Below are 461,373 nucleotides of genomic sequence, written 5' to 3'. Positions count from 1 at the left end.
GGCCACGCCCTGCAGCTCGCCCCGGAAGGTGATCAGGTTCAGATAGGCCTCCAGGATCTGGTCCTTCGTCCAGCTCTCCTCCAGGCGGCGGGCTGCCCGCACCTGGCGGATCTTTTCCGCCCAGGTCCTCCGCACCGCCCGCGGTCGGGCCTCCCGGTCCAGCCGCGCCGCAAGCTGCATGGTGATCGTGCTGGCGCCCCGGAGCGGCCCCCCGGCGATCCGCCTTGCCAGGGCTCCCGCCGCGGCAAGCCAGTCCACGCCTCCGTGATCCCGGAACCGCCGGTCCTCCCCCCGGACGACCGCCCGGACGAGAGCCGGCGAGACGTCTCCCAGGGCGACCCAGGGAAGGCGCCTCCCCGAGGGATCGACCCGCAGCTCGTGGATCACCCGGCCGGACCGGTCCAGAAGGAAGGCCTCGGAAAGCCGCCGCTCTTCCCGCACCTGCGCAAAGGACGGAGGCGGCGGGCCGCCCCGCAGCATGCCCCCCAGGACCCACGCCGCCGCTCCGGCGACAAGGACCAGGACGGCGGCGGCCCACAGAAACAGACGCTTCTTCATCGCTTCATCGCCCGCGGGGAGGCCGATTCACCGGCACCGGGCATCCCATCCCGCAGTACCTCCGGACCCGCCTCACGGCGTCCCGACCTTCAGGATCCCGTTCGGCGCCTCGCCGAACATCTCGGGAGCATAGAGGGCCTCCACCCGCGTCGGCGGCAGCTGGAACGTCCCGGCATTGTTCAGCCGCAGGGTGTACTCCACGGACCACTTCCCCTTCGGCACATACTCGTAATAGAACCGGCACGCCTCGAAGGACTTCTCCGTGAAGGCCGGCCAGGCGTATCCCCGGGACTGCTCCCCCGCCAGGAGGAGGGACGATCCTCCGCCGAGCTCCGTCCGCAGGATCGAGGCCCCCGCCGGGACGGGATCGCTCACGACGACCCAGGTCATGTCGGCGGCGGCGTCCATCTCCAGTTTCACCCGGAGAACGTCTCCGGCACTCCAGGCCCCTTTCTTCTTCTGCTCCATCGCATGGACCGTCCGGGTCACCCGGTAGCCCGCCGAGAAGGGCTTCTTCAGGGGCACCGCGGCCAGGCTGCGGACCTCCGCCCAAGGGGCTCCGCCGCCCTGGTGGACCAGCCGGAGGGAGTCCGCCCCCCGTGGCCACGGCAGGGCAAGGACGCCTCCCCGGGGCGTAGACGCCCAATCGAGGCTTTTCGCCGCCGCTCCCAGACCCGCCGTCGTCGCGCCCGCCACGGGATCCTTCTCGTATTGCGACGAAAAACCGCGGGCCGCGAGGATCCCCCAGGCGTTGGCCACGGTGGTGTCCCACCGCCCACGCTTCATCCGCCCCAGGAATCCCTTGGCCAGCCGGGGCATGTCTTCCCGCCAGCCGCTCTCGGGGAGGAGGGCCAGCATGGCCCTGGCGGCATTGGCGTCCGCCGAGGCCATGAGCCACCAGAGCCCGTCGCTTCGCTCCGTCGAGAACGCGAGGACGGTTCCCTGCAGGCTCAAGCGGGCCCGGAGGATCTTCAAGGCCTCCTTGAGGCTCGCTTCCCGTCCGGCGTGGCCCTCGAGGCGCTGGAGCAGGCGGATCCAGTCGATGACCGCCGAGGTGGGCCACAGCTCCAGGTCCACCGGAATGGCCGTCAGTGCCTGGACGTCAAGCTTCCCGTACCGGGACAGGGCCTCCGCGGCGGCGACCTTCCGGATGGCCAGGTCCGCCGTGGGGAGGCTCCCGGCCCTCCTCACCCGGCCGGCCAGGAATTCACCCAGCCCCCGGCTGATCCGCTCCTTCAGGCTGTCTGGAAGGGACAGGCCCGCCTCGTGCGTCACCGACAGGACGTAGGACGTCAGGACGTCGCTCCCCAGGATCATCCCCGGGAAATATTTGAGGAGACCGTCCGAATCCAGATACGACGGCAGGACGTTCACGATGGACTGCCAGAGGCCCCGGTCTCCCAGGACGACCGCCCGGGAGACCCGTTGTTCCAGGCATGTATAGGGGTACCGCTCCATGTAGTCCCGCACCCCTTCCAGCCCTTCCCCCAGCCGGGGCCGGAGACTGACTTGCAGGCCGCCGCGGCCGGCCAGGGCGTCCGCAGGCTTCTCCACGGGAACCCGGACCTCCGGGCGGAGCTGCTCCAGGGTCCCCTGGAAGGCCCGCACCGGGACTGCCTCGACGACTCGCTGCTGGATCTTCAGGCGATCCGCCGCGGCGCCGCCCACCTCACGGACCTCGAGCTCGTAACGGAGAGTCCTGACCCCGGCGGGAACGGAGAGAGACCAGACGACGTCCAGGGCGGACCCGGCGGGGATCTTCACGCGCCTCGTCTCCGGCCGGTCGCGAAGCCCCTCGACCGCGAGGACGGCCTCCGCATCGAGGGGTCGATCCGTCGTGTTCCTCAGGGTGAAGGTCGCATCGAAGCGGTCCCCTTCACGCGCCAGGGGCGGCAGGCCCGAGAGGGCCATCAGGTCCTGGGTCGTCCGGATGTCCGCGCCGCCGCTCCCGAAGAGGTCCGGACCCGCCAGGGCCACCGCGGCAATGCGGAAGCTCGTCAGGGAGTCGTTCAGGGGGATCGTCACGAAGGCCTCCCCCCGCTCGTCCAGGGTGACCCGCCCGTTCCAGAAGAGAAGCGTATCGAAGAGCTCCCGGGTCACCTGCTTGCCCCCGCCTCCCCCGTGGGGCATCGCCTTCAGCCCGAAGTGGCGCTTCCCCAGGATCATCGACTGGGCCGTGGAGGTGGTCACTTCGCAGGACCGGCGGGCCATCATCACCTCCAGAAGCCTCCAGCTGTCGTTGTCCAGGAGCTGCAGCAGGCCCCGGTCCACCGCGGCGACGGCCGCTTCCGCCCCTTTCGGAAGGGGCCGGCCGTCGGCCCGGGAGACCCGGATCTTCACCCCCGCCCGTTCGCGGATGCGATAGGTCTCCCGCTCCGGAAGGACCTGGACCTTGAGCTCGTGGGCCTTCCAGCCCACCTGGATCTCGCCGATGCCGAAGCGCCAGGAAGGCTTCCCGGCATCGAACAGGGCCGTCGGGGCCGGTGTCCCGGTGCGGCCCCGCACGGCCAGGACGGATACGAAGACATTGGGCGCCCAGCGTTCCCCGACGGGGACCTCGAGGACGGGCCCCTTGCCGGAGAGCGTCCTCGTGAACGCCTCCAGGACCCCCTCCCGCTCGACCGCCACCAGGACCGTGGCCTTCCGGAAGGGCATCCTCACCTGGAAGCGGGCCGTCTCCCCCGGCTCGTAGTGCCGCCGCTCCGGCAGGACGTCCATCCGGTCGTCGTTTCCGGCCTCGAACCACCAGTCCTCCTTTCCGGCCACCCAGACGGTGCGCCGGGACTGGGCCGCGTTCCCCTGCTCGTCGGCCGTCCGGGCCGCCAGGATCAGGCTTCCCGACTGGGATACGGGCCCCTCGCAGATCAGCCGGCCGTTTTTATCGGTCCGGCCGGAGCAGTGCCGGCCGACCTTCGTTACCTCGACACTGCTCCGGTAGGCGTAAAATCCGCCGACGAGGCGGACCCGGTGGCTCAGGACCTTCCGGGTGTAGAGATCGACGGACACCTCGGCGTCGGGAACGGCCCGGCCCCGGAGGTCCACCACCGCCACACGGTAGCGCAGGCTCTCCTGGGAAGCCGCCCAGGACTCGGGTTGGATGCCGACCAGCCGCCGCGAGGGATAGAGGGGAACGTTTGTCGCGGCGGTCTGCACCTCACCGTTGGGATCCCGGAACTCCATCTCCAGATGGATTTCCTGGGGCCGGTCCGCCGCCGGCAGGTCCGCGATCCGGGTCCGGATGGTCCCGCCGGTACCCAGAATCAGATCCTGTACGGCCAGCCGGCCCTTTGAACGTTCGCCGTCCCGCTCCAGTTCCGCCCGCTCCGTATCCGTTTCATCCTCATCCGCCATGAACTCCCGTCGGTGCCGCTCGGTCACCCCCTCCTCCGGCGGCTCCCCGCTGAACTCGTATCCCTCCCAGTCGGGAAAGGAGATGTTCCGGGGGCGCACCTCCCCGCGGAGTTTCACGGACAGGCCGTTGGCGCCGCCTCCGGACAGATAGGAAGCCGAGAGGTCCACGTCGGCCTGCCGGGCGTTCACGAGGGGCTCCCGGGGGCCCTGGACGGTCGCTTTCATGAGCGGCACCCGGAACTCCTCCACCCGGAAGGTGCCGGAGGTCCGTCTCATCCCGTGCTTGCCGCTCATGGCGAGGGATACGTCGTAAAGGCCGAGCTTCGCCCCCTGCGGGATCGGCCAGACGTTCACAGCCAGTCCTCCGGGCTGCCAGGCCAGGGGCAGCCGGTACTCCTGACCGGTTCCCCGGTGCTCGATCACCAGCTCCTTCGGCATCGAAGCGGCCCCGGGAAACACGAACCCTTCGCTCGTCCGGAGCCGGATCACGTGCTTCATGTGGACCGTCTCGCCGGCCCGGAAGAGGGTCCGGTCGAGGATCGTATGTGCGGCGATGGCCCCCTCGGAGCCGCCCGAGCCCGTCGGAATGTTGAAACGCCAGGGCTCGATGCCGTCATTCCAGCTCGAGTGGGTGAAGGTCATGTCGGCGCCCGACCGGGCGAAGACGAAAAGGCCGCCGTGGATGTCCGACAGGGCCCTGGAGGACTCTTCCCAGTTCGTTTCCCCCTTGCAGCGGGGAAGCTGGTTTTCCCGCGGGAGGGCCTTCCGGATGAGGGCGATCCCGTCGGGACCGGTCTTTCCCTCCCAGACCGGGCGGCCCGAGCAGTCCCGGAGCGCCACGGCGGCGCCCTTCACGGGGGCGCCCTTGTCCAGGGTGGTCACCCAGACGAGGGACGACTCGCGGCCCCACATGAAGTGGGCCGCCAGGTTCGTCACCAGGGCGGCGGCGGGAACATAGAGCGGCGCCGGCTTGTCCAGGAGGCGCTCCCCGAGGATCCGGCTCTCCATCTCCACGACATAGAATCCCGGTCCCGGCATCTTCAGACCCACGACCTGCGTGGCCTGCTGTCCCGCCGGCATGGAGACGGGCAGCGTCCGGACGCCCTTTTCCTCTTTCAGGACGGGAGCCTCCCGCTTCGCCGCGGCGACGCGATAGAGCCAGCGAATGACCTGGGCCTCCTGGCCCGACTCGATCGGGCGGATCTTGCCGGAGAGGCGCTGGTCGAGGACCGTCTTTTTCTTTCCGGCAGGCTCCGCGGATCTCACTTCCGGACCCGGCTGCCCCGGCCTCTTCTCCACCCGGAGAAGCTGGGCGGCCAGATCCGCCTCCAGGTTCCGCACCGTCAGGGGCAGGAGCGCCCCGGCGCGGCTTTCCACGATGCCGAACCGCCCGGCGAATTTTGCCAGGGGCGGGTACGAATCGGTCTTCACGGCCAGGGGAAACTGGGCGGCGTTGCTCAGGGAACGGCCGGCGTCGTCCCGGAGGTCCGGCGGCAGGGTCAGCGTGAAATCGCTCCCCTGGGGAAACGGTCCCTCGAAGAGGGCGCGTTCGACATGGCCGGAGTCCTCTTCATCGGACCGGATGCGGGGCTTGAAGACCCGTCCCGCCTTCGTCCGGAGGGTGATCTTGCCGAGGGCCGCCGCGGGTACCGGAGACGAGAATCGCACCCCCATCGGCAAGAGGGGGATGCAGGACCGGTCCGGCTTCTCCCGGGAGCAGCGGAACTCCGCCCGGAAGGGGCCGCGGGTTTTGAAGGCAAGGACCTGGTCCTTGTCCCGGGCCAGCCCCGTCCGGGACAGGATGCCACCCTGCCAGACGAGGTTGACCGCCGTCACGTCGGGAAACATGCGCCGCGCCCGGATCACGAGCACCTTCTTTCCCTGTTTCTGAAGGCCCAGGGCCTTCAGGATGGCCACCCGTTCTTCGCCCGACAGGATTGTGATCCCGATCCTGTCTCCAATCCCCGCGACGGAAAAGTAGGCGTGCTTCAGGATCGATTCCTCGTCGGCCTCCCCGTCGAGGAGAAGGACGAAGGCCTGGTCCGCCTGGATGCTTTCGCTGCCCTCCTCCGGCCAGGATCGCAGGACGGCGGGGCCGCCCGTGGAGAAGGAAAAGGCCTGCGCCGGCGGGAGCGTGCGGCCCTCCAGGTCCTTCAGGCCCTGCTTCAGCTCGAAGCGGCAAAGGATTCCCGACGGCAGGTCGCGGGCAAAGTCATAGGCCCAGTTCCGCGGATCCACCCAGCGGCCGCCGCCCTTTTCCGGGCAGGACACCGTGAACGGATCCTCCAGGCGAGGGTCGCCGAGGGACACCATGGCGGTGCCGAAGCGGACGGCCACCTGCCGGACGTTCCGCACGTTTCCCTGGGGGCTGAACTGCTCGACCCCCGGAGCGGCGGCCCAGGCGTCCGGCCCCGCGGAAAGAATCAGCAGGAGCGACAGGAAAACGAGAAGAAGTCCCGCCGGGCGACGGGATGGATTCGAGTGTCCGGAAATCATGACGATCCCCCTTTCTTGATTTTGATGGGATCCAATGGTTTTTCGTACGTCGAGCGGCGAGGGATGAGGGAAACGAAGCAGACGGGCGTTTTTCAACAGCCTGCCCACCTTCAACGTAAAGGCCGCTCAAAAAGGGTTGAATGCAAGGCGCCCGAAATTCCGGGACGCGAGGCGTACTTTATCGTACGTCGAGCGTTACGGAATGAGGGCAACGCCGCAGGCGGCCCTTTTTCAGCGGCCTTACACCCGCTTGCGCAAGGACGGCACTATCCGTCCCGCCAACCGATAAGCCCGCTTATAAACCGGGAGTGCTTCCTCGATTTTCCCAAGCGCCTCCAGGGTGGCTTCCTGCCCGATCCGCATGAGGTCCCGGGCGCGGGTAAAGTCCATCCAGTGCAGGTCCCCCACCCGGGGCCGGATGACAACGTCCGCGTCCCGCAGTTCCTCCGCCTGCAGGCGGTCCGAGGTGATCTCGCCGGCCCGGTAAAAGACGTCCTGGGCCGTCTCGAACTGTGCCGTCTCCAGGGGATCCCGATCGACCACCACGGCGATGACTACGTCGGCCCCGGCCTTCCGGGCCGCCCGGACAGGGACCAGGCTCGTGATGCCCCCGTCCGCGAGGAGCCATTCTCCCCAGCGGACGGGCTCGACGGCCCCGGGAACGGAGCAGCTCGCCAGGACGGCCTGGCGAAGGGACCCCTCGGAAAAGACGACTTCCTGCCCCTTCAGCAGGTCCGTGGCGACGGTGAGAAAGGGAACACGCGTGTCGCGGATGTCGATATCGGGGATAAAGAAGTCGATGAGAGAAGCGAAATCCTTGGGCGGCAGGATCGAGGGCCGGAAGACGGAACGGAGCATGTAATAACGGCCTCTCAGGTACGTCTGGAGCTGTGTCAGCCGGCCGGAATTCTCAACGGGACTGACCGAGAGGCCGATGGCCTTGAGCTCCGAGTCCTGGAACGCGGGAGAGGCGATGTATTCATCGATCCGTTTCTGGATCTCCTTCGGGGAAGAACCCGCGGCGTAGGCCCCGCCGATGAGGGCCCCGGCGCTGGTGCCGGCGATCAGGTCGATGTCGATCCGTTCCTGTTCGAAGACGGCGAGCACACCCACGTGTGAGAATCCCCGCACGCCGCCGCCGCCCAGGGCCAGGGCAACCTTCTTCCCCGTCCACCTCATGTCACAACTCCTTCCGCCCGTTCTTTTCGCTTATCCCGCCCGGCATCCGTCAATCCGCTTCCGGCGCCGGGAGGCGCCTCCACCTTACCCCCGGCGCAAGACGCCGTCAAGGGCGCCGCAGGTTCCAGTGGTCTGCCGCGCGGCGGGAATCCATCAGGAGTTTTTCGCACCCGCGTCCCGCTCCGGTTCAAGTCCACCCGCCGCGAAGAGACCGGCCACGGCGGCCGTCTGCTCCGGTGCACCGAAGGAAACCAGGATGTCCCCGGTGGAGAGCTGCATCGCGGGGTCGGGATTGTAGAGCATTTCGTCACCTCGCCGGATCGCCAGGATCGTCACGCCGTGCTTTTTCCGGAGGGCCATGTCGCCGATGGTCCGGCTGGCCGCCACGGATTCCTCCTCAATCCGGAACGTGGCAACCTCCGCGTCGGGGAGGCAGATCCTGAGGTCCGTACAGACGCCCGCCTCGGGTGCCAGGGCTCGGAGCATGTCGTAGCCGCCCGTTCGGATTTCGCTGACGTAGCGGTCGATCTCGGGCTTCGGGATGAGGTACTTCCTCAAGACCCGGGCGAAGATCTCGATGGACGTCTCGAATTCCTCGGGAATCACCTCGTCGGCTCCCAACTCGTGGAGCGCAGCCATCTCGCCGAGATACCGGGTCCGCACGATGATGTGGAGCCGCCCATTGAGACGGCGGGCCAGTTCGACGATCCTCCGGGTCGCCGTGGGATCGTTGATGGCCACAACCAGCGTCCGGGCCGACCGGACGCCCACGGAATCCAGGACCGCCTCATGGGTGGCGTCGCCGTAATGGATGGGCAGTCCGGCGCGTCGCTCTTCCCGGACCGTGTCCGGGTTCGTCTCGAGGATCACGTAGGGGATGCCCGTCTGCCCGGCAGCCCGGGCGATGTTCCGCCCGTTCAGGCCGAATCCGATAATGATCAGGTGATCGCCCAGGAAGGTCTCTTTCGGGCTGTGATACAGCGAGCCGCCCTTCTTGAAACGCGCCGGCAGCGGCCAGGACAGGATCAGGCGCGCCAGGCGCGGGGATCCGGCGATGACGAAGGGGGTCAGGGCCATGGTGAAGACCGAGACGGCCAGGAAGATCTGGTACATCCGGGGGCTCATCAGGCCGTAGTTCATGCCGACCTTCGACAGGACGAAGGAGAACTCTCCGATCTGGCTGAGCGCCAGGCCCGCCATGATGGCGACCCGGAGCGGGCGCCCCTCGATCGCCACGGTTCCCGCCGCCAGCACTTCCTTCAGGAGCAGGACCGCGATGGTCAATCCCAGGATGAGGAACGGCTGGGCCAGGAAAAACGCCATATCCAGGAGCATCCCGACGGAGACGAAGAAAAAGCTCGTGAAGACGTCACGGAAGGGCAGGACATGGCCGACCGCCTCGTGGCTGTAAGGCGACTCGGAGATCATCAGTCCCGCGAGAAACGCCCCCAGGGCGAGCGACAGTCCGGCCAGGTTCGTCAGCCAGGCGACGGACAGGCAGATGAGGATCACCGCCAGCAGAAAGAGCTCGCGGCTCCGGGAGCGGGCGACGGCGTGAAGCCAGAAGGGGACGATCCATTTCGCCCCGGCGGCGATGACCGCGATCGCAAGGGTGCCCTTGGCCACCGCCATGTACAGGTCGGGTCCCGCGCCCCGTTGCATTCCCGCGAGGAGGGGAACCAGCAGGATCATGGGAACGATGGCCAGGTCCTGGAAAATGAGGATGCCCAGGGCGGCGCTGCCGTGGGGCGTATCCAGCTCGGCCCGGTCCTGCAGGGCCTTGAGCACGATGGCGGTGCTGCTCAGGGAGAGGAGAAAGCCGAAGAACAGCGACTGGCCGACGGGAAAGCCCGCCAGCGCCGCGATTCCGGCTCCGGCCAGGGTTGTGAGGCCCACCTGGAGGGACCCGCCGAAAAGGACGGAGCGACGGATCTTCACGAGGTGACGGAAGGAAAACTCAAGCCCGATGGTGAACAGGAGGGCCACAATCCCCACCTCGGCCAGGATCTCCACGTTTTCCGCCTGGTGGATGAGCCCCAACCCGTGGGGACCGGCAAGCATCCCCGTAAAGATGAATCCCACCAGGGCGGGGACGCGGATCTTCGCAAAGAGAAAGAGGACCCCCACGGAAAGGCCGAAAATGATCAGGATGTCCGACATCAGGTCGTGGGGCATGCTGGTTCACCTTTGGGGCTGATCGGCCTTCACCTCGAACAGCAGGGGCCAGTTCTTTCCGGTCACCAGGAGCCTGCGCCCGGCGGCGTCCCAGGCGATCCCGTTGGCCGTCCCGGCGGCGGTCCCCCGGAGACGCTCCCGGAGGGGCGCCAGGTCGATCCACCCTTCCACCCGTCCCGAATCCGGGTCGATGCGGGCGATGCGGTCGCTCTCCCAGACATTTGCCAGGATCCGGCCGTCCACAAACTCCAGTTCGTTGAGCCGGTCGACCGGACGGCCCGCGTCGGTCACGGCGACGGACCGGAGCGTCCGGAACGTCCGGGGATCGAGGACGTACAGTCGGTCCGTCCCGTCGCTGGCCATGAGACGCTTCCCGTCGCTGGCCAGTCCCCAGCCCTCCCGGGGATAGGGAAATTCGGCCAGGAAGCGGAAGGTCTTCCGGTCGTAGACGAGGAGGACCCGGGAACGCCAGGTCAACTGGATCAGGCGCTCCCCGTAGCGGGCCAGCCCCTCGCCGAACCGGTCCCCCGGCAGCCGGTGGATCCGCAGCACAGCCCCGCTCTCCGGCGCCACCTCCCTTACGGCGGACCGGCCATAGAGACCCGTGCTTTCGTAGAGAAACCCCTGATGAAACAGCAGTCCCTGGGTAAAGGCTTCGGGGTCGTGGGGATACTCCCGGACGATCCGGGCCATCCGGACCGGCACCTCCGTTTCGGGGCCGTCCTTCGCGGCGTCCAAAACCGCGGGGACGACCGCGGCCAGGATCAGAAACGCCGCCAGGACCGCAGGAAGGAACCCCGGGCGTAAACGGGCCATGGTATTCTCTCCCTCAAGATGCGGCATCATATGACGAAACGAAAGATTTGTCGAGGCGGGAGGCCTCGCTGCAAGGGCGGCCTTGGCCGTCCCGCACCGGCACGGGCGGCCGCAGGGGTTTCCTCCTTCCCGCGGCCATGGTATGATGCCGCCCATCAACCGGCGGGAATGCTGCGGGCTCGAGCGCCCCGGGAGGAAAAGCATGAGGGTTCCGAGGAATGAATTCGACCGGGCGGTGGAGCGGGCGATCCGCCGGATTCCCGGGGAGATCCGGCAGTACCTGGACAACATGGTGATCTCCGTCCGGAAGCGGCCGTCCCCGGAACTCCTCCGGGACATGGACCTCCCTCCCGACTACCCCCTCCTGGGGGTCTATCAGGGATCCTCCCTGATGGAGCGTTCCGTGAGCTACCCGCCCCTCTATCCGGACACGATCCTCATCTTCCAGGAACCCCTCGAAGAGATGTGCGGGACCGTGGAGGAACTGGAGGAGGAGATCGAAATCACCGTCGTCCACGAGGTGGCCCATTTCCTCGGCATTACGGAGGAACGCCTGATCGAACTGGGCTACGAATGACCGGAAGGACGGGACTCCGCTCCCCTGACTACCGGATGATCCGGCTGTCCCCTCCCTGCTGCGGAACGATCAGGCGGGAAGACTCCCGGCGCTGCATCTCCCGGGCCTGCGCCATCAGGTTCTCCACATAGGCCTCCATTGCTTCCGGGAAGAGATCCAGGGCCTGCTGGAGATTCTTCGCATCGATGGGAAACTGGATCGGGAGCGGCCCCTGGGGGGTCATGATCTGGGTCTGTCCGGCGAAAAGGATCTTCCGGGTCTTGTCCGGCTCTCCGTTGGGCTTCACCGGCGTCAACTGACGGATCACCGCCACCTGGAGATCCGAGAAGGTTTCTTCCCGATAGAGGTTCTGCTGGTTCACCCGGACACGCTGCTGCCCGTCGGCGTCCCGCGTTTCATCCGTCGCGTTCATTTCTCCCGCATCATGGATATGCTGATCTTCGGTCATGACATTCTCCTATTGGCTGAAAAGGGGACAGATTTGAAATCGTCTCCGCGTAGTTTCGGGTTGATAGGGGGGCAGATTTCAAATCTGCCCCCCTATTGCCGGGTCGCCTCGCCCCCTCACGCAGACTTGGCGATGTGTTTCATCATCTGCTTGAAAACCCCCTCGAGAATCTCGGGGGCGATGAAGTAATCGGAGCACCGTTCGAAGAACAGGGCGTTCATGGCCTTCGCGGCGGCCTCGACATCGCCTCCCCTGCTCCGAAGAATCTCCCGCATCTCCGCGTCCAGTTTCCGGGCTTCCACGGCGGATGCATCGATGAACCCGGCCGCTTCCTCGCCCGTGACGTAGCCATAGTGGTCCGCCCCGACGATCGCCAGCGGCAGGGGCCGAAGCTTCTCCAGGCTCTCCAGGTACTGGGCCATGCTCGAATTCGCCGATGGAAACAGGATGTCCCGATAGGGAATGCCGACGGCATCGGAAGCAAACAAAGCCTTGAGGCCCGGCTCGTAGGCCGTGATCGAACAGGAGGAGTGCCCGGGAGTCTCATGGATCTCCAGGGAAAATCCACCCACGTCGATCCGGTCTCCCTGCTTCAGCGTCGTCCCCCGGACGTCGTCCCGCCATTCGTAATCGTATCCCGCAAGGCCTCCCTCGGCTTTCGCCATTTTGGCGGCCATCAGGCTGAAGGTATTGGCAACGCCGACAGCCTTGGGCATGGACAGGATGCTCCAGGCGGGCGCGGACGCACAAATTTCGACGGCCGGCCAGGTCCGCTTGAAATATGGAACGACGCCGACATGGTCGAAGTGGGAATGGAGGATCACGATGCTGGTCAGGAACCCAGGATCGAGGCCGAAGGACTTCATCTGGTCGAGGACGTCCGGAAGGATGTGAGCCAGCCCGCCGCTGATCAGAACCGCCCCCGACCGTCCCTTGAGGTAGTAGACACCAGACTCTTCCCGCCCCAGATACCAGAGACCGTCGCAAACCTTCCCCGCCTGACGATGCCGCATGGCCGGACCTCCTTTTGCGTTATACGGGCTTGTAAAGAACGACTTTCGCTTTTTCCCGGAGCTTCTTGACCAGCGCAACAAGGGCCTGGCTCTTTTTCTGGTGCTCCAGATAGAGGGACACGCGATCCTTCACCTTCTCCAGGGGCATGGGCCGCACGGCGTTGTGCTCCAGGACCTGGATGATGTGATAGCCGAAGTCCGTCTCCACCACGGGTCCGATTTCGTTGACCTTCTGCGAAAAGGCGGCCTGATCGAAGGGCTTGACCATCTGGCCCCGGGGGAACTCTCCCAGATCGCCGCCGTGCTCCTTGCTGGGGCATTCGGAGTATTTTTTCGCCAGCTCCATGAAGTTGCCCCCGGCCAGCAGCTGCTTGCGGATGTCCTCCGCCTTGGCCTTCTTCTCCGCCTTTGTCTTCTCGTCATCGCCGGTCGCCTTGGCGATCAGGATATGGCGGGCCCTCACCGATTCGGGGATGGTGAACGTCTTCTTGTTCTTCTCGTAGAAGGCGGTGATCTCCTTATCGGTGGGCTTGCCCTGTTTGCCCATGCTGATCTTCACGAGCTTGTCGAGCTTGACGCCGAAGGCCATCTCCTCCTGGAGCTGGGCCTGGGAGGTTCCGCTCTGCTTCATCAGGTCCTCGAGGGTTGTCCCCGGCTGCAGGGTCCCCTTGACCTGTTCGATGGCCTCGTTGATCTCCTGCGCGGAGGCGGTGACCTTGCGCCGCTTGATCTCGTCGGCCAGGAGCGTCCGGGCAACGAAGTCTTCGATGATGCGCTTGCGCAGATCGTCGCGGAGCTTCTTCTTCTGCTCCGCGGAGAGCTTCTCTTTCACGGCGGCCAGGCGCTTCTTTACGATGGTGTCGATCTGGCCCTGGGTGAGCCTCGTTCCGTCCACTTCCACCACGACATCCGGCGGGACGGGGAGCGCCGCCGTCGCCGCAGCCGGCGTCTCAGGTCCTGCCGTACCGGGCAGGGGTACGGGCGCCGGAGCCGGGGCCTGCTGGGGTGCCTCGGCGGTTTCCTTGGGTTTGTCTTCCTTGCCGCAGCCCGCGGGAGCAATCAGGAGCATAAGGACCAGCAAGATGGAACCGAACGCATACACCACACGCTTCATGAAAATATTTCCTCCTCCCGGCGGGGTCTTCCCCCTGTCCGGCGCCGGCGGCTAAGACCGCCGGTTCGCTGAAATTGTAAAAATTTTCCGTTGTATATGCGAAAAGGAAGGGCGGCGTCAAGGATGGAAACGGCGGAACACCGATGCGGCCTGTTCCTCCCCGCGCAGGGCCGCCAGCAGTTCCCCGGCTGTTTCCCCGCCTTCCTCCCGGCGGTCCGCTCCGGACCGGGATCCCGTCCATTCCAGAAGCTGCGTCGCCCCTTCGAGCAGGGGAATGTTCGGCAGCCCTCCGTCCCGGAGGGCGTGAACGGCCCGGAGGGTCCGGAAGGCATCGAACCAGCCGTGAAACTGTCGCCGCAGATGGGCGGGACCCGGCGCCTGCCGGCGGATCGACTCCCAGGCGCGGGGAAAGGCCTGTTCTTCCAGGAACCGTCCCAGGACCGGGTGGATTCGTCGGGCCTGATCGAGCCGGGCCTCCCCGGAGCGGTCCGGGTCTTCCTCCGCCAGGCCGATCCATTCCCGGAGGATCCGGAAGATCTCCGGCTCATACAGCTCTCCGGCGACGGCCTCCTCGCCGGAGAGAACGCGGGCCATGCGCCGCCCTGTCCCGAAGGGAACGCGGAGCGACGGCCGGGGCGAAGGGCGGACGACGGTTCCGCCGATGCGGCCGACGGGTCCCAGTTTGGCCAGCTTGTTGAGAAAGTAGAAGTCTTCCCCGGCCCGGCGCCGGCTCATCCCCCGGACGGCGGCATAGGCTTCGCCCGTGCAGGCGATGGTGGAGCCGACCGTGTGAAAGGCATAGGGCGAACCGGCCAGGCGGAGCCCCAGGACATAGGCTCGGAGAAACACTTCGTAACGCAGGATGGCCTCGCGGAGAACCGGGTCCGCCGGCTCCTGGTGAGCGTAGTCGATGACCGCCCCGGGGGCCTCGGCCCGGTCGAAGAAGGCGCCGACAGCCGACAGGTAGCCGGCGTCCACGCGGGTGTCGGCATCCAGGCAGACAAGAAAGACAGGCTCCCGTTCCCCGTCGAGCACGGACAGGGCCCGGTCGAGGCCGATTTTTCGCGCCAGGCCGACGCCGTCCCGGTCGGGGATCTCGAATCCCGGGGAGGAGGCATCGACGGCCGCCAGGCGGAGAGGGCTCCGGCGGATGATTTCCAGGTCCTCCGCGAATTCGGGCTTTCCGGCCCGCGGTCCCGGCCCGTCCCCGCGAATAAGTCCTTCCAGGATCTCCAGGGTTTCGCGGTTGTTCCGGACGTCCTCCTCGGACTCGAGGTCGGGACGGCGGTTGTTCACCACGACCATGACCAGGGTGCGGACAAGCTCCGCCCCGGGCTGGCGGGCCAGATCCGCCAGCGTCGCAAAAAGGGAGTCCCGTTCCGCAAGAGCCGGGATAACGATTGCCCGGGAGAGGCCGTCCAGGGGACCCGAGAAGAGAGGATGGACGGGCTTTTCCGCCCATCCGTCGAGATAGCGCCGGATCGTCCGGGACACGCTCATGACATCGCCGCCTTCGCCAGGTTCCGGAGAGCCTCGTAGTCGCCGCCTTCGATCCAGCGGATCGGAACGCCCCGGCGCTCCATGCCCCGAAACCAGGTCTCCTGCCGCTTGGCGAACTGGCCGATGCGGATCGAGAGGGTCCGGACCATCGCATCGTACGCGAGGTCCCCCTTCAGATAGAGGCCGATGTAGCGGTACTCGAGGCCCAGTTCGTGGAGCCGCTCCTGGGAAACGCCCGAATCGAGAAGCCGCCGCACCTCTTCCACAAGGCCTCCGGCCAGGCGCACTTCCAGGCGCTCCGAAATACGGCGCCGAAGGACGGCCCGCTCCCAGCGAACCCCCACCACCAGGGGCCGGAGCGCCGGACCGGGTTCCGCGGGGACATCGGCCCGGTGGCGGGCGATCTCGATGGCCCGGAGGAGCCGTGCACGGTCCCCCAGGTCCGACGTGTTGTGCAGGCGCGGGTTTGCGGAGCGGAGGAGACCCGCCAGCTCCTCCACGCTCCGGTCGCGGAGTTCACGCCGGAGTTCCGGGTTTTCCGGGACCTCCTCCATGCGGAAGTCCCGGAGGACCGCCTCGATGTAGAGCCCCGTGCCACCTGCCAGGACCGGAACGAGGCCCCGCCGGGAAAGCTCCGTGAAGCAGGCCCGGAAGGCCTTCTGATAAGTGAACACGCTGAATTCCTCCCGGGGATCCGCCACGTCGATCAGGTGACAGGGAACCGGGACGCCGTCGACGACGTAGTCTCCCAGGTCCTTGCCGGAACCGATGTCGAGGCCGCGATAGACCTGCCGGGAGTCGGCGGAGATCACCTCCGAGCCCGTCTCCCTTGCCAGCCGGGCGGCGAGCCGCGTCTTCCCCGAGGCCGTGGGGCCGACGATGGCGATGAGATTCACCGGTTGCATTTCCATGTTCATTCCTTCGTGATGCAGTTGCGCAAAAGCCGGAACGGATTTTTTAAAATCTCGGGCGCAGGGGCTGTCACGGGGGCTTCCGGCGTCGCGGAAGCTTTTCCGCCTCACGCTGATCGAGAAGCCGAACACCGGAAGGATGGAAAAGCATTCCCGAACGCTCCTCTGGAAACCCCCGGCCGCGCCCCCGCGAACATCGGCAGCACCCGAGCGGGCTGTTCAAAAATGCCCGAGTGCAACGCCGCAGACAGCCCTTTTTCAACAGCCTGCTCCCTTACTCCGAATTGTCTTGAACTGCGCGGCATATGCGTGTTAGCAGGATTTCCCCCGTTTTACAATTCCAGGGGCGGATTCTTCCCCATGACTGACAAAACCCTGGACCTGGGCCGGGGCCCCATCCTTCCCCTTCTCCTCCGGATGAGCTGGCCCTCCATGGCCGCCATGCTGTCCATGGCCCTCTACAATCTCATGGATACGCTGTGGCTTGCCCGGACGAGCCATCAGGCCGTGGCGGCCCTGACAGTGAGCCTCCCCATCCAGATGATCATCGGCGCGGTGGGGATCGGCACCGGCGTGGGGGCCGGCTCCTACGCCGCCCGCATGTTCGGGGCAGGCGACATCGAGGCCGCCCGGAAGACGGCAGGCCAGGTCTTTCTCCTCACCTTCCTTTTCGGAATCCTCCTGATCGCCGTCACCCTGGCCAATCCGGACGGCATGCTCCGGATCTTCGGCGCCACCGGCGACATCCTGCCCCTCGGGCGGAGTTACCTGACGATCATCATCTGCTCCTCCCCGTGTCTGCTGTTTCTCATGATGGCGAACAACCTGCTCCGTGCCGAGGGCAGGCCGAACCAGTCCATGTACGTGATCCTCGTCTTCGCCGCCATCGGGGCCGTCCTGGATCCCCTGCTGATTCGGGGCTGGGGCCCCGTACCGGCCATGGGAATCCGGGGCGCCGCTTATTCCGCCGTCATCTCCCAGTCCGCCGCGGGCCTTCTGTCCCTCTATTTCCTCAGCCTCCGGACCTCCAGGTACCGCCTGGACTGGAGCATCATGCGGCCGGATCCGGCCATTCTCCGGTCCATCTTTCAGACGGGGCTGCCCTCCATCATCATGAACTTCGTCATCGGCTTCGTCATCATCGTCTACAACCACGCCCTCGTTCCTTTCGGTGACGAGGCCCTGGCGACGCTCGGAATGTGCTTCCGGGTGAACGGCCTGGTGATGATGATTCTTTTCGGCGTGGGTCACGGCGTCATGCCCATGGTCGGTTTCAGTGCGGGCGCCCGGAGTTATGACCGGCTCATCGAGACGGTCCGGGTTGCCACCCGGTTTTCCGTTATCCTGGCGGTGGCGTCTTTTCTTCTCATCGAGATCCTGGCGCCCCAGGTCTTGAGCCTGTTCTCGACGGATCCGCGGCTCACGGAGATGGCCGTGCCGGCGCTGCGCATTTTCGTCTCCGCCATGGTCATCATCGCCCCAGCGCTGGTGTGGATCAACATGTTCATCGGCCTTGGGAAGGGAACAACGGCCATGTGGCTGATGTTTGTCCGGGACATGCTGCTCCTGGTGCCGCTCTTGATCTTCCTGCCGCCCTTCTTCGGCGTCAGCGGCGTCTGGATGGCCCAGCCCCTTTCCAGTGTCGTGGCGTTCTTCATCATCCGCCGCCGGGCGCTGCGGGAGATCCGCTCGTTCCGGGAAGCTGCGGCTGTTTGAGGAAGCGAAGTGAAAAGGGGGGCGGATTTCAAGCCCGCACTCTCTCCATTTTTTTCTTTTTGATTCGTATCGTGGCGCGGGGGCTGCCACGGGGGCTCCCGCCGTCGCGAAAACGTTTCCGCTCATCGCCTTCTGAAACCGAAGAGCCTGGGGTCCGGAAACGTTTTCCAATTGCTCCTCTGGGAACCCCCGGTCGCGCCCCCGCGGACATTGGTCGGGGAGAGGGGGTCTTCCCGGAGCGCGAATAGCGGCTTTTTCGGGGTACCCTGCCGTCGCAGCGCAGCGCCCGCAAAGTCATCTGTCTGAGCGCCGTCCGGTGCGAGTTATGACTTTGCAGCGGAGCGAGACGTTGCAGGGTCGAAAAAACGCTTCTGAGCGCGAAGGATGCCCCCCTCCCACATGCCAGTCGCCATCCGCGACTGATTCTCTATAGAAAAAGATGAAATGCGGAAGTATGGCGGGCTGTTCAAAAGGGGTTGGATGCAAGGCGCCCGAAGTCATGAGCCGCGAGTCGTACTTTTGGTACGTCGAGCGGCGAAGGACGAGGGCAACGCTGCAGACGACCCCTTTTCAACAGCCCGCCCCAAAAAAAATGCCCCGGCCGGTATGGTCGGGGCATCTCCTAGAATTCCGCCTGCTTTATATAGGCTGGACTTTCACGGCAGCGGGGCCTTTCTTGCCCTGCTCGATTTCAAAGCCTACTCGCTGGCCTTCCTGGAGCGTCTTGAAACCGGTTGACTGAATGGAACTGTAGTGAACGAACACATCGCCGCCTTCATCGTTCTCGATGAAGCCATACCCCTTCTTCTCGTTGAACCACTTAACCTTACCCTGTGCCAAAGTACTTCCCTCCTTTCAAACGAAATCCCCCCACCGGCCGGTGGAATAAAAAAAGGCCACGTCTTCCCGCAGCCATCTGCGGGCAGCCCGTGACCTAAAAAAAGCGAAAAACTTGAATCACTACAAAACCTTCACGCCGGCGTTAGAGATACCCTATGAAAACCCTGTCATCGCGACCGGTGCAATCTGCCGTATCATCGATAAAACAAAAATGCAAGATGTTTTCATCCCGGCGGCGACCTTTGCAGACCCCACAGACCCGCATCAGGAAACAGACAGCCGTTTCCTGACAACCTCCAGCAGGAGGCGCTCCCTCCCCCCGTAGAAGTGGTCGGCCCCCGGAATGACCTCGAAGTCCGCCCCGGCCCGTCGGGCCTCCTCCCGAACCAGCTCCTGGTCAAGGTAGGGATCGCGGTCTCCGGCCGTCACGAGCCGGACGTTCCCCGGCCAGCCGCTGAAATCGAACTCCATGAATCCTGCAGGAGGCGAAACGAGGATGGACGGAAAGGCCATTCCCGGAACCGCCAGGACCCTCGAAATCACCCAGGCGCCGAAGGAATAGCCCGCCAGCTCGATGTTTCCGCATCCTTCCCCCGCCAGGAAAGCGACCGCCGCCAGGACGTCGTCCCGCTCACCCCGGCCCTCGTCGTAGGATCCTCCGCTGCGTCCGGCGCCCCGGAAGTTGAAGCGGAGAGTTGCAAATCCGGCGCCGCCGTAGGCGACGACCAGGGTCTCCACGACGTTGTTGTCCATGCTGCCGCCCATCTGCGGGTGGGGATGGCAGATCACGACGGCCCGGTTTCCGTCGTTCCGGGCCAGCTGGCCCTCGAGCCGGACGCCTCCGGAGGGGAAAACGACGCTCTCTTCCTTCATGCCTCCTCCTTCAGAGGGACGGTTCCCCGTCCACTGTTGCGTAAAGATGACAGGCCGTGGGATGGCCGTTTTCCCGGTCAGCCAGGGCAGGCACATCCCGTCTGCACACCTCCATCCGCCTTGGGCAGCGGGGATGAAACACGCAGCCCGGTGGCGGATCGACGGCGCTGGGGGGATCCCCCGGCAGGACGATCCGCGTCCGGCGGCTTGCCGTGTCCGTCGCGGGCACGGCCGAAAGCAGGGCCTCCGTGTAGGGATGCAGGGGATGGCGGTCCAGGTCGGCGTTCTCGACCAGTTCGACGATCCTCCCCAGGTACATGACGGCGATGCGGTCGCTCATGAACCGCACGACCCCGAAATCGTGCGTGATGAAGAGATACGTCAGGCCCATCCGCTCCTGCAGGTCTTTGAGGAGATTCAGGATCTGCGCCTGGATGGACACGTCCAGGGCCGAGACGGGCTCGTCCGCCACGACGAGGTCGGGCCGGAGGGCCAGCGCCCGGGCGATGCCGATCCGCTGCCGCTGCCCGCCGCTGAACTCATGGGGATAGCGGGTCGTCTGCTCCCGGGAAAGCCCCACCGTCTCCGCCAGGCGCTCCACCTCCCCGGGAATCTCCGCCGCCGGGGTGCCGTGAACCGCCAGGGGCTCGCCGATGATGGCGCCGGCGGACATGCGGGGATTGAGGGACGAATAGGGATCCTGGAAGATGATCTGGACGCGGCGTCGATAGGCATGCAGGGACGCGCCGCCCAGGGAGGAGATGTCCTCCCCCTCGAAGAGGATCCGACCCGCTGTAGGCTCTTCCAGACGGAGAAGGAGCCGTCCCAGGGTGGACTTGCCGCAGCCCGATTCCCCGACCAGCCCCAGGGTCTCCCCCCGCCGGATCCGGAGGGACACGCCGTCCACCGCCCGGACCGTGCCGTGCCGTCCCGGGAATCCGCCCCGCACGGGATACCCCTTTCGGAGTTCCCGGATGTCCACCAGCGCCTCCGGCGCCCTCCCCTGTTCCATCGGATCCGCAGCTCCTCCGCTCATGAGAATTTCCAGCAGCGCACCCGGCGATCCGGCGCCGGTTCCGTAACGGCGGGCTCCTCCCGCCGGCAGATCTCCATGACGTCGGGACAGCGGCCGGAGAAGCGGCACCCCGCCGGCAGTTCGTCGAGAGAAGGAACCGTGCCGGCGATGGCGGGAAGTCGCCCCCCGTCCCCGCCCCGCCCCCGCGGGACTGAGGCGAGGAGGCCCACCGTGTAGGGGTGGCGCGGAGAAGCGAAGACGTCCCCCGCGGGGCCGTATTCCACCACGATCCCGGCATACATGACCGCCACGAACTGGGCCGCCTCCGCGACGACCCCCAGGTCGTGGGTGACCAGCAGCACCGACGTGCCCGTCTCCTCTTTGAGGCGCCCGATGAGGTCCAGGATCTGGGCCTGGATCGTCACGTCCAGGGCCGTCGTGGGCTCGTCGGCCAGCATCAGCCGCGGCTTCAGGCACAGGGCCATGGCGATCATCACCCGCTGGCGGAGTCCCCCGCTGAGCTGGTGCGGATAGTCGCGAATCCGGCTCTCCGGAGACGGTATGCCGACCAGGCGGAACACCTCCACGACCCGCTCCAGGGCGCTCCTCCGCGGCAGTCCCTCGTGGATCTCCAGGACCTCCGCCACCTGGTCGCCCACGCGAAAGACGGGGTTGAGGGAGGTCATGGGCTCCTGGAAGATCATGGAGATCTCCCGGCCCCGGATGCGCCGCATCTCATCCTCCGGGAGGGCCAGGAGATCGCGGCCCCCGAAGACGATGCGGCCCGCTGTGATCCGCCCCGGCGGCGGCACGAGGCGCAGGATGGAAAGGGCCAGGACGGTCTTGCCGCATCCCGACTCGCCGACGATGCCCACGGTGTCCCCGGCGCGGACGGACAGATCGACGCCGTCCACCGCCCGGACGGTCCCCCGGGCCGTTTCGAAATGGGTCGTGAGCCCTTCGATCTTCAGGATAGGATCCCCGGCGGCGTTCACGTGGGCGCGCTCCACTGCTTCAGGACCTCCACCAGGAGGCGGACGCCGATTCCGGAGGCTCCCTTGGGCGTCCAGGGCCGGTCCTTCTTCAGCCACGCGGCCCCGGCGATATCCAGGTGCGCCCAGGGTCCCTCGCCGGCGAACTGCTTCAGGAAAAGGGCCGCCGTGATGGCCCCGCCGCTGCGCCCGCCGGTGTTCTTCCAGTCTGCCACGTCGCTCTTGATGAGTTCGACGTAGTCGTCCCAGAGGGGCATCTCCCAGACCAGTTCGCCCGTCGCCGCCGCGGCGGCCCGGATCCGGGCGTTCAGGTCCGCATCCGTTCCGAAGAGGCCCGTACCGAGATCCCCCAGGGCGACGACGCAGGCCCCCGTCAGGGTCGCCATGTCGATGAGCGCCGTCGGGCGGTAGTGCTTCCTGGCGTAGGCGAGGGCGTCCGCCAGGATCAGCCGCCCCTCTGCGTCGGTGCTCATGATTTCCACGGTCTGGCCCGAAAACGTGGTGAGCACGTCGCCGGGCCTGTAGGCCTTGCCGTCGGGCAGGTTCTCCACGGCCGGTACCAGGCCGACCACGTTCAGGGGCAGGCCGATGTCCGCCGCGGCCTGCAGCACCCCGAGGACGGCGGCCCCGCCGGCCATGTCGTCCTTCATCTCGCCCATGTTTTCCGCGGGCTTGAGGGAGATGCCGCCGCTGTCGAAGGTGATGCCCTTGCCCACCAGGACCACCGGGGCTGCCCCCCGCTTCCCTCCCCGGTGCTCGACGGCGATCAGCCGGGGCGGTTCGTTGCTGCCCCGGGCGACCCCCAGGAGGGCGTTCATGCCCAGCTTCCGCAGGTCCGGCTCGCCGAAGACCTTCACCGCGAGCTTGCGGCCGGCGGCCATTTTCTTCGCTTCCTTTGCCATCCGGTCGGGGGTCATCTCGTTCCCCGGCGCGGAGACGAGGTCCCGTACGAAGCAGACGGCCCGGGAAACAGCCTCCGCCTCGGCCGCCGCTTTCCTCACGGCCTTTCCCCGCGCTCCGTCGGCCTCCACGATCGTGAAGGACTTGAGTTCCCGGAACTCCTCCCGGTCGACGGTCTTGTAGGGCAGGTAGCGATACAGGCCCAGGAGAACTCCCTCGACCGCCGCCGCGGCGATTCGCTCCGGCATTTCCTCCGGCAGGCCGACGTCCATGGAGGCGGCAAAGTCCTTCACGTCCAGCCGCCGGGCCTCCCGGGCGGCCGCGGCAAAGGCTCCGCGAATGCGATCGAGGGTAACCTCTTTTCTCTTCCCGAGGCCGACCAGGATCAGCCGCCGGGCCGGCAGGGCCTTCCCGGTGTAGAGAAGCGCCGTTGCGTAGAGCTTGCCCTTGAAATCGCCGGCTTTCAGCAGTTCCGTGACGAGCCCCCCGGATGCCCTGTCGAGGAGGGCCGCGGACCCGGAGGGTTCCTCACCCTCGAACAGGAACACAGCCGCGGCGGGTGTGACGAAACGTTCCAGACTTTCTTTTTTCAGGTCGATTTTCATGAGGATCTCCTGGATGGACGGGATGAAAACGGGGCAACTCTAACACAGGCGGCCCAAATGTCAACGCCGGGCAATTCCGCCCGGCCGATCGTCCCGAAGGAACAAGCGGTCAATATTGCCTTGCCGGAGCGGCCCGATGTGGTATCCTCCCCGCGTCCCCGCTGGAAGAAGCGAGAGTCCGGCCGGGCACCCGATCAGGAAAAAAGGGGACAGGTTTGAAATCCGTCTCCAAATGCCGTAAAAGGGGACAGGCTTGAACCCGGAAATGGGAATGGACTTCATATATATCCTCGTTCCCAGGCCGCGGAGTCATTCGCGCCTCTGCAGAACCACCCAACCGCGGGGGCGCGGCCGGGGGTTTCCAGAGGAGCAATCAGAAAACTTTTCCACTTTCACGGCGTCCCGAATTCAAAAGGGAGAGGATGGAAAAGTTTCCGCAACGGCGGCATCCCCCGTGACAGCCCCCGCGCCCCGGGAAAGCGGTGGCCGCCGAATGATTGGAATCCATCCCCCTGTGCAGGCAAAAACATGAGCAGACTCACCCTGGAAGAATGGCTGTCGCACCTGGAAAAGAACCGGCGCTTCATGGAGAACGTCTCGGCCCTGAAGCGGATCCCCGCCCGGGAGGCCCGCTACGTCGACTACCCCGGCTGGGTCCACCCCCGCCTCCGGTCCGTCCTGGAGGCCCGGGGCATGCGCCGCCTCTGGAGCCACCAGGGCCAGGCGGTTGACCTGGTCCGCCAGGGGAAAGACATCGTCCTGGTGACCCCCACGGCGAGCGGCAAGACCCTCTGCTACAACCTGCCGGTCCTCCAGCGGATTCTCGAGGAGCCGGAGACCCGGGCCCTCTACATGTTTCCCACGAAGGCCCTCGCCCAGGACCAGATGCACGAGGTTCACGGCCTCATCACGGACCTCCGGGAGGACATCCGCACCTTCACCTACGACGGGGACACCCCCGACGACGCCCGGCAGGCCATCCGCCGCCAGGGCCACGTGGTCGTGACGAATCCCGACATGCTCCACGCGGGCATCCTGCCGCACCACACGAAGTGGCAGAAGCTCTTCATGAACCTCCGGTTCGTCGTGATCGACGAGCTGCACGTCTACCGGGGGGTCTTCGGCTCCCACCTGGCCAACGTGATCCGCCGCCTCGTCCGGATCTGCCGGTTCTACGGCGCGGATCCGGTGTTCATCTTCTGCTCCGCCACGGTGGCCAACCCGCGGGAGCACGCCGAGGCGGTCCTCGAGCGGCCGGTGGCCCTCCTCGACGAGAGCGGCGCCCCCGCCGCCGCCAAGACCTTCATCCTGTACAACCCGCCCATCGTGAACCGAGAGCTGGGCATCCGCCAGTCGGCCCTCACGCCGGCCCGGCAGCTGGCGGGCAGCCTCGTGGAGGAGCGGATCCAGACGATCGTCTTCACCACCAGCCGCCTCAACGTCGAGGTCCTCACCCGCTACCTGAAGGACCGGTTCAAGAAGGGAAAGCCCCTGCCGGACACCTTCGTCACGGGCTACCGCGGGGGTTACCTGCCGAACCTGCGGCGGCAGATCGAGGCGGGGCTCCGCAACCGGGAGGTCATGGGCGTCGTCAGCACCAACGCGCTGGAGCTGGGCATCGACATCGGGGATCTCGAGGCCTGCATCATGGCGGGCTACCCCGGCTCCGTCGCCAGCACCTGGCAGCAGGCGGGACGGGCCGGACGGCGGGCCGGGCGGAGCCTGGCGGTCCTGATCGCCCGGAGCGCGCCCATGGACCAGTTCATCGCCGAGCACCCGGAATACTTCTTTTCCCGCTCCCCGGAGCATTGCCGCATCAACCCGGACAACCTCCTGATTCTCCTTCACCATCTGAAGAGCGCCGCCTTCGAGCTGCCCTTCGAGCGGGGGGAGCGCTTCGGCCGGGAGAACATCGAGGAGCTCCTGGACTACCTGGCGGAGAAGGGAGTCCTCCACCAGGCGGGAGAGCGGTGGCACTGGTCCGCCGAGAGCTATCCCGCCGACGAGGTGAGCCTCCGGAGCATCAACCCGGAGAACGTGGTGGTCGTCGACGCGAGCGAGCAGGGAAACCCGCGGATCATTGCCGAGGTGGACTGGGACGGGGCCTTCACGGCTCTTCACGAGGGGGCCATCTACATGGTCGAGTCCCAGCCCTACCAGGTGGACCGCCTCGACCTGCCGGGCAAGAAGGCCTACGTGCGGAAGGTGGACGTGGACTATTTCACCGACGCCATGACGTACACCAACGTCCGGGTCATCGACCGGTTCGTCGAGAAGCGCGAGGGAAGCGCCATCGTCGAGCACGGGGAGGTCCAAGTCGTCCGGAAAGTGGTGGGCTACAAGAAGATCAAATTTTATACGTCGGAGAATCTGGGATTCGGGGACGTCCACCTGCCCGAGCGGGACATGCACACCACGGGCTACTGGTTCACCATCCCCCGGGACCTCCTGGATGCCCTGCCCTACACGCGGGAGGAGATCATCGACGGCCTGACGGGGCTGGCCTACGGTCTCCACCACTTGGCGGCGATGCTCCTGATGGCGGACCTCCACGACATCGACCGCTGCATCGGCGACAAGAGCGGCGAGTGGTTCGTCCGGCACACCGGGAGCGGCCGCGTGATCACGTCCTCCCCGCCGGGGGCCGACGAGGCGGAGCCCGCCCGGGAAGACGCCTTCGATCCGACGGTCTTCCTCTTCGACGCCTATCCCGGCGGCATCGGGTTCTCGGACCTCCTCTACGCGGAGCACCGAAGGCTCCTGGGATCGGCGCAGACCCTCCTTTCCTCGTGCCCCTGCCTCCACGGCTGCCCCTCCTGCGTGGGACCCACCCTCGAGGTGGGCAACCGCGCCAAGGAGGTGGCCCTGGCGGTCCTGAATCGCCTTCTGGAACAGACATGAGCGTCCGCAACCGTCTCCAGCGCCTCACCGGCGAAACACCCGCCCCCCCGAGGCATGAGAAGCCCGAGCTCTCCGAGCTGAGGCGACGGATCGAGGAGATCATGGGCCGGCGCCGGGAACAGCCCCCGGTCCGGGCGGACCGGTTCCCAGCCCTCGGCGAGATCGTCTCCGGGGAAGAGATCGAGACGCCCCACGGCTCCTTCTTTGTCGTCCGCGAGGACGTCGGCGGCGGGGCGTGCCACGGCCACCGACGCGTGGCGGACCTTTCGGGCCTCGACATGGCCCGGGCGGCCCTCTTGGGCAACGTGCGGGACCTGGCGGCACTCGACATCGGGGACCTGCTGTTCCTCGACACGGAGACGACGGGACTCGCCGGGGGGACAGGCACGGTGGCCTTCCTGATCGGACTGGGCTGGTTCGAGGGGACCCGTTTCGTCCTTCGGCAGCTCTTCCTCCGGGACTACGCGGAGGAGCGGGCCGCCCTGGCCCACCTGACGGAGCTGGCGGCGTCGCGGAAGGCCCTCGTCACCTTCAACGGCAAGGCCTTCGACATCAACCTCCTGGCGGCCCGGTTCGTCATGAACCGCCTCCCGAACCCCCTGGAAGGCTTTCCCCACCTGGACCTGCTCCACCCGAGCCGCCGCCTCGTGGGACGGCGCCTGGAGAATTGCCGGCTCGGGACCCTGGAGGCGGCCCTGCTGGGACTCCTCCGGGAAGACGACCTCCCGGGGAGCGAGATCCCGGAGCGCTACTTCCGCTGGCTCCGGACGCGGGACGGCCGGCTGCTGGGCGACATCTTCCGGCACAACCGGCTGGACATCATCTCGCTGGCGGCCCTGGCGGCTCACCTGTCGGAGCTGGTCCTGCCGGAGCCGCCCCCCGCGGCCGACCCGCGGGACCTCCTGTCGGCGGCGCGCCTCCTGGCCGACCGGGGCGAACGGGCAGGGGCGGAGGAAATCCTGGGGCGGCTGGCAGGCGATGGGACGGGCCTTCACTCCCGGGAGGCCCGGGTGCAGTTGTCGCTCCTCTGCAAGCAGGCCCGGCGGCGGAACGAGGCCGCCCGTCTGTGGCGGGAGATGCTCCGGGAGAACCCCGGCGACGCCTTCGCCGCGGAAGAGCTGGCCAAGGACCTGGAACACAACGAAAAAGACGCCCCGGCGGCCCTCGCCGTGGTGGAGCACTGGCTCTCCTGCGGCTCCGGCACGGATGCGGAGGCGGCAGCCTTTCTCCACCGCCGGGAGCGCCTTTGGCGTCGGACCGGGCGGGTTCCGCGCTGAACCCTCTTCTTCCGTGTTTTGAATTCTCTTCGGGATTATCGCCGGTTATGCCGGAACGACCGCAACAAACCCGTCTTTTCCCGGTTGACAAACCCCGGCGGTGTGCTTAGTTTAGGCAAACTTTCCAACCAAGGAGAATCCTCCCGTGAAAAACATGTATCGGTGCAAAAAGAAAGGACATCTGATTTCAGAGCCTTGCATCGAGATGACCTGTGAATGGCGGCTTTCGAACGAGAACTTTCTCAACTGCACCTGGGTCGCCTGCAATTACGGGCCCTTTACCCTGGAAGAAGTCGGGGAGATGATGGGCGTCACCCGGGAGCGGATCCGCCAGATCGAGGCGAAGGCCCTCAAGAAGCTCCAGCACAAGAAGCGGCGGGACCAACTGAAGGACTTCGCGTCACCCGACAGCGACTGGGAGATGCCCTGACCGTTCAGGGTCCCACGGTTCCGGTTTTATTCGGAAATCGGACGAACAAAAGAAGGCCGGCCGGGTTTGACCCGGACCGGCCTTCTTCTTTGCTGCGATCGGCTCCTCTGTTTCGCCCGCACAGGGCTTGGCGGCTCACCGCCTGAGCCTCGGGTCCAGGGCGTCCCGGATCCCCTCCCCCAGCAGGTTGTACCCCAGGACCGTCACCAGGATGGCCAGCCCCGGATAGAGGGACAGCCACCAGGCAATGTCGATGTTGTCCTTCCCGGCGGTGAGCATGTTTCCCCAGCTCGGCGTGGGCGGCTGGACGCCGATCCCCAGGAAGCTGAGGGCCGATTCGGTCAGGATCGCCCCGGCCACCCCCAGCGTGGCCGCCACGAGGATGGAGGCCATGGCGTTCGGCAGCAGGTGGCGGAAGATGATTCGCAGGTCCGAGGCCCCGATGGCCCGGGCCGCCTGGACGAAGTCCCGCTCCTTCAGGGAGATGAAGTCCGCCCGGACGAGCCGGGTGATCCCCATCCAGCCGGTGGCGCCGATGATGATCATGATGTTCCAGATGGACGGCTCCAGGAAGGCGATGACCGCCAGGATCAGGAAGAACGTTGGGAAGCACAGCATGATGTCGACGAAGCGCATGATCAGCGCATCGACCCACCGCCCGTAGTACCCCGCCGCCGCCCCGAGGAGCGTCCCGATGACGATGGCGATCCCCGTGGCGACAAAACCAACCTTCAGCGAGATCCCCGCGCCCCAGATCATGCGGCTCAGGACGTCCCGTCCGAGAGGATCCGTGCCGAAGAGGTGCTTGGCCGACGGGGGCTGGAGGATGCTCTTGAGGTCGATGGCCCCCGCGTCGTAGGGCGAGATCCAGGGGGCCAGGAACGACACGACAAAAAGAAGGACCACCACCGCAAGCCCTGCCACGGCCAGCCTGTTTTTCCGGAAGCGCTGCCAGAAGTCCCCCGCCATGCCGCCCCTCCTCACGAGACCCGGATCCGGGGATCCGCCACGGCATAGGACACATCCGCCAGGAGGTTCCCCAGGAGGGTCAGGACCGCCCCGATGAGGAGAATTCCCATCACGACGGGGTAATCCCGGGCCATGACCGACATGTAGAAGAGCTGCCCCATGCCGGGGATTGCAAAGATGGTCTCGAAGATGACGCTGCCGCCGATCAGGCCCGGCACCGACAGACCCAGGATCGTGATGACCGGGAGCAGGGCGTTCCGGAGGGCGTGCCTGTAGATCACCGTCCGCTCCCGGAGTCCCTTCGCCCGGGCCGTCAGGATGTAGTCCTGGCGGATCACCTCCAGCATGTTGGACCGCATGTAGCGGGAGAGCCCCGCCAGCCCCCCGAAGGCCGACAGCCCCACCGGCAGGATCAGATGCTTCAGGAGGTCCCAGAAGGCCGCGCCGGGGGGCAGGTATTCATGGTTCAGGGAGCGGATCCCCGAGATGGGGAGCCACCCCAGCTCGACGCCGAAGAGGATCATCAGGAGCAGGGCCAGCCAGAAGGTAGGCACGGCGAACCCGACGAAGACGAAGACCCCGGCGAGGCGGTCGAACCAGGAATCCTGGCGGACCGCCGAGAGAACCCCGAGGGGGATGGCCACGGCCAGGATCAGGCCCATGGACAGCAGGTTCAGGAGGATCGTGATGGGCAGGCGCTCGAGGATTTTCCGGTCCACGGGCCGGCGGTCCTGGGAAAAGGACGTCCCCAGGTCCAGGACGGCGATCTTCTTGAGCCACAGCCAGTACTGGACGTGAAGGGGCTTGTCCAGGTCGTAGAGGGCCATCAGGCGGGCCTTCGCCTCGGCGGAGGCCCGGGGGTTCATCTGGGTCTCCATGTCCGTGGGAGATCCCGGGGCCAGGTGCATCACGGTGAAGCAGATGACGGTGATCCCCAGGAGGAGCGGGATCATGAAGAGGAGCCTTTTGGCGACGTAGCGGATCACGGCGGCCCCCTCCTCACCGTTCCCGGAAGCGCCGGTACGCCCAGCAGTGGAGGAAAAAGAAGACCGCTGCCGGTCCGCCCATCCCGACCAGTTTCCGGGCCATCCGCCGGACCGTTGTCTGCCGGTCCACCTTGCGGTCCGCCAGGTAGATCCCCAGGAGTCCCCGGATGATCATGCGGTGGAAAGGGGCCTCGGGGAGCCCGCAGACCGCTTCCTCCGCCCGGCCGAAGAGCCAGGACAGGCGCTCCAGGAGATCCTCCTCGCCGGGATAATAGGTGCAGAAGTTCAAGTCGCCTCCCTGGCGGTCCTCCTCCTGGTCCACCAGGTAATCCAGGAGGATGTGCAGGGCCTGCACCCACGGGAAAAGGGCTTTTTCCACCCGTCCGGCCTCCGCCTCCGAAAACCCGTCCCGGAAGGCCGACGAGACGAGGCAGAAGATCCCCAGGGTCGAGCCGGTGGCGGCGGCGAACTCGTACCAGCGCAGCTCCGGGACCCCGTTCCGGTGCGTCTCGAACCAGGCCTCGAGGCGCGGGAGCCGCTCCTCCGGGCGGACGTGCTTGTGGACCTGGAGGTCGCCATACAGGCCTGCCAGCCGGAGGAGACCCGGCGCCACGGCCCCGTAGGACGGCACCCGCCGGAGCACGTCCCGGCACGTCTCCACGAGATCCGCCAGGTATCCCCCGTCGTCCCGCTCCACGTGGAGGCGATACCAGTCGGTCCGGTCGGCCCCCGGAACGAGGGCCTGCGGCATGGACTCGTGGAGGGCCCGGAAATCCTCCGGGCTCTGGGAGGTGCTGCGGTCGCAGAGGTTGTCGAGATAGTCGCTGATTGTCTGGTAGGCCACGATGAACCGGACGGCCTCCTCGAAGGCGTCCCCCGCCAGGAGGGCGTAGATGCCGCCCCCCTCGCAGTGGAACGACTTCGTTTCGATGCTCATGAGGGCCTGCCGGCGCAGCTCCGGGTCCGGAATGGCCCCGGCCCGGGCCGTCCAGGCCTGCAGGTGGTGGTGGACCCGGGGGCGGACATCGAGGAAGATCCGCGTCGTCATGGCGGCAAGATGGCCGGGGACGGTCATGGCCGGATCCTCCGCGCGCCCCCTTTCACAGGGGACCCCGCTTCTCCCGGTGGATCTTCCGGGCGTTCTCGATGAGACGCGAGATGATCATGGAGGGCAGCATCCCCGCGCTGGCAGCCTGCTCGAAGAAGAAGGACGAGGGGGCCATGCCCGAGGAGGAATTGGGGTCGGTGACGAGGATCCGGCCGTCGGTCGTGTAGAAGCCGTCGATCCGGCCGTAGGACCGGAAGCCGAGGGCGTGGAAGGCCCGGAGCACCTCCTCCAGGATCCGCTTGATCGCCTCCGGGGGAATGGTCTTGGGGGGCGTGAACTTGCGGCAGCGGCCCGGCATGTACTTGTCGTCGTAGGTGTAGAAATCGCTCTGGGGGTGGATTTCCGTCAGCCCCAGGGGCTCGATCGTGCCGTCCTCCTCGAGGACGATGGAGGAAAACTCGACACCCTCCAGGAATTCCTCGATGAGGACCGCGTTGTCCCACCGCAGGGCTTCGATCATGCCCGCGTCGAGGGAGGCCTCGTCCCGGACGATGGTGACACCGATGCTGGATCCCTCCCGGGTCGGCTTGGTGACGCAGGGCCACGGAAGGGCCTCCCGGACGCGCCGGATGACTCCCTCCCGGTCCGACTCCCACTCGGCCCGGCGGACCGCCAGGCTCCGCGGAACGTCCAGGCCCGCCTCCCGGAGGATCATCTGCTGGATGTGCTTGTCCATGCCCAGGGCCGATGCCAGGACGCCCGGCCCCGTGTAGGGGATCCCGAGCAGCTCCAGGAGCCCCTGGATGCACCCGTCGTCGCCGTATTTGCCGTGGAGGGAGATGAAGGCGAAGTCGATCTCTTTCCGGAGTTCTTCATAAGTGACGGGGCGCGCCTGCCGCTCGAGCTGCTCGGCGATGTCGACGGTGGTGTTCTGCGGGATGAGCTGCCAGGGTAGGATCCACAGGCGGCCCCGTTCGTCCATGAACAGGGGAACCCCTTCGTAGAACTCGGGGTCGAGGTTGTCGTGGACGTTCCGTCCACTGTTGAGGGAGACCTCCTTCTCCGAGGAAAGGCCTCCCATGATGATGCCGATTTTCAGTTTGTCCATGTGTCTTTCGGTTTCGCCGCCCCTGCCGGGGCCGGCCCTTTCTTTCAGGAATCCCAGATGAAGGTGACGCCGCTGTTGGGGAAGATCCACTCGTCGTCGGCGATGGTGAGCGTGGTGCATCGGCCCTGCTCCCGGGCGACCCGCGGGTACGGGTGCTTGCCGGCGAAATAACTCACTTCCCGGACGCGGCGGAGGTTGGCCTTCTCGTAGTTGAAGGAAATCTGCAACCCCCGGGTCGGGTAGACCACGTACACGGAAAACAGGTTGTTTTCCTTGGACTTCTTCGTGGCGATCTCGAAGGCGAAGCGGACCGGGCGGTTGAGCTTCTTCTTCAGGAGGTCGCCGCCGCACCAGACTTCGTAGCCCCGCCCGGTGTTCTCGGACCGGAGAATGGGGATGTCCTCCCCGTCGATCGTGACCCGCTCGATCCGGAAGTCCCGCTCCGTCACCGTCTCGTCGCCCAGGTTCAGGAGCCACCGGTACTCGCAGCGCTTCTCCGCAAAGAGGGCCTCCAGCTGCTCGTTGTTCATGGCGCAGCCGATCATGAAGACAGGCTCCCGGAGGGCCTTCGTGTACTCCACCCGGGTCAGGACCCGGAAGAATTCGCCCCGCCTGCGCCTGCCGTTTTGCGGCGAAGCCTCGGAGATCTCGATGTCGTAACGGAAGCGGTCCCGCAGCTCCAGCTGCCGGTCCTCCTTCCCGAAGAGGGTCTCGAACATCTCGGAGAAGATGGCGTCCCCCATCTCCTCGCTCTGGGCCCGGGTCTGGAAGCAGTGGCGGATGATGCTGTCGATGCGGGCGACGGACTTCTCCTCGCCGGGGATGTAGATCCGCCGGAGGCGCGGCTCCACCGCGTCGGCCCGGCCCTTCTGGACGAAGATCCGGGGGGCCCGCTTGCCCAGGGCGCACAGGACGTCGTAGCTGATCGTGCTTGTCCGGGCGGCGATCTCGTTGGCGGAGATGTATTCCGAGCCCTGCCGTCCCATGAGAACCACCTCGTCGCCGATCCCGCAGTCGTGAATGCGGCTCACGTCGACGGTGCACATGTCCATGGAGATGCGGCCGACGATGGGGGCCCGCTGCCCGCGGATGAGGACCTCGCCGGCGTTCGACAGCAGGATCCCGTACCCGTCGCCGTAGCCCACGGGAATCGTGGCGATGCGAGTGGGCCGGTAGGTGATGAAGGTCCGGTTGTAGCCGATGCTGTAGCCCTCGGGAAATTCCTTGAGGAGGACGATCCGCGTCTTGAAGCTCATGACGGGAGAGAGGTCCGCCTTGTCCCTCGTGTCGGGCCCCGGGTAGATGCCGTAGGTCATGATGCCCGGCCGGACCAGGTCCAGGTTGTATTCGGGAAAGTTCAGGACGGCCCCGCTGTTGGACATGTGCTTCAGGGGAATCCGGATCCCGTCCTCCTCCAGCTTTTCCAGGAGGTTTCGGAAATGGGTCCACTGGCGGTTATTGTAGTCCACCAGGATCTCGCTGGAGGACAGGTGGGTGAAGATACCCTCCAGGTCCAGGTTCGGCATGTCCAGGACCGCCCGGATCAGGTCGAGGGCCTCGTAGTGGATCGTTCCGCCGCGGCCCATGCCCGTATCCACCTCGATGTGCACGGAAACGTGGACGCCCGCCTTCCGGGCGCTCTTCTGAAGCTCACGGGCGAAGGACGCATCGGACACCGACGGCGTGAGGCCGTACTTGACGATCTGGCCGATCTCCGAATCCGGGGACGGGCTTAGAATGACGATCGGGGCGTCGATGCCGCTGGCGCGAAGCTGGACGCCCTCGTCGGCATTGGCCACTCCCAGGGCCCAGGCGCCGTTCCGGAGGGCGACGCTGGAGAGTTCCAGGGCGCCGTGGCCGTAGGCATCGGCCTTGACGACCTGCATGATCCGGACGTCCGGGCCGACAAGGTGCTTCAACTCCTCCCAGTTCCGGGAGAAGCTGTCGAGATCGACTTCGACCCAGCTTCTGTATTTCTGCTCTTCCATGATCGGTGCTGATCCGTGTCTCTGCTAAGGGATATTTCGCTTCCTTCGGCAACGGGAGGGACGGGACGGCTCCACGCAGCGCCCCGGTGGTAGAACCGGAAGAAAAGTCCGCGCGGTCGGTCGTCTCTCCTCCGCGCCGTTCACTTTCTCGTCATGGTGAAGACGCCGTCCCACTCGCCTTCCGGCGGGTGTTCCTTGAGGGACTCACAGCGGGAGATGTAGAGTTCCGACGGCGGATCTCCGTGCTTGATGTTTAGGACCTGGCGGAACAGGGCGATCGCCTCGTCCCAGCGCCCTTCCTTGTAACGGGCCAGCCCTTCTTCGAAGACCCCGCTCCATCGCACCCAGCGGTCGGCGTCTCTTTGCTCCCCGAGGAGCTCGTAGATCCTGACGGGGAGCTTCTTGCCCTTCACCCGGACGGAATCCAGCTCGCGGCAGAAGAACCGGTCCTTGACGGTCTCGTAGGTGAACTCGCTGACGACGATGTTGGTTCCGTATTCCTTGTTGATCCCCTCGAGACGGGAGCCGAGGTTTACGCTGTCTCCCATGACGGTATAGTCGAAGCGCATCTGGGAGCCCATGTTGCCGACGACCATGTCCCCCGTATTGATACCCACGCCGATGTCCAGCCGCGGACGGCCTTCGGACTCCCATCTGTTCTGGAGCTTCTTGAGCTCGTCGAGCATCTCCAGTGCGGTCCGGCAGGCCCGCTCGGCGTGGTCCGGCTGGTCCAGGGGGGCGCCCCAGACGGCCATGATGGCGTCGCCCATGTACTTGTCCAGGAGGCCGTTGTATTTGAACACCAGGTCCGTCATGGCGGTGAGGTACTCATTGAGCAGGTGGACCAGCTCCTCCGGCGAGAGCTTCTCCGAGATGGTGGTGAACCCTCGGATGTCGGAGAAAAGGACGGTCAGGTTCTTCTTGTCCCCGCCGAGCTTGAGCTTGGTGGGGTCCTTGAGCATCTCGTTGATGACCGAGGCGGTCAGGTAATACTGGAACGCCCCGCGGATCTTCTGCTTTTCCCGCTCCTCGGTGATGTAGCGGTACACGGTGACGCCCACGTACACGGTCAGGATCACCAGGACCGGGTAGATCAGGTTCAGCCAGGCGTTCATCCTGGTGAACAGCAGGGTGTTCACGACGATAAAGCCCGCCAGGACCACCGCGCTGAAAAGAAGGCCGCGGACGGCGTTGAACCGGGGCAGCACCAGCCCGATGAGGAGCCCGAGGCCGATGATGCTCAGGAAATCCACCAGCGACGTCCAGGCGGTGCGCTGGAGGAAGTTCTTCCTCAGGATGTTGTCGATGACGGTGGCATGGATCTCCACTCCGGGATACACGGAGCTGAAGGGGGTCACCCGAAGGTCGTAGATTCCAATGGCCGTCGCTCCGACGATGACGATCTTGTCCTTGAACGTATCGGGATCCAGCCTCCCATTCAGGATGTCGGAGATCGCATAGTGGGGAAACGTCTTCCCGGGACCGAGATAGTTGATCAGGATCCGCCCCGCCTCATCGGTGGGGATCTGGACGTCGCCGATCCGGATTCCTTCCACACCGAAGTCGGCGAGCTGCAGGATCAGAGGCTCCCATTCGAAATACTGCTGCAGGAGGGCCAGCGACAGGGGATGGTAGAAGTTGTCGCCCATCCGGATGACCAGGGGAGACCATCGGATGACGCCGTCCGCATCGGGGAACGCATTGAAATAACCGCTGTTCTGACCGGCTTCCGAAACGGCCGGGAGGTTCGGCTCTGCCGTGAATGCATGAATGAATGCATTGTCGTCCGGCTTGGCCCCGGGCCTCGCCTCCACAATCTGGTAGCGGGAACTGGCGATGAGGGAAGACCGCTCCTCCGCCTCGTCCTCCGTGATGTGGGCTACATCCTTCTTGGAGAGATGGAAGAAATATCCAAGGGATACGTTCTCCGCCTTTTCCATGGCCCGCGCCAGGGCGGAGTCCGTGTCGGCACCGGCCCGCTTGCGCTCCAGGATCTTCATGACCGCGGGGCTCGCCGCTCCTCTCAGCTCCTTCTGCAGGGCGCCCAGCGCCTTGAGGCTCGAGTTTTCGTCGGGCTCGGCGAACACGATATCGAAGCCCACCGCCCTGGCCCCGTCCTTCTTCAGCTTGTCCACGAGGCCGGCCATGGTCGTCCGCGGCCAGGGCCAGCGTCCCAGTTCGCTCAGGCTCTTTTCGTCCACGGTGGCGATGACGACCGCGTCGAGAGGCGCCACTTTCCCCCGGGAAACCATGCGCAGGTCCAGGGTTTTCAGTTCCATGAAGTGGAGAAAGGGCGGGTTCACGAAGAACAGGACGACGATCACGAAGGTAATGGCGATGGTGATGGTCAGGGGGGATATCGTGAGGAGCTTCCCGAGTTTATCCTTCATGGCCCTCCCTCCGGCAAAGATGCGGCGAGCATACCAGACCGCCTCCGAATGTCAAGGGAAAGGCTTGACAAGCCTCAATCCTTGGGGTAAAAGCGGTCCTCTGTTTTCAGCCACTCAGACGCATCATGCCGATGTAGCTCAGCTGGTAGAGCAGGCGATTCGTAATCGCCAGGTCAGGAGTTCGAATCTCCTCATCGGCTCCAGGGAAAAACAAGGGCTTAGCCGTTTACGGTTGAGCCCTTTTCTTTTTCGGTTGCGTATCGTCCCAACGGTCAGCAGTGGACGGATCACTTTGAGAGATTTTACTCTCACACACATCCGCCATGACCTTGCTGCCGCTGAAATTCAGTGAGCACTTGAAAAAGACGGCAGTCAACACCACCCGGCCGCACCCATCGCACAATCCACTACTGGGAATGCAACTCATTGGTCGCCTTGACTTGCAGCCGCAACCAGCCTACACTCCCCTCCGATGACAGCAGTTTCTTGTCAGACTTCATAATAGCGGAGGAGATATGAACACTTATATTGACTATCCCAAGCGGATAACGAAGATACAGGAAGAGATGAAGAAGTCCGATCTCGATCTTTTCGTGGGCATGCGAACGGTAAGCCTGAGCTACGTGTCCGGCGCTTTCGTCCCCTGGAGAAGCGCCGTGATCGTGTCGAAAGACGGCAATGCCGGCCTGGTTTCCATGCTGCTCGACTGCGAGCGGCTGAAGAATGAGTCCTGGCTGGGCAGCATCTCATCCTATGCCCCCCTGCCCGGCATGGATCTCATGGACCTCGTCATCCATTTCATCCGGCAGAACGGCGCCGAAAAGGGAAGGATCGGCGTGGAGCTCGGCCATTCCCCCCGCGGGAATACGGGATACCTGTTTGCCACGGAATACGAACTCCTGAAAAATGCGCTGCCGGAGGCGACGTTCGTCAACGCGATTCACGTCGTGGACCGGGCCTCCTATGTCAAGGAACCGGGCGAAATCAAGCTGATGCGCCAGGCAGCCGCCATGGCGGACGCCGGAATCAAATGCGTCGGGGATTCACTGGAGATCGGCATGACGGAAACGGAAATCGCCGGCATCGGCGAAATGGAACTGCGCCGCTTGGGCAGCGAATACCACTGGGCAATCACCGGATCGTCCGAGGTTGCATCCGGATACAGGGCGACGTATTCCATGAACGGAACGACCCAGCCCACCCAGAAAATGGTGCAGAAGGGTGAAAACATCATCGTCGATCTGCACCCGCTTTATCAGCTGTACCCTTCGGACCTTGCCCACAATTTCATCCTGGGAAAGCCGTCGGCGGAGCAAAGGAAGCTGGCCGACGCCTATCTTAAAACGGCGGAAACGATCGTCCGCAATTTCAAGGCGGGGAACAAGGTCGGCGATATCAGCAAGGCGGTGATGGATCAGGTGGCGGAACTGGGTTACGCCCAGTACACCATCCCCTCTTTCGGCCACGGACTCGGCGTATTCGGCCATGAATGGTATCCGGCCATCGTCAACAACGATGAATTCCGCGATGTCGTTCTCGAGGAGAATGTCGTCGAAGTGGCATTCCTGGCCATGACCGTCCCCGGCGTGTGCGGCATGAGGCTTGAGTGCCCGGTGCTGGTCACGAAGGACGGCGGAGAGATGCTTTGCAAAACGCCTCTGGAGCTGACGGTCATCGACGTTTGAGGGAGTCAGGTGTGACGATGCCGGAAGCCTTGTCTTTCGCGCTGCAGAATGGGTTGCGCCTGACGCGTTGTCCCCGGCCCCTATAAAAAGCTTGCATAATTCCCGGGTCTGGCCGTAACGTTTCTTCACGAATGCAAACGCTCTACAGGTCTTTTTCTCTTTTCATCCAGGGAGGCTTTATGGATCGGCCCGACAGCCCCGTTTCTCGCAAGAGGACGGGGTTTTTGTTTTTCTGATGATGTCACCCAGGGGAATGTTTATGAATCTTCTTGCAGGTTCGAAATGGCGGATGGTCTTTTGTGTGCTCCTGATGTTTCTGGCAGGCTGTTCCGGCTTCAAGTACGCGGAGAAAGTCGATCCGGTCCGGCTCGACCAGAAGGTTCAGAAAAAGTCGTCGCGGGTGTATGCACAGGCGAATGAATGGAGAAATTCAGGAGTCATCATCCAGAAGAATGCTTCATATCAGATTTCCGCACGAGGCCGATGGCATGCCGGCATTCTATGCGGATGGACGAGCCCCTCCGGCGTCGAGACCCACAGCTCTTCCTGCCCGCCCGTCAATAACGTCGTTCGGAAATGGAGCGCCGGCGCCCTGATCGGCAAGATCGGCGAGAATGGCGAGCCCTTCGGAGTGGGCTATGAGTATCTTTTCAGACCGAAAGAGGAGGGAACCCTCTATTTACGGATAAACGACTGCTATGGATGCACCGTAGACAACGACGGTTTCGTCGATGTGGAGGTCGTCCGGACGGATGCCGGCATGGAGGGGAGTGAGGGGCAGGCGAAAGTGTCGCCGGCCGCCGGGAGCCGGGAAGAAGCGGGTATGCGAACCGTTCAGGGACAGAAATGGGCCGTCATCATCGGCATCACCAATTACAAAGACTCCCGGATCGCCGGCCTGCGTTACGCCGCCGCCGATGCACAGGCCTTCCACGACTGGCTGATATCGCAGAAAGGGGGACGATACGCCCCGTCCCAGGTCAGGATATTCCTCGATTCGGAGGCGACGGCGCGAAACATCCGAAACGCCCTCTTCAACTGGCTGGGCCAGGCGCTCGAAGAAGATACGGTTCTGATCTATTTTGCAGGACACGGCAGTCCCCAGTCCCCCGACCACCCTCAGAACCTTTTCCTCCTTCCCTATGATTGCCAGTACGACGACGTGGCCACGACAGGATTCCCGATGTGGGACATCGAGACGGCCCTGAAGCGCTTTATCAAGGCCAGAAAGGTTGTGGTGATTGCGGACGCCTGCCATTCCGGAGGCATCGGGCAGTCCTTCGACATCGCCAGGCGCGCGAGCAGGGGCGTCAACATCAATCCCATCAGTTCCGGCATCCAGACCCTCTCCAAGGTCGGTGACGGCGTCGCCGTCATCAGCGCATCGGACGACAAGCAGTTTTCTCAGGAAGGCCGGCAGTGGGGCGGCGGTCACGGCGTGTTTACCTATTGTCTCCTCAAGGGCCTCAACGGTGACGCGGACTACAACCGGGACGGCCATATCACCCTGGGAGAACTGATCCCCTATCTGTCGGAGCAGGTCCGGCGGGAAACAGTCAGTGCCCAATCACCGACCGTGTCGGGCAAGTTCGATCCGGCATTGAGCATCAGCCAGTGAAGTTTTCAAGTGTAGGGGAATCATGCGGCCTGTCGACGCATGGCGAACAAGAATCCAAAAGGAGGAATGGCTTTATGAAACGATGCTTGATCCTGCTGTTTTGTATCCTGTTTCTGGCTTCCTGCGCTCCCGTGACCGTTCAGAAATGCTACGAGGAACGTCGATACGGGGAAGACGGAAAACTCAAGCAGAAGTATACGGAATGCATCACCCAGGTCCCCGAGAAGATGCCGCCCATTCACCTGAAGCACCAGGATCTGTACGAGTAGCGGCGATCATCCGGGCGGTATGTCTGCGCGGCATGCTGCCTGAAGGACCGGTATGAAACCGATAAACATTTCAGGAGTGAAACCATGAACCGGAGAACGCTTCCAATTGTTCTCGTCTTGTCCCTGTTCATCCTGTCCTGTACGACGGTGGGCAAGAGAATCGATGCAGAGGCTGTCAAGCAGAACATCCTCATCGGGAAATCGACCAAGGAAGATGTCCTGCGGATATGCGGCGAACCGGCGGATACGGAATACGACGCCAAGAGCCAGGTCGAGATTTGGCAGTACGGCTACCTGGAAAAGAATATCACGGGAACGGGGGTCGTCACCCACGCCGTGGGGATCGGCGCCGAGTGGAAATCCGAAACGACCATGATCGACATCTACTTCAAGAACAACGTGGTTTACGATATTAAATCAAGGACTTCGAGCAAGACGAAGATGCACTATTGAGGGAGCGGCGTTTCTTTCTTCCGGACACCGGTCCGGTTCTTCCCGTGCCGGCACAGCCGCCGGTCACATGCGCAACGACCATGAATCCGACTCTGCCTCGTAGCGTAGAAGGCAGATGCGGCCGTCCGTGGTCTTCACCTTGAAATAGTTGACGACGGCCCTGCCGTTATCCAGACCGCCTTCATACCAGCGATCGGAGATTTCGAGTATCTCGCGGCGCTCCCCTTCACAGGTGAAAGCGACGGGGCGCTCATTCGCCTTGAAGCCGCTGTAGCACTCCACCGAAATTTTCCTGAATTCCGAATCCGCCGTCATCCGCATCCCTGCCGATTCCGTCATGGAAAAGTCATATCCGTCCGGATTCTCCTGACGATACAGCCGTATCTCAAATCACTACATCACGTATCCGATCAAGCATCAAGCCCGTTAGGCCGACTCCGGCCATTTGCCCTTGCCAGCCCGAGAGAAATGGGTCAGATTTATTTTTAAAATGCAAAAATAATCTGACCCATTTCTTTCCCTCGGAGACCGGCCATGAAAAGAATTGCCGAAATCGTCCTCGTGATGGCCCTTGCAGGTTTCATCACCGGTTGCGGCGGAAGGTACTCCGGCATCGGCGGAGCGGCCGTCGATGCCACGCCCTTCACGATGAAGGCCAACGAGCGGTTTGCTCAGTCGCTGAAGCTGGACGACCCCAGGGACATCGAGGACGCGAGTCGCGGCTTCATCGCCCGCCCAGACGGAAAAATCACTACCTCGACGGGAGACGTTCTGATCGATTTCGACGACTTCACCTTTGTCGTGGGCAAGGCACCGCCAACGGTCAATCCGAGCCTCTGGCGGCACGCAATCCTCAATTCCCGGATCGGCCTGTTCAGGGTGACGGAGGGTGTCTACCAGCTGCGCGGTTTCGACATCGCCAACATGACGCTGATCGAAGGCAACACCGGCTGGATCGTGGTCGATCCGCTGACCTGCCGCGAAACGGCGGCCGCGGCGATCGCCTTTGCACGCAGGCACCTGGGCGACAAGCCGGTCTCGGCGATCGTCATCACCCACAGCCACATCGATCATTTCGGCGGCGTCCTGGGCGTGATTTCCCCCCGGGAAGCGGCCGAGCGAAAGATCCCGGTGATCGTGCCGGAGGGCTTCATGGAGGAGGCAACCAGTGAAAATGTCCTGGTCGGACCCGCCATGGGGCGCCGATCCTCCTACCAGTTCGGCAAAGGCCTTACGCGCTCCGTGAAAGGCTTGGTCGATACCGGCCTGGGCAAGGCTGTGGCATATGGCCATTTCGGCATCCTGCCGCCCACCCGGATCATCCGGCAGTCCAGGGAAGGGGTGGTCATCGACGGCATCCGGTTCATTTTCTACAATGTGCCCCAAACGGAGGCACCCGCGGAGATGACCTTCCGGCTTCCCGATCGAAAGGCTTACTGCGGCGCGGAGATTCTCCAGCACACCATTCACAATCTCCTGCCGGTCCGCGGCGCCAAGGTCCGCGATTCCCTTCGCTGGGCGAACTTCCTGGACGAGGCGGTCCAGGAGACTGCCAGCGACGAGGTTTTCTTCGCCCAGCACAACTGGCCGGTGTGGGGGCGGGAGCGAATCGCCAAACTCATCGCCAAACACCGCGACGTCTACAAATACACGCACGACCAGACGGTACGCCTCATCAACGCCGGCCACACGGCACGCGAAATCGCCGACATGGTGAGGCTTCCCGCGTCACTGGAGTCCTTTCTCTCCGCGCGTGGCTACTACGGCGACCTGCGGCACAACATCAAGGCCGTCTACCAGTTCTACATGGGCTTTTACGACGGCAACCCCGCGAATCTGAATCCGCTGCCTCCCGAGGAGTCGGCCAGGCGCTACATCGACCTGATCGGCGCCGACAAGGCCATCGCGGCAGCGCAGGCCGCATTCGACGGGGGGGACTACCGTTGGACAGCGGAGCTGCTGAACCATGTTGTCTTCGCGCAGCCCGGCAACAGGACAGCCATCGACCTGCTGGCGCGCACCTATGACCAGATGGGCTACACGGCCGAAGCGGCCACCTGGCGCAACAGCTACCTGACCGCGGCCGATGAGCTGCGTCACGGCTCCCCGAAGAAGGGTATCGATCGCAGCTACGCCCTGGATCTGCTCGGTCAGACACCGGTCGAGCGCTTTCTCGACGCCATGGCCGCCAGCCTGAACGGCCCCGCCGCGGAGGGAAAGGATCTCAAGATCAACCTGGTGATATCCGATACCCGGGAATCCTTCGTGCTCTGGATCGAGAATGCAGTCTTGCACTACAGGAAGGCAGCACCGGCGGCCGATGCCCACGCGACGCTGACCCTGACGAAGGAGATCTTCATCGGGATGACGGCCGGCACCGCCGGAGTGAAGGACACGCTGATGAGCAAGGACCTGAAGATCATCGGCAGCACGATCGACCTGATTCGCTTTTTCGGTCTGTTCGACAAGGCGCCCGGCACCTTCGCCGTCGTAACGCCCTGAACCATTTGCGACGGTCGGACATCAAAAACAGGTCAGATTTTCCGCTGGAAGGGAGACATCGACCATGGAGACGGACCGGAACAGCGCCAACCGGACCCGCTACCGGCCGGGCCAAACGAAAGGACACTACGAGAGCTTCTTTCAGCGGGCGAACCATCCGTCCCGCCCCCTGGCCTTCTGGATCCGCTACACCATTTTCAGCCCCCAGGACCGCCCCCAGGATGCCATCGGCGAGCTCTGGGCCGTCTATTTCGACGGCGAAACCGGCATCCACATCGCGGTGAAGAAAGAAGTGCCTGTCCGGCAATGTGTCTTCGGTACGGAGGCATTGTCGGTCAGAATCGAGGATGCCCTTTTGAATGATGATGGACTGAAGGGCGAGGCGGCCTCCGGCGGCCGGCGGATCGCCTGGGACCTCCGGTTTTCAGGGCAGATGGACCCGCTCTTCCTGCTGCCGCTCAACTCCTACGAGGCCGGCTTCCCCAAGGCGAAAAGCCTGGTGGGGCTGCCCATGGCGATCTACAACGGGTTGCTCGACGTGGACGGCCGGGAAGTCGCCGTCGACGACTGGGTCGGCAGCCAGAACCACAACTGGGGAAGCAAACACACGGACCAGTATGCCTGGGGCCAGGTGGCGGGCTTCGACACCCATCCCGACAGCTTCCTGGAGATCGCCACCGCGCGCGTCAGGATCGGCCCGCTCTGGACGCCTTACCTGACGCCGCTCGTGCTCCGCCATCGGGGAGAGGAGATTGCCCTCAACAGCTTCCGGCAGATGTTCCGCACGCGGGGCCGGTTCGATTACTTCACCTGGAACTTCCGGGCGGAGACGGACGCCATCCGCCTGGAGGGTACAATCTCAGCGCCCCGGGAGGCCTTCATCGGCCTGAACTACTACAACCCGCCGGGCGGCAGCAAACACTGCCTGAACACCAAGATTGCCTCCTGCGAACTCAACATCACGCGCGGGTGGAAAGCCGGGGGCACAGCCGCGGAAATCCTTTCCACCAGACACCGGGCCGCCTTCGAGATTCTAACCGACGACAGACGGCACGGTATCGAGATCAGCGCTTAACAGCGCCGTCGGGAAATGCAGGTTTTCAATTTTCAGCAAATACAAGTCGCACCGGACGACAGACAACATATCCATTGACACATAAATTGCGTCCTCATATAATCGAAAACACTCAAATTATGGCTCCACAGCCATGCATCTTTGCCTGTAAGCAGAAACATCGTGCAGGAACGTCACATAAAAAACCCATGGAGGAAACGGTTATGGCAAAGTCACAGGATGCACAAAAATCCGAGAAGAAAAAACCACTGAAAACGGCAAAAGAGAAGAAACAGGCAAAGCGGGAAAAGAAAAAAGGCTGAAAAAGCAAAACCGTGATGGATGGTGACGACTCCTTTTTTAGGTAGACCTTCAAATGCCAGCATAAAGGAGGGATTGCAACATGCCGATCTTTATGATGTTTGGGAAGTATTCGACAGATGCGATCAAGAAGGTTTCACCGGAACGAACGAAAAAGGCCATCCGAATTATCAATAGAAATGGCGGAAAAGTCATCTCCATGTATGCCGTGTTAGGAGAACACGACCTTGTTTTAACGTTGGATTTTCCCGATGTAGAAAAAGCGCTGTCAACCTCCGTCGCGTTGAATGAACTGACGGGGATCACTTTTGTCACGTCACCGGTGGTTGATGTGGAAAAGTTTGATAAATTGGTATCTGAAATCAAAGATATGTAATTTCTTTCTAACACAACCGGAGATCAAACCTTCCCAACAGTAGTCCTTATTGACGGAAGGGGCAATCCGGCAAGAGGAAAGTGCGCCAGGGAACAGCAGGCAGACGATGGCAGCAAATTTACACGGGACTGAGACGAACTGGCGCCACGACTAATTCCACGAAATGTTCGACATGATCGTCCGTCAGGGGAATCGTCTGCGCCCGCTGCACGATCCCGTCAACGGTCACGCGCCCTCCATCTTCGCCTGTTTTTCTCTGAATGACATTTATGTGATAGGTGGTCTCCCGATACCGATAATGCACGACGAAGCCCTCCCACTCTGCGGGGAGACAGGGCTCGACATGCAGTTTGTCCACTTCAAGTCTGAGCCCCAGGAGTGATTCCGCCATCAGCCGGTACATCCATCCGGCTGCTCCCGTGTACCACGTCCATCCGCCTCGACCCGTATGGGGTGGAACTGCGTAGACGTCTGCCGCGACAACGTATGGCTCCACTTTGTAGGTTCCGATCCCGTCAGCGGATCCCCCATGATTCACAGGGTTGATCATGGCAAGGAGCTCCCATGCCCGCCTGCTGTCACCCATGGCAGCGAAGGCCATGGCGGCCCAGATGGCCCCGTGGGTGTACTGCCCGCCATTCTCCCGGACACCGGGAACGTACCCCTTGATATAACCGGGATTCAAATCCGACTTGTCGAAGGGCGGGTCAAGAAGCTGGATCAACGCGTGGTCCCTGCGCACAAGGTGTTTATCCACTGCATCCATTGCCATTTGAGAGCGCGCGGCACTCCCTGCCCCGGACAGGACGGACCAGCTCTGAGCAATGGAATCAATCCGGCATTCGGGATTACCCGCTGATCCGAGGGGCGTGCCGTCATCGAAGAAAGCCCGGAGGTACCACTCGCCATCCCAGCCATGCTTCTCGATGTTCCGGCTAAGCTTTTCCGCTTCGCTCTCGCAACGTTCGGCGAATGGCGAGTCTCCGCGCAGGCGCGCAACTTCCATAAACCGCTTGAGTACGTCATAGAGGAAGAATGCGAGCCAGACACTTTCGCCTTTGCCGCCTTTGCCCAACATGTTCATGCCGTCATTCCAGTCACCGGAACCGATGAGCGGCAGGCCATGGTCGCCAAACCTGAAGCCCATCTCGATAGCCCGGACACAGTGATCGTAGAGACTGGCCTTTTCTTCAGATCTGCCCGGCAGATCGTAATAGGAGTCCTCCTCCGCATTGACCAGGCGTCCCTTGATGTAGCCGACGGGTTCATCCAGCACGCCGGTATCTCCGGTGGTTAAAACGTAGCGGCACGTCGCCAGAGGCAGCCAGAGAAAATCATCCGAGCAATGGGTGCGCACGCCCCGGCCCGAGGGCGGATGCCACCAGTGTTGGACATCCCCCTCAGAAAACTGTCGGGATGCACTGAGGAGGAGGTGCTCCCGTACGAGGTTTGGCTCTGCATGGGTGAGGGCCATCCCGTCCTGCAACTGGTCGCGGAAGCCAAAGGCGCCTCCTGACTGGTAGTAACCGCTTCGCCCCCAAAGACGGCAGGCCAGGGTCTGGTACAAGAGCCAGCCGTTGGCCAGAACGTTGAAGGATGGGTCGGGTGTTTCCACCTGCACGACACCGAGGGTTCGGTTCCAGTACTGCCAGACTGCCTCAAGGGCAACGCGTGCAGCAGCCGATCCCCGGAAGCGCTGTGCCAGGTTCTCGGCATCATCGGCATCCTGGCCCGCGCCTAACGTGAATACGATCTCTCGCTCTTCCCCGTCCGCCAACTCAAAGGCCACCTGGATCGCACTGCAGGGATCCAGAGCGGCCCCCACCCGGCCGGAAAGCCGTGACCGCCCCATGGCAGCCGGATGAGCGAGTGTTCCGTTACGCCCTATAAATTCGGTCCGGTCTCCGCTCACGGTCCGAGCTGCATCGTCCACGTTGAAAAACGCCGCCCGGTTCCCGAATTCAGTATGGTAAGGGTTCCGTGCAAAGAGGGCACCGCTTTGATGGTTGATCTCGGTTATAACGTGCATGGCTGATTTGGGCCTCAAATCTCCCAGCACCCATTCCACATAACCGGTGGCGGAAAGGCGCCGCGACCGGCCTGAGTGGTTGCGCACCTTCAACACCGTGAACTTGACCGGCGCATCCAGGGCCACATATACCCAAACCTCCGTGCTGATACCCCGCTCCGTGTGCTCGAAGACGCTGTAGCCGAATCCGTGACGGGTGACGTACGGTGTGGCTCCGCGGCTGGGCAGCGGCATGGGGGACCAGAAATGGCCGCGGTCTTCATCGCGAACATAAAAGGCTTCGCCGCTCGAATCGCTGACCGGATCGTTGTCCCAGGGAGTGAGGCGGAACTCGTGGGCGTTTTCTCTCCAGGTATATCCAAGACCGTTTTCCGAGACGACGGTTCCGAAATGCCGGTTCGCCAGCACATTCACCCATGGTGCCGGCGTCACCTGTCCGCGGGCAGTTGAGATGATATACTCCCGGCCGTCAGGCGTGAACCCTCCCAGCCCGTTCCCGAACATCAGGTCCTCGCGAACCTTTGCCGCTATTGCCGGGGCCTCGCCCCGTGTGGTTCGAGGCGGCATGGAGGCCGGCAACATGCCTTCCGTAAGGCTCGTCTGCTTTAAGTGATCCAAGAGCGTTCCCCTGCGATCATTGATAATGATGCGGGAAACTGCCTGGAACAGGAGGCGATCCTCTTTTGATATCTGGCTGGAAGGTCTCACGAATATTCCACCCGGTCGATCGGTCGCGTTGACTTCCGTACCGACGGCGACGAGCCGCATGATCTGCTCATGAAGGAGTTGCCGGTAACCCGCCTGATCTTCGTTCCAGATGACCAGGTCCACCGCCAGTCCTTTAAGACGCCAGTAGGCGTGGGCCTGAACAAGCTGTCGTACAAGGTTGATGTTGGCGGAATCTTCGATCTGCAGAAGCACGAGGGGAAGATCGCCGGAAATTGAATAGCCCCAGAGGCCGGATTGGCCGCGACGATTTTTCATGAGGATGTCCGGTCCGGCACGCAGCGACGAATTTGCGTACAGGACAGACGCGGCCAGACGTCCATAAAGCTGCGCGTCGGCTTCCGTGGCATTGATCTGCCGCAACAACACCTGGCTATGGGTCCACGCCAGATTGAAGACACGATCGGCAAGATGCCGGTCCTGGTATTTCCCGACAAGGTCCATGCAGGTATTTCGTGTTTCGGCGATCCCGGTGACGATGATGATGGTTGCCGATTCTTGCGGATCGAGGGTTATTGGATATCGGATTGCGACAATCGGATCGAGCACGGAACCCTCGCTATCCGAGAGTCCTGCGGAACGTCTCATCGCTTCCGGATCGGCAACGGTGTTTCCGCGACCGATAAACCGCATGCGGTCCGTTTCATAAGAGACTTCCCCTGTTTCGGCCCCGTGCACCGCCATGAGATGGAACATCCATGGCGACTGTTCCTCCAGGGAGCGGGGCCGGCGCGTGCAGAGGATGGCCGTCTGTTCGCGAATGATCTCGGTCTGAACAAAGAGATTGCTGAAGGCCGGGTGCAGCGCGTCCTGAGCGGATGATGCCAGGACGACTTCCGCATAGCTTGTCACTTCGATCGTTCTGCTTGTCCTTGCCCGGTTCGTGATGGTCATCCGGCGCAACTCGATGTCATCCTCCGGCGAAACCGCAATTTCCGTATGGGTGTGGAAGTCCTGATCCAGACGACGAAACTCCGCCCGTCCTTCCGAGAATACGGCCTCGTACTGCCGCGAGACCTTGAGCACGGGTTGGAAGGTCGTTGACCAGAAAACTCCGGTTGCGAGGTCTTGGATATAGCAGAAGGCGCCCCAGTTATCGCGGGTGCTGTCTTCGCGCCATCGCGTTATCGCCAGGTCTTTCCAGCGGCTGTACCCACCGCCCGCGTTTGTGATCATCACGTGATATCTGCCGTTCGACAGCAACTGCACTTCCGGTATCGATGTGTCGGGACTCTTGTAGACGCGGACCGGCATCTCTTCTGCATCATGTGAGGCTGTCTGCACTTCGGCAAGCTCGGTCGTGTGCGAGTAGAACGCCGTGGCCTTGGGAACCCGCTCCTGAAGCAACAGCATAGCGGCCTGAAACGAGGGGTCCGACTCGAAGCGTCGCTGCATGGGGCGGTTCTGGAGCAAGGAAGCCAGCGACAGGAGACTCATGCCCTGATGATGGGCCATGAAGGACCGAACCACCGCGCTCGATTCTCCCCTGGGAAGATGTGTCGGGGTGTAATCAATCGCTTCATAGAAACCGTACTGCCCCTCGAGCCCCCGTGCGGCGAGTGTCTCGAGATTGAGGCAGGCCTTTTCCGGCGCCACCATGAGCGCCAGCGCCGTGGCATAGGGAGCAACGACCAGATCTCCGGCAAGACCGCGTTTGAGCCCCAGGCCGGGCACGCCAAAAGGGCCATACTGGTAATTGAGATGACCGTCGATCGTGTTGTGGCCGGATTCCGAAACACCCCAGGGTACCCCCCGCTTTTTCCCATACTCGATTTGCCTTGCGACAGCCGCCTTGCAGGTCTCGTCGAGGAGTGTCTCTTCATAGGCGGGCATGACGAGGAGGGGCATGAGATATTCGAACATGGAGCCGTTCCAGGAAAGGAGAATCGGCTCTCCCGCGGCCGTTGTCAGGAGCCGTCCCAAGGCAAACCAGCTTTCCTGCGGCAATTTTCCCTGGGCAATGGCGACAAAACAGGAGAGTCTCGCTTCCGATGCCAGTAAATCATAGTAACTCTCGTCCCGCCGGTTTTCACTGATGTTGTAACCGATGGCCAGAAGATGGCGAGTCTCGTCATAGAGGAAGTCATAATCAATGAGGGCAAGCGCATCGCATTGTGATGCCAGGTCGTCGATGACGGCGATTCTCGCTCCGGCCCGGGTGCCGGCCTCCTCGATGGCTCTCGAAAGCTTATCAAACTGCTCCCGCTCATCCGGCACCTTGGCGTGCAGGTCTGCCACTCCCGGCAGTAACGTCTTGTCAAAATCGGCCAGTCTGCGCAGTGTCGGAATATCGCCGAGGCCAGGAATGTCGGCGAGCACCCGGGAAGGAAGCAAAAGGGCGGTCCATGGCGCGAGAAAAGTCAATTCATCGAGGGCCGCCCGGCATTGGCCGGCAAAGGCCCTCATCCACCATGCAGCCTGGCTCTCAGCAGGATCGGCGTCAAATTCATGTGCCACGTCCAGGGCAGACGCGGTGACGTCAGAGAGCCTCTCCCATGCTGCCTGGCACGTATCCGGCGGGGAGATGCACGAAGATGCCAAATCATCCCTTATCTGAACAAGCCGGGCCGGAATGGGGTCCCCGGCGACGTCCATGAGAACGTTCAGCGTATCGAGGAGCCCGTCGAATACCTTTGCCCCCATGATCTTCTCATTGGGGAGTTCCGTGAGCCCGGCCCGCAGCGTTAACAAATGGGCTGCGAGATTTCCGCTGTCCACCGTCGAGACATACATGGGCAGCAGCGGCTTCAGGGATTCCGTGTCATACCAGTTATAGAAGTGCCCTTTGTGGCGCTCCATCGATGCCATTGTGCGGAGTGTATCCAACGTGCGTTCGATGAGCTCCCCTGCGGAAAGATAGCCGAAATCCCAGGCGGATAAGTTGGCAAGGAGGGCCAGCCCCATGTTGGTCGGTGACGTGCGATGGGCAATCTTGGCCAGCGGCTGTTCCTGGTAGTTATCGGGGGGAAGCCAATGATCAGCCGGGCCGACGAACGTTTCAAAGAAATGCCACGTCTTTCTGGAGATCTTTCTCAGAAAGATGATCTGGTCGGCGGTGAGCTCTGCTTCCCGGCGCTTGAGCGGCTCACTCATCAGCCACACAACCCCGGGAGCCACAAACCAGAGGCAAAGCACGGGCAAGGCGACAACCAGGGCCTCCGGCCTTGTCATGGCGAGATCGATCGTCACGGCAACGGCAATGGCCGGGCAGATCCACATCGTCCGGAAAGAGGCAGCAAGGCCTTTCCGGCTCTTGCGATCGGAGTCGCCCGAAGGGTTCCATTCGAGAAGCCGCTTCTTCGCAACCAGCAGACGCCAGATGGTGCGTACAACAGCGTCCATACTGAACAAAGCTTCATAAGGCAGACAAATAAGATTAAATGCAGCCTGGCCCATGTTCCTGGCGCTCCCGCGCATAGCGGCGAGCAGGTGCTGACCGGGAAGGACATCGCCCGGCTTCTGAAGGAGATCCACCAGAGTGTTCATCAGGGAAGGGATCACGATGATGCCCAGCACCGACAGGGTCCACAGCCAGGGCATGGGCAAGACGGTCCAGCCTGCAAGAAGCAGGAGCGTCAGCGCCAGAGGCGAAATGCTCCGCCGGAGGTTGTCGAAAATCTTCCACCTGGAAAGCAGGGAGAGAGGATTCTTCTGAAAACGTGCATTCGGGCCGGGGACACCCGGCAGGATCCAGCGGAGGAGCTGCCAGTCCCCGCGAATCCAGCGGTGCCTGCGACTCACGTCAGCGTCGTAGCGAGAGGGGTATTCCTCATAAAGCTGAACATCACTCAGAAGGCCTGCCCGCGCATGGCACCCTTCGATCAGATCGTGGCTCAAAATCCGGTTTTCGGGAAAACGTCCCCGGAGAGCCTGTTCGAACGCATCCACCTCATAGATGCCCTTGCCGATGAAGGATCCTTCTCCGAAGAGGTCCTGGTACACATCGGAGACGACGCGGGTATAGGGATCGATGCCTGCATCACTTCCCCACATGCGGGCATACCGGGAACGGTTCGCCCCGGGCAGGCTGACGGCCACGCGCGGCTGAAGGATGCCGTATCCGGCACACATACGTTGCCTGTCTTCATCGTATTGCGGACGGTTCAGCGGGTGTGCCATGGCCCCCACGAGCTGCCGCGCTGTATCACGGGGGAGTTGTGTATCCGTGTCGAGGGTGATGATATATTTAACCTTTTCCAGTCCTTCCGTATCGCCGACGATGAGCGAAAAGCACTCTCTCGAGCCGCCACGCAGAAAGGAATTCAGCTCCGCAAGCTTCCCCCGCTTGCGTTCGTAACCCATCCAGATATGGTCCTGGGGATTGAAGCGGCGTGGACGATGGAAAAGGAAAAAGGTGTCGCTTTCTGAAGTTCTGTATTTTTCGTTCAGCCCCTCGATTCCCTGCCGGGCCAGCAACAGGAGCGGCTGATCATCAGGCAGTGATTCATGGCCCGCATCCCGAAAATCGGTGAGCAGGACAAAACGCAGGTTCTCGTCGCTGTTTGCCAGGTACCGGACCTCCAGTGCCTCCAGCAGGTGCTCGATGTTTCCGGCACTTGTGATCATGGTGGGAACCACGACAAGGGCAGACGATTCGGGAGGAATCCCTTTGGAGAAATCCATTCGGGGAAGCGGACGAGGTGCCACAACGCGTGTCGCAAGCCAGTTCACCATGGCTGTCGCCAGCTGGCTGACACCGAGCAGGGAGACGATGCCGATCAGCCATACCCAGGGGCCGCGTAACCCGCCGGAGTGGGCCTCTGCAAGCAAACATCCGGTGAATATCGCCGTGAGTACACTGATCGTGCCCAGATAGCAGGACAGGGGAAATCGGTGAACGACCCTTCGAATCGTGTCAGTGGGAGACAGACGCACCCCTGCATGCACTTCAAGCAGAGCCAATCCCTTGTCCATCAGGTAAAAGCCGACATGATTCTCCCGATCGCCGCCGCCGGCCGTACCCTTACCCTTTCCGGCAAGGTGGATCGCGGCGCGCGCCACCTCGATTTCGGACAGCAGGCTGCTCTTCGTGATCTTCTCCACAACGTGACGGTATTGATCGCGAGTGGCGAAATCCATTCTCGCGTACACACCGGCAGGGTCCTCGCGGAGGGTCTGCTCGACCTTGCTCATCGTTTCGACGAATTTGCGCCAGTCCATGGCGCCCAGGAAGCGGAGGCTGCCGATGCTGTTACTGATGGAAAGCTGATCTGCCGCTTGCTGCTGATTCTCCGACTGTACCAACTGTTCAATCGTCAGACTTGACTCGGAGAGTTGCTGCTCAATCCACGTGAGGGGCAATGCAAGAGCGGGCCCCTGACCCTGCAGACGGCGTGCAAGCTCCGCCACGAAGGAACTGACCATGGGAGGCTTTGAACGTGCCATGTCGGCAATGACCAGGATCAGGTTCTTCGGGTTTCTCAGGGCGGTCTCGGTGATCCGGTCGGCCCAGTAATCGGCATGGTTCCGATCGGTCCTGCGGGCGGCAATCCTCGTTGCCACGCGCCGGAGGTTCTCGATCAGCGCCAGGCGGAGCATGATGGGGATGGCCCATAACTCACCCAACTCCAACATGGTGACCGTCTGATATGCGGTCACGAAACTGCTGAGGCTCTCAGGATCCACCCGACCATCGCCATGAGAGATCGTCTCCAGGGCAATGTCATATACACGGGGGAACCCCCTTGACGGACCCTTTTTCAAGCGGGGCAGTCCCTTACTGTAGCCCTTGGGAAGGTGTCTCCTGGCCGTGCGAATCTGTTCTTCGATCAGGTAGAAATTGTCGAGGAGCCATTCTCCTGCCGGTGTAATCCTCCTGTTTCCTTTCACGGCCTCTGTGAGCAGGTCTCGAACTTCATGGAGGATGCCTTCATTCTCATCGAGACGCGTCAGCAATTGCTCGGGGGTATGGCCTGTGCCCAGCGCGTGTGCTGCGGCAAGGGTCTTGCCGTGTTGCTCCATCTGAACGGTACTGAATAGCTCCGATCTGAGGGGCGGCTCATCCCCGACGCGCGTATGCGGCGGACCTTTTGTGTGGAGGGGGGGCCTTGACAGGCGCAGACTTCCGATAATGGTCCTGCTGAGGGACGCCAAGTTGAATATCTCCTTGTTGTGAGGTTACGTTCAGATCAACCAGACTGTGAATGTGGCAGCGTCCTGGACTCCCGCTCCTCGTTGATCACGGGTGTACTGGTGTAAAGTGGGCACATGTCACTTTTTATCTTTATATATAGTCTATCCGCTTGATGGGTGACTTACCAGTGTTATTATCAGATGACAGCCAATCAAGATCCAAAGAAAAATTTGTTCTGCTTTCCTGTGAGACCATTCATACAAGAGAAAATGCCATTGACAATCGATCCATCTTGTGAGATATTTTAGAAAAATAAGTCAGAGTGATCCCCCAATTCAACCTCACCTTTTAACTTTCCGGATGTCTTCAGGGTAGAGGTTTTTTGAAATTCACCAATTTCCAGCCTCTAAGCAACAAAAATATTTTCTGAAGTTTGATGTAGTTGATTTTCTCATGTACCATCCGCTTCCCTGATATATTCTCCAGCCTATCAGAAGTTTAGTATTCGCTACAGGTCCAAGGGCAATACAACGAATCCTACATACAATAATTGGAAGGAAACTGTATCCATGTTTAAATGGATGGTTGTTTTTTATAGCAATCAACAGATGTTTAAATGTTCGTAGGACATATTCAACTGATTGCTGATTATAATCTTATCGATATGAAGAGAGAGTTTTGACCGGTGTGACACTTCAAGATAATAAAAATGGGTAGATAGGATCTTCTGCAACAGGTTTTTTTTTAGGGTGATTGCAACAAGGGCATGGACGGCAACGGCGATACAGATGACAGGTCTTCACGCTTCATTGCGTTTTCGGTGATGCGTTGACAAGAATGAAGAATTGGAGGTGTTATCATGGAAAAGAATATCGGAGAGACAATCAGAAGTGCGCTCGCAGGGGTTTTTAAAGGCACCCGAGATGTGGCAATGGGAATTATCGATGTCGTGAGCGCCACTACGGTAAAAACGCTGGAGGGGGTTAAAGACATTGAAGTTGCAGTTGCCTCTATTGTCACCGGAGCAATTAAGGCAGCGGGAGAAATTGGAGCGGATCTGACAACCGTTACCAAGAATTCTATCATCGGCATACTCAAGGGAGTTCATGAGATAGGTTCTGTTACCATTGATGTCATTCGCAACACTGCTCATGGAGCGGTAACAGGGACCGCAGAGATAGGTGGGGACATTACGTCTGTCGCCAAGAGCGCTATCGTTGGAGCAATCAGCGGAACGAGGGATATTGCCATATCAGCGGAAGAAGCTGCATCAGAAGCAGCGCGGGGTGTTATCCGTGCGATTTCCGAAGTGGGTGGAGATGCGGGTCTGGCGACCAGAAGCGCCATCAAGGGTGCTATCGGCGGTGTAGCGGAAGCCAGCAGCCAGCTGACAACGGTCATAAAAGACACCTCTAAAGGGCTGGTGCTGGGGGCATCAGAAGTAGGGGGAGATGTAGTCGCCGTTGCCAAGAATGCAGTCTTGGGCACCTTGGAAGCAGCGAAAGAGATTGGATTGTCATCAGAGAAAGCTGCATCAGCAGCAGCAACGGGCGCCATTGAGGCAGCGGAAGCCATTGGTGGCGAAACAGGCGCTGCCATTCGAAATGCAGTAATGGGGACCATTGGCGGTGTAAAAATCGTTGTAAAGGAGCCATTCAAGAAATAGAGTGAAATGTGCTCAAGTATTTAATATCGCTTGATTTACTCTTTACGACCGCCTCAGCATCTTGTTGGGGCGGATTTTTTTATGAAAGTAAACCTCTCCTGGCTGAGAGTGTTCCGGAATCCGCTCAGGATTTGCCGTCGGGACCGGACCGGATTCGGCCCCTTCTTCGCTGCCTTGGCAAAAAAGAGTGTATTTCAAATCCGTCCCCTTTTGCTCTTAGATAAACCATCGCCGGCGCCGCCTTGATGAAATGCGGGCGCAGGCTGTACGTGTAGGCGCCCTGGTCGGGAACGAGGAGCACGTCTCCGGGCTCGATGCCGTCTCCCCACTACGCGTACCCCCGGACGTCACGGGGCGTGCATAGCGATCCCATGACAAGGCACGGACTCTCCCGGAGGGCCGGCCGGCCGCAGGTGGTGCGGGGGAAATAAACCCGACCTGTTTTTTATTTTTCCTCGCACCCCAACAGCGGCAGCAGATAGGCAAGGGAACTGATCTCCACGTCCGGCTGGGACGGCAGGCGCTCCCTTTGCTGGCCGAACCGGTTGACCCAGGCCACCCGCAGGCCTGCGTTCACCGCCCCCACCGCATCCCATGAATTTGCAGAGAGGAAAACGATCTGCCTTGCCTTGAGGCTCAGCCTATCCACGGCAAGCCCGTAGACCCGCGGATCTGGCTTGTAGATGCCGACCTCTTCAACGGAGAGAAGGCAGTCGACGAGATCCGTGAGCCCGCTGCTCTTCACGGCCGCCGACAGCATGTCCGGCGTCCCGTTGGACAGGATGACAAGCTTCCATCCCCCGTCTTTCAGTGCTTTCAGGGTCCCCTTGACGTCGGGGTAACAGTCCAGTTCGAGGTACGTATTGACGATTGCATCCCTCAAGGCCCGGTCGGCAATGCCGCAGGCGTCGAGGGCGTAATCCAGGGCGTCCTGCGTGACCTGCCAGAAATCCGCGTGGCTGCCCATCAGGCTGCGCAGCCACGTGTACTCAAGCTGCTTGGTCCTCCAGAGGGCGGACACCCGATCGGCAGCGCCGCCGAGGCGTTCGCGATGCCTGCCGGCGGCGGAGTTGAAATCGAACAGGGTTCCGTAGGCATCGAAGACGCACGCTTTGACACCATAGAAGAACGATTGCTGACACATGGAAGGAACCTCCTTTCGGGTTTTGCCTGTTCGTCCATCTCTTCAGGAATCGCTGTCAGAGGAAAAAGGCGGTCAGACGCAAAACGTTTTCCAGATGCCGTTGTGCGCGACGATTCGCGACGATTCGCCGGGGCGGTGGGGCTGCTTGTAGCCGGCGATGGTGTACTCGCTGTCGTGGGGCAGCTTGACGCCGAAACCGCCGTCCTCGGAGAAGGCCTGGGGAAGTATGGTGAAAATCTCCCGTTGCTTCGCTGCCGCAAAGAGCTCGTCGGCGGTCCGGCACGCGCTCAGCTCCTCCATGCTCTTGAGGGTGGGGGGCATGAGGAGGATCTCCTTCCGCTCGTGAAGCCTCAGGGCCTCTTCGGGTGTAAGCCACCGCGATTCCACAAGTTCCCGGTTGTCGTGGACCGGAACCTGGCCGTCGGGCAGCCAGGCCAGGAAAAAACGGGTGTCGAAGCGTTTCGATTCGATATCCGGCGTGATCCAGTGGGAAAAAGGGATCAGCCGGTCCATGGAGAAGCGGAGATTCTCCCGCCGGCCAAGCTCGATGAACGTTGTTTTGCGCTCATTGAGCGACCGCCGATGGGCGATGAAGCGATCCGCCGTCCCGGCATCGGCGAAGTCGATAGGCTCCCCGGAACCGCTGCGGGCAAGCAGCACGCCCGCCTCCTCGAAGGTTTCCCGAATCGCCGCCACGCAGAGCCCCAGGGCTGTTTCCCCGGGAAGGTCCGGCTCCTGAAGAAACCGGCCCGCATCGCCCACGGCCAGGCCGTCGATGAAGGGATGAAAAGCCGGATCGCAGTCCGTCTCATCCAGACGGCCGCCCGGAAACACATAGGCTCCGCCCATGAAGGACTGATTGCTGTGCCTGCGCATCAGGAAGATTTCAGACTGTCCCCGTTCGCTGTTGCGCACAATGATCACCGTTGCCGCGTCGCGGGGCGGATTCATCTTCCCGGACACCTTCCTGAGTGCCGCTGATAGCCATGATGACGACGATCCCCTTTTCGCTCTGGATTCTGCGGACCCGATTTCAGTTCGGTATACGTAGCACAAGTCAACGGGAGAGAGAAAGAGACAGTTGCTTGACATCTGAGCTTAAATATTTGATATCACAAGGCCAATCAAGAGATTTGGGGAATGCACTCCCATGGGACATGATGTCCATGAAATCGCAAAGCAATACGATGCCGTGGCCGGAGAACATACGGAGCGGGAACCCTGTCGCGACGTGGAGTATCGGAGCCGACGGGCCTATGTCTTTGCCAAAAAGCCGCCGCAGACTGCCGGAGTCAGGTCGTGAAACGAAACCATGACCCCTGAAATGTATCATTGCAAGAGCTGCCCCCATGAAATATCATCCGTCTCATCGATGCCTGAGGAGAATTCCCACGCTTCATGGTCCGGCGATCGAATGCTCATCCACCGGAAATCCTTTATCGGTCAGGAGGAACTCATGTTCCGTTTTCTCATGCCGTTTCTGGTCATGTTCGCGCTCATGATCGGTGGCGTTCTCGTCATGAGCTTTGTGCCCCTGGGCCCTCCCCCGATCCCTCATACCCTGATTGTTCTCGGTGTCGTCGTGGTATCCCTCCTGGTCTTTTACCTGAACGCCCGCTTCATGATGAAAGGCAATCCCGAAAAGGACAGGTGGATGACCGATGGAACCGACGCCAGGGCGGAGGTTCTGGAGATTCGCGATACGGGTCTGACAATGAACAACGACCCCATGGTTGCCCTGACCCTGATGGTAAAACCCCGATACGGCAGCTCGTTCCAGGTTCAGACGAAGACATGGGTTTCACGCGTGGCCATCCCCCGAGCGGGCGACGTGATCGACATCAGATATGATCCGACCGATCCGCAGAGAGTACTCGTGATTTCGTCTTAAGGAGAGAGAGGGTAACGAATACGGATGCACAAACAAAAATCATTTTAACCAGCTACAATGGCATTTCCGCGTTTCTTGAACGGATCTGCCGCGTGGGCGCGTTCATTGTTCAGGGATGATTCAACGGAGACATGCTTCCTGAAAACGTTAATGGATTGATTTGGAAAGGAGAGACGTGATGGGAGACAAGGGCGGGAAGAAAGATAAGGAAAAGGGGCAGAAGCAGAAAGCCGATAAGCAAAAGCAGAAAAACCAGGACAAGCTGGATAAGCAGCCGAAAAGAAAACCTTGAACTGAAAAGGACAGTTCATTTTTTCATACCCCGGCAATTCGAATGCAGGTCTGATCAATGAAGGGAGGAAGCAATGAAAAAATGTTCCGTATTCATCATGCTTATTTTTATTTTTTCCATCGCCTATGCGGAAGCAGCGGGGAAAGATAAAAAGATCCCCTTCGATTTTCCCGACCTGAAGCAGGAGGATGTCGCCAAGCGATACGTAAAGCATGCCTTCAAGGACAGGAAGAATCCGCTTTTCCGATTCGAGATGATTTTCCCGAAGGACTGGAAGGTCATCAACATCAAGGAGCCGTCCGAACTGCCCGAGAACGGAGGCCCCGTCGAGATCGGCGCCTTTCACCGGTTCAAAGTTCCGGACGATCCCAAGAGCGATATCCTGGCCGGCATCTACATAACGGCCGTGCGCGTTCCGGCGGAATGGACCGATGTGCAGGCCCTCGACAACGTGACGTCATACCTGATGAAAGGGCACAGTTTCCGGGTTCTGCAATCCAAGGAATACAAGCTGTCGAGGACGACGTTGAAGGACATGCTGATCACATACAAAGTTCCAAAGGACAAGACCTACTGGTCCCGAATCACGGGATTCAAGGTCAAGGACGACACCCGGGCTTATGCGTCGGGGAAGAAAGACATCCTGTATCTGGTGCAGTTGAACACGTCGGAAAAGGATTACAAGGCGTTTGCGGCAGAGGCGTTTTATATGGCCAAAGTGTCGCTGCGGCTGGAATGACGGAGCGAACAAACGGAGGTGAGTGCATGCATTGCTCGGGCATAAGGCGTTTCAAGATCGGAAACGGAATGTCGGCCGGGATCGCGCTCGGCCTCATCACGGCCCTTTTCATGTTTCTGTCCGGCACTCCGCTCTGGGCGTCACCGGCAGCGGAACCGGCGGCCTCAAAGCCGCAGAAAGAAACCACGATTGACGCGAAAAAGACATTCACTGAAGAGATCAGACAGGCGAAGAATGCCTTCGACAACGACATTCAAAAGGCCAGGGAGGATTATCGGAAGGCTGTTCAACAAGCCAAAGAGGATATGAAATCCGCCAAGGCGGCCTCCGCCGAAAAGGCGAGGGAAGTCCGTCAGGCCAGTCTCGATGCAATCAAGGCCGCCAAGGAGAATCTGAAGCTGGCCCAAAAAGCAGCTCACGAAGAGTGGCTGAAAGCGAAGGAAGCGGCGAATCGGAAGTATCGGGAAGCCCGCTCGCGTCAATGACGTTGAATTATTTGTCAATCCGAGTATCGTTCAGGACGGTCAATGAGCCCGGCCCCCCTGCAGACAAGGGCCGGCGGGAAGGAATCCCCGGGGCAACCCCGGCGGGTAGATGAACCGCGAACCGGGATCCGCGCTGTTTTTGAGGTGAATCAGGGGGCAGGCTCCGGAAGAAAGGAGAATCCGAGATGAAAAAGGTTCTGGCTGTGCTGATGCTTCTGTCATGGGTGATGCTTATGCCGTCTCCGGCCATGGCGGAGGTCGATGTCAAGGTCCGCATCAACATCCCCTTGCCTCCGCCCATCGTATTTCCGGCGGTGCCGGAGGTGGTTGTAATACCGGAAACGTACGTCTATGCCGTTCCGGACGTCAGAGAGGAAATCTTCTTCTACAACGGCTGGTGGTGGCGTCCGTGGGAAGGGCGCTGGTATCGCTCGCGCAACTACGACAGAGGCTGGGCCTACTATGAGCGCACACCGGGTTTCTACAAGCGCGTGCCCCCCGGGTGGCGAAACGATTATCATAGCCGACGCTGGAAAGGACATGAGTGGGACCAGCGCCGCATCCCGTACCGCGACATGGAAACAAACTGGCGCGGATGGCAGCGTGGGAAGCATTGGGAAAGAGAAAACTACTGGGGCGTGAGGGGGCAGCAGCCCCGGAAACAGGGGCCGATGCGCGGCCAGCCTCAGCAGTACCGGGACGATCGCCAGGGACCGCCGGCGAAGGCGCAGGAAGCCGGACCGCAGTCGAAGCAGGTTAAAAAGAAACAGGAGCGCCGGGACAGAGACCTGGACGACGATCGGGGAAGAGGCAGGGGCAGAGGCAGGGGTCCCCAGAAGGATGACAGGGATCGTGACCGCGACGATGACCGGGGCCGTGACAGGGATGGCCGCAGGTAATCCGGGCCCATAGAATTGCGAAAAAGGCAGCCCTTGCTTTCTTTGCAGGGGCTGCCTTTTATGATTACCCCCCTTTAAATGGGTGTCCTTCATGAGCAAGAAGAAATTGATCTCTTTCTTGATTGCCGCCGTCGTTGTTGCCGTTCTCGCCTACCTGCTCCTGTTCGGAAAGCTTTTTCCATATTCTCCGATTGCGCTTGGTTTTGATAAGCATGAACTTCAACATGTGGTCGTTTATGTCGAAAAAGGAGCAATGTTCAACAGATTTCAGGAAATCGATTCCTGCATTCCCATGGTGGAGAATTTTCATACGCTGAAGTTCAGGAAAAAACCGAGGATATTTCTTTTCGGCGACAGGAAGACATATGCCGACCGCTCCCTGTCAAAAGCCCGGTTCTGCGCTTTTTACAACGGCGATATCGTCGTATCGCCCTGGGCTCAGAAAGAAGCATCGGAAGGATTGATTTCCATGGAGATATACCTGAGGCACGAATTGTCTCACTCTTTGATTTACCAGCAGGCAGGAATCCTGAATGCCTTCCGGTATCCGGACTGGCTGCTCGAAGGCATCGCCGTTTACAGCGCAAATCAGATGGGAACGTCCTGGTATCCCTCAAAAGAGCAGACATATTCCTATATTCGCAACGGCGATTTCATGCCGCCCCGATTTTATAAAACACAGAAAGAAGATCAGGTGAATATTGTCGCCAGGCCCAGAACTCCATTCATATATTGTGAATTTTCCTGCATCGTCGATTATCTTGTAAACAAGTACGGCAAGGATAGATTCCTGGCATACATGAAAGAACTCTTGAACGGCGGCAACCATGACGACGTGTTTAAAACGAATTTCGGCATTCGCTTTGATGAAAGCATAGAGGAATTCAGGCAATCCGTGATGCAGCAGTCATAACGGCAGGAATAATATAATTTCCCTTATTTATAGGGGCTTTTCCCCTCTGCCACCCCTTCCTTCGCCGGACAATCAAAGAAATCCGAACGAGGCAGCTTTCCCGCAACATGGATTCTGGAACCTCATACCGGTTTCCCGTATCCTTCATGAACCCAGGCTGGTCATATTTTATATAATATGCTAATGGATGCTCCCCCGCTGATCGGAATAATGCGAAATCGCTGACAGGACCGGCTCCATGTCTTTACAGTTTATTGAAAAAATGAAAAGGTTCGTTCCGCAAAATCCCGAAAGATCCCATTATCAAGACGAGTACATGGAGTACCTGCATAGTCAGGCAAAGGGAATGCAGCGCGCCTTTGCCTTGCTTGCCATGATTTCCTGGCTCCACTTCGGTTTTTTCCTGGATCCTGAACTTCATCCCGAATTCCCCGAGTTGCTTTATTTCCGTCTGGGCCTGAGTGCCGTCGGCTTGATCGTCTTTGCAGCCACTTTCTTTGACAGGATCAGGGGAAAGGGTCTCGGCCTGCTCCATCTGATGCTTGCTTACATGCTGTTCAGCTGCGCCTACTTTACGGGGAGGATTGCGGACGACCCGAGCTACATCGCGGGTTTCATGCTCGTCATTGCCATCGCCACGTTCATGCCTTCGCGGCTGATCGTTCTGTATCGATATTACATGCTTTCCATTATCATCTTCGTGGGTGCCATCCTGATCCACAGGCCGGATATCAATTCCTACAACGTCCATTACTCCATGAACAACCTCGTCATTGCGTACGTGTTTGCCGGTGTGATGGGGTTCATGCTCGAAAAGTACCGTTTCCAGACATTCCTGAATCAGCACAGGATCACCCAGTCGAACAAGGATTTGCTGTACGAAATCGCCGAGCGCGAACAGGCGGAAGAGGCACTTCGCGACAGCGAGGAGCGGTACCGAAGCCTGGTGGAGCAGGCGAGCGAGATCATCATCCGAACGGATGGCACCGGAAATATAACCTTCGTGAATCCAGCCGGTTTTTCAGTTACGGGATACACAGAAAAGGAACTCGTCGGGAAACAGTACCTGGACTTTGTCCATCCCGACGAGCGGCAGGCCGTCGACCGGTTTTTCGGTCGTCAGTTCGTCAAGAAGCTGCATAATACCTATTTTGAATATCCCCTGAGAACCAAGGAAGGGAACAAGGTTTGGCTGGGCCAGAATACCCAGGTGATCCTCAAAGACGGCCGGACGGCAGGCTTTCAGGCCGTGGCCCGCGATCTCACGGAGCACAAAAAGATGGAGGCTGAGATCATGGCCCTTTCGATCACGGATCAGCTCACGGGCCTGCACAACAGAAGGGGATTTCTGTCTCTTGCGGGACAGCAGTTGAAGATCGCAGAGCGGGAAAAGAACGCCATGCTGCTTCTTTTCGCGGATCTGGACTGGCTGAAATGGATCAATGACACGCTGGGCCATGATGAAGGAGACAGGGCGCTCATGGAGGCGGCGGCCGTATTCAAGGAGACGTTCAGGACCTCCGACATCGTTGCCCGTCTGGGAGGAGATGAATACGCCGCCCTCGTCGTCGACGTAACGGAAGCGGATTTCGAGATCATCAGCGCCCGCTTGCAGTCCCAGATCGACATGAAAAACAGCCAGGAGAACCGGAAATACAAACTCTCCATCAGCGTGGGCTGCTCCTACTACAATCCTGCCAATCCCTGCACCATCGATGAACTCATCGCCTCGGCAGACAAGCTGATGTACGAGCAGAAGCAGAGCAAGAAGTGCCTCCTCCTGCAAGGGGAAGCACTTGCAGTCAGCAGCCCCTATTATTCGGCCGCCCCTCCCCTCCCCTCGACGCAGCTTTGATTTTCACCCACTTTTTTCTGTTGTCGGGACGGGCAACCCCTTTCCCTCTCTTCTCCAAATCCGTCATGATCTGTACCGTTCCCGACACCCATCCCTTGCAAAGATGATGAATATCCGTTACTGGAACATCAATATCACCGGATACTTCTTCTCAATTTCAACCATTCAGTGCATCAGCCAGCCTGATTTCTTCGGACCGCCGTTCGGATGGAGCCAGGAAAACAAGGACATGCTAAAAAAATATCGAAAAATACACAAAAGGAGGGGAAAATGAGATTATTTACTATATTTGTTTCTCTTTTATTAATCTTTGGCGCAACGGCCGTCCAGGCCGACACCCTCGATTCCACGGAGAATGCAAGAAAATTGACCGATCAGGTTATGGCAAAAGTTACTGCCGGCGATTTCCTAGGCGGCTTCAACGTAATGAAGCCTTATCTTATCATTCCGGATTCCGAATTTAATGTAATGTGTGAACAGGCAAAATCACAACTTCCGGTTATTCAGAGCAGGTTTGGAACGAGTGTCGGCAGCGAGTTCATAAGTGAAAGAATGATTGGGAAATCCTTATTGCAGATCGTGCACATTCAAAAGTTTGAAAAACATGCAATGCGCTGGCGATTTACGTTCTACAACCCAAAAGGAAAATGGATTTTGAATACATTCAACTTCGACGAGAATATCCAAGCCTTGTTTACTGAATATCACAACGAGAAATGATCCCGCCCGTTATTCCTTCGGGTTCTTCTCTTTCAACCTCTTGGTCAGAAAGCTGTCCAGCTGGTTGACGAAGGCCTGGCAGTCTTTCTTGCCAAATGCCGGCGGACCGCCCGTCATCAGGCCGCCGTCTCTAAGCTCGTTCAGCAGGTCGCGCGTTGCCAGCCTGTCCTTGATGTTGTCTTCCGTATAAAGCTTGCCTCTGTAGTTGAGTGCAAAGGCGCCCCTGGCAACCACCCGGTCTGCAAGCGGGATATCGGCCGTGATCACCAGGTCTCCCGGCTGCGCCATTTCCACGATGCGATCGTCGGCAAGATCGGGGCCTTCAGGGACAATAACGCTCGACAGAATGCCCGACGGTTCGTATCGGACAGGCTTATTGGCCACGAACACCACGGCCACCTGCAGCCGCAGGGCGGCCCTGATCAACAGATCTTTGGCCGCATTCGGAAATCCGTCTGCATCGACATAGATCCGCATGGTCATGAATCCAGGATCTCTTTGACGCGGCCGACAATGCCGCTCTGGAGACGCACCTTGATGCCGTGGGGGTGACTTGGCGACTTGGTGAGGATATCCCGGACGATGCCCTCTGTCAGCCTGCCGCTCGACTGGTCCGGCTTCTGGACCACTTTCACGCGCAACCCGGGTCTGATATCCGATCTTCTGTTTCCGCTCATATCGATTCCACCACGCGATATTCCAGGCAATGAGCATCCGGTGTTCGTTCGATTATTCCGTATTTTTACCGGTTGAATTGCGATTCTTGTTAACACAAATTCCCTGTGGGAACATTACTATTATCATTCATTTTCCTATATTATTTCTTTCCATTTCCATTGAATGGGGGTAGTGATGCATAGAAGTTTTGCAAATGCCGTCCAGGTATATCCATTGTCATGGCACAGCCAACCGCGCATTACGATAAAGTTCCGATAAGACACCCTCTCCCACTGCTGATTCCACTGCGTTCGTGCAACATCTTTTGTGTCTCCGAGAGAGCGGCTGTAAAAAAATCAAAAATCCGATGCGAGGCGTAAGAGCAAACGCCGAATTCAATTCATAGGAGGACCATTTATCATGCAGCCGAAACTTCGTACCACGGTAGCCTTCATTGCAGGGCGCATCATCACCGGCCTGGACACGTTATCCATTTACGATCATTTCCAGTCCAAGTCCGTAAGTTTTGAGGCCACTCTGAGCCCGAAATACGTCAAGGTATTTAATGACGACAGGGGGTGTTATACGGCCGGACCGGTAGAAAATAACGTCTTCGATCTATACGATTTCGGTCACGGACATAGTATTGAATTGGAAATAAACGGAAACAAGTTCAAAGGGTATGATGAGTTGGCCCCGTGTCATTTCAACGGCGAGGTGAACGGAGACGAGCTTTCCTTTTATGATGACGGTGAGGAAAAAACGTTTCAATTCAGTTTCAAAGAACCATAGAGGAATTCCTGATTGTCGCGCTGGCCACCGGCATCGGGGCCTGAACGGGATCGAGGCGGATATTTACTCATGAAAAACTCCGTCCTGCGGCACACGGCCATGGAGTACCGGAGGCGCATCTGCCGCGCCATGAACTTCATCAGCCACAACCTCGACCGGGATCTTTCCCTGGAAGAGATCGCCCGAACGGCCAATTTCTCGATGTTTCATTTCCACCGGATCTTCAAAGCCGTGGTGGGCGAGACCGTCGCGGAGTTCACCAGGAGGCTCCGCCTGGAGCTGGCCGCCAACCGGCTTCTCTCCGACCGGCATGACAGCATCACCGCGATCGCCATGGACTGCGGATTCTCGAGCTCCCAGAACTTCGCCAAAGCGTTTCGCCAGTCTTTCGGGATGACGCCCTCGGCCTATCGAAAAAGCAAGCAGGGAAACAAGTTCAGCAAGCAGGAAAACGCCTTTTCACTTTGGATCGGATACGGTTCCGGCACCGGGTTCGAAGCGGACCCGGAAAAAAGCGAAAGGATGAGAGACATGAACGCAGAAGTCAAACAAATGCCGGAGTACCATGTCGCCTACGTGCGCAGGATCGGGCCGTACGGCAAGGAAACATGCGAGGGGGCGTTCAGCGAGCTGATGCGGTGGGCGGGGCCGGGGGGTTATCTGAAATCCGGCGAGACCATGATGGTCTATTGGGACAATCCCGAAGTGACGCCGCCGGAGAAATGCCGCATCGACGCCTGCGTGAGCGTTCCCCGGGGAACGACGGCGGAAGGCCAGATCGGCATGCAGACCATCCGCGGCGGATATTACGCCGTCTGCCGCTTCGAGATCCTCCCGGACGGCTTCCCGCAGGCCTGGGAGAGCGCCTTTGCCTGGCTCGTCGGCAGCGGGTACGAGTGCGACGACCTTCCCTGCTACGAGCTGTACCACAACAACGCAGAAGAACACCCCGAGGGCAAGTGGATCTTCGACATCTGCATCCCCCTGAAGCGCCGTTGACGATCGCTCCATCGATAACGAACGATGGGGACGCTCGGCCGCCGAGGCTCGCGACGGACATCGTTGTTGTCCGTCGGCCTCACCGTGTCCAGCAGGTCGTCTGTACCGACGAGATCGAGGCAGGCCACATTGTGTCGGACAGAATTTAAAGCGAGGTGAAGCAATCGGTGGAGAAGGCTCCGGCCGGTCAGAGGCTTGTGTAGGGCACCTCCGCGGGCAGAGCGTATCCATGGCGGACAGGAAAGTTCAATATATTGAAATTATATTTGAATCACCTTTTCTATTGGACGTCGCAAAGAACGTGGCATTTCCGGCCCTCGACCAAAGCGAACGATAAGGTCTGGTCTTTTACTGCCCACACCCAGGAAGTTGGCGAACTGTGGTCGGATCGACGGCACTTCGACGGGTTGGTTCAGGTGCGCATGCCGAATTCCAAGCACCGTGGCCTGTAACGCAAAACGCTCAAAAGCCCGGCCCGTTTCTACCCAACAAGACTTGTCGTCCCGCTCCGAAACAAAAACCGCGACTCCGGCAGAGCTGCGGATATGTCTTGCATATTTGTCATTTTCCGCACCCTCCGTGAAGAACAGATCGAACAGGATTTTACCAAGCCATACTGGAACCGATGGATTTCCAGAGGATCCCGCGAACAATCCATCACCGGTTCTGGCCGCATGAGCACCGTTGAAGCGCACCCAGTCTTTGAGTTCCTGAACAAATGCTCGGTTGCGCATTTGCGCCGTATTTCCCTGAATCACGAAATCAAGTACATGCTCCATGGCTTTTCGCTCAGTCAGCAGGTGAACACGGACACCGTCTCTGGAGCCGGCTTTCTCCAGCAACATAAGGTCTTCTGAAGATATCGGATTTCTGTCGAACTCGCCACGTGTAGATTGCCGCGATGGAATGGCATCGAATAATGGAGAAAGGAAGGGCTTGGCAGGCACCAGGGCGATATCGACGGACTCATCCCCACGAACATTGAACGACGCCTCGCCTCGAAAACCTGACGCTGCTGCAGCCTGTATGAGGTTTTCCACAGCGCAACCAAGGCTGACGAACAGGTGATGATCGTCAGGATCAACCACCGGACAACGACGCTGGAAATCAGGAAGAATGGAAACCGTGTCCTCTCCAAGCTTGAATTTCCAGCACTGTGTGTTGTGACTGGAAGGCGCCAGCGTCGCATATCGAACAATCTCATGTATTTGTGCAGAATGAGAGTTCATGTCGCCTTGAGTGTGGCGCCAAGTCCGTTGCACCAACGCGTCGTATTCCGCATGTGCATTGTGTGCATTCACAGCACACCCTGCGACAACAACACCGGTCCCTCCAATAGCTGCCGCGGCCATGAATTTTCTTCTCGAAATCATGGCAATGCTCCTTCCCCGTCCTTTAGCAGGCTGTTGAAAAAGAGTTTAAAATATTCGATCGATCTTCAAATCTCTTTTTTCAGGTTGAACTTTAAACTGATTTCCCGTCTCTTGAATTCATTGCTTCCCCTCACCTCCCCGCCGCCTTCACCTTCCCTCCCTCTCTAACAGTATCGTCGGGGCGGGCGATGACCTTTTCGCCTTCCTTGAGGCCGGAGAGGATCTCCGCGTTGAGGCCGCTGCGTCTGCCCACCTGGACGATGCGTTTCACGGCCCTGCCGCTGTCGGCGACAAAGACGGCCCAGTCCTGTCCCGAGCGGAAGAGCGCGCTGGCGGGCACCTGGAGAATGTCCTTCCCCTCCCAGACGATGAAGGTCGTGTCGAGGCGAAAGCCGTCCCCCAGAACCTGCCACTGCTCCGGCGGCGAGATAATGTCCACGAGAACGAGGGTCCGCTGCTCCTCCACGCCCAGGCTGGAGATCTTCGTGAAGCCCGCCGGCTCGACGATCCGGATGGTCCCCGTGAGCGGCTGATCGCCTCCCCACCGCTTGAACTCCACGCGCATCCCCTTGCGGAGCTGCACCGCGTCGGACGACAGGACCTCCACGCGCACTTCAAGGTCCGCCTGGTTTCCCAGGTCGAGCAGGGGCTCGCCCTGCTGCACCGCCCCCTCGCTTTCCCGGTAAATCCTGAAGACGCGGCCCGCGACAGGCGACACGACGGCAACGGTGCCCCGGCTTCCCGCCCGGCCGGCCGAGTAGTCCTGCCCGGCGGTCCGGGCCCGCTCCAGGTCGGATCGGGCGACACCCACGGCGGCCTTGGCGGAGGAAAGATTCGCGCCGGCCCGCCTGGCGTCGGCCTCGGCCTGGTCCAGCGTGTCGCGGGCGATGGTGCCTCTCTGGAACAGATTCTTCATGCGCTCGTGGCGCTGGCCGGCATAGTCGGCGTCCGCCCGGGCGGCCTGCTCCCTCTCCTGGGCGGCTTTGAGCGAGGATTCCGCCGCCGCGACGGCGGCCTTCGCCTCGCCGTGGCTGCGGGGATCCAGGGCGGGGGAGCGCAGGGGCTCCAGTTGCGCCACAGCCTGCCCCTTCTTGATCGCGTCGCCCACGTTCAGGTCGATCCGGCGGAGGAAGCCGGGCACCGGTGCGGAGACGGTGAAGCGGTCCTTGAGGCGGGTCCGGCCCTCCTCCTCGATCGTCACCTGCAGCGTGTCCTTCTTTGCCGCGGCCAGCTCCACCTCCACGGCCTTGGGCAGGAAGCCGTAGATCGTCCCGGCGGCGGCGAGGGCGATGACGGTGATGACGAAGATCCTTCTGCGCAGAACGGGTGTCATGGGTTTTCTCCGATTCAAATTCGCGGAATCCGGCGGAGCGCCCGCAGGGAGGGAGTCCCCTCCCCTTCCCTGCGGCGCCGCGACTACTCGCGCGTTTTCAATACCTCAACAAGGTCCAGTCGATCAAGCTTGCGGCGCACGATGAGCGCCGACACGACCGCCGAGATCAGGACGACGGCCGCTGCCATCGAGTACGTGGGCGGATCGAGCACCATGGGAATCCGGAACAGGTCGTTCGCCAGCGCCCAGGCGATGAGCACGCAGAGGCTGTAGCCGATGAGAAAGCCGAGCGGGATGGCCGTCAGGACCAGGAGCCCCAGCTCCCCCAGGAGGATGTAGGACACCTCTCCCCGGGTGTAGCCGAGCACGCGGAGGCTCGACAGCTCCCGGCTCCGCTCGGACAGGGCGATCCGCGCGCTGTTGTAGACGACGCCGACGGCGATGGAGCAGGCCATCAGGGTCGCCACGAAGGTGAAGAACAGCATGCCCTTGGCCTGGACGTCGTAGAAGTTGCGGATCTCGTTCGTCCGGAGCGTGATTCCCGAGACCCGGGGCATCCGGATGAACTGGCGGTACAGCTCCTCCCACTTGTTCGTGTCCGCTGTCAGGTAGGCCCCGGAAACGGCATCCCCCTGCCGGAGGAGCCGGTTCAGCGCCGCCAGGTCCATCGTCCCGGTCGTTCCGATGAACTGCTTGCTCATGGCGCCGACGGGAATCTGGAGGACCTCCCGGTTCCCCTCCAGGACCTCCACCGTGACCGTGTCGCCGGGCTTCACGCCGAGCAGCTCTCCCAGGTAGTCGCCGAGGAGGAGACCCGAGGAGGGGATCGGAACGGGCTTCCCCTTGTCGTTCAACTGGTTGTGGAGGCGGCCGTCCGGCTCGACCCCGTCGATGACGGTCTTGTAGCTCCTGTGGCCGAAGCGGAATCGCACGGGGACCTGGCGGAAGCCCTCCACCCGGTAGACGCCGTCCAGGCCGGCCAGGTCGTAGACGACCCGGCGGGACGTGGGCTCCACGAAGGCCACCGTCATGTCCTCCTTCTGGGAGACCCGGAACTGGACCTGGACCAGGTAATTGACGGCATCCGAGAAGAAGCCGCTCGTCAGCATGGTGGCGCAGGCCACGGCGATCCCGAGGATCGACAGGAGCGTCCGGACGGGCTTCCGCTCCACGTTCCGGAGGATGATCCGCGAGGGCTGGGAGAGCCACCGCCCGATGCCGATCCGCTCGAGATAGGAGACCCGGTACTTTGCCGGGGGCTCGGGCCTCATGGCCTCCGCCGGCGTCTCCCGGGCCGCCCGCCAGACGGCGTGCAGCGTCCCCGCCAGGGCCGAGAGCACACTGATGCCCGTCGCCGCCAGCATCGTCAGCGGGTTGATCCGGAGAACCAGGCTGGGGAAGCGGTAGACCTCCATGTAGAGCTGGCCCATCCTCTGCTCCAGCCAGATGCCGAGCACCGAGCCGCCGGCCAGCCCGAGCAGCACGATCAGGATGACCAGTTTGGCGTAGTGGATGGCGATGTCCGCGTTTTCATAGCCGAAGGCCTTCAGGGCGGCGATCTGCTCGCGCTGGATGCTGACAGTCCGGCTGATGACCACGTTGAGCAGGAAGGCGGCGACCAGGATGAAGATGGTCGGGTAGATCTCGGCGCTCCGCCGGAGCATCCGGAACTCCTCGGAGAGCATGCGGTTCGAGATCTGGTCTTTCCGGGCGTAGGCGCCGAGGCCGCCGTACCGCGCCAGGATGACGTCCAGCTCGGTGATGATCCGGCCCGTGTCGGCCCCGGGCTGCACGGCCATGACGACGTCGTTGAAGGCACCGTCCATGTTGTAGGACTTGCCCAGGGCCTTGCGGCCCATCCAGAGGATTCCGAACCGCTTGAAATCGGGGCTGAGGGCCTCGGGCCGCATGATGAGGACGAATTCCGGCGAGAGGCCGACGCCGGTGATGACCAGGTTTTTCTTCCGGCCGTTGATGATCGCCCCGATCCGGTCGCCGGGCTTGAATCCGTGTGCCTGGGCAAAGGTCTCGCTGACGACCGTCTCGTCGTCCCGGGCCGGATCCGGCATCCGGCCGCTCCGGATGTAGAGCCGGTTGAGGAGGGGGCTGCCGTGCTCCGGGACCGATATCATCTGGGCCGTCACCGGCTCGGGGAAGCCCGTGATGTCCAGCTTGACCGGGGCCACCACGCGGGTCTCCGCGACGGAGACGCCGGGGATCGCGGCAATGCGGCTCCGCAGGCTCTCCGGGGCCCGCTTCAGGGAGACGAAGACATCGGCGAAGGCATAGTCCCGGTAGAAGCGGTCCCGCGTCGCCGTAAGGGATTCCATGGCGCCGATGAACATGACGAAGGCCGCCATGCCGCTCGTGATGACGATCGCGATGGCCAGGGCCTGCCCCCTCATGAGACGCAGGTCCCGGAGGACCTTCCGGTTCAGCGCCTTCATGGCCTCACCAGTGAAGATCCCGCGGCGACTTCTTCTCGGCGTTCACCGTCACCTGGGAGATCCTCCCGTCGCTCAGGTTGATGACGCGGTCCGCCATGGCGGCGATGTCCACGTTGTGGGTGATGATGACCGTAGCCGTGCCCAGCTCGCGGTTAACCCGGTCCAGGGCCTCGAGGACGACGATGCCCGTCCCGGAGTCGAGGGCCCCCGTCGGCTCGTCGCAGAGCAAAACCTTGGGGTTCTTGGAGATCGCCCGGGCGATGGCGACGCGCTGCTGCTCGCCGCCGGAGAGCTGGGCGGGAAAGTGGTCCAGCCGCTCCGAAAGGCCCACCAGGCGCAGGGCCTCAGCGGCCGGCATCGGCTCCGCGGCGATCTCGGTGACGACCTCGACATTCTCCCGGGCCGTCAGGCTGGGAATGAGGTTGTAGAACTGGAAGACGAACCCGACGTGGACCCGTCGATACTCCGTCAGTTCCTTGTCGCCGGCCTTCGTCAGGCTGATCCCGAGGTAGGAGACCTCTCCGCCCGAGGCCGTATCGAGGCCGCCCAGGATGTTGAGGAGCGTCGATTTTCCGCTCCCCGACGGCCCCAGGAGGACGACCAGCTCGCCCGAGTAGAGCTCCATGTCCACGCCGCGCAGCGCGTGGACCTCCAGTTCGCCCATCCGGTAGACCTTGGTGAGCCCCCGGACCTGGAAGACGACGTTGTTGCCGCCGTGATTCTGTCGGGGCTCGGCATTTCCCTTGGCCATTGCGCCGTTCCTCGTTCAAGTGTGGGCGGATGCCCGTTCCTGCTGATCCCGGCCGTCCGCGGCGCGCATCATTCCATGTTTCAGGGCGATTGCACAAGGATCTTTTCGGGGGGAATAACGAAAAAGCCGGGCAGCGGAGGCCGCCCGGCTCGTCGGGAAAAACGCCCGGACCGGACCGGATGGAACACGAAACAACGGCAACGGGGAAAGGGTGTTGCGGCGGCACAGCGGTGCCGCTTTTCTCCGATTTGCAGTCCCGGTCATCCGCCGGTGCCGGGCGCGAGCGTTACGTCCCGGGCTGCTTAGGCCTGACGAGCAGGACCGGGACATTGGAGTCGTGAAGGACCCGGAGCGCGACGCTGCCGAAGACCCACTTCTTGAGGCCCGAGTAGCCGTGGGAAGCAATGACGATCAGGTCCATCCCGTTTTCCTTCGCATACTGCACGATCGTTTCCGCGGCCCGCCCCTCCACGATGACGGACTTCACCGCCACGTTTTCCGCCGCCAGGCTCTCTTCCATCTTGCCCAGGTACTCCTGCCCGCGGCCGAACTCGAACTGCACGACATCCAGGACGTTCGCCCCTTCCGCCACCCAGTGGGCCGGAACCTCCACGACATAGAGAAGGGTCACGGATCCGACGCATCCCCATCCCTCCTGCGCCATCTTCCTCAGCTCGTCGAGGGCGCATTCGGCAATTGCGGAGCCATCCAATGGCACAAGGACATTCTTGTACATGACGCACACCTCCTTTCCTTGTCATCCATCGGCTCCCCGGCGTGACCGGATCCTCCGGCCGCTCGGGGCGCGGTTCGTCTCCCCTGAAACCCCGTCTCCGGCCGGCCTAAGCCGCCGACTCCATGTAGACGGTACGGATCGGGAAGGGAATCTCGATTCCGTGCTCGTCGTACGACCTCTTGAGCCTCTTGACGAACTCGTGCTTCACGAAATACTGGTCCACAAACTCGCCGACCCGGAGGATCACCGTGAAATCAATGCTGAAATCGTTGAAGGTATGGTAGCGGATGAAGGGCTCGAAAGCGGCGACCCCGCCCTGGGCCTCCGCCAGAACCCGGGTAGCCGTTTCGATCGTGACGCGCTCCACGAGCTCCAGGTCGCTGTCGTAGCTGACGCCGACCTCGACCAGAACGGACATCTCCTTCTGCGGATGGTTGTAGTTGGTCACGATGGCCGAAGCGATCTTGGAGTTCGGGATGATAATCAGGTTGTTGGGGAGGGAGCGGATTGTCGTGTATCGCCAGTTGATGTCCGTCACGAACCCCTCCTCCCCGCTGCCCAGGCGGATGTAGTCGCCCTGCCCGATCTGCCTTGAGGCGATCACCTGGATCCCGGCGAATAGGTTGGACAGTGTATCCTGGAGGGCCAGGGCGACGGCCAGACCGCCGACGCCCAGGGCCGTCAGGATCGGCGTGATGGAGATCCCGAGGGTCTGGAGGATAATCAGGAATCCGATGATGAAGACGACAATCCGGGAGATGTTGGTAAAGATCGTGTTGGCGAAGAAAACGCCCTCCACCCGTTTCCCGTAGCTGCTCATGAAGCCCCGAACCATCCGGGCCAGCACGATCGTGACCGTCAGGATCGCGAGGACGACGATCGCCTTGTCAGCGTTCCCCGCCGCCGCGGCGGAGAGCGACGAGGCGTGCACGGCCCCGTAAACACCCGCCAGGGTGAACCAGATCAAGGGCATGCGCCGCAGCGACTCGGTGAGAATATCGTCTACGTCCCACGCTGTCCGGGCCGCCAGGGACCTCAGCTTGCGGAAAACCACCACTTCGGCGACGATGCCGGCGGCAAGGCCCGCGGCAAGGAACAGGATGGGAAGGATCCAGGGATAATCGGCAATCAGCTTGGGAAACATGGACCATACTCCTTTTCGGTTATTCGATTCCTCGTTTCCGGGACAACGGCGGCTCCTCCCGCTGCGTTCACCGTGTTTTGCTCAGACCGTCTCCTCGACGGGCATGACCGTCTCCAGCTCTTCGAATATCCTCAATCCCCAGTCGAAGATCGTGTTCCGGCGGACGTTGCGGCGCAGCCGCCTCATCCTCGCCTTCCGCTCCCTCTCCGTCATGTGGAAGGCCCGGTGCATGGCATCGGCGACCTCGTCGGCGTCGAACGGGTTGACCAGCAGGGCGTCCGGAAGCTCCCGTGAAGCCCCCGTATACCGGGAGAGAAGAAGCACTCCCTCATCATCCGTCCTCGCCGAGATGAACTCCTTGGCCACGAGATTCATACCGTCGTGGAGTGACGTCACCATGAGCACGTCGGCCATCCCGTAGGCGGCCAGAACTGAATAATAATCGTGGTGAGCGCGGAGAAACCGGATGGGCATCCAGCCGTCCGTCTGGTGGCGCCAGTTGATCTCGTCGACCCGCTGGTCGAGTTCGTCGCTGACGGTCCGGTATTCCTCCAGGTGCATCCGGGTCGGAGCCGCCAGCTGCAGGAGCGTCACCTTCCCGACCAGATCCGGATACCGCTTCAGCATGATGTCAAAACCCTGGATCCGCTCTGCAATTCCCTTCGTGTAGTCCAGGCGGTCCACGCCGACGTAGAGCTTTGTCTGCAGAACTTCCTCCCCCAGCTCGCGGAGGAAACGCTGCCGGTTCTCCGCGACCCTCGAGTTCGCGGTGTCCCTGCCGATCTGCTGGAAATCGACGCTGATGGGAAAGGCCCGGACGTAGGTCGGGTGTCCGCCCCGCTGGATCCGGAAATGTTCGTAATCCACCATGGCCTCGATTCCCCGGTCCACGGTGTCCATGAAGTTGTTGCAGTGGTACTGGATGTGGAAGCCGAGGATGTCGTTCCCCAAGAGCCCGTCGAGCAACTCCTCCCCCCAGGGGAAGATCCGGAAGGCCTCACGGTTGGGCCAAGGGATGTGCCAGAAGTGGACGAGCTTGAGGTCCGGCCTCTCGTTCCGGAGCATCCGGGGCAGGAGGGCGAGGTGGTAATCCTGGATGAACACGACGGCGGGCTCTCCCCGGACCTCGTCGAGAATCGCGTCGCAGAACCTCCGGTTCACCGTCTTGTAAAGCTCCCAGTCATCCCTGGAGAAGAAAGGCCGGGTGTAGGCGATATGGCACAGGGGCCACAGGGCGCGGTTCGAGATGCTGTAGTAGTACCCGTTCTCCTCCTTTTTGGTCATCCAGACCCGCCGCAGGGTGTACTGGGGATCCTCCGGCGTGACGGTGATCCTTCCCTTCTCGTCCGTCACGAGGCGGTCCGCGGAGCCGGAGCCGTGGGCGACCCAGATGCCGCGGGTGGCCCTGACGATGGGCTCCAGCGCGGTGACGAGGCCGCTGGCCGGTCGGATCATCTCGATCCCGCTTGCGGTGCGCTCGTGAAGACAGGGTTCGCGGTTCGAGACCACGACTACCCGGGACCCCCGGGTGGTGCGGGACACATAATTGCCGAGATATTTCGCATCGATGAGTGGTGACTTCACGAGTCCTGTCCCCCGTCGGGCCCGGGGAAGGAACAGAGGAGATCCTCCTTCTCCGGTAATCACCGTCGGCATCGGTTACCCTGGTTTCCAGGGAATCAAACGTTCAGTGGACGATCAGGCTGTCTGCCCGTGGTGCGCGGTTTCTGTCAGCGTTGAGGAATGGACGATGGATTGCTGCGAAGATAATCAAACCGAGGGATTCAAACAAATAACCTTTTGGCGCGTCCTTCATCGCACATGGCTTGGGACGTGTGAACGACGGTACTGCCTTGACCATACCTCCTTGCCGACATTTATGGGACCCTCAGAATGCGGAACGACAACCATTCGAATCTGAATTCTTTCGCGTAGATATAGCAGAATTCTCCGCCGGTGTCAATCCCGGCAGCCCGTTTCCGTTTCAGAGGACGAGGTGGTTTCCCTTCCCCCGGTCAAGATACAGAAACAGGGTCAGATACTCCCGCAGGTGACGGTTCAGGAGAAAATTCTCCCGGACGAACTCCCGGGCCGTCCGGCCCATTTCCTCATACTTGTCCCGGTGGTGGAGCAGGAAGCGGATACGGTGGGCCGCTCCCTCGGGGCTGTTGACGAGGTATCCCGTGTAATGGCTGATCACCTGCAGACGGATGCCCCCCACATCGCCCCCGATCACGGGCTTGCCCTTCCACAGCCCTTCGGTGACCGTCAGTCCGAATCCCTCTTTGGTCGATTTCTGCAGGACGATATCGGCGATGCGCTGCAGGGCGTTCACGGTGTGATGGGCGTCGGGAGGAAGCAGGAGAACATGGATGTCGCGGTCGCCCTCCGCCGCTTCCAGGACCTCCTCCAGGATCTCCTGTCCTTCGGGATCGTCGGTTGCGGTGCCCCCGGCGAGCACGAGCTGGATCGGCAGGATCTGGCGGACGAGACGATAGGCCCGGATGACGCCAAGGGGATCCTTGAAGCGGTCAAACCGGGAGACCTGCACGATGACGGGACGGGAGCGGTCGATTTCGTACTCCCTGGCGACGGTGTCCAGGTCAAGCTGCATGAGTTCCCGGTTCTTCTCGCTCAGGGGGTCGATGCTCGGAGGGATGATGAACTGGGGATGGGGAAGGGGCTGGGCAAACTGCATCAGGGAGAAGATGCTTGCATCGTAGCCCGGAAGGTACGAGCGGAGGGACTGCCAGATCGGGCGAAAGGGCTTGCTGACGTCGATGTGGGCCCTCCAGATCCATCGCCCCCGCCGTTTCGGCATCATGCCGAGCAGAGCCGCCGGCTGGGGATCGTGGATGACGACGATGTCCGCTTCTTCCAGGACCGGCCGGAGGCGCTCCAGATTCTGGCGGTTGACCTCTTCGTAGGTTTCCCAGTCCTGCCTCTTGAGCACCACCGGGAACCCCTGCAGGCCGTTGTGGATGCCTTTCGTGATCCCGAAAAACGCGTTGTTCCCCTCGATCACCTCCCAGCTCGCGTCGAGCCCGAGTTCGTTCATCAGGGGAACCATCCAGTTCAGGATCTCCGCGACGCCGCCTCCCTCCCGCGTGGAGTTGACATGGACGACACGGATGCCCTTCAGCCGTTCGCCCAGCCGGCGAAGCTGATCGATCACGGAATTTCCGACCACGGGAACGTATGCATCGAGCGTCGGGATCATGACGTCTTCTCCGTGCAATAAGGCTTCAGAACCCGGATCAGATCGGCTCTGAGCTCCGTGAGGGTCTGGAAGAGGAAATCGAAGGAGCGGATCTCCATGATGGCCGGCACCCAGGGTTCCCCGAAGTCCTCCAGCCACAGGGAGAAATCGTCCACCCTTCCGAGTGTCCGCCGTCGGGCCTCCAGGAAATGAAAATAGATGCTACCTTTCGTCATCTGCTCGATGGCGTCGGCCATTTCCTCGGGACGGAGCAGCCGGGCGCCCGTCTCGAAAACCACCGTGACGGCCTCCCGGAAGTGGAACTCATGTCCCGGGGAAACCGACGGGAGAAAGGCCAACTCGTTGATCCGCTCGTCCAGGATGTCCAGCACGTCCGTCCGGAGGACGTCCATGGAGGGATACGCGTAAGGATCGATCACTCCGAGACGCTCCGCCAGGACGTTCTCCTCCAGCTGGCGCTTGACCCAGAGGGCGAAGTCGTTGCGGAAGTCGGGATAGTCGAAGGCAGGCGCCAGCAGGGTCTCGCAGAAGTGGTGATAGATCACGTCGGTGGAACAGGAGGCGATCCGATCCCGCAGTTCCCGTAGATTGAAGGCGGGGGCCAGACCGCTCATCCGGATCAGGAGCGTGCAATCCTTGACAAGAAACGGCTGCATGGAAACCTCCGAATCTACGGCAGGCCGGCGATGCTGCGGCATACCGACGCAAGATGAGGGGGATCCCGGACAACAATCGATTCCCGGACGGTGGGGAAACGGGCGACCGAGATCGTCACCCCGCCGAGGTGGGCCACCAGTTCCATCGCCACGGAGTCGTTCTCGTCGTCGCCGGCGTAGACGAGCCGGCTCCGGCTCGCCTCCCATTTTGCGATCCGGCAGAGAACCGAGACGCCGAAAGCTTTGTCCAGCATGGGAGAGAAAAGCACCTCGAAGGCCTCGGGGGCGTTGCGGATCTTCAGTCCGTAAAGCCTTGCCGCGGCCTCCAGTTCCCGTCTCACCTCTTCCTTTCGCTCTTTTTCCAGGTGACGGACATGGACGGAAACCGTCCAGAACTTGTCCTCCACGTCAGCGCCGAGAACATGCTCGACGTGATCCAGCTGCGTGGAAGCCGCCGTTCGCTTGTGGATGACGTCTTCTCTGAAGGCATCCGCGTAACTGCGCCTTTCTCCCGACGGAAGAATCCATTCCAGCCCCATACCGCCGCCGGCGTAAACCCCGGGCAGACCGATCCGGGGATACAGGTCCTCCAGGCTGCGGCTGGAGAGGATGCCCACCTGCTGCCTTGTCCGAAGCAGATCCGCGAGGAGCCGGCGGCATGAACGATCCATCACGGCAGCGCGACGGTCGGATACGATGGGCGACAGGGTTCCGTCAAAGTCGAAAATCCAGAGCCATCGTTCCGTTTCCGGACGCCGGATCGGTCGGGATTCCGAAAGGGAAATCCTGGAAGCCACAGACCACCTCTCTCTCCAGACAACTGCCGGGGATTCTCGGGGCTGCGTTCCCGGGAATGCCCCCTTACCAGGCGTCGCAGCCGTTTCCGCCAGCCGCGATTTCGGGAATCCCCGCCCGGCTCTCTGACTGTCATCCGGTAAAAAAAGCCGCCATCCGACGATCTCAGATGGCGGCCCGACCATTTGCAGAACACCTCCGCGGATTCACTGCATCCGCGGACCCCTTCGTTGCGATCATGCATGTTTTCTGCCTGTCAAGAATGATACGTGGCAAAGAACATGGTTACTTATACATCATGTTCGGAAGAAATGCAACGGAATCCGTAGGTTTGCCTGTTCCGGCACATCGAAGGAGGGGATACGGAAAACACGGGGGCTGGTGGGGCAACCCGTCAGCGGAGAAGGACCTGGGACAGGAACATATCAATCCATCCGGAGAGGAAAGGGGTGGAGCAAAGCGGGCACTTTCCGCCGCCGTATGGTGCGGCGTTATTGCAAACCCACGCTTTTTCCGTGCCGGCAACACAGGTTCAGGTAATTTTGTCCGGTGTCCGTCGGATGGCCTCCCGGCCGCCCCGGATGATGCCCCAGACGGTAAACCGTCCTGCCCAGAAGATTCTGCTGGGGGTTGAACTCTTCCCGCCCGCCGGTTCTCATGCCGATGATTCCGGTTTCGTTCATCATGGTCCGGACACCTCCTTTCATTCTCTTTTCCTGTGTCCGGTTACAGATTGCAGGGTACACCCCTTTTTCACAAGTAGAGCCGCTCCGAATTTTTCAGGGGACGGAGTTGAAATCCGTCCCCTGAAACAGCGGAATTTTCTCATGGGAGAAACGGCCGGGATGCCATCGGACGGCCACGTGAACCAGTACCCAGTCTATGCCGGGCGTCCTTCCCCGCCATGCAGCCGGGGCATTCGCGCCCGATTTTACCGGCGGCGGGCAGGGAGCTTTTCCCTTGACGCCGGCCGGCCCCTCGTTTATACGCTCATGCGCCCGGCGGAATCCATGTCTCCGCCGTTCCTGGAGATTCCCGGAATGTCCAGATCCCGGCAAAGGTACTGCTCGATGCTCGGCTCCGTATTTCTGACGCTTCTCCCCATCGCGCTCATCGTCTACCTGATGATCCGCCGCGGGTTCGCCGCCGATACCAGCGGCGTCATCGGCTGGCTCCTGACGCTCGCCGTCGCCGTGGCGTTTTTCGGGACCTCCCCGGAGATGGGCCTTCGTTCCACCATGGCCGGCATCATCGCGTCCTTTCCCGTCTCGCTGATGGTGGTCACATCCATCCTTCAAATCACCTTCATGGAAGCGACCGGGGCCCTGCACCGCATCACCGGCTTTGTAAAGACCCTTGCCCCCGGAAACAGGGCGGTCCAAATCATGATGATCAACGTCGGGGCCGGTACGCTCCTGGTCGCAGTGGGGGCCACGCCGGTCTCCATCCTGCCGCCGATCATGGTCGCCCTGGGCTACTCCACCTTTGTCGCCGTCGCCCTGCCGGCCATCGGATACGACGGCCTCTGCACGTTTGCCCTCCTGGGGGCGCCCCTGGTGGTTTACTCCGACCTCACCGGCACACCCCTGGTCCAGTCCGCCCAGGTCTTCGCCCATTTCCTGCCGGTCGTCTCCGTGCTCATCGGATTCGGGATGCTCTGGATCGTCGGGCGCGGGAAGCTCATGAAGGAGGGCTTCGTCCCCTGCGTCCTGGCCGGGCTGACCAACGGCGGCGTGGCCGTCGCGGTGGCTTACACGCCGTTCCTGGCGGCCGGCGTCGTCCTGACGGGGGTCATTTCCGGGGCCTGCACGATCGCCGTCATGGTGCTCTTTCTTGTCCTCCGGGGGCAGCCCGTGATGGACCGCTCCGTCCTCACCGCCGAGGACCGCCGGATCGCACAGGACATGCCCCTCTGGAAGGCGCTCTCGCCCTGGATCATCCTCGTGGCGGCGTCCTTTGCCGTCAACTTCTATGCCCCGGCGTTCGATCTCCTGTACCGGCAGATCGACATGGCCGTCTCGATCCTCCCCGGCCAGCCCGTCAAGACCCGGATGCTATGGAATGCCTACACCTGGGTGCTCATCAGCACGATCCTGGCGATCCCGTTCCTCAGGCCCTCCGCCTCCGCCCTGCGGGAAACCCTGAAGAAATGGTTCAAACGAGCACCCCGGCCGGCCCTGTCGGCGGCGATCTTTTTCGCCATCGCCTTCGTCATGAACAACTCGGGCTCCTCCATCGACTGGGTCGACGGGGCCTGGAAGGTCGTGAGCGACAACACGAACAACATGATCTGGGTCCTGGCCCAGGGATCGGCGACGGCCTTCGGGACGCTCTATCCCTTCGTCAGCGCCTATCTGGGCCTCTTCGGCGGTTTCGTCAGCGGCAGCGAGGCCTCCACCATCGCCATGTTCACGAAGTACCACGTCCTCACGTCCAAACTGCTCGACATGAATGCCCTGATCGTGACGGCCGCCACGGCCATCGGCGGGGGGCTCGCCAGCGTCATTTCGCCGGCGAAGCTCCAGAACGCCGCCGCCACCATCGACGCCCTGGGGATCGAGAGCCGTATTATTCGGACGGCCTTTGTCATCTCCCTTACAATCACCTTCGTTGCCGCCGTCATGGCGCTCTGGATGGCCTGAAGATGCGGATCGGCATTCTCTCCGACAGCCACGGGAACGAGGAGGCCACCCAACGGGCCGTGGAGGCGCTCCTGGAACAGGGCGCCGTGTGCCTGATCCATCTGGGTGATCTGTGCGAGTCCATGGAGGGAAGGCTGACCGGTACGCTGCTCGCGCTGGCCCGGCGCCACGAACTCACGGTCATCAAGGGTAACAATGACCTGGCGGTGGAACGGCTGCTGGACGAAAACCCGTCCCGGAACGAAGAGGAAGAAACGGCTCGCGCCTTCCTGAAGCACCTGCCCCTGCGGGTCGCCGTGGACGATCTGCTCTTTGCCCATTCCATGCCGGACGGGACGGTCCGCTCCGTCTACGACCCCATCGACGACGGAGGAACGGAAAAGGCCGCCGAGGTCTTCGCCCGGACGTCCTTTACCGCCCTCTTCTGTGGCCATTCCCACAGCCCCGTTCTCTTTCGCCTGAGGCGGGGAAAGGTGATCCGGGAACCCGTACCGTCTGCGGAGGATCTCCCCTTGCTGGCGGAGGAACGGTACATCATCATCGCCGGCGCAGTCACTGAGGGGGAGTGCGCCCTCATGGACACGGAGCGACGGACCTATCGGAGAATCCCACTTTGAGAAAGGGGTCTGGAGTAAAAGGGGTTAGACTCCTTTTGGCTTTCGATCCTGGTGCGAAGAAGACTTCCCGTTTTGTGCGTACAAATCTTCACAGATTCCTATCCGAATCGTCATCAATCGCCCAACCCGTTATTGGAGAAATGCCGATATTGCAATGTCTTGGCATGGCCTATCATACCGACGGCCATAGGGGCATGCATCCTGCATTCCCTCGGCCGGTTTTCATGCGATCGAAGGTTCCGAAGGAGCGGGCATTGTTCGACAAGATATTGGTTGCCAACAGGGGCGAAATCGCCGTGCGGGTCATGAGAACCTGCCGGGAAATGGGGATACGGACTGTCGCCGTCTATACGGACGACGACGCAAACGCACTGCACGTCCGGCTGGCCGACGAGGCCCGCCGGATCGAAGCGGGGGGCCCCGGGCAGGGCTACCTCCAGATGCAGGAACTCGTTTCGATAGCCGAAAAAGCCCACGCGGAAGCCATTCATCCGGGATATGGCTTCCTGGCGGAAAATCCACGGTTCATTGAATTGTGCGACGCTCACCAACTGGCCTTCATCGGCCCTTCCAACGCCTCCATGTGCAACGCCAAACCCAAGAACAAGGCGCGCAGCCTGATGAAAATGATCGGCGTTCCCGTGGTTCCGGGCTCCGAGGAGGCCATCCGCTGCTCCGATCCCGAGGGCATCCGGCATGCAGTCGAGATCGCCGAGGGAATCGGCTGGCCCGTCATCGTCAAGCCCTCCGGCGGCGGCGGCGGAATCGGCATGCGGATCGCGAGAGACCGGGAAGAGATGCTCAAGGCCATCCGCCATGCCCAGGTCCGCGGGGAGAGGGCCTTCGGCATCTCCAGCTTCTACATCGAAAAATTCCTGCCGGGGGCGAAGCACATCGAGTCCCAGGTGCTGGCCGACAAAATGGGGCACTTCCTCAACATCGGGCACCGGGACTGCTCGATCCAGCGGAGATTCCAGAAGCTGATCGAGGAGACTCCCTGCCCGAGGCTGCCGTACCTGCTGAGCATGAAGATGGGCATCGCCGCCGTGGAGATCGCCATGGCGCTCCAGTGCGACAGCCTGATGACCGTCGAGTTCCTCTACTGCCAGGATACGCGGGAGTTCTTCTTCAACGAGGTCAACTGCCGCCTCCAGGTGGAGCACGGCATCACGGAGCTGGCCACGGGCATCGACATCGTGAAGGAGCAGATCCGCATCGCCGCAGGGGAGGCCCTGCCCTGCTCCCAGGAGGATGTCCGCTTCCAGACGCACGCCATCGAGTGCAGGATCACGGCGGAAGACCCGGCGAACAACTTTCTCCCCAGCCCGGGCCGGGTGACCCGCCTCCATCTACCCCATGGACTGGGAGTGCGCGTCGACGAAGGGATCGTGGAGGGAACGGAGATCTCCCCTCTCTACGACCCGATGCTGTTCAAACTCCTGGCCTGGGGGCGAACCCGCGACGAGGCGGTCATGCGCATGAAGCGCGCCCTCCGGGAAACCGTCGTCGAAGGCGTCCGCACGACGATTCCCTTCCACCTGAGCGCCCTGGAAAGCGAAAAATTCATTGACGGAACCTACACGACCCGGTTCGTGAAACGCCTGACGGCATAGAAACAGCGTGCTCCGGAAACAGCAGGATATGCTGGCAACGCAAGCTGAAAGAGAAGAGGGGATGGATCTGAGATCCGTTCCCTCTTTCCTTTCAAGACGACCCCATCTTAACACTCACCAAGCCTGAAATAAAAAAACAGAATCAGTCCGTTCCTCCATCATGCCGGATGTGTTTATGCGATGTGTATGAGTAAATCAGGTATTGATAACCTATTCTTTCCATCCTATCCGATTCTCCAATTCTGACTGTTTCCCCATCAGCCTCAACCGTCCACAACCTGAATGATCCAGAGCGACTGCAAGTCCTGCTTGCCGGCACGCCAGGCGATATCGGGCTTCTTATCAAGGCTGCTGATTGAAGAAATTTCCATGAATGAAACCATCACGAAGGCTGTCGGCAAATGAATCCGAATACCGGGAAACACCAATCCTATAGCAAAAAAGCTGTCTACGGAGGACGTATGAATAGAGACATTCATTATCTCTATCTCATTGTTTCTCCTCTGCGCTTTTTTCTTCTTCTTGCGCTCACATGGCATTCAACTGCGAGTGCAGTGACATCCGATTCTGCCAATATGGTGCAAAAGTCCTATATCGGTTTCTATCACAGACCGGCAGATCCGGGAGGGCTGATCTACTGGACCGAAAAGCTGGACGGCAAGGGCGGAGACATGTCCGCCATTATCGAGGCGTTTGCGAATTCCCCCGAAGCACGGGCACGCTATGGAACAATCAACGGCGGCAACGTCTCCGCCTTTATCAACCAAATTCACCTGACGATGTTTAACCGCGATGCAACAGCAGAAGAGTTGAATTTCTACAGCAACGGTTTCAATACGGGCCGATTAACCTCCGCCACAATCATGCTGACCGCCCTGAACAATGCCCAGGGTGACGACCTTTTAACGATCAACAACAAGCTCGCTGCGGCGAATCAATTCACATGGACCGTCGATCCGGAGCTGGACGGTCGGGATTATCTGGTCACCTACATCGCAGACGGTGTCGATTTCCCGGCGGCTCGCGACTTTCTCGATGCGGTTACCCTGGACTCTTCGACCATCCCAACCCGGAGCCAGACAACCGCATACATACAGTCCTATATCGCCGACCCTGGAGACCCTGTTCTCGATTCGTTGTCGCCTCCTTCAACGCCGACAGACTTTCTGATTGCGGCATTTTCGTCATCCGGATCGATCTTTCCTGGTCCGCATCGACAGATAATGCAGGTGTCGCCGGTTACAAGATTTACCGGGATGGCGCATATCTAATATCCGTCACGGGAACCTCCGCAAGCGACACAGGCCTGGCTGCGCAAACCCCATATTGTTATCAGGTCTCCGCCTTCGATGCGGCCGGCGGTGAATCGCGGCCGAGTACCCTGGCCTGCGTCACGACACAGTCGGATGATGCTGTTTCAACATCAACCCATCATCACCTTTTGCTTGTTTATCCCCATACGGATGTTGAATACGTCAAAGACGGCGAAACAAGGACCTACAAAGGAAGCATGAGTGACGATCTCAGAACGACAGTCGTCAATGCCTTCAAGAATCTGCCGAATTTAATCACAGACGGCTCAGATGGCGTTATATCAAGCACATACGATATCGTTGAAATTTCAAAGCCGGTCACAAAGATAAGCCAATACAACGGAAACTATTACTGGCTCAGTAATCTGGACATACAAACCGAGTTAAATCAATTTGCTCCGAAGGGTAAATACGATGCGGTGCATGTTGTCTGGAACAATGGATCCATTGACGCCTATTGGGGATTGGGAGGCACATCTGTCAACAATGGGACTGCGACCTTCTCCAGCCTCATTGCAGGCAGGAGTTTCTGGTGGACAGGAATTGGAGAAGCTTTCGGGGAGCCATTTTTGCATGAATGGTTGCATGGTGCGTGCTATTTCTTCCGAACACCTGGATATCCAATGCCGCGGAAAGACGCCGATGGAATGAAATTGCATGGGTACACGAAATCTTCCACGGACGGATGGATGGGGTACTATCGCGATCTTATGCGCGGACAAGTCTGGGAGCCTGACGTATCGGCATACACCGGAATTCCGGAAGCGGCATGGAAATCGGGAACCCCAAGCCAAGGCAATACAGAGTGAGTTGAATCCGTTATTGAATCCCATCCGATAAAGGGCTCGGCACAAATTCCCTGCATTTTGAAGCGGAGATCGAAAGCTCCGGCCATTTGAAGGATAATCCCGGTCTAGCCAGGACGTATGGCGTGGTAGTGATCTTTTCCCTGACCCGCTGACTTCAATCCTCCGGGTCTGTGAGTTCAGAAATAATACATCCTTGAAAGACTTCACTCTACCTGCTTTTACGCTGCACAAATCCTACAATTTCAAAGCGCTACCTCAATATACCTAATATGCTTATACATTACGTATGAGCATAACCAGCATTGTTTATCCCTCCATTCCATCCTATCCAATCCGCGAAGTCACAAGGCTTTTCGTGGAACATGCACCGTCAACTTTGAAATAATCACAGGCAAAAACGAAAACCGCCGGACCCGTCACGCCATGGCGGCCGCTGTGCGGCTCAACGGGTAGGGAAACCCCGGATCGGGGGCGGGGGCTCCGGGACGGAGATCGATCTCCGGGGGCCCGCTTCCCGGATCCATCAAGCTGGAGAAATACGATCATGAAGAAAGTCGCCTTTGCCGTCACCACGGCCCTGCTTACCGCACTGGCCATCCTGGCCGCCTTTGAGGGATGCAAAGATCGGGAATCCGCCAGTCCTTATCAGGACAACCTGTACCTGAACAACCGGCAGGCTCAGGATCCGCCGGGACAGCCCTCCCATGTCACCCAGCGGAAGCGGGTCGCGCTGGTGATGAAGACCCTGACGAATCCCTTCTTTGTAGAGATGGAGAAGGGCGCCCGGCGGGCGGAGCGGGACCTGGACGTCGAGCTGATCGTCAAGACCGGCGCCAAGGAGACCTCCGTCGATCAGCAGATCGCCATCATCGAGGAGCTGACGGAACAGAAAATCGACGCGATCGTCATCGCCCCCGCCGATTCCACCAGGCTGATTCCCGCCCTCCGCAAGGCCCGGGGAAAAGGAGTCATGATCGTCAACATCGACAACCGCCTGGACCGGGAACATGCCCGACAGGCAGGCCTGAACGACATTCCCTTCATCAGCGTGGACAACCACCGGGGGGCCTACCTCTCGGCGAAGCATGTAAGCGGGCAGATTGCCAGGCCGACGGAGGCGGCGATTATCGAAGGGATCCGGGGAGCGGACAATGCCGAGCAGCGGAAAAAGGGTGCGTTGAAGGCTTTCCGCGAAAATCCGAAACTCTCCGTCGTCGCCATGGAAACAGCCAACTGGAAGATCGACGAGGCCTATAAAGTCGCGGGGCAAATTTTCCGGAATCATCCCCGGATCGGCGTGGTCTTCTGCTCCAATGACATGATGGCCCTGGGGGTGATCGAATACCTGGACGAAAAAAGACGGAGAGACGTCCTCGTTGCAGGCTTTGACAATCTTTCCGAAGTCGGGGACGCCCTCCGCGCGGGGAAACTGCGGGTGACGATCGATCAGCAGGCGGCGCTGCAGGGCTACGAAGGGGTCAAGGCCGCCGTGAACCTCCTCCGAAAAGCGGAAGTTCCCGCGGAAACGCTGGTCGATGTGCGGCTGATCACGGAGAAAGACATCTGAATCTAAGTCTTACCCGACATCTGAGAAGGACATCCGGCATGAAACACTGCATTCCATCCCCCATTCTGCTCAAGGTCTTCGCCTACCTGACCCTGACCGGCATCGTCCCGCTCATCCTGTTCGGGATCATCTCCTACAACGTTTCCCTTCACGCCATGAATCAATCCATCCATGATCTCACCCGGATGACGATGAGCGCCAAGATGAATTACCTGGAACTGGTCATGGACGAGGTGGAGAGCCTGATGGCGAACGTTGCCGGGCATGATGACATTACAGCCGTCCTGAAGGAAGACCGGGAGGAAAAGTCGCCGTTCAACAAGCTGTCCACCCAGGCGAAGATCGGCTACATCCTGAGCGGCTACCTGAATCTGCGGGGTCTCGTCTCCATCGACATCTTCTCCCTGTCCGGAACGCACTATCACGTCGGCGACACGCTGAACGTCGAAAACACGAAACTGGAACGGAAGGAGTCCCTGTTCGAGGCCGCCCGCGCCTCATCCCGGCCGGTCTACTGGGCGGGCATCGAGGAAAACGTGAACGTCCATTCGGCGCATCCCCGCGTCATCACGGCGGTCCGCATCCTGAAGACCATGAACATGCAGAGACTCGCCGAAGAACCGCTGGGCCTTCTGATCGTGAATTACGACGCCCGGCACTTTCATGACAGCTTCATGCAGGATACACCGCGCTCCCAGACCTACATGGTGATCGACAGAAAGTCCCGGATCGTCTTTCACCCCGACCGGACACTCATCGGGACCTCGGTGAACCCGGACTTCACGGCGGACCTCCTGAAGCAGAAGCCGATGGTTCCATTCCGCGACCGGATCGGCGACCATGATTACTCCGCCACATATCGCCTCTCCGGAAAGAGCGGATGGATCCTCCTGAGCCTGACGCCGGAACGGGAAATCGCCACCGCGCTGGCCGGAATCCGCCACAACACCCTGGCCATCGCAGCGGCCTGCTTCGTTCTGTGTCTTATTTTCTCCATCCTGCTGTACCGGAACATCGTCCGCCCCGTGAAGAAAATGACCGATCTGTTCAGGAGAATTCAGAACGGAACGATCCGGCCCGGTGTCCGGCTGGAGGAGACTTCCCGCGACGAGATCGGAGACCTGATTCTCTGGTTCAACACCTTCCTCCGCAACCTGGAAGAAAAGAAGGAGATCGACCGGAAACTCAAGGAAAAGCAGCAGGAACTGGAGGAACTCAACCGGACCCTCGAAGAACGCGTCCAGGAGGAGCTGCAGAAAAACCGGGAAAAGGATGCTCTCCTCATCACCCAGTCCAGGCAGGCCGCCATGGGACAGATGATCGGAAACATCGCCCACCAGTGGCGGCAGCCCCTCAACGCCGTGGGCGCGCTGTTCCAGCTCCTGCCGGAGGCCATGAGCCACGGGACCCTCACGTCCCGTTACCTGGATTTTCAGACCAAGAAGGCGATGGACCTGATCCAGTTCATGTCCCGGACGATCGACGACTTCCGCAACTTTTTCCGGCCCCGCAAGGAGAAGCAGTCCTTCCGCCTGCAGGAGGTCATCACGAGCGCGATTTCGTTCCTCGATGGCGGATTCAAGAACCGGGGAATCGTTCTGGCTCTTCAGGTCAAGGACGATCCGCTCCTGTACGGGTTTCCGAACGAATACGCCCAGGTTATTCTGAACATCCTGCAGAACGCCCTGGACGTGCTGATCGAGCGGGAAACCGAATATCCGGAAGTCACCGTCTCCGCTTTTGCGGAGAACGGGAAGGCCGTGGTCGTCATCGGCGACAACGGCGGCGGCATCGCCGAGGAATACCTGGACCGGGTCTTCGATCCGTATTTTTCAACCAAGGAAGAAGGAAAAGGGACCGGCATCGGCCTGTACATGTCGAAGACGATCATCGAACAAAGCATGGCGGGAACACTCTCCGCCCGCAATGCCCCTGGCGGGGCGGAATTCCGAATCGAGGTGCCTTATGAATCCTGAGAACAAAGCGTTGCACGACATTTCCCTCCTCTACGTGGAAGACGAGGAATACACCCTGGAAGCGGTGGGCGAACTCCTGAAAAACAAGGTCACCGAAATCAATCTTGCAAAAAACGGGAGAGAGGGCCTGCACTGTTTCAAGGAGCGGCATCCCGATATCGTCGTCACGGACATTCGCATGCCCGTTATGAGCGGCCTGGAAATGGCCAGGGAAATCCGCTCCTTGTCTCCACGGACGGAAATCATCGTCACCTCGGCGCACGACGATACGAGATATCTCCTGGACGCCATCGACATCAACATCAGCCAGTACGTGATAAAGCCCATCGCCAAGGAGCGCCTTTTCTCGGCCATCGACCGCAGCACCCACAATATTTTCCTGGAGCGGATGGTCAATGAAAAAAGGGAGATACTGGAGGAACTCGTCCAGGACCGGACGATGGAGCTCGAGAAAACCGGTGAGGCTCTGGACGCCAGCCTGAAGAAGCTGAGAAAGGCAATGGAAGCGGTGATCCAGGCTATGACTCTGGTAGTTGAATCAAGGGATCCCTACACGGCTGGACATCAGAGGAAGGTGGCAAACCTGTCCCGCTCCATTGCGGAGGAAATGGGACTGGCCCCGGACAGGACCGATGGGATTCACATGGCCGGCGTGGTTCATGACATCGGGAAGATCTCCGTCCCGGCGGAAATCCTCAGCAAGCCCGCCGCTCTATCCGAACTCGAACTGCGCCTGATCCGGACCCATTCGGAGGCCGGCCACTGCATTCTGAAGGAGATCGACTTCCCCTGGCCCATCGCCGAGATCATACTCCAGCACCACGAACGCCTGGACGGCTCGGGGTATCCCCGGGGACTGACCGGAGACGGCATCATGCTGGAGGCCCGGATCATCGCCGTGGCGGACGTGGTCGACGCCATCGCCTCCCATCGCCCCTACCGGCCGGCCATGGGCATCGAGCGGGCGCTGGAAGAGATCGCTCAATACCGGGGAACCCGCTTCGATCCTTATGTCGTCGATGCCTGCCTGAGGGTTTTCCGGGAAGACGGGTATCGGTTGATCTGAAGATCCCCTTCAGGAACTCCCGATTCCCGGGAGCATGCCGTTATATCCCCCGGAGCCGCCATCATCACCCCGCCCGTCAAGCCCCGGTGACGTCCCGGGCTCATGTCGTTACGGGGCCGGAACCCTCGAACCAGCTGAAGAACTCGCGGACCCTGTCCTTCTGTTTTGGCGGAACGTAGTCGAAATTAACCCAGCGGTCCGTGACCTCCCAGTAGCGTTCCCTGTCCAGGGCCAGGATTTCGTCGCGGATGGCGGCCAGCCGCTCCGGCGGTTCGTGCCGCATGTCCCGCCAGATATGCCTCGCCAGTTCCTCTTCCCCGTGTCCCAGGTAAAAACCCGCCAGGATGGCCTGGCTCTTCCGGACGCCCAGGAACGCGATCTCGTCGACGGCCGTTTCCGGCTCCTTGTCCAGGGTCAGAAAGATGTCAAGGAGCTCCCGGCGACCCGCAAATCCCCGTTCATAGGCCTTCTCGTTGAGAATCCTGAGGTCGCTGGATGCCGTGACCATGATAAAGGGCAGTCCGGCCGCCACGGCCAGGAGGGCGTAATAGCGGAAGTAGGCGGCGATCTCCAGGGTCCGCTTCACGTCCCGGTCCATCATGTGCTCGGCGAACATCCGATACTGGTTCAGGATGTTGAAGATCCCGTACTGGTCCCTGGCGTTGTGGCCGATGCGGAGAAAGGTGTTGAAATAGGCCACGATCAGCTCGACGGACTCCTCCAGGTTCTCCACTGCAGCGGATGTGGCGATTTCCCCCATGGCGTTGGAGATCTCCTGGACCATTTCCCGGATGGATCCCGCCGCGGTGGTCAGGATGAACTCATACTGTTTCAGGACGGCCATCTCCGTCCAGGTATTCGTGGCCTCGATCCGGGCAATGGAATCGTGGCAGAATCCATAAAAGCTGCCCGATTCCATCATGTGCCAGTGGGGCGGGTACTCCCGCTTGACTTTCAGGTAGTGGGTCAGGATCCTCTGGAGGGCGCTGATGCAGGACAGTCCCAGCGAGCGGTCCATGCTCGCAATGGATTTGACACCGATGTCGCCGATCTGCTCCACTGTGTCCAGGAATCTCCGCCGCGCCTCCGCCAGATGCAGCGGATTCCGGCGGGCGGCCCGCAAATGACCGCGGGCTGACCTCTCCAGGGAACGGATGATGCTGTCGGGACGCAGGAAGTGAAAGACGAAGAACAGGTAGGGAATGATGATGACAAAACTGACGGTGAGCAGAATCAGGTAGGACCAGATAACTGCCTTGATGGCCGTCGAGGCCGGATCCAGCCTTGGCACCATGATCCAGACGTTGAAGACGATGATGAAGATGAAGAAGCTCATGACGGCGATGTTCACGCCGTTTTTCAGGAAGAGGTCGCTGATTTTCGGGGAATAGCGCGTGGCGGCCAGCTCGACGATGATGGCCACCACCGTGATGGACACCGCGAGCGCAGTCGTGGAGACTTGGGAGAGGTTTCCCAGGTTCTGGAAGAGAAAGGCATAATCGACGATCATCGCCCCCTGAACCGCATCCCGCCGGATTCGCGGTCTCCCCTACGTGATCATCGCCGGAAGCGGATGCAATCGGCGCATCTGCCTCCGGCCAGCCATTCCGGCGTTTTCCGGATTCCCTTCCTGCCGCGGATTTTACGCTCCAGCCTTCCTGCGGACTGCCCCATGGAATGCAGGCGGGCATTTCCGGATCAAGCCACCGCTTTTCCCGCGATCCCCAGTTCCTGACGGATTTTCTCCAGGATCGCCTTTTCCGTCCTCGAAAAATGACCGTCCGCATCGGCGATCTGCCTGCCCAGAGCCAGGGCCTCCCGCCGATCCTCCTCCTTCCGGATCAGCTTACCCAGGGCAGCGAGGGCCCGCTTCTTGTCGGCCTGAAGCACCATGGCCTGCCGCTTCACGATATCCTTGAATACGGCCGGCCTGATTTCACTGAAGATCGGATGGGACAGGGCAACCTTCTCGGCGGCGGCGTACTCGGTCCGGTCGAAGACCCGATCGGCCATTGTGACGGCCATCATGACCCGGATCAGCCCCTCGGCATGGCCCCCGCTCTCGAAGGCCTTCTCGATCTCCTCGGGAACGCAGGACGCCGGCATGTCTTTCGAGGGATCGCAAAGGTCTTGCCGCCCGTCGAGAAACGCCTGGTGGAGAAACTCCCGGCCGTAGATCATGCGGAAGAGCGTTTCCTGGTGGCGGTCCCGGGTATCCCGGTAGAGGTTCAGCGCATCCACGGCTCCTTCGTTCATCTGCTTTTCAATCGCCACGAACGGATTGTCGGGGGAAACGGGGCGCCGCGTCTTCCGGACCATGTCGGCAAGGGCCTTCACAGGCCGGACGGCGGGGTTCAGGTCTGAAAAGATGTACCTCTGAAAACGCAGCGGATGCATCTGCTTGAAGATCTCCGCGGACAGGTCGTTGACGGTCATCTGGAGCCACGGCCGGACGAACGTCCTGTATAGGGTGTCATTCCATTCCGAGACGGCCTTGACCACCTGGAAGTCTTCCTCCTCTTTGACCCCTTCGGTCCCCAGGGCGTAGATGTCTTCGAAGGTCCGCTCCTCGAAGCGGGGCTTAAAGTCCGTCTTGCCGAGGCTGCCGTTCCCCTCGTCGATGACCATCTCGTAAAGTCCCGGGGCAAGGTATTCGATCATGTCGAAATTGCCGATGATCTCCTTGTGCTCCCTCTGGGCGACGGCACCGGAGACGAAGATGCCCAGATGGCCGATGTCGGAATGGACGATGTAAACGATCACCTGGCCGTGCCGCCGGATGTCCTCCGCCGATTCATACACCCGGGTGATCCAGCCCAGGGCCTGCTGGGGCGGCGTGATGTTGTCCCCCCGGGAGGCAAAGACCAGGATGGGACTGCGGATGTGCTTGAGGCTCAATTTCTGCCCCTCCCGGAGTTCCAGGTCGCCCCGTTCCAGCTTGTTGCCCACGAAGAGGTTGTTGACGATGAAGTGGATCTCTTCACTGTTCATCATGAAGAAGCCGCCCCACCAGCGCTCGAACTTGAGGTAGCGCTCCTCTTCCGAGTCAATCTGGGAGTAGAGATTGTACTGTTTGCTCCAGTATGTATTCGCCGGATTGAGAGACTCGAAATTGGCAACCAGGTTGGCCCCGTCGAACTTGCCGTTCCCCAGGTCGCTGAGGAAGGTATTCATCCAGACCCCTCCGCCAAGACCGCCCTTGTAGCGCATGGGGTTCGCGCCCTCGACGCCGGCCCAGTAGGAAAGGGGCGCACCGTTGAGAACGAGTGGTCCTACGAGGTCCGGCCGGTCGGCACACAGGAGCGCCGCCGCCCATCCCGCCTGGCAGTTGCCCATGATGGCCGGCTTGTCCAGGTTCGGATGGCGCGCCAGTACTTCCTCTACGAACATGACCTCGGCATCCTCCACGTCGGCCAGTGTCTGCCCGGGCATCGGCTCCGTGAAAAAGAGGATGAAGTAGACCGGATGGCCATTGGTAAGGGCCATGCCGATTTCCGAATCCCTCTTGGAGCCGCCGATCCCCGGCCCGTGACCGGCCCGTGGGTCGATAATGATGATGGGCCGCTTGGGGAGGACCTTGACGTAAGTCCCGGCCCGCCGCTCATTCCTGATTTTTCGCTGCTCCTCCTCGGCCCGCCGGTCGACGATGCGCACCAGGGCATAATTCACCGGCCTTTTGAAGTGGCGGCCATCGAGAATCATCTCGTACCGGAAGGTGAGGACGGGCGGCTGGCCATCCTTGAGATGATCGACATAGGCGTTCCCGCGCTTTCGCATGACGTCCAGGAAAAGGACCGAACGCTGCCATGCGTCCGTCCAGTATTCCCAGGCATCCTTGTGCGCGTCTGTCCGGCCTGTGAAGGCCTCGGGATGTTTTTCCTTTTCCATGTATATACCTTTCCGTACTTTTTTTACGATTCGGGTAAATCCACCGTTGGACTCCACTTTCTTCTCTTATGACTGCCTATACAACAACGAATCGGACCACCTGGTAAAGAAAAAAGAGAGAGCGTCCTGCATCGTCAGTGAAATGGAAAGGGGAAAGGAAAAGAGTCCAGGAGACCCAAGGCATTCATTGACTATCTATCGGACGTTTGTTACATTATCTTTAAAGATGAATGCTGTTAAGGTGTTTCCTCTGTATTTCTTTTTATCGGCAACCGTTTTCCGTCCCTCCTGACACCTGGCAAACTCAAGATTTTCTTCTTTCGTTATTGAACCCCGGAGGCGTTTTTTTCGGTTACGCCGACGTTAGGTTCATCGCTGGAGTCCTTTCATGAACCAATGGTACCGGAAACTGCCTTCACCGGACCCCGGGGGAGAGGATCCGTCCCCGGGGGAAACAGAGGGAGTGCGCCTTCCCGGGCATACCCCGCAACGCCGGAACCAGGGGAAGGCATGCGCCCTCCCATCAAAATCCATTTCATGAAACCAAGGGGGTGAGACCATGCTCTTCATGATGATCTGTACCTGGGATCCCCAGGATGAACGGGAAGTCCGGACAAGAAGGGCCACCTGGGAATGGCCCCCGGATGTCAAGGTCATCTATGAGTTTTACGATCTCCAGGGCCTGCGGACGATCTACGTGGTCGACACGGACGCCAAGGGGCTCATCGCCGCCCGAGCGGCGTGGATCGACCTGCTCCAGTTCGAGATATTCCCCGTGTATCCTGTCGGGGAAACGAAAGGGAGGCTGTCCGGGTAAGGCGGTCGCAGACCCCGTCGCTCCGGAAAGGAGGAATGCGCCATGACGAATGTGGAATTGACGCCGGAAGAGGCGAAACTTCTTTTGGAGGTTCTGGAACGCTACTACCCGTCCCTCCGGATCGAGGTTGTAAACACGGACGACCGGGAGTTCCGACGGGCACTGAAAGCGAGAGAGGCCTTCATGAAGGACATGATCGTCCGGCTGAAGGAAGCGGGGGCCTGAATAATCAACGGGAAAGGGGGCGTTTTCAGCGCTCCCGCACATATCCCCGGGAACCGGAACGAAAGGGAGACGGCACCGACCGTTTCCCTTTTTTGCATCTCCGGACGGCGCCGCCCCTTCAGGGGCGTACCACCCGCCGTGATCAAACCTCATCCGGGTGTCCAGGCGGAAATATTTGATTCGTTTTACCGTTTCCAGTATGAGGAGATGTCGGCATCATCCGGAGGCGGATTCATCCGTACCGGTTTTGTCGATTCAATCCCCTCATCCGACGCCATGACGGCGAAACCGCGATACCAGGAGATATTCCATGACGCGCATCGACAACTTCTTCTCCCGCCACCTGCCCTGGTTCGTCGCCGGTCCGCCGCTGTTCGTCATCGCCGCCTTCCTGTTCAAGATCGTCACCGGGTACGACGGCGTCTGCCAGGGACAGGAAAGCGCCCGGGCGTGCGGTTTCATGGAGTACCTGGCCTTTCACTGGTCCCCCTTCGAACCGGCCAACATGGCGGCCTACGGCCTCGCGGGGCTGCTTTTTGCGGCCTGGCTGGCCGTGTGGATCCCCGTCCTGATGATCCGCCGCCGGCCCTGACGGACCTGCAATTCCCCACCGCGTCCCCCCACCCGGGAATCGCAATCTTCATCGGAACAGACCCGGGCGGCCTTTCGCAACAACTGCCGGGAACCATTCAACTCCATGAAATAAGGGAGGAAGCTGCGTGCTTCAGAGCACGCGCGTGCGCTGGAGCCGGGAGGGCTGGAGCCACTTGTTCCGGTATCCGTCATAGAACCATTTGTCCGGAAATCCCCGCTTCTTCAGGAATGTCGGGTTCTCCGTCCAGGTCAGGAGGTCCTCGTAGGCCGTGTGGATCCGGCGGAAGGCCTCGGCATCCCCCCCCCTATCGGGATGGTGGGCCTTGGCCTGCCTCCGGTAGGCGTTCTTGATGACCTCCTGGACGTCGGCGGATTCGAGGCTGGCCCGGTCCAGTTTCAGGTGGACCAGCGAGATGCCGCGGACGGCGGGAATCCGGATTTCCTCCGGCCGGAATGTCCCCGTCCAGTCGTTGCGGATGGCCTGTTCGAGAACCATCCGGGACGCCATGTAACGCTTGTTCGTCCGGCGCTTCTCGGCCCACCAGATGTCCCCCAGGAGGTTCGCCATGCGGCTGAAGGCATCTGCGGGATTCTGCCCGGGCGTGCGGGGGTGGAAGAAGCTGAAGACCTCGTTGGACCCGTAGGGCAGGAGGTCCATGATGATGAGCCGGTCGGAAAAATAGAACGTGGCATAGCGGGTATTCAGGGCCTGGATGAGGCCGGTTCTCATGTCCAGCTTCAAACGGAGGCGCAGCCGGCAGTCGGCGGAGCAGTACCGCTTCCGCCCCATGTTTTCCGTTGTCCCGCAGGACAGGCAGCGGTTGATTTTCTTCTCGTTTGCCTTCTTTTTGACCGGCACCAGCGCATTCATGGTTTGATTCTCCGGGCGCCCCTATAGCATAACCTTTCGACGGGGGAAAGCCCCGTCAAAATGGATTCCGCCCCCTCAGGAAAGCAGGGACAGCAGCAGGCGCACATTCAGATATGTCACGAGGAGACCGATCGCGGACAACCCCAGCGTGGTTCTCCGGGAGTTGGTGTGGCATCCCATCACGGTCCGGGATGCCGTCAGGCGGATCAGGAGAAGAATCGTGAATGGGAGCTGGAGGCTGAGCACCACCTGCGAGACGATCAACCCGCGAAAAGGGTCGCCAATGAAGAAGATGAGCCCCAGCGCCGCCGCCAGTGTGATTCCGATCCCCAGGCGGGTGTGGTTGTCCCGGATGTCGTAGGGCTCACCGGAAAGGCCCGCAACGATGGATCCGCCGGCCATGCCGGCGGTGATGCTCGAGGCGACGCCGGCGAACAGGAGTGCAACGGCGAAAACGACCGCTGCACCGCCGCCCAGCAGGGGTTCCAGCATCGTCTTCGCCTGCTGGAGCTCCCCCACAGCGGTTCCGTGGGCAAAAAACGTGGCGGCGGCAAGAAGAATCATCGCGCTGTTGATGGCCCAGCCCACGATCATCGAGAAGAGGGTATCGAAGTATTCATAATCGAGCTGGCGCCGGATGACCTCCTCGTCTTCCAGGTTCCACTGGCGGCTCTGGATGATCTCGGAGTGCAGGAACAGGTTGTGGGGCATGACCACGGCCCCGAGGACGCTCACGACGATCAGCATGGAGCCGTCGGGGATCTCCGGCCGGATCCAGCTCACGGCCGCCAGGCCCCAGTCGATTTTGACCAGGGTCAGCTCATAGACGAAAGACAGGCCGATGAGGGAGACGAAGCCGATGATGATTCGTTCCAGCCGCCGATAGGCGTTGGTATAGAGAAGAAAGGCGACCACGAGGAAGGTCAGGACCGCCCCGGCCTTCACCGGCAGGCCGAAGAGCATGTTCAGGGCGATGGCCCCTCCCAGGATCTCCGCCAGGGCGGTGGACACCGATGCTGCAACCGCCGTGGCCAGGACTCCCCGGGAGAGGGCGGGCTTCAGGTGCGCCGTCGCCGCCTCGGACAGGCACAGCCCGGTGGCGATTCCGAGGTGGGCGGCGTTGTGCTGCAGGAGGATCAGCATCCCCGTGGAGAGGGTCACCATCCAGAGCAGCGTATAGCCGTAAGTCGCCCCGGCGGCTACATTGGAGGCCCAGTTGCCCGGATCGATGAACCCCACCGTCACCAGCAGCCCCGGCCCGATGTACTTCAGGATCTCCAGGGCTCCCAGGCGGGGCCGGTGGAGATCCCGGCGGAACAGGTTCCGGAGGCGTTTCCACATGGCGGCTTCCTTCCGTCCGTGGCTCGGCAATGCATACAGCGGCAAGACCTTTTACAACTCGCTACGATATGAATATAATCTTCCAGCTGTAAGCATTCATCCTCATTCTTCCCCTGCCGTGATCTTCTTCCCGGGAAACTGGACCGGCTTTTGGGCAAGTCATGGGGGGCACTACTGCACATAAAAATCGACACAATATCTCAAACCAATTTCACGACCGTAAGAATCGTCCTTCTTCATCTCCTGGAGTGCTTTTATTGCTTCTGGGGTGCCGATGTCGCCGATCGCCTTGGCTGCCATATAGCGGTCATTGAAATTACCCACGCGGAATTGTTCCCTCAGGAATGCAAATTCACCCGCCGCACCGAGGGTACCGATAGCCGTCAAGGCACAGGACCTGAAAAACTGATCCTGATCCGATTGTGCATATTCCTTAAGCGACGGCATAGCCTTTGTATTGTTGGTATAGCCTAACTCAAGAACTTTCCAGAATGTTTCGCTATTCTTTTTTTCAAGTTCAGTTTTGATTTCGCTTTTCAACTGCTCCACCTTCTCGTCAGGGATGGAGAACTTGAAAACCTCTCGATTAATCTTTGAGGCGACTTCTTTAATGATGACAGATATTGGCGTATTGAAACAGGGTTCCTCGATCTCGTCCATGCTCCAAACGGGAACCTTTCCATTGTAAAAGTATGCCTTGATGGGTATTTTCTGGTCATTGTTAATGAGCACGCCGCTGAACAAATGGACGGATTCCCATGGTGAAAAGCCGGTGGCCCGCGTGTTGACGATCTGATATTTGAGGATCTCCAAGGTTATCCTTGCTGCATCTGTCTTCCCCACAATGCACTTCACGGGAATGGAACGATTATTCAATTCTTTTTCCAGGTTCTTGGCAAAATATCCCACGGGGTCTTCCATGTTTTTCAATTTGAGTGGAAAGTCAGTCATAACAGTTTTGCCACGAAGAAAAAGGATGTAAACAGCATCTGTACCGCTTCTCTTATCGACGATGTCTATCGCTACCTGTGAGACCTCTTGCCTACCTTAGTTGATGGATGAGAGAATGGGATCCTTGACTACTAAACTAAGACTGCATCCACTGACGAGTGCTACAGCAACGAGAATGACGATGATCTTGATAAATAGTATTCCTTTTTTCACCATGTCATGCTCCTTTCTGGACTAAGATGGATGATGAACAGGTCTCTTCCTTGAAATCTGCAACAAATCTTGTCCATCGTGACCCGCATTCTCATCATTTGCCATGAAGAGACAATTTGCTGCTGCTGAGAGGGTCCTTGATGCAGGCCGGACTGCAACCGTCCGCACGGATGGCCCCGGTGGCGCGGGGACGGCCTTTCACGGCGGCATGTCCGACGGAACAAGAAAAAAAAGAAATTGCGCCTCGTCCCCTGCCGCGGTCCTAATGGTCCCTCTTTCCTATCGGCAGCCCCGGCCGCCGAGGGTCGATTCCAGCTCGGCGATCCGGCGCAGTTTGTCGACGCTCTCGATGACGGCTGCGGAGGCGCGGCCGATCTCTTCCCCTGTGTTGCCCTTTCCCAGGCTGAACCGGACCGTCCCCGTCGCCCACTCCCGCGGGACCCCGAGGGCCTCGATGACGTGGGAGATCTTCACCGTCCCGGCGCCGCAGGCGGCTCCCGCGGAGACGGCGATTCCCCGGCCGTCCAGCTCCCGGACCAGTTCGTCCCCCTTGATCCCCCGGAAGGAGACATTGAGGATGTGAGGCAGGCGATGCACCGGGTGGGTGTTGACGCGGACATCCTCCACGGCATCCAGGAGCGCCCGCTCCAGCCGGTCCCGCAGGGCCCCGAGGCGGTCCAGATGAACGGCCATGTCCCGGAAGGCGATCTCGCAGGCCTTCCCGAGGCCTACGATGGCCGGGACATTCTCCGTCCCCGCCCGGCGCTCCGCCTCCTGATGACCGCCGAACTGAACCGCCTTCAGCGGGGTGCCCTTTCGGACATAGAGGGCCCCGACTCCCTTCGGGGCATGGATCTTGTGCCCCGCAATGGAGAGGAGATCCACCGCCAGGTCGGACACCTCGTAGGGAATCTTCCCAGCCGTCTGGACGGCGTCGGTATGCAGGAGAATGCCCCGCTCCCGGGCCAGGGCGCCGATGGCGGCGACGGGCTCGATGGCGCCGGTCTCGTTGTTCCCGTGCATGACGGAAACGAGGAAGGTTTGATCCGTCAGGGCCTTCCGGACGTCATCCGGGTCAACGAGGCCGTGGCCGTCTACGGGCACGCAGGTCACCCGGAATCCCCGCCCCTCGAGAAAGCGGCAGGCGTTCAGGACGGCCGGATGCTCGATGGAAGAGGTAACGATGTGGTTCTTTCCCTGCTCCCTCGCCCACGCCGTCCCCAGGATGGCGAGATTGTCCGCCTCGGTTCCCCCGCCGGTGAAAACGATCTCATCGGGGTCGGCGCCCAGAAGGCGGGCCACCTTCTCCCGGGCCTCATCCACGGCGCTCCGGGCCTCCCGGCCGAACCGGTGGATGCTGGAGGGGTTGCCGAAAACATTGGCAAAGTATCGCATCATCGCTGCCAGCACTTCCGCATCGACGGGAGTGGTGGCGCTGTGGTCCAGGTAGACGGGTTCCATGATCGCTCCTTCCTCGGAAATGAAGGCTGAAATTATAGACGGATCGCGCCTCTTTTCCCACCAAAAAAGCCTCCTCCTTGACGGACGGGCCGCTCTGTGGCAGGTTCCGGGGGCGGAGGGCCAAGCCATGGGATGTTCCGGCACCCGGCGGCCGCCACGGAAAGGATAATCGGGTCATGGACGATGGGAAGCCGTTCCGAATCGACGGGCTCATGGCGCGGGACATCCCGGACCTGCGGAAGATCATCGAGGCCTGGATCCGGAAGGACGGACAGCCCATCGCGGAGGAGATCGAGCAGACCGTGGCGGTCCTGAAGGCGGCGGCCGGAGGAAACGGCGACTTGTACCTCGTGGCCCGGGAGCCGGACGGGAAACCGGCCGGGGTCATGGGATGCGGAATGCCGGACGACCGTTTTCTGCCCTACCGGTCGTCGCCGCATGCCCGGGCAGCAGGTCTGAAGACGGCGTTCCTGTCGCCTGACGTCCGCGGGAGAGGCCTCGGGAAACAGCTCATGGAGTCCCTCTTCAAGGCGGCGGGGGAAGCGGGATGGACGGAAATGCTCTGGTCGAGCAATCCCCGCTACCGGAATACGGCCTGGAACTTCTACACCGTCCTGGCGGGGGAACCCGTGGGGATCCTGGAGGACTTTTTCGGGGTGGGCTCGCGGACGCCCGTCTGGCGGAAGCCCCTGTGATCATCGTTCGTGACGGAATGCCCGGGCCGGATCGCGTGCCGGCTTGGCCCATCCGGAACCGGCTCCCTTCCATCAACCCGCGAACAGGGCCGGCAGGACATCGCCCGCCTTTCCCCTGATCGATTCATGGTACACGGAAGACATCTCGCTCGCTTCCGGATTGATCTCGATGCACCGGGCCCCGCCGTCCCGGGCGGCCTGGGGAAACCCTGCAGCAGGCCAGACGACGCCGGAGGTTCCGATGCCGACGAAGAGGTCGCAGGACCGGATCGCCTGCACGGCCTGCCCCATGACGAAAGCGTCGAGCATGTCGCCGAACCAGGTGATGTCGGGCCTGAGCCAGTTTCCGCAATCCTCGCACCGGTATCGCCGGTAGGCCTCCCCGATGTCTTCCCGGATGCCATGCTGCGGGCACCTCAGGCGCCATAGGCTGCCGTGGAGCTCCAGGACCCGCCGGCTCCCCGCCCGCTGGTGCATGCCGTCGATGTTCTGCGTCACCACCGTCACCTGCGGGTGCTCTCCCTCAAGCCGGGTAACGGCTTCGTGGCCGGCATGGGGCTGGCAGGCCAGGACGGATTTCCGCCGCAATTCGTGAAAGCGGAGGACCTTTTCCGGATTGGCGTCGAAGGCCTCCTGGCAGGCGTATTCCTCCCAGCGATAGGATCTCCAGACGCCCCCGGCCCCCCGGTAGGTGGGGACGCCGCTTTCCGCGGACATCCCCGCCCCCGTGAAGAACAGGATATGGCGATGGTCTTCCGGACGAATCTTCTTCATGAACGGCTCCCCGGATACCCGTCAGCCGGCCTTGGGCGCTTCCCGTTGCAGATCCTCCCCCAGGGCCAGTCGGCAGAGGTCGCTCACCATGTACATCTCCAGGCCCGCCTCCCGGCAGGTCTTTTTCAGCGCGTCCAGGCACATGGGACACAGGAAAGCCATCGCCGAGGCCCCATGAGCCTTCGCGTCTTCGATGTTCAGGGTCTGGTAGCCGGGATACTTCTCCCCCCGCTGCATGAATCCCTTCATCGCCTGTCCGCAGCAGAGCGCCTCCTCCCGGTCGTACTTCCGGGCGACCCGCTCCACGCCGATGAGAGCGAAGATCTCGTCCAGGTAGGCCTCCTTGCCGGGTGTGCCCCGGGAGGCGCAGGGCCGCTGGTAGGCGACCTTCATGCCCAGCGGCCGGATCTCGGCCCGGCGCGCCTTCAGGGAGCGGGCGAGGAATTCGAAGAGGTGGGTCGCCTTGAAGGGCAGCGTCAGTCCCAGCCGCGGAACCCAGTCGGCCATGAGGGCGTAACAGTCGTCGTGGGCGAAGATCACCTCGTCCACGCCCAGGGCGGCATAGCGGTCCAGAAGCGGCTTGACGCCTTCGATCATGACCGTTTCGTTGCCCAGGTGGGGGAACAGGACATTGCAGAACCAGAAGCGGCCCTTGAGGACGTCGAGGCCGTCGAAGAGGGAACCCTTGAACGCCCAGGGCGCGATGGGCTCGATGGTGCAGACCGACAGGATGGGGGACTTCACCTTCGGCGGAGAAAAGCCTTCCGGTGCGGCGAATTTTCCCTTGATCGCCGCGAACAGGTTCGGGTCCACGTAATCTCCCAAGGCCTCCATTCTCTGGAGGATCAGGTCAAACGGACGGGCGTCCCGGGGACAGAACTCGTTGCAGGCAAAGCAGGTGATGCATTTCCGGAGCCAGTCGACGGGTTCCCCCTTCACCAGCTTCTCGAACTGCCGTCCACCCTCCTCACGATCGAAGTCGATATAGGCACAGCGCCCAAGGCACTCTCCACAGAAATCGCATTTCACCGGATCGAACATCTCGTCTCCCTTCTCGCCTGGTCCCGCCTTCCTTTGCGAAGGCGGGAATTGCGCGCATACGGTTCCGGGGGCCAATGCCCCGGCGGATATGTTCGGGCACGGAACGGCGCCGGCCCCCTGCCTGTACCGGTGGACTACCTCATTCCTCCCCCAAAGGTCAATTGCAATCCCTTCCGCGCCTGATATCGTCTTCATTCGGTCGGGACGGGAAAGCCCCGTACCATTGATTTTCGGAGCATGGACGAAAAATTCTACGCAGCGGAAGATGTTGATTGACAAATCAATCAATGTCTGGCAGTAACTATCGCCAAGTTCGGTTTTCCTTTGTCGTACCTTTTTCCAGTGTCCCTCGAAGCCATCCCGCCCGGGGTGGATCCGTTTCCGGGACCTTCATCGACAACGTACCGCCCCGGCGGGAAAAGATAGGGAAGGAGGAGCGCCATGAAGGCCAATCTGGCCCAGATCTTCAGAAACCAGTCATACAAATACGGAGACCGCCTCGCCATGGAGAAACGCAGGGGCGGCCGGTGGGAGGGATGGACCTGGCGGGAGTATTTCGAGGCATCCCGGGCCGTCGGCCTCGGCCTCCATATCCTGGGCGTCCGCAAGGGGGACCGGGTGGCCATCCTGAGCGAAAACCGCCTCGAGTGGGTCGCTTCCGACATGGGCAGCATCGGGATCGGGGCCTGCATGGTTCCACTCTACACGACCCTTCCGGCCCCGGAGATCGCCTACATCATCGGCAATTCCGAATCCCGGGTCTTCATCGCCGAAAACAGGACTGTGTCGGACAAGGCCCTCCAGGAGGCGCCGGGACTTCCAGCCCTGGAGAAGATTGTCGTCATCGACCCGGAGGGATGCGACCTGTCCAACCCCCTGCTCATGACGTTCGACGAGCTTCTCAAGCAGGGCCGCGATCTGGCCCGCCGCGAACCGAATCTCTTCGAGAGCCTTGGCGACGCCATCGACGTCGAGGACCTGGCGACGATCGTCTACACGTCCGGAACGACGGGGCACCCCAAGGGGGCCATGATCAGCCACAGCAATATCCTGGCGGTCTTCGACGCCCTCGACACCTGCGTCCCGGCCTTCGACACGGACGAAACGGTCCCGTTCCTGCCCCTGTCCCACGTGTTCGAGCGGATCGCCGGCCATTTTTACGGGATGAAGGTGGGCATCACAACCCACTATGCCCAGAGTTTCGACACGATCATCGACGACATCGCCGCAAAACGGCCCACCATCGTCCTGGCGGTGCCCCGGGTCTGCGAAAAGATCTACGCCCGGATCCTGGGCCAGGTCAAGGAAGAGCCCCCCTGGAAGCAGCGGGTGTTCCAGTGGGCGACGAAGGTCGGCGGGCAGGTGAGCATCCTGAAAGAGCGTGAGAAGCCTGTCCCCCTGTTCCTGGACTTCCAGTATCGCCTCGCCTACCGGCTCGTCTACCGGAAGCTGAATGAGCGGCTGGGAGGCCGGGTCCGCTGGATGACCGCCGCCGGTGCGCCCCTGTCCCGGGAGATCGCCGATTTCTTCAACTCCGCCGGCGTCTTCGTCATCGAGGGATACGGCATGACGGAGAGCACCGCCCCCATCAGCCTGAACGTCATCGGCAGCTATCGCCACGGCACGACCGGTCGCCCCCTGCCCTGCAACGAGGTCAAGATCGCACCGGACGGCGAGATCCTGGTGAAGGGCGGAAACATCATCAGCGGATACTGGCGGATGCCGGTGCAGACAAAGGAGGCCTTCACCGATGACGGCTGGCTCATGACAGGGGACATCGGCAGACTCGACGAGGAGGGGTTTCTGATCATCACCGACCGGAAGAAAGACCTCATCATCACCGCCGGCGGAAAGAACATCGCCCCGCAGAACATCGAGGGGCTCTTCATGAAGGACCCCCTCTTCGAACACGTCGTAAGCATCGGCGACCGCCGGAAATACCTCACGGCCATCATCACGCTCAACCTGGCAGAGGCGGCCCGCCTGGCGAAAGAGGAGGGGTTGGCCTTCGCGAAACCGGAAGATCTCTATGACAATCCGGGATTCGGCCGGATCGTCGACCGGCACGTCCAGGCGGTGAACGAACACCTGGCGCGGGTCGAGACGATCAAGTATTATCGCATCCTCCGCCACTCCTTTTCGGAACAGACGGGCGAGCTGACGCCGTCCCTCAAGATCAAACGGAAAGTGATCCAAGAGAAGTACCGGGACGTCATCGAGGAAATGTACCCCGCCGGAGGCGACTGATCCGGGTTCCATCCCGGAACGGGAGAGGAGGCAGCCATGAAAGAGCTGAAGGGAAAGACCGCCGTCGTGACGGGCGCCGGCATGGGTATGGGGCTGGACCTTTCGAGGAAGCTCCTCCAGGAGGGCTGCTCCGTGGCCCTGGTGGACGTCAGGCCGGAAAGCCTGCAGGCCGCGGAGAAGGAACTCCGCCACCTCGGGCCTTGCCGGGGCTACGTCTGCGACATCTCCGACCGGCAGGCCGTTTACGATCTGGCTCATAAAATCGAGGCGGACATGGAGCCTCCGGCCATCCTGGTGAACAACGCCGGCATCGTCACCGCCGCGCCGCTCCTGGACCTGGACGACGCCGCCATCGAGCGGATGATCCGGGTCAACCTGACGGCGCTCTTCTGGACCTGCAAAGCCTTCCTGCCGGCCATGCTGCGCCGCGGAGAGGGACACATCGTCAACTTCGCCTCCGCCGGGGGCATCCTGGCGATCCCGAACCTCTCGGCTTACTGCGCCAGCAAATTCGGTGTCATCGGCTTCACCGACAGCCTGCGGCAGGAGATGCGAAAGCTGCGAGCCGGCATCGGCGTCACGGTGGTCTGCCCGAATACCGTCAATACGGGAATGTTCGAGGGCTCGAAGATGGTGGCGGGAACGCAGATGCTGAAACCCGGGGACGTGACGGCCCGCGTGGTGGAGGCGATCCGGCGGAACCGGGCCATGGTGGCCGTCCCGTCGGTGCCCGTGAAGTTCGTAACGCCGCTGATGAAGGTGCTCCTGCCGATCAAGGCCATGGACTGGCTGAACGCAGCCCTGGGGATGGCCGACGCCAACGACACCTGGACAGGGCGCTCCCGGCACTGATCGACGGCGGAGCGATCGTCTGCTCAGCGGGGCCGTTTGGGAATCAGGAAGTAAAGCTCCCCTTTTTCCTTGAGGCTGCCCGCCATCCGGCCCGCCTCGTCCCCGGCGCCGCAGAAAAGATCCACCCGCCCCGGCCCCTTGATGGCGGCCCCGGCATCCTGCGCCACGACGATCCGCGAAAACGGCGTCCAGCGGATTCTCCCTGTTTCATCCGTTACCGGTTTGCGGAGCCGGATGAAGGATACCGCCCCGGGAGGAAAGCATCCCGCGTCCACGGCGATGGAACGACCCGCCGTGACGGGCACTCCAAGGGATCCCACCGGCTCCCCCTCCAGCACCCGGAAAAAGATGTACCGTTCGTTCTCGTTGAAGATTTCCTGCCGCTCTTCCGGGTGATTGTCCAGATAGTTCCGGATCGTGGCGTGGGAAAGGTTCCCCGCCGGTATCATCCCCCGGTTCGCCATGAAAGGGCCGATGCTCCGGAAGGGGCGGCCGTTGGAGGCGGCATACCCCACCGTCAGGATGCCGCCGTCGGGCAGGCGGATCGTTCCCGATCCCTGGATGTGGAGAAAGAAGAGTCCCGTGGGATCTTCCACCCAGGCGATCTCCAATCCCCGGTCCTGGAGCACTCCTTCTCCGTCGATTGCCTTCCGGCTCCACGACCGGGACGGCTTTCCGTTCCCGTTGCCCGGCCGGCCGCTCCCACCCAGGACTTCCTGCGGCGGTCCGTAAATCGGATGGCGGAAGCGTTCCGTCCGGAACCGGGATCCCGTAAGCTCGGGAACGTAATACCCGGTAAAAAGCACGGTGCCCCGCCCGTCGAGTCCGGATGCCCGGTACAGGTGAAACCGCCCGGCAATCCTTCCCCGCTTCTCCTCCGGCGAACCTTCCGCCTGCAGGATCTCCAGGAGTTCCCGCAGGGCTTCCTTCATCTCCTGCGGCGAAAAGGACTCCGCACCGATGCGGACAGGGCCGACGCCGGGGCGGTCGTAATAGTCCAGGCTTCTCCCGATGGCGAGTTTCAGGGAAGGAAAATCCAGGTCATCGTCCAGGACGGCGAGGGTGTCCCAGGATACGGGCACCAGGGCTGGGGAGCCGAAGGCCTGAGCGGGCGGGGCTCCCGGCGGAGGGGACAGCGCCTGCGCCTCCTTCCGGGCGCTGCAGGCGGCCAGAGCGGCGGACACGAGCACGCACAAGAGGACGAACCGGATGCTCCGGCAGCAATCAGAGTTCAATGATCATCGCCACTTCGTCACAGTAATCGGGATATTTCGGACAGCGAAAACAGTCCGACCAGATCTTCTCGGAGAGGTTCTGGCGCTCGACCTCCCGGAAACCGAGGGCTCGGAAGAATTCCGGCCTGTACGTCAAGGTGAAGATGCGGAAGAGTTCCAGCGTAATGGCCTCGGAGATGCAGGCTTCCACCAGCATCCGTCCGATGCCGCGCTTGCGGCCCCTTTCCTCGACATAGAGGGAGCGAACCTCCGCCAGGTTCTCCCAGATGATGTTCATGGCGCAAACTCCCACCAGCGTTTCCCCGTCGTCCTCGAGATAGACGAAGAAATCCCGGATGTTCCCGTAGATGTCCATGAGCGACCGGGGGAGCATTTCCCCCTGTCCGGACGAGACGTTGATCATCCGGTGAATCGTCCGTACATCGCTGATGCGGGCCTTTCTCAGCATGTCCGCCCTCCCGGCCCGGCTGCGCGATAGGGGGCCGCTACTTCGTTTTTTTCAGTGTTCCGTCCTGGCCCTTCGGCGCCTCCTTCCGGCGCAGCCTCAGGCTCTCCTTCCGCCGCTTCCGGCGCCGGTCCAGTTCCTTCCTGCGCTCGGATTTCTTGTGTCTGCCCATGAAACCCCCTCCCGCAAAGTTTGTTCCGGTCCGCATGCCGTTCGGAAAACCGTGATCTTCTACCATGCGAAGCCGCCCTTGTAAACCTCCGGCAGCAATTCAAGAGGTCCCCCCGGCGGCACGGCCCAGCATCTCGCGGGCATGGGCCCGGGTCTTCTCGGTGATCCGCACGCCTCCCAGCATCCGGGCCACCTCCTCCAGGCGCTCCGCCTCGGTAAGGACCTCCACCCGGGAGGCCGTCCGCTCTTCCGCGAGGGCCTTGGATACCCGGAAATGCCGCTGGGCGAAACAGGCGATCTGGGGCAGGTGGGTGATGCAGACGACCTGGTGCCGTCCGGAGACTTCCCGGATCCGCTCTCCCACCACTTCCGCCGTCGCCCCGCCGATCCCGCTGTCCACCTCGTCGAAGACGATGGTCCCCACGGACCCGCCGCGGACCAGGACTTTCTTCATCGCCAGGATGATGCGGGAAAGCTCGCCGCCGGAGGCGATCCGGTGCAGCGGCTTCGGCTCCTCCCCGACGTTGGTGGACAGGAGGAACTCCACGTCGTCCCAGCCACGCGGACCGACCGCCGGCGCCTCCCCGTTCCCGGCCGGACGGAACAGAATCTCGAACTGCGCGGGATCCATCCGGAGGGAGCGGATCTCCTCCTCCAGGCTTTGCTGAAGGCCCGGCGCGCCCTGCCGGCGCCGTTCCGACAGCATCTGCGCCCTCTCCTCCAGTGCTCCGCGCAGGCGCGTCTCCTCGTGGGCCAGCCGCTCCGCGTCCTCCTCGACCCGGGAGATGGCCAGGAGTTCCTGTTCCATCTCGTCCGCCCGGCCCAGGATCGCCGCTTCGTCGCCGTCGTATTTGCGTTTGAGCCTGCGGAGCAGCTCGAGGCGCTCCTCGACGGCTTCCATGCGCCCCGGATCGACGGTCAGCCCGTCGCGGTACACCCGGAGGGTCGCGGCCGCCTCTTCAAGACCGTAATAGAACGAATCCAGGTTGGCCTCGGAAAGGTCGAAGGCGCCGTCGATCCGCCGGATCTCCCGGACGTCAGCCATGATCCCGCGGAGGACATCGAGGACGGCTCCGTCCCGTCCGTGCAGGCTCTCATGGGCCCGCCCCGCCAGCTCCTGCAGCTTCCGGACGTTCCCAAGTACCTGCCGCTCGTTTTTGAGGGCCGCCTCCTCCCCGGACGACAGTCCCGCCTCCCGGATCTCCCGGATCGAGAAACGAAGCCATTCCTCCCGCTCCAGTCGCCGCCGGCGGACCCCCTCGATCTCCCGGAGCCGGGCCAGGACTCCCTGGTATTCGTCGTACAGGAGCCCGAAGGCCTCCCGCTCCTCCGCCAGGCCGGCATAGGCGTCCAGGAGATCCAGGTGCCGGTCCGGGTTCAGGAGAACCTGGTGCTCGTGCTGGCTGCAGATGTCCACCAGGCACTCTCCCAGCGCCGCCAGCATGGACAGGCTCACCGGGTGCCCGTTGACATGGATGCGGTTCTTCCCGCCACGGGAAACGCTGCGCCGGATCACCAGTTCCTCCGCCGGATCCAGTCCCATCCCGGCCATCCGCTTCAAAAGCTCCCCGTTGTTCCGGACCTGGAAGACCGCCTCCACCACGGCCGCGTCCGCGGCGGTCCGGATCATCTCGGCGGAGGCCCGGTCGCCCAGGAGAAGGCTCAAGGCCCCGACGATGATGGACTTGCCGGCCCCCGTCTCGCCGGACAGGACATTCAGGCCCGGATGAAACGAGATTTCCAGCGCGTCGATGATGGCGAAGTTCTGGATGCTGAGCTCGGCAAGCATGGTCCCTGTTCAGGGCTCTCCCGGCTACGGTAGGGGTTTCTCTCGCCCCGGTCCCACTCCCCACCCCAGCTTGGTCCGCAGAATCTCCAGGTAATCCCGGTGGGGGGAGGCGACAAGGGTCGTTACGAAGGGCGACTTCTGGACCGTGACGGAGTCCCCGGCCCTCAAGGTAAAGGTGGTCTGGCCGTCCAGGCTGACAGTGGCCCCGGCCTCTTTCGTCCACAGGGTGACCTTCATCACCGCCGAATCGGGCAGGATGATGGGCCGGTTGGACAGGGCATGGGGACAGATCGGATTGAGGATGATCGAGTCCTGGTCGGGAAAGACGATGGGCCCCCCCGCCGAGAGGGAATAGGCCGTGGAGCCCGTCGGGGTGGCGAGGATGAGCCCGTCGGCCTTGAAGGTCGTGAGAAAGCGGTCGTTCACCGCCGTCTCCAATTCGACGATGCGGGACAGGTCGGCCCGGTTGATGACCACGTCGTTGAGGATGTGGCTTTCCCGGACGGGGTCCCGTCCCTGGCGGCGGATGAGGACGTCGAGCATCATCCGCTTCTCAATGGAGAAATCCCCCCGGAGGATCTGGTCGAGGGCCTCGGTCATCTCGTTGAGGTTCACTTCCGTCAGGTATCCCAGTCCGCCCGTGTTGATCCCCACGATGGGAATGTCGAACTCCGCCACCGAGCGAGCCGTCCGGAGCATGGTCCCGTCGCCGCCGAACACGACCAGGAGGTCCGCCCGGGCGGCCAGTTCCTTCCGGGAACAGCCGGTGGCGCCGGCCATTTTCTCGGCGATCCCCTCGTCGAGGAATACCTCCAGACCCCGCTCACGGAGCCAGTCCTTGAGCTGGGCGACATACTCGGGCGATCGTTCCTTGTCGGTGTTGGCGATGATGCCGATTTTCCGGATGGCCATAGGGCTCTAAACTCCGATCCTATCGGAAAGATTGGGTGAATCGCTATCACAAAAGCGGCCTGTTGTCCACGGGCAATTCACCTTGAGCACGCGCCTTGACACGCGGCAGGCTGTGCGCTACAGAGGCACCCGGCCGGTCTGTCCGGCCCTCCGGGACAACCCGCGGCATTCCCGCCGACCCGTCCCGGCCATTTCACCCCGGAGGTTCCCATGCCCATCCAGAAAGGTCCCCTCACTTTTTCCCTGTTCCGGCCAACCCGCGAGGCCCCCGCACCCCCGGACCCGGAAGTCCTGACGGACCGGCTGCGGTCCTTCTCCTTCCGGGAGGCCGTCTCCCGCTCGGAGGAAAAAACGATCGGCTGGACCGGCCTGGAGGACATCCTGGATCGGGATTTCAGCCGTTATCCCCCCGTGCGGGGGCACTTGGCCCTGTTCTGCCTCCGGATCGACCGGAAACAGATTTCCCCCGCCCTGCTCCGCTTCCGGACCCTCGAGGCCCAAAGGCGCGTCAAGGAAGAAAACAAGCAGGAGCGCCTCAGCCGCCACCAGCAGGGCTTGCTCCGGGAGACGGTCCGGGAGGAGCTCCTGGCCGGCGCCCCGGCTGTCCCCGCCCTGTATGAGGCCTGCTGGTTCCTCCCGGAGAAACGGGTCCTCTTCTGCACGCATACGGACAAGATCTGCGACGATTTCACACTGCTCTTCCGTGACACCTTCTCCACGATCCTCGAACCCTACAACCCCTGGGACGAAGCCGCGGCGGCCCTCGGCCCCGAGGGACCGGCTCCCTTTTCCCTGGGCCGGGAATTCCTGACGTGGCTCTGGTTCAAAAGCGAGGAGCGGGCCGGCACCATCGCCCTGAACAGCAAGGAGGAGGTGGAACTGGCATTCATCCGGCGCGTCGTCCTCGAGGGCGGCGAGGGGGACTATGCGGAAACGGTGGTCTGCCACGGACTGAACGCAGAGCTGAAGGAAGGCCGGGAGGCCCTCCGGCGCGGCAAGAAGATCCGGGAGGCCCGCCTGTCTCTGAGGCAGGATGCGGACGTCTGGGAGTTCACCTTCAAGGCGGACCGGTTCCGTTTCCAGTCCATGAAACTCCCGGCCGACTCGGAGGAGGAGACGGGGATGAAGGACGAGGCGGGACGGCTCCTGGAGCGCATCCACCTTACGGAGCAGGCCGTCGCCGTCATGGAGCGTCTCTTCGCCCTCTTCTTCGCCATCCGCCGGACCCCCGCCTGGACGGCCGAGGAGATCCCCCGGATGACCCGCTGGCTCCAGCCATAGCGAGCCACGCTCGCTAGCGGAAACCCTCCGCCCTTACCTGATCGGGGCCATTCGTTTCGTAACGGAACGTGCTTCCGGTACCGAGCCGTCTGTACACATGCTTCTGCGGCGCAAGGGCAAGAACGATCGCCAGGGCGGCGTTCCCCACGCAAATTCGCACGGTTCTCATGCAGCGCCTCCCGTTTCGCCCATTCCTTTCCCGTCCGGACTTGACGACGGGAATAGAGAGTCAGAGCAACCCCGCCACCAGAACCATGCCCGAAAACACCGTGAGAATAACCAGGGCGGCATAATCCGGCCGGGCCATGCGCAGCTCCCGGAGTCCCGTCCGGGGCCCCCGGGCGTAGCCCCGGGCCTCCATGGCCTCCGCGAGATCGTCGGCCCTTCGCGCCGCTCCCAGCAGGAGAGGCACCAAAAGGGATGCCGCGGTCTTTACCCTGTGGACAGATCCTCCCCGCCGCCAGTCGGCCCCCCGGGCGAGGCGGGCCGTCTTCAGCTTTTCCATTTCCTCCAGGAAGGTCGGCAGAAACCGCAGGGCCAGGGAGACCATGATCGCCAGGTCCTGTGTGGGAACGCGGAGAACTTTCAGCGGGCTCAGGATATTCTCCAGGGCGGCGACCAGGTCGGACGGTCCGGTCGTCATGGTCAGCAGAACGCCCATGGAAACCAGGGCGAAGAACTGCCAGACGACGAATCCGCCCTGACGCAGTCCCTCCCGGGTGATCCGGAACGGCCCCGCGGAAAGGGACACCAGGGCCTCTCCGTCGGTAAAGAAAAGATGGATGAGAAACAGGAGTGCGGCGAAGACCATCAGGGGCTTCAGGGCGTCCAGGATATGGCGCGGCCGCAGGCCGGAAAGACCCGTCAGGACCAGGAGGAGAAGCGTGACCAGGGTCGCCGCCCCTGCGGACGCCCGGAATGAGAGGACGCCGAGGACGACGACGGAGACGATCTTGACCCGCGGGTCGAGGCGGTGGAGGGACGAGTCGCCGGGGACGAAGAGGCCGAACCGGAAATGCTTCATTACGGGCGTTCTCCGGGATGCCGGGCAAGGCAGGCATCGATCTCCCGGCAGGCCTCCGGGACGGACAGGACGTTTGCGTTTACCCCCCACCCGAGGTTTTTCAGCTCCGCCATCAGGACCGCAACGGGGGGGGCCTCCAGCCCGGGGAATCGCCCCGACGCCAGAACGGCGCAGGCGGCCTCCGGACTGTCGTCCAGGGCGATCGATCCCCGCTCCATGACCAGGAGCCGGTCGGCGTCCGCTACGTTGCCGATGCTGTGCGTCACGTGGAGAATGCCCATGCCCTGGCTGTGGAGCCCCGCGATGAGGTCGAGGACTCGCCGCCGGGAGACGGGATCGAGATAGGCAGTCGGCTCGTCAAAGGCGATGAAGCGCGGTTTCATGGCCAGGACCCCGGCGATGGAAACGAGCCGCTTCTCTCCGCCGGAAAGCGTATGGGGAGCCCGCGATTCGTACCCCTCCAGCCCCACCCGGGCCAAGGCATCCGCCACGCACTCCCGGACCTCCCGGGGCGGCAGGGCCAGATTGGCCGGGCCGAAGGCCACGTCCTCCTCCACGGTCATGCCTACGATCTGGTGATCCGGGTTCTGGAACACCATGCCCACGGCCCGGCGGATCCCGCGCTGCGAGGAAGCGTCCCGGGTATCGAGACCGTCCACGGTCACGGTCCCCTCCGTCGGAACGAGGAGGGCGTTCAGATGCTTCAGGAGCGTGCTCTTCCCGCAGCCGTTGTGCCCGGCCAGGGCGACGTATTCTCCCTCGCCGAGGCGGAGGTCCACGTTACGGAGGACCTCCGGACCGTCCTCCCCGTAGCGAAATGAAACCTTGTTCAGAACGATCATCGTTTTCCCAACCCCTTCAAAGTTTCAGGTAGCGCCGGATCCGCACGGTGATCAGGGCCGCAACAACCATCTTCACGGCGTCCCCCGGCAGGGGGGGCAGGACGCCCACAATCAGGGCCTTGCGAAGGCCGAGTTTGGCCACGTACATCAGCTGAATCACGCCGCACGCATAGATCACGACCAGCCCCGTGAACATGCAGACGAGAAGCACGAAGAACCCGGGCTTGACCCGGGGGTCCGCCAGCCGGCCCAGGACATAGGCGCCGAGGACGAATCCGATCAGATATCCTCCGGTCGGCCCGAGGAGGACCCCCGCCCCGGCCTTTCCCCCGGCGAAGACGGGCAGGCCGATGACGCCCAGCAGGATGTAAACCACCTGACTCATGGCCCCCAGGTATCCTCCCAGGAGGGATCCCGACAGGAAGACAAAAAAAGTCTGCATCGTCACCGGCACCGGGGGCAGGGGAATCATGATGTAGGCCCCCAAGGCCGTCAGGGCGCCGAACATTGCGGCATAGGCCATGCCGCGGAGCGAGGTTTCGCGTTTTGCCATTGCAGCGTTATCCTTTCTCGATTCCAGTCGGGAGGGTCACATCGCCGGAGAAGATCCGGTGGTCGCGGCCCCCGTCGTCCCGGAGCAGCAGAAACCCGTTTTCATCGATATCGGCCACAATGCCCGCCAGGTCCCGGCCGGGGACATGGACGACGACCGGTTTTCCGATCATGCTGCTCATGGACTTCCAGCGCGCCAGGAGGGGGGAGAACCCCTCCGCCGCGAAGAGATCGCAGCAGGATTCGAATGATTCGAGACAGCGGCGCAACAGCCGCACCCGCGGAAACGGCTTCCCCGTCTCGACGAGGACGCTCGTCGCCAGGGGGCGGATCTCCCGTGGGAACACTCCGGCCGGAACGTTCACGTTGATCCCCGTACCGATCACCAGGTAGTCGACGGCGCCCATGTCCGTGGCCAGTTCCATGAGGATGCCGGCGATCTTCCGCCCCCCCGCCAGGATGTCGTTGGGCCACTTGATGGTCACCGGGAGGCCCGTCTCCGAACGGAGGGCGTCGGCCACGGCCACCGCTGCCAGGATGGCCATGCGGGGCGCCTCGCCGGGCGGAATGGAGGGCCGCAGGACCAGGGATGCATAGATTCCCAGGAAGGGAGGCGAAAACCAGGTTCGCTCCCTTCTTCCCCGCCCGCTGCTCTGCTCCTCCGCCACCACCAGCGTCCCCTCCGGGGCTCCCCCGGCGGCCAGCTCCCGGGCCCTGGAGTTCGTGGAATCGGTCTCCCGGTAATGCCGGGCCTCCGTCCGTCCCAGGACCCGCGTCCGAAGCCCGTCCCGCACCTCTTCGATCCGGAGCAGATCGGGAACGCCGATGAGACGGTACCCCTTGCGGGTGGACGACTCGATCACGTATCCGTCCGCCTTCAGGGCGCCGATCTGCTTCCAGACGGCGGACCGGGTCATGGCCATCCGCTCGCTCAGGAACTGGCCGGAGACCCAGGCCCCCCGGCCCTGCTTCAAGTGGAGCAGCAGGAGCTCCCTTCCCGAAACGGATCCGGAACCGGCTGCCGTCACGCGATCCGCTCCTTTCGGGCCTTCCGGGACCGGAGATCGGGTACGGTCCCGCAGGATTCGGAGGCGCACCCCCCTCCCCCCGCACCGCAGCGGCACAGGTCCTGTTCCCGGGTCGGCTGGAGGCCGAGGTCCGCGATCATCTCGTGGTCGAGGGAGCTCTCCCGCCCGGTGGTCGTCAGGTAATTCCCCGTCATCAGGGAGTTGCAGCCCGCTACGAGGCCCAGGGGAAGAAGCTGGCGCAGGTTCCTTTCCTTCCCCCCGCAGAGCTTCAGGTCCCGGTCCGGCAGGAGAAAGCGGAACACGGCGACGGTGACCAGGATCTCCAGGGGCGGCAGAGGCCTGCTTCCTCCAAGGGGCGTTCCCTTAACGGGATGGAGGATGTTGATCGGCACCGAGTCCACGTCCAGTTCCCGCAGGGTCAGGGCCATCTCGATCCGGTGGGTGACGCCCTCCCCCAGGCCGATCAGCCCGCCCGAGCAGACGGACAGTCCGGCCCGCTTCGCCGTCCGGATCGTTTCCACGTCTTCTTGGTAGTCGTGGGTCGTACAGATCTTCGGGAAGAAGCTGCGGGACGTCTCCAGGTTGTGATGGTAGCGGTAGAGACCCGCCTCCTTCAGGTCCCGCGCCCGTCCGGCGTCGAGGATCCCCAGGGAGGCACAGGCCTTGAGGCCCAGGTCGCTGATTCCGCCGACGGCCTTCCGGATCTCCGCCCACTCCCGCGCGACCCCGATCCGCTTGCCGCTCGTGACGATGCCGAACATCTCGGCCCCGGCCCGCCGGGCATCTGCGGCCTCGACGACAATCTGCGCCGCCTTCTTCAGCGGATAGATCGCCGCCTCGGTTGCATAATGGGAAGACTGGGCGCAGAAGGCGCAGTCCTCGGGGCACCGGCCGGATTTTGCATTGGAGATGACGCAGAGACCGACGGCATCGCCCTTGAAGTGCCGGCGGATTTCAGAGGCCGCCGCCATGAGGCGGAAAGGGCGCCCCATGCCCTCCTCGAAAAGGGCCAGTCCTTCTTCCGTCCCGAGATCCCCTTTCCTGATCGCCCACTTCTGCAGCCTGTCGATGACGTCCACGTGAGGTTCCTTCCAATTTCGAATGTGCCCGCTACATAGGAAAATCCGTCCCGATTGTCAACCGATTCGTGCTTCCTGGTTGATAATGGCGAACGTCTGCCCTGCAACGGATCGGGGATCGGCTGCGGGCCGGAGCCCTGCCGCCGGGAGCGACGCCGCGGGCGGACTCCTTCGAGACTTTCGATCCCGTTGAAAAATCGCTGGAAAGATGATAAGGCACGGGAGCCTCGCGGGGCTCCGGAGACGACACCGAAATCCATCAGGAGGAAGATATGGCGGACGACAGAGAAAAGGTAAAGGTACTACTCCCCCCGGAAGGGGACTCGGAAGACGTGTTCTTCAAGGAAAACGACAGGAAGCTGATCATGGCCCTGCGGGAAAAGGCGGCGAAGGAGGCCGACGCCAAGTACCGGGAGGACCACAAGGGCCACTGCTTCCGCTGCGGGACGAAGAGCCTGGCGGAAATCAAGCGCGGAGGCGTGACCATCGACGTCTGCATCAACAAGGGGTGCGGCGCCGTACACCTGGACCCGGGCGAGCTGGAGGCCTGCGAACTGGAGTTGAAGAAACAGGACGGCGGCTTCTCCAAGATCACCGGCGCCCTGTCTTCGCTCTTCAAATAACGAAAAGGCCGTCTCGAATTCGCAAGGGCCCGCCACCGCATCTCCGCCCGAACGGATCCGGAACGGATAGCAAGCAGGGCCTCCCTGCAGGATGCGGGCGGATCGAGGCTCTCCAAAAAGAAAAGGCCGGCGGGAGAGGGGAATCCTCCTCTCTCCTCCGGTCTTTTTTCATGACTTCTTCGCCCTCGGCCCGCTATTTCTTCACCGCCAGGTACCCCTTCGCCAGGTTCGTGTTCACATGCACCACACCCTTGTTGAGGTCCTTCAGGGGATAGTCGTCGGTAACCTCCGGCAGGGCGTCCGCCTGGGCCTGGGTCTTGACAACGGAACCGGCGGGGACCACGCGCCGGTCCGCAACGGTCACTCCCATCAGGATGCAGCCCGGCTCGATGACGCAGCCCCGGCCGACCATCGCCCGGAACACCAGGGTCTTCATCCCCACAAAGGTGTCGTCCAGGACCGCGGCGGGCCCGTGAATCTGGACCTGGTGGGCCAGGGAAACCCTGTTTCCGACGTAGACGGCGTATTTTTTCCCCTCCACCTCGACCAGGTTCTTCTCGATCGGCTGGCCGTTCATCTCCGTCTCCAGTGCATGGATCACTACACCGTCCTGGACATTGGCGTTGTCGCCGACGTGGAGGGGCTGCCCCTCGTCTCCCCGGACGGCCGCACAGGGGGAGACCATTACGTTCTTCCCCAGGGTCACGTTCCCGATGACGGCGGCCAGGGGATGTACATACGCCGTCGAATCGACGACCGGCTCGGACACCTTGCCGCTGAAATCCGTCTTCACGTTTTTCTCGATCATACCCTTTTCCTTCCTCCCCGTTGATGGTTGTCAGGCTGTTCAAAAAGGCCGCTATGCGGCGCTTCCCAGCCGTTTTTCTTCTTCCCTCTCCGTCAGTCTGCGCCAGATGTCATCGACCTGGATCTCTGTTTCCTTGAAGGTCCCCTCGTTGTTGACAACGAAGTCGGCCAGAGGGACCTTCTCGTCGATGGGCATCTGGGAGGCCAGCCGGAGGGCCGCATCCTCGCGGGTGTAGCCGTTTCTCTTCATGATGCGCCGGATCTGCCCCTCCGGGCTCAGGTACACCAGGACCACCAGGTCCAGCATCGTCTGCATCCCCACCTCGAACAGGAGAGGCACGTCGGCAATGACGACGGCATCGGGCTTCTCCCGCCGGATCGCTTCCACGCGTCCGCGCCACTCATCGAAGACGGCGGGATGGACGATCTCGTTGAGACGGCACCGTTTCGCCCCGTCGTTGAAGACGATGGCGCCCAGTTTCTCCCGGTCGAGGGTCCGGTCCGGCCGGAGGACCTCCGGTCCGAATTCGGCGACGACGGCCTTCCAGGCCGCGCCGTCCGGTTCCTGCACCTCGTGGGCCACCCGGTCGAAATCGACAATGTAAGCCCCTTTCCGGAGCAGCATCCGGGCCACCGTCGATTTCCCGCAGCCGATTCCACCCGTCAGGCCGACGTTCAGCATGTTTCCGTGTTCCTTTCCCTGCGTCGGGCCCCGTCTCAGCGGTTCCTGTCGTAGATGATCCGGAGCCCCTGGAGGGTCAGCATGTCATCCACCTCGTCGATGGACTTCGCCTCCGTGGACACGACCTTGGCCAGTCCCCCCGTGGCGACGACGTAGGGATCCGATTTCACCTCTGCTTTCATCCGGTTCACGATGCCGTCCACAAGCCCCGCGTACCCGTACACGATCCCCGCCTGCATGCTGCTGACGGTATCCTTGGCTACGACCGACCGGGGCTTGCTCAGCTCGACCCGGGGCAGCTTGGCGGCCCGCTCGAAGAGGGCCTCGCTGGAGATCATGAGGCCCGGCGAGATGCACCCGCCCATGTACTCGCCCTTTTTCGAGACGTAGTCGAAGGTCGTCGCCGTGCCGAAGTCGACGATGATCAGGTCGCGGCGGTATTTCTCGTAGGCCGCCACGGCGTTGACGATCCGGTCGGCGCCCACTTCCTTGGGATTGTCGTAGTAGATGGGCATCCCCGTTTTGATGCCCGGTCCGACAATCAAGGGCCGGACGTTGAAATACTTCAGGCACAGCGGCTCCAGGATGTTCAGCATGGGCGGAACCACGCAGGAGATGATGATGGCCGAGATGGCCTTGGAGCTGATCCGGCTCGACTTGTACAGGTTGTAGATGAGCATCCCGTATTCGTCCACCGTATGGTCCGTCACGGTCCGGATCCGCCAGTCGTGGACCAGCTCGTCGCCGTCAAAGACCCCCAGCACCGTATTGGTGTTTCCCACATCGATGACCAAAAGCATGTCAGGACTCCTTCAAGATGGTTGCGTCTCCCGCCAGGACGCGCTTCCGGGCGCCCGTGGGTTCCTCCAGAATCAGCGCTCCGTCCTCGTCCAGCCCCACTGCGGTGCCTTCCTCCACTTCGTCCTGGAATGCGACCCGGATGCGCTTTCCCGTCAGGACGGAATAGGGCAGCCAGTGCGGCCGAACCGCTTCGAATCCCTCCCGGATCCAGAGATCGTAGAGGTTCTCCAGCTCCTCCAGGAGGGCGGCTGCCACGGCCGTCCGGTCCGTTTCCGTCCCGGTCTCCTCCAGGAGCGACGTGGCGGCGTCCCGGAATGCCGGATCCAGCTCTTCGCGCCGGATGTTCACGTTGACGCCGATTCCCACGATCACCGAGGAGATCCCTCCGCCGGAGAGCCGGAGCTCCGTGAGGATGCCGCAGACCTTGCGATCCCGGATCAGCACGTCGTTCGGCCATTTTACGCCGACGATGCCGGGACACCAGCGGTTCAGGGCCTTTGCGACGGCCGCACCGGCCAAGAGGGTCAACTGGGGTGCCGCTGCCGGTTCCACCGCGGGCCTCAGGACCAGCGAGAGATACAGGTTGCAGCCCGGAGGGGACTGCCAGGTCCGGTTGAGACGCCCCCTGCCCGCCGTCTGTTCTTCGGCGATGACGGCAGTCCCTTCCGGAGCACCTGCCGCTGCAAGCTTCAACGCCGCCAGGTTCGTGGATTCCACGGAGCCGAACAGATGAAGCGGGCGGCCGAACCTCCCGCCGGCCGGCATGTTCTGAAAGGTTTTTCCGTTCAGCGGCGTCATGATCGGGACCGTATCATCCTTCGGGCGACGGCTCCGGGGAGATCAGCAGGGAAATGTCCGCCGCCCGGACCGAGTGGGTCAGGGAGCCCACGGAGATGAAGTCCACGCCCGTCTCCGCGATGGTCCTGACGTTGGCCAGCGAGACGTTCCCCGAGGCCTCGAGGGGGATCCGCCCGCCGACCCGTCGGACGGCCTCCCGCATCGCCTCCACGTCCATGTTGTCCAGCATGACCATGTCCGCGCCGGCATCCAGGGCCTCCTGCAGCTCCACCAGATTCCTCACCTCCACTTCCACGCGGACGGTGCGGGGCACCCGCAGGCGGACCCGCTGAACGGCGCTCCCGATTCCGCCGGCGGCGGCGACATGGTTCTCCTTGACGAGGACGCCGTCATAGAGGGCAAACCGGTGGTTCGTGCCGCCTCCGGACCGGACGGCGTACTTGTCAAGGACCCGGAGCCCCGGAACGGTTTTGCGGGTGTCGAGGATGCGAGCGCTCGTTCCTGACACGGCATCGACGAACTGCCTGGTCATGGTGGCGATGCCGCTCATGCGCTGGAGGAAGTTCAGGGCCGTCCGCTCTGCGGAGAGCAGGGCGGAGAGGGATCCGGTCACGACTGCGACCGTCTGCCCCGGTCGGGCCTCCGTCCCGTCTTTCAGAGATTCCTTCAGCGCGGCCTGCGGATCCAGCAGGCGGAACGCCGTGATGAAGACGTCGATGCCCGCCACGACCAGATCCGATTTCGCCAAGGCGCACCCCTCCCCCCTTTCCTCGCCGCCGAGGATGGAGGACGTCGTCAGGTCACCCGGGCCGATGTCCTCGGCGAGGGCTCTGCGGATGATGGGTTCCAGCACGTGGCCGGGTAGGGATTCCTGCATGATGGATCGAGGATGACGAAAAACCGGGTGGGGTTCAGGGTCGCCCACCCGGCCGGATGCTTTCCGATCGGATACGGTCCGGACCGGTCGGTGGTGTTTACACCAGGGACCGGATCTTCTTCAGGGCTCTCTCGAGAGCCGTCAGTTTTTCCGTCAGCTCCCGCTGTTTCTGTTCTTCCTTCTTCACCACCGCCTCGGCGGCCCGTTCCCGGAAGTCGCTGCTGGAGAGCTTGCGCTGCGTCTGGGCCAGGTCCTTCTGAACCCGGGCGGCTTCCTTCTCGAGACGGGCCTTTTCCCCCGCCCAGTCGACCGTTCCCTCCAGGAGGACGAATACCCGGACGGCTCCGATGACGCCCGTGGCGGCCCCTTTCGGCTCATCCATGGCGCCGGCGGTATCGAGGCTCTCCAGGTTTGCCAGGTGAACGATCAGGGTGCGTTGCTGCTCCGCCACGGCCCGCAGGGAGGCGTCCGCAGCGGATACGATGATCTTGAGCTTTTTGGACGGAGGGATGTTCATCTCTCCGCGGATATTCCGGACCCGGCCGATGATATCCATGACCAGCCCCATCTGCTCTTCCGCCTCGGGATCCTCCAGCGAGGCGTCGGGCGCGGGGAAGCGGCTCACCATGATGGAGCCTCCGTCTCCCACGAGGGCCTCCCAGATCTCCTCCGTCACGAAGGGCATGAAGGGATGGAGTAGCTGAAGCGATGCCTTCAGTACCGCGAAGAGGGTCTTCTGGGCCGCCTGCCGCTGCTCCGGGGCATTCTTGCCGTAAAGCACCGGCTTGCCCATCTCCAGGTACCAGTCACACAGTTCATGCCAGATGAACTGGTACACCGCCGCCGACGCCTCGTTGAACTTGTACTCGTCGAGGGTCCGGATGACCTCCGCCACGGTCCGGTTCAGGCGAGCCTGGATCCAGCGGTCCGCGAGCGACTCCGCGGCCCGGTTGCGGCGCTGCTCGCCCGCGGGGGCGTCCTCCAGGTTCATCAGGGAGAACCGGGCGGCGTTCCAGAGCTTGTTGACGAAGAATTTATATCCCTGGATCCGCTCCTCCGACATCCGCACGTCACGCCCCTGGGCCGTAAAGGCCGCCAGGGTGAAGCGGAACGCATCGGCGCCGAACTTGTCCACCATCTCCAGCGGGTCGATGCTGTTGCCCTTGGACTTGCTCATCTTGTCGCCGTGCTCGTCCCGCACCAGCGCGTGCAGGTACACGTCCTTGAACGGCACGTCCTTCATGATGTAGAGGCCCATCATCATCATGCGGGCCACCCAGAAGAAGAGGATGTCGAAACCCGTGATCAGAAGCGACGTCGGGTAGAAGGTCTTCAGCGCCGGCGTCTGGTCGGGCCAGCCGAGGGTCGAGAAGGGCCAGAGGGCGGAGCTGAACCAGGTGTCGAGGACGTCCTCTTCCTGGCGGAGGTCCGTGTTCTTGCAGGTGGGGCAGGACGCGGGATCTTCCGTGGAGACGATCGTCCCGGAGCAGCTGTCACAGTACCAGACGGGAATCCGGTGACCCCACCAGATCTGCCGGGAGATGCACCAGTCGCGGATGTTGTCCATCCAGTCGAAATAGGTGGCCTCCCACATGGAGGGAATGATTTTCGTTTTCCCCTTGATGACCGCCGCCGTCGCTGCTTTGGCGAGGGGCTTGACCTTCACGAACCACTGCTTCGAGACGTAGGGCTCGATGTCGGTCTTGCACCGGTAGCATTTGCCCACGTTGTGAGTGTAGGGCTCCGTCTTCAGGAGGTAGCCGCCCTTCTCCAGGTCCGCAATGACGTTCTTCCGGCACTCGTAGCGGTCCTGCCCCTGGTAGACGCCGCAGTTCTCGTTCATGACGGCGCTGCCGTCCATGATCATGACGAGTCCGATGGGATGGCGCTGGGCGATGGCGAAGTCGGCGGGGTCGCACGCGGGGGTGATCTTCACGGCGCCGGATCCGAAGTCCATGGTGACGTAGTCGTCGGCGATGACCGGGATTTTTTTGTTCACCAGGGGAAGGATCACTTCTTTGCCGATCTTGTCGGTATAGCGGGAGTCCTGGGGGTTGACCGCCACCGCGGTGTCGCCCAGCATCGTCTCCGGACGGGTCGTGGCGACGACGATGTCGCCGCTCCCGTCGGCATAGGGATAGCGGATGTCCCAGAGAGAGCCCTGCTCCTCCTTGTATTCCACTTCGAGATCGGAGATGGCCGTGTGGCAGCGGGGACACCAGTTGACAATATAGTCTCCCTGGTAGATGAGCCCGTCGTTGTAAAGCCGGACGAAGGCCTCACGGACCGCCCGGGACAGCCCCTCGTCCATGGTGAACCGTTCCCGGGGCCAGTCGCAGGAAGAGCCGATCCGCTTGAGCTGGTTGGTGATGACGCCGCCGTACTTGTGCTTCCATTCCCAGACCCGCTCGATGAACTTCTCCCGTCCCAGGTCATGGCGGTTCTTGCCCTCCCGGGCCAGCTCCTGCTCGACCACGTTCTGCGTGGCGATACCGGCATGGTCCGTCCCGGGCATCCACAGGGTGTTGCATCCCTGCATGCGGCGGTAGCGGATCATGATGTCCTGAAGGGTGTTGTTCAGGGCGTGCCCCATATGGAGCATGCCGGTCACGTTGGGAGGGGGAATGACGATGGAGAACGGGGGCCGGTCGCTCGAATCCTGGGCGTGAAAGTAATTCCGGTCCAGCCAGTACTGGTACCATTTCGCCTCCGCGGCATGCGGTTCAAACACCTTCCCGATGGTCTTTCCTTCCATGGCTCGGCTCTCCCAGGCAATGCGAGGGGGCGGCGGTTCCCCTGCGAGAACCCGCCACCCCCTGCCCATTGCGGAATGTGATTCAGCAGGTTGCTGTAACGATCATTATTTCAGGCGGTTGGAGACAGCCCGGCAGCCTGTCAGAACTTCAGCTGCTCCTTGAATTCCTTGATGATCAGGAGCGCATCCACACCGGATACTGCGCCGTCCGGGCTGAACTGTCCCGTCGCGAGGTTTCCCTTCATGATCCCCCTGCTTGTCACGACCATGACGGCGTTGAAATAGGGGAGATCGGACCTCAGGTCGCCGAAGGTGGACGTGCTGCCGATGAACTTGGTCGCCAGTTTCTCGTCCCCCGTCACCTTGATGAGGATGTCCTCGATCATCATGGCATAAGCCGCCCGTGACACGAGACCCGCGGGATCGAACGTTCCGTCGGGATAGACCTCGAGGCCCCGCACGCCGTATTTCAGGAGTCCCTCAACGTCGGCTTTCAGGGGATGGCCGGCCACGTCCTTCGGGGTCGCGACGCTCTTTTTCGCCAGTTTTCCGGGTTCCCGGAAGGACGTATCGAAGGTCTTGACGGTCCGCCGCTCATAGAGCGTGTCGATTTTCAGTTCTTCCATGAACAGGGCGGCCGCATCGGCCCGGCTGATCTTCTCCAGGAGGGCGATCTTCCTGCCCGTGACGGTTCCCGGCATGGCGCGCTGGATCTTGTCCATCAGTTCCCACTGGGCCGCCGCCTGCGCGGTGTAGTCCCCCTTCAGCTCGGCCACCTTGGCGAACATGCCCCGGGCCTTCTCGAACTCCAGGGCCGCCCGGTAGGCCATCCCCATGAAATAATAGGCACCGGAGGAACGGGGATCGAACTGAACGGCGAAATCGAACTTTTCCCGGGCCAGGTCAAGCCAGTTCACAGGGGACTGGTTGAGGGTATAGACCCGGATGTAGGCGATATCGGCGTAGGCCTTCTGGTCGTTCGTGCTTGCGTGCCACCAGGCCTTGTCCACGTTTTTCAGGGCGCCGTTCGGGTCCTTCATGTACGCCGCGACAATGCCCTTGCCGGCATGAGCCTTGGAGTATTTCGGGTCCAGCTGGAGGGCCCGGTCGAAGCTGGCTCCCGCATCCTGAATCCGCCCCTCGTCCAGGGCTTTTTGACCAAGGAAGAAATGATGTTCCGGCGTATCCATCTCACTGACCGGTTTGACCGGCATCAGCCCGCAGGCAGCGATCCCGGCCGCCAGCAATGCGATCAAGAGGGCCGTCATCCATCTTTCCAACCGTAGGCGGTTCATGATTCCTGCTCCTTTCCAGCGCATAGGATTCTTTGGGACCGGGGAACCCCGGAACAGCCGAACAAACAGGGGTTGTTTCTACATAGAACCCCGCCCGAAGTCAAGGAGAATGGCGGGTGCGCTCTACGGGACACCCCAGAATTGCGAGACTTCCGCCTCGACGGCCTCCTCCTGCCCGGGGGTGAACCAGCGGATTCCGGTGTCCGCCCGGAACCAGGTTCCCTGTCGCTTGGCGAAGGCCTTCGTTTCCCTCCGCATCTTCTCGACGGCTTCCGGAAGGCTGGAACGGCAGCAGAGAAAATCGACGATCTGCCGGTACCCGAGGGCCTGCATGGGCCGGAGCTCCTCGCCGAACCCCATCGCCAGGAGCCGCTCCGTCTCCTCCACAAGCCCCGCTCCGAGCATGGCGTCCACGCGGCGGTCGATGGCGGCGAACAGGTCCGGACGCTCCATCGCCAGGCCGATCTGCAGGGAATCGTAAGGCCTGTCGGAGAACCGGTGATCCGCCCGGATGTCTACGATGGACCGGCCCGTCTGATCGAGGACCTCCAGGGCGCGGATGACGCGGACCGCGTCGGTCGGCCGGACGGCGGCGGCGGCCCTGGGATCCCGCCGGGTCAGGAGGTCGTGCAGAAATTCCCTGCCGCGGCGTTCCAGCAGGTCCCGGTAATGGTGCCGCAGGGCCTCGTCGGGCCCCGGTCCGTCGACCAGGCCGCCCAGCAGGACCTTCACGTACAGGCCCGTACCGCCCACCACCAGGATCGGCTTCCCCCGGCGGTGAAGATCGGAAATGACCTGCCGGGCATGCTCCCGGTACAGGGCGGCATTGAACGGCTGGTCAGGCCGGACGAGGTCGAGCAGGTGGTGGGGAACGGCGGCGCGGTCGGCCGCGGACGGTTTGGCCGTGCCGATGTCCATGCAGCAATAGACCTGCATGGAATCGGCGCTGACGATCTCGGCGCCCCGGTGGGACGCCAGACGGAGGGCCAGGGCGGACTTCCCGACACCCGTCGGACCGACCAGAACGGCGATGCGCGGCTTTTCAGCAGGGAGGGACATGGACCCGACCTCAGCGGCGGCGGAACAGTTTTTCCAGATCCGCCGTCCCGAATCGGACGACGACGGGCCGGCCATGGGGACACGTAGCGGCCTGGGGCTCGTCGCCCAGAGCCGTGAGGAGGGCAATCGCCTCTTCGCGGCTCATCTCCCGGCGGGCCTTGACGGCGCCCCGGCAGGCCAGAAACACGAGCATCCGGTCCCTCAAGGGAGAAATTCCCCGGCCGGAAGGATCGTCGCCTCCGACCTCTTCCGCCAGATCCAGCAGAAACGACCGGATGTCCCCGGCCGCCAGGAACACCGGGAGCGCCTTGACGACGACGGAGTCGCCTCCGAAGGGCTCCAGGAGGACACCCGCGTCTTCCAGGACAGCTGCGTTTTCCACGAGAAACCGGAGCTCTTTCCGCGGCAGGGCGACGACCTCGGGAATCAGGAGCCGCTGGCTTTCCGGGGGCCGATCCTGCTCCTGTCGATGGAGGCGCTCGTAGAGGAGCCGTTCGTGGGCGGCGTGCTGGTCCACGATCAGCAGGCCATCGGCGGCTTCAAAGAGAAGGTAGGTTCCCGCCAACTGGCCGATGTAGCCGCAGGATGGATCCGATGCCCCGCCGGGCCGGCTCTCCGATACGGTGGGCGTACCCCCCGCCGGCCGGTACGGCGCCTCCGGAGCAAGCGGCAGCATGGGCGCCGGGATTCTCCCGCCCTCCCTATGGGAAGGCTCCCCCTCGCTGCGGATCACATAGCGGCGAAGGGCCTCCTCAACGCGCCCGGATGCGGCAGGTGTGCGGAAAGCTCCGCCGTCCGGGGATTCACCGGCCGGGAAAACCGGTGAAAAGCGTGAGAGAGCCCGCTCGATGCAGTCATGGACAAGCTGAAAGACCTCGCCGGGCTTTCGGAAACGTACCTCCATCTTGGCGGGATGAACGTTCACGTCAACCTCGGCGGGTGCCATGTCCAGGAACAGAAGGGCCGAAGGATAACGGCGCGCCTCGATCCGGCGCCGGCAGGCCGTCATGACGGCCCGGTGGAGCAGGGCGTCGCGGACATAGCGCCCGTTGACGAAAAAGAGCATCTGCCTGGTCGAGGACCGCGTCCGCTCGGGTCGGGAAATGAATCCTGCCAGCGACGAGCCGCCGGCAGACCCCGACAGGGCGACCGCCTCCCCGGTAAAATCGGGCCCCAGGACGAGGGCGCTTCGCTCCGCCGGGTCCTCCGTAGCGGGAAGGTTCAGGAGATCCTTGCCGGACGCCGTCACCCGGATCCGGACCCGGGGATGGGCCAGGGCGATCCGGAGAACGACGTCGAGACAGGCTCCCTGCTCCGTCTTCTCCGACCGGAGGAACTTCTTCCGGACCGGGACAGCCTCAAAGATCCGGCTCACGAAGATGGTCGTTCCCGGCGCCCCTCCTGCTTCGGATACCTCCAGGATTTCGCCGTCCTGGACAACGATCCGGGTGCCCCCCGGCTGCGACCGCGTCCGGGTTGTCATCTCCACCCGGGCGATGGAGGCGATGCTGGGCAGGGCCTCGCCGCGGAATCCGAAGGAACGGACCGACCAGAGATCCTCGAAATGGGTGATCTTGCTGGTGGCGTAGCGCTGAAAAGCAAGCGGCGCCTCTTCAGGGTCGATACCGGTGCCGTTGTCTGCAATACGGATGGAGACGGCTCCCCCCCCCTCGAGGACCACCAGCAGATCCGTCGCCCCCGCGTCCAGAGCGTTCTCCAGGAGCTCCTTGACGATGGAAGCGGGGCGCTCGACGACCTCGCCCGCGGCGATGCGGGAGGTCAGCTCTTCCGGAAGCAGGTGAATCTTTCCCGGCACGGGTTCCTCCAAAAGGAAACCGCAGCCGATCCCGTCAAAGGGCAGACTGCGGTTTCCTTTTATCCTATTGATCTGCCGTCGATTTTCCGCCCGCCGGCATGGTTTGACCGGATCGGGATCAATCCAGCACGATCATGACGCGGCACTTCTGGAGAAAGGCCACGTTCTCTTTCACGGCACGGAGCTTCTGGGCGTCTTCGGAGGCGATCTTCAGATCCGACTTGCCCGCGCCCTCGGCACTCATGGCCTTGACCGTTATGGGATTGTTCGTCACCCTGGGATTCCCCTGGGCGGCGGAAAGATCCCGGGCATACCCGCTGATGCCCTGCTGAACGGCGTATTCCTTGTTCACCACGAGGGTGCCGTACACTTCCTTCCCGTTCTCGTCAAACACCTTGGGGGACATGGCCGGACGGGCGCCGAGCCCCCGGGCGTCAATGACCAGCCCCGTGAAGATATCCTCCGCCTTTCCGGGCTTTGGCCTCAAGGGCATGGGCGGCATGTCGGTCTTCTTGTCGTCGGCGATGGCCTTCGGCAGGATCGTCCTGACGAACGACCCGGACATGTACATCCGCACGGTCACTTCAACCGTTCCGTCGGACATGTACTCCCGGTTCGTTACCTTGGCGTTCTTCACGAGGCCGGAGACGCTGGCACTGATGATGTCGCTCTCGGTGACGAAATCTTTCACGGTCGTCTGGGAATCGATCTGGACTCCTTTGGTCACCTCCAGGAGGTTCCGGTATGCGTCCACCTGGGCCGCCCGGAGAGCCATCGGCCGCGCCTGGGGCTTGCCGTAATACTTCTCGGGAGGAGCTCCGATCCCGACGGACTCGATGTAGCCTTCCTCATAGTTGATGAGACCCTTTCCGTCCGGCGTGGTTTCCGCCACCTTGGCCTCGATGATCTTGTTCCACTTGTCCAGGGTTACCTTGCCGTCACCCGCCGCCTGCCCCTGCTGGCAGAAGCCAGCGCCGGTCAGAACAAACAGTACACCCGCGAGGACTCCCGCGAAAACCAGAACCTTCGATCTCATTTCAACCTCCTGATGATGATACAGTCAATTTTGTTCGTGTCGGGGAGGGAGGGTAGCACAAAGCTTTTTCCCAATTCAAGGAGGAAAAAGCACCCTCGTCCGGTCCTATCTCGTTTCCCGAAAGGCATCCGGCTCCGGCTTCTCCAGCCAGGGACGGATATTCACGTTCTTTTCCGGGTCGCCGAAGATCATCCGCATGTCCGGCGGGCTCTTGCCCCACCAGTTCTGCCGCGCATCGATGTACAGGGAAGAGAAGCTCTGAATGGCCACCTCGTTCCTTTCAAAGTTGTTCCGCTGGATCAGGGGACGCGACGCCCCGACGCACTTGACCGCTCCCTCTCCCCGGTTCCCCGTGAAGGTGTTGTAAGAGATGCGGGGGGAGGCGTCGTTCCGGCAGAAGACCCCGCACTGGCTGTTCTCGGCCACGTGGCAGTGGCTGATCTCGGGGCTGCCGAAGTGAATGTCGAAGGCTGTCTCGGCGTACTTCACGACACACCAGGAGAAGGCGCTGTTGACCGTCGTGGGTTTCGCCTGGCGGAAAGCGCTGACATAGAAGCCCGGCGAGGGAGACGCCCCGGAGGCGGTGAACAGGATCGGCAGGTCCCGGGTGCCCCGGGCGATCACCCCGCCATTCTCGGCCACGATGGCCGTGTTCTGGTCGAACCGGACGGTGACGCCCCGCTCGATGGTGAGGACGGCCCCTTCGTCGAGGATCAGGTCCTTCGTGACCGTGTAGGGGCTGTTCGACTGGATCAGATAGGCATCCGCCGTTACGCGGCCTCCGATCCGTGAGGGAAGAACCGGAAGTTCAAGGGATTTCCCTCCCGGCCAGGGGGAGCCCAGGATGCTCTGCACATCCACCTTCCCCTGGACTCCCGCCAGCACGTCCAGTCCCTTGGCGCTACCCCACCAGTTGCCGCGGGCCTTCACGGAATCGCCGGAGGAGGGGGCCAGGGCGTTGAACGGCTGGTTGTCCGAAACGTTGTTCTCCGTAATGGAGGGATTTCCTCCCGCCACGACGATTCCGGAGCCGTGGTTCCGGGAGACGCTGTTCCTCTGAATCACCGGGGCTGCCCGCTCCACGAGGATGCCTGCGTTCAGGTTGTCCTCGATGGCGTTGTCCGCAATCAGGGGCTCCGCGCCGTCGACGGCAATCACGGCGGATTGCCGGTTCCGGGCAACACGAGATTTCAGGAGGCGCGGTTTGGAAAAGGCCCCGGAGGCCCGGAAGGCCGTGTCATTTTCCGTCAGCTCCGAGGACTCCACGACGGGCGACGACGCCTCGCAGTCGACGGCCCGCCGGGCGTTCCGGATCCGGACGTAGCTCAGGGCGTTCTCCTTGTCCTTCACGTTCCGGAAGTGGATGCCGGGCCACATCTTCCCCTCCTGGGCGGAGTCGAAGACGATGATGTGCTCCGAGTCCCCCCGGGCCATCAACCGCCCCTCCACCGTCAGGGGCGCATCCTTGGAGCGGATTTCCGTACCCGGCTGAATGGTCAGGACCGCCTGGTCCCGGACCGTCACCGGCCCTTCCAGGACATAGGGACTGGCACCGGCGTGCCATGTGGTGTCGGCCTCGATGATCCCCGAAACCGGGGTGGGTCCCGGCGCGACGGGCATGCCGGCAACGGCACCCTTCCGCGTGCTCTCGTTTCCCGCCAGATCGACGGCGGTTATCTGGTAGTAGTACGCGGTTCCGTTCCTGAGGGACGGATCCCTGTCCGTGAACTCCGTGAATTCCGTCTTCGCCGCCTCGACATAGCCGCTGAGCGGAGTTGCGCTCCGGTAGACCCGGTATCCAGCCAGATCCGGATCGGTGGACCGGTTCCAGCGAAGCTGGACGATGCGGTCCCTCCCCACCGCGGCGGCGTTCGCCGGGGCGTCGGGCGGCGTCGTCTTGAGGGAAACGGACCCGACGGCGTCCACCCACTCGGAGAAGTTGCCGGGATCGTTGGCGAGGGCCAGCCTCCCGGTGATGATGGCCTGGCGGACGTTGTCCCCCGGAACCACCCGGTAGGTCCCCAGGTACCATCCCGGTTCCGTCTCCTGCATGTCGATGTGCTTCCGGTAATCTCCGATCGAGAAGGAGGCCATCATCTTCGGCGTACCCTGGAGGACCACCTTGATCTCGTCGCCGGCCTTCTTCGGCAGGTTTTTCGTGTCCTGGGTCAGGAGTGCGATGGCGGGCGGCCGCAGTGCCTCCGCCAGGCTCGGTATCGGAATCGTCTTCACCATGTCCCGGAAGAGGTCGTCGCACGCCCGCAGCAGCTGGATGTCCCGCATGTTGAGGGACGTGGCGATGACGACGGCGACGATTCCCACGGGCGTCGTGGAGATGCCGCCCTCATGGATCCGGGCCGTATGCTTGCCGCTCCAGAGGAAATGGCCCGTTTTCGTGTCGTACATCTTCACGTCGGCCCCCACGGAGACCTGGGAGTACAGGGCCAGGAAGAGCTTGTCGAAGTTGGAGACGGTCCCGTAGACGACGGCATCGACCCCGAGGATCTTCCCCAGTTCCTGGGGCGTCTTCTTTGACAGTTCCTTCGGGTCCCCCATCAGATCCGCCTTGCGGAGCAGGCTGTCCACCCGCTGCAGTTGCATGTCCGCGAACGGCAGAGAGCTGAAATGGTTGTAGAATCCCCGGCGGACCTCCTCCGACCCCTTCTGGCTCTCGGCCTCGTTGACGAAGGGAAGGACGGCCACGGTTTTGGGCATGTTCCGGGCCATGAACGGATCCGTCTTGTACGTGCCCTCGAACAGGCTCCGGATCGGCGGAGTGACCACCGTGCTCTCGGTAACAACGGCGCACCCCTGGCAGATCAGCAGCAGCAAAACGACCGCCAGGACTTTCCACGGTACAGGATGCTTGTCGTTCATGTCTCCTCCTTGCAGAACCCGTGTCTTTTTCACTCATTCCGTCCTGGTGCATCCGGGGGACGGGCCCCGATCAGGAGCCACCCGTCCCGGCCGGGTGAAGGAGCATCTGCTCCCTTCAGGCTGCCCGGACGAATGACAGGACGTTCTCCCCGTTGCTCGAGTATACTTCCCCATGTCCCGGATAGAGCGTCCGGGGCGACAATTCCGCTTTCAACATGTCGAAGGAACGGCGGATTTCCCGCTTGTTCCAGCAGAAGCGATTCAGTTCGGGTCCCCGTATCCCGTCCAGATTCAGGATCGTATCCCCGGTCAGGAGCCGTCCCTCCGCCTCCTGGTAGAGGCAGATCGAGTCTTCCGTGTGCCCCGGGGTTTCCAGGACCTCCCATCCCCCAAAACCGAGGGGATAACGCGTCCGGCCCCCGCCGTTCAGCGCCAGAAGCCTGTCCGCATCCACCCCGAAGCTGCGACGGTCCCTCAGGATGGGCAACGGGATCCCCGCCAGGGGACCGAAATCCAGATGGGACAGGCGGCGGACATAGCCCATCGATACCAGGGCAGCGGAGAGAAAGCCCGGAACCCACCCCTTGAGGAAGCAGAGTTCCCGCTTCCCCTGCAGGTATTGCATCGCCAGGGGATGGAGGAAAACCTTCGTGCCGGGAGCGCAGAATTCGAGGAAACGGGCCACTCCCCCGATGTGGTCGACGTGAAAGTGAGTGGCCAGGACAAAACGGACCTGGGCCATGGACAGACCGGGCTGGCTGCCGATGAAGCCGACCACGTCGTCCGCCGCGCCGACACTGCCGACGTCAACCACCGCCAGACCCTCACGGTCCGACAGGACATAGCAGCGGGCGAACCCGCATGGAGGAATACAATGGACCATATCAGTCGATCCGGTCTGTCTGCTTCGCCGCCAGCCCTGCGGCGCTTCGCGGGATGGTTTGTCTTGATGCGGACATGCGCACTCGAAGGCTATCGGGCTTCCCGATCCCTGCCTTTCTCGGGAGGCATGGAAACCTCCCGGATCGTCTCGACATCCAGGAACGGATTTGCCATTTTCGGAGATACCTTGATGAACTTGTAGGGAATGGCGATGGGCTCGCGGCCCGTGGCCATGGCCCGGTGTGTCAGGATCCATACGGCCCCTGTACTCGTGTCCACCAGGTAGGCCTTCTCGTCGGTTCCGGCCACGACCTGATACCTTCCTTCGGCCGCTCCCGCAATCGGAGACGCCGCCAGGAACGCCGCCGCAACGGCGATCGCAGCCAGAATTTTCACGACTCCGGCGATTCGCCGACTCGCTTTTTGCAGCTTCCGGTCTGTCATCATTTCCTCCTGATCCGGGAACCGGATCCACCCCGTTATGGCGCTGTGACGGTGATCTCCGGGCTTGCTTCGCTTTCCAGGCCGCTCCGGTCCACCGCCCGGAGGCAGAAAACCCTGCTTTTTCCCTTGGTCATGTCCCCCAGCGAATGGAACGTACCGGTTGCGGCTGCAATCTTCTCCAGGCCGAAATAACTCCGTTCGAAGATGTCGTACCGTGCGATATCGGGCTCCGCATTGGCCTGCCAGCGGAGAACGGCCTTGCCGCCCTCCGTTTCGCCCCGGAACCCGGCGGGAGGCTTCGGCCTTGCCTTCGTCGCCGCCGTTACAACCTCCGACGGCTCGCTCTCGGCGTCCACCCGATTGTATGCAGTGATCCGGTAAAAATACGCAGTCCCGTCTCCGAGGGCGCCGCCGTCGTCAACGTAACCGTCGGACTGTCGGCCCGATATCACGCGGAGGGACTCGAACGGACCCTCCTTCCGGACCGACCGGTAAATGCGGTATCCCAGCACATCATCCAGGGCACTCGGTTGCCACGCGAGGGGGATGCGCTTCACCCGGCCCACTTCCGCCCTGAAATCCCTGGGTGTCGGAGGCCTGCCCCGGGTGACCGCCGACGCGGTTTCCGAGGGCGTCGTTTCGGCTCCGCCTTCCTCATAGGCCGTTACCCGGTAATAATAGGTTTTCCTGTCTCCCAGCCCTTTCGCATCGACCACCGAGACACGACTGTCCGTTCCGGCCTCGGTGGTTGGGATGCTCAGAATCACGGCGAAATTTCCGCCGGGGCTCTCGCTCCGGTAGACGTGGTATCCGCGAATGAACGGCGACGGGACGGCCCTCCAGGACAGGGGAATCTCCCGGATCCTCTCCCCCTCCGCCCGGACATCCTGTACACGAGGCAGAGCGGAGCCGATGAGGGCGCGGGAATAATCGCTCTCCAGTTCCTTTTCGTTGTACGCCGTCGCCCGGTAATAATACCGCTCTCCGTCCCGGATCGCCGAATCGACGGCGATCACTTTGCCCGCCTCCACGGCGTCCATGCCCGGCCTCGCGTCCGGAACGGGGATGTTTTTCAGCTCGCGGAACGGGCCTTCCTCCCCGGCACGATACAGCCTGTATCCCTTGAACCGAAACGGATCGTCGCCGCGCGCCGGGCTGGGCAGCAGAACCAGCTGAACACTCCGGACCCGTGAGTCGGCCCTCAGGATGACCGGCGGGTTCGGTGTGGGAGCCGACTCGGCGGCGACGACGGCGGAAAACTCACTGTATCCGCCCCGGCTGCTGAAGGAGCGGACCTTGTAATGATACGTCCGGTTCCGTTCCACCGCCTGGTCCCAGAACTCGGAGCGGTTGACCTGGGCGATCCGCGCGAAGGGTCCTTCCGGGGAGGTGCCCCGGAACACTTCCCAGCCGGCGATGGCCGCCGCTCCGGGCGGGTTCTCCCAGGACAGCTGGATCTTCATGTTCCCCGACTTCTTCCGGATGTTGACGGGCGCCCGGAGGGAGAAGGCATCTTCCCGCTCCCGCCCCAGGTCCGTCACGGCGCCGGCGATCATGTCACCCAGGCTGTTCAGTTCCCGGGCAAGCCCCTCGTCTCCGAAGGCGGTCAGCCGGACGTCCAGAATGGGCTTTTTCTGTTCGACCTGTACCACGTTGCAGCGGATCGTCAGGATCGTCCCGTTTCGCTCCACGCTCCCCGTCACGATGATGTTCAGACCGAGGCGGTTCCCGATGAGGGCCACGTTGTCCAGGTGCTCGTCCTGCCGGAGATCGTTCATCGCAAGAAAGCTCTCCAGTTCCTTCCTGTCGAGAACGGAAAATTCTCCCCGGTTCTTGAGATGGACAAGGAGTGTGTTGGTGACCGTCGTTCCATAGCCGGAGGCCTCCAGGTTGCGGGCGCTGAAATTGAAGACGGCGGTCTTGACGGGAACCGCCGACCGGCTCGACGAAGGGACGGCCAGCAGGGCGATAACGAGCGTCGCCAGGAGCAGACGGGGTATCCCGCGAATCCGAAATCGGCCCGGGGATCCCGACGGGCCCTTGTCACGTTCCAATCCGGCCATGGGTCCCGCCTTGTTACTGTTCCTGGAGAAGGCCGTCGATCATCTCCTGGGATTTCTGGGCCACCGCCGTGGAGATTCCCTTCAGCTTGATGTCGTAAAGAGCGTCCACGTATTTCTCCACCGCCTCCTCAAACTTGCGCCGTTTGCGAAGCTGCTCCCCCGCATTGAAGTATTCCACTTCGAGGCTCTGGAAATGCCTCAGGACGCTCTGGCCCATCTCCGAGATTTTTCCGTTCGTCAGCTCGGACAGGACCTCCGCTTCCGTGGGAAGCTGCAGCGGATCCTGGGGGATGTTCGCCATGGGAACGCCGTCCTGGTATTTGTCTTCCTTGATCAGGCGCCCCTCGATGGTGTTCGTGAAGATGTTTTCTCCGGTGGTCGTGTCCACCAGCTTGTAGGATACGTCGAAGAGGGCCACGATCCGTGCGTTGCCCTGCTTGTACGTGACGAACTGGTAATTGCGCTTCTTCATCGTCTTCGGCGGAGCCGTCTTCATTTCCTCGCTCGTGGGCCTGGGATGCATGATCAGCCAGGTCTGCCACTCCGGGTTGGGGACGTCCTCCTCGTCCAGCAGGACCCGCACCTGGTTGTTGCTGGCCGTATCCGCCTTGGTGGCCATGACCTTCAGGACGTTCCCCATGATAAAGGTGTCGATGCCGCGCATCTTGATGGCCTGGGCGGATTTCACGTCCACGAGGCCGGTCTGGCCGAGTTGCATCTCCCGAAGGATGTTCTGGAGGTTTTCCCGCTCAATGATCCGGAGATCGCTGCTGGCCTTCTGGTAGAGGTACGCCACGAGCTTGTCCGCCGCCATCTTGCCGGCGTCCTTGTCGTTGCTGGGGCTTGAAAAATCGAAGACGGCGATGGACTTGCGGATCCGCTTGCCGATCCGCTCCCGGGCGTCCTGAATTTTCTGGAAGAGTTCCGGGTGATTCGGACTCAGGGATTCGGCCTTCTGGTACCACATCAGGGCGTTTCCCCACAGCTCCCGTTCGTTGAACCGGTTGCCCCGTTCAATGAGCCGGGACGTCGCCCTGGCCAGCAGGTCCCGGAAGACCGGTTCCTCCTGCATGGACGGCAGGTAGCGCTTCACGGATTCGATCTTCCGGACGGCCGGGTTCAATCTTCCCTGGCTCACCAGTTTCTCCGCTTCCTCGAAGAAGATCTGGCCGGTTTTCACTCTCAGGTTTTCCAGCTTCTTGGCGAGATCCTGGTTGCTCGGCTCGTATTCCCGGGCCCGCTGGTAGCAGAAGATCGCCCGGTCCCATTGCTTTGCCTTCTCGGCCTTCTCCCCTTCCCCCAGGAAGTAGGCCGCATTGTCGTTGGCCACGGCGATTTTGTACAGGGCGGCCACGTCGAGGAAGTTGGGGTTCATCTCCATGGCGGCCTGGAAGGCCTGGGCGGCCGTCTTCCAGTCCTCCTGCTTGCTGAGGGAAACCCCCTGCTGGTAAAGCTGCCTTGCCCCCTCCTGGTTTACCCGCGCCAGTCTGGTTGCGGTCTCCTCGTAGTTCGGGAAAATCCGGTTGACCTGGAGGAGCTTTGTGCGGGCCGCGTTCCAGTCTTCTTTCTGAATGTCCAGGTCCGCCTGGGCATAGAGGTTCTTTGCCTGGCCCAGGAGGGCATCGAGCCGATTCTTCACGGAATCCCGAAACGCCTTGATCTCGCGGCTGGAGGGATCCATTGCGGCCAAGGAATCGGCATCCTTCAAAACCCGGTCGAGGACCGTGGCGTCGGGCTCCTTCAGGGCTTCGTATGCCTTCCGGACCCGCTCCAGACGGCCCGCGGCGCCCTTCTGCCGCGCCTGCTGAAGGGCGGCCTGATACTCGGTGTTGTCGCGGCTCTCCAGTACAGCGGCCTCGAAATAGGCGATCGCCTCCTCCGGACGGTTCTGGCCCATCAGATCCTGGCCCATCTTGTAGTTCTCGCTCATGGCGCATCCGGCCAGCAGGAGCAGGGCGGTCAGGAGCAGGAATTCCTTCCAGTGAGTCCGGTGCATGGCAACCTCCTTCGCGTTGATTCATCGGCCGGGAAGTACCCGGGCACTTCCCCCGTAACGACCTGAGGGCAGGATCAGTGGACGAGCCTCGCCCGAATCCGGTTCTGTGTAATTTCGACAATCTTGACCTTGCGGGATTTGAAGGACAGGGCGGCAAGATCGTCGGCAAATCCCCGGATGGTGCCCCTCACCTCGACGTCCAGGTCAACCTGCCCCCTGCTGAAGGAACGTTGATGAGCCTCCCGATACCCTTTGACTTCATGAGACATCAGCTCCTTGAAAGAGACCAGATCATCGTAGGAATCGAGGCCCGATATGACGAGCTTGAACGTGGAGGCCTTCACGAGGTCGGCGGTCCACCGGCTCAGGATCCCGTCGAAGAGGGCCCGGGACAGCCTGCCCGTGGCATCCTCGGTGATCTCCTTCCAGTCGCCTTTCACACCGGGCTTTGAGGCGGCGGCGGAGTCGGCGGCAATGACTTCTCCCGTGTCGCCGTTGATGACCTTGGCCGAGACGGTCACCTTGTTGGAATGCATCTCGATGTTGCTGATGGTGAATGCGCTGGTGGCCGTCTCCACCCGGCCGGCCACCAGGACTTCCGCCCCGATTCCGCGGGCCATTCGGGAGAGTTTGCGCCGGTCCCCCTCGGCCTTGTCCATTTCGTCGACATCGCTATTTTTTTTCACTGTCTCGGCATCCACGACATGAAATCCCTGCTCCATGAAATACCGGGACATGACGGACTCGGCCAGGGCATCCTTCGCCTCCCCGCCGCTGAAGCGGATCATCAGGCGGGGCTTCGCCTTGCGGGACACGATGAGCCGGATCGCCTTCATCCGCTCCTGCAGGCGGCCGGTGCCGACGTCGGCGTCGATGACCACCGTGTAGGTCTTCCCGTCCTGCTTCTCCGAAACGATGGAATAGGCATTGATGAAGCCGTCCGCCTCGGCCAGGATCTGGTCCAGCTTGACGGTGTAATTCTCGACCTCCGTCCGGGAGCTGATCATCACGCCGACGGCCTGTTCCACGGCGTTCCGCTGCGCGTTTTCGACAGCCCGGTCCCGGGCGATGTCCTTGAAATTTTTGTGAATGGTTGCCGATCCTTCGGCGCGGATCCTGTTTTGCGGAAAGCCCGGAGAGGCGGGGAGGATCACGAGGAGGACGGCGGTCAGGATCGTCCAGATCTTCCAGTTCATGGAATGCGTTCCGTGCTTCGGGAAAAGAGCCATGGCCTCACGATTGGGATGGATTGACCAGCAAGGTCGCCAATATACGCAGGTCCCCCTGCAGTGTCAAGGCGAATGTCCCGCAGTGACAGGCGTGGGCAGCGAACTTCCTCATGAAAAGGGGGCAGAGTTGAGTTTTGTCCCGGGGGAATGAAAACGGGGCGCGGACTGGAAATCCGCCCCCGGCGCTTTTAATGCCTCGACACCCCGGGATCCGCCGGAAAGCCGGCATGGGATAAATATTCCACAAGGGCCAGTTGCCAGAAACGGAGGGTCTTGCCCGTCGCCTCGAGAAATTTCCTGCCGGAGAGGACGCTGTACCGGGGACGGACCGCCGGCCGGGGAAAACGCTCCGTCGGCACAGGCGACACCGTTACACCCGTCTTCCCGGCCATCTCCATGATTTTGCAGGCGAAGGAGTACCAGCTTACGGAACCCCGGTTCGTCACGTGGAAGATGCCACGGTGCCCCCCTTCCAGGAGAAGGTTGACCGCCCCGGCCAGGTCCCATGAATAGGTCGGGCAGCCGATCTGATCGTCCACCACCTCCAGGCGGTCCGTAATGGCGGCCTTCTCCAGGATCGTGCGGACGAAGTTCTTCCCCCCCTTCCCGTAAAGCCAGGACGTCCGGACCAGGAGAACGTTCTCCGTCGCCTCCAGGAGCAGGCGCTCCCCTTCGAGCTTGGATTCCCCGTAGACGTTCAGGGGGGCGCCGGGGTCATCCTCCGCGTAGGGTGTGCCTTTCCGGCCGTCGAAGATGTAGTCCGTGCTGAAATGGACGATCCGGACACCCCTCTCCCTGCATGCCAGGGCAAGGTTCTCGACCCCCCGGGCGTTGACGGAGAAGCAGCCGTCCCGGTCGGATTCGCAGCCGTCGACATTCGTGTAGGCGGCTGCATTGACCACGGCGTCCGGGCCGGTTTCCGCGACAGCATCCCGGCAGGCCTCCCGGGACGTGATGTCCAGTTCGTCGATGTCCATGCCGGTCACTTCATGGCCCGCCATTGCAAGGCGGACCAGGAGGTCACCCCCAAGCATTCCCTTGTGGCCGACGACCAGAATATTCATGCGTACCGGACCTCCTTGAGAAAAAGTCCCCGGGCGGGGGCGGTGATGCCGGCGGCGGCCCGGTCCTTCGCCGCCAGGACGGCCGGGATGTCGCCGGGTTGTCTCCGGCCCTTGCCGACCTCCACAAGGGTTCCGGTGATGATCCGGACCATGTAGCGCAAAAAACCTTCGGCTTCCACGGTGATGTCGATAAAGCCCTCCTCGTTCCGGACGACGGAAATCTCCCGGATCGTCCGGACCCGGTGGGGGGCGTCGGAGTGGATCGTGCTGAAGGACGTGAAGTCGTGGGTGCCGGCCAGATACCCGGCCGCTTCCTGCATCGGTGCGATCAGGAGGGGCCGGAAGATCTCCCAGGCAAAGTGCCGGTGAAGGGCCGAGCGAACGGGCCGGTTGAGAATCCGGTAAAGGTAGATCTTGCCGGTGGCGCTGTGGCGGGCGTGGAAATCCTCCGGCGCTTCGTCGAGCCGGATCACCGCGATGTCCCGGGGCAAGAGGCTGTTGAGGCCCAGGAGGAAATTCCGAACCGGGACCGCCGAGGCCGTCCGGAAATGGGCCACCTGGGCCAGGGCGTGGACCCCCGCGTCGGTCCGCCCGGAGCCGATCACCTTCACGGCCTCTCCGGTCATGACGGCGATCTTCTCCTCCAGGACCTGCTGGATCGACAGGCCGTTCTTCTGACGCTGCCAGCCGGCATAGGCCGCTCCGTCGTATTCGAGGATCATCCGGATGTTTCGCATAGGCAAAAAAAAGGGAAGGCGTCCTTGTCCTTCCCTTTGTCCGTTCGGTGCCGAAGGCCCTCTCCGTGGCTAGGGACGGGTCGCCGCGCCGCATTCTTCCAGGGCTGCGATCCCCGGCAGGACTTTCCCTTCCAGGAGCTCCAGGGAGGCGCCGCCTCCGGTCGAAATATAGGTAATCTTGTCGCTCTCTCCGGTTTTGTGGATGGCCACGTCGGTGTCGCCGCCGCCGACGATCGTCAGGGCGTAGGAATTGGCCACGCTGTGGGCCAGCGCGGCGGTTCCGCGCCCGAAGGCGTCGATCTCGAAAACCCCCATGGGGCCGTTCCAGACGATCGTCTTGGCATTGGCCAGGGCCTCCGCAAAGAGGGTGATCGTCGCCGGCCCGATGTCGAGGCCCAGCCAGTGGGAGTTCATCTCCTGCACCGGGACGATCTTCGTCTCCGCCTCGGCGCTTTTCTCCTCGGCGATCACAACGTCGATGGGCAGATAGAACTTGACGCCCCTCTCCTTGACCATGGCCAGGATTTCCTCGGCCTTGGGGATGAGTTCGTCCTCCACGATGGAGCGGCCGACGTTGTATCCGAGGGCCTTCAGAAACGTGAAGGCCATCCCGCCGCCGACGATCATCTTGTCGACCTTCGTCGCGAGGTTGCTGAGCGCCGCCAACTTGTCGGAGACCTTGGAGCCGCCGACGATGAAGACAAAGGGCCGCGGCGGATTGTCGATGACCTTCTGGAAGTAGTTCAGCTCCTTCTTGATGAGGAACCCGGCCGCGCATTCGGGGACGAAACGCGTGATGGCCACGTTGGAGGCGTGGCTCCGGTGGGCGTTCCCGAAGGCGTCGTCGATGTAAACGTCCCCAAGGGTTGCCAGCTCGCGGGCGAAGGCCTCGTCGTTCTTTTCCTCCTCCGGGTGAAACCGGAGGTTTTCCAGGAGAACCACGTCGCCCGGACTCATGCCGGCAACAAGTTGCCGGACGTCATCGCCAATGCAGTCGCCGGCCATCTTCACCTGCTTTTCCAGGAGACGGGACAGGCGCTTGGCCACCGGGGCCAGGCTGTACTTGGGGTCATGCTTTCCCTTGGGACGCCCCAGGTGGGACATGATAACGACCTTCGCGCCCTCGTCGAGGGCGTAATTGATGGTGGGAAGGGTCGACCGGATCCGGATGTCGTCGGTGATGTTGCCCGACCCGTCGAGGGGTACATTGTAATCAAACCGGAAGAGAACCCTTTTCCCTTTGAGATCCAATGTGTCGATGAATTTCACAGCTCCTCCTTGCCCATTTCACAAAGACGTGATAAAAGACAGCCGACTTCCGCGGAGAAACGCTATTTCTCCATTAAAAATCAGCTAGTTGGACGCGCTCCCGCCGATTGACCGGGACATATATATACCTCGAACCCTTCCCAGGTCAAGGCGGAAGTCGCCCGGGCCCTCTGAACGGACATTGGTGTCTGTCACCGATCCAATACGAGAGAGAAGGAGACTGCAGGCAATGGAAAAGAAGAGTCTGACGCAGCAGAAAATCGAGGCCTTTGAGGCCAGGCGGAGCGCCCTCTTGACCATGGGCGGCGAGGCGCTCGTCAAAAAGCAGCACGAGTTGGGAAAACTGACGGCCCGGGAGAGGCTGGACCGGTTCTTCGACAAGGGAACCTTCCAGGAGGTTCAGCTCTTCGTAAAGCACCGCTCCACCCTGTTCGGCCTGGACAAGAAGGAGATCAACGCCGACGGCGTCGTCACCGGCGTGGGCCAGGTGAACGGCCGCACTGTTTTCGTGGCCGCCCAGGACTTCACCAGCTCCGGCGGCAGCCTCGGGGAGATGCACGCCAAGAAGATCTGGAAGGTCATGGACATGGCCGTCGACGCCCGGAAGCCTTTCGTGGCCCTGAACGACTCCGGCGGCGCCCGGATCCAGGAAGGCGTTCCCGCCCTGGACGGCTACGGCGGGATCTTCTACCGCAACACCATCGCTTCGGGCTACATCCCCCAGATCACGGCCATCATGGGCCCCACGGCGGGCGGCGCCGTCTATTCGCCGGCACTCACCGACTGGGTCTTCATGGTCAAGAAATCGAGCTACATGTACATCACCGGTCCGGACGTCATCAAGGCCGTCATCGGCGAGGAGGTCAGCCATGACGACCTGGGCGGCGCCGTCGCCCACGCCACCAAGAGCGGCGTCTGCCATTTCGCCACGGAAAACGACGAGGACTGCATCGACAAGGTGAAGCTCCTCCTGTCCTTCCTCCCCGACAGCTGCCACAGCCCGCTGCCCGTGGTTTCCTGCACCGATGCGCCGGACCGCCTCTGCCCCGAGCTGGACGGCATCATCCCCGACCGGGCCACCCGCGGCTACAACATGCGCAAGGTCGTCGAGGCCGTGGCGGACAACGGCATCGTCTTCGAGCCCCACGAAATGTGGGCCAAGAACATGCTCGTGGCCTTCATCCGCATCATGGGCAAGCCCGTCGGCGTCATCGCCAACAACCCCGGCTTCGGCGCCGGCGTGCTGGACGTCAACGCCTCCGACAAGGCCTCGCGGTTCATCCGCTTCTGCGACGCCTTCAACATCCCGCTTTTGACCTTCGCCGACGTTCCCGGCTACATGCCCGGAACGAATCAGGAATGGTCGGGCATCATCAGCCACGGGGCGAAGCTGCTCCATGCCTATTCCGAAGCGACGGTGCCCAAGCTGACCGTCGTCACCCGGAAGGACTACGGCGGAGCCTACATCGGCATGTGCAGCAAGTACCTGGGGGCCGACTACGTCATGGCCTGGCCCTCGGCGGAAATCGCCGTCATGGGTGCCGAAGGGGCCTGCAACATCATCTACCGCAGGGAGATCTCAAGCGCTGATGATCCCGCGGCCAAGCGGAAGGAACTCGTCCAGGCCTACGAAGACCAGTTCAACAATCCCTACTTCGCCGCCAGCATGGGAATCATCGAGGAGGTCATCGCCCCCCGGGAAACCCGCCAGCGCGTGGCCCTGCTCTTGGACGCCTACAAGGACAAGACCCAGAGCCGTCTGGAAAAGAAGCACAACAACATCCCCCTGTAATCCGCAATTCGCGGGGACAGCAGGACAAACGAAGGGCGGAGGCCGAAAGGGTCTCCGCCCTTTTTTTTAATCCTTTCATCCGGGAGCCCATCGCCTCTTCCCGGGACACGGTCGCCGCCGTCTGCACGATCAGGCCTTCTCGACGTCAGCCGGTTCCCGCTCCTGCTACCCGAGTCTCGGGAACAGCCTGAGTGCGTTTTCCCATTCCACGGCCTGTTTCGCCCCTTCTCCGAAGCCGTCGTAGGCGTTGATCCCCTTGACCGTTTCGACGGTCAGCACCTCGGGCGCGAAGGGATAGTCGCTGCCGAATAGAATCTGCGATTCGTCCACCAGGGACTGAAGAGAACGAAGGGCGTGGACGGAGGCGGAAAGGCCCGTATCGTAGTAGAGTTTCCGGAGATAGAAAAAGGCGTCCCTGGGAGCCCTTTCGGAGGCCCCCGGCCACACGAAAGATCCAAGGGCGAGACGCCAGGCAAGGAAAGGGGCTGTGCCCCCGGCGTGAGCGAAAATGAAGGAAATGTCCGGATATCGTTCCAGGGTGCCGCTGAATATGAGACTGGCGATGGTCCTTGTCGTGTCGAAGGTGACTTCCATCAGGAAGTTGGGAACATGGTCCCCCAGAGGATTCCCGCCCGGTGGATCGGTCGGATGCACGTACACGACGGCTTTTCTCCGGTCCAGCTCGGAAAAGAGGTCTTCAAATGCGGGATCGCCCGGATACCGGCCGGCATAGTTGGTGAGCAGGCAGACGCCGTCCAGGTGGAGGGAATCGAGCGAATATTCCATCTCCCGGAAGGCTTCCCGCACGTCCGGAAGCGGCAGGACTGCGAAGGCTCCTATTCTCCGCGGATGATCGGAGATCAGGCGGGCGGAGATCTCGTTGCATTTCCGCGCCAGGCCACTGGCAAAAGGGACGCTGCCGAAATAAACACCCGGGCTGGAGATCGATGTGACTGCGGCCTGGATGCCGTTGCGATCCATCATCTCCAGCATGGATTCCACAGACCATTGCGGGAAATTCGCGCCCAGGGAATTCACGACCCCGACATCCGCCAGGGCCTCGATATAGGCCGGCGGAACGATATGGTGATGAACGTCGATTCTCTTCGTTTTCTCCGTCATGATTCAGTTCTCCTTTCCCATGATTTCCTGTTCGGGTGACTGCATTCTACAGGCAGGGAAAGGCGGCTTGCCAATACCATGTTGGTTGTATTATGATACCTTAAAGGTATTGAACGAATGGAATTACGACACCTTCGATATTTCGTGGCCGTTGCGGAGGAACTGAACATGCGGCGCGCCGCGGAGCGCCTGAATGTCTCGCAGCCGCCGCTCAGCCGGCAGATCCGCGACCTGGAGGACGAACTCGGGACGCTGCTGTTCGAGCGGAAACATAGAAAACTTTGCCTGACAAAGGCGGGGGAATACTTCCTGAAGGAAGCGAACGGGATCCTTTCCAGGGCCCGCCGGGCTGCTCAGCTCACCCGGTCCATCAGCCGGGGAGAATCGGGCACGCTCACCATCGCCACAGGGTACATCGCCGGAACGCTCCCCGCAACGGTCCTGAAGGAATACCACGAACGATTTCCCTCGGTGGAGATCGTCATGAGGCAAATGACCCCTTCCGAACAACTGGTCGCCCTGCTGGATCGCCAGGTCGACATCGGTTTTGTCGGCCTGTGCGAGATCGAATTGCAGGATGTCTTGAGTTTCAAAGGCATCTTTGACGTCGGAATGCTGGCCGTCCTCCCGGCGGGACACGCCCTGTTGAAGCGGAGGAGGATTCGTCTCGAATCCTGTTCGGACCAGCCCTTTGTTTTCCTGGAGAGGGCGGCGGCACCGGCGGTTCATGACGGGCTGATCGATCTGTGCAGACAGACCGGTTTCACGCCTGCCATCGTGCAGCGGGCGGATCGGCCGCAAGCTCTCCTCCAGCTCGTTGCCGCCGGTTTCGGCATTTCCATCGTGCCCGACCTCTTTCAAGGCTATCCCGTGGCCGGCCTCGCCTATCGCCCCCTGGCCGGGAAAACGCCGAAGGCCGTTTTCTCCGTCGCCTGGCGCCGCGACAATCCGTCTCCCCTGCTCAAGTCGTTTCTGGACATTCTCTGCAGTGACGCCGGCGGGAATTCAAATCGATCCCGTCCCACCACTGCAGGTCACGGCAGCCTTTCCGGGGGTTTTCGTTGAGGAGCCTGCCGTCTGTCATTCCCAACCCCCTTTTCGCCTCCCGCGGAACGACGTTCTTCACGGGAGATGAAGCCTTTTGATAGAGCTGCACCCTGCCCTGTTCCGCCCCACTCGTTGACACCTCCCCGAAATCCGGTATGATCACCGGTAAAAAACATCCGTAAAACCGGGACGTCCAAAAAACGGGAAGAGGTGCTGCAATATCCGTCATGCCGAAAAGCGAGCTCACCATCCTGAGGATCGGCCTGTTCGCCCTGCTCGGTTTCATCACCGCCGCGGCCGTCTACATCACGTTCGAGATTACGCACTCGGCAAAGGCCCTGGCCGGACAGGCCCTCGAAAGCACGGCCCTTTCACTTTCCTACTCGGCGGAGAACGCCCTTCAGCTCGGCGCGAAAGCGGGCGATGAAATCAAATCGGTCTTTTCCGACCGGGTCGTGGCCTATGCGCTGGTCGCATCGGAAGAGGGGAGGATTCTCTTTCACACGAACAGCCGGCTGGAGGGCCAGAGGCTGAGCGGAGAAGAGCTCGGCCGCTGGCGCCCCGGGGAGAAGCCGTCCAGCCGGCGGATCCGCCTGGGGACGGGCATGCCGGCGGCGGAATTCAATTTCACCATTCACTCCCCCGGGGAAGGGAAGCGGCTTCTTCGGCTGGTCCTGCACACGGCAGGCGCGGACCGGATCGTGGCCGAGGCCGACCGGCTCCGGTGGATCGTCTCCGGCGCGCTGCTGCTTCTCTGGGCCGTCGGGATCCTGCTGGAGAGAACCTTCACCCGCTACCGGACCCTCCGGGACCGGATGGAACGGGAGGAGCGGCTGACCCTGATCGGGCAGATGACGGCCGTCCTGGCCCACGAGATCCGGAATGCCGTCGGCGGGATCAAGGGCTTCAGCCAGTGGATCGGGGAAAAAACGGAGGAAGGAGACGAGCGGCAAGCGGCGATCGCGGGCGTGATCCGGGGAACGGACCGGATCGAGTCGCTCGTGAACGACCTCCTGCTGTATTCCCGTGATGAAACCTACGACCTCCGGGACATGGCGCTACGCCCCGTCATCGAGGAGGCCCTGGAGCCGGTCCGGTCCCGCTGGGGAGGGCGCATCGAACTGGAGGAAGACCGGGGAACCCGGGTCCGGGCGGACAGGGACAAGCTGGAGCGGGTCCTGACGAACGGCATCCGGAACGCGCTGGAGGCCATGGGCGCCGAAGGCATACTGAAAATCGGCGCGCACCCTGAGGGCGGACAGGCCGTCATTGAAATCGAAGATTCGGGGCCCGGCGTCCGGGAAGAGGACCGATCCCGGCTGTTCACGCCCTTTTTCACGACAAAGACCGGCGGGACCGGCCTGGGCCTCGCGTACACCCGGAAGGTCGTCGAGGGCATGGGCGGCCGAGTCGAACTGGCCAACCGCAGCGGCGGCGCCGCGGGCGCGATCCTGACCGTCCGCCTGCCGCAGGGAAAGTGAATCCATGGGAAAAGCCGTATTGATCGTAGACGACGACGAGCTGATGCTGTCCTTCCTGTCCACGGTTCTCCGGGGAGACGGCTTCCGTGTGGAGGAGGCCCGGAGCGGACAGGAGGGCCTGGCCCGTTTTCTCAAATCCGACTTCGATCTCGCCCTGACGGACCTCCGGATGCCCGATTTCTCGGGGGTCGACCTGATCCGCAAGGGTCGGGAAGCGAAGCCGGAGGTTCCGTGGGTCATCATCACGGCGTTCGGGTCCATCGACAACGCCGTAACGGCCATGAAGGCCGGGGCCTCCGACTACCTGACCAAGCCGCTCTCAAGCCCGGACGAGTTGCGCCGCGTCGTCCGGCGGATCCTGGCCGAGTCGGAGAAGGAGCGGAAGCTCGCCCTGATGTCGGAGGAGCTGGCGAGCCACTACCCCCCGGCGGACCTGATCTTCCTCGGGGAAAAGATGGAAGCGGTCCGCAGGCTGGTCCGGGAGGTGGCGCCGACGACCGCCACGGTGCTTGTCACGGGACCGAGCGGCACCGGCAAGGAACTGGTCGCCCGGTTCATCCACCAGTCCAGTCCGCGCCGGGAGAAGCCCTTTGTCGCCGTCCACTGCGCCGCGCTGACGGAGACGCTCCTGGAGAGCGAGCTCTTCGGCCACGAGAAGGGGGCCTACACCGGCGCGGCCGGCATGCGGAAGGGGCGGTTCGAGCTGGCCGACGGCGGCACCCTCTTCCTGGACGAAATCGGCGAGATCAGTCCGTCGATCCAGGTCAAGCTGCTCCGGGCGATCCAGGAGCGGGTGTTCGAGCGCGTGGGCGGGATGCAGCCCATTTCCGTGGACGTCCGCATCATCGCCTCGACGAACCGGGACCTCCGGGAGGAAACCGCGGCCGGAAGGTTCCGGGAGGATCTTTTCTACCGGCTGAACGTCTTTCCCGTGACCCTTCCCCCGCTCCGGGACCGGAAAGAGACGATCCTGCCGCTGGCGGAGTACTTCACCGGAAAGTTTTCCGCCCAGTTCGGCAAGAAGATATCCGGCATCCGGGAGGAGGCACAATCCCTTCTCCTCTCGTATCCATGGCCTGGAAACATCCGGGAGTTGCAGAACATCATCGAGCGGGCCGTCATCCTGGCGGCGGATCGCATCGGAGTCGAGCACCTGAATCTCGAGGCGCGCCGGCCGGCCGATTCGGGAGACGGGCTCCTCAAGGCCGGGGAAGAGGAGATGATCCGGAAGGTCCTTGCGGAGACGGGCGGAAGCAGGAAGGAGACCGCCCGGATCCTGGGGATTTCCCTCCGGACGTTGCAGTACCGGATCAAGGAATACGGCATCCGCTGAGATGCAGAATCTGCGCGGATTTCTGCAGCATCTGCATGCAGGGCGCCGGGCAGCGGACCGGGGTTGGAATTATATCAATTGATTCCATTGTGTTAAGAAGATTGGCGGTTCTGGCACCGACCTTGCTCCCCTGATCGCAAAACAAACCGAAAGGAGAGCAAGTCATGAACAGAATTCAGGCCATCATCGTAGCGGCGGTGTTTCTCGCCGCATCCTCCATGGCTGTCGTCGCGGACGCCAGGCAGGGAGGCGGCATGGGGGGCGGCATGGGAAGCGGGGCCGGCATCGGCAGCGCCAGCGGCCCCGGCGGCGCCGGCGGTAAAATCGGCTCCGGTGCCCAGGTGCGGCAGCAGACCATGGAGCAGAATCGGATCCGGCAGCATGACGAGACCCTGCTGAAGAGCACACAGGTAAAATCCGGAAGCGCGAAGATGAAAGGAAAGACCTATGGCCCCGGCGACGGCACGGGAAACCTGGGGGACCGTCCCCTCGACGGAACCGGTTACGGTGCACCGGACAACCGGTAACCATGGAATCAAAGCAGCGGGCGGGACGGTCCTGACCGTCCTGCTCCTCGCTTTTTCCCTGCTCCTCTGCCCTCCCGGAGCCCTCGCGGCCCCGGCCGGGGAGGAGAGCGTCTCTCTGCCCAGAAGCGGCATCCCGTACCCGGGAGGATTCGATCAAAACACCGTCGGGGAGATTCGGGGCAACGTCACCCGGATCACCATCCCCGCGAGCGGACCGGTGCAGATCCAGATCCTGTCCGGGCGCGATCCGTACACCGTCATCGCCTCGCCGTCCTGGTACTGGAAGGACATCGGAGTGGAGGTGACGGAGGGAACGGAACTGCGGGTCCGGGGATCGAAAGCCCTGGGCGCCGACGGGAATCTCTACATGATCGCCCAGGAAATCCGGCTCCTGAAGACAGGCCGGTCCCTCGTTCTCAGAGACGAGTCGGGACGGCCCTTCTGGACAGGTTCGCGGTTCGGATCCTCCGGAAGCCAGACCGGTTTCGGATCGCCGCTGAGAGGTCCCGGGGGCTCCATGGGCAGTCCCGGAGGCGCCGGGCGCGGCAGGCGATAAGCGAAAGGAGGCCGGAATGATGAACGGAATGCGGGCGATTATCGCCGCATGGGCAATGATGTTTCTGCTTTTCGGTGCCGTGGCGGCACAGGCGGACTGGGAGGCGGGCGCAAAGGCCGGGTACGATTCCAACGCGGACCGGGCCCTGAACGGCGGCAGGTCGGACTTTCTCCTCTCCGGGTATGCCGCATACACGCGGGCGCCGACCTTCGATTCCCGGCTGGACTGGACCCTCTCCCTCGTCCTGGAGGGGACCGCCTACACGCGCATCACCGATCTCAGTAACGTAACCGTCACCTTTGCCCCGGGGCTTGCGTACGCCTTCAGCCCCGTCTGGAGCATTCACGCCGCCCCCTTCCTGCAGGCCAAGGGGGTCAACGACTCGGACCAGTCGGCATGGGCGATGGGCGGCAAGGTGAGTCTCCGGCAGCGGTGGACAAAAGACTTCTACACGGGCCAGCATTACATGTACACGGACAGCCGCGCCCGGGAGGACGTGTATTCCTACCGGGAGAACGCCCTGGGCGCCGTCATCGGGAAGTACTGGACACCTGTCTTCTTCACGGAAGCAACCTACGAGTATTCGCGGGGGGATGCCTTCCGGACCCTGGAAACGACGAGCTACCTGGCGACAACCATAGCGGCTCCCGGGGGAGCACGATTCGGTCGGGGGGGAAACCGCGTCATTTATTCGACGACCTTCAACGAGTACGTCGTGAAAGAAACGGTGGACCGCCATGCCGTCGGCCTGAGTGCGGGCTACGACCTGACGAAGGCGCTGTCCACCATCGTCGGCTACACCTACACGACGGCCTCCGGGGATTCCGGGACCGTTTCCTACCACACGGTCTACTGCGGACTGGGCTACCGGTTTTAGAATACAAGGACGTCGATGCGGCAACCGGCGGCTTTCCAGTTGGAAGCAGTCGCAACCGGCGGCTGAGGAGAACGGAGCCGGCGCGGCCCCGCTCTCACTCGGCCTCGAACTTGTACCCGACGCCGTAGACCGAGTGAATGATCCGGGACTCCGGGTCGGCCGCCTCGATCTTTCTCCGGAGCTTCTTGACGTGGCTGTCGATGGTCCGGTCGCTGACGCTGCGCGGATCCGGGTAGATCCGGTCCATGAGCTGCCCGCGCCGGTAGATGCGCCCCGGGTGGGCGGCCAGGAGCTGGAGCAGCTTGAACTCCACGGCGGTCAGCTCCAGGTCGCGTCCGTTCAGGACGGCCCGGTAGCGAAACTCGTCCAGGACGAGCCCCGCCGCCGCCTCGTCGGCTCCTCCGTCGCGGGCGCGGCGGAGGACCGCCTTGACCCTGGCCACTACCTCCCTTGGACTGAAGGGCTTGCAGATGTAGTCGTCGGCCCCGAGTTCCAGCCCCAGCAGGCGGTCGATCTCCTCGATCCGGGCCGTCACCATGATGACCGGTACGGCGGAAAAGGTTCGGATCTCCCGGCAGATCTCCAGGCCGTCGCGGCCCGGCAGCATCAGGTCGAGCAGGATCAGATCCGGCTCCCGCTCCCTGACCCGGGGCACGACCTCCAGGCCGTTTCCGAGGCAGGACGGCTCGAAACCCGCCGCACGGAGATAGTCGGCCAGCAGGCTTGCCAGTTTCGGCTCGTCCTCGACGATGAGAATGCTCCCGCTCATGAGAATTTCCCCGCGGCCGGCAGGACGATCCGGATCAGGATCCCTCCCCGGGGGGACGCCTGCGCCGTGATTGTTCCCGCATGGGCCTCCACGATGTTCTTGCAGATCGCAAGTCCCAGCCCGGCACCGCCCGATTCCCGGGCCCGGGAGCCTTCCACGCGGTACAGGCGGTCGAAGAGGCGGCTCAGGGCCTCCTCGGGAACCCCCGGGGCGGAGTCCTCGAACTCGATTGTCGCCTCCCCGCTTACGCCGCTCAGGCGGACGGCCAGCGTTCCCCCGGCATCGGTGTATTTCAGGGAATTGTCCAGCAGGTTGGCGAAAAGCTGGCTCAGGCGCTCCGGATCGGCGAATACCGTTCCGTCCGTCCGCTCCGGGACGTCCGTTTCGAGCCGGATGGACTTGCGGGCGAATTCCGAACGGAAGGACTCGACGGAATCCCGGAGGACCGCGGCCGGATCCAGGTCCTCCTTGTGGTAGCTCAGCGTGCCGAGGTCGGAGAGGGAAAGCTGGTACAGGTCGTTCACGAGGCGGTTCAGCCGCATCGTCTCCGCGTGGAGGGAACGGATCGTCTCCGGGGTGACAGTGCGGATTCCGTCCAGGAGCGCCTCGATCTCCCCCTGCAGGACCGTCAGGGGCGTCCTGAGTTCGTGGGAGATGTCGGCCAGCCACTGGCGGCGGGCCTTTTCATTCATCTCGAGCGTCAGGGCCATGGCGTTGAAGTCGCCGGCGAGACGGCCCAGTTCGTCCGAAGAAGACACGGGCACCCGGGTGGCATAGTTTCCCGAGGCCAGATCGTGGGTGGCCGCGGCCATGGCCCGGACCGGCCGGACCAGGCGGTTTGCTAGCGGAAGGGCTACCAGGACAACGGCGAACAGGATGCCCGCGGCGGCGAGGGCCAGGGCCAGCCGCTGCCGGCTGAGAAACCGGGCCTGGACCGGATGCAGGAACCGCTGGGGCGCATGCAGGCCCACGTAGCCCACGGTCCGGCCCTCGTGAACGACGGGCCGGAAGCTGATCTCTCCCTCCCCGGCGGGCGACCCGAAGACCGGCCTCCGTTCGGCATCCAGGATCACGAGGGGGCCGGACGAACCACCCTTCTCTTCACCTTCTTTCCCCCATTGCCTCATCTGCTCCTGGGTGAGCGCAAGCCCGTTCCCCGAGGCGGTGCGCAGGGTGAGCCCCATCCAGACGCCCCGGCTGTCCTTCAGGAAGTCCCAGCTCCCATGCCCGGCGTAGGCCTGTCCCAGGCTTTCAGCCATCTGCTCCACCCTGCCCTGGTCCTGCGTGGCGAGGTACTGGTAGAAGCCCCGGTCGATGTTCCACCGCATGATCCCGTACAGGATCAGGATGGCGAGGCCCGTGGCGGCCAGAATCGTGAAAAACAGGCGCTGGGTGATGCCGATCTTCATGCGTTTTTCGCCTCCTTTCGTGTCTATGTATGGGTATTGCGGCGGGTCGTCAAGAATCAGGGCGAATTTTGGCGGATTTCCTCATTTCCTGCACATTCGTGTGCTAGCTTCTCTCCAAAAGACGGATGTCCCGGGGCGCTTTCGCGATGCAACCGGGACGGAGGAACCATGTTTCGTATCAAATTGATCAAAAGCCTTGGCAGAAGGGGAATGCGGATCGGCATCCTGGTTATCGTTCTGGCGATGCCGGCCGGCTGCGTGACCGTGGGACCCGACTACAGGCCGCCCGACCTGTCCGCGCCTGCGGCCTGGAACAATGAAGTCCGGGAAGGAAGCGGCGCCGCGGCAAACGTCGCCGGGACGGCGGACAAATGGTGGAGCACCCTGAACGACCCGGAGCTGACCAGCCTGATCGAGCGGGCCGTTGCGGGCAATCTCGATCTGAAGAAGGCCCGGGCGCGTGTCCGCGAGGCCCGGGCGCAGCGGGGCGTCGCCCAGGCGGGATACTTCCCGACCCTCGGCGCCACAGGCTCCGCCACCCGGAGTCGGAGCAGCGAGGAGACCGGCACCGGAGCAACCGGCGTGCTTTATTCCGCGGGCTTCGACGCCGCCTGGGAGCTGGACGTCTTCGGCGGCGTGCGCCGTTCCGTGGAGGCGGCGGACGCCACCCTGCAGGCGACGCAGGAAAGCCTGCACGACGTCCTCGTCACGCTGCTGGCCGAGGTGGCCCTGAACTACACGGAAGTCCGGACCTGGCAGGCCCGGATCGCCGCGGCGGAGGCCAACCTGAAGGCCCAGGAGGAGACCTTTCAATTGACCTCCTGGCGGCAGCAGGCGGGGCTCAGCGACGACCTGGCGGTCCGGCAGGCCCGCTACAACCTCGAAAGCACCCGCTCCCAGATCCCGACCCTCCGCACCGGCCTGGAGGAGGCGCAGAACCGCATCGCCGTGCTCCTGGGAGAGCAGCCAGGCAAGGTGCACGGGGAGCTGAGCGAGCGGAAGCCTATCCCCGTCTCATCCGCCGGGATCGCCCTCGGCGTGCCCGCCGAAGCCCTGCGGAACCGCCCCGACGTGCGGAAAGCCGAGCGCGAACTGGCGGCCCAGACGGCAAAGATCGGAGTGGCCACGGCCGACCTATATCCCAAGTTCAAGCTGAACGGCTCCATCGGTGTGGATTCCACCCTCATCGGCCGGCTCTTCACCTCGGGCACCTACAGCTGGAGCTTCGGCCCCCAGATCACCTGGACGCTCTTCGACGGAGGAGCGATCCGCCGGAACATCGAGGCGCAGACGGCCCTGCAGGAGCAATACTGGATCGCCTATGAAGCCGCCGTGCTGGGCGCCTTGGAGGAGGCGGAAAACGCCATCCGGGCCTATGTGGAGGAGCAGATCCGCCGGAAGTCCCTGATCGAGGCGACCCGGGCGGCCGAAGAGGCCGCCCGGCTGGCGAAGCTCAAGTACCAGGCGGGCCTGACGGATTTCAGCACCGTGCTGGATGCCGAGCGGTCCCTCCTGACCTTCCAGGACAGCCTGGCCCAGAGCGAAGGGGCCATCACGTCCAACCTCATCAAACTTTACAAAGCCCTTGGCGGCGGCTGGAAATCACAGGTCCCCGACGGGACGAAGCCGCCGAAGAGCGGAGAGAGCAAATGAACGAGAAAAATCAATCCCTGTCGGACATCGAAAAGACCATCCGGGGGGGCTCACCGAGCGGGCCTCTCGCGCGTCACAAGAAAAAGATTCTGATCGCAGCGGCGGTCCTGGTGCTCGTGATCCTGGTCGTCGCATTGCTCTGTGTACGCGGCAGCTCGTCCAAGGCGACGCGATACCAGACCGAACCGGTCCGGCAGGGCAACCTTACCGTCATCGTGACCGCGACGGGCACCCTCAAGCCGACGAACACCGTCGAGGTAGGCAGCGAGCTCTCCGGCACCATCCGGAGCGTCGAGGTGGACTACAACAGCCGCGTCCGGGTCGGGCAGGTGCTGGCCCGGATGGACACGACGAAGCTTGAGGCCACCATCGCCCAGCTGAAGGCCGCCCTGGAATCGGCGAAGGCCAAGGCACTCCAGGCGAAGGCGACGGTCCTGGAAACGCAGGCCAAGCTCGCCCAGTACCGGGAGGTGTCGAAGCTGAGCGACGGGAAGGTGCCGTCGAAGCTGGAAATGGACGCGGCGGAGGCGGCCTTCGAGCGCGCCCGGGCCGACGCGGCCAGCGCCGACGCGGCCGTGTCCCAAGCCCGGGCCGCGCTCCAGGCCAGCGAAACCGACCTCTCCAAGGCGACCATCAAGTCGCCCATCAACGGCATCGTCCTCACCCGGAGCATCGAGCCAGGACAGACCGTGGCCGCCTCGATGACGACCCCGGTGCTCTTCACGCTGGCGGAGGACCTGACCAAGATGGACCTGCACGTGAACGTGGACGAGGCGGACATTGGAAAGGTGCTGGAGGGGCAGAAGGCGACGTTCACCGTCGCCGCCTATGCCGGCCGGACGTTCGAGGCGCGGATCACCCAGGCACGCTACGGATCTTCCACCACGTCGGGGGTCGTCACCTACGAAACCGTGCTCAAGGTCGACAACGCGGACCTCTCTCTCCGCCCGGGCATGACGGCCACCGCAGACATCATCGTCAAGAAGATCGACAACGCCATCCTGATACCCAGCGCCGCACTCCGCTTCACCCCGCCCCAGCAGCCGGAGGCAAAATCCTCCACGGGCCTGGTGGGCGCGCTGCTTCCCCGCCCGCCCAGTTCCGGCGGACAGAAGAGCGTGGAGACCGCCGGAAAGCAACAGCGGGTCTGGATATTGAAGGACAACCAGCCGGGAGCCGTATCGGTGACGGTCGGGGCCGCGAACGGGAGCTTGACGGAGGTCACCTCCGGCGATCTCCAGCCCGGTGCATCCGTCATTGTCGACACCCTGGGGGGAACGAAATGAAGAACGGCGATTCTTCCCCGACCCATGCGGATTCCGGGAAACACCTCATCGCGCTCCGGGGGGTGACGAAGATCTACGGGGAGGGCCTCGCCTCGATGCAGGCGCTCCGCGGGATCGACCTCACCATCGACGAGGGCGAGTTCGCGGCCATCATGGGACCGAGCGGATCGGGAAAATCCACCTGCATGAATATCCTGGGCTGCCTGGATACGCCGACGGCCGGATCCTATACCTTCAAGGGCCTCGAGGTCGGGAGCCTGACCCGCAACGAGCGCGCCCTCCTCCGCCGGCACTACCAGGGCTTCGTCTTCCAGGGCTACAACCTCCTGAACCGCACGTCGGCCCTGGAAAACGTGGAGCTTCCCCTGATTTACCGCGGAACCCCCGCCCACGAACGGCGGGAGCGCGCCCTCCGGGCACTGGAAACCGTGGGCCTCAAGGGATGGGAGCACCACACCCCCGGGGAGCTTTCCGGGGGGCAGCAGCAGCGGGTCGCCATCGCCCGGGCCATCGTAACCGGCCCGTCGGTGCTCCTGGCGGACGAGCCGACGGGGAACCTGGACTCGGAGCGCAGCATCGAGATCATGGATCTCCTCACCTCGCTGAACTCCGATCAGGGAATCACGGTGATCATGATCACCCACGAATCGGAAATGGCGGTCTACGCGAAGCGGACGATCCATTTCCTCGACGGCCTCGTCTCCCGGGACCGGCGGAACGGAGGGAACTGATCATGCTCTGGAACACGATTCTCCTCTCCCTCCGGGCGATCCGGCGAAACGTCATGCGCTCGTTCCTGACGACCCTGGGAATCGTCATCGGCGTGGCCGCGGTCATCACGATGGTGACCATCGGCGGCGGGGCGACCGCCCAGGTCGGCGAGCAGATCGCCAGCATGGGGAGCAACCTCCTGATGGTCACCCCCGGGAAGAGGCTCGGCCCTGGCCAGTCCTCGAGCACCGTGCTCTTCAAGGAGGCCGACGCAGAGGCCATCGCCAGGGAGGTCCCCTCGGTCGCCGCCGTGGCGCCGGTCTCCTCCCAGTCGGTCAAGGCGATCTTCAGCAACCAGAACTGGACGACCCAGGTGACGGGCAGCGACAACCAGTACTTCCGGGTGACGAACCGCACCATCGGGGCGGGCCGGTCCTTCAACGACAGCGAAACCCGGAGCGGGGCGGCGATCTGCGTCATCGGGGAAACGGTGCGTAAGAAGCTCTATGGCGGGCAGGAGGCCCTGGGGGAAAAGCTCCGCCTGGAGAAGCTCTCCTGTGAGATCATCGGGGTTCTGAACGCCAAGGGCCAGAGCACCATGGGCATGGACCAGGACGACATCGTGGTCATTCCGCTCCGGACCCTGCAGCGGCGGATCTCCGGCAGCCAGGACGTCGCCATGATCCAGGTCTCGGTCCGGGACGGCGAATCCACGGAGAAGGCCCAGCAGAGCATCGTCCGCCTGATGCGGGAGAGGCGGCACCTGGCGGCGAGCGACGACGACAACTTCACCGTCATGGACATGAAGGAGATCGCCAAGATGCTGACCGGGACGACCCAGCTCCTGACGGCGCTTCTCGGGGCCGTGGCCGCCGTCAGCCTGCTGGTGGGCGGCATCGGGATCATGAACATCATGCTGGTGTCGGTCACCGAGCGCACCCGCGAGATCGGTGTCCGCCTCGCCATCGGCGCGCTGGAGCGGGAGGTTCTGTTGCAGTTCCTGGTGGAGGCGGTGGTGCTTTCCTCCCTGGGCGGCATCATCGGCATCATCCTGGCCCTTGCCGCCTCCGTCTGGCTGGCGGGGGTCCTGCACGTGCCCTTCATCTTCAACGGCACGATCGTCCTGGTCGCGTTCCTGTTCTCGGCGATGGTCGGGGTGGTCTTCGGATATTTTCCGGCCCTCAAGGCCGCCCGGATGGACCCGATCGAGGCCCTGCGCCACGAATGACAATCGCCGGCAACCAATAAACTTTCCCGTGGGCGGGGGATGTGCCGGTGCTTCACCCGATTGCCGCCTACGGGTGCTTCTCCAGGACGTCCTGCAATGCCTTCAGGGAGAAAGGTTTCGTCAGCGCCTCCACAAAGCCGTACTGTGCGTAATCCTGGATGACCGGATCATCGCTGTAGCCGCTGAGGATGATGCCCCTGACGCCGGGATCGATCGCCCGAAGCCTTTCCATCGTCGGTTCTCCGCCCAACCCTCCCGGGACCATCAGATCGAGAATGACCATCCTGTATGGCCGTTGAGATTCGGTGGCCCTGATATACAGATCGATCGCCGCGAGGCCGTCGCTGGTTGTCTCCACCTCATAGCCCATCGCCGTCAATAGCTCCTTCAACATGTCCCGGATCATGGCCTCGTCATCCATGACCAGAATGCGTCCCTTCGCGCCCGACAGCCCTTCCGGAGGCCGCTCGTCGGACGGAAGCGTTACGCTGACAGCCGCGGGAAGGTAAACACGGAACGTGCTCCCCCTTCCCTCCTTTGACTCCAGGGTGATGCAGCCGTTGTGCTTGGTGACCACCGAGTGGCAGACGGACAGGCCAAGCCCCATCCCCTTTTGTGCTCCCCTCTGTTTCGTCGAAAAATAGGGATCGAAAATAAGCGGCAGTTCGTCCGTCGGGATGCCTTTTCCGGTATCTTCCACGGATATCCTGATATATGCCCCCGGCCGGATCGGCAGTTTATCCTGTACCTTGACCATCGTGTTCTCAGCCCGGATCGCCAGCCTTCCCCCTTCAGGCATCGCTTCGGCGGCGTTGATTGCCAGGTTTCTGATGACTTGGTGGATCTGCCTTTCATCGACCTCGACAGGCCAGAGATCACGATCCAGGTGGAACCTCTTTTCCACGGGTGACGCGCCGAGAATTCTCAATACGGCGTCTTTAATGAGATCACTGACGTCAAGAACCTGCTTGACCGGCTCCCCTCCCTTGGAAAAAACGAGCAGACGATTGGTCAGTTCCGTTGCCTGGCTGATGGCCTTCTCCGTTGCCCTCAGCCTGTTTTGAACCTTCTCCCCCGGAGGGATGTCCATCTTCAACAGCTCGATGTACCCCTGGATCACGGCCAAGAGGTTGTTGAAATCGTGGGCGATTCCAGCTGCCAGCGTGCCGACGGACTCCAGCTTCTGGACTTTCAGATGCTCGGCTTCCGCGCGTTTGCGGTCGGTGATGTCCCGCAGGTAGGCCAGATTGCACCGGTTGCCCTTGTAGGTCACCCTGACCATGGATACTTCCGCGTTGATAAAGGTGCCGTCCGGCAGAAGAACCCTTATCTCAACCTGTTTTGGTGTCGGCAACCCCCGCGTGATCTTGTCGACATAGTCCATGAAAGCGGCCTGGTCGTCAGGGTGGATAAACTTGCCCCTGGTCTTGCCCACGATCTCGTCTCTTCTCCGGCCGATCTTGTCCAGAAACGGTTGATTGACATAAACGTACCGGCCTTCATGGACAATGGCGATGCCGTCGCTGGAGCTTTCCAGGGACGTCCGATAGAGTTCCTCGCTCTCCTGAAGCGCCTTCTCCATGCGCTTGCGTTCGGTGATGTCCCGGCTCACCGTGAGGATCCCGACCAGTTTGTCATCTTTGTCGCGCAGACCGGACATGCTGCTTTCCAGCCAGATGGTGGATCCGTCTTTTCTGTATTCCTCCACTTCAAAAACCCGGGTTCTCGACGGATCGACGTTCCCCTCGGCTTCCCGTTTCATCTCTTCCTCAAGGGCCGTCATCAGCACCTGCATGGATTCGGGGGTCATATATTGATCCAGGGACCTGTTCATGGCCTCTTCGATGGTGAATCCGTGCGTGCGCGTGATGGACGGACTGATGTAGGTAAAGTGGAGATTCATGTCCGTAACGGTAATAAGCTCCGCCGAGTTTTCCGCAATCAGGCGGTATTTTTCTTCACTCCGGCGCAGGGCTTCTTCCGTTTTTCTATGCTCGGAAAGCTGCTGCTCCGCGATGCCGAGAGCACTGTCCCTTTCACGGAGCGCCAGATTCAGCGTGCTGGATGCCAGAACCAGGGCAAAGACCAGGATCGACCAGTCACCAAGGGGGGTATCCACAAAGTAGCGGTAAGGGAGATAACTGAAATGGTCCAGCAGGGCCAGCACAAGGCCCGTCACGATGCCCACACCCGCGAAAAAGGTGGCGGCCCGTGTTCCGAGGAGCAGGCCGGCGACAATCGTCATGGAAATGAAAAAACAGGCATTGATGCTGTTCAGCCCGCCATCCACCAGAACAATACAGGCAAAGGTCAGCCAGCCCACGGTCACGGCGACGATGCCGGCCTGCCTGATCTTTCCGACCTGCATCAGCAGTTTGGCGGCAACGGTTGCCGCCAACATCACCAGGATGGCGAGGGTTGCGCCCATTTTCGGCTCGAAAAATACGAGGGCGGCAATGAATCCGATTCCCATCAGGATGGAAAAAATCAGGAGGGTGCGGTTCAGCACACTGGCCGTCCGCATCATGCCTGGATCATCGGTGAAGCCTGGAGTTGCCTGGAACCACTTACGATGGATCATCATTCAACCTCCAAACCGGAAACGGATGCCAAATCCCAACCGCACGTTCCTGTTGAATTACAAAATGATTATGAAAAGTGGTCGTTACCTCCTTCTTGGGCCGCTCGCCCGCTTAACACATCTTTACATTTTTTTACAGGCCCTCCGGCGTTGTTGCCGGTGGCAAGGCGCATTTTCCGGGGACGGGACCGGCGGCGCTTCACCCGACGGTCCCGCCTGAAGGAGTCCGTTTAATCTCCTCGCTTAAACAGATCCGCGAGTTCACCCCAGCAGGAACCGGGATCGGCGCTGATCCGCCGGATCGTTTCCTCAAAGGAGCCCCACATGGCTTCCGTGGTCAGTTCGTAGGAGTGCCCCCAGAAGTAGAAGACGCCGCGCTCCTTTGCTTTTTCGTAGCGCAACCGCAGGTCGGGGGCGAGAAAATGGCAGGAGGGGTGGAACGACATGGCGTTTTCCGGGGGGAACGGATCATCGACCCCGCGGTCCGTCCTCGCGTAGACGTGCCCCGCCTCACGGACCAGGTCCATGACCGATTCGCTGTACGCGCCGAAGGGATAGGCAAATCCGAGCACCGGCTGCCCGAAAAACTGTTGAAGGCGGCTGCGGCCTTCCACGATTTCGTACCGTGCGGCCTCGACCGGCATCTGGTCGAGACGGGGGTGCGTCAGGCTGTGGTTGGCGATCGTGAAGCCGTCATAGACTTCTCTCATTTCATCCCGGCCGAGCCGCCGGACTTCCGTTCCCTCGTGAACAAAGCTCAACGTGCGGTTTTTCTCATGCAGACCGGCGCTGAGGTTGAAGGTCGCCTTCGCCCCGTACCGCCGAAGGATGTCGATGAGCCGCCCGTCCGTCGTCACGCCGTCATCCCAGCACTGCACCACGGTCATCATTCTCTGGTTCGTCCCCTGTCTGCCCTTCGACTGGAGTAGTGCGGACCATTCAACCGGCTCGCATCGCCCGCAAGGAACGCCCGGCCTCCGCTCATGAAACCGAACGGTAGAAGACCCGCCGAAGCGGCAAATGGAAAAGGGAGCTATTTCGACTTCCGCTTGAAGAAAACCCGTACCGGCACCTGCGTGAAGCCCAGAGTTTCCCGGATCTGGTTGACCAGGAAGCGCTGATAGGAGAAGTGGACGCCCTTGGGGTCCTTGATGAAGAAGATGAACGTCGGGGGACAGACCGCCGCCTGGGTGATGTAGGCGACGGTGTTGGCCCGCCCCTGGGTCATGGGCGGGGGATTCCTGGTGAGGACGGCCCGGAGGGATTCGTTCACGAGGGCGGTGTTCACCCGGCGGGTGTACTGCTCGTAGACACTGTCCACGGCATCAAAGATCTTCGGGACCCGCTGGCCCGACAGGGCGGAGACAAAGACGATGGGGGCGAAATCCATGAACTTGAGCGTCTCCTGAATCTTCCGGACATGATTCCCCACCGTGGCGTTGTCCTTCTCGATGGCGTCCCACTTGTTCACCACGATGATGACGGCCCTCCCCTCCTCCAGGGCCAGGCCGGCGATCTTGGCGTCCTGCTCGGTAATTCCCTCGACGGCGTCGATGAGGAGAAGCGCTACGTCGCACCGCCCCAGGGTCTTGATCGCCTGGAGGACGCTGTACTTCTCGAGGGTCAGGCTGACCCGGGCTTTCCGGCGGATGCCCGCCGTGTCGATGAGGACGTATTTCTTCTCTCCCCGCTCAAAGGCGGTATCCACGGCGTCCCGGGTCGTCCCCGGAACGGGATTCACGATGGCCCGCTCTACACCGAGGATCCGGTTCACCAGGGAGGATTTCCCCACGTTGGGCTTGCCGATGACGGCAATGCGGATCCGGTCGCCTTCCTCGGGCTCTTCCTCTTCATCTGAGGGCGGCAGGGACTCGACCACTTGGTCCAGAAGCTCCGCCACGCCGATGCCGTGCTGGGCCGAGATGGGATAGACGGTCTCCACCCCCAGGCCGTAGAACTCGTAGGAAAGCGCTTCCTGCTTCGGGCCGTCGGTCTTGTTGACGGCGTAGAAGACGGGCTTCTCAACGGCACGGAGCATCCGGGCGATCTCCCGGTCCGACGGGGTCAGGCCGTCCCGGACATCCAGAAGGAACACGATGGCGTCGGCCTCCTCGACGGCCAGCATCGTCTGCTCCCGCATCTGAACGAGGATCTTCTCCGTCGAGACGGGCTCGAATCCCCCCGTGTCGACCAGGAGAAACGACCGGCCGTTCCATTCCCCTTCTCCGTAGTTCCGGTCCCGGGTGGCCCCCGGCTCATCGATGACGATGGCCTTTTTCCTGCTGCGGACCAGACGGTTGAAGAGGGTGGACTTGCCGACGTTGGGCCGGCCGATGATGGCGATGACGGGCTTCATGGTTTCTTTGAATATCCTTATGTTTTATTGCGTTACGAGGCCATGGCTGCCATGGACGGATCCATGTTTCACCGGGCATGCGGAAAATACGGCGCCCTGCAACAGGGCAGGATTATACACGAGAACGCGGGGAAATCATCCGGTTAAATTCCCCGCACGATTCCCGGGCTTCTACGGTTAAATCCCGGGGGTTGACGTCTCCGGGGATATCGAAAGCCTCCCGGCCTCGAACCGCTCGACGTTTACGGCGCGGGAGGAAAGAGGCGACCGGGATTCACGGTTCAGATCATGGCCGACGGGAATGCATTGCCGGCCGACTGGATCCGGTATTCTTTCTCGTTGAAGAGCCGCAGACAGGAATCCACGGCCACAGGGTCAAAGAGGGTGCCTCTGCCCTTCGCCAGTTCCTCCAGGACGATAGAGATACCGAAAGCCGGCCGATAGGGCCGATGCGAAGCCATCGCTTCCACGACATCCGCCACGGCAAGAATCCGCGATTCCAGGAGGAGACTTTCCCCTGTCAGTCCGACCGGATATCCTGAACCATCCATCCGCTCGTGATGCTCCAGGATGATTTTGGCGATGGGCCAGGGAAACTCGATCCCTTTGAGGATATCGTATCCTGCCTGCACATGATTCTTGATGAGGACAAACTCAATGGGAGTCAATTTCCTCGGCATGCTGAGGATCTCCGAGGGAATGGATATCTTGCCGATATCGTGAACCAGGCTTGCCATGCCGAGACCGTCGATCTGCTCCGCGGCAAGTCCCATCTCCACGGCGATGGACCGGGCCAGCTCCGCCACTCTCTGCTGGTGGCCGGCGGTATAGGGATCTTTCGCCTCGACCACGGCCGCGATCGCCTCGACTGTTTTCGACAACAAATTCTGCACTTGCTTATAGCTGCGAAGGAGTTCTTCCGTCCGAAGGGCTACCTGGGTTTCGAGCCCCCCGCGCAGGCGGACCAGCTCGATATGCGTGCGGACGCGGGCGAGAAGTTCATCGTGCTGGAAAGGCTTGGATATGAAATCCACAGCGCCAAGCGAAAAGCCTTTCATCTTTTCGCGATGATCCGGTACGCCGCTCACGAAAATAACCGGAATATCTCGAGTATTCCCGTTTTCCTTGAGCCTCCGGCAGACTTCAAAGCCGTCCGGAGCGGGCATGTTGATGTCCAGCAGAATCAGCATCGGCTTTTGACTCGCCAGGGACTCCAGCGCCGCCTCCCCGCTGTTGAAAGGGCGCACCCGAAAACCTTCAACCGACAGGAGATCCGCTAGAAGATCCAGCGTAATCGGATCGTCATCGACCACCATGATCACGTCTTTCTCGGACACCCCTTCCTCCTGCTTTATATCCAACGTCCGTGTCGGAACGTCTCTCTTCGATAAAGTCATTGTTACCCTTTCCGGTCGGACAGCAGCCATCCTGTATGATTACGGGCAAGGTCGAACGCCCGATCCCACAAGCCACCCAGAGCCGTCGTTTCATGAATCATCTCGAAGCGACATTTCATAAGAAAATAATACCTTCGCACAGGATGATCAACAACGGCGATGGATTTTGATGTTCCATACGCTGGCTGGATGACGGATTACTCCCTGGAATTGTTAATATATTGTAACCGCGCAGAAAATACCTTTTATTTTCGGAGCGGTCCCGTTCGATTGCAGAGGATATCCTGAACGCTCCGTACTTTCAGGCAGGCGTTCATTTGTTAAAACATTCCTGATGGGTTAATATGCTGCTATGCAAGGGGATGGTGATAACAACTTGAATGAGAAGCCTTTTCTAGTATTTAGCATGCCGCTGCATGTATCGAAGCACCGTCGAACGTACAACCCTCACTTTTTGACAATCGGCCTGGCAGGAATCGGCGGTGGGATCGGCCTCGAGGTCCGGCTCTGCGGAGAGACGGGCGGTGGTGTGTGCAACCCTTTTGGTGATACAGAGGATTGCAGAGTCGAATCAGCAGGATGGCGATCTTTCAAATCGCGCAGATAAACAATCATCCTGTCCTCCCCAGCGATCAGGAGGATGGATTCCGGATTGATAACCTTGAGCGTGTATCCGCCGATCATCGCACCTTCGGTTACGGGTGTCTGACGTTTTCCACGTCCAGGAGTCGCAAACGGGTTGTTCCTGTCTTCAATATAAGCAATTTTCTTCTCATGGGTAATCACCGCACCATAGAAAACGACATCCGGTCTCACAATGACCGGTTGTTCCTTCTGCTCGGAAGGCATTTTCCTCTCCGGGTGAAACAGGTTCTTTTCATGAACGGATGCATAGTCCAGGAGATTGGGCACGATTTCAGGATTCGACGGTTCCTCCGTCTTCGGTTCTATGCCCTGCAACGCTGGTATCTTGACATGCCTGTCAACAGTTAAAAGTGGGTAAACCAGGGCGAAAAAAAGAAAAACCAACAGGGCCACCAAGAGTGCATTCAAGATGTTGCTGCTGCGCAAGATGTAGTCTGTTCGCACCATATTTCATGAACCTGCCAGCGCCGACACCTTCATACGCACAATCAAATCGCGGGGATCGCTGTAATTGCGGACTCGTACATCCAACTCCCGCACGACCAGATAAGGCGTCTGTGTCTCAATCGCCGCCAAAGTCTCCGAAAGCGCACGAATATCCGGGAATACCGTATCGACGGTAGTGCTGACGATTTGAAAAGGACCTGTTTTCTCGGGCCTTTCCATCCGGTCGCTATTGATGACACCGTTTCTTGCCATGATTGCAGCCTTGATGGAATTTTGAAGATTTGCGGAGGCGACCGCAAGCGTTTCACCCGGAATCATTTTGACCGCTTCCCCTTTCCGGACTTGTTCCAGCTCCGGCAATCCCTTCTCCATAACGGGTATCTGTGCGATAAGGGCGGCAAATTTCCCCAGCGTTTTCATTCGCATGTCTTCTTGCTCCCCGATCGCATTCGCCCGTTCCAGGACGCCGAGAATTCCATATTCATAAAGAACAGACGCGGCCAGTATGGCCAGCAGGAAAAACATGATCATACGCTTACTGTTTCGCATGGATCTTTCCCTCTTTGACCATCCAGTTCCCCCCACCTCCATCTTTCAATTCCATCTTGATGGCAAAGCGTTCATTGCTCAACCTTGCATCGCGAACCGTGGGCGACGTAAACTCAACCCGTTTGAAACGTTTCGTATTTTCCAGTTTGAGAATGATCTCGGAGGACGATGAAGCATGTCCCTCCATTTCCACAGCCGTATCCGTAATCTTTAAATGCGTAAGCCAGGTCTTCTGCGGCAGAATCGTAGTAAGATCCTGAATGATATCGATCGACCGATCGTTTTGTTTTCTAAATTGGCGAATGGAGCGGATCTCGTTCTTCAATGCGTCCATCTTGCACTTCAATGCCTCCGCCTTTTTCACTTCCGGTTTGAGCGACAGGATGAGCCGAGCCTGCTCATCGATCCTGTTCTGTCCGTAGTACAGGGGTGCCAGGAGATGAAAAGCCAGGATCAGCACGATTCCCACCAACAGGATGGAAGTCGGCAATAAAGGGGGGCGGACAATGACAGATGCAGAGCAGGTCAGCAGATTGACGCCTTGAGGATCGTCCACAAAAGCGGCCATCAGCCCGCCGATGGCCGTTGTGGACATCTCCCTGTTTTGAATGATGTGCTTATGTTTATCCCTGACGCTGAAAACGTTCATGGACTTGAATCTGTCGTAAAACACTCGTCCGCATTTGCTATCGGTGTCCAGGACAATAACCGGTCGGCGAGTGCCCGTTTGCAGATCATCAACCACTGACTTCACCCGCTCTACGATGCGCCCCATATCGGGATCGTCAGCCTCCAGCGTACACGCAGCGGAATACAGGAGCCTGGAGTCCGAAACGGCGCCCCATTCGTAGGCCGAGCCCCTTGCCGATATGAAAACCGCATCAAGGTCCGGACAGGTTTTGGAAACCAGGTTTTTGATCCCGAACGAGGAAACGCTGACTTTCTTCACCTCGATTTGACAGGCTTTGAGTGCCGCCAGATACGATTGGATGCTGTCGGCCCTGGCTGCGGCCAGCAGGATCCTTATTCTGTTGGGATCACAATCGATCATGCTGTAATCGTAAAAGGCATTGTCCCTTGTCAATGGCGTGAGCCGGTCCAACTCAAACGCCACGACACCCCGCAGGTTCTCTCCGGCTGCCGCTGGAAACTCCGCCGGCTGCAGAATGACCCAGCCGCGAGGGATGGACAGTACGAAGGCCGCTTTTGACAATCCGAACTCCGACACGAATCCCAGTACACATGAAGCAACATATTCAGGTTTCGGAAGGCCATTCCCTTCCTGGGGATAGTGCCGGTATTGTTTTATATTCTCCCGCCATGGCGTCTTTTCGCCGTAGGCAATGTGAACCCCGTCCTCCTCCAAGGAAATGATAACAACCCTGGCAAACGAAAGCCGCCGGTCCGCAAGGCTCAATAGAAATCCATTCATGAAGGCACGGCCGATATTTGCTGCTTTTTCAAGCAAAGCATGCAGTTTATCGCGACAGGCTTTCATTCTTCCGTGTCTCCGCGTGTGCCGGGCTCTGATAGGAAAGGATCCTGAAGCGATCACCCCCCTCGATCCGGACCACTGCATTGAGAGCGTAAGCACCGGCCCCCTCTTTTTTGTAACCAATTGATTCAATGGAATATACATTTGAATCGGCGGTCGTCAGGCAGGACGCGGCCTTTGCCATGTCACCCGCGGCCATGATGGATTGCAGCCCGAAATTGTTCATGTTGCCGTCTCTCTCATCTCGGTGGCGAACAACAGCCTGAACCATATCGTTTGTCATGAACGGCACGGCCTTGAGCAGTTCCGGCCGAGCCGAGAAAATATTGATCTGCCGGGAGGGTGAATGCACGGTCAGAAATGGAAGCAGCCCTGGCCGGTCCTCCGTTCCGTAAAGGATGTCCTGCGTTACGCCTTTGACAAGCAGGAGCTCCTCCAGGGTGTCGAAATCTGCGTCTTTGGATCGGTAAGGTGTGGGCAAGTTTTGATAGTAATCGCTCTCCGCACCGTTCAGTCGATGTAGGTCGTCGGGGTCTTTCCAGTCAAGGATGGAATCCACGATTGCATCGGCCTGTTGCTTTTCAACTCCCAGACCGACCAGGAGGTTGTTCAGCAAGATGCCGGATGTGTCGGTCAGCAGGTTGATGCTGATTTTTCCCGATTCATCCATGATCGCATACTGATAATGACCATCACCGATTTTCCCTTGATGAAACCTACCGTCCGCAGAATACATGTCAGCCTCGGCCGGCTTCACCGAGCCGCTCTTACAGGCTTTGCGATGGAAAATCTCCAGCAGCGCCCTCTGGAAGCCCGCCTCCGCCAGGTACTTGTTTTCCAGTTGTTCCATGAATGTACCGGTCGAAAGTGCTTCCGTTCTCACCGTCACGGAAAACGCAAAGGTCATGACGATGAGCAGCGTCAGGACCCAAAGCACCATCATCAGGGCAATGCCGGAATCCGACGCAAGCTTTTTCTCTTCCACTCTCTTGTATCGAATCATGGAATCTGCCTGTGCGATAGCATCCCGATGGCTGTCGTTCATTTCGTCACGACAGGGCGCAAACCCGTCAGAACCGCGGAGGCAGGCTCCCTGCTCAATACCTGGATCGTCATGGTTTTCAGCCCGTCTTTATCGACAAAATGAAGCCTGATTTTGGAAGGCATGGTCTTCTCGTCCTGCGGCCAGCAATCCACCCATGTCCCCGATTCTACGGCATTCTTTAAATAGTACTCAAACAATATCGATTCATAACCGTCTATAAGCTCGACCTGATTCCCGATGTCGGTTCCCAGTACCCGCTCCTCGATATGCAAAGCGGTTTTGGCCTGCTCCCGGTTTTTTATCTGATACCTGACAAGGCTGTTTCCCACAGTCCCACGCCAGATGGAATATCGGCTGGCAAACTCCATGAAATCCTTTCCGCCCCGAAAGCGGCTTTTTCGCTCCCCCTGATCCGTGTGAAATGAGGGAAAGGCCGATTGAATCTGCGCCTCGACCAGCAAAAGAACGGCCCTCTTCCTCTGGAGGCTCTCAATCTTGCATTCCCCCTTTTCCATCATGCGATGCATTGAAAACAGAGAGCCCATCAGGATGCCGATAATAACGATCAGCATCGTGATCGATATGAGCAGCTCTATCAGGGTGAAGCCTCGCTGGTTCAATGGACGGACGATCCGTGGAATGCCGTTTTGCCATCATTTTTCAGGTCAGCGGACCTGGAAACCAGTTTCGCCGTTTTCAGTGTCACCCTCCCGGCCCCTGTTTGTCTCCGGAGCTTCGCAGACACCTCTATATCCAGAAGTCGGACCCCGAGAGCCGACGAGCGGTCCCGCAAGATTTCGGTTACGGATATGTCGTACGAATACCCGTCATCATTGATTTCCTTCCACGATGCATCTTCACCGTGATCGCTGTCGAGCACCTCGCGCATTTTGGCATTGGCGCGTTCCAGAATTTCGATCCTGTCGCCGGCCACTGCCAGATTGCGCAAATTGGCGGAGGAGAGTTGAATGACGGACACAATTGCGAGACTCACCAAGACCAGTGAGATCATGATCTCAATCAGCGTAAAGCCTTTCAGCTCTCTCTTTTGAAAAACATTCACGCTGCTCTTCCTCACTTCTTTTCCGATATGAATGCCGTTCGGACAGGATCCGATTTGATCTCAATAATTCTTCCACCCCGCTCAAGGCTGATCCTGTCCCAGCGATTGCCGCCCCTGGCATCGAAGCGGATCTGGTATTGCCCGCCTTCAACGGCGCCGGCCTTAACGTCGGATTCATGGATCACCAGCCTGATCTCTTCCGGGATCAGCTTCTTTTCCCTTCCCTTGAGGACGTAACTTCGGGCATCCAGATCAAGTTCTACGACCTGCCGTCCTTTTCCGGATACAGCCAGATTTTTTGCATATCTGAGAGTCGCAACAATTTCCCTGGCCGCTGCTTTCTGCCTGGCACCGGGCAATCGATCGGCAAACAGCACGGTGCTGATCCCCAGGATCAAGCACATCAGAACGAACACGACCAATATCTCGACCAGGGTGAATCCCGCTTCTCCAAGAGGCGACAGGCGCTCGGCACGGTTCACGGGCTTGACCTCCCGGGATTCAAAACGGAATGTCCGTGATGCTGAATATGGCCATCAGCAGGGATATGACGATGAATCCCACAATCAATCCCATGATCATGATGAGCGCCGGTTCCAGGATGCTGATGAACCGCTTGATGGACAGCCTCAAGCTCTTCTCATACGTGTCGGCAATCCTGATCAGCATGATGTCCAAACGGCCGGTCTCCTCGCCCACCTTGATCATGGACATGGCCAGTTCGGGAAAAACGTTCGCATCGGACAGGGGTTTGGCGATACCCTTTCCTTCCTTGATTTCTCCGGCAACCCGGTCCAGAGCCGATGCCACACTGCAATTTCCGATCACGTCCTTTGCATTTTTCACTGCCGTCAGCAGCGGCACGCCGCTGTGCAGCAAAGCGCCAAGGGTCCGACAAAACCGGGCTGTTTCCAGTTTTATAATGACATCGCCAAGCACCTTGATTTTCAGTCGATCCCACCTGCTCCTCCCCTGATCGGTTTTCAGATAGTTCCTCATGGCAAGCCACAAAGCACCTCCCGCCAACAGGATCAGCCACCAGGAATTCACAAGGAAATTGCTGGCAGCAACCAGAATTTGTGTTGAAAGCGGCAAATCCGTCCCCATATCGGCAAAGATCACGGAAAATTTGGGCAGCACAAATGTTACCAGCACAATGATGGACAGAATGCCGGTAACGATCAGAATCACGGGGTAAATCATTGAAGAAAAAATGTGGTTTTTCAGCTCCTCCGAGGATTCCAGAAAATCGACAAGCTTCTCGAGAATCGCTTCCATCGCCCCGCCAAGTTCACCAGCGCGTATCATGTTTACATAAAGTGTCGAAAAAACCCTGGGATGCCTTTGCAGGGCATCGGAAAACGAACCGCCTTCCCGAATGGATTTAAGGATATCGGAAATGACTTCCTTCATTCTTTTGTTTCGGGTGACGTTCAACAGGATGTTCAGACTTCGGTCCAGCGGCAGGCCGGAAACAAGCAGGCTGTGCAACTCCGCGGTGAATGCCTGCAGATCCTTTCCAGCCGAACGGAAAGAAAATTCGCTCTTTTGCAACCCGGCCTTTGCCTTCTTGATGTGCAGTGGAATAACGCGGCCGGCCTTTAAAATCCGTTCGACGTCCTGTTCGTTACGAGCATCGACAACACCTTCTGCCACGCTTCCATTCACATCAACTGATCGGTAAGAATATCGGGGCATTACATCTCCTGGGTCGCCCGGAAGATCTCATGGATCGTGGTTGTTCCGGCCCTGACCTTCAGGAGGCCGTCCTCCATGAGAGTGCGCATTCCATTGTTTCTCGCCGCCTCTCGAATCTGCCGGGCATCGGTATTCCGGATCATCAACTGATGGATGGAATGATCGATGGTGAAAAGCTCGAAAATGGCGGAACGTCCCCAAAAGCCCGTATGAGCGCACTTATCACAGCCCCTGCCACGGTAAATGACATCGTGAGTGCCGGACAGCAAATTTTCCACCCGGTCGTCCTTCAGCATTTCTTCATCAATCTCACGGCATGACGGACAGATGACGCGGATCAGGCGCTGGGCCAGAACCCCACGGATTGTCGCCACCAGAAGATAGCTCGGCACACCGATGTCGAGCAGTCGGGTAATGGCCGACGGTGCATCGTTCGTGTGCAGCGTCGAAAAGACAAGATGTCCTGTCAGCGCTGACTGGATGGCTATTTCCGCCGTTTCCAGATCACGGATTTCGCCGATCATGATAATGTCCGGGTCTTGCCTCACGATGTGGCGCAGGATGTTTGCAAAGTCCAAGCCGATCTGCGGCTTGATCTGGATTTGATTGATGCCGTTGAGATGATACTCGATCGGATCTTCTACGGTTATGATCTTTTTGTCCGGTGAGTTTATCTTGTCGAGAGCCCCATACAATGTTGTCGTTTTGCCACTGCCGGTCGGACCGGTGACTAGAATCATGCCGTTGGGATTTTTGATGATCCGCTTGAATGCATCCAGCGTATCCACTTGAAATCCCAATTGCTCCATGTCGATCTTGATGCCTTTTTGACCCAGCAGCCTGAGCACCAGGCTTTCGCCATAGAGAACAGGAATGCTCGAAACGCGTACATCAATTTCCGCGCTGCCGATCTTCAACTTGATGCGCCCATCCTGCGGCAGGCGCCTTTCCGCAATGTTCAGCCTGGCCATGATCTTGATGCGGGAGAAAATGGCTGCCTGAAGTTTTTTAGGGATTAACTCGATGTCGTGCAGCACGCCGTCGATGCGGTAGCGAACCTTGACCTCATCATCAAACGGCTCGATGTGTATGTCGCTGGCCCGGCTCTCGACGGCCCGCATGATGATGATGTTCACCAGTTTGATGATTGGTGCTTCGGATGCCAGGTCCTGAAGATGCCCGATATCGTCCTCTTCCTCATGAACATAGTGGATGGAGCCGTCGTCGATGTTTTCGATGATCCTGCCGATGTCCTGGATTTCCTGGTCATAGAATTTTTCCAGATGATCGTTGATGGCCTGACTGTCTCCCCCATAGATTTCCAGGTTATGGGGAACAGCGACTTTGATCGCTTCGATCACCGCCTGGTTATGAGGGTCGGCCATAACGATCTTCAGCGTGTCCTGCTTGAAGTCGATGGGAACAATTCCATTGTCACGCAGGAAACGCGCGGAGAGCGTTTCCATCACAAATGGAACCTTCGGGAAATCTTCCGGTCCAAGAAACGGTATGTTTTGTGTCAGCATCCGAAATCTGAAATCAGGCGATATTTAGTTAATATACAAAGGCATATCAATACATGGGATGCATATCTTGCATCCTATGACATCGAACCCATATCGATCATTCTAAAAAATCGGGAAGATATATGTTGGATAAACTTGGACTGTTGCGCTTGATGTTACCGTGCCTCCTGTGCCTGTGGCTGTTATTGTATACTTTGCTGTTTGCGAAGGGACTATAGATCGGGAACCATTTAATGATACATTGCCAATCCCTTGATCGATCCATACGCTTGTGGCGTTTGTGGACGTCCAAGTTAACGTAACGGCCGAACCGGCGTCCACTGCTGCTGGACTTGCACTGAGAGTCACTGTGGGTGCCACCGGTTTCGTTACCGCCCCAATGGCCGTCCAGGCAGTACCATTACAGAATTCCAACGCTTTGGATGCATTGCTGTATCTGACGGCACCTTCATTGGTTGTGGTGCAGGCTGAGGCAGTCTTGCCGATTCGAATATCACCGCTCACGTCGAGTTTTGCCACCGGAGCCGATGTTCCGACTCCGACTTTTCCGGTCGTATCGATCACCATCTTTGGAGCGGCGGTTTCCCCGTTTGTGCCAAAATATAAATTGCGGCCGGCATTGCCGAAAAGATAAGGAGAATCGTCCGTTCCTGAACCGGTAAGGATTTGGTGGAGATACAGACCGCCAGACTGACTTGATCCACTCAAGTTGCACGACCCGCTGGATTGAGATTGAGCAAACGCATAGGCCCCGATTAACAGAAGCACAACGGTTAAAAAAGCGATCTTCACTCTCATTGTCTCCCCCTTTTCAGATCATTTGTTTCTTTGGTTTAATTGATTTCCAAACCATGTTCATAATCCGTACACAGGAATTCGATCCCGCCATTCCTCTTTTATTTACGCTCCTGGCAAAAAACACTATAAGAAAAAGTCACTCTCCCGATCGTTCCGTATCGTGTTATTACTCCGGAAAAATGACCTACGCCCGCCTGAACAATCGTTTCATTGTAGAGACGCCTTTCTTTCCCATGCTTATCCTTACTGAACGGGGTGATGAGACATGTGCGTTATTTCTCCCCCCGGCGAAGTTCAACGGTATATTCCTCCGGCTTGCCGTCCCAGACGGTAGGTCGCCTTAAAGTATCTAACTTTTTTAATCGATACACCTCATAGATATCTCTGTAAGAAGAATCTTTGACGAGTTGCTCTTCATGATCATCTCTTTTATAGACATATGTTAGGAAAAACCCTCTGTATAAATGGTCGTTTGAGGAAAATGCCTTATCACCCAATACAAAGGTCCAGATAGCGAGATAATCGTATAAATCCCTATTTAGCCCTTCTATTGAAGGATTATTTTTGTCAAAATCAAGATTAACTGTTATATATTCCTCAAATACCCTCTCATAACAACCCAAGTTTACGACCTTTGGATCAAAAAACACTAGACCATTATTATCGGTCAAAGTTACTCTTTTAAATAAATTTTTTCTTTCCATGAGCGGCGGGTGAATAAAGCTTGGATAGAAAAGATATAAACAGCCCATCTCGGGACGCCGGGTTGTCAAGACATAGTAGACCTTTATCCCTTGCAGGGGTTGTTTGGTCACGGCATCTATAACCTTGATCTTCACCGGACGGACATCCCAGTCGCCGGCCAAACATAAATTACCGAAAAACAGAATCATCACGCTCACAAGGATCAACACTTGCCTGAATAATCGTTTCATTGAAGAGCCGCCTTCCTTTCCAATGTTTATCCTTACTGAACGGGGTGATGAGACATGTGCGTTATTTTTCCGCCCGGCGAAGTTCAACAGTATATTCCTCCGGCGGACCTTTCCAGACCGTGGCAATCTGCAAGTCGTCCAACTTATTAAGAGTGTGTTTTTGATACTTCTCCCAGTAATAATAACGCCGCTTGAGTTCTTCCTCGTGATCATCACTTTTATACACATATGTCAGGAAAAAGCCTTTGTAGGCTGGATTGATATTGAATAAACCTCTTTCCCCATCTACATACATCCAATGGCTGACAAATCCATATTTACCTTCATAAAGTTCTTCTCTCCAATCCTCTAATACAATTTCAAGATTAACTACTATCTTTTCCCATAACACATTTTCGTAGCACTTTAGACTCAGTGCTTTTGCATTAATAAATACCTCTCCATTTTCGTTTGTCAAAAAATCTTGCTTTTCATATACTTTCAACTTTCTGGGCGCATCGTGAATAAAACTCGGATAAAAGAAATAACCAAAGCAACTCATGTCCGGATACCAGGTCGTTAAGACATAGTAGACTTTTATCCCATGCAGGGGTTGTCTGGTCATGGCATCTATAACCTTGATCTTCACCGGGCGGACATCCCAGTCGCCGGCCAAACATAAATTACCGGAAAACAGGATCATCACGATCGTAAGGATCAACACATGCCTGAATAATCGTTTCATTGTAGAGCCGCCTATCTTTCCCATGCTTATCCTTACTGAACGGGGTGACGAGACATGCGCGTTATTTGTCCGCCCGGCGAAGCTCAACGGTATATTCCTCCAGGGGGCCCTTCCAGACAGTGGCGATCTGCAAATCGTCCAACTTATTCAGAGTATGTTTTTGATACTTCTCCCAATAATAATAACGCCGCTTGAGTTCTTCCTCGTGATCATCACTTTTATACACATACGTCAGGAAAAAGCCTTTGTAGGCTGGATTGATATTGAATAATTCCTTGTCACCATGCACGTACATCCAGTTTCCCAGGAAATTGTATTTATCTTTATATACCCAAAGTACCCAATCTATTTTCGTATCAACATCAATATTTATCGCTATGTGCTCCCACAAGACATTTTCGTAACACTTCAGACTCAACGCTTTCGCATTAATAAACACCTCTCCATTTTCGTTTGTCGAAAGATCTTTCTTTTCATATACTTTCAACTCTCTGGGCGCATCGTGAATAAAACTCGGATAAAAGAAATATCCAATGCAACTCATTTTTGGATACCAGGTCGTTAAGACATAGTAGACTTTGATCCCCTGCAGGGGTTGCCTGGTCACGGCATCAATAACCTTGATCTTCACCGGACGGACATCCCAGTCGCCGGCCAAACATAAATTGCCGGAAAACAGAATCATCACGCTCGAAAGGATCAACACATGCCGGAATAATCGTTTCATTGTAGAGACGCCTTCCTTTCCAATGTTTATTCTTACTGAACAGGGTGACAAGACATGTGCGTTATTTCTCCGCCCGGCGAAGCTCAACGGTATATTCCTCCAGCGGACCTTTCCAGACCGTGGCAATCTGCAAATCGTCCAACTTCTTTAATCGATGCATTTCATAGACATTTCTGTATGAAGGATCTTTAACTAATTGCTCTTCATGACCATCTCTCTTATAGACATATGTCAGGAAAAAGCCTTTGTAGTCTGGATTGATATTAATTAATTTATCATCGCCTAACACATACATCCAGACTCCAAGATATTCGTAACGGTCTTTATATAGGCCTTTCATCCAACTCATATTCATATCAACATCAATATTTACAGCAATGTGCTCCCATAACACAGTCTCATAACACTGCAGACTCAATGCTTTTGGCTCCAGAACTACTACACCTTTCTCATCTGTTGTTAGTTCTTGCTTCACAGCATTTTTCCTTTTCATTGGTGCTTGATGGATAAAGCTCGGATAAAAGAAATAACCAAAGCAACTCATGTCCGGATACCAGGTCGTTAAGACATAGTAGACTTTTATCCCCTGCAGGGGTTGTTTGGTCACGGCATCAATAACCTTGATTTTCACCGGACGGACATCCCAGTCGCCGGCCAAACATAAATTACCGGAAAGTAGAATCATCACGCTCGAAAGGATCAACACATGCCTGAATAATCGTTTCATTGCAGAGCCGCCTTGCTTTCCAATGTTTATCCTTACTGAACGGGGTGACGAGACATGTGCGTTATTTCTCCGCCCGGCGAAGTTCAACAGTATATTCCTCCGGGGGGCCTTTCCAGACGGTGGCAATCTGCAAATCGTCCAACTTCTTTAAAACATGCATTTCATAAATATTTCTGTACGAAGGGTCTTTAACTAACTGCTCTTCATGATCATCTCTTTTATAAACATACGTCAGGAAAAAGCCTTTGTAGGCTGGATTGATATTGAATAACTCATCTTCGCCGTATACATAAAGCCAATCACTAAAATATCCATAGTTATCAGTATAGATTTTCTTCATTAACCAATCTTTATCAACAAATACATTCAGATTTACGATTACTTTTTCCCATAATACTCTTTCATAACATTTCAACGTCAGTCTCTTAGATAAGAATTCAACTTCTCCGGCCTCATTTGTCGACAATTCCTTTTTTTCATAGACTTTCATCTTCCTAGGTGCATCGTGTATAAAGCTCGGATAAAAGAAATATCCGATACAACTCATGTTCGGATACCAAGTCGTTAAGACATAGTAGACTTTGATCCCTTGCAGGGGTTGTTTGGTCAAGGCATCTATAACCTTGATCTTCACCGGGCGGACATCCCAGTCGCCAGCCATACATAAATTGCCGCAAAACAGAATCATCACGATCGAAAGGATCAACACATAGCGGAACAATCGTTTCATTGTAGAGCCGCCTTTCTCATGTTTATTCTCGCGGAAAGGTTTTGCTGTTATTTCTCAATCTTTTTTCAAGTCATTCCGATGCCGCACTACTCTTAACTTCGTCATCCCGGAAAAAGTCTTCTTTGGTCGCTTCGATGAACTCTTTCAGATACTGAATGGTCTCTTTCATCGCGTTTTCATACCTTGGTTGATCTTTTTTGGGATCATCGGCATCTGGTAGGCCATTTCCATTATTAAACGGACTATGCATGCTGATCCCGAATATATCTTTTATCCATGTTATCATGTACTCCTGCGCGTGGGCGGGTTTGTCCTGTTTCGAATGCACGCCAGTCCCCAGCCATTCATCGGCCAGTCTGGTGTACTCCCTTGCCTGTGTGATCTTGCCTTCTTTGGCCAATGCGTTGGCTACGAGTTGATGCTTTATGGCCTGTTCCAGGCAGGCCTTGGCAAAGACATCCCTGGAATCCGGCATGCCTTCGGAATTGGCGTTGAAGTGCCGCCCGGGGTCGCCGATGATGGGCATGTAACTCTTGCCGCCGAAGATATTGTCCACAGCGGCGTTGGCGGCAGCGACTCGTTCGATTCTGCCGAGATTCAAGTAGCTACGAACAAAGTCGTCCTTTTTTAACCAATTGATAGTTTGGCCAAGGTGAACCGGCGTCGTCCACAACCCGTCCGGGTCCACGTACTTCATCGGGTTGTTGTTAGCGTAGGCGTAGGGATTCAGCGTCACGGGATTGAAAACGCCCCCGTTGGGAAGGCGCCGGTTGTCGTTCGGCGCGGGTATATAGAGGCTCAGGGCTGGATCAGGGGTGATGAACCGGCCGATCATGGGATCGTAGTATCGGGCACCGTAGTAGTAGAGCCCCGTCTCCATGTCCAGCTCCTTCCCGGTGTAGCGGTAGTCGGTGACGGACCGGCTGCCGGTGTAGGACCGGATCGTCCCGTAGGGCGCATACTCCGTGCTTTCCAGCCTTGCACCCGTTTCGTCCGTCATGACCGTGGAACTGTTCAGGTGATCCCGGTGGTAATAGGCCGTCTCTGCCCCCCGGATCTGGGCAATCTTCATGTCCGCGGCGGTGATGTACTTCGTGACCACCCCGTTCTTCACCTCGTAGCCGGGGTGGACGTAGTACGTCGCGCTCCCGCCGCCGGTCTTCTTCGCCCGCAGGCCGGCGCCGTCATAGAGGAACTCCGTGACGGCCGTATTCCCACCCTTCGTGTACGTGATCCGGCCGGGCATGTTGTCCATGTTGTAAACCACGCTCCGGGCGCCCACAGCGGACGTATCGGTGAAGTCCGCACCCTCCGTCATGTTGCCGTTGGCGTCGTAGCTGAAGGCATTGGGCTCCCCGCCGTTGACGGCGATGGAGGACACGGCGTGCTTCTGCGGGTAGGCGTAGCTGTAGACGTAGGAGTTGTCGCCCAGGGTTTTTCTCGTGATGTTTCCGATGGCGTCATAGTCGAACGTATTGGCCGGATGACTTCCGGTGTTGGTTTCGCCCTTGAGGCGGTGCAGGCCGTCGTATGTATAGGTGTATGTGACGTCTCCAAGGTAGTCCTTGATCTGGTAAAGATCGGCCGCCCGGGTATACCGGTAGCCCAGGTTCTGCAGATCCTGGCCTGCCGACGTTGTCACGATGCCGTATAGCCTCGTCGATCTGGGGCCGAAGGTATGGCGGGTCGCCGCCCCATTGGCATGATCGATCTGGCCGATCTTGCCCGTCGATTCGTAGAGGCTGAAGCGGCCATGTTCCCGGTTGTCCGACACGCCCCTCACGGAAGCGAGCAGGTCCGAACCGGGGTGATAGGCGTAAACGACCTGGTAGCTGTCGGGATAGGTCATCCCCGTCATCTTCCCCGATAAATCGTATGCATAGCGGGTGGCATACTCCGCCGCATCGTCTTCATAGGTTTTCTTTTCGCCCAGCTTGCGGCCCATTCCGTCGTAACCAAGTATGGTTGACGCGACTTTCGTGTTTGTTACGCTGTAGAGCCGACCCCGCCCGTTTGTGATGCTGTCGCTGTCGTAGGTCCAGGTCACCGTCGGCTCTGTGGTCGTCGGTATGACGGGATCCTGGATGCACTTGGTTCCACTGGGCGTCCAGCCCGCCTGGCAGGAGTATGCCGGCCCGGAACAGGCCGCAGTCTGGCGGCATGCAGCCGTGCATGTCGCGTCGTTGTAATATTCGGCATCCGACAGTGAACAGGCCCAGTGATTCACGCTGTCATACTTGAAGAGGGCATACCAGTCGCCGCTGCAGATATAGTTATTGTCGATGCCCACGATATAGGAGCTCTTCGAGTAGTAACCCGCCGGCATCATGTCGGTTTCTGGCGGGCATGTGTCCGCACCGAGCATGGCTGGCAGGGATTCCGGACATGTGAGGTCGTTGCAGAGTCCGTCGGCGCTGCACCCCGTGTAGCAATGATCGGCGTCGTATCCGCCGTATTTCGAGCAGTGAAAGGGTCCCGTGTGGGTATGCTGGACGCAGGATCCGACGTTTGTGCAGTTGGCGTTGCAGGTTTCCGCCGAGCCATAGCCCGCCCCGCCAAGGGGACAGGTATAGGTCGTGATTGCGTCCTGCTCACATTTGCCGCTGGCTGTACTGTAGGCTCCCCCGTTCGGACAGGTCGGAGCGGCATAAAATACTGCCTTCTTCGTTCTGATGCGGTTCAGTTCGTCATAATCAAACGTAAACACGTTTCCCTTGGCGTCTTTCTGAGTGACCAGGTTGCTGTTCAAGTCGTACGCAAACGAGCGCATGCCCCGGTCGGGGTCCGTCATGCTTCTTTTCTGCCCGAGGCTGTTGTAGGCGATGATCGTCGAATTGTTTGCCGCATCCCTGATCGTCAGCAGGTCGCCTGCCGCGTTGTAGGTATAGGACGTGTTCAGGTTCAGCCCGCCGGAAACGGCATCCTCGGTGATTTGGATCGTCCGTCCCAGATGGTCCTTGTATTCCGTTTTGACCCGGCCGTCCGGGTCGGTCATCGTCACGGCAAAACCGCCGTATGCAAAAGATGTGGTTGTCGTCCCATATTCATCGTCGGGATTGGTGACAGAGGTGACCCGTCCCCTATAATCGTAGGCCTTGCTCACATAGGGGTAACTCGAAGGCTCATTCAAAGGATATGCGGGAGATCCGCTCCCGTTGAAGTATGGCCCGCTTACATGCCGGACGCGGCCCATGACATCGTAGTACGTTTTGCTCGCGATTCGCTTGCCGCCTTCGCCGAACGTCACGGTCTGGATGTTCCGGTCGAATCCGTCGAAGTACTTGTACTTGTTGATTCGATTCGCCGCATCTTCCTTGATGCTTGTGACCTCATATCGCGGGAAGGCCTGGTCGGCGTATCCCATCTGGGTCTGCCCGCCATCGGGATAATCGACCTGCGCCAGGCGGCCGAATCCCTCATATGAATAGGACGTGGTCCGGCTGTTTTCGTCGACGACGGTTCTTGGCCGGCCGATTCGATAGTCGTAATTCAGGTATTGCGTAACGTGCGCCACCCGATTGCTGTCCGTCGCAGGTTTTGTAACCTTGCTGGGAAACGTATAGGCCAGTGTCTCATACTCGGTTGTCGTTGCGTTGCCGCGGGGATCCAGCACCCGCCACAGATTCCCGTTCTAATAATACTCCATCGTGGTTACCTGGCTTTTCGAGTCGTCCGCGAGGTCCCAGTTCTTTTGCAGTCTCAGGTTGCCCGTCCCGCTGTAATAGTCGAACGTCGTTTGCCGGACCGTTCCGGTGCTGGACCCGGTGACGGTTATGGATGTGGGCCGCCAGAGCCAGCCGGAATAATTGGCGTATCCAAAGATCGTCGTTACCGGTTCAGCACTGGTTCCGGAAGTGACGATCCTCGTCACGTTCCCGTGCGTGGAATCGTACAAGTAATCCAAAGTCGTGTAATAGGATGAATAGTTGTCGTAGACGGTTGTCGACTGATCCAGCTTCACAAACCTCCATCGGCCGGACATAACGGCGGCACTCCATGAATTGGATCTGGACATGAGGATGCCGCCCCCCGGAGTTTTCAGCGTCGTGTTTTTGATCCGGCCTTTCAGGTATTCATCCTGATGGTAATTCGTTTCGACGATGGAACTGTCCGGCTGGACCGTCCTCACATAGCCGAAACCCTGGAACTCCCGCAGCGAGATGTCATGCTTGCCCTGGGCATAGGCATACTGCCGGGTGGACACATTATTCAGCCCGTCGTTGAGTGACACAACGGTGACAAGAGGCATGACGTAAGGCAGGTATGTATTGCTGAAGTTTGTCGAATGCGTGTATTGAAACGATGTCGTCCCGCCGGTGCTGTTTTTTATGGAAGATACAAGACCCTGGGGCGCCACCGGGTTCGCAAGAGCAACATACCGTTTTCTTTTGTATTTATTAATGTACATGTAATCCGTTTTTCCGTCACCGTTGTAATCGCCGGTAACAAAATCCCAGATGCCGTAAGTATAAGAGTTGTAATCTATACCGGTTGTAAAACTGTTGTTCATGGCAGGCAGAAAATACCCGTCCCCCCTGCTGAGATGCAGCATTCGTTTATCTTCAGCGTTTTTCACCAGGATGATATCCGTCTTGCCGTCCCCGTTAAAGTCACCGGCATGCAGCTGCCAGACATTGCTATAGGTGCTGCCAAGCGTGTTCAGGACGACGGGAGCAAAACCGCCGTTGCCCAGTCCAAGATAGACCGCGCACTGATTGTAATCTCCTCTTACCCACATGTAATCGGTCTTGCCATCGCCGTTGAAATCGCCGGTTGTCACGTTCCATGTGGTCAGCGAGTAATTTCTTCCATCATTGGTCGAAACCGGGGCACTGAAGCCCCCTGTGCCGCTGCTGATATACACGGCCCGCTTGTTCTGATACATGTCGACCCACATGTAATCCGTCCTGCCGTCGCCATTGAAATCGCCGGTTGTGAACTGGTACGCGGAATAGTTGACATTCTCTCCTGATGTCAGGCCCGCATTGAATTGACCGTTCCCGGCACTTAAATATACGGTGCGCTTGTTGTTGGTCGGATTGATCCACATGATATCGGTTTTGCCGTCCCCGTTGAAATCTCCGGTTGTCAGATTCCATGTCGCGTAGAGATTGTAACTGACGTCTCCGGCCGTTCTGACGGCACTCAAGAAATTCCCGGCACCGTTGCTTCGATAAACAAACCGTTCATTCGTATTGATGCTCAGGATCATATAATCGGTCCTGCCGTCGCCGTCGAAATCGCCTGTAACAAACTTCCATCCCGACCTGTAAACTCCTCCGCCGCTGGAATAAGTTCCCGAATTAAAAGACCCGTTTCCCTGTCTTAAATAAACAACACGCTCGTCAAGGTACGTATGGAGCCACATGTAATCCGTCAAGTTATCGCCATTGAAATCCCCAATGACGAATTTGTAATTCAAATCGACTTTTGACTGCGGCTCAACGGAATGAGTGCCGTACGGAATGGTGGTTTGACTGCTGTCTGCCGTAATTACAATCGGCGGCAGGGCGTTCCCGCCGATGATCTGGCCGGTGGAGGCATAATAGTAGGCACTATTGTCGTATTGCTGAATTTTGTTGAGGATTGGTTCACGTGTATGAGATGCCTCGGCATATTCAAAACCATAAACCCGAACGCTGGTCGCTTCGCTGGCGGCTTTCACCTCAATCGCTTTCAGGAGTTTGTTGACATTGACCAGATCGCGACCAATGCCGTACGTCAGGGCATCGTTGCGCCCCATGTAATGGAACCGGACCAGGCTCGTGGGGGACAAGCCCGAACTGTTTCCAGTGTATCGAATTTCATATACATAGGTCTCGCGGGCATCCGATACGTAGCTGAAGGTTATATAATTCCCGTTGGGATCTTCGATCCTGTTCAGGAGCCATTTAAAGATCTGGCCGGCGGAATTGGTCTGGCGCGCATCCGAAGTCTGGCCGTAATAATACCTTTTCCCATCCCTGGCCGTGACTTGCCAGTAGCCGGATATGTATTGGAATTTCGAGAACTCCGTCTCGATTTTCATCCCGAAGTTCCCGGAACCGAGAGAAACAAGATCGCCGCTCGCTCCGGCGCTCCGGAAAGCAAAGCTCGTGTCGTCTGCGTAATTGAGTCCGAATTTTGTCTGGCGCTGGATAAATCCCGTTTCGATATTCCAACCCGTACCGATCCAGCCGTTTCCTGCGGAAGAGCTATAGGATAGAGTCAGACTCGGTGCCATGCCGGCTCGCCCCGGCGGCACAACGATAGGAATGGATATCTTCGCGTCGCCGGCAAAACCGGTGGTATCGACGTCCGGAGTCAGCCTCATCTCTGCCGATACGCCCCGGTCATCATCTCCTCCCGTGGTATTTGCATCTGCATGTAGCGGCAGCAGAAAAAGCAATGCCGACAGAAGCAAACAGGACAGGGACGCAAAAAGGGCACCTTCCCGCAGGCGATTCAACCTTCGCTTCATTTCCACCTCGCAGACCCGGAGGCATGAAGGCTGCTCGGAAAGGGAACCCGGACGCAGAACGATGCTTCAACGGCATCGCGCAGATTCCGATGTCCATGTCCGGTTATGGCTGGCAGAGGGAAGTCGATTCTCCAAGGGATCGTGCAAACTGGAGAATCGAATCAAGGGTGCATCATTAGCATCGAATCCCGGCAATGCAATGCCGGTTGATCTGATAAATACTCTCCATACGTTTTAAGCATCACATAGACGACAGAATGAATTCGCCTGTCATATTGACATGATAGCCATCGATGCAATCGGAGAATTCCATCTTCCTTTTCGATTCGTGTGTAATCCCCGTTCACTGATAGTTTTTATCAGCTCGCTTTGTGGAATCAGATTGAGAATTTATCTCTTCTTCCTTCAATCTGTGATTCTTTTGATCGATGCTTTTTTTCAATTCTTCCTTCACATCCTCATCCGCAATATTGTCGACTGTACCGTACGTCACGGCCATTGCGTCATCCTGATGTTTCACGATATGGGGGGTCAGCAGAATGACCAGCTCGGTCCTCTTCTTCTCGGTCTCCGTATTGCCGAATAGATAGCCCAAAAGTGGTATTTTGCTTAACCAGGGAATGCCCAGCCTTGAACTGGAATCGTCTTCCCGGATCAAGCCTCCAATCACGACGGTGTGTCCGTTTTTTACGACGAGGTTTGTCGTCGCCTCCGTTTTATTGAGAATGATCTGCTTCTCATCAGAATATAAAACAATCGTCGAATAAGTCGACACTTCCTGCGATATTTGCAGTGTAATCAGACCGCTGTCGTTGATCAGGGGCTTCACCTTGAGGATGATCCCGATGTCTTTGTACTGGATCGTCCGCTGCGGTGCGACACCGGTCGTCCCGTATGTCTCGGACGTTGGAATGGGGACCTGCTGGCCTACCTGGATCCTCGCCTCATTGTTGTCGGACACCATGATATGCGGCGATGCCAGCAGCTTCGCCTTGGATTGTGACGCGAGCGCATTGATCACTCCCTTGATGGTTCCTCCGCTGTGAATACCGATCAACTGCAGGCCGGAGCCGGCCAACTCATCGACACCCATATTCAATGAACCCGGGTTGAAAGAGAGATTCGACGCTTCCAGGTTGAAAAGCTTGTTCTTGATCGACCAGGCCAGTCCCAGACTCATGTTGTCCGTCAGTTGGATTGAAGCAATCGTCCCTTCGATCAATACCTGCCGTGGAATCAAGTCCAGATCCTTGATCGTTGCCTTGATGATGTCATAATCTTCGCGTGTACCTAAAATGACGACGGCGTTTAACCTCTCATCGGCAAATATTTTCACGATATCAGACACCACTGCTTCGACGCCTGCAGCCGGCGAACCGGTGGACGTTGCCTGGCGTTGGGACGGCGAAGGGGTGGATAAGGCAGCCAACGAGGGTTTGCTCACTCTGTCCACAACGTTCAAAGGCGATCCCAAATAGATTTGCTGCAGCATGTTCACAAGGTCTTTCGCCTTGGCATTCTGCACGTGGTGTACGAATACCCTGACGCCTTTCTTTTCTTTGATTTCCGTATCGAAATATTCGATCAAAAGCAGGATGCGTTTTACGTTGGCATCGGTGTCTGCGATAATGACGTGATTGGCCCTCGGCACGTCCACAATGACAGCATTGGCAGAAACAAAGGGATTGATCAGCTTGATGATTTCCGATGACTGCATATAGTTGAGCGGAACGACCTGCAAAACAGCCTTTCCCTTGAGATCTGCATCCGCAATTTTTCTTCCGATTTTGATTTCTGACGGCTCCCGGGACAAGTCACTGATCGGTATAATTCTGTACAGGGAACTTTCTTCAATGATTGCAACACCGTTCAGCCTCAGAATGACCTCCATCAGCGGAAGCACCTTTTCACTTGGAACAGGCGCAACGCTTCTGAACGTCACCCTGCCCTTCACGCGGGCATCGATAATGTAGTTGCATTTCAATATCTCTCCAAAAACGGTCTGAATCACAGAATAAATGTCCGCATCATCAAAGTTCAGACTCACATTTCCCCTGCCTACCGAAATGTTCTGAGGAGCTGCATTGAACGGGATCAGCGGGGGATGGGTTCCCTGTTGTATACCCGTCGACAAGGGTGCCGCGTTTTCGACGGGTAACGCCTGTTGAGGATGAAGCTGCATGGTCGACCCGGACGGCGAACGAACGGTATGCGACGATATGGAAGAGGATGGGGGGTGTCCCGATAGACCGGCCTCCGCAGTCGGAACCAGACGCTTTGCATTCACAGGATCCTTCTGCAGTCCCACGCCTCCCCTGGTTTGTGCTGTCGGCAACGGGTCTGCGGTTGTCTTCGAGGGAGCGGCGGGCGCAGGGGCAATCCCTGCCGACGGCGCTTTCGATGCGCTTGAAGATCGGGGAGTGGAAGTTACTGTCGGAGTCGGCATCGGCAATGCTTTCGTGTCCTCAGCAACGGCCGCAGTCGCCTGCACTCTTCCCTTGCTTTTATCCTCCGATTCGAGAATTATTTTTGAGTCTTTTGATTTTATTACGTTTCCAGATTGTTCCGTCAGTGGCGCGGTGTTTCCCGCTGCAAAGGTTTTGTCTGCACCGCCGCTCCATGCAATCGACGGAATCAATAATATGATCGTGATGATGAACAAATTTCTATTCATTTATGCAACCGACAAACAGGTTTTGAGTTTTAGACGAATGCCATTCAACCATCTGATCATGTAGATTTTCATAAGCAATTCCCGTCATTCACGCATGAATTGTCATTGTGCATTTGTAATATCCTTATCCTCACCTTCACCGCCCTGAGAACCGTCTCTTCCATACGAAATCAGGTCATATTCGCCTTGATCATTCGGAATCCGATACTGATAGGGTTTTCCCCATGGATCGGCGGGCACCCCTTTCTTCAGATACGGTCCTTCCCATGTCTCAATCCCCGGGTTGCCGGTCAGCGCTGCCAAGCCTTCCTGGCTCGTGGGATACCTTCCCGTATCAAGGCGAAACTGGTCCAGTGCCTGACCGAGGAGCTCAATCTGTGCTTTTGCCGCAGCCTGCTTCCCTTTCCCGAGTTTGGGAAAAAGCCTCGGCGCAACCAGGGCGGCCAGAAGAGCGATCATGACCATGACGACAATCATCTCAATGAGTGTAAACCCCCTCCGACCATTTCTTTTTTCCTTTACGAACGTCACGTAAACCTCCAATATTGCATTATATGATTGACTCAATTTCCTTACTGAAGAAACAGCGAGCAGGCGCTTTATAAATCGACAAGACCATTCCGCTGCAACAGAAGCGCTGAATCGTCTGTTGATCAGAAAATGCTTTTCTGGAATTCGGTTATCAGTGACAGGGGGGTGCTTCTCCGAACGCCGTGCAAGCAGGAGAATACCATCGGGGATGCACCCTAAACATCATTCATGGGCATTGCAATGCCTGTTGATCAATTGAACAATGCAAAGAAAATGTAGGTATGTCCTCATATTGGCATTCCCGATATTCAACGAACCGAGTTATGTTTTTCCTCTCCCTTTCCCCGATTGACACCCAGCCCCCCATTTCCTATAGTGGCCCCGCACTTCAATGATCCCACCAAGGAGGGTTCCCGTGAGCGATGACGTGCAGGCCTGTCTGGTCCCGACCCCTTTCATCAACAGCGATCATCCGGCGGTGCGGAAGTTCGCGCTGGATGCGGCCGGAGACGCCGCAACCGAGAAAGACAAGGCCGTCCGCCTCTTCTATGCGGTCCGGGACGGGATCCGTTACGATCCCTACCGGATCGTCCTCTCCGTCGAGGGGATGCGGGCGAGCACGACCCTGGAGAAGGGGTACGGGTACTGCGTCGTGAAGGCGGTCCTCCTGGCGGCATGCGCCCGGGTCCACGGGATTCCCGGCCGCATCGGCCTCGCCGACGTCCGGAACCACCTGACCACGGAGCGCCTCAAGGACCTCATGAAGACGGACCTCTTCACCGGCCACGGCTACTCGGAGCTCTACCTGGGCGGCCGCTGGATCAAGGCCACCCCGACGTTCAACATGGACCTCTGCGACCGCTTCGGCGTGAAGCCCCTCGACTTCGACGGCGTCCACGACGCCCTCCTGCACCCCTACGATCAGAAAGGGAACCGCCACATGGAGTATGTCCAGGACCACGGTTCCTTTAACGACGTGCCCCTGGAGATGATCAAGGAGTCCTTCCGGGTCTATTACCCGACCTTCTTCAAGCCCGACGGCAGCCCCGCCATCGGGGGAGACTTCGAGCGGGAGGCCGTCGAAGACCGGGCGTCCCGGGCGGCCGGCAAATAAGAGCCATGACCGGAGACCCGCTTCCGACCTGGAATCTCCACACCACGCGGGACTACCATCTCCAGGACCTGACGACCCTCGGCTGGGAGTGGACCGTCTGCAACAGCCTCGCCCATCCCGAGAGCCTCTGCCGCACGGTCCTCGTACGCCCCGATTCCTACGGGAATCTCCTTCGCCATTTTCTGGAACGCCATTTCGACCTGGGCCGGGTGCAGCGGATTCTCGAGGTCGGCGGGGGATACGGCGTCCTGAAGCGGGATTTCCTGGCGGACCGTCCGGAATGGTCGTCCCTCTGCATTGACCTGTCGCCGGTGCTTCTTGAGAAGCAAAGGGAGGCGCTGGCGGGATTCCCCGCGGACTTCCGGCAGGAGGATTTCCTGGAGACGCCGCCGGAGATCCTGGCGGGATTCGGCCTGGCCCTCCTGAACGAGAACCTGGGGGATTTCCCCGTGGTCCTGGACGTGCCGCGGGAAATTGAAGACACGGCTCGATGGCTGCAGCCGGAAACGGGGTCTGTCTCCGACCGCCTGATGGAGCGGGTGTTTCGCTTCTTTATGCACTACGGCTTGGAAGCGCCGGAAGGCCCTCCGTTCCCCTTCAACCTCGGGGCCTGCGAGGCCCTGGAGAAGCTCTGCCTGGCGGGCGTTCCGACGATTTTCCTGAGCGAGCACAGCTGCGAGGCCCGCGTGCCGGAGGAACTGGCCGGGCTGATCCGCGTCTCCGCCCCGGGCCGGCCGGAGCGGATCCCCCTGAAAGGCCACGACGAGTTCACCATTAAATTTTCGCACCTGGAGGCCATCGCCCGGTATCACGGCTACCGGGTCCGCCGCGGTCCCCTGGCGGACTTCCTGTCCGTGGCCTGGACGGACCGCCTCCGGGCGATCCTGCGCGCCCCGGCGGCGCGGAGCGACGAGGAAGAAGTCCTCCGGCATTTCCTGGAGGACCTGTACCAGTACGAGTATCTGATGCTCCAGAAGGGAGCGGAATTGATTCCGTCCCCCTGAAGTGCCGCAAACGGAGGCCGATTTGAAATCCGCCCCCGTTTGCGAGGCATGAGACAAACCATGAGCAACACCGAAGAGATTGAATGCAAACGCTGCGGCAAGTGCTGCCTCGCCGACATGCTCGACTATGCCGCCGATGAGGAAAAGGAGCACTGGCAGAGGGAGGGCCGTGACGACATCCTCCGGATCATCGAGCAGCACCATGGCGTTTGGATGGGTGACCACATCGTCTCGGCGGACAACGGCCACACGTTCCGGGGCTGCCCCTTCCTGGAATGGGAAAACGGCCTCACCCGCTGCGCCATCTACGAAACCCGCCCGCGGGTCTGCCGGGAGTTCCGGCCCGGCTCCTCGGAGATCTGTCCCCAGTTCAAACCGGATAAACAGGAAGGATGAGCCTTTTGACCTCGACGGAGACGACAGACTGCCACGTCCTGATGATCGGTTCCGGCGGTGCCGGGGTCCGGGCGGCTATCGAGGCGTCCCGGTACGGCGATACCGTGCTGCTGTCGAAGGCCATCGCCGGCAAGGGCGGCTGCACCCCCATGGCCGAAGGGGGGTACAATGCGGTCCTCCGGGCGCAGGACTCCGTTTAGGCCCACCTCCGGGAGACCCTCGAGAGCGGCGCCTTCCTGAACGATCCGATCCTGGCGCGGACGCTGGTTCAAAACGCCCCGGAGCGCCTCCGGGACCTGCTCCGCCGGGGGGCCGTCTTCGACGTCACGGAGGAAGGCGAGGTTGCCCAGCGCTTTTTCGGCGGGCAGAAGTTCCCCCGGACCTGCTATGCCGGCGACCGCACAGGCCACGAAATTATGACGACCCTTATGGAATGGCTCCGCTCGACCCCGGTCCGGGTTTTTCACGAGACGTCCGTCATCGCCCTCCTGAAAAGCGGCGATGCCGTGACGGGAGCCATAGCCCTCGACCGCAGCGGCGGCCTCCTCCTGTTCCGGGCCGACAGCGTGATCCTGGCGGCGGGCGGGGGCGCGAAAATCTACGCCTCTTCGACGAATTCGGCGAGCGGCACAGGTGAGGGCTACGCCCTGGGCTACGAGGCCGGGGCGGAGCTGATCGACATGGAGATGGTGCAGTTCCACCCCACCGGCGCCGTCCATCCCCCCGACGCAAAGGGAAGGCTGATCACGGAGGCGGCCCGGGGCGAGGGAGGGATCCTGCTTAACCGGTTGGGAGAGCGCTTCATGGTGCGCTACGACCCCGTGCGCATGGAGCTTGCCCCCCGGGATGTCCTGTCCCGGGCGATTGTCACGGAAATCCGGGAGGGAAGAGGGACGGCAAACGGCGGCGTGTATCTCGATCTCACCCGCCTGGCGCCGGCGGTGATTGAAGAGCGCCTGCCCGTGATGCTGGAGCAGTGCCTCCGCTTCGGCGTGGACATCCGGCGCGGGCCCGTGGAGTTCGCGCCGGCGGCGCACCATGTCATGGGCGGACTCAGGATCGATCCCCTGACCTGCCGGACGACCGTCGAGGGGCTCTACGCCTGCGGCGAGACGGCGGGCGGCGTCCATGGGGCAAACCGCCTTGGGGGAAACGCCCTCGCCGAGACCCAGGTCTTCGGGACCATCGCCGGTGAGGCGGCGGGACGGGCAAAGCCCAGGGCCTCCTCCATCCCGGAAAAGCAGGTGGACAGGGAACGGAGAAGGCTGGAGGCCTTCCGGACGGGTGACGCAAATCCTTATGCCTTGCTCAAGAGACTCCACGAGATCATGGGGGAAGGCGCCGGGATCTTTCGGAATGAGGCCGGCCTGAAGAAGGCGCTCCTGGAGATCGACCGGATTTCCCGCGCGCGGCTCCGCGCCGCGGCGCCCCGGAACCTGGCCGACTGCTGCTCCGTCCGGAACGCCTGCACGACGGCCATGCTCGTCTGCCGGGCCGCCCTCCTGAGGGGGGAATCCCGGGGAGCGCACATGCGAACGGACGCCGCACCCCCGCAGAACGAAGAGCGGTCGCCCTTCGGACACACCTTCCTTTCGCTGTCCCGGGAGGGAATCGAGAGGAGGGACCGGTCATGAAATCCATCCGCCTCACGATCTCCCGGTTCGACCCGGAGTTGGACGACCGCCCGCGGCTCGAATCCTACACCGTGGAGATTCACGAGGGTGCGCGGGTCCTCCACGCGATCCAGGCCGTCCGCGACGAGATCGACCCGACCCTCTCCTACCGCCATTCCTGCAACGTGGGACAGTGCGGAAGCTGCGCCATCCGGGTGAACGGCAAGCCCGTCATGGCGTGCAAGGAGGAGGCGACCGGCGGCATGGTCGTAGAGCCGCTCCGGCTGCCGGTGGTCAAGGACCTTATCACGGACCTGGAGCCGCTTCTGGAATCCGTCGCCCCGTTCGTACCCCGCGGCGAGGCGGACCCGCCGACCCGGGTGGAGACCGAATCCATCAAGCCGCTCCGCAACTGCCTCCAGTGCTTCACCTGCGTCTCCGTCTGCCCGATGCTGGACGTGGCGGAATTCGCCGGACCGACGGCCATGCGACAGAAGATGCGCCTCGCCCTCGATCCTCGGGACGCCGGGGACCGCATCCCCGAGGCCGTGGAGGCCGGGCTTTTTCACTGCACCTCCTGCCAGGCCTGCCGGATCGCCTGCCCCGAGGAGATCGCGACCCCCGCCCTGGCGATCGAGAAATTGCGCGCCCTGGCCGTCGAGCGGGGCTATACGTTTCCGAAGCACCTCGAATTCGCCCGGCTCGTCCGGGAGACCGGCCGGAGCATCGAACTCCCGGGCCCCCGGTTCCTGGAGCGCGTCTCCGGCGTGGTCGAGCCGGTGACCGCCGCCCGCTGTACCGTCGCCCTCTTCACGGGCTGCCTGTACGACCTGGTGATGCCCGAGACCGCCTTCGACGCCGTGGAGGTCATGCGGCGCAACGGAATCCGGGTGGTCATCCCGAAAGACCAGGTCTGCTGCGGCTCGCCGCTGATCCGGACGGGACAGACCGGCCTGGTGGCGGGCCTGAAGGAAAAGAACATCGGGATCTTCTCAAGGCTCAGCGTCGACGCGGTCGTCACCCTGTGCGCCGGCTGCGGGACCACGCTGAAAAACGATTACGAGACGCCCTTCGAGGTCCTGGACATCACGCAGATCCTGGTGCGGCAGGGAATAGAGCCCCCGGCCCGGCTGCCCCTCACGGTCACGTACCACGATCCCTGCCACCTGCTCCACGGCCAGGGAATCCGGGAAGAGCCGAGGGCGCTGATCCGGCAGGCAGCGGAGCTCGTAGAGATGCCCGCCTGGTGCTGCGGCTCCGGGGGCGGTGTCCGGGCCGCGTTTCCCGGGGAGGCGAAGGCCCTGGCCCTGCAGCGGAGGGATGAGATCGAAAAGACCGGCGCGGAATCGGTGGTCAGCGTCTGCCCCTTCTGCGAGTTTCACCTGGGCGAACACACGGGCATGCGGATTCAAAACGTCTGTACCCTACTGATGGAGGGATACCGGGAGAAGGACCGGTCCGGGCGGTCGGATGAATCATTGATGCTGAACCCTTTGATTTAAAAGGCGACTTGACTACCCTGATGGTTCTCGCGTAAATGCACTGACATCATGAACGGCACGGGCCCCCCAGAAACGAGCAACAGGTCTAGGCCGGAGCGCCCCGCACCCGAAACGCGCTCATGGTTTCGCAACGGCTCACCGCCCTGATCACAGCGCTGAACCTGCTCCGGATCAGCCTCAGCATGTACCCTCCAGGCCACGTGAGGATCCAGGAGGCCACGGACCAGGCCTGCGACCTCGTCCAGAAATCACTTCAGGGCAGGATGGAACCCACTTTTGTCATTGACGGGCCCATGATGGCATGGGGTTAAATTCCGCTCGATCCGAACAACTCATCCGTCCGGGAATATATCGGGACGATCGGTTCGTTCCGCGTGGTGTCGTTCACCCTGCTGGCGGGACTGAAAAAGGGAGATCTCGTCGAATTCCACAAGTTCCTCTCCCAGAAACCGTCGGATGTCTGGCTGAAAATGACGGTGAGCCGCGCCGTTTCCCAGGCGGGAATCACGGGAATCCGGGTCAAATCGCTGGACGCGGACGACTTCCAGATCACGGACGAACGGGAGATCTTCTTCACGCCGGAGAACAAGGACGGGAAGGCGGAAGAACAGGATCTCCCCCACCCTGATTCTCCTGATGCAGAAGATGACGACCGTTCACCGGCAGGAGATGGCGGCCGGAGGCGCCGCCCCCGAGGAGGACTTCACCGTGGGGAGCGTCCGGGATCTGATCAAGCGGGAGGTGACGGAGACGCTCCTGCAGTTCAAGGATCCCTTGGCGCTGGACCTCCTGCGGGAAGGCCTTCAAAGAGACAACTGGGAAGAAAAGATGGATGTGGTGAGCCTGATCGGCGCGCATCGGGCATGGGACCTGATCGGCGACGTGATGGCGCTCGTGAAAACGCTTGTCATCCGGGAAGAAGACATCGTCCATAACGAGCGGATCATCCGGGAAATCGCCGCAACCGGCGACCCGGCGGTGATCCCCCACCTGCATCATCTCGCAAGGATTCGCTGGAGCTTTTCACCCCGAAGGATGGCCCGGATGAGACGCCTCATCCGGGAGCTGCTCCCTTCGGCTTCATAGGAAGAGACAGGCCGCAGAACCGGCTCCGGTCCGGATGCCGGAAACCGGCACGAGACACGAGTCATCAACACTCTGGAGGGAAGGACCCGTGGCGACGTACCAGGAATCGATCAGCGACGCCATCACGCAACGGACAACGGCCATCCAGAATGCCGGCATCTATCCCGGGGACCATCCCCTGGTCCTCACCCATATCCGGGACGCCCACGAACAACTGAAACACCTGATGAGCATCCGGCTGGACACCACGATCCTCCTCCTGGGGGAACATCTTACCGTGGACAACCGGCCCCTCCTCCTGGCAGGAGCGACGGAATCCGCGCTCATCCGCATCCTCAGGAAACGGTCCATTGAGCGGATCACCTTTCTCCGGGGACTCCCCTTCGCCCAACTGGAGGCATTCGTGCGCAACCTCTCGGATCCGGAGGCCGTGTCCATTCACTCCATGCCCTAGATCCGCATCGGGAAGATCAAGCTGAAAGAAACCGATAAGGAGCGCGAGGAGGTGGACGATGGAACCGGCATTGTGTCGTCCGAACTGAACCTCGACGAATTCGTCGACCTGGAGATCGAGACCCCGGACCAGCTCGTGCGCAACGTCTACCGCAGCATCGCCAGGGGAAGCAACCTGGACATGGACCGGGTGGACGACATGGTCGTCAATTTCATGGACGGCCTCCGCAAGGAGGTCAACCCTCTGAAGCTCCTTTCGGAACTCAAATCCAACGACGAGTATACCTTCACCCATACGGCGAATGTGGGGATCCTGACCATGTACCTTGCGGAATACGTGGGGTTCAAGGCCCCTCACCTGAAAAACATCGGCGTTGCCGCCACCCTGCACGACATCGGCAAGATCAGCACTCCGGAAGAAATCCTCATGAAACCGGGGAGCCTGACGACGGAGGAACGGGCCGTCATGGAAAACCACACCATCAAAGGGGCCATGTACCTGATGAACATCAAAGGGGTGACCAACCTTGCCGTCCTGGCCGCCATGGAGCACCACATCAAGTTCGACGGCACCGGATATCCCAAGCTGCGGCAAAACTGGGAGACGAACATCGTCAGCCAGATGATCTCCATCGCCGACGTCTTTGACGCCCTGCGGACCAGCCGTCCCTACCGCGACGCAATGCCCCAGGAAAAGATCGAGGAGATTCTCACTAAGGAGAAGGGAACCTCTTTCAATCCCTACCTGGTTGATCGCTTCCTTGAACTGGTCCGGAAACCGGTGGAGTGACGCAGGATCTTGTCATGCACCATCTTCGGGAGGAAATGGCGGTCCGCCTTCCCTTGCCGCGTTGCAGGCGGCAATCCGGTTCTTCACCCCGCAGGTCACAAGATAATAGCCGATGGACAGGGCGAGGACGATGGCGGCGATCCCGACCAGGGTCATGCCGGAGGCTTCCTTCACGTCCAGAACGATCACCTTCCGGGCCACCGCGATGATTGCCAGCATCAGGACGACTTCCAGGTGCACCGGTTCGGCGGAGAGGTAACTCTTGAGGGTGTGGATGAGCTCCAGCCCGATGAGAACCAGGAGAAACATGCCGAAGATCTCCAGGAGTTCGTCGATCTCCAGGAGGAAAAGGGGCGGAGTGAAAATGTCCCTGGCCAGGAGCCAGGCCACCTCGATGGTCGCCAGGAAGACGGTCAGGGCCATCATGCCGATGAGGGCATAAACCGTAGCTTTCTCGAACTGTTTCAGTGTCTTCACGGGAGCCTCCGCATCAGCCGTTCATGCGCAGGTAGCGGTGGATATAGGCGGCGACCTGCTCCTTCGGCTCGAAGATCCCGAAGTGCCCCTCGCAGAGGATGTCCGGCTCCAGGGCCAGGATCTTCTTCATGGAGGCCCGCCAGTCGTTGATGTTGGAGCGGAAGGCCGACATGAAGGGGCCATGGATGTCCTGCCCGAAGAGGACCCGCTTCCCGTTCCGGTCGAGCCATACCACGATGGAACCGGGCGTGTGACCCGGCGTGTGAAGGCAGTGCAACTCCTCGCCGCCGAAGGTCAGGACCTCTTCCTCCCCCTTGAGCCGCCGGTCGACCCGGGTGGGCGGAAAGTCTGTCTCGTACCAGTTGGCCGCCGTCCGGACAGGGTCCCCCGCCTCGAGCGCCTCCGTGTCCAGTTCGTGGATGAGGATCTTGCAGTTGAATTGGTCGCGGAAGAAGGGCGCCGACCCGATGTGGTCGATGTGGCAGTGGGTCAGGATAAGGGTGGAAATGGCTTTGGGATCCAGTCCTGCCTGCTCGATGTTCCGCTGGAGGACTTTGGAACTGCCGCCGGCCCCGGAGTCGATCATGACCAACTCGCCGTGGAAATCGATGACGAAGACTGCGGCGTCGTCGGACCGGGAGACGTCCGGGCCCCCCACGAGCCAGATCCCGTCCCAGATGGTTTCCGCTCTGCCCATGGCCCTCCTCCTTCCGTTCAGCGGCCCGTCCGCAGGGTCGCCGAGGCCTCGGAAAAGCCCGCCCCGGCCCCCGGCCCGTCCGGCTTGGCGTTTTTCGCGGGCATCTTGACGATGTTCACTCCCCGGACCTTCACGGCCATATCCGCCGCCTTCGTCCGCACTTCGTAAACCGGACCCGCCTCTTCCAGCTGGAGATCGCCGACGGGAGAGGAACTCGCGTACACCATGATTTTTTCCTCTCCGAAGGGCGGAACCACTTCGAGCTGGAATTTGTCGTTGCCCGAGGGGATCTCATAGATCACGCCGCCCTGGAAATAGTTATCCGTCCGGTAGGGATTCGGCAGCAGCTGGAGCACCTGTCCCTTGGTATCGCAATAGATCACCCGGGCGAAGAACGGCCGGTTTCCCTTGAGGAAGATCCGGATCTGTTCCGCTTGCCGGTATGTCTTCTTGTCCGTCCAGACGCGGACGTTCAGGGGAGCGCCCGGATCATCCACCACGGAGGGCTTTGCAGTGAACCGATCCATGGCCTTCGTGTCGGGAAGGATCTCGGCCTTGACCTTGATCCGGAAGCACTCGCCGGTTTTGGGGTCGGTGTACCAGGTCCGCTGGAGCTCCTGGAGGATCCGGACGGTGCCGTTGGCATAGGCCTCCAGGAGGTCCTTCAGGACGGTTGCGTCTTCGACTCTGGTCTCGCTTTTCACGTACGTCGCGGCGTATTCGAGGGCCTGCCGCCGGGCGTTGGCCAGTGCGTCGTCTTCCGTGGTCTTCCGGGACTTGTCGTACCCCATGCAGGAGTACCCCTCCGCCTCGGTGATGGCGGACGAGGCGGCGAACGCCGGAGGGATGCACGCCAGAAGCAGAATGAACATAAACAGGAAGGCCCTTTTCATAATGTTCTCCTTATTATGCAAAATTGCACTGGAGTGATCCGATCAGATCCTGCACGCCCTTCATGCCGTGCCGATGCAGATAGGCTTCGATCCCGTCGATCACGTCCAGGGTTGTCCCGGGATTCACGAACTGCCCCGTCCCCACCTGGACGGCCCGGGCCCCGGCGATGAGGAATTCCAGGGCGCTCGCCGCGTCGACGATGCCCCCGACGCCGATGACGGGAACCTTCACCCGGCCGGCGACCTGCCAGACCATGCGCACCGCCACTGGCCGGACGGCCGGCCCGGAGAGCCCGCCGGTAACGTTCGCGAGATGGGGGACGCGGCGCTCCACGTCGATGGACATGCCCAGGAGGGTGTTGATGAGCGACAGGGCGTGGGCTCCGGCGGATTCCGAGGCCAGGGCGATCTCGACGATGTCCGTCACGTTGGGAGTGAGCTTCACGATCACCGGCAGGTCCGTGCTGCCCCGGACCGCCGCCGTCACCTCTGCAGCCGACTCCGGCCGGGCCCCGAAGGCGATCCCGCCCTTCTTCACGTTGGGGCAGGAGATGTTCACCTCCAGGGCATGGACGCCGCCGGCCCGGCTCAGGATCTCCGCCACGGCGGCGTACTCGTCGACGGCCTCTCCGAAGATGTTGGCAATCACCGGGACATCGAACTGCTTGAGATAAGGCAGCTTTTCCGAGACGAACGCCCGGACGCCCACGTTCTGCAGGCCCACGGCATTAAGCATCCCCGCGGGCGACTCCATGATCCGGGGAGGCGGGTTGCCGGTCCGGGGCAGAAGGGAGATGCCCTTGGTGACGACGGCCCCCAGGCGGTTCAGGTCCGCGAACGGGGCGTACTCCTCCCCGTACCCGAAGGTGCCCGACGCGGGCATGACCGGGTTTTTCAGGGTCAGGCCTCCGATCGAAACGGCGAGGGATGGAGGGTTACCGCCAGTCGAGTTCATGGATGTCGAAAACCGGTCCTTCCTTGCAAGCCCGTGCGTATACGAGGGAGTCTTCTCCGCTCCGGACGGCGACGGCACATCCCAGGCAGGCTCCGAGCCCGCAGGCCATGCGCTCCTCCACGGAGACCTGGCAGGAAACGGGCGACTCCCGGAGCATGTCCGCAAGACACGCAAGCATCGGCCGGGGACCGCAGGCGTAAACGGCCGTCTCTCCGGGAGGGAACAACGGAAGATCCCGGCCGAGGGGGTCCGTCACGATGCCGCAGGCCCCGCAGGTGCCGTCGTCCGTCGTGACGACGACCCGCGAACACAGAGCCTCCATCCGCTCCAGCCCGACCAGGGCCTCGGAGCAGCGGGCGCCGGCGTAGCAGACGATCTCCCTTCCCGCCGGCACGGCGGGCAGACTTCGGCAGTGTTCCGCCAGGAAGGTCAGCGGGGCGATGCCGATACCGCCGGAGACAAGTACGATTGTTTGGAGTTCCGGGGCAATGCGGAATCCCCGGCCCAGGGGTCCCAGGACCTGCAGTTCCCCGCCCGTATGGAGCCCCGCCAGAAGGGCCGTGCCCTTCCCGGCCACCCGGTAAAGGAGCTCCAGGCGAGCCCCGCCCTCTTGCCGAGAAAAGCCATAGATGCTGAGGGGCCGGGCCAGGAGGGGATCCGTCCGTCCGGGTATCCGCACCATGACGAACTGCCCGGGAAACGGGTCGGTGAAAGAATCCGGAAGCTCCAGGATCAGGTGGAAATGGCCCGGCGCCGTCTTCCGGTTCGACAGCACCCGTCCCGCAACGTTTCGCTCCGCTTCCTCTAGGTTTCGGCCCACCATCTCGCTTCCGTCTGATTTCTTGAACGATCCTGTATGCTTGAAAAGTCCGCTTCTTTTCTCACAGGAAACCGGCAAATGCAACGCCAAATCCGCCCGGAACCTCTCTCAGGAAGCGTTCCACTCCATGAGCACCGCGTCTTCGCCGGTCTCGGGATAATAACCGCGCCGGATTCCGGTCCGGCGAAATCCCCATTTCCGGTATAGCCCGATGGCCGCCTCGTTGCTTCTCCGCACTTCCAGCATGATGCGCGTCACGTCTTCCCGCCGGCAGATATCCAGCATCCCCTCCATCAGGCGGTCGGCGATGCCGGAGCGCCGGAGGTCCTGCCGGACGGCGATCCGCTGGAGCTGGCCCTCGCCGGCGACAACCCAGAAGAACAGGTATCCGCAGACGATGGTCCCCGCCCCGTCCGCTGCACGAACCGCCATCCCCCTGGAGATGCCGAGTTCCAGTTCGCGGCGGAAAAGCTCCAGAGACCAGGGTGTCGGGAAGCAGGCCTGCTCAATGTCCAGGATCTCCTCCAGATCCGCTTCCATCACCGGCGAATTCTCGATGGGCACGTTCATCCGGAACTCCGGTTCAGACGATCTGTAGCAGCTCCAGGAATAGGACTGCCGCCAGGTAGAGGGCGCAGAACACGTGAAGCGCCCGTTTCTGCGAGAAGGCCTTCAGGGCGGCGGCGATTCCCACGACAGGAAACAGGAAATAGGTAAACTGCAGGGCGGTGCGAACGGGCGTGGAAAGGTGCGCCAGGAGCCATTCCAGCAGGGGAACGCCCACCGCCAGCAGGACGGCAATGAGCCCGACCGACAGCAGCCAGTAGCGCCCGAGAGCCCGCCAATGCAGCCGGGAAACGGCCCTGAGGTCGCCCTCCTCCCCGGCCGTCACGGCCTGCCGCGCCAGCCTTTCGTTCAGCATGACAAGGACATGCTCCCCTTTCTGGGACAGGTAGGCGACGGGGAGAAACAGAAGGAGGGAAAGGGCGACGGCTTCCCGCGGGACGCCTCCGGACGAAACGGGGTTGGTCAGGATGACGGACGAAACGGCCAGAATGGTTACGATGGTCTCATTGGGCGGGATGTAGGTTCCGATGGGCAGGTGGTCGATCCAGAAGAGCTCCATCAGAGCCCCGACGAGCAGCCCCGTCGTAAAATCCCCCAGCATCCAGCCCGCAAGGGTCCCCGCCACGACGGGACGCGAGATCATGGCCTGGAGAACGATCCGGTCCAGGCACATCGATCCGCCGGTCACGGCAATGAGAAGGATTTTCCAGTGCACGGGTCCCTCCGGAGGGCATCCACAAATCGGAAAGGAGGCGCTAGGGGGTCTCGTTGCCGAGGATGTCCCGGATGTCGACGGGTTTTTCCCTCGGAACGCGGCGGACATCCACGTGGACGCCATCCCGCACGAGTTCCCGAATGGCGGAAAGATCCTCTTCCCCCAGCAAAACGGAGGGAGCGCACTGATGGATGCATTCCTCGTTGTGGATGTTTCCGATGTTCAGGCGCTCGAAGTGGAATCCGCCATGATACGCCCGCAGGGCATCCTTCAGGGAAGAGAACAGGATGATCGCCTTGCGTTTGCTCTCGACCCGCTCCATGTTTCGCGGAAATTCATCGACGCTGCTGATCAGGGTTTCGATGTCGCGGGGGACGGACATCTTGATGACGGTCTCCCGGAAGAAGTCGCTCGCCACGTGGTCGTCGACGACGATGATGCAATTGGCCCGGGCAAAGGGAACCCATGCCTCGATGATCTGGCCGTGGACCAGACGGTTGTCGATTCTCACCAGGACGATGTCCATGTCCGGAAACCCGTCATGTGCTGACTTTCCTGTTCAGGATCTCACTGGCCAGGGAGATGTTGTTCCTCCCGTAATCCTTGATGAAACAGGAGAAATCCTTCAGGCTCATGGTCTCGCGGATATCGGCGAGCTTCAGCATCATCGGGAGGTTGACGCCGGTGACGACCTCCACCTTCCCGTCTTTCATGAAGGAGAGGGAGATGTTGGAAGGGGTGCCGCCGAAGAGGTCCGTCATGATCAGGACCCCTTTGCCCTGGTCGAGTTTCTTGATGGCGGTACTGATCTCCTTCTTGATCTCTTCGACGCCCTTGCTCTGGTCGATGGGGATGTGAAGGACGCCCTTCATGGGACCTTTGATCATTTCTGCGGCCTTGATCAGCTCCTTGCCGAGGTCGCCATGGGTTGTAATCAGCACGCCGATCATGTTGCACTCCCATTGGGTTATATCGGGGCGCTACGCTAATGGATTCACCCGCTGTTGTCAAGGCCTAACGGCCCTCCAAATCCCCCTTGACAGAGCCGCGTTTTTCAACGTAGAAGCTCGTGTTTTCGCGGTTCTTCACGTGCATCCCCGCGGCCTTTCAGGTCGGGGACAGCGCCACCCGCAACACGTTGATTCAGCAAGGAGATACGCATGAATCCGGAGGTATTTCGGGAATACGACGTCAGGGGCCTGGTAGACAGGGACCTGGATCCAGCATTCGTCCAGGAGCTTGGGCAGGCCATCGGGACCTTCGCCCGGCAGCGGGGGGTCCGGACGATGACCCTGGGCCGGGACTGCCGGCTCAGCTCCGAATCTTATGCCGGAGCGATGGCCCGGGGAATCCTCGGCACCGGCATCGACGTCATCGACGTGGGCCTATGTGCGACGCCCATCCTTTATTACTCCATCCGCCACCTGAAAACGGACGGCGGCATCATGGTCACCGGAAGCCACAACCCTCCGGAATTCAACGGATTCAAGATCTGTGTCGGTCCCGATACGATTTACGGGGACGACATTCAGGAACTGCGCCGCATCATGGAGCGGGGCCGATACGACCGGGGAGAAGGCCGTGCGACGACCGGGGACGTTGCGGGGGCATACGAGGATCATCTCTTCGGAAGCGTGGCGGTCCGGAAAGGCATCTCCGTGGTTGTCGACGGGGGAAACGGCGTGGGGGGCCTCTTCGCCCTGCCCCTGTTCCGCCGGCTGGGATGCCGCGTTACGGACATCCACTGCGAGCCCGACGGGCGGTTCCCGAACCACTTCCCCGATCCGACGGTGCCGGAAAACCTGCGGGACCTGATTTCCCTCGTGAAAAGGGAAGGCGCCGATCTCGGCATTGCCTTCGACGGGGACGCAGACCGCATCGGAGCCGTCACCGACGACGGTCGGATCCTGTGGGGAGACGAGCTCCTGCTCCTCTTTTCCCGTTTCATCCTCAAAGAGAACCCCGGTGCGGCGATCATCGGCGAGGTGAAATGCTCCCAGAACCTCTATGACGACATCGCCCGGCACGGCGGGCGGCCCATCATGTGGAAGGCCGGCCATTCCCTGATCAAGGGCAAAATGAAGGAGGAAAAGGCCTTGCTGGCGGGGGAAATGAGCGGCCACCTGTTCTTCGCGGATCGCTACTTCGGTTATGACGACGCCATCTATGCGGCGGCCCGGCTCCTGGAGATCGTCTCCTCCGCCGGCGCCTCCCTGAGCGCCCTCCTGGCGGACGTGCCGAAGACCTTCACCACGCCGGAGATCCGCGTGGACTGCCCTGACGAACTCAAGTTCAGGGTCGTCGAAAAAGTGAAGGCCCGCTTCGCCGAAACCTACAAGGTCATCGACATCGACGGCGTGCGGATCCCCTTCGCCGACGGCTGGGGCCTCATCCGGGCCTCCAATACGCAGCCGGTCCTGGTTCTGCGCTTCGAGGCGGCGACGGAAGACCGCCTCCGGGAAATCCGGTCCCTGATCGAGGGAACGCTCGAAGAAGTGAAGCGAACCATGTCCTGACACCACCCAAAACGGCAAAAGGGGTGGACGGATTTCAAATCCGCACCCCCTCTTGCCGGATGGCACTTCGCCCGCTCAAGTCGCCAGGTTGTACGCCGCCGGGTCCAGCGGCGAACCGGCCGGGAACATCCTTGCTCCCAGTTCCTTGTCCAGCATGAAGAGTCCTTCCTTCGTGTGGCCGATCATCTCGATCTGACGGAGGACCTTTTCCGCCGTCGCCTCTTCCTCCACCTGCTCCTTCGTGAACCAGTTCAGAAGCGTGTCGGAGGCGTAATCGCTCTCCGCCCGGGCCGTTTTGACAATCCCGTGGATCTTGCCGGTGATGAACTGCTCATGGGCCAGGGTATCCTGCCAGACCTCAAGAACGGACGGCCAGGATGTCTTGATCTGCTTGAGGTCCTGGAGCTTGACCGCTCCGCCGCGGTCCAGGATGTGGTCCATGAACTTCATCGCATGGATCATTTCCTCGTGGGCCTGGCAGCGCATCCAGTGGGCCATCCCGTCCAGGTTCTGGCTGTGGAAATAAGCCGCCATGGACAGGTAAATGTAGTATGACTCCAGTTCATGCCGGATCTGCTCGTTCATCGCCTGGTGCACTTTCTTGCCGATCATTGCGGGGCCTCCTTTTTTTTTACTCGTTTTTTCTCATTCGAAACCGTCCGGGCCGGACTCCTCCCCCTGTTTTTTCATGCCGGATTAACATAAGCGGCGGCCGGGAATTGTCAATGTTCCCTCCCTCCTCCTCCGCCGAAAATTGTCTTGACTTGGCGCGCCGATCTTGGCTAAACACCAGGGTCTTCGGACAGGACCCTTCCATTGAATCTGAAAGGAGAAACCATGGCAAAATATGAGTCACAAGCGTTGAGGAATGTTGCCGTTGCGGGGCACGGAGGAACGGGCAAGACGACGCTCTGCGAGTCTTTCCTCTTCGTATCCGGCAAGACGGAGCGCCTCGGCCGCGTGGACGACGGGAGCTCATCCATGGACTTCGAGCCGGAGGAGCACAAACGGCGCAGTTCCATCAACACCGCGGTGAATTTCTTCGAGTGGGACAAACACAAAGTGAACCTGCTCGACTCCCCGGGGGACTCCAATTTTGCCTATGACATGGTGGGTTGCCTGGCCCATGCCGACGCGGCCCTGGTGGTCATCGACGCCGTCAGCGGCGTCGAATTCCAGACGATCAAGGCCTGGGAATACGCCGACGAGTATGCACTGCCCAGGATCGCCGTCATCAACCGGATGGATCGCGAACGGGCGGATTTCGCAAAGGCCGTCGAGAGCATCCGTGCGAAACTCGGCCGGAAAGTCACCTCCCTGATGCTGCCCATCGGCACGGAGGCGTCCTTCAAGGGCGTCGTGGACCTGGTGGCGGGAAAGGCCTTCCTCTTTGACGAAGGGAAAGGGACCTTCAAACCGGCGGAGGTTCCCGCCGACATGGCCGCCCAGGTGGAAAAATACCGGGGCAGCATGGTGGAAGACATCGCCGAGACGGACGAGGCCCTCATGGACAAGTACCTGGAAGCTGGAGAACTCAGCGCAGAGGAACTCCAGCGGGGACTCCGGAAGGGCGTGCTCTCCGGGTCCATGATCCCGGTCGTCTGCACATCCGCCCTCAAGAACATCGGCACCGCCCTCCTGATGGACCTGATGGTCCGGCTGTTCCCATCACCCCTGGACCGGGGTGCGATGACGGGAACGAAACCCGGAACGGAGGAGCCGGAGGAAAGAACGCCGGAATTGACCTCTCCCTTCACGGCACGGGTATTCAAGACCATCGCCGACCCCTATGCCGGCCGGGTCACGATCTTCCGCGTCTATTCGGGAACGGTGACCTCCGACGCTACGTTCTTCAACCCGACCCGGAAGAGCACGGAACGCTTTGGAAACATCTTCTTCCTCGAAGGCAAAACCCAGAAACCCACGGAAGACCCCCTCGTACCGGGCGACATCGCAGCCGTCACGAAGCTCAAGGAGACCCTGACGGGAGACACCCTCTGCCTCGAGAAATCCCCTTTCATCCTGCCGCGGATTACCCCGCCGCCGGCGGTCATGTCTTTTGCCATCGAGCCCAAGTCCCGGGGTGACGAGGAAAAGATCGTGTCGTCCATCAACCGGCTCATCGAAGAAGACCCGACCCTTACCTACCGCCGGGACGACCAGACCAAGGAGATGATTCTCTCCGGAACGGGCCAGGTCCACATCGAGGTCACCGTCGAAAAAATGAAGCGGAAGTTTGGCGTTGAGGTCATCCTCAAGACCCCCAAAGTTCCCTATAAAGAAACGATCAAGAAGCCAAGGATGGGCATCCAGGGACGGTACAAGAAGCAGTCCGGAGGGCGCGGTCAGTTCGGCGATGTCTGGCTGGACGTGGAGCCCCTTCCCCGCGGAGGCGGCTTCGAGTTTGCCGACAAGATCGTCGGCGGCGTCGTGCCCCAGCAGTACAGGCCCGCCGTTGAGAAGGGCATCATCGAGGCCATGGAGGAAGGGGTCCTGGCAGGCTATCCGACGGTGGATCTAAAGGTCGCCCTCGTGGACGGCTCGTACCACACGGTGGACTCGTCGGAAATGGCCTTCAAGATCGCCGGGTCCATGGGATTCAAGAAGGCCGTCCTCGAGTGTCAACCCACCCTGCTGGAGCCTATCGTCAACATCGACATCGAGATCCCCGACGAATACATGGGCGACATCATCGGCGACCTGAACTCCCGCCGCGGCCGCGTCCTCGGAATGGAATCGAGGGGATCGAACCAGATCGTCAAGGCCAGCGTACCTCTCGCGGAAATCCTGAAGTACGCCCCGGACCTGCGCTCCATGACGAGCGGCCGGGGAACCTTCACCTACGAATTCTCGCACTATGAGGAAGTCCCGGCACAGATCGCCGAGAAGGTGATCGCCGAGGCGAAGAAGGAAAAGGAAGCAGCGGAGAAGTGATCATTCGGACCGGCGTCATCACAATGAGTGACAAAGGATCGAGAGGCGAACGCGAGGATCTGAGCGGACCCGAGGTGGCCCGCCTGCTCGCGGGGATCGGCTGCCGGATCGAGCGAACGGTCATCGTGCCCGACGAGACGGAGAAGATCAAGGAGGCCCTGATCCGCTTCGCCGATGAGGACAGGCTGGACCTGATCGTCACGACCGGCGGGACGGGGGTGAGCCCCCGGGACGTGACGCCGGATGCGACGCTCGCGGTGATCCACAAGGAGATCCCCGGCATGGCGGAGGCCATGCGCCGGGCCAGTGCGGCAAAGACCCCCCACGCCATGATTTCCCGTGCCGTGGTCGGCATCCGGGGCGCCTCGCTGATCGTCAACCTCCCCGGCAGTCCCCGGGGTGCCCGGGAAAATCTCGAGGTGCTTCTGCCGGCCCTTCCCCACGCCGTGGAGAAAATCAAGGGAGACGAGACGGAATGCGGCTCCGCATGACGCGGAGCATCCTCTCCGCGTGGCTCCCGGCCCAGAAGATCCGTCCGCAGCGCCCGCATCTCCGGAAGGCCGCCTGCGTTTCGAAAATGTAGGCGGGAACCAAGCCTTCCACGGTGCTCTTTTCCACTTCCGACAGGGTCTCGTTGCAGTCCAGGCAGCGCCCCAGGACGGCGCGAGCGTCGAAAGACAGATCGAGGGAGGACACCGTCTCCGCAAGCTGCTCCTCCCAGCGATCCGCCGCAATCAGGATCAACCGACCCCGGAACGGCCGGGCCGCCAGTCTGCGGCTTTTCGTGACTGCAATCCGGTCTTCCAGGAGCGCTCTTCGCAGCAAATAGCGGTCCGCGCGGCCCTCATGGATCGCCGTGTCGCACCCCAGGGCCCGCAGCCAGCGGGCCAGTTTCCCGAGATTCCCATCGACAATCAGTTTCACAGCGCCGCCCGCCGCCACACCCGCACCTCCTGAAAGGGAAGAGATTTCCAATCCGTCTTCCCTTGTGCTATATTCCCCCTCCATCATGGGCGGGAGCCCTTCAACGGGGGGGAATCACATGGAATCTGGGCAGGATATTTTTTACTTTTCGTACGGTGTGAACATGAACGAGGCGGATGTCCGTCGGTGGTGCCGGGAAAACAACCAGCCCTACCCGCTGGGACCGGTTTTCGCCCGGGCCTACCTGCCGGACTCGCAGATCGTTTTCAACCTTCCCTCTCCCGTCCGGGAGGGCGGTTCCCTCAACATCCGCCACCGGCTCGGCCAGGCCACCCCGGGTGTCTTATACCACATGACGCCCGAGGGCTGGAAGATCATGGACCGGAGGGTAAGCGCCCCCCGGGACTACAAGCATCTCGACGTCGTCGCCCTGACGGAGGACGGGCGGGAGCATTCCGCCGTCACATACCAGGTCGACACCTCCCTGACGGAGGGCGGATTCGTCAAGCCCACGGCGGAGTACGTCGGGATCGTCAAGGAGGGGCTTGCCGCACACGGATTCACCGATCTCATGCTCCGGCCGGTTTCCCAAGGGAAGGAGCCCCCGTGGTATATCGACAAGCTCTTCGTATACGGCACCCTGATGGAAGGAGAGGTCCGGCACCACATCCTGGAGCACTGGTGCGACCACCGGGCGGGCATGCGGGCAAAGGCCCCTGGAGTCATCTACAAAAGCGAGAAGGGTTTCCCGGCCATGTTCCCAGCGGAACGCGAGGGACAGGAGGTTCAGGGTGAGCTTTACCCCCTGGTGGACCTGAAAAAGGCCTTCGAGATGCTGGACATCGTCGAGACCGTCCGGCGTTACGGCTCCACCGGCTCTCTCTTCCGGCGCGCCATCATCAGGGTCCGGGCCGAGGACGGAAACTCCTATGCGGCCTGGGCGTACCTGTACGATGGAACTCCGGGAGGCATGAAACCGATCCCCTCGGGCAACTGGCTGGACGTACCGCACGAGAGGCTGCCGGAGGACTAGGCCGAACCTCGGGAGCCGGTCCGCAGCAGCACTGGCAGCCGCCCGAGTCTTCACGGCCATTCCAGCTGCATGTCTCCATCCGCTCCCAGGCGGATCAGCACCCCGCCCCCCCTTCGCCCCATGGCGGCGTTGACGACCAGGGTTCGTCCCATCCGCTCCGCACCGGCCGCTTCATGGATGTGCCCGCATATGAGAAGACGCGGCTCCGTTTGCCGGACAAAATCGCGAAGGCCTGGTGAACCGGCGTGCAGCAAACCGAAGGCCCGGTCGAGGACGCCCAGCGGCGGGGGATGGGCGACCAGGACCGTCTCCCGGCGGACCCGCAGCTTCAGCTCCGTGAGTTCGCGGTCTTCCCGAAAGGAGATCCGGGTGCGGAAGGGAACGGGAATCGTGCCGCTGATCCCGGCGAAAGGGACGCCCCCGGTCACGACTTCGCTCCGGTGGAGGGAACGGATATTCCGGTATCCCGCCACATCCCCGTCAAAATCGGGAGGATCCATGTTTCCGCGGACGACCAGAACCGGAATGGAAAGCGCATTCAGCCGCTCCAGAACAAGCGCGGCGTTCCGGCGGGTCGCCACGTCACCGGCGGCGACAAGGATATCCGGCTTCCGCTCCCGAACGACGGCTTCGATTCGCTCCAGGTTTTCCTTTCTCCCATGAACATCCGCCACAGCATACAGAATCATCGTCCTCTCCTTTTTCCCCCTCCGTCAACAGCCGGGGCCTTGCGTTCCCGTTCTGGTGATGAAGCGCTTTCTTCCTCTACCCGAAATGCCCCCGCCTCCGCAACGGGAAGCCGCCGATGCCGGCCCGCGCCTTGCTCCGCCTCGTCGGGACCGCGGGGACGGCAGGCCTTTTCGCTGGTATTACTCTTTATTATTCTTCTTCTCCCTGCCTTTCTCGTTTCCTGCGGAGACGCGGAACGGCTGCCGCGGCTCGATTCCGGCAAGACGATCCTGGCCTTCGGCGACAGCCTCACCGCCGGCAACGGGGCGGACCCCGGACAGAGCTACCCGGAAATCCTGGAGGGACTCCTGAAGATTCGGGTCATCCGGTCCGGTGTCCCGGGCGAGGTATCTGCGGAAGGACTCCGGAGGCTCCCCACCGTCCTCGCTGAAATAAAACCGGACCTGGTGATTCTTTGTCACGGCGGAAACGACTTGCTCCGGAGGATGGATACCCGCGAGACGGCACGGAATCTGCGCGCCATGATCTCCCTGATCCGGGAAAAAAAGGCGGCGGTGGTCCTGCTGGCCGTTCCGGCGCCGGGGCCTTTCCTGAATCCGCCCGCCCTGTACCGGGAAATCGCCGACGAGATGAAAATTCCCCTGGAGGAGCGAGTGCTGAAGGACGTCCTGTCCGACGGCAGCCTCAAGGGGGACCTGATCCACCCCAACGGAAAAGGATATGCGAAGGTCGCCGGCGCCGTAGTGCAGCTTTTCCGGAAGCACGGCGCCGTTCCTTGAATGTTTTCGACATTTTTCCGTTGACGACTCCGGCCTGCCACGATAAGTAAGCAAACAACCGCACGCCACACAACCGACAAATACTTGATTTCATAGCAGATATTACAATGAGCGACCGACATGACAGAGTCTACGTCCCGGGAGCTTCCCGGGAAGGGGAGACTGCGGAATCGACCTTCCGGCCGCCGGCCGCGACAAGCTCCCAAAAACGACGGATCGAGAGCCGTGCCGTTTCCTCGGGACCGCTAAACGAACTCATCATCCACTGCCTCCCCGACGGCACCCTCACCTTTGTCAACGATTCCTTCTGCTCCTGCTTTTCCAGGTCTCCGGGGGACCTGATCGGGCGAAGCGTCTACGACCTGATCCCGGAGGAAAGTCGGGAGCTCGCACGGTCGCAGCACGAGTCCCTGACACCGGAACAACCGGCCATCACGACAGAGTACCGGATCGCCGTCGGCAACGAAATTTACTGCCACCAGTGGTCGTTCATCGCCCTCTTCGACGGGGAACAGAATCTTGCCGGCTACCACGCAGTGGGGCGGGACATCACGGAGCAGCTGAAAATGGAGCAGGCCCTCCTGGAAAACGAGGAGAGGCTCCGTTTCCTCGTAGAGAACATGGGAGACATCCTGTGGACGCAGGGGCTGGACCTGAAGACGACGTACGTGAGCCCGTCGATATTCCGCGTCCTCGGCTATACCCCGGAGGAGCGCTACCAGCAGACCGTCGAGGAGCAGATCACTCCGGAATCCCTGAAAGTGGCCTTCGAGCGTCTGGCCCACGAGCTCGAGATCGACGGTCAGCCCGGCGTCGATCCGGACCGGTCCGTAACGATCGAAATGGAGTATTACCACAAAAACGGCTCCGTCCTCTGGATCGAGAACGTGATGCGGGGCATCCGCAATGAAAACGGGGAAATCATCGCCCTGCAGGGCATGTCCAGGGACATCACAAAGCGCCGGCAGATGGAGGCTGCCCTGCGGGAGAGCGTCCAGCGCCTGGAGGAGTTGAGCATTACCGACAACCTGACGGGGCTTTACAACCAGCGGCACTTCTACAACTCGCTGGGCCTGGAAATGACGCGCTCCCAGCGTTACTGCAGGTCCCTCTCCCTCATGATGATCGACATCGACGATTTCAAGGTCTTCAACGACACCTACGGTCACATGGAGGGAGATCGCGTCATCGAGCGGCTGGGTGCCGCGATCCGCCGGTGCACCCGGAAATCCGACATCGCCTGCCGCTACGGAGGCGAGGAGTTCGTGGTTCTCCTGCCGGAAACGACGGCCTACCAGGCCGCCGTCATGGCCGAACGGATGCGGGCGGACTTCCGGGCCCATGCCTTCCGGCCCCGGAACGGTGAAACGGTTCACAAGACCATCAGCATCGGCATCTCCCAGTGCGAGACGGAGGAGGAATCCCGATCCTTCATCACCCGGGCCGATTCGCTCATGTACGAGGCAAAACGCCATGGGAAAGACCGGGTCTGCCTGTCATTGGCAAATCAAGAACAGCCCCGGCGGCGGCAGGCCGGTGCAGGCATGACGTCTCTCAAAAGGGAAGGAGGCGGAGTCATGATCCCGGACCGTCAAGAGGCCGTTTCTTTGCTGGAAGCTCACGTCACGGACGAGCGGATGCTCGCCCACAGCTACGCCTCCGAGGCGGTGATGCGCTCCCTGGCCCGTCGCCTGGGTAAAAATGAAGACCTGTGGGCCATGGCGGGCCTGCTTCACGACCTGGATATCGAACGAGTGGGGGGCGATCTGACCCGCCACGGCATCGAGGCGGAGAGGATCCTTCGCGAACGGGGATACGATCCGGAGATGATCGACGCCATTCTCCGGCATAACGAGACGGCCTCGAAGCTCCCGCGGAAGACGGATTTCCATCACGCCCTGGCGGCCGGCGAAACGATCACCGGCCTCATCACTGCGACGGCCCTGGTCCAGCCGGACCGGAAGGTGGCAAGCGTCAAGGTGAAATCGGTGGTGAAGCGGATGAAGGAGAAGGCCTTTGCGGCCTCCGTCCGGCGGGAGAACATCCTGGAATGCGAGACAATTGGGATCCCGCTTCCCGAGTTCGTCGAACTGTCCCTCGCGGCGATGTGCAGCGTCCAGGAGAAGATCGGGCTGTAACAGAAGGAGGCCGGTTCCTCCTTGCCGTAACCAATTGAAAGGGGAACAGATTTCAATCCGTTCCCCTTTTTCGTTCCGGCATTTTCCTGCTTTTCTTTACGGCTTGCTCTCGGGGTTCCCCTCCTCGATGACCGGTGGGGCCTCGCTGGCCCGGATCTCCCGCCGCAGTTCCCGGATCTGCTTGTTGAGCCTTGTGATCGTGCGGTTGAGCTGGAAGCGCTCGATGACCCCAAGGAATCCCGTGAAGATGACGCCCACGAGGAAAGACAGGAAGATGATCATATACGTTGCGATCGAGACTTTCGGAATCAGGTCGTAGTATTGAATGACCACGTCCGTCTGATTCTGCAGCGAAAAGGTGACAACCAGGAGCACAAACAGCAGGACGAGGACTATATAGACTACCTTCATCTCACGCCTCCGGAAGCGGCTTTTTCAAAACGGGGCTTCAATTCGTCCCGGGTCCCGGTAAGGCTGTCCGGAATGATCCGGATTCCGCCCACCACCGTCATGGAATTCGTGTCTCCCGACCAGCGGGGAACCACGTGGATATGCAGGTGGTCCTCCACGCCGGCGCCGGCCGCCCGGCCCAGGTTGATGCCGATGTTGATCCCCTCCGGACCGAGGGCATCCCGGAGGACCCGCACGGAGCGGTCCAGCAGATCGAACAGCTCCGTTTTTTCCTCTCCCGTCAGGTCCTCGATGTTTGCGACATGGCGGACCGGCATCACCAGCAGGTGCCCGTTGTTGTAGGGATAGCGGTTCAGCATCACGAGGCATGTCGTTCCCTCCCAGAGCAGAAGATCGTCCTCGCGGGCCTCCTCTTTGCAGAAGACGCACCCTTTCGCCTTTTCTCCCTTGATATAGGCCATTCGCCAGGGGGCAAACTGAACGTCCATCGGAACCTTTTCCCGGCCTCTCCGACTTTGCCGGACCGGCGCTGGATTATAGCGATACCCGTCAAAAAGACAAGGATATTTTTCTTCGCGGTGCGCCTGCGACCTCTCTGCGGGCTGGATTTCCCAGGCGATCGCCGGTTTCGTATCCCGGTCAGAGCCGGGCTATCCTGCAGATTTCCTCGTAGAGCGGCTTCAGCCGCCCGTACATCTGGCAGTAGACGCGCCGGTAAAGCTCGTCGTAAAGGCGATGGGTGGCGGGATCGGGTTCGAAGACCCGGCCTACCCGGGTCATTTCCCGGACCGCCGTCGGGAAATCGGGATGCAATCCCGCGCCGACGGCGGCGTCGATGGCGGCACCGAGGCCCGATGTCTCGTAGATGTGGGGCCTCGCCGTGGGCAGACCGAAGATGTCCGCCGTCAGCTGCATGGCCCCGTCGCTCTGGGAGCCGCCTCCGGCAACCCGAATGGCCGTGATGGGAATGCCGCTCCGCTTTTCCGTCCGCTCCTTCCCCTCCCGGAGCGCATAGGCAACGCCCTCCAGGATGGCCCGATAGACATGGGCCCGGTTGTGTACGTCACCGAAACCGATGATGGCGCCCCTCGCTTCCGGGCCGGGAACCTTGACGCCCGGCGACCAGTAAGGCTGGAGCACCAGCCCCTGCGCCCCCGGGGGTGACTCCCGGAGCAGCTCGTCTAACAGAATCTCGGGCTCCACGCCCTTCTCCATGGCCAGGGCAAGCTCGCGGTCGGCAAACTCGCGCTTGAACCAGCTCACCATCCAATAGCCCCGATACACCATGATCTCCTGGCTGTAGGCCCCCGGAACGGCCGAGGGATAGGGCGGGATCAACGGAATGGCCTCCAGGTATTTCCGGTGGGTCGTGTTGATGGTGGCGGTCGTCCCGTAGCTCAGGCAGGCGACATCCGGTTCCAGGCAGCCCGCCCCGATCACCTCGCAGGCCTTGTCGGCCGCTGCGGCGATGAGGGGAAGGCCCGCCGGGATGCCCGTCGCCTCCGCGGCCTCCGGGGAAATCTCTCCCAGGGTCTGGGCGGCGGGAACGAGATCCACCAGCATGGAGGGCTCCACCGGCAGGATCCGCCATTTCCAGTCCCACGAAGACGCCCAGCGCAGCCGCTTGTAGTCGAAGGGAACGTATCCCACCTGGCTGCTCACGGAGTCCACGAAGTGTCCCGTCAGGCAATGGGTGAGATATCCCGACAGGAAGAGGAACTTGTGCGTCTTTTTCCAGATGTCCGGCTGGTGGGTCTTGATCCAGTTGGCCTCGGCCTCCGCCTGCAGATAGGCGGCGGTCCCGGTCATGCCGGCGACGCGGAAGGCGGCACCCCAGAAGCCGCCGATGGGTTTGAGCCCCTCGGTGCGCCGCTGGTCCAGCCAGACGATGGCGGGCCGGAGCGGCCGTCCTTCCCGGTCGACGTTGATCACCGTGCACCGCTGCGTGGTCAGGGCAGCGGCCCGAATGGCTTCCTTCGGAACGGCCTTCTGCCTCCACAGCTCATGGCAGGCCTGACACAGACGGTCCCAGTAATAACGGGGATCCTGCTCCGCCCAGCCCGGCTTCTCCGAGAAATACGGCTCCAGAAGAACCCGCGACTTGGCGACCAGGTTCCCCCTGAGGTCGAACAGCAGGGCGCGAACGCTCTGCGTTCCGTTGTCGATGGCAAGGATGAAGGGGCCTTCGCTCATCCGGTATCCTTTCTTTCGCCTCCCTGTCAGGCGATGCCCAGTTTTTCCATGCGATACCGCAGGGAATCGAAACTTACGTGCAGAAGCTCGGCGGCCTTCGTCTTGGAGCCTTCCGTCATCAGGAGCGCTTTCCGGATGATCCGGCGCTCGATCTCCGCCAGCTCGTCATTGAGCAGAATCCCTTCCGAGGGGATGTCGATATCGATGACCGGCAGCGCCTGTCCCGAAGCGCTCCCCGACAGGACCAGGTTTTCCGGCAGGATGATGTTCGACGTCTCCAGGGCGATGCTGCGCTCGATGATGTTCTCCAGTTCCCGGACGTTGCCCGGAAAGGGGTAGTCCATGAGCAGCTCCATGGCATACGTGGAGATGCGCTGGACCTCTTTTCCGAAGGCCCGGGAGTATTTCTCGATGAAGAACTGGGTCAGCGCCGGGATGTCTTCCTTCCGTTCCCTGAGTGGCGGCAGGTGAATGGGAATCACGTTCAGACGGTAGAAGAGGTCCTCCCGGAATGTCCCGTCCCCGACCTTTTTCGACAGATCCTGATTGGTCGCGGAGATGATCCGGACATCCACCCGGATTTCCTCGGCCCCGCCGATGCGGCGGAAGGTCTTTTCCTGGACGACCCGGAGAAGCTTTACCTGGAGGAAAGGAGACAGTTCGGCGATCTCGTCCAGGAAGACCGTGCCCCCCCGGGCGATCTCGAAAAGCCCCGGCTTGTCCGTCAGGGCGCCCGTGAAGGTGCCCTTCATGTGGCCGAACAGTTCCGACTCCAGGAGATTCTCCGGGATGCCGCCGCAGTTGATCACCACGAAGGGGAGCTTCCGGCGGGGACTGTGCTCGTGAATCGCCTTCGCCACCAGTTCCTTGCCCGTCCCGCTCTCACCCAGAATCAGGATGTTCGCGGAGGTCTCCGCAACCTTCTTGATGGTTCCGTAAACCTTGAGCATCTCCCGGCTTTTCCCGATCATGTCGCCGAAGGAAACGATGTCCTCCAGATGCTGGAGGAATCGGGCGTCCTCCGTTCGGACCCCCTTCTTGTCGAGGGCGTTCCGGACAATCGTTTTGAGATCCTCGAAGTCGAATCCCTTTTCCACGTAATCATAAGCCCCCTCCTTCATGGCCAGGAGGGCCGTCTCGGGGGATGCATACGCGGTGATCAGGATGACCATGGTGGCCGGAGCGACGTCCTTGAGTCGGCGGATAAACTCGATCCCGTCGATCTTGGGCATTTTCAGGTCTGTGATGACGAGGTCAAAGGCGGTCTTTCGACAGCGGTTCAGCGCCTTGTCCGCGTCGGAGGCGCAGGTTACCGAATAGCCCTCCCGGGCGAGCATGATCTCCAGCATTTCCCGCACGCCCTGATCGTCATCCACTATCAGGATCTTCGCCATGTCCCTTTCTCCTGTCCGGGGAACGGCCCTTCAGGGGCTCACCGTTCCATTCTCCAGGAGGGGCAGACGGATCCGGAATGTCGTACCCCGCTCCGGATGCGTCTCCACGTCGATGCGCCCCTCCATCCCCTCCACGATGCGGTTGACGATGGCCAACCCCAGCCCCGTTCCGCGCTCCTTGGTCGTATAAAAAGGTTCGAATATTTTTTCAAGATCCGATGAGTCGATGCCCGGCCCGGAATCGCTGATCCTCAGTTGGAGGAACCGCTTTCCGTCAGCCGTTTCCGCCATGTCCGTCTCCACCGTCAGCGTGCCTCCTTCGGGCATGGCCTGGACCGCATTGAGAAGCAGGTTCCAGAGGACCTGCCGGAATTCCGTCCGATTGGCCGAGATGTTGCCGAAATGCCGGAAATGCCGGGCGACCTGGATGCCTTCGTTCCAGTCCGTTACATAGCGCAGCGATTCGATGACGTCTTCAATCACCTGCCGGGGGTCGAAAGACTCCGGATGCCCTGAACTCGGGCGCGCCAGGAGGAGAAAATCCCGGACGACGTTCTCGAGCTGCTCCCGTCCCCGCAGGATGATCTGCATCAGCCGATGGTCCGCATCCGGAAGGACGAGACCGTCCTTGAGCACCTGGATGGAACCGGAGATGGAGGCCAGCGGGTTCCGGATCTCGTGAGCCAGCCCGGCGGCCATTTCGCCGATAAAGGCCAACCGGCGGCTCTTCTCGACGGATTCCTCCATCTGCTTGATCGCCGTCAGGTCCTGGAAAATGAGGATATGGCCGATCCTGCGATCTCTCTTGTCCTTCAGGGCTGAAACGGCATATCCCAGGATCATCTGCTCCCCGCCCTTCCCCCGGAAGGGCATCTCGAAGCGGCTGCGGGGATATCCGTTGACGGCGCGGTTTTCCGTAAGGCCGGCGGCACGGGAAAAGCCGGGGAATACCTCGTTGATGTTCCGGTTCTCCACATCCCGGTAATGAAAACCCGTGATCTGTGCGGCCGCCCGGTTAAAAGACTTTACCTGCTGCTGGAGGTTCATGGTCACGATCCCGGCGTCCACCGATTCGATGATGCTCCGGTGGAGCAGGTCAAGCTGATCGAAGGCCGATTCCTTTTCCGCCAGCAGGGTCTGGGTCCGGCGCTCCCGCTCCACGACGAAGCTCGCCAGGAAGGCGATCACGTAGAAGGACAGGATGTAGGTCACGATCCGGGTGAAGACGTATCCTGGACGATGCTCATAGAACTGGAGATGTACGTATTCTTCGACCGCGATGATGCCGTAATATTCCAGGTCGATGAGGAGTCCGTAGCAGACGCTGCATCCGGAGGCGATGATCATCCCTCCGCCCCGCCCGAGGAAAAACACGCTGTAGATGACGATCAAGGGGAAAAACACCGCATAGACGCTGACGACGCCGCCGGTGACATGAACCAGCCCGGTCACCAGGAGCACGTCCCCCAGGCTCTGCAGGTACACGTTCAGGCGCGCTTCGGTATGAAAGTGATGGAAAATCGCATAGGCGGCCGAAAGGGCGTAACCGGCGAAGATGACCGTCCCGAAGCCGGCAGTGGAGATCTCCGGCAGAAGGTCCCGCTCCCGAAACTGCAGGTAGAGGTACATCGCCAGGAGAAGCGTCGTGATGAGGAGACGGGAAAGCATCAGGATCCGCAGTCGGGTTGGCGTGCTCTCGTCTCTCAGCGCAAGCGGTTCGGTCATCCGGAAGGGTCCTTCCCGCCGTCCAGGGCGGCCGCCGTCGAGTTTTCATCGGGAAGCGGGCGGTGCTCCTGATTACTATGGGAAGGAGCTACCGATCAACAGGAACTTTTCCGGGGAATGGTGTAAAATGGATGCATGAAGCGTCCGCTCGCGCCGCTGCTCGCGTTCCAGATCGCCGGAATTCTCGTCGGTTCCCGCTTCGCTCCGCCCGAGGCGCTGATGCCGGCCGTACTGGCCGGCATTCTTCTGCTGCTCCTCGTCTTCCGCATCCGCCGCCGGAGCACGGCGGCTGCCTGGACGGCGGCCGCCGGGATGGCCGTCGCGGCAGCGATCCTCATCCAGGCCGCCCTTTACGGAACCCCGCCTCCCGACACGGTATCCCGCTTTGCGGGAAGGGAGCCGGTCACCGTTCAGGGGACGGTCTGCGAGCATCCCCGGCGCACGCCCGAAAGGACCGACCTGACGGTCTGCACCGCCCAGGCTCTCCGCGGCGGGACCTGGGAATCCGCAACGGGCAAGGTGCTGCTCTCCCTGAAGGATCCCGCGCCCCGCGATTCCATTTACGGCGATCACCTGCGCTTCCGTGCCCGCCTCCGGATTCCCTCTTCCTTTTACAACCCCGGCGGATTCGACGCGGAGCGCCGTCTCCGCCTGCAGGGCATCCGGGCCCGGGCCTCCCTGGCGGATCCCTCGGCGGTCGTCCTCATCCGCCGGGGTGCGGGAAACCCCGTCCGCGCCCGGCTGGAGTCCTTCCGGGAAGGGCTGAAGCACTTCATCTACAGGCATGCGCCCGGTCCCGAGCGGGAGGTGATCCAGTCGGTCATCCTCGGCGACGCGACGGAGATCCCGGAGGATGTGACGGAGGATTTCAACCGCACGGGAACATCCCACATCATCGCCATCTCCGGGTTCAACATCGGCATCATCGCCGCGTTTTTCTTCTTCCTGTTCCGGGCGGCGCTGTCCCGGTCGGAGAAGCTCCTTCTGGCCTTCCCGGTCCGCCCCGTGGCCATGGCCCTGACCATTGTGCCCGTCCTCGCCTTCACGCTGATCGCCGGAGCGGGCATCTCCGTCGTCCGGGCCGCCGTCATGGTGCTGGCCTTCACGGCTGCCCTCCTGATCGGCCGGGAGCGGGACCTGTACAACGCCCTGGCCCTGGCGGCCGTCATCATCCTGGCAGTCTCGCCGGGGTCCCTCTTCGACGTGTCCTTCCAGCTCTCCTTCGCCGCCGTGGCGTCCATCCTGTTCGTCACGCCCCGGCTCGCCCTCTGGATTCCCCGACCGGACCGGGAAAAGGGCTCTCCCGCCACCCGTCTCTTCCGGATAATCATCTACCAGGCCTCCCTGTTCACAGCCGTAACGCTGGCGGCCATGCTGGGGACCCTTCCGCTGGTGGCCTTCCACTTCAGCCGGGTCTCCCTGATCGCCATGGCGGCCAACCTGCTCGTCGTGCCGATCCTGGGTCTGTTGGCAATCCCGCTCTGCACGCTCCTGATCCTGGCGTACTTCTTCTCCGAAGGCCTGGCGGCCGTCCTGACCTCCGCGGCGGCCCTGCTGGTCAAAGTCTCCCTGGCCCTGCTGTCTCCGCTGGCATCCGCCTCCTGGGCGTCCGTGTACGTACCCACACCCGACCTGTTTCAGGTGGCCGCTTATTATGTCCTCCTGGCCGCCGCGATCCTGTCCCTGGAGATCCTGGCCGAACGAAGGGGCCGGCCGCCTGACGGCGCTCCCAAGGCGGGGGAGAACCCCTTGAACCGAACGCTAGCCCCCTTCGCCTGGACCGCCGCGATCTGCGTTCTGCTCCTCCTCCTGCAGGGCTCGTATCTCCTGCTCGCAGACCGTCGGGCCGGCACGCTCCGGGTCACCGCCGTCGACGTCGGCCAGGGAAGCGCCACCCTCCTCCGCCTCCCCCGGGGAACCCGCGTTCTCGTGGACGGCGGCGGCGTGCACGGCGTGTCCCGTTTCGATACGGGGGAGCAGGTCGTTGCCCCGTTCCTGTGGCACGAGCGGATCCTCCGCGTCGATGTCGTCGTCCTGTCCCATCCCCACCCGGACCACATGGGCGGACTGCCCTTCATCCTGGAGAACTTCCGGGTCCGGGAGTTCTGGACGACCGCCGAGGCCGCCTCCTCCCCGGACTTCCTTCCGCTGCGCCGGATTCTCGATGCCCGGGGCATCGCTCTCCGGACCATGAACTCCGCCTCGGAGCCGATCCTCCTCGACGGCGTACGGTTCGAGTTCCTCCATCCGTCCCGCCCGGCCGGGCAGCGAATCGCCGGGGAATCCCGTTACGAAGACGCCAACGACACGTCCCTTGTCCTCCGCCTGGTCCTGAACGAGGTCGGCGTGCTGATGCCCGGCGACATCTCGGGGAAAGTCGAAGAAGATCTGGTCCGCTCGGGACGAAACCTCGCCGCAGCGGTCCTGCTGGCCCCCCACCACGGTGCCCGCTCCTCCGGCAGCCTCCCTTTCCTGTGGAGCATCGCCCCGAAGATCGTCATCGCCAGCGCCGGCCGGGACAACCTCTTCGGCCATCCCCATCCGGATCTGCTCGAGCGCTGCCGGGCCGCCGGTGCGGCAGTCTACCGGACGGACCGCTCCGGCGCCGTGACGGTCACGACGGACGGGCGAAAGATCGAGGTCGATACGTTTCTGAAGAACGGCCCGAGGGCCGGAGGGACTTCCTGAGCCTGCGGCACCCCGCTCCCGGGAAAGCCCTCCTCCCATCCAGGCCAGTCCCAGAATGCGGTTGCCTTTCCCTGGCATCTGTGTTAGGAATCCGCTCTTTGAGAAAAAGGGTTTGGTTGCGCCATGGAAACCATCAGTGCCATCCGGGGCTTCAAAGACATCCTGCCCGCCGAGGCAGGCCAGTGGCTGTTCGTCGAAGAGCAGGCACGCCGGGTGTTCCACGCCTTCGGCTTCCGGGATATCCGCATCCCGATACTTGAAAAAACGGAGCTTTTCGCCCGAGGGATCGGCGAGACTACGGACGTCGTCGAGAAGGAGATGTACTCCTTCACCGACCGGGGGGACGAGTCGCTGACCCTGCGGCCGGAGGCGACCGCCGGGGTCGTCCGGGCCTATATCGAACATGCCCTGTATGCCGCCGAACCGGTGGCCCGGCTCTACACGATCGGCCCCATGTTCCGCCGCGAGCGACCACAGAAGGGACGCTACCGCCAGTTTTACCAGATCGACGCCGAGATCCTGGGCCTCGACGACCCCCGGGTGGACGCCGAACTGATCCTGATGTTGACCCACTTCCTCAAAGCGGTGGGGCTCACGAATTCCCACGTCGAGATCAACTCGCTGGGCTGCCCCCTGTGCCGCCCGGCCTTCCGGTCGGCCGTGGTCACCCACCTGCAGGGGCGGGAGGAGGAGCTCTGCGGGGACTGCCGGCGGAGGATCGACACCAACCCCCTGCGGGTCTTCGACTGCAAGATCGAGTCCTGCCGGGCCGCTGTCGAGCATGCACCCCGCCTGGCCGACTTCCTGTGCAATGAGTGCCGGGCACATTTCGCGACCGTCCAGGAGTCCCTGAGCTTGTTCGGCGTGCCCTTTTCCATCAACGACCGGATGGTCCGGGGCCTCGACTACTACACACGGACGACCTTCGAGGTGACCACGGACGTCCTGGGCGCCCAGAACGCGGTCGTCGGCGGCGGCCGCTACGACGGGCTCGTGCAGCAGCTGGGAGGACCGGACATCCCGGGGATCGGCTTCGCCATCGGCTTCGAGCGCCTCGTCTCGCTGATGCCAAGGGGGGCTGAGGACTTCCGGCGGACGCCGGCACTGTTCATCGCCGCGCTGGGCGCCGAGGCCCAGAAAATCGCCTTCGAGCTGGCGAACCGCCTGCGCCTGGAGGGCGTCGAAGTCGAGATGGATTACGCAGGAAAAAGCCTGAAGAGTCAGATGAAACGGGCCGACAAACTCGGCTGCCGTTATGCATTGATTATCGGAGACCGGGAGATCGCCGAAAAAAGCGGCGTCTTCCGGGATTTAAAAAACAGTTCGCAGACCCCGGTTCCTCTCGACCTTGCGAGCATCACCGGGAAAATGGAAGCATTGCAAAGAGGAGTAGAAGACCTTGTCTGATTTCATTACCGTGCAAAAGAGGACGCATTACTGCGGCCAGGTATCGGCCGCGGACCTTGGAAAATCCATTGTGCTCATGGGCTGGACCCACCGGAGACGGGACCACGGCGGCGTCATCTTCGTGGACCTGCGGGACCGGGAAGGGCTCGTCCAGGTGGTGTTCAACCCGGAGACGAATCCCGATTCCCACCAGGTGGCTCACCGCATCCGGAGCGAGTTCGTCCTCGCCGTCCGGGGAACGGTTCGCCGCCGGCCCGAAGGCATGGAAAACCCGAACATGAAAACGGGCGAAGTGGAGGTCCTGGCGGACGAACTGGAGATCCTCAACGAGTCCAAGACCCCTCCCTTTCCGCTCGAAGCGGACGCCGAGGTCTCCGAGAACGTGCGCCTGCGCTACCGCTACCTGGACCTGCGCCGGACGAATCTCCAGCATAACATCATCCTCCGCAGCCGCGCCGCTGCGGCCACGCGGGAATATTTCCACGGGCAGGGCTTCATCGAAGTGGAGACGCCCGTCCTGACGAAGAGTACGCCCGAAGGGGCACGGGATTACCTCGTCCCCAGCCGGGTGAACCCGGGAATGTTCTATGCCCTGCCCCAGTCGCCGCAGATCTTCAAGCAGCTCCTGATGGTGTCGGGGTTCGACCGCTACTACCAGATCGTCAAGTGCTTCCGCGACGAGGACCTCCGGGCGGACCGGCAGCCGGAGTTTACCCAGATCGACCTGGAGATGTCCTTCATCGAGGAGAACGACCTCATCGCCGTCATGGAGGGCTTCATGGCCCACCTGTGGCGGACGTGCCTGGGGATCGAACTGACCATCCCCTTCCCGAGGATTCCCTACCGGGACGCCATCAACCGCTTCGGCAAGGACAGCCCGGACACGCGCTTCGCTCTGGAACTGCGGGATCTGACGGACGTCCTGCGAGCGTGCGGCTTCAACCTGTTCCAGGAAGTCGCCTCCGTCGGCGGCGTGATCAAGGCGATCAAAATCGAGGACAACCGGAAGCTGTCCCGCAAGGACCTGGACGAGCTGAGGGACTACGTCGCCGATTTCGGCGCCAAGGGACTGGCCTGGGCACGGGTGAACCCCGACGGCTGGACATCTCCCATCGCCAAGTTCCTCAAGCCCGAAGAGATGAAAGCCGTGGAGGAACGCATGGAGGTAAAGGAAGGCGACCTGATCGTCTTCGTCGCCGACAAGCCGGGGATCGTCCACGACTCGCTCGGCAACCTCAGAATATACGTAGCCCGCAAACTGGGGCTCATCGAGCCGGGACGGTTCGCCTTCAACTGGATCACCGAGTTCCCGCTCATGGAATACAGCGAAACGGAAAAACGGTTCGTCTCCACCCATCATCCCTTCACATCGCCGGTGATGGAAGACCTGCCTTTCCTCGAATCGGATCCCGGAAAGGTCCGCGCCCGGGCCTACGACCTCGTGCTCAACGGGTCGGAGATCGGCGGAGGAAGCATCCGGATCCACCGCCAGGAGGTACAGGCTCTCATTTTCAAGGCCCTGGGATTCAGCGAGGAAGACGCGAGACAGAAATTCGGGTTCCTTCTGGACGCCCTGGAATTCGGTACGCCTCCCCACGGGGGCCTCGCTTTCGGCTTCGACCGTCTCATCATGATGATGACGGGGACCGAATCGATTCGCGACGTCATCGCCTTCCCGAAGACCCAGAAGGCGACCTGCCTCCTCACCGACGCGCCGTCGCCGGCGAGCATCGGGCAGCTGATGGAGCTGTCGCTGAAGATCGTCCAGTAAGGCAACCAGGCGCAGAACCCTTTTCCGACGGGAGACCCATACCATGGCAAAATGGAATAAATACAGGAAGGTGCTGGATCACGAGCACTCGAAGTTCTGGAAGTACGAGCTGAAGGACATCGACGAGCCCAACCTCCAGAAGGAAGTTTTTCCCTACGAAGAGGTCTGCCGGATCGACTTCGATCACAAGATCGTGACGATCAACCCGGCGGACGACATCTTCATCACCGACACGACCTTCCGGGACGGCCAGCAGTCCCGGCCGCCCTACACGGTCCAGCAGATCGTCGATCTCTTCACGTTCATGCACCGCCTCGGGGGTCCCCGCGGGGTCATCCGGCAGACGGAGTTCTTCCTTTACAGCAACCGGGACCGGGAGGCGGTGGAGCGATGCCAGGCCCTGGGATTCGCCTTCCCGGAGGTGACCGGATGGATCCGGGCGGCCATCGACGACGTGCACCTGGTCAAACAGGCCGGGCTGAAGGAAACCGGAATCCTGACCTCCGTATCGGATTACCACATCTTCCTGAAGCTTAATAAAACCAGGCGACAGGCCATGGATGGATACCTGGGCATCGTGAAGGCCATTCTCGATGCGGGGATCAAACCCCGGTGCCACTTCGAAGACATCACCCGGGCGGACATCTACGGATTCTGCATCCCCTTCGCCATCGAATTGATGAAGCTTCGCGAGGAGAGCGGCATCGACGTCAAGATCCGGCTCTGCGACACCATGGGCTACGGTGTGACCTATCCCGGCGCCTCTCTGCCCCGGAGCGTCGAGAAGCTCGTCAGGGCCTTCATCGAGGACGCGGGCGTGCCGGGGGACCTCCTGGAATGGCACGGCCACAACGACTTTCACAAGGCCCTGATCAACGCCACCACGGCCTGGCTCTACGGCTGCAGCGCCGCCAACGGCACGCTTCTCGGGCTGGGCGAGCGGACAGGCAATCCGCCCGTCGAGGCCCTCATCATCGAGTACCTCTCCCTGACGGGGGGAACGGACGGCATCGACACGACGGTCATCACCGAAATCGCCCAGTACTTTGAAAAGCAGGTGGGATTCAAGATCCCTGTCAACTACCCCTTCGTGGGAGCCGACTTCAACGTGACCCGGGCGGGAATCCACGCCGACGGCCTGATCAAGTGCGAGGAGATTTACAACATTTTCAACACGGCGAAACTCCTCAAGCGGCCCATCACGCCCATGGTTTCGGACGTCTCCGGGAAATCAGGAATCGCCTTCTGGATCAATTCCGCCCTGAGTCTCGACGGAGACAACACCGTCGACAAGCGCCACCCCGGCGTCTCCAAGATCCACAAGTGGATCGCCGACCAGTACGACGCCGGCCGGGTGACCAGCATTTCCCACGAGGAGATGGACCGGCTGGTGCGCAAGTACCTGCCGGAACTGTTCATGTCGGAACTGGACAAGATCAAGCACCGCGCCGCCCAGGCAGCCCTGGCGGTACTGCAGAAAGCCCTCGAGCACCCGGCCATGAAGACCATGAAACCGGAACTCCAGGAACCCGTCATGGAGAAGGTCCTGGAGGAGCATCCGTCCATCCAGTTCGCCTACGTGGTGGACATGAACGGACGGAAGACGACGCGGAACATCACCGGCCTGGCGGACCGTGCACGGTACGAGCACTACGGCGTCGGAACGGACCAGTCCGACCGGGACTGGTTCATCCGGCCCATCCAGACGGGCAAGTGCCACGTCACGAACTTCTACATCTCCAAGATGACCGGTGCGCTGTGCATCACCGTCTCGGCTCCCATCGTCGACGAACAGGACGAGATGGTGGGCGTTTTCGGGCTGGACATCAAGTTCGAGGATTGGGTCAAGCGGGCCGAGGACATGGCCGAGGCGACGCAAATCGCCCTGAAGGCCGAGTACGAGGAGAAGATGAAGAGCGACCGCTGGCTCTGAAAAAACGAGACCGATTTGAGTTTGCACAGGAAGGGGGACAGGCGTGAGTCTGTCCCCCTTTTGTCTTTTTTAAGCGAGTCCGCACAATGCCCGCAGGCAAGGCGTGCAAGTCCGGAGGAATGAGGCGTACTCTTTCGTGCGTCGAATGACGACGGATGAAGCGCAACACGGCATCCGGGCATGTTCCGGACCCGCTGCTACCCTTCGTCCACCAGCCACTCCTCGTACGGTCTCTCCCTGGTCCCCTGATACCGGGGAGCCAGTTCCCGGATGAAGCGGGAGGGCTGGACAATCATGGAGCCCATGCCCCGCCGGTAGTCCGATACGGGATAACAGAGATAGAGCTGGTCTTTCGCCCGGGTGGAGGCCACGTAGAAGAGGCGCCGCTCCTCCTCCACCCCGCCCTCGTCGTCCAGGGCGCGTGCCAGGGGGAGCATGCCCTCGGCGCACCAGATCAGGAAGACGGTGGACCACTCGAGCCCCTTGGCCTGGTGGATCGTGCTGAGGGTGATCTTGTCCGTCTCCGCCTTCGCGCTCACGTCTTCCTTCTCCAGGTTCGTCAGGAGCGCCAGCTCGTTCAGGAAATCCTCCAGCCGCTCGAACCCTCCCGAGAAGTTCGCCAACTGCTGCAGATCTTCTTCCCGGAAATTCGCCTCCGGGTACAGCTCGTAAAGATGGTCCCGGTATCCCTCTTCCAGGATGAGGCCGATGAGGTCTGCGACCGTAGCGTCGCCGGCCTGCTCCCGGAGGCGCCGCATGACCTCCCGGAAGCGCTTCAGTCCCGGCAGGGCGGTCCGGGTGGCCCCCTTCAGGAAGGCCTCCGACTCCAGCGCCGCCAGCGGCTCCGGCTGGGACGAAACGAAGCGCCAGACCTTCTCCGCCGCGACCTTCCCGAGGCCTCCGTACAACGGCAGGACGCGCTTCCAGGCCAGTTCATCGCCCGGGTTGGCCAGGATCCGCAGGTATGCCGTCACATCCTTGATGTGAGCCTGCTCGAAGAACCGGATACCCGAGCGGATCTCGAAGGGAATCCCCCGCCGGGTCATCTCCATTTGCAGCTCCATGGAGTGATAATGGGCCCGGTACAGGACGGCGATGTCCTTGAGCGGCGTCGATCCCTCGAGTTCGAGGATGCGCTGGACGACGAACTGGGCCTGCTGGAGCACCGACGACGCCGTGGCCAGGACGGGCTTTACGCCTTCCGTACGGACGGCCCGCAGGATCTTCTCGAACTGGTTCTCGTTGTTCCGGATGCTCAGGTTCGCCAAGTGCAGGATCTCCGGCGTGCTGCGGTAGTTCGTCTCCAGGCGGTATACCCGGCAGTCCGGGTAGCGCTCCGGGAAGCGGAGGATGTTATGGAAGTCGGCCCCCCGGAAGGAATAGATGCTCTGCGAATCGTCGCCCACCACCATCAGGTTCCGGTGGCCCGAGGCCAGCAGGTCCACCAGTTCCGCCTGGATAACGTTCGTGTCCTGGTACTCGTCCACAAGGACGTGGAGGAAACGGTCCCGGTACTCCCCGAGCGCCTCCGGGTGCTCCACCAGGAGTTGCCGGACATTGAGGAGAAGATCATCAAAGTCCATGGCCTGGAGCTTCCGCTTCCGCTCGCGGTAGCGTCCGGCCACCGCGACGATGTCGTCGGTCCGGGAGATGAAGTAGGGATGGCGGCTGAAGACGACATCCCCGACGGGGGTGTCGGTGTTGGCCGAGAAGCTCAGGATTCCCTGGACGACCTCCGCCTTGGGAAACTTCTCCGAGCTTTTTTTCAGGTCCAGCTCGGCGATGCAGGCCTTGACGAGGGAAACCGCGTCTTCGGCGTCCAGGATGGAGAAGCTCCGCTCGTAACCCAGGCGATCGGCATGGCGACGGAGAATCCGGTGCGCCACGGAGTGGAACGTGCCCCCCCAGAAGCGCTCCAGCTCCAGCCCGAGGAGGGACCGGACCCGGGAGAGCATGGACCAGGCGGCCTTGTTCGTGAAGGTGGCCAGGAGAATCCGGTTGGGCGGTACGCCCGTTTCGATGAGGCGGGCCACCCGGTAGGTCAGGGTCCGGGTTTTGCCGCTCCCGGCACCGGCAATGACGAGCAGCGGGCCGCTCTCTTCGAGGACGACCCCCCGCTGTTCGTCATTGAGTTCCTTCCCGTAGTCGATCTTCCTGGACACCGGTGCCTCCCGCAAGCGGAGCCGTCCGGACGGACGAAAGACTTCCGCTTATCCCTCCCGACAACCCGAAATCAGGCCTGCAGGGCCTGTTTGACGGCCTCCACGGTGTCCTTGCTGCTCAGGGACACGAAGGTTTTCAGGAGCCCCTCCTTCCCGTAGAAGCCGATCAGCGGTGCCGTCTTGGCGTTGTAAGTCTCCAGGCGGAAGGAGATGGCCTCCTCTGTTTCGTCGGCCCTCTGGATCGTAGGGCTGCCGCATTTCTTGCAAGCGCCGTCCGGGCCGGGGGGATTGCTCTTGACGTTGTAGATCTCCTGGCAGTCGGGGTTCGAGCAGGTCCGCCGGGTGGTGAGGCGGTCCAGGATCACGTCCCTCGGCACCTCCAGGTTCGCCACGAAGTCGAGGCGGATCTTCAGGCCGGCCAGCAGGGTTTTCAAGGCCTCCGCCTGGGGGATCGTGCGGGGGAAGCCGTCGAGGATGAATCCCTTCGCGCAGTCCGGCTCCTGCAGGCGGACTTCCATGAGCTTCATGATGAGGCTGTCCGGCACCAGGTCGCCCCGGTCCATGTAGGCCTTGGCCTCTTTCCCGAGGGGCGTTCCTTCCTTCACGGCAGCCCGCAGGATGTCACCCGTGGAGATCTGCACGGAGCCGTCGAACTCCGTCAGCAGTTTGGCCACCGTTCCCTTGCCGGCCCCGGGGGCTCCCAAAAGGATGATTCTCATAACATAACCTCCCGATATTTCGTAAAAACATGGTGTCCGGACGATTCCGGAAACAGGTGCCCCTATAGCGGATGAATGGACGGCCGGTCAAGTGAAATGGCATCAGCGGTCCATCGGTTCTTGACAGTACCCGATACACCCTCTATATAATTATTCGCATTATGGAACAGAAACGATTCGGATCGGTACAGTTCATTCCCGGCAAGAACGGTGGCAAGTATCCTTACTGCAACTCCCTGTTCGTCGAGGAAGCGGGAATCATCATCGACCCTTCCTCAAACCGGAAGATTCTGCAGGACCTCCGCGACCGGGACAAGGTGAATGCGGTCTGGCTCAGCCACTTCCACGAGGATCACTTCGGAAAGATCGACGTCTTCGACGGTATGCCCATCTGGATCTCCGAACGGGACGCTCCTCCGATGGCGGGCATTTCCGTTTTTCTCGACTGGTACGGTATCGACGGCATCGAGGAACGGGAATACTGGCAGCGTTTCATGGAGGAGCATTTCCATTACCGCCCCCTCAAGCCCTCACGCTTCTTTCAGGATGGAGAAGTCATCAACCTGGAATCGGAACAGGTGGAGGTGATCCCCACACCGGGGCATACACCGGGCAATCTGTCCTTTTTCTTCCGGAACTCGAAGGTTCTTTTTCTTGGAGACTATGACCTGACCTCCTTCGGCCCCTGGTACGGTGACCGCTATTCCAGCATCGAGAAAACCCTTGAGTCCATCCGCCTGCTTCGGGAGATTCCCGCCGACGTGTGGCTGACCAGCCACGAGACCGGCGTCTTTACGAGTTCGCCGGGCCCCCTGTGGAGTCGTTACGAAGAAGTGATCTTCGAGCGGGAGCGGAAAATCCTGGCCTTGCTTAAGAATCGGCGAACTTTACAGGAGATTGTGAGCGCCTGGATCTGTTACGGCAAACCCCGGGCCCCCAAGGCCTTCTTCGATTTTGCGGAAGGAGCCCTGATCAGAAAGCATTTGGAGTACCTGCTGAAACGGGGACTCATCCGGCGCAAAGGCGAGCATTATATCCAGAACTGAAGCCGGCGTACAAGGAAGGAGGCCTGATGTTTTACGCGGCCGTCCCCTTCCACGGCGCCAGGTGATCCCACCGCGAGCATTATGATATTTGTCGATGAAGCACTCAACCGCATCCTGAACGCCATAACGCCCTTGGGCCTGGAGAGGGTCGGCATTCTCGACGCCCTGGGACGGGTCCTCGGAGAGGATGTGGCGGCCCCCCGGAACATCCCGCCGAAAGACAACTCCGCCATGGACGGCTACGCCCTGCGGTGGAAGGACACCTTCGGCGCCTCCCCGAAAAGCCCGGTAATCCTGAAGGTGATCGAGGATCTCCCGGCGGGGGCCGTGCCGAAGAAAAAGGTCGGTCCGGGACAGGCGACACGGATCATGACGGGGGCCCCCCTGCCCGCGGGCGCCGACGCCGTCCTTCGGGTCGAGGACACGGAGAAAGACGGAAACAGCGTCCGCATCCTGGTACCCGTCCAGGAAGCCCAGGACATCCGCCGGGCCGGCGAAGACGTCAGAGAGGGAGAGACGGTCATCCGTCAGGGTGAGGTCATCCGTCCCGCCGAGATCGGCATGCTGGCATCTTTAGGGCGCTCATTCGTCTCCGTCCATCAGCGGCCCCTCGTGGCCATCCTGGCGACGGGGGATGAGTTGGCTGAGATCGACGAGCCCGTGACGCCCTGGAAGATCATCTCCAGCAACAGCTACTCCTCGGCCGCCCAGGTGGCGGCCTGCGGTGCCGTGCCGCTGATGATCGGCATCGCCCGGGACACCCGGGAAGACCTCACGGCCAAGTTCCGCATGGCCCTACGGGCCGATGTGATCCTGTCGTCGGGCGGAGTCTCCATGGGCGACTATGACCTGGTGAAAGACATCCTGCGGAGCGAGGGGAACCGGATCGAGTTCTGGCAGGTCGCCATGAGGCCGGGAAAGCCGCTGGCCTTCGGCGAGATGGATCATGTTCCCCTCTTCGGCCTCCCAGGCAATCCGGTTTCGTCCATGGTCTCCTTCGAGCAGTTCGTCCGGCCGTCCCTCCTGAAAATGGCGGGCCACCGGCGCCTCTTCCGCAAGACCGTCCAAGCCGTCACAATGGAGGACATCAGGAAAGGCAAAGGGGTGCGGACGTTCCTGCGGGCCCGCCTGGAGCGGGAAGATGCCCGCGTCGTCGTCCGGACGACCGGTGAACAGGGATCGGGAATCCTCAAGTCGATGGTCCAGGCGAACGGCCTTATCGTCATCCCGGAGGACATCACCCTGGTCAAGGCAGGCAGCGAGGTCACGGTGCAGGTCATCGATGACGGCTGGTGGGCGACGGAGCGGCCGGAATATCTTTGAAAGCAAGAGCGTTTCTGCTATAAAGCCAAGCGCGCGGAAGTGCCAAGGTCACTGGTGGGCCTCCCGGACTTCAAATCCGGAGTGAGGGGCTAGACACCTCTCAGGTGGGTTCGATTCCCATGCACTTCCGCCATTTTTTTCGTAAAATCCGCAAATTCGCGAAGGTTCAACGTTAACCAGCCTTTAACCTGCATTGCGTTACACTACTGAAGGTCTCAACGCCCCACACCGGATTTGAAAAGCGTCCGTGGGCCTCTTATCCAGTTCATCTACCAAAGTGGTATAATCAATCTGCAATGATCTGACATCATAACCATTTGAAAGATTCGTCAATTTAATAGAAGTGTCGGATTACTTTACAGAAAGTATTTTGAACGCAATATATTGCAATATATAATTTTTCGCTGATTCACGACCCTCATAATCCATTAAGTCTGTCGGCAATCTTTACAATATTGTTCTATCTCACATAGCAATCTTTCACGCTCTATCTAGCGTTTTATCATCATATCAGTAAGTTGAAGATCTGGCATGAAAAATGATTAGGAAAAGATGGGTTATATTGCTTTATAAATATGCTCCGGCAGAGCCGGAGGTATTGCGATTGCTGGCCCATCAAAGGGGCCTGAACGCGATCGTAAAGTAAAAACACTCATATCATCGGATCGTTACGATGACATTTTTCCTGATCAGCTACGGCACAACATCAACGGCACATTCCCGGAATTGTCAAACCCTGGGAGTCTCCCGGCAAACCCGGGGATTTACTCAGGAGAAATGATTTCTCCAAGCTGCTACAGATATGCGTTAGAAGTGCAATTAGATCGTTTAACAAGCAATTGCCCTATTTTTCCCCATGCCTCATATCGATAATTCCATGCATTTTTTGTTTAAACATAAACCATGTAAGGAGGTGAAACATGAGAATGAAACGGTTCGTTTTAGTATGGTTTTTATGTCTCTCTCTGATTTTTTCAACAGCCGTTCTAGGTCATGCATACAGCAGCATTCTGACTTTCGGAGACAGCCTTTCTGATAACGGGAATGCTGACGGCTTCGGTATCATGAACTTTTCCAATGGACCAGTCTGGGTTCAGTATCTGGCCAGCCCCACCTATCTGAACGTGCCACTCTTTGATATGGCATTTGGAGGTGCAACAACCGGATATGACAATCCAGCTGCGGGACTGGCGTATACCGGCTTGAACTGGCAGGTGGACTATTATTTGGACAATTTTGGCAGCATGATATCCAGCAATATCTTGGTGACCGTCTGGGCAGGTGCCAATGATCTGTTCCAAGGCAGAGATCCTTATGTTGCTGCCGAAAACGTTGAGCTTGCGTTACAGAATCTTGCCGCGGCAGGCTTCCAGAATTTCCTCGTCATGGGCCTCCCGAATGTGGGCACAACTCCTGAATTTAGAGGAACCGCGTATGAATCGGCAGCAACACTTTGGTCCCAATATTTCAACATGTTTCTTGCTGCTAATGTGGCCGATTTAAGAGGTATTTATCCGGGAAACCATTTCTACACTCTTAACACATTCGATTTGCTGAATGCCGTGATAGCGAACCCAGGAATATATGGATTTGATAATGTCACGGATGAATGGCTCTACCGAGAAGCCGGAGACACAAGCACCTATTTGTTCTGGGATGGCGTACACCCCACAACAGAAGCCCATCTCATGCTTGCGAATTACGCCATGGCCGCCGTCCCCGAACCCGCTACCATGCTGCTTCTTGGTCTTGGACTGATGGGGCTGGTCGGAGCGAGGAGAAAGTTCAAAAATTAAAACACAATATAAATGCTTTTAACAAGGAGGTTAGGTTATGGAAGATCGTTCTGACAAGACCAGAAGAAGTAATCGAGACCGCAGGGAATTCAGGGATCCAAATTATACAGGAGCAGAACGTAGAAGTGGCTTGGATAGGCGATCTGGCGACGACAGTAGGCGCTCTCGTTAGAAAAAACTTCAGATTAACCCATACCCCGTTTCAGAGAATGATAAAGGCAGGGCCACTTGACCCTGCCTTTTCATTATGAGTGATAACGATGAGCAGTGTAATATAGTATTAAATGGCAACGTTGAAAAACAAATAGTGCGGGAAGTTATGTCTCCTGGCAGTCTTTACGATTGCTGTTATTTATATTGATTATTTTCCCTTCTAGAAGTCTCCTTGTCAATCGGCATTGAAAAGGTAGTGTCAAGAATCTTTCGCTTTTGTAGTGGCAGTGCCCGAGGGAGTTTAGATTGCCTCCACAAGGTCAATGGCTTCATCCAAGTCCTGTTCTCTGAGCAGATCCATGTTCCGGTACCGTCGTGATCCCCATTGGGTGTCGGCCATGTCAATGGTCACCGAAAAATGACCCCCTGGTTTGTCAATGTCCGCCTTCAAAGTCCCATTTTCGTCGGAATAAGATGTCCCCTGTCCGTCGTGCTATTTCAAAAAAGCGAAAGTTTTTTACGTTATCTCAGTTTAGAAATGCCTATATAATTGCCAAAAGAAATAAAATAGGCAGGGCTATTAAACCCTGCCTTTCAACAATAAACCCAAAGAGATTTCTTATTTCTCAAACTTCCTTCTTGCTCCTGCCAATCCCATTAACCCAAAACCAAGAAGCAGCATGGTGAAGGGTTCGGGAACCTGATTAAGGGGATGTGTTATGATTTCATAATTTTCCCAATTTGATAGTTTGCTATCATTAAAAGCTCCATATTCACCACCATTGTAATTGATTGTTGCCCAATCCAATAAATTATCGTTAAGATAAACACGAATATCAAATGAGAATGGTGTATCGGCATAACTTTCGGAAAAATAAATATACCATGCAAGATCATCTCTTTCAGCACCTGAACCTGAAACCTGGTTTGTGGAATCAAACGAGCCTGTCCAATCTGTTATCTCGGTATTGTAATCGTTTAACAATCTGAAACCGTCCATGCCGGGAGACTCAAAAACAGGATCGGATGATGTTTCAATAATATAATTAAAATTGCCAACACCCCATTCTCCTATGTAAAGCGGACCCGCATGTGAAATACAAGGAAAGAGAATCATAAGGGAAATAAATACGACCAAAATGATTGAACGAATAGATTTAATCATCTCGCTTACCTCCTAGCAATCTTTTTTTTAGTGACAAGCAACGACGCGGCGATGAAAGCAATAAATATTCCACTCTTGGAAGCCTTGAATATTATTTTAATAATTATTAGGATGCATTTTTCATTTTATCAACAGTGTAAATAAAAACGACGATGCTCGTAACTGTCAACACAAGTAGAGGAGGAGTATATGACAACAAATACAACCCTTTATCGAAATATTACAGGATGTCGTTGTGTAAACAATCCCGACAGTTAATTGCCCTAACACATGTGTTGCGCCGTAACCGGTTTATGTAAACCAAGATTCTCTTCATTTCTCTTTTTTTAATTAAATATTGAGAAGATTGTCAATCAGGATAAAAGACAAGTACAGAAACTTTTTCGAGTTTACTTCTTTACGATTTTTCCTTTGATATCGACAACTTATCATTCCAGAAGTCTTCGCTTCGCTTCCAACTGAACACTAGTGCACCGTTTTACACTGTCCCTCCTGGCATGATCCGTTATCATTTGTACCTCGTTGAGCGAATACCCTTTTTCGTTCACGAAAGACGAACACGACGAGTGCTTCAAGCCCGAATACATGTCGATCTCGACCCCGACTTTCCGACACGCGCAGAGCCAGAGAACTCGCATGGTAAATGCGAAGAGTGCTTCCCTTCATGTTTCCAGCGCAGATTCACGAAAAAGAAAGGGCTGTCCATCCTGATTGGCATGCTGGCAATGATCCTCTTGAACTCTGAATGACACGGGATCAGATGCTGACGCTTCGTCTTCGTCTGCTGAATGAGCTGTTTCGCAGAGAAAGTCCTTCGGATGTGGAATGCATCGACGTCCTTCAAATAATCGATTCTGTATGTCAATCGGGATTGACTTGACGGACGTAAACCGCTGAAAGGGTTTCGCATAGACAGGCAGTAACCATTTCTTATACTTCCTCTATACCTCCAAAGTTAGAATCATTTCAGAGACAATGTATTTAAGAAATAAAAGGAGGTTCGTATAATGAGAAAAATATTTTTATCGATTGCATTTATTTTCATATTATCCGCTTCGGTTTTTACCGCCGGTTTTGAACCCGGAGTCAACGTTCGAACCATTGAAAAGGACGGTGTGGAAATTACGTGGGTTCTTGTCAATTACGAAAACGCTTCCGAGATTACCTGTATGGATAAGTCCGGTTCTTAGTTCAAACTGCCCTTGAAAGAAATCAGAAGGATCACTTACGTTTCCGGACAGAGCTATATGACCGGAGGAGGAACGAAACTTCCTGTTGTGAGTTTCGAAATGATCAACGGGCAGACCGTGCTGGGCGGTCTCAGCCAGCAGGGAATCGCTAAAATCGATATGGGCTATACAGGCAGAAGGAATCTCCGGCTGACGGATGCCCGATATGAATTAGTCGAGGTAATTGAAGCGGGAAAAGCGGATGCGAACGGGCAAATGAAGGTCCGACTGATCAAAGGCCAGATCATTACAGTCCCCGTAAAGAAATCCGATGTTCACAGCATCATATTTGAATAATAAATTGAATGTATAAAAAATATGGGTGCCAAGTGCTATCCGGTAAATCCTCCGCCTGTCGGCTTGTATCAGCGACCGGGTTGGCTGCTGTTCCAAATATATGGACGTTGCTGAAAGCGTTTAAATCCTTGCAGAACCTTTCTGTATATTGAGGCGTAACGGAACATCAAGACAAAACAACTGTTTTATAAGATGGAGGATGGTTTTGAACGCAGCTAAGAATGGAAGCGCACTTTCTCGTGTTACTTTTTTTACAAATCTTAACGCATAATCGCTTGACTTTTTCCGAGAAATCATTCAAGCATCCCTGTCCAATCGGCCGTGGACACTCCCAAATACAACATACCCGTATGTAATCAATTCTTGTTTTGTCCAAGGACGTTGATTCAGTCCTATGGACATAAACGGGTTAAAAGCATTTCTGTGAATGGCTGGTGGATGGACATATTTACTTGCGAGAGGGTTTTTGCTCACTGATTCAAGGGTTATCCGAGGCATCATTCTTGTCAAATAGCTGATTGATATCGTTCGCTTTTTTTATTGGTATGTCATGGAATATTCAAATAAAACCAGAGAAGAGCTGATAGAAGAAATTAATGAACTTCGTCTTCAATTATCCGAAGTAACGAATCATACATCTTCAGAAAGCAGGAAGAATGGAGACTCGGCGACGTCTTTCTTTAAAAAATATCGCAGATTTCTTGACAAGGCAAATGAAGGGATTTTTGTTCTGCAGGAAGGTTGTTTCGTATTTGTCAGCCAAAAAATGGCTGCCATACTGGGGGCTTCCGTGGAGGTTCTGGAAGGGTTTCCCTTCGTGAATCATGTCTGGCCGGAAGACCGCGATTATGTTGTAGGCAACTACTGGAAGCGAGTCTATGGAGAGACGGCGCCTGATTTGTATGAGTTCCGGTTCATCGGCACAGACGGCAGGCCGACCTGGATCGTTCTCTCTGCAACAACCGGGCTGTCATGGAATGGAAAACCGGCGACATTATATCTGGTGACGGATATTAACGAGCGGAAACAGGCGGAAGAGCGACTGAAAGCGAGTGAGGAGCGATACCGTGAACTGAGTCTTGTCGATGAACTCACCCAGCTTTATAATGCAAGACATTTCTATCAGCAGCTGCAGTCGGAAATCGATCGTGTAAACCGGTACTGCGAGCCGCTGACCCTCCTTCTCCTCGATCTGGACAACTTCAAGGCGTTCAACGACACATACGGCCACGTCAACGGAGACGCGGTGCTATCAAGATTCGGGCAGGTCATGAAACGATGCCTGCGCCAGACGGACTCAGCCTTTCGTTACGGGGGCGAGGAATTTACCGTCCTTCTGCCCATGACCACCGCGAAAGACGGGGCAATCATGGCGGAGAGAATCCGGATGGAATTCAATAAAGAGAGGTTTTCTCCAAATTCGCACAAGGATATATGCATGACCGCAAGCATCGGCGTGGCGCAATATAAAATTGATGAGGACATGAAATCATTCATTCAGCGTGCCGACCAGCTTATGTATCTTGCAAAAAAGAATGGGAAAAACAGAGTTAGTTATAAATAGGAAACCATGGAAACAATTTAGGGAAAGAGTCCCCGGGCCGCCATGAGGATCAGCGTGTTCAAATTCGGCCAAGTCATGGCAGAGGCCATCTTCACTGCAAGCCGGTTCTTCGCATCCACCGCCAATCCCTTTCCGGAACTATCACTTTCAGTCGGTTCCGACTGGCTTGTTTCACTTCCATTCCACATATATAAAAACTTGACTTACGGGCGATGCGGCTGATCGTGCCGGTGTTTCTTTCGATACCGTTCGTCACATCCATGAGGGTCGGGCCGAAGGGCCGTCAGTTCAGACTCGGCTTGTACAGCTTGACCGGTTTTCGGCCCTGCTTTTTGCGAAGGCGCAGGTTGAGCATTTCCACGGCCACGGAAAACGCCATGGCAAAGTAGATGTATCCCTTCGGGACGTGAACGTCGAAGCCTTCCACGATCAAGGTGACCCCGACGAGGATCAGAAACGACAGCGCCAGCATCTTGATGGTCGGGTGGGCATCCACGAACGTACTGATCGGTTTGGCGGCAAACAGCATCACCCCGACTGCAACGATGATGGCGATGGCCATGATCGAAATATGCTGGGCCAGACCGACGGCGGTGATGACCGAATCCAGGGAGAAGACGATATCCAGGACGGCAATCTGAGCCAGAACAGCGGCCATGCCCGCTTTTGCGTGTGTGGGAGCGGATTCCTGAACACCCTCCAGGCTGTTGTGGATTTCATGGGTTGCCTTCGCCATCAGGAACAGGCCGCCGCCGATCAGGATCACGTCGCGTCCCGAAATCTCGATGCCGAACACGGAAAACCAGGGCTCCGTCAAACCGGCGACCCAGACGATCGAAAACAGAAGGGCCAGGCGCGTCAGCATAGCCAGGAAAAGCCCCGTATTCCTGGCCAGGTCGCGTTTTTTCTCGGGCAGGCGCCCGACAAGGATGGAGATGAAAATGATGTTGTCGATGCCCAGGACAATCTCCAGGGCCGTCAGAGTGCCGAGGGCGATCCACCCCTCGATTCCGGTCATCCAGGCAAACATGTCTTGTCTCCCGTGTCATTTTTTGCGAATCATAGGCTGCCAAGGACATTGGAGACAAGTGATTTTCGCCCGCTCCTGAACCTCCGGGTATCGGGGAAAGATCGCAGCGGACGGGAACGGAGAAAAGAACCGGCGCGAGTGATTCCATGAACAGATGTCTCATACGGGCAGCCATCGTTTTGCTTGGGCTGCTTGCCTCGTTTCCTCTGCCGGCGACGGGCCGGCCCGTCGGGCAATGGAAAATGCCGGCAAAAGGCGTTGAATACGCGGCCTTTCCCATACGCCCGTTGCCCGATAGCGGAGATCGGAGAATCCATGTCGTTCGCATCGATCCTGCACATGCAAAACTGAAACTGGCCCTCGCATCGGAACATGGCAACCGGATCCGCTCAACGGCTCAATGGTGCGCGGATCTCAATCTGGCTGTTGCGATCAATGCCGGAATGTTTCTTAAAGACTACCGGACCAATGTCGGATACCTCAGAAACAAAGCCCACATCCAGAACAGACGGTGGAACAGGAAGTACAACACGGCACTTGCCTTCGGCCCCAGGAAGAACGGGATTCCCAAGGCGATCTTGGTTGACCTCGACACTCCCGATTCAATGAAGCGCCTGGCTGACTACGATGCCGTGGTTCAGAATCTTCGTTTGATCAAGGGCAATGGAGTGAGCGTCTGGAGCAGGGAAGACAGGAAATGGAGCGAATCCGCCGTGGGCATGGACAAGGATGGGAGGATTCTCTTCCTGTTTTGCCGGTCCCCGCTGACCATGAGGAATTTCAACGAAACGGTCAAATCCCTCGACCTGGGCGTCATCCGGATGATGCACATGGAGGGAGGACCTCTGGCCAGCCTGTCGATCAGAACCAGGGATCTTGTCATCAACCTCGCGGGCAGCTATGAAACCGATCTGAGGCAGGATGACCGGAATATGCATCAATGGCCGATACCCAATGCAATCGGCGTTCAATTTTCGGAACATTGACTGCGGTTGATTCATATCAGTCCGTGATCGGAGACGGTAAGCGAGCCGTAGTGTATCTCTCGGAAGGACGGTCTTCTATGAGCAAATATTGGAATGAAAAGACAAAAAGCCTGGAGCCGTATACCCCCGGTGAACAGTTCAAGGACAGGAAATATCTGAAGCTCAATACGAACGAAAACCCATACCCGCCTTCGCCGCTGGTCATGGAAACCCTCCGGCAGGCCGTCAATTCCGACCTCCGGCTCTATCCCGACCCGAACAGCGAAGAGCTGAGAGCGACGATCGCCGGATATCACGGCCTGTCCACGGAACAGGTGTTCATCGGAAACGGCTCCGACGAGATCCTGGCCTTTGCGTTTGCCGCCTTCTTCTCTCCCGGCCGGGAGATTCTGTTTCCGGATATCACGTACAGTTTCTATCCGGTGTATGCCGATCTGTTTTCGATCCATTACCGCCTGGTTCCGGTGGACCCCGATTTCAATATCCCCGTGGAAAAATTCATGACCGGAAACGGCGGCATCATCATCGCCAATCCCAATGCGCCGACCGGGAAATGCCTGCCGCCTGCAGCATTGCGGCAGGTCATTGAGTTTAACAATACCCTGGATAACGTGGTCCTGATCGACGAAGCATACATCGATTTCGGAGGAGAATCCGCCGTTGAACTGGTCCATGAATTCCCCAACCTGCTGGTCATCCAGACGCTCTCCAAATCCCGCTCGCTGGCCGGCCTCCGGGTGGGGTTCGCCATGGGCCACCGGCAACTGACGGAAGGGCTTTACAGGATAAAGAACTCCATCAATTCATATACGATCGATCGCCTGGCACTGGCGGGAGCAGAGGCCGCGTTTCAGGACGAGGCCTATTTTCAGGAAACGAGGCAAAAAATCATCAACACCAGGGAAAGGATCAGCCGGGAACTGACGGACATCGGTTTTAAAGTGATTGAATCGAAGGCGAACTTTCTTTTCATCAGCCACCCCACGATTCGGGCAGGCGATTTATACGCCAGGTTGAAAGAAATGAATGTCCTGGTACGATATTTCAATAAACCCGGAATCGATAATCACCTGCGCGTGAGCATCGGTTCCGACGAACAAATGACAAAATTTCTGCAGATATTGAAGCAACTGCTTTAGACGAAGGATTACGGATGCCATTCAATCTCCGGTTTTCCCGGGGTTATGGCTGTAAAAAAAAGGGGGCTGCCTGAGCAATCCGGGCCGTTCGCTTTTCGGGATCAAACCGGTCCGGGTGAATTGCCCCTCTCAACGAATCCATACCAGGGAGGAATGAAAATGAGAAAAATCCTTTGGTTTCTGGTCTTCTTCGGGGCAATGGGCATTGCCGCCCCGGCCGGGGCGGGTATCCTCGACGATATCCTGAACCGGCTTCCCGAGGCGAAAAGCGGCGTCTCTCAGGCCGGTCCGGATCAGAAGACGACGGTTTCCGGCCTGAAGGAGGCTCTGGCCGTCGGCACGAAGAACGCCGTGAAGGCCGTGTCGAAAAAGGACGGCTATTTCGGAAATGCGCTGGTGAAGATCCTCCTTCCCGAAAAAATTCAGAAAGTTGCCGATACGGTTGCCAGGCTCGGTTTTCAGGAGCAGGTAGATCGCTTTGTCCTCAGCATGAACCGCGCGGCCGAGGCGGCGGCCCCCAGGGCTACGGATCTGTTTGTGGACGCCATCAAGGCCATGACGTTCGACGACGCCCGGAAGATCCTCCAGGGCGGCGACACGGCGGCAACGGACTATTTCAGGGAGAAGACGTCGGACATACTCTACGGCGAATTCAAGCCGGTGGTTGCCGCCAACATGAACAAGGTCGGCGTGACGAAGGCCTACAAGGATATGATGGCTCCCTATGAAGCCCTCCCGCTGGTGCCCAAGGAGTCCCTCGATCTGGATCACTATGTGACCAATAAGGCCCTGGACGGCCTTTTTCTCATGATCGGGAGCGAGGAGAAGAAGATCCGGAACGATCCCGCCGCACGGGTGACGGATATTCTGAAGACCGTCTTCGGGAAATAGTGCCGGGCGCGGGGATCGGGGGACAGGCCGCAAGGGTCGTGACCATCGAGTTCCCATCCCGGCAGCGGATCAGGAAATTTCACGAAGAAGCGGCAAAGGGGTCGCCGATTGCCGTTGCCGGTTGCTGAATGGATCGATCGAGGCGAGGCAGGTAACGGAAAGATGACCACAAGAGCTGACATTGCAACAGAACGACTCCGGGACACTTACAACTGTGCGCAGTCCGTACTCTCTTCCTTCCGGGACGAAACCGGCCTGGACGACGACCTTGCGCTGAAGATCGCCACCGGCCTCGGCGCAGGGATGGGAAGGAAACAGGAGGTGTGCGGCGCGGTGACCGGCGGCATCCTCGTCCTGGGTCTGCGCCATGGCCGGGGCACGACGGAGGGTCGCCCATCGACGGAATACACTTATCTCAAGACCGTGGAGCTGATGGACCGTTTCGCGGCCCGGCACGGAAGCTGCCTCTGCCGGGAGCTTCTCCGGGGCTACGATCTGAAGACCGAGGAGGGACGACGGCACGCCAAGGCCGAGGACACCATGGGCAGAATCTGCAGGCCCTGCGTGCACACCGTCATCGAGATCCTGGAAGAGATGAAATCTGCAGATCCCGCTTGATCCGGCGGTGACGGCGAGCGAGATGGAAAGCAGCCGTTTTCGCCCCCTCACAGCCCCATCGCCGCCGCCACCTTGTCCCGGTGAAACGCTCCGTTCCCGAACATCACGTCTCCTCCGAGGGCGCGGCGGTGGTAGCGGTGCATCTCGTGCTCCATCGTGAAGCCGATGGCGCCGAAGATCTGGTGGCCCAGCATCGTGACGCGACGATACGCCTCACCCGTCCGCGCCTTGGCCATGGCAACCGCCTGCACCGCCGGCGCGCCACTGTCGATTTCCAGGGCGGCCTTGCGGTACAGGTAACGGGACCCGTGAATGTCCGTCCACATGTCGGCAAAATGGTGCTGCACCGCCTGGAAGCTGCCGATGGGGCGGCCGAACTGGACCCGCTCCTTTGCATAGGCCAGGGTCATGTCCAGGACGGCCCTCGCCCCGCCGATCATCTCGGCGCACTTCGCCACGGCCGCCTTCCGCAACGTATCCTCGATCACGACGGCGCCTTTGTTCAGGCCGCCGACGACCTGCTCCGATCGAACGGGCACCTGATAGAATTTAACCTCGTACTGCCGGTCGCCCGTTGCCGCCTTCATGTCCCTGGTCCGGAGACCCCGCGTCCGGCCGTCGATCAGGTACACGGTGATCCCGTCCGCTTCCTTCGTTTCCTTCCCCGTCCGCACCGCACAGAGAAAGAAATCCGCAAGACGGGCATCCGTGACGAACCGCTTCGCCCCGTTGATCCGCCAGGCCTCGCCGAACGGAACGGCACGGACGCGGATGCCGCCGCCGTCCCGGCCGCCGTCCTTTTCCGTCAGGGCGAAGGTCATGACCCGCTCTCCCGCCGCGATAGCGGGAAGGCACTGCCGCTTCTGCTCCTCCGTGCCGAAGGCCAGGACCGGCAGGCCGCCCAGGACGACGGTGGAAAAGTACGGACCCGGGCAGGTCCGGTATCCCATCTCCTCCAGGAGGACCGTGAGGTCGGCAAAGCTGCCGCCGCTGCCGCCATACTCCTCGGGGAACGGCAGCCCGAGCCATCCGAGGGAGGCCATTTTTTGCCAGAGGTCAAGGTCATGCCCGGCCTCGCTCTCTTCCATCCGCTTCAGCACTTCCCGGGAAAGCGATTTCGCCAGAAAGTCGCAAGCCGTCTTCTGCAGAAGGGCCTGCTCCTCCGTCAGTGAAAAATCCATGGATCATCCTCCTTGTTCCGACGCCGTTTCCTTCTTCCGTTTCCGGGCCTTTTTCATGGCCATTTCGATGAAAGCGTTGCTCATGGCGGCGAACTCCTCCATGCTGATGTCCACGAGCGGCCTGTCCAGAACGCTCTGCGTCGCCTCCGCAATGGAGCCGTCTCGGACAACCTCCCGCCCCGCCTGCCGGCAGGCGTCGAAGAACCACTGATAATTCGGCAGCAGGGCGGGAACGGAGAACATCTCGCCCATTCCCTTGAGGATCATCCCGCCGATGGTCACCTGGGTTCCGCCGCCGATCGCCCGGGCGAACCGCCGGAAGAGATCTTCCAGGGGGGCGAAGTGCTCCCGCTCCGGGAAGCCGGCGTTGGAGATCACGACCCAGGTCCACTTTTTTTCCGGCCAGCGGGCGGGATGAACGACGACCCCGTCCTTGACTTCCAGGTCGAGGCTGCCGAAAACGATCATCCGGTCCAGGAGCGCCTTGAGCAGCGCGCTGACGGTGAAGACGTAAAGGGGGGAGGCAAAGACAAGGACCTCGGCCTCCAGCATCTTTTCCGTGACCCGGGCCATGTCGTCCTTCAGGACGCACCGGCCGGGCGTGAGCATGTGGCAGGCGTAGCAGCCCTGGCATTCCTGGATCCGGAGTTCCTTCAGGTAGAGGGTCTCCGTGGCGGCGCCCGCCCCGGCGGCTCCCTCCAGGAACGGCTGCAGGATCTTGTCGGTGTTTCCCCGCCTGGCTCGCGGGCTGCCGTTCATGGCCAGCACCTTCGTCATCGGTTCAGAATCCTTCCTGGCGGGCGATAATGTCTTTCATCACCTCGTCCGCCCCGCCGGCGATCGACATGACCCGGGTATCCCGGAAATGACGCGAAATCAGCGTCTCGTTCATGAACCCCATCCCGCCGAACATCTGCAGGCAGCCGGATGATACCCTGTTCAGAAGCGGACCCGCCAGGAGTTTCCCCATGGAGATTTCCTTCGTGACGTCCCTCCCGGCCATTTTCATCCGGACGATGTGATAGGTCAGGTGGCGGAGGCTCTCGATCTCGGCCAGCCATTCCACCAGGCGGTGGCGGAGCACCTGCTTCGTGATCAGGGGCTTCCCGAAAACGATCCGCTCCCGGATGTAGGCGACGGTCATGTCGATGATGTCCCGGCATGCCGTATACGTCATGGGAAGAACCGTGAACCGCTCGTGCTGGAACTGCATCATCTGGTAGATGAAGCCCTCCCCTTCCTTCCCGATGAGGTTCTGAACCGGGATCCGGAGGTTGTCGAAGAACAGCTCCGCCGTGTCGCTGCTCCGGAGCCCCACCTTGTCCAGGCGCTTGCTGACGCTGAAGCCGGGCACATCCGTGGGGACTACGAAAAGGCCGTAGCAGTGATGCCCCGGCCCGTCGCCCGTGCGGGCGAGGAGGGTCAGGAAGTCGGCCTGGCAGCCGTTGGTGATGAACGTCTTGGAGCCGTTCAGGACGTAGGCGTTACCGTCGCGGACCGCCCGGGTCTTCAGGGCCGCCACGTCGGAGCCCGCGCCCGGCTCCGTGACGGCGATGGCCGCCACGAGCTTCCCCGCGATTGCCGGGGCCAGGTACTGCTCTTTCAGGGATTCGGTCCCGAACATGTCGATGGCCGGCGTCGCCATGTTCGTCTGCACCATGATCGCCGTCGGAACGCCCCATCCGTGGACATGACCGAGTTCCTCGATGAACACCGTCTCGTACCAGTAATCCAGGCCCTGCCCGCCGTAACGCGGATCGTAGCGGATCCCCAGGAATCCGAGATCCCCCATCTTCCCGAACAGGTCGTGGAGGGGCACACCCTCTTCTTCCCAGGCGTCCATGCGGGGGTTGATCTCCCGGTCCACGAATCTCCGGACGGACGCCCGGAACGCCTCATGGGTCTCATCGAAATACATCGTTTCCTCTCCTTTGCCGTTTATGGATCATGATTCTTCCGTCTTTGCGCCGGGCCGGCGATTCCTCAGGCTCTGGGCAGCCCCAGCCCCCGGGTGGCGATGATGCCGCGCTGGATCTCCGACGTCCCTGCGCCGATGGGTCCCGATACGGCGTCCAGGTAGCCCGCCATGACGCGACCCTGCAGGGGGGCATACAGGGACCCCCTGTACAGCTGCGCGGGAAGGCCCAGGACGTCCACGGCCACGCCGGCCAGCTTCCGGCTCAGTTCCGTGCTGAAGAGCTTCATGGCCGAGGCCTCCAGTTCCGGCACCCGTCCCTGCTCCATCATCCAGACGTTCTGCCAGTAGAGGCCGTACAGGACCTCGATGTCGATCGCAATGGAGGCCAGGGCGTCCCGGGCCAGGGTGTTCTTCACCCGGTCTTTCTTCCGGCCGTACCGCTCCTTCACGTAACCGACCAGCTCGTCGAGGATGCGCCGGAAGGCGCCGATCCCCACGACGAGCCGCTCGAACTGGAGGGCCACCATGACGTTGTAGAACCCCTGGTTGAGTCCGCCGACCATGAACCGCTTCGGTACGCGGACGTCGTCGAAAAAAACCTCGTTGAAAGAATGAAACCCGACGATGTTCTCGATGGGACGGATCGTGACGCCCGGCAGGTTGTTGTCCACCAGCAGGAGCGTCGCCCCCCGGTGCCCGCCCGCCGAGGGATCTGTCCGGGCCAGGAGCCATGCATAATCGGAGACGTGGGCGCCGCTGCTCCAGATCTTCCGGCCGTTGACGATGAAATCGTCGCCGTCGGCAACGGCGGTCGTCTTGAGGGACGCCAGGTCCGAGCCGGCGTTGGGCTCGCTGTAGCCCAGCCAGAAATTGACCTCGCCCCGGGCGATGGGCGGCAGGAACTCCCGTTTCATCTCCTCCGAGCCGACGAAGATGATCGTGGGGCCGCCGATCACGGTGGCGATGTTGCCGGATGGCGCCCGGTAGTAGCTGATGACGTCGTCGGCAATGGCCTGCTTCATCATGGATCCCCCCCCGCCGCATGCCTCCGGCCAGCCGAGGCTCAGCCACCCTCTCGCACCGAGTTTCCGGAGGAAGGAACGGCAGAAAACCTGGTGCTCCTCCTCGAACATGGCAATGGCGCCGTAGGCTGCCGGCCAGTAAAAGGAGCGCTCGTCCCAGCCGGACGGCAGCTCCCGGCGGACAAAGGCGTCCACCTCGCTGCGAAACCGGATTTCCTCCTCGGAAAATGCAAAATTCATTCATCATCCTTTCCCGCGGGACTGAAGGAACAGCCTCGCCGCCGTCTTCAGCGCCTCCGTCTGCGTCATGACCGCCTGGTGGGCCGCCTCCCACTCCAGGGTCGACGGCAGCGACATCTCGAAACTCGTGTCCAGGGCTTCCTTGATCAGAGCCATGGCCTCCAGGGATTTTCCCGCCAGCCGATCCGCGAGGGCGGCCACGGCCGCGTCGAGCTCCGCCTCGGGAACGGACTTGTAAATCAAGCCCATGGCGGCGGCTGTTTTCCCGTCGATGACATCCCCGAGCAGCGCCAGTTCCCGCGCCTTCACGAGACCCACGAGGCGGGGGAGAAAGAAGTTTCCCCCCGCATCGACGACGATCCCGATGTTCGAGAAGTTCTCACAGAATCGCGCCGTCTCGGCGGCGACGACAAAATCCGCCGCCAGTGCCAGGTTGATGCCGCCGCCGATGGCCACCCCCCGGACCTTGGCGATCACCGGCTGCGGGATCCGCCGCATGACCAGGATCAGATCCTTCAAATCCCTCATCCCGTCCAGCCAGACCGGGGCGGGGAATTCCGCTTTGAACAGGCCGATGTCCGCTCCGGAGGAAAAATCGCGTCCCGCTCCTTCCAGGATCACAACCCGGGTGCCAGCCTCTTTCCCCGCCATCCGGAAGGCCTCCGCCAACTCCGCCGCAAATTCGCGGGTCCAGGCGTTCCTGACCGAGGGCCTGTTGATCGTGATGGTACAGATTGCCTCCTGCCTGCTCATTAGAACCGTCTTCTCCTGCATCACAGCCTCCTTTTCCGGTGCTTGATGTTGTGTCAACGGTGCAACAGGGCAATGCCTCCCATGATCCGCCCGGCGCTCTTCTGTTCAAAATAACGATCTGCTTCCTCCTTGCGAATGCGTTCCGATGATCCCGCCGGCCCGCCCCTCAAACCGTCACGGGGAGGGCCTGGGCCCTGTCCCTGAGCTCGCGCCGCAGGATTTTCCCGGCGGCGCTTGCCGGAAGCTGCTCCATGACTTCAATCCTGCGGATCTTTTTATATTTTGCCAGCTGGGCATTAGCGAACTCCAGCAACTCATCCGCCGTGACGGCGCTTCCGGGGCTGGTCTGCACAAACGCCACCGGCAACTCCCCGTACCGGTCGTCCCGCTTTCCGACCACGGCGGACTGGGCGACCGCCGGATGCCGGTTCAAAACCTCTTCCAGGTCACGCGGGTAAATATTGTATCCCTTGTAGATGAGCATGTCCTTCTTCCGGTCGACGATGTACAGGTAGCCGTCTTCGTCGAACCGGCCGATGTCACCCGTCAGGAGCCAGCCCTCCCCGTTCAGGACCAGCTTTGTCTCCTCCGGCTGGTTCCAGTATCCTTTCATAACCTGCGGGCCTTTCACGCAGATCTCCCCGATCTCGCCCGGGGACATTTCTTTCGTGTCGTCCGCCGGATCCACGATCCGGATCTCCGTGTCCTGAACAGGCAGGCCGACCGAGCCGATGCGCAGGGCCCCCTTCTCCGCCGGGGTGAAGGCGCAGCCGACGGTCACCTCCGTCATCCCGTAGGCCTCGCAGACAACGCCCTCCATGGTCTCGGTGAGCGTCCGGAGCAGGTCGTGGGAGATGGGTGCGGCCCCCGAGGCGATGAGCCGGACGCCGGACATGTCGGTCTCGGGGAAGAACGGGTGCTCCACCAGCGGGTAGAAGATCTGCGGAGCGCCGCCGAAGATGGAGACCCCGTACTTCGGAATGGCGCTCAGAAAATCCGCCGCGTCGAACCGGGGCTGGACGATCAGCGTGCAGCCGGCGAGAAGCTGCATGTTGAGAAAGGCGAAGGCACCCATGGCGTGGAACCATGGTGGAACGACCAGGCTCATTTCCCGGCCCCGTCGGATGACGTGATCCTCCTCCCGGTCGCCGTCCGTTCGCTTCACCCCGAACACGCCGTCCCGGAAATCCACGTCTCCGCCCAGAAACCAGTAGCAGAGCTGGCACGAGGCCGCGATGCCGTTGAAATGGGTCACCATCACCCCCTTGGGCGTTCCCGTGGTGCCCCCCGTGTAGGAGATGTGCGCCAGGTCTTCTCTCGGGGAGAATTGGATTCCCGGTGCCTCGGGGTGATACTTCGAGAGAAGCTCGGTAAAATCGAGGACCTTCTCTTCGAACGGACTTTTCCTGAGCAGTTTGGCAGGGGCGACGAGCGGCGCATAGCAATCCGCCAGACTCACCAGGATGACGTGCCGGACCGGCGTTTCCGGCAGGGCCTTTTGAGGCATCCCGAAAAGCAGATCCAGCCCAATGTATATCCCGGCCCCCGAATCGTTGAGCTGGAAGACGAACTCCTTCTCGGCAAGAAGCGGGCTGATGGGAACGAACACGGCCCCCGCCTTCAGAAGCCCGTAATAGGCAACGGCGAACTGGGGACAGTTGGGCAGGTGGATGGCAACCCGGTCGCCCTTCCGGACCCCCAGGTCGGACAGAGCCGCGGCGAACCGGTCGGACAGCTTGTCGAGCTCCAGGAAGGTCATTTCCATCCCGGAGAAAATGATCGCATTGCGCTCCGGCCAGAGCTTGGCGGAAGAGCGGATGATCTGAAACAGGGGGACCTCGGGATAATTCAGGGTCCTTGAAACGCCTTCGGGCCATCTGGAGAAATTTTTCGGCATGGCTCCTCCTGTCGTGACGGTGTCAGCGGTTCATCGTTCCCCCTGGTAAAGGTCGAGATACTCTTCCCGGATCTTCCGCTTCAGGGCCTTGCCGACGGCCGACCGCGGCAGGTCCGGCACGAAGACGACCCGCTTGGGCACCTTGAACCCCACCATCTTCTCCTTGCACAGGGCGATGATTTCCTTCTCCTCCGCCGTCTGCCCCGGTTTGAGGATGACGAAGGCGGTAATCGCCTCCATCCAGCGCTCGTGGGGCAGGCCGATCACGTGCACTTCCTGGACCCGCGGATCCAGGTAGATCGTTTTCTCCACCTCGAGGGAAGCCACGTTTTCGCCGCCCGTCTTGATCATGTCCTTCTTGCGGTCGAGGAAATACAGGTAGTTCTCCCCGTCGAGATACCCCACGTCGCCGCTGTGGAACCAGCCGTGGGCGAAGACCTCTTCGCTCTCCTGTTCCTGCTTGTAGTACCCCTTCATGACCTGGGGGCTGCGGTAGACGATCTCCCCCGCCTCGCCTGTGGGCAGAAGGTTTCCGAACTCGTCCATGATGGCGATCTCGACGTTCACCGTCGGGTTGCCCAGGGACTTCATCTTGCGAAGCTGGTCCTCCGGCTTGAAGCAGGTCGTGGACGGGGACATCTCGGTCTGGCCGAAGCACAGGCAGAGATCGGGGCAGATCTTTTCCATCACCAGCTTCAGGAGGTCTTCCGGCATGACTGCCGTGAAATAGACACACAGACGGAGGGACGAGAGGTCATGCTTCTCGAAATCGGGGTGGTCGATCAGCTGGCGCCAGAGCGGAGAGATGAGAATCGTGCAGGTGATCTTTTCACGCTCGACGTTGACCAGGACCTGCTTCATGTCGGGCAGCATGTAGACATGAACCGCCCCGCCGACGAAGTTGTGGAGGCTCGCGATGATGAACGCCCCCACGTGGAACAGCGGCATGACCATGAACAGCTTGTCCCGGTGCGTGAAGGGAATATCGACGAGGATTCCGTTCGTGCAGACGAACAGGTTGAGGTGGGAGAGGACGGCCGCCTTTGGATAGCTGGTGGTCCCACCCGTGAAAAGGATCAGGAGGTCGTCGTCCGCCTCGATGAAGGTCTCCGGCTCCGTGTCCGGGCCCTCCTCCAGAAAGGCGTCGAACGTGAGGAAGTCCCCCGGCGGAGGATTGAATGCAATGTACAGCTTGACTTTTTCCGCCTGTGCAAAGGCGTCCTTGAACCCGGCGTACAGCATGCCGTTGAAGACCACCACCTCGCAGTCCGCATGGTTCAGGGCAAAGGCAAGCTCGTCCGTCTTGAAGAGGGGGTTGATGGGGACAAAAACCATGCCGGCTTTCGCCGTTCCGTAAAAGGCGACAAAGTGCTCCAGGGCGTTGAGGGAGATGAAGGCGATCTTTGCACCCTTCTGAAAACCTCTTTTTTTGAGGGCATTGGCAAACCGGTTGGCCATGCCGTTCAGTTCGGTAAACGTGATCCGCTTTCCGCCATCCACAACGGCTTCCCGGTTCGGATACCGGAGCGTTGTCCGCCTCAGGCAGTCCCCGTAAGCCACACGCCGCATCATGTTCCGCGCAATCCGCTCGTCCATTTGTCCCCTCCATTTTTCAGGTTGTGGTCAATGCTTCATTACCGGCCTCTCCTTGTTGTCATGGGATGTACCTGCCTCTGGACGATATTCCGAATGTTCGACAGAAACCCCTTCCCGCGGCGCAGTTTTAAATACAGCCTGACCCGCGCAATCCCGATACGACTGAAACCGGCAGCCTGTTCGCCGGCCATGGTTTCCATGCAAGGCAATGCCGCCGGATCGCCGGCCTCGCTATGCCTTCCTGCGCCCCACCAGGAATCCCGGGTGAAAGACCAGGCACGTCTCGTCGCGCTGGTTCTTGATGCTCGCCTCGTACCGGAGGACCCCCGTCTTCTCGTCCCGCGCCTGAAGCTCCTTCACCACGGCCTCGCAACGGATCGTGTCGCCGATCTTGATCGGGCCGGTGAAGCGGATCTTGTCCATGCCGTAGAAAGCAATGAAGCTCTTGGGCAGGAGGACGTTGGGACCGAGGCGGAACATCAGTGCCGACCCGACGACGAGTCCCAGCATCCCGTGGGCGATCCGCTCCCCGAAAAACGACTTTTTCGCATACTCTACGTCGGTGTGGAGAGGATGCCAGTCGCCCGTAAAGGCGGAGAAAAAGACGATGTCCGTCTCGGTGATCGTCCGGCCCGGACTGACCAGGCACTCTCCCAGCGTGTAATCCTCAAAACAGTCCTTGTTCATGCATCTGCCTCCCGTTTCCTGAATTGGTTTTCCTGCCTGCCCCTCGGTCTTCGTCTCCCGTCCCGACGCCTCCCATTCCGGCCCCAGTGGAGGGTCCGCAACCGGGAAAGAATCGTCGGGATCGTCCGGCGGGCGCACAGGGATACTCCTGTGGATGGACCCCGGCCGCAAGCCGGCCGGGCCGGCAACGGTATCCCCGCACCCCGAAGCCCGGGACCCGGAATCGGCCGTCATGAATGATATGAAGGAGACGCTTCCGCGTCGTCACAAGCGTAGATGGGTATACGTCCGTCCGGGATCGTGGGAATCGTCCCCGGAGTGATGCGGACGCCACATGCTGAGAGGAAATCATCCCCTCGGATCGACTCGAAACGTTCTTTTCCGGCCGTGTCGGTCGGCTGTTCGAATCAAGATTCCGAGGGATCGATCGAGAGAACTTGTGGAGTGGACAGCCAGATTCGTGCCACCGGCGGGGGGACCTTGGATCCTCCTTCCCTCGAGATAATACATTACTGTATCAATACGCACACATGCGATCGACGGAGCGGAAAGTCCCCTCCTTCCCAACCGGGGTCCCGAAGCCGGCTGATGGATGATTTTCAATCACAACCGTGGCAACACCTATCCCCGGCCGGTCAGCAAACATGCGAAACACAATAATATCACTCATTAATATTGGGTGGCTGAAACCGGACCACGGTTCGGATGAGAATCATCCTGTGTTGGACGGCAGGATCAATTATTCATTGACAAAATTTATTCAGCGTCTGCAAAAGAATGGCGATCATGAATCATCGAATGATGAACGGATTGTCTGGTCAGATCAAAACGGGATCGACTGCCAATTGAAAAAACAAATCGATCAAGGAGAAACACATGAGCGCACTGAGATATCCGGCCCTCCAATACCGCTGGCATCTCCGGGAAACGGACGACGGAACGCGACTGGTCTATTACGGCCTTCGCAACCCGCCCAACCATGCACGAAACATCATCCCCCTGCCGCGTGAACTGGCCGATCGTCTATCCCTGCTGAACGGCAAAACCGCCGGCACCGATTTGCCGTCGGATCTCCGTAGCCATGAAATCTACGCCCGGCTGGTTGCGGAAGGGGTCATCGTGGAGGCGGCGGAGGTCCGTTCGCCTTCCACCATGGACAGTCATCGGCAGTGCGTGCGCTGCGTCAACAACGACTATCTCCTGCCCGGACTGGAATTCGATGCAAACGGCCTGTGCGCCTTTTGCCAGTGCTACGAGCGGGCAAAAGAGTCCGGAGCGGATTCCCTGGCGCAGGAGGGAACAACGGACGAGGATCTCCTTCGGATCGCCTCTCAAAACACCGGCTCCCGCTTTGACGTCATGGTCTTGTATACCGGGGGAAAGGACTCTACGTTCCTGCTCTGGTATCTCGCCAGGAAACTCGGGCTCCGGGTGCTTGTCGCCTCATGGAACATGCCCTACACCAATGAAACGTGCCGGGAGAATGCCCGCCGGGCCATGCGCCTGCTTCCGGACGTGGAATTCTTGGAGCGCACCCTGCCCTGGAACATGGTCCGCCAGGCCATGCGCAGCCAGTTCGAGCACACCGGTCTCCCCTGCCTCTGCCCGATGGCGGCGCATGCGCTCTTTTACCCTCTGGCGGCACAGGAAAACATTCCCCTGATCATGCACGGGGTTGAAGAGGTGCAGCTGTCGGTCATGAACTATGTGATGAGCGAAATCAAGTCGGGACAACCCCGGAAAGAACAAACCCCCGATCATCGTGCCAACACATTGAACTTTTTGCGGACGATCACGAAAACCGCGGAGCCCCTGCAGCCTTATTCCCTGAATGCCGAAATCCTGCGATTGATGGCTACCGTCAAAAAGCGCCTGCCCCCCGTTTTCGTTCCCCTGGAAAACATCCTGGCCCGGGCGGAGAACGATCCGGACATGCCCATTCCCACATTGCGCAGGCTACAGACCAATGTCACCTACGGCTCATGGAGCGACGTTGTCGAGATTATAAAGAGGGAAATGGACTGGCAGATGCCGCCGGGACAAAAAGGGCTTTTGCACACCAGTTGCCGGATTGAAAAGGTGAAGGACTATTGCCAGTTCAAACGCTTTCAGGCCGCACGAACCACCCTTTTCCCCCAGTCCGTGGTCGAAGTCAGTGCGGGCGTTTATTTCGGGCTTGTTTCCCGGGAGGAGGCACTGCAGGAATTGCAGGAATTGGGCTATTACCGGGAGCCAGACCCCCTGGCGCCGCTGCTGGACGATCTGGGCATCGACCGGAACCGGACGCAGGATATGGGTGAAATTCCCTGGGTCCTGGGCGAATGCGCCGGATGCTTGTGACAGGGTAAAGTGAAAAGCGGGATTTCAGTAACCAGCCATATGAAGCGGAAGGGACCATGATGCAGGATTCCATCGACGCGGCGTTTCAGCGGAAGCTCAAAAAGGAAATGGAGCAGTGGCGGGCCGACGGCCTGCTGACCGAGGAGCAGCGGGAGCGGATCCTGGCGCGCTACCGGCACATCGAGGAAATCGAGCAGAAAGCCGGTTCCGGCAGGATGATCCAGACGATTTCCATCCTCGGGTCCATCCTCGTGGGGGTGGGGGTGCTTCTGTTCATCGCCGCCAACTGGTCGGAGATTCCCCGCATCGCCAAGCTCGGCATCATCTTCGTCTCGCTCCTGACCAGCCATGGCCTCGGCTACTGGCTGCGGTACGAAAAGAAAAACTTTCCCCGGGTGGGCGCCTCGCTGATCCTGCTCGGGTCCATCCTCTTCGGCGCGGGGATTTTCCTGATCGCCCAGATTTACAACATCACCGTTCACTACCCCAACGGCCCGCTCCTGTGGGGCCTGGGGATCCTGCCCCTGGCGTACCTGCTGCGCTTCCGAAGCGTCCTCTTGCTCTCCCTCCTGGCACTCTCTCTGTGGCTGGGCATGGAGGCGAGCTTTCACGTATCGGATCTCTTCCAGTACGTCCCGGTCATCGTCCTCTACTGGACGGCCGGCATGGCGGTCTGGGTCCTCGGCCTGGCCCACGAGGGGTCGGCTTCGTTCCGGGAGCTCTCCGGACCGTATGTCCTGGTCGGACTCCTGATGACCTATGCCGGGACGTTTCTTCTGACCTTCGACACCCGGCAGGAAAACCTGGGGACACCGGAGCTGATGCCGTTTTACCTGGGAATCCTGGTCCTGTTCGCAGCGGCGGCCGCCGTTACCACCCTGAAGGGCAGCAGGGATGCCGGCTGGAGAGCCGAGCTCGCGGCGCTTGCCACGCTGACAGCCGGTCTCTGCCTCCTGGCGGCGACGTCTCCGGGCGTGGCGACGGGTCCCGGATTCCTGTCGCCGCGCCTGCTGTTCAACCTCCTCTTTGCTGCCGGTATCATCGGGCTGATCTGCCTCGGCTACATCCGCCGCCGGCCGCTGTACATCAATATCGGTCTCGTGTTTTTCGTGCTGGACGTGGTTGCGCGATACGTGGATTTCTTCTGGAAGCTCCTGCCGCGGTCGCTTTTCTTCATCGCCGGCGGATGCATCCTGCTGGCCGGTGGCCTGTTTCTGGAGCGGAAGCGCCGCGTCGTCCTCGAATCGTTCCGGGTGAAGGAGGAGATCCCGTGAGACTGAAATTTGCCGTCGTGATCCTCCTGCAGGTCCTGCTCCTCATCGGAATCGTCGGCTACCGGGAATACCGGGTAGCAACGGGGGAGCGCATCCTCCTGCAGTCGGCTCCCGTCGATCCGCGGGACCTTTTCCGCGGCGACTACGTGACCCTGGCCTACGACCTCTCGACCATCGATCTCGACCGGGCGGGAATCCGGGAGAACCTCAGGCGCAACGACCGAATCTTTGCCGCTCTGGAAAAGGCGGAGGACGGAACATACCGCATGGCGTCCGCAAGCGGCACCGTTCCGCCGGGCGGAAAGTTTCTCAAGGGAAGGGTGACCCGCGTGAACGAAAAGGCTGTCCGCTATCAGGTCACGCTCCGGACGGACGGGGCCGGCGACCGCACCTTCGAGCCACGCTGGTTTTCGTTCCATGAAGGGGAGAGGGTGATTCTGTGCCTGGACCGCGGCGGTCAGGTGCAGGCGTCCCTGCGGGAAAAGGAGGACGCCCGTTGCCGCGCTGGGGAAGCCGTGGCCGGGACGGTGACGGCCGTGAAGAAAATCTCCTTCCGGCAGGCCTCCGTTGAATACGGCATCGAGCACTTCTTCCTGGAGGAAGGAAAGGGGAAGGCCGTTGAAAGGGCCCGCAACGCCCGGGACCTCCGGGTGGAGGTGGCCCTCCGGGAGGACGGCCGGGGCCTGATAACGGGCCTCTACCTCGACGGCCGGCGGATTCCCTAGGCATCCGGTATCGGATTCCTGTCTTTTACAGCGGAACCTCTGTCCAGTTGCGCGATCAGTTCCTGTTTCGGCCTGTCCTGATCCGCTATCCGACTTCTCACTTCCTGCCTTGATTCGTTGAAGGGCTCCCGCCCGCCGTTTCTACTGCAGCGCCGTCTGCACCGCCTGGGCAAGGGCCTTGAGCGATACGGGCTTCATGACAAACACCCGGATCCCGAGCTTCTTCGCCTCTTCCTCGCTGATCCGCTCGCTGAAACCGGTGGTCAGGATGATCGGGAGGTCGGGACGGATCTTCAGCATCTCCCGGGCCAGATGGTCGCCGGTCATGTTCGGCATCGTCATGTCCGTGATTACGAGATTGAAACGGGCCGGATTCGTGCGGAACGCCTCCAGGGCATCCAGGCTGCTCAGCCTGACCGATACGTCGTACCCGAGGGAGGTAAGCATCTCCTGCCCCAGGGCGGCAAGGGGCTCCTCGTCGTCAACCAGGAGAATGCGCCCCTTCCCCCTGGGCGGCGGTTCGGCGTCTCGTCCGGCGCCCGGCTCGTCGGCCTCGACGAGCGGCAGGGAAACCGTGAAGACGGACCCCTTCCCGGGCTCGCTCTCCACGGAGATGGATCCTCCGTGGTCCTTCACGATGCCGTACACCACGGACAGCCCGAGCCCCGTCCCCTCTCCGGGGACCTTGGTCGTGAAGAAGGGATCGAAAATCCGATTCCGCACGGAGGCGTCGATCCCCTGGCCCGTGTCGCTGACCGTCAGCATCACGTACGGCCCCTCCCTGAGCTCCGAGTCATAGAACGGGTCGTAAACCGTTATCTCCTTCTGACCGAGGCTCACCGCCAGGATTCCTTCCCGGTCCCTCATCGCATGGATCGCATTGGTGCAGAGGTTCATGACGACCTGGTGAATCTGGGTGGGATCCGCGAGAATGATGTCCTTTTCGGTTCCATAGTTCTGCCGGATCTCAACCGTGGAGGGGCAGGAGGACCGCATCAGCTTCATGGCCTCTTTCACGATGGGCGCCACGGCAACGGGTTTCTTCTCCTGCTCCTTCTGGCGGCTGAACGTGAGGATCTGGTTGACCAGGTCCCGGGAGCGGTTGCAGGCCTTCAGGACCTGGTCCAGGTAGGACCGGATCTGCGGCTCGCCGGCCTTCAGCCTTGCCAGCTCCGTGTATCCCATCATGGCCCCGAGAATGTTGTTGAAATCGTGAGCGATTCCCCCAGCCAGCGTACCGATGGCCTCCATCTTCTGGGCCTGGCGGAGCTTGGATTCCAGTCTGACCTCTTCGGTGATGTCCCGCTTCAGCGAGATGAATCCGGTGACACGGCCCGACGAGCTGATAATGGGGCTGATGGTCGCGTCTTCCTGGATGAGCATTCCCCTCTTGTGACGGTTTGTAATCCGCCCCGTCCAGATGCTTCCCCGCTTGATCGTACTCCAGAGCCGCTCGTAAAAGGCCCTGTCGTGGACGCCGCTCTTCACGAGTCGGGGCGTCTGGCCGATCGCCTCGTGCCTCGAGTACCCGGTGATCTTCTCGAAGGCCGGGTTGACATACTGGATCACTCCCTCGGGATCCGTGATGATGATTTCCTCTGCGGCCTGTTCGAGGGCCAGGCTCAGGCGCTGCAGCGCCTCCTCCGAACGCTTTCTCTCCGTCACGTCGCGAATGATGGCCTGAAAATAGACCTGCCCCTGCAGCTCGATGGCATGAAGAGCGGTTTCCGCTTCGATGATCGTGCCGTCGGGACGGCAGTGCTGCCACTCGTAGAACTGGGGCTCCCCTGACATGGCGGCGTCCCGCTTCTCCCTGGCGGCCTCGATGGACGGCCGACCGTCCGGCTGACGCGGGGGCGATGACAGGGTGAACGGACGGCCGACGATATCTTCCTTTGAGGGAAAGCCGAACATCTCCAGCGCCTTCCGGTTGCAGTCGATGAACTGCTCCTCGTCCCAGATGATGATGGCGTCGTTGGCGTGTTCGAACAGGACCCGGTACTTTTCCTCGCTGTCCCGGAGCTTCCGCTCCGCGTCCTTCCGCTCCGTGATGTCCAGCATCGTGCCGATGACCGCGGGCTGTCCCCGGTACATGGTACGGGAACTGAATACCTCGACGTGCCTTATGTCCCCGTCTTTTCTGCTGACCCGGAAATCATACCGGAGGGATTTCAGTTCCCCCGAGAGCCTTCTCGCCAGCATGTTTTTGACCAGGGGCAGATCCTCCGGATGAATCACGTCATCGACCAGCAGAACGCCTGTAACCTGGCCGGCTTCGTATCCGATAATGCGGGCGAACTCCGCATTGATATACTGAAACGTGTTGTCCTGGACGAGATAGATGCCGACGACGGATTTTTCGGCCAGATCCCGGAACTTGCTCTCCGACTCCAGCAGGGCTTCGTCCATCCGCTTGCGATCATCGATGTCCGTATGGGTGCCGATCGCCCTGAGCGGCTTGCCGTCCGGAGTCCAGATCATGACCCGGCCCCGGTCGAGGATCCACTTGTAGGAGCCGTCTTTGCACAGCAGGCGCTGCTCGCAGGTGTAAACCGGCGTCTCGCCCCGGAAGTGCCGGTCCAGTTCCTCGTGGGCCCGAGCCTGGTCGTCCGGATGGAGCAGCCGCTCCCACTCGTCCAGCGAATCCCCGATCTCGTCTTCCCCGTAGCCCAGCATGGCCTTCCATTGTCTGGAATAGAGGACCCTGTTCGTCTGGACGTTCCAGTCCCAGAGGCCGTCGCCCGCCCCTTCGAGGGCGAACTGCCACCGCTCCTCGCTCTCCTGCAGCAGCCGCTGCGACCGCCGGATCTCGCTGAAGTCGATGGCGACTCCCCGGATGCCCAGGATGCCTTCTTCCTTCTGGATGAAGGAGGAGGAAACGAACAGGGGAAATTCCTCGCCGTTCTTCCGGATGGCCGTGTACTCCGACCGCGTCTGTGTCAAATCTCCTTTCATTGCCAGGGCGACATTTTCAGAGACCCGCCCGTGGTCCGTCGGGGCGATAATGTTCAGGAAATGGATACCGGCGGCAAGCTCCTCCTCGGAATAGCCGAACAGGGACAACCCGAAGCGGTTCATGAAGGTGAAAACGCCCCGCTCGTCCATTTCATAGACAACCTGGGGCAGGAGTTCCGCCAGGTCCCGGAACCGGGATTCGCTTTCCCTCAGGCTGTCCTCCATGCGCCGCTTTTCCGTGACGTCCCGGGCCGTGATCACCATGCCCTGAATGCCCGGCGACTCGGCCAGGTTGTTGCCCACTGCCGCCAGCCAGATCCAGGAGCCGTTTGCTTTCCGGATCCGGAACTCCGTGGGAACGCCCGTGTTCTCCCGGCGGATCACTTCGGCAAACTCGGCCAGGACACTCTCCACGTCCTCCTCGTGGATCAGCGGGAAGGGGCTGCCGCCGATGAAATGGCCGGGCGGATACCCGAGGATCCGGGCCGTCGAGGGTGATTCGAACGTGACATTCCCCCGGGCGTCCAGGACGATGATGATGTCCGACACGCTGTCCATCACCCGGTTGAACTGATCCCGGCTCTCTCGCAACTCGGTCTCGATCCGCTTCCGCACCGTGATGTCCCGGATGAACGCCAGGGAGGCTTTTCTTCCTTCATACTCGATGTCTATTGCGGACACCTCGCCGTGCATGACGGACCCGTCCTGCATCCTCAGGCGAACCTCATAGACGGCGGGCGCGGGTTTCCCCTCCCGGCGCAGCCGGTGGTACTCCATCACCATGGGCCGGTCGTCCGGGTGGATGAATGCTCCAAAAGGCCGCTGCACGGCTTCCTCCCGGCTTCCTCCGAAGAGCTGCGCGAACTTGTCGTTCACGTAGACGTATTTTCCCTCCTGGACAATGAGGGAGACATCGTTGGCCTTGTCGAGGATCATCTGGAAAAAACTCGGGGGAGGGGCAAGCGCTGAGCCGGAATCCTTCTGCACGCCTCCCCCGCAGGGCAAGCCATCTCCGACGGCCTGTCCCCGCCGACCGGCTTCGGCGAGCGTGTCCTCCAACTCGGAGATCCGGCTTTCTTTTTCCTCCAGTTCCCGGAGAAGCTGTTCCCTCGTCCTGTCATCGGATCCCATGAGCAGACCTCCGAAAAACCATGCATTGCCGGTTCATCCGTTTTCACCCCCGGCGCGGCACGGGCTTCCTCTCGCCTGCGGGAAGGCAGATCAAATTTTTGACGCCGCAAGCAAATTCTTGACTCCGAGGGAACCCCCACAGGCACCCCTGCTTCGGGGCAACTCCCTCCCGACCCGGAACAGCAAGGCTTCGCACGGCATCGGTCCCACTGGAGCGTGCGCAACCGAAATCAGATGTGCAAAAAAAAGGCCATGTCCGGAAGGAACATGGCCTCTCGCCCCGCAGGGGGTCTTTCATGGATTCGTTCACAGCATCTCGAAGATGCCCGCGGCCCCCATCCCGCCGCCGATGCACATGGAGACGATGCCCCGCTTGGAGCCGCGGCGCTTCATCTCCGCCAGGAGCTGGGCCGTGAGCTTCGCTCCCGAGGCGCCAAGGGGGTGCCCCAGGGCGATGGCGCCGCCGTTGGGGTTGATGTCGCCGGCCTTCAGCCGGTCCTCGATTCCCACTACCCGGATGCTGTAGAGAGCCTGGGAGGCGAAGGCCTCGTTGATCTCGAAGACATCAATGTCCTTCGCCTTCAGCCCGGCCTGCTTCAGGACCTTGGGGATCGCCACGGCCGGGCCGATGCCCATCTCTTCCGGCGGGCAGCCCGCCACGGCGAAATTGGTGAGCTTCGCCAGCGGTTTCACGCCGATGGCCTTGGCCTTCTCCGCCGTCATGACCAGTGCGAAGGCAGCGCCGTCGGTTGTCTGGGATGAATTGGCCGCCGTGACGGTCCCGCCGTTTTTGAACGGTGACTTCAACTTGGCCATGTCGGCCAGGCTGACGGGCCATCGCACGCCGTCGTCGGTGTCGAATGTGAAGGTTTCGCGGATCCGCTCCCCGTCCTTCGTGACCTTGTAGCGGTAGGCCTGGATCGGGATGATCTCGCCCTTGAACTTGCCCGCCTTGATGGCCTCGTAGGCCCGGCGATTGCTCTCCATGCCGAAGGCGTCCATGTCTTCCCGGGAAACCTTGTAGCGCTCGGCAACATTCTCCGCCGTCAGGCCCATGGAGATGTAGACCCAGGGCAGGTCGGCGGGCCAGTCGAAGTTGGGTCGGAGCACGCCCCCGCCCATGGGGATGTGCGACATGGACTCGCAGCCCCCGGCGATGATGACCTCGGCCCATCCGTTGTTGATCCTCGATGTAGCGTCGGCGATGGACTGGAGACCCGAGGAGCAGAAGCGGTTGATGGTCATGCCGCATACCGGCTCGGGGAGCCCGGCGCCGACGGCCAGGATTTTCCCCATCTGCATGCCCTGCTCCCCTTCGGGGAAGGCGCAGCCCACGATCACGTCGTCCACATCGGCCGGGTCCAGGGACGGCACACGGGCCATCAGGCCCTTGATGACCTGGATGCCGAACTCGTCGGCCCTCGTCCCCGCAAGGCCTCCCCTTCTCGAACGCCCGCCGGCGCTCCGGACGGCTTCCACGATAACAGCTTCACCCATGATATTCCTCCTTCATAAGCGGCGGGACGCGGCTCCCTCGAACCGCGCCCCGATCATTGTTGGTTTAGTTGCGCAGGGGCTTGCCCGTCGTCAGCATGTGCATGATCCGGTCCTGGGTCTTCGATTCGCCGCAGAGGGAAAGGAACGCCTCTTTCTCCAGGTCCAGGATGCTCTGCTCCGTCACGAACGTCCCCTCGGCGCAGTCTCCACCCGAGAGGATGTGGGCGACCTTCTTGGCCACGTGGACGTCATAGTCGGAAACGTAGTTCCCGTGCCGCATGTTGTAAAGCGCGGCGTTGGCGATGCCCCGCAGGCTCTCCCCCATGACGGGGATCAGGGCCGGCCGGGGCGGCTTATAGAACCGGGACATCCCCAGGACGAGTTCCTTGGCGTCCCAGAGGTGCTGGTCGCGGTTCAGGCTGATGTTCTCCGTCCTGCGGATGTATCCCAGATCCATCGCCTCGGCGGCGCTGGTTGATACCTTCGCCGTGGCGATGTTCTCGAAGGCCTTCGCAAAGAACTGCTGCAGGTTCAGGCCTCCCTCCACGGCGCCCGCGGGGATGCCCTCGGTGAGGCGCAGCACCGTCTCCTTGCAGCCGCCGCCGGCGGGGATGACGCCGACGCCGACCTCCACGAGGCCCATGTAGGTCTCGCCGCAGGGCTGGCACCGCGCGCCGTGCATGGCGATCTCGCACCCGCCGCCCAGGGCCAGGCCGGCCGGGGCGGTGACCACGGGCTTCGATAGGTACTTCATGCGCATCAGGGCGCTCTGGATGCCCGTGATGGAGTCTTCCACGAAGTCCCAGGCCCCGCGCTGGATGGCGATCAGGACCTTGAAGACGTTGGCGCCGGCGGAGAACGCCCGGGGATCGTGGTTGCCCACGACCATGCCGAGGAAGTCCTTCTCGACAATGTCGCAGCCCTCGGTGAGCATGTTGATCATCAGGTCGTCGATGGCGTTCATCTTGCTGTGGAACTCGAGGCAGACGACGCCATCGCCCATGTCCACCAGGCTCGCGCTGGCGTTCGACCGGATGACCTTCTGCCGCTCCTTCAGGGAGGGCAGGAGGATGATCTTGGGGTTTTCCTCCAGCTTCACGTAGCCCTTCTTGCCGAAGTCATAGTAGTACTGGCCGTCTTCTTTCTTCAGGTAGAAGGACTCGCAGCCGGCCTTCAGCATCTCTTCGATTTTCTTGGGCACCTTCTTCTTCAGCTTCTTCATCACCTCGACGGATTCCCGCACGCCGACGGCGTCCCAGGACTCGAAGGGGCCGAGTTTCTGGTTGTAGCCCCACTTCATGGCGTTGTCGATTTCCAGGACCCGGTCTGCGATCTCGGGAATCCGGTTGGCCGCGTAGATGAAGTTGTTGCAGAAGAACTCGCGGACGAATTCCGCCGCAGCGTCGTTGCCGTTGAAGAGGGCCTTCATCTTGTCGGCTGTGTCTCCCTCCGCCTTGTTGGCCGCCGCGACGGAAGCGAAGGAGACCTTGGCGGGTGCGCCGTACTCCAGGGTCTTCCAGTCGATGACCAGCTTCTGCTTCTTGCCCCGCTCGTCCTTTGTCTTTTTGTACATGCCCTGCCTGGTCTTGTTGCCGAGCCACTTCTTCTCCATCATGGCCGTCAACCAGTCGGGGGGCAGGAACCAGTCCCTCATCTCGTCGTCCGGGACGGCCTCGTAGAGGTTCTTCATGACGTGATGGCCCGTGTCGAGGCCCACGAGATCCATGGTCCCGAAGACGGCCGTGCCGGGCCGGCCCATGGCCTTGCCGAAGATGGCGTCGATCTCCTCCACCTTCATCCCCTTCTCGATCATGAGATGAATGATGTTGGAGATGTCGAACAGGCCGATGCGGTTCCCGATGAAGTTCGGCGTATCCTTGCAGATGACGACGCCCTTTCCGAGGACGTCCTCGCAGAACCGCGTCATGAAATCGACGACTTCCTTCTTCGTCTCCTTCCCGGGGATGATCTCGAGGAGTTTCATGTACCGGGGCGGGTTGAAGAAGTGTGTGCCCAGGAAGCGCTCTTTCATTTTGGGGCTGAATTTCGCCGCGATGTCCCGGATGGGAATCCCGGAGGTGTTCGTCGAGACGATGCAGCCGGGTTTCAGGTATTTGTCGATTTTGGCGAAGAGCTCCTGCTTGATCTTCAGGTTCTCGACGACAACCTCACAGACCCAGTCCACATCGGCCAGGAGGTCCAGGTTGTCCTCCAGGTTTCCGATTTTGATCATGGAGGCGTTTTTCTTTGCGAAGAAGGCCGCCGGCTTCGCCTTGGTAACGCCGGCCAGGCCGCCCGCGGCGAACCGGTTCCGCCAGGCCGGGCTCTTTTCCGTGAGCCCTTTTGCCTTGTCGGCGTCCGTCAGCTCGAAGGGAACGATGTCCAAGAGGACGCACTCGATTCCCGCATTGGTCAGGTGGGCCGCGATGGTGGCTCCCATCACGCCGGCGCCGATTACGGCGGCTTTTTTAATCTGATAGGACATGTTTTTTCTCCTCTTCTTTTTATCATCCGGCCGACGCCGCCGTATGCCGTTTCAGGTCGCAGCAGCGTCCGTCGCGGATCTTGTGGGGAAAATCCGACCTGTTTTTAAAAACCGCCTACACGGAGAAGGATTCGTCGGCAATCTCCAGGGCAATCTTGTCGCCGATCTTGATGGCCTCGCACCGCCCCTTGATGGTCGGCAGGATCTCCGAGGCGAAGAACTTCGCGCTGGCGATCTTCCCGGTATAGAAGGCCACGTCCCGGTTCTCGCGAACGAGGGCCCGCTGCCGCCCCTTCGATTTCTCCGCTCCCGCTTCCGCATAGATGGCCTTGAGTTTTTCCTCGGCGATGGAGGCGGCCTGCAGGAGGAAATGCCCCATCAGGACATCGCCCATGATGTCCAGGAACGGCGATGCATAGAGAATGGGGATCAGGAAGCTGCCGCTCTTGCCGAGGGAGGCGAAGGTCATGGTGAGGTCCATCAGGGCCCCTACGGCCTCCTCCAGACGGCCGGCGTAAGCCTTCAGGTCCTCGCTGGCCTTCGCCGCGGCGACCGTGGCGCCCATCTCGCCCAGCATGTTCATCATGTTGGCGCCCTTGCGCATTCCCAGTTTCCGGCCCACCAGGTCCAGGGACTGGATCCCGTTGGTTCCCTCGTAGATGCTGGCGATCTTGCAGTCCCGCAGGTACTGCTCGACCGGGTACTCCTGGCAGTAGCCGTAGCCGCCGTATACGTCGATGGCCTTGCCGCAGACCTCGAAGCCGCGGTCGGAGGAATAGGCCTTGCAGATCGGCGTCAGCAGCTCCACAAAGCCTTGCCATTTCTCCTTCTCCGCATCCGTCCCGGCCACCTCAGCCCGGTCCATGCAGCAGGCGGTGAAGTAGTTCATCATCCGCAGCCCCTCCACGTAGGCCTTCATCCACAGGAGGTCGCGCCGAACGTCGGGATGTTCGATGATGGCAACGGCCTTGGCGTCGGGATTCTTCATTTCCCAGACGGGAGTGCTCTGGATCCGTTCCTTGGCGTACTGGACCGCATGCTCCAGGGCGGCGGAGGCGTGGCCAAGGCCCTGCATGCCCACCTCGAGGCGGGCTTCGTTCATCATGTGGAACATGACGCGCATGCCCTCCCGCTCCCTGCCGAGAAGCTCGCCGATGCACTTTCCGTCCTCGCCGAAGTTCAGGGTGCATGTGGCGTTCCCCTTGAGGCCCATCTTGTGCTCGACGTTCCCGGTGTTGACGTCGTTGGGCTCGCCAAGGCTGCCGTCGGCGTTGACGCGGATTTTCGGCACGATGAAGATCGAGATGCCGCGCGTCCCCGGGGGATCCCCTTCGATCCGGGCCAGCACCGGATGCACGATGTTCGAGGCCAGGTCATGGTCCCCGGCGGAGATGAAGCACTTGGTCCCGGTGATGCTGAAGGTCCCGTCGGGATTCCGGCGGGCCGACGTCTTCAGGGCGCCGACATCGCTCCCGGCACCCGGCTCGGTGAGGCACATGGTGCCGCACCACTCGCCGGCGAACATCTTGTAAATGTATTTCTTCTTCTGCTCTTCCGTCCCGAACCGCTCGATGAGGCCGGCCGCCCCGAAGGTCAGGCCGCTGTACATGAGGAACGCGATGTTGGCGGAGGCGAACAGCTCCGTCATGGCCGTAGCCACGGAGATTGGCAGACCCTGTCCGCCGACATCCGGGGATTTCGTCGGGCAGAGCCAGCCGCCTTCCACGAATTTTTTGAAGGCGTCCTTGAAGGGCGCGGGCGTCGTCACCTTGCCGTCCTTCAGGTGGCAGCCCTGCTTGTCACTCTCCACATAGGTCGGCAGGATGTTGGTGACGGCCATTTTTTCCGCCTCATTGAGCATCATGAGGATGTCATCGCTGGAAAAATCCTTGAATTTCTCGCTTGCGAACAGCTTGTCGATCCCGAGCTGCTCGAAGAGCACGAACTGCTGATCCCGCATGTTCACCAGTGAATTGCCCATGATTCAGGAACCTCCTCTTTCGTAAAATGGTTATCCAACTCGATCGCCCGGCTGCGCCGTCCGGCCCGCCGGCTCAACACAAAACCCGCGGAACTTCGCTTCCCGCCGCCGGCTGCTCCGGCGATCACCTTTTCAGTCCCTCGATGAAAAAACCCAGCATGGAGTGCACGGTCGTCAGGATTCGCTCCCGCCTCCCAAACTCCGGCCCCGTATAAAGATGAAGCGATATGGCGCCGTTCAGGAGGCCCCAGACGGCATTGCGGATCGTTCGCAGCCGGATGTCCGGCCGGAATTCCCCGCGCTCGATTCCGTATCGGAAGATTCTTTCGATCCCGTCGGCGGCTTCATTGGTCGTCCGGATCAGCCGGTCGTTCAGATCGGAGGACTGCTCCCGCTGGTCGCTGTGAAGCATGAACGTCATCAGGATCCGGAACAGCTCCGGTTCGGTGAGGAAAAAATCCACGTAGAGATCGGCGGTCTTCCGGAGGATCGCCGACGCTTCGCCTCCCTCGTCGAAAGTCGCATCGATTTTCGTCCGGAATTTCCCGATCTCCATTAGCAGGATATGGGTGTAAATCTCTTCCTTTCCGGAGAAGTAAAGGTAGATGGACCCCTTGCTGAATTCGGCTTTCCGGGCGATGCTCTCCACGGTGACGTTCCGGAAACCCTTCTCCAGGAAGAGTCTCCGGGCCGCTTTGAGGATGGAGTTTCTGCGGCTGTCTTTTTCCCGTTGTCGTCTTTCTTCGAATCCCATCACAGCGTTCTGAAACCCGAGGCGGGCCGTTCGTATGCAAATGGCTGCAAGTGAAGGTTGTGCGGTATTCCGCAATAAACGCAGTATTTTTTGCAAGAGGGGTGCCAACCGGCGGTCAGCTTCTATCAATTTGTATTAATTGACGAATCTTTATGGCTGCTCCTCGAAGGGAAAGCAAACGCACCATATGTTGCGCATTAGCCTCCATATGTTGAGAGCCACTACTTATGAAGCGGTCCCGGCTATTACGCCTTTTGCGATGATGAGGAGCCAGGGGGTGGATTGCGGTCGGAGCCGAAGGAGCGACCAAGATCGTGGACGGAAGGGAAGGCGGCGGGACACGGGGCCGTAGGAGCGGTCTCCATGTCCCGCCGCGGCACAATGCTTATGTCAGGACGATCAGGGCGTCCACGACGACGGGGTCTTTCCCGGAGAGAATCACCGGGTTCAGGTCGATCTCCTGAACGGAACCGAAATCAAGCCCGATCCGTCCCAACCGGATCAGCATATCGGCAAGGCGGTCGCGGTCCGCCGCCGCCATGCCCCGGACCGCGTCGAGAATCGCGTGGGCCCGGATCTCCCGCATCATCGCCATGGCGTCCTCCACGGAGAGGGGGGCTCTCCGGAAGACGATGTCCTTCAGGATCTCCGTGAAGATCCCGCCGAGGCCGAACATGACGCAGGGTCCGAACTGGCCGTCCCGGGTCAGTCCCATGACGAGTTCGCGGCGCCCCTTGACCATCTCCTGGATCAGGACGCCGCCCTTGTGGCCCTCCAGACCTTGCTTGATCTCCCGGAAGGCCGCCAGGGCCTCGGCGTTCGTCCGGACATCCACGCGGATCAGCCCCTTTTCCGTTTTGTGGGCGACCTCGGCGGAGCATCCCTTCATGACGAGCGGATACCCGATCTCCGCCGCCGCCCTGGGGACTTCCTTTTCCTCGCCGACAAGGACTTCCCGCGTCACGGGGATCCCGCAGGCCTCGAGGACCCGCTTCGACTCGTACTCCGACAGGACCTTGCGCCCTTCCCCGAGGACACCCTCGATGATCTTCATGGCCGGCTCCCTGTTCATGACTCTACCCCCTTCCCGCAGCAGCACCCGTAGTAACGGTTGACGTGCCCGATGGCCCGCATGGCATCCCCGATCTCGTCAAAAACGGGCAGTCCCCGTTCCAGGAACGCCTCGCGGACCTTCGCATGAATCTCCACGACGTCCATGTCGGGGAATCCTCTCTTGGCGTTCGGAAGGACGAAGACGACGGGCTTGTCCGTTTCCACGGCCACGGCCTTCATCCGGTCTGCCAGCTCCCGGTATGGAAACACCTCTTCGACCGTCTTGCCCTGGTCCTGCGCCAGCCCCTTGAAATGGTGGGTGAGGACGATCAGGATCTGCAGATCGATCCGGCTGTCGCCGGCCACGGCACGGAAAATCTTCTCCAAGAGCACCGGTGGCGCATAGGGATTCGCAACGTCAACGGGGTTGACGCCGCTCGCACCCGACTTGGGCAGCAGGGCCTCGACCTGGCCCCTCGCATCGGCGCCCAGGGGCGGGGCTTCGAGACCGAATGTCTCCGCGGCGTCGCAGGCGGCGATGCCCAGGGCCCCTCCCCCGCCGGTGAAGGAAAGGCCGCGGTACACTTTTCCGGGGAGCAGCGAAAAGGCCAGGCAGGCCTGGGCCATCTCCTGCAGATCCCGCACCTGGACCGCTCCGGCCTGCCGGAGAACGGACTCCCAGATCACCCGGCTGCCGCCCAGGGATGCCGTGTGGCTCACGACGGCCCGGCCGCCCGCCGACGACAGGCCGCCCTTGAGGATCACGACGGGCTTCTTGCCCGAGGCGGCCTTCAGGGCGTCCAGAAATTCGCTTCCGTCGCGGACCCCTTCCACATACATGGCGATGACCCCGGTCTCCGGATCGTCCGCCAGGTAGCGCAGGAGCTCCGCCTCCCGCAGGTCGGCCCCGTTCCCGAAGCTGACGACCTTGCTGAAGCGCAGCCCCATCCACATCCCCGTCATCATGAAGTCGCTCGCCAGGCCGCCGCTCTGCGACAGGAAGGCGACGGGGCCGCTTTCCCGCGACAGGTCGGGATTCGGGAAGAAGGTGAGGCCGCTCTTCGGGCAGTAGATGCCGAAGCAGTTGGGCCCGATCACCCGGATTCCCGATGCGGCGATCCGTCGGACCTCGTCCTCACGGCCCATCCCCTCGGGGGTCCCGAGCTCCTTGAACCCGGAGGTGATGATGACGGCCCCGGCGGCACCTTTTTGCCGGCCGGCCTCGAGGATCGGGATGACCGCCTCCGCGGCCACGGCGATGACAATCAGGTCCAGTTCGCCCGGAATGTCCTCCACGTTTTTATGAATGCTCAGCCCGGCGATCTCCCCGCCTTTCGGATTGACGGGGAAGACCTCCCCCTCGAAGCCCATGGCCAGGAGGGATGTCAGGTATCGTGTCCCGAAACCGATGCCGCCGCCCGGGGATACCCCGACCACGGCTACCCGGCGCGGATGGAAGATCCGCTCATAGTCCGTTCCCCCCGCACGGACCGCATCGCGATCCGCAGTGCCGGAAGAACCGCCGTTTTCCGTTCTCATGCCGCCTCCTTTCTGCGTCCTGTTTTCCGTTCTGCTATTTATCTTGTATACGATCTTTCATGGCAAAACATTTCAGCACCACAGGTCCTTCAGCATCCGTTCGAGAAGCAGCCTTTCCTCCGGCTTGAAAACGGACAGGACCTCCCTGTTCATGGCCTCGACATCGTTCAGCATCGCGTCGCGGATGCCGATGGCTTTCTCCGTCAGGTGGAGATTCGTGACCCGCCGGTCCCCGTCTGGCGTGCTCCGGATGAGCCACCCGCCCTCCTCCATCCTGGCCAGGACGCCCGAGAGGGTGGCACTGTCCAGGACGAGCCGCCGGCCGATTTCCCCCGCCGGGAGCCCCTCGTCCTGGAAGAGAGCGGTGAGAACGAGGGACTGCATGGGCGTGAGGCCGTAACGCTGGAACATGGGCTTGAACCGGCTGTGGACCCGCTGGTTGGCCTTCGCCAGGATGAACAGGATGACGTCTTCGTAATGCAAAGCTCCCGCCCCCTTTCGATGTCTTGCATACGAGATATAAAAAACGTCCCTTCGTGTCAAGGGCAAATCGTTTCCGCTCCGACATACTCCCGGGTTCTGCAGATCCGCATGTCCGGGCGACATCTTCGGGGCACGGACGCAAGGGAGGGTGGTTTTCGAATGCAAGGGCCGGACGGGGAGAACGCCGCAGACGGCTTTTTCAACAGCTTGCCGGGATTGTGCGGGGCGCCTTCCCATGATAAGGGTCGAAGAAATTTTTCGGGATGGAATCATGAACGCGGAAAGCAAAATCGTCCCCGTCCTCCGGGAAGGGATTCACATCGTCAAGATGGTGCTCTACCGGATCCTGAAGGAAGGGCTCGTCGAAGGGGATTGTTCGCTGGACGACGACCAGGCGAGCAAACTGGCCGGCGCCGTCGTCAATGAAATTTTCGGAACACCGAACCGGGAGGAGCCCTTTCTCTCCTTCTCCCGGGACAACCGGTCAAAGATCCGGGCGGAGATGAAACGGCTCGCCGTGGAATATCCGGAAATGAAAATCCCGCTCACGGATGCGCTCAGGATCCAGTTCCTCTGCGACAGCCGGGAAGGATTTGACGACCCGCGGCTCCTCGTGCAGGCAAGGGACCTGGGCATCCTGATGCTCGAGCGTGACCTGCCGCTGCCGGACGCCTTCATGGCCCTGGCCCGCCGCCTCGGCGAGGAACACAACCTGACCCGCCAGGTTCACATCCCGTCCGCCTGAACACGGTTCCGCTTGGCACGCAGGGTCACCAGGGAGGAGAGAAACGCCAGGGCACACACCGCGCCGCCGGCCAGGAATGCGTTCCGGAAGGCGGAAAGGAGCGGGCCGGAGACAAGGCGGGCCTCTTCGGGAGTCAGATGGCGGATGGAGACGCCTTCCGGCAGAGACCCGGAGAAGACTGTCTCGAACAGGCAGATGCCCAGAAGCATGCCCACATTCATGAGGGTGGTGTAGAGACCCGAGGCGACGCCCTGGGAATCCCGCGGGGCGAGGCTCATGACGAGGTGGTTGTTCGAAGCGAAGAAGAGGCCGTAGGACACCGCCAGGAGTACCAGGAAAAGGACCGCCGGCAGCAGCCCGGGACGGGACAGGGTGAAGGCGAACACAAGGCAGGTCGCCAGGCAGAGGAACGTCGCAGCGACACAGATCCGGGCCGGATCGACACGGTCCGAGAGGCGTCCCGAGTAGGGCCCGATGGGCATGTACACAATCGAGTAGATCATGATGACGGCGCCTACCGCCTCCGGGGCCAGCCCCTTCGTCAGCTCCAGGTAGAAGGGCATCAGGAAATTACCCCCGGCCAGGAGCATCATCGCCAGAAAGGTGGTCACCACGGCGAAGCCGAAGTCCCGCCTGGCCAGCAGGCTGAAACGGAGGACCGGATCGGCGGCCCGCTTTTCCCGCACCCAGAAGGCCCCCAGGGACGCGACCGCGACCGCGAAGGAGCCGAGGATGAGGGGCGAGCCCCATCCCTCCTCCTGTCCCATGCTGAATCCATAGACCAGCGTGGTGAAGAAGAGGAAGCTCAGCACCGAACCGGAGACGTCAAACGGGGCCTTCGCCCCGGCATGGCGGTCGGGCTCGATGGCCGGCAGGATTTTCCAGGACAGGAACAGGGCCAGAAGCCCGATTGGAACGTTGATGAGGAAGATCCACTTCCAGGAGAAAAATCCCGTGATGAAGCCCCCCAGCGGGGAACCGGCCATGATACCCAGCGAGTTGGCGATGGAGCACACGCCGAAGGCCCAGCCGGTGAGATGCTCCGGAAGGAGCCTGGAGACGATCGCGAAGGCGCTGACGATCATCATGGCGCCGCCGATCCCCTGGACGGCCCTGGCCAGGTCGAGGGTAAGGATCGTCGGGGCGAGGCCGCAGAAGAACGACGAGACGGAAAAGACGAGGTAGCCCAAGAGAAAGATCCGTTTCAGGCCGAACCGGTCGCCGAGTTTCCCCAGGATCAGCATGCAGCCGGTCATGACCAGGAGGTAGATCAGGACGATCCACGACACCTCTGTGGTGCCCACCTGGAAATACCGGGCGATGGTCGGCAGCGAGATGTTGACGATGTAGCCGTCCAGGCGCACCATGAAAACGGCAAAGGCGATGCAGATAATGACGGGATAGTACTTTCTTCTTTCCGCTTTTTCCGACACGCTGGTTCATCGCTTTCCCCGGCCGGATCCGGCCGGTTCGGCACCCCGGCGGCGCCTGTAATCCCGGAGGTTGTGATGGCATCCATGATCGAGATCATCGGCAGGCGTGTCTCCTGCCGTTCTTACGACGGGCGGCCACTCGATCCGATGGACGCCGATGCGCTCAAACACGTTCTGGCGGAGGTCCCCCGAACGCCTTTCGGAAACCGGGTCCGCTTCGCCCTGCTCGACCTCGACGGCGGGAATCCCGTGGAAATGCGCCGTCTGGGGACCTACGGCGTCGTCCGGGGCGCCCGGACCTTCCTCGCCGGCGCGGTATCGGCCGGGGGGCGCGCCATGGAGGACTTCGGCCACGCCATGGAGACGATGATCCTCCTTGCAACCGGGCGGGGCCTGGGAACCTGCTGGCTCGGGGGCACCTTCAGCCGGAGCGGGTTCGCCTCCGCCATGGCCCTCGCGAAGGGTGAAATCATTCCCGCCGTGACCCCGGTGGGCTATCCGGCGGGAAAACGCACCTTGATGGACCGGATCTTCCGTTACGTCGCCTCGTCGGACAAACGGAAGCCATGGAAGGACCTTTTCTTCCTGGAGTCCTGGGACCGTCCCCTGGAGCGCGAAGAGGCGGGCCCCTGGGCCGAGGCGCTCGAATGCGTCCGGCTCGGTCCGTCGGCGTCGAACAAGCAGCCCTGGCGCATCCTCCGCCGGGAAGCGGATCACCACCTGTTTCTGAAACGGACGCCCCTGTATGGGGATCTCCCCGGCGGCGTCCGCCTCCAGAATGTCGACCTGGGCATCGCCATGTGCCACTTCGAGGCGGCGGCCCGGGAACTCGGCCTGGACGGGGGATGGATCGTCGAGACGTCCCCGCCGGCGGGTCCCGGAACAGAATACATCGCCACCTGGAAATAAGCGGCAAGCTTCTGACGCCCGTCCCATCGGCGGCCCGCGCTCAGGACACGCGGATCGTCAGGAGCAGATCGCCGCGCCCGTCCGTTTCCCCCTGCGCCCCCCTTCCCCGCAGGCGCAGGACCGTCCCGTCCCGGACACCCGGCGGTACCGCCACCCGGATCAGCCGGTCCCGGAGGCCGCTCCGGACCGTCACGACCTTTTTAGCCCCCTCCCGGGCCTCCCGGGGGGTGATCTCCAGGATGCCCAGGAGATTTCCCTCCTCCTCCCCCGCCACGGCAGCGGTTTTCTGAAGGCGCGGGCTGCGCTCCCGGACGGTGGTCTCGCCCAGTTTCCGGGACACCCCCGTCTCGGGGAGCAGGAGCAGCATCTTCAGAAAAACGATGCCCGCGACGAATCCGCCCACATGAGCCCACCACGCCACGCCGGAAACCTGGCCGGCGGTCAGGGTGGCGCTCAGGAACTGGATGAGGATCCAGATCCCCAGGAAGACAAAGGCGGGAATCTCGACGAACCAGGGAAAGATGATGATCGGGATCAGCGTCAGGACCCGTGCCCGGGGATAGAGGACGAGATAGGCCCCCATGACGCCGGCGATGGCCCCGCTGGCGCCCACCGTGGGCATGGGCGATCCCGGTGCCGACAGGAAATGGATCACCCCGGAGGCGACCCCGCACAGAAGGTAAAACAGGAGGTACCGGGGATGGCCCAGCCGGTCTTCCACATTGTCGCCGAAGATGTAAAGAAACCACATGTTGCCCAGCAGGTGCCAGAAGCCGCCGTGGAGAAACATGTAGGTGACGAACGTCAGTGCCTGGTGGACCCCGGTAAAGTAGGCCGCCAGGGACGGATCGGTGAGCCGGGCCGGAATCAGGCTCCAGGTCATCATGAAAGATTCCAGAGCTCCTCCCTGCAGAACCTCCAGCAGGAACACGGCGACGTTGAGAACGATCAGGGCCGTGTTGACGGCCGGGAAGCGACGGGAGCGGACGGAATCGCGGATGGGGATCATGGAATCGGCCTGGTTTCTTCCGGAACGGTCGGACTTCGACGTTTACACCGCAGGCAAAATAGATTAGAGTTCCCTGAATTGCAACGGAAATCGAGACTTCCCCTTGGAACCCCAGGCCCTGAAAGAGATCGTCATCCAATTCTGCCGGGACGTCGGCGTCGACATGGTCGGAATCGCCCCGGCGGAACGCTGGGATGAAGACGGGCGCGTCCCGCCGGACTTCCGCCCGGCCGCCCTCTGGACCCCCGCCCGGAGCGTCATCGTGCTCGGCCTGGGAATGCCTCTACCCATGGTGGAAACGACTCCCTCCATCGTCCACATGGAGCTGTACCGCACGGTCAACCGGAAGCTGGACCTTCTGGCCTACGATCTCACCATGCTCCTGAATCGCCTGGGGGCGGCATCCTTCTTTTTTCCCCGGGACGGCTTCAGCAGCCTGAAGCCTTTCCATGAAAGGCCCGTGGCGGCCTTCAGCCACGTCATGGCGGCTTACTACGCCGGACTGGGAACCGTCGGGGCGAGCCACTGTCTCCTGACCCCGACGTTCGGTCCCCGGGTCCGCTTCGTCTCGATCTTCACGTCGGCCGACCTGCCCGCCGACGCCCCCCTGGAAAAAGACCTCTGCATCCGCTGCGGCGCCTGCGCCGACTGCTGCCCCAAGAAGGCCATCACCCTCCGGAAGGACCGGATCGTCGGCGACTACGACATGCCCGCCTGCCTGGAAATGGCGGAGGAGCTGACCCGCCGCCGCTGTTACCCCTGCGGGATCTGCACGAAGGTTTGCCCCATCGGGGAAGACCGCAAACTCTATCGGGAAAAAGGGATTATGAAAAAGTACCGCCAGGAGGCCGAGGCGCTGGCGGCGGATCCGAACGATCCGCGATACCGCTCCTGGACCCACATCCGGCGGTACGGGACTCCATGAGAAAAAGCCGGATCGGCATGATCCGGACCGCCCCGGTGCGGACCGCCGGGAACAGGAAAACGACGGAGGTTTCGCTGCCCATGAATCTGACCGAGTTCAATTCTCTCTTTCACAGCCTCCTGGAGGCGGAGCAGGACACGGCGACCGTCCTTCGCGAGGGGCGCCTGCTCCTGACGGAGCTCCTGGGCCGCCGCGAATGGTTCGCCGGGTTCATCCACCGGCTCCTGACGGACCGGGCGCTCCTGGCCGAGCAGAAGCCCTCCCTCTGGCCCAACGAGATCACCCTCCACCGCCATCCCGACGGCTCGTTCATGGTCCTGGCGTACATCTGGGAGCCCGGTGCCGTCGATACGATCCACGACCACGGCGCATGGGGAATCATCGGGGCTTACATCAACAAGGTCCGGGAGCGGAAATACCGGCGCCTTGACGACGGGAGCACGGAGGGATACGCGGAGCTGGAGGAATCGGCGGACCGCATCCTGATGCCCCGGGAAATCACCGTGGTGCGCCCCCTGGACGACGGGATTCACCAGATGGAAAACATCACCGACACCGTGGCCGTCACGATCAACGTATACGGGAGGACCGTCCGCAAGGGCTACAGCCAGTACTTCTACCCGGAGAAGAAGGCCGTGCAGCGGGTCTACCCCCCGCGGACCTACAAGGAAGTCCTCCTGCTCCGCTCCCTCGGGACGATCCGGGAGCCCTGGGCGGAGGAGATCCTGACCCATGCATCCCGGAACTCCATGCCGGACCACATCCGCCGGGAATGCGATCTTGCCCTGTCCGCCGTGAACAACGGCCGGGAAACGCCGGTCCGGCAGGAACCGCCCCTCTGACCGTTCGCGGATGAGACGGAAAACGACCTCCCCGCAGCATCGCGTGTTCGGCCTCGGGCAGTGCTCCCTGGATGCCCTGGGAAGGATCGCAGCCTACCCGCCGCCGGATGTGAAATGCGAGTTTTCCGGACTGACCGTCCAGGGGGGCGGACCCGTCGCCACGGCCCTGGCAGCCCTGTCCCGCTGGAGAATCGCCTGCACCTTCGCGGGGGTCGTCGGCGACGATGCAGCCGGCGATGCCATCCGCGCGTCCCTCCGTGCCGAGGGCATCGACACGGCCGGACTCCTCACCCGCCTGGGCGCCCTCTCCCAGCACGCCTTCATCTTCGCCGAACCGGCCCGGGAAGGCCGCCGCACCATCTTCTGGCAGCGTCCCACCGGCAATCCCCTCCTCCCCGACGAGGTGGACATGGAGAAACTCCGGCGGGCCCACGCCTTCCACACCGACGGCCTGTTCATCGAGGCCGCCCTTTTCGCCTCGCACGAGGCCCGGAAGGCGGGAATCCCGGTCGTGGTCGATGCGGGGACCCTCCGGGAGGGAATGCTGGACCTGGCGAGACGGAGCGACTGCTTCATCGCCTCGGAGACCTTCGGCCGCGCCCTGGCAGGGGACGACTTCCCCCGGGAGGCCCTGAAGCAGATGTCGGCCCTGGGGCCGGGTCTCGTCGCCGTCACCCTGGGCGCAGAGGGATATGCCGCCCTTCTCGACGGGCGGATCGTCCGGAAGCCCGCCTGGCCGGCCAGGGCGGTGGACACCACGGGCTGCGGCGACGTCTTCCACGCCGGATTCGTCTACGGCCTCCTGAACGGCTGGGAGCACGCACGCTCCCTCGACTTCGGCGCCTGGGCCGCCGCCCGGGTGAGCCGCCGCCTCGGCGGCCGGGCGGGAATCCCGACGCTCCGCCAGGTCCGGGCGGCGGGATATCGGTGACGTTGCGATCTATAGAACCTGCCCGTGAAGGTCTCCAGAAATCATTGATCCTGAAGTGGCTTCAGCGTCGTCCAAGTCATAAGGGAGATGATTCCTGTGACATCTCTTGGGGGAACGTCCCTAATCTGATTTCACCTATTTATCCACGAAATCGTATCTTCACTCTGGTTGCAGGTTTCTGATTGAAATACTCACTGCAATTTATAGTTTGAACAGTTTCTCATAGGTGTTCACACCCGTCAGATACCCCCCTCGTCATTCCCCGGCAAGCTGAACAATTGCAGAACAGATCCGTTTCACGTTTGGCAGAGCCTGGTCTTCACGTTCGCGGGTATAAGGTATGGTTGTCTGTGTGCACACTCGGGCATACTTGAATGAGATGCCCGCCTCCAGTGCTACTGCTCCCAGTTCGCCCGACAGGCCGAATCCCTCGTAATCTTCATCCACGACCAGGAGACGTCCTGTCTGGGTGACCATTTCACATAAGGTCGTCCTGTCAAGAGGAGAGATCGTTCGCAAGTCCAATACCGCTGCTGATATTCCTTCCCGCTCTGCAGCCTCAGCTGCTTGGAGAGCACGGTGTACACCCACGCCCACGCTCACGATGGTCACATCGTTTCCGGTTCGTCGGACCATGGCTTTGCCAATGGGGAGTGGCTCCCATCTTCTGGGCACGACTCCCTTCGCTCCATTTGCAGGCACATCATACTGTACGGTACGTCGTCCCCCGGAACCCAAAAATTCCAGCCAGGTCTCTGAGAGCAACTTGTGTTCCAGAAAGATGACAGGACCATCAAGCTGTAAAGCGGCCAGCAATAGTCCCCCCGCGTCAGCAGGAGTGGAGGGAACAACTACGGATAACCCCGGGATGTGAGCCAGCCATCCCCATAGAGACTGCTCGTGCTGCCCCCCATCTCCATAGCCGCCGCCACAGGGAGCACGGACCACCACAGGCGCAGTCCATTTTCCGCCTGAAAATGCTTCCACTTTGGCCGCATGGTTGAGCAGGGCATCCATGCATACACCCAGGAAATCCACCATATACATTTCAACGACCGGGCGCAATCCAGCCATCGCGGCGGCTACGCCTGCCCCCAGGAATGCGCTTTCGCTGATAGGAGTCCCTCGCACGCGCCTGGGTCCGAATCGTACAAGGAGGTCACGTCTCAGCAAGGGGATATCCTCACCAAAAAGTATGATGCGCGGGTCATCCGCCATGGCCTGTGCAAGCGCGTCATCTATGGCCTGTGAGAAAAACATTGTTCTCATGACGCCACCTCCACCAACGCAGATGCTGCGATGTCACTCACATCTTTCTCGATTTGGTCTTCCAGTTCCCGCAAACGCTCCGGGTCCGACTGTAAGGAGGCACGGGCACGTGGCACGGGATCATTGGTTGGATCCCGTCGTGGGTCGCGTAGGGTTGAGAGCACGGACGCCATAACGGTTTTCAGCCCTGCCGAGCGTTCACGCATGGTGGCACCCGTCAAACGCAAGAATGATTTTGTCAGCGGTAGGGCAATTTCGGGCATTTCTTTGAGCGGATTGCGTGCGATCCGTATCAGTTGAAAGCCCAAAAAGTGTCCTTCGAAATGCACACAGCGGGCCTTCAAGAACGTTGGTCCCTGACCGGAACGGGCGCGTTCGATGGCGGCATTTGCGGCGGCCCATACCGCAAATACATCGCGACCGTCCACTTCAACAGCCGGAATGCCAAATCCTTGCGCGCGTTCGTTCAAATTACCGCCGGTCATATTGGCAGACTGGGTGGTTATGGCCCAGCCGTCGTCCTTGCAGACAAATAGAACCGGCAAGTTCCACACAGAAGCCAGGTTCATCGATTCCATCAACATGCCCTGGTTCATCGCTCCGTCCCCAAAGAAAGCAACGGCGACCGCACCCGGATTCGAATATTGTGCTGCGATTGCAAACCCGGCTGCGGTGGGTCCTTCTGCACCAACAATCCCTGAAGAAGCAGCCAGATGCTCTTTAGAGAACAGGTGCATATGCCCGCCCATGCCTCCGCACAGCCCGTCCGGACATCCAAGCAGTTCGCGAAGAATCAGGACAGGGTCCACACCGCGAATGAGCAGTGCCGCAGTGCCGCGATGATCCAAGGCCATGGCGTCACCTTCACGCAACTGGGCAACAACACCCGCAATAATCGCTTCTTCACCCGTGCCCAGGTGCATCTCACCCGAGATCAAGCCGTCATGCCAGAGTTTTGCGATAACTTCTTCAAACAAGCGGCTTTTCAACATCAGCGCATAAAGTGACCATAAATCGGGCAGCATCATAATCTCCTGTCTGATCTTAAATAATAAACCCCGCACTCTTACGAGGAACGGGGTTTGCATTTACCATCCCATTTCGCCACCTGGCAGGGTCAGATGGGTCTTAGATCAGTCAACGTTGTTCATGCCAGTTCCCGAGTACCATCATTTGCTTGAGAAAGCTACGATACAAATGAAGTATGGCCAGTCAGCGCTTTCAGGAAGGAGTCTTGACGGTCTGCTAAATGACAAAAAACTACGGCTTCAAGCACCACTCTTAAAAGGGTAGCTCCAATATTCTGAAAGCCGGTCCACCCTGCAGGACGTGTCGCCGGCGTCGACACCCGTCCATTCGGAGATTGCATGGTTTTAGAAAACCGGAGACAATAACGTCATGGCGGCTGGAATTCCCGTTCCGTCCGGCGGATTGACACCGCATGGAATCGACATGTGGGGTTCATGTCCCGAACCGGGATCGTCGTCGCCCCCGTCGTTCCATCGAAACGGAACTCTTCAAAACGGCCATTCTCCAAGTGGATGTGCGCCATGCACTGCCGGAACGGCTTCCGGCAGTGCAAAAAGCGAAAGATTTTTTAACACGGATCATGGAGGGACAGGCGTCTTTTATTGCACGCCCATGAAGGCCTTCGGCAGGACCATGACAAACCAGGGGAAATAGGTGCAGATCAGAAGCACGGCGATGAGAATGATGACCATGGGCCAGATTGCCCTGCTGATCTGCTCCAGAGAGCGGCTGCTGATCGCACTGGCCACGAAAATGTTGATGGCCATGGGTGGGGTCGCCATGCCGATGGCCAGGCCGATCGTCATGATCACGCCGAAATGGATGGCGTCCCCGCCGACGGCGGCAATCAGGGGAAGAAAGATGGGGGTCAAAATGATCAGGGCGGACGCCGTCTCCATGAAAAAACCGGCGATCAGGATAATGACGTTGATCATCAGGTAGATCAGAAGAGAGCTGTTTCCCGCAATGACGACCATGGATCTGGCAACGGCTTCGGGGATTTCATAGAAGGCAAGCCCCCAACCGAAAATTTTCGCGGTGCCGATGATGAACATGATCAGGGCGGACGTGACCCCTGCGCCGACCACCAGTTCATAAAACCGCCGGAAGGTCAGGGTCCTGTAGACGAGCCAGGCGATGAGCAGCGTATAATCAACGGCGATGGCAGCCGCTTCCGAAGGGGTGAAATAGCCCGCAAAAATCCCGCCCAGAATGATCACGGGGGTCACAAGCCCCCAGAGGGAATCGAAAAAACGCCGGACGACCATTCGGGTCGGCAGCTTTTCGCTGGCGGGATAGCCCTGCCTGTTCGAATACCAGACGGCATAGGCGATCAGGCCTGTGCCCATCAGTGTTCCCGGAATAAAGCCTCCCAGGAAGAGCTTGGCTACGGATTCCCCGGCGATGACCGCATAAAGTACCATGGGGACGCTGGGCGGGATGACGACACCAATGGATCCGGAGGAAGCGATGAGGGCTGCGGAAAAATCCGTGTCGTATTTTTTCTTGTTCATCTCCGGCAGGAGCGATGCGCCCACTGCCGCCGTGGTCGCCGCCCCCGAACCGGAAATCGCGGCGATAAACATGGACGCACATGTGGCCACGATTCCGAGGCCCCCCCGGATTCGCCCGATGGTCGCTTCGGCGATGGCCAGAATCCGCTCCGAGATGCCTCCCCGGGCCAGAATGTCTCCGGCAAGGATGAAAAAGGGAACCGCAACCAGGGCATAGGAGCTGCTTCCTTCAAAGAAGGTCTGGGGCACCATCTGCAGGGGAATGCCTGAAACCACAAAGATGATGAGTGCGGAGAGGCCCACCGCCAGTCCGACGGGAACGCCGACGAGCAGGAGGAAGAAAAAGCTTCCGAACAGGATCCAGCCCATGACTCAGGCCTTCCCGATTGTCTGCCGGATCCCGGCCAGAAGGTGGAGGATGATCACCGCACCCATGACGGGAAATGCGATATAGATCCAGAGCATCGGAATTTGCAGGCCTGGAGACAGCTGTTGGGATTCGGTCCCCATGAGCAGGGTTCCGTAAATTGCAATGACAGCGAAGAAAAGGATCCCGAGGAGATGAACCCCAATCGCCAGGGCCTTTTGCCCTGCTCCGGGAAGGCGCTGGACGATGAACGTCACGGCAATGTGGGCGCCTCTCTTGAATGCCACGGAGGTTCCCACCAGGGATGCGAAGAACAGGAGGAAGCAGGTGATCTCTTCGGTCCAGGAAAATGCGGTGAAGAGGACCCGAAAGACGACCTGGATCGTGGTGAAAAAGATCATGGCCAGCATCAGCACAAACAGGAGTTTTTCACTCCAGCCGTTGATCCGGTCGCTCAACTGCAAAAGGCGGGAGGAGGCGGTTGCCGCCCCCTCTCCCCGTTTCCGCTCCGACGCCGTCACGGATTCCATCACTTCGTGTTCTGGATGGACTCGATCAGGCCTTTTCCATATTTGGGCGTGTACTGGTCATAGACCGGCTTGACGGCCTTGCGGAAGAGCTTCAAGTCCGGCGTCGCCACGACCATGCCTTTCGCCTTGAGCTCCTTCAGCCAGCCCGCCTCCATCCGGTTGTCCCAGGCTCGCTCGTACTCGGCCGCTTCCTGAGCGGCTTTCTTGACGATTCCCTGCTGGGCGGGGGTGAGCTTTTTCCAGGTGCTCATGCTCATGATGATGGGGGCGGGAGCATAGGCGTGGCGCGTGATGCTCAAATATTTCTGCGTTTCGTACAGTTTGAAAGCCATGATGACATTGAGGGGGTTCTCCTGCCCGTCCACCGTCCCCTGCTGAAGCGCCGTGAGGACCTCCGTCCAGGCCATCGGCACGGCATTGGCTCCCAGCGCCTTGAAAGAATCAACATAGACCGGATTCTGCATGACCCGGATCTTCAAACCATTGATGTCCTTGGGGGTATTCACGGGGTGCTTGCTGTTCGTCAGGTTGCGGAATCCCCTCTCGCCGAAGGCCAGACCCTTCCAGCCCTGGGATTCCAGATCAGCCATCAGTTTCTGTCCGATGCTTCCGTCCAGGACTTTGTAAGCGTGTTTGGGATCCCGGAAAAGGAAAGGCAGATCGATCACCCCAAAGGAAGGAACGAAATTGATAATCGGACCGCTGGTGATGATTCCCGCATCGACGATGCCCATCTTCATCCGTTCCAGAAGCGTGCGTTCGTCTCCGAGTTTCGCGTTGGGAAAGATGTTGACGGTAAGAGCGCCCTGGGAGCGGCTCTCCACGAGTTCCTTGAACTTCACTGCCGCCACTTGAAAAGCGTCTTTCTCGTTCACCACGTGCGCAAACTTGATTTCCATGGCAAATGCGGATCCGGCCAAGGTGAACACCACTATCATCAAGCATGACAGCAATCTCTTCATCCGTCTTTCCCTCCTTGTAATTAGTTGCCCTCCAAAAAGTATTTTTTGTGGCAGAACCATAAGATACGACAACATTTCGTGTCAACGGAAACCTGGACGGCACATGTTGAATGCCATGATGATGATTGCGGGAAGGGTGTGGAGGTCTTTATCTCGTTGGGATGCCGGAGTGCAAGATGCCGTTGTCGGGATGATGCTCACACACGATTTCCGGGTGAAGTGATGTGCGAGTTGTGGACGGATGAAAAAAATCAACCGTACAGGAAGAAGCATTACTCAGATTTGACGACTACGGATTCAATGGTGGCGATAAGAAAAAAGCCGCTTCCCGAATCCCATGTCGTGTTATGAGAACGATCCCGCGAAATCCCGAAAGTCCCTGTCCGATTATACAGTCTGAAGATGGGAGGGCTTGCTCGGGTCGGGCTGGTCCAGAATGGTCCTGACCTTCGAGGCCAGTTGTTCCAGCATGAAGGGTTTCTGGATAAAGCCGTTGCAGCCCCTTTCAATGATTCCCTGTGCCTGGCCGTCGATGCTGTAACCGCTGGACAGGATGACTTTGACCTGCGGATTGATTTCTCTCAAGCGATCAAAGGTATCTCCGCCCTGCATTCCCGGCATGATCATGTCCAGGATGACCAGGTCGATTTCATCCTTCTTTTCATGATAAACGGCCAAGGCTTCCTGGCCGCTGCCCACACGATGGATCCGGTATCCAAGGTGTTGCAGCATCTCCCCGGCAACGTCCAGAACCATCGCTTCGTCATCCACCAGAAGCACCGTCCCGGTTCCTCTGGGAGCCTCCTTCTCTGATGTGGCCTGCTCCTTGACGACGGCTTTCTCCGTCGCCGGCAGGTAAATATGAAACGTCGTCCCCTGGCCGGGCGTGCTCATGACATCGATAAAACCGCCATGCCCGCAAATGATCCCGTATACCATGGCCAATCCCAGCCCGGTCCCGCGCCCCATTCCCTTTGTCGTAAAAAAGGGCTCAAAGATCCGTTCCCGGGTTTGGGCGTCCATTCCCGTTCCCGTGTCACTGACAGTTATCCTCACATATTTTCCAGGAGGAAGGGCAAGGATTTCGTTCTCCTTCAGGAGTATGTTGTCTGTCTCCAGGAGGATCTCCCCACCTCCCGGCATGGCGTGCCAGGCGTTCACGTAGAGGTTCATGAAAACCTGCTCCAACTGGGACCAGTCCACTTCCACAGTCCAGAGATCTTCCCTGAACTTTTTGTGAATGATGATTTCCTTCCGGGTCCTTCCAAACATGCCCGAGGTCTTCTCAACGATGTCATTCATGACCGTCGGCCTGACCGCATACCTGCCGCCCCGGGAAAAGCCGAGGAGCTGGTTTGTCAGATCCGAGCCGCTCATCACCAGTTCCTCGATGTGCCTGAGGCGTGCATGGTGGCCGCTGGAGGATTCAAGGTCGATTTTCATCAGCGACGCATGTCCCTGTATGCCCATGAGCAGATTGTTGAAGTCGTGGGCAATGCCGCCAGCCAGCGTTCCGATTGCTTCCAGCTTCTGGGCTTTTGCCAGCTGCTGTTCAAGCTTTTGTCGCTCATCCTCCAATCGCAACCGATCCGTCATATCCTGCAGAATGAAGACAAGGCATCGCTCGCCCGATACATTGATGGGGCGGGCGGAATATATGCCGTTCCGCACCAATCCGTCCTTTCGGCGGAAGAGGAATTCCCTGTGCATGATCTCACAGCCCGCCTTCAGTTCTTCCACCATGAAATCTCTTGCCGACTCCTCAACCCAGAACTCGATTTCCAGGGAGGTCTTTCCTACGGCTTCGCTTCGGCCCCATCCCGTAATTTCTTCGAATCCCAAGTTGACTTCCGTGATCAGCCCATCCTCGATCCTCGTAATGGCGATGCAGTCCGGCGCCGTCATGAAGATGGTTGAAAACTTCTCTTCGGACTGGCGCGACATCTCTTCGGCATACCTGCGCTCCGTAAAATCCATTGAATTCATGAGAACAGCGGGCTTTCCATCGAGTTCGATGGGTGTGCACACTTCGAGGATCCACCGGATGTCCCCGTTTTTGGATACAATTCTGAACTCGTAAGGCGCCAATATTTCTCCCTTGATCATTCGGACAGCGTTGCTTCTGGCAATCGCCCTATCGTCCGGATGAACCAGGCATACGGGATCCATGCCCATCAATTCCGATTCTTCGTACCCGGAATAAGCACTCACGTAACGATTGACGAAACGAAAACGCCCTTCCTGGATAATAAATACCGCCGACTGTGCATGCATAGCCAGGGTCCGGTAAAGATACTCAGCCTTGTCCCGATCCGCCTCCGATCGCTTATGATCGGTGATGTCCATCGAATTGCCCAGGATGGCCCTCCTGCCGCCGTACTGAATGGACGTGACCGTCTCCATGACCCAACGGACCTGTCCCTCTTTCGTTACGATCCTGAATTCATACGGAGACAACTCCTCTTCACGGAGCATCTTCTTTACTTTTTCCTTAATCGTTGCCCGATCTTCCGGATGGACCAGACTGTCCGACTTTCTGCCGATCAACTCTTGCGGCATATAGCCGGCAATTGCGGCTGCAGTATCGTTCAGAAACAAGAAGATTCCATCTTGAACGAGGTAGACGCCTGCAAATGATTTTTCGACAAAGTTCTTGTAACGCTCCTCGCTTTCCCGAAGAATCTGTTCCGCCCGCCTGCGTTCGGTTATGTCGCGATCCACGCCGTGCAGGCCGATGGCCACCCCCTTTTCATCCCGCATCGCGCTGACAATGGATTCCACCCAGATCGTCGAGCCGTCTTTTCGGTAATATTCCAATTCGAGGGAGATCGTGCGGTTGGGATCGGCCTGACCCGCCTCTTCACGGGCCAACTCCTGCAACAGCGTTTCAAGGGCTTTTTCCATAGAAGCGGGGGTAAGCATTTCATCAAAACTCTGATTCAGCCTCTCCTCTGCGGTGAAGCCGTAAAGCCTCTCGTCCGACGGGCTTACGTAGGTGAGACGCAGCCCCAGATCGGAAGTCCATATCGCGTCATTCATTTTTTCCGTGATCAGCCGATATTTCGCTTCGCTTTGCCTGAGGATTTCTTCTGTGCGCTTGCGATCCGTAATGTCGCGGCCAACGCCATAGAACCCTGTAACAGCACCTCTCTCGTTACGAATTCCGCTTACCGCCTGCTCAACCCATCGTGTTGTGCCGTTCTTATGGTAGAATTCCAGCTCGAGGGTAACGGTCCTGTCCGGGTCCTCTTTGCCCTCTTTTTCCAAGGCAAGCTCTCTGGCAATGGTACCCTGAATGATGGACATGGACGCCGGGGTTACCTGCTCGTCGATGCTCCTGCCCAGGTGTTCTTCTACGGTAAATCCGAGCATTCCTTCGATGGACGGGCTGACGTAGACAAGACGGAGATTATTATCGACGGTCCAGATGACATCGCTCATTTTTTCGGCAAGAAACCTGAATTTTTCTTCGCTCGCCTTCAACTCATTCTCTACTTTTTTGCGTTCCGTGATATCCCGAGAGAAACCCAACAAGCCGATGGGCGTCCCATCGGCATCCCGAATGCCGGTTATCCTCAGTTCAACCCATATTCTCGAGCCGTCTTTGCGAATCTCTTCAACTTCAATGGTCCGTGCGCGGAACAAATCTTTTTCCGGCAATTTCTCAATTTCCGACTCTTCGGCCAGGATGGTCATGAGCAGGTTGAAATCGGCGGGTGCGATGATCTCCTGATGCGGCTTGGTTAAGTATTCCTCCAGGGGGTACCCCGTCAGTTTTTCGATTGCCGGACTTACATAAGTAAAACGAAGGTCGGTATCCATCATCCAGATGACATCCGCCGAGTTATCCGTCACGATTTTGAAATGCTTTTCGGCTTGCTTCAGTGCCTCTTCAACCCTGATTCGATCATCGATCTCCCACTTCAGGCTTCGATTCACCTCTTCGAGGTTAAAGGAGTGCCGAATCAAGTAAATTGCCACAGGGGCGATCAGTGATGTGACGACGAATGAATCGATGCATCCGATCAGAATAAGATCGAGATCGATGCGTCCCCACCAGACCACACTGTTGATGACATTCATAAGTGCCGTAAATAACTGGGACATCAAGGTAATGATAAAGAACAGATAAAGCGGCCACTTCCGGTGGGAAAACAGTCTGGTGGTCAAATCGTACATGTTCATCTGAAAGTACCTTGAGCTGTATTTACAGGTCAGGAAAAACCTGGACCCATTAAAAGGAGAAGTCTGAGCAGCTTAACAAGGCTTTGCTAGAATCCAACCATTAGCTAGACTAAATAATTAGGTATTTTATTCTTTATATCACGGAGAATTTTCATAGTTCTTCAACTTCGTCAACGGGAATTCAATTATGACATTAATGACATAGATCACAATCGTCCTCGCCTGTCACGTTATCTTAAAATCCCATACAGACATAATAAACGGAAGGCGCGCATGTGTTCGCTCCATCTTCTTTCTGAACAATAACAATTATGAGTAGAAAGATTTATTATCAGTAGATTTTTGGAATGCTCAACTTCTGGAAATCACTTTCTATTGCCGTCTTTATGTAATCTGTCAACGGAACTCCACCGTACAGCACTTTAAAGGATTTGCCCCGCCCGGCGTCCTTCTGAGAATTCTGGACGTTCATTAGCGAAAATTTTCATCAGCAGGCGATTGGCAAAATGGAGGATTACAGAAGAAATGGAATGATCGGGGAAAAAAAAGGCGCAGGGGCGATTGGAACGCAACCCTGCCGAGGCTGAACCTGCTCACATAAGGGTCGATCAGGATTCCCGTTTTCCCGTCGGTCATAAAAACGCCGGCCGTTCCGAGCCAGGTCACGCGTATGCTACCCTGCGGCGCCTCGGTTTCCTTGATCATCAGTCTGTCATACAGAACATGTTTCTTCATGTTGCCGCACAATGCTTTCGGGCAGGAGCCTCTCAATCATTGGATGGCGACTCTCATGCATACCGCTCAGCGACCGGTCATTTGCTCCATTTTTTCCGGGTACCGGGCCCCTTGCACCATGATCTTTGCGGTGGCGCCGTCGATCTCGCAGAGATCGTCGGACGTGAGTTTGACTGCCACAGCCCCGATGTTCTCGTCCAGGCGCTCCAGCTTTGTGGTACCCGGGATTGGAACAATCCACGGCTTCTGGGCGAGCAGCCAGGCGAGCGCTATCTGAGCAGACGTTGCCTTCTTCCGCTCCGCCATGCTGCCGATCACATCGATCAGGGCCTGATTCGCTTTCCGCGCCTCCGGCGTAAATCGAGGGAGCGTGTTGCGGAAGTCGGAACGGTCGAACGTACTGTGTTCGTCGATCTTTCCCGTGAGAAAGCCCCTGCCCAACGGGCTGTAGGGAACGAAACCGATGCCGAGTTCCTCCAGGGCCGGCAGCACCTCCTTCTCAGGGCCTCTCGTCCACAGCGAATATTCGCTCTGGAGGGCGGTCAGCGGCTGAACGGCGTGCGCACGACGGATGGTCTGCACGCCCGCTTCGGACAGGCCGAAGTGCTTGACTTTTCCTTCCTGAATCAGGTCCTTCACCGCCCCCGCCACGTCCTCAATCGGCACGTTCGTATCAACGCGATGCTGATAAAGCAAATCGATCGTCTCGACCTTGAGCCGCCCGAGCGATCCTTCGACGGCCTGCCTGATGTGCTCCGGCCGACTGTTCAGGCCCGGCGAGCCCTTCATCCCCCTGGGATCAAACCCGGGATCCAGGTCGAACCCGAACTTGGTGGCAATGACCACCTGCCCGCGGAATGGAGCGAGGGCTTCGCCTACGAGTTCTTCGTTCGCGAGCGGGCCATAGACTTCCGCCGTATCAAAGAACGTTACGCCGCGCTCCACGGCTGCCTGAAGAAGAGAGATCATCTCCTTCTTATCCTTGGGCGGACCATAGGAAAAACTCATTCCCATACAGCCGAGTCCGACAGCTGATACTTCCAGGCCGCTTTTTCCCAATATGCGCTTTTGCATTTCCTGCCTCCTTTCTTTCTCCGATCATTCTTTTGGATCGGCCCACATCATCTCGAATCCGGAGCGTATCATTTTTCCCGCTCTACGGATTTTCATTCAAATGGATGCAGCGTCTGCGGCGTTCCAGCTCGGCTATGAGAGTCCTTCCCCGTTCAGCCGTGAGTACAGCCGCCTGTTCGGCGCACCGCCGATGCGAGACATCATGAACCTGCATCAGATTGATTCCACCGCAGGGGTGTAGTCTTCAGCCGATTCATATGACGCACCTGCTCGGCGGCTTCACAGGCCCGCAGGAAACGAACCATCCGCCGCCACGTTCTTCTTGAAGGCATCGGCGGAGACGGATATTGCCGAGTTGAGAGAGGCGGCATCGGGAAGCTTGGACAGCGTGAACCGGAGGAAGATTCCTTCGCCGAGATCCTGGGGAGGTTGGAAGAGCAGATTCAGTTCGCCGTAGCCGAGCAGGCGCCCCAGCGGGTTCTGCCGGACTTGAGTTGCCTCCAGCCGTTCGAGTCCGAGGGACAGCGGTTTCAGAAAACGGCGTGCGAATACGATGCGGCGGTCCGTCACGAAAATCACCGGAGCGTGCATCAGGGAGGCGATAAGGCCGCCCAGAAGCGGAAATGCGGGAAGGCTCAGCAGTCGGATGAACCCCGGTTCCACGACGATCGAGAATACAACCAGACCGAGAACCACCGCGGTCATAACCACAAGCATGCCCAGCGACAGCAGGCGGGGCCGCGTGAGGTAGCGGACTCCTTCAAGAGGCTCCAACAGCCTGGCAGCATAGGCTGGCATCGCTCGGGCCGTCTCTTGCTCAGACAATTTGTCCACCCGATTGCAATGGATACGCCCCCAAAACCGGAATGGTTTGGGGAAGGAACTGCAGCGATGTCACTCGGTTTTCAAGCTCCGGGCCATGTTCAGTTTCATGAACAGCCACGGCGCACCCGCAGAAATCCACAGACCGACGAGGGCAAAGCGCAGGTAGCGCAAGGCATAGGAACTCACCGTTTCTCCATGAGGGAAAATCGCCCGCAGGCCAAGATAGATCATCAGAAGCCCTGCGAAACCGGGCAAAAGACGTCCGCACCTCCCCCGGAAACTCCCGTCCGAACCATACCCCCCCTTCGAATCCATCCAGACCAGGCCTGCCAGCATACCGAACAATGCCGCAGAGAATGTAACGGCCCCGTTGAGCGTCACGGGTGCCGGAAGCGGATTCGCTCCCGCCTGCCGGGCATTCGCCACCCAGTCGGCGGGCAGCACCCATCCGTTCCAGGAAACAAAGGCGATCACCCCGGAGGCGAGCATTGCCATCGAGAGGGCGAAGGCCAATCCAACCTTCTCTCCGGGCGACTTCCTTTTCGCCCAGGCCGCAACGGCATCCCACCCCTGCAGGAAAACCCACAGCACCAGCGCACCCGTAATCCAGCCCACGAGAACATCGTGCGGGAAATGGGCGGCCAGATACAGGCGCGAAAGCCCGATCATGAGAATGATGAAAACAGCCGCCCCCCATGCCCACGGACGCTTTACCAGTGACGCCCCCAGACCCCAGAGGCTGGCTGCAATCTGCGCATGCCCTGACGGCATTCCGAAAGAGGTTTCCGGTGCGAGCGCTTTCACCTGTGTGCTGAACCAGTAGGGCCGCGGGCCGTGAAAGGCGAGTTTCAGAGTGTCATTCAGGCCGCCGGAGAGCAGCAGGATCATCCCGACCCGCAAGCCTGCATCGGCATCCACGCTCCAATAGATGATCGGCAGGACCAGCAGGAAGAATTCCTCCGTCCCCAGGAAGGAAAACAGTTGCATGGGAACGACAAGCCACTCACCCAGCCCCTGCAACCAGGTGATGAATGCAATTCCACTTAGGAAGATCGGTTCCATGTTCCTTTGCGATGATGATTGAATAGAGTGGGCCGGCGATTCCCGATGCGGCGATGCTCCTTCCGCCGTTCCATTAAAAGCGGAACTCTTCGAAACGGCCGTTTTCCAGGTCGATGTGCGCCATGATGTGTCGGAATACCTTCCCGCGGCGCAGGAGGATCTTGAGCACCTCCATGGCCTGGAGGGTGCCGACGGCGGCGGCGGTCACCGCCGGAACGCCCAGGAGGTCCTCCGGCCGCTCCGGGTCGGCTTCCGAAGCCGCAGGTTCGTAAAGCTGCTCCAGGCCCGGATCTCCCGGATAGACCGTCATGACCCGGCCCTCAAAACCCGCCAGCGCACCGTGCACCAGGGGAACCCCCAGCCGGCGGGCCGCCCCCTGCAGTACAAAACGATCGGGCACATTGTCCAGGGCATCGACAATCACATCGGCGCCGGCTACTATCGGATCGACATTCGCGGCGTCTATTCTCGCCCGGTGAGGAATGACCAGGATCCCGGGATTGATGGAGGCCACGGTCTCCACGGCGGCCTCCGCTTTCGACTTATGCAGGGATTCCAGGCTGCACAGGGCCTGACGGTTCAGGTTCGTTTCGTCAAACCGGTCGTGATCGACGACAACCAGCCGGCCGACTCCGATCCGCGCCAGGAGCAGGATGACCTGCCCGCCCAGCCCGCCCGCACCGGCAACGGCAACTTGCGACTCGGCGAGCTTTAACTGCTCCGCCGGAGAGATGATGTCCAGGTTGCGGACGTAGCGGCAGGGATAAACGGCGATCCTCAGGGCCTCCGTATAGATCTCCGGCAGGCTCAGGCCATACCGGCCGGCGATTTCCAGGGCGACCCGATCCTCCATGACGTGAACCTCACGCCCCGCCGGGTCGGTGATCCGTGCCGCCTTTTCCCTTATCTGCCGCTGAATGTCCGAAATCATCGGAAATACCCATTTCCTGCTTCACGACCGCCGGTCACCCGGCACCCCCAGGGCAGGAAATCCTGTTGGGAGAAAAACAACAAAAGGGTGTATGAAACGGGGGTGGATTTCGCAGGAATGGAGGGATATCCTGACATGAAAATCGAGCTGAACCTTTACGCCTCCCTGGCCCGCTACCTCCCCCGTGACACACGAGCGCCCGGCGACAGAATCCGTGAGGTGAGCGAGGGAACCACCATCCTCGAACTTCTCCGGAGTCTCCAGGTCCCCATGGACAAAGTCAAGCTCATCTTTCTGAACGGGCTTCATGCCCGTGGCGACGAGATCCTGCACGAGGGAGACCGGGTGGGCGTTTTCCCGCCGGTGGCGGGAGGCTGATTCAAACCATTCGGAGCTTGAGATATGCCTGTACGGCTGTAAAGTCCCAGGACGGGAGCATCGCCGGATCGACCTGTCGGCCGTCCACCGCGGCCTCCTCGCAGCCCTCCTCCAGATCCTGCGGCCGGCTCCTGAAGAGATTTCTTAAATCCTCCGCGTCAACCCAGATTCCCCGTTTGAGAAACAGGGGCCCCAGTTCCGGGATGGTGAGGTTGAAGAGCTTCACGGTGACCTGTCCATCCATCCGCCGGGCCGCTTCCTCGTTTTCCGCATGGCTGACGGGACTGCGCAACCGGGAATAGTATCCCCCCTTTCGCATGATCGCACCCAGCAGGCCGGGCATGGCGGAGGAGAGCGCAAGGACCGCCCCGTCCCGCACAACAGCCGCATCCACGTCGTCGACGGGCTTGCCGTCCAGAAAGACCGTCTGGATTCTGTTTTCGATGTACTCAATGGAGATGCCGAACCGTTCGGCCAGGAGCTCCCGGAGGCTGCAGCCGACCTCCGTCTTCAACACGAACCCCTTCTGCAGGAGCGGAAAGAAGAACGGAACAAACCCCGGCTTCACGGTCAAGTGGAGGCGGTTCGATCCGTTGGCAGGGATTTGATGCGACGACTCATGGCTCATGCCGGCACCCCAAATGGACAAGAGAACGGGGAGGCCGCACGCGGCTCTCCCCATTTCCAAACGAAACGTGTTCATTACCAGTTGAAAACCTTGTCCAGCTCTTCATCAGAGACCTGAAAAACGGCATTGTGGGGCGGGAGGAGCTCTTTTTTGAAGAACTCAGGCAGGCGATCCTGCTTGCTGGTAAATCCGGCCCTCTGGTTGAAGTCCCGCTCCATGGTCAGAACCTTCTTGCCCAGCGCGGTCACGTCGTCTGCGGTCAGCTCCAGCCCGTAAAACGAATTGAGCAGATCCAGCAGGGCCTGGAAGGTCTGGGGCTGATCCAGAACCGCAAAGGCGATGAAGAGGCACATCCCCGTCGAGTCGATGGCCGCCGTGGCAATCTGCAAATTTCGGGAAAGCTCGATCTGGCCTTCCGCCTTCAGAGGATCCACAAATCCCCCCACCTGAAGGACGTTTGCGGTGACCGCGTAACCCGCCGTGTGATCGGCGCCCATGGTCGATGTCGCATAGGTAACCCCCATGCCCTGGATAGCGCGGGGATCGTAGGCCGGCAGGGCCTGGCCCTTGACGACGGGCACCCGCTCCACGCCGAACACCTTGCCCGTCACGGCGGCCCCATTCCCCAGGATGCGCCCCAATGGGGTTCCCTTGCCGACTTCCCGGATGAGGCGGATGGCCGCCTGGGCGTCGCCAAACCTGGCCAGGCCTGCCTCCATGGCCACCCCGATGGTCGCCCCCATCTCGATGGTATCCAGGCCAAAATCGTCGTCCAGACGGTCCAGCATGGCAATCGCATCCAGGTCGTCGATCCCGCAGTTCGCACCGTGAGCCCAGACCGTCTCATATTCCGGCTGCTTCGACAAGTAGTGGCCGTCCTTGTCCATGTAAATACCGGAGCATTGTATCGTGCAGCCCCGATGGCAGCCATGGGTTGCAACGCCGCCGCGGGCAACCTCCGTCTCGGCTTCCGTCTCTCCGCTGATCCTGGACACCCCCGCAAAGCGGCCCCACAGGAAATTGTGGGTGGGATATCCGCCCGCCTCGTTGATGACATTCGCGAGCACATTGGTCCCGAAAGCGGGGAGACCTTCACCGGTGACCGGGTGCTTCCGGAGCCCCTCGACAAACGTTTTGTTGGCGGCCCTGAATTTTTCCGGATCTTTCGGGGCACGGGCCGTCATCCCGGTATCGTCGAGGACGATGACCTTCACCCCCTTGGCGCCCATGACCGCCCCGACCCCGCCGCGCCCGGCATGACGGGTGGGCCGGAGCTCCATGTCCGTAAAGGCCACGGTTGCGGCGGACATCTTCATCTCCCCGGCCTGGCCGATGGAAATGCAGGCGATTTTGTCCCCATACTCCCTTTTCATTTTTTCGACCAGGTCGTAGTTGCCGAGCAGTTTCAGACTGTTGTCCGGGATGATGTTCACACCGTCCTTGTTGATGAATATCCTGTAGAGATCGCTGTCCCGGGGCTTTCCCTCCAGGATGATCGCGGCATAGCCGAGCCGGGCCAGGACCTGGGAGGCCTGGCCGCCCGAATTGGCCTCCTTGATCCCCCCGGTGAGAGGGCTCTTGCAGCCAACGGACATGCGCCCGGACATGGCCGCGAGGGAGCCGCTCAGCATCCCCGGGGCGATGACCAGTTTGTTGTCCTCACTCAAGGGGTGGGCCAGGGGTGGCACTTCCCGGGCGACAACGGCGGACGTCAACGCCCTGCCTGCCAGCCCTGCGTATTCCCCCATCGGATCCACGATCGCCTTGGGTCCCCCTTCGACACTCATATTGATTCGGAGCAGTTTATCCATATTCAGCCCCCCTTTCTGAACGGGTTTGCTCCTGAAAACATGGGTTGCCGACGTTCCGGTTATCTGGAAGGCTGCCGAAAGATCTCTGACTGCGAGAAGACCAAAGGCGATTCCCATCTCTTTCGCCAACCGGCAGATAACCCCAATCCTCTCCGGACAGGATGAATCCTTTCACATTTCAGCGTTCATTTGCTTTTGAACAATGGCCTCCTTTCTTGTAAAATGTCGCAAGGTTCGTTTAACCGGCTCATCCCGTCCAGACGGCAGCAGCATGCCCGCACGCCGTCAAGTCCGGGAGCCCCCGGCGGAACCAGGGGGTTCCCACGAGAAATCAGATTGACGAACCCTTCGTTTGCAGAGAATATCGGTTGTCGTGTTTCTTTTAACATACACGGATCATTTGAAGTTTCAATGTGTCACTTCTGATACAATGCCTTTGACAACCAATTCGGGAGGAGGTCTGCCATGATCCGGACGCGCATCACGGAACTTTTCGGCATCGAGTTTCCCATCATCCAGGCGGGCATGATCTGGGTCAGCGGCTGGCGGCTGGCGTCGGCCTCCGCCGAAGCGGGAGCCCTGGGCCTCATCGGCGCCGGCTCCATGACCCCGGACCTGCTCCGGGAGCATCTCCGGAAGATGCGTGATGCCTGCCCGGACAAACCCTGGGGGGTGAACCTGCCCCTCTTCTTCCAGTACGCCGAGGAGATGGCCCGGATTCTCGTCGAGGAGAAGGTCCGGATCGTCTTCACCTCCGGCGGCAGCCCGAAGAAATTCACGCCCCGCTTCAAGGACGCCGGGATGAAGGTCGTCCATGTCACCGCCACGCCGGAGCTGGCGGGAAAGTGCGAGGGGGCGGGGGTCGACGCGGTGGTGGTGGAAGGGTTCGAGGCGGGAGGCCACAACGGCCGGGATGAGTTGACCACGATGGTCCTGGTTCCGCAGGCCGCTGCGGCCGTCCGGATTCCCGTGATCGCCGCCGGGGGCATCTACGACGGCCGGGGCATGGCGGCGGCACTGGCCCTGGGAGCCGAGGGCGTGCAGATCGGGACCCGCCTGGCCGCCACGGTCGAGTCGAGCGCCCACGAAAACTTCAAGCGGGCCATGGTGGACGCCTCCCCCACGGGCACGTTCCTCGTTCTCAAGAAGCTCGTCCCCGCCCGGGTCATCGTGAACGAGTGGACCCGCCGGGTCCTCGATGCGGAGGCCCGCGGTGCCGGCGAGCAGGAGCTTCTCGATCTCATCGGGGAAAAGCGGACGAAGCTGGGGATGTTCGACGGGGATCTATCCGAGGGAGAACTGCAAATCGGCCAGGCCGTCGGCGCCGTCCGGGAGATCCTCCCCGCCGGGGACGTCATCCGCTGGATCGCCCGCGGCTGCGAGGTAACCCTGGCACGGCTGTCAAGGCTGACCTGAAAAATTTCTGCCTTTTTTTCTCAGCGAGCGGCCGCCGCCTCTTTTGCCAGCCACTCGACGGCATCGAGGTATCGGTCCATACCCTGGTAGAAGATGTCGTTGTGGTTGGCCCCTTCGATGGTCAGCATCCGCTTGACCGCTGCCGGGGAGGCATCGTAGAGGGCCTGGCCCTCCGTATGGGAAATGATGTGGTCGAACTCGGCGTGAATTACCAGGGTCGGCTTTTTGAACGATTCGATCTTCTTGATGTTTTCCGGCCCGTCCTCTTCCGAAAGCCCGAAGAATTCAAGGCGGAATCCCATGAGGGCCAGGAGCGGCCCGATCCAGGCAAAGCCGCTCTCGATGATCAGGCCGTCGATCTCGTCGGGGTGGCCGGAGGCCAGTTCCAGGGCAGAGGCGCTGCCGAGGGAGCGGCCCATGACGATGAGAGGCCCCGTATGGCCGTTTTGCTGCATCCATTCGCGGACGAACGCGAGGGCCGCGTGGCTGTCCGCCATCATCGACGCCAGCGACGGGAATCCGTTGGAACGGCCGTATCCCCGGTAGTCCACGGCGAGCAGGTTCATGCCCCTCCGGGTGAACAGGGGCGCCATGTCGTCATAGTCCGCCACGATCTCGCCGTTGCCGTGGAAAAAGAGGAGATTCGGCCCCTCTTTCCGACTCGGATGAAACCGGCCTCCCACGACGATGTCCCCTCCCACGGGGATGAGGACGGGCTCGAAGGCGCCCCGGTCGGGATAGCCCCACTCCGGGCGTGGATAGAACAGGACTCGCAGGATTTCCGGTCGATCCAGGGCCTCGTACGATTTCCCAGCAGGCGCGTTCATTCGCTCCCTATGTCCTTTCTGATGGCCGATCGGTAGAATTTCAACAGGTAGTCGAAACCGGACCAGACGGTCAGAATCAGGGCCAGATAGACCAGGACCGTCCCGACCAGGTGTGCGTCCGCCCCCAGGAACGGGTAATGGATGATGAGGGCCGTCACGGCGAAGGCCTGGCAGACGGTCTTCTGCTTCCCCAGGGGACTGGCGGAGATCACGATCCCGTCGGCCGACGAAATGGAGCGGATCCCGTCGACGACGAAGTCGCGGATCACGATGATCGCCGCCACCCAGGCGGGAATGCGCCCGATGGGGATCATCAGGATCATGGCCGTGTTCACCACGAGTTTGTCGGCGATGGGGTCCAGGAATTTCCCCATGGTGGTGACGATCCCGTACCGGCGGGCGACCCAGCCGTCGAGCATGTCCGTGAAGGAGGCCAGGACGAAGAGCCCGGCGATGACGAGGCTCCAGGTCTCTCCGGGCGACAGGAGCAGGAAGAAGAGGACGGGAACGACGGCGATGCGGAGCATCGTCAGCGTATTCGGAAGATTGAAGATCTTCCGCTCCGCCGGCGAGAGAGGCAGTCGGTCGAACCACTGCTTGAGGACGTCGATCAGCATGAGCGGTATGCACGCGTTGGCGCGCCGGTTTCGACAGGCTGTTGAATCTGCGTTTCCTTATTCCATTCCCTTGCTCCGGACCGTCTCCGGGGCCGTCACTTCCTGGGAACCTTTTTCCAGTCCTCCAGGAAGGCCTCGATCCCCCGATCCGTCAGGGGGTGGCGGGCCAGCTGGGCAATGACCTTGAAGGGGATCGTTGCGATATCCGCACCCATGAGGGCCGCCTCCAGCACGTGCATGGGATGGCGGACACTGGCCACGATGACCTCCGTCTCGAAACCGTAATTTCCGTAGATGGTCAGGATCTGCTCCACCAGTTCCATGCCCCGCGCGGAGACGTCGTCCAGCCGGCCCACGAACGGGCTCACGTAAGCCGCCCCGGCCTTGGCCGCCATCAGCGCCTGGAGGGGAGAGAAAATGAGTGTCTGGTTGACGGCAATTCCCTCGCCGGCGAAGATCTTCGTTGCCTTCAAGCCCTCCGTCGTCATCGGCACCTTGACCACGACGTTCTTTCCCAGCTTCGCCAGCTTCCGGCCTTCCTTGACCATGCCCGGCGCGTCCAGGCTGACGACCTCGAGGCTGACCGGCCCGTCGACGATCTCCAGGATCTCCTTGACCACCTCCTGAAATCCGCGCTTCTCCTTCGCCACCAGGCTCGGATTCGTGGTGACCCCGTCCACCATCCCGAGGCTGAGCCCTTCCCTGATCTCCTGAATGTTCGCCGTGTCGATGAAAAATTTCATTCCTTTTCCTCTCCTCCGATTTCCTTTCGGTACTTCTCGATGCACTCCTCGCTGCAGAAATACAGATCCCGTTCGCCGAACCGGGCCATTCGCGCCTGGCTGGCCGGCAGATAGGTGTGACAGACAGGATCCTCCACCAGATCCTCCCGGGGCGATCCGTCGCCCTCCCGGGGCAGGGGCTTCACGACCTTCCCCGCAGGCAGGAAAATCCAGCGGAACAGCCGGTACAGAAGATACAGGATCAGGAGAATGATCGCCAGCCGTATCAGTCCGAACATGCCTTTTATTCCTCCAGCAGAAAGACCCGGAGCGGATCTTCCAGCCTTTCCATGAGTCCCGCCATGGACACTCCGAAGGCGGGATGGATCGCCCAGGGGGCGATCTCGTTGAGGGGAGCCAGGACAAACCGCCGCCGGTGCATTTCCGGGTGGGGAACGGCGAGGCCCTCCTCCCTGATTACATCCTGGCCATAGAGGAGGAGGTCCAGGTCGATCCTCCGGGGCCCCCACCGCGGGCCGGGCGTCCGCCCCATGGCCTCCTCGATCTCTTTCAGCCTTACCAGCAGTTCCCGCGGCGGCAGGGAGGTGCGGACTTCCGCCACGGTGTTGACGAACCAGGGCTGGTCCGACAAACCCGCCGGCTCCGACTTGTAGTACGGCGCCCGGCGAAGGAATCCGATTCCGTCCGTTTTCGCCAGCCTGCGGACGGCCTCCCGGCAGCGCTCCAGCGGCCGGTCCAGGTTGGACCCGATCCCGATGAAGCAGAGGACGCCGAAAACGGCGGATTCGTCCCCCCGCGACGGATTTTCTCCGGTCATTTCCCTCAGGAACGAAGCCCCAGGACGTCCTGCATGTCGTAGAAGCCCTTGGGCCGGTCGACGATCCATTTGGCCGCCCGGACGGCGCCCCGGGCGAAGTTGTCGCGGCTGTGAGCGCGGTGGATCAGCTCCAGCCGCTCGCCGCCGGTGACGAACATCACCGTGTGCTCCCCGACGATGTCTCCGCCCCGCAGGGTCTGGATGCCGATTTCCTTCTTCGTCCGTTCGCCGATCAGCCCCTTCCGCTCGTAGACGCCCACCTGGTCCAGGTCGCGGCCCAGCCGGGCGGCGATGACCTGGGCCATCTTCATGGCCGTCCCGCTGGGAGCATCCTTCTTCAGGTTGTGATGGGACTCGACGATCTCCACGTCGTAGTCATCCCCCAGGATCCCCGCCACGAGATCCAGGACCTTGAAGAGGACGTTCACGCCGACGCTCATGTTCGGCGCCAGGACACACCGGGCATCCTTGCCGATTTCCCGGGCCTTCTCCATCCCGGAGGCGGGAAACCCCGTCGTGCCGATCACGATGGCCTTCCCCAGGTCCCGGGCGATTTCCAGGTGCCGGATCGACGCCTCGTGGTGGGTGAAGTCGATGACCACGTCCGCGCCGGCCAGGGCGGCGGTCAGGTCGTCGCCGACCCGGATGCCCCGGATGGCCAGGCCCAGGCATTCGCCGATGTCCCGGCCCTGCCAGGGGTGGTCCTTCCGCTCCACGGCGCCGGCCAGTTCGATCCCTTCGGCGGCCTGGATCATGTTGATGATCCGACCGCCCATCTTTCCGCCCGCACCGGTGACGACGGCTTTCACCATGGCATCCTCCTTACTTGATGAGCCCGTAGTTCTGCATGACCTTCCGGAGCTTCTCGTGGTTGGCCTCGGAGAGCTTCCAGAGGGGCAGCCGGACCTCGTAGGCGATCTTGCCCATCATGGCGAGGGCCGCCTTGGCGGGCGTCGGATTCGTCTCGATGAACATGGCGTCGATGAGGGGCGCCATCTTGTGATGCAGCTCCTGCGCCTTCTTGAGGTCTCCGGCGAAGAAAGCGTCCACCATGCCTGCCATGTCCGCCGGGGCGACATTGGAGATAACGGAGATGATCCCGTGGCCGCCCACGGCCATGAGCGGAAGCGTAAAGCCGTCGTCTCCGGAGAGCACCGTGAAGTCCTTCCCGCAGAGGGCGATGATGTCGCTCATCTGCTTGATCAATCCCGAGGCCTCCTTGACGCCCACGATATTGGGGATCTTTGCCAGGCGGGCCAGCGTGTCCGGCAACAGGTTGACGCCGGTGCGGCTGGGAATGTTGTAGACGATGATGGGGATCGGAACGGCCTCCGCCACCGCCTTGTAGTGCTGGTACAGGCCTTCCTGGGTGGGCCGGTTGTAGTATGGGCAGACCATCAGGGCCCCGTCGGCGCCCACTTCGTAGGCGTGGCGCGTCATCCGGATCGCCTCCTCGGTGCTGTTGGACCCCGTGCCGGCGATGACGGGAACGCGCTTCTTCACCGCGTCCACACAGATGTCGATGACCCGGTCGTGCTCCTCGTGGGACAGGGTGGACGATTCCCCCGTCGTCCCGCAGGGCACGATGCCGTCCGTGCCGTTGGCGATCTGGAACTCGATCAGGTTCCGGTACGCCTCCTCATCCACCTTCCCGTTCCGGAAAGGGGTCACAATGGCGACGATTGCTCCCTTGAACATAACTTCCTCCTCCATCATTCTTGATGTTTTTTTAATCCCTATTCCGCAAGAAACTCCGGTATCCGTTCCCCCCTCACGAGGTCCCGGTACGTCTCCCGTTTCCGGATGACTTCGATCCGGTTCCCGTCTACGAGAACCTCCGCCGCCCGGGGCCGTGAATTGTAGTTCGACGACATGGTGAACCCGTAGGCTCCGGCGCTCATGACGGCCATCAGCTCATTCCGCTCGAACAGCGGCAGATCCCTCCCCTTCGCCAGGTAGTCTCCCGTCTCGCAAATGGGCCCCACGACATCCGCCGGCGCGGTCTCCCGGGGGGTCTTCAGCACCGGCTTGATCCCGTGGTACGACGAATACAGGCTGGGCCGGATGAGGTCGTTCATCCCTGCGTCCACCACGATGAACCGCTTGTCATCATTTGTCTTCGTGTACAGGACCTTCGTGAGAAGAATCCCCGCATTCCCCACAATGACCCGGCCCGGCTCAAAGATGAACGTGACGTCCAGGTCCTTCGCGGCCTTGATGATGGCGCGAGCGTACTCGGACGGGTGGGGCGGCTCCTCCTCGCGGTAGGTGATCCCCAGGCCCCCGCCCAGATCCAGGTAGCGGATGCGGATCCCTTCCTTCCGGAGAAGCCCGATCAGCCGTTTCAGGCGCTTGAGGGCATCCACAAAGGGGGATATTTTCGTCAGCTGGGACCCGATGTGGCAGCTGACTCCCAGGATCTCGACGTTGGACAGGTTCCGGGCCTGCCGATAGGCCTCCACCGACTTTTTCACGTCGATGCCGAACTTGTTCTCCTTGAGACCCGTGGAGATGTAAGGATGCGTCTGGGGGTCTACGTCGGGATTCACCCGGAGGGCGATGGGCGCCTTCTTTCCGAAGCGGCCGGCGCAGGCGTCGATCACCTCGAGCTCCTGCAGGGATTCGATGTTGAACAGGAGGATGCCCGCTTCCAGGGCGAATTCGATTTCGTCCACCCGCTTCCCTACGCCCGAGTAAACCACCTTGCCCGGATCCACGCCGGCCTGGAGGGCCCGGTACAGCTCCCCGCCGGAAACGATGTCCACGCCGCCGCCCTGCCGGGCGAAGATCCGGAGAATCGCCGTGTTGGAGTTCGACTTCACGGCGAAGCAGACCAGGTGGTCGATCTTCTCGAAGGCCTTGTCGAATACGGAAAAATGCCGCTCCAGGGTGTGGCGGCTGTAAACGTAAGATGGGGTCCCTGCCTTCCGCGCAACGGTCCTCAGGGGCACCTCCTCGCACCACAGCTCGTTGTTCCGGTAGTGGAAATCGTTCATGGCTCCCTTAGAGAAAATCCCTTCCCAGGGCTGTTCAAACGTGACCGGATGCAAGGCCCCCGAAGTCCCGAGCCACGAGTCGTACTTTATTGTACGTTGAGTGGCGAGGGATGAGGGAAACGCAGCAGGCGGGCGCTTTTCAACAGCCCTTCAATATTTGAGTTCAACCGTCATGGATGGGTCGCTGCAGGCTCCCCCGCCATTGCATACGATAATCCGATACATGTACAGCCGCCCGCTCCGGATGTCCCGGTCCAGATAAGCCATTCCGCGTCCCTCCGTCCGGTCGAAGCGAGGGTCCCCCGGCGGGAGATCCGCCAGAATCCGGAAGTCCTGGGGGCAATCGGGGCACCGATCCAGCACCGTCTGGAACTCGCTTCGCTGGATGACGATTCGGCGGATGTCCCGTTCTCTCTCCGGCAGGAGCCAGGAAACGCGGATGCTCTCCGCGTCCTTCCCGATGCGGAGATCGTGGGCCGCCGCCGGCAGCACCACGTCCGGCGGAAGGGGATCGCCCTTCTTGCCGCACCCAGTCCCGACCGCCACGATCAGCAGCGACAGGACCAGGATCACCAGCCTGTCAGCTCTTCGTCCGCCCACGCTGCCTCCCGATCTCCCGGAGTCTCTGCCGGACCGCTTTCCCGGAGGTTCCGCCGGGGATGTTCCGAACGCCGATGGAGCTGCGGACCGTGACTGCCTCATGGATGTCCCCACGGAAAGCCTTGTGAAAGTCCTTGTATTCCTCCAGCGTCAGTTCCGACAGGGTCTTTCCCCTCTCCAGGCAGAAGGCGACGATCCGGCCCGCGATGCCGTGGGCCTCCCGGAAGGGAACCCCCGCTTTCACGAGGTATTCGGCCACATCCGTCGCCGTGGAAAAGCCCCCTGCGGCGGCCTTCTCCATCCCGTCCCGGTGGAAAGCGACCTGCCCCAGCATCCGGGTAAACACCGACAGGCTGGCCCGGATGGTATCCACCGCGTCGAAGACCGGCTCCTTGTCCTCCTGGAGGTCGCGGTTGTAGGTCATCGGCAGACCCTTGAGGATCGTGAGCAGCGCCATCAGGTGCCCGTAAATCCGACCCGTCTTTCCCCGCACGAGTTCCGCCACGTCGGGATTCTTCTTCTGGGGCATCAGGCTGCTGCCGGTGGTGAAGGCGTCGGAGATCTCGATGAAGCGGAACTCCTCGGTGGACCAGAGAATCAGGTCCTCGCAGAACCGGCTCAGGTGCATCATCAGCAGGGCGCAGTCGAAGAGAAACTCCGCCGCGAAATCCCGGTCCGAAACGGCGTCCAGGCTGTTCCGGGTCATCTCCGGGAACCCCAGGATCTCCGCCGTGACGCGCCGGTCGATGGGGATCCCGGTCCCGGCCAGGGCGCCCGCCCCGAGGGGCATCACGTTGACCCGGACCCGGCATTCCCGGAAGCGGCTTTCGTCGCGGTCCAGCATCTCCCGGTAGGCCAGGAGGTAATGGGACAGCAGGATCGGCTGGGCGCGTTGGAGATGGGTATATCCCGGCAGGACCGTGTCCAGTTCCCGGCCTGCCAGGTCCGCCAGGGCATCCTTGAGACCCCCGATGCCGTCCAGGATGTGGCCGATCTCCTCCCGCAGGTAGAGCCGCAGGTCCAGGGCCACCTGATCGTTGCGGCTCCTCCCCGTGTGGAGCTTGGCTCCGGCCTCTCCGACACGCCGGATGAGCTCCTTCTCCACCGCCATGTGGATGTCCTCGTCGGCGTCGGCAAAGACCAAGACTCCCCGTTCGAAGTCCTTCCGGATACCCCGGAGACCCGCAACGATGGACTTTTCCTCCCGGGCCGTGAGGACGCCCTGCCGGGCCAGCATGCGTGCATGGGCGATGCTGCCCTCGATGTCGTGGCGGCAGAGGCGGCGGTCGAAGGCGATGGATGCCGTGAAGGCTTCCACCTCCCGGTCCGTCCCACCCTTGAAACGCCCTCCCCAGGGTTTCTCCTTTCGCGCCATGGCTCTCCGTCCTATTTCTGCCGGCGTTCCTTTGTGCGGCGATCGCGCCGGCGGCGTTCCGAAGCGCGCATTTCCTTCTCCGACTGGATCGGTACTTTCGCACCCCGCCGGTCGCCGTCCCGGCGCTCGCTGAGCCGGCGGTTCATGCTGCGCCGGTTTCCCTCCTGCCGGACCCTCTCCTGTTCGACCATGGCCTTGATGCGGAGCCGGAGGGCGTTGAGGCGGATGAATCCCGTGGCGTCCATCTGGTTGTAGACCTGGTCCTTCTCGAACGTTGCGAAGTCCTCACGGTAGAGGGACAGGGGGGATTTCCTGCCGACGACAATGCAGTTTCCCTTGTAGAGCTTGACCCTGGCGGTGCCGGTGACGTTCTCCTGGGTCTCGTCGATGAAGCGCTGCAGGGCCTGCATCTCTGGGGCATACCAGAAACCGTTGTAGACAAGCTGGGAGTACTTGGGAATCAGGGAATCCCGGAGGAACATGACCTCCCGGTCCATGGTGATGGACTCGAGGGCCCGGTGGGCGGCCCACAGCACGGTCCCGCCGGGGGTCTCATACACGCCCCGGGACTTCATGCCCACAAACCGGTTCTCCACCATGTCGACCCGCCCGACACTGTTGGCGCCGGCGATCCCGTTCAGGTGGTCCATCAGCTCCGCGGGGAACATGCGGACACCATCGACCGCCACGGGAACGCCCTTGACGAAGTCGATCTCCACGTACGTGGGCCGGTCGGGCGCCGCCTCGGGCGAAACGGTGAGAACGAAGATGTCTTCCGGCGGTTCCGCCCAGGGATCTTCCAGGATCGCCCCCTCATGGGAAATGTGGAGCGAATTCCGGTCGCTCGAATAGGGCTTGTCCTTCGTCAGCGGCAGCGGGATCCCGTACTTCTCGGCATAATCGAACATCGACTCCCGGGAATCGAACGTCCAGTTGGGATCCTTCCAGGCGGAGATGATCCGGATGTTCGGATTGAGCGCCATGTAGGTCAGCTCGAAGCGAACCTGGTCGTTCCCCTTTCCGGTGGCGCCATGGCAGACGGCATCGGCCCCCTCGAGGAGGGCGATCTCGAGCTGCCGCTTCGCGATCAGCGGCCGCGCCAGGGAGGTTCCCAGGAGGTATACCCCCTCGTAGATGGCGTTGGCCCTCAGCGCCGGGAAGATGAAGTCCCGGGCGAACTCGTCCCGGAGATCGTCGATGTAGCATCGGCTCGCCCCCGTGCTGATCGCCTTTTCCCTGAGCCCGTCCAGTTCCTCCTTCTGGCCCACGTCGGCGGCGAAGGCGATGACCTCGCAGCCGTACGTCTCGATGAGCCAGCGGACGATCACGGATGTGTCGAGCCCGCCCGAATAGGCAAGAACCACTTTTTTTACCGATTGCACCATGATCTGTTTTCCTCCTGTGTGTCTTCTCAATCCCGAAGTATTTTTTAACGCTTGACGTTTCGCCCGGGCCGCTTTCAGCGGCCCATGAGCATCTCCAGGATGGCTTTCTGTACATGCAGGCGGTTCTCCGCCTGGTCGAAAACGATGGAACGCGGCCCGTCCATGACGGCGGCGGAGATTTCCTCCCCGCGGTGGGCCGGCAGGCAGTGCATGACGAGGACCTCCGGCCCGGCCTGCTCCAGAAGTGCGTCATCGATGCAGTAGCCCTGGAACGCCCGGGCCCGGACGTCCTTCTCGCTCTCCTGCCCCATGCTGGCCCAGACGTCCGTGTAGACGATGTCGGCCTCCCGGACGGCCTCCCTCGGGCTGCGATAAAGGCTTATCGAGCGGGGCGCCTCACGGAGGGCCCGGTCGAGGATCTCCCGATTCGGCTCATACCCTTCCGGGCAGGCCAGGGTCAAGTGGAAGGGGAGCCGTGCGGCCGCATTCAGCCACGAGTTGGCAATGTTGTTCCCGTCTCCCACATAGGCGATCTTCAGGTCTTCATAGCGGCCCCGCTTTTCGATGACGGTGAACAGGTCGCTCAGGATCTGACAGGGATGCAGGAGATCCGTCAGGCCGTTGACGACCGGGATCGTCGCGTACCGGGCGAATTCCTCCACCATCTCCTGGCCGAAAGTCCGGATCATGACGCCGTTGACGTAGCGGGAGAGGATCCGGGCCGTATCGGCCACCGTCTCCCCCCGGCCGATCTGGATGTCCCTGCTGGAGAGAAAGATCGCCGTCCCGCCGAGCTGGATCATGGCCACCTCGAAGGAGAGCCTGGTGCGGGTCGAGGACTTCTCGAAGATCATCCCCAGCACCTTCCCGGCCAGGGACGGGCAAAGTCGGCCCTGCCGCAGTTCCGCCTTCATTTCCGCACTCCGGGCGAAGAGCCGGTCGAAATCGTCGATGGCCAGGTCAAATTCCGTCAGCAGGTCTTTCTTCATCGCTCCTCCAGAACGCCGCCCAGAATCTCCACCGCCCGGTCAATCTCCCCCTCGGTGATGACGAGGGGCGGAACGAACCGCACGACATGGGTCCCCGCCGTGGCGACGAGAAGGCCCTTCTCCGTGCACCGGGCCAGGATCCCGGCGACTTCCCGATCCATCTCCACGCCGAGTAGGAGTCCCTTTCCCCGGACGTCCCGGATCGAGGCGTGCTTCGCGCTGAGCGCCTGCAGTTTCTCCAGAAAATACCGTCCTGCCTTCGCTCCCTTCTCCAGGAGGCCCCCCTCCAGGAGGACATCCATGACCGCCAGGCCCGCCGCCATGGCCAGCAGGTTGCCGCCGAAGGTGGAGGCATGGTTTCCGGGAACGAAGGCCGCGGCGGCTTTGTCGGTGGCCAGCATCGCCCCGACGGGGAAACCGTTTCCCAGGGCCTTGGCCAGGGTCGCGATGTCCGGCTCGATTCCCTCCGCTTCATGGGCGAGAAACGTTCCCGTCCGGCCCGTTCCCGTCTGGACCTCGTCGAGGACCAGGAGGATTCCTTTCCGGTCGCAGATCTCCCGCACGCCCTTCAGGTATCCCGGATCGGGCACCCGGACGCCCCCTTCGGCCTGGACGGGCTCGACGAGGATAGCGCAGGTCTTCCCGTCGACGGCCGCCTCCAGTGCGGAAAGGTCGTTGTAGGGCACATAGCGGAAGCCCGCCGGCAGGGGCTCGAAGCCCGCCTGGAACTTCGCCTGTCCCGTCGCCGTGATCGTCGCCAGCGTCCGGCCGTGGAAGGAGCCTTCCATCGTGATGATCTCGTTCTTCCCGCCGAGGATCTCGTTCCCGTATTTCCGGGCCAGCTTGATGGCCGCCTCGTTCGCCTCGGCGCCGCTGTTGCAGAAAAAGACCTTGTCGGCGAAGGACGCCCGGACGAGACGCTCCGCCAGCAGGGCCTGGGCCTCGGTATAGTAGAGGTTCGAAATGTGCGTGAGGATTCCTGCCTGCTTCCGGACGGCCTCGACCACCCGAGGGTGGCTGTGGCCGAGACTGCAGACGGCGATCCCGGCGACGCAGTCCAGGTACTCTTTTCCCTCCAGGTCCCAGACCCGGCACCCTTCGCCCCGGCTCAGGACCAGGGGATACCGCTTGTAGGTCCCCATGACGGACCGATCGAACCGCTCCATCCATTCCTGGGAAGTCATCTTGGTTTGCTTTCCTTTCTTACTGGACGATTTCCGTGCCGATCCCCGAGTCCGTGAAGATCTCCAGGAGGATGGCGTGCTTCAGCCGCCCGTCGATGATATGGGCCTTGCCGGCGCCGCCCTTGAGGGCCTTCAGGCAGCACTTGACCTTGGGGTACATGCCCCCTTCCACCACGCCGGCGTCGATCATGTCGAGGGCCTGGCGGTTCGTCATCGTGTTGATGAGTTCCTTCCGCTCGTCGAGGACGCCGGATACGTCGGTCAGGAGGACCAGCTTCTCCGCCTTCAACGCCGCCGCCATTTCGCCGGCGACGACATCGGCGTTGATGTTGTATGTCTCCCCCGCATCTCCCGCCCCGGTGGGGGCGATGACCGGGATGAACCCGTCGCGGGTCAGGGACCGGACAAGCTCCACGTTGATCGACCTGACCTTCCCCACGAGGCCCAGGTCGATAATCTCCGAAGGCGTGTCCTTGGACTTCTCTTCGCTCAGGGTGTATTTCTCGGCTTGGATGAGGCTGCCGTCCTTGCCGCTCAGGCCCACCGCCCTGCCGCCATGGCGGTTGATGAGGCCCACGATCTCCTTGTTCACCGACCCCACCAGGACCATTTCGACGATGCTCATCGTCTCCGCGTCCGTGACGCGGTGGCCCCGGACGAACTTCGAGTCCTTCCCGAGCTTCTTCAGGAGCATTCCGATCTGGGGTCCTCCGCCATGGACCACGACGGGGTTGATGCCGATATACTTCATCAGGAGGACGTCCCGGGCGAAACCGTCCTTCAGCTCCTCGTCCAGCATGGCGTGGCCGCCGTACTTGATGACGACGGTCTTGTTGTAGAACCTCCGGATGTAGGGCAGGGCCTCCATGAGGATTTCCGCCCGCTCCATCGACTTTTCCAGCATGTTCATCGCTCTCGTCTCCCGCATGTACAGATCGGGGGACAGATTAAAATCCGTCCCCATACCGCCCTTTGTCCGGATCGGCCCGGGTTCGCGGGGGTGCGGCCCGTCAAAGGATATAGCGGCTCAGGTCCTCGTCCTCAATGATTTCTTCCAGTTTGTCCCGTACGTATTCGGCGGTGATGTCCACCGCTTTTTCTTCCATTTCCGGTGCGTCGAAGGAGATCTCGTCCAGGAGGGTTTCCATGATCGTATACAGGCGCCGCGCGCCGATGTTTTCGGTCCGCTCGTTCACCAGTGCCGCCGTCTCGGCAATCTCCGCGATGGCATCCTCGCTGAACCGGAGGGCCACCCCTTCCGTGGCGATCATCTCCACGTACTGCTTGATCAGGGCATTGTGGGGCTCCGTCAGGATCCGGATGAACTCCTCCTTACCCAGCGAATCCAGCTCCACCCGGATGGGAAACCGCCCCTGCATCTCCGGGATCAGGTCCGACGGCTTTGCGATGCTGAAGGCGCCGGCGGCGATGAACAGGATGTGGTCCGTCCGGATCATGCCGTAGCGGGTGTTCACGTTGGACCCCTCCACAACGGGCAGGAGGTCCCGCTGGACTCCCTCCCGGGAGACATCGGGTCCGTGGGGGGCGTCGCTTCCGACGATCTTGTCGATCTCGTCGAGGAAGACGATGCCCGACTGCTCGACCCGCTCCAGGGCCGTCCGGGTGACCTTTTCCATATCGACCAGCCGGGCCGCCTCCTCCTGGGAGAGGATTTCCAGGGCCTCCGGCACAGTCACCTTCTTCGTCGTCTTTTTCTGGGGGAAGATGCTCCCGAAGACGTCCTTCAGATTCATGCCCACGTCTTCCATGCCGGCGCTGGAAAAGATCTCGACCATCGGAGCGGCCCGCGTCTCCTGGACCTCCACTTCCACCAGCCGCTCGTTCAGGTGTCCTTCCCGGAGGAGCCGCCGGAATCGCTCCCGGGTCGCGCCGCTTCTCTGGGGCACCTCCGCGTCTCCAGGGGTGGTGTGGTCCGCCAGGATCTCCTCCGGCCGCTTCTCCACGGGCCGGAGCGGCAGGAGGATGTCCAGGAGGCGCTCTTCCGCCAGTTCGGCGGCCTTCGCCTGGACCTTTTCCTGCTCCTCGGTCCTTACCATGTTCACCGCCAGCTCCACGAGATCGCGGATCATGGACTCCACGTCCCGCCCCACGTAGCCCACCTCGGTGAATTTGGAGGCCTCCACCTTGAGGAACGGCGCATTGTCGATCTTGGCGAGGCGGCGGGCGATCTCCGTCTTCCCGACCCCGGTGGGACCGATCATGATGATGTTCTTCGGGGCGATCTCCTCCCGGAGCTCTTCCGGCACATTCTGGCGGCGCCAGCGGTTCCGGAGGGCGATGGCCACGGCGCGCTTGGCATCCTTCTGCCCGATGATGTAGCGGTCCAGCTTCTCCACGATCATCCGGGGCGTCAACGGTCTGTCCGACATAGGAAAACGGTTACTCCTTCCTGCGGCCCCGGGGGATGCGGTTCCCCTCTCCGGGCTCTTCCGTCATGTCCAGCTCTTCCACGATGATCCGGTCATTCGTGTAAATACAGATTTCCGAGGCGATGCGAACCGACTCCCGGGCGATCTCGGCGGCATCCAGATCGGCGGCATGGCGGACCATCGCCCGGGCGGCCGCCAGGGCGTAAGGACCTCCGGAGCCGATGGCCATCACCTCGTCGTCCGACTCGATGACGTCCCCGTTTCCCGAAATCATCAGGAACGCGTCGCGGCTTACGGCGATCATCAGGGCCTCCAGGTGCCGGAGCACCCGGTCCGTCCGCCAGTCCTTGGTCAGTTCCACGGCGGCCCGAAGTAGATTGCCTCCGAACTGCTCGAGCTTCTGGTCGAAGCGCTCGAAGAGGGTGAAGGCATCCGCCGTGGCCCCGGCAAAACCGACGACGACCTCGTCGTGATAGAGACGCCGGACCTTGCGGGCCCCGTGCTTCATAACGGTCATGTCCACGGTCACCTGACCGTCGCCGGCCACGACGACTTTTCCCCTGTGCCGGACGGCCACGATGGTGGTCCCGCGAATCTTCATGATTCCTCCTCTCCTTCCCGGGCCTTCGGATGGGCCCGGTCGTATACTTCCATGAGCCTGCCGATGCTGACGGCGGTGTATTTCTGCGTCGTCGACAGGCTCTTGTGTCCCAGCATTTCCTGGATGGACCGGAGATCCGCCCCGGCGTCCAGGAGGTGCGTCGCGAAACTGTGCCTGAGCGAGTGGGGGCTGATCTTCCGCCCGATCCCGCTCTTCCGTACGTAATCGTCCAACAGGCGGGCTACGGACCGCCCCGACAGCCGTTCTCCCGAACGATTGAGAAACAGGGGGTTCCCGGGTTCCGTATGCCCTTCCCGGACAAGGGCGCTCCGCTCCTCGATCCAGCGGGCCAGGGCCTCGCGGCAGGGCGGTCCCATCGGGATGAGGCGTTCTCGGGCGCCCTTGCCCCGGACCTTCACCAGGCTCCCGTCCAGGTCCACGTCCGTTACGTTCAGCCCCGCCAGTTCGCTCAGCCGGACACCGGACCCGTAAAACAGCTCCAGGATCGCCCGGTCGCGCCGGCCCTCGGGCCCCGCTCCGAACCGGTCCCCCAGGAGGACGAATACGTCGTCCACCGACAACACCTTCGGCACGTACGTTTCCGCCTTCGGGGCCTGAATGAGCTCCGCCGGATTGGACCGGATCCTTCCCTGTCGCAGGAGGAACGCATAAAACGTCTTCAGGGCCGCCAGTTTCCGGCCGATCGACGTCTTCCGGAGCTTTTTCCGGTACAGGTCCGCCAGATAGCTCCTGAGGGCCAGGGAATCGGCCTGCTCCAGGAGGTCCCCGCCGACCGTCCGGCCCGACGGTCCCTGCGCCAGGAATCCGCGGAACTGCCTCAGGTCCGCCAGGTATGCCCGAACCGTCTGGGGGGAGAGGTTCCGCTCCACCCGCAGGTGCCGCTCGAAGGCCGCGAGGGCTTCCTCCGTCATTCCATGCCCCGCAAAAAAACAGGGCCACGAAAAAACCGGCCGCCGGAGAGGCTCGGCCTTCGTGGCAGGAGGGATCCACCACCGGGACCCCGATCCGGCTTCCCGGGAAAGTCCCGGTCCGCCGGCCTTACATCTTGTATTTCCCGAAGTCGTCGGGATCCAGGTTTTCCAGGAAATCCTTGAGTTTGTCTTCCTTCTCCTTCTCCAGGTCGGTGATCTTCGCACCCACATCGATGCTCCGGGATTTCTCGATCACCCGTTCCTCCACGTAGATGGGGGCGCTTGCCCGAAGCGCCAGGGCCAGGGCGTCGCTGGGACGGGAATCGATGACCTGCGTCTTTCCCTCCCGCAGGAGATGAATGTTCGCGAAGAAGGTATTGTTCCGGAGATCATGGACCTCGACCTTCAGCACCTCGATTCCGAGGTTCGTCAGGATATCCCGGATCAGATCGTGCGTCATGGGCCGCGAGAAGTTGATCCCCTCCAGTTCCGTGGCAATGGCGCTCGCCTCGAACAGGCCGATCCAGATCGGCAGAACTCTCTTTTCTTCCCGGTCCTTCAGGATCACGATGGGCGTATTCGTCACTGGATCGATCGTCAGGCCCGCCACTTTCATTTCGATCATCATTGCTTGCCACCCCCGCCCGGTTCTCGTCCGCTTATGCCGCTTTCGGGTTCGCCGGCAGCGCCGGTGAGCGCAGACCGGGCAAAATCGCCTCGCCCCGGAGGGAATGGAGAAAGGCCTCCCGGATGGCCACCCGGACGGTCCGGCCGATCCAGGCCCCGTCGCCCGGGAAATTGACGATCCGGTTCGTCCGGGTCCTTCCCGTCAGGTCCGCGTCGCTGTTCCGGCTGGTTCCCTCCACCAGCACTTCCAGGGTGCGTCCCACGTCCCGCCGATGCTTCTCCAGGGTATGCCGGTCCTGGAGATCCTGCAGGATCCGGAGCCGGCGGCCCTTGACCCGCTCGTCCAGCTTGCCGTCCAGAAGAAGCGCCGCCGTTCCTTCACGCTCGGAATACTTGAAGGAGAAGAGGCTGTCAAAGCGAACTTCTTCCATCAGGGCCAGCGTGTCTTCGAAATCCTCCTCGGTCTCGCCCGGGAAACCCGCGATCATGTCCGAGGAGATGGCCACTTCCGGGCAGGCGTCCCGCAGGCGCGCCACCTTCCCGAGGTAATCGTCCCGGGTGTATCCCCTGTTCATCCGGGCAAGAATCCGGTCCGACCCGGACTGCACGGGGAGATGGATGTGCCCGCACAGCGGCCCGATCTCCCGGAAGGCCCGGATCAGCTTGTCCGACAGGTCCTTCGGATGGGACGTGGTAAACCGGATCCGCTCGATCCCCTCCACTCCCGATACGGCCTGGAGCAGGTCCGGGAAATCCGCCCCCTCCGCCAGGTTCCGCCCGTAGGAGTTGACATTCTGTCCCAGGAGGACCACCTCGCGGACGCCCCGGCCGGCAAGCAGGCGGATCTCCTCCAGGATCTCCCGGCAGGGCCTGCTTTCCTCCCGGCCCCGGAGGTACGGAACCACGCAGAAGGCGCAATAGTTGTCGCAGCCCTGCATGATGGTCACGAAGGCGCTGATCGTCCCGGCCGGCGGCAGGACGATCCGGTGCAGGGAGCAGACGGATTCGGTGAAGGCCGTCTCGACCACCCGGCCTCCCCCCTCCACGGTCCGGATGAATTCCGGCAGACGGTGGGCCTGGTGCGTCCCGAAGACGAGGTCCACGGCGGGGATCTTCCTTACCAGTTGCCCTCCCAGCTGCTGGGCAAGGCAGCCCGCCACTCCCAGAATCAGGTCCGGCCGGCACCGCTTCATTTCCTGGAGACGTCCCAGAAGGCTGTATACCTTCTGGGCGGCCTTTTCCCGGATGCTGCACGTGTTGATGAGAATCAGGCGGGCATCACGCTCGCCGGCCGCATCTTCCCATCCGGCCTCGCGCAGAAGGTCCGCCATCCGCCCGGCGTCATGGACATTCATCTGGCACCCGAAGGTCCGGATAAAGAAGGTTTTCCGCTGCGTTGCCGTTTCCATATCCAAATAACTGCCGCCGCAACGGGAAACATCGGCCCGTTCCGGCAGCCCTTGATCCGTGACGATACATGAAAAGCCGGGCGTGCTGTTTTTCCTGACGGCGTCGAAAAATTCCAGAGGCATGGTGCGCCCGGTTCGGCAGGCTCACCGGAACAGGAACCAACCCGTTCCGGTCAGCTCCGTCGGACCCGCCGCGTCCCCGCCGAGGGAAAGGACGAAACGCAGGAAGCATATGGAGTTTTTCCCCCGCCGTCAAACATTTTTTCAGAGGAAAATCACGGCAGGCGAGCACCGGAGTCGGGCCGCCGGCCCGCCTCCCGGCCGGACCTCTTCCTCCGCCGATACATCCGGCGGAACGCGCCTTTGTTCTTGACAGGAAAAACAAATCCCTTCACCAATAGGGCAACGCCAGCCAAAATCACGAATCCGACGGGTCGAGTCCTGCCAGACCGCCCCGCCCCCGAAGGAGAAGACCCATGGCATATCCGCTCCGGCGATCACCCTTCCTCATCCGCTGCACCGTTCCCTCCGCCACCCTGCTGATTGCGGCACCCCTGATGGTTCTCTGGATTTTCCTGGCCGGGATTTCCACCGCCTGGGCGGCTCCCCGGGACGTCATCTATGTCTTCGACGAGGACTATCCGCCTTATACCTACCTCGAAAAGGGCCAGCCGACGGGATTCGACATCGACATCCTGAGGGCCGCCCTCCAGGGACGGGACGCAAAGCTGGTCCTCCTGCCCATGCAGTGGGATGAGGCGCAGAAGAGACTAGCCTCCGGAGAAGTACACCTGACCTCGGGGATGAAGAAGACGGAGGAGCGCAAGGGGCGATATGTCTTTCCGAACCTGCCCCTGACGGAGTTCAAGGTCAGTCTCTTCACGACGACAGGAAAGCCCTACCGGATTCCCGCCGACCTCAAGGATCGCACAGCCGCCACGCAGAAGGGCTCCCTCTACGTCGGCCTGGCGGAACAGAAGGGAATCCGGACCGTTCTTTTCGATACGGAGGCCAATGCCCTTATGGCCCTCTCGAAGGGAGTGGCGGAGGCCTTCGTCGGCTCGGAAAAAACGGCCTATTTCAACATGAAGAAACACGGCCTCAAGAACCTGCACCCCCTGAGCACACCGCTGATGGTCTCCTCCCTCTATTTCGCCGTCCGGAAGACCGACACGGAACTCCTCTCCTGGCTCAACGAAGGCCTCTTCCGGATCCGTACGGACGGCACCTACGAAAAGATCTACCGCCGCTGGTTCGTGGAGGAGCTCACCGCCGCCGAGATCCAGGCTCTCAAGGACAGCGCCCGGCAGGCCTCCCGCTTCGCCTACGCGCCCTACTCGAACTTCCCCGTGGGGGCGGCGGTTCTGATGGCCTCGGGAAATATCTTCACCGGCTGCAACATCGAAAACGGCATTTTCCCCTATACGGAGACGGCCCTGTCGGTGGCGGTCCACAATGCCGTGGCCGCCGGAGAGACCCGGTTCCGGGCGGCGGTCAACCTCCAGCCGGGCGACAAAATGGCCGCCCCGACGGCAGAGGAACGGCAGCTGCTCTATGAGTTCGGCGGGGAAACCCTGGTCCTGGTGGAGGACGGGAGCGGCGGATACCGGACGGTGACGGTATCGGAACTTCTGCCTTACGTCTTCCCGCTGCAGTAGGAGATGTCCCGGATTCTTTGACACCGGCGGCATTCTTGTCTACACGGCGGACCTTTCGGGAGGGGATGCACAGGACGATGTTCACCAACAAGCTCAGCATTGCGGCCACGGGTCTGGTTTTCCTCATCGTCGCGGGCACGATCGGCTACAATCTCACCGAGGGCTGGGCTCCCCTGGACTCTTTCTATGCGACAATCGTTACGATCTCCACGGTAGGCTATGGCGATTTCATGCCCCGGACCCTGCAGGGGCGTCTGTTCACCATCATCCTGATTCTGTTCGGTGTGGGAACCATGTTCTACACGGTGGGCCTCCTGGCCCAGAACATGGTGGAAGGAAGGCTGCGGGTCGTTCTCGGGAGGGGAAGGCTGGAAAAAATGATCGAAAAAATGAGCAATCACTACATCATCTGCGGCTGCGGCCGGATCGGGCATCTCATCGGCAAGGAACTGCAGACGGAAAAAGTCCCCTTTGTGGTGATCGACAGCAACACGGAGGTCATCGAGCGGATTGCCGAAGAGGGCTTCGTCTACTGCAAGGGAGACGCCACCCACGACAAGTGCCTTGTCGAGGCGGGGGTAAAACGGGCCAAGGGGATCGTCTGCGTCCTTCCCTCGGACGCCGAGAATCTTTACGTAATCCTGACCGCCAAGGAGCTCAACCCGGACATCTGGATCCTCTCCCGCTCCGAGGACGAGGTCTCGGAGCACCGGCTTCTCCGGGCCGGGGCCAACCGGGTCATGTCCCCCTACACATTCGGGGGAATGAGGATGTCCATGGCCATTCTCCGGCCCGCGATGCTCGACTTCATCGAGATCACCACCAGCCGGGCCAGCCTGGAGCTGCGCATGGAGGAGATGACCGTCTGCGACGGCTCCCCCATCATCGGCAAAACGCTGGAGGAATCGGAGATCCGCCTGCAGTACGGCCTCATCATCGTGGCGGTGAAGAAGGAATCCGGACGGATGATCTTCAATCCCCTGGCGACCTACCGGATCGAACGGGGAGACAAGCTCATCGCCATGGGGGAGGACGAAAACGTGGCGCGCCTTTCCCAGGTCTGCCTGACCTGACCGGACCGCCCTCCGCCGCCCGGCCGAAAGCGCCCCGCTCCGGTTTTCGACTCTCCAGGCCACGACATCCTGCGGAAAGAAAAGAGGGGCAGAGCCGCCCTCGGCTCTTCAGAAAATCCCCGCCTCGCATCCGCCGGCCAGGACCCCTCCCAGCTCCCGACACTGTTCCAGGACCTCCTCCTTCAGGACACCCCTGGAGATCACCGGCTCGAAGACCCGCTTGAACTTGTACCCCAGGGCGATTCGCTCGACCGCCGCCAGGGCCCCCGTCCCGTCGTTTCCGGCGCTGATGAAAACCGCGTAAGGCTTTCGGAACACCTTGTCCTGCGCCGGATAGAAGGTCCGGTCGAAGAAGTCCTTCACGGCCCCGGCCATGTAGCCGAAATTCTCCGGCGTCCCGACGGCCAGGCCGTCGGCGGACAGAAGGTCGTCCAGGGTCGCCTCGCCGGCCCGCTTCAGGACCGCGACGGCGCCTTCGATCCGGCTTACGCCCTCCGCCACGGCACGGGCCATCCGCTCCGTGCTGCCCGTCTGGGAGGCATAGACGATGAGGATTCTGATCATGGGAGATTCCTTACCAGATCTTGATTTTTTCCAGGAGGGGCTTCTTTTCCTTGAAGGAGTCGGCCATGTCGGAGATGATGTCGTCCAGGAGCTTTCCGGCAGAATCGGCCTCGGACTCCCGGTCGATCACGTTCAGGAGTTTCTTCTCACCCAGGTTCTTGGCCTTGGACCGTTTCATGATCTCGCCGGACCAGAGGACCTCGCCCGTCTCGACCTTGAGGAGCTTGGCGGTGAGGTGGACTTCCGAGTAGAGGACGAAGTTCCCCTTCCGTTCCTCCTGGTAGGTGTGAAGCGTTCCCGTCAGGATGGTGTCGGCGCCCAGCTGTCGCAGCTTTTCCCGGGTCGTTTCGTCGATCATCGCCCCGCCGGCCTGCTGGAACTTAGCCTCTTCCATGATTTTCCTCGTGTCCGTCCGGTCCACGATCCGGAACTTGGAGTCCACGAGGGCGGCGGTGAACTTGTCGACCAGGACTTCCCGCGCCAGGTTCGTTCCCGATCCGCGGTCGAAGTTCAGGATGGCGATGCGCTGAATGCGGGCCGCGTCAAATTCCCGTGAGGCGTTGATCTTGTGGATCACCGGCGGGGCGCAGCCAGCCGCCAGAAAGAGAATCAGACCCGACAGGACAAGCAATGACTTCCTTCCCATATTGCGCCACCTCCCCCGATCGTTGAATGGTCTTCTATCTATCCGCAGAGGCACGGCTTGTCAATCGCCGCGTTGCAGGACGTCCCGCTGGAGCGCAGGGGGATGGATCTGCAATTTGCCCATCCTCATGAGAAGCAGGTCCGAATTCTTTCTGGTCCGGCCGGATAGGCCGGGCGGGAATCGGCCACACACCGGACGGCGGTTGATTTTCCGGGTCGGTTGTGGCAAGGTCAACGGGAACCCCGCGCCGCATCAAAGAATCCGGAGGAAACGCCTGGCCCATGGAGGGAAACCGGCAGTACCCGACCCGCCTCTCGGAAGGTCTCATCGTCCTGGGACACGACTATTTCCACCATTACCTTATGGAAGGCAGAGAGCGGACAGCCCTGGTGGAGGCCGGTGTCTCGGCCACGGCGGATCTCGTCCTCGGCCAGCTCGAGTCTCTCGGAGTCCGTCCCGATTATCTTGTCGTCAGCCACCCCCATGTGGACCACATCAACGGCCTCCCCGCCCTGCGCACAGCCTTTCCGGACGCCACCGTCATCGCCGGGGAGGGCGCACCGGAGTTCCTCGCCCATCCCGGGACGAAGACCTCCCTGGTGGCGGACGACCGTTTCATCACTCAATTTCTCGCCGGCAAGGGCCTGAGGACAAAGCGTCCTCCGATCGAGGAGCCGCCGTCGCTCGATGGATGCCGGATCGTTCGCGATGGGGAGCGGATCGACCTGGGCGGACGGACACTGGTATTCCTGGCCGCCCCGGGGCACTCGCCGGGCAACCTGGCCGTTCACGTCCCGGAAACCGGTGTCCTCCTGGCCTCCGACAGCCTGGGTTATCACCTTCCGAGGCAGGGTTTCTTTCCCATCTTCTTCACCGGCTATGACGACTACATGGCCACCATCGACCGGTTCGAGACCCTGAAGCCCCGCTTCATCGGCCTTCCCCATCACGGCTGCTTTTCGGGAGAGGAGGAAACACCCCGGGCTTTCGCGGAGGCCCGCCGTGCGGCCCGGGAAACCCGGGCGCGAATCCTCGGCGATGCCCGGCCCGACGAGGACATCCTCCGGGACCTCTATCACCGGAGTTACCGGGACGAACTGACCATCTACTCGCAGGAAAACATCATCGGCTGCTGCCGGCTGCTGCTCCGCCGGAGCCGACAATCCGCCAAAGGAGAAACCTCATGAAAGTCGTCGCACTCAACGGAAGCGCCCGCAAGGACGGAAACACCGCCATCCTCCTCAACCTGGTCCTGGACGAACTGAAGGCGGAGGGCATCGGAACGGAGCTGATTCAGATGGCCGGCCGGGCCCCCCAGGGATGCCTCGCCTGCTACAAGTGCTTCAAGAACAAGGACCGGCGCTGCTCCGTCGACAAGGACATGGTCAACGAGGTGATCGGGAAGATGCTCGATGCCGATGGTATCCTGCTCGGTTCGCCCACCTATTTCTCCGACGTGTCGGCGGGCATGCGGGCCTTCATCGAGCGCTGCGGATTCGTCGGCCGGGCCAACGACTACATGTTCAAGCGCAAGGTCGCCGCCTCCGTGGTGGCCGTCCGCCGGGCCGGTGCCGTCCCCGCTTTCAATTCCATGAACCTGTTTCTCCATTACATGCAGACGGTCATGCCCGGCTCGAGCTACTGGAGCCTCGGGATCGGCCGGGATCCCGGCGAAGTCCTGAACGACAAGGAAGGGGTTCAAACCATGAAAGACCTGGGGCAGAACATGGCCTGGCTCTTGAAAAAGCTCCACGGCTGAGGAGGAGCGGCCTCATGAGAACCCTTCGACGGGCCTGGACCCGGCTGGCGGTGATCCTGTCCCTTGCACTCTTTCTGTTGCCGGTCGTCGCTTTTGCCCAGAACAGACCCGCCCCATCGGTCCCTTATTTCGACATTCCGGCTCAGGCGACCCTCTTCGGCGAGACCGTTCCCCTGGAGCGGCGGGATCTGCGGGAGATCCTGGACGAATCGCTCGTCATTACCGCCTATAATTACGAGCGGGTCATCCTGTTGATGAAGCGGGCCGCCCGCTATTTCCCGTACCTGGAGAAAAAGCTCCACGAGCGCGGGCTCCCGGACGATTTGAAGTACGTCGCCGTTGCGGAGAGCTCGCTCCGCACCTATGCGTACTCCTCGGCGCGAGCCGTGGGCCCCTGGCAGTTCATCGAAGCCACGGCAAAGCGAAATGGCCTCCGGGTCAACGCCTGGTTCGACGACCGGCTCAGTTTTGAGCGATCCACCGAGGCCGCCCTGAGTTACTTTGAGGTCCTTTACAAGAAATTCGGCTCCTGGACCCTCGCCGCCGCCGCGTACAACTCCGGGGAGCAGCGGATCACCAACGCCATCGCCACCCAGGGCCAGAAGGACTATTTCAACCTGAACCTGCCCATCGAAACGGAGCAGTACATCTTCCGCATCCTCGCCGCCAAAATCATCCTTTCGAATCCGCAGTTCTTCGGCTACCGGATCCCCGCCAGCCTCCTCTATCCGCCTCTTGTCTTCGACCGGGTGGAGTTCGATGCCCCCCGGGAGATCCCCGTGACCCTGCTGGCCAAGGCCTGTGACACCACCTACAAGGACATCCGGGAGATGAACCCGGAGATACGGGGAGACGCTCTCCCCGCGGGCCGACATAGCCTGTACGTCCCGCGCGGCAAGGCGGAGCGCTTCAAGGCCGCATTGCCGGAACTCCTGGCCAGCGAGCCGTCCAAGAGCGGCAAGGCCAGGCATCCCCGGAAGAAGAGAAGGCGCTGAAAGAGGTCCATCGGAAGGACGTCCCGATCCAGGGCGGATGACCGTCAGGCCGCCCGGAAAGCCCCGTTTCCCCGGACATCCAGCGCTCCGAACAGGGAGGTGCTTCATGTCGTACAAGAAATCCATTTATCTCAGCGCGTCGGAGGACCGGCTGGAAAAGCTGATCGAAGACCGGATGCAGCCGGGAGCGGACAAGGAAAAAATCGACAGCCGCATCTGGGATCTGTTCGGGGAACACTGGTGCGTCATGTTCACCGATCTCTCGGGATTCTCCCGCAACGTCGCCCGATTCGGGATCATCCATTTCCTGCAGACGATCTTTGAATCCCAGCGCATCCTGATCCCGATCATCGAGGACCACGACGGCATCCTGCTGAAGGTGGAGGGGGACAGTTTCCTGGTGATCTTCCGGAACGTCCGGAAGGCGTTGGATTGCTCGATCGCGATGCAGCACACACTCATGACGTACAACGAAAACCGGCCCGAGGAGGAGCGGATTCTCCTCTGCGTCGGACTGGGCTACGGCCGGATCCTCAGGATCGGGGACACCGACGTCTTCGGCGCGGAAGTCAACGCCGCCAGCAAGCTCGGGGAGGACACCGCGAAGGCCTGGGAGATCCTGATGACGCAGGCGGTTTATGAAAGTGCGAAAGACATCCAGGGCCTCGGGTTCGAGGAAATCGACGAGGTTCCGCCGGGATCCAGCAGGGCCTATCGGGTGAAGTACCTCTGAGAATGCCGTTTCGACCTGACCGGCCGGCAAAGGACGAATCGCCCCGCCGTGCGCAGTCATGCACCAAGACAGCGTCACCGTCTTCCAGAGCATATTCTTCCAAGGGCATTTCATCGCTTCCCTTGCTGTCAGGTTTGGCCAACTCCTGGAGACGAACGGACTTTCAAGCGGCTCAGAAAAAAAGATTGACAATGTCTAAAAGAAGGTGTAGCCGGCTGTCTAACGGTCGGTCGGTTTACGAAGAGAAATGCCGACAAGGATAACGGTGTTGCAATGAAGGATAAACTCAAATCCATCGCCATTCAGCTGTTCTACCAGAAGGGTTATCATGCCTGCAGCATCAGCAACATTGCCGAGAGAGCCGGCATTCAGAAATCAAGTATCTATTATCATTACATGAACAAGGAAGAACTTCTGTACGACATCCTGAAGAAAACCATGGATGACCTGAATAAGAGTCTTCACGAAATCATCACAAACACTGAAGGCACCGAAGGTCAATTGAAGGCGATCATCGGGAATCATCTTCATTTTCACATGGAACGACAGAAGGAAGTCATCATTGCGGACTCGGAACTGCGCGGACTCACGGCTGACAACCTGAGATCCGTGATCCGGATGCGCGACGATTATGACAAGAAAATCAAGGAGATCATAAAAAAAGGAATTGATGAAGGAATCTTCATTAACAGGGATCCCAGGGTTGTGACGAACGCGATTGTCACCATGTGCTCCCAGATATCCACCTGGTTCAATCCCCTGGGAAATCTATCCAAGGATGAGATTATTGATATTTACACGAAAATGATTTTTGACGGGTTGAAAATCAAGAAGTAATTTTTTTACCGATATTTAGACCGGCCGTTCGTTCTATTGACTCGGCCGTGGCATTCAACACAAAAAGGCACAACGCTTTTCAGGGCTTCACGCGCCCCGGATCGGCCGGCCGCTTCCGGGTCGCTTCAATCAATGATTCAGGAGGTTAGTAAGATGGAAGAATCGGTACAGTACAGTCGAAAAGGCAACGTGGGCATCATCACGTTCAACAGGCCTCATCGGCTGAATGCAATCAACGAGGGATTTCTCGATCATTTCATGGCCGCCCTGATCAAGGCGATGAAGGATGAAGAGGCCGTCACGGTGATCATGACGGGAGCCGGCAAGTCGTTCTGTGCCGGGGAAGACCTGAAGGAAACATCGTCCGGAAAGAGTTTTGAGAAGTGGATCCGGGAGGCGGACCTGCTTCAGGACGTGCAGAGGCTGACCCTGCGGTTGAACAAGCCGCTGATCGGCATGGTGCGGGGGTACGCTGTCGGCGGCGGCTGCGAATTCGCCCTGAGCTGCGACTTCCGCGTGGCCGACGAGACGGCCAAGTTCGGATTTCCCGAAACGGGAATCGGGCTGACCATCACCCAGGCGGGAACCAAGCTGCTCTCCCAGATCGTCGGCCTCGGAAAGGCAAAAGAACTTGCCTTTACAGGCGAATTCATCGACGCCCAGGAAGCGCTCCGCATCGGTATGGTCAATTATGTCTACCGTGCCGGCGAACTGGAAGAGAAAACGCTGGCATTATGCGAGAAAATCGGCAGGCGCTCTCCCCTTTCCCTCCGGCTGACCCGTTCCGCCATCGATCTCGGTCTCAACTGCGGTTTCGACCAGATTCTGGAGATCGAGGCCGCGCATCTGATGGCCGTGGGCGGCGGGGGCAATGAAAAAACGTTCCTTGAAAAGAGGATGAAGGAACACGGGATGAAGAAAGAGTGACAATCGAAAGGCACTATTTTTTTTGAAACGTAGCCTACCGATCGTTCGTTATAACGTACGTTCAGCCATCCAATCGAGGTGCCATGCAAGAAACAGTGAATGGATGGATCCACAAGACCCGGATTCCGTCTCGAAAAGTGGAACAACATGGATTAGCATAAAAAATTGCTGAAGGGAGGCCTTCAATCCTATGCAAAGCAAGAATGGCGCAAGCCTTTGGATCATTATCATGTTCGGTGTCGCCGTATTCTCCATGCATTTCGGCGCATCCTGCATGCTGTGGCCGGTAACCTGGGGCCAGCAAAGCGGAAGCTCGGTCATTCCCGCGGCCCTGGGCATCATCATCACGGCGATCATTTTCCCCTTCCTCGGCTATCTGGCCATTGTCCGCGGGGAAGGATCCTTCTATGCGCTGGCAAGCCGGATCAACAAGAAGTTTGCCTTCATCTTCGGGGGGTTGACGGTGGCCGTCCTGGGACCGCTGTTTGTCATCCCCCGGATGAGCGCTGCTTCCTGGGAAGCCATCTGCAAGATCGGGAACTGGAATTCCGACCAGATGCTGCCCGCGCTGATCTTTGCCATCGTCTATTACCTCATCACCTACTGGTTTCTGTTCAAACTGGATGAGGTGCTTCCGAAAATCGGGAAGTATCTGGTTCCCGTTCTCGTGGTCACCATCATCGCCGTGGTGGCCAAGTCTCTCCTCTCTCCCATGTCCGAATGGATGCCCAAGCTCTACCCGGAAAGCGGATTCGCCTATGGTTTCATCAACGGATACCAGACGATGGACCTTCCCGCCGCGCTGATCTACGGCGTGATCATCATCGCCGACCTGAAGGCCAACAAGATGGAGGGACGCAAGCTCAGCAAGTACCTTCTCATCGTCGGCGCCATCGGTTTCGGACTACTGGCCATGAGCCACGTCCTCCAGATGTTCGTCGGGGCCTCCACGGGTTACCTCTTCAAAGACGTAACCTACGCCAAGCTGTACGCGACCATCATCCTCAAGCTCTGGGGCGTCGTCGGCGGAACCGTCTTCAACATCGCCCTCTTCCTTGCCGCCCTCACCAGTGCCGTGGGCCTTGCCGCAGGCACGGCCGCCTATTTCGAGGAGGCGAGCGAGAAGAAGTGGTCTTACAAGAGCGTGGCGGTCATCACGCTCGTCATCAGCGCCCTGATCAGCTCCTTCGGCCTGACAACAATCATCAAGCTGACCGCTCCGATTCTGAGTCTTGTCTATCCCCCCTGTATCGCCCTCGTGCTCGGTTACGTCATTCTCGGGAACAAGCGCTACGGAATCATCGGAGGAGCGACGATCGTGGCCTTCGCCTGGGGCTGCCTGGACTGTCTCATCGGTTACCTTGAGCTCGCCAAAGTCGATCTTACGGGCATGAAGGCGCTTTACACTCTCATGCCCGGAGCCGATTTCGGACTGGCCTGGCTCATTCCGACGATCATCGGAGCGGTGATCGGATATTACCTGAAAGACAGGAAGGACGAACTGGCAGTGGCCAATGCTTCCTGAAGCAGCCATAGAGAATCGATCATACATCCCGGGCGTCCCGCAGGGGATGCCCGGGACAATGCACCCACGAAGGAGGTTGCCATGGGTGGCGCATTACAAGGAGTCCGGATCCTTGATCTGACTCATGCCTACAACGGCCCGTTCTGCACGATGCACCTTGCGGACCACGGGGCCGAGATCCTGAAAATCGAAAAACCCGGCGTCGGGGACATGACGAGGGAGTGGCCGCCCATCCGGAACGGCGAGAGCGGCTACTATGCGGCGATCAACCGCAACAAGAAAAGCATCAGCCTGGACATCACAAAAGACAGGGGAAAGGAAATTTTCAAGACGCTGGTCAGAACGGCCGACGTGGTGGTGAACAATTTCCGGCCCGGCACGATGGACCGCCTGGGTCTCGGATATGACGTGCTGAAAAGCATCAATCCCCGCATCATCCTGGCCGAAGGCTCCGGGTTCGGCCAGTACGGACCGCTGAAGGACCGGGCCGCCTACGACGTCATCGCCCAGGCGATGGGCGGGCTCTGCGATATCACGGGGGATGCCGATGGACCCCCGATGAAGCCGGGAACGGCCATCGGCGACAACTACACCGGCACATACCTGGCCCTCGGAATCTGCATGGCCCTCTTCAATCGGGAAAAAACGGGCCTCGGGCAGTGTGTGGACGTCGCCATGCTCGACACGATCTTCTCCATCCTGGAGAACGCCATTCCCGTCCTGGCAGTCAAGGGAGAGAGCCTCAAGAGGAACGGGTTCATCGATCCGGCAACCAGTCCTTATGACCTTTTCCCCTGCAGGAACGGGCACGTCGTCATCGCCGCGGCGAACAACAACACCTTCAACCGGCTCTGCGAAGCCATGAACCGGACGGACCTCATCGAAAACGGGAAATTCTCCAACAACGACCTGCGCTGCACCAACAGGGAGGATTTGTCCGTCATCATCCGGGCATGGACGTCGGGCCGGGACAAGGAAGAAATCGAGTCCTGCCTTACCGGGAAGGGAGTGCCCGTATCATCCATTTACTCCGTGGAAGAGATAGCCAGGCACCCGCAGATCGAGGCCCGGGAAATGCTCGTCGAGATCCGGCACCCGGTCATGGGGCCCCTGAAGGTCCAGGGCGTGCCGATCAAACTGTCCCAGACGCCCGGCAGCGTCCGTACGCCCTCCCCCATTCTGGGCGAGCACACGGAAGAGGTGCTTGCGTCCGTCGGCATCCGTCCGGAGGAAATGCCCGGCATGAAGGAAGAGGGGATCATATGACCGGTCCGAAAGGACCGGGCCTGCAGCCGGCATGCAGGAATCCGCTATCACACGCATCTTCCATCTCTCTCAAAAGGGTTCAAATTTTACAGATGATCACCACTCTCGAGTGAACCGACAAAAGAAAGGGAAATAACGATGAAAAGAATATTGGTTACGACATTGTCGCTGTGCCTCCTGGTCTTCACGGCCCTTCCCGCTTCAGCCGCGGAAGCGGCGGCCGAACAGCAGGCCGCGGTAAAACCGACAGGCGAAATTTCCGTTGACGTCATGAGCAACTACATGGTCAAGGGTATGCAGCAAACCCGCAACAGCATTGTCATCCAACCTTCCATGACCCTCGAGTACAACGGATTCTCAACCACGATCTGGGGAAATCTGGATACGAATCCCTACCAATCGAATGCCTGGAGCAGCTCCACGGCCAATACATCGAGCAACTGGACGGAAACGGACGTGATCCTGTCGTATTCCCGCTCCTTCGGACTGGTGAACGGCAGCGTGAACTACGGCTACTACGCGAACGCCGCCTCCAACAACGGGCTGTCCGATTTTCGCGACCAGCACGAGGCATGGATTACGACCGGGTTGAATGTTCTGCTGAAGCCCACGCTGAAGGTCTATTACATGTTCGGGAATTCCATGGACAAACGGTTGTATCTCAACCTCGGCGTTTCCCACAGCTTCCCGCTGACCCAGAGAGTTTCCTTTAAATTGAAGGCGACGGCCGGATACATGGTGGGCCTGGCCGATCCCGATCTGCTTCGGACCAGCCGGAACAGAACCGACAGCCAGGGAAACGTCCTGAGCGAGCGGTACAACAACCTCCTGGACGGCATCCTGACGGCCAGCCTGCCCGTGAAGGTGACGGACCACATCACGATCACGCCGAGCGTGTCGTATTCGCTCCCCCTCAGCAATGATGCAAAGTATTACATCAAGGCCAACGGAATGACGGACCAGTCCTTCAGCGACAGGGAGAGTTCGTTCTTCTATGGCGGGGTTAATTTTACTTACAGCTTCTGAAATGATCCTGCGAATGGAGACGGCCCGGCGGTGAGAGAGGAAGAGATACCGGCTGCATGGAGCAGGGCGGTACATCGGCCGCCCTGCCCCTCGCGCCGGCAATTCCGGAACGGTCGCCCCGCCCCGGAATCGGTGAAAGGGACAGAATTTAAACCTCCCCCCCCGGCATACTTTTCACGTATGCCGCAGCGACGCCGGATGCAGCGCAACGCTGCATCCGGTTTTCTTTGGGGCCGTTCCCAAGCTGTCCCCAAAGAACCCCCTATGTCCCGGGCCGCGAGGCGTACCACTCTCTGCCGCCCCTCCATGAAAAACGTGCGCGGCGATCTCGAAAAAGGCCCGCAGACAAGGCGCGCAAATCCTGAGAGCCATCTCCAACTACTTGAACAGGGAATTAGCGATTTGCTGAATATACTTCGCCGTGGTTTTCCCTCCCCGTACGCCGCAGCGACGAAGGATGCGGCGCAACGCAGGATCCGGGTCCTTTTGCGTGATCGCCAGACGGTCCTTTTTCAGCAGCCGCCTAGAAGATCCCCAGTTCCTTCCCCAGTTCCCTGAACAAGGGCGGGAACTCCGGCTGGAAGTTCAGAAACACCGGAATCGGATACGAAGCGCCCACCTTTTTCCCGGCCTCCCGGAGATCCGCCGCCAAATCCGTGAGCGCCGTTCCCGGGATGGAGAAGACCATCTCGTCGTCCTGTGTCAGGGAGAAGACGCGATCCCCCGTGCCCGGAACGGCGATGCGTGCCTCCTGTGTCCGGAAAGGCGCCAGCAGGTATTCCGTGCACTCCACCTTCCCCCCGAAATGGCCCGCAACGCGCTTCCCGCTCCGGTACGTCCAGGCGTGGACGAGCCGCATGAGCTGAGCCGGGTTCCCGTAGAAGGCCACGGTATCCGGCTCGAACGCCGCCCGCTGCAGGGGGGCCAGCAGGATGGCCTCATACTCGTTCTTCCCGAGACGGACGATCGTCTCGGCCTCCATGCGTCCGATTTCCTCGCTCCGGGAATAGCTTCCGCCACAGAAGAGCCGGGCCAGGGCGGACGCGGAGTCTTCCGCATCGCTGAATCCGAAGGCGATGGCCGCCGGGACGCAGACCAGGTCCTCCTTTGCGAGTCCGACGGTCCAGCCGTAGACCCGGGCCATGGTAACGGCCTGGCAGACGGCCACCCGCTTGCCCATCGCCGTGGAGGGCCGGCGGGTCTTTTCCGGAAAATCCTTTTTGTCCTTGAGGAATTTAACCGCCACCGGAAACGTCCTGAGCCGCAGGGTGTTCCGGATGGACTCCGCCGCTTCGATCCGTTGCTGGCTGTCCATTGCGTCCTCCTTTTGCGATGCGCGAATTCTCATGAACCGGGATCGTATCGAAAGCGATAGCCGATCCCGGGCTCATTGATCAGATAGCCGGGGCGGGCGGGATCTTCCTCCAGCTTATGCCGCAACTGGGTCATGTACACGCGCAGATACTGGGTGTGTTCGACGCAGCTCGGTCCCCAGACTTCCTTGAGCAACTGCCGGTGGGTCACCACTTTGCCGGCGTTCCGCACGAGATAGACAAGAAGCTTGTATTCCAGGGGCGTCAGGTGAACTTCCCGGTCGTCCCGCCAGACCTGCCGTTTTGTGAAGTCTACCTTCAGGCCCTCCGTCATGAACACCGCTTCCTGCAATCCGCCTTTCCACATGTCGGCATGGCGGATTGCAACGCGGATCCTGGCCAGCAACTCGCCTACACCGAACGGTTTCGTCAGGTAATCGTCGGCGCCGGCATCGAGAGCCCGGATCTTGTCATGCTCCTGCTCCCGGGCAGAGAGGACAATGATCGGCACCAGAGTCCATTCCCGGAGTCTTCGGATCACTTCCAGGCCGTCCACGTCGGGCAGGCCGAGATCGAGGAGAACGGCATCGGGGTTCCGGGACGCCGCCTGTGAAAGCCCCATCGTCCCCGTCTCGGCCTCCACCAGGCGATAGCCGTCCCCTTCGAGGGCCACCTTGAGGAAGCGCCTCATCTGCACTTCATCTTCCACCAGGAGAATGAGTCCCTTTTCCACCGCTTCGATCCTTGCTCTAACGATCTGCAGCGCCCAACCGGAGGTTCAGGAGTCCCGTCCCGCCACAGGCAACTCGGGATTCTCCCCGAGGGGAAAGGTGAAACGGAACGAGGCGCCTCCACCGGGGCGGTTTTCAACCCAGATGTGGCCGCCGTGCGCTTCCACCGCCGCCCGGCAGATGGCCAGTCCCAGCCCCACGCCGGATCCGACGTCCCGAACTCGGCTGAACTTCTCGAAAATCCGCTCCTCCTGGCCTGCGGGAATCCCGGGGCCCCGGTCGGCGACTTCCACGAGGACATCCTTTTCCCGTGCCTGAACCGACAATTCGACGGGTGTGCCCATCGGAGTATGCTGGGTGGCATTCTCCAGCAGGTTCGTCAGAATCTGTTCCATCAAGAGCGGATCGAAGAGGATCAGCGGCAGGTCTTCCGGAATCCGTACATAGAGGGGATGGCCTTTCAGGCGGGTTTGAAGCCGCCCGATCACGGCGCCGGCGATCTCCTCCATGGACTGCCAGTCCCTGCGCACCTTGACGGCGCCCGACTCCAGGCGTGTCAGAGAGAGCACGTTTCTGACGATCCGGTGGAGGCGCTCCGCCTCGCCCTGAATGGTCCCGGCCAGTTCCTCCCTCTTTTCCGCCGGAAGGCGGTCACCCATCCGGAGCAGTGTATCGGCCGCCCCCCCGATGACGGCCAGGGGGGTTCTCAGGTCATGGGAAACAGCGTTCAGGAAAACGTTCCGGAGGGCCTGTGCCTCTGCATTCATCCGCTCCCGGTGGGCTTCCTTGGCAAGATTGACGCGCTCCATCGTCATGGCCGTCTGGTTGGCGAAGGTCTCGAGAAGATGGACCTGCTCGGGGTCGAACCATTCCCAGGGATCCGCCGGCAGAATGCCGATGACACCAACCGGGCCCGACGAGGCGATCATGGGCAGGTACAGCGCCCGCGCCCCCGGCAGCGTCTGGGTCCCGAGGCCTGCAGCCTGGCGATTTTCCAGGACCCACTGCGCCACGCCCATTTCCTTTTCATCCAGGCTGTAGGTGTCGGCCCCTCCCGATAGTGCGACAAGCCGTCCCTCTTCGTCGGAAAGAAGGATGGCCACGGAACTGCGGAACACGCCGCCGATGTGCCTTGCGGCAACGTCGCCGATTCCATCCTTCTTTCTCAGGCGTGCGAGATCGCGGCTCAAGCCGTAGAGGGCCGCTGTCTTCCTTTCCCGCCCCCTCGCCGCCTCGGCCTGCTCGCGGACCCGAAGGGTCAGCCCACTGATGACCAGGGCCACGACGAACATGACCCCGAACGTTACGATATATCGGGCATCGGCCACAGCAAAGGTATAGTAGGGGGGAACGAAAAAGAAATCGAAGGCCGCAACGCTGAAAAAGGCGGCCAGCAGGGTCGGCCAGCGGCTGGTACGAACGGCCGTTGCCACGATGCCCAGGAGATAGATCATGGCCAGATCGAGAAGTTCAAGGTAGGGAAAAAGAATAGCCGAAAGAACCGTACTCGCGGCGACCGCGGCCGCCGCCCGGATCCATTCCGAGGCCTTCCAGGCCGTCGGCGGCCTCCGGCCGGCCGGCCGGGAGTCCTGCTCCGGCGCGTCCCCGGTGATGACATAGACGTCTATGTCGCCACTGCCCCGGACGATTTCATCCAGCGGGGATCCCAGGATTTTGTCTTTCCATCGCGCATGGGTCGGCTTGCCGACGATGATCCGGCTGACGTTCCGCGACCGCGCATAGCTGAGAATCTCCTCGCTGACGCGCCTCCCCGTCAGCGTCACCGCCTCCGCACCAAGACTTTCCGCCAGGCGGAGGTGTTCCGCCAGGAGCCTCTTGTCTTCCGCCGTGGCCCGGACGTGGGACGGGGCTTCTACGTTCACGGCCAGCCATTCGGCGCGGAGCCCGGCCGCCATTCGCCGGGCCGCCCGGATCAGCCGGACGGAGCGTGGATTGGGTCCCACGCAGACCAGGATCCTCTCCGCCACAGGCCAGATTGCCCGCACCCCCTGGTCCCGCCGGTAGCGCTGCATCTGCTCGTCGACGCGTTCAGCCGTCCGGCGCAGGGCCAGTTCCCTCAGGGCCAGCAGGTTCCCCTTCCGGAAAAAGTGATCCATGGCTTTCCGGGCCTGCTCGGGGACATATACCTTCCCTTCCTTCAGACGCTGCAACAGGTCGTCGGGAGGAAGATCGATCAATTCGATTTCCTCGGCTTTATCCAGGAACGAGTCCGGGACGGTCTCCCGGACGACGACGCCGGTGATCTGGTAGACGATGTCGTTGAGGCTCTCGAGGTGCTGGACGTTGACGGTCGTATAAACGGAAATTCCGGCGTGGAGCAGTTCCCGGACATCCTGCCAGCGCTTCCCGTGGCGGGCACCGGGAACATTGGTGTGGGCGAGTTCGTCCACCAGGAGGATGGCGGGACGGCGGGCCAGAGCTGCATCGAGGTCGAATTCCCGGAGGTTGCTTCCCTTGTAGGAATGGTTCCGGCGGGGAAGCGTCTCGATCCCTTCGAGGAGCTGTTCCGTCTCCCTGCGGCCGTGGGTCTCCACGATCCCGGCCACGATGTCGATGCCTTCCTCCCGCTTTTTCCCCGCGGCTTCCAGCATGGCGTAGGTCTTCCCCACGCCGGGGGCGGCACCGAAGAAAATCTTCAGTTTCCCCTGCCGTCGCTGCTCCTCTTCCCGCTTCGCCTGATCGAGAAGTGCATCAGGGTCGGGTCTCCGGTCTTCCATGCCCGTGCATCCTGAATGGGATCGTCGCTGCTACGGAATGCTGCCGGTAGTGTAACAGAATCACCGACGGGCATCCATCGCCATGTTCAACTCCAGCACCGGGACAACGGGTTCTCCGAGGATGCCGAGTTCCCGCTTCCGGACGCGGGCAAGGACCATTTGCCGCACGGTTTCCTCGTCCAGCCCCCGAGCCCTCGCCACCCGCGAGACCTGGTAAAGAGCCGCCGCCGGACTGATATGGGGATCGAGGCCGCTGGCCGACGCTGTGACCAGGTCCACGGGTATTGCTTCCTGTTGGCCGGGATCGGCCCAGCGCAGCGCGTCGATGCGCTCCCGGATGACCTTTACCAACGCGGGATTCGACGGTCCCAGGTTGGAACCGCCCGAGGCGGCCGCATTGTACGGGATAGGACCGGTCGCCGAGGGCCGCCCCCGGAAATAGCGCGGATCGTCGAAGAACTGCCCCACCAGGGCGGATCCGGCGGGACGGCCGCCACGCAGGAGCAGGCTCCCGTTCGCCTGATGCGGAAAAAGCAGTTGGGCAAGGCCGGTCACGGCCAGAGGATACGCCACCCCCAGGAGCAGCGTCATCACGAACAGGACGGTTACGGAAGGACGGAGCAGGGCTTTCATGGCCTTTTTCTCCTCATATCAGATGCAGGGCTGTCAGGAGCAGGTCGATCAACTTGATGCCCACAAAGGGTGCGATCAGCCCCCCCGCACCATACACCAGTAGGTTGCGGCGGAGAACCGCGGCGGCACTCGCCGGCCGGTACCGGACCCCTTTCAGGGCCAGGGGGATCAGGGCCATGATGATGAGAGCGTTGAAGATGACCGCCGACATCACCGCGCTCTGCGGCGTGGCCAGGCCCATGACATTGAGCGCCGCCAGGGGCGGATACATGCCGGCGAACGCGGCGGGAAGAATTGCGAAGTACTTCGCTGCGTCGCTGGCAATGCTGAACGTGGTCAGGGTCCCCCGGGTCATCAGGAGCTGCTTGCCGATTCCAACAATTTCAATGAGTTTCGTCGGGTTCGAATCGAGGTCCACCAGGTTGCCCGCTTCCTTGGCGGCCTGGGTGCCCGTGTTCATTGCCACGGCCACGTCGGCCTGGGCCAGGGCCGGCGCGTCGTTGGTTCCATCACCCGTCATGGCCACCAGATGTCCCTTTGCCTGGTAATCCCGGATCAGTTTCAGCTTCGTCTCCGGCGTCGCCTGGGCCAGGAAGTCATCCACGCCGGCCTCCGCGGCTACGGCCGCAGCCGTCAACTGGTTATCCCCCGTGATCATCACCGTGCGGATTCCCATCCGCCTCAGCTCCGAAAACCGCTCCCGGATCCCCCCCTTGACGACATCGGTCAGCCGGATTACGCCAAGGATCCGGTCTCTGTCGGCCACCACCAGCGGCGTGCCTCCGCTCCGGGCGACTTCTTCCGCCATGGCACGGACCTCCCGGGGATAATCGCCTCCCTGTTCCTTCATCAGGTCTTCAATGGCATCGGCAGCTCCCTTGCGGATTCTCCTGCCGTCCAGGTCAACGCCGCTCATGCGGGTTCTGGCCGTAAAAGGGATGAAGCGGGCACCGAGCCCCCGGACGTCCCGTTCCCGGATGCCATACTGATTCTTGGCCAGGATGACGATGCTCCGCCCTTCGGGCGTCTCGTCGGCCAGGGAGGCAAGCTGGGCCGCGTCGGCAAGGGCCCCGGCATCCACGCCGGCAGCGGGAAGAAAGGCCGTCGCCTCCCGATTCCCGAGTGTAATGGTCCCCGTCTTGTCGAGGAGCAGGATGTCCACGTCTCCGGCTGCCTCGACAGCACGGCCGCTCATGGCGATCACATTGGCCCGGATCATCCGGTCCATGCCGGCGATGCCGATGGCTGACAGGAGCCCCCCGATGGTCGTCGGGATCAGACATACGAGCAGAGCCGTCAGCATGGTGACGGTGACCGGGGATCCCGTTCCGGCGACCCTGACAGCGAATATGGAATAAGGAAGGAGCGTTGCCGTGGCCAGCAGAAACAGCAGCGTCAGACCGGCCAGGAAAATGTCCAGGGCAATCTCGTTCGGAGTCTTCTGCCTTTTCGCCCCTTCTACCATGGCAATCATCCGGTCGAGAAACGTGTCGCCGGGATTCGACATGATGCGGATGATCAGCCAGTCGGACAGGACGCGGGTCCCGCCGGTCACGGCGCTACGATCGCCGCCGCTTTCCCGGATGACCGGTGCGCTCTCGCCGGTGATTGCACTCTCGTCGACGGAGGCAACACCGTTTACGACCTCGCCGTCCCCGGGGATGACATCCCCCGCCTCCGCGAGAACGAGATCCCCCCGGACAAGTCCGGAAGCGGCAGCGGGAATCCACGCCTCCGCCGGATCGGGCGAGGAGAGGCGCTTCGCCGTCACGTCCGTCCGAGTGCTTCGCAGCGACCGAGCCTGAGCCTTTCCACGGCCCTCCGCCAGGGCCTCGGCGAAATTGCCGAAAAGAACCGTGAACCAGAGCCACGCAGAGACGGCCAGGACGAAGGAGGGATCCTCCTCTCCCCCTCCCCAGAGAGACCACAGGAAGAGAAACGACGTGAACAGGCCGCAGACCTCCACCACGAACATCACCGGCTTGCGCGCCATGAGAAACGGATGGAGCTTCCGGAATGCATCCGCCGCGGCGGTGCGGATGAGGGGGCCGCGGAACAACGATTGGGCTCGCTTCGGATATGCCATGGTATCGCCTCCCCCGGCGGGACTTCAGGATGCCAGGTACTCCACGATGGGACCGAGGACCAGGGCCGGAAGAAAGGTCAGTGCACCGACGAGAAGAACCGTTCCGGCAAGAAAAACGACAAACAGCGGCGTGTGGGTCGGCAGCGTTCCGGAACTTGCTGGAACCGTTTTCTTGCGCGCCAGGGAACCCGCCATAGCCAGGATCGGGATCATGACCGAGTAGCGGCCGACCAGCATGGCGATCCCCAGGGCAAGGTTGTAGAAGGCGCTGTCCGCGTTCAGCCCTGCGAAGGCGCTTCCGTTGTTGTTCGCCGCCGATGAAAAGGCGTAGAGGATCTCTGTGAACCCATGGGGGCCCGGGTTGGCGATGCCCGAAAGCCCTGCCTGCGTAACGGCGGCGACAGCCGTGCCGACGAGGACGGTCGCGGCGGGAGCCAGGACGATCAGGGACGCCATCTTCATTTCGAAGGCATCGATCTTCTTGCCCAGGTACTCCGGCGTCCGGCCTACCATGAGCCCCGCCGCGAAGACGGCAATGACGGCGAAGGCAAGCATTCCATAAAGCCCAGAACCGACGCCTCCGAAGACGACCTCCCCCAGCTGGATGAGCCACAGGGAAGCAAGGCCCCCGAGGGGTGTGAAGGAATCATGCATGGCGTTCACCGATCCGTTCGAGGCGGCTGTGGTCGCTGTGGCCCATAGAGCGGATGCGGTGATGCCGAACCGTGCCTCCTTTCCTTCCATGTTCCCGCCGGCCTGAAGGCCGCTCCAGGCTTGGTCGACTCCGAGGCCGGATAGCGCGGGATTCCCCGCCTGCTCGCCCCACATGGATAAGGTAAGCAGCGGGAGGAAAATGATCAGCATGGCAGCCAGGATCGCCCATCCCTGGCGAGTGTCCCCCACCATCCGGCCGAAGGTGTAGCAGAGCGCCGCAGGCAGCAGCAGAATGGCCAGGAGCTCCATGAAGTTCGATACCGGTGTAGGATTTTCCAGAGGATGAGCGGAGTTGGCGCCGAAGAACCCGCCGCCGTTCGTACCGATCTGCTTGATGGCAACCTGCGACGCCGCCGGCCCGAGGGGAATCACTTGCTCCGCGACCATTCTTCCCCCATGGTCCCGGAAGGGCTGGAGAAGCGGCACGTGAACCGACGGAGCCAGCGACTGAACGACCCCCTGTGAAACAAGAAGCAGGGATAGGACGAGGGATAGGGGTAGCAGGATGTGCACGACCGTCCGCACCAGGTCCGTCCAGAAATTGCCGACGGTTTTCGAAAGGCTGCGCGTCAGCCCCCGAATGAGCGCCGCCAGACTCGCCATGCCGCTGGCCGCGGAGAGGAAGTTCTGGACCGCCAGACCCGCCATCTGGGTCAGTGTTGCCATGGTCGTCTCTCCTGCATAGGCCTGCCAGTTCGTGTTGGTGACAAAACTGACGGCGGTGTTGAAGGCCAGTGCCGGAGGGACAGGGTGGAGCTGCCCCGGATTCAGCGGCAGAAAGGCCTGGCAGCGCTGAAGTGCATAGAGGGCAAGGCATCCCGCGGCATTGAAGAGAAGCAGGGACGCTGCATACTCTTTCCAGCTCATCTCCTCCCCGAACCGGATCCCGCAGATCCTGTAGATCAGCCGCTCCAGGGGGTCTGTTATCCGGTCCAGAGGACAGGGCTGTCCCGTGTAGACGCGGGCCACATACAGGCCCACCGGCTTCACAAGGCAGAGCAGGAGGACGAAAAAAATTACAATAAAAAGCAGTCCCGGCATGCTCATGAGAACCACTCCGGCTTGAGCAGGGCGATAAGAAGATAGGCCGCAAGCGCCAGGGCCGTGAGGCAGCCGATCAGTTGAAAGAGAAACATTACCCACCCCTCCTCACAGTCTTTCGATCCACCTGAGAGAGAGTACGCAGAACCCGAAAAACAGGATGACGATGCCGACGCAGAGAACGTCCATGGTATTTCCCCCTTGTTCATGGCTGTCAGCCTGGCAGAGGGGATATTAAAAAGGTGTTAAGAAAGGCGGGAAAGAATAAAAAAGTCGTCGGTGAGAATCGCCCAGCCGTCGGACTGGCCTTGTAAACGGAAGAATAAAAGGGAAGGTCTCGCTTCAACCCATGATAATCAGCGGCGGATTGCACCGCCTCCTGGGGATGGCAGACAAGGATACGAAATACAGCGGATAAGGCCGTTCGCCGTGCTTTCCATCCTGACGAACAGCAGGGCGTATTGAATCCCTGGATTATTTCGCCGGAGGGGCCGCCCCCGGCAGCGTCAGGCGTCCCTCCGCCTGGAGCCGAACCAGGATGGCCTGGATCTGCGGCAGGGCCGCCTGGGCGGCCCGCTCGCCTTCCAGGATGGCCTGGTGGCGCTTCGTGAAGTCGGCGGAGCCGATGCCGGCCACGTTGGGGCGGATCAGGACGTCCGCCCTGGCGGTCTGGGCCAGGGCGATGCGATTGTACATGATGTCTATGGACTTGAGGATCGTCTCCATGGTGCTCTCGGGAACGGACCGGTCCACCCCCCCGGAGATGTCCACGGCGATGACCACGTCGGCTCCGTAGCGTCGCGCTACATCCACCGCTAGAGGATTCACCGTTCCACCGTCCACGTAGGTCTGCCCGGCGATCCGCGCGGGCTTGAAGATCCCGGGGATGGAGCAGCTGGCCCGGACGGCCATACCCGCGTTGCCCGTTCCGAAAACGATCTCCTCCCCTGTCTGGATGTTCGTTGCCACGGCATGGAAAGGAATTCGGAAGCGCTCGATGGGATTATTCTGAACGGCCCGGTTGACCCAGTTCTCGAGTTTTTTCCCCTCGACAAAACCGTTGCTCGGCAGGGTCAGGTCCACAACCTCGTCCCGCTCCAGCATCAGGGCCATTTTCTGCAGGGTGAAGGCGTCGTAGCCGTAGGCGTAGAGGCTGCCGACAAAGCTGCCGACGCTGGTGCCCACAACCATGTGCACGGGGATCCGGTTCATCTCCAGGACTTTCAGGACACCCACGTGGGCGAAGCCCTTGGAGGCACCCGCCCCGAGCACGACGGCGACCCGCGCGGGCGTGGCGGCCGGCGGGATAACCTTGGGAGCACAGGACCAGGAAAGGGCGCAGACGAGAAGGACCAGCAGGAACCGGCTGACGATGGCCGCCCGACGCTTCGGATCCGACGAGTGTTTCATTCCTGTGCCGTCAAAAGATCGGGAAGGATTCAACCCTGTTCCGGTAAGCCTGCTGCTCCGCATATTTCACGCGGTAGAAGAAAGCCATGTCGTAGTCACCCACGGCGAAAGAGGAGCGGCTGAGAGCCAGATAGGCCTCCGTGAGGTTGGGATCCGCCAGGATGGCCTTTTTCATTTCCGAGATGGCCGCCCGATGATCCTGTGTTCCCGCAAGTGCAAGGCCGTCCCGGTAGATCGACTGGGCGTTCGCGTCGCGCTGGTCCTTCAGACCTCCGTAATAATAGGTCGGACCGGCACAGCCGGCCGCCAGCAATGCCGCAGCCAGAAGGCAGAAACAAGCGATGCGCTTCATGATCCTATCCGCTCCTTTCTTCCGCAAAATTTCCCTTCATAAAAAGACCGGGAGAAGATATCCGATCTTCTCCCGGTTGTCCACGAAATTATTAAGGTTCAGACGACACCCTGTTCCTGCAGTTCCCGAAGCTTCACGGGACCGTACCCGAGATACTTCAGATAGACATATCCATTGTCATAACCAACGGGCCGGCAGACCCATTTCGTCCGGGGCGGCGTCTCCGTGGACTTCCACTGGGCCTGGGCACAGAGGATGGATCCGTAGACCGGGTCCTGGACGGGCGTGAAGACCCCGCGGTCGTGCCAGACCTCGTCCTGCATGGTCTTCCATGGGGAGACAATCTCCGCCACCACAGGCGTGATGGGGGCCAGCCGCCCGCTCTTGGCGTAGTCGATGGACTTCTGCGTCAGCTCCTCGCTCGTGTACTTTACCGTTTCGGGGTTGATCATGGCCTGGTACTTGAGCTGCCAGTCCTTCTTCATGAAGGGGGCCAGGGTCGTCCAGGTGTCGGCCTCCCAGGCATCGTACTTGCCGATGATGTCGACGAAGGCCTTCCACATCTCCAGGCGCAGCCCACCGAGGAAGACACCGCCGTCCTTCGTGGGATAGAAGCCGTAGAGCCACAGGCAGGTGTCCAGGTTGCCGAAGCGTTCGTTGATGACCCCCTTGTCGGCGTACCAGTGGAGCATGTAGTCGTTCAGCCGCTCGTAGGCCTCGGGAGTGGAGATGTCGAGGGCCTGCCCCTCGCCGGTTGCCTCGCGGTAGTAGACCGCCGCGAGAATGCCCAGGGCGGCGAAGGTTCCCGAGGTGGACCAGGCGATCCAGGGTCCCGCCTTGGTGGACGTGGCGTAGGGCATGTCCGCCAGGGTCTTTCCCTCCGGCAGGACCTCCCCTGTTGCATACTGAACGCCGGAACGGGCCTGGGCCACATTGTCGTAGTCGTACTGTTTCCGGCTGCTCTCCGGCCCGAACTGGCCGTAGCCGGTGATGGATGTGAAGATCAGCCGCGGGTTGAGCTTCGCCAGCTCTTCGTAGCCCAGCCCCCAGGCGTCCATGACCCCCGCGGGATAGGTCTCCACGAGGATGTCCGCCTGCCCGACCAGGTTCCGGAGGATGTCCCTCCCCTCCTCCTTCTCGAGGTCAAGGGTAACGTGGTACTTGTTCCTTCCCTCCTGCAGGTAGGCCATCCCCGTCCCTTTATGGAGAAAGCCGTTGGGGGAATAGCTCCGCACCAGGTCGCCCCCGGGGGGCTCGATCCGGATGGTCTCGGCTCCCAGCTCCGCCAGGAGAGACGTGCAGTAGGGCCCGGCCATGCTGCGGGAGCTCAGGTCCAGGACCACGAGGTCGTCGAGGGCTTCCGGCTTCTCGAAATTCTTCGCCGGGTCGTCCAGCGACCGGATGTGATCCGCCCAATCCGCCCATTTTGGTCTCTTGTGTTCTGCCATGTTCGATCACCTCCTCACGATGGCGCCGGACTGGCCGTCCCAGTCCGGGGGCGGACGGCGTCCCTGCTGGTCCTTCCACTTTCCGAGCACGCCGTGGAGATAGAGCTCGTCGAGCTGCGTCTGGTTTCTCCCGAGGATCTTCGTCATGATGAAGTCGTTGTCAAAGCCGACGGGGCGGACGGTCCACTTGATCTTCGGCGGCGTCCGGGACATCATGACCGGAAAGTCGTGCTCCGGGTAACGGCCGTAGAGGGGGTCGTCGATCTCCTTCACGAAGCCCCGCTGGCGCCGGTGGGGATCCTCGTTCTCGTCCTTTGCGTTGTGCAGGCGCGTGGCGGCGAACCCCTTCTGTTTTCCGAGATTCTCGATTTCGTCGGCGCTCTTCGTCCGTGCCCAGTCGGCGACGATCTTGAGGATTGCCAGGGCGTTCTCGTCCTGCAGACGCACGGCGTGATCCGCGAACCGTGGATCCTTCGCCAGCTCCGGTTTGCCCATGGCCTCGCAGAGGCCCTGGAACTCGTCCGGCGCCGGCGCGGCGATGGCGGCCAGCAGGTTGTCCTTGCAGAGGAACGTGTCGGCGGGACAGATGCACTGGTCCCGGTTCCCCGCCGGCCCGACGCCCTTCTGGGCCAGCTGCTGGTAAGGCCAGACCCAGCCCATGGTCCGCATGATGTTCTCGCTCTGGGACATCTCGATGAACTGCCCCTTGCCGGTCTTCCGGCGGTGGTGCAGGGCCGCGAGAACCGCCACCTCCCCCATGAGCCCGCCGTAGTAGTCGCAGATCCAGATGGCCTGCTTGAGGGGAGGCCGGCCGGGAAAGCTCGATATCCAGGCATAGCCCGAAAGGGCCTGGGCGGCGCCGTCGTTGGAGGGCCGGTCCTGCTCCGCGTAGAGGCCCCACTGTCCGAAGCCGTTCTTCTCGATGAAGATGATGCCGGGATTGACTTCCTTGACCTGCTCGTAGCCGATGTTCCAGCGCCGGGTGACGCCGGGGCGCAGGTTGAACTCGATGATGTCCGCCTTGGCGGCCAGTTCCTTGAAGATCTGCTGGCCCATGTCGATGTGCAGGTCCAGGGCCATGTAATACTTGTTGGGGTTGATGTGCATGAACATGGGGGACTGTTCCTTGTAGAACCACCCGAAGGGGTTCAGGGAACGGGTCACGTCCCCCACCGGGGGAAGTTCGATCTTGATGACCTCGGCACCCATTTCGGCCAGGAACGACGGCCCCGAAGGCCCGAACAGAAGCGTACAGACCTCCAGGACCCGAACGCCCTTCAGCGGGCCGGGCCGGGCAAACTTGTTCTTGACGTAATCCTTGAAGACTGCTGCCATAATCCCTCCTTTTGCGGAAAAAAAGACGTCCTCTTTTCCGGTTCCCCTGGTGGCAACCCGAGCTTCACGGATGGCCGCCCTGATGCGGCCCGGGCGGGCTCACCTCCTTTCTGTCTGCGATATTCGGGATTTTCGGCCGGGAGTCCCCCTCAGAAAATCCGTTTTGAGACAACTCCGAGAATAAATGAGAGATGCCGGCTGCAAAACCAGAGCGGTGAGGGCGCGAAGGAGGCAACGGGAGCGGGATGACGAGCGCGAATTGCACCCGGGCCGCCAACGGCCCGGGAATGGTTTCGGACAACGGTTCTTTACAGGCTACTTCTGTGTGAGTTTCTTTGCCAGATCCGGAAGTTCGTTGAGAAGATCCTCCTCACGGCCGATCGGGGCCTTGAGGGAACCGATGGAGAGCGTCCCCATCGTCTCGATGTCGGTCCGTTTCGTCTGCAGGACCGTTGTGCTTCCGAGCGATCCCAGACGACCCGTGACGGACTGCCTTGCCGCCAGCCAGCGGCCCATCTTCACGGCGTCCTTTTCCCGGACCAGGCCGGACTGCTGCAGTTTCAACTCGTCCATGGCCCGGGTCAGGTCCTCCCGGTTGACCAGATCGAAGGAGCCGATCTTGTAAATCTCCTCCCGGAGTGCCTCCGTAATGATCAGGCCCGCAACCTGCATGGGCTGGGTCGTCTCCAGATCATAGACGACCAGGCGCGTTTTTCCTAACTCCGGGGCGGATTGCATCATGGGCATCCACTCGCGGTCCTGCATAGCCGCCTGTCGCCGGTCCGTCATGGCGGGAACTTCGGAGGAAGGCGGAGACGGCTTCTTCACATCGACGACCGGTTCAGGGGATGAAGGCGCCTTCTCCCTTTTCCTCACATCTTTTCCCGGCCTGTCCGGCGGCACTCTTTTGGGCGCCGCCGCCACAACCGCCGGCGTTTTCGGGGGCTGCTCTTTCTCATGCCTCGCTTCGGTCGCGGGCAAGGCCTGCATCCCCGGCGGCCCCATCCGCTCCATGGTCCGTCCCTTCCGGATCGCCGTGGCCAGGAGATCCCCCTTGGCCTGACGAAAGACTTCGAAATAGGTCTGGCGGACGATTTTCCGGAATTCCTCCTTGTGGCTGCCCGTCCCCATCAGGAAGGTCCCCGGATGGTCCTTGCTCTCGAAGACCTTGCCCGTCTCGAGATTGATCCAGAGCGTCTGGAAGAAGAAAAATCCCTGGAAGCCCCGGCGGGCTACGACAACGTAATCAGCGTGCAGAGCCCGTCCGACTTTCCTGGCAGCCTCCCATCCGTTGCGCTGCCATAATATGCGCTCGGGATCCTGTCCCATCAGGACGCCATCCACATCACTCTGAGGAACAATTGCGTAAATTCCCGTGGCCTGCAGGAATCGCCCCAGCGGCTTGACCATGCTCTCTGCGTAATCCTTGTGGGACGTCGCCCAATACATCCTGCCGGAAAGGGCGTCGGAAACCGGCAGGAAGAAGACCCGCAGCTTTGCGGTCGGGGGCGGCGTCGGGAGGGTGTTTACCTTGACCTCGGCGCAGGCCGTCATCCCCAGGAGGAGGATCAGACAGGCCAGGAGAAGACTGCAGCGCTTTCGGGACGACCCGGTCATGGGATACTCCTTTTGTCGTCGACACGGGATTCCGAGGCAGAGGGCTTCGGAGATTTTCTTATATCACCAGTTTTTCATGAAGATCAACTGTCTTCCCGACAAAGAGGGTCTGTGCCATTCCCCGGGGCATCAGGCCGTCCCGGGAAGCGACCGGATGAACCGGGTCATGGCCTCGAGGACCCGGTCGCGGGCCTGCTGATGGGGGATGTGGCCGCAGTCGGGAAGGAGGAGCGCCTCCGCCGGGTCGGCGGCCTGACAGACGATGGCATCCACCTGGCCCGGCGTTCCGTACCGGTCGTCGGCTCCCTGGATGACCAGGAGCGGGCAGGAGACGCGGGGGAGGAAAGACTCGACGTTCCAGTGCCGGAACTCCGCCGACAGCCAGGTATCGGCCCAGCCGGAGAAGACGGCGTCAACCTTGTCCCCGTGGTAGCGGGCCATCCGCTCCCGCAGATCCGTGGTCCGGTAGAGCTCCACGGCCTCCCGGATCCCCCGGAGGGTCTCCTCTTCGACGAAGACATGGGCCGCCTCGGTGATCACCCCCCGGACCCGGTTCGGGTACTCCGCCGCGAAGAGGAGGGCGATGGTTCCGCCGTCACTGTGACCCACGAGGACCGGCCGGTCCAGAGCCAGCGCATCCAGCACCGCCGGCAGGACGTCCAGGGCCTCTTCGTGGAGATAGCGGACCGTCCGGGGAGCGGGAAGCGGATCGGAGCGGCCGTGTCCGAGCCGGTCGTACACGAATCCCGCCGTTTCCGTCCGGGCACAGAGGGTCTCGGGGAAATCCCGCCACTGGCCGATGCTGCCGAGTCCTTCGTGGAGAAAAACAAGTGGAGGGCTGTTCCGTCGGGCCGGGGTGCCGGCCGTCCCGACGGCCTGGACGGCCAGGCGACGGCTGTGAGCAGAGATCTCGAAATACCGCGATTGCATCGGCGGGGTCCGGCCTCCTCATCTTCGGCGGTTTCGGAAACACATCCACGATACCGAAAGTGGCCCTGCATTTCATCCACTTTTACAAGGTAACGGTAACTTCTTAACACCTAAAGCAAATAAGAATTCCGTACAAGATTATCAGGCGTTGTCTCCCTGTTGATTTCACCCTATCTGTCGTCCCGACATATTCCACCCTTCCCTGTCATCCCGACCATTCGACATCTTGAGATCCGCGGCGCCCGCGCCCCGCGAAGAGAACTTCATCCGATGCGGGTTTGCCTGCAGGAAAGACGGAGCCTTTATGAAACATACGCCATTTCTTTTTCTGTGCCCGGTCCTGGTCGCCATCCTGCTGTGCGGTACGGCAGCCGCCGTTTCTCCCCCCGATCCCGGAACGCTGCTCAAGGAATGGAAGCAGTCCGTTTCACCCGTTCCTGACCGCCTGCCGCCGCCCACGATGGACCGGGAGAAAAAAACCGATGAAGGCCCCGTGAAGGATTCGGGGATCAGGGTCCCGGTCAGGAAGTTCCGCTTCACCGGCGCCGCAGGGATCGTCGGGGAGGCCGAACTGCAGGCCCTGGTTAAAGACAGCATCGGGAAACGGATGGGGATGGCCGACCTGCAGCGGACGGCAGCCCTCGTCACCAATTACCTCCGGGAAAAGAAAGACCTGTTCCTGGCCCGGGCCTACCTTCCCCGGCAGGACATCACGGAGGGAATCGTCGAGATTGCCATCCTCGCCGGGCGATTCGACGGGCAGGTCCGGATCGACATGCAGGGCCCCCACCGGATCCGCCCCTCCCTCCTCAAGGGAATCGTCGAACGGGCCCTGCCGGCGGACGGCTCCGCCCGGATGGAGGACGTCGAGCGGGCGGCCCTCCTCATGAACGATCTGCCCGGCATCAGCGCCCGGGTCTCCCTGGAGCCGGCGGAGACGCCGGGCACAACCCGGATCGCCGTCCATGCCTCCGAAGGGCCGATCTTCCAGGGGTCGCTGATCGGCAACAGCTTCGGCTCACGGCACACCGGAGCGTTGCAGGGATTCGGCATGATCGCCGCCAACGATCCCCTGAGAATCGGCGACAGGATCAGGCTCCTCGCGATGGGTGCCGAACGCTCGATCGGAGCCGCCGTCTATTACAGCATCCCTTTCGGATCGACCGGATGGAACGGGACCCTGTCCTATATCAGTCTGGCCGGCAGGCCCGGGGAAGAATTTGCATCCCTCGACATGAAATTCCGGGGTGACGTCATCGGTGCGAAGTTCGAATATCCCCTGCTCCGCTCCCGCCGCGCCGACGTCCGGACGGGCCTGGAGCTGGAGTATCAGATCCTGGGATCGGAGGCCGCCGGCGTCAACATCAGCGACAGGCGGGTATCCTCGGCGGGCCTTTTCCTGTCGGGCAACCTCGCCGATGCCTTCCGGGGCGGCGGACGGACGGACGCCCTGCTCTCGGTGTCGGCGACCCGTGCGGACCTGTCGGGAAACGCCGACGACGAATCCGACGATGACGCGGGCCCCGGAGTGAGTGGCGGGGCCTTCAAGCTGAACTATTCGCTGTCGCGCCTCCAGAACCTGAACCGCCTGGTCTCCCTTTTCGGATGGGTTCGGGGTCAATTCGCCTCGGACAATCTCGATGCCGCGCACCAGTTTCATCTCGGTGGCGATTCCGGCGTCCGGGCCTACTCGGGACTGGAGGCCTGCGGATCGGAGGGGCACATCCTCACCTTCGAGACCCGCCTGGCCCTGCCGTTCACGCCTCCCTGGGCCGCCGCACAGCTCATCGGGTTCATCGATACCGGCTGGATCCGGCTCTACAAGGACCTCTGGCCGGGGGCCATCACAAACGCGACCGGCAAAAACGAATACCGGCTCTCCGGCGCGGGTCTCGGAATCCAGGTGGGGAAATCCGGCCTGTACAGCCTGCGCGCCTACTACGCGCACAGGATCGGCGAAAACGACGGGCGCAGCACCACCGGACTGGATGCCGAGAATCTCGACTCGAACGGCCGCTTCGGCCTCGAGTTCATGCTCTTTTTCTAAAGGAATCGATATGAAACGACATCTTATGCACATCGGCAGGAAGAAGCCGGTCGTTCCCGCGGCCGGCAGGAGACAGGGCCTCGGTGCCGGATCGCTCCTTGTGGTATCGATTTTTTTCATGATCCTGGCGGGACCCGCCCCGGTCTGTGCCCTCGATCCCAACACCCTCCCCGCGGGCGGACGAATCGTCTCCGGCCAGGGCGGCATCACCCGGACCGGCTCCTCCATGACCGTCACCCAGCAGACCGACCGCCTCATCGCCTACTGGAACACCTTCAACATCGGCCGCGACGCCTCCGTCACCTTCCGGCAGCCCGGGTCCTCCAGCGTCGCCCTCAACCGGGTCCTGGACCGGACCCCCAGCCAGATCTACGGCCGCCTCTCCGCCAACGGCCGGGTCTTCCTCGTAAATCCCGCGGGCATCTTCTTCAGTCCCACCGCCCAGGTCAACGTCGGCGGGCTCGTGGCCTCCACCCTCAACATCACCGACGAGGACTTCCTGGCCGGTAACCATGCCTTTGCCGCTTCCGGGATCGCCGGCCGCATCGTCAACGAGGGAACCATCACCGCCGCGAACGGCGGCCATGTCGCCTTCCTCTCCCCGGCCATCTCCAACACCGGAGAGATTGAGGCCACCGGCGGCATGGTGGCCATGGCCGCCGGAGACAGGGTGAACCTCGACTTTGCCGGGGACCGCCTCATCAACTTCACCATCCCCCAGGGGACCGTGGACGCCCTGATCGAAAACGGCGGGCTGATCCGGGCCGACGGCGGGACGGTGATCCTCTCGGCCATGGCTGCCGGCGAGCTCACCCGGGCCGTGGTGAACCACTCCGGCGTCATCGAGGCCAGGACCCTGGAGAACCGGTCCGGCCGGATCCTCCTCCTGGCCGACGGGGACCGGGGAACCGTGGTCGTCAGCGGAACCCTCGACGCCTCCGCCCCCGACGGCGGCAACGGCGGATTCATCGAGACCTCCGCGGCCACGGTGACCGTCCGGGACGACGCCCGGGTCACCACCCGGGCCGAACGCGGCGCCACGGGCCTCTGGCTCATCGATCCCCGGGACTTCACCATCGCCGAAAGCAGCGGCGACATGACCGGCGCCGCGGCAACCGCGGCCCTGGCCAACACCAGCCTCACGATCCGGAGCTCCAACGGCGCCGCCGATGGCGACGGCGACATCTTCGTCAACGATCACGTCACCTGGATCGGCAACACCCTCACCCTCTCCGCCGACCGCAACATCGAGATCAACCGGGATCTCTACGGCTCCGGAACGGCCAGGCTCACCCTGGAGTACGGCCAGGGGGCAAGCGACGGCGTCATCAACGGGACCACGGCGGATTATTTCATCAATGCCAGGGTCAACCTGCCTGAGGGCGAGAACCTCCGCACCCGCCTCGGCTTCGTGGGCGAGGAGAAGATCTTCACCGTCATCACCCGCCTGGGCGCCGAAAAAAGCCGCACCGGGACCGATCTCCAGGGCATGAACGGAGATCTCACGAAAAACTACGCCCTGGGAGCCGACATCAACGCCAAGGGAACCGATACCTGGAACGAAACCATACAAAAACCCCCTGTCCGTTACGGCTTTGAACCGATCGGAGACAATGCGAATCCTTATACCGGCACCTTCGAAGGGCTGGGCCATACCATCTCGAACATCTACATCAAGAATCGCCAGGTATCGTCCGGCGGCCTGTTCGGCGCGGTCGGGACAAGCGGCGAGGTCCGCAATGTCCGACTGTCGGGCGGCACCATCACGGGATCGGGATCCCTGGGCGCGCTGGTCGGGCGCAACTTCGGGAAGGTGATCAACAGCCACAGCACGGCCACGGTAAAAAACACCGTGGAAATGAATGCCGAATACAACGGAACCGGCGGGCTGGTGGGATACAACGAAGGAACCATCACCGGCAGCAGTCACGGCAACGGCAAGGTGACGGGGGTCGGGTACGTCGGCGGCCTCGTGGGAGACAATCGGGGGACGGTCCGCGACAGCAGCAACAGCGGCCCGGTGAGCGGTGACATGTTTGTCGGCGGCATCGCGGGAATCAGCAGAGACAAGAACACGGCGAAAATCATCAACAGCCGCAATTCCGGAACGGTGACCGTCCGTACGGGAGACGGCGGCGGCATCGCGGGACAGAACGAAGGAGCCATCACAAGCAGCGAAAACACCGGCACGATGAACGGCCTGGCCCGTATCGGCGGGCTGGTCGGCACGAATTCCGGGTCCATCACCAGGAGCGGAAACAGCGGGGAGGTTCGAAATCTCCCCGGTACGGACCTGGACGACGCCGGCGGACTCGCAGGAAAAAACGACATGGGCGGCACCATCGAAGACAGCTGGAACACCGGCGCGGTGATAGGTTCCAAAAGAACCGGCGGGCTCGCGGGATTGAATGGAGGCAGGATCGAAAACAGTTACAACAGCGGCACTGTGACCGGAACCTCCGACGTCGGAGGGGTTGCCGGATCAAATATGAACACCGTGACCGGCTCTTTCAACAATGGGAGTGTGACCGGGACATCGTCCGTCGGCGGGCTCGTCGGACTCAACAGTGGCGAGGTAACCAACACCTACAGCACCGGAACGGTTGCCGGAAATTCGTCCGTGGGAGGACTCGTGGGGACGAACGCTGCCGGCGGAACCATCAGGAACAGCTACAGCACCGGCAAGGTGAGCGGAACATCCGAAGTCGGCGGGCTCGTGGGAACGAACAGCGGCACGGTCACCGGCAGCTTCTGGGACATGGAAGCCTCGGGCCGGACGGCATCCGCCGCCGGTATCGGCAAGACCACCACCGAGATGAAGAACCTGGCCACGTTTGCCTCCGCCGGCTGGGATATCGACGACGCCGGCCAGACCGGAAAGGTCTGGCGCATCTATGACGGCTGCACCTATCCCCTCCTCCGGAATTTCATGACGCCCGCCACCATCATCCTGTCCGATGCGAGCAGCACGAGAGTGTACGACGGAACCACCGGCATCAAGAACGGATCGTACGCGTGGACGAACGTGCCGGACGATTTCGACAAAAGCAAGGTCTACGGAACCGCGGTCTACACAACCGACGGCAAAGACGTCGGAACATACTCCGTGACCATCGGCGGCCTTTATTCCGGACAGCAGGGATACGACATCAAGGGCGACGGCACCTCCGCCATCACGATCACCCCCAGGGACGTGACCGTCAGCTATACGGGGAAAGACAAGGTCTACGACGGAACCACGGCGGCCGCGGTCACCGGATCGTCATCGGACATCATCACCGGCGACACCGTCACCTTCAGCCAGAAAGCAGACTTCGACGACAAGAATGCCGGAACGGGAAAATCCATCCACGTTGCCGACATCTCCCTGGACGGCACGGACAGCGGCAACTACAGGCTCCACAATTCCACGGCCACCGCCTCGGCGGACATCACCCCGGCCCTCCTGACCGTCACGGCCAACGACGACCGGAAGCTGTACGACGGAACTGCCTATTCCGGCGGCAACGGCGTCACCTATGCCGGTTTCGTCAACGGGGAAAACAGCAACGTCCTGGGCGGCCTTCTCGCCTACAGCGGATCGAGCCAGGGAGCCGTCCGGGCCGGAACCTACAGCATCGATCCGTCCGGCCTGACGTCGAGCAACTACCATCTCCGGTTCGTCAACGGAACCCTCACCGTTGTCGCCGCGACCCCGCCCGATGTGAACCCGTCCGGCATGACCATGCTGCTGGCGGCCGTCATCGAGACGGCGCGGGAGAACGTCGGGCATGCGGCCGACCTCCGGCACCGCGATGAGCGCATCTTCTTCGCATCCTCTTCCTTCCTGGCACCGGTGATCATCCGGACGGCGGGACCGACCACGACCCTGCTTACCGGCGGGTCGGCCATACCCGATTCCATGGCCGGGACCGCTACCCTTCCGGTCTTTGTGCAGGACGGAAGAGCGGCACCCGCCTTCGCAGGCGCGTTCCAGGTCCGGGAAAACAGCACCGCCCTCTCCCTGACCCGGACGGCATCGGCACCGACCGGGACGGCACCCGGGGTTGCCGACACGGCCCCGGGGATATCGGTTTCCTTCTCCCTGACCGCGGCAAGCGGCCTGACCTCCCGGCTGACGGCGACGGTCACTCCCGACGGTGTCCTCATGATCCGGGCTGGCGATTCTTCCCTGCCCGTCGACGCCATGGAGGCCGTCCTGATGGGCCTTCAGGTCGCCCGGCAGGAAATGGAGACGAAACCGGGCGCTCTCACGTCGGTGGTTTTCATCCGATAAAAGGGATCCCTGACAGCTGGCTCATCGAATTGTTCGGTGGATCGCACAGGATGGAACGATCGAAACAAAAGTTCAGGAGACCGGTCCGGAAGGACTCGCTCAGCCGGCCAGCAGGCCGTGATCCGCCAGAAAGCGGAACACCGCATCCCGGAACGCCTCGGGGTTGTCCGTGTGAACGGGGTGGGCCGCCCGGGGGATCTCCGCCAGGGAACCCAGCGGCAGGCTCCTGCACATCTCCTCCGCCGGTTCCCGAGGCAGGACCAGGCTGTCCTCGCCCCTCACGACCAGGACCGGGCAGGCGATGCGGGGCAGCACGGCGCGCAGGTCGTAGTCCGGGTCGAAGTGGGCGTAGACCTCCCGGTCGCTGAGGGCGTAATACCGGCCGTTCTCCTCCCGCAGGTTGTGGGGAGACAGCGCTAGGAGGCGGTCCCGGTCGGCATGGGCGCTGTTTTCCATCCGCCGGCTCACGAATGCATCGACCGATTCGTACGACTCGGGAAGATCGCGGTAGAGTCCCGTCAGGTATTTCTTGTTCCAGGGCGGCGGGCAGGGCTCGATGTCCACATGGACCAGGGCCGCCGCACAGCCGGGATGCCGGGCCGCAAAGGCCGTGGCGTGAAGGGCTCCCATGGAGTGCCCCATGAGGATCGGGTTCCGGGGAGCGAGGCGTTCGACCACCGCCTCCAGATCCCCCACATAATCATCCAGACGATACGCCGCGGGCCTGGACCAACCACTCCGGCCGTGACCTCGCTGGTCAAGGGCGACGACCCGAAAATGACGGCGGGCCTCCCGGGCAAAGAGATCCCAGACATGGGCGCTGTCGCCGATTCCATGAAGCAGAACCAGGAAGGGCAGTCCGTCTCCCCCCCAGTCGAGATACCGAAACGAAAGTCCATTGACGTCAAGCCATCGTTCCGCCGGTGTCTCCATCGCCGTTCCTCCTCATTCACTGTAACGGCACGCCCTCTCTCACACCGCCTCAACAGCCCGTCAGAAAAACACATTTCCAGGCTGTTCAAAAATGCCCGGATGCAAGGCCCCCGAAGTCCCGAGCCATGAGGCGTACCCCTGGTACGTCGATTGGCGAGGGACAAGGGAAACGCCGCAGACGGGCGTTTGTCAACAGCCTAATAGATATGCGTTCTGCTGACCTCCCACGCCCGCTCCGGGTCAAATCGGGTCAAACGTCCTTCCCGGAAATCGACGACCCCCTGCTCGCCCAGATCGGCCAGGACGTCCCGGATCTCCTCGAGATCCCTGCCGCAGCAGGCGGCGATCTCCGCCACCGGATCCGCGTCCGCGGGCAGCGGCCAGGAGCGGTTCAGATAAAGAATGGCCACCAGGCGGAGCCACCACTGGGACAGCTCGTCCACCAGCGCGTCGGTATGGCGGATCCGCTGGGAGAACTCCTTCAGCATGAACATGGACATCTCGTCGTTCTCCCGGAGGAGGCGGCGGAGGGTCCCGCCGTCGATGACGGCCACATCGCTCTCCTCCAGAGCGCTGGCCGTGGCGGTCCGGGGCGCTTCGAGGAGGGTGGCCATCTCGCCGAAGTACTCGCCGGGGCCCATCTCCGCCAGGATCTTGCGAACCCGTCCGGCCTTCCTCTCCAACCGGATGCGTCCGGCCAGGATGAAATACATGTCCCGCCCATCGTCACCTTCCTGGAAGATCGTGCCCCCCGGCGGGTAGATGATGCCGAAGCGGCGGAAGAGCCGCTCCCAGACCTTCATCCCGGGCGCACCGGGTTTCAGGAGGGCCCTTTCGATAAGGATCAGGTCACGGCGCCGGTAGGAGGCCATCAGTTCCGCGCAGAACAGGAAGATGAGGGCCACGTAGAAAACCCAGATGATCAGGATGACCACGGTCTCCAGAGAGCCGAAGATGATGTGGTAGCGCGTGTAGTTCGCGATGTACCAGGCGAAGAAATGTTTCGCCACCTCCATCAGGGCCGAAAAAACGGCGCTTCCCGTGAAGGCCAGCCCCAGGGTGATCTTGTTCACCGGAATGACCTTGTAGACAATGGTAAAAAAGATCACCGTAACGATATAAGGGAGAACATAGCGGAACAGGAAACCCTTCAGGATGGGAAGATGGGTGAAGAGGCTGTCCGCCAGGACCGGCTGGTTGGCCACCACGGTCGCGACGGTCGTGATCCCCAGGCTCAGGACACCGACGGCCCAGGCTGCCGGGATCATGGCGAAGGACAGCAGCTTCGAAACCACATAGTTCCGGATTGTCTTCGTGCGGTAGATCAGGTTGAAGGCGGTCTCTGCGGCGCCGAAGATCATCGAGGAGAACCAGATGAGGGTGATGAAGCCCACCCAGCCCAGAAGCCGGCTTTTCTCGTCCAGTTGTCCGAGCTGAATCAGGATGTCTCCCGTAAAATAGGGATGGAAGCGCTGGATGCCTTCGATGAGCTGCCGCTGCACCTCCGGGTGGGAGCTGAAGACATACCCCACCACCAGAAAGGTGAGGATGAACAGGGGCAGAAAGGAGAGGATGGCGTAGAAGGCGATGGCCGCCGCCTGGTTCACGTCCCCGTTGTTCTGGTAGTTGATCACCGAATCCACGAGAACGTCCCAGGCGCTGGCGAGTTTCATCTGGATCCGGTGCAGGATGGACCGGGAGCGGTGTGCGCCGTTGGTGGGTCCTTCTTCGGGCGTGGGCGTACGCATTCCCTCAGTCAATACAGCCGCCGTACGGGTTGATGCGGGGATCCCGGGCACAGACCTGGCAGAATACCTTCGTATCCACGTGGCCGCAGCCGTAGCCCCAGAGGTCGAATTTCCGACAGTTCACGCAGAGAGCCTTCTCGCAGCCGTCGCACAGGACCACGGAAGGTTTTGCATTGCAGACGCGGCAGAGCTCGCTCCCGTCGGAAAGCCTGACCATGGGACCCCCTTTCGGCCCGGGATTAAACCACAGCCATTCCCGGGAGTAAAGACCTTTTGCCCGGCAGGAGCGGTGGATCCGTCAATGTCCGGCTTGCAGCCGGTTGCCTCAAGCGGATGTGAACGGGGGGAGATGATGACGGATCCCGATCCATTGAACAGATCAGCAGAAGCAACCATCGAAGTCACAAGCATTCAAAGAGGGCCTCAACCCGCGTCCGAATCCGTTCCACATCACCGTCGGAATAATCCGTTTCTATTTTCAGACCGGGCAGCCCGTGCCGATCCTTCATATGTCCGAGAATTTTCAGTGATTCTATGTTGTATGCGTGACAGGCGTGCAGAACAACATCGACAACCACATCGGGTTTGAACCTCGCAATCATCTCATCCAGTGCGTCAAGACGCCTCCTGTTCGGAGTCATGCAGGAGCAGGGAATCTTCAGGGTGGCTTCCGCAACGGCCCGCAGGGGATCCCCGGTCCCCTCCTCCATCTCAATGGAATAACCCTTCATACCGCCGCAGGCCTCCAACCCTACGATTACTCCTCCTGCTTCGTCGATGATCTGCAAGACCTTGCTTGCGTCGCCGCCGATGGGACAACCTGTCACGAGGACCCGGGGAGAACGGTCGTTCCCAAAGCGGATTCCTTTCGCAGCCCGCTCACCCAGTCTCTGCAGGATCCTTTCGATCACGAACTTCAACCTCTCGCTTTCCAAAAAAGAATCGAGGCCGATGACATCGTATATTTCCCGCCAGTGAGCGAGAGGGGGATGGCAGGCGACCGAATCAAAAAAACGGTTGATGATCCTGTTCTTTTTGTTTGTCTCCAGGATCTCAGCTTCTATCCGATCTTCTGTGATGCTTGCCTGAAACTCCCTTTCCAGAAAGGTCTTGAGCCTGCCGACCATCTCGACCCAGCGATCCAAAGCCCCCGCTTCGTCGGGAAGCTGGGGAAGGTCCATGATGTGGGTAGGCTTGAGATGGGCAATCAATTCGAACATCTTCTTTTTCCCGTCGCATGTTGTTTCGCCGATGATGGCGTCGGATATCTCATAAAGGAGGCACGTATTGGTGCGGATGTAGCCGAAACTGGATTTGATCATGGGACAGAGGTTTGCGGGCAATATCTCTTCCGCGGCAGGGATGGTTCTGCGGGAAGACGCGCAGAGGGAGACGGGGACGGCATCCATGGCCCGGATCAGTTCCACAGGAGCGTAGTTGCAGTATAAGCCAATGATGCGAGCCCCCTGTTCCCTTTTGTTCAACAGGAATTCGAGATAGTGCCCGAGAGGGTCTGAAGCGTGTGGATTGTCGACAGGGGTGGGCGGATCTGCCGGACTATCCTGCATCCGTTTGTTCTCCATTTTTCATCCAGATGTCTTCCAGAGCCGGCAACGCACACGCCGGAGCTCCTATGATCTGTGAGTCTTCAGGCGTGTGAATCGTTCGCCCATTTCTGCTTCGATAAGCGTCCCGGTCCCGGGACGGGTTCCTTATCATTCTTTGTGCCTATATTGGAAATGCGGATATCGAATAGTACGTTACGGAATATTCTAATTATTTATAATTATATCAATCCCTTGTATGTTGACAAACTTCAACTGATGATTTAATTCGTCTTATGCTGTTGTGGACGCAGGGTTGCTGGCGGTCTACAGCGAGGCGAAAGCCGGCGGCGCCCACTGAGCATGTGTGCGACGGCGGACGCATGAAGTCAGCGCGCCAGGAAGCTGCGATCAAGGATTCCAGGATTGTCTACGATGAAAGGCATCCGCTTAAAGGACACCGAAGTGTCGGAAAGGACAGGAGATACATGTTCTCGATAACGGACAAAGCAAATGAAATGATTAAGGAATTCATGAAGAACAGGAAGGAAAACCTGCCGATCCGGGTGATGGTTTTCGAAGGCGGCTGTTCGGGAACCTCCCTGGGAATGGCTCTGGACGAGCAGAAGCAGGATGATCAGGTGTTCGAGGAGAACGGCCTCACGTTCGTCATCAACCAGGACCTGTTCAACGAGATCCAGCCCATCACCGTGGACTACATCGAGACCCCTCACGGGACAGGATTCAAGCTGTCGTCCGGCTTCGTCAGCGCCGGCGGCGGCTGCGGCTCCTGTTCCTCCTGCGGTTAAACGGACATCTCTCAACCACTTGCGGTCCGGGGCTGCGGGTCATCCACTCCGCATCCCCGGCATCTATCTTGTTCAGACAATCATGACACCCGGCGGCACAAACCAAAGCGGAAGCAATGCGGCGGACCGACTCTGCCGGGACGGGCGGTTCGGGGATCGGAAGCCCATTTGGCCGATCCGGTCATAACCTGTTCTTATCGAAATCATTACGTCTGATCGGGTTCAGTCATCCCCGCCGCTGATCCGGATGCCGTATTTCTCGATCCGGTAGATCATCGTGGGGCGGCTCATGCCCAGCAGCCGGGCCGCCCTGGTCCTGTTGCCCCTGCTGAGTTCCAGGGCCTGAACGATCAGACGTTTGTTCAGCTCGTCCAGGTTGATCCCGGAGGGAGGCATCACAAAATCCCCGTTGTGATTCGATTCCGGCACGGAATGGTTGCTCTCCATGAAGGCAAGATGCGACTCCCGGATCATGGCATCGTCTTCCATCAGCAGGATGCGCTCGATCACGTTTTTCAGCTCCCGGACGTTGCCCGGCCATGAATACCGGAGAAGCCTCTCTTCCGCTTCCTTCGAAAGCCCATGGAACTTCTTCCCGAATTTATCATTGAATTTGTTCATGAAAAAAAGCGTGAGGGGAATGATGTCGGCAATTCTCTCCCGGAGCGGAGGAAGCTGGATTTTGGCGACGTTCAGCCTGTAGTAAAGGTCGTCCCGAAAGCCGCCGTCCTTGATCATTTTTTCGATGTTCCGGTTCGTGGCGGCAATGATCCTCACGTCGGCCTTCTTTTTCTCCGTTCCGCCGACCCGGTAGAATTCCTTGTCTTCCAGAAACCTCAGCAGCTTCACCTGGGCCGACGGCTGCAGCTCCCCGATTTCATCGAGAAAGAGAATACCCTTGTCGGCGAGCTCGATTTTCCCGCGTTTCCCCTCCGTCAGGCCGCCCGTGAAGCTCCCTTTCTCATAGCCGAAAAGCTCGCTCTCGATCAGGTCCCTGCTGATGGCGCCGCAGTTTATGGAAATGAAGGGTTTCCCGAACCGCGAGCTTCGATACTGGATGGTCCTGGCGATCACCTCCTTGCCGGAGCCGGTCTCCCCCTCCACCAGGACGGTCGTGTCGTAGCTTTTCGCGATGATTCCGGCCGTTTTCAAGGCCTGCTTCATCCCCCCGCTCTCGGCGACAATGTCTTCGATGTCGAATTCCTTCAGGTATTGACGGCGAAGCTCCTCGACTTCTCTCTTGAGCTTGAGATTGCCCAGCGCCTTCTCGATGATCACGTCCAGCTCGTCGATATCGAGGGGTTTCACGAGATAGTCGAAGGCACCCATTTTCATTGACTTGATGACGGTCTTCACGTCTTCGTAGGCGGTCATCATCACGACCACCGTCTCCTGGTTCAGCTTCCTGATCTTTTCCAGCGTCTCCACGCCGTCCATGCCGGGCAGCCGGATGTCCAGGAGAACCAGATCGATGGAGTTGTTTTCGAGGATCCGGATCGCCTTTTCTCCGCTCCCTGCGATCAGCGTGTCGTACTTGTCCGCCATGATGTAATTCAGCGAGTTCTGCAAAAGCGTGTCGTCGTCTACGATCAGAATTTTATAACGGTACATTTGCCAATTCCCTGTTTGTGTTGAATTTGATTAGAAATTCGGCTCCTTCACCCTCCCGGCTGACCACATCGATGGCGGCATTGTGCTGATCCAGGATCTTGTGGACGATGGACAGGCCCAGCCCCGTACCTTCCGCCTTGGTCGTGAAGAAAGGATCGAATATTCTGGCGACATGAGGATCCGCAATGCCGCATCCGTTATCGCGCACGGAAACGAGTATCCTGCGGCCTGAATCGCCTTCCTCATTCTCGAGGGCACTCCTGATGAAAAGGCGTCCCCCCTGCGGCATCGCTTCCACGGCATTGATGACGATGTTTACGAACACCTGCTGGATCTGCTGCGGGTCAAAAATAATCTCCGGGATGTCCCTTCCGAGTTCCAGTTTCACGATGATCTTTTTCTTCTTGAAATGCAGGTCCATCAGAATGACGGCATCCAGAATTGCGCCGTTGATGTTTCCGCGGCTGAGAGCGGGGATCCCCGGTTTTGCAAAATCGAGGATTCCCTTGACCAGATTCTTGATTCTCTCGATGCCGATCAGGGTATCGTTGACAATGCTCTGCTCTTTCTGGCCGACGATTTTCTTGGCCAGCATCTGCACGTTGAAATTGATGCTCGCCAGGGGGTTCCGGATTTCATGGGCAATCCCCGCGGAGAGCTGTCCCAGCGAAAGCAGCCGGTCCATCCTCCGGATGAATTCTTCCGTTTTTTTGCCTTCCGTCAGGTCCTGAATGGAAATCAGCGTGCCGGCTGAATTCCGTTCATTCGTCCGCAGTGACGTGTGGGATACACCGAGAATCAGGACGCCCCCTTCCCTACTTTTGATTCTCACCTCCGTTTCCGTTTCCTTATCGGAATGGATTGCCCTGACGATGTCCTCCTGAAGCACGTATTCCATTCTCTTGCCGAGGAGATGCCACCTGCTCAGATCCAGGATTTCCTCGGCTTTCCGGTTGATGGAAATGATTCTCCTGCGAATGTCGAGCGTGATGATCCCGTTGGGCGAACTTTCCAGAATGTTTTCCGCAATGTTTCTCTCCTGAATGATCTGCTCGTACAGATTCACGTTTTTCAGGATGACGGAGACATGGCCGGCCAGGAGCGTGAACAGGCTCATGTCATCGGGACTGAAGGCACCGGGCTTGTCGCTGACGACGGTCAGAACGCCCGCCACCTTGTCGCCGCCGGCCAGGGGAACGGAGATCTGCGATCGGACGCCGGGAACCAGTTCGACGTAGCGGTCATCGGACGTTACATCGTTTGCAAGAATGGGCGTTTCGTGTTCCGCGGCATAACCGATCAGACCCTGTCCCGTTTCCAGATGGAATTTCTTCCTGCCCGCTTTTGCCGGGCCTTTGTAGGCCGCCATTTTCAACCCGTCGCGATGCTTCAGGAAAATATAGCTCGCCGTTGACTTTGTGATGTTCATGGCGCTGCCGGTGATGATGTTCTGAAGCGTCCGGTAATCCAGTACGGAACTCGTGTTCTTCACAATTTCCTGAAGATAAAGCAGCTGCTTGATTTTTTTCTGGTTCTGCTCGTTCAGCCGGGCGTTCTCGATGATGATGCTGGCCTGATTCGCAAAGATCGAAAACAGCTTGATCTCCGCCTTGCTCAGATCGAGCGTTTCGTATGTCCGGTCCCCCTCCAGTACCCCGATGATGTCCTTCCTGATTTTCAGAGGCGCCGTGATCGTGGAGACGCGCTTCCAGTACCGGTCCATCTTCCGGTCCGTCTCCGTAATCTGCGGATCGGTCTGGGCATCCTTGATGAAGATCGTTTTCCCGGTCCTTACGGCCAGTGTTTCCCTGCACCGGTGGCGCTCGAGATCCAGCGGGAAATTCAGGGCTCTCTGGGTCTCCTCGTAATTGAAGCCCACGATGTATTTGCATTCCAGAAGACCCGCATCGCGTTTGATCAGGAACAGGGCCACCCGCTGCAGGCCGAAAATGCTCCGGGTCTCCTTCACAATGGCGTTGAGAATCATGTCCAGGGATATGGAGCGGGTGAGCAGTTGGCTGATGTTGTGGATGGAAGCCAGGATCCTGTCCTTGGTCTTCAGCTCGAACTTGAGCTGCTCGATTTTCTTTTGCGACGGCATATTGTTTTTCATCGGACCACTCGTCGGTACATCGCCGTTTTCCCAAAAAAAAGGGGAACCTGTAGGACCGAACTCTCCCCAGGTTCCCCCTTCATACCCAATCCGAACGTTTCGCTCATTTCATATTACATTCGGGATCAACTCTCCAGAACAAATTCCCAGCGCCCGAACGTCCGGATGCACGCTTCGAAACCGCCTCACTTTGCCCGGGCCCTTCTCCTGATCGTCTCCGGCAGGAACAGCAGCGGGACAACGGACCCCAGATACAGGACGGCACTGACGCCGATGGCGAACGTCATGGAGGTCGTGACCGCAATGGCACCCATAATCCCGGGAGCGAAGAACGCCGTCATCCTGGCCAGGTTGTAAATGCCGTTCACGGCCGTGGCCCGCACCTCGGTGGGGAAAAGCTCGGACATGTATCCGCCGTACAGCCCGAAAATGGGATAGGTGATGAACGAGAAGATCGGAGCGAAAATCAGCATGGCCGTTGCATCCTGGATATTGACGAAGACGATGACGGCGACGAAGGAGGCCACCAGGGCAACATACGCGGGGGGTTTGCGTCCCCAGCGATCGGCAACCAGCGCGAAGGTGATGTAGCCGATCACGCCGCCGACGTTCAGCCACATGAGGTAATCCATGGATTTCACGATATTCATGCCCCGTTCCGAAACCAGCCAGTTGGGAATCCAGCTCATGGCGCCCCAGTAGGCCAGCAGCGTAAACCACACCAGTCCGAAGGCGCAGATCGTGTTGACCCTGAGTTCGGGAGAGAAAAGCTGGGGAATATTGCCCAGCTTGACAATGCCGGATCTCGCTTCATGGCGCTTCTGCAGCCAAGCCTCCGGCTCCGGGATTGCAAACTTTGCGATGATCGCCATGACCAGTCCGACGGCACCGACATAGAAAAGGGGCCGCCACCCGTAACTGGGAAGAATGAACTTCGCCGAAAAAGCGGCCAGCATGGGCCCGAAGGCGAATCCTGTCTGAATGACCGCCGAGCACATGATTCTCATCCGGGCGGGCATGACCTCCGCTACCAGGGTATTCCCGACCCCCCACTGGGCGCCCAGCCCGATGCCGACCAGAATTCTCAGGGCCAGCATGGATTCGAAGCTGCCCGCGAAGGCAAAGGCAACGGTGAAGACGGAGTACCACGCCAGGCAGTAAACCATGACGCGGACGCGGCCGAACTTGTCCGAAAGCCAGCCGGAGATCAGCCCCCCGACGCCCGCGCCGAGAAGCGGGGCTCCCAGGAGCAGGCCCATCGAGGCCTTCGGGAACTGGAATTCCTTCAGGATGTTGCCCGCGGCAACCGAGAGCAGCTGCCAGTCCATGACGTCGAGGACAAGCGCGAGCCAGGCAAAGATCCAGACGAAAATCTGGGTGGCTCCGATGGGCGCATCGTCCTTGGGAATGGGGATGAACCGTTGGCCATAACTGTTTTCCATTACTGCCTCCTTTCAAATTATGAATAAAAGCATTCATCGGTCGGATGAATACAAAGGCCTTTCATTCCACATGGATGATGCATCCCGCTCCCTGGGTCAGGCCGCCACAGATGGCGCAGGCGGCGTATCCGCCTCCGTTTTCGGCCAGGTTGTAGGCAGCCGTCATCATGAGGCGCGCCCCGCTGGACGTGTTCGGGTGCCCGACCGCAATGGCGCTGCCGTTGACATTCAGCCTCGATTTCAGCAGTTCATACCGGGATGGGTCGTTGTCGAGGATGGGCCGCTCGGAGGCTTCCCCGACCATTTCGTCATAGCGCCCCGCAAGAAACCTCTGATTGGACAGCAGTTTCGTCGAGACGAGAGGAACGCAGGCAAAGGCCTCGTTGATTTCGATGAAGGTCAGGTCGTCGATGGAGAGCCCCGCCGTGTCGAGGCACTTCTTGATGGCGAAGGCCGGGGAGACCGGCATGATGCGGGGCTGAAGGGCAATCGACGACATCGCCACGATCGTGTAGAGGGCATTCAACCCCAGGGCCTCCGCCTTTTCCCGTTTCATCAGGATCTGGGCCGTCGCACCGTCGTTGAGGCCGGGGGAATTGCCCGCCGTGCAGGTAGGGTTGCCGAATACGGGCTTCAGCCGGGCCAGCTCCTCGAGCTTGATGTCCGGGCGGTACTGCTCGTCGATCTCCAAGAGCTTGCTGGAAACGACATTTCCCTTCCTGTCCTTTTTGGTCAGCTCCAGGGGCACCATCTCGCTTTTGAAAAAGCCACGCTGCAGAGCCTTCCCGTATTTCACATGGCTCGCGTACGCGAATTCGTCCTGCTCCTCCCGCGAGACGCCGTATTCGATGGACACGTTCCCCGAATCGACCGCCACCGGCGCATAATCCTTGTATCCGAGCGGGATCAGAGGATCTTCGACGGGAAAAGAGCTGTGCCTTTTCCCTTCCCAGCGAATGCCCCGGAGCAGAAAGGGGACCGTGCTGAAACTGGTCGAGCCGCCGGCCATGATGACCTCGGCCTCGCCCAGCAGAATGCTGCGGGCCCCGTACTTGGCGGCATCCATGCCGGAGATGCAGGCCTGGTCGAAGGCGATGGACGGCCGCTCCGGGGGGATGCCCGCCTTGATCATGGTCTGCCTCGCCACGACCGGCGTGTAGGGATCCTTCGTGTTGGTGGTGTCCCCGTTCCCCCACCACACCTCGTCGATCCGGGCGGGGTCGAGCTTGATCCGTTCCAGGGCATTCCTCATCGGGATGGCGCCCAGGTCATAGATGTCAATATCGCGCAGGGCGCCGCCAAACCGTCCGAAGGGCGTCCGGACGGCACTCACGCACACGATGTCGTCTTTGGTCTTCTGAAAGCTCATTTTCTGCTCCTTGTTCTCTCTGCCGATGGGCCCATCAAAACCGGGGCATCGGGATCTTCGGAAAGGCCCCTCCCGGAAGCGCCCCGTCCGAACCGGACGGAAGACGCCTCCGGGACCGGGATCACTACTTGAGGATCTGGCCGGCGATGATGACCCGCTGGATCTGGTTCGTCCCCTCGTAGATCTGGGTGATCTTGGCGTCGCGCATCATCCGCTCGACCGGATATTCCCTGCTGTAGCCGTATCCGCCGAACAGCTGGACGGCATCCGTCGTCACCTTCATGGCCGTGTCGGAGGCGTACCATTTCGCCATGGAGGATATTTTGGGGATATCGGGGGAATCGGGCTCCATGTCGATCGTGGAGGCCGCCCGGTAGATCATGGTCCTTGCCGTTTCAACCCCCAGGGCCATCTCCGCCATCATCCACTGCAGCCCCTGGAAGGACGACAGGGGCTTGCCGAACTGGACCCGCTCCTTGGTGTACTTGATGGCCGCATCGAGTGCGCCCTGGGCGATTCCCAGGGCCTGGGCGCCGACAGCGGGCCGGGTGTAATTGAAGGTCGTCATGAGGACCTTGAAGCCGTTCCCTTCGCCGCCGAGGAGCCGGTTCTCGGGAAGAAAGACGTCCTCGAAGGTCAGCTCTCTCGTATCGGAGCCGCGGATCCCCAGCTTATGCTCGTGTTTTCCCACGGCGAAGCCTTTGTCGCCCGTTTCGACGAGGAGCATGCTGATGCCCTTGTTTCCCTTCGCCCGGTCCGTGTAGGCCAGGACGGTCACGATCTCGGACTCGCCCCCGTTGGTGATGAAAATTTTCGACCCGTTCAACAGGTAGCCGCCGTCCACTTTTTTGGCGTTGGTCTTCATCCCCGAGACATCGGACCCGGCGCCGGGCTCCGTGATGGCGCAGGCGCCCAGGCACTGTCCCGAGGCCATGCGATAGAGCCAGGCCTTTTTCTGCTCGTCGGTGCCGGCGAGGAGCAGCGGATCGCTCGCCAGGGCCTGGGTGGTCAGGATGACGGACGTGGAGGCGCACACACGGGCCACCTCTTCGACTGTGAGGATGAGGGAGAGCATACCGGCACCGGCGCCGCCGTACTCCTCCGGTACCTGGACGCCCAGGAGCCCGTTTTCGCCTAAGATCCTGAAGGCCTCGCGGGGAAAGGTTTCCGTCGCGTCGACTTCGGCGGCCCGGGGCGCAAACTCGCTTTCCGCGATCCGCCGGACCGAGTCCCGAAGCATTTTCTGGTCATCGTTCAATATGAAATCCATGGTTCTCTCCTGTAAGTTGGCTTCTGATATGGGTTCGCCGCCGTCCCGCTACCTGGCCAGGAAGCCGCCGTCGCAGACCAGGACGTGGCCGTTCACGTAGGCCGAGGCGTCCGAGGCCAGAAAGACGGCCACGCCCTTGATGTCTTCCTCGTCGCCGAACCGGCGCAGGGGCGTCATGCCCAAGAGCGTCTCGTATTCCTCTTTGAAATCGTCTTTATCCAGGTAGGAGGTCATGTCCGTGTGGAAATAGCCGAGGGCCAGCGCGTTCACCCGGATCTTGAAGGGGGCCAGCTTGACCGCGAGGTTCATGGTCAGGAGGTTTACGGCGGCCTTCGTGGAGTTGTAGGGCACCGAGGGGTGCACGGATTCTTCGGAACCCCGGAATCCCATGACGGAGGAGATGTTGATGATGGTCCCTCCCCCCTGCTCTTTCATCCGGTTCGCGATCTTCTGGCTCAGGATCCAGACCCCCCGCACGTTGATGCTGAAGAGCTGGTCCCATCGCTCCAGCGGGAACTCGAGGGTCGGGGCCCCCCAGGTCGCACCGGAATTGTTCACCAGGATGTCGATCTTCGGAAACGTTTTGGACGCTTCCTCAACCATCGCCGCGATTTCCTGCTCGCTGGCCAGATCGCAGGCCAGGGGAAGCGCCTTGACGCCGTATTTGCTCATGATCTCCTGGGCGGCGGCCTCCAGGTTCTTCATCTTGCGCGACGTAATGACAATGTCCGCCCCGGCCTCCGCCAGCCCCGCGGAAATGAATTTTCCCAGACCTCTCCCGCCGCCCGTGACGAGAGCGGTCTTTCCTTTCAGACTGAATCGATCGTTCATCGTTGCAACTCCTTGTCCGGCCGGCTTCCCCGTTCGCCGGGGGCCGGCCCGCATGAACACCGGACTTATTTCTTCGCCCGGCTGATGAATCCGTCGCCGATCACGCCGGACTTGAGCAGCTCCTTGATTTCGTCTTCCCCGTAGCCGAGCGACGCCAGGACCTCCGGCGTGTGCTGTCCCTTGAAGGGCGGGGGCAGCTCGGCGATGGCATCGTAAGCGCCGTATTTCACGGGATTGCCCGCCAGGCGGATCCTGCCCGCCGTGGCGTGGTCGAACTCGACCAGCATGTTCCGGGCGGCGGTGTTCTCGCTGGCACAGATCTGCGGCACCTCCAGGATCGGAGCGACGGGCACCCGCGCCTCGCGCAGCCTGGCCACGACGTCCTCGACGGACTGCTTCCCCGTCCAGTTGTTGATGACGGCCGTCATCTCCTCGATGTTCTGCATCCGGTGGACATTGCTGTCGAACTTGGGATCCTTCGCCAACTCCGGCCTGCCCATCGCTTCGCACATGCTCCCCCAGAGCTTCTCGTTGGAGGCCACGACGCCCACGTACCCGTCCCGGCAATCATAGACGTCGTAAGGACCGCCGTCGGGATGCCGGCTGCCCATTCTCCTGGAGGGCCTTCCCGTGACCGTGTAGGCGGGGACGTTGTTTTCCAGGCAGGTGAAAATGCAATCCACCAGCGCAATGTCGATGTACTGGCCCTCGCCGGTGAGATTTCGGTAGTTCAGTGCGCCCAGGAGCGCGATCCCCCCGTACAGCCCGGCAATCACGTCGCCCAGGGAGGACCCCACCCGCAGGGGCTTGTCCGGGTAGCCGGTAATGCTCATCAGGCCGCCCATGGCCTGGGCCAGCATGTCGTACCCGGGCAGCCTGCTCAGGGGCCCGTACTGGCCGAAGGCGGAGATGGACAGGTAGATGATGTCCGGCTTGACCTTCCTGCACTCCGCGTAGCCGATGGAGAGTTTGTCGGCCACGCCGGGAGCGTAATTCTCCATGACGAAATCGGCGTCTCGAACGAGCCTGAAAAAGATCTCCCGGGCCCTGGCCTCCTTCAGGTTCAGTTCGATGCTCTTCTTGCCGCGGTTGAGGCCGATGAAATAAGTGGATTCCTGCGTTCCCGGGGCGAAGGGAGCCCAGCTCCGTTCGTTGGTGTTCGGTCCCGCATCCTCGATCTTCACGATGTCCGCGCCCATGTCGGCCAGGATCTGGCTGCAGAACGGCCCGGTGTATACCCTGGTCAGGTCGACGACCTTGACGCCTTCGAGCAGTTTCTTCTTTTTGGAATTTTCCGTGTTACTCATATGGTCATCCCCCGGAGCATTGGTTTGTGTGCATTCCGTCCGTCATTTCTTGTAGTTGTAGAAGCCCTGGCCGGTCTTTCGTCCCAGCTTCTTTTCGTCCATCATCTGCTTGAAGAGCGGAGACGGCTTGTACCGCTCCTCCCCCGTCATGGCGTACATGGCGTCCATGGCGAAACCGCAGACGTCGACGCCGGCGAGGTCGATGATCTCGTTGGGCCCCATGGGCCAGTTGCACCCCAGCTTCATGGCCTGATCGATGTCTTCGGCCCGGGCGCTGCCGTTCAGGATCATGTTGCAGGATTCGTTGTAGATCAGGCACAGGAACCGGTTCACGATGAAGCCGGGGATGTCCTTGACGACGATGGGCGTCTTGCCGAATTTCCTGCAGAAATCGACCGTCTGCTCCGCGGTCGCGTCGCCGGTCTTCTCTCCCCGGATCACCTCGACGAGCCGCATGAGGGGGACCGGGCTGAAATAATGGGTCCCGATGACCCGCTCGGGCACCCTGGTCACCGAGGCCAGGGTGGAAATGGGGATGGTGGAGGTGTTGCTGGCGAGAATGACGTCCGCCGGACAGAGGGCGTCGAGCTTCCTGAAAATCTCCTGCTTGAGTTCGACCTTCTCGAACACCGCCTCAACGACCAGGGCGGCGCCTTTCACCGCCTCCTCCATATTCGTCGCCGTGGAGAGGCGGGACAGGATTTCATCGCCCTGCGCCTGGGTCAGCGATCCCTTGGTGACCTTGCGGCCGATGAAATTTTTGATGCCGCCCAGCCCACGATCCAGAAAATCCTGCGCCGTATCGATAATGACAACATCGAATCCGCCTTCGGCCGCGACCTGCGCAATGCCGGACCCCATGGTCCCCGCACCGATAACCGCAACTTTATTGCTCATTTTCTTCTCCTTGCTCCTGGTTCGTTGGATTCGTTATTTCTTGGACACGAACGCCGTCATCAACTGCTTCTGCTCCTCCGTTGTGAAGCAGAGGGCAAAGCAGTCGATCTCGAACATGGATGCCGTTTCGAGATCGGTCTCCGTTCCCCTGTTGATCGCCGACTTGATGAGGGACAGGGCGACGGGGCTTCTGCCGGCAATCTGCCCGGCGATGGCCGTCGCCTCCGCGACCAGTGTTTCTTTTGTGAAGACGTGGTTGACCAGTCCCAGGGCCAAGGCCTCCTGGGCGCCGATGATCGCACCGGTGTAAATCAGCTCCTTGGCCTTTCCCGCGCCGATCAAGCGGGGCAGCCTTTGCGTCCCGGCTGACCCGGGCATGATTCCGAGGGTGATCTCCGGGAGGGCGAACCGGGCTTTTTCGGAGGCCACCCGGAAATCGCAGGCCAGGGCGTACTCCAGACCGCCGCCGAGGCAGAAGCCGTTGATCGCGGCGATGACGGGTTTCTTCAGATGGTGGATTTTGTCCGCGGCGCGCTTGGCCTTCAGGGCGAAATCCCTCGCCCCGATCGCATCGAGGCTCTGCATTTCCTTGATGTCCGCCCCGGCGACGAAGGCCTTGTCGCCGGCGCCGGTCAGAATGACCACCTTCACCGCTTCATCCTTTTCCGCGGCGTCCAATGCCTCGATCAGTTTCAGGTTCACTTCGGAATTCAAGGCGTTCAACGCCTGCGGACGGTTGAACGTAATCGAAGCTATCGCGTTGTTCTTCTCGTACAGAATGACATCCATCGCGCTTATTCCTCCTTGTTCCTTATCCGGTGGAAACTTGAACGCCCCGGTGGAACGCAGAATGCGTGCCAATACGTAACGCATTGTTGTTTTTGATTATTTAGCGGACGAGATCGCTGCAGGACGTTCCCATTGGTGCATTTGATGCATCCGGCCCCGGGGATCAGGCCGAAAACGGCCGTTTTCCTGCGGCTTGGGGAAAAAACAGGCGGATTTTCCCGGGTGCAGCAAATGCTTCACTGCCGAATCATTTGCTGCAGGGAAACGGCGGTCCCTGAAAAGGCCCTGTGGACGGGGGCTTTGTGAGCGAAGCGGTGCCGGCCCGCGGGGCCGGTTTTGTTTTGACAATCCCCGGCGGCCCCGATAGAATGGCCATCATCCTCGGAAAACCGGAAAAGGCAGGACCATGCTGGAGAAATCCCTCGAGAAAATCGCCGAGACGATCCTCTCCCTGGACGAGGCGTCCCTCGCCTCCCTCTGGGTAAAATACAAGGACCGGATGGAGCATTTCGAGCCCAGCCGCGAGTGGGAGCGGGCCGTCATCGTCTTTTTCATCATCAATGCCGTGCGGGCCAAGAACCAGATCTTCAATGACCAGCTCATGAAGCGGAAGGACGAGAAGCCCGCGGCGCCGAAAACCACCAAGGCAAGCCCCAACCTGAGACGGGTGAAATGAACCGGGAAACGGCGGACAAGCGGGCCGCGGACCTGCGCCGGGTCATCGACCGCCACAACCGGCTCTACTACCAGCTCGACGCGCCGGAAATCCCCGATTCCGAGTACGACGCGCTCCTCCGGGAGCTGACGGACATCGAGGAGCGCTTTCCCGAACTGGCAACCCCCGACTCGCCGACCCGGCGGGTGGGCGCCCCGCCGCTCGACAAATTCCCCGCCTACGCCCACCGCACGCCCATGCTGAGCCTGTCGAACGCCTTCGACGACGGAGAAGTGGAGGCCTTCGACCGGCGGATCCGGGAGCGCCTCGGAGTCGAAACGATCGATTACACGGCGGAGCCGAAATTCGACGGCCTCGCCGTGAGCCTGATCTACGAGAACGGCGTCCTCGCCCACGGGTCCACCCGGGGGGACGGTTTCACCGGCGAGGAGGTGACGGCCAACGTCCGCACCGTCCGCACGATCCCCTTGCGGCTCCTGGGAGAAGCCGTTCCGAAGGGCCTCGAAGTCCGGGGAGAGGTGATCCTCCTCCGGGAGGACTTCGCGAAGCTCAACCGGGCCCAGCAGGAGCGCGGGGAGAAGGAGTTCGCGAATCCCCGGAACGCCGCCGCGGGATCCCTCCGCCAGCTCGATTCGAGGGTTACCGCCTCCCGGCCCCTGTCCTTCTTCGCCTATACCCTCGACTGGGCGGACGGCCTCAATCTGCCCGCCACGCAGGCAGGGGCGATGGACCTCCTTTCCCGCCTGGGATTCTCCGTCTGTCCGGAGCGCCGGGTCGTGTCCGGTGCCTCCGGCCTCCTGGCCTATTACCGGGAGATTCTGGCCCGGCGGGATTCCCTCCCCTACGACATCGACGGCGTCGTCTACAAACTGAACGACCGGGCGGCCCAGGAGACCGTGGGCTCCGTGGCCAGGGCCCCGCGCTGGGCCCTGGCCCACAAGTTCCCCGCCCAGGAGGCCCTGACGGAGATTGTGAACATCGAGGTCTCCGTCGGCCGGACGGGCACGCTGACCCCGGTGGCCCGGCTGAAACCCGTCTTCGTCGGCGGGGCCACCGTGACGAACGCCACCCTCCACAACGAGGACGAGATCCGCCGGAAGGACGTCCGCGTCGGCGACACGGTTGTCGTCCGCCGGGCCGGCGAGGTCATTCCCGAGGTCGTATCGGTCCTTCCGGACAGGCGCCCGCCGGGAACGATTGAATTCCGGATGCCGGAACGCTGTCCCGTCTGCGGCTCCGTCGCCGTCCGCGTTCCAGGGGAGGCAGCCACCCGCTGTACCGGCGGCCTCTTCTGCCCGGCCCAGCGCAAGCGCGCCCTGCTGCATTTCGGGAGCCGCCGGGCCCTGGACATCGAGGGACTCGGGGAGAAGCTCGTGGACCAGCTCGTGGACCGGGACCTGGTGAAGACACCCGCCGACCTCTTCCGGCTCCGGCGGGAGGATCTGGTCCTGCTGGACCGGCTGGCGGACCTCTCCTCGGAGAACCTGGTGCAGGCCGTCGCCCGGAGCCGCCTGACAACCCTCGCCCGCTTCATCTATGCCCTGGGAATTCCCGACGTGGGGGAGACCACGGCCCGGGACCTGGCCCTTTTCTTCGGATCGCTGGACCTCCTGATGGAGGCACGGACGGAGACCCTGCGCTTCGTCCCGAACATCGGCGTCGAGGTGGCCGCCTCCATCTCCTCGTTTTTCTCCGAGGAGCACAACCGGCAGGTGATCGCGGACCTGAGGGAGCAGGGCGTCGAATGGGAGGAAACGCCCGCGGCGGAGGGATCGCGGCCGATGCCCCTCTCCCGGCTGATCTCCTTCTTCGCGGTCCCCGAGGTGGGGGGCGTCCGGGCGGAGGCCCTGGAAAGGCGGTTCGGATCGCTGGAGGCCCTGCAGGCGGCGGACGAGCGGGACATCCGGGAGTTCCCCGGAATCTCGCCCGGGGCGGCGGCGGGGGTTCGACAGCTTCTGAATGATCAAGGATTCCAGGAAGTGACCCGGCAACTCCGGAAGTGCGGGATCACCTGGACAGGCGAAGCCCCGGGAAAGGACCGGCCCGAGGCCGGCGAAGCGGAATCGTCCGCCGTATTCGGAAAGACCTTCGTCCTGACGGGGACCCTGGCCGGGTTCACCCGCGACGAGGCCAAGGAGATGATCGAGAGCCGGGGAGGACGCGTCAGCGGCAGCGTCTCGAAGAAGACCGACTACGTCGTGGCCGGCGCCGACCCGGGAAGCAAGCTGACGAAGGCGGAGGCTCTAGGCGTCCCCGTCCTGGACGAAACGGCTTTCCTCGCCCTCCTCAGCCACCCCAACGAATGACAGATCTTTTTTTTGCGGTGAACAAAACAACGGGGGGCGGATTTGAAATCCGCCCCCCTTCATGCTTTATCGCAGCCAGGCCGGCAGCTTCTTCTCGTCCTTCTTCCGGAAGCTGCAGTCAATCGTGCAGGTCTTGCACGGACTCTTCGCCGCCAGCAAGGCGGGTTCCCCCTTGATCTTCTGCTCGATGAACTTCAAGCACTTGTTGACCCGGGCGTCGGGACCCTCCACGATGAGGGTGACGCAGCCCTCGGCGCCGCCCCAGCCGCCGGAGGCAAAGTGCACGGCGTCGATGCCGAACAGGTTCTCGATGGCGTCGATCTCCGTGAAGACGATCCCGTCGGAAACGCAGGCCATCCCGACGGGAGGCCCGATCGCCTTGTCCATCGTCAGCGTCCCTCCGTACTGGGCCGCCATCGGCACCGAGGGAACCATCTTCTCCAGCCCTACGGGATAGATCATCTCCAGGCCCCGGGCCTTCATGGCCATGTAGAACTGTCCCATCGTCCCGCCGACCGGGCTCACCATGATGACGCCGACGTTCCCGTTGGCATCCAGCGCATTGGCCCCCTTGAGCATGACGTCTCCGGGACCCAGCTTGTCGAGGACGGATCCCGGCTCCACGGGAAGGATCTTTCCCTTGTGGAAGGTGACGGGCTTCGTCCGGTCCTCCGCCCCCAGAACGCACAGGACGCCGCGGATAACCTGGCCGGCCACGTAACCCTCCTTGCGGACCTTCTGCCCCAGCAGCTCCTCGAGGATGTACGCGTTGGTCGACCCCCGGCCGATGAGGAGGTATCCTTTGTTTTTCGCGTCCTGGATGCTCGGGAGGGATGCCACGCCCTTGCCGATCAGCCGCTTCGATTCCGCCGGGGTAAGGGTAAAGAGTGCCTGCATCGGAAATCTCCTTTCTTGGTTCGGCCCGAAGGGCCTGGGAAACGGGGGGGAACGCTCCTTATGATCTTGTGAAAACAGGGGCGGGAATGGACATCGCCGCACCCTGGCGACGATAGCACGGCCGGCGGCGAAAAAACAGAGGTCCGGTGAAAAAATGGGGATCCGTTGCAATCGGCCGCGGCCGGCGGTATAAAAGACCTGCCGCAGCCGTCACCGGCGGCGGGAACGGCCCGCGGCTGCCGGCATTCGGGACCGGACGATCCGATCACCCTCTGTCCCCGATCCGGCGGGACACAGTCTCTAGAACAGGGCGTTTCGATGAAACGAATGCGCATCATCGTGTCGGGCATCGTCCAGGGCGTGGCCTTCCGGGCCTGGACGGTCCGGACGGCCCGAGCCCGGGGCGTGACGGGATGGGTCCGAAATCTGCCGGACGGCCGGGTCGAGGCCCTCGTCGAGGGGGAGGACGAGGCGGTGGACGCCGTCGCCGCCTGGTGCCGGCAGGGCCCTCCCGCGGCGACGGTCACGAACATGGAGGCCCGGGAAGAGCCCTATTCGGGCGAATTCCAGGACTTCCGCATTCGCTACTGAACAAAAAACGGCAAAGGGGAACAGAATGCAATCCGTCCCCCTTGCCATTGATATTTGAAGCGGTTCAAAACAGATCCGACGGAAGGCCCCTTCTGCCCGTTGTCACACCGGCTCGAACGCCCCCGTCTTCTCCAGCTGGTCCAGCACCGCCAGGTAGCGCTCGTCCCGCTTCCGCAGGATCTCCTCCTCCGACCTTCCGCCGTAATCGAAAAGCCCCTTCGAGGTCTTCACGCCCAGTTCTCCCCTGGCCACGGGATCGGCGATGAAGGGCGGCGACTGGCCCAGGGCGCTCTTGATCATGATGTCCACCAGGTCCAACCCCGTGAAGTCGAGGGTCTGGACAGCGCCGACCACGGGAAGCCGGACCCCCAGGCTGGTCTTGACCGCCAGGTCGATGTCCTCCGGGGAGGCCCAGCCGTTCTTCAGGATCTCCAGGACGCCGAAAAAAATCATCTGCTGGATCCGGTTGACGATGAAGCTGGGGACGAACTGCTTGAGGACCACGGGCTTTTTCCCCAGGCGCTGCATGAGCTTCACGGCGATGTCCATGGCGGCGGGAGACGTCTGGGGCCCGGGAACGACCTCCACCAGGGGAATGATGTGGGGCGGCGCAAACCAGTGAGTGATGAGCAGCCGCTCGGGCCGGTGAATTTCACCAACGATGGAGAATATGTCCAGGGACGACGTGTTGCTTGCGAGGATGGCCCCATCCGGACAGATCCGCTCGAGTTGCTGAAAGACGACTTTTTTGACGTCCGGCACCTCCACGACGGCTTCAATGGCAAAATCGGCGCCTTCCGCCGCCACAGCCAGGTCCGTCGACGGAATGATCCGCCCGAGGATGGCCGGAATTTCTTTCCGCTTCACCGATCCATGAGCCGCCAGGGTCTCCAGATTGACCCGGATGAGCCGCATGGCGCGCTCCAGGAGCTCGCCCTTCGTGTCCGCGAGCCCGGTCTCGATCCCATGCTGGGCAAAGACCTGGGCGATGGAATGCCCCATGGTCCCCGCGCCGACAACAACCGCCCGTTTCATTTCACTCACCTTGACCATGTCTCCTCTCCTTTTTGACTAAAAAAAGGGGCAGAGTATCCCTCTGCCCCTCGTTTACTGTCTTGTGTCGCCCGTTCGTTCAAGGTCGTCCGCTCCGTTCGATCTCGTTGAACGGCGCGTTCATAGCACACTTTCGGGACTTTTCCTACCGGTGAAAAAGGGATTTGCAAAAGAAGGGACCGGTTTGAAACCGGTCTCCTGCGCAGCAATCCATCCGCCCCTTTTCGGGGATGCCCCCGTTTTGCTTTTTTTCGTGCCGTCCACGATCCGGAGCAGGTCCCTTGACGATGGCCCGCTTTCCATCTATTGTCGGCCCGGGTGGTTGACGGCGCACAGGCCATGCGTTCCGGCAGTGCAACGCCCTTCCCCATTCCCTGGTGATGAAATGAGGACCTATGAAAAACAAGGAAATCAAGGTTCGAGGATTCCATCTCGATCAGTTCGGACATGTCAACAACGTGCGGTATCCCGAAATGCTGGAGGAAGCCCGCTACGACTTCTTCGACCGGTTTCCCGGGTTCTTCGAGCGAGTGCAGAAAACCGGCCATTATCTCCCCGTCACCGAGATCCACATCTACTACAGAAAGCCCGCCTTCCTGGACGACGTTCTGGACATCCGGACCCGGATCTCCAGCCTGGGCGAGACAAGCGGCACCATCCACCAGACCGTCACCCTCCAGGGCACCGACCGGACCATCCTGGAGGCGGATGTCATGTTCGTCGCCGTCGATCTGAAGACGGGCCGGCGGGCGGCCATCGAGGGAAACCTCCGCGCCGAAATCGCCTCCGTCATCGACGGATGCGACGGTTGAAGAACCGGGAGATGGGGGGATAGACCTTCCGGATCGAACGCAGAAAAAAGGGCCGGTCTCCCGACCGGCCCTTTCCTCTTCCGCGCATCATTTCCGCTCAGAGCTTATGGCAAGCCGCGCATTCCAGCTTTGCCTTCCCGTTCTGATGCACCTTGTGGACACCCGTTGAAAACTTCGTCGGTTCGCTCTTGGCCGGGTCGGGGGCGTGGCAGGTCAGGCAGGCATCTCCCTTGCCGACGTCCGGATGCTGTTTGGGCATGATTTTGCCGTAGTCCTTGTGGCATGAACCGCACGCGTTGTCCTTCAGCGGCGGCCCTCCGGCGGTCACGGCGGTGCCAAGCATGGCGCAGAGGAACAGGACTGCGCAGGCAAGGATACCGAGCTTTTTCCAGATCCGCATTTTCGATTCTCCTTTCTCGTTTCTCGACAGCGATCAAACGATCTCCATCGCCTGACCGATTGCCCGAAAGGCTACCGCCGGGCAGCCGGAAAGTCAAGCCGGCTTGTTGGACGCAAGTCCCCGTTTTCAATATTTATTTATGCCATCCGCAGCATATGCCCCGGGAGACGTATGCAGAGAATGTCATTGCATCGACAGGATCATCGGATTTATAAAACCGTCATCCCTGTTTCGATTCGAGCGACCATGCCGGCCAACTTACCGCCCCATTACTTCGATGCAGAGCAGCGCTTCCGGGAGGCCCGGACCCCCGCGGCCAAGATCGAGGCCCTGGAGGAGATGCTCGCCATCATGCCCAAGCACAAGGGCACCGACAAGCTCAAGGCGATGCTCCGGGAGCGGATCTCCAAGCTGAAGGAGCAGGGACTGAAGAAGGCGGGGGGGGCGAAGGCGAAGACCCCTTACAGCATCGAGCGGGAGGGGATCGCTCAGGTCGTTCTCACGGGGATGCCCAACACCGGCAAGTCCTCCCTCCTCAACCGGCTCACCAAGGCGACGGCGGAAGTGGGCGAGTTCCCGCACACGACCCACCGGCCCACGCCGGGCATGGCGCCCTATGAAAACGTCCAGATCCAGCTCATAGACACGCCCCCCGTCACACCCGAATACACCGACCCGGAGCTGGGGGACCTGCTCCGCCGGTCCGACATTGTCGTCGTCCTCCTGGATCTCCAGGCGGATCCCCTGACCCAGCTGGAAGAGACCCTCGCCGTCCTCGGCGGATTCCGGGTCTTCCCGGAGGGCTGCCCGCTCCCGCCGGATCTGAAGAAGATCCCCTTCGTCAAGACGATGCTCGTGGCGGTCAACAAGACGGACCGTCCGGAACACGAGGCGGACTATGAAACGTTCCTGGAGCTGTCGGAGGTGAATATCCCCGCCATGGGGATTTCGGCGAAGACGGGGCGGAACCTGATGGCCTTCCTGGAGCGGCTCTACGGGATGTCCGGCGTGACCCGGGTCTACACCCGGCGGCCGGGGAAGGACCCGGACATGACAGCCCCTTTCGTGATCCCGACGGGCTGCACCGTGGATGAACTGGCGGAGATGATCCACAAGGACTTCGTGGCCAAGCTCCGGTACGCCCGGATCTGGGGGCGGGCCGTCCGGGACGGCCAGATGGTCCAGCGGGACTATGTGCTTCAGGACGGCGACGTCGTGGAGCTCTGCGTCTGATCCGCCTCATCCCCCGTCCGGAATTCCTTCAGAAAGTCCAGAAAGAGCGCATGATGGGGCTTGAACCGGAAGTTCTTTTTATGGATCAGGTGGAAGGACCGTTCGATGTTCCAGCCTCTCACTGGCACAATACGTAACCTTCCCGCCTCCACCTCCCGCCTTACAGCGTGGACGGAGATAAAAGCCGGTCCCACCCCCGCCAGGACCGCCTCCTTGACGGCCTCGGAGCTTCCCACTTCGCACAGGGCATGAAGGCAGGACGGATCCAGGCCGGTTTCCGCCCGGATATACGCCTCCACGGTCGCCCGGGTCGCCGAGCCCCGCTCCCTTCCGATGAAGGCTCCCTCCGACAGTTGCTCCGGGAGAAGCTCGCGCTCCCCGGCCCAGGGATGATCGGGCGACACCGCCAGGACGATGCGGTCGCTCCAGAGGGCAACGGATACGATCCCGCGGTGAACCGTCTTCTTCCCGACAAGGCCGATCTCGGCCTGATCGTGAAGCACGGCCTGCAGGGCCTCTTCGCTGTCGTGGGTCTGGACGTTGACCGTGATGCCGGGCTGCAGGCGGTGCCAGGCGGAGATCACCCGGGGCAGGATGTAGGTGGCCGGGATCGTGCTCGCGGCCACGTTCATGCGTCCCCTTCCCCCGTCCCGGCTGTAGGAGAGCTTGTCCCACGCGTCCTCCCGAAGGCGGAGGATCCGTCGGGCGTAGTCGAGGAGAACCAGACCTTCCGAAGTGAGGATTCCTCCCTCCCTCTGCCGTACCACGAGCGGTGTGCCGGCCAGTTCTTCCAGGTTTTGGATGTGCCGCGTAAGGGACGGCTGGGAGAGGTGGAGCCGCTGGGCGGCCCGGGAGAAGCTGCCGGTCTCGGCCAGGGCCGCCAGGGATTCCAGGTGCTGAAACGTAATGCTGCGCGAGTAGTCCTGTCTGGCGTTCATGTTCGATTCTCTAATCCGTTAAAGGGGGCGGATCTCGCGGTACGTGCCGCGACGGTCCAGGATATCGGCGACGCGGGGCCGCTCCGCAGCGGCGAAACGAATGCAGACGCCGCAGTCGGCGCTGATGTGCCGGGGCACCGGGATGAGCTTGTGGGAAATGCCCTCCTCAATGAGCAGCTTCTCCGCCTGCATGGCGTGATGGACGGAGTCGAAGAGGACCACCCACCAGGTCTCGACCGCCTCCGTCACGGCGAGACCACCCGGGCCGCCGCCATGGATTCGGCGATCTCGTACATGTTGGACACCGATCCGACGGACAGGCGGTCCGTGACGTTGAAGAAATTGAGGCACGTCCCGCACACGAGAACCTCCACGCCTGCATCCTTGAGCCGGCGCAGGTCATCCAGAGCCGGGGAGTCGTCGAGGGCCAGGAAAACCCCCGTGTTGTAGCAGACCACCTTTGCCGGAAGGGGATCGAGCTGCGTCAGGGTATGGATGAAGGCCTTGATCAGGATCTCCCCCAGGGCCTCGTTCCCCCGGCCCATCCGGTTCTCCGGAAGGGTTACGATGTAAGAACCTCCGCCCGCGGGCGTGCAGACGGCCAGTTCGTCCAGGTCCACCTCCGCAGCCGGCGCGGAGCCGCGGGTCAGGTGGATGTGGACGATCCCCCCGCCTTTTTCCTCCACGACCATGTCGCAGCCCATCTTCGCCCCGAGGCGGCGGATATTCTCCACCGCTGTTGTATTGTCCACGATCACTGCGATCCGTTCACTGGTTTCCAGGGCCTTCCGGGCCAGGATCACCGGCTGGGGGCATGCCAGGCCCCGGGCATCGATGATATCACGCATAACGATTCCTCCTTGTGCCGCTTGGCCGCCTGCGGCCGGCCCCCCGTTTCCCGACAGGAGCCCGGCATTTCTACCACAGGAGCCTGTTTCCGTTCTATCCTTTCCCGCAGGACGGAACCGCCGGTCGCTACAGCGGGTCCCGCCCTCCCCTTCCCGCCTGCCAGCGGCGCCAGAAAACGGGAATCAGCGACACCAGGACGACGAGGCCGATGCCGACTACCAGCGTGGTGGAAACCTTCCCCCGGATCAGGTCCAGGAGCGAACTCGAAAAAACAATGTAGGCGACGGTTGCCGGGAGCATGCATAGAAACGTCGCCACGGCGTAAGGCCAGAAGCGGATCTTCGTCATCCCGAAGGCGTAGTTCAGGAGGTTGAACGGAAACAGCGGGATCAGACGGGTGAAGGCCACGACTTTCCAGCCGTGCCGCTCGACCCCCTCGTCGAGTCGCCGCCACCGCGGGCTTCTCAGCTTCTTCTCGACCCAGTCCCGGGCCAGGTAGCGAGCGACGAGAAAGGCGAGGCAGGCGCCGGCGGTGGCGCTCGTGATGGTGTAGACGACCCCCCAGAAGGGGCCGAAGAGAATGCCTCCGGCGATGGTGAGCGGCAGGCCGGGCAGGAGCAGCGCCGGGGCCACCGTGTAGATCAGCATGTAAAGGGCCGGGGCGAGGATGCCGTACCCGGCGATGAGGCCCCGCAGGGCATCCTGGTCCAGGTAGCGGGTCGCCCCGGTCAGGCGAATCGCCGCGATGGCCCCCACCAGAACGGCCAGCAGGAGCAGCCGCAGGGCCCACCCGCCCTTCTTTTCCGGAGCGGCCCGGAAGGTCCGCTCCCGGGATGCGGCGACCGGCAGCTCCTTCCGGAAGCGGTTCTTGAGGCGGAGCCGGTTCAGGTAGGTGAAGGGCGCCTTCGCGATCCGGATCTTCCCCGCCAGGGCCTGTTCCGGCTCCCGCAGAACATCGAGGACGTGAACCGCAGGAGAGCGCTCGCCCAGCCGGCCGGCGCAACCGGCGCAGTAGGTGACGGCCGTGCGGTTTCCGATCTCCGCCGCCGCACGGCCAGCCCAGCGGCCGGACAGCTCCGGAGAAAGGCAGTCCGCACCCGCCCCATTGCCGCAGCAGAGCGTCCTTTCCCTCGCGTGTTCCATGTCGGCCGGCCGGATGCCCGCTCCGGCCACGAGCCGTCGCACGGCGTCGTGGGCTGCCCCGTGAAAGCGGATGCCGCAGGGATCGTGGACCAGCACGCCGCTGTTACTTGCCATGGCAGGCGGCTCCGCCACCGGCAGGACCTCATAGACCGTCCGGACCGCCAGCCCGCCGCCGTGCTCCCGGAACATGTCGTGGCAGTTGGGGCAGGCGACGAGGACCTCCCGGACACCGCGTTCCAAAAGCCAGTCCCGCATTTCCGAGAACATGGCGGTGCACTGGGCTTCCCGGCCGAGGTCCCCGGAGATCCGGCCGCAGCAGTCGAGGACGATGCCCAGAGAGGGTTCGTTCCCGCGAAGCGTTTCGAACAGTTCCCATGTCCGCTCCGGCCTCGTTCCGGGCAGGGCGCACCCGGGAAAGAGAACGGCCCGGCAGCCCTCGGGGAGGCCGTACCAGGTGAACCGGCGGGACATGCCACGGCGCTCGTAGGCCAGGAGGCCTTCGTGTTCGGGAAAAGCGCCCTTCCCTCGATCCGCTGACTCGCGGCGCATCTCCATAAACAGGTTCCGGGGAGCGAGGCCGGCGGGGCAGACGGCGTCGCACAAGCTGCAGAGGCTGCACTCGAAGGGAAGGATCTGCCCTTCCGCAGACGACGGGTCGTAACGCCGGGCGATCTCGCCGGGCGTCCCGTATTTCTCCAGGAACCCGCATTCCTCCACACAGAGGTTGCAGTCCTTGCAGTCCGCCGCCATGGCGGCCAGGAGTCCCCTCAGGGCGGGACGGACCGCCTGCGCCGCCGGCGCGACAGCCTCCTTCGCAGATCCATTTTTCCGGGAATCACTCATTCTCTTCAGCATAATCCTGTCCGCCGGGTCTCCTCAGACTGCATCCGTCCCCGAACCGAAATGGCTTTACCCCTTCCCGGCCAGCCGGTAAAAGACGACCAGGGGAAACGCCTCCCGGGCCGGCAGGACCTCCGGACGGCCCCGGAACCGGGAGTTGGGCCTGAAGATCCTCCGGGCCGTGCTCAGGTGCGGATAGACGGCGTTGCTCGTGATGCCGACGGGGCAGGACTCCAAGCAGGTCAGGCAGCCCGTCCGCTGCTCCTCCGCCGCCCTCCGGTTCCCGCCGAAGCGGAACCGGAACCCCTTTCCCGAGGAGTCGTAAAAAAGGCCGCCTGCGTCCACCTCCCGCGGAAGCCCCGGCCACGCGGCGGTCAGGGCTAGGACGTCACCCTCCACGGTTTTTCCGTAACCGTCCGGCGCCAGGTTATTCCCGGGCCGCGCCCCGATTCGGATCAGGGCGTCGTAAAGCGCCGGGGGCTCCGCCGGCGAGACCAGGATGAACCGGTCGGCGAATTTTCCCGTTTCGCAGCCGATGCCCCAGTGGGTCGTCGTCTCGGTGAGGTGCCGCAGGCTGATTTCCGCGTACATCGCCACGGTCCCCGTTTTCGGATCCGCCGCCAGGGGAGTCCCCCGGACGGGCCAGCCTCTCGGCCAAGCCGCCGCCCCCGGAACCTGGGCGGCCAGGAGCCGTCCCCGCGGACCGATGACCACGGCCCCCGTCGTGAGGAGCAGAAAAAGGAGAAAATCCCGGCGGGACATGCCACCTTCAGGATGATGTGAACATCTTTGCTCCAGCAGTAAAGGAATTTCTTTCATGGATTCGGAATCGCCTCCGCACCGGCCCCGAATTCTTCAACGCACCATTATTGATCCCAAAACGAGCGACGCCGGGGAGGAAGCCGCCGGCGTCGCCGTTCACGAGTCAAAAGAGGGTTGCCCTTTCCCCTATTTCACCTTTTCAATGGGATAGTCCGCCTCGTCCCAGGCCTTGATTCCGCCCGGGTGGCGATAGACGTTTTTGTATCCCAGCTTCACGGCCCACATGGCGCCGTTGTGGCTGCGGGTGCATTTCACAAACCCGCAGTAGAAGACGATCAGGCGGTTTTTGTCGGGACCGAGGAGCTTTTCCAGGGCAGCCTTCGTCTTGTCGTCCAGCTTCGTCATCTCCGGGATGGGGAACTCCATCTGGACGGCCCCGGGGACATGCTGCTTCTTGTAGCTCGCCTCGAAGGGCATGGTGTCGATGATCAGCATGGGTTTCTTCTGGTCCATCCAGGCCTTCAGTTCCGGAGTGGCCACGACCTTGTAGCCGCCTCGCGCCACTTCGGCGGCGAAGGTCACGGCGACCTTTTCCGTCTCGAGTTCCCTGGCGCCCCATGCCGCCACCGCCGCCCCGGCGAAGCCGAAGACCAGGGCCAGGCACAGCGCCATACCCAAAACCGCTTTCCGTTTCATCATGATTCCTTATTCTCCTTTCGTCTCTTCCTGGATTCTGTTGAGACCCGCTCGGGTCCGGAAACGCTGGTACCAGTACAGGTAGGGAATGACGATCCCCGTAATCACGAGATCACGGATAAAGGCATCCTGAAGGCTGCTCCTCCTGGCCAGTTCTTCCGCGCCGAAGCAGCCGCAGTCGACGTCCAGATCGCTCAAAATGCCATAGCCCAAGACGGCGATGAAGAGGACCATCAGGGCGGCGATGCCCGTCAGGCTCCCCCGGACCTGGAACAGGAGGCCGATTCCCGCGATGACCTCAACCAGCGGCAGGCCGATGGCGACCACCGGGAGAAGCGGCTCCGGTATCAGGTTGTAGGCCGAGATGGTGACGGCAAAGGCCTTCGGATCCAGGAGCTTGACGCCGCCCGCGTACAGAAACAGCGCCGCCATCGCCACCCGGAGCAGATGATACGGAAGGGGCGACGCGAGGATTCTTTTCAGACGATCGGACAGTTGGGACGCGTTCATCTGGTAACCGGCTTATCGGTGCCCGTCTTGTCGATTGCGGACCGTTGCATAACCAGGAGTCTCCGCAGGCGGGACGTAAGGGGATATATAATGATAAGGCATATGTCAAATTCATAATGTGCATAATAGTGCCCCTTCGATCAGCACGAGTCATAAACCTGGCGCCTGATGGTGAGAGGGTTGGGAGTGAAACGGGGTGCTGCAAGGATGTACGGACCCGGATCTTCACCGGCGAATGGGGGAACGGACGGGGGCGATAGTTCAGCGACGGGGTTTTCTGCCGATGTGAAGGCAGGTGACGCCGAGGGTCAGGGAATGGCACTCCACCGCCTCCAGCCCGGCGCTCCGCATGATGCCGGAGAAGACACGGGGCGGGGGGAAGGCAACGATGGATTCGGAGAGATACTGATAGGCCTCCGGGTTGCCCGACAGGGCGCCGGCGAGGCGGGGAAGGATCCGGCAGAGGTAAAACCGGTAGCAGGGACGGACCACGGGAATCTCCGGAAGGTGCATCTCCAGGACCATGACCTGTCCGCCCGGGACGACCACCCGGGCCATCTCCCGGAGAGCCCCGAGCCGGTCGGGCATGTTCCGGATGCCGAAAGCGACGGCGGCGACATCGAAAGACCCGTCGGCAAAGGGCAGAGCCAGAGCGTCTCCCTGAAGCAGCCGGATCCGCCCGGCCCCGCCGACCTTGTGCCGGGCGCCCTCGATCATCCCGGGGACGAAATCAAGGCCCGTCGCCTGGATCTCCCGATGGTGCCGCACGGCCTCGACGGCCAGGTCGGCGGTCCCGGTGGCCACGTCGAGGAACCGCCAGGTTTGCAGGAAGCGCATACGCCTGACGGCGAAGCGCCGCCAGGCCACATCGCGGCGGAGACTGAGCAGGCGGTTCAGGAAATCGTAGCGGCCCTCGATGTCCCCGAACATCTCCCGAACCCGGGAAATACGCTCCGGGTCCGGAGCGGCAAGGATCGGTTCGCCCCGTTTCACGCGGCCCCCCGCCGGCGCGCTGTCGGCCCGGCAGGTCCGTTGCGCCAGGGGCGCACGGTTCCGGTGCGCGCCGTCATAACATTGCCGCGGCAGGAGTCGCTTCCCGTCCCGGCGGTTTGATTGCTCGATTTCAACATGAAACGTCCATTGTCCATGATCCGACGCCGGGAGACGTTCCGGCGCAGGTGGTCGTTCCGGCCTACTTGCATCCGCCGCAGGTCAGGGCGCCGTCGCAGTTGGCAATGTCGCTCTCGCAGGAAGACCAGCTGCTCAGGACCGTGCCGTTCCACTTGCCCTTCTTCGTCTTGCAGACGGCCTGGAGGCGCGACGCATTCCAGGAGATGTCCTTGCAGGACCTGCGGAAGCTTCCCTTCGCGGTGCAGGTCAGTTTGCTCCTTGTGTTGGTTACGCTGCCGGATTCACAGAGACCATAGTAAATGGAGGTGCCGGAGAACTTCCCCTTGTAGCTGCACTGGCAGACCAGTTCCTGGCCGTCGTCCATGCAGTCCTTGCAGGTCTTGCTGTAGCTTCCCCCGGGCAGCGCCTGCGCCGGCATGGCCATCACGAGTCCCGCCAGGAACAGAACGGCGAATGCCGTCCAGAACATGTTTCCCCTCTTCCGCCGTTCCGCTTCGATTCCCTTCATGGCTGTCTCCTTTCCGTGGGGTTGAATATGAATCCCCGGTTCACCCGAGGCCCTGACTCCTCGATATGCGGCTCCCTCGACATCTCCGGCCGGTCGTCGAATCGCAGAACGTCCACACCTGCACACGGATCGTTCGTGTTCGTCGGTGCGGAGAGCAATACCGGAACCGGGCGCCTTTCCTTCCCTGTTCCCGGGGGTGGATCCTGTCAGTGCAGGTGCCGACCGTTGCCCGGATGGTCCGCGAACTGGGCCGTCAGGGCGTTGTAGTAGGCGGTCAGGTGCTCCATGAATTCGTTGAACTCGTCTTTCGAGCGGAACTCCACCTGGCCGAAGAACGTCTGGAAGGCCGCCGTGAACCCGCGGCTGCGCGACTTGCTGGTGGTCGCCCGGGCGATCTCCAGGGCCCTGCGCTTGATGAGGGGAAACAGGTCCGCCTGGCCCCGGGCCGCGAGAAATCGGCGCAGGGCCGTTTCTTCCGCCCGTTCCTGGCTGACGAAGTTCCGGGCCTGAAGGCGGGCCTGGGCAAGTTCGTCCTCCTGGAGGAGCCGTTCCTTTTCCTTCTCGGCCCAGGGAAGATGGCACTGTTCGAAGAGGCCGCCGGATCCGCAGGGGCAGGGCTCCTTCAGGCCGATGCGCCCCATGTTCTCCAGGAGCCAGTCCTCCCAGTCCCGCTGGCGGAACATGGCCTCCCGGACCGCCCAGTGGCGCTCCCGCTCCCGGATGGCGTCGGGATCGTAGAAATCCTCGAGATTCCTGCGGGAGGCCGGTGGATTGGACCTGTCCTCGAAAAACGACTCCATATCCTCCCAGGTGACCGTTTCCAGGTCCGCCTCGCCCCGCTCGTAGTATTGCCGGAACAGGGTCTTCAGGTCCCGCCGCCCCGCCTGGGCGAAATCAGCCATCAGGTTCGTCCGGATGATGAAATCCCCCGCGGTTTCCATGAGGAGCTCCAGGAGAAACGCCTCGACCCCCTCCCGGCCCTCGATGAAATCGTGCCAGAGGTTCCACAGTCCCAGGATCTCATTGACCACATAAGGCTCGCCGTGCGCGACGTTGGCCCGGATGTGGTCCTGAAGGCGCGGAATGGCCCCGGGACCGAGGCGGGCGTAACACTCCGGCAGGGCCTCGGCGATCCAGTCGATCTGGCGGTCCGCCGCAAAGCCGGAGGCCTCCAGCAGGGCATCGACGGATCGCAGGTCCGCGAGGATCCCCAGGAGGTAAACGGCATGGATGACGCCCCAGCCCCGACCGTCCTCCCAGTCGTAATTCTCCTCGTGAAAGAGCACCTCGCACAACATCGGGAGCATCGCCTCCCGTCTTCGCTTCACCTCTTTCACGAAATCAGCCCCCAGCCGGTCTTCCCCGGAAAAAATCTGCCGGGCCAGCAGACCGTCGTCCATGTCCTTATACGCCATTACCACAACCTTTCGGAATCGCGTGCAAATACGAAACATCCTGCGGAAGCCGCAGAGGCATTATAGAGACAAATTTCCGTTTTGCAACCGGCCTGTGACCATTTCCCGGAGAAAAAGCATACGAACCGGCGGCACCTGTCGCCGCATCCGGGAAACCGGGGGACCAAACCGGCGGCTCCGTGAAAGACGCCGCCGCACCCGGACCGGATACTGCGCCGGGAGCCCTGCCGGACGGATTCGCACGGTTCTTTGCATGGTCCTGCTTGACATGGGCCCTCGTCCGGCCGATCATTCGCATCACGAACCTGAACATTCACGGAAGAAAGGCAGAAACGACCGATGCCGGAAACAGGGAATAAACAGGCGGATTATCTCATCAAGGCCGTCAGTCCGTCGCTCTTCACCGCAGCGCGCTATCCCGACCTGATCGTCGCCCTTCTGATCGCCAACCTCCTGTCGCCGACGCTCTGGGAACTGGCCGGCCGGATCCGTTCCGGCGGGGCTGGCCCCGGCGGCATCGAGCCGTCCATGAAGAAGCTCCACCAATTCGTGAACAGGAACTTCTACCATACCAAATCGATCGAATTCTTCCGGATCTGGGGACTTTACGAGCGTGAGGCGATCACGGACCCCGACGAGCTGTTCAGCAGCGACCGGGCCATGTCCATCATCAAAAAGGGAATGGAGGTCATTCAGGACCCGGCCGTCGGGCTCCTGAACGAACTGATCGACAATGGCGCCGCCCCCCGCTACGTCTACCCGACCGTGGACGTGATCCTGGCGTACGGCCGATTTCTGAAGGGGATGAAAACACACCCGCTGGGCATGACCTCCTGCCTCGACGAATGCGTGCTCATCGCCTCCCTGGCCCTGGCCTCCGGCTCCTGCAGGATGGAGGATGTCGTCTTCGTGGGATCTCCGCTGCACTACACGCTGTATCTTTTCCCGGACGACGAAGGATACATGTTCAACGCCAAAAGGGAGTTTTTCAGCAGGCAAGCGTGGCTCGAACTCGCGGGAGGCGACCGGGAACGCTCCGGCCGCATGTTCCTCGAGAAGCTCTACATTTGCGACCGGATTATCACGCCTTTCGGGTACTGTGTTTTCCCGGACGGCCCCACGACCATCCCCCCCGGACGCATGGCGGAGGTGGCGGAACGGATCACCCGCTTTCTCTCCTCGCGTCCGGCGGAGATCTCCCGGGCGCTGGAGACCACCCGGCGGGCGGAAGCCCCCGGCCCCGCCGGCGCGGAGTGCGTCGGCGCCGCGTTGCCGATGGGGCGCGAGGCCGTCGAGGCCGCAACTCTCCAGGGGACGCCGGACCGCGATGTCTCCGTTCTGGACGCGGCGCTGTACGCCTTCCGGCACCCTCGCGTCAGGGAGCCTGCACTGTACAGGGAAGCGGCCATGAGGGGATTCAAGTCCTTCATCCTGTCCGGCGGCGTATCCTGTATCGAAGACGCGCAGGAGATTGCAGACGGCATCACCGGCCGGGAATCCATTTACGGCCCCACCTCCCGCATCGCCATGCCGGATGAAGTGCTGGCCTTCGATACGGCAAGCGACGAGGAGAGGGACCTGCTCGTGGAAACACTCCTCCGGCACTCCCGGCCCAGGCCGTAGGCCTCGGCGTTTTTCAGCTCCCGTGCCGCCTCATGACCGGCGGCACCGTCCGCTCGCCGCGTTCCCGGGCCGTCACGGATTGTTTTAAGTTGCATGGTGGGAAGAATCCCTTTATATTTAAATCGTTCCCCGCGCACCCCACGGAGGTGGGCAAGAATGAATGTCCGGCAGTCCCTTTTTCGGCGCCTCCGCAGCCCCCTCGTTTCCGCAAGCGGTCCGGTTGAGGACCCGGCGACATTCCGGGAAGAGCTCAACAACCAGTGCGGCAGGATCATCCTGTTCGTCGCCCTGATCACAACCTTTGCCTGGCTCGCCTACATCCCGATCGATCAGAGGCTCCACCCTCATGAGCCCTTCATCATCGTGCTCCGGATCGGCCTGTCCGTGGTCGGCCTCGCGATTCTGATCCTGCAGGCCTTCCGGCAATTCGACCGATACAACCTGCTCTTCCTCTGCATCCTCAGCGCCTACGTCGGGATCGCCACGGGGCTGATCACGGGTCTGACCAGGGCCGATCCCGCTTACCTCGGCGGCTATCTATTCGTGCTGACGCTGCTCGCCCTGGTACCTATCCCCCTGTGGACCGCCTGGTCGATTCTGGCGGTTTCCCTCGCGGCTTTTTTCACCACAGGATTCGCCGGCGGCATGCATTTCGACTCCGACCGTGCGCGCTACAGCCTGAACGACCTGCTGATCGCAGCGTTCATCGTGGCTTTTTTCATTTTCCTGCTCAACCGGCTGCGCTTCAGGAGCTGGGAAAAATCGAAACAGATCGGGCAGCAAAACGAGACACTCCAGGCGGACAAAGCAAGGATCGACGACCTGCTTCACGACCTGAGACTCTCGGAAACAAAGTATCGCAAGCTCTTCGATCACTCGCCGACGGGCATCTTCCTCGCCACGGCCGAGGGAACGGTGCTCGCGGCGAACCGGGCGATGCTGGAGTCCCTGAAATTCGAATCGGTCGATGCGCTCAACGCCGCGGGCCTCCCGAACCTGTACATCGACCGGATGGACCAGACCGCCCTCTGGGAAAGGGTGCAGGAAGGACCCGTGTCGGGATACGAGACCGTCCTCCAACGGGCCGACGGCGCTCGGATTCCCGTTTCCATCAGCGCCTTCCTGGTGTCCGACGATTCGGGAGAAGCATCCTACCTGGAAGGCACGATCGAGGACATTACCGAACGCAGGCGTGCGGAGGAGGAAAAACGGGAATCCGAAGAGGCGCTGCGCCGGAGCGAGGAAAAGTACCGTCTCCTCACCGAGAACAGCGGAGACGTCATCTGGACGGTGGACCCGGAATTCCGTTTCACCTACGTGAGCCCCTCGATCAGGAAACTGCGGGGCGTGGACCCCGAGGAGGCGGTAAACGAACAGGCAGCGGATACGATGTCCCCCGAATCGTTTGAGGCCATCTTCAGCGCATACAATCGCCACCTCGCCGAAATCGAGCGGGGCGGCAACCCGACCGTGCGGGTGGAAGTCGAGCAATACCGCAAGGACGGTTCAAGCGTGTGGGTCGAGGCCTCCGTCAGAACCATGCGGGACGGCGAAGGACGGATGACGGGCTTCGTGGGTGTGTCCCGGGACATCTCCGAGCGCAGGCAGGCGGAGGCGGCACTCCGGGACTCGGAGCGGCGGTTGGCGGACATCATCGATTTTCTCCCCATCGCCACGATGGTCATCGACCGCGAGGGCCGGGTCACCGCCTGGAACCGGGCGATGGAAGCGATCACGGGCGTAAAGAGGGAGGATATCCTCGGAAAAAGCGACCACGAATATTCCCTCCCCTTCTACGGGGAGAGAAGGCCCATCCTGATCGACCTGGTGTTCACCCCGGAGGAGGAACTCGCCGCCAGGTACAGCCACATCCGCCGCGAGGGGAGCGTCCTTTCGGCGGAGGCGTTCATCCCGAGCCTGGGGATCATCCTGGTCGGGTATGCCAGTGCGCTGTACGGTGTTGACGGCAACATCATCGGAGCCATCGAGTCCATCCGCGACATCACCGACATCCGGCGGGTGGAGGAGGACCTGAAAGAGGCAAAGACGGTGGCCGAAGCGGCCAACCGCTCCAAGAGCGCGTTCCTGGCGAACATGTCCCACGAGATCCGAACGCCCATGAATGCCATCATCGGCTTCGCCCAGCTCATGGATCGGGACCCGGACCTTTCGCCGCAGTCGAGGGAGCACCTCGACATCATCAACCGCAGCGGCGAGCACCTGCTTGCGCTTATCAACGACATCCTGGAAATGTCCAAGATCGAGGCCGGGCGGGCGATTTTCGTACCGAACACTTTCGACCTGTACGCCTTCCTTCGGGACATCGAACGGATGTTCCGCCTCCGGACAGATGCAAAAAAACTGCGATTCCTGCTGGAGGAGGTCGGGCCCGTCCCGCGCTGGGCGGTCACGGACGAGGGGAAGCTCCGCCAGGTCCTCATCAACCTCTTGGGGAACGCTGTGAAATTCACCGAGGAGGGCGGCATCGCGCTGCGCCTCGCCGCCAGGGCCGGAAAGGAAGGCACGGTGAATCTCCGGTTCGAGGTGGAGGACACGGGGCCCGGCATGACCGATGAGGAAATCGGCCGCCTCTTCCAGGCCTTCGAGCAGGCCCGGGCCGGGGTCAAGAGCGGCGGAACCGGACTGGGACTGGCGCTGAGCCGGGGATTCGTCCAGGTCATGGGGGGAACCATCGCGGTGACCAGCGCCGTCGGCAAGGGAACGACCTTCCGCTTCGAGATCCCCGTGCGGGAAGGAACGGAGGAACTGGTGGGGATGAAGGAGATGAAGCGGCGCGTCCTCCGCCTCAAGCCCGGCCAGGACGAGATCCGCGTCCTCGTCGCCGACGACCGGGACACAAACCGCCGGCTCCTGTCGCAGCTGCTCGGCCCGGTCGGATTCGTCATCCGGGAGGCGGTCAACGGAGAGGAGGCCCTGCGGGCAATCCGGGAGTGGAAGCCCCGGGTGGTCCTTATGGACATGACCATGCCCGTCATGGACGGCTATGAGGCCACGCGCATCATCAAGGCGTCGCCGGAACTGAAGGACACGGCCGTCATCGCCGTCACGGCCAGCGCCTTCGAGGAAGACCGGCAGAGGATCTTCGCCGCCGGGGCCGACGGGTACCTGTCGAAACCGTTCAAGGAAGAGGAACTGTTCGACAACATCCGCCGGCTCACCGGGACCGAGTTCCTTTACGATGACGCCGGGGTTTCGGAGACGGCGCCCCACGGGGCGGATGACTCCGGAGAGATGCGCCGGATCGTCGCCGGCCTTGCCCCGGAGTTGGTCTCCCGGATGCGGGAAGCCGTGGAAAGCGCCGACATGGACCTCTTGAACGAACTGGTCGGGCAGGTCGCCCCGGATCACCCGGCCCTCTGCCGGCTTGTACGGGAAATGGCATCTCGATACGAATACGACACCCTGATCGAGCTTTTCTCTCCGGGAGCATGAGCCATGGCCATCGCCCGCAAAACCGATCCCGCACCGGCCTGCATCCTCATTGCAGACAACATGCCCGCCGACCTGACCTTATCGCTTCGCCCCTTTTCTAAATATTCGGGTTCTCCGCCCGGAGACCGGGTTTTTATCGTTGCATCACTGGGGGAATCCGTTTACATTCGCTGCGTTTCGCACGTAACATGCCACGGAGGTCAATGTGAACATGCGGCAATCCGTCCGGGAGCGCCTACGCGTTCCGTATGTTTCCTGGAATGGTCCGTCCGAGTATAATGAGACATTCTTCCAGGAACTCAACGACCAGTGCAGCCGGATTCTCTTCCTCGTCGCACTGATTGCAACCTTCGCTTTGCTTCCCTATATTCCCATCGACCGGCAGCTTTATCCGAACGAACCGCTCATCATCGCCTTCCGGATCGGCTTTTCGGTGGTGGGCCTGACCGTCCTGATCCTGCAGAGCTTCAAGCGATTCAAGCCCTACAGCCTGCTTTTCCTCATCATCATCAGCGGCTATCTCGAGATCACAACGGCGGCGATCACCGGCCTGTCCAAGGCCGATCCCGCCTATCTCGGCGGCTATCTTCTGGTCACCACGCTGCTGGCCCTCCTGCCGATCCCCCGGCGGGCGGCCTGGTCGATCCTCGCTGTATCGTTCATGGTTTTTTTCAGTACCTGCTTCGCGAAAGGGATGTATTTCGACTCCGTCCGGGCGCGATACAGCCTGAACGACCTCCTGGTCGCCGTCGCAGTCGTGGCGTTCTTCATTTTTCTCCTGGACCGGCTGCGGTTCAACAGCTGGGAAAAATCGAAGAAGATCTGGCAGCAGAACCAGGCGCTCCGGGAGAGCGAGGAATTCTCCACTCGGCTCATCGCGGCCATCCCCGACAGCGTGATCCGCACAAACACCGAGGGCGAGGTTCTCTACATCAACGATAAGGGGCTCGAAGTGAGCGGGTACAGGAGAGAGGAGATCGTCGAGCAGAACATGCTCTCCTTCATTGCCCCCGAGGATCTCGAGGCGGCGATTCAGAACACGATCCTCATGATGGAAGGACCCCTCGGTCCGAAGGAATACCACCTGATCCTGGAAGGGGGCAGGAAGTCTCTGTACGAGGTGAACGGAAGCGTCCTCGAACAGGAAGACGGCACCCCTTATGGCATGGTCTACATCCTTCGCGACATCAGCGAGCGCAGGCAGGCCGAGGAGGCCCTGCGAGAGAGCGAGGAGAAGTACCGGGGCCTCTTCCAGAACGCCCTGATGGGTATTTACCAGTCCACGCCGGAGGGCCGGTTCCTTTCGGCAAATCCGGCCCTGGCCCGCATTTACGGATACGATTCCGCCGAGGAGCTGATCAGATCCGTCACGGATATTTCAACACAGATCTTCATGAATCCCGCCGACCGCAGCGAGATCATGCGCATCATGGACAGGGAGGGCTTCCTCCCGGCCTACGAAGTTCAGCATCAGCGCAAGGACGGCAGCCCCGTCTGGCTGTCTCTGCATTCACGGGCCGTCCGGAACGAGGAAGGCCGCATCATCCGGTTCGACGGACTGGCGATCGACATCAGCGAGCGCAAGCGAGCGGAAGAGGCCCTGCGCGAGAGCGAGGAGAAGCTCCGGCTGGTCGTCGAAACGATCCCCCGCGTCCTCTCGACCTGGGACATGAATCTAAAGAACACCTACGTGAGTCCTGCGGTCCGGCGAATGCTGGGATATACGCAGGAGGAGGCGGTGGCGCTGTCGCTGAATCAATGGCTCACCCCGGAATCGATGGGATTTGCCACGAAGGCCTACCAGGAGGACCTGGCAAGGGAGCAGGCACCGGATTTCCCGGGCCAAAACGTGCGAGTCCTGGAGCTGGAGGCCTATCGCAAGGACGGCTCCATCATCCCGACGGAAAGCACCATCACGTTTCTTCGCGATGCAAAGGGTGCCCCGATCGGCATCGTCATGCTGACAACGGACATTACCGAGCGGAGGAGGGCAGAGACGGAAAAGCAGCAGGCCGCCGAGGCGCTGCGCCGAAGCGAGGAGAAGTACCGGCTTCTCGCCGAAAACAGTGACGACGTGATCTGGACCACCGACACGGCAATGCGCTTCACGTACATCAGCCCCTCCATCCGGAAATTGCGCGGAATCACCGTCGAGGAGGCCCTGGCCGAGACGCTGGACCAAGCGATGACTCCGGAATCGCTGAAAACGGTCCTCGCCGCATACGACCGCTTCCTTCCCGACATCGAGCAGGGACAGAATCCGACGGCGCGCATCGAAATCGAGCAGTACCGCAGGGACGGCTCCACCGTATGGGTTGAGGCCTCCATGATGACCATGCGCGATGACGAAGGGCGCCTGATCGGCTATCTCGGCGTTTCCCGCGACATCAGCGAGCGGAGGCGCGCGGAGGCGGAAAAGCAGGAGGCCGCCGAGGCGCTGCGCCGAAGTGAGGAAAATTACAAATTCCTGGTGGAAAACACGAACGACATCATCTGGATCTTCGACCTGAAGGACATGTGCTACGCGTTCTGCTCGAACTCGGTGGAACGCATTCTCGGATACACTGCCGAGGAGACGGTGGGCATGAAACTGGAGGATGTTTTCTCCCCGGAGACCACGGAGGCCGTGACGGCCGGCTTCAGGAGGAGTGTTGCGGGCAAGGAGCCTTCGGACCGGATCGTGATGGAGGCGGAGCACATCGCCAAGAATGGAGACCGGCTGTGGATGGAGATCAGCGCAGCCCTGAAAAGGGATGAACAGGGCAGGCCCGTCGCCTTCAACGGCGTGACCCGCGACATCTCGGAACGAAAAAGAGCGGAGGCCGAGCGGGAAGCCGCCGCCGAGGCGCTCCGCCGGAGCGAGGAAAAGTACCGGCTCCTCACGGAGAACAGCGGTGACGTGATCTACACAACGGACACGAATCTCCGTATGACTTACATAAGTCCCGCAATACAGAAATTGCGGGGCGTGACTCCCGAGGAGGCCATGGGGCAATCCTTTGCCGATGCCATGACGCCTGAATCACTGAATGTGCTCATGGAGGATTATTTCCGGGCACTTCCCGAAATCGAAAAGGGCGGCAATCCCACTTCACATCTCGAATTGGAGCAGTACAAAAAAGATGGTTCCACCTTCTGGACGGAAGTAACGTTGAGTCCCATGCGTGACGACATGGGACGCATGACCGGCATTGTGGGCGTGTCCCGCGACATCACGGAGAGGAAGCGGATGGAGGCCGAGTTGAAGGAGGCCGAGGAGAAATACCGGACCATTCTCGAGACCATGGACAGCGGCTACTATGAGGTCGACCTGAAGGGCAACATGCTCTTCTGCAATCAGGCCCTGCGGAAATTCCTGGGTTACGGGGAGAGGGAACTGGTGGGACTCCCGTTCAGCGCCTACATGGACGACGAAGAAGTCAAACGCGTTTACGGGATTTTCCACGAAGTCTACCTGAGCGGCAAACCCTCCGGGGACTTCTACTGGCGGCTGACCAGGAAAAACGGAGCCAGCGCCTACTCGGCCGCCTCCGTCTATCCCGTGAGAAACGGTCAGGACGCGATTGTCGGCTTCCGCGGAACCGTCCGGGACATTACCATCCTGAAAGAGGCCAAGGATGCGGCCGACGCGGCCAACCGCTCCAAGAGCGCCTTCCTGGCGAACATGTCCCACGAGATCCGGACGCCCATGAACGCCATCATCGGCTTCGCCCAGCTCATGGATCGGGACCCGGACCTCTCGCCGCAGTCGAGGGAGCACCTCGACATCATCAACCGCAGCGGCGAGCACCTGCTTGCGCTCATCAACGACATCCTGGAAATGTCCAAGATCGAGGCCGGGCGCGCGACCTTCACGCCGAACACCTTCGACCTGCAGGCCTTCCTCCGGGACATCGAGCGGATGTTCCGCATCCGGACAGACTCAAAAAAACTGAGCTTCCTGCTGGAGGAGGTAGGACCCGTCCCCCGCTGGGCGGTCACGGACGAAGGGAAACTCCGCCAGATCCTCATCAACCTCCTGGGGAACGCGGTGAAATTCACCGAGGAGGGCGGCATCGCCCTGCGCATCGCCGCCCGGACCGGAAAGGAAGGCACGGTGAATCTCCGCTTCGAGGTGGAGGATACGGGGCCCGGCATGACCGAGGAGGAAACGAGCCTTCTCTTCCAAGCCTTCGAGCAGACCCGGGCCGGGGTCAAGAGCGGCGGAACCGGACTGGGACTGGCCTTGAGCCGGGGATTCGTCCAGGTCATGGGGGGAACCATCGCGGTGACCAGCGCCGTCGGCAAGGGAACGACCTTCCACTTCGAGATTCCCGTCCGGGAAGGAGCAGAGGAACAGGTGAAGCCGAAGGAAGCGAAGCGGCGCGTCCTTCGCCTAAAGCCCGGCCAGGGCGAGTTCCGCGTTCTCGTGGCGGACGACAGGGACACGAACCGCCGGCTGCTTTCCCGGCTGCTCGGCCCCGTCGGATTCACCACGCGGGAGGCGGTCAACGGGGAGGACGCCCTGCGGGCGATCCGGGAGTGGAAGCCCCGGGTGGTCCTCATGGACATGACCATGCCCGTCATGGACGGCTATGAGGCCACGCGCATCATCAAGGCGTCGCCGGAACTGAAGGATACGGCGATCATCGCCGTCACGGCCAGCGCCTTCGAGGAAGACCGGCAGCGGATCTTCGCCGCCGGGGCCGACGGGTACCTGTCGAAACCGTTCAAGGAAGAGGAACTGTTCGAAAACATCCGCCGGCTCATCGGGGTGGAGTATCTGTACGATGAGACGGGCGCTCTTGAATCAACACCGCGCGAAGCGGGCGATTCCGAGAAGATGCGCCGGATCATCGCCGCCCTTGCCCCGGAGTTGGTCTCCCGGATGCGGGATGCCGTGGAGAGTGCCGACATGGACCTCTTGAACGAACTGGTCGGACGAATGGCGGCGGAACATCCGGATTTCACACAGCGGATGCAGCAAATGGCCGCCCGTTACGAATATGAAGCAATGATTGAGCTTTTTTCCACCGGAGCATAATGTATGAAAAACGATTACAAAACGGATCCGGCCCAGGCCAATATCCTTGTCGTGGACGACGTGCCCGCCAACCTCACCCTCCTCACCGGCATGCTCAAGGAAAAGGGGCATCGTGTGCGACCCGTGCCCAGCGGGAAACTGGCCATCAAGGCCGTGGAGCACGAGAAGCCCGACCTGATCCTCCTCGACATCACCATGCCGGAGATGGACGGTTTCGAGGTCTGCCGAAGGCTGAAGCAGGACGTGCGGTTCCGCGACATCCCCGTCATCTTCATCAGTGCCCTTACGGAAACGCTGGACAAGGTAAAGGCCTTCGGCAGCGGCGGCGTTGATTACGTGACCAAGCCGTTCCAGTTTGAAGAGGTCGAGGCGCGGGTGGAGACCCACCTCAAGCTGCGGCGTTACCAGGCCAACCTGGAAGACCTCGTGGAAGAGCAGGTTCAGGAAATCTCCGCCTCGCAGGTTTCGACGATCTTCGCCCTCTCCAAGCTGTCAGAATCGAGAGACAAAGAAACGGGAAAGCACCTGGAGCGGGTCCAGATCTTCTGCCGGATGCTGGCGGAGAAACTCGGCGGAGAGGAACCGTACAACCGCGTGATCGACAGTGCCTTTATCCACAATATCTTCAACGCCAGCCCGCTGCACGACATCGGCAAAGTTGCCAGCCCCGACCGGGTCCTGCTGAAATCAGGCGAGCTGACCGAAGAGGAGTTCGACATCATGAAGCAGCACGCCGTTGTGGGCGCCACGACCATGGAGGCGGTCCGCGACGTGTACCCCAAAAACACGTTCATCAACATGGGCATCTCCATCGCGCGGAGCCACCACGAGCGCTGGGACGGGAAAGGTTATCCCGACGGGCTCCAGGGAGAGGAGATCCCCCTGGCGGCACGCATCATGGCCGTTGCGGACGTTTACGACGCCCTCCGATCCTGCCGCTGCTACAAGGGGCCTTGCACCCGCGATCAGGCCTGCGGATTCATCGAAAAGGGCAGCGGCGTTCAGTTCGACCCCGTCGTGGTGACCGCCTTCCTGACACTGGAAGAGGAGTTCGACCGGATCGGAAACGAAATGGGGTACGCGTAAGAGGAGCCCTTCACTTCCTTGGGAACTGAAAATGCGCTGCCGGGATTTCCTGATGAAGCCCGTCTCACTCAGCGACCTCGTCCAGACCGTGCAGAGAGCCCTGGGACAGGAAGCGGAACCGATGGAACGGTGACCTGTGATGCGAAACAATCTTAACGTGGAATCGACATGAAACAAAGGAAACCCGGGCCGAACATCCTGCGCGAGCCCCCGGTGGATTACAGGCAGGCCGTCGCGATCTATGAATCTCCTGAGGGCGTCCGCGTGGACGTGAAACTGGAGCGGAACTCAATCGTTGCATTTTATGCAACAGTTCAAGAAGAGGGGCGGCGCTCCGTCGAGCGGGAGATTGAATTTTGCAACCTCTTCGGCCGGGAGAAAGACAACAGCCTCAAAGGCGCTCTCGGCGCCGTCATGCAGACCTTCGACGGCAGGGAAGTCTATCCCGGCATTGAAGAGAAGGCCGCCAGTCTTCTTTACTTCCTGATCAAGGATCACCCCTTCTTGGACGGCAACAAGCGGATCGGCGCGGCCCTGTTCCCGTGGTTCCTGGAGAAGAACGATGCCCTGTACGGCCCTGAACGTACCTGTAGATTCGCTCTTTCTCGACGAAGGATTCGGCACTCTGGACGAAGATGCCCTCGAAACGGCACTTGAGACACTGGCGGGACTGCAGCAGGACGGAAAACTCATCGGTGTCATATCCCATGAGACAGCACTGAAGGAGCGCATCGGAACTCAGATCCAGATCATTCCGGAGACAGGAGGGCGCAGCATTATGAGTGGCCCCGGATGCCGGGGAATTTCGTGAGACGTCGGAACACCAAAGGCTCGGTCACATCCGTCATGGTGAACCAACCGCCTTCCCTCCATCCCTCACCTTCAGAAACGATCCTGCCTTTGCACATCATGATAATCCCTCGCCCGGATTTCCGGCCAACAGTACAAGGCAGGCAGACATGAATGTTTTCGAGCTGCACCCTGCATGACTGACATGCAACCGACTAATATTGTGCCCCTATTCTGCCCCTTGACATATCGGCTCATCTGGTCCAGCATGCGCACCCGAAAGCAACCGGATTGGTATTTCTTCTCATGGATCTGAACGACATACACAACGACCCCGCCCTCCCGATGGCGGGGTTTTCATTTGCATCGCGATTCTGAACAGATTGAGCAAGGGGTATGGGTGGGGAAATGACAAACGGACGACAAACCATCGGCAAAATCAAGGATCCGTGCCAGCAGGCAACGGCCGTCAACGAGGAGGCGCCTTCGGCCGGGAAAACAGCGCAGGAGTTTCGTATTGAACTGTTTCAGAAATACCGAAATACGTTCGACCGGGCCAGCGAGGCGGTTTTCATCCTACAGAACGGCTGTTTTGCCTTCGCCAACAGAAAGATGTCGGATCTGCTGGGGGTTCCGGTGGAGGAGCTGGAAGGGCTCCCCTTCCCTGATTTCGTCTGGCCCGCGGATCGGGAACTCATCGTGGCAAACTACAGGAAACGCATCGGGGGAGAGCATGTCCCCGACTCCTACGAGTTCCGGATCGTCGGGACAGGTGGCCGATCGATCTGGGTCTCCCTGTCGGCAACCCTGCTGATGCGGGAGAAAGGCAAAACGGCGACGCTATACCTGCTGACGGACGTCACGGAGCGCAAGAAGGCGGAGGAAGCGCTGAAACAATCGGAAGCCTGGTATCGGACGGTTTTCGAAAATACCGGGACGGCGATCATCGTTGTGGAGGAAGACACCACCATCAGCCTGGCCAACACCGAATTCGAGAAACTGTCCGGCTATTCGAAAGAGGAGATCGAGGGGAAACGGCATTGGACGGAATTTACTGCACCGGAAGATATCGAAAGAATGCTGGAGCAGCATCGGCTGCGCCGGGAGACAGCCAATTCCGCCTCCAGATATTACGAATTCCGTTTCGTCGATAAAGAAGGCCGCATCCGGGATATCGCCCTCAACGCGGATCTGATCCCGGGCACGACCAAAACCATTGCCTCGCTTCTCGACATATCGGGCCTCAAACGGGCGGAAAAGGCGCTGAAAGAAAGCGAAGGCAAATACCGGGCTCTGATGGAAAGCACCTCGGCGGGCATCTATCTCATTCAGGATAACATGTTCATCTATGTCAATCCGGCCTTCGAGGCCATCACCGGTTACACCCTGCCAGAACTCGCCGGCATCCCCTTCTGGGACTTCATCCATCCGGATTTCCGAGAACTGGTTAAGGGCAGAGGGACCCGGCGTCAGGGAGGGACGGAACCGCCGGAAAGGTACGAGTTCAAAATCATCGTCAAGAGCGGGGACGTGAAGTGGATCGAGCTGTCCGCCGCGACCATTGATCTGACGAGCAAGCCGACGATCATGGGATCCATGTTCGACATCACTGACCGCAAACGGGCGGAAAAAGACCTGATGGAAAGCGAAAAACGCTTTCGCGCCCTGTGCGAAAACGCCCCGGATATCATCTACACGCTGGATCTGTCGGGGACCGTCACGTACGCGAATCCCTCCTGGCAACGCATCCTGGGCCATGGAGAAGACGAGCTGCCGGGACGTTACTTCACGGAATTCGCCAAGGAGGAAGAAAAAAGAACATTCCGGGAACTGTTCAAAGGCATCCGGGATGACGGCGAAGTCTTCAGCAATCACATCGGTGTGATGCTGGCCAGCGATGGAGCGGAACGAACCTTCATCATGAACAGCGCCATCATCCGCGATTCGGAAGACCGCATCAACGGTTTTCTGGGCATGATGAAAGACATCACCGAACTGCGGGATATGGAAAAGAAGCTCAACCAGGCCCAGAAGATGGAGGCCATCGGCACCCTGGCAGGTGGAATTGCCCACGACTTCAACAACCTGCTCATGGGCATTCAGGGGTATGCGTCCCTGACGCTGCTGGATCTGGAGCCTTCCCACCCCCATTATGACAGGCTCAAACGGATCGAGGAGCAGGTAAAAAGCGGCACAGATCTGACCGGGCAGCTCCTCGGGCTTGCCAGGGGGGGGCGATACGAGGTGAAGCCTTCCGACATGAACGATATCCTCACCAGGACCTCCTCCATGTTCGGCAGAACGAAAAAGGAAATCTCCATCCACCGCAAATTCGCGGCAGACCTCTGGAACGTGGAAGTGGACCGGGGGCAGATGGAGCAGGTGCTCATGAATCTCTATGTGAACGCCTGGCAGGCCATGCCCGGAGGCGGCGAGATCTTCCTGGAAACGGAGAATGTTTTCCCGGACGAAGAACGGACGATCTCCTGTGCCGCTCAACCCGGCAGATATGTGAAGATTCAGGTCACCGACACGGGTACCGGGATGGACCGGAAAACCATGGAGCGAATCTTCGATCCCTTCTTCACCACCAAGTCCATGGGAAGAGGGACCGGTTTGGGACTGGCGATGGTCTATGGAATCATCAAGGGGCACAGCGGCACCATCCGCGTGGAAAGCGAGCCCGGTCAAGGATCGACGTTCATCATCCACCTGCCGGCAACGGATAAGCCGGTTGCCCTGGATAAGAAAGAAATCGAAACGGTCACGAGAAGGGGTACGGAGACGATTCTCTTGGTCGAAGACGAGCGGACGGTGGCCGAGGTGACCCGTGATCTTCTGATTTCCCTGGGATACCGGGTTTATGTGGCCGGGAACGGCCGGGAGGCGATCGCCACTTACAAGGCAAAAAAAGACGAAATCGACCTGGTGATCATGGACATGATCATGCCGGGACTCTCTGGAGGGGAGACGTTCGACCTCCTCCGGGAGATCAATCCCGAAATCAGGATCATTCTTTCCAGCGGTTACAGCATCAACGGCCAGGCCCAGGACATAATGGACCGCGGCTGCAACGGATTCCTCCAGAAGCCCTTTTATCTCGAGCAACTCTCCAGAAAAATCCGGGGGGTGCTGGACTGAATTCGCCCCTTTCTCACCCCTCCGGGAGGGAGTGATCCGCAGCCGGTCACCCCGCGGAGACGGCCGCCTGGAAACGCTGGACCTGGTTTCGCCCGCGCTCCTTGGCATCATACAGGGCGGAGTCCGCGGCGCGGATCAGGGTCTGAATCGAATCGGCGTCGTCCGGAAAGGTCGCCAGGCCGATGCTGATGGTGATCTGATGCGGGAACCCCTCTATCTTCTTCCCCGCCACGGCGTTGCGGATTCTCTCCCCGAAGACCGTACCGCCTTCCCCGGCGGTCTCCGGCAAGATAACGGCGAACTCCTCCCCGCCGAACCGGGCCGGGATGTCGCTTTCTCGGGCATGCATCTTGAAGAGACCCGCCACGGCCTGCAGGACCGTGTCTCCCATCTGGTGGCCGAACGAGTCGTTCACCCTTTTAAAGTGATCCAGGTCGCACATGGCCAGCGTAAGCCGGTGTCCGTAGCGCCTGGCACGCCGGAATTCCGATTCCAGCTTTACGTTGAAATAACGCCGGATATACAGTCCGGTCAGCTCATCGGTGATGGCCATTTCGTACAGGGACGTGTTGTTGATCGCCACGGCCGCCTGGTTGCCGAGCGCATCGAGCAGTTCCAGGTCCTCCGAGGTGAAGATCCCCTCGCTGCTCTTTTTGTTCGTGATGTTGATGACTCCAATGGCCTCGTCGGCCACCACCAGCGGGATGCACAGGATCGATTCGACGTTGGATTCCCGGTTTTCAAGGTATCGATCGTCCTTCTCCGCCGCATTGACGATAATCGCTTCCTTCTTCTCGAACACCTTGCCGGCGATGCCCTCACCGACGGCGAAGGTCCGGCAGCTCATCAGGCCGGTATTGATGGCTTCCTCCGTTTTCTTGTCCGGGAGGCCGTTCACGACATGGACTACCAGGCGCCTCGTCTGCTGATCAAAGAGCATCAGCGACCCTTTCTGGGCCTCGGTGGTCTCTATGGCCTGCTGCAGGATGAACTTCAGCAGATTCTTCAGGTCGCCGATGTGGTTCATGGCACGGCCGATGTTGTACAGGATGGACAGGTTCTTGACCGTCTTGTTCAACTCGACCATGTCTGCCTCGTTCTTCTCGTAAAGCTTGGCCGTAATGATGCTGACGGCCGCCTGCTCGGCCAGGATGTGCAGAAATTCCAGATCGTCGTCCATGTAGGACCTGGTATTTTTCTGCGGGCCGATGCTCAGGAGCCCGACGACCCGCCCGCGGTGCACCAGGGGAATGAAATACCGGCTCATGAGCCCCGACAGCCGGTGCTTGTCGAAGGGAATCGCGAAACGGGGCTCCCCCAGGCTGTCGACGGTGGCAAAGGGACGGCCCTGCAGGATTGCCTGCCACAGCAGTCCTTCATCGGCCGGAAACGAAAAATCCGCCGGGAGCTCCTCCGACAGGCCGATGCCCTGAACCAGCTCAAACCGGCTCCCGTCGTCGTTCACGATGAACAGGGCATAGGTCTCCAGTCCGAAGCGCTCCCCGACGATGCTGGTGAACACGCTGTACAGCTCGCGCACACCCAGCAGGTTGTCAAAGGCCTTCCCCGCCTGCAGCAGGCTCGACAAGTCGAACAGCTTGCGCTCGAGCTGCACCAGTTTCTGATCGGGCTGATCCATGGGCCTCCCTCTTGTATTCCTTATTCCGTCAGAGGTGTCGGGACGGGACCTTTGTCAGTCCTCTCCCCGCAGGCGTTCCTTCAGATATTTGCTGAAGTCTCCGTAATCTCCGGAAAGTTCATGAGGCTCCCCCTTCCGGCCGTCCAGGTCCCGCATGCTGGGGGGCAGCTCCGGGTCGATGCCCAGGACCGCCTGGACCTCCTCGGGAAACTTGGCCGGATGGGCCGTTTCCAGGGAGACGCAAAGGGGGAAGTCGCCTTGACGTTCCAGCCAGGTCTCCAGGCCTTTCCAGCCGACGGCGCCATGGGGCTCCAGAATGACCCCGCAGGCGTCGTAGACCCGGCGGATCGTCCGGCGGGTCTCGTCGTCGGAGACAGAGACGGAGAAGATCCGCCGCTGCATCTCCTCCCGGTCGGGCCGCTTCCAGACGCGTCCGCTCCGGTCCACGGTTCCGCCGTAGAGGTCGAAGAAGCGCGCCAGGTTGCTCGGGTGTCCCACGTTCATGGCATTGGAGAGGCAGGCCCGGGAGGGGGAGATTTTCGCGTAGATACCGGTCTCGAGGAAGCGGGGGAACTCGTCGTTCTCGTTGGTGGGCATGATCAGGGTGTGGACGGGCAGGCCCATCCGGCGGGCGTACTCGCACCCCAGGGCGTCGCCGAAATTGCCCGAGGGGACGGAAAAGACGATCTCCTCCCCCGGCTCCGCCAGCTGGGCGTAGGCATACACGTAATAAACGATCTGCGGCAGGATGCGGCCGAAGTTGATGGAATTGGCCGAGGTCAGGTTCAACCCCGCCAGCGACGGGTCGGCGAAGGCCTGCTTCACCAGGTCCTGGCAGTCGTCGAACTTGCCCTCCACCGAGACGGCCTGGACGTTCCGGCCGATGGTGTCGAGCTGCTTCTTCTGGCGGCCGCTCACCTCGCCCCGGGGATAGAGGATCGTCACCGCGATCCCCGGAACGCCGCGGTAGGCGTCTCCCACGGCGCTGCCCGTGTCGCCCGAGGTGGCCACCAGGATGTTCAGGCGGCTGCCGGCATCCCGGAAATGGCTCATGAGGCGGGCCATCATGCGGGCGGCGAAGTCCTTGAAGGAGGCGGTGGGTCCCCGGTCGAGGCGCATCACGTACTTGCGGCCCGTCACCGGCTCCAGGGGGACATCGTAGTCGTAGGCGTCCTCGACGATGCGACGGAGGGCGTCCATCCCGATCTCGCCCTGGAGAAAAGCCCGGCCCACGAGCAGGGCGGCTTCGGTATAGGGTCTGCCCTTCAGGGCCCGGATCTCCTCCGGCTTCAGGGCCGGGATCCGGTCGGGCATGAAGAGCCCCTCGTCGGGGGCCTGCCCCTGCAGAAGGGCCTCCCGGAAGGAAACCCGGTCCCGAAAGGGGACGATACCCGCTGCCCGTTCCAGGGTCCGGTTCGTGCTGTAGTAAAGAATCCGCTCCGCCATGTGCTCCCTCACTTTCCCGCCAGGATTGCCTCCACTTCCACCAGGGCCTGCCTCGGCAAAGCCGCGACGCCCACAGTGGCCCGGGCGGGATAAGGTTCCTCGAAATACTGTGCCATGATCTCGTTCACCCGGGGAAAGTGCCCCAGGTCCGTCAGAAAGATGGTCAGCTTCACCGCGTCGTCCAGAGACAGTCCGGCGGCCTCCGCCACGGCCTTCAGATTGGAGAAGACCCGGTGGATCTGCTTCTCGATCCCCTCTTCCAGCGCCATGGTTGCCGGATCGAGGCCGATCTGGCCGGAGAGGAACACGAATTCCCCCGCCCGGACAGCCTGGGAGTAGGTGCCGATGGCCTTGGGCGCCGCATCCGTGGCGATGATGTCTTTGACAGTCATGAGATCCTCCGTTCGTCCCGGAATCGGCCGCTTCCGGCGGCGCGTCGCCACTATAGGAAACACGCCGGGGCGTGTCAAGGCGTAAGCCTCCTTTCCTGTTGACATTTCGGGGACCGGACATGACAATCCCGTCTATCATGGCCCAGGAGAGTCGAACTCCATGATTCACCCCGAGCGCATCACACCCCTGAACCGCAAGTCCCCCGGGAAGGGCCGCTGGGTCCTCTACTGGATGCAGGCGTCCCAGCGGGCATCCTGGAACCACGCCCTGGAGTTCGCCCTCCGGGAGGCGAACGGGTTGGACCTTCCCGTCGTGGTCTTCTTCGGCCTCACGCCGGACTTCCCCGAGGCGAACCTGCGGCATTACCGCTTTCTCCTGGAGGGACTGCGGGAAGTTCAGAATGACCTGGGGAAAAGAGGCATCGCCCTGGTCGTCCGGGCCGTCTCTCCGGAGAGGGGCGCCCTGGAGCTATGCGGGGACGCCGCCTTGGCCGTAACGGACCGAGGCTACCTGCATATCCAGAAGGCCTGGCGGGAGGCCGTCGCCCGGGAGGCCCCCTGCCCGCTCCTCCAGGTGGAATCGGATGCGATCGTTCCCGTCGAGTCGGCCTCGGCGAAGGAGGAGTTTTCGGCCGCCACGCTGCGGCCGAAGATCCGGGCCCTTCTCCCGGACTTTCTGCATCCCCTGGAAGAAACACCGGCAAAGCGCGACTCTCTGGGGCTTCGGCTGCCCGGCCTCTCCCTGGAGGACCCGGAGGCCATCCTGCGTGCCCTTCCTCTGAACCGGAGCGTGCCGCCCATCGATTCCTTGCGGGGGGGCTCCAGCGAGGGCCGGAGGCGCCTGGAGCGATTCCTCGCCCACGCCCTGGACCGCTACCATACGGACCGGAACGTCCCCGGCTCCAACGCCGTCTCGGACCTGAGCCCGTACCTGCACTTCGGCCACCTCTCGCCCCTGGAGGTCGCCCTGGCCGTCCGGGCCTCCCGGCACGGGAACCCGGCGGCGAAGGAGTCCTTCCTGGAGGAACTGATCGTCCGGCGGGAGCTGGCCCTGAATTTCGTCCACTACAACCCGGCCTACGACGCCTATGAAGGGGCCGTTCCGGCCTGGGCCCGGCGGACCCTGGAGGAGCATGCCCGGGACCGGCGGGAATACCTTTACGGTCTCCGGGATCTGGAGGAGGGACACACCCACGATCCCTTCTGGAATGCGGCCCAGCGGGAGATGGTCCGAACGGGGAAGATGCACAACTACATGCGGATGTACTGGGGGAAAAAGATCCTCGAATGGAGCGTGTCGCCCTCGGAGGCCTTCCGGACGGCCCTGGTCCTGAACAACCGCTGGGAACTGGACGGCCGGGATCCCAACGGCTTCGCCGGCGTGGCCTGGTGCTTCGGGAAGCACGACCGGCCCTGGGGAGAACGTCCGATTTTCGGGAAGGTCCGCTACATGAACGCCGCGGGTCTCAAGCGGAAGTTCGACATGGGACCCTACCTGGAGCGCTTCGGATAAGACGCCCGGAACCTTCATGTTCCAGAGTCCGGCGCCCGGGGACCTCTCCGGAGCCCGATTTTCACTTGCGTTGCGCCACCCAATCCCGTATGTTTCCACGCAGCCGCCCCCTGGCGGCCCATGAATCATTCAAACGCAAGGGGAAACAGCCCATGCCATATCGAAGAATCATTGCCGTTGTCATCATCCTCCTGCTTCTACTCATCCCACCGGCCGCCATGGCCAAGGCGAAGAAAGCGCGGGTCAAGGCAAAGCCCGGGCCGCCGGCGCCGATTCTCAAGTCGGCCGTCGTCGTGGACTACAACACCGGCGCCACGCTTTTTGCCGAGAACCCCGACCAGATGATTCCCCCGGCGTCGCTGACGAAAATCATGACCCTCTATCTGACGTTCGAGGATATTCAGCAGGGCAGGGTTCGCCCGGCCGATCTGGTGACCGTCAGCGGAAAGGCCTATGCCACGAAGGGCACTACCATGTTCCTCGAAAAGGGGGAAAAGGTTCCCCTGATCGAGCTGATCAAGGGAATCTCCGTGGCCTCGGCCAACGACGCAGCCCAGGCCGTGGCGGAGCACCTGGGTGCGGGCAGCGCTGCGGACTTCGTGGCCCGGATGAACGGGAAGGCCCGGGAGCTGGGCATGACCCGGACCCGCTTCATGAATCCGCACGGCCTTCCTGCAAAAGGGCAGCTCACGACGGCCCGGGACATGATGACGCTCTCCCGCGCCTACCTGAACCGCTTTCCCGAATGCCTGACCATCCATTCCATGCGGGAATACAGCTACCACAACAAGACCCAGCGCAACCGGAACCGGCTCCTGGCCCATTACCCCGGGGCGGACGGCATCAAGACGGGATTCGTGTGTGCCTCGGGCTACAATATCATCGCCACGGCGAAGCGAGACAATGTGCGGGTGATGGCAGTGGTCCTGGGAGCCCGGACACCGAAACTCCGGGTGAGCGAGACGGAACGGCTGCTGGACGTGGGCTTCGAAAAAGCCAACGGCGGCCGGAAGCAGGCCGCCGTCGGGGAAGACATTCAGCCGGATCGGGACGGAGGGTCCTTCTCCGCGGCCGATCCTTCATCCCTGCCTGCACCCTTGCAGGCGGGACGCATTCACGTATTGACTCCCAACTTGGGCAGCAGGTAGGCCTGAAGAAAGAACCACAGGCCGATCACAAGCAGGACAATCCAGAAATCATTCATCGTTTCCTCCCAGCGGCGCCGGGATTGAGGATTTCTTCGAGCCTCTCGCCGAAGGGACATTTGCGCCGCAGGAAGAATATATGCATCCCCTGCTCCCCGGGCAACCGCTTTCCCCACGGGAACAGGTCCGGGACAGCCGGTTGGGCAATTTGATTTCGGGGAACCTTTACGTCCGGGATAGAAAGACGGACCAGCCCGCCCGAAGGGATCCGGGGAGCAGGTCCAGCGCACCCGAGGCCTCCGCCACGGGCGTGAATCCGCAGTCGCCGCAGCGGACCTCGCCGCGGCTCTTCACGTAACATCCCTGGTTGATGGCACCGTCGGGGTCCACGTTGACCAGGATGTCGTCATGGCAGTTCCAGGAACCCTCCGCCATGGCGCGGAGGCGGCCGGCATCGTTGAGGACGGGAAAACCCCGTTTTTTCAGGGCGATGATCTCCTCGACGGTCTCCCGCCGCTCCGCCCGGGTCATGGACAGGGGCGCCTCCCCCTGGCCGTAGGGGTAAAAGAACTGAAGTGTTACGCCTCGGACCGTGGGGATCTCCCGGAGGATCGCCATCAGCGGCTCCAACTCCCGCCGGTTCTCCCTGTGGACGGTTACATGGACGAGGACCCGGGAGTGCCGGGTCTCCCGCAGGTTCGAGAGGACCCGGTCGAAGGAGCCGCTCCGGAGCCGGTCCTGCATTTCCTTCCGGCCGTCCAGGCTCACCCAGAGGATATCCGCCGGCCCCCGGAGGGGAAAGGTCCCGTTGGTCGTCACGGCGACCCGGGTGAAGAGGCCTTTCGCATACCCGACGGCATCGTCCAGGGTCCGCCCGTGGTCTTCCCAGAGGAAGGGCTCTCCCCCCTCGAAGACGACGATCCGGGTGCCCATCTCCGCCAGCGTATCGAGGGAGCGGCGGACCGTATCCCAGTCCATGGAACTGCCGGGCCGCTTCGCCCGCCGGTGGAAGGGGCAGCCCCTGCAGGCCAGGTTGCAACGCCAGGTGATCTTGAAGCTCGCCAGGAGAGGGGCCTTCCGGCGAAGAAGGAGGCGGCCGGCGAAGAATCCGGCGAATTCGAGGACATCCCGCAGGGGGAGTCGATGGCTGGAAATCATGACAACCTCTCATACCCTCGGGAAGCCGCGGAGCATGAACCAATCGGCGCAACGACAACCGTCTTTCGTGCGGTGACCGCGCCGTCCCGGAACCTGCCGGTCCCGAATGGCGGTCCACCGCGGTCCCCATACCACAACGGCCCGTCCCGTCCAATGGAATTATCTTGCAAATCGAGGTCCTTTCCGTAAGATAGCGGAACCGGCGGAAATGCCCGCCGGGAGGCCGACCACGGGCTCTTTCGGGAAAAATGAGGATTGAGAAACGTCTTGGACTTCGAACGCGCAACCATCCATTACCTCGACAACGCCGCCACTTCCTGGCCCAAGCCGGAGGCAGTCTATCGGGCCATGGACCGGTTCAGCCGCGAGATCGGCGGAAGCCCGGGCCGCTCGGCCCACCGGCGCTCCGTCGCCGCGGCGCGGATCATCCTGGAGGCCCGGGAGAACACGGCCCGCCTCCTCGGGGTTTCCGATCCCATGCGGGTCGTCTTCACGAAAAACGCTACGGAAGCCCTGAACCTGGCCATTCTGGGACTTCTTTCCCCGGGAGACCACGTCGTCACGTCCTCCATCGAGCACAATTCGGTCATGAGGCCCCTCCGGTTCCTGGAGGAGAACGGCGTGGAGATCACAGCCGTCCGCTGCTCGCCCCGGGGCGAACTCGACCCGGCGGATGTAGCTGCGGCCCTCCGGAAGAACACCAAGGCCGTTTTCCTGACCCATGCCTCCAACGTGGCGGGTGCCATTCTGCCCATTGCAGAAATCGGGCGGATCACCCGGGAGCGCGGCGTCGTCCTGGGCATCGATGCCGCCCAGACCGCCGGCGCCATGCCTCTATCGGTAGAGGAGGCGGGCATCGACCTCCTGGCCTTCACGGGCCACAAATCCATGTTCGGCCCCCAGGGAACCGGCGGCATCTGTATCGGGGCGGGCCTCGAAAGACGTCTCCACCCCCTCCTCCGGGGCGGCACCGGCAGCCGCTCGGAGCACGAGGAGCAGCCCGATTTTCTGCCCGACAAGTTCGAGTCGGGAACGCCCAATACCGTGGGCCTGGCGGGCCTAGCAGCGGGGACGGGATTCCTCCTGGAGCAGGGCTTGGAAACGATCCGCCGGCACGAGGAAATCCTGACGGGGGCCTTTCTCGACGGAATCCGCTCCATCCCCGGAATCACCGTTTACGGCCCCCTGGCAGCAGCGCTGCGCATCCCTGTCGTCGCACTGAACGTGAAAGATCTGTCACCGGCGGAGGCGGCCCTGGCCCTGGACGAGCGGTTCGGCATCCTGACCCGCCCCGGCCTTCACTGCGCCCCGGCGGCGCACCGGACCCTGGGGACCTTCCCCGTCGGTGCCGTCCGCTTCGCCTTCGGCTTCTTCAACACCGCGGACGACGTGACGGCAGCCCTGGAGGCCCTTCAAGAACTGGCCGGCTGTAACAAATAATCCTTAACCCTGCTTTTGGAGAGAAGAATGACCGAGGAGAAAGTCCGCCTGACCGAAACGGTCCGCGGGGCCGGTTGAGCCTGCAAGATCGGTCCGGGCGACCTGCATGAAGTCCTGAAGGATCTTCCTCTCGCCTCTCATCCCAGCCTGATCGTGGGCATGGAGCACGGCGAGGACGCAGGGGTGTATCAACTCCGGGAGGACCTGGCGGTCATCCAGACGGTGGACTTCTTCACACCCATCGTCGACGATCCCTACACCTTCGGGCAGATCGCCGCGGCCAACGCACTGAGCGACGTCTATGCCATGGGGGGGCGGCCCCTGACGGCCCTGAACATCGTCTGCTTCCCCGTGGGCAAGCTGGACAATACGATCCTGCGGGAGATTCTCCGGGGCGGACTGGACAAGATGCGGGAGGCGGGCGTTCTCCTCGTGGGCGGCCACAGCGTCGAGGACGACGAGCCGAAGTACGGCCTGTCCGTCCTCGGGGTCGTCCATCCCGACCGGGTGCTCCTGAACCGCGGCGCCCGGCCGGGAGACCGGCTGATCCTGACGAAGCCCCTGGGAACCGGCATTGCCGGAACGGCCATCAAGGCTCAGATGGCGAGTCCGGAACTGGAGGAGGAGGCGATCCGCTCCATGGCCGCCCTGAACGCCGCAGCGGCGGCGGAAATCGAGAAAACCCCTGGAGTCCATGCCTGCACGGATATCACGGGTTTCGGGTTGCTGGGTCATGCCTGCGAGATGATTGAGGGAACGAAAGAGGGAATCCTGATCCGTTCGTCGGATGTCCCCTTTTTCAAAGGCGTCCGCGACCTGGCCGAGACGGGGATCCTCCCGGCGGGGCTCCACCGGAACAGGGCATTCCGGAAGGGAATGGCGTCCGTCGAGGCCACCTGCCCGGAATGGCTGGCGGACATCCTCTACGACCCGCAGAGCTCAGGCGGACTGTTCGTATCCGTTGCGGCCGGGGAGGCGGATGGTCTGCTCCGCCGGATCCGGGCCGCCGGCGTCACGGCCGCCTCCATTGTCGGCGAAGTGACTGCTGAGAATCCGGGCCGGATCCGGGTGGTATAAGCACTTCAAAACGATTGTTGCCGGACGTTTCGTCCCTGGAAACAAGCGAAAACCCGCATTTTTCAAGCACCCGGCAAGATGTCGGGTTGCCCGGCGAGGCGTGTGCGACGACCTTTTGCACCCTCCCGTCGGCAAATGCATGGCCGACGAGCATCCCGGCCATTTCCGTTGCATAACCCAGTTCCCGCCAGGCGGGCATGACGGAAAAGCCAATCTCGACGGAACCGTCGTCGCCCGGAGGTCCGAAGTATCCGCCGGCACCCACCAGAACCGCGGGCCCGCCGGTTTCTCCCCGCTGAAGCGCATACCAGACGTACCATCCGGCGGCTCCCGCTCCGCCTTCCTCCAGGCGTTCCCGGAAATACTCCCGGGCGTCCCGATCGTATTCGCCCGGCGGCCACCCCGGTTCGACCCGGGCTTTCAACAGGGATGCAAGGCGTTCTGGGGATTCACCCTCGGCGGCAAGAAGATCGGGTGTGGCCGCTATCATCTCCAGGGAGCGGGCGGACAGAGTTGCAGGCTTGGGGGCATTCATGATGTCGCGTTAAAAGGAACTGGAACAGATTTGCGTTTGAACTCCCGGCAATAGAAAAGGGGACGGATTTGCAATCGGTCCCCTTTTCTGCGCCGTTTCAGGAGGGACAGACTGAATCTGTCCTTCTTTTTATCGTAATTATGCGTCGGAGGAGGAAGATTCGGTTTTTGCAGACTCACTGGTGGAGGTCGTCTCCGAAGACGAAGACGCAGCGGATTCTGCGGCCTCGGCCGACTCGGTCTTGGGGGCTTTCTTTCCGCCGTAGTCCGTCACGTACCAGCCCGACCCCTTCAGGTGAAAGGTCGTCTGGGACATGAGCTTGTTCACCGGACCCTTGCAGAATTGGCAAGACTTCGCAGGGGCGTCGGAAATCCGCTGGAACAGCTCGAACACCTTTCCGCATTTCCTGCATTTGTATTCGTAAATCGGCATCTCCTCAAACCTCCATCCAAATCTTAATTCACCCAGTCTCCCAGCCGGTACCGGCTGTCAAAACATTCGGCCACGATCCCAACTTCCGGTTGCCGCAGGCCCTGGAGGATGGTCCGGGTGATTCCATGGACCTTTTCCTCTTCCTTCTCTTTGTCCGTCTCCGGGGCGTCAAAGGCGATTTCCCCCCGATCGAAACGGATGATATGCACCAGTTCGTGGGCGGCGATGTATAGGAGAAGGGGGTTTAGCCGGATGAAAGAGGTACCCCTCTCCACGGCGTCGAGAATCCGGTGGTCCTGGAGGCACACCCGGTAGAAGTGCATCCCCGCCGCTTGCCCGGCGCCTTCCTTTTCCCGCCCGACCTGATACTTGCACAGATGGGCGAAGGCCTCGTCCCGCACCTCGTGGCTTTCGAGAAAAGCCAGGGTTTTCACATCGTACCGGTGGACCTTCATGTCCTCCGCGGTCAGCCGGAAGTGACGACCCACCAGGCTTTCCGCCTGGGTGAAGGCGCCGTCGGCGACCTGAACCTGTGAGGGAGTGAAGAACCGACCCATAAGCGTCACCCCGTATACGGACGAGGGTTGTAAAGCCGGTCGTAATATAGTGCTTTCCCCATCCGTGTCAAGCGGTTTGATGCATTCCATCCCGTCTTTGAGCACTGCTAAAGATCTTTTCTTTCAGCAACTTCGAGAGCGCGGACGACGGTCCGGCGTTGCCTGCCCGCCCCATGGAAGGGCTGTACCCTTCCGTCCGCATCGCCGTCCCTTATTTCGGAATCGGCGCCGAGGTCATCAGGTACTTCAGGTCGTCGTCCTCGAAACGGATCGAAAATCCCACGAAGGGGGAACGGTTGTCCGAATTGATGAAATCGTCCCAGCCGGCGGTCAGGTAAAGGTACTTGAGGAGGCGCCACTCGCCGTACCCTTTCAGGTGGGCTCGACGGTTGTCGTCGGTGAAGTCGAAGGCCTCGAAGGTCAGCTTGAGGCGGTCGTTGAAGGCCAGGTAGTCAAGACCCGCCCCGCCGGTGGATTCGAAGATGCCGCCCCGGAGGACGACGTCCCGGTAACGCTTGGCCACCTGGGCGTTGAACAGGAGTCCGTTCTTGTCCCATTCCTCCACCCGGCTTGTGACGCCGTTAACCGTGTAATCCCGGATGTATTTCCGGCCCCGCGGATCGGCCACGAGTCCCAGGATGTAAAAATAATCCTCCCGGGGCTGGATCCGGAGGTCCACGTAACTCTTCCAGTTGTTGCTCTCGAAAAGGTATTCGCCCCGGTAGCCCAGGTGGGTCCGGTACTGCTCCTGCTTGGCCAGGTAGCGGTTGATGCCGGTGAGGCCCGTGTTCAGGTTGGTCACGGTCTCATCCTCGTTGATGAGTTTTCCCAGGGTGCCTTTCCCCTGGCTGAGCTTGTCCGAGACGTCCTGCAGGGAGGCCACGGTCTTGTTGAGCCGGTCCGCCATTTCATCGTCTTTCAGGAGCTTCCCGACGGTCCCCTCCCCTTTCTTGATCCCCTCGGTAACCTCGCTCAGGGACGCAAAGGTCTTCTCCATCTCCTTGGAGGCGCTCTGGAGGTTCTCCACCACCTGGGCGATTTTCTGATCGTTCTGGGTCACCACCTTGTTGAGGTTTTCGCTCAGCATGCGGCCGTTTTCCAGCATGGCGTGAAGGGTCCGCTCATTGTTCTTCACGACGGCGTTGAGATTAACGGCCAGCTGCCGGATGCTGCCGACGATGTCCCCCACGGCTTCCTCGCCCGCCTTGCCGCCCAGGACCTTGTTCAGGGTCGTCGTAACGCCCCGTATATCCTCGGAGATCCCGGAGATCTGATGGATCAGCTTGTCCACGTCGGCCTGGCGCTCCACGTAGGCGATCTGCTCTCCCTCTTCAAGATTGCCGTTTCCCTTGGTCCCGGCGGAAAGCTCGACGTATTTATCCCCCAGGAGTCCATGGGTCCGGATGGAGGCCGTCACATCCTTGGGAAGCTTCACGTCCGACTTGATTCGCAGGGTGATGAGGGCTTTCCCTTCCTCGAGGGCGATGGACTCGACCCGTCCCACCTCGACGCCGGCCACCTGGATGGAGGCGTCCTTGTCAAGGCCCGCCGCGTTCTCGAAGACCACCTTGATCGTATAGCCCCGCTTCAGTCCGAATCCCGGCTGGGAGACCTGGAAGGACATGAAGGCCAGGATGATGATGCCCGCGAGGACGAAAAGCCCCACTTTTGCTTCCGTGCTGATGGATGTCATGCAAACCTCCCGCGCGCGGCGGTCCGCCCGGCGCTCCTTTACAGGATCTGAATGGGCCCTTCCGTGCTTCCCGTGAGGAACTGGACCATCACGGGGTTGCGGGACGCCCGGACTTCCTCCGGTGTCCCGAATTCGATGATCCGGCCTTCATAAAGCATGGCGACGCGGTGGCCGATCTCGAAGACCGACTGGATATCGTGGCTGATGACCACGCAGGTCAGATTGAAGGCCCGCTGGGTCTCGACAATGAGCTGGTTGATGGCCTCCGTCATGACGGGGTCCAGTCCCGTCGTGGGCTCGTCGAAGAGGATGATCTGCGGCCGCATCGCCAGCGCCCGGGCCAGCCCCACGCGCTTCCTCATGCCGCCGCTCAGCTCCGAGGGCATCTTCTCCTCCACCCCGGACAGCCCCACCGCGCCCAGCCGGTCGCGAACGACGTCCATGATTTCCCCGTTGGACATCTTTGTGTGCTCGCGGAGGGGAAAGGCCACGTTCTCCGCCACGTTCATGGAATCGAAGAGGGCCGCTTCCTGGAAGAGCATGCCGAACTTCTTGCGGACCTCGTTGAGGTCCTTGTCGTTCAGGATGGTGATGTCTTCCCCGTCGACAAGCACCTGCCCCCGGTCCGGGCGGATTAGGCCGATGATGTGCTTCAGGAGGACGCTCTTGCCACCCCCGCTGCGGCCGATGATGACGGTCGTCTTCCCCTCCTCGACGGTGAGGTTCAGGCCGTCGAGAACCTTCTGTTTTCCGAAGGACTTATGAATATCAACCAGTTGTATCATTTCAGAACATGATCGCCGTCAGGATGTAGTCGCTCACCAGGATCGAAATGGACGCCAGGACCACGGCTTCCGTCGTGGCCCGGCCTACCCCTTCGGCGCCGCCCCGGGTGTTGAAACCCTTGTAACAGCCGATGAGGGACATCAGTAGGCCGAAACACGCGGCTTTCACCAGGCCGTTGTAGATATCACCCAAGGTTACGTACTTGAAGATATTTTTCATGAAGGCGCCGGAGTTGATGTTCAGGATGTGGACCCCGACGAAGTATCCCCCGAGAATGCCCATGAAATCCGATACGACGGTGAGGAGCGGAACCATCAGGACCCCGGCGACGAGCCGGGGTACGACTAGGTGCTTCACCGGATTGACGGCCATGACCGCCAGGGCGTCGATCTGCTCCGTGACGCGCATGGTGCCCAGCTCGGCCGCCATGGCGGAGCCGGCCCGGGCGGTGACCATGAGGGACGTCAGCACCGGTCCCAGTTCGCGGGTCATCCCGAGGGCCACGGTGGATCCGACGAGGCTCTCCGCGGCAAACATCCTGAATCCGTGATATCCCTGGAGCGCCATGACCATCCCCGTGAAGGTTCCCGTCAGGACCACCACGAAGATGGACTTGACACCCACGAATTCCATCTGCTTGAGGATGTGGCGCGGCTTCAGGGGAGGGCGGACCATCCAGGACAGGGCCGACAGGAAAAGGAGGAGGATCCTCCCCAGTTCCTCGACGTTCTCCAGGACGATCCGGCCGATGCGCTCAACGGTGGCGGTCGGGCCGTTCATTCACAGGGGCCCTCGCTTGGCCGCGTGATCCTGCAGGGCGGACTGGATGATCCGGTCGATGACGCCGGCCTGGGTGATTCCGGCCGCCGCCGCCTGGTGGAACAGAACCGTGGAAGGCGTCATCCCCGGAAGGGTGTTGGGTTCCAGGACGGCCACCCGGCCGTCGGGACGGACGAACATGTCGATCCGGGCATACCCCTTCAGGTCCAGGACCTGAAAGGCCCTGACCGCCGTCTCCCGGATCCGCTGGAGCACATCGTCGGGAACCCGGGCGGGCGTCTTGTTCTCTCCCTGGCCATACAGGAACTTGTCCTCCAGGGAGAGGATCTCCGTCGTGGGGATCGTCTCGGACGGAACGAGCGCCTCGGGCGCTTCCGACCCCAGTACGCCGCAGGTGACCTCGATGCCGGAAAGGAATTCCTCCACCAGGGCCGTGTTGTCCCACGTGAAGGCGTCCGCGAGAGCGTCCGGGATCCCTGCCGCCGAGACCACTTTCTTGACGGCCGTGCTGCACCCTTCCCGGGTGGGCTTGACGACGCAGGGGAAACCAGCGGTTTCGCCGATTTCTTTCATGACCGCCTCGGAATCCGCCGCCCAGCGGGCCGCGGTCACGGCAACGGTTTGCGGGACATCGATCCCGCCGGCCGCAAGAAGCCTCCGGCAGACGCCCTTGTCCATGCCCAGGGCGGAGGCCAGGACACCCGATCCCGTGTACGGCACCTGGAGCAGTTCCAGAAGTCCTTGGAGGCACCCGTCCTCCCCGTATTTTCCGTGAAGGCCGATGCACAGGACGTCAAAGCGCTCCCGGAGTGTCTCATATGGAATGAGGGACGCCTCCCCGGCTAGGTCCTCCTCGATGTCCTTCGTACTGTTGCGCATGATCAGCTTGACCGGGATCTCCCAGAAACGGGCCTCGCCGTCCATGAAGATCGCCGTGGGGTCGTATTTTTTCCGGTCGATCTTGCTGAAGATGTTGCGCCCGCTCTCCAGGGACACCTCCTTCTCGGAGGAGAGTCCCCCCATGACAATCCCTACCCGGATCCGCCCGCCTGCCTGTTCGGCCATCATGCCTCCTTACTTTTCAATACCTGGAAGCCGACCGTGACGGCCATCCGGGACCCGGCAAATTTCGTCTTCCACTGCCCTTCCGTTTCATGAATCCGTTCATTTCCATGGATATCGCATGCGATGAGATGCTGCCGGGCGGCGCCGGCTCCACATCGCGTTTCCTGACCATCCTCCGCGCGGACCGCCGGCTTCCCCCCCAAAACGGCGAAAACATGGCAAACAAACCGATGAATATCAAGTGAAAAAACGTTCAGGTTCGGCGGTGCTGGGGCCGGAGGAGATCCTCCACGACCTTGACGGGATTGAAGGTCTCCAGGGGGACTTCCACGAAGATCGTGTTCCAGAAGGCCATGGCACCGTTCCAGAGCCCGGGCAGCTCCAGGGCTTTCAGGTCCCTTCCCTTCTCCGACTTCCGCGTGATGGATACGGCTGCGGAATCCACAAACCGGTTCAGTTCGAACCGCTCCCCCCGGAAATCGCGTAAAGTCAGCGCCAGATCCACCGGATTGAAGTGAGTGGCGGCTTCCCAGACGGCCCGCTGTCCGGCGTCCGAGCGATCCACCTGGAATTCCTCGACGATCTGCAGGGACGGGGCACCGCCTGCGCCGGACACCCAGAAGGGACCCCCGCCCGGCTCGCCCTCATTCCTCACCATGCCGCAGACCCGAAGCGGGCGGTTCATCCGCGCAAACAGCCACGCCTCCGTAATCTCCGGCGGGGCTGCCGCCACTTCCGGAGGCATCGGCGCATGGAGCCGCTCCCGGCAGAAGCGGACCATGCCTTCCATCTCCGCGGGCCCCAGGGCGCCTTCCTCGATGCGGCGGAGAAGGCGGTGCAGATCCCGCTCGAGGTCCGCCAGAAACCCGCCCAGGATCTTTTTCCACCGGACCGTGGGCTCCTTGAGGCGATCGGGCACCACATTGTCGATATTCTTCAGGATAACGATGTCTGCGTCGAGGGAGTCCAGGTTCTTCAGCAAGGATCCGTGGCCCCCGGGACGGAATACGAGGCGCCCGTCGTCTCCCCGGAACGGCCGGTTCTCCGGATCCACGGCGATGGTGTCCGTGGAGGGATCCTGAACCGACAGGCCCACCTGCAGGCCGACTCCGAACCGGCGCTCGCAGGCGGCGACGGCCTCTTTCAGGTGATCTTCAACGAGGGTCCGGTGCTCCGGCGAGACGGTGAAGTGGATACGGCAGACGGACGCGGCGTCCCGGACATAAAGGGCGGCCTCCGCCAGGTGTTCCTCCAGGGCCGTGCGGCTTCCCTCGGGGTAATCGTGGAATTTCAGGAGGGCCTTGGGGAGGGAGCCGTAACCAAGCCCCTCCGGCTTGAGGATGACGTCGAGGATCTCCGGGCATTGCCCCCCGGCGCGCCATTCGTCCAGCGAGCAGCCCCGGGCGGCGACCCGGGACTTGAGATCGTCGTAAAAGGCGTAGTCATGCAGCGATTCCAGAAAGGACGCATCTTCCCCTTCTCCCGCAAATCCCCTCTCCGAACAGGCCCGGTGCCAGTCCCGGAACATGCGGCTCGCAGCCCCGGAGGCGGGAACGAACTTCATCACGCGCCCCGCACAGACCGGTTCTTCGAAAGCCCGCTCGCACCGTTCCCGCTCCTGGGGAGGAAGGACGAGGATCCCGTCTCCCGCGGTGCAGGGTCTGTCCAGCCGAAGCGGCGACGTGCCCGTTCGGAACCGGGCCAGCTGTTCTTCCATCTTCTCCACGGAGAGACCGGACTCTGCCATCTGGCGCAGGTCCGCCTCCGACCAGGATGCATGCGTCATGATATTCTACTTCTTCTTTGTCTTCGTAATCTTGTCGCGCTGGACCTTCTTCTTTTCCCGCAGCAGCCGCGAGACGTCCTTCTGCCGGCGGGTCACCTTTTCGCCCCCCATAAGATCCTCCCCGGCGCCGGCGGACAAAACGCCCGCTTCGCCGCACATCATGGCCGGACTTCAGCGAAGTTTCTCCAGCTCCGTCACCAGCGCCTCCAGGGACGGCCTCTGGTTGATGTCATGGACGTCGATGTACCGGATGACGCCCTGTTTGTCGATGACAAACAGGGCCCGCTCGGTGGTTCCATCGGTGCGGAGGACGCCGTAGCGTTCCGCCACGGCCCCGTGGGGCCAGAAGTCCGACAGGACCGGGAACCACAGCTTCCCCATCTGGTTCGTCCAGGAGAAAAGGGTGGGAATGTTGTCCACGGTGATGCCCAGGAGAACCGCGTCATGCCCGTCGAAAAGATCCTTCACGATGTTGTACCCCGGCCACTGGTCGGAGCACACGGGGGTCCAGGCGGCGGGAACGAAGGAAAGGACCACGTTCTTCTTTCCCCGATAGGAGCCGAGGGTCACCCGTTCGCCTCCGACCGACGGCAGCGTGAAATCCGGGGCCGCCCGGCCGACGCTCACCTTGAGCCTGCTGTCGGTGGGCTTGAGAATCCCGGGGTTGTAGATGTTGCCCTTGTAGGCCTCCGACAGTGCAGGCGCCTCCCGGGCGGAGAAAAGCAGCACGAAGGCTGCGGCAACCCAGATCCAGACGGTTTTTCTTTGCAGCATGGCGTTCACCTCCTACTGGAGTCCCGACAGCCGGATCACGGATTTAAGGAAAGAATCGGCGCTGTCAAAAGCCCCCAGTTTCGAGTAAAAGACCGAATGGGAGCCGTCGGAACCGATCTTCACCCCGATGAAGTAGGGAGTCCGCACCTCACCCATGAGCTTGTGGATCCGGAAGTCCCCGTCGGGGAAGAGGGGAAAGGGAATGTTGTACTTCTTTTTGAAGACGCCTACTTCGTAGGGTGAATTGCCGACCCCGATGCCGAGAATCTTGATCTTTCCCTTCAGGACCGGGTTGCCCTCGATCATCCCGTAGAGCTGATTCACCTTGGGCGCCTCCGCCTGGCAATAGGGGCAGTACATGCTGAAAATCTCGACGATCACGACCTGGGCCTTCAGCTCGGGAATCCGGAACGACCGGTTGAGCCAGGACAGGCCCAGGTAGCTTTTCTCGCCGCCGTCCTTCGGTGCGGACAGCGTGAATTCGGGCAGGGTCCCCCCGACCGGCGGCTGGGCAAGGGAGACGCCGCTCCACCCGGAAACGAGCACCGCGCACAGCAACATCATGGCGGCCTTCCATGCATACCGTCTCTTCATTGTCCGACCTCCCGTTCAGGATGCGTCTATATAGCACGGGGCGGCGGCGGCGGGGAAGGCAAAAGCTGTGTACGGCACCATGCCCTGCCGAAGCCATCCGCCATGCCCCGATCCTTAGAATGCCTCCGGGACCGGAAAAGGCTCGACATATTTGAATACAAACGATATTGAAAAACGCATAAAAATCGAAGGAGGTGGAATCATGAAGAGAGCTTTCCTGTGTATCGCGGCCTTCATGCTGGTCCTGGCGCTGGTCCCCGGCGGCGACGCCCTGGCACAGAAAAAAACCTTCCTCACCCTTTCGTCGGGAAGCCCCGGCGGCGCCTACTATCCCCTCGGCGGCGGCATGGCCGTCATCATCGAAAAGACCGTGGACGGGTTCCGCTGTGCCTCGGAATCCACGGGCGCCTCCGTCGAGAACACTCGTCTCGTCGGCGGCGGCGAATCGGACATGGGCATGGTGATGGGCAGCATCGCCTACAACGCCACCCTCGGCAAGGATCCCTTCAAGCAGAAGTACCCTCTCGTGGCCCTTTTCCAGATGTACCCGGCGCCGGAGCACATTGTGACGACGAAGCAGTCCGGAATCCGGTCCATCAAAGACCTGAAGGGAAAGAAGGTCTCCATCGACGTCCCCGGCAGCGGCTGCGCCAACATGGCGAAGATCATCCTCGAGGAGCACGGATTCAAGCTCAACAAGGACATCACCATCGCCAACCTCTCGCAGAACGAATCCGTCCAGGCCCTGAAGGACGGGGTCGTGGACGCCGTGTTCTTCAACTTCGCCTACCCGGGCGCCGCGGTCCTGGACCTGGCCTCCTCCCGGGATATCGTGCTGATCCCCGTCGATCGGTCCATGGCCGACCGGATCGTCAAGAAATATCCCTACTACATCAAGATCCCCATCCCGGCAAAAACCTATCCCGGACAGGATAAAGAGGTCCTGTGCCTCGGCGACTCCAACGTCCTGGTGGCCAACCAAAAGATGTCCGACGACGTGGCCTACAAGATCACCAAGGCCATCTTCAGCAACGTCAAGACAGGCAAATTCGCCCTTGTCAACATCCACCCGGTCGCCGCGCAGCTGACGCCGGCAAACGCCGTCAACAGCCCGATCCCGCTGCATCCGGGCGCAATCCGGTACTTCCGGGAAGTCAAAGCCCTCAAGTAAGATCCCTCACCCGGCCGGAATCACGCCGGCCGGGCTTTTTTCCTCCAATGAAGCAGATAACGACATGGCTCCTGGGGGCAGTTCTGATGCTGCTTTCCTCCTGGACGGAGGCGGGTGCGGATTCGCTTTTCCTCCAGATCCTTCGCCATCCGGAAGGCGGCATACTCCGGGAGATACCCGTCAGGCCGGGGGATGTCTTTCAGTTGAAATACACCCACTCCTCCGATGGAACGCCTGTCCTGGACCTTTTCCGGGTCCAGGAGGACGGGGGCTTCGTCCTCCTGGAGGAGCAGTACGAGTGGTACGGCGCGGGGCTGGAATCGCATCCCCGGGCCGTCATATCCTTCACGGGAGACCGGACGCGCGTCACGGTGAACCGGCGCCTGCAGGAGCTCCTGCTCCGGGTCGGCCGCGTCTCCCGCCAGGAGATCCTGGCGGGCGGCGACAGGATCGTCCTGGCCGAGCTCGCGCCGGGCGGATGCCTGCTCCGGATCCGGATCGCCCGACGCGGGACGTGAGATCGCATGCCGGAAATCGAAAAGACTCTCCAGCGGGAATTCGAGGAAGAAAAGCAGCGCGGCCGGGAAATCCTCGAGAAATACGAGCGGGTGCGCTCGTACCGGGGCACCGCGAAGGTCCTGCTTGCCGTCTTCGCCGTCGCGGCCAGTCTCTACCACCTCTACTACGCCTACGCCCACCCCTTCTTTGCCTTGGACCACCGGGCGCTCCACTGGTTCTTCATGTCCGTCCTGGTCTTCGCCCTGTATCCCCTCTCGAAAAAGCGTTCGCCCTGGCACCGCATGTCGATCTTCGACGGGGTCTTCCTGGTTGCCTCGGCGGCCATCTGCATCTGGCTCTTCCTCTACTCGACGCCCATCATGAACCGGGCCGGCACCTACGAGACCCTGGACGTGGTCATGGGGAGCCTGATGGTCCTGATCGTCCTGGAGGCCGCCCGGCGTTCCACGGGACTGGCCGTCACGCTGATCGCCGTGTTTTTCATCCTCTACGCCCTGCTGGGCCCCTGGCTGCCCGATTTCATCTCCCACAAGGGATACAGCATCAAGCGCCTCTCGACCTACCTTGCCCTCTCCACGGACGGGATCTTCGGGGTGCCCCTCGGGGTTTCGGCCAACTTCATCCTCCTCTTCATCCTCTACGGAACCCTGCTGCGCAAGACGGGAGCGGGCGAGTTCTTCACCGACATCGCCTTCGCCCTCACGGGATGGACGAGAGGTGGCCCCGCCAAGGCGGCGGTTGTTTCCAGCACGTTTTTCGGGATGATCTCGGGAAGCTCCGTGGCCAATACGGTGACCACGGGCTCCTTCACGATCCCCCTGATGAAGCGGACAGGGTACCCCGCCCACTTCGCGGCGGGCGTCGAGGCCTCGGCCTCCACGATGGGACAGATCATGCCGCCCGTCATGGGCGCGGCGGCCTTCATCATGGCCGAGTTCCTGACGATCCCCTATTTCAAGGTCTGCGTCGCCGCCTTCATCCCCGCCGCCCTCGCCTTCTTCGCCACGTTCATGCAGGTCCACTTCCGGGCGGTCTCCCTCGGCCTCCGGGGTCTTGAAAAATCCGAGCTTCCCGTCATCCGCGATACATTCGCCCGGGGTTGGCACCATCTGTTTTCCATCGGCGCCCTCATCTTCTTCCTCATGGAGGACTACTCCCCCGAGCGGGCCGTTTTCTGGGCCATCGCCGTGACGGTCCTGACCTCGTTCTTCATGGCCGTCGTCCGGAAGGAGTCCCTGAAGGCCTTCGGGCTCGGCATCCTGGAGGCGCTGCGCGACGGGGCCGTGGGCTCCGTCCAGGTCGCCGCCGCCTGCGCCGCGGCGGGCATCATCATCGGCAGCATCACCATGACCGGACTGGGGCTCAAGTTCTCGTCCCTCGTCATCGACGCCTCCCAAGGCTACCTGTTCCTCGCCCTGCCCTTCACGATGATCGCCTGCCTCTTCCTGGGCATGGGCGTGCCGACGACGGCCCAGTACATCATCATCACGTCGCTGGTGGCACCGGCGCTCGTCAACATGGGCGTGCTGCCCATCGCGGCCCACCTGTTCATCCTCTATTTCGGCACAAGGGCCGATATCACGCCGCCGGTCGCACTGGCAGCCTACGCCGGCGCGGGGATCGCCCGGTCCGATCCCTGGAAGACGGGGCTCACGGCTTTCCAGCTCGGCATTGCGGGCTTCATCATCCCGTTCATGTTCGTCTACGCCCCGGAGCTCCTGATGATCGGCGACTGGCCCCGCATCCTCCTCGCGGTCTGCACCGCCATGTTCGGAATCGTCTGCCTGGCCGCCTCGGTGCAGCGGTGCCTGCTCATCCGGACAACCGGGTACGAAACGGTCGCCCTGATGGCGGCGGCGCTGCTCCTCATCAAGCCCGGGTGGATGACCGATCTGGCCGGGCTGGCCTTCTTTGCGCTGGCTTTTCTCTCCCAATTCCTGCGAAAGAAGAAAGGCGGTTCCGGGATCATGGGAAACCCGGTGGCAGAAAGCGAACGTCCGGGTCAAACAGTCGCCGGTGAATGAACCGGCGCAGCAAACTTTTTGAATCTTCAATAATTACAGGAGGCGGACCATGAAGATTACGCGTCTCGACCAGTTGGAGAAGAGCCCCATGGCGATGGAGGGGGTCAAGGACGTCTGGAAGCAGGTCCCCCTCGGAAAGGCCGACGGGGTTCCGGCGTTCTCGTTCCGGGTCTTCACCATCCTGCCCGGCGGGCATACGCCCTTTCACACCCACCCCTTCGAGCACATGAACTACTTCATCGAGGGAGAGGGGGCCGTCGTCCTGGAGAGCGGCGAGGAGCGGCCCGTGAAGAAGGGCGACTTCGTCCTCGTCCTTCCCGGAGAGAAACACCGCTACCGGAACCCCTCTGCGGACAAGCCGCTCGTCATGATCTGCGCGGTGCCGAAGGAGTACGAATAGCCGCAGAAGGAAGGGATATCAAACCGTTCCCTCTCCAGGGGCTCTTGCCTCTGTGTTTGCCTGTTTTTCGGGGCGCGGGCGCTGTCACGGGGGCTTCCGCCGTCGCGGAAGCTTTTCCGCGGGAAGCCATATCCGGGATGGAATGCTGCAGGGATGGAAAAGCTTCCTAATTGCTCCTCTGGAAACCCCCTGCCGCGCGCCCTCGAACTTCGGAAAAAGGGTTGCCTGACTGTATGGGGACGGATTTGAAACCCATCCTCTATTACAATATCTATCTCTACCCGCTTTTATGAGAGGACAACGGATGAAAACCGTTCTGGAAACACGTCAGGCCTGGATGCGGGGCCTCTTCCCCGGCGGGATCCCCCGCCTGTGGTGCCCCCTTCTCACCCACTACGGCCCGGACGGTGCCATCGACTTCGACCGCATGGAGGCCCATCTGGACGCCATCTCTCCCTGGATCGCGGGGTACCTGGTCCCCGGCTCGACGGGGGACGGCTGGGAACTGGACGAAGAGGAGACGCTCCGGGTGACGGAGTTCGCCCTGGCCCAGGCCCGCCGGCGCGGCGCGCGCCTGCTCATCGGCGTGCTGAGGGGCAAAACCGAGGATGTGCAGAGGACCCTCACGGGACTGCTGGAGATCACGGGCATCCCGAAAGGCAAGGCCGGGGAGGAGAAAACGGCCAGGGCCTGGGGCAAGCTCGGCGTCGCCGGGTTCACCGTCTGCCCGCCTGCCGGCAATACTCTCACACAGGCGGACATCGAGGTGGGCCTGTCGGCGATCCTCGACCGGGGGCTCCCGACGGCCCTGTACCAACTCCCCCAGGTGACGGAAAGCGAGGTGGCGCCGGAGACCTTCGCCCGCCTGGTGGCAAAATACCCCCGCATCGTCTTTTTCAAGGACTCCAGCGGCGGGGACCGGATCGCCGCCTCCGATGTCGACAAGGGCGGGGTCTTCCTCGTCCGGGGCGCCGAGGGGGACTATGCCCGGTGGCTCCGGGAGGCCGACGGCCTCTACGACGGCTTCCTCCTCAGCACGGCCAACTGCTTCGCCCGGGAATTGAGCGAGGTTGTAAAGGGCATGGAAACGGACGACGAAAGGACCGCCGTGGCGCTTTCCCGGCGCCTGACGGAGACGATCAACGAGGTCTTCACCATTGTGAAGGTGCTTCGCTGGGGGAACGCCTTCACGAACGCCAACAAGGCCATGGACCACTTCCTGGCCTTCGGGCCCGCGGCGGACGTCGACCGGGGCCCCATGCTTCATTCGAAGGAGCGCATCCCTGGAGACATCCTGGCGGCGACCCGGAAGGTCCTCCGGCGCCATGCCCTGCTGCCCGTGAAGGGCTACCTGGCATGACTGGATAACGAAAAAGGGATATACTGGAAATCCGTCCCCTCATCGTGAAAGGAGAATAGCGGCATGGCAAGCCTGATCGTGGACGAACGGGACCAGCACTTCGTGCTCTACGAGATGCTGGGCGTCGATTCCCTTTTCCGGACAGAGCGCTACGGAGCCTTCTCCCGGGATCTCTTCGACATGGTCTTGAAGGAAGCGGAGAAATACGCCACCGAGATCCTTTTCCCGACCCTCCGCGAGGGCGACCGGGTGGGCTGCCGCCTGGAGAACGGACGGGTCTTCGTGCCGCCGGGATTCCACCGCTGCTACCGGCTCTACCGCGACGGGGGCTGGATCAGCATGATCGCCTCCCCCGAGGCGGGCGGCCAGGGCTTCCCGCTGATCATGGAGGTGGCCGCCAAGGAGTGGTTCGTCCACAACGACGCCTTCGTCTCCTATCCCTACCTCACCCAGGGGGCGGCCCACCTGATCGAGGTCTATGGGACGGAAGACCAGAAGCGGCGGTACATGGACAAGATGTACGCCGGGATCTGGGGGGGCACCATGTGCCTCACCGAGGCCGACGCGGGCAGCGACGTTGGAAACATCAAGACGAAGGCCTTCCGGCAGCCCGACGGGACCTTCCGCATCCAGGGGACCAAGCAGTTCATCACCAGCGGCGACCACGACCTGACGGAGAACATCATCCACCCGGTGCTCGCCCGCATCGAGGGCGACCCGCCCGGGACGGCGGGCATCTCCATCTTCCTGGTGCCCAAGTTCCTGGTGAACGACGACGGCTCCCCGGGGCGGCGGAACGACTACGCCGTCACCGCCATCGAGGAGAAGATGGGCCTCCACGGCAGCGCCACCTGCGTCCTGTCCTTCGGCGACGAGGGGAACTGCTACGCGGAGCTCCTGGGCGAGGAACGGCAGGGCATGAAGGTCATGTTCCAGCTCATGAACGAGGCCCGCATCGGCGTCGGCATCCAGTCCCTGGCGGTCTCCTCCATCGCCTACCTCCATGCCGTCCGCTACGCCCGGGAACGGCTCCAGGGCTCTTCCCTGGAGGAGATGAAAAATCCCGACGCCCCCCGGGTCCCCATCATCCGCCATGCCGATGTGCGGCGCATGCTCCTGTGGATGAAGGCCCACGTGGAGGGGATCCGCATGCTGGTCTACTTCACGGCCCTCCTGGCCGACCGGGTCCGCTCCGATCCCGACGAGGCGTCCCGGGAGACCTCCCGCGGCATGATCGAGGTCCTGACCCCGATCTGCAAGGCCTACACGTCCGACTCGGCCTTCCGGGTCACGGAGACGGCGGTCCAGGTCTACGGCGGTTACGGATTCTGCTCCGAGTACCCCGTCGAGCAGTTCATGCGGGACCTCAAGATCGCATCCATCTGGGAGGGGACCAACGGCATCCAGGCGCTGGATCTGGTGGGACGGAAGCTCGGCATGAAAAAGGGCCTGTACTTCATGAGCCTCCTCGGTGAGATGTCAAAGACCGTCGGAGCATACCGGAACCACGAAACGCTCGGGGACCTGGCAGCGGACGTCCAGGGGGCGGCGAATGTGCTGGCGGAGCTGGCGATGTTCTTCTCCTCCTCGGCCAGGGCGGGGAAGTTCATGATCCCCGTGGGCAACGCCTACCCGTTCCTGATGCTCATGGGGAAGGCGGTCCTGGGTTGGCTCCTGCTCTGGGGCGCCGGCGTGGCGGACGGGAAACTGTCGGTACTGGCCACGGCGGCGGGTGTGAACGCATCCGACCCGGCGGCCAAAACCGCCTGGCTGGAGGCCGATGCGGAGGCCGCTTTCTATGCCGGAAAGATCGCAGCGGCCCGCTATTTCATCAGGCATGTCCTGCCGGAGGTCGACGCGGCGGCAAAGGCGATCCGGAGCGAGGACCTGTCCATGCTGGACATCCCCGACGGGGGCTTCGCCCGCTGACTCAGCCCTTCCCTCCGAGGGCCCCCAGGAGAAGCTCCAGGGGACCCCGGATCTTCCTTTCAAAAGGCTTCCCCTTCAGGTACAGCCCCGTCACCCGGATGTCCCGGAGCCTCTCCGCCGGCATCTCCAGCGGATTCTTGTCGAGGACCGCCAAATCCGCAACATTCCCTTCCGTCAGCGTCCCCCGCTTCCTCTCGTCGAAGGACAGCCGGGCCGCCCAGTTCGTATGCATCCGCAGGGCGTCGAGGACGGAGATGCGCTCCGCCGGGTTCGGATGGTTGCAGGCGGCGTGGATACCCGCCAGGGGATCCGGCAGCGTACAGGGAGCGTCGGAGCCGGCGGCCACGGTCAGGCCGCGGTCGAGCATGCTCTTCAGGGGGATGAGCCGCTCCGCCCGGTCCCCCAGGATGCGCTCGATATACGCCATGGGCTCCTGCTCCCAGTGCAGGAAGGCGGGCTGGACGGCGAGGCACAGGCCCAGACGGGCGGCCCGGTCCAGGAGCGGCTCCGGGATGAGGTCCGCATGGATCACGATGTGGCGGTGATCCGTCCTCGGGAAGTCCTCCAGGGCCGCCTCGAAGGCATGGACGGCCTGTTCCACGGCGGCGTCGCCGATGGCGTGAAGGGCCACCTGGAGGCCCGCCCGGTTCGCCTCCCGGACGAAGGCGTCGACCCGGTCCTGTTCATAGAAGAGGACGCCGCAGTTGCCTTCGTTGTTTGCGTAGGGCTCCCGGAGGGCCGCATCCTCGGAGCCGAAACAGCCGTCCAGGGCCGTGGCGAAGCAGCCGCCGATCCGCGGAAGCTTCCGGCGGAGGGCCTTCCCGACCTCCAGTGTCTGGAAGAAGATCGTGTAGTCCAGCGGCAGCCCGCGGGCGGCCAGGCGCATCAGGTCCACGTCGAGATCGAGGGGAAACCCCACGCCCTCGGAGGTGTGGGCGAAGCCGATTCCCTTCCCGGCGAGGGCGTCGTTCCCGCCGATGAGGTTCCGGAAGAGCTGGAGCGGCGAGACGGACTTCGTGATGGCGTTCACGCCCTCGTAGAAGGCCTCCTGGAAGAGCCATCCGTCCTCCCCCTCGAAGCCGGGCCGCCTGGCGACGGCCGGGGGGAGTTTCGCCAGGAGCGCCGAGTTGGCCATGGCCGCATGGCCGTCGTACTTCACGATCATCAGCGGCCGGGAGGTGACGGCGTCGAGTTCCCTCCGGTTCGGCAGCCGCCGCTCCTCCACCGTGTGGGCGGAGGAGCCGAAGGCCAGGATGACCTTTTCCCGCGGGTTGGCCTCGCCGTAGTCGCGAACGGCGGCGGCCAGCTCGGAGAAGTTCCGGGCGTCGCGGACGTCCAGGGTCGCCTGGAACAGGGCGTAGGACGCGAAGTGGAGGTGGGTGTCACCGAAGGCGGGAACGATGCAGGCTCCCCGGAGATCGACCCGGGACGGGGCGGCATGGAACTGTTCCGGGACCGAATCTCCGGTGAAGAGGATCTTCCCTCCGTCCTCGACGAGGGTCGAAAAGACGCGGTTTGCGTCCTCGCAGGAGATGAAGACGCCGTTCTCGAAGATCTGCATGGCCGCCCCCCTTTCTTTTCCTAGCGGAGAAGCAGGATCTGGATGTCCATGACGTTGGTGCCGGTCGGTCCCGTCACCAGGAGTCCGCCGGCCTTTTTGAAGAACGTGTAAGAGTCGTTGTTCGTGAGGAAGGCCCCCGGATCGAGACCCGCCCGTCCGGCCTCGATGGCGGTATTCCCGTCCGCAAAGGCCCCGGCCGCGTCGGTGGGGCCGTCCGTTCCGTCGGTTCCGGCGGAGAGGAGCGTGATCCCATCCAGCCCCTCGATCTCGAGGGCGAAGGCCAGGGCCAGCTCCGTGTTGCGCCCGCCGATGCCGCTCCCCGTCACCGTCACGGTAGTCTCCCCGCCGGAAATCAGGCAGAGGGGCCGGCCGTCCCCGGTCCTTCCGGAGCGGGCCTCCCGGGCCTTCCCCGCCAGCCACCGGGCTGCGTCCCGGGCCTCTCCCCGCAGTTCCGACGTGAGGACGACCGCCTCGTACCCCATCTCCCGGGCCTTCTCCTGCACGGCCTCCAGGGCCAGCCGGTTGCTCCCGACGATGACGTTTTCCACCCTCCCGAAAAGAGGCGATCCCGGCTTCGGCGTCTCGAGGATGTCCCCCCGCGCCCCCCGCGCCAACGTCCGGAGAACGCTGCCGGGAACCCGCCCGGTAAGACGGTAACGCTCCAGTACCTGGAGGGCATCGCCGTATGTTGTTTCGTCCGGCGCGGTCGGCCCGGAGGCGATGGAGTCCAGCCGGTCGCCGATGACGTCGGAGAGGATCAGGGAAATCACGCCGGCGGGAGCGGCATCCTCCGCCAGACGGCCCCCCTTCACCCGGGACACATGCTTCCTCACCGTGTTCAGCTCCACGATGTCCGCCCCGGCTTCGAGCAGAAGGCGGGTCATCTCCTGCTTCTCCCCGAGGGTGATCCCCTCGCGGGGCGCCGCCAGAAGGGCGGAGCCGCCGCCGGAGATGAGGCAGACAACCAGGGCGTCCGCCCCGGCAGAGCGGACAAGGTCGACGGCCCGAACGGTCGCCGACACACCGTTTTCATCCGGCACGGGGTGCCCCGCCTCGAACACGGCAATTCGCTCCGGCAGAGCGGTGCCGGAGACATGGCCGTATTTCGTGACGACAATCCCCGGGGCGTCACAAGCGGGCAGACTTTCCAGGAGACCCCGCGTCATGGCGCAGGCGGCCTTCCCGAAGGCCAGGACCGCCAGCCGTTCACAACGATCGGCCCGAAGACGGGCCTCGACCCGGCCGGCATGGCGGCGGACGCACTCGAACGGATCGACCGCCCGGAGGGCCGCCTGGAAAATATCGCGGGAATCGTTCTTCATGGCCTGTCTCCCTCTGCTGCCTGTCCGGGTCCGGCAAAAACCGCCTCCAGGACCTCCCGCACCGTCATGTAGATCTCCGGGTCCTGGCTGGCCCGGGGGCCGGCGATGTTCAGGACGCCGATCGACCGGTCGCGGATCCAGCCCCGGATCCGTCCGGCGGCCTCCTCCACGGACCAGCGGCTCAGATCCGCATGAAGCCAGGGACGGCCGTGCCGCTCCGCCAGCGTCCCCGTCAGGAGCGATCCGCCCTTCAGGCTTCCCCGGGAAATGATCAGGGTCCCGTCGGCCAGGAGGACGTTCTTCTCCGTCCGCTCCGCGTAGGTACCCGATGTCGTCTCCTGCAGGCGGTACCGCTCCGGAAGCGGCCCGGCCTCGGTCTTTCTCCCGCGGGGAACCCACCCCCCGTGGGGGATGCCCCGCTGGATGGCGAAATCCAGGGCGGCCCGGTCCGCACCGGTCTGGCCGCCGGAGATGATGCGGGTGATCATGATTTTCCCATGGGGGCGCCGCGCAACGCGGCATCCGGGCTTGTTCCCAGGACGTCTCCGGGCTGTTCAAAAATGGTCGGATGCAAGGCGCCCGAAGTCCAGAGCCGTGAGTAGATCCCACGAGGACAACCAGGACACGACCTCGCAAAAAGCCCGCAGGCAAGGCGCGCAAGCCCCGAGGAGCGAGGCGTACTCTGTCCGTACGCCGCAGTGACGAGGGGTGCCGCGCAACGCCGCATCCGGGCTTTTTGCGAGGTCGTCTCAGCGGCCGTATATGCGGACGCGGCAGTTCAGGCCCGCCGGAATCGCATGGTTCGGATTGGGCAGCTCCACGCGGATGCCGAAGGTTCCGCTGGCGGCGTCGATCACGGGATCGACGACGACCACCTTGCCGCGATAAACGCTGCCAGCGGGCTTCTCCGGTCTCACCTCCGCCGACATCCCTTTCCGGATCGACCCGTACAGCCCGGCATTGGCGATGATCTCCACATTGATGGGATCCACGCGGGCGATCGTCATGATGGCCCCCTCGCCGACGTACTCGCCGGGACTGAGGGTCCGCTTCACCACGACGCCGTCGACGGGGCTGAGGATGGTGCGCAGCTTGTACTTCTCCGTCGCCTCCTGATACTGCAGCTCCATGATGCGCAGCTCCGTCTCCATCTCGTCCTTTTCATGGATCGAGATGAGCTGTTTCTGGTAGAGGTCCTTGTTCCGATCGAGCTTCCGCTTCGCAAATTCGAAACGCTGCTCGGCCAGGTCCGCCTGCGCCTTCTCCACCCCCGCCTTCAGCCGGACGAGAACCTGGCCCTTCTTGATGCGGTCTCCCCGCTCGACGGCAAATTCCTCGATGATGCCCGGCACCTGGCTGCTGACCGCAATGTCCTCGCTCGGTTCGAGAATGCACCTCAGATCGGCCGCCCCCGCCGCACCGGCAAAGAGAACCAGCAGTGCCGTGGCCGGAATCAACCCCATCCATTTCCAGCTGCACAGGAATCGCATAAGACGCCTTCACTCCGTTTTCCCGGAGAACGACAGGGTGTCCCCCCGTTCTTCGTCATATTTCAGGAGCCGCTTCCGGACGCCGGCATGGGCCTTCTCCACCCGTTTCTGCGCCCGCCGGATCGCCAGTTTCCCAACGGAATCTCCTATACCATATCCGCGTTCCCTCAACCATCCCCCCAGCCTGCCGATCATCCCGCGGGATCCCTCGCTGATCAGGGGGTCCTCCAGCGAAAGAAACGCCTCGCAGGTCCCCGGGTCGCCCTGCCGGCCGCAGCGCCCTGCCAGCTGCCGGTCGATGCGGCCCGCTTCGTGGCGCTCCGTCATGATGACGTACAGGCCGCCCCGCTCGGCTACGCCCGGCGCCAGGATGATGTCTGTCCCCCGGCCCGCCATGTTCGTGGCGATGGTGATGCGCCCGGGTTCCCCGGCCTGGGCGATGATCCGGGCCTCTTCCTTGTCCTGCTTGGCGTTGAGAACCTGGTGGGGAAGGCCGGCCTCCGTCAGCAGGCGGCTGAGGTGCTCCGAGGCGGCGACGGTCCTCGTCCCGACGAGGACAGGGTGCTGCCCGGCGTGCAGCTCCACGATCCGGTCCGCCACGGATTGCCATTTCAGCTGCTGGGAGGCAAAGATCCGGTCGGGTTCCAGGCGTCTCCGGGCGGGCCGGTTCGTCGGGATGCGCACGAAGGGCAGGCCGTACACCGCCCACAGCTCCCTCCGCACCTCCTTCGCCGTGCCGGACATCCCGGAGATCTTGAGGTACCGCCGGAAGAATCGCTGGTAGCTGATACGCGCCACCGTCTCCCGCTGCCCGGTGATCTCGCACCCCTCCTTCGCCTCGATGAGCTGGTGGAGCCCCCCTTCCCAGGACCGGTCCGGCATGACCCGCCCCGTGAATTCGTCGATGATCTGCACCTTGCCGTCCCGGACGAGGTACTGCTCGTCGCGGCGGTACAGGTGCAGCGCCGTGAGGGCCTTCATGACCAGCTCCTCCCGCCGGACGGAGCTCCGCCACAGGGTCCCCATGGAATCGGCGGCCCGGTGAATCGACTCCCTCGCCGCCTCGGTCATGGAGATGGTCCGCATCCCGTCGTCCGCCTCGTAGTTGATGCGATAGTCCCGCTCCTCCTCCATGCTGCCGGCCATCTCGAGGGCCTGCCGCAGGGTGGTCTGCATCGCTTCCGACGTCTCTGTCCTGGAGATGATGAGCGGCGTCCGGGCCTCGTCGACCAGCACGCTGTCCGCCTCGTCGACGATGGCGTAGTGGAGGCCCCGGAGCAGGAGCCGGCTGTTTTTCCCCTGACCGTCGTAGAGATGCTCGGCGTGCAGCCGGAACGGGTCCACCCGGTCTCCCAGGGCGATCCGGTCCCGCAGGTAATCGAAGACGACTTCCTTGTTGGTGCAGTAGACGATGTCGCACCCGTAGGCACGGCGCCTCTGGGCGGGCGTCTTGTCATGGATGACACAGCCCACCGAGAGGCCGAGAAAACGATAGACCTCCCCCATCAGCTCCGCGTCCCGGGCGGTGAGATAATCGTTGACCGTGATCACGTGGACCGGAAGACCCGCCATGGCCACCGTCGCGGCTGGCAGCGTCGCCACGAGCGTCTTGCCCTCTCCCGTGTCCATCTCGGCAAGAAATCCCTTCAGCAGAGCGTAGCCGCCGACCAGCTGGCAATCGAAGGGTCGCATACCCAGGATTCTGGAGTCCACCTCGCGGATCAGCGCAAACGCCTCCGCGACAAGGTCGTCCCGGAATCCCTCCCGCCTCAGCTGCGGCTTCAGGGAGCGTGCCAGATCCTTGAGCTCCGCGTCCGTCCTGTCCTGCAAGGCCTGCCCGTGGCAGCCGGCCCGCTCCACGATCCCCTTCAGGCCGCCGAAACGAACGCGTGCCGGCCCGATGAAAACGCCCGCCAGATCCCAGGCGGCGCGGTCGAGAAACGTCCGCCGCCGTTCCCGGCGCTCGGGGCGATGAAAATAATCCGCAACCGGCCAATCCTTGACGTCCCTGCCCATGGTGGATTGTTTTCTTCTCCCGCAACGCAGCATCCCCGGTGAAGCCGGTCCGCTGTTTTTGCCTCAGGCTTCGAACCGCTTGAGGAAGATGCCCCTGATTTCCCTGTACCATCGGTGGGCAAGCGATTCCGGGGTGTGCTCGAACCGCACGTAGATCCGCTCTCCGATCCGCGTTCCCGTTGCATCCTGCAGGCGCACCTCGAAGTGGAAGAGGTTCTCGAAGGACCGCGGCCGCTCCGTCTCCCGCGGATCGAGGGCAAAGGCGCCGCCGCCCTTCAGGGACAGGGCGAAACTGGGCAGGTCCCCCGTCGCCGCCGGCACTTCCCGAACGAGTTCCGACGGGATGATCCGGGAAATGTTTTCCGCCGGCCTCGCCTTGACCGAACGCACGTCCGTCCGGATCCGGTCCACTTCCGACTGGGGAACGACGACACGAACCGCAACGCCCGAATAATCGACGACGTAACCCACGGCCTCCCCGCGCCTGAGGAAGCGCCCGGGCAGGTCCTGGGACCGGGGAATGAGGATCTCTCCCTCGATGGGGCTCCGGATGACGAGTGACGCCACCTGCTCTCTCGCCTCCGCCAGTTCCTTCCCGACGCGGGCCAGCTCTTCCTGGACCATCCGCTCCGTCGTCCGGTCCTGGACGAAGGCCATCCGCTGGCGGGCTCCAAAGCTCCGCATCTCCGCCTCGAGGGCCTGCACCCTGGAGACGAGATCGGGATTCTCGCACCGCAGGATGAGGTCCCCCTTTTTCAGCCGGATGCCCGGTTTCGCCAGGACTTCCTTGACCTCGCCGTCCACCCGGGCATGGATCCGGGCCTGCTCCGCGGGCCAGAGGATCCCCTCGGCGACGGTGTATGAAGGCAGGCGGACGGCCCCGACAAGGACCCCGATGATCGCCAGGGAAAGGACGCCCAGGCCGAGGATCCGGCCCCGCCGCCGGTACAGCGCCCGGTTGTTCATGACGCTGCGGGCGATCCGGAAGAGCGGAACGACCATCAGTCCGATGACCGCCCAGATGGCGATCACGACGCCGATGAAGAAGAACCGGCCCGCAATGAAGAGGGCGATCTGCAGCGTGATGAAGATGCGGTAGAAGAACGAGGCCACGCCGTACAGGACGAGCCACCTCCCCTCCCCGGCGTCGGCCAGGGCAAACTCGGCCTCGTCGTTCCCGATCGCGTACCGCTGGGCCAGGTACCCGATGTACTGGTTGGAGCGCGACCCCAGGTTGGGGATCTCCAGGAAATCCGACAGGACGTAGTAGGCGTCGAACCGCAGGAGGGGGTTGCCGTTGAAGAGAATCGTGGAGACGCCGGCGACGATCATCGTGTTGTATGCCACCGCCCGGACGGCCCCGGGCCCCGTGTTCACCCAGAGAATCATGGCCAGGGCGGCGATCAGGAGCTCGACCATGATGCCGGCGGCGCCGACGATGATCCTTCTTCTCTTTTCGCGGAAGGCGGAGGTGGCCGAGGCATCGACATAGGGAATGGGCATGAATACGAGGAAGATGATCCCCATCTCGTGGACCTCCCCGCCCCAGTGCTTCACCGCCCAGGCATGGCCGAATTCGTGGAGCGCCTTGACAATGGGATAGATCAGCCAGAAGATGAACAGGTTTTCAAGGGCGAGGACCCGGTCGGCCAGGTTGGAGACGAGTTCGTTCCAGTGCACGGAGGCAAGGACCGCCCCGGTGATGACGACGATGAGCCAGACCAGGAAGGCCGGCATCGTGAACAGCGGACCGACGATTCCCTTCGTCTTTTCGAGAAACCGGTCCGGATCCAGAAGGGGGATGCGAATGGCCAGGGGCGAGCGCACCGTGTTCCAGAACCGGGACGACCGGTCCTTCCGGCTTCGCCGGTTCAGGTTTTCCACGTCGGGAGCGGCGTCCGACTGCAGGACATCGGCCTTGTTGAGCTGGGAGACCAGGCCGATCACCTCGTCCTGGGTCGGCATGTCGTCCGCCAGCTTGAGGCAGGCGGCCTCCCAGATTTCCTGGATGGTCCGCTTTCCGTCCATGAGGCCGATCAGGAAATAGGACTCCTCGGTGAACCGGTGGAAGCGGCCCGTGGAGTGATCCTGGAGGACGTACCAGACCTTCCCGCGATAGGTATGCCGGTGGATCTCCGCGTGCCGCCTCACGAGCGGCTTCAGATTCGCAACGCGGTACCAGGAACTGCTGTACAGGGTTTTGTCCACGGCGGTACCTCAGGGCAGCCACGACCACAGGCGGAGGCGGAACCAGTCGATCAGGCCCCTCGTCCAGATGGAGATCATGAGCCTCCGGTCGACCTCGATCTTGCCGATGCCCTCCATGCCCGGCCGCAGGCGGGGAGACATGTTGTCCAGCATGGCCTCGACGCGGAAATAGTTCTTCCCCTCTTCCGCCGTCGAGAGGGGCGTGATCTTCTTCACCGTGAAGGGGTATTTTTCCCGGGAAAGCGAGGACAGGACCAGGACGCCCCGCTGTCCCTCCTTCACGTCGGCGATACCGTGCTCGTCTACCTTGAGGATGAGCCGGTACGCGTCCAGCGGCGCGATCACGAAGAGCTCCTCGCCGCGCTTCACCGCGGCGCCCTGCTTCTGGCTCAGGTCGCCGCTGAGGAGGACGCCGTCGAAGGGGGCCCGGATGACGATCTGCCGGAGCCTGTTGTCCAGGAGGTTCAACTCGGCCTGGACCTGTCCCGCCTGGGCGCTGACGATGTTCGCCTCGGCGCGGTTGTGCTCGGCCATGGCCTTCTTGTACTGCCGGTCGTACTGCCCCCGTTTGCTTGCGAGGTTGATCCTCTCCAGCATCAGTTCCCGGTCGTCCAGCTGACAGATGACCGTGTCCTTCTTCACGACGTCGCCCGCCCGAGCGCTCGCCGTCTTGATGTACCCGTCCATGGGCGAGACGAGGGAGCGGCTGATGGAGCCCTCCAGGACCGCATTCGCGGAGAGCCTGTATTCGTCCATGGCCAGGCTGAAAAAGACGACGAGGGCGATCACGCCCAGGACGGCGGCCTTCCGGACGATATAGCCCGGGCCGAACAGCCGGACCGCCTGCCGCTTCAGGGCATCGAGCATGCCGAACACGAAGGGCCGGTCCTGGCGGTGCTTGTTCTCCAGCACGGGTCCCGCCAGGGCGACGACACTCTTGACGTAGGCGACGTCATCGGCGGAGAAGGGCCGCTCGTCCTGCCGCTCCAGGGTGAGCGCCGCATAGTACTTGTCGTGCCCGTAAAGGGGCAGGGTCATCATCGCCCGGGTGCCGTGCCGCTGGGCCATCTGCTCGTGGTCGCGAACGACCAGGGCCCCGGCATCCGGGGGAACGGGGTACAGGATCTCGCCGCGATGCATGACCGCCTCGTCCATGGCGGCGCTGATCGACTGCATCAGGTTCATCTTCTGGCCGACGATCGCCGTATGGGAGATCGCCTTCACCTGAGTGTGCTTCCCCTTCACCAGGCCCAGGCTTACCCGGTCGCATTCCAGGCGGTTGGCGATTTCCGTCACGAAGGCCTTGGCCGCCCCGTCGAAGCGTTCCTCCGCCAGCACCCCGGCCAGGATGTCCACCGCCGCCTTCATACGCTTCAGGGTTTTCGTGTCTTCCACGCCCCGGAGCCGGCGGATCCGGTTCTCGAGCCAGACGGACCCCCAGCGCAGATCCTCCATGGCGGTACGAAGCGCTTCTCCGGAAGGGGCGGTCACCTCCACGGCCACGGCGCCGTAAAGTTCGCCGTCCATGATGACCGGGTAGGCCAGGCCGTAGTGCCGAACCGTGTCCGCGGCAATGCCGTCGATCTCGGACAGCTCCACGAGCATCCCTTCCGACTCGGTAATCGTGTGCTCCAGGACGGCCGCCAGGGGCTCCCCTGTGCTTCCCTCCGGCCACGAGGCCACGGGTGCGAAGCTCTGCCGGAGGGGATCCCGGAGCACCAGGACCGCCTGGACGCACCCCCGGATGAGGGAGGACTGGATGGCCAGCCAGGCCGCGGCGAAATCGTCGGACCTTTCGGCATGTTCGAGATCGATCCAGAGTTTTTCCATCATCCTCGGCTCCCTGTTTCGCCCCCGGAACGGAATGTCGTGACCGAATCATTCATGGTTCATTCCTTCCCGGGAAAAGGGATCCGGGGGACGGACCGGGCATTTCCCGGAAATCGCATGGGACGACCTGGCATCGATGAACGGCCGGCACCGGGACGTCGCTTGCAGCCGCCCGGCGTGGCAGACTCGGACGAGACGGGTGAATGGTATAAAAAAAGGGGCGGGCAAGCCGCCTCCCGGAGAGCGGGCGGCCCCCCGGGAGACAGTCGGCGGTTTCCGCCGGTTATGCGTTCTCCTCCGGCTTGTCGCCGGCTTCCAGCTGGATTTCACCGAAGCGGCTCTCATGCTGGCGCACGATGTTCCGGAGCAGGAGCGAAAGGCGCTTGGCCGCGAAGGGATTCAGGATGACGCGGTCGCTGATGTCCACCGTCAGCTCACGCTGCTCGGGATTCCAGGTCTTGTTGATGCCGAACAGGAGCGTGAACTCCTCGCGGGTGCTGGAGACGTTGCAGACGTTGGCGTAGGTTGTCTGCATCTTGGCGACATCCCAGCGGATTGTCGCCTTGACATTATCCGCATCGGCCCCCGGAAGGGAGGCCTGAACGGTTTTCTCGTTTTTTGCTGCCATGCTTTCCTCCTCGAAATTGATTTGCAGGATTCTCTTTTTTTTTAATTTCTTATATGACTGCATACGCCCTGTCAACAGGGCGGTGGATCCGCCGGGCTACGATTCCGCGCTCCCGGTCACCGGGTGCCCGTCACCAGAAAAAAGGGCATCTCCAGATCGATTTTCCGGACCTCCACCTTACCGAAACCAAGGGCCCGCAAATGGTCCACGTAGAAACGAGGCGGGCGGTAACTATGATGAAAGAGCAGAAACGGAACCAGGGAGTAGGGGAGCGGCCTTCCGTCAAGCTCCAGGGGGGCCCGCTCGAAGATGAGCACCGTCCCTCCCGGATCGAGGGCGCCGGCGGCCCGGGCCATCAGCTCTTTCGCCGCTTCGTCCGGCCAGTCGTGGAGCATCGACTTGAAGCTGACCAGGTCGAAACCGCCCGGCCAGACATCGACCAGCGCGTTGCCTTTCACAAAGGAGATCCGCGATGCTTCCGGCTCTCCGCTCAGGTGGGCGGCTCCGATCTCGCAGACCAGCGGCAGATCGAAGACCGCGGCCTCAACGCCAGGATGGCTCCGGCAGATCCGGAGGACGAATTCCCCGCTGTTTCCGCCAACGTCCAGGATGCGCCGGCATCCTCCGAAATCGTGGTACTTCAGGCAGGCCCGGGCCTCGTATTTCGTCAGCACCGTCGTGACCCGCATCCACCGCCGGGCCACCCGGACGGCCTCCTCGCTCCGCTCGCTGCACCGGTCGTAGGCGAACAGCCCGTAAAAATCCGATTTCTTCGCAAATTCCCGGGGGCGAAAGACGAAGTCGGGGAAATAACTCAGGACGTCGTAGGCGCAGAAGTTTGCCAGCTCCAGCTTCAGTTCCAGGAGATCCCGATAGGCCAAAGCGTGGAGGAATGCCTCCGACAACAGGAACTCTCCGTTGCGGCGGAGAACCACCCGGCCGGCGATAAGCTGGTCCAGAAGCAGCTCCATCCCCCGCCGGTCCGCACGGAACCGGTCCGCCAGCTCTTCGAAAGAGACCGTCCCGCGCTCCAGGAAATAATCGACAAGGCCGCTCTCGAAGGCCGTGCCAAGGCACCGGGCAGTCAGGATATCCGGCAGAAAATCGTCCACACAGAGATAATCGAACTCCCGGTCCGAACCGGGCAACGTCACTTTGTTCACCAAATCCCCGTTTCCATCATGGAGTCCGCATGATACCCGTCATTGCCATCGCTGCACCCGTCGGGGGAGGAAAGACATCCCTCTCGACGGCCATCGCATCCGGACTGGGGGATGCATCCCTCATCAGTTACGACCATTACGAACAGGCCACCCGCGGATCCGCCGGCGACATCGAGCGCTGGATCGACGACGGCGCACGGATCGACGACCTGGACGTCCCCGGCCTGGCGGAGGCCCTGGCCGCGCTGAAACGGGGCGAAGCTGTGGCCGATCCCCGGACCGGCACCCCGATCGCGACGGGAAAATGGATCGTCCTGGAGACGCCCCTGGGCCGGGAGCATGCGGCGACGGCCCCCCTCATCGACTTCCTGCTCTGGATCGACACGCCCCTCGACGTGGCTCTGGCCCGGAAGATCCGGGAATTCACGACTCTTTTCCCGATGACGGGGGGAGAGCACGACGCCCGGGCCTTCATCGCCTGGCTCGGCGGCTACCTCGACAACTACCTCCGCATCGTGAGCCGGATGCTTCAGATGCAGCGGGAGCGGGTGCCCCTCCGCGCCGATGTCGTCCTCGACGGCCGGGCCGATTTCGACACCCTGGTCCGCCAGGCCCTCGAGGCGATCCGGAGCCGTTATCCTGCCGGGTAAAAGCAGCCGTTGTCCACTCGTTCTCGGCGCGGGGGCTGCCACGGGGGCGTGCACCTGAACGGGAGTGAGACTTCCCTCGCGCTCAGAAGCGTTTTTTCGACCCTGCAACGTCTCGCTCCGCTGCAAAGTCATAACTCGCGCCTGGCGGCGCTCAGACAGATGACTTTGCGGGCGCTGCGCTGCGACGGCAGGGTGCCCCGAAAAAGCCGCTATTCGCGCTCCGGGAAGCCCCCCTCCCCGACCGACCTTCGCGGGGGCGCGACCGGGGGTTCCCAGAGGAGCAATTAGGACTTTTTTTCCATCCCTCCAGCCTTCCTGGTCGTCGATGACGGATCGTGGAAAAAAAGTCCGCGACGGCGGGAGCCCCCGTGGCAGCCCCCTGCGCCATGACTCTAGAAGATCCCGTAGTACCCGCTCTTTTCGATCCTCAACAGCCCGCCTTCCATCCGGTAGTCGAACCCGACGTCGTACAGCAGGTGGTCGAGCTGCGCCCGGTTCTCCTCCACGAAGGAGCGGAGCCCCCGCGGATACTCCAGCCAGTTCATGAAAAAGATCAACTGATCCACGGTGATGCCGGAAAAATAGATGCAGTCGCTCCGCTGCTTGTTCGCCAGGCAGACGGTCCGGCAGTCCCGAAGCTCCGGCCGGTAGATCGCATCGAGGTCGAGGGCCGTCGAATCGATCTGGGCGGAGCAGGCGATCTTGGCCAGGATGTCCTGCCGGTGCCGCGCCGCGTCGAAGAAGAAATAGAAGTTCTCCAGGCGGGAGCCCGACGGGGTGACGGAATAGCAGATGCCGGAGGAGACGGCGCTCCCCGGATTGCCGATGTACATGTGGATCTCGTCCAGGTCCCGGCCCCCCGAAACCAGCGCATCGTCGATGTCGAGGGAAAACATGAAATAGTGCTGATCCTCGTTGAGGGCCGCCGTGGACCGGACCAGGGGCGCCATCGCCCGGAGGACCCTCGTCGCGGACCGCTGCCGCTCCCGCCTCCGGTAGTCGTAGAAATAGTATTCCCAGCCGATCCTCTCCCCCGCCCGCTTCACGCCCCAGACGCTCATGGAGGGACCGATACCCTGCCGGACAAGATCGACCAGGTCGAACATCCGCCCGTCGGCCCCGGCGTGCTCGAAGGAGTGGAACAGCAGGTTCGCCGACCGCATCTTGCCTTCCCAGGGGGCCGCCGGGTCGTACTGCCACAGGCAGTAATTGAAGAAGGGATCCCCGGCTGTCATGATCTCGCGCCGTTCCATGGCCGTTCCTCAATCCGCTCCCCGGGACCGGTCGGCGGACCGCCCACCGAAGGGCGACAGGAGTTCCCGCTCGTCTCCGAATTTCCGCAGGTAGGCGTTGGAGAGCCCCCAGCATTCCCGGGCCCCGCATTTCTCCCGGTGGACACAGCTCCCGAAGCCGCTTCGGCCGAATTCCTGCCAGAACCGGTTCGGCAGCACCGTCACGGGAAACCAGTCGTCGAAGACGGCCGGCGGCCCCGCCGGGAGGCACTCCGGAAAGCTCTTCAGGACCACCGGCTTGCCCGACGGGCCGACCTCCTCCAGGATCTCCGGCAGGATCCGCAGGAACTCCGGGAGACCCACCAGGAGGTCTTGCCGGTCCGTCTCTCCCATGGGGAAGAGGTTCCACAGGTGGATCTCGCTGGTCCGGAGGCCCGCCAGGAAATTCATCAGCGGCCGGAGTTCGCGAACATTGATCTGGTTCAGGACCGTATTGGTGATCACGTTCACGCCCCTGTAGGCTCCCAGGTTCCGGAGTCCCGCCAGGGTCTCCCGGAACGATCCCGCCACACCGGTGATCGCATCATGGACTTCTTCGAGTCCGTGGACGCTGACGAAGAACTCGTTCACCCCGCAGGCGACGAGGTTGTCCAGGTAGCGCCGGTCGGCGAGGCGCCGGCCGTTCGTCTGGACCTGGATCTTCCGGAACCAGTCGAAGGATGTGGCGAAGCGGACGTACCGGTCCAGATCGTCGAAGGTCGTCACTTCCGCGCCGGAGAGGATCAGGTTCTCGAAGCGCTCTTCCCGGACGACGTCGCGGATGATCTTCCGGTACCGGTCGAAGCCGATGGGCGGCAGCGTCCCGCGGATGTCCGAGAGCATGCAGATGTTGCAGGCATTGTTGCAGCCGAACCAGACGGAGACGACGATGTACTTCGCCAGGTCGACACGCCCGACCGGAACCTTGCGCTCCACGATCCCCCGATTCCCCCTCCCGGGAACGGTATTTCCGTCCCCGCGATCCGGCTCCCCGTCCCGAGGGCCGGCGCCTCATTTCTTCTGTTTTCCCGTTCAGTGTCCTCCGGGCCCCTGCCGGGAGCTTCCCTTCACGCCGTAGTAGACGGTCAGGAAATCCCGTCCCCGGCGATCGGTTCCGCCGGAAACATGCCCGAAGATCTGCTTCTTCGCCGGTTCGTAGACACGGTGGAACGTCTCCTCGTCAATCGACAGGTGCCGGCACATCATGAGCAGGAACGGGTAAAGCTCTCCCAGGAGCAGGTTGGCCCGGTACAGGTTGAGGTCGAAGGATACCCGGGGATTCCCCTCCTCCTCCACCTCCACGTAGAGATGCTCTTCGGGCCTCATCCTCCGGGCGGCCGTCTCCACGATTCCCCTGACAATCCCGTATACCGGATTCCGGCCGCCGCCGTAAAAGGACTCCGACAGCCGCCGGAGAATCGTCTCCACGGACCAGGAGGGGTGGCACAGGTAGCGGGCCGTCGTGTGGCGGGCGCTGTCGCCGGCATCCCACTTGAAGCCCCGGTGGATCACGAAAGAGCCCGGGTCGTCCGGGGAATCCCGGATCACGCGCCGGAACTCCGGTCCATATTCCAGGTAGGCCTTGTAGAGGGACGTGTCTTCGCCTTCTTCGAAGCCGAACAGCACGATGTTCGCCTCGGGGAGGCCCCGGAGGAATTCCAGCCGCTGGGACTCCGGCATGCCGACGGCCCTGCAGAGATCGTCCAGTTTCCCTTCGAGGCCGCGCCCCGCCGCCTCCCTGTGAAAACCGGCAAGGAAACGGTTGCCCAGGAGCGTCCCCGGCAGCATCTTGAAAGACTGCTCGAACCCGTAGTGGACGCCGAGCCCGTCGATCCGGTCGATGAGCCGGCGGGCCTTTTCCCCCTGAACGGAGTCGATGATCCGCCGCCGCTCCTCCCCCGGAGAGCGGTCCGCGCCCGGTTCGGGTGCCAGCCCGAATTCCGCCTCGTAATCCTCCACGGCCGCTTCGAGGACGAGAGCCAGCCGTTTCGCGGCAGCGGGCGGCAGGATGATCCTCTTGTCGGCCGGACGGTCATGTCCGCCGAACCCCGCCGCTTCCGGCAGCTTTCCCCGGACGAGAAAATGGAACTCCCCCGCCGGGGAGAGGAAAATGTGAATGAGTTCCGCCTTCAGGTTCGCCATCCGTTCACCCTGGCAGGGCGCCTCCGGCTGTCTGCCGGATCGAAAAACAAGCCCCGCCTTGCGGGCGGGGCTTGATGCCGCAGGAGCCGGCCGTCATTTCCAGGATCCAGCGCTCTTCCATGTCTTGAAGCGCTTCTTTTCCTGCTTCTCCGCGAGATCCTTGAACGACTGCCGGTCGATGACGCCACTCTTTCCGAGGTCCCCGCCGGAGATGACCTTCCAGCCCAGGAGGCCCGCCATCGCCGCTCCGGCCCCCATGTCGACCGTGCGGTCGAGATCCGTCCCGTCGTCCACGGCCGCCGAGCCTTCGTCGCCGGGCTCCGGTTCCTGCGGACCGCCGCCTTCGCCGCCCTGGCCCTGCGCCCCCTGTCCGCCGGCGGCGCCGTCGCCCGTCTGCTGCCCGTCACCCGTTTCACCGGAGGTCCCTTCTCCGGAGGTCTGGCCTCCCTCGCCCTGCTGACCGGAAGCTCCCTGTCCCGCTCCCGAATCCGAGCCCCGGTCATTCGCTCCCTGTCCCGAACCGGAATCGCCGGACGATCCGCCCTGCGAAACCTCATAGCTGTCGCTGTGCCCCTCCCCATCCTGGAAGAGATCGGCGTCGCCCAGCCTCATGAGCTCCGTTCCGTAGCTCGTCGCCACCCAGACACCCGGCAGTGTCGATCCGGTCGAGAAGAAGGAGCCGAAATTCGTGCCTCCGGTCCCCCCCGGCGCCATTCCGTTCTCCTCCCCGCCGGACCCGGACTGTCCGCCCATTCCCGGGGAGGTACCACTCCAGAGCGATTCGGACTCTGCGTTCGTGCCATCCTCGAGGGATGTCATGGTATTGGTGATCAGGTCGATGCTGTCGAGGCGGACCAGGGACTGCACCTTGCCGGCCATGATGGTGACCCGGCCGTAGGTTCCGACCATGACGTCCTGGCCCAGGGTGCCGACGAAGGTGTTGCTGATCTCGCCGCCGAACATGATGTCTTCTCCGGAGCCGCTGTCGAGATAGTCGTCGCCGCCGCCGCTGTGGTGATCGATCGTCTCGACGTAGAGCCATTCGCCGGAGGTCAGGGTGACCTGCCCCCCGTCTCCGATCAGGACGTCGTTGTCATCCCCGCCGTACATGTGGTCGCTGGCGGTGCCGCCGATGAGGATGTCGCTGCCGGTCCCGCTCCTCATCTCGTCATCGCCGCCGCTGGTGGGATCGATGGACCGGACGAGGGACGGAATGCCGCTCTCATACTGGATCTCGCCGTTGTCGCCGATGAGGATGTCGTCGCCGCCGGCGGTTGTGACCATATCGTCCCCGAAGCCCGCGATCACGTGCTTGTTGCCGTTCCCCGCGACGATGGTGTCGTCGCCGCCGCTTCCAGGCTGTGTGGAAATGGCAAGGACCGGTACGAGATGTCCCGCCGAACCCACGTAACGGATCGTGCCGTTGTCGCCGAAGATGATGCTCCGCCCGGAGCCGACCGTGATCCGGTCCGCGCCCATGCCTCCCAGGATCGCGTTGTCCCCGTCGCCGGCGGTGATTGTGTCGGCGCCGCCGAAGGCCGGATTCGCCGCTGTGTCGGTCGTTGCCAGGAACTTCGGTGCGCCGTCGGTGCCGTGGTCGATCCGCGCGTTGTCTCCGAAGACGATGTCGTTCCCGAGGCCCGTGTCGATCATGTCGGACCCGAAACCGCCCATGAGGATGTCGTTGTCTGCATTCCCTTCGATCGTGTCGTTGGCCCCCTGGCCGGGATCGATGGTCTCCGTGGCGGAGACGACACCGGCGGCGAAGGTGATCCGGCCGAAGTCGCCGATGACGGTATCCTTGTCGCTGCCGACGACGGAGGCACCGCCCGAGCCGTTGCCTCCGTAGAGCAGGTCGGCCTCGACGCCGCCGAAAATCGTGTCGTCGCCGGCGTTTCCGTAAATCGTGTCGATGCCGCCGGACGCCGTGTTCCGCGTGTAGGCCAGGTCGGCGGTCGTGTTGTCCGCATCGCGCGAGACGTAGTCCATGACCCCGTGGTCGCCGAAGATCGTGTCGTTGCCGCCGTTCCCCTCGATCGCGTCGGCCCCGAGGCCGCCGAAGATACGGTCGTCGCCGTCGCCGCCGTGGATCGTGTCGCCCAGGCCGGCCGCCTCGCTTGTTGTCTCGATCCGGTTGACGCCGCCCGTGCCCAGAAGCCCGGAGGCCGCCTGGGTGACGATCCCGTGGTCGCCGAAGATGATGTCGTTGCCGGCGCCGCCCTCGATCGTGTCGGTCCCCGGGGTTTCCGTCGTCGGCACCGTGAGGGTGCGGCTCGACAGCGTGGTATTGAACCCTGAATCGCCGTAGATGATGTCGTTCCCGGCCTGCCCGTCGATCGTGTCGTCGCCCAGGCCGCCGGCGATCTGGTCGTTCCCCTGGCTGCCGTTGATCAGGTCGTCGCCGGGACCGCCGTAGATCACAACGCCGTCGTTTGAGGCGGATGCATCGATCGTATCGGCCCCGGGGGTATCGAACCGGATGCCGGAACTGGAGGGGGTGCCGCCCGTCGAGGTGTAGCGGCTGCCGTCCTCGGAGGTGTCGCCGTACAGGACCAGGGGCGAGGCCGACCCACCGCCGCCCGTGACGATCAGGGTGTCGGCACCGCCGCCGCCGTGGACGGCCGTGGCCGTCCCGGCCCGCGTGCCCGTTACCGTGAAGGTGTCGCTCCCCGTCCCGAGGAGCACTTCGGCGACTTCGAGGTTCGTATAGGCAATGCCACCCTTGTAGGTGAACAGGTCGGGGGCCGCCTCCGTGCCCTTGTTCACGACGAGGTCCGTCCCCATGCCGAGGCCGCCGATCAGGGTCGCCGACACGGTTCCATCTGCCTTCACGCTGTAATCGGTGTGCAGCTGAAGCGTCGACATCACCCCCGTGTCGTCGGAGACGCTGGCGTCGTTGTACACGTTCAGCGTGTCCGTCATGGTGGACTCGTCGACGTCGATCACGACCTCGGGAAGGTCCGGGTTCAGTTCCCCGGGGAGGGTCACGCCCGGCTTCACGGAGCGATCCTCGGGCCCGACGCCGCCCTCGACGACGAGGGGGCCCTGGATCCGATTCAGGGTGTGGGACATCAGCGGGAAGGACATCTCGAAGTTGTTTTCCGTGGGTGCCCCGTCCGTGGCCTTGACCGTGATCACCGCGGCGACGTTCCAGTCCGCCTCTGTGAAGGTGACCGTTCCGTCCGTGGAATTGAAGCGGGCGTCGGCGCTGGAGACGACCGTCTGCCCGTCCGTGAGGATCTTCACGGTGACGGTTGTGCCCGCGGCCGGTGCCTTCGTCAGGACGATGCTGTAGGTGTCGCCCGTGGCGTCGCCCTGGACCACGCGCGTGGAGCCGTCCGTCTGGGTGATCAGGGCGCCGGCGGAGTCGTTGTCGACGACGGTCACGTTGACCGTCGGCTTCTCGCTGACGGTGAATCCCGGATCGGTGCTCGTCACCGTGGCGGTGATCACCGAGGTCTGCGTGTTTTCCGCCGTGGCGTCGTCCACGGCCGTCACGGTGACCGTCTGTGCGATGTTCCAGTTCGTGCTGTCGAAGGTGAGTGTCGCCGTGTCGAGGGAGAGCTGCCCTGCATTGTATGCCAGGTCGACCGTGACCGTCTCGCCGGCGGCAACCGCGTGTGTCAGCCGCACGGTGAAGGTGTCGGTGGCTCCCTCCAGGGCCTGCGTGTTGTTCCCGCTCTCGACGATGACGAGGCCCGCCTTGTCGTCGTCCTGGACCTTCACCATCACGTCGTTGATCCTGGCCTTGTCCAGGTCGGCGCGGTTGCTGATGACGCTGTGGCTCACGGTGACGTTCCGCTCGCCCTCGGAGACGGCGTCGGAGACAGCCTTCACCCAGATCGTCTGGCTGTCCGTCCAGTTCGTGATGTCGAAGGTCAGGACCAGCGCGTCGTAGTAGTTGACGCCGTCGGTGGACAGGAGGACCGTGTCCGCCCCGAGGGCGCCCTCTTCCGACTCCGACTTGGCCGCGGAGACGGTGATGTAGGCCACATCGCCCGCCTCAACCGGATCGAGGGACGCCGTCGCCAGGGAGATCGTGTAGGTGTCCACGGAGCCCGCCACATCCTCGTCCACCACCGTGCCGCCGCCGCTCTCCGTGATGACGACCGCGCCCGTTTCCGCGTCGGCCACGTTGAGGGCGATGCCGTCCACGAGGAGCCCGTCGTAGGCGGGGTCGTCGCTCGTGACGCTGTGGTTGATGACGCCGCTTCTCCCCTCCAGCTCGGCGCTGATGACCGTTCCCGTCACGTCGCCCGCCACGTTGACCGTGTCGTTCCCGAGTCCGCCGATGATCGTCGTCACCATGTTGGCCGCAGTGCTGAGGACGAAGATCGTGTCGTCGCCCTCCAGCCCGTCCACCTCGAGGGCCTCCTCGACGCCGTCCAGGGTGATGTTGATGCCGGCGCCGAAGATCCCGTAGGAGGTGACGACGAAGACGTCGTTCGCCTCGGTGCCCAGGGCCACTACGCGGTCGTAGCCCGCTCCGCCGTTGATGCTGATGGGCGACTTGATGCTGTACTGGATGTAGTCGTCGCCGATGCCGCCGTCCACCTCGGTGAGCTGCTGCTCCGGGTCGAAGGAATGCAGCATGATGAAGGCCCGGACCACGAACTCGTCGTTCCCGTCGCCGCCCTCCAGGCGGAGCTTGGCGATGTTGTTGTAGACCGAGAACGTGTCGTTGCCGCTGCCGCCGTAGACGGTCGTCGCGTAGCTGATCCCCCGGCTGAGGAAGCCCATGGTCGTCTCGATGGTCTCGAAGACGTCGCCCACGGCGATGTTGGCGGCCACATCGCGCAGGGAGCCGAAGAGCTGTCCAATCTGGAAATAGTCGGCCCCGGCACCGCCGTCCAGGGTGGTGATGGCGGAGTTGTCGTCGGTGAAGAACGAATCCGCGCCGATGCCGCCGGCAACGATCAGCCGGCCGTTGATGCTCGTGTCGTAGTTGATGCGCTCGACGTCGGCGGAGTACCCACCGTCATAGGAGCCATGGAGGACCGCCACGAAGGTCTTCCGGAGGAGGAAGTCGTCGTCGTCCGCCGTGCCGTTGACGGTCAGCGTGTCCGTGCCGTCGTCCGGGGCCCCGGTGTCGGTGACGTTGACGATGTAGTCGCCGGTCCCGGAGGCGTTGACGACGTAGCGGTCCGTCCCGGCCTGGCCGTCCAGGTTCAGGGCGTCGCGCGTTGCGTACTTGCTGCTGGTCAGCGTCTTGAGCGTGTCGGCGGTGAGCAGGTCCTCCCCGTCGCCTCCGTAGACGTTCGTCTGGCCGTCGACGGAGCGGAGGGTGACCGTGTCGTTCCCGGCGTAGGCATAGACGTTGGTCACGTTGCCGTAGGTGCCCTCCACCGCCGCCTGCACGCCGGCGTTCGGGTAGACGACGGTGTCGTGGGTCCGCTCGAGGATGATCGTGTCGTCGTCGGCGTTCCCGTTCACCTCGACCTCGCTGCCGCCGACCACGCCCAGGAGGCGGATGGTCGTGCCGGCCGCGTCGGCGCTCCCGTAGTCGCCGCTGATGGTGACCTTGCCCGCCGCCAGGACGAAGCTGCCCTCTTCCAGCGTCACGTCGTCGCCGGCACGCAGCGTCACATAGCTCGTTTTCGACCAGACGGTGATGCCGTCCCGGACGATCAGGTCGTCGACGTCCGCCGCCCGCTCGGTCGCGGTCAGGACAATGGAATCCGCCTCCGAGATCACGTCTTCCGTCACGTCGATGGTGCAGCTCGCGGTGATGTTGACGGCGCCGCCGCCCAGGAATCCCTGCTCGCTTCCGGGGACGACTCCGCCCACGGTGAGGTCCGAGGTGTTCGTGATCCAGGTGCTCCCCGAGGTGGCCAGGCCCTCGATGTTGTCCACGAGGGTCATGATCCGCTTGTCTTCTGCGCCGATGTTCAGGCCGGCGAAGAGGTAGGTCTTACCGGAGACGACGTTCGACCCGCCGTCGGACCGCCCGTTGTAGATGCTCCCGGTGGGCGCGGTGATGAAGGCTGTCCCGGCGTTGGTCGCGACGGAGTACAGGCTCAGGTCTTCGTCGCCCGCGCCGGGCGTCGCCTTGGACGAAATCTCGATAAGGAAGGTATTGAACTCGCTGGTCGAGGTGAGCGTCCCGGCTCCGGAGAAGGCCGTGTCGATGTCCAGGTAGTCATTCGCAGCGCCGATTTCGAACCCCGCCGTCAGGATGATGCTGTTGCCGATGACGTCGGGTGAGGGGTTTCCCTCCACGCCCTCGTCGTTGTCGTGGATAGACAGGGCGGCCCCCAGGTTGACGTTGGCGCTGGCCGATTTGATCACCCCGACGACCAGGTTGCCGGCCGACTCGTACAGGTAGATGCTCTGGCCCGCGTCGGCATTGAGCACCCCACCCTGGAGGTCCGTCTCCAGCGCACTGCCGTCAGCGCCGATGGTGCCGCTCGCCCCCGCCAGGAGGTATGCATCAGGGCTGTAGATGTTCCAGGTCCGGGTCGTCGCGTCGTCCGCATCGGCATCCAGCAGGGACCGCTCGGATCGCAGGTCGATGAACGTCCCCGCGTACACCGACGACACGTACAGGTCGCCGGAGGTCTCCCGGAGATAGACGTCGGTCTTGGCACGGGCGGTGAGCGCACCAGTCCTGCCCGCCTCGATCATGTCGATCAGGAACGACTTCGCGGATGTTCCGATGCTGCCGTCCTCGGCCTCCAGGACCGCACCGTCACTCCGCACGTTGTAGCCGCCGTCGGTCCGGGCGTTGACGATGTTCCCCTGGACTTTCAGGCGCACCTCGCCGGCGGTGCTCGTGATCCGGTCGACCCGGACGTCGGCGGTCTGTTCGGAGCCGAGATTCGCGCCGGTGCCCGCCGAGACGGTGAGCAGGCCCTCCGTTTTGAAGTCGACGTCGTTCTTCACGTTGATGTGGAGGCGGGCGAACGTCTTGCCCACGTCGTCCGGCGCCATGACGTTCCCGTCGGTGTCGTAGAACGTGACGTCCTGCTTCTCCGCGGCGGCGAGGGCGACCTTCTGCTCTTCTGTGAGCCCGGCGTTGATGTCGGCCAGGGTGATGTCCATGGTGACATCGGCGGAGCCGATCTCCCCGGACACCACCAGCGCGACCTCGGAGCCGGTAATGTTCGGATCCTCGATGGTCGACGACGTGCCGGAGACCGTCTTCGGCCTCAGGATGCTGGCACTGATGGAGTTCTTCAGCTGGGCCTCGCTCCACTTCGCCCGCTGCGAAAGGACATCGCCGTCGGAGAACCAATGGCTGGCGCCGCTCACCCAGGTGAAGCCGAGCGTCGTGTTCGTGCCGGCGTCGGCCAGGGTCGCGGCGAGGCGGATCACGCTCGCATTGGATGCATCCACGACGACGTAGTAGATGGTGCCGTCGACGAGCCCGTCGATGGCGCCGCCCCCGGCGTGGTAGACCACCGCCTGGCCGGTCGTGAAGACGTGGCTGGTCAGCTCGACGGCACTGCCGCTGATCTCGGCGGACCCGACGCGATCATGGAGAGCGACGTCGTCCACATCATAGGACCAGCTTGAATCATAGGTCGCCGAGACGTCGCCGTAGGTCCTGTGGAGGACGTGGTACGAGGCGGTCCGGGCGTTCACGAGGGTCTGGAGGGCGATGGCGATCTCGCCGGCCGTTTTCCCCTGGCCCGTGTAATAGTCCGTGTACCAGTCGATTTCGGCATCCGACAGGGCGATCGTCTGCGAGGGGTCGTAGCTGCCGCCGACGGAGTTCCGGTATCGCCAGTAGGTCTGGTATTCCTGGGTCTTGAGGGCCTCGTAGGCGGCAATGGTCGCGGCGACGCTCTCGTCCGCCGCGTCGCCCGTGGCCATCATCCGCTCGTACAGGGCCAAGAGCTGCGCCCACGTGCGGTCGTCCCGGACCTCGTTGGAGTTGGCGTCCGTCAGTCCGCCGCTTTCCACGGTGATGCGGACGCTCCCGTCCGTCACCACGCTGTTCAGGTGCAGCGTCCCGGTGGTCTCCGTGATGTTGACATCGCCCACCGCCGTCGCCGTCAAGGAGTGGTCGTCCGCGTCGCCCGTGTCGATCCGGAGGGCCTGGGCGCCCGCGCCGGGAGTGACGGCCGTTCCTCCCGTTCCCAGGGTGCCGATGTCTCCGTAAGTGGCCGTCAGCGTCACCTTCTGGCCCCGAACCAGGTTCGAGGCGTCCTTCCCCAGGATGTCGCCGTGGGCGGTCAGGGTGACGTTGCTGGTGGTGGTCGTGGTCGTCTTGGAGGTCGTGACCTGGTCGACAATCAGGTCGCCCGAGATCTCCCGGATGTCGATGTCGCCGGTCGTTGTCACCGCGCTCAGGGTCCCGGTGTAGCCGTCGTTCAGGTTCGTCCGCAGGGTCCGGTCCGCCCCGATGCCGGTGGATGCGCCCAGGGAGATGTTCCGCCCGCCAACGACCGCCGTGTCGTTGATGAGCCGGAGCTGCCCGCTGCTGCTGGTGAGGCTCGTCGTCCCTTCCGGGTTCTGGATCGAGTCGTTCACCAGGACGCTGCCCACGGAGGTGACCGTCACGCGGATGTTCGAGTCCCCCGCCTCGTAGCCGATGAAGGCGATGCCGATGTCGCGGTCGGCGCGGACGCTCTGGACGTGAATGTCCTTGTAGGGCGTCGTGAGGGTCTCCTTGCAGTAGTACGTGGTCTTCCCGTACCAGGTGGAGTCCTCCCACGTGTTCCGCTGGACCCGGGTCACGGTGACGTCTCCCCCCGTTCCGGCGCCAAACAGGAGGAACCGATACGAATAGTCGTCGATCACGGTCACCGTGAAGGTCCCGTCCTTGTTGACGGCGTCTCCAGAGGTGAAGTCCAGGAGGACCTTCTGGCCGGTGCTCATCAGGTGGGGATCCGCGGAGGTGACCGTAACGATGTTGCCGGCCCAGGTATACGTGGACGTGCTCTGCGTGATCTGCACGTAGTCGTATGAATAGTCGTAGCCGTAGCCGTAGTCGCCGCTGTCCGTGTCGGTCACGTAGGTCCCGTCCTCGAGCCGGCGGATCTGCCCGACCTGGGTCCGGGTCGGGCCTTCGACGATGTTATCGGGATCCGCCACGAGGGAGTCGATGCCCAGCCAGTCCGACGAGGCGTAGGTGGTGCTGGTCTGGATGCTGTAGTCCTGGCCGTTGGCCCAGTAGTACCGCATGCCCGCCTGGGGGGTGTAGACGGCCGTCCGCCCGTCCGTGGACGCTGCGGCCCCGGCAAGCAGGGCGCTGCCGTCGGTCCGGATCGGGTTGACGTTGGTGCCGCCCAGGGCGCTCTGGAAGGTCACGACCCAGTCGCCGCTCCCATTGAGGCTGACCGAGACGTTGCCGGCGCCGATGGTGGACAGGGCGGACAGCGCCGCCTGAACCTGGGCCGCCGTGGCGTTCCAGGCGAGGGCGGCCGTCGTCTGGCCGTTGAAGGTCAGCGTGAAGGTCCCGCCGGTCACCGCCGCGTCCATGGCGATGACCTGGACCTCGTTGGTCCCGGCGGCGCCCTGCGTCGTCGTGCCCACCGAAACGCCACCCGGGGCGAACACGGTCTTGACGACCTGACCGCTTACGTACCGGTACTCCGTCACCCGCGGCAGGCCGCCGATGAGGTAGTCCGGCGACGTGTCGGTGATCCGGATGAGCCCCTCCACCCCCTGGCCCGTGTCGAGGAGGTTCGTCACCAGGGTGTTGGAGGTCTGGTTGGTGACGGTGATCTTGCCGTAGCCGTCCAGGACCTTGATCTGCCCGCTGCCGGTGCTGAGGATCTGGCCGAAGAGCTCGATGTAGCCCCCCTGGATCTTCACGTCTTCCAGCTCCAGCCGGTCGAGCTCGGCGTTCCAGAAGACGTCGATGTTCTCGGTGCCGGTGTTGGCCAGCTTGAAGTACTTGAAGTCTTCCGTCGTCAGGCCGGCGGTGGCGGCGGTGGCGGCCGCGGCGGCCCGGGCGCCGGAGCGGTACTGCGAGTAGGCGGTCTCCGCCGCGTCGATGGCGGCCTGCTCGGCTGCGGCGATCGTCACCGCCCTTTCGGCGATGCCGCTCTGGATCACCCCGTTGATGTTGAGGTACCGGGCGCTGATGTAGACGTTGTTGGCCGCGATGATGTTGGAGACCTGGCTCGCATCCGGGTGGAGGACGCTGTAGACGGCCTGTTCCAGGGCCGTCCCGGTGCTGAGGCCGTTCACCGTGGTATCGACCTTCGCGTTCTGGGCGATGTTCGAGACCGCGGTCCAGACCGTCCCCGGGTTGGCGACGCTGTAGAGCGAATCGGTGTAGGTCTGGACGAAATCGACGCCGCTGATGATGTACAGCGTTCCGGCGTCGATGCTGGCCGTGGAGACGACGCTCCCCTCGCTCCTGATGGTGACCGTCGCCAGGATGGCGTCGATTTCCCCCGTCAGCTCGACGTCCGGGGTCAGGCTGTCTTCATAGTCCGTGCCGGAGTAGACCGGGTCGCCCGCGTCGAAGGTATTCGTGATGTTGATGACCGGTGCCGCCCCGGTGGTCGAGGTGAGAATGCTCGTAAACGACGAGGCCGAACCTGTCGCGTTCAGGTCGGCGATGGCCGCGTTGGAGCTGACCGACTGGGAGTTGAAGCGGACGCCGCCGATGGTGTCGGGAATCGTGATCCGGTTGATCCGCAGGAAGGACGGGCTGTTGTTGGTGATCGAAACGGTGATGTCCCCTTCCGCGAGGAGTTGTCCGCTGCCGTAGAAGTTGTCGGCCCAGACGTTGATGGTGCCCGCCTGCGCCCAGATGTCGTCCACGGTGATGTAAGGCACCACGTAGGAGCCGGTGTAGACCGTGTAGGTGTTCCCGTTCTCCGTGACCGTCTCGGTCAGGCCCATGGCCGTGAGATCCGCCAGGATGCGGTTGATCTCCACCTGGTAGGCGGCGGTCGTGGTCGGGTCGCCGGAGTAGTCCGCCAGGAGCTCGTACCAGCGGTTCAGCTCCTCCACCAGGTTCGAGACCATCGATTCCTGGGTCGTGGTGAAGGTGATCCCGTTCTGCACCGATGCGGTCCCGTCCAGGCCGATGACCAGCGCGAGGTCCTTCATGATGCCGACCTCGATGGTGCCGTTGACGGTGGCGGTGCTGTGGGCCTCGAGGGTGGACGTTCCGCCCTTCATCTCCTCGGAGATGCCGTCGGAGCCGCACATGGCGTCGATGCCGCTGGCCAGGGCGGTCATCCAGTTCTTGCCGCTGCCGTACGCCCAGATCTGGGCGGTGCCGGTCTCATCCATGAGGAGATTCGCGTCCCGGGCGGTGCGCAGCGACGACCCCGTGCCGACGGAGACGCCCAGGGTCTGGACGATCTCGCCGTGGGACTGGAGGTCGCTGATGGGAACGGCCGACGCGTTCAGCTCGTCCCCGTGGGACGTCACGTAGAAGTAATTCAGGACGCCGTAATGGTCCCGTCCCGCCAGGAGGTTGATATCCCCCATGGCCAGGATGTCGACGTTGGCGCCGACGGAGACCTGGTTGTTGCTGTGGATGCGGGCCATGCCGTCGATGACGGCCGCCGAGGCGAGGCCGTAGGTGTGGACCTGGGGCTCCACCTTCAGCACGCCGCGGGTCCGGGACTCTAGGTTGACTTCGCCCACCGTGTCGATGGTGGCCCCGTCCTCGATGGTCACGATGCCGTCGTTGACGTCGGCCCGGATCGCCGAGGTCGCCCCGGAGCCGACGATCAGGCCGCCGGAGTCCAGCCGGACGTCGTCGTACCCCTCGACGTCATTGTAGGTGGTCAGGCGGAAATCACCGGGGTTGTAGACGTCCCCCGTCACCGTGATGTCGGCGCCGGCGCCCACGCTGGCGTAGGTCCGGTTGGCGATGTCCGTCTCGCTCTCCGCGGCATTGCCCTGCAGGACGCCGCCGGAGCCCGCCTCGACGTTGTACTCGTCGGCCCCCAGCAGGTTCTTCCGCGTCGTATTGATCGCGTCGATGGTGAGGTCCTGGGTCGTGACCAGGGCGTTGTCGCCGATCTTGGCGTCCACCGTGGAGGTCACGACGTTGGTGGCCCAGGAGCCGCTGAAGCCGACGGCGGAGGCCTGGATCGTGTTTGTCTGGCTGTCGAAGCGGGCGGTGTGCTGCGCCCGGATGGCCAGGCTCGACACGTCCAGCGTGGTCCGGACCGCGTCGGCGGTGTTCGTGTCGTCGGCGACGGCCGCGCTGGTGGAGCTCGTGGCGGTGACGTTCGATTCGGCGCCCGAGCCGGCCACGAGGCCGCCGCTTCCGGCCTCGGACTTCGCGAAGTTGTAGTCATCGCCGGTGGCCGTGATGGTCAGCGTGGGGCCCGCCCCCTTGCTGTAGACCACCGCCTTACCCGAGTAGAGGCCGCTGTCCGTGCCGACGTCGATCGTGTTCCTCGTGGCGTTGAGGTCCGTCTCCGGGGAGAACGCGATGGCCGTCGCCGTGCCGGCGCTGGAGACCGGCGTGACGGTGTTCTCGGACCCCGCCACGGCCGGCGCGGAGAGGTCGATGGCCACCGGCGTGTCCGCCGTTGCGTTCGAGAAGGAGGACGCCAGCTTGATCAGCCTGGGGTTGACGATGTCCAGGCGGTGCCCGGTGCCGGTGGCGACGGAGGCGTCGAGGGTCACGAGGGTGCCCTTGACGAGGTTTCCGGTCCCGACATCCACAACCAGGGTGTAGAGCCGGACCAGGGCCGGATCGCTCGTGCTGACCTCGACATAGTACTCCTGGCCCGCCGTGAGCCCGCCGACGGCGGTGTTTGTCGAGCTGCCGGTGCGGTAGACGACCGTGTCGCCCGTCTGGAGTCCGTGGCCCGAGCCCAGGTTGATCCAGCTGTCGCTGATGGCCGTCGCGGGCGTGAAGGGCCGCTTGCTGTCGACGATCGCGTAATACGTCCCGCCGTCGGTCAGGCCGCCGATGGCGGTGCCGGAGCTGACGGTGACGCCGTTGCCCAGGTAGGCGCTCGTCGTCACGTTCGAGACGGCGTCGGACACGTTGCCGCCCGCGGCGATCAGGCCGTAGGTGTTGCTGTCGGAGGAGGCGTACTGCTTGCTGTCGCCGGTCGCCTGGATGGCGATGGAGTCCGCAACGACCAGCGTGGTTCCGTCAGCCACGTAGCTCGAGACGGTTCCCGTGTTCGAGGCGGTGCTCTCCGTGGCGTTGATCCCGATGAGGCCGCCGGAGGAGCCGGTCGCGTAGGTCTTGGCGGCATAGCCGCTCGTGGGGTAGGTCTCCGTCGCGGAAACATACAGGCTGCCGGCGCGGATGGTCGAGCCGCTCCCTCCCACGTAGGCCTTGACCTCGGGGGACACGGTGGCCTCCGCCAGGGACACGCCCACGGACAGGGCTCCGGCGCTGACGCCGTAGGTCTCGGCATAGGCGCTGACGCTGGCCTGGGCGGCCACGTCCACGGCCCCGGTCACGCGGAGGGAGGTGTTGCCGATGGAAGCCCTGGTGTCGGGTGTGATGGTCGACTTGGCGTCGTTGCCCGTTCCGGCCCCGATGCCCGCCGAGACGGCGTAGGCCTTCGTGATGGCGGAGTCGGTCGATGTCGCGGCGATGCTGAGCGAGCCGACGCTGCTGCCCGCCTGCTGGCCGATCTCCGTGTAGTCCCCGACGTAGGCCCAGGTGGTTCCGTCCACGGTGGACCGGGAAACCATGGCGCCCGCCGCCACCATCCCGATGCTGGCCCCCAGGCTGACGCCGTTGAGGGCGGTCGTGGAGGAGGCGCTGATGGAGACCTGGTCGGCCTTCGTGATCCTCGCCTTCTGGGCGGCCGACGTGCCGTCCACGTAGGCCTTCGTGGTGTTGCCGGCGGTGTTCGTGACCACGGACGCTCCGAGGGCCGCAACAAGGGCGCCGGAGAGGGTCATGGCCGCGGAGTCGATCGTGGCGCCGCTCGTGGCCTCGACATGCACGTCGTCCCCCGCCGAGACGGTCGATGTCCCGGTGATGGCGGCGGTGGTCGTGTTGGCGATGTCGTTCGTCGTCACGGAGGCGCTCAGGGCGGCGATTCCCGCTGCACCGATGCCCGCCGCCAGGGAGACGATCTTGGCGCTCGACTCGGCCATGACGACCACGTCCGAGTAGGTGGACGTCACCGTGGAGTTCGTGATCCTGGCCTCAATGGTGTTCTCGATGTCGTTGTCCGAGGCCGCCGCGCTGCCCGCCGCCAGGCCCGCCCCGCCGATGCTGCCGGCGAAGGAGAGGATGTTCGCGGTCTTGGAGACCCCCGTGTCGGACACGAGATCCAGGATGTCGGCGATCACGTCCGTGGGGATCAGCATGCTCGTCGTGTAGTCCGGGACCGAGGCGGGCGCCTTGTCCGACGCGGAGACCTGGATCGTGTAGCCCGCCGTCACGGTGGATCCGGTAATGACGGCGGTGGTGGAGTTCCTAAGCTCGTTCAGGGTGATCGACGCCTGGAGGGCGCCGGCCCCGCCGCCGGCGAGTCCCGCCGCGAAGGAGCGGATGACGGCGATCGTCTCCGAGGTCAGGTAGACATTCAAGCCGGCCGTGACGTCCGACGACGTGACGGACGTCGCGACGGCGTTGCCGATGAAGTTCTTGGACAGCGCTCCCCCGGCTCCCACGATGCCGGACGCGGCGAGGCCGATCGCCATCGAGTCGATGGTGGAGGCATCCCGCGCCGTGAGGGACACGCTCAGCCCGGTGTTCACGGTCGAGCGGGTGTCGACCGTGTCGACAACGGCGTTGACGATGGAGGCCTCGACGTCGTTGTCGATGTCGTTGACCGTCACGGACAACTGCGCGGCCACGATGCCGGAGCCGGATACGCCGCCGACGAAGCTGAAGATGTAGGCGTCGGACCGGGCGGTCAGCGCCAGGCTCGTCCCGGCGATGACCGTGGAGCCGGCGACCTGCGCCAGCAGGCTGTTCTCGATCCGGTTGTACCCGACGACGCCGCTGACGGCCACACCGCCGGAGGCGGCGATGCTGAGCCCGACGGTGATGATGCTGGATTCGTCGAGGGCGCTCAGGTTCACGGCGCCGCTCGTGCGGACGTAGGAGCCGCCCTTGATGGCCGCCTCGACGTCGGGATTCACGTTGCCGACGCCGATCAGGTTCCCGAAGCCGGTGAAGTTCACGGCCACGTCGCCGGAGGCGCCGACGCCCGCCGTGATGGCGAGGATGCGCGATCCCGACAGGGCGCCGAGCGACACGTCGGACCCGGCATGGGTCGTGGCCCCGGCGGCGCTCACGCCGGACCGGACCGTCGAGCCGACGATGTCCGCGGCGATCGTGTTGGTGATGCTGTTCCCCGAGAGGGACACGTTGACGGCCGTGCTGCCGGCGCCGGCCACACCGACCAGGACCGCCAGGATGTTGGCGTTGGTCAGGTCCGCCGGAGAGTCGGCCAGGAAGCCGTCGAGGTCGTCCTGGTCGTCGGACGGCACGATCCAGTCGGGGATGATGCTTGGTGCGATGTCCCGCGCCGTCAGGCTGACATCGTCGTAGGCGTAGACGGTGGAGCCGGTGATCCTGGCGGTGACGGTGTTGACGATCACATTCCCCAGGACCGAGACGTTGACGGCGAATCCGCCCGCGGACACGCCCATGGCCAGGGCCCGGATGATGGCCGACGACTCGGCGGTGACGTTCAGGCCGCCGGCGGTGACATCCACTGCGGAGCCGCTGATGGCCGCGTCGATTGTGTTGGTGATGACGTTGGCCGCCAGGGCCACGCCGATCGCCGCCCCGCCGGCGGCGACGCCGATGGCCAGGGCGTCGATGCTGGAGGTGTTCTTCGCCAGGAGGCTCACCGTGCCGGTGGCGTCCACGTCGGATGCGGCGTTGATGTACGCCTTTGTCGTGGTGGTGATGACGTTCGCCGAGAGCGACAGGATCACGCCGACGCCGCCGGCCCCGACTCCGCCGGTGAAGCCGAGGATGCCCGCATCGGATTCGGCGTGCAGGTTCAGGATGGCCCCGGTGATGACCGTGGAGCCGGTGATCTCGCTGCCCACCGTGTTGGTGATCACGTTCGCCCCGATGAGGGCGCCGACGCCGACCGCCGAGCCGGCGATGCTCACGGCCAGGGAGCGGACCAGCGAGGTGTCCGTGGCCGTCAGGTCCGCCAGTCCTCCGGCGTGGACGTGGGAGGCGCCCTTGATGGTGGACGTGGCGCTGTTCGTGATGACGTTCCCGAAGCCCGTGGCGTTCACCGCCACGGCGCCGGAACCGGCCACACCCACGGTCAGGGCGGCGATTCCCGCCTTCGACCGGGCGTTCAGGAACACGCTGTTGTTCTCCCGGTTCAGGCTGTGGGCAGCCCCCGTCGCTCCCGCCTTGAGGTCGATGGTAACACCGTCGTATGCATCGGCCGCGCTGGCGGCCAGTTTCACCTTGTTCGCGTCGCCGGCGACCTCGATGACGAAATAGGTCGCGCCGTCCGTGAGGCCGCCGATGGCCGTCCCCACGCCGCTGTCGTAGACCACCGCGTCGCCGGTCCGGAGGCCGTGGCCGGCTCCCAGGTCGATCGTGTCGTCGGCAATGCTGACCGTACCGTCCGGGTTGAACGTCTCGACCGTGTCCGCCCCGCCGGCCGTGTGGACGGTGGAGCCGTCGATCTCCGTCAGGACGGTATTGTTGATCACATTCCCCGAGAGGGCGCCGTTGACGGCGACGCCGCCGGTCCCGGCCACGCTGACCATCACCGCCAGGATGTTCCCGGTGAGGTCGACGGGCGAGCCGGCCAGGTTTTCGTTCAGCGTGGCCGCCTGGTCGGCGGGCACGATCCACGTCGGGATCAGGCTGGGCGCGATGTCCTGCGCCAGGAGCGAGACGTCGCCCGCGGCGTTCACCGTGGAGCCGGAGATCCTCGCCTTCACCGTGTTGGCGATGGCATTCCCCATGGCGGTCACCTGGACGGCCACCCCGCCGGATCCGGACACGCCGATGGCCAGGGCGCGGATGACGGCGGACGACTCGGAGGTCAGGTCGATCCCTCCCGCCGTCGCGTCCAGGGTCGAACCGGAGACGGCCGTCTCGATGGTGTTCGCGATGACGTTCGTGGAGATCGCCACCCCCACCGCGACGCCTCCCGTCCCGGAGACACCGAAGGACAGGGCATCAACGACGGAGGTGTCCTTCGCCGAGATGCTCACGGCACCCGCCGCGTCCACGTTCGACCCGGAGGTGACGGCCGCCCGGGTCGTGTTCGTGATGACATTGCCCGAGAAGGAAACCAGGACCGAGACCGCGCCCGAGGCGGCCACGCCGGCCGTCAGCGCCATGATGCCGGAGGTGCTCCCGGCGGCGAGGTTCAGGGTCGAATCGCTCGCGGCGGTCGATCCGGAAATCTCCGCCGTCACCGTGTTGGTGATCACGTTCACGCCGATGAGGGCCCCCACGGCCACGGCGCCCGTCCCGGCGACGCTGACCGCCAGCGACCGGACGCTGGAGTCGTCGTCCGCCGTCAGCTCCATGAGGCCGGCGGAGTGGACGTTCGATCCGTTCCGGATGGAGGCGTCCACCGTGTTCTGGATCCAGTTGCCATACCCCGTGGCGTTCACCGCCACGACGCCCGAGCCGGCCACGCCGACGGTCAGCGCGATGATCCCGGCGCCCGAGTCGGCGTCGAGATCGATCTTGCCGCCATTGGTGGTGGTGACCGTCGAATGGTCGATGGTCGCCTGGACGTCGTTCGTGATGACGTTCCCCATGAAGGATGCATTGACCGCCACGGTGCCGCTGGCGGCCACGCTGACCATGATGGCCAGGATGTTCCCGTCGAGGTCGACGGGGGAGCCGGCGAGGTTGTCGTTGAGCTCGTCCGCCCGGTCCGCGGGAACGATCCAGGACGGGATCAGGCTGGGCGCAACGTCCTCGGCCTTCACGGTCACGTCTTTCCCGGCCATCACGGTGGAATCGCTGATCACGGCCGTCACGTCGTTGGCGATGACGTTCCCCATGGCCGTCACCTGCACGGCCACGGTCCCCGAGGCGGAGACCCCGACGGCCACCGTCCGGATGACGGCGGACGACTTCGCGGACAGCCCCACGCCCGCGGCGGCGGCCGCGGTCAGCGTGGACCCGTCGATGCCGGCCAGGATGGTGTTCGTGATGACGTTCGCCCCCAGGGCCACGCCGACGGATACGGCACCCGAACCGGCGACGCCGAAGGCCAGGGCGTCGATGCTCGACGTGTCGGTGGCCGAGATGGTGACGTTTCCGCCCGCCGTCACAGTCGACGCCGAAGCGGAGCCGTCGATCACCCGGCCGCTGTCGTCGAAGACCTTGTCGTTGATCGACGCCTCCGTGGTGTTGGCCACCACGTTCGCCGCGATGGTCACCTGGACCGCCACCGAGCCCGAGGCGGCCACGCCGCCGGCGAAGCTGAAGATGGTCGCCTTGTTCTGTGCGTCGATGTTGAGGGTCGACCCGCTGGAGACCGTTGAGCCGGAGATCTGTGCCGTCACCGAGTTGGTGATCACGTTGGCCCCGACGATGGCCGAAATGGCGGCGTTGCCGGAGGCGGCGATGCTGAGCCCGAAGGAGGTGATCTGCGACTGGTCCGTCGCCGTCAGGTCCACGAGGCCGCCGGTCCGGACAATGGATCCGCCGATGATCGAGGACTCGATGGAGTTGGCGATCACGTTCCCGAAACCGGTCGCCTGGACGGCCACCTGCCCGGAGGCGCCGACGCCCACGGTGATCGCCATGATGGCGGCGTCCGACAGGGACGTCAGCCGGACGTTCGCATTGGAATTCAGGGTCGCCGCCGTCTGCGCATTCACTCCCGCCAGGACCGTCGAGTCGTCGATCTTCGTCCGGACCTCGTTGTTCACGACGTTGCCCATGAGGGAGACGCCGACGGCCACTTTTCCGGAGCCGGCCACGCTGACCATGATGGCCAGGATGTTCGCCTCCGGCTCCAGGGGCGACCCGTCCAGCGCGTCGTCCAGCTGGGCCTGCTTGTCCGCCGGGAGCATCCAGGAGGGCAGGATGCCCGGGGCGATGTCGGAGGAGGAAAGGGCCACGTCCCCGCCGGCCATGATGGTCGATCCGCTGATGGTCGAGGTCACGTCGTTGGCGACGGCGTTCCCCAGGGCGGTCACGGAAATCGCGACGTCGCCCCCGCCGGAGACGCCGATGCCGAGGGCCCGGATGATCGAGGAGGAGGTGGCTCCCAGCGTGACCGTCGCGTTGGCGTTGGTCAGGGTGGTCCCGGGGGTCCCGGCGAAGTTCACGCCGGCATGGATGGTCGAGTCCTCGACGGCCGTGCGGATCCTGTTCGTGATGACGTTGGCGGAGATGGCCCCGCCGCCGGCGATGGACCCGGCTCCGGCCCCGCCGAAGGCGATGGCGTCGATCACGGAGGCATCGACCGCGGACAGGCCGACGGAGCCGTAGGAATCGATCGACGAACCGTTCGTGACGACTGCTTCGATCGTGTTGTTGATCGTGTTGACGGAGATGCCGACGCCGGCGGCGAACTTGCCCGATCCGGCCCCGCCGGCGGTGACGTTGATGACGGAGGAACTGCTCGTCGTGGGCAGCTCGACGCCGGAGGTGCCGAGGCCGATTGCCGACGGATCCGCCGCCGTCGCGGGCTGTCCGACCCCGGCCTCGATGGTGACCTGGCCGTCGCTGGTTGTGATGTTCGAGCCATCGACCACGGCCCGGACCTGGTTTTCGATGTAGGTCGTCGAGGCGGCGACCCCAACGGCGGCCTTGGAAGAGCCTGCGAACCCGCCCGCCACGAGGACGGATGTCGTCCTGTCGCTCGCGGTGATGCCGATGTCGCCGGTTGCCGCCCCGAGACCGTTCGCATCCAGGACCGATCCTCCGTAGACACTGGCCTCGATGGTGTTCATGACGATGTTCGCCGCGATGGACCCGCCGAGGGCGAACTTCTCGCCCCCCGCCCCGCCGAGGGTGACGCTGACGAGGACTTCCTCCGCCAGGGCCTCGATGTCGATGGTCGAGCCGGTGGAGTTCAGCGTGGACGTCTGCAGTCTGGCCGTGACCGTGTTGAAGACCAGGTTGACGCCGATGGCGGCTCCGACCGCGCCCTGTCCGGTGGACACGGCGATACCGCCGCCCAGGGCCACGCTCGTCTCCTTGTCCTGCGCGGCCATGCGGATCAGACCGGCCGCCACGATCGTGCTGCCGATGACCTGGGCGTCGATGACGTTGTTGAAGATGTTCATCGCTACGGAGCCGGCGATGGCCAGTTTCTGCGACCCCGCCCCGGCGACGGCCAGCGTGACGACGGTGCCCTCCTCGCTGGCCGTGTCGTTGAAGGCCCCGAGGGTCCCAAGCGTCGAGTCCTTGACCAGCGTCAGGACGTCGTTGTCCACGCTGTTCACCGCGATGGCGGCGCCGAGGCCGGCTTTCTTGCCGGCGGCGAAGGCCCCGGCAAAGGAATAGATGTCCGTGTCGTCCTGGGCGTTGAGCGTGATGCCGAGCGCGTTGTCGGCACCCGTGACCGTGTCCAGGATCTCCGACTTCACGGTGTTCTTCAGGAGGTTGATGGAGACGGTCCCCGCCCCGGCGTATCCGCCGGAGTCGTTCGATCCGCCCGTGGACACGCCGACCGATCCGGTGACGGCGACGATGAGGCCGTCGGCGGTGGCGTCGAGATTCAAGACGCCCGTGATGGTGAAGTCATCCAGCTGGGAGAGCTGTGCGAGGATCGTGTTCTCGGTATAGGAGAAGCCGATGGCGACACCGACGCCCGCCTTGCTCCCGAACGCGGCGGAGCCGGCGACGGCGATCAGGTAGGTCTCGTCTTCCGCGTTGAGGAGGACGTCGCCGTTGATGTAAACGGTGCCGGCGATGTTGCGGAGGGCCGCCTCGGTGCTGTAGTTCCCGATGTTGACGCCCACCGAGCCGGCGACGCCGGTTCCCTTGCTGCCCGTGGCGCCGGCGAATCCCGCCGCCAGGGAGACGAGCCAGCCGAACCGGACCGCGTCGATCGTGAGCCCCTTGGTGGCGAGGCTCACGGCCCCATCGACATACGCATCCGTGGTGCCGGAGAGGACGCTGATGGCGAAGCCGCCGGCGACTCCCGTTGCGGACCCGGTGCCGGTGCTCTTGGCGAAGGCGACGGCGCCCGCCAGGGAGATCACCCCCGTGCTGTTGGCGGCGTCGAGGTCGAGGACCCCGTTGGATACTGTGAAGGCGCCCGTGTTGAGCACGTAGGCCCGGGCGTCGTCGTCGACGATGTTGATGGCTACGGACCCGGAGACGCCTACGCCCGACTTGTTCTGGGACGTCTGGTTGGTCTCCGTCTTCGTCGTGCCGGCGATGTTGCCGGAGAGCTTGCCCTTGTCCACGCCTTCCTTCAGCAGGTCGCCCCACTTGGACTGCCAGTTGGACAGATCGGAGTTGCTCTTCGACGATCCGTCGGATCCCTGGGTGCCGCCGGTACCGGGATTGTTCGGCTTGGTCGTCGGGCTCTCGGGTTTGTTGCTCGGTGCAGCGATGGCCCCGGAGACGGCAAAGGCCCCGATGAAGCCGTCGTTTTTCGCGTTGACCTTGACGTTTCCGTCGGAGGTGAAGCTGCCCTTGTCGCCAACGGCCGTGGGGGTGTCCGTCGCGAGATCCCCGATGACCGCCTGGGTGTCGCGGCTGACGTAGTTGACGCCCACGGAGGCGCCGATGCCCGTCGCCTCCGAAACGGCGACGCTACCGGCCACGCAGATGACGTAGGACGTGTCCGTCGCACTGACGCTGACCGCCGAGGATCCGTCTCCGGCATCGCCGGAGCCGACATCGATGACGGCGCCGCCGGCGATCTGGGCGATGGTCCGGTTCTGGACCACGTTGACCAGGACCACGCCGTTGATGGCTAGGTTTTCCGAGTTGCCGCCGGAGGCGCCGAGGGTGATGTCGAGGACGACGGTCTCGGCACTGACGTTCAGGCTGTCCGCGTCGAGGAGGACCCCGTCTTCGATCCGGGCGATGGCGTCGTCGTTGTACAGGAAGATTCCCACGGAGACGCCGACGGCCCCCTTGTCGCCGCTCGTTCCGCTGGGATCCAAGCCCTCCTTGAGGTTCTCCTTGGCGCTTTTCGTCCGGTCCCAGTCCTTCACGATGCCGATGGGATCGGGAAGGCTGATGTTGCCGATGAAGTGGACGGCTTCGTTGTGGTTCACCGCCTGGACAATGACGTTCCGGTCCGTGAGCGGCGTGGCGTCGGCCTCCTGGTTGATCAGGGCGTCACTCTTGATGACCGCCCCGGCCTTGTTCGTCAGATCCAGGAAGGTGACCGCCCCGGCGATGGCCAGGGCCTCCCCCGAGGCCGTGGCGGAGGTCCAGTCGTTGGCCAGCCAGTTGGAGGTTCCCAGGTCGCTGTTGATGTAGGTCGTCAGGTTGGTGATGAGGCCCAGGGCCTTCCGGGCGTAGGGATTGATGCTCTCCCAGAGGTCGGTGTCGGAGAAGTCCTCCGTGACCAGGTTGATCTCGTGCGACGGCGCGTTGCCGATGTACTCGTACCAGGTCCCCACGTCGCCGCCGCCGGTGTTGTTGGAGCACACCTCGACGATGTCGCCGTTGGTCACCGTGATGTCCGCCTCGGCGTTCTCCGTCGTGTAGGTGGGATTCTCCAGCGTGGGCTCGACGATGTTGGACCAGCCGGACCAGACGTAGTCGGTCAGAGTCTCCGCCTGGACCGTCAGGTCGGCCCCGGCGTCCACCTTGGCCTTCGAGTTGATGTACGCCTGGGCGTCGTTCTCGTAGACGCCGATGGTGACGCCGAAGGCCCCGGAGAACTTGTTGCTCCCCTTGGGGATCTTCGCGTCGTCGTTGTTCTCCGTGGATGCCCCGCCGCTGACGTAGGGCGCGTTGGCAATCGAACTATAGACCTTCACGGAGCCGGCGGCCTGGACCTCGCCGTTCTTGTTGTCCAGGTCCGCGTTTCCGTCGCCGATCCGCGCCGTCGTCGTGTTCGTGTCCACCGCGATGGCCAGCCCCGCGGCGACGTCGTAGGAGGGCTCCGTGGACTTGGAGTCGTCGGGCTGCTTGTTCTTGAATTCGTACCACTTCTTGGTCACCCAGTTCTTGATCGGCGTTGTGATCTTGCTGATAGCGCCGGATTTCGCGTCGTCCAGGTAGTCGCCCTTGGAGTCGTCGCCCACCCCCGCCGAGGCGGACGTCCCAATGGACGTCGACGGGATGACGAAGAGCTTCTTCACGTCGACGGAGTTCTGGACCATGAGCGCGTTGACCTCGATGTCCCCGCCGACGGTCGCCTTCCCGTCCAGGAAGGCGTTGGTCTCGCCGTCCTCGTAGGTGAAGGCGATGGCCACGGCCACGGAGCCGTCCTTCCCGGCGGTGGACCGCGCCATGACGCGGACGGCGTCCGCCGTGTCCGCCTGCACGTAGAGGTCGTCGCCGACGGTCAGGACGGCGTCGTCCGTGACGACGGCATTCGTGTTGGAGACGATCACGCCGATGGCCACCGACCCGGCGATCCCCTTGAGGCCCGTCGTGTCGCAGACGATGTCGAGGGTCTGGTCCGTCGTGGCGCGGAAGGTGGCGTCCCCGGTCGCCGTCAGGCTGCCGGCCATGGTGGTGCTGGCGTCCGTGAGGGCGATTCCCAGGGACACGCCGACCATGAACGTGGTGGGCGACGCGGAGAGGTAGACCGCGCTCTTGGCATAAGCCGTGAAGTCCCGGGACGTGATCGTGGTCCCCGTCTGGATGTCGATGTCCGAGTCCGCCTGGGCGACGGCGACGCCGGCCCCGATCTTGGTGAGCCCCTCGATCAGGGAGCCCAGGATGT

At 61.6% G+C, this 461,373-nt stretch carries 364 protein-coding genes, 2 tRNA genes and 3 pseudogenes (2 of these 369 running past the window's edge); 127 read left to right on the top strand and 242 right to left on the bottom strand.

Annotation, left to right across the window (positions count from 1 at the left end):
- The 5 genes from pbpC to HPY65_07295 all read right to left on the bottom strand — a co-directional run.
- Positions 1 to 546, bottom strand: partial view of a penicillin-binding protein 1C gene (pbpC, locus tag HPY65_07315; GenBank protein ID NPU84282.1) — the 5' end (the start) only. It extends 1,572 nt beyond the left edge of the window; 546 of the gene's 2,118 nt are visible here — the first part of the coding sequence; the start codon lies at positions 544 to 546; its stop codon lies beyond the left edge, outside the window.
- Positions 547 to 630: 84 nt separating this feature from the next.
- Entirely contained in the window at positions 631 to 6,405 is a 5,775-nt protein-coding gene (locus HPY65_07310) for an alpha-2-macroglobulin (protein ID NPU84281.1), read from the bottom strand.
- 240 nt (positions 6,406 to 6,645) lie between these two features.
- Complete coding sequence (locus tag HPY65_07305) at positions 6,646 to 7,584, bottom strand: hypothetical protein (GenBank protein NPU84280.1); 939 nt, start codon at positions 7,582 to 7,584, stop codon at positions 6,646 to 6,648.
- A gap of 153 nt (positions 7,585 to 7,737) precedes the next feature.
- Complete coding sequence (locus HPY65_07300; protein ID NPU84279.1) at positions 7,738 to 9,759, bottom strand: potassium transporter KefB; 2,022 nt, start codon at positions 9,757 to 9,759, stop codon at positions 7,738 to 7,740.
- Between the two features lie 6 nt (positions 9,760 to 9,765).
- Positions 9,766 to 10,575 carry a glutaminyl-peptide cyclotransferase gene (locus HPY65_07295; protein ID NPU84278.1) on the bottom strand — a complete coding sequence of 270 codons (810 nt, stop codon included), beginning with the start codon at positions 10,573 to 10,575 and terminating at the stop codon, positions 9,766 to 9,768.
- A 202-nt stretch (positions 10,576 to 10,777) separates the two neighbouring features.
- Between HPY65_07295 and HPY65_07290 the strand changes: the two genes are divergently transcribed.
- Positions 10,778 to 11,152 carry a metallopeptidase family protein gene (locus tag HPY65_07290; GenBank protein NPU84277.1) on the top strand — a complete coding sequence of 125 codons (375 nt, stop codon included), beginning with the start codon at positions 10,778 to 10,780 and terminating at the stop codon, positions 11,150 to 11,152.
- Positions 11,153 to 11,180: 28 nt separating this feature from the next.
- Here the strand turns inward: HPY65_07290 and HPY65_07285 are convergent, their stop codons facing one another.
- The 5 genes from HPY65_07285 to miaA (HPY65_07265) form a co-directional block, all read right to left on the bottom strand.
- Complete coding sequence (locus HPY65_07285) at positions 11,181 to 11,564, bottom strand: hypothetical protein (protein NPU84276.1); 384 nt, start codon at positions 11,562 to 11,564, stop codon at positions 11,181 to 11,183.
- A gap of 152 nt (positions 11,565 to 11,716) precedes the next feature.
- Positions 11,717 to 12,613, bottom strand: a complete 897-nt coding sequence (locus tag HPY65_07280) for an MBL fold metallo-hydrolase (protein ID NPU84275.1) — start codon at positions 12,611 to 12,613, stop codon at positions 11,717 to 11,719.
- Positions 12,614 to 12,632: 19 nt separating this feature from the next.
- A complete protein-coding gene (locus HPY65_07275) occupies positions 12,633 to 13,727 on the bottom strand; it encodes a hypothetical protein (GenBank protein ID NPU84274.1) in 1,095 nt (364 codons plus the stop codon).
- Between the two features lie 117 nt (positions 13,728 to 13,844).
- Positions 13,845 to 15,227, bottom strand: coding sequence for a glycosyltransferase family 2 protein (locus tag HPY65_07270; protein NPU84273.1), 1,383 nt, complete (start codon positions 15,225 to 15,227; stop codon positions 13,845 to 13,847).
- Positions 15,224 to 16,132: a tRNA (adenosine(37)-N6)-dimethylallyltransferase MiaA gene (miaA, locus tag HPY65_07265; GenBank protein NPU84272.1), complete on the bottom strand. Its 909-nt coding sequence runs from the start codon at positions 16,130 to 16,132 to the stop codon at positions 15,224 to 15,226. The genes HPY65_07270 and miaA (HPY65_07265) overlap by 4 nt, the downstream gene beginning before the upstream one ends.
- A gap of 366 nt (positions 16,133 to 16,498) precedes the next feature.
- Here miaA (HPY65_07265) and HPY65_07260 point away from each other — a divergent pair, with 366 nt between their 5' ends.
- A complete protein-coding gene (locus tag HPY65_07260) occupies positions 16,499 to 17,854 on the top strand; it encodes an MATE family efflux transporter (GenBank protein ID NPU84271.1) in 1,356 nt (451 codons plus the stop codon).
- Between the two features lie 639 nt (positions 17,855 to 18,493).
- Here the strand turns inward: HPY65_07260 and HPY65_07255 are convergent.
- The 5 genes from HPY65_07255 to HPY65_07235 all read right to left on the bottom strand — a co-directional run bounded on the left by HPY65_07255 (position 18,494) and on the right by HPY65_07235 (position 23,079).
- Positions 18,494 to 18,694, bottom strand: coding sequence for a cold-shock protein (locus HPY65_07255; GenBank protein ID NPU84270.1), 201 nt, complete (start codon positions 18,692 to 18,694; stop codon positions 18,494 to 18,496).
- A 264-nt stretch (positions 18,695 to 18,958) separates the two neighbouring features.
- Positions 18,959 to 19,567, bottom strand: coding sequence for an alpha/beta hydrolase (locus HPY65_07250; GenBank protein NPU84269.1), 609 nt, complete (start codon positions 19,565 to 19,567; stop codon positions 18,959 to 18,961).
- A 10-nt stretch (positions 19,568 to 19,577) separates the two neighbouring features.
- The gene (locus HPY65_07245; protein ID NPU84268.1) at positions 19,578 to 20,579 is read right to left on the bottom strand and encodes an ATP-binding cassette domain-containing protein; all 1,002 of its coding nucleotides are present in this window, start codon (positions 20,577 to 20,579) and stop codon (positions 19,578 to 19,580) included.
- 20 nt (positions 20,580 to 20,599) lie between these two features.
- Entirely contained in the window at positions 20,600 to 21,577 is a 978-nt protein-coding gene (locus tag HPY65_07240) for an ABC transporter ATP-binding protein (GenBank protein NPU84267.1), read from the bottom strand.
- The gene (locus HPY65_07235) at positions 21,574 to 23,079 is read right to left on the bottom strand and encodes a leucyl aminopeptidase (protein NPU84266.1); all 1,506 of its coding nucleotides are present in this window, start codon (positions 23,077 to 23,079) and stop codon (positions 21,574 to 21,576) included. The genes HPY65_07240 and HPY65_07235 overlap by 4 nt, the downstream gene beginning before the upstream one ends.
- A 528-nt stretch (positions 23,080 to 23,607) precedes the next feature.
- On the opposite strand from HPY65_07235, the gene HPY65_07230 reads away from it, so the two are divergent.
- The 3 genes from HPY65_07230 to HPY65_07220 all read left to right on the top strand — a co-directional run bounded on the left by HPY65_07230 (position 23,608) and on the right by HPY65_07220 (position 27,687).
- Entirely contained in the window at positions 23,608 to 25,980 is a 2,373-nt protein-coding gene (locus HPY65_07230; protein NPU84265.1) for a DEAD/DEAH box helicase, read from the top strand.
- On the top strand, positions 25,977 to 27,257 hold the full coding sequence (locus tag HPY65_07225; protein NPU84264.1) for a hypothetical protein: 1,281 nt from the start codon (positions 25,977 to 25,979) through the stop codon (positions 27,255 to 27,257). Before HPY65_07230 ends, HPY65_07225 begins: the two co-directional genes overlap by 4 nt.
- 154 nt (positions 27,258 to 27,411) lie before the next feature.
- On the top strand, positions 27,412 to 27,687 hold the full coding sequence (locus HPY65_07220; GenBank protein NPU84263.1) for a hypothetical protein: 276 nt from the start codon (positions 27,412 to 27,414) through the stop codon (positions 27,685 to 27,687).
- Positions 27,688 to 27,822: 135 nt separating this feature from the next.
- On the opposite strand, the gene HPY65_07215 is transcribed toward HPY65_07220, so the two are convergent.
- The 6 genes from HPY65_07215 to HPY65_07190 all read right to left on the bottom strand — a co-directional run bounded on the left by HPY65_07215 (position 27,823) and on the right by HPY65_07190 (position 36,176).
- Positions 27,823 to 28,656 carry an ABC transporter permease gene (locus HPY65_07215; GenBank protein NPU84262.1) on the bottom strand — a complete coding sequence of 278 codons (834 nt, stop codon included), beginning with the start codon at positions 28,654 to 28,656 and terminating at the stop codon, positions 27,823 to 27,825.
- Between the two features lie 11 nt (positions 28,657 to 28,667).
- Positions 28,668 to 29,642, bottom strand: coding sequence for an ABC transporter permease (locus HPY65_07210; GenBank protein ID NPU84261.1), 975 nt, complete (start codon positions 29,640 to 29,642; stop codon positions 28,668 to 28,670).
- Between the two features lie 13 nt (positions 29,643 to 29,655).
- A complete protein-coding gene (locus HPY65_07205; GenBank protein ID NPU84260.1) occupies positions 29,656 to 30,717 on the bottom strand; it encodes a tetraprenyl-beta-curcumene synthase family protein in 1,062 nt (353 codons plus the stop codon).
- A gap of 25 nt (positions 30,718 to 30,742) precedes the next feature.
- On the bottom strand, positions 30,743 to 31,798 hold the full coding sequence (locus tag HPY65_07200; GenBank protein NPU84259.1) for a D-alanine--D-alanine ligase: 1,056 nt from the start codon (positions 31,796 to 31,798) through the stop codon (positions 30,743 to 30,745).
- A gap of 44 nt (positions 31,799 to 31,842) precedes the next feature.
- Positions 31,843 to 33,786, bottom strand: a complete 1,944-nt coding sequence (gene alr, locus HPY65_07195) for an alanine racemase (GenBank protein NPU84258.1) — start codon at positions 33,784 to 33,786, stop codon at positions 31,843 to 31,845.
- Between the two features lie 140 nt (positions 33,787 to 33,926).
- Complete coding sequence (locus tag HPY65_07190) at positions 33,927 to 36,176, bottom strand: adenylate/guanylate cyclase domain-containing protein (GenBank protein NPU84257.1); 2,250 nt, start codon at positions 36,174 to 36,176, stop codon at positions 33,927 to 33,929.
- 127 nt (positions 36,177 to 36,303) lie between these two features.
- Here HPY65_07190 and HPY65_07185 point away from each other — a divergent pair.
- The 5 genes from HPY65_07185 to HPY65_07165 all read left to right on the top strand — a co-directional run bounded on the left by HPY65_07185 (position 36,304) and on the right by HPY65_07165 (position 40,201).
- Positions 36,304 to 36,379 (top strand) — tRNA-Thr (locus HPY65_07185).
- 312 nt (positions 36,380 to 36,691) lie between these two features.
- The gene (locus tag HPY65_07180; GenBank protein ID NPU84256.1) at positions 36,692 to 37,861 is read left to right on the top strand and encodes an aminopeptidase P family protein; all 1,170 of its coding nucleotides are present in this window, start codon (positions 36,692 to 36,694) and stop codon (positions 37,859 to 37,861) included.
- 259 nt (positions 37,862 to 38,120) lie between these two features.
- Complete coding sequence (locus tag HPY65_07175) at positions 38,121 to 39,479, top strand: caspase family protein (GenBank protein NPU84255.1); 1,359 nt, start codon at positions 38,121 to 38,123, stop codon at positions 39,477 to 39,479.
- Between the two features lie 74 nt (positions 39,480 to 39,553).
- Complete coding sequence (locus HPY65_07170; GenBank protein ID NPU84254.1) at positions 39,554 to 39,748, top strand: hypothetical protein; 195 nt, start codon at positions 39,554 to 39,556, stop codon at positions 39,746 to 39,748.
- A gap of 84 nt (positions 39,749 to 39,832) precedes the next feature.
- On the top strand, positions 39,833 to 40,201 hold the full coding sequence (locus HPY65_07165; GenBank protein NPU84253.1) for a hypothetical protein: 369 nt from the start codon (positions 39,833 to 39,835) through the stop codon (positions 40,199 to 40,201).
- 63 nt (positions 40,202 to 40,264) lie between these two features.
- On the opposite strand, the gene HPY65_07160 is transcribed toward HPY65_07165, so the two are convergent.
- Positions 40,265 to 40,516 carry a hypothetical protein gene (locus tag HPY65_07160; protein NPU84252.1) on the bottom strand — a complete coding sequence of 84 codons (252 nt, stop codon included), beginning with the start codon at positions 40,514 to 40,516 and terminating at the stop codon, positions 40,265 to 40,267.
- A gap of 249 nt (positions 40,517 to 40,765) precedes the next feature.
- Here HPY65_07160 and HPY65_07155 point away from each other — a divergent pair, with 249 nt between their 5' ends.
- The 3 genes from HPY65_07155 to HPY65_07145 all read left to right on the top strand — a co-directional run bounded on the left by HPY65_07155 (position 40,766) and on the right by HPY65_07145 (position 44,454).
- A complete protein-coding gene (locus tag HPY65_07155; GenBank protein ID NPU84251.1) occupies positions 40,766 to 42,703 on the top strand; it encodes an MBL fold metallo-hydrolase in 1,938 nt (645 codons plus the stop codon).
- 64 nt (positions 42,704 to 42,767) lie between these two features.
- On the top strand, positions 42,768 to 43,778 hold the full coding sequence (locus HPY65_07150) for a hypothetical protein (GenBank protein NPU84250.1): 1,011 nt from the start codon (positions 42,768 to 42,770) through the stop codon (positions 43,776 to 43,778).
- Positions 43,779 to 44,160: 382 nt separating this feature from the next.
- On the top strand, positions 44,161 to 44,454 hold the full coding sequence (locus tag HPY65_07145) for a GYD domain-containing protein (GenBank protein NPU84249.1): 294 nt from the start codon (positions 44,161 to 44,163) through the stop codon (positions 44,452 to 44,454).
- Between the two features lie 118 nt (positions 44,455 to 44,572).
- Here HPY65_07145 and HPY65_07140 read toward each other — a convergent pair whose 3' ends face one another.
- Positions 44,573 to 53,170: a cyclic beta 1-2 glucan synthetase gene (locus HPY65_07140; GenBank protein NPU84248.1), complete on the bottom strand. Its 8,598-nt coding sequence runs from the start codon at positions 53,168 to 53,170 to the stop codon at positions 44,573 to 44,575.
- Positions 53,171 to 54,141: 971 nt separating this feature from the next.
- Between HPY65_07140 and HPY65_07135 the strand changes: the two genes are divergently transcribed.
- Positions 54,142 to 54,948 (top strand): hypothetical protein, encoded by an 807-nt coding sequence (locus HPY65_07135; protein NPU84247.1) that lies wholly within the window; start codon positions 54,142 to 54,144, stop codon positions 54,946 to 54,948.
- 445 nt (positions 54,949 to 55,393) lie between these two features.
- Here the strand turns inward: HPY65_07135 and HPY65_07130 are convergent, their stop codons facing one another.
- The gene (locus HPY65_07130; GenBank protein ID NPU84246.1) at positions 55,394 to 56,092 is read right to left on the bottom strand and encodes a haloacid dehalogenase type II; all 699 of its coding nucleotides are present in this window, start codon (positions 56,090 to 56,092) and stop codon (positions 55,394 to 55,396) included.
- A 72-nt stretch (positions 56,093 to 56,164) separates the two neighbouring features.
- On the bottom strand, positions 56,165 to 57,043 hold the full coding sequence (locus tag HPY65_07125; protein ID NPU84245.1) for an NUDIX hydrolase: 879 nt from the start codon (positions 57,041 to 57,043) through the stop codon (positions 56,165 to 56,167).
- A gap of 505 nt (positions 57,044 to 57,548) precedes the next feature.
- On the opposite strand from HPY65_07125, the gene HPY65_07120 reads away from it, so the two are divergent.
- The 7 genes from HPY65_07120 (at position 57,549) to HPY65_07090 (ending at position 63,886) form a co-directional block, all read left to right on the top strand.
- Entirely contained in the window at positions 57,549 to 57,983 is a 435-nt protein-coding gene (locus tag HPY65_07120; protein NPU84244.1) for a hypothetical protein, read from the top strand.
- Between the two features lie 365 nt (positions 57,984 to 58,348).
- Positions 58,349 to 59,014 (top strand): hypothetical protein, encoded by a 666-nt coding sequence (locus HPY65_07115; GenBank protein ID NPU84243.1) that lies wholly within the window; start codon positions 58,349 to 58,351, stop codon positions 59,012 to 59,014.
- A gap of 68 nt (positions 59,015 to 59,082) precedes the next feature.
- A complete protein-coding gene (locus HPY65_07110; GenBank protein ID NPU84242.1) occupies positions 59,083 to 59,499 on the top strand; it encodes a hypothetical protein in 417 nt (138 codons plus the stop codon).
- A 185-nt stretch (positions 59,500 to 59,684) separates the two neighbouring features.
- Positions 59,685 to 60,398, top strand: coding sequence for a hypothetical protein (locus HPY65_07105; GenBank protein NPU84241.1), 714 nt, complete (start codon positions 59,685 to 59,687; stop codon positions 60,396 to 60,398).
- A 91-nt stretch (positions 60,399 to 60,489) separates the two neighbouring features.
- A complete protein-coding gene (locus tag HPY65_07100) occupies positions 60,490 to 61,311 on the top strand; it encodes a hypothetical protein (GenBank protein NPU84240.1) in 822 nt (273 codons plus the stop codon).
- 316 nt (positions 61,312 to 61,627) lie between these two features.
- Positions 61,628 to 63,166: a diguanylate cyclase gene (locus HPY65_07095; protein ID NPU84239.1), complete on the top strand. Its 1,539-nt coding sequence runs from the start codon at positions 61,628 to 61,630 to the stop codon at positions 63,164 to 63,166.
- A gap of 207 nt (positions 63,167 to 63,373) precedes the next feature.
- On the top strand, positions 63,374 to 63,886 hold the full coding sequence (locus tag HPY65_07090; GenBank protein NPU84238.1) for a hypothetical protein: 513 nt from the start codon (positions 63,374 to 63,376) through the stop codon (positions 63,884 to 63,886).
- A 9-nt stretch (positions 63,887 to 63,895) separates the two neighbouring features.
- Here the strand turns inward: HPY65_07090 and HPY65_07085 are convergent, their stop codons facing one another.
- Both HPY65_07085 and HPY65_07080 read right to left on the bottom strand, forming a co-directional pair.
- The gene (locus HPY65_07085; protein NPU84237.1) at positions 63,896 to 64,363 is read right to left on the bottom strand and encodes a YaiI/YqxD family protein; all 468 of its coding nucleotides are present in this window, start codon (positions 64,361 to 64,363) and stop codon (positions 63,896 to 63,898) included.
- A 2-nt stretch (positions 64,364 to 64,365) separates the two neighbouring features.
- The gene (locus tag HPY65_07080; GenBank protein ID NPU84236.1) at positions 64,366 to 64,563 is read right to left on the bottom strand and encodes a YwbE family protein; all 198 of its coding nucleotides are present in this window, start codon (positions 64,561 to 64,563) and stop codon (positions 64,366 to 64,368) included.
- A 400-nt stretch (positions 64,564 to 64,963) separates the two neighbouring features.
- On the opposite strand from HPY65_07080, the gene HPY65_07075 reads away from it, so the two are divergent.
- On the top strand, positions 64,964 to 65,335 hold the full coding sequence (locus tag HPY65_07075; protein ID NPU84235.1) for a hypothetical protein: 372 nt from the start codon (positions 64,964 to 64,966) through the stop codon (positions 65,333 to 65,335).
- Between the two features lie 69 nt (positions 65,336 to 65,404).
- A complete protein-coding gene (locus HPY65_07070; protein ID NPU84234.1) occupies positions 65,405 to 66,334 on the top strand; it encodes an AraC family transcriptional regulator in 930 nt (309 codons plus the stop codon).
- A 260-nt stretch (positions 66,335 to 66,594) separates the two neighbouring features.
- Here HPY65_07070 and HPY65_07065 read toward each other — a convergent pair whose 3' ends face one another.
- From HPY65_07065 to HPY65_07015, 11 genes are all read right to left on the bottom strand, one after another.
- Positions 66,595 to 67,704, bottom strand: coding sequence for a Tat pathway signal protein (locus tag HPY65_07065; protein NPU84233.1), 1,110 nt, complete (start codon positions 67,702 to 67,704; stop codon positions 66,595 to 66,597).
- Positions 67,705 to 67,837: 133 nt separating this feature from the next.
- Positions 67,838 to 69,040: an HlyD family efflux transporter periplasmic adaptor subunit gene (locus HPY65_07060; GenBank protein ID NPU84232.1), complete on the bottom strand. Its 1,203-nt coding sequence runs from the start codon at positions 69,038 to 69,040 to the stop codon at positions 67,838 to 67,840.
- Positions 69,041 to 69,123: 83 nt separating this feature from the next.
- Positions 69,124 to 71,487, bottom strand: a complete 2,364-nt coding sequence (locus HPY65_07055) for an ABC transporter permease (protein NPU84231.1) — start codon at positions 71,485 to 71,487, stop codon at positions 69,124 to 69,126.
- Between the two features lie 4 nt (positions 71,488 to 71,491).
- Positions 71,492 to 72,238 carry an ABC transporter ATP-binding protein gene (locus HPY65_07050; protein NPU84230.1) on the bottom strand — a complete coding sequence of 249 codons (747 nt, stop codon included), beginning with the start codon at positions 72,236 to 72,238 and terminating at the stop codon, positions 71,492 to 71,494.
- A 286-nt stretch (positions 72,239 to 72,524) separates the two neighbouring features.
- Positions 72,525 to 72,974 carry a universal stress protein gene (locus tag HPY65_07045; protein NPU84229.1) on the bottom strand — a complete coding sequence of 150 codons (450 nt, stop codon included), beginning with the start codon at positions 72,972 to 72,974 and terminating at the stop codon, positions 72,525 to 72,527.
- Positions 72,975 to 73,080: 106 nt separating this feature from the next.
- On the bottom strand, positions 73,081 to 74,118 hold the full coding sequence (locus tag HPY65_07040) for a mechanosensitive ion channel family protein (protein NPU84228.1): 1,038 nt from the start codon (positions 74,116 to 74,118) through the stop codon (positions 73,081 to 73,083).
- An 81-nt stretch (positions 74,119 to 74,199) separates the two neighbouring features.
- Positions 74,200 to 75,627 carry a trehalose-6-phosphate synthase gene (locus HPY65_07035; GenBank protein ID NPU84227.1) on the bottom strand — a complete coding sequence of 476 codons (1,428 nt, stop codon included), beginning with the start codon at positions 75,625 to 75,627 and terminating at the stop codon, positions 74,200 to 74,202.
- A gap of 475 nt (positions 75,628 to 76,102) precedes the next feature.
- Entirely contained in the window at positions 76,103 to 77,338 is a 1,236-nt protein-coding gene (locus HPY65_07030; protein ID NPU84226.1) for a glycosyltransferase, read from the bottom strand.
- Complete coding sequence (locus HPY65_07025) at positions 77,335 to 77,994, bottom strand: hypothetical protein (protein ID NPU84225.1); 660 nt, start codon at positions 77,992 to 77,994, stop codon at positions 77,335 to 77,337. Before HPY65_07025 ends, HPY65_07030 begins: the two co-directional genes overlap by 4 nt.
- Positions 77,995 to 78,008: 14 nt before the next feature.
- Positions 78,009 to 78,791: a trehalose-phosphatase gene (gene otsB / locus HPY65_07020; protein ID NPU84224.1), complete on the bottom strand. Its 783-nt coding sequence runs from the start codon at positions 78,789 to 78,791 to the stop codon at positions 78,009 to 78,011.
- Between the two features lie 489 nt (positions 78,792 to 79,280).
- Positions 79,281 to 79,475, bottom strand: coding sequence for a hypothetical protein (locus HPY65_07015; GenBank protein ID NPU84223.1), 195 nt, complete (start codon positions 79,473 to 79,475; stop codon positions 79,281 to 79,283).
- Between the two features lie 384 nt (positions 79,476 to 79,859).
- Between HPY65_07015 and HPY65_07010 the strand changes: the two genes are divergently transcribed.
- The 3 genes from HPY65_07010 (at position 79,860) to HPY65_07000 (ending at position 83,661) form a co-directional block, all read left to right on the top strand.
- On the top strand, positions 79,860 to 81,431 hold the full coding sequence (locus HPY65_07010) for an L-lactate permease (GenBank protein ID NPU84222.1): 1,572 nt from the start codon (positions 79,860 to 79,862) through the stop codon (positions 81,429 to 81,431).
- A gap of 2 nt (positions 81,432 to 81,433) precedes the next feature.
- Positions 81,434 to 82,048 carry a metallophosphoesterase family protein gene (locus tag HPY65_07005; GenBank protein ID NPU84221.1) on the top strand — a complete coding sequence of 205 codons (615 nt, stop codon included), beginning with the start codon at positions 81,434 to 81,436 and terminating at the stop codon, positions 82,046 to 82,048.
- Between the two features lie 254 nt (positions 82,049 to 82,302).
- Positions 82,303 to 83,661 (top strand): acetyl-CoA carboxylase biotin carboxylase subunit, encoded by a 1,359-nt coding sequence (locus tag HPY65_07000; protein ID NPU84220.1) that lies wholly within the window; start codon positions 82,303 to 82,305, stop codon positions 83,659 to 83,661.
- 263 nt (positions 83,662 to 83,924) lie between these two features.
- Here the strand turns inward: HPY65_07000 and HPY65_06995 are convergent, their stop codons facing one another.
- Entirely contained in the window at positions 83,925 to 84,140 is a 216-nt protein-coding gene (locus HPY65_06995; GenBank protein ID NPU84219.1) for a hypothetical protein, read from the bottom strand.
- On the opposite strand from HPY65_06995, the gene HPY65_06990 reads away from it, so the two are divergent.
- From HPY65_06990 to HPY65_06970, 5 genes are all read left to right on the top strand, one after another.
- Positions 84,123 to 84,932 carry a hypothetical protein gene (locus tag HPY65_06990; GenBank protein ID NPU84218.1) on the top strand — a complete coding sequence of 270 codons (810 nt, stop codon included), beginning with the start codon at positions 84,123 to 84,125 and terminating at the stop codon, positions 84,930 to 84,932. The genes HPY65_06995 and HPY65_06990 overlap by 18 nt on opposite strands.
- Positions 84,933 to 85,171: 239 nt before the next feature.
- Positions 85,172 to 85,783 (top strand): hypothetical protein, encoded by a 612-nt coding sequence (locus HPY65_06985; protein NPU84217.1) that lies wholly within the window; start codon positions 85,172 to 85,174, stop codon positions 85,781 to 85,783.
- Between the two features lie 544 nt (positions 85,784 to 86,327).
- Positions 86,328 to 87,350 (top strand): sugar ABC transporter substrate-binding protein, encoded by a 1,023-nt coding sequence (locus HPY65_06980; protein ID NPU84216.1) that lies wholly within the window; start codon positions 86,328 to 86,330, stop codon positions 87,348 to 87,350.
- Between the two features lie 38 nt (positions 87,351 to 87,388).
- On the top strand, positions 87,389 to 89,326 hold the full coding sequence (locus tag HPY65_06975; GenBank protein NPU84215.1) for a sensor histidine kinase: 1,938 nt from the start codon (positions 87,389 to 87,391) through the stop codon (positions 89,324 to 89,326).
- Entirely contained in the window at positions 89,277 to 90,392 is a 1,116-nt protein-coding gene (locus HPY65_06970) for a response regulator (protein ID NPU84214.1), read from the top strand. The genes HPY65_06975 and HPY65_06970 overlap by 50 nt, the downstream gene beginning before the upstream one ends.
- Before the next feature lie 100 nt (positions 90,393 to 90,492).
- Here the strand turns inward: HPY65_06970 and HPY65_06965 are convergent, their stop codons facing one another.
- Both HPY65_06965 and HPY65_06960 read right to left on the bottom strand, forming a co-directional pair.
- Positions 90,493 to 91,902, bottom strand: coding sequence for a DUF2254 domain-containing protein (locus tag HPY65_06965; protein ID NPU84213.1), 1,410 nt, complete (start codon positions 91,900 to 91,902; stop codon positions 90,493 to 90,495).
- A gap of 188 nt (positions 91,903 to 92,090) precedes the next feature.
- The gene (locus HPY65_06960) at positions 92,091 to 94,280 is read right to left on the bottom strand and encodes a DUF3141 domain-containing protein (protein ID NPU84212.1); all 2,190 of its coding nucleotides are present in this window, start codon (positions 94,278 to 94,280) and stop codon (positions 92,091 to 92,093) included.
- 559 nt (positions 94,281 to 94,839) lie between these two features.
- On the opposite strand from HPY65_06960, the gene HPY65_06955 reads away from it, so the two are divergent.
- From HPY65_06955 to HPY65_06945, 3 genes are all read left to right on the top strand, one after another.
- The gene (locus tag HPY65_06955) at positions 94,840 to 95,097 is read left to right on the top strand and encodes a hypothetical protein (protein ID NPU84211.1); all 258 of its coding nucleotides are present in this window, start codon (positions 94,840 to 94,842) and stop codon (positions 95,095 to 95,097) included.
- A gap of 42 nt (positions 95,098 to 95,139) precedes the next feature.
- Entirely contained in the window at positions 95,140 to 95,322 is a 183-nt protein-coding gene (locus HPY65_06950; protein NPU84210.1) for a hypothetical protein, read from the top strand.
- A gap of 310 nt (positions 95,323 to 95,632) precedes the next feature.
- Positions 95,633 to 95,914, top strand: a complete 282-nt coding sequence (locus HPY65_06945) for a hypothetical protein (protein ID NPU84209.1) — start codon at positions 95,633 to 95,635, stop codon at positions 95,912 to 95,914.
- Between the two features lie 132 nt (positions 95,915 to 96,046).
- On the opposite strand, the gene HPY65_06940 is transcribed toward HPY65_06945, so the two are convergent.
- From HPY65_06940 to HPY65_06920, 5 genes are all read right to left on the bottom strand, one after another.
- A complete protein-coding gene (locus HPY65_06940) occupies positions 96,047 to 96,787 on the bottom strand; it encodes a J domain-containing protein (GenBank protein NPU84208.1) in 741 nt (246 codons plus the stop codon).
- A gap of 75 nt (positions 96,788 to 96,862) precedes the next feature.
- A complete protein-coding gene (locus HPY65_06935) occupies positions 96,863 to 98,128 on the bottom strand; it encodes an Nramp family divalent metal transporter (GenBank protein ID NPU84207.1) in 1,266 nt (421 codons plus the stop codon).
- Positions 98,129 to 98,299: 171 nt separating this feature from the next.
- On the bottom strand, positions 98,300 to 99,037 hold the full coding sequence (locus tag HPY65_06930) for a HEAT repeat domain-containing protein (GenBank protein NPU84206.1): 738 nt from the start codon (positions 99,035 to 99,037) through the stop codon (positions 98,300 to 98,302).
- Between the two features lie 138 nt (positions 99,038 to 99,175).
- Positions 99,176 to 99,295, bottom strand: a complete 120-nt coding sequence (locus tag HPY65_06925) for a lipoprotein (GenBank protein ID NPU84205.1) — start codon at positions 99,293 to 99,295, stop codon at positions 99,176 to 99,178.
- Between the two features lie 276 nt (positions 99,296 to 99,571).
- On the bottom strand, positions 99,572 to 100,753 hold the full coding sequence (locus HPY65_06920) for a cysteine desulfurase (GenBank protein ID NPU84204.1): 1,182 nt from the start codon (positions 100,751 to 100,753) through the stop codon (positions 99,572 to 99,574).
- A 176-nt stretch (positions 100,754 to 100,929) separates the two neighbouring features.
- Here HPY65_06920 and HPY65_06915 point away from each other — a divergent pair, with 176 nt between their 5' ends.
- Positions 100,930 to 101,448, top strand: coding sequence for a GNAT family N-acetyltransferase (locus HPY65_06915; GenBank protein ID NPU84203.1), 519 nt, complete (start codon positions 100,930 to 100,932; stop codon positions 101,446 to 101,448).
- 72 nt (positions 101,449 to 101,520) lie between these two features.
- Here the strand turns inward: HPY65_06915 and HPY65_06910 are convergent, their stop codons facing one another.
- On the bottom strand, positions 101,521 to 102,222 hold the full coding sequence (locus HPY65_06910; GenBank protein ID NPU84202.1) for an NAD-dependent deacylase: 702 nt from the start codon (positions 102,220 to 102,222) through the stop codon (positions 101,521 to 101,523).
- A 21-nt stretch (positions 102,223 to 102,243) separates the two neighbouring features.
- On the bottom strand, positions 102,244 to 103,263 hold the full coding sequence (locus HPY65_06905; GenBank protein NPU84201.1) for a (Fe-S)-binding protein: 1,020 nt from the start codon (positions 103,261 to 103,263) through the stop codon (positions 102,244 to 102,246).
- A gap of 441 nt (positions 103,264 to 103,704) precedes the next feature.
- Between HPY65_06905 and HPY65_06900 the strand changes: the two genes are divergently transcribed.
- On the top strand, positions 103,705 to 105,510 hold the full coding sequence (locus tag HPY65_06900) for a long-chain fatty acid--CoA ligase (protein NPU84200.1): 1,806 nt from the start codon (positions 103,705 to 103,707) through the stop codon (positions 105,508 to 105,510).
- Positions 105,511 to 105,546: 36 nt separating this feature from the next.
- On the top strand, positions 105,547 to 106,362 hold the full coding sequence (locus HPY65_06895) for an SDR family oxidoreductase (GenBank protein ID NPU84199.1): 816 nt from the start codon (positions 105,547 to 105,549) through the stop codon (positions 106,360 to 106,362).
- Between the two features lie 23 nt (positions 106,363 to 106,385).
- On the opposite strand, the gene HPY65_06890 is transcribed toward HPY65_06895, so the two are convergent.
- The 4 genes from HPY65_06890 to HPY65_06875 all read right to left on the bottom strand — a co-directional run bounded on the left by HPY65_06890 (position 106,386) and on the right by HPY65_06875 (position 110,914).
- The gene (locus HPY65_06890) at positions 106,386 to 107,597 is read right to left on the bottom strand and encodes a transglycosylase (GenBank protein NPU84198.1); all 1,212 of its coding nucleotides are present in this window, start codon (positions 107,595 to 107,597) and stop codon (positions 106,386 to 106,388) included.
- Positions 107,587 to 108,045, bottom strand: coding sequence for an N-acetyltransferase (locus tag HPY65_06885; protein NPU84197.1), 459 nt, complete (start codon positions 108,043 to 108,045; stop codon positions 107,587 to 107,589). The genes HPY65_06890 and HPY65_06885 overlap by 11 nt, the downstream gene beginning before the upstream one ends.
- Before the next feature lie 268 nt (positions 108,046 to 108,313).
- Positions 108,314 to 110,002 carry a DNA repair protein RecN gene (recN, locus tag HPY65_06880; GenBank protein NPU84196.1) on the bottom strand — a complete coding sequence of 563 codons (1,689 nt, stop codon included), beginning with the start codon at positions 110,000 to 110,002 and terminating at the stop codon, positions 108,314 to 108,316.
- A gap of 24 nt (positions 110,003 to 110,026) precedes the next feature.
- Positions 110,027 to 110,914: an NAD(+) kinase gene (locus HPY65_06875; protein NPU84195.1), complete on the bottom strand. Its 888-nt coding sequence runs from the start codon at positions 110,912 to 110,914 to the stop codon at positions 110,027 to 110,029.
- A 210-nt stretch (positions 110,915 to 111,124) separates the two neighbouring features.
- On the opposite strand from HPY65_06875, the gene rdgC reads away from it, so the two are divergent.
- Positions 111,125 to 112,195 (top strand): recombination-associated protein RdgC, encoded by a 1,071-nt coding sequence (gene rdgC, locus HPY65_06870; GenBank protein NPU84194.1) that lies wholly within the window; start codon positions 111,125 to 111,127, stop codon positions 112,193 to 112,195.
- 13 nt (positions 112,196 to 112,208) lie between these two features.
- Here rdgC and HPY65_06865 read toward each other — a convergent pair whose 3' ends face one another.
- From HPY65_06865 to bioB, 6 genes are read right to left on the bottom strand one after another with little or no spacing between them, the layout of a single operon-like run.
- Positions 112,209 to 112,364: a hypothetical protein gene (locus tag HPY65_06865; GenBank protein NPU84193.1), complete on the bottom strand. Its 156-nt coding sequence runs from the start codon at positions 112,362 to 112,364 to the stop codon at positions 112,209 to 112,211.
- 60 nt (positions 112,365 to 112,424) lie between these two features.
- The gene (locus tag HPY65_06860) at positions 112,425 to 113,219 is read right to left on the bottom strand and encodes an energy-coupling factor transporter transmembrane protein EcfT (protein NPU84192.1); all 795 of its coding nucleotides are present in this window, start codon (positions 113,217 to 113,219) and stop codon (positions 112,425 to 112,427) included.
- A complete protein-coding gene (locus tag HPY65_06855; GenBank protein NPU84191.1) occupies positions 113,219 to 114,061 on the bottom strand; it encodes an ATP-binding cassette domain-containing protein in 843 nt (280 codons plus the stop codon). Before HPY65_06855 ends, HPY65_06860 begins: the two co-directional genes overlap by 1 nt.
- A 16-nt stretch (positions 114,062 to 114,077) precedes the next feature.
- Positions 114,078 to 114,614 (bottom strand): biotin transporter BioY, encoded by a 537-nt coding sequence (locus HPY65_06850; protein ID NPU84190.1) that lies wholly within the window; start codon positions 114,612 to 114,614, stop codon positions 114,078 to 114,080.
- Between the two features lie 7 nt (positions 114,615 to 114,621).
- The gene (locus HPY65_06845; GenBank protein ID NPU84189.1) at positions 114,622 to 115,641 is read right to left on the bottom strand and encodes a biotin--[acetyl-CoA-carboxylase] ligase; all 1,020 of its coding nucleotides are present in this window, start codon (positions 115,639 to 115,641) and stop codon (positions 114,622 to 114,624) included.
- On the bottom strand, positions 115,638 to 116,633 hold the full coding sequence (bioB, locus tag HPY65_06840; GenBank protein NPU84188.1) for a biotin synthase BioB: 996 nt from the start codon (positions 116,631 to 116,633) through the stop codon (positions 115,638 to 115,640). Before bioB ends, HPY65_06845 begins: the two co-directional genes overlap by 4 nt.
- 359 nt (positions 116,634 to 116,992) lie before the next feature.
- Here bioB and HPY65_06835 point away from each other — a divergent pair, with 359 nt between their 5' ends.
- Complete coding sequence (locus HPY65_06835; GenBank protein NPU84187.1) at positions 116,993 to 117,343, top strand: zf-TFIIB domain-containing protein; 351 nt, start codon at positions 116,993 to 116,995, stop codon at positions 117,341 to 117,343.
- A gap of 193 nt (positions 117,344 to 117,536) precedes the next feature.
- Here the strand turns inward: HPY65_06835 and HPY65_06830 are convergent, their stop codons facing one another.
- From HPY65_06830 to HPY65_06740, 19 genes are all read right to left on the bottom strand, one after another.
- Entirely contained in the window at positions 117,537 to 118,151 is a 615-nt protein-coding gene (locus HPY65_06830; GenBank protein ID NPU84186.1) for a carbonic anhydrase, read from the bottom strand.
- A 51-nt stretch (positions 118,152 to 118,202) separates the two neighbouring features.
- Entirely contained in the window at positions 118,203 to 118,832 is a 630-nt protein-coding gene (locus HPY65_06825; protein NPU84185.1) for a dephospho-CoA kinase, read from the bottom strand.
- A 35-nt stretch (positions 118,833 to 118,867) separates the two neighbouring features.
- Entirely contained in the window at positions 118,868 to 119,632 is a 765-nt protein-coding gene (locus HPY65_06820) for a type III pantothenate kinase (GenBank protein ID NPU84184.1), read from the bottom strand.
- A gap of 1 nt (position 119,633) precedes the next feature.
- Entirely contained in the window at positions 119,634 to 120,431 is a 798-nt protein-coding gene (locus HPY65_06815) for a biotin--[acetyl-CoA-carboxylase] ligase (GenBank protein ID NPU84183.1), read from the bottom strand.
- A 13-nt stretch (positions 120,432 to 120,444) separates the two neighbouring features.
- The gene (gene nadC / locus HPY65_06810) at positions 120,445 to 121,308 is read right to left on the bottom strand and encodes a carboxylating nicotinate-nucleotide diphosphorylase (GenBank protein NPU84182.1); all 864 of its coding nucleotides are present in this window, start codon (positions 121,306 to 121,308) and stop codon (positions 120,445 to 120,447) included.
- 97 nt (positions 121,309 to 121,405) lie between these two features.
- A complete protein-coding gene (locus HPY65_06805; protein NPU84181.1) occupies positions 121,406 to 124,063 on the bottom strand; it encodes a valine--tRNA ligase in 2,658 nt (885 codons plus the stop codon).
- 140 nt (positions 124,064 to 124,203) lie between these two features.
- The gene (locus tag HPY65_06800; GenBank protein NPU84180.1) at positions 124,204 to 125,358 is read right to left on the bottom strand and encodes a hypothetical protein; all 1,155 of its coding nucleotides are present in this window, start codon (positions 125,356 to 125,358) and stop codon (positions 124,204 to 124,206) included.
- A 123-nt stretch (positions 125,359 to 125,481) separates the two neighbouring features.
- On the bottom strand, positions 125,482 to 126,417 hold the full coding sequence (gene miaA, locus HPY65_06795; protein ID NPU84179.1) for a tRNA (adenosine(37)-N6)-dimethylallyltransferase MiaA: 936 nt from the start codon (positions 126,415 to 126,417) through the stop codon (positions 125,482 to 125,484).
- Positions 126,418 to 126,427: 10 nt separating this feature from the next.
- The gene (mutL, locus tag HPY65_06790; GenBank protein NPU84178.1) at positions 126,428 to 128,233 is read right to left on the bottom strand and encodes a DNA mismatch repair endonuclease MutL; all 1,806 of its coding nucleotides are present in this window, start codon (positions 128,231 to 128,233) and stop codon (positions 126,428 to 126,430) included.
- Between the two features lie 118 nt (positions 128,234 to 128,351).
- On the bottom strand, positions 128,352 to 129,269 hold the full coding sequence (locus tag HPY65_06785; GenBank protein NPU84177.1) for a hypothetical protein: 918 nt from the start codon (positions 129,267 to 129,269) through the stop codon (positions 128,352 to 128,354).
- A 105-nt stretch (positions 129,270 to 129,374) separates the two neighbouring features.
- Entirely contained in the window at positions 129,375 to 132,146 is a 2,772-nt protein-coding gene (locus HPY65_06780; GenBank protein ID NPU84176.1) for a DUF799 family lipoprotein, read from the bottom strand.
- 115 nt (positions 132,147 to 132,261) lie between these two features.
- On the bottom strand, positions 132,262 to 133,029 hold the full coding sequence (locus HPY65_06775) for an MBL fold metallo-hydrolase (protein NPU84175.1): 768 nt from the start codon (positions 133,027 to 133,029) through the stop codon (positions 132,262 to 132,264).
- A gap of 89 nt (positions 133,030 to 133,118) precedes the next feature.
- Positions 133,119 to 133,475: a hypothetical protein gene (locus HPY65_06770; GenBank protein ID NPU84174.1), complete on the bottom strand. Its 357-nt coding sequence runs from the start codon at positions 133,473 to 133,475 to the stop codon at positions 133,119 to 133,121.
- A gap of 32 nt (positions 133,476 to 133,507) precedes the next feature.
- Complete coding sequence (locus tag HPY65_06765; protein NPU84173.1) at positions 133,508 to 135,535, bottom strand: hypothetical protein; 2,028 nt, start codon at positions 135,533 to 135,535, stop codon at positions 133,508 to 133,510.
- Between the two features lie 13 nt (positions 135,536 to 135,548).
- The gene (locus tag HPY65_06760) at positions 135,549 to 137,531 is read right to left on the bottom strand and encodes a hypothetical protein (protein NPU84172.1); all 1,983 of its coding nucleotides are present in this window, start codon (positions 137,529 to 137,531) and stop codon (positions 135,549 to 135,551) included.
- Positions 137,532 to 137,605: 74 nt separating this feature from the next.
- Positions 137,606 to 138,727 carry a hypothetical protein gene (locus HPY65_06755; protein NPU84171.1) on the bottom strand — a complete coding sequence of 374 codons (1,122 nt, stop codon included), beginning with the start codon at positions 138,725 to 138,727 and terminating at the stop codon, positions 137,606 to 137,608.
- Positions 138,728 to 138,948: 221 nt separating this feature from the next.
- The gene (rfbD, locus tag HPY65_06750) at positions 138,949 to 139,824 is read right to left on the bottom strand and encodes a dTDP-4-dehydrorhamnose reductase (GenBank protein ID NPU84170.1); all 876 of its coding nucleotides are present in this window, start codon (positions 139,822 to 139,824) and stop codon (positions 138,949 to 138,951) included.
- Positions 139,821 to 140,561, bottom strand: a complete 741-nt coding sequence (truA, locus tag HPY65_06745; GenBank protein ID NPU84169.1) for a tRNA pseudouridine(38-40) synthase TruA — start codon at positions 140,559 to 140,561, stop codon at positions 139,821 to 139,823. The genes rfbD and truA overlap by 4 nt, the downstream gene beginning before the upstream one ends.
- A gap of 69 nt (positions 140,562 to 140,630) precedes the next feature.
- Entirely contained in the window at positions 140,631 to 141,830 is a 1,200-nt protein-coding gene (locus HPY65_06740; GenBank protein ID NPU84168.1) for a phosphoglycerate kinase, read from the bottom strand.
- Positions 141,831 to 142,059: 229 nt separating this feature from the next.
- On the opposite strand from HPY65_06740, the gene HPY65_06735 reads away from it, so the two are divergent.
- The gene (locus HPY65_06735; GenBank protein ID NPU84167.1) at positions 142,060 to 143,622 is read left to right on the top strand and encodes a methylmalonyl-CoA carboxyltransferase; all 1,563 of its coding nucleotides are present in this window, start codon (positions 142,060 to 142,062) and stop codon (positions 143,620 to 143,622) included.
- A 165-nt stretch (positions 143,623 to 143,787) separates the two neighbouring features.
- Here the strand turns inward: HPY65_06735 and HPY65_06730 are convergent, their stop codons facing one another.
- On the bottom strand, positions 143,788 to 144,744 hold the full coding sequence (locus tag HPY65_06730) for an amidohydrolase (GenBank protein ID NPU84166.1): 957 nt from the start codon (positions 144,742 to 144,744) through the stop codon (positions 143,788 to 143,790).
- 117 nt (positions 144,745 to 144,861) lie between these two features.
- Here HPY65_06730 and HPY65_06725 point away from each other — a divergent pair, with 117 nt between their 5' ends.
- From HPY65_06725 to HPY65_06700, 6 genes are all read left to right on the top strand, one after another.
- Positions 144,862 to 145,809 carry a LysR family transcriptional regulator gene (locus HPY65_06725; GenBank protein NPU84165.1) on the top strand — a complete coding sequence of 316 codons (948 nt, stop codon included), beginning with the start codon at positions 144,862 to 144,864 and terminating at the stop codon, positions 145,807 to 145,809.
- A gap of 209 nt (positions 145,810 to 146,018) precedes the next feature.
- A complete protein-coding gene (locus HPY65_06720) occupies positions 146,019 to 147,272 on the top strand; it encodes a hypothetical protein (protein ID NPU84164.1) in 1,254 nt (417 codons plus the stop codon).
- Positions 147,273 to 147,276: 4 nt separating this feature from the next.
- Positions 147,277 to 148,605, top strand: coding sequence for a sigma-54-dependent Fis family transcriptional regulator (locus tag HPY65_06715; GenBank protein ID NPU84163.1), 1,329 nt, complete (start codon positions 147,277 to 147,279; stop codon positions 148,603 to 148,605).
- A gap of 164 nt (positions 148,606 to 148,769) precedes the next feature.
- A complete protein-coding gene (locus HPY65_06710) occupies positions 148,770 to 149,132 on the top strand; it encodes a hypothetical protein (GenBank protein ID NPU84162.1) in 363 nt (120 codons plus the stop codon).
- A complete protein-coding gene (locus HPY65_06705; GenBank protein NPU84161.1) occupies positions 149,113 to 149,688 on the top strand; it encodes a hypothetical protein in 576 nt (191 codons plus the stop codon). The genes HPY65_06710 and HPY65_06705 overlap by 20 nt, the downstream gene beginning before the upstream one ends.
- A gap of 16 nt (positions 149,689 to 149,704) precedes the next feature.
- Entirely contained in the window at positions 149,705 to 150,565 is an 861-nt protein-coding gene (locus HPY65_06700) for a hypothetical protein (GenBank protein NPU84160.1), read from the top strand.
- Positions 150,566 to 150,659: 94 nt separating this feature from the next.
- On the opposite strand, the gene HPY65_06695 is transcribed toward HPY65_06700, so the two are convergent.
- Both HPY65_06695 and HPY65_06690 read right to left on the bottom strand, forming a co-directional pair.
- Positions 150,660 to 151,334 carry a response regulator gene (locus HPY65_06695; GenBank protein ID NPU84159.1) on the bottom strand — a complete coding sequence of 225 codons (675 nt, stop codon included), beginning with the start codon at positions 151,332 to 151,334 and terminating at the stop codon, positions 150,660 to 150,662.
- Positions 151,331 to 152,743 (bottom strand): HAMP domain-containing protein, encoded by a 1,413-nt coding sequence (locus HPY65_06690; GenBank protein NPU84158.1) that lies wholly within the window; start codon positions 152,741 to 152,743, stop codon positions 151,331 to 151,333. Before HPY65_06690 ends, HPY65_06695 begins: the two co-directional genes overlap by 4 nt.
- 210 nt (positions 152,744 to 152,953) lie before the next feature.
- Between HPY65_06690 and HPY65_06685 the strand changes: the two genes are divergently transcribed.
- Genes HPY65_06685 through HPY65_06670 form a run of 4 tightly spaced genes read left to right on the top strand, consistent with a single transcriptional unit; the run spans position 152,954 to position 157,621 of the window.
- The gene (locus HPY65_06685; protein ID NPU84157.1) at positions 152,954 to 154,396 is read left to right on the top strand and encodes an efflux transporter outer membrane subunit; all 1,443 of its coding nucleotides are present in this window, start codon (positions 152,954 to 152,956) and stop codon (positions 154,394 to 154,396) included.
- Positions 154,393 to 155,682, top strand: coding sequence for an efflux RND transporter periplasmic adaptor subunit (locus HPY65_06680; GenBank protein NPU84156.1), 1,290 nt, complete (start codon positions 154,393 to 154,395; stop codon positions 155,680 to 155,682). The genes HPY65_06685 and HPY65_06680 overlap by 4 nt, the downstream gene beginning before the upstream one ends.
- Positions 155,679 to 156,413 carry an ABC transporter ATP-binding protein gene (locus HPY65_06675; GenBank protein NPU84155.1) on the top strand — a complete coding sequence of 245 codons (735 nt, stop codon included), beginning with the start codon at positions 155,679 to 155,681 and terminating at the stop codon, positions 156,411 to 156,413. The genes HPY65_06680 and HPY65_06675 overlap by 4 nt, the downstream gene beginning before the upstream one ends.
- A gap of 2 nt (positions 156,414 to 156,415) precedes the next feature.
- Positions 156,416 to 157,621, top strand: a complete 1,206-nt coding sequence (locus HPY65_06670; protein ID NPU84154.1) for an FtsX-like permease family protein — start codon at positions 156,416 to 156,418, stop codon at positions 157,619 to 157,621.
- 67 nt (positions 157,622 to 157,688) lie between these two features.
- Here HPY65_06670 and HPY65_06665 read toward each other — a convergent pair whose 3' ends face one another.
- The 23 genes from HPY65_06665 to gspG all read right to left on the bottom strand — a co-directional run bounded on the left by HPY65_06665 (position 157,689) and on the right by gspG (position 186,675).
- Positions 157,689 to 160,205 carry a PAS domain S-box protein gene (locus tag HPY65_06665; GenBank protein ID NPU84153.1) on the bottom strand — a complete coding sequence of 839 codons (2,517 nt, stop codon included), beginning with the start codon at positions 160,203 to 160,205 and terminating at the stop codon, positions 157,689 to 157,691.
- A gap of 227 nt (positions 160,206 to 160,432) precedes the next feature.
- A complete protein-coding gene (locus HPY65_06660) occupies positions 160,433 to 161,092 on the bottom strand; it encodes a polysaccharide deacetylase family protein (GenBank protein NPU84152.1) in 660 nt (219 codons plus the stop codon).
- A gap of 143 nt (positions 161,093 to 161,235) precedes the next feature.
- The gene (gene der, locus HPY65_06655) at positions 161,236 to 162,558 is read right to left on the bottom strand and encodes a ribosome biogenesis GTPase Der (protein ID NPU84151.1); all 1,323 of its coding nucleotides are present in this window, start codon (positions 162,556 to 162,558) and stop codon (positions 161,236 to 161,238) included.
- A 281-nt stretch (positions 162,559 to 162,839) separates the two neighbouring features.
- Positions 162,840 to 163,895, bottom strand: coding sequence for a response regulator (locus HPY65_06650; protein ID NPU84150.1), 1,056 nt, complete (start codon positions 163,893 to 163,895; stop codon positions 162,840 to 162,842).
- Between the two features lie 507 nt (positions 163,896 to 164,402).
- Complete coding sequence (locus tag HPY65_06645; GenBank protein ID NPU84149.1) at positions 164,403 to 165,047, bottom strand: hypothetical protein; 645 nt, start codon at positions 165,045 to 165,047, stop codon at positions 164,403 to 164,405.
- Between the two features lie 3 nt (positions 165,048 to 165,050).
- Complete coding sequence (locus HPY65_06640) at positions 165,051 to 165,596, bottom strand: hypothetical protein (protein NPU84148.1); 546 nt, start codon at positions 165,594 to 165,596, stop codon at positions 165,051 to 165,053.
- Entirely contained in the window at positions 165,583 to 167,094 is a 1,512-nt protein-coding gene (gene pilM / locus HPY65_06635) for a pilus assembly protein PilM (GenBank protein ID NPU84147.1), read from the bottom strand. Before pilM ends, HPY65_06640 begins: the two co-directional genes overlap by 14 nt.
- Positions 167,075 to 168,136, bottom strand: coding sequence for a hypothetical protein (locus HPY65_06630; GenBank protein NPU84146.1), 1,062 nt, complete (start codon positions 168,134 to 168,136; stop codon positions 167,075 to 167,077). The genes pilM and HPY65_06630 overlap by 20 nt, the downstream gene beginning before the upstream one ends.
- Entirely contained in the window at positions 168,133 to 168,756 is a 624-nt protein-coding gene (locus tag HPY65_06625; protein NPU84145.1) for a hypothetical protein, read from the bottom strand. Before HPY65_06625 ends, HPY65_06630 begins: the two co-directional genes overlap by 4 nt.
- The gene (locus HPY65_06620; protein ID NPU84144.1) at positions 168,753 to 169,199 is read right to left on the bottom strand and encodes a prepilin-type N-terminal cleavage/methylation domain-containing protein; all 447 of its coding nucleotides are present in this window, start codon (positions 169,197 to 169,199) and stop codon (positions 168,753 to 168,755) included. Before HPY65_06620 ends, HPY65_06625 begins: the two co-directional genes overlap by 4 nt.
- A gap of 11 nt (positions 169,200 to 169,210) precedes the next feature.
- Positions 169,211 to 169,681, bottom strand: a complete 471-nt coding sequence (locus HPY65_06615) for a hypothetical protein (GenBank protein ID NPU84143.1) — start codon at positions 169,679 to 169,681, stop codon at positions 169,211 to 169,213.
- Between the two features lie 19 nt (positions 169,682 to 169,700).
- Positions 169,701 to 170,897 carry a type II secretion system F family protein gene (locus HPY65_06610; GenBank protein NPU84142.1) on the bottom strand — a complete coding sequence of 399 codons (1,197 nt, stop codon included), beginning with the start codon at positions 170,895 to 170,897 and terminating at the stop codon, positions 169,701 to 169,703.
- The gene (gspE, locus tag HPY65_06605; protein NPU84141.1) at positions 170,897 to 172,423 is read right to left on the bottom strand and encodes a type II secretion system ATPase GspE; all 1,527 of its coding nucleotides are present in this window, start codon (positions 172,421 to 172,423) and stop codon (positions 170,897 to 170,899) included. The genes HPY65_06610 and gspE overlap by 1 nt, the downstream gene beginning before the upstream one ends.
- A 102-nt stretch (positions 172,424 to 172,525) precedes the next feature.
- Complete coding sequence (locus HPY65_06600) at positions 172,526 to 173,221, bottom strand: hypothetical protein (GenBank protein NPU84140.1); 696 nt, start codon at positions 173,219 to 173,221, stop codon at positions 172,526 to 172,528.
- Positions 173,222 to 173,493: 272 nt separating this feature from the next.
- Positions 173,494 to 174,156 (bottom strand): hypothetical protein, encoded by a 663-nt coding sequence (locus tag HPY65_06595; protein ID NPU84139.1) that lies wholly within the window; start codon positions 174,154 to 174,156, stop codon positions 173,494 to 173,496.
- Between the two features lie 61 nt (positions 174,157 to 174,217).
- Positions 174,218 to 174,904, bottom strand: a complete 687-nt coding sequence (locus tag HPY65_06590) for a hypothetical protein (protein ID NPU84138.1) — start codon at positions 174,902 to 174,904, stop codon at positions 174,218 to 174,220.
- Between the two features lie 37 nt (positions 174,905 to 174,941).
- Complete coding sequence (locus tag HPY65_06585; GenBank protein NPU84137.1) at positions 174,942 to 175,607, bottom strand: hypothetical protein; 666 nt, start codon at positions 175,605 to 175,607, stop codon at positions 174,942 to 174,944.
- Between the two features lie 61 nt (positions 175,608 to 175,668).
- Positions 175,669 to 176,334, bottom strand: coding sequence for a hypothetical protein (locus HPY65_06580; GenBank protein NPU84136.1), 666 nt, complete (start codon positions 176,332 to 176,334; stop codon positions 175,669 to 175,671).
- Positions 176,335 to 176,395: 61 nt separating this feature from the next.
- A complete protein-coding gene (locus tag HPY65_06575; protein NPU84135.1) occupies positions 176,396 to 177,064 on the bottom strand; it encodes a hypothetical protein in 669 nt (222 codons plus the stop codon).
- Between the two features lie 70 nt (positions 177,065 to 177,134).
- Positions 177,135 to 180,677 (bottom strand): RHS repeat-associated core domain-containing protein, encoded by a 3,543-nt coding sequence (locus HPY65_06570; GenBank protein NPU84134.1) that lies wholly within the window; start codon positions 180,675 to 180,677, stop codon positions 177,135 to 177,137.
- A gap of 18 nt (positions 180,678 to 180,695) precedes the next feature.
- Complete coding sequence (locus HPY65_06565) at positions 180,696 to 183,524, bottom strand: hypothetical protein (GenBank protein ID NPU84133.1); 2,829 nt, start codon at positions 183,522 to 183,524, stop codon at positions 180,696 to 180,698.
- Positions 183,525 to 183,867: 343 nt separating this feature from the next.
- Positions 183,868 to 186,198: a hypothetical protein gene (locus HPY65_06560; protein ID NPU84132.1), complete on the bottom strand. Its 2,331-nt coding sequence runs from the start codon at positions 186,196 to 186,198 to the stop codon at positions 183,868 to 183,870.
- Between the two features lie 102 nt (positions 186,199 to 186,300).
- The gene (gspG, locus tag HPY65_06555; GenBank protein ID NPU84131.1) at positions 186,301 to 186,675 is read right to left on the bottom strand and encodes a type II secretion system major pseudopilin GspG; all 375 of its coding nucleotides are present in this window, start codon (positions 186,673 to 186,675) and stop codon (positions 186,301 to 186,303) included.
- Between the two features lie 445 nt (positions 186,676 to 187,120).
- On the opposite strand from gspG, the gene HPY65_06550 reads away from it, so the two are divergent.
- The 6 genes and pseudogenes from HPY65_06550 (at position 187,121) to HPY65_06525 (ending at position 192,669) form a co-directional block, all read left to right on the top strand.
- On the top strand, positions 187,121 to 187,843 hold the full coding sequence (locus tag HPY65_06550) for a transglutaminase family protein (protein ID NPU84130.1): 723 nt from the start codon (positions 187,121 to 187,123) through the stop codon (positions 187,841 to 187,843).
- A 340-nt stretch (positions 187,844 to 188,183) separates the two neighbouring features.
- Positions 188,184 to 188,303: pseudogene (locus HPY65_06545) on the top strand (AIM24 family protein).
- A gap of 604 nt (positions 188,304 to 188,907) precedes the next feature.
- A complete protein-coding gene (locus tag HPY65_06540) occupies positions 188,908 to 189,243 on the top strand; it encodes a YkgJ family cysteine cluster protein (protein NPU84129.1) in 336 nt (111 codons plus the stop codon).
- A pseudogene (locus HPY65_06535) lies at positions 189,240 to 190,877 on the top strand (FAD-binding protein). Before HPY65_06540 ends, HPY65_06535 begins: the two are co-directional and overlap by 4 nt.
- On the top strand, positions 190,874 to 192,358 hold the full coding sequence (locus HPY65_06530) for a succinate dehydrogenase/fumarate reductase iron-sulfur subunit (GenBank protein NPU84128.1): 1,485 nt from the start codon (positions 190,874 to 190,876) through the stop codon (positions 192,356 to 192,358). The pseudogene HPY65_06535 and the gene HPY65_06530 overlap by 4 nt, the downstream one beginning before the upstream one ends.
- A gap of 119 nt (positions 192,359 to 192,477) precedes the next feature.
- Positions 192,478 to 192,669, top strand: coding sequence for a hypothetical protein (locus tag HPY65_06525; protein ID NPU84127.1), 192 nt, complete (start codon positions 192,478 to 192,480; stop codon positions 192,667 to 192,669).
- A 21-nt stretch (positions 192,670 to 192,690) separates the two neighbouring features.
- On the opposite strand, the gene HPY65_06520 is transcribed toward HPY65_06525, so the two are convergent.
- Positions 192,691 to 192,981, bottom strand: coding sequence for a hypothetical protein (locus HPY65_06520; protein ID NPU84126.1), 291 nt, complete (start codon positions 192,979 to 192,981; stop codon positions 192,691 to 192,693).
- A gap of 13 nt (positions 192,982 to 192,994) precedes the next feature.
- Between HPY65_06520 and HPY65_06515 the strand changes: the two genes are divergently transcribed.
- From HPY65_06515 to HPY65_06505, 3 genes are all read left to right on the top strand, one after another.
- Positions 192,995 to 193,444, top strand: a complete 450-nt coding sequence (locus tag HPY65_06515; protein ID NPU84125.1) for a hypothetical protein — start codon at positions 192,995 to 192,997, stop codon at positions 193,442 to 193,444.
- An 88-nt stretch (positions 193,445 to 193,532) separates the two neighbouring features.
- Positions 193,533 to 193,898 (top strand): hypothetical protein, encoded by a 366-nt coding sequence (locus HPY65_06510; GenBank protein NPU84124.1) that lies wholly within the window; start codon positions 193,533 to 193,535, stop codon positions 193,896 to 193,898.
- A gap of 51 nt (positions 193,899 to 193,949) precedes the next feature.
- On the top strand, positions 193,950 to 194,687 hold the full coding sequence (locus HPY65_06505; GenBank protein ID NPU84123.1) for an HD domain-containing protein: 738 nt from the start codon (positions 193,950 to 193,952) through the stop codon (positions 194,685 to 194,687).
- Between the two features lie 12 nt (positions 194,688 to 194,699).
- Here HPY65_06505 and HPY65_06500 read toward each other — a convergent pair whose 3' ends face one another.
- The 9 genes from HPY65_06500 to HPY65_06460 form a co-directional block, all read right to left on the bottom strand.
- Positions 194,700 to 195,113, bottom strand: a complete 414-nt coding sequence (locus HPY65_06500; GenBank protein NPU84122.1) for a phosphate-starvation-inducible PsiE family protein — start codon at positions 195,111 to 195,113, stop codon at positions 194,700 to 194,702.
- A gap of 64 nt (positions 195,114 to 195,177) precedes the next feature.
- On the bottom strand, positions 195,178 to 195,861 hold the full coding sequence (locus HPY65_06495; GenBank protein NPU84121.1) for an MBL fold metallo-hydrolase: 684 nt from the start codon (positions 195,859 to 195,861) through the stop codon (positions 195,178 to 195,180).
- Positions 195,862 to 195,878: 17 nt separating this feature from the next.
- Positions 195,879 to 196,754: a DUF4384 domain-containing protein gene (locus tag HPY65_06490; protein ID NPU84120.1), complete on the bottom strand. Its 876-nt coding sequence runs from the start codon at positions 196,752 to 196,754 to the stop codon at positions 195,879 to 195,881.
- Positions 196,755 to 196,767: 13 nt separating this feature from the next.
- The gene (locus HPY65_06485; protein ID NPU84119.1) at positions 196,768 to 197,709 is read right to left on the bottom strand and encodes a dihydroorotate dehydrogenase; all 942 of its coding nucleotides are present in this window, start codon (positions 197,707 to 197,709) and stop codon (positions 196,768 to 196,770) included.
- Complete coding sequence (locus HPY65_06480; protein NPU84118.1) at positions 197,690 to 198,532, bottom strand: dihydroorotate dehydrogenase electron transfer subunit; 843 nt, start codon at positions 198,530 to 198,532, stop codon at positions 197,690 to 197,692. Before HPY65_06480 ends, HPY65_06485 begins: the two co-directional genes overlap by 20 nt.
- Before the next feature lie 105 nt (positions 198,533 to 198,637).
- Entirely contained in the window at positions 198,638 to 199,099 is a 462-nt protein-coding gene (gene rimI / locus HPY65_06475) for a ribosomal protein S18-alanine N-acetyltransferase (protein ID NPU84117.1), read from the bottom strand.
- Between the two features lie 13 nt (positions 199,100 to 199,112).
- Complete coding sequence (locus tag HPY65_06470) at positions 199,113 to 199,811, bottom strand: hypothetical protein (GenBank protein ID NPU84116.1); 699 nt, start codon at positions 199,809 to 199,811, stop codon at positions 199,113 to 199,115.
- 40 nt (positions 199,812 to 199,851) lie between these two features.
- A complete protein-coding gene (locus tag HPY65_06465) occupies positions 199,852 to 200,337 on the bottom strand; it encodes a PTS sugar transporter subunit IIB (GenBank protein NPU84115.1) in 486 nt (161 codons plus the stop codon).
- Positions 200,338 to 200,350: 13 nt separating this feature from the next.
- The gene (locus HPY65_06460; protein NPU84114.1) at positions 200,351 to 200,761 is read right to left on the bottom strand and encodes a PTS sugar transporter subunit IIA; all 411 of its coding nucleotides are present in this window, start codon (positions 200,759 to 200,761) and stop codon (positions 200,351 to 200,353) included.
- A 210-nt stretch (positions 200,762 to 200,971) separates the two neighbouring features.
- Here HPY65_06460 and HPY65_06455 point away from each other — a divergent pair, with 210 nt between their 5' ends.
- The gene (locus HPY65_06455; protein NPU84113.1) at positions 200,972 to 202,327 is read left to right on the top strand and encodes a phosphomannomutase/phosphoglucomutase; all 1,356 of its coding nucleotides are present in this window, start codon (positions 200,972 to 200,974) and stop codon (positions 202,325 to 202,327) included.
- Positions 202,328 to 202,402: 75 nt separating this feature from the next.
- Here HPY65_06455 and HPY65_06450 read toward each other — a convergent pair whose 3' ends face one another.
- Positions 202,403 to 202,939 (bottom strand): ferritin, encoded by a 537-nt coding sequence (locus tag HPY65_06450; GenBank protein NPU84112.1) that lies wholly within the window; start codon positions 202,937 to 202,939, stop codon positions 202,403 to 202,405.
- A gap of 225 nt (positions 202,940 to 203,164) precedes the next feature.
- Here HPY65_06450 and fusA point away from each other — a divergent pair, with 225 nt between their 5' ends.
- Together fusA and HPY65_06440 are read left to right on the top strand one after the other, a co-directional pair.
- Entirely contained in the window at positions 203,165 to 205,261 is a 2,097-nt protein-coding gene (gene fusA / locus HPY65_06445) for an elongation factor G (protein ID NPU84111.1), read from the top strand.
- Positions 205,262 to 205,263: 2 nt separating this feature from the next.
- Positions 205,264 to 205,752, top strand: a complete 489-nt coding sequence (locus HPY65_06440; protein NPU84110.1) for a MogA/MoaB family molybdenum cofactor biosynthesis protein — start codon at positions 205,264 to 205,266, stop codon at positions 205,750 to 205,752.
- Here HPY65_06440 and HPY65_06435 read toward each other — a convergent pair.
- A complete protein-coding gene (locus HPY65_06435) occupies positions 205,718 to 206,236 on the bottom strand; it encodes a hypothetical protein (protein NPU84109.1) in 519 nt (172 codons plus the stop codon). The genes HPY65_06440 and HPY65_06435 overlap by 35 nt on opposite strands.
- Positions 206,237 to 206,303: 67 nt before the next feature.
- On the opposite strand from HPY65_06435, the gene HPY65_06430 reads away from it, so the two are divergent.
- Complete coding sequence (locus tag HPY65_06430) at positions 206,304 to 207,218, top strand: hypothetical protein (GenBank protein NPU84108.1); 915 nt, start codon at positions 206,304 to 206,306, stop codon at positions 207,216 to 207,218.
- Between the two features lie 50 nt (positions 207,219 to 207,268).
- Here HPY65_06430 and HPY65_06425 read toward each other — a convergent pair whose 3' ends face one another.
- Positions 207,269 to 207,907 (bottom strand): hypothetical protein, encoded by a 639-nt coding sequence (locus tag HPY65_06425; protein ID NPU84107.1) that lies wholly within the window; start codon positions 207,905 to 207,907, stop codon positions 207,269 to 207,271.
- Between the two features lie 39 nt (positions 207,908 to 207,946).
- On the opposite strand from HPY65_06425, the gene HPY65_06420 reads away from it, so the two are divergent.
- Complete coding sequence (locus tag HPY65_06420) at positions 207,947 to 208,687, top strand: arylesterase (GenBank protein ID NPU84106.1); 741 nt, start codon at positions 207,947 to 207,949, stop codon at positions 208,685 to 208,687.
- A 107-nt stretch (positions 208,688 to 208,794) separates the two neighbouring features.
- Entirely contained in the window at positions 208,795 to 210,825 is a 2,031-nt protein-coding gene (locus HPY65_06415) for a diguanylate cyclase (GenBank protein NPU84105.1), read from the top strand.
- Between the two features lie 96 nt (positions 210,826 to 210,921).
- Here the strand turns inward: HPY65_06415 and HPY65_06410 are convergent, their stop codons facing one another.
- The 5 genes from HPY65_06410 to HPY65_06390 form a co-directional block, all read right to left on the bottom strand.
- The gene (locus HPY65_06410) at positions 210,922 to 211,236 is read right to left on the bottom strand and encodes a LapA family protein (GenBank protein ID NPU84104.1); all 315 of its coding nucleotides are present in this window, start codon (positions 211,234 to 211,236) and stop codon (positions 210,922 to 210,924) included.
- Positions 211,233 to 211,724 carry an HIT domain-containing protein gene (locus HPY65_06405; protein ID NPU84103.1) on the bottom strand — a complete coding sequence of 164 codons (492 nt, stop codon included), beginning with the start codon at positions 211,722 to 211,724 and terminating at the stop codon, positions 211,233 to 211,235. Before HPY65_06405 ends, HPY65_06410 begins: the two co-directional genes overlap by 4 nt.
- 151 nt (positions 211,725 to 211,875) lie before the next feature.
- Entirely contained in the window at positions 211,876 to 213,429 is a 1,554-nt protein-coding gene (locus tag HPY65_06400; protein NPU84102.1) for a carbohydrate kinase, read from the bottom strand.
- 26 nt (positions 213,430 to 213,455) lie between these two features.
- The gene (locus tag HPY65_06395; GenBank protein ID NPU84101.1) at positions 213,456 to 214,823 is read right to left on the bottom strand and encodes a sigma-54-dependent Fis family transcriptional regulator; all 1,368 of its coding nucleotides are present in this window, start codon (positions 214,821 to 214,823) and stop codon (positions 213,456 to 213,458) included.
- Between the two features lie 30 nt (positions 214,824 to 214,853).
- Entirely contained in the window at positions 214,854 to 216,548 is a 1,695-nt protein-coding gene (locus HPY65_06390; protein ID NPU84100.1) for a PAS domain S-box protein, read from the bottom strand.
- 135 nt (positions 216,549 to 216,683) lie between these two features.
- Here HPY65_06390 and HPY65_06385 point away from each other — a divergent pair, with 135 nt between their 5' ends.
- The 4 genes from HPY65_06385 (at position 216,684) to HPY65_06370 (ending at position 224,347) form a co-directional block, all read left to right on the top strand.
- Complete coding sequence (locus HPY65_06385; protein ID NPU84099.1) at positions 216,684 to 219,236, top strand: DNA internalization-related competence protein ComEC/Rec2; 2,553 nt, start codon at positions 216,684 to 216,686, stop codon at positions 219,234 to 219,236.
- A 123-nt stretch (positions 219,237 to 219,359) separates the two neighbouring features.
- Positions 219,360 to 220,643, top strand: a complete 1,284-nt coding sequence (locus HPY65_06380) for a histidine--tRNA ligase (protein ID NPU84098.1) — start codon at positions 219,360 to 219,362, stop codon at positions 220,641 to 220,643.
- The gene (gene aspS / locus HPY65_06375; protein ID NPU84097.1) at positions 220,636 to 222,414 is read left to right on the top strand and encodes an aspartate--tRNA ligase; all 1,779 of its coding nucleotides are present in this window, start codon (positions 220,636 to 220,638) and stop codon (positions 222,412 to 222,414) included. Before HPY65_06380 ends, aspS begins: the two co-directional genes overlap by 8 nt.
- A gap of 43 nt (positions 222,415 to 222,457) precedes the next feature.
- A complete protein-coding gene (locus HPY65_06370) occupies positions 222,458 to 224,347 on the top strand; it encodes a histone-lysine N-methyltransferase (protein NPU84096.1) in 1,890 nt (629 codons plus the stop codon).
- A gap of 197 nt (positions 224,348 to 224,544) precedes the next feature.
- On the opposite strand, the gene HPY65_06365 is transcribed toward HPY65_06370, so the two are convergent.
- Positions 224,545 to 226,524 (bottom strand): ATP-dependent helicase, encoded by a 1,980-nt coding sequence (locus HPY65_06365; GenBank protein ID NPU84095.1) that lies wholly within the window; start codon positions 226,522 to 226,524, stop codon positions 224,545 to 224,547.
- Positions 226,525 to 226,580: 56 nt separating this feature from the next.
- Positions 226,581 to 227,228 carry an adenylate kinase gene (locus tag HPY65_06360; protein NPU84094.1) on the bottom strand — a complete coding sequence of 216 codons (648 nt, stop codon included), beginning with the start codon at positions 227,226 to 227,228 and terminating at the stop codon, positions 226,581 to 226,583.
- 161 nt (positions 227,229 to 227,389) lie between these two features.
- Between HPY65_06360 and HPY65_06355 the strand changes: the two genes are divergently transcribed.
- The 4 genes from HPY65_06355 to HPY65_06340 all read left to right on the top strand — a co-directional run bounded on the left by HPY65_06355 (position 227,390) and on the right by HPY65_06340 (position 231,393).
- Positions 227,390 to 228,274: an MBL fold metallo-hydrolase gene (locus tag HPY65_06355; GenBank protein NPU84093.1), complete on the top strand. Its 885-nt coding sequence runs from the start codon at positions 227,390 to 227,392 to the stop codon at positions 228,272 to 228,274.
- An 81-nt stretch (positions 228,275 to 228,355) separates the two neighbouring features.
- On the top strand, positions 228,356 to 229,597 hold the full coding sequence (locus HPY65_06350; GenBank protein NPU84092.1) for a molybdopterin molybdotransferase MoeA: 1,242 nt from the start codon (positions 228,356 to 228,358) through the stop codon (positions 229,595 to 229,597).
- Positions 229,598 to 229,632: 35 nt separating this feature from the next.
- A tRNA-Sec gene (locus HPY65_06345) sits at positions 229,633 to 229,730 on the top strand.
- Between the two features lie 787 nt (positions 229,731 to 230,517).
- A complete protein-coding gene (locus HPY65_06340) occupies positions 230,518 to 231,393 on the top strand; it encodes an SGNH/GDSL hydrolase family protein (GenBank protein ID NPU84091.1) in 876 nt (291 codons plus the stop codon).
- Between the two features lie 772 nt (positions 231,394 to 232,165).
- Here the strand turns inward: HPY65_06340 and HPY65_06335 are convergent.
- The gene (locus HPY65_06335; protein NPU84090.1) at positions 232,166 to 232,711 is read right to left on the bottom strand and encodes a PEP-CTERM sorting domain-containing protein; all 546 of its coding nucleotides are present in this window, start codon (positions 232,709 to 232,711) and stop codon (positions 232,166 to 232,168) included.
- 1,007 nt (positions 232,712 to 233,718) lie between these two features.
- Between HPY65_06335 and HPY65_06330 the strand changes: the two genes are divergently transcribed.
- The 3 genes from HPY65_06330 to HPY65_06320 all read left to right on the top strand — a co-directional run bounded on the left by HPY65_06330 (position 233,719) and on the right by HPY65_06320 (position 235,801).
- Positions 233,719 to 233,901, top strand: a complete 183-nt coding sequence (locus HPY65_06330) for a hypothetical protein (protein ID NPU84089.1) — start codon at positions 233,719 to 233,721, stop codon at positions 233,899 to 233,901.
- Positions 233,902 to 233,913: 12 nt separating this feature from the next.
- Positions 233,914 to 234,237: a hypothetical protein gene (locus HPY65_06325; GenBank protein NPU84088.1), complete on the top strand. Its 324-nt coding sequence runs from the start codon at positions 233,914 to 233,916 to the stop codon at positions 234,235 to 234,237.
- Positions 234,238 to 234,787: 550 nt separating this feature from the next.
- Positions 234,788 to 235,801 (top strand): GGDEF domain-containing protein, encoded by a 1,014-nt coding sequence (locus HPY65_06320; protein NPU84087.1) that lies wholly within the window; start codon positions 234,788 to 234,790, stop codon positions 235,799 to 235,801.
- A 283-nt stretch (positions 235,802 to 236,084) separates the two neighbouring features.
- Here the strand turns inward: HPY65_06320 and HPY65_06315 are convergent, their stop codons facing one another.
- Positions 236,085 to 236,831, bottom strand: coding sequence for a TerC family protein (locus HPY65_06315; GenBank protein ID NPU84086.1), 747 nt, complete (start codon positions 236,829 to 236,831; stop codon positions 236,085 to 236,087).
- Positions 236,832 to 237,274: 443 nt separating this feature from the next.
- Between HPY65_06315 and HPY65_06310 the strand changes: the two genes are divergently transcribed.
- The 4 genes from HPY65_06310 to HPY65_06295 all read left to right on the top strand — a co-directional run bounded on the left by HPY65_06310 (position 237,275) and on the right by HPY65_06295 (position 240,465).
- Positions 237,275 to 237,817 (top strand): hypothetical protein, encoded by a 543-nt coding sequence (locus HPY65_06310; protein ID NPU84085.1) that lies wholly within the window; start codon positions 237,275 to 237,277, stop codon positions 237,815 to 237,817.
- Positions 237,818 to 237,894: 77 nt separating this feature from the next.
- Positions 237,895 to 238,956, top strand: coding sequence for a histidinol-phosphate transaminase (locus HPY65_06305; GenBank protein NPU84084.1), 1,062 nt, complete (start codon positions 237,895 to 237,897; stop codon positions 238,954 to 238,956).
- A 159-nt stretch (positions 238,957 to 239,115) separates the two neighbouring features.
- Positions 239,116 to 239,847 carry a DUF4197 domain-containing protein gene (locus HPY65_06300; GenBank protein NPU84083.1) on the top strand — a complete coding sequence of 244 codons (732 nt, stop codon included), beginning with the start codon at positions 239,116 to 239,118 and terminating at the stop codon, positions 239,845 to 239,847.
- A 162-nt stretch (positions 239,848 to 240,009) separates the two neighbouring features.
- The gene (locus tag HPY65_06295) at positions 240,010 to 240,465 is read left to right on the top strand and encodes a C_GCAxxG_C_C family protein (GenBank protein NPU84082.1); all 456 of its coding nucleotides are present in this window, start codon (positions 240,010 to 240,012) and stop codon (positions 240,463 to 240,465) included.
- 47 nt (positions 240,466 to 240,512) lie between these two features.
- Here HPY65_06295 and HPY65_06290 read toward each other — a convergent pair whose 3' ends face one another.
- From HPY65_06290 to HPY65_06255, 8 genes are all read right to left on the bottom strand, one after another.
- Entirely contained in the window at positions 240,513 to 241,646 is a 1,134-nt protein-coding gene (locus HPY65_06290; protein NPU84081.1) for an acyl-CoA/acyl-ACP dehydrogenase, read from the bottom strand.
- A gap of 3 nt (positions 241,647 to 241,649) precedes the next feature.
- Positions 241,650 to 242,423 carry a flavodoxin family protein gene (locus tag HPY65_06285; GenBank protein NPU84080.1) on the bottom strand — a complete coding sequence of 258 codons (774 nt, stop codon included), beginning with the start codon at positions 242,421 to 242,423 and terminating at the stop codon, positions 241,650 to 241,652.
- A gap of 4 nt (positions 242,424 to 242,427) precedes the next feature.
- Positions 242,428 to 243,564 (bottom strand): acyl-CoA dehydrogenase, encoded by a 1,137-nt coding sequence (locus HPY65_06280; protein NPU84079.1) that lies wholly within the window; start codon positions 243,562 to 243,564, stop codon positions 242,428 to 242,430.
- Positions 243,565 to 243,629: 65 nt separating this feature from the next.
- Complete coding sequence (locus HPY65_06275; protein NPU84078.1) at positions 243,630 to 244,826, bottom strand: acyl-CoA dehydrogenase; 1,197 nt, start codon at positions 244,824 to 244,826, stop codon at positions 243,630 to 243,632.
- 3 nt (positions 244,827 to 244,829) lie between these two features.
- Positions 244,830 to 245,600 carry an enoyl-CoA hydratase/isomerase family protein gene (locus tag HPY65_06270; protein NPU84077.1) on the bottom strand — a complete coding sequence of 257 codons (771 nt, stop codon included), beginning with the start codon at positions 245,598 to 245,600 and terminating at the stop codon, positions 244,830 to 244,832.
- A 145-nt stretch (positions 245,601 to 245,745) separates the two neighbouring features.
- A complete protein-coding gene (locus HPY65_06265) occupies positions 245,746 to 247,476 on the bottom strand; it encodes an AMP-binding protein (GenBank protein NPU84076.1) in 1,731 nt (576 codons plus the stop codon).
- A 30-nt stretch (positions 247,477 to 247,506) separates the two neighbouring features.
- Positions 247,507 to 249,072: an AMP-binding protein gene (locus tag HPY65_06260; GenBank protein NPU84075.1), complete on the bottom strand. Its 1,566-nt coding sequence runs from the start codon at positions 249,070 to 249,072 to the stop codon at positions 247,507 to 247,509.
- A 231-nt stretch (positions 249,073 to 249,303) separates the two neighbouring features.
- Complete coding sequence (locus tag HPY65_06255) at positions 249,304 to 249,759, bottom strand: dehydratase (GenBank protein NPU84074.1); 456 nt, start codon at positions 249,757 to 249,759, stop codon at positions 249,304 to 249,306.
- Positions 249,760 to 250,635: 876 nt separating this feature from the next.
- Between HPY65_06255 and HPY65_06250 the strand changes: the two genes are divergently transcribed.
- From HPY65_06250 to HPY65_06240, 3 genes are read left to right on the top strand one after another with little or no spacing between them, the layout of a single operon-like run.
- Complete coding sequence (locus HPY65_06250) at positions 250,636 to 252,099, top strand: hypothetical protein (GenBank protein ID NPU84073.1); 1,464 nt, start codon at positions 250,636 to 250,638, stop codon at positions 252,097 to 252,099.
- 56 nt (positions 252,100 to 252,155) lie between these two features.
- The gene (locus HPY65_06245; GenBank protein ID NPU84072.1) at positions 252,156 to 253,373 is read left to right on the top strand and encodes a DUF2157 domain-containing protein; all 1,218 of its coding nucleotides are present in this window, start codon (positions 252,156 to 252,158) and stop codon (positions 253,371 to 253,373) included.
- Positions 253,370 to 254,098, top strand: coding sequence for a GDYXXLXY domain-containing protein (locus HPY65_06240; GenBank protein ID NPU84071.1), 729 nt, complete (start codon positions 253,370 to 253,372; stop codon positions 254,096 to 254,098). The genes HPY65_06245 and HPY65_06240 overlap by 4 nt, the downstream gene beginning before the upstream one ends.
- A 141-nt stretch (positions 254,099 to 254,239) precedes the next feature.
- Here HPY65_06240 and HPY65_06235 read toward each other — a convergent pair whose 3' ends face one another.
- The 8 genes from HPY65_06235 to HPY65_06200 form a co-directional block, all read right to left on the bottom strand.
- A complete protein-coding gene (locus tag HPY65_06235) occupies positions 254,240 to 258,184 on the bottom strand; it encodes a PAS domain S-box protein (GenBank protein ID NPU84070.1) in 3,945 nt (1,314 codons plus the stop codon).
- A 306-nt stretch (positions 258,185 to 258,490) separates the two neighbouring features.
- Positions 258,491 to 259,681 (bottom strand): thiolase family protein, encoded by a 1,191-nt coding sequence (locus HPY65_06230; GenBank protein NPU84069.1) that lies wholly within the window; start codon positions 259,679 to 259,681, stop codon positions 258,491 to 258,493.
- Positions 259,682 to 259,745: 64 nt separating this feature from the next.
- Positions 259,746 to 262,166, bottom strand: coding sequence for a 3-hydroxyacyl-CoA dehydrogenase/enoyl-CoA hydratase family protein (locus HPY65_06225; protein NPU84068.1), 2,421 nt, complete (start codon positions 262,164 to 262,166; stop codon positions 259,746 to 259,748).
- A gap of 115 nt (positions 262,167 to 262,281) precedes the next feature.
- The gene (locus HPY65_06220) at positions 262,282 to 264,147 is read right to left on the bottom strand and encodes an acyl-CoA dehydrogenase (GenBank protein ID NPU84067.1); all 1,866 of its coding nucleotides are present in this window, start codon (positions 264,145 to 264,147) and stop codon (positions 262,282 to 262,284) included.
- A 124-nt stretch (positions 264,148 to 264,271) separates the two neighbouring features.
- The gene (locus HPY65_06215) at positions 264,272 to 264,901 is read right to left on the bottom strand and encodes a TetR/AcrR family transcriptional regulator (protein NPU84066.1); all 630 of its coding nucleotides are present in this window, start codon (positions 264,899 to 264,901) and stop codon (positions 264,272 to 264,274) included.
- Positions 264,902 to 265,286: 385 nt separating this feature from the next.
- A complete protein-coding gene (locus HPY65_06210; GenBank protein ID NPU84065.1) occupies positions 265,287 to 265,955 on the bottom strand; it encodes an acetate--CoA ligase family protein in 669 nt (222 codons plus the stop codon).
- 14 nt (positions 265,956 to 265,969) lie between these two features.
- Positions 265,970 to 267,493, bottom strand: coding sequence for a hypothetical protein (locus HPY65_06205; GenBank protein NPU84064.1), 1,524 nt, complete (start codon positions 267,491 to 267,493; stop codon positions 265,970 to 265,972).
- A 72-nt stretch (positions 267,494 to 267,565) separates the two neighbouring features.
- Entirely contained in the window at positions 267,566 to 267,976 is a 411-nt protein-coding gene (locus HPY65_06200; protein NPU84063.1) for a MarR family transcriptional regulator, read from the bottom strand.
- A 271-nt stretch (positions 267,977 to 268,247) separates the two neighbouring features.
- On the opposite strand from HPY65_06200, the gene HPY65_06195 reads away from it, so the two are divergent.
- Entirely contained in the window at positions 268,248 to 268,721 is a 474-nt protein-coding gene (locus HPY65_06195) for a hypothetical protein (GenBank protein NPU84062.1), read from the top strand.
- Here the strand turns inward: HPY65_06195 and HPY65_06190 are convergent.
- Positions 268,703 to 270,154 (bottom strand): MFS transporter, encoded by a 1,452-nt coding sequence (locus tag HPY65_06190; GenBank protein NPU84061.1) that lies wholly within the window; start codon positions 270,152 to 270,154, stop codon positions 268,703 to 268,705. The genes HPY65_06195 and HPY65_06190 overlap by 19 nt on opposite strands.
- 75 nt (positions 270,155 to 270,229) lie before the next feature.
- Here HPY65_06190 and HPY65_06185 point away from each other — a divergent pair, with 75 nt between their 5' ends.
- Positions 270,230 to 271,063 carry a nitroreductase gene (locus HPY65_06185; GenBank protein NPU84060.1) on the top strand — a complete coding sequence of 278 codons (834 nt, stop codon included), beginning with the start codon at positions 270,230 to 270,232 and terminating at the stop codon, positions 271,061 to 271,063.
- 40 nt (positions 271,064 to 271,103) lie between these two features.
- Here HPY65_06185 and HPY65_06180 read toward each other — a convergent pair whose 3' ends face one another.
- The gene (locus HPY65_06180; protein ID NPU84059.1) at positions 271,104 to 272,072 is read right to left on the bottom strand and encodes a rhomboid family intramembrane serine protease; all 969 of its coding nucleotides are present in this window, start codon (positions 272,070 to 272,072) and stop codon (positions 271,104 to 271,106) included.
- Between the two features lie 163 nt (positions 272,073 to 272,235).
- Between HPY65_06180 and HPY65_06175 the strand changes: the two genes are divergently transcribed.
- The 3 genes from HPY65_06175 to HPY65_06165 are packed head-to-tail and all read left to right on the top strand — an operon-like array spanning position 272,236 to position 274,770.
- A complete protein-coding gene (locus HPY65_06175) occupies positions 272,236 to 272,997 on the top strand; it encodes an epoxyqueuosine reductase (protein NPU84058.1) in 762 nt (253 codons plus the stop codon).
- Positions 272,994 to 273,839, top strand: coding sequence for a cysteine dioxygenase family protein (locus HPY65_06170; GenBank protein NPU84057.1), 846 nt, complete (start codon positions 272,994 to 272,996; stop codon positions 273,837 to 273,839). Before HPY65_06175 ends, HPY65_06170 begins: the two co-directional genes overlap by 4 nt.
- 10 nt (positions 273,840 to 273,849) lie before the next feature.
- A complete protein-coding gene (locus tag HPY65_06165) occupies positions 273,850 to 274,770 on the top strand; it encodes a sugar kinase (GenBank protein ID NPU84056.1) in 921 nt (306 codons plus the stop codon).
- A gap of 255 nt (positions 274,771 to 275,025) precedes the next feature.
- Here HPY65_06165 and HPY65_06160 read toward each other — a convergent pair whose 3' ends face one another.
- From HPY65_06160 to HPY65_06115, 10 genes are all read right to left on the bottom strand, one after another.
- Positions 275,026 to 276,039 carry a pyruvate dehydrogenase gene (locus HPY65_06160; GenBank protein NPU84055.1) on the bottom strand — a complete coding sequence of 338 codons (1,014 nt, stop codon included), beginning with the start codon at positions 276,037 to 276,039 and terminating at the stop codon, positions 275,026 to 275,028.
- Positions 276,036 to 277,067, bottom strand: coding sequence for a thiamine pyrophosphate-dependent dehydrogenase E1 component subunit alpha (locus HPY65_06155; GenBank protein NPU84054.1), 1,032 nt, complete (start codon positions 277,065 to 277,067; stop codon positions 276,036 to 276,038). The genes HPY65_06160 and HPY65_06155 overlap by 4 nt, the downstream gene beginning before the upstream one ends.
- Before the next feature lie 600 nt (positions 277,068 to 277,667).
- A complete protein-coding gene (locus tag HPY65_06150; protein ID NPU84053.1) occupies positions 277,668 to 278,951 on the bottom strand; it encodes a TRAP transporter large permease in 1,284 nt (427 codons plus the stop codon).
- Positions 278,952 to 278,954: 3 nt separating this feature from the next.
- On the bottom strand, positions 278,955 to 279,479 hold the full coding sequence (locus HPY65_06145; protein NPU84052.1) for a TRAP transporter small permease: 525 nt from the start codon (positions 279,477 to 279,479) through the stop codon (positions 278,955 to 278,957).
- Positions 279,479 to 280,441 carry a DctP family TRAP transporter solute-binding subunit gene (locus tag HPY65_06140; GenBank protein ID NPU84051.1) on the bottom strand — a complete coding sequence of 321 codons (963 nt, stop codon included), beginning with the start codon at positions 280,439 to 280,441 and terminating at the stop codon, positions 279,479 to 279,481. The genes HPY65_06145 and HPY65_06140 overlap by 1 nt, the downstream gene beginning before the upstream one ends.
- A gap of 387 nt (positions 280,442 to 280,828) precedes the next feature.
- Entirely contained in the window at positions 280,829 to 284,626 is a 3,798-nt protein-coding gene (locus HPY65_06135) for a PAS domain S-box protein (GenBank protein ID NPU84050.1), read from the bottom strand.
- Positions 284,627 to 285,427: 801 nt separating this feature from the next.
- Positions 285,428 to 286,435, bottom strand: coding sequence for an aldo/keto reductase (locus HPY65_06130; protein NPU84049.1), 1,008 nt, complete (start codon positions 286,433 to 286,435; stop codon positions 285,428 to 285,430).
- A 279-nt stretch (positions 286,436 to 286,714) separates the two neighbouring features.
- Complete coding sequence (locus tag HPY65_06125; GenBank protein NPU84048.1) at positions 286,715 to 287,233, bottom strand: PH domain-containing protein; 519 nt, start codon at positions 287,231 to 287,233, stop codon at positions 286,715 to 286,717.
- A 96-nt stretch (positions 287,234 to 287,329) separates the two neighbouring features.
- A complete protein-coding gene (locus tag HPY65_06120; protein NPU84047.1) occupies positions 287,330 to 288,322 on the bottom strand; it encodes a phosphatase PAP2 family protein in 993 nt (330 codons plus the stop codon).
- A 73-nt stretch (positions 288,323 to 288,395) separates the two neighbouring features.
- Positions 288,396 to 289,253, bottom strand: a complete 858-nt coding sequence (locus HPY65_06115; GenBank protein ID NPU84046.1) for a HesA/MoeB/ThiF family protein — start codon at positions 289,251 to 289,253, stop codon at positions 288,396 to 288,398.
- A gap of 135 nt (positions 289,254 to 289,388) precedes the next feature.
- Here HPY65_06115 and HPY65_06110 point away from each other — a divergent pair, with 135 nt between their 5' ends.
- A complete protein-coding gene (locus tag HPY65_06110; GenBank protein ID NPU84045.1) occupies positions 289,389 to 289,631 on the top strand; it encodes a MoaD/ThiS family protein in 243 nt (80 codons plus the stop codon).
- A gap of 1 nt (position 289,632) precedes the next feature.
- On the opposite strand, the gene HPY65_06105 is transcribed toward HPY65_06110, so the two are convergent.
- Together HPY65_06105 and HPY65_06100 are read right to left on the bottom strand one after the other, a co-directional pair.
- Complete coding sequence (locus HPY65_06105) at positions 289,633 to 290,148, bottom strand: hypothetical protein (GenBank protein ID NPU84044.1); 516 nt, start codon at positions 290,146 to 290,148, stop codon at positions 289,633 to 289,635.
- A gap of 185 nt (positions 290,149 to 290,333) precedes the next feature.
- On the bottom strand, positions 290,334 to 292,070 hold the full coding sequence (locus HPY65_06100; GenBank protein ID NPU84043.1) for an aldehyde ferredoxin oxidoreductase: 1,737 nt from the start codon (positions 292,068 to 292,070) through the stop codon (positions 290,334 to 290,336).
- Between the two features lie 468 nt (positions 292,071 to 292,538).
- Between HPY65_06100 and HPY65_06095 the strand changes: the two genes are divergently transcribed.
- Positions 292,539 to 293,486 (top strand): nitronate monooxygenase, encoded by a 948-nt coding sequence (locus HPY65_06095; GenBank protein NPU84042.1) that lies wholly within the window; start codon positions 292,539 to 292,541, stop codon positions 293,484 to 293,486.
- A gap of 20 nt (positions 293,487 to 293,506) precedes the next feature.
- Here HPY65_06095 and HPY65_06090 read toward each other — a convergent pair whose 3' ends face one another.
- From HPY65_06090 to miaB, 19 genes are all read right to left on the bottom strand, one after another.
- Positions 293,507 to 294,313, bottom strand: a complete 807-nt coding sequence (locus HPY65_06090) for an alpha/beta fold hydrolase (GenBank protein NPU84041.1) — start codon at positions 294,311 to 294,313, stop codon at positions 293,507 to 293,509.
- Complete coding sequence (pgsA, locus tag HPY65_06085; protein NPU84040.1) at positions 294,310 to 294,894, bottom strand: CDP-diacylglycerol--glycerol-3-phosphate 3-phosphatidyltransferase; 585 nt, start codon at positions 294,892 to 294,894, stop codon at positions 294,310 to 294,312. The genes HPY65_06090 and pgsA overlap by 4 nt, the downstream gene beginning before the upstream one ends.
- Positions 294,895 to 295,025: 131 nt before the next feature.
- Entirely contained in the window at positions 295,026 to 295,673 is a 648-nt protein-coding gene (gene fsa / locus HPY65_06080; GenBank protein NPU84039.1) for a fructose-6-phosphate aldolase, read from the bottom strand.
- Positions 295,670 to 295,951: a hypothetical protein gene (locus tag HPY65_06075; GenBank protein NPU84038.1), complete on the bottom strand. Its 282-nt coding sequence runs from the start codon at positions 295,949 to 295,951 to the stop codon at positions 295,670 to 295,672. Before HPY65_06075 ends, fsa begins: the two co-directional genes overlap by 4 nt.
- A 5-nt stretch (positions 295,952 to 295,956) precedes the next feature.
- Positions 295,957 to 296,490, bottom strand: coding sequence for a 2-amino-4-hydroxy-6-hydroxymethyldihydropteridine diphosphokinase (gene folK, locus HPY65_06070; protein NPU84037.1), 534 nt, complete (start codon positions 296,488 to 296,490; stop codon positions 295,957 to 295,959).
- Between the two features lie 5 nt (positions 296,491 to 296,495).
- The gene (locus HPY65_06065) at positions 296,496 to 297,302 is read right to left on the bottom strand and encodes a 4-hydroxy-tetrahydrodipicolinate reductase (protein ID NPU84036.1); all 807 of its coding nucleotides are present in this window, start codon (positions 297,300 to 297,302) and stop codon (positions 296,496 to 296,498) included.
- 10 nt (positions 297,303 to 297,312) lie between these two features.
- On the bottom strand, positions 297,313 to 298,188 hold the full coding sequence (locus tag HPY65_06060; GenBank protein ID NPU84035.1) for a 4-hydroxy-tetrahydrodipicolinate synthase: 876 nt from the start codon (positions 298,186 to 298,188) through the stop codon (positions 297,313 to 297,315).
- Between the two features lie 38 nt (positions 298,189 to 298,226).
- The gene (gene lysA, locus HPY65_06055) at positions 298,227 to 299,486 is read right to left on the bottom strand and encodes a diaminopimelate decarboxylase (protein NPU84034.1); all 1,260 of its coding nucleotides are present in this window, start codon (positions 299,484 to 299,486) and stop codon (positions 298,227 to 298,229) included.
- A gap of 150 nt (positions 299,487 to 299,636) precedes the next feature.
- Complete coding sequence (locus HPY65_06050) at positions 299,637 to 300,086, bottom strand: hypothetical protein (protein NPU84033.1); 450 nt, start codon at positions 300,084 to 300,086, stop codon at positions 299,637 to 299,639.
- On the bottom strand, positions 300,067 to 301,461 hold the full coding sequence (gene argH, locus HPY65_06045; GenBank protein NPU84032.1) for an argininosuccinate lyase: 1,395 nt from the start codon (positions 301,459 to 301,461) through the stop codon (positions 300,067 to 300,069). The genes HPY65_06050 and argH overlap by 20 nt, the downstream gene beginning before the upstream one ends.
- Positions 301,462 to 301,472: 11 nt before the next feature.
- The gene (locus HPY65_06040; protein ID NPU84031.1) at positions 301,473 to 302,846 is read right to left on the bottom strand and encodes an argininosuccinate synthase; all 1,374 of its coding nucleotides are present in this window, start codon (positions 302,844 to 302,846) and stop codon (positions 301,473 to 301,475) included.
- A gap of 74 nt (positions 302,847 to 302,920) precedes the next feature.
- Complete coding sequence (gene argF / locus HPY65_06035) at positions 302,921 to 303,835, bottom strand: ornithine carbamoyltransferase (GenBank protein ID NPU84030.1); 915 nt, start codon at positions 303,833 to 303,835, stop codon at positions 302,921 to 302,923.
- Positions 303,832 to 305,019, bottom strand: coding sequence for an acetylornithine transaminase (locus tag HPY65_06030; GenBank protein NPU84029.1), 1,188 nt, complete (start codon positions 305,017 to 305,019; stop codon positions 303,832 to 303,834). The genes argF and HPY65_06030 overlap by 4 nt, the downstream gene beginning before the upstream one ends.
- A gap of 19 nt (positions 305,020 to 305,038) precedes the next feature.
- A complete protein-coding gene (argB, locus tag HPY65_06025; protein NPU84028.1) occupies positions 305,039 to 305,929 on the bottom strand; it encodes an acetylglutamate kinase in 891 nt (296 codons plus the stop codon).
- Between the two features lie 100 nt (positions 305,930 to 306,029).
- Positions 306,030 to 307,409, bottom strand: a complete 1,380-nt coding sequence (gene hslU, locus HPY65_06020; protein ID NPU84027.1) for an ATP-dependent protease ATPase subunit HslU — start codon at positions 307,407 to 307,409, stop codon at positions 306,030 to 306,032.
- Between the two features lie 10 nt (positions 307,410 to 307,419).
- On the bottom strand, positions 307,420 to 308,010 hold the full coding sequence (gene hslV / locus HPY65_06015) for an ATP-dependent protease subunit HslV (protein ID NPU84026.1): 591 nt from the start codon (positions 308,008 to 308,010) through the stop codon (positions 307,420 to 307,422).
- On the bottom strand, positions 308,007 to 308,942 hold the full coding sequence (locus HPY65_06010) for a tyrosine recombinase XerC (GenBank protein NPU84025.1): 936 nt from the start codon (positions 308,940 to 308,942) through the stop codon (positions 308,007 to 308,009). The genes hslV and HPY65_06010 overlap by 4 nt, the downstream gene beginning before the upstream one ends.
- Positions 308,943 to 309,069: 127 nt before the next feature.
- The gene (locus tag HPY65_06005; GenBank protein ID NPU84024.1) at positions 309,070 to 309,567 is read right to left on the bottom strand and encodes a bifunctional nuclease family protein; all 498 of its coding nucleotides are present in this window, start codon (positions 309,565 to 309,567) and stop codon (positions 309,070 to 309,072) included.
- Between the two features lie 34 nt (positions 309,568 to 309,601).
- Positions 309,602 to 310,978: a tRNA (N6-isopentenyl adenosine(37)-C2)-methylthiotransferase MiaB gene (gene miaB / locus HPY65_06000; GenBank protein ID NPU84023.1), complete on the bottom strand. Its 1,377-nt coding sequence runs from the start codon at positions 310,976 to 310,978 to the stop codon at positions 309,602 to 309,604.
- A 476-nt stretch (positions 310,979 to 311,454) separates the two neighbouring features.
- Between miaB and HPY65_05995 the strand changes: the two genes are divergently transcribed.
- The gene (locus HPY65_05995) at positions 311,455 to 312,636 is read left to right on the top strand and encodes a cytidine deaminase (GenBank protein NPU84022.1); all 1,182 of its coding nucleotides are present in this window, start codon (positions 311,455 to 311,457) and stop codon (positions 312,634 to 312,636) included.
- Between the two features lie 65 nt (positions 312,637 to 312,701).
- A complete protein-coding gene (locus tag HPY65_05990; GenBank protein ID NPU84021.1) occupies positions 312,702 to 313,709 on the top strand; it encodes a potassium channel protein in 1,008 nt (335 codons plus the stop codon).
- 108 nt (positions 313,710 to 313,817) lie between these two features.
- Here HPY65_05990 and HPY65_05985 read toward each other — a convergent pair whose 3' ends face one another.
- Both HPY65_05985 and HPY65_05980 read right to left on the bottom strand, forming a co-directional pair.
- A complete protein-coding gene (locus tag HPY65_05985; GenBank protein NPU84020.1) occupies positions 313,818 to 314,273 on the bottom strand; it encodes a flavodoxin in 456 nt (151 codons plus the stop codon).
- Between the two features lie 10 nt (positions 314,274 to 314,283).
- Entirely contained in the window at positions 314,284 to 314,919 is a 636-nt protein-coding gene (locus HPY65_05980) for a hypothetical protein (protein ID NPU84019.1), read from the bottom strand.
- A 281-nt stretch (positions 314,920 to 315,200) separates the two neighbouring features.
- Here HPY65_05980 and HPY65_05975 point away from each other — a divergent pair, with 281 nt between their 5' ends.
- The 9 genes from HPY65_05975 to HPY65_05935 all read left to right on the top strand — a co-directional run bounded on the left by HPY65_05975 (position 315,201) and on the right by HPY65_05935 (position 323,987).
- Entirely contained in the window at positions 315,201 to 316,106 is a 906-nt protein-coding gene (locus tag HPY65_05975) for an MBL fold metallo-hydrolase (GenBank protein NPU84018.1), read from the top strand.
- On the top strand, positions 316,103 to 316,678 hold the full coding sequence (locus tag HPY65_05970; protein NPU84017.1) for a flavodoxin family protein: 576 nt from the start codon (positions 316,103 to 316,105) through the stop codon (positions 316,676 to 316,678). The genes HPY65_05975 and HPY65_05970 overlap by 4 nt, the downstream gene beginning before the upstream one ends.
- Positions 316,679 to 316,692: 14 nt before the next feature.
- Positions 316,693 to 317,673: a lytic transglycosylase domain-containing protein gene (locus HPY65_05965; protein ID NPU84016.1), complete on the top strand. Its 981-nt coding sequence runs from the start codon at positions 316,693 to 316,695 to the stop codon at positions 317,671 to 317,673.
- 106 nt (positions 317,674 to 317,779) lie between these two features.
- Positions 317,780 to 318,406 carry an adenylate/guanylate cyclase domain-containing protein gene (locus HPY65_05960; protein ID NPU84015.1) on the top strand — a complete coding sequence of 209 codons (627 nt, stop codon included), beginning with the start codon at positions 317,780 to 317,782 and terminating at the stop codon, positions 318,404 to 318,406.
- Between the two features lie 273 nt (positions 318,407 to 318,679).
- Entirely contained in the window at positions 318,680 to 319,243 is a 564-nt protein-coding gene (locus HPY65_05955; GenBank protein ID NPU84014.1) for a TetR/AcrR family transcriptional regulator, read from the top strand.
- 153 nt (positions 319,244 to 319,396) lie between these two features.
- The gene (locus tag HPY65_05950) at positions 319,397 to 320,170 is read left to right on the top strand and encodes an enoyl-CoA hydratase/isomerase family protein (GenBank protein ID NPU84013.1); all 774 of its coding nucleotides are present in this window, start codon (positions 319,397 to 319,399) and stop codon (positions 320,168 to 320,170) included.
- A gap of 190 nt (positions 320,171 to 320,360) precedes the next feature.
- The gene (locus tag HPY65_05945; GenBank protein NPU84012.1) at positions 320,361 to 321,695 is read left to right on the top strand and encodes a hypothetical protein; all 1,335 of its coding nucleotides are present in this window, start codon (positions 320,361 to 320,363) and stop codon (positions 321,693 to 321,695) included.
- A gap of 81 nt (positions 321,696 to 321,776) precedes the next feature.
- Positions 321,777 to 322,961, top strand: coding sequence for a CoA transferase (locus HPY65_05940; protein ID NPU84011.1), 1,185 nt, complete (start codon positions 321,777 to 321,779; stop codon positions 322,959 to 322,961).
- 138 nt (positions 322,962 to 323,099) lie between these two features.
- Positions 323,100 to 323,987 (top strand): hypothetical protein, encoded by an 888-nt coding sequence (locus tag HPY65_05935; protein ID NPU84010.1) that lies wholly within the window; start codon positions 323,100 to 323,102, stop codon positions 323,985 to 323,987.
- A gap of 523 nt (positions 323,988 to 324,510) precedes the next feature.
- On the opposite strand, the gene HPY65_05930 is transcribed toward HPY65_05935, so the two are convergent.
- The 13 genes from HPY65_05930 to HPY65_05870 all read right to left on the bottom strand — a co-directional run bounded on the left by HPY65_05930 (position 324,511) and on the right by HPY65_05870 (position 340,335).
- Entirely contained in the window at positions 324,511 to 325,302 is a 792-nt protein-coding gene (locus tag HPY65_05930) for a DUF169 domain-containing protein (protein NPU84009.1), read from the bottom strand.
- Between the two features lie 29 nt (positions 325,303 to 325,331).
- A complete protein-coding gene (locus tag HPY65_05925) occupies positions 325,332 to 326,033 on the bottom strand; it encodes a response regulator (protein ID NPU84008.1) in 702 nt (233 codons plus the stop codon).
- A gap of 45 nt (positions 326,034 to 326,078) precedes the next feature.
- The gene (locus tag HPY65_05920; protein NPU84007.1) at positions 326,079 to 328,769 is read right to left on the bottom strand and encodes a sensor histidine kinase KdpD; all 2,691 of its coding nucleotides are present in this window, start codon (positions 328,767 to 328,769) and stop codon (positions 326,079 to 326,081) included.
- Between the two features lie 60 nt (positions 328,770 to 328,829).
- Entirely contained in the window at positions 328,830 to 329,402 is a 573-nt protein-coding gene (gene kdpC, locus HPY65_05915) for a potassium-transporting ATPase subunit KdpC (GenBank protein ID NPU84006.1), read from the bottom strand.
- A gap of 13 nt (positions 329,403 to 329,415) precedes the next feature.
- On the bottom strand, positions 329,416 to 331,488 hold the full coding sequence (gene kdpB / locus HPY65_05910; protein ID NPU84005.1) for a potassium-transporting ATPase subunit KdpB: 2,073 nt from the start codon (positions 331,486 to 331,488) through the stop codon (positions 329,416 to 329,418).
- 24 nt (positions 331,489 to 331,512) lie between these two features.
- On the bottom strand, positions 331,513 to 333,249 hold the full coding sequence (gene kdpA / locus HPY65_05905) for a potassium-transporting ATPase subunit KdpA (GenBank protein ID NPU84004.1): 1,737 nt from the start codon (positions 333,247 to 333,249) through the stop codon (positions 331,513 to 331,515).
- On the bottom strand, positions 333,246 to 333,338 hold the full coding sequence (locus tag HPY65_05900) for a potassium-transporting ATPase subunit F (protein NPU84003.1): 93 nt from the start codon (positions 333,336 to 333,338) through the stop codon (positions 333,246 to 333,248). The genes kdpA and HPY65_05900 overlap by 4 nt, the downstream gene beginning before the upstream one ends.
- Before the next feature lie 379 nt (positions 333,339 to 333,717).
- Complete coding sequence (locus HPY65_05895) at positions 333,718 to 334,653, bottom strand: patatin-like phospholipase family protein (protein ID NPU84002.1); 936 nt, start codon at positions 334,651 to 334,653, stop codon at positions 333,718 to 333,720.
- Between the two features lie 10 nt (positions 334,654 to 334,663).
- The gene (locus HPY65_05890; protein ID NPU84001.1) at positions 334,664 to 335,005 is read right to left on the bottom strand and encodes a hypothetical protein; all 342 of its coding nucleotides are present in this window, start codon (positions 335,003 to 335,005) and stop codon (positions 334,664 to 334,666) included.
- Positions 335,006 to 335,103: 98 nt separating this feature from the next.
- Positions 335,104 to 336,453 (bottom strand): CoA transferase, encoded by a 1,350-nt coding sequence (locus HPY65_05885; GenBank protein ID NPU84000.1) that lies wholly within the window; start codon positions 336,451 to 336,453, stop codon positions 335,104 to 335,106.
- A gap of 6 nt (positions 336,454 to 336,459) precedes the next feature.
- On the bottom strand, positions 336,460 to 337,788 hold the full coding sequence (locus HPY65_05880) for a CoA transferase (protein ID NPU83999.1): 1,329 nt from the start codon (positions 337,786 to 337,788) through the stop codon (positions 336,460 to 336,462).
- A 315-nt stretch (positions 337,789 to 338,103) separates the two neighbouring features.
- Positions 338,104 to 339,405: a hypothetical protein gene (locus tag HPY65_05875; protein ID NPU83998.1), complete on the bottom strand. Its 1,302-nt coding sequence runs from the start codon at positions 339,403 to 339,405 to the stop codon at positions 338,104 to 338,106.
- Between the two features lie 129 nt (positions 339,406 to 339,534).
- Entirely contained in the window at positions 339,535 to 340,335 is an 801-nt protein-coding gene (locus HPY65_05870; GenBank protein NPU83997.1) for an alpha/beta hydrolase, read from the bottom strand.
- A gap of 304 nt (positions 340,336 to 340,639) precedes the next feature.
- Here HPY65_05870 and HPY65_05865 point away from each other — a divergent pair, with 304 nt between their 5' ends.
- Positions 340,640 to 342,382: a ShlB/FhaC/HecB family hemolysin secretion/activation protein gene (locus HPY65_05865; protein ID NPU83996.1), complete on the top strand. Its 1,743-nt coding sequence runs from the start codon at positions 340,640 to 340,642 to the stop codon at positions 342,380 to 342,382.
- Between the two features lie 10 nt (positions 342,383 to 342,392).
- Entirely contained in the window at positions 342,393 to 346,658 is a 4,266-nt protein-coding gene (locus HPY65_05860) for a filamentous hemagglutinin N-terminal domain-containing protein (GenBank protein NPU83995.1), read from the top strand.
- A gap of 99 nt (positions 346,659 to 346,757) precedes the next feature.
- Here the strand turns inward: HPY65_05860 and HPY65_05855 are convergent, their stop codons facing one another.
- From HPY65_05855 to HPY65_05840, 4 genes are all read right to left on the bottom strand, one after another.
- The gene (locus HPY65_05855) at positions 346,758 to 347,591 is read right to left on the bottom strand and encodes an alpha/beta hydrolase (GenBank protein NPU83994.1); all 834 of its coding nucleotides are present in this window, start codon (positions 347,589 to 347,591) and stop codon (positions 346,758 to 346,760) included.
- A gap of 197 nt (positions 347,592 to 347,788) precedes the next feature.
- A complete protein-coding gene (locus HPY65_05850; GenBank protein NPU83993.1) occupies positions 347,789 to 349,339 on the bottom strand; it encodes a YihY family inner membrane protein in 1,551 nt (516 codons plus the stop codon).
- A 4-nt stretch (positions 349,340 to 349,343) separates the two neighbouring features.
- Positions 349,344 to 349,556 (bottom strand): hypothetical protein, encoded by a 213-nt coding sequence (locus HPY65_05845; GenBank protein ID NPU83992.1) that lies wholly within the window; start codon positions 349,554 to 349,556, stop codon positions 349,344 to 349,346.
- Positions 349,557 to 349,740: 184 nt separating this feature from the next.
- Positions 349,741 to 350,922 carry a 2-hydroxyacyl-CoA dehydratase gene (locus tag HPY65_05840; GenBank protein ID NPU83991.1) on the bottom strand — a complete coding sequence of 394 codons (1,182 nt, stop codon included), beginning with the start codon at positions 350,920 to 350,922 and terminating at the stop codon, positions 349,741 to 349,743.
- Between the two features lie 494 nt (positions 350,923 to 351,416).
- Here HPY65_05840 and HPY65_05835 point away from each other — a divergent pair, with 494 nt between their 5' ends.
- Positions 351,417 to 351,692, top strand: a complete 276-nt coding sequence (locus HPY65_05835; protein ID NPU83990.1) for a hypothetical protein — start codon at positions 351,417 to 351,419, stop codon at positions 351,690 to 351,692.
- A 222-nt stretch (positions 351,693 to 351,914) separates the two neighbouring features.
- Here the strand turns inward: HPY65_05835 and HPY65_05830 are convergent, their stop codons facing one another.
- The 9 genes from HPY65_05830 to HPY65_05790 form a co-directional block, all read right to left on the bottom strand.
- Positions 351,915 to 353,303: a sigma-54-dependent Fis family transcriptional regulator gene (locus HPY65_05830; protein ID NPU83989.1), complete on the bottom strand. Its 1,389-nt coding sequence runs from the start codon at positions 353,301 to 353,303 to the stop codon at positions 351,915 to 351,917.
- Complete coding sequence (locus HPY65_05825; protein ID NPU83988.1) at positions 353,290 to 355,416, bottom strand: GAF domain-containing protein; 2,127 nt, start codon at positions 355,414 to 355,416, stop codon at positions 353,290 to 353,292. Before HPY65_05825 ends, HPY65_05830 begins: the two co-directional genes overlap by 14 nt.
- A gap of 185 nt (positions 355,417 to 355,601) precedes the next feature.
- Positions 355,602 to 356,858 carry an MFS transporter gene (locus HPY65_05820; GenBank protein NPU83987.1) on the bottom strand — a complete coding sequence of 419 codons (1,257 nt, stop codon included), beginning with the start codon at positions 356,856 to 356,858 and terminating at the stop codon, positions 355,602 to 355,604.
- A gap of 61 nt (positions 356,859 to 356,919) precedes the next feature.
- Positions 356,920 to 358,227, bottom strand: a complete 1,308-nt coding sequence (locus tag HPY65_05815) for a thiolase family protein (GenBank protein NPU83986.1) — start codon at positions 358,225 to 358,227, stop codon at positions 356,920 to 356,922.
- Positions 358,228 to 358,351: 124 nt separating this feature from the next.
- A complete protein-coding gene (locus HPY65_05810) occupies positions 358,352 to 359,497 on the bottom strand; it encodes an acyl-CoA dehydrogenase (GenBank protein NPU83985.1) in 1,146 nt (381 codons plus the stop codon).
- A 48-nt stretch (positions 359,498 to 359,545) separates the two neighbouring features.
- Positions 359,546 to 360,328, bottom strand: a complete 783-nt coding sequence (locus HPY65_05805) for a glucose 1-dehydrogenase (protein ID NPU83984.1) — start codon at positions 360,326 to 360,328, stop codon at positions 359,546 to 359,548.
- 65 nt (positions 360,329 to 360,393) lie between these two features.
- A complete protein-coding gene (locus HPY65_05800; protein ID NPU83983.1) occupies positions 360,394 to 361,635 on the bottom strand; it encodes a CoA transferase in 1,242 nt (413 codons plus the stop codon).
- 42 nt (positions 361,636 to 361,677) lie between these two features.
- On the bottom strand, positions 361,678 to 362,532 hold the full coding sequence (locus HPY65_05795; GenBank protein NPU83982.1) for a 3-hydroxyacyl-CoA dehydrogenase family protein: 855 nt from the start codon (positions 362,530 to 362,532) through the stop codon (positions 361,678 to 361,680).
- A gap of 33 nt (positions 362,533 to 362,565) precedes the next feature.
- Positions 362,566 to 363,321 carry a crotonase gene (locus HPY65_05790; GenBank protein NPU83981.1) on the bottom strand — a complete coding sequence of 252 codons (756 nt, stop codon included), beginning with the start codon at positions 363,319 to 363,321 and terminating at the stop codon, positions 362,566 to 362,568.
- Positions 363,322 to 363,727: 406 nt separating this feature from the next.
- On the opposite strand from HPY65_05790, the gene HPY65_05785 reads away from it, so the two are divergent.
- Together HPY65_05785 and ligA are read left to right on the top strand one after the other, a co-directional pair.
- Positions 363,728 to 363,997 (top strand): hypothetical protein, encoded by a 270-nt coding sequence (locus HPY65_05785; protein NPU83980.1) that lies wholly within the window; start codon positions 363,728 to 363,730, stop codon positions 363,995 to 363,997.
- A complete protein-coding gene (ligA, locus tag HPY65_05780; GenBank protein NPU83979.1) occupies positions 363,994 to 366,303 on the top strand; it encodes an NAD-dependent DNA ligase LigA in 2,310 nt (769 codons plus the stop codon). Before HPY65_05785 ends, ligA begins: the two co-directional genes overlap by 4 nt.
- Positions 366,304 to 366,369: 66 nt before the next feature.
- Here ligA and HPY65_05775 read toward each other — a convergent pair whose 3' ends face one another.
- Positions 366,370 to 367,200 carry a hypothetical protein gene (locus HPY65_05775; protein NPU83978.1) on the bottom strand — a complete coding sequence of 277 codons (831 nt, stop codon included), beginning with the start codon at positions 367,198 to 367,200 and terminating at the stop codon, positions 366,370 to 366,372.
- 318 nt (positions 367,201 to 367,518) lie between these two features.
- Between HPY65_05775 and HPY65_05770 the strand changes: the two genes are divergently transcribed.
- Positions 367,519 to 367,791: an acylphosphatase gene (locus HPY65_05770; GenBank protein ID NPU83977.1), complete on the top strand. Its 273-nt coding sequence runs from the start codon at positions 367,519 to 367,521 to the stop codon at positions 367,789 to 367,791.
- 102 nt (positions 367,792 to 367,893) lie between these two features.
- Here the strand turns inward: HPY65_05770 and HPY65_05765 are convergent, their stop codons facing one another.
- Positions 367,894 to 368,844, bottom strand: coding sequence for a 3-hydroxyacyl-CoA dehydrogenase family protein (locus tag HPY65_05765; protein ID NPU83976.1), 951 nt, complete (start codon positions 368,842 to 368,844; stop codon positions 367,894 to 367,896).
- A gap of 395 nt (positions 368,845 to 369,239) precedes the next feature.
- On the opposite strand from HPY65_05765, the gene HPY65_05760 reads away from it, so the two are divergent.
- A complete protein-coding gene (locus HPY65_05760) occupies positions 369,240 to 369,656 on the top strand; it encodes an acyl-CoA thioesterase (protein NPU83975.1) in 417 nt (138 codons plus the stop codon).
- 97 nt (positions 369,657 to 369,753) lie between these two features.
- On the opposite strand, the gene HPY65_05755 is transcribed toward HPY65_05760, so the two are convergent.
- A complete protein-coding gene (locus tag HPY65_05755; GenBank protein ID NPU83974.1) occupies positions 369,754 to 370,056 on the bottom strand; it encodes a hypothetical protein in 303 nt (100 codons plus the stop codon).
- A gap of 246 nt (positions 370,057 to 370,302) precedes the next feature.
- Between HPY65_05755 and HPY65_05750 the strand changes: the two genes are divergently transcribed.
- Positions 370,303 to 371,289, top strand: a complete 987-nt coding sequence (locus HPY65_05750; GenBank protein ID NPU83973.1) for a TGS domain-containing protein — start codon at positions 370,303 to 370,305, stop codon at positions 371,287 to 371,289.
- On the opposite strand, the gene HPY65_05745 is transcribed toward HPY65_05750, so the two are convergent.
- From HPY65_05745 to HPY65_05700, 10 genes are all read right to left on the bottom strand, one after another.
- On the bottom strand, positions 371,256 to 372,227 hold the full coding sequence (locus HPY65_05745) for a LysR family transcriptional regulator (GenBank protein NPU83972.1): 972 nt from the start codon (positions 372,225 to 372,227) through the stop codon (positions 371,256 to 371,258). The genes HPY65_05750 and HPY65_05745 overlap by 34 nt on opposite strands.
- An 18-nt stretch (positions 372,228 to 372,245) precedes the next feature.
- Positions 372,246 to 372,476, bottom strand: coding sequence for a DUF3343 domain-containing protein (locus HPY65_05740; protein NPU83971.1), 231 nt, complete (start codon positions 372,474 to 372,476; stop codon positions 372,246 to 372,248).
- On the bottom strand, positions 372,473 to 373,075 hold the full coding sequence (gene yedF, locus HPY65_05735; GenBank protein ID NPU83970.1) for a sulfurtransferase-like selenium metabolism protein YedF: 603 nt from the start codon (positions 373,073 to 373,075) through the stop codon (positions 372,473 to 372,475). Before yedF ends, HPY65_05740 begins: the two co-directional genes overlap by 4 nt.
- 127 nt (positions 373,076 to 373,202) lie before the next feature.
- Complete coding sequence (locus HPY65_05730; protein ID NPU83969.1) at positions 373,203 to 375,074, bottom strand: hypothetical protein; 1,872 nt, start codon at positions 375,072 to 375,074, stop codon at positions 373,203 to 373,205.
- A gap of 54 nt (positions 375,075 to 375,128) precedes the next feature.
- Positions 375,129 to 375,821: a hypothetical protein gene (locus HPY65_05725; protein ID NPU83968.1), complete on the bottom strand. Its 693-nt coding sequence runs from the start codon at positions 375,819 to 375,821 to the stop codon at positions 375,129 to 375,131.
- A 186-nt stretch (positions 375,822 to 376,007) separates the two neighbouring features.
- On the bottom strand, positions 376,008 to 376,520 hold the full coding sequence (locus HPY65_05720; protein NPU83967.1) for a rhodanese-like domain-containing protein: 513 nt from the start codon (positions 376,518 to 376,520) through the stop codon (positions 376,008 to 376,010).
- Between the two features lie 6 nt (positions 376,521 to 376,526).
- Entirely contained in the window at positions 376,527 to 377,027 is a 501-nt protein-coding gene (locus HPY65_05715; GenBank protein ID NPU83966.1) for a DoxX family membrane protein, read from the bottom strand.
- A 261-nt stretch (positions 377,028 to 377,288) separates the two neighbouring features.
- On the bottom strand, positions 377,289 to 378,020 hold the full coding sequence (locus tag HPY65_05710) for a class I SAM-dependent methyltransferase (protein NPU83965.1): 732 nt from the start codon (positions 378,018 to 378,020) through the stop codon (positions 377,289 to 377,291).
- A gap of 199 nt (positions 378,021 to 378,219) precedes the next feature.
- Complete coding sequence (locus HPY65_05705) at positions 378,220 to 378,666, bottom strand: hypothetical protein (protein ID NPU83964.1); 447 nt, start codon at positions 378,664 to 378,666, stop codon at positions 378,220 to 378,222.
- A 206-nt stretch (positions 378,667 to 378,872) separates the two neighbouring features.
- Entirely contained in the window at positions 378,873 to 380,081 is a 1,209-nt protein-coding gene (locus tag HPY65_05700; GenBank protein ID NPU83963.1) for an SEC-C domain-containing protein, read from the bottom strand.
- Positions 380,082 to 380,420: 339 nt separating this feature from the next.
- Between HPY65_05700 and HPY65_05695 the strand changes: the two genes are divergently transcribed.
- The 7 genes and pseudogenes from HPY65_05695 (at position 380,421) to HPY65_05665 (ending at position 395,196) form a co-directional block, all read left to right on the top strand.
- On the top strand, positions 380,421 to 381,704 hold the full coding sequence (locus HPY65_05695; GenBank protein NPU83962.1) for a hypothetical protein: 1,284 nt from the start codon (positions 380,421 to 380,423) through the stop codon (positions 381,702 to 381,704).
- Positions 381,705 to 381,860: 156 nt separating this feature from the next.
- Positions 381,861 to 385,157: a PAS domain S-box protein gene (locus tag HPY65_05690; GenBank protein NPU83961.1), complete on the top strand. Its 3,297-nt coding sequence runs from the start codon at positions 381,861 to 381,863 to the stop codon at positions 385,155 to 385,157.
- A gap of 205 nt (positions 385,158 to 385,362) precedes the next feature.
- Positions 385,363 to 390,180 (top strand): PAS domain S-box protein, encoded by a 4,818-nt coding sequence (locus HPY65_05685; GenBank protein NPU83960.1) that lies wholly within the window; start codon positions 385,363 to 385,365, stop codon positions 390,178 to 390,180.
- A gap of 3 nt (positions 390,181 to 390,183) precedes the next feature.
- Complete coding sequence (locus HPY65_05680) at positions 390,184 to 391,266, top strand: response regulator (protein NPU83959.1); 1,083 nt, start codon at positions 390,184 to 390,186, stop codon at positions 391,264 to 391,266.
- A gap of 168 nt (positions 391,267 to 391,434) precedes the next feature.
- Positions 391,435 to 391,923, top strand: coding sequence for a virulence protein RhuM/Fic/DOC family protein (locus HPY65_05675; protein ID NPU83958.1), 489 nt, complete (start codon positions 391,435 to 391,437; stop codon positions 391,921 to 391,923).
- A pseudogene (locus tag HPY65_05670) lies at positions 391,856 to 392,077 on the top strand (hypothetical protein). The gene HPY65_05675 and the pseudogene HPY65_05670 overlap by 68 nt, the downstream one beginning before the upstream one ends.
- Before the next feature lie 386 nt (positions 392,078 to 392,463).
- Complete coding sequence (locus HPY65_05665; GenBank protein ID NPU83957.1) at positions 392,464 to 395,196, top strand: PAS domain S-box protein; 2,733 nt, start codon at positions 392,464 to 392,466, stop codon at positions 395,194 to 395,196.
- Positions 395,197 to 395,242: 46 nt separating this feature from the next.
- On the opposite strand, the gene HPY65_05660 is transcribed toward HPY65_05665, so the two are convergent.
- The 3 genes from HPY65_05660 to HPY65_05650 are packed head-to-tail and all read right to left on the bottom strand — an operon-like array spanning position 395,243 to position 398,673.
- Entirely contained in the window at positions 395,243 to 396,835 is a 1,593-nt protein-coding gene (locus HPY65_05660) for a sensor domain-containing diguanylate cyclase (protein NPU83956.1), read from the bottom strand.
- Positions 396,836 to 396,889: 54 nt separating this feature from the next.
- The gene (gene thrC / locus HPY65_05655) at positions 396,890 to 398,281 is read right to left on the bottom strand and encodes a threonine synthase (protein ID NPU83955.1); all 1,392 of its coding nucleotides are present in this window, start codon (positions 398,279 to 398,281) and stop codon (positions 396,890 to 396,892) included.
- A gap of 8 nt (positions 398,282 to 398,289) precedes the next feature.
- On the bottom strand, positions 398,290 to 398,673 hold the full coding sequence (locus tag HPY65_05650; protein ID NPU83954.1) for a RidA family protein: 384 nt from the start codon (positions 398,671 to 398,673) through the stop codon (positions 398,290 to 398,292).
- Positions 398,674 to 398,833: 160 nt separating this feature from the next.
- On the opposite strand from HPY65_05650, the gene HPY65_05645 reads away from it, so the two are divergent.
- Positions 398,834 to 400,186, top strand: a complete 1,353-nt coding sequence (locus tag HPY65_05645; GenBank protein ID NPU83953.1) for a deoxyribodipyrimidine photolyase — start codon at positions 398,834 to 398,836, stop codon at positions 400,184 to 400,186.
- Between the two features lie 152 nt (positions 400,187 to 400,338).
- Positions 400,339 to 401,334, top strand: coding sequence for a D-alanyl-D-alanine carboxypeptidase (locus tag HPY65_05640; protein NPU83952.1), 996 nt, complete (start codon positions 400,339 to 400,341; stop codon positions 401,332 to 401,334).
- Positions 401,335 to 401,556: 222 nt separating this feature from the next.
- Here HPY65_05640 and HPY65_05635 read toward each other — a convergent pair whose 3' ends face one another.
- Positions 401,557 to 402,489, bottom strand: a complete 933-nt coding sequence (locus tag HPY65_05635) for a radical SAM protein (protein NPU83951.1) — start codon at positions 402,487 to 402,489, stop codon at positions 401,557 to 401,559.
- Between the two features lie 288 nt (positions 402,490 to 402,777).
- Here HPY65_05635 and HPY65_05630 point away from each other — a divergent pair, with 288 nt between their 5' ends.
- Entirely contained in the window at positions 402,778 to 403,929 is a 1,152-nt protein-coding gene (locus HPY65_05630) for an aminotransferase class V-fold PLP-dependent enzyme (protein NPU83950.1), read from the top strand.
- 27 nt (positions 403,930 to 403,956) lie between these two features.
- The gene (selD, locus tag HPY65_05625; GenBank protein NPU83949.1) at positions 403,957 to 405,006 is read left to right on the top strand and encodes a selenide, water dikinase SelD; all 1,050 of its coding nucleotides are present in this window, start codon (positions 403,957 to 403,959) and stop codon (positions 405,004 to 405,006) included.
- On the opposite strand, the gene HPY65_05620 is transcribed toward selD, so the two are convergent.
- The 10 genes from HPY65_05620 to HPY65_05575 form a co-directional block, all read right to left on the bottom strand.
- Complete coding sequence (locus tag HPY65_05620; GenBank protein ID NPU83948.1) at positions 404,942 to 405,496, bottom strand: GNAT family N-acetyltransferase; 555 nt, start codon at positions 405,494 to 405,496, stop codon at positions 404,942 to 404,944. The genes selD and HPY65_05620 overlap by 65 nt on opposite strands.
- A gap of 183 nt (positions 405,497 to 405,679) precedes the next feature.
- Positions 405,680 to 405,973 (bottom strand): zinc ribbon domain-containing protein, encoded by a 294-nt coding sequence (locus tag HPY65_05615; GenBank protein ID NPU83947.1) that lies wholly within the window; start codon positions 405,971 to 405,973, stop codon positions 405,680 to 405,682.
- A 23-nt stretch (positions 405,974 to 405,996) separates the two neighbouring features.
- Positions 405,997 to 406,530, bottom strand: coding sequence for a hypothetical protein (locus HPY65_05610; GenBank protein ID NPU83946.1), 534 nt, complete (start codon positions 406,528 to 406,530; stop codon positions 405,997 to 405,999).
- A gap of 211 nt (positions 406,531 to 406,741) precedes the next feature.
- Entirely contained in the window at positions 406,742 to 408,223 is a 1,482-nt protein-coding gene (locus HPY65_05605) for an MCE family protein (GenBank protein ID NPU83945.1), read from the bottom strand.
- Positions 408,224 to 408,261: 38 nt separating this feature from the next.
- Positions 408,262 to 409,008, bottom strand: a complete 747-nt coding sequence (locus HPY65_05600) for an ABC transporter ATP-binding protein (GenBank protein ID NPU83944.1) — start codon at positions 409,006 to 409,008, stop codon at positions 408,262 to 408,264.
- Between the two features lies 1 nt (position 409,009).
- Positions 409,010 to 409,789 (bottom strand): ABC transporter permease, encoded by a 780-nt coding sequence (locus HPY65_05595; GenBank protein NPU83943.1) that lies wholly within the window; start codon positions 409,787 to 409,789, stop codon positions 409,010 to 409,012.
- Positions 409,790 to 410,854, bottom strand: a complete 1,065-nt coding sequence (locus HPY65_05590; protein ID NPU83942.1) for a D-alanine--D-alanine ligase — start codon at positions 410,852 to 410,854, stop codon at positions 409,790 to 409,792. It lies immediately after the preceding gene.
- Positions 410,855 to 411,107: 253 nt separating this feature from the next.
- Complete coding sequence (locus HPY65_05585) at positions 411,108 to 412,640, bottom strand: DUF4301 family protein (protein NPU83941.1); 1,533 nt, start codon at positions 412,638 to 412,640, stop codon at positions 411,108 to 411,110.
- A 171-nt stretch (positions 412,641 to 412,811) separates the two neighbouring features.
- Positions 412,812 to 413,414 (bottom strand): peroxiredoxin, encoded by a 603-nt coding sequence (locus tag HPY65_05580; GenBank protein ID NPU83940.1) that lies wholly within the window; start codon positions 413,412 to 413,414, stop codon positions 412,812 to 412,814.
- A gap of 12 nt (positions 413,415 to 413,426) precedes the next feature.
- A complete protein-coding gene (locus tag HPY65_05575) occupies positions 413,427 to 413,975 on the bottom strand; it encodes a TlpA family protein disulfide reductase (GenBank protein ID NPU83939.1) in 549 nt (182 codons plus the stop codon).
- Between the two features lie 235 nt (positions 413,976 to 414,210).
- Between HPY65_05575 and HPY65_05570 the strand changes: the two genes are divergently transcribed.
- From HPY65_05570 to HPY65_05545, 6 genes are all read left to right on the top strand, one after another.
- Positions 414,211 to 415,179, top strand: a complete 969-nt coding sequence (locus HPY65_05570) for a TAXI family TRAP transporter solute-binding subunit (protein NPU83938.1) — start codon at positions 414,211 to 414,213, stop codon at positions 415,177 to 415,179.
- Between the two features lie 47 nt (positions 415,180 to 415,226).
- Positions 415,227 to 415,697 (top strand): DUF1850 domain-containing protein, encoded by a 471-nt coding sequence (locus HPY65_05565; protein NPU83937.1) that lies wholly within the window; start codon positions 415,227 to 415,229, stop codon positions 415,695 to 415,697.
- Between the two features lie 6 nt (positions 415,698 to 415,703).
- Positions 415,704 to 417,722, top strand: coding sequence for a TRAP transporter permease (locus tag HPY65_05560; protein ID NPU83936.1), 2,019 nt, complete (start codon positions 415,704 to 415,706; stop codon positions 417,720 to 417,722).
- 88 nt (positions 417,723 to 417,810) lie between these two features.
- A complete protein-coding gene (locus tag HPY65_05555) occupies positions 417,811 to 418,122 on the top strand; it encodes a cupin domain-containing protein (protein ID NPU83935.1) in 312 nt (103 codons plus the stop codon).
- A 304-nt stretch (positions 418,123 to 418,426) separates the two neighbouring features.
- Positions 418,427 to 419,482: a dihydrodipicolinate synthase family protein gene (locus HPY65_05550; protein ID NPU83934.1), complete on the top strand. Its 1,056-nt coding sequence runs from the start codon at positions 418,427 to 418,429 to the stop codon at positions 419,480 to 419,482.
- Positions 419,483 to 419,545: 63 nt separating this feature from the next.
- Positions 419,546 to 421,411, top strand: a complete 1,866-nt coding sequence (locus HPY65_05545) for an acyl-CoA dehydrogenase (protein ID NPU83933.1) — start codon at positions 419,546 to 419,548, stop codon at positions 421,409 to 421,411.
- Position 421,412: 1 nt separating this feature from the next.
- On the opposite strand, the gene HPY65_05540 is transcribed toward HPY65_05545, so the two are convergent.
- From HPY65_05540 to HPY65_05500, 9 genes are all read right to left on the bottom strand, one after another.
- Entirely contained in the window at positions 421,413 to 422,972 is a 1,560-nt protein-coding gene (locus tag HPY65_05540) for an amidohydrolase (protein NPU83932.1), read from the bottom strand.
- Positions 422,973 to 422,992: 20 nt separating this feature from the next.
- Complete coding sequence (locus HPY65_05535; GenBank protein ID NPU83931.1) at positions 422,993 to 424,294, bottom strand: glycerate kinase; 1,302 nt, start codon at positions 424,292 to 424,294, stop codon at positions 422,993 to 422,995.
- Positions 424,291 to 424,785 carry a hypothetical protein gene (locus tag HPY65_05530; protein ID NPU83930.1) on the bottom strand — a complete coding sequence of 165 codons (495 nt, stop codon included), beginning with the start codon at positions 424,783 to 424,785 and terminating at the stop codon, positions 424,291 to 424,293. The genes HPY65_05535 and HPY65_05530 overlap by 4 nt, the downstream gene beginning before the upstream one ends.
- Positions 424,786 to 425,043: 258 nt before the next feature.
- Positions 425,044 to 425,784, bottom strand: coding sequence for an efflux RND transporter periplasmic adaptor subunit (locus HPY65_05525; protein ID NPU83929.1), 741 nt, complete (start codon positions 425,782 to 425,784; stop codon positions 425,044 to 425,046).
- 9 nt (positions 425,785 to 425,793) lie between these two features.
- Entirely contained in the window at positions 425,794 to 427,800 is a 2,007-nt protein-coding gene (locus HPY65_05520) for a preprotein translocase subunit SecA (protein ID NPU83928.1), read from the bottom strand.
- A 63-nt stretch (positions 427,801 to 427,863) separates the two neighbouring features.
- The gene (locus tag HPY65_05515) at positions 427,864 to 430,008 is read right to left on the bottom strand and encodes a peptidase M50 (protein ID NPU83927.1); all 2,145 of its coding nucleotides are present in this window, start codon (positions 430,006 to 430,008) and stop codon (positions 427,864 to 427,866) included.
- Positions 430,009 to 430,017: 9 nt separating this feature from the next.
- On the bottom strand, positions 430,018 to 431,841 hold the full coding sequence (locus tag HPY65_05510; protein ID NPU83926.1) for an HlyD family efflux transporter periplasmic adaptor subunit: 1,824 nt from the start codon (positions 431,839 to 431,841) through the stop codon (positions 430,018 to 430,020).
- A gap of 280 nt (positions 431,842 to 432,121) precedes the next feature.
- Positions 432,122 to 432,466: a DUF3467 domain-containing protein gene (locus HPY65_05505; GenBank protein NPU83925.1), complete on the bottom strand. Its 345-nt coding sequence runs from the start codon at positions 432,464 to 432,466 to the stop codon at positions 432,122 to 432,124.
- Positions 432,467 to 432,582: 116 nt separating this feature from the next.
- On the bottom strand, positions 432,583 to 433,629 hold the full coding sequence (locus HPY65_05500; GenBank protein NPU83924.1) for a methyltransferase type 12: 1,047 nt from the start codon (positions 433,627 to 433,629) through the stop codon (positions 432,583 to 432,585).
- A gap of 29 nt (positions 433,630 to 433,658) precedes the next feature.
- On the opposite strand from HPY65_05500, the gene HPY65_05495 reads away from it, so the two are divergent.
- The gene (locus HPY65_05495) at positions 433,659 to 434,279 is read left to right on the top strand and encodes a uridine kinase (protein ID NPU83923.1); all 621 of its coding nucleotides are present in this window, start codon (positions 433,659 to 433,661) and stop codon (positions 434,277 to 434,279) included.
- 392 nt (positions 434,280 to 434,671) lie between these two features.
- On the opposite strand, the gene HPY65_05490 is transcribed toward HPY65_05495, so the two are convergent.
- The 4 genes from HPY65_05490 to HPY65_05475 all read right to left on the bottom strand — a co-directional run.
- Entirely contained in the window at positions 434,672 to 435,532 is an 861-nt protein-coding gene (locus HPY65_05490) for a hypothetical protein (GenBank protein ID NPU83922.1), read from the bottom strand.
- A gap of 9 nt (positions 435,533 to 435,541) precedes the next feature.
- On the bottom strand, positions 435,542 to 436,486 hold the full coding sequence (locus HPY65_05485) for a radical SAM protein (GenBank protein ID NPU83921.1): 945 nt from the start codon (positions 436,484 to 436,486) through the stop codon (positions 435,542 to 435,544).
- Positions 436,487 to 436,582: 96 nt separating this feature from the next.
- The gene (locus HPY65_05480) at positions 436,583 to 437,692 is read right to left on the bottom strand and encodes a hypothetical protein (GenBank protein NPU83920.1); all 1,110 of its coding nucleotides are present in this window, start codon (positions 437,690 to 437,692) and stop codon (positions 436,583 to 436,585) included.
- Positions 437,693 to 437,785: 93 nt separating this feature from the next.
- Positions 437,786 to 461,373: the 3' portion of a DUF4347 domain-containing protein gene (locus tag HPY65_05475; protein ID NPU83919.1), read on the bottom strand. Its footprint extends 8,785 nt past the window's final position; the window shows 23,588 of its 32,373 coding nt (coding positions 8,786-32,373); its start codon lies beyond the right edge, outside the window — the gene reads right to left on this strand; its stop codon occupies positions 437,786 to 437,788.

The sequence above is a fragment of the Syntrophaceae bacterium genome (assembly GCA_013177825.1).
Classification (GTDB): domain Bacteria; phylum Desulfobacterota; class Syntrophia; order Syntrophales; family PHBD01; genus PHBD01.
The sequence above is the reverse complement of the archived record's forward strand: the minus strand, read 5'-3'. Positions and strand labels throughout refer to the sequence as shown.

Coding starts and splice junctions, on each gene's coding strand:
- HPY65_06725 (NPU84165.1), top strand. CDS start 144,862: ATGGAATTACGACACCTTCGATATTTCGTGGCCGTTGCGGAGGAACTG.
- HPY65_06490 (NPU84120.1), bottom strand. CDS start 196,754: ATGAAAAGGGCCTTCCTGTTTATGTTCATTCTGCTTCTGGCGTGCATC.
- HPY65_05560 (NPU83936.1), top strand. CDS start 415,704: ATGCCGGAAATCGAAAAGACTCTCCAGCGGGAATTCGAGGAAGAAAAG.
- HPY65_06460 (NPU84114.1), bottom strand. CDS start 200,761: ATGATCGGCGTGCTGATTACAACCCATGGCGACCTCGGCAAGGAGCTG.
- gspG (NPU84131.1), bottom strand. CDS start 186,675: ATGATTGTCGTCATGGTCATGATCGCTCTTCTGGCCGCCCTGGTTGCG.
- kdpB (NPU84005.1), bottom strand. CDS start 331,488: ATGGCATATCCGAAGCGAGCCCAATCGTTGTTCCGCGGCCCCCTCATC.
- HPY65_07115 (NPU84243.1), top strand. CDS start 58,349: ATGAAAAAATGTTCCGTATTCATCATGCTTATTTTTATTTTTTCCATC.
- HPY65_05965 (NPU84016.1), top strand. CDS start 316,693: ATGAGAACCCTTCGACGGGCCTGGACCCGGCTGGCGGTGATCCTGTCC.
- HPY65_06280 (NPU84079.1), bottom strand. CDS start 243,564: ATGTATTTCGATGAGACCCATGAGGCGTTCCGGGCGTCCGTCCGGAGA.
- HPY65_06180 (NPU84059.1), bottom strand. CDS start 272,072: ATGATCCCCATCCGCGATTCCGTCCGCTCCCGTCGCTTCCCGGCCGTC.
- HPY65_05575 (NPU83939.1), bottom strand. CDS start 413,975: ATGTTGCTGTGCGCGGTGCTCGTTTCCGGGTGGAGCGGCGTCTCCCTT.
- HPY65_05825 (NPU83988.1), bottom strand. CDS start 355,416: ATGAAAAACAATATGCCGTCGCAAAAGAAAATCGAGCAGCTCAAGTTC.
- HPY65_06390 (NPU84100.1), bottom strand. CDS start 216,548: ATGACCGAACCGCTTGCGCTGAGAGACGAGAGCACGCCAACCCGACTG.
- HPY65_06565 (NPU84133.1), bottom strand. CDS start 183,524: ATGAAGCGAAGGTTGAATCGCCTGCGGGAAGGTGCCCTTTTTGCGTCC.
- HPY65_07045 (NPU84229.1), bottom strand. CDS start 72,974: ATGTACAAGAATGTCCTTGTGCCATTGGATGGCTCCGCAATTGCCGAA.
- HPY65_06540 (NPU84129.1), top strand. CDS start 188,908: ATGAGCAACACCGAAGAGATTGAATGCAAACGCTGCGGCAAGTGCTGC.
- HPY65_06495 (NPU84121.1), bottom strand. CDS start 195,861: ATGGGCAGAGCGGAAACCATCTGGGACGGGATCTGGCTCGTGGGGGGC.
- HPY65_06850 (NPU84190.1), bottom strand. CDS start 114,614: ATGGCAAAACGCGAAACCTCGCTCCGCGGCATGGCCTATGCCGCAATG.
- HPY65_06695 (NPU84159.1), bottom strand. CDS start 151,334: ATGAGCGGGAGCATTCTCATCGTCGAGGACGAGCCGAAACTGGCAAGC.
- HPY65_06120 (NPU84047.1), bottom strand. CDS start 288,322: ATGGAACCGATCTTCCTAAGTGGAATTGCATTCATCACCTGGTTGCAG.
- HPY65_05770 (NPU83977.1), top strand. CDS start 367,519: ATGAAACGAATGCGCATCATCGTGTCGGGCATCGTCCAGGGCGTGGCC.
- HPY65_06295 (NPU84082.1), top strand. CDS start 240,010: ATGACCACAAGAGCTGACATTGCAACAGAACGACTCCGGGACACTTAC.
- HPY65_05845 (NPU83992.1), bottom strand. CDS start 349,556: ATGGTCAGGCTTTCCGACGGGAGCGAGCTCTGCCGCGTCTGCAATGCA.
- HPY65_05765 (NPU83976.1), bottom strand. CDS start 368,844: ATGGTCAAGGTGAGTGAAATGAAACGGGCGGTTGTTGTCGGCGCGGGG.
- HPY65_06260 (NPU84075.1), bottom strand. CDS start 249,072: ATGGACGAGCGGATTGCGCGGAACATGATGCGGCGTGTGGCTTACGGG.
- HPY65_07300 (NPU84279.1), bottom strand. CDS start 9,759: ATGCCCCACGACCTGATGTCGGACATCCTGATCATTTTCGGCCTTTCC.
- hslV (NPU84026.1), bottom strand. CDS start 308,010: ATGAAGATTCGCGGGACCACCATCGTGGCCGTCCGGCACAGGGGAAAA.
- HPY65_05570 (NPU83938.1), top strand. CDS start 414,211: ATGAAGAGAGCTTTCCTGTGTATCGCGGCCTTCATGCTGGTCCTGGCG.
- HPY65_06985 (NPU84217.1), top strand. CDS start 85,172: ATGAGTGACGATCTCAGAACGACAGTCGTCAATGCCTTCAAGAATCTG.
- HPY65_05720 (NPU83967.1), bottom strand. CDS start 376,520: ATGATGAAACGGAAAGCGGTTTTGGGTATGGCGCTGTGCCTGGCCCTG.
- HPY65_06820 (NPU84184.1), bottom strand. CDS start 119,632: ATGCTTTTGGTCATCGATGTGGGAAACACCAATACGGTGCTGGGGGTC.
- HPY65_06525 (NPU84127.1), top strand. CDS start 192,478: ATGGTTTCGCAACGGCTCACCGCCCTGATCACAGCGCTGAACCTGCTC.
- HPY65_05960 (NPU84015.1), top strand. CDS start 317,780: ATGTCGTACAAGAAATCCATTTATCTCAGCGCGTCGGAGGACCGGCTG.
- HPY65_06170 (NPU84057.1), top strand. CDS start 272,994: ATGAGAAAAAGCCGGATCGGCATGATCCGGACCGCCCCGGTGCGGACC.
- HPY65_07135 (NPU84247.1), top strand. CDS start 54,142: ATGGAAAAGAATATCGGAGAGACAATCAGAAGTGCGCTCGCAGGGGTT.
- kdpA (NPU84004.1), bottom strand. CDS start 333,249: ATGAGCATGCCGGGACTGCTTTTTATTGTAATTTTTTTCGTCCTCCTG.
- HPY65_05660 (NPU83956.1), bottom strand. CDS start 396,835: ATGGATCAGCCCGATCAGAAACTGGTGCAGCTCGAGCGCAAGCTGTTC.
- HPY65_05540 (NPU83932.1), bottom strand. CDS start 422,972: ATGCAGATCTTCGAGAACGGCGTCTTCATCTCCTGCGAGGACGCAAAC.
- HPY65_06815 (NPU84183.1), bottom strand. CDS start 120,431: ATGACGCCGCTGAACGGAAAAACCTTTCAGAACATGCCGGCCGGCGGG.
- HPY65_05790 (NPU83981.1), bottom strand. CDS start 363,321: ATGGATGTCATTCTGTACGAGAAGAACAACGCGATAGCTTCGATTACG.
- HPY65_06875 (NPU84195.1), bottom strand. CDS start 110,914: ATGGCCATCCGGAAAATCGGCATCATCGCCAACACCGACAAGGAACGA.
- HPY65_06360 (NPU84094.1), bottom strand. CDS start 227,228: ATGAGAATCATCCTTTTGGGAGCCCCCGGGGCCGGCAAGGGAACGGTG.
- HPY65_07145 (NPU84249.1), top strand. CDS start 44,161: ATGCCGATCTTTATGATGTTTGGGAAGTATTCGACAGATGCGATCAAG.
- HPY65_07030 (NPU84226.1), bottom strand. CDS start 77,338: ATGATCCCGACGCTCGATGCATACGTTCCCGTGGTCGGAAATTCCGTG.
- HPY65_06975 (NPU84215.1), top strand. CDS start 87,389: ATGAAACACTGCATTCCATCCCCCATTCTGCTCAAGGTCTTCGCCTAC.
- HPY65_06225 (NPU84068.1), bottom strand. CDS start 262,166: ATGTCCTATCAGATTAAAAAAGCCGCCGTAATCGGCGCCGGCGTGATG.
- HPY65_05775 (NPU83978.1), bottom strand. CDS start 367,200: ATGCAGGCACTCTTTACCCTTACCCCGGCGGAATCGAAGCGGCTGATC.
- HPY65_06720 (NPU84164.1), top strand. CDS start 146,019: ATGCCGAAAAGCGAGCTCACCATCCTGAGGATCGGCCTGTTCGCCCTG.
- HPY65_05610 (NPU83946.1), bottom strand. CDS start 406,530: ATGGGTCGGTTCTTCACTCCCTCACAGGTTCAGGTCGCCGACGGCGCC.
- HPY65_05950 (NPU84013.1), top strand. CDS start 319,397: ATGGAAGAATCGGTACAGTACAGTCGAAAAGGCAACGTGGGCATCATC.
- HPY65_06060 (NPU84035.1), bottom strand. CDS start 298,188: ATGTTCAAGGGAGCAATCGTCGCCATTGTGACCCCTTTCCGGAACGGG.
- HPY65_06075 (NPU84038.1), bottom strand. CDS start 295,951: ATGTTCGGACTGATACGGCTGGCGATCATTCTCCTGATCCTGTATCTT.
- HPY65_05545 (NPU83933.1), top strand. CDS start 419,546: ATGGCAAGCCTGATCGTGGACGAACGGGACCAGCACTTCGTGCTCTAC.
- HPY65_05640 (NPU83952.1), top strand. CDS start 400,339: ATGCCATATCGAAGAATCATTGCCGTTGTCATCATCCTCCTGCTTCTA.
- HPY65_06115 (NPU84046.1), bottom strand. CDS start 289,253: ATGATTTCGGACATTCAGCGGCAGATAAGGGAAAAGGCGGCACGGATC.
- HPY65_06165 (NPU84056.1), top strand. CDS start 273,850: ATGAGACGGAAAACGACCTCCCCGCAGCATCGCGTGTTCGGCCTCGGG.
- HPY65_05505 (NPU83925.1), bottom strand. CDS start 432,466: ATGGCAGCAAAAAACGAGAAAACCGTTCAGGCCTCCCTTCCGGGGGCC.
- HPY65_06380 (NPU84098.1), top strand. CDS start 219,360: ATGGAAACCATCAGTGCCATCCGGGGCTTCAAAGACATCCTGCCCGCC.
- HPY65_06865 (NPU84193.1), bottom strand. CDS start 112,364: ATGAGAACCGTGCGAATTTGCGTGGGGAACGCCGCCCTGGCGATCGTT.
- HPY65_07235 (NPU84266.1), bottom strand. CDS start 23,079: ATGAAAATCGACCTGAAAAAAGAAAGTCTGGAACGTTTCGTCACACCC.
- HPY65_06630 (NPU84146.1), bottom strand. CDS start 168,136: ATGAACGACAGCCATCGGGATGCTATCGCACAGGCAGATTCCATGATT.
- pilM (NPU84147.1), bottom strand. CDS start 167,094: ATGAAAGCCTGTCGCGATAAACTGCATGCTTTGCTTGAAAAAGCAGCA.
- HPY65_05615 (NPU83947.1), bottom strand. CDS start 405,973: ATGCCGATTTACGAATACAAATGCAGGAAATGCGGAAAGGTGTTCGAG.
- HPY65_05860 (NPU83995.1), top strand. CDS start 342,393: ATGAAACGACATCTTATGCACATCGGCAGGAAGAAGCCGGTCGTTCCC.
- HPY65_06560 (NPU84132.1), bottom strand. CDS start 186,198: ATGAATAGAAATTTGTTCATCATCACGATCATATTATTGATTCCGTCG.
- HPY65_06425 (NPU84107.1), bottom strand. CDS start 207,907: ATGATTCTGTATGCTGTGGCGGATGTTCATGGGAGAAAGGAAAACCTG.
- HPY65_07120 (NPU84244.1), top strand. CDS start 57,549: ATGTTCCGTTTTCTCATGCCGTTTCTGGTCATGTTCGCGCTCATGATC.
- HPY65_06275 (NPU84078.1), bottom strand. CDS start 244,826: ATGAATTTTGCATTTTCCGAGGAGGAAATCCGGTTTCGCAGCGAGGTG.
- HPY65_05525 (NPU83929.1), bottom strand. CDS start 425,784: ATGCGATTCCTGTGCAGCTGGAAATGGATGGGGTTGATTCCGGCCACG.
- HPY65_06340 (NPU84091.1), top strand. CDS start 230,518: ATGAGAATGAAACGGTTCGTTTTAGTATGGTTTTTATGTCTCTCTCTG.
- HPY65_06600 (NPU84140.1), bottom strand. CDS start 173,221: ATGAGAGTGAAGATCGCTTTTTTAACCGTTGTGCTTCTGTTAATCGGG.
- HPY65_06320 (NPU84087.1), top strand. CDS start 234,788: ATGGAATATTCAAATAAAACCAGAGAAGAGCTGATAGAAGAAATTAAT.
- HPY65_06315 (NPU84086.1), bottom strand. CDS start 236,831: ATGTTTGCCTGGATGACCGGAATCGAGGGGTGGATCGCCCTCGGCACT.
- HPY65_06220 (NPU84067.1), bottom strand. CDS start 264,147: ATGGGCAATTCACTGGTGAACATGCGGGATCAGCAGTTCGTGCTCTTC.
- HPY65_07075 (NPU84235.1), top strand. CDS start 64,964: ATGCAGCCGAAACTTCGTACCACGGTAGCCTTCATTGCAGGGCGCATC.
- HPY65_06640 (NPU84148.1), bottom strand. CDS start 165,596: ATGCGAAACAGTAAGCGTATGATCATGTTTTTCCTGCTGGCCATACTG.
- HPY65_06415 (NPU84105.1), top strand. CDS start 208,795: ATGAGCGACCGACATGACAGAGTCTACGTCCCGGGAGCTTCCCGGGAA.
- HPY65_06595 (NPU84139.1), bottom strand. CDS start 174,156: ATGAAACGATTATTCAGGCAAGTGTTGATCCTTGTGAGCGTGATGATT.
- HPY65_07015 (NPU84223.1), bottom strand. CDS start 79,475: ATGATGAACGAAACCGGAATCATCGGCATGAGAACCGGCGGGCGGGAA.
- HPY65_07270 (NPU84273.1), bottom strand. CDS start 15,227: ATGAGCGTGTCCCGGACGATCCGGCGCTATCTCGACGGATGGGCGGAA.
- HPY65_05805 (NPU83984.1), bottom strand. CDS start 360,328: ATGAACGATCGATTCAGTCTGAAAGGAAAGACCGCTCTCGTCACGGGC.
- HPY65_07125 (NPU84245.1), bottom strand. CDS start 57,043: ATGAATCCGCCCCGCGACGCGGCAACGGTGATCATTGTGCGCAACAGC.
- HPY65_07180 (NPU84256.1), top strand. CDS start 36,692: ATGAACACTTATATTGACTATCCCAAGCGGATAACGAAGATACAGGAA.
- HPY65_05690 (NPU83961.1), top strand. CDS start 381,861: ATGAATGTCCGGCAGTCCCTTTTTCGGCGCCTCCGCAGCCCCCTCGTT.
- HPY65_06285 (NPU84080.1), bottom strand. CDS start 242,423: ATGACGAAGGTGCTGGCCATGAACGGCAGCCCGCGAGCCAGGCGGGGA.
- HPY65_06245 (NPU84072.1), top strand. CDS start 252,156: ATGATGCAGGATTCCATCGACGCGGCGTTTCAGCGGAAGCTCAAAAAG.
- HPY65_07230 (NPU84265.1), top strand. CDS start 23,608: ATGAGCAGACTCACCCTGGAAGAATGGCTGTCGCACCTGGAAAAGAAC.
- HPY65_05930 (NPU84009.1), bottom strand. CDS start 325,302: ATGGACAGCCAGCAACGGATCGAAGCGGCGGAGTCCATCCGGAACACC.
- HPY65_05820 (NPU83987.1), bottom strand. CDS start 356,858: ATGGAAAACAGTTATGGCCAACGGTTCATCCCCATTCCCAAGGACGAT.
- argH (NPU84032.1), bottom strand. CDS start 301,461: ATGGCGCGAAAGGAGAAACCCTGGGGAGGGCGTTTCAAGGGTGGGACG.
- HPY65_05815 (NPU83986.1), bottom strand. CDS start 358,227: ATGAGCTTTCAGAAGACCAAAGACGACATCGTGTGCGTGAGTGCCGTC.
- HPY65_05920 (NPU84007.1), bottom strand. CDS start 328,769: ATGGAAGACCGGAGACCCGACCCTGATGCACTTCTCGATCAGGCGAAG.
- HPY65_06395 (NPU84101.1), bottom strand. CDS start 214,823: ATGGCGAAGATCCTGATAGTGGATGACGATCAGGGCGTGCGGGAAATG.
- HPY65_06185 (NPU84060.1), top strand. CDS start 270,230: ATGGCATCCATGATCGAGATCATCGGCAGGCGTGTCTCCTGCCGTTCT.
- HPY65_07090 (NPU84238.1), top strand. CDS start 63,374: ATGGAGCCAGGAAAACAAGGACATGCTAAAAAAATATCGAAAAATACA.
- HPY65_05480 (NPU83920.1), bottom strand. CDS start 437,692: ATGGCGAACCTGAAGGCGGAACTCATTCACATTTTCCTCTCCCCGGCG.
- rfbD (NPU84170.1), bottom strand. CDS start 139,824: ATGAATATTCTGGTCGTCGGCCACAAGGGAATGCTTGGGGGTGACCTC.
- argF (NPU84030.1), bottom strand. CDS start 303,835: ATGAAGAAAGACCTGCTGACGGAATTTGACCTGGCCATCGACGATTTC.
- HPY65_05645 (NPU83953.1), top strand. CDS start 398,834: ATGATTCACCCCGAGCGCATCACACCCCTGAACCGCAAGTCCCCCGGG.
- HPY65_06760 (NPU84172.1), bottom strand. CDS start 137,531: ATGCACCGGACTCACTGGAAGGAATTCCTGCTCCTGACCGCCCTGCTC.
- HPY65_06755 (NPU84171.1), bottom strand. CDS start 138,727: ATGAACTGGAAGATCTGGACGATCCTGACCGCCGTCCTCCTCGTGATC.
- ligA (NPU83979.1), top strand. CDS start 363,994: ATGAACCGGGAAACGGCGGACAAGCGGGCCGCGGACCTGCGCCGGGTC.
- HPY65_07160 (NPU84252.1), bottom strand. CDS start 40,516: ATGACGGCGGATTCGGAATTCAGGAAAATTTCGGTGGAGTGCTACAGC.
- HPY65_05970 (NPU84017.1), top strand. CDS start 316,103: ATGAAAGTCGTCGCACTCAACGGAAGCGCCCGCAAGGACGGAAACACC.
- HPY65_07280 (NPU84275.1), bottom strand. CDS start 12,613: ATGCGGCATCGTCAGGCGGGGAAGGTTTGCGACGGTCTCTGGTATCTG.
- HPY65_07005 (NPU84221.1), top strand. CDS start 81,434: ATGCGGATCGGCATTCTCTCCGACAGCCACGGGAACGAGGAGGCCACC.
- HPY65_05785 (NPU83980.1), top strand. CDS start 363,728: ATGCTGGAGAAATCCCTCGAGAAAATCGCCGAGACGATCCTCTCCCTG.
- HPY65_07175 (NPU84255.1), top strand. CDS start 38,121: ATGAATCTTCTTGCAGGTTCGAAATGGCGGATGGTCTTTTGTGTGCTC.
- HPY65_06175 (NPU84058.1), top strand. CDS start 272,236: ATGGTCGGAATCGCCCCGGCGGAACGCTGGGATGAAGACGGGCGCGTC.
- thrC (NPU83955.1), bottom strand. CDS start 398,281: ATGGCGGAGCGGATTCTTTACTACAGCACGAACCGGACCCTGGAACGG.
- HPY65_07100 (NPU84240.1), top strand. CDS start 60,490: ATGAGCAAGAAGAAATTGATCTCTTTCTTGATTGCCGCCGTCGTTGTT.
- HPY65_06935 (NPU84207.1), bottom strand. CDS start 98,128: ATGTGGAAACGCCTCCGGAACCTGTTCCGCCGGGATCTCCACCGGCCC.
- HPY65_07150 (NPU84250.1), top strand. CDS start 42,768: ATGGAGACGGACCGGAACAGCGCCAACCGGACCCGCTACCGGCCGGGC.
- HPY65_07275 (NPU84274.1), bottom strand. CDS start 13,727: ATGAAGCGTGTGGTGTATGCGTTCGGTTCCATCTTGCTGGTCCTTATG.
- HPY65_06940 (NPU84208.1), bottom strand. CDS start 96,787: ATGAATGCGCTGGTGCCGGTCAAAAAGAAGGCAAACGAGAAGAAAATC.
- HPY65_06400 (NPU84102.1), bottom strand. CDS start 213,429: ATGAGCGAAGGCCCCTTCATCCTTGCCATCGACAACGGAACGCAGAGC.
- HPY65_06195 (NPU84062.1), top strand. CDS start 268,248: ATGAACGCGGAAAGCAAAATCGTCCCCGTCCTCCGGGAAGGGATTCAC.
- HPY65_06130 (NPU84049.1), bottom strand. CDS start 286,435: ATGCAAAAGCGCATATTGGGAAAAAGCGGCCTGGAAGTATCAGCTGTC.
- HPY65_06645 (NPU84149.1), bottom strand. CDS start 165,047: ATGGTGCGAACAGACTACATCTTGCGCAGCAGCAACATCTTGAATGCA.
- HPY65_06090 (NPU84041.1), bottom strand. CDS start 294,313: ATGAACGCGCCTGCTGGGAAATCGTACGAGGCCCTGGATCGACCGGAA.
- HPY65_06965 (NPU84213.1), bottom strand. CDS start 91,902: ATGATCGTCGATTATGCCTTTCTCTTCCAGAACCTGGGAAACCTCTCC.
- HPY65_06805 (NPU84181.1), bottom strand. CDS start 124,063: ATGGAAGGAAAGACCATCGGGAAGGTGTTTGAACCGCATGCCGCGGAG.
- HPY65_06895 (NPU84199.1), top strand. CDS start 105,547: ATGAAAGAGCTGAAGGGAAAGACCGCCGTCGTGACGGGCGCCGGCATG.
- HPY65_06680 (NPU84156.1), top strand. CDS start 154,393: ATGAACGAGAAAAATCAATCCCTGTCGGACATCGAAAAGACCATCCGG.
- HPY65_07305 (NPU84280.1), bottom strand. CDS start 7,584: ATGAGGTGGACGGGGAAGAAGGTTGCCCTGGCCCTGGGCGGCGGCGGC.
- fusA (NPU84111.1), top strand. CDS start 203,165: ATGGCAAAATATGAGTCACAAGCGTTGAGGAATGTTGCCGTTGCGGGG.
- HPY65_06110 (NPU84045.1), top strand. CDS start 289,389: ATGAAAATCGAGCTGAACCTTTACGCCTCCCTGGCCCGCTACCTCCCC.
- HPY65_06290 (NPU84081.1), bottom strand. CDS start 241,646: ATGGATTTTTCACTGACGGAGGAGCAGGCCCTTCTGCAGAAGACGGCT.
- HPY65_05875 (NPU83998.1), bottom strand. CDS start 339,405: ATGACCGGGTCGTCCCGAAAGCGCTGCAGTCTTCTCCTGGCCTGTCTG.
- HPY65_05865 (NPU83996.1), top strand. CDS start 340,640: ATGAAACATACGCCATTTCTTTTTCTGTGCCCGGTCCTGGTCGCCATC.
- HPY65_06040 (NPU84031.1), bottom strand. CDS start 302,846: ATGGTGCAATCGGTAAAAAAAGTGGTTCTTGCCTATTCGGGCGGGCTC.
- HPY65_06350 (NPU84092.1), top strand. CDS start 228,356: ATGATATTTGTCGATGAAGCACTCAACCGCATCCTGAACGCCATAACG.
- HPY65_05755 (NPU83974.1), bottom strand. CDS start 370,056: ATGCGGATCTGGAAAAAGCTCGGTATCCTTGCCTGCGCAGTCCTGTTC.
- HPY65_06485 (NPU84119.1), bottom strand. CDS start 197,709: ATGAACTCGACTGGCGGTAACCCTCCATCCCTCGCCGTTTCGATCGGA.
- HPY65_06925 (NPU84205.1), bottom strand. CDS start 99,295: ATGGTGAAAAAAGGAATACTATTTATCAAGATCATCGTCATTCTCGTT.
- HPY65_05510 (NPU83926.1), bottom strand. CDS start 431,841: ATGATGGAAAAACTCTGGATCGATCTCGAACATGCCGAAAGGTCCGAC.
- lysA (NPU84034.1), bottom strand. CDS start 299,486: ATGAACGATTTCCACTACCGGAACAACGAGCTGTGGTGCGAGGAGGTG.
- HPY65_06205 (NPU84064.1), bottom strand. CDS start 267,493: ATGAGAACGGAAAACGGCGGTTCTTCCGGCACTGCGGATCGCGATGCG.
- HPY65_06450 (NPU84112.1), bottom strand. CDS start 202,939: ATGATCGGCAAGAAAGTGCACCAGGCGATGAACGAGCAGATCCGGCAT.
- HPY65_07060 (NPU84232.1), bottom strand. CDS start 69,040: ATGACACCCGTTCTGCGCAGAAGGATCTTCGTCATCACCGTCATCGCC.
- HPY65_05850 (NPU83993.1), bottom strand. CDS start 349,339: ATGCGTACGCCCACGCCCGAAGAAGGACCCACCAACGGCGCACACCGC.
- miaA (NPU84179.1), bottom strand. CDS start 126,417: ATGTCCCTCCCTGCTGAAAAGCCGCGCATCGCCGTTCTGGTCGGTCCG.
- HPY65_06405 (NPU84103.1), bottom strand. CDS start 211,724: ATGGACGTTCAGTTTGCCCCCTGGCGAATGGCCTATATCAAGGGAGAA.
- HPY65_05895 (NPU84002.1), bottom strand. CDS start 334,653: ATGAAACACTCGTCGGATCCGAAGCGTCGGGCGGCCATCGTCAGCCGG.
- HPY65_07310 (NPU84281.1), bottom strand. CDS start 6,405: ATGATTTCCGGACACTCGAATCCATCCCGTCGCCCGGCGGGACTTCTT.
- HPY65_06825 (NPU84185.1), bottom strand. CDS start 118,832: ATGCTGAACGTCGGCCTGACGGGTGGAATCGGCTGCGGGAAATCGACG.
- HPY65_07200 (NPU84259.1), bottom strand. CDS start 31,798: ATGGACAAACTGAAAATCGGCATCATCATGGGAGGCCTTTCCTCGGAG.
- HPY65_06785 (NPU84177.1), bottom strand. CDS start 129,269: ATGAGATCGAAGGTTCTGGTTTTCGCGGGAGTCCTCGCGGGTGTACTG.
- HPY65_06255 (NPU84074.1), bottom strand. CDS start 249,759: ATGAACAAGGACTGTTTTGAGGATTACACGCTGGGAGAGTGCCTGGTC.
- HPY65_06385 (NPU84099.1), top strand. CDS start 216,684: ATGAAGCGTCCGCTCGCGCCGCTGCTCGCGTTCCAGATCGCCGGAATT.
- rimI (NPU84117.1), bottom strand. CDS start 199,099: ATGAACGTGCCCATCGAGAATTCGCCGGTGATGGAAGCGGATCTGGAG.
- HPY65_05870 (NPU83997.1), bottom strand. CDS start 340,335: ATGCAATCGCGGTATTTCGAGATCTCTGCTCACAGCCGTCGCCTGGCC.
- HPY65_05955 (NPU84014.1), top strand. CDS start 318,680: ATGAAGGATAAACTCAAATCCATCGCCATTCAGCTGTTCTACCAGAAG.
- HPY65_06660 (NPU84152.1), bottom strand. CDS start 161,092: ATGATGACCGTGGTGCAGTGCTGGGATGACGGCGTGACGACGGACGGG.
- HPY65_06330 (NPU84089.1), top strand. CDS start 233,719: ATGAGAAAAATATTTTTATCGATTGCATTTATTTTCATATTATCCGCT.
- HPY65_06515 (NPU84125.1), top strand. CDS start 192,995: ATGCAGAAGATGACGACCGTTCACCGGCAGGAGATGGCGGCCGGAGGC.
- HPY65_05810 (NPU83985.1), bottom strand. CDS start 359,497: ATGGATTTCATATTGAACGATGACCAGAAAATGCTTCGGGACTCGGTC.
- truA (NPU84169.1), bottom strand. CDS start 140,561: ATGCGAAACATCCGGATGATCCTCGAATACGACGGAGCGGCCTATGCC.
- HPY65_06710 (NPU84162.1), top strand. CDS start 148,770: ATGAACAGAATTCAGGCCATCATCGTAGCGGCGGTGTTTCTCGCCGCA.
- der (NPU84151.1), bottom strand. CDS start 162,558: ATGAAGCCCGTCATCGCCATCATCGGCCGGCCCAACGTCGGCAAGTCC.
- HPY65_05835 (NPU83990.1), top strand. CDS start 351,417: ATGAAGAACAGGAAGGAAAACCTGCCGATCCGGGTGATGGTTTTCGAA.
- HPY65_06300 (NPU84083.1), top strand. CDS start 239,116: ATGAGAAAAATCCTTTGGTTTCTGGTCTTCTTCGGGGCAATGGGCATT.
- HPY65_06455 (NPU84113.1), top strand. CDS start 200,972: ATGAATCCGGAGGTATTTCGGGAATACGACGTCAGGGGCCTGGTAGAC.
- HPY65_06410 (NPU84104.1), bottom strand. CDS start 211,236: ATGAAGGTAGTCTATATAGTCCTCGTCCTGCTGTTTGTGCTCCTGGTT.
- HPY65_07105 (NPU84241.1), top strand. CDS start 59,685: ATGAAAAAGGTTCTGGCTGTGCTGATGCTTCTGTCATGGGTGATGCTT.
- HPY65_06610 (NPU84142.1), bottom strand. CDS start 170,897: ATGCCCCGATATTCTTACCGATCAGTTGATGTGAATGGAAGCGTGGCA.
- HPY65_05935 (NPU84010.1), top strand. CDS start 323,100: ATGAAAAGAATATTGGTTACGACATTGTCGCTGTGCCTCCTGGTCTTC.
- argB (NPU84028.1), bottom strand. CDS start 305,929: ATGAACATGCTGGAAAAGTCGATGGAGCGGGCGGAAATCCTCATGGAG.
- HPY65_06305 (NPU84084.1), top strand. CDS start 237,895: ATGAGCAAATATTGGAATGAAAAGACAAAAAGCCTGGAGCCGTATACC.
- HPY65_06945 (NPU84209.1), top strand. CDS start 95,633: ATGACGCGCATCGACAACTTCTTCTCCCGCCACCTGCCCTGGTTCGTC.
- HPY65_07080 (NPU84236.1), bottom strand. CDS start 64,563: ATGAGCGGAAACAGAAGATCGGATATCAGACCCGGGTTGCGCGTGAAA.
- HPY65_06465 (NPU84115.1), bottom strand. CDS start 200,337: ATGGACATCGTCCTGGTGAGAATCGACAACCGTCTGGTCCACGGCCAG.
- HPY65_07170 (NPU84254.1), top strand. CDS start 39,554: ATGAAACGATGCTTGATCCTGCTGTTTTGTATCCTGTTTCTGGCTTCC.
- HPY65_06500 (NPU84122.1), bottom strand. CDS start 195,113: ATGATGGCCCTGACCGTCTTCCTGGCGACCATCGAGGTGGCCTGGCTC.
- HPY65_06160 (NPU84055.1), bottom strand. CDS start 276,039: ATGAGAACAATGTTTTTCTCACAGGCCATAGATGACGCGCTTGCACAG.
- HPY65_05995 (NPU84022.1), top strand. CDS start 311,455: ATGGCATATCCGCTCCGGCGATCACCCTTCCTCATCCGCTGCACCGTT.
- HPY65_06780 (NPU84176.1), bottom strand. CDS start 132,146: ATGAACGACAAGCATCCTGTACCGTGGAAAGTCCTGGCGGTCGTTTTG.
- HPY65_07220 (NPU84263.1), top strand. CDS start 27,412: ATGTATCGGTGCAAAAAGAAAGGACATCTGATTTCAGAGCCTTGCATC.
- HPY65_06715 (NPU84163.1), top strand. CDS start 147,277: ATGGGAAAAGCCGTATTGATCGTAGACGACGACGAGCTGATGCTGTCC.
- HPY65_05695 (NPU83962.1), top strand. CDS start 380,421: ATGCCGGAAACAGGGAATAAACAGGCGGATTATCTCATCAAGGCCGTC.
- HPY65_05665 (NPU83957.1), top strand. CDS start 392,464: ATGACAAACGGACGACAAACCATCGGCAAAATCAAGGATCCGTGCCAG.
- HPY65_06580 (NPU84136.1), bottom strand. CDS start 176,334: ATGAAACGATTATTCAGGCATGTGTTGATCCTTTCGAGCGTGATGATT.
- HPY65_07295 (NPU84278.1), bottom strand. CDS start 10,575: ATGGCCCGTTTACGCCCGGGGTTCCTTCCTGCGGTCCTGGCGGCGTTT.
- HPY65_06235 (NPU84070.1), bottom strand. CDS start 258,184: ATGGGATCCGATGACAGGACGAGGGAACAGCTTCTCCGGGAACTGGAG.
- HPY65_05550 (NPU83934.1), top strand. CDS start 418,427: ATGAAAACCGTTCTGGAAACACGTCAGGCCTGGATGCGGGGCCTCTTC.
- HPY65_07285 (NPU84276.1), bottom strand. CDS start 11,564: ATGAACGCGACGGATGAAACGCGGGACGCCGACGGGCAGCAGCGTGTC.
- HPY65_06860 (NPU84192.1), bottom strand. CDS start 113,219: ATGAAGCATTTCCGGTTCGGCCTCTTCGTCCCCGGCGACTCGTCCCTC.
- HPY65_05520 (NPU83928.1), bottom strand. CDS start 427,800: ATGGGCAGGGACGTCAAGGATTGGCCGGTTGCGGATTATTTTCATCGC.
- HPY65_07040 (NPU84228.1), bottom strand. CDS start 74,118: ATGTTTCCCAAGCTGATTGCCGATTATCCCTGGATCCTTCCCATCCTG.
- HPY65_06550 (NPU84130.1), top strand. CDS start 187,121: ATGATCCCACCAAGGAGGGTTCCCGTGAGCGATGACGTGCAGGCCTGT.
- HPY65_05605 (NPU83945.1), bottom strand. CDS start 408,223: ATGACATCCATCAGCACGGAAGCAAAAGTGGGGCTTTTCGTCCTCGCG.
- HPY65_06995 (NPU84219.1), bottom strand. CDS start 84,140: ATGAATGTCTCTATTCATACGTCCTCCGTAGACAGCTTTTTTGCTATA.
- HPY65_05715 (NPU83966.1), bottom strand. CDS start 377,027: ATGAACGCGTCCCAACTGTCCGATCGTCTGAAAAGAATCCTCGCGTCG.
- HPY65_05675 (NPU83958.1), top strand. CDS start 391,435: ATGAAACAAAGGAAACCCGGGCCGAACATCCTGCGCGAGCCCCCGGTG.
- HPY65_07110 (NPU84242.1), top strand. CDS start 59,083: ATGTCGGCCGGGATCGCGCTCGGCCTCATCACGGCCCTTTTCATGTTT.
- HPY65_07205 (NPU84260.1), bottom strand. CDS start 30,717: ATGACCGTCCCCGGCCATCTTGCCGCCATGACGACGCGGATCTTCCTC.
- HPY65_05590 (NPU83942.1), bottom strand. CDS start 410,854: ATGGCCGAACAGGCAGGCGGGCGGATCCGGGTAGGGATTGTCATGGGG.
- HPY65_05840 (NPU83991.1), bottom strand. CDS start 350,922: ATGGAGAACAAACGGATGCAGGATAGTCCGGCAGATCCGCCCACCCCT.
- HPY65_06150 (NPU84053.1), bottom strand. CDS start 278,951: ATGGGCTGGATCCTGTTCGGAAGCTTTTTCTTCCTCCTGCTCGTCGGC.
- HPY65_05795 (NPU83982.1), bottom strand. CDS start 362,532: ATGAGCAATAAAGTTGCGGTTATCGGTGCGGGGACCATGGGGTCCGGC.
- HPY65_05800 (NPU83983.1), bottom strand. CDS start 361,635: ATGAGTAACACGGAAAATTCCAAAAAGAAGAAACTGCTCGAAGGCGTC.
- HPY65_05750 (NPU83973.1), top strand. CDS start 370,303: ATGCCGGCCAACTTACCGCCCCATTACTTCGATGCAGAGCAGCGCTTC.
- HPY65_05745 (NPU83972.1), bottom strand. CDS start 372,227: ATGAACGCCAGACAGGACTACTCGCGCAGCATTACGTTTCAGCACCTG.
- HPY65_06590 (NPU84138.1), bottom strand. CDS start 174,904: ATGGGAAAGATAGGCGGCTCTACAATGAAACGATTATTCAGGCATGTG.
- HPY65_06215 (NPU84066.1), bottom strand. CDS start 264,901: ATGGGATTCGAAGAAAGACGACAACGGGAAAAAGACAGCCGCAGAAAC.
- HPY65_06830 (NPU84186.1), bottom strand. CDS start 118,151: ATGATCGAGAAAAACGTGAAGACGGATTTCAGCGGCAAGGTGTCCGAG.
- HPY65_06730 (NPU84166.1), bottom strand. CDS start 144,744: ATGACGGAGAAAACGAAGAGAATCGACGTTCATCACCATATCGTTCCG.
- HPY65_05730 (NPU83969.1), bottom strand. CDS start 375,074: ATGCTGAAGAGAATGAGTGATTCCCGGAAAAATGGATCTGCGAAGGAG.
- HPY65_06430 (NPU84108.1), top strand. CDS start 206,304: ATGGAATCTGGGCAGGATATTTTTTACTTTTCGTACGGTGTGAACATG.
- HPY65_07130 (NPU84246.1), bottom strand. CDS start 56,092: ATGTGTCAGCAATCGTTCTTCTATGGTGTCAAAGCGTGCGTCTTCGAT.
- HPY65_05880 (NPU83999.1), bottom strand. CDS start 337,788: ATGGCAGCAGTCTTCAAGGATTACGTCAAGAACAAGTTTGCCCGGCCC.
- HPY65_07190 (NPU84257.1), bottom strand. CDS start 36,176: ATGAAGGATAAACTCGGGAAGCTCCTCACGATATCCCCCCTGACCATC.
- HPY65_05620 (NPU83948.1), bottom strand. CDS start 405,496: ATGATAGCGGCCACACCCGATCTTCTTGCCGCCGAGGGTGAATCCCCA.
- HPY65_05705 (NPU83964.1), bottom strand. CDS start 378,666: ATGAAGGGAATCGAAGCGGAACGGCGGAAGAGGGGAAACATGTTCTGG.
- HPY65_06665 (NPU84153.1), bottom strand. CDS start 160,205: ATGATGATCCATCGTAAGTGGTTCCAGGCAACTCCAGGCTTCACCGAT.
- HPY65_07025 (NPU84225.1), bottom strand. CDS start 77,994: ATGCAGCCGTTTCTTGTCAAGGATTGCACGCTCCTGATCCGGATGAGC.
- HPY65_06980 (NPU84216.1), top strand. CDS start 86,328: ATGAAGAAAGTCGCCTTTGCCGTCACCACGGCCCTGCTTACCGCACTG.
- HPY65_06250 (NPU84073.1), top strand. CDS start 250,636: ATGAGCGCACTGAGATATCCGGCCCTCCAATACCGCTGGCATCTCCGG.
- HPY65_06530 (NPU84128.1), top strand. CDS start 190,874: ATGAAATCCATCCGCCTCACGATCTCCCGGTTCGACCCGGAGTTGGAC.
- HPY65_05585 (NPU83941.1), bottom strand. CDS start 412,640: ATGACGCATGCATCCTGGTCGGAGGCGGACCTGCGCCAGATGGCAGAG.
- HPY65_05985 (NPU84020.1), bottom strand. CDS start 314,273: ATGATCAGAATCCTCATCGTCTATGCCTCCCAGACGGGCAGCACGGAG.
- HPY65_07010 (NPU84222.1), top strand. CDS start 79,860: ATGCTCGGCTCCGTATTTCTGACGCTTCTCCCCATCGCGCTCATCGTC.
- HPY65_07095 (NPU84239.1), top strand. CDS start 61,628: ATGGAGTACCTGCATAGTCAGGCAAAGGGAATGCAGCGCGCCTTTGCC.
- HPY65_05830 (NPU83989.1), bottom strand. CDS start 353,303: ATGTACCGTTATAAAATTCTGATCGTAGACGACGACACGCTTTTGCAG.
- HPY65_05900 (NPU84003.1), bottom strand. CDS start 333,338: ATGTTTCTCTTTCAACTGATCGGCTGCCTCACGGCCCTGGCGCTTGCG.
- fsa (NPU84039.1), bottom strand. CDS start 295,673: ATGAAATTTTTCATCGACACGGCGAACATTCAGGAGATCAGGGAAGGG.
- HPY65_06700 (NPU84160.1), top strand. CDS start 149,705: ATGATGAACGGAATGCGGGCGATTATCGCCGCATGGGCAATGATGTTT.
- HPY65_06800 (NPU84180.1), bottom strand. CDS start 125,358: ATGAACCGCCTACGGTTGGAAAGATGGATGACGGCCCTCTTGATCGCA.
- HPY65_05975 (NPU84018.1), top strand. CDS start 315,201: ATGGAGGGAAACCGGCAGTACCCGACCCGCCTCTCGGAAGGTCTCATC.
- miaB (NPU84023.1), bottom strand. CDS start 310,978: ATGGAAACGGCAACGCAGCGGAAAACCTTCTTTATCCGGACCTTCGGG.
- HPY65_06835 (NPU84187.1), top strand. CDS start 116,993: ATGGCGGACGACAGAGAAAAGGTAAAGGTACTACTCCCCCCGGAAGGG.
- HPY65_07155 (NPU84251.1), top strand. CDS start 40,766: ATGGCCCTTGCAGGTTTCATCACCGGTTGCGGCGGAAGGTACTCCGGC.
- HPY65_06335 (NPU84090.1), bottom strand. CDS start 232,711: ATGATTAAATCTATTCGTTCAATCATTTTGGTCGTATTTATTTCCCTT.
- HPY65_06970 (NPU84214.1), top strand. CDS start 89,277: ATGCCCCTGGCGGGGCGGAATTCCGAATCGAGGTGCCTTATGAATCCT.
- HPY65_06155 (NPU84054.1), bottom strand. CDS start 277,067: ATGATGCTGCCCGATTTATGGTCACTTTATGCGCTGATGTTGAAAAGC.
- alr (NPU84258.1), bottom strand. CDS start 33,786: ATGGAAGAGCAGAAATACAGAAGCTGGGTCGAAGTCGATCTCGACAGC.
- HPY65_05650 (NPU83954.1), bottom strand. CDS start 398,673: ATGACTGTCAAAGACATCATCGCCACGGATGCGGCGCCCAAGGCCATC.
- HPY65_06770 (NPU84174.1), bottom strand. CDS start 133,475: ATGATGACAGACCGGAAGCTGCAAAAAGCGAGTCGGCGAATCGCCGGA.
- HPY65_07055 (NPU84231.1), bottom strand. CDS start 71,487: ATGAAGGCGCTGAACCGGAAGGTCCTCCGGGACCTGCGTCTCATGAGG.
- HPY65_05495 (NPU83923.1), top strand. CDS start 433,659: ATGATACCCGTCATTGCCATCGCTGCACCCGTCGGGGGAGGAAAGACA.
- HPY65_06145 (NPU84052.1), bottom strand. CDS start 279,479: ATGGAATCCGTGACGGCGTCGGAGCGGAAACGGGGAGAGGGGGCGGCA.
- HPY65_06735 (NPU84167.1), top strand. CDS start 142,060: ATGGAAAAGAAGAGTCTGACGCAGCAGAAAATCGAGGCCTTTGAGGCC.
- HPY65_05555 (NPU83935.1), top strand. CDS start 417,811: ATGGCGATGGAGGGGGTCAAGGACGTCTGGAAGCAGGTCCCCCTCGGA.
- HPY65_06135 (NPU84050.1), bottom strand. CDS start 284,626: ATGAACATGTACGATTTGACCACCAGACTGTTTTCCCACCGGAAGTGG.
- HPY65_05725 (NPU83968.1), bottom strand. CDS start 375,821: ATGTCCCGCCGGGATTTTCTCCTTTTTCTGCTCCTCACGACGGGGGCC.
- HPY65_05885 (NPU84000.1), bottom strand. CDS start 336,453: ATGGCAGAACACAAGAGACCAAAATGGGCGGATTGGGCGGATCACATC.
- HPY65_05565 (NPU83937.1), top strand. CDS start 415,227: ATGAAGCAGATAACGACATGGCTCCTGGGGGCAGTTCTGATGCTGCTT.
- HPY65_06955 (NPU84211.1), top strand. CDS start 94,840: ATGCTCTTCATGATGATCTGTACCTGGGATCCCCAGGATGAACGGGAA.
- rdgC (NPU84194.1), top strand. CDS start 111,125: ATGCCCATCCAGAAAGGTCCCCTCACTTTTTCCCTGTTCCGGCCAACC.
- miaA (NPU84272.1), bottom strand. CDS start 16,132: ATGCAACCGGTGAATCTCATCGCCATCGTCGGCCCCACGGCCTCGGGG.
- recN (NPU84196.1), bottom strand. CDS start 110,002: ATGCTTGCCGAGCTCAGCATCCAGAACTTCGCCATCATCGACGCGCTG.
- HPY65_06690 (NPU84158.1), bottom strand. CDS start 152,743: ATGAAGATCGGCATCACCCAGCGCCTGTTTTTCACGATTCTGGCCGCC.
- HPY65_06010 (NPU84025.1), bottom strand. CDS start 308,942: ATGACGGAGGAAGCCCTCGCGGCCTTCGAGCGGCACCTGCGGGTGGAG.
- HPY65_06910 (NPU84202.1), bottom strand. CDS start 102,222: ATGAAGAAGATTCGTCCGGAAGACCATCGCCATATCCTGTTCTTCACG.
- HPY65_05945 (NPU84012.1), top strand. CDS start 320,361: ATGCAAAGCAAGAATGGCGCAAGCCTTTGGATCATTATCATGTTCGGT.
- HPY65_06675 (NPU84155.1), top strand. CDS start 155,679: ATGAAGAACGGCGATTCTTCCCCGACCCATGCGGATTCCGGGAAACAC.
- HPY65_06670 (NPU84154.1), top strand. CDS start 156,416: ATGCTCTGGAACACGATTCTCCTCTCCCTCCGGGCGATCCGGCGAAAC.
- HPY65_05890 (NPU84001.1), bottom strand. CDS start 335,005: ATGAAGCGCATCGCTTGTTTCTGCCTTCTGGCTGCGGCATTGCTGGCG.
- HPY65_06905 (NPU84201.1), bottom strand. CDS start 103,263: ATGTTCGATCCGGTGAAATGCGATTTCTGTGGAGAGTGCCTTGGGCGC.
- HPY65_07245 (NPU84268.1), bottom strand. CDS start 20,579: ATGGAACAGGGGAGGGCGCCGGAGGCGCTGGTGGACATCCGGGAACTC.
- HPY65_07085 (NPU84237.1), bottom strand. CDS start 64,363: ATGCGGATCTATGTCGATGCAGACGGATTTCCGAATGCGGCCAAAGAT.
- HPY65_06270 (NPU84077.1), bottom strand. CDS start 245,600: ATGCAGGAGAAGACGGTTCTAATGAGCAGGCAGGAGGCAATCTGTACC.
- HPY65_05990 (NPU84021.1), top strand. CDS start 312,702: ATGCACAGGACGATGTTCACCAACAAGCTCAGCATTGCGGCCACGGGT.
- folK (NPU84037.1), bottom strand. CDS start 296,490: ATGACCGGAGAAAATCCGTCGCGGGGGGACGAATCCGCCGTTTTCGGC.
- HPY65_06765 (NPU84173.1), bottom strand. CDS start 135,535: ATGGCCGGATTGGAACGTGACAAGGGCCCGTCGGGATCCCCGGGCCGA.
- HPY65_05980 (NPU84019.1), bottom strand. CDS start 314,919: ATGGGAAGGAAGTCATTGCTTGTCCTGTCGGGTCTGATTCTCTTTCTG.
- HPY65_06355 (NPU84093.1), top strand. CDS start 227,390: ATGGAACAGAAACGATTCGGATCGGTACAGTTCATTCCCGGCAAGAAC.
- HPY65_07050 (NPU84230.1), bottom strand. CDS start 72,238: ATGGCCAAGGGAAATGCCGAGCCCCGACAGAATCACGGCGGCAACAAC.
- HPY65_06210 (NPU84065.1), bottom strand. CDS start 265,955: ATGAAGATCATCGAGGGTGTCCTCGGGGAAGGGCGCAAGGTCCTGTCG.
- HPY65_06585 (NPU84137.1), bottom strand. CDS start 175,607: ATGAAACGATTATTCCGGCATGTGTTGATCCTTTCGAGCGTGATGATT.
- HPY65_06900 (NPU84200.1), top strand. CDS start 103,705: ATGAAGGCCAATCTGGCCCAGATCTTCAGAAACCAGTCATACAAATAC.
- HPY65_07290 (NPU84277.1), top strand. CDS start 10,778: ATGAGGGTTCCGAGGAATGAATTCGACCGGGCGGTGGAGCGGGCGATC.
- HPY65_05700 (NPU83963.1), bottom strand. CDS start 380,081: ATGGCGTATAAGGACATGGACGACGGTCTGCTGGCCCGGCAGATTTTT.
- HPY65_06960 (NPU84212.1), bottom strand. CDS start 94,280: ATGGAAAAGGAAAAACATCCCGAGGCCTTCACAGGCCGGACAGACGCG.
- HPY65_06990 (NPU84218.1), top strand. CDS start 84,123: ATGAATAGAGACATTCATTATCTCTATCTCATTGTTTCTCCTCTGCGC.
- HPY65_06140 (NPU84051.1), bottom strand. CDS start 280,441: ATGAAGAGATTGCTGTCATGCTTGATGATAGTGGTGTTCACCTTGGCC.
- HPY65_06030 (NPU84029.1), bottom strand. CDS start 305,019: ATGACTTCCCAGGAATGGATGGAGCGGTTCGATCGGTCCGTCATGGGG.
- HPY65_06065 (NPU84036.1), bottom strand. CDS start 297,302: ATGGTGAAAGCCGTCGTCACCGGTGCGGGCGGAAAGATGGGCGGTCGG.
- HPY65_06370 (NPU84096.1), top strand. CDS start 222,458: ATGGCAAAATGGAATAAATACAGGAAGGTGCTGGATCACGAGCACTCG.
- HPY65_05855 (NPU83994.1), bottom strand. CDS start 347,591: ATGGAGACACCGGCGGAACGATGGCTTGACGTCAATGGACTTTCGTTT.
- HPY65_05580 (NPU83940.1), bottom strand. CDS start 413,414: ATGCTGCAAAGAAAAACCGTCTGGATCTGGGTTGCCGCAGCCTTCGTG.
- HPY65_06685 (NPU84157.1), top strand. CDS start 152,954: ATGCGGATCGGCATCCTGGTTATCGTTCTGGCGATGCCGGCCGGCTGC.
- HPY65_05760 (NPU83975.1), top strand. CDS start 369,240: ATGAAAAACAAGGAAATCAAGGTTCGAGGATTCCATCTCGATCAGTTC.
- bioB (NPU84188.1), bottom strand. CDS start 116,633: ATGGGGCGCCCTTTCCGCCTCATGGCGGCGGCCTCTGAAATCCGCCGG.
- gspE (NPU84141.1), bottom strand. CDS start 172,423: ATGCTGACACAAAACATACCGTTTCTTGGACCGGAAGATTTCCCGAAG.
- HPY65_05940 (NPU84011.1), top strand. CDS start 321,777: ATGGGTGGCGCATTACAAGGAGTCCGGATCCTTGATCTGACTCATGCC.
- hslU (NPU84027.1), bottom strand. CDS start 307,409: ATGTCGGACAGACCGTTGACGCCCCGGATGATCGTGGAGAAGCTGGAC.
- kdpC (NPU84006.1), bottom strand. CDS start 329,402: ATGAAAGCCCTGCTCCGTCCTTCCGTAACCGTCCTGTTCGTGATGACG.
- HPY65_07260 (NPU84271.1), top strand. CDS start 16,499: ATGACTGACAAAACCCTGGACCTGGGCCGGGGCCCCATCCTTCCCCTT.
- HPY65_06125 (NPU84048.1), bottom strand. CDS start 287,233: ATGCCAGCCTATGCTGCCAGGCTGTTGGAGCCTCTTGAAGGAGTCCGC.
- HPY65_06775 (NPU84175.1), bottom strand. CDS start 133,029: ATGGTCCATTGTATTCCTCCATGCGGGTTCGCCCGCTGCTATGTCCTG.
- HPY65_07070 (NPU84234.1), top strand. CDS start 65,405: ATGAAAAACTCCGTCCTGCGGCACACGGCCATGGAGTACCGGAGGCGC.
- HPY65_06915 (NPU84203.1), top strand. CDS start 100,930: ATGGACGATGGGAAGCCGTTCCGAATCGACGGGCTCATGGCGCGGGAC.
- HPY65_05490 (NPU83922.1), bottom strand. CDS start 435,532: ATGGAACGGCGCGAGATCATGACAGCCGGGGATCCCTTCTTCAATTAC.
- HPY65_06855 (NPU84191.1), bottom strand. CDS start 114,061: ATGATCGTTCTGAACAAGGTTTCATTTCGCTACGGGGAGGACGGTCCG.
- HPY65_06920 (NPU84204.1), bottom strand. CDS start 100,753: ATGGAACCCGTCTACCTGGACCACAGCGCCACCACTCCCGTCGATGCG.
- HPY65_07250 (NPU84269.1), bottom strand. CDS start 19,567: ATGAAGGAAGAGAGCGTCGTTTTCCCCTCCGGAGGCGTCCGGCTCGAG.
- HPY65_05600 (NPU83944.1), bottom strand. CDS start 409,008: ATGATACAACTGGTTGATATTCATAAGTCCTTCGGAAAACAGAAGGTT.
- HPY65_07215 (NPU84262.1), bottom strand. CDS start 28,656: ATGGCGGGGGACTTCTGGCAGCGCTTCCGGAAAAACAGGCTGGCCGTG.
- HPY65_05535 (NPU83931.1), bottom strand. CDS start 424,294: ATGAAGAACGATTCCCGCGATATTTTCCAGGCGGCCCTCCGGGCGGTC.
- nadC (NPU84182.1), bottom strand. CDS start 121,308: ATGCAGGAATCCCTACCCGGCCACGTGCTGGAACCCATCATCCGCAGA.
- HPY65_07140 (NPU84248.1), bottom strand. CDS start 53,170: ATGGAGCAACACGGCAAGACCCTTGCCGCAGCACACGCGCTGGGCACA.
- HPY65_06885 (NPU84197.1), bottom strand. CDS start 108,045: ATGCTGAGAAAGGCCCGCATCAGCGATGTACGGACGATTCACCGGATG.
- HPY65_06005 (NPU84024.1), bottom strand. CDS start 309,567: ATGATCGAAATGAAAGTGGCGGGCCTGACGATCGATCCAGTGACGAAT.
- HPY65_05635 (NPU83951.1), bottom strand. CDS start 402,489: ATGATTTCCAGCCATCGACTCCCCCTGCGGGATGTCCTCGAATTCGCC.
- HPY65_06310 (NPU84085.1), top strand. CDS start 237,275: ATGTTTCTTAAAGACTACCGGACCAATGTCGGATACCTCAGAAACAAA.
- yedF (NPU83970.1), bottom strand. CDS start 373,075: ATGCGTGATATCATCGATGCCCGGGGCCTGGCATGCCCCCAGCCGGTG.
- HPY65_07225 (NPU84264.1), top strand. CDS start 25,977: ATGAGCGTCCGCAACCGTCTCCAGCGCCTCACCGGCGAAACACCCGCC.
- HPY65_06265 (NPU84076.1), bottom strand. CDS start 247,476: ATGCCGAAAAATTTCTCCAGATGGCCCGAAGGCGTTTCAAGGACCCTG.
- HPY65_05680 (NPU83959.1), top strand. CDS start 390,184: ATGAAAAACGATTACAAAACGGATCCGGCCCAGGCCAATATCCTTGTC.
- HPY65_05595 (NPU83943.1), bottom strand. CDS start 409,789: ATGAACGGCCCGACCGCCACCGTTGAGCGCATCGGCCGGATCGTCCTG.
- HPY65_06575 (NPU84135.1), bottom strand. CDS start 177,064: ATGAAACGATTGTTCCGCTATGTGTTGATCCTTTCGATCGTGATGATT.
- HPY65_06480 (NPU84118.1), bottom strand. CDS start 198,532: ATGGTGGGCCGAAACCTAGAGGAAGCGGAGCGAAACGTTGCGGGACGG.
- HPY65_07165 (NPU84253.1), top strand. CDS start 39,833: ATGAACCGGAGAACGCTTCCAATTGTTCTCGTCTTGTCCCTGTTCATC.
- HPY65_06100 (NPU84043.1), bottom strand. CDS start 292,070: ATGGATAAACTGCTCCGAATCAATATGAGTGTCGAAGGGGGACCCAAG.
- HPY65_06950 (NPU84210.1), top strand. CDS start 95,140: ATGACGAATGTGGAATTGACGCCGGAAGAGGCGAAACTTCTTTTGGAG.
- HPY65_06230 (NPU84069.1), bottom strand. CDS start 259,681: ATGGGTGAAGCTGTTATCGTGGAAGCCGTCCGGAGCGCCGGCGGGCGT.